The organism is Chitinophaga sp. H8, from assembly GCF_040567655.1.
GTDB lineage: Bacteria > Bacteroidota > Bacteroidia > Chitinophagales > Chitinophagaceae > Chitinophaga > Chitinophaga defluvii.
This window is the reverse complement of sequence record NZ_JBEXAC010000001.1, coordinates 2364535-2825907: the sequence shown is the minus strand read 5'-3', so window position 1 is coordinate 2825907 and position 461373 is coordinate 2364535. Positions and strand designations below refer to the sequence as shown.

348 protein-coding genes, 3 tRNA genes and 1 riboswitch (2 of these 352 cut by a window edge) are annotated in these 461373 nt (G+C 44.4%); of the genes, 203 read left to right on the top strand and 148 right to left on the bottom strand.

What is annotated here, in order from left to right:
* Nucleotides 1-170: the final stretch of a beta-helix domain-containing protein gene (locus ABR189_RS10650; protein WP_354660467.1), read on the top strand. It extends 1237 nt beyond the left edge of the window; the window shows 170 of its 1407 coding nt (coding positions 1238-1407); its start codon lies off the left edge, out of view; the stop codon is at nucleotides 168-170.
* Between the two features lie 64 nt (nucleotides 171-234).
* Here ABR189_RS10650 and ABR189_RS10645 read toward each other — a convergent pair whose 3' ends face one another.
* The 12 genes from ABR189_RS10645 to ABR189_RS10590 all read right to left on the bottom strand — a co-directional run bounded on the left by ABR189_RS10645 (nucleotide 235) and on the right by ABR189_RS10590 (nucleotide 7824).
* Nucleotides 235-504 (bottom strand): hypothetical protein, encoded by a 270-nt coding sequence (locus tag ABR189_RS10645; RefSeq protein ID WP_354660466.1) that lies wholly within the window; start codon nucleotides 502-504, stop codon nucleotides 235-237.
* Between the two features lie 234 nt (nucleotides 505-738).
* Entirely contained in the window at nucleotides 739-900 is a 162-nt protein-coding gene (locus ABR189_RS10640; RefSeq protein ID WP_354660465.1) for a hypothetical protein, read from the bottom strand.
* Between the two features lie 72 nt (nucleotides 901-972).
* Entirely contained in the window at nucleotides 973-1533 is a 561-nt protein-coding gene (gene sigZ / locus ABR189_RS10635; protein WP_354660464.1) for an RNA polymerase sigma factor SigZ, read from the bottom strand.
* An 80-nt stretch (nucleotides 1534-1613) separates the two neighbouring features.
* Nucleotides 1614-2384 carry a metallophosphoesterase family protein gene (locus ABR189_RS10630; RefSeq protein WP_354660463.1) on the bottom strand — a complete coding sequence of 257 codons (771 nt, stop codon included), beginning with the start codon at nucleotides 2382-2384 and terminating at the stop codon, nucleotides 1614-1616.
* Between the two features lie 54 nt (nucleotides 2385-2438).
* Nucleotides 2439-3212 (bottom strand): metallophosphoesterase family protein, encoded by a 774-nt coding sequence (locus ABR189_RS10625; RefSeq protein ID WP_354660462.1) that lies wholly within the window; start codon nucleotides 3210-3212, stop codon nucleotides 2439-2441.
* 32 nt (nucleotides 3213-3244) lie between these two features.
* Complete coding sequence (locus ABR189_RS10620) at nucleotides 3245-3658, bottom strand: arsenate reductase ArsC (RefSeq protein ID WP_354660461.1); 414 nt, start codon at nucleotides 3656-3658, stop codon at nucleotides 3245-3247.
* 16 nt (nucleotides 3659-3674) lie between these two features.
* Nucleotides 3675-4202: a DUF6428 family protein gene (locus ABR189_RS10615; RefSeq protein ID WP_354660460.1), complete on the bottom strand. Its 528-nt coding sequence runs from the start codon at nucleotides 4200-4202 to the stop codon at nucleotides 3675-3677.
* Between the two features lie 30 nt (nucleotides 4203-4232).
* The gene (gene arsB / locus ABR189_RS10610) at nucleotides 4233-5318 is read right to left on the bottom strand and encodes an ACR3 family arsenite efflux transporter (RefSeq protein ID WP_354660459.1); all 1086 of its coding nucleotides are present in this window, start codon (nucleotides 5316-5318) and stop codon (nucleotides 4233-4235) included.
* An 18-nt stretch (nucleotides 5319-5336) separates the two neighbouring features.
* Nucleotides 5337-5825 carry a GNAT family N-acetyltransferase gene (locus ABR189_RS10605; RefSeq protein WP_354660458.1) on the bottom strand — a complete coding sequence of 163 codons (489 nt, stop codon included), beginning with the start codon at nucleotides 5823-5825 and terminating at the stop codon, nucleotides 5337-5339.
* A gap of 42 nt (nucleotides 5826-5867) precedes the next feature.
* Complete coding sequence (locus ABR189_RS10600) at nucleotides 5868-6569, bottom strand: arsenate reductase/protein-tyrosine-phosphatase family protein (RefSeq protein WP_354660457.1); 702 nt, start codon at nucleotides 6567-6569, stop codon at nucleotides 5868-5870.
* A 31-nt stretch (nucleotides 6570-6600) separates the two neighbouring features.
* Nucleotides 6601-7440: an arsenite methyltransferase gene (locus ABR189_RS10595; protein WP_354660456.1), complete on the bottom strand. Its 840-nt coding sequence runs from the start codon at nucleotides 7438-7440 to the stop codon at nucleotides 6601-6603.
* Nucleotides 7441-7494: 54 nt separating this feature from the next.
* Nucleotides 7495-7824: an ArsR/SmtB family transcription factor gene (locus ABR189_RS10590; RefSeq protein ID WP_354660455.1), complete on the bottom strand. Its 330-nt coding sequence runs from the start codon at nucleotides 7822-7824 to the stop codon at nucleotides 7495-7497.
* 85 nt (nucleotides 7825-7909) lie between these two features.
* On the opposite strand from ABR189_RS10590, the gene ABR189_RS10585 reads away from it, so the two are divergent.
* The 8 genes from ABR189_RS10585 to ABR189_RS10550 all read left to right on the top strand — a co-directional run bounded on the left by ABR189_RS10585 (nucleotide 7910) and on the right by ABR189_RS10550 (nucleotide 13015).
* Nucleotides 7910-8524, top strand: coding sequence for a Crp/Fnr family transcriptional regulator (locus ABR189_RS10585; RefSeq protein ID WP_354660454.1), 615 nt, complete (start codon nucleotides 7910-7912; stop codon nucleotides 8522-8524).
* Between the two features lie 56 nt (nucleotides 8525-8580).
* A complete protein-coding gene (locus tag ABR189_RS10580; protein ID WP_354660453.1) occupies nucleotides 8581-9174 on the top strand; it encodes a hypothetical protein in 594 nt (197 codons plus the stop codon).
* Nucleotides 9175-9347: 173 nt separating this feature from the next.
* The gene (locus ABR189_RS10575) at nucleotides 9348-9569 is read left to right on the top strand and encodes a hypothetical protein (protein WP_354660452.1); all 222 of its coding nucleotides are present in this window, start codon (nucleotides 9348-9350) and stop codon (nucleotides 9567-9569) included.
* Nucleotides 9570-9677: 108 nt separating this feature from the next.
* Nucleotides 9678-10052: a hypothetical protein gene (locus tag ABR189_RS10570; RefSeq protein ID WP_354660451.1), complete on the top strand. Its 375-nt coding sequence runs from the start codon at nucleotides 9678-9680 to the stop codon at nucleotides 10050-10052.
* Between the two features lie 395 nt (nucleotides 10053-10447).
* A complete protein-coding gene (locus ABR189_RS10565; RefSeq protein ID WP_354660450.1) occupies nucleotides 10448-10690 on the top strand; it encodes a hypothetical protein in 243 nt (80 codons plus the stop codon).
* Nucleotides 10691-10718: 28 nt separating this feature from the next.
* Nucleotides 10719-11960 (top strand): serine hydrolase domain-containing protein, encoded by a 1242-nt coding sequence (locus ABR189_RS10560; protein WP_354660449.1) that lies wholly within the window; start codon nucleotides 10719-10721, stop codon nucleotides 11958-11960.
* A 300-nt stretch (nucleotides 11961-12260) separates the two neighbouring features.
* Nucleotides 12261-12803, top strand: a complete 543-nt coding sequence (locus tag ABR189_RS10555) for a hypothetical protein (RefSeq protein WP_354660448.1) — start codon at nucleotides 12261-12263, stop codon at nucleotides 12801-12803.
* Nucleotides 12804-12811: 8 nt separating this feature from the next.
* Nucleotides 12812-13015 carry a helix-turn-helix domain-containing protein gene (locus ABR189_RS10550; RefSeq protein ID WP_354660447.1) on the top strand — a complete coding sequence of 68 codons (204 nt, stop codon included), beginning with the start codon at nucleotides 12812-12814 and terminating at the stop codon, nucleotides 13013-13015.
* A 49-nt stretch (nucleotides 13016-13064) separates the two neighbouring features.
* Here ABR189_RS10550 and ABR189_RS10545 read toward each other — a convergent pair whose 3' ends face one another.
* Complete coding sequence (locus tag ABR189_RS10545; protein ID WP_354660446.1) at nucleotides 13065-13763, bottom strand: hypothetical protein; 699 nt, start codon at nucleotides 13761-13763, stop codon at nucleotides 13065-13067.
* Between the two features lie 439 nt (nucleotides 13764-14202).
* On the opposite strand from ABR189_RS10545, the gene ABR189_RS10540 reads away from it, so the two are divergent.
* Nucleotides 14203-15441 carry a serine hydrolase domain-containing protein gene (locus ABR189_RS10540; protein WP_354660445.1) on the top strand — a complete coding sequence of 413 codons (1239 nt, stop codon included), beginning with the start codon at nucleotides 14203-14205 and terminating at the stop codon, nucleotides 15439-15441.
* Nucleotides 15442-15534: 93 nt separating this feature from the next.
* Here the strand turns inward: ABR189_RS10540 and ABR189_RS10535 are convergent, their stop codons facing one another.
* The gene (locus tag ABR189_RS10535; protein ID WP_354660444.1) at nucleotides 15535-15807 is read right to left on the bottom strand and encodes a DUF4242 domain-containing protein; all 273 of its coding nucleotides are present in this window, start codon (nucleotides 15805-15807) and stop codon (nucleotides 15535-15537) included.
* A 185-nt stretch (nucleotides 15808-15992) separates the two neighbouring features.
* On the opposite strand from ABR189_RS10535, the gene ABR189_RS10530 reads away from it, so the two are divergent.
* The 12 genes from ABR189_RS10530 to ABR189_RS10475 all read left to right on the top strand — a co-directional run bounded on the left by ABR189_RS10530 (nucleotide 15993) and on the right by ABR189_RS10475 (nucleotide 36691).
* Nucleotides 15993-16775, top strand: coding sequence for an AraC family transcriptional regulator (locus ABR189_RS10530; protein ID WP_354660443.1), 783 nt, complete (start codon nucleotides 15993-15995; stop codon nucleotides 16773-16775).
* Between the two features lie 64 nt (nucleotides 16776-16839).
* Entirely contained in the window at nucleotides 16840-17385 is a 546-nt protein-coding gene (locus ABR189_RS10525; protein ID WP_354660442.1) for a dihydrofolate reductase family protein, read from the top strand.
* 112 nt (nucleotides 17386-17497) lie between these two features.
* On the top strand, nucleotides 17498-18085 hold the full coding sequence (locus ABR189_RS10520) for a sigma-70 family RNA polymerase sigma factor (protein WP_354660441.1): 588 nt from the start codon (nucleotides 17498-17500) through the stop codon (nucleotides 18083-18085).
* A 199-nt stretch (nucleotides 18086-18284) separates the two neighbouring features.
* Nucleotides 18285-19280: a FecR family protein gene (locus ABR189_RS10515; RefSeq protein ID WP_354660440.1), complete on the top strand. Its 996-nt coding sequence runs from the start codon at nucleotides 18285-18287 to the stop codon at nucleotides 19278-19280.
* Nucleotides 19281-19424: 144 nt separating this feature from the next.
* Nucleotides 19425-22700, top strand: a complete 3276-nt coding sequence (locus ABR189_RS10510; RefSeq protein ID WP_354660439.1) for a TonB-dependent receptor domain-containing protein — start codon at nucleotides 19425-19427, stop codon at nucleotides 22698-22700.
* Between the two features lie 5 nt (nucleotides 22701-22705).
* Nucleotides 22706-23863, top strand: a complete 1158-nt coding sequence (locus ABR189_RS10505; RefSeq protein WP_354660438.1) for a hypothetical protein — start codon at nucleotides 22706-22708, stop codon at nucleotides 23861-23863.
* A gap of 194 nt (nucleotides 23864-24057) precedes the next feature.
* The gene (locus ABR189_RS10500; protein ID WP_354660437.1) at nucleotides 24058-26172 is read left to right on the top strand and encodes a right-handed parallel beta-helix repeat-containing protein; all 2115 of its coding nucleotides are present in this window, start codon (nucleotides 24058-24060) and stop codon (nucleotides 26170-26172) included.
* Nucleotides 26173-26371: 199 nt separating this feature from the next.
* Nucleotides 26372-26953: an RNA polymerase sigma factor gene (locus tag ABR189_RS10495; RefSeq protein ID WP_354660436.1), complete on the top strand. Its 582-nt coding sequence runs from the start codon at nucleotides 26372-26374 to the stop codon at nucleotides 26951-26953.
* 84 nt (nucleotides 26954-27037) lie between these two features.
* Nucleotides 27038-28249, top strand: a complete 1212-nt coding sequence (locus ABR189_RS10490; protein WP_354660435.1) for a FecR domain-containing protein — start codon at nucleotides 27038-27040, stop codon at nucleotides 28247-28249.
* Nucleotides 28250-28371: 122 nt separating this feature from the next.
* On the top strand, nucleotides 28372-31764 hold the full coding sequence (locus ABR189_RS10485) for a TonB-dependent receptor (RefSeq protein ID WP_354660434.1): 3393 nt from the start codon (nucleotides 28372-28374) through the stop codon (nucleotides 31762-31764).
* A 19-nt stretch (nucleotides 31765-31783) separates the two neighbouring features.
* Complete coding sequence (locus ABR189_RS10480) at nucleotides 31784-33403, top strand: RagB/SusD family nutrient uptake outer membrane protein (RefSeq protein ID WP_354660433.1); 1620 nt, start codon at nucleotides 31784-31786, stop codon at nucleotides 33401-33403.
* Nucleotides 33404-33445: 42 nt separating this feature from the next.
* Nucleotides 33446-36691, top strand: coding sequence for a PVC-type heme-binding CxxCH protein (locus tag ABR189_RS10475; RefSeq protein WP_354660432.1), 3246 nt, complete (start codon nucleotides 33446-33448; stop codon nucleotides 36689-36691).
* Nucleotides 36692-36699: 8 nt separating this feature from the next.
* Here the strand turns inward: ABR189_RS10475 and ABR189_RS10470 are convergent, their stop codons facing one another.
* Both ABR189_RS10470 and ABR189_RS10465 read right to left on the bottom strand, forming a co-directional pair.
* Nucleotides 36700-36939, bottom strand: coding sequence for a hypothetical protein (locus ABR189_RS10470; RefSeq protein ID WP_354660431.1), 240 nt, complete (start codon nucleotides 36937-36939; stop codon nucleotides 36700-36702).
* 219 nt (nucleotides 36940-37158) lie between these two features.
* Entirely contained in the window at nucleotides 37159-38076 is a 918-nt protein-coding gene (locus ABR189_RS10465) for a hypothetical protein (RefSeq protein ID WP_354660430.1), read from the bottom strand.
* A 318-nt stretch (nucleotides 38077-38394) separates the two neighbouring features.
* On the opposite strand from ABR189_RS10465, the gene ABR189_RS10460 reads away from it, so the two are divergent.
* A complete protein-coding gene (locus ABR189_RS10460) occupies nucleotides 38395-38844 on the top strand; it encodes an SRPBCC family protein (protein WP_354660429.1) in 450 nt (149 codons plus the stop codon).
* 8 nt (nucleotides 38845-38852) lie between these two features.
* On the opposite strand, the gene ABR189_RS10455 is transcribed toward ABR189_RS10460, so the two are convergent.
* Nucleotides 38853-41276 carry a TonB-dependent siderophore receptor gene (locus ABR189_RS10455; RefSeq protein WP_354660428.1) on the bottom strand — a complete coding sequence of 808 codons (2424 nt, stop codon included), beginning with the start codon at nucleotides 41274-41276 and terminating at the stop codon, nucleotides 38853-38855.
* Between the two features lie 199 nt (nucleotides 41277-41475).
* Here ABR189_RS10455 and ABR189_RS10450 point away from each other — a divergent pair, with 199 nt between their 5' ends.
* Genes ABR189_RS10450 through ABR189_RS10435 form a run of 4 tightly spaced genes read left to right on the top strand, consistent with a single transcriptional unit; the run spans nucleotide 41476 to nucleotide 43250 of the window.
* The gene (locus ABR189_RS10450) at nucleotides 41476-41799 is read left to right on the top strand and encodes an ArsR/SmtB family transcription factor (RefSeq protein WP_354660427.1); all 324 of its coding nucleotides are present in this window, start codon (nucleotides 41476-41478) and stop codon (nucleotides 41797-41799) included.
* Between the two features lie 6 nt (nucleotides 41800-41805).
* A complete protein-coding gene (locus ABR189_RS10445) occupies nucleotides 41806-42270 on the top strand; it encodes an SRPBCC family protein (protein ID WP_354660426.1) in 465 nt (154 codons plus the stop codon).
* A 6-nt stretch (nucleotides 42271-42276) separates the two neighbouring features.
* Entirely contained in the window at nucleotides 42277-42657 is a 381-nt protein-coding gene (locus ABR189_RS10440) for a DoxX family protein (RefSeq protein WP_354660425.1), read from the top strand.
* Nucleotides 42658-42671: 14 nt separating this feature from the next.
* Nucleotides 42672-43250 carry a YdeI/OmpD-associated family protein gene (locus ABR189_RS10435; RefSeq protein ID WP_354660424.1) on the top strand — a complete coding sequence of 193 codons (579 nt, stop codon included), beginning with the start codon at nucleotides 42672-42674 and terminating at the stop codon, nucleotides 43248-43250.
* 34 nt (nucleotides 43251-43284) lie between these two features.
* Here the strand turns inward: ABR189_RS10435 and ABR189_RS10430 are convergent, their stop codons facing one another.
* From ABR189_RS10430 to ABR189_RS10400, 7 genes are all read right to left on the bottom strand, one after another.
* The gene (locus ABR189_RS10430) at nucleotides 43285-43857 is read right to left on the bottom strand and encodes a hypothetical protein (RefSeq protein ID WP_354660423.1); all 573 of its coding nucleotides are present in this window, start codon (nucleotides 43855-43857) and stop codon (nucleotides 43285-43287) included.
* 69 nt (nucleotides 43858-43926) lie between these two features.
* Complete coding sequence (locus ABR189_RS10425; RefSeq protein WP_354660422.1) at nucleotides 43927-44952, bottom strand: ABC transporter permease; 1026 nt, start codon at nucleotides 44950-44952, stop codon at nucleotides 43927-43929.
* Nucleotides 44894-45913 carry an ABC transporter ATP-binding protein gene (locus ABR189_RS10420; protein ID WP_354660421.1) on the bottom strand — a complete coding sequence of 340 codons (1020 nt, stop codon included), beginning with the start codon at nucleotides 45911-45913 and terminating at the stop codon, nucleotides 44894-44896. The genes ABR189_RS10425 and ABR189_RS10420 overlap by 59 nt, the downstream gene beginning before the upstream one ends.
* A gap of 7 nt (nucleotides 45914-45920) precedes the next feature.
* A complete protein-coding gene (locus ABR189_RS10415; protein ID WP_354660420.1) occupies nucleotides 45921-46631 on the bottom strand; it encodes a COG1470 family protein in 711 nt (236 codons plus the stop codon).
* Nucleotides 46632-46992: 361 nt separating this feature from the next.
* Entirely contained in the window at nucleotides 46993-47958 is a 966-nt protein-coding gene (locus tag ABR189_RS10410; RefSeq protein WP_354660419.1) for an NAD(P)-dependent alcohol dehydrogenase, read from the bottom strand.
* 26 nt (nucleotides 47959-47984) lie between these two features.
* Nucleotides 47985-52904 (bottom strand): alpha-L-rhamnosidase-related protein, encoded by a 4920-nt coding sequence (locus ABR189_RS10405; RefSeq protein ID WP_354660418.1) that lies wholly within the window; start codon nucleotides 52902-52904, stop codon nucleotides 47985-47987.
* 13 nt (nucleotides 52905-52917) lie between these two features.
* Complete coding sequence (locus ABR189_RS10400; protein WP_354660417.1) at nucleotides 52918-53733, bottom strand: phytanoyl-CoA dioxygenase family protein; 816 nt, start codon at nucleotides 53731-53733, stop codon at nucleotides 52918-52920.
* A gap of 130 nt (nucleotides 53734-53863) precedes the next feature.
* Between ABR189_RS10400 and ABR189_RS10395 the strand changes: the two genes are divergently transcribed.
* The 3 genes from ABR189_RS10395 (at nucleotide 53864) to ABR189_RS10385 (ending at nucleotide 56990) form a co-directional block, all read left to right on the top strand.
* Complete coding sequence (locus ABR189_RS10395; protein ID WP_354660416.1) at nucleotides 53864-54730, top strand: helix-turn-helix domain-containing protein; 867 nt, start codon at nucleotides 53864-53866, stop codon at nucleotides 54728-54730.
* Nucleotides 54731-54946: 216 nt separating this feature from the next.
* Nucleotides 54947-56035, top strand: a complete 1089-nt coding sequence (locus tag ABR189_RS10390) for a sialidase family protein (protein WP_354660415.1) — start codon at nucleotides 54947-54949, stop codon at nucleotides 56033-56035.
* A 55-nt stretch (nucleotides 56036-56090) separates the two neighbouring features.
* Nucleotides 56091-56990, top strand: a complete 900-nt coding sequence (locus ABR189_RS10385; protein ID WP_354660414.1) for a hypothetical protein — start codon at nucleotides 56091-56093, stop codon at nucleotides 56988-56990.
* Between the two features lie 40 nt (nucleotides 56991-57030).
* On the opposite strand, the gene ABR189_RS10380 is transcribed toward ABR189_RS10385, so the two are convergent.
* The 7 genes from ABR189_RS10380 to ABR189_RS10350 form a co-directional block, all read right to left on the bottom strand.
* Nucleotides 57031-58287: a hypothetical protein gene (locus ABR189_RS10380; RefSeq protein ID WP_354660413.1), complete on the bottom strand. Its 1257-nt coding sequence runs from the start codon at nucleotides 58285-58287 to the stop codon at nucleotides 57031-57033.
* 277 nt (nucleotides 58288-58564) lie between these two features.
* On the bottom strand, nucleotides 58565-59269 hold the full coding sequence (locus tag ABR189_RS10375; RefSeq protein WP_354660412.1) for a DUF3823 domain-containing protein: 705 nt from the start codon (nucleotides 59267-59269) through the stop codon (nucleotides 58565-58567).
* A gap of 21 nt (nucleotides 59270-59290) precedes the next feature.
* Entirely contained in the window at nucleotides 59291-61087 is a 1797-nt protein-coding gene (locus ABR189_RS10370; protein ID WP_354660411.1) for a RagB/SusD family nutrient uptake outer membrane protein, read from the bottom strand.
* A gap of 38 nt (nucleotides 61088-61125) precedes the next feature.
* Complete coding sequence (locus ABR189_RS10365) at nucleotides 61126-64470, bottom strand: TonB-dependent receptor (RefSeq protein WP_354660410.1); 3345 nt, start codon at nucleotides 64468-64470, stop codon at nucleotides 61126-61128.
* Between the two features lie 354 nt (nucleotides 64471-64824).
* Nucleotides 64825-66042 (bottom strand): FecR family protein, encoded by a 1218-nt coding sequence (locus ABR189_RS10360; protein ID WP_354660409.1) that lies wholly within the window; start codon nucleotides 66040-66042, stop codon nucleotides 64825-64827.
* 21 nt (nucleotides 66043-66063) lie between these two features.
* A complete protein-coding gene (locus ABR189_RS10355; RefSeq protein WP_354660408.1) occupies nucleotides 66064-66624 on the bottom strand; it encodes an RNA polymerase sigma factor in 561 nt (186 codons plus the stop codon).
* Nucleotides 66625-66698: 74 nt separating this feature from the next.
* Nucleotides 66699-67073, bottom strand: coding sequence for a response regulator (locus tag ABR189_RS10350; protein WP_354660407.1), 375 nt, complete (start codon nucleotides 67071-67073; stop codon nucleotides 66699-66701).
* A 198-nt stretch (nucleotides 67074-67271) separates the two neighbouring features.
* Between ABR189_RS10350 and ABR189_RS10345 the strand changes: the two genes are divergently transcribed.
* Genes ABR189_RS10345 through ABR189_RS10335 form a run of 3 tightly spaced genes read left to right on the top strand, consistent with a single transcriptional unit; the run spans nucleotide 67272 to nucleotide 71754 of the window.
* A complete protein-coding gene (locus ABR189_RS10345) occupies nucleotides 67272-68237 on the top strand; it encodes a tetratricopeptide repeat protein (protein ID WP_354660406.1) in 966 nt (321 codons plus the stop codon).
* Between the two features lie 30 nt (nucleotides 68238-68267).
* Complete coding sequence (locus ABR189_RS10340) at nucleotides 68268-70010, top strand: ABC transporter ATP-binding protein (RefSeq protein ID WP_354660405.1); 1743 nt, start codon at nucleotides 68268-68270, stop codon at nucleotides 70008-70010.
* The gene (locus ABR189_RS10335; protein ID WP_354660404.1) at nucleotides 69994-71754 is read left to right on the top strand and encodes an ABC transporter ATP-binding protein; all 1761 of its coding nucleotides are present in this window, start codon (nucleotides 69994-69996) and stop codon (nucleotides 71752-71754) included. Before ABR189_RS10340 ends, ABR189_RS10335 begins: the two co-directional genes overlap by 17 nt.
* A gap of 38 nt (nucleotides 71755-71792) precedes the next feature.
* On the opposite strand, the gene ABR189_RS10330 is transcribed toward ABR189_RS10335, so the two are convergent.
* A complete protein-coding gene (locus ABR189_RS10330) occupies nucleotides 71793-72602 on the bottom strand; it encodes a ThuA domain-containing protein (RefSeq protein ID WP_354660403.1) in 810 nt (269 codons plus the stop codon).
* 100 nt (nucleotides 72603-72702) lie between these two features.
* Here ABR189_RS10330 and ABR189_RS10325 point away from each other — a divergent pair, with 100 nt between their 5' ends.
* On the top strand, nucleotides 72703-73683 hold the full coding sequence (locus ABR189_RS10325) for a glycoside hydrolase family 43 protein (protein ID WP_354660402.1): 981 nt from the start codon (nucleotides 72703-72705) through the stop codon (nucleotides 73681-73683).
* Nucleotides 73684-73690: 7 nt separating this feature from the next.
* Here ABR189_RS10325 and ABR189_RS10320 read toward each other — a convergent pair whose 3' ends face one another.
* Nucleotides 73691-74458, bottom strand: a complete 768-nt coding sequence (locus ABR189_RS10320) for a response regulator transcription factor (RefSeq protein ID WP_354660401.1) — start codon at nucleotides 74456-74458, stop codon at nucleotides 73691-73693.
* Nucleotides 74459-74475: 17 nt separating this feature from the next.
* Entirely contained in the window at nucleotides 74476-77643 is a 3168-nt protein-coding gene (locus ABR189_RS10315) for a ligand-binding sensor domain-containing protein (protein ID WP_354660400.1), read from the bottom strand.
* Between the two features lie 164 nt (nucleotides 77644-77807).
* Here ABR189_RS10315 and ABR189_RS10310 point away from each other — a divergent pair, with 164 nt between their 5' ends.
* From ABR189_RS10310 to ABR189_RS10295, 4 genes are read left to right on the top strand one after another with little or no spacing between them, the layout of a single operon-like run.
* Nucleotides 77808-78770 carry a glycoside hydrolase family 43 protein gene (locus ABR189_RS10310; protein ID WP_354660399.1) on the top strand — a complete coding sequence of 321 codons (963 nt, stop codon included), beginning with the start codon at nucleotides 77808-77810 and terminating at the stop codon, nucleotides 78768-78770.
* A 21-nt stretch (nucleotides 78771-78791) separates the two neighbouring features.
* The gene (locus ABR189_RS10305; RefSeq protein WP_354660398.1) at nucleotides 78792-80645 is read left to right on the top strand and encodes a glycoside hydrolase family 2 protein; all 1854 of its coding nucleotides are present in this window, start codon (nucleotides 78792-78794) and stop codon (nucleotides 80643-80645) included.
* Between the two features lie 21 nt (nucleotides 80646-80666).
* Nucleotides 80667-82718, top strand: coding sequence for a beta-L-arabinofuranosidase domain-containing protein (locus ABR189_RS10300; protein ID WP_354660397.1), 2052 nt, complete (start codon nucleotides 80667-80669; stop codon nucleotides 82716-82718).
* 44 nt (nucleotides 82719-82762) lie between these two features.
* Nucleotides 82763-83938, top strand: coding sequence for an aldose epimerase family protein (locus ABR189_RS10295; RefSeq protein WP_354660396.1), 1176 nt, complete (start codon nucleotides 82763-82765; stop codon nucleotides 83936-83938).
* A 78-nt stretch (nucleotides 83939-84016) separates the two neighbouring features.
* Here ABR189_RS10295 and ABR189_RS10290 read toward each other — a convergent pair whose 3' ends face one another.
* From ABR189_RS10290 to ABR189_RS10270, 5 genes are all read right to left on the bottom strand, one after another.
* Nucleotides 84017-84610 (bottom strand): YceI family protein, encoded by a 594-nt coding sequence (locus tag ABR189_RS10290; protein WP_354660395.1) that lies wholly within the window; start codon nucleotides 84608-84610, stop codon nucleotides 84017-84019.
* Between the two features lie 49 nt (nucleotides 84611-84659).
* Nucleotides 84660-85289, bottom strand: a complete 630-nt coding sequence (locus tag ABR189_RS10285) for a nitroreductase family protein (RefSeq protein WP_354660394.1) — start codon at nucleotides 85287-85289, stop codon at nucleotides 84660-84662.
* Nucleotides 85290-85313: 24 nt separating this feature from the next.
* The gene (locus tag ABR189_RS10280) at nucleotides 85314-85757 is read right to left on the bottom strand and encodes a DoxX family protein (RefSeq protein WP_354660393.1); all 444 of its coding nucleotides are present in this window, start codon (nucleotides 85755-85757) and stop codon (nucleotides 85314-85316) included.
* A gap of 72 nt (nucleotides 85758-85829) precedes the next feature.
* Nucleotides 85830-86279 (bottom strand): MarR family winged helix-turn-helix transcriptional regulator, encoded by a 450-nt coding sequence (locus tag ABR189_RS10275; RefSeq protein ID WP_354660392.1) that lies wholly within the window; start codon nucleotides 86277-86279, stop codon nucleotides 85830-85832.
* A 346-nt stretch (nucleotides 86280-86625) separates the two neighbouring features.
* Nucleotides 86626-88602, bottom strand: a complete 1977-nt coding sequence (locus tag ABR189_RS10270; protein WP_354660391.1) for a PKD domain-containing protein — start codon at nucleotides 88600-88602, stop codon at nucleotides 86626-86628.
* 227 nt (nucleotides 88603-88829) lie between these two features.
* On the opposite strand from ABR189_RS10270, the gene ABR189_RS10265 reads away from it, so the two are divergent.
* Nucleotides 88830-88982 (top strand): hypothetical protein, encoded by a 153-nt coding sequence (locus tag ABR189_RS10265; protein WP_354660390.1) that lies wholly within the window; start codon nucleotides 88830-88832, stop codon nucleotides 88980-88982.
* A 96-nt stretch (nucleotides 88983-89078) separates the two neighbouring features.
* On the opposite strand, the gene ABR189_RS10260 is transcribed toward ABR189_RS10265, so the two are convergent.
* The 3 genes from ABR189_RS10260 to ABR189_RS10250 form a co-directional block, all read right to left on the bottom strand.
* Nucleotides 89079-89657, bottom strand: a complete 579-nt coding sequence (locus ABR189_RS10260; protein WP_354660389.1) for a hypothetical protein — start codon at nucleotides 89655-89657, stop codon at nucleotides 89079-89081.
* 22 nt (nucleotides 89658-89679) lie between these two features.
* A complete protein-coding gene (gene dusB / locus ABR189_RS10255; protein ID WP_354660388.1) occupies nucleotides 89680-90717 on the bottom strand; it encodes a tRNA dihydrouridine synthase DusB in 1038 nt (345 codons plus the stop codon).
* Nucleotides 90718-90937: 220 nt separating this feature from the next.
* The gene (locus ABR189_RS10250) at nucleotides 90938-91678 is read right to left on the bottom strand and encodes an SDR family NAD(P)-dependent oxidoreductase (protein WP_354660387.1); all 741 of its coding nucleotides are present in this window, start codon (nucleotides 91676-91678) and stop codon (nucleotides 90938-90940) included.
* A 139-nt stretch (nucleotides 91679-91817) separates the two neighbouring features.
* Here ABR189_RS10250 and ABR189_RS10245 point away from each other — a divergent pair, with 139 nt between their 5' ends.
* The 8 genes from ABR189_RS10245 (at nucleotide 91818) to ABR189_RS10210 (ending at nucleotide 105425) form a co-directional block, all read left to right on the top strand.
* Complete coding sequence (locus tag ABR189_RS10245; RefSeq protein ID WP_354660386.1) at nucleotides 91818-92213, top strand: winged helix-turn-helix transcriptional regulator; 396 nt, start codon at nucleotides 91818-91820, stop codon at nucleotides 92211-92213.
* Between the two features lie 91 nt (nucleotides 92214-92304).
* Nucleotides 92305-93693 (top strand): alpha-L-fucosidase, encoded by a 1389-nt coding sequence (locus tag ABR189_RS10240; protein ID WP_354660385.1) that lies wholly within the window; start codon nucleotides 92305-92307, stop codon nucleotides 93691-93693.
* A gap of 7 nt (nucleotides 93694-93700) precedes the next feature.
* Nucleotides 93701-96163 carry a glycoside hydrolase family 95 protein gene (locus ABR189_RS10235; protein ID WP_354660384.1) on the top strand — a complete coding sequence of 821 codons (2463 nt, stop codon included), beginning with the start codon at nucleotides 93701-93703 and terminating at the stop codon, nucleotides 96161-96163.
* A gap of 17 nt (nucleotides 96164-96180) precedes the next feature.
* Nucleotides 96181-96765 carry an RNA polymerase sigma-70 factor gene (locus ABR189_RS10230; RefSeq protein ID WP_354660383.1) on the top strand — a complete coding sequence of 195 codons (585 nt, stop codon included), beginning with the start codon at nucleotides 96181-96183 and terminating at the stop codon, nucleotides 96763-96765.
* 149 nt (nucleotides 96766-96914) lie between these two features.
* Entirely contained in the window at nucleotides 96915-97997 is a 1083-nt protein-coding gene (locus ABR189_RS10225) for a FecR family protein (protein WP_354660382.1), read from the top strand.
* 180 nt (nucleotides 97998-98177) lie between these two features.
* Complete coding sequence (locus ABR189_RS10220) at nucleotides 98178-101507, top strand: SusC/RagA family TonB-linked outer membrane protein (protein WP_354660381.1); 3330 nt, start codon at nucleotides 98178-98180, stop codon at nucleotides 101505-101507.
* 21 nt (nucleotides 101508-101528) lie between these two features.
* Entirely contained in the window at nucleotides 101529-102977 is a 1449-nt protein-coding gene (locus tag ABR189_RS10215) for a RagB/SusD family nutrient uptake outer membrane protein (protein ID WP_354660380.1), read from the top strand.
* Nucleotides 102978-103034: 57 nt separating this feature from the next.
* On the top strand, nucleotides 103035-105425 hold the full coding sequence (locus tag ABR189_RS10210) for a PDZ domain-containing protein (protein WP_354660379.1): 2391 nt from the start codon (nucleotides 103035-103037) through the stop codon (nucleotides 105423-105425).
* Between the two features lie 34 nt (nucleotides 105426-105459).
* Here the strand turns inward: ABR189_RS10210 and ABR189_RS10205 are convergent, their stop codons facing one another.
* From ABR189_RS10205 to ABR189_RS10180, 6 genes are all read right to left on the bottom strand, one after another.
* Entirely contained in the window at nucleotides 105460-106680 is a 1221-nt protein-coding gene (locus ABR189_RS10205; protein WP_354660378.1) for an acyltransferase family protein, read from the bottom strand.
* Between the two features lie 144 nt (nucleotides 106681-106824).
* A complete protein-coding gene (pepE, locus tag ABR189_RS10200) occupies nucleotides 106825-107556 on the bottom strand; it encodes a dipeptidase PepE (RefSeq protein ID WP_354660377.1) in 732 nt (243 codons plus the stop codon).
* Between the two features lie 12 nt (nucleotides 107557-107568).
* Nucleotides 107569-108807: a sensor histidine kinase gene (locus ABR189_RS10195; protein WP_354660376.1), complete on the bottom strand. Its 1239-nt coding sequence runs from the start codon at nucleotides 108805-108807 to the stop codon at nucleotides 107569-107571.
* Nucleotides 108804-109481 carry a response regulator transcription factor gene (locus ABR189_RS10190; protein WP_354660375.1) on the bottom strand — a complete coding sequence of 226 codons (678 nt, stop codon included), beginning with the start codon at nucleotides 109479-109481 and terminating at the stop codon, nucleotides 108804-108806. Before ABR189_RS10190 ends, ABR189_RS10195 begins: the two co-directional genes overlap by 4 nt.
* Nucleotides 109482-109486: 5 nt before the next feature.
* Nucleotides 109487-111901 carry a TonB-dependent receptor gene (locus ABR189_RS10185; protein WP_354660374.1) on the bottom strand — a complete coding sequence of 805 codons (2415 nt, stop codon included), beginning with the start codon at nucleotides 111899-111901 and terminating at the stop codon, nucleotides 109487-109489.
* 57 nt (nucleotides 111902-111958) lie between these two features.
* Nucleotides 111959-112756 carry a hypothetical protein gene (locus ABR189_RS10180; RefSeq protein WP_354660373.1) on the bottom strand — a complete coding sequence of 266 codons (798 nt, stop codon included), beginning with the start codon at nucleotides 112754-112756 and terminating at the stop codon, nucleotides 111959-111961.
* Nucleotides 112757-113103: 347 nt separating this feature from the next.
* Between ABR189_RS10180 and ABR189_RS10175 the strand changes: the two genes are divergently transcribed.
* The 4 genes from ABR189_RS10175 (at nucleotide 113104) to ABR189_RS10160 (ending at nucleotide 123076) form a co-directional block, all read left to right on the top strand.
* Nucleotides 113104-114288: a serine hydrolase domain-containing protein gene (locus tag ABR189_RS10175; RefSeq protein ID WP_354660372.1), complete on the top strand. Its 1185-nt coding sequence runs from the start codon at nucleotides 113104-113106 to the stop codon at nucleotides 114286-114288.
* 247 nt (nucleotides 114289-114535) lie between these two features.
* Complete coding sequence (locus tag ABR189_RS10170) at nucleotides 114536-118153, top strand: hypothetical protein (protein ID WP_354660371.1); 3618 nt, start codon at nucleotides 114536-114538, stop codon at nucleotides 118151-118153.
* A 144-nt stretch (nucleotides 118154-118297) separates the two neighbouring features.
* Complete coding sequence (locus tag ABR189_RS10165; RefSeq protein WP_354660370.1) at nucleotides 118298-122659, top strand: DUF6443 domain-containing protein; 4362 nt, start codon at nucleotides 118298-118300, stop codon at nucleotides 122657-122659.
* Nucleotides 122660-122695: 36 nt separating this feature from the next.
* Nucleotides 122696-123076 (top strand): hypothetical protein, encoded by a 381-nt coding sequence (locus ABR189_RS10160; protein ID WP_354660369.1) that lies wholly within the window; start codon nucleotides 122696-122698, stop codon nucleotides 123074-123076.
* A gap of 24 nt (nucleotides 123077-123100) precedes the next feature.
* Here the strand turns inward: ABR189_RS10160 and ABR189_RS10155 are convergent, their stop codons facing one another.
* From ABR189_RS10155 to ABR189_RS10135, 5 genes are all read right to left on the bottom strand, one after another.
* Entirely contained in the window at nucleotides 123101-123607 is a 507-nt protein-coding gene (locus tag ABR189_RS10155; protein ID WP_354660368.1) for an RDD family protein, read from the bottom strand.
* A 201-nt stretch (nucleotides 123608-123808) separates the two neighbouring features.
* Nucleotides 123809-126517, bottom strand: coding sequence for a CHAT domain-containing protein (locus ABR189_RS10150; protein WP_354660367.1), 2709 nt, complete (start codon nucleotides 126515-126517; stop codon nucleotides 123809-123811).
* 137 nt (nucleotides 126518-126654) lie between these two features.
* On the bottom strand, nucleotides 126655-128658 hold the full coding sequence (locus ABR189_RS10145) for a PKD domain-containing protein (protein ID WP_354660366.1): 2004 nt from the start codon (nucleotides 128656-128658) through the stop codon (nucleotides 126655-126657).
* A gap of 238 nt (nucleotides 128659-128896) precedes the next feature.
* On the bottom strand, nucleotides 128897-129856 hold the full coding sequence (locus ABR189_RS10140) for a hypothetical protein (RefSeq protein WP_354660365.1): 960 nt from the start codon (nucleotides 129854-129856) through the stop codon (nucleotides 128897-128899).
* 63 nt (nucleotides 129857-129919) lie between these two features.
* Nucleotides 129920-130066 (bottom strand): hypothetical protein, encoded by a 147-nt coding sequence (locus ABR189_RS10135; RefSeq protein WP_354660364.1) that lies wholly within the window; start codon nucleotides 130064-130066, stop codon nucleotides 129920-129922.
* Nucleotides 130067-130250: 184 nt separating this feature from the next.
* Here ABR189_RS10135 and ABR189_RS10130 point away from each other — a divergent pair, with 184 nt between their 5' ends.
* Together ABR189_RS10130 and ABR189_RS10125 are read left to right on the top strand one after the other, a co-directional pair.
* Nucleotides 130251-130826: an RNA polymerase sigma factor gene (locus tag ABR189_RS10130; protein WP_354660363.1), complete on the top strand. Its 576-nt coding sequence runs from the start codon at nucleotides 130251-130253 to the stop codon at nucleotides 130824-130826.
* Between the two features lie 4 nt (nucleotides 130827-130830).
* Nucleotides 130831-131565: a tetratricopeptide repeat protein gene (locus ABR189_RS10125; RefSeq protein ID WP_354660362.1), complete on the top strand. Its 735-nt coding sequence runs from the start codon at nucleotides 130831-130833 to the stop codon at nucleotides 131563-131565.
* Between the two features lie 14 nt (nucleotides 131566-131579).
* Here the strand turns inward: ABR189_RS10125 and ABR189_RS10120 are convergent, their stop codons facing one another.
* Together ABR189_RS10120 and ABR189_RS10115 are read right to left on the bottom strand one after the other, a co-directional pair.
* Entirely contained in the window at nucleotides 131580-132065 is a 486-nt protein-coding gene (locus ABR189_RS10120) for a hypothetical protein (RefSeq protein WP_354660361.1), read from the bottom strand.
* 3 nt (nucleotides 132066-132068) lie between these two features.
* On the bottom strand, nucleotides 132069-132449 hold the full coding sequence (locus ABR189_RS10115) for an SRPBCC domain-containing protein (protein ID WP_354660360.1): 381 nt from the start codon (nucleotides 132447-132449) through the stop codon (nucleotides 132069-132071).
* Nucleotides 132450-132560: 111 nt separating this feature from the next.
* Between ABR189_RS10115 and ABR189_RS10110 the strand changes: the two genes are divergently transcribed.
* Nucleotides 132561-133301 carry a phosphatase PAP2-related protein gene (locus tag ABR189_RS10110; protein WP_354660359.1) on the top strand — a complete coding sequence of 247 codons (741 nt, stop codon included), beginning with the start codon at nucleotides 132561-132563 and terminating at the stop codon, nucleotides 133299-133301.
* Nucleotides 133302-133440: 139 nt separating this feature from the next.
* On the opposite strand, the gene ABR189_RS10105 is transcribed toward ABR189_RS10110, so the two are convergent.
* The 3 genes from ABR189_RS10105 to ABR189_RS10095 all read right to left on the bottom strand — a co-directional run bounded on the left by ABR189_RS10105 (nucleotide 133441) and on the right by ABR189_RS10095 (nucleotide 136918).
* The gene (locus tag ABR189_RS10105; RefSeq protein WP_354660358.1) at nucleotides 133441-134247 is read right to left on the bottom strand and encodes a phytanoyl-CoA dioxygenase family protein; all 807 of its coding nucleotides are present in this window, start codon (nucleotides 134245-134247) and stop codon (nucleotides 133441-133443) included.
* 297 nt (nucleotides 134248-134544) lie between these two features.
* The gene (locus tag ABR189_RS10100) at nucleotides 134545-135354 is read right to left on the bottom strand and encodes an SDR family NAD(P)-dependent oxidoreductase (protein ID WP_354660357.1); all 810 of its coding nucleotides are present in this window, start codon (nucleotides 135352-135354) and stop codon (nucleotides 134545-134547) included.
* A gap of 127 nt (nucleotides 135355-135481) precedes the next feature.
* Complete coding sequence (locus ABR189_RS10095; protein WP_354660356.1) at nucleotides 135482-136918, bottom strand: arylsulfatase; 1437 nt, start codon at nucleotides 136916-136918, stop codon at nucleotides 135482-135484.
* A 213-nt stretch (nucleotides 136919-137131) separates the two neighbouring features.
* Here ABR189_RS10095 and ABR189_RS10090 point away from each other — a divergent pair, with 213 nt between their 5' ends.
* The 6 genes from ABR189_RS10090 to ABR189_RS10065 all read left to right on the top strand — a co-directional run bounded on the left by ABR189_RS10090 (nucleotide 137132) and on the right by ABR189_RS10065 (nucleotide 147294).
* Entirely contained in the window at nucleotides 137132-137902 is a 771-nt protein-coding gene (locus ABR189_RS10090; RefSeq protein ID WP_354660355.1) for a phosphosulfolactate synthase, read from the top strand.
* 793 nt (nucleotides 137903-138695) lie between these two features.
* Complete coding sequence (locus tag ABR189_RS10085; protein WP_354660354.1) at nucleotides 138696-141866, top strand: SusC/RagA family TonB-linked outer membrane protein; 3171 nt, start codon at nucleotides 138696-138698, stop codon at nucleotides 141864-141866.
* A 31-nt stretch (nucleotides 141867-141897) separates the two neighbouring features.
* Entirely contained in the window at nucleotides 141898-143451 is a 1554-nt protein-coding gene (locus ABR189_RS10080) for a RagB/SusD family nutrient uptake outer membrane protein (protein ID WP_354660353.1), read from the top strand.
* 205 nt (nucleotides 143452-143656) lie between these two features.
* Nucleotides 143657-145528: a beta-N-acetylhexosaminidase gene (locus ABR189_RS10075; protein ID WP_354660352.1), complete on the top strand. Its 1872-nt coding sequence runs from the start codon at nucleotides 143657-143659 to the stop codon at nucleotides 145526-145528.
* A gap of 136 nt (nucleotides 145529-145664) precedes the next feature.
* A complete protein-coding gene (asnA, locus tag ABR189_RS10070; protein WP_354660351.1) occupies nucleotides 145665-146726 on the top strand; it encodes an aspartate--ammonia ligase in 1062 nt (353 codons plus the stop codon).
* Between the two features lie 136 nt (nucleotides 146727-146862).
* Nucleotides 146863-147294: a pyridoxamine 5'-phosphate oxidase family protein gene (locus ABR189_RS10065; RefSeq protein ID WP_354660350.1), complete on the top strand. Its 432-nt coding sequence runs from the start codon at nucleotides 146863-146865 to the stop codon at nucleotides 147292-147294.
* Nucleotides 147295-147296: 2 nt separating this feature from the next.
* On the opposite strand, the gene queD is transcribed toward ABR189_RS10065, so the two are convergent.
* Nucleotides 147297-147650 carry a 6-carboxytetrahydropterin synthase QueD gene (gene queD / locus ABR189_RS10060; RefSeq protein WP_354660349.1) on the bottom strand — a complete coding sequence of 118 codons (354 nt, stop codon included), beginning with the start codon at nucleotides 147648-147650 and terminating at the stop codon, nucleotides 147297-147299.
* A gap of 204 nt (nucleotides 147651-147854) precedes the next feature.
* Between queD and ABR189_RS10055 the strand changes: the two genes are divergently transcribed.
* The 22 genes from ABR189_RS10055 to ABR189_RS09950 all read left to right on the top strand — a co-directional run bounded on the left by ABR189_RS10055 (nucleotide 147855) and on the right by ABR189_RS09950 (nucleotide 182044).
* Nucleotides 147855-148412 carry an RNA polymerase sigma-70 factor gene (locus tag ABR189_RS10055; protein WP_354660348.1) on the top strand — a complete coding sequence of 186 codons (558 nt, stop codon included), beginning with the start codon at nucleotides 147855-147857 and terminating at the stop codon, nucleotides 148410-148412.
* Nucleotides 148413-148499: 87 nt separating this feature from the next.
* Nucleotides 148500-149597 (top strand): FecR family protein, encoded by a 1098-nt coding sequence (locus ABR189_RS10050; RefSeq protein ID WP_354660347.1) that lies wholly within the window; start codon nucleotides 148500-148502, stop codon nucleotides 149595-149597.
* A 190-nt stretch (nucleotides 149598-149787) separates the two neighbouring features.
* Complete coding sequence (locus ABR189_RS10045) at nucleotides 149788-153240, top strand: SusC/RagA family TonB-linked outer membrane protein (RefSeq protein ID WP_354660346.1); 3453 nt, start codon at nucleotides 149788-149790, stop codon at nucleotides 153238-153240.
* 21 nt (nucleotides 153241-153261) lie between these two features.
* Nucleotides 153262-154950, top strand: coding sequence for a RagB/SusD family nutrient uptake outer membrane protein (locus tag ABR189_RS10040; protein ID WP_354660345.1), 1689 nt, complete (start codon nucleotides 153262-153264; stop codon nucleotides 154948-154950).
* 211 nt (nucleotides 154951-155161) lie between these two features.
* Nucleotides 155162-156166, top strand: coding sequence for a LacI family DNA-binding transcriptional regulator (locus ABR189_RS10035; protein ID WP_354660344.1), 1005 nt, complete (start codon nucleotides 155162-155164; stop codon nucleotides 156164-156166).
* 412 nt (nucleotides 156167-156578) lie between these two features.
* Entirely contained in the window at nucleotides 156579-159569 is a 2991-nt protein-coding gene (locus ABR189_RS10030; protein ID WP_354660343.1) for a SusC/RagA family TonB-linked outer membrane protein, read from the top strand.
* Nucleotides 159570-159587: 18 nt separating this feature from the next.
* Nucleotides 159588-161189, top strand: a complete 1602-nt coding sequence (locus ABR189_RS10025; RefSeq protein ID WP_354660342.1) for a RagB/SusD family nutrient uptake outer membrane protein — start codon at nucleotides 159588-159590, stop codon at nucleotides 161187-161189.
* A 33-nt stretch (nucleotides 161190-161222) separates the two neighbouring features.
* Nucleotides 161223-162362 carry an alpha/beta hydrolase gene (locus ABR189_RS10020; RefSeq protein ID WP_354660341.1) on the top strand — a complete coding sequence of 380 codons (1140 nt, stop codon included), beginning with the start codon at nucleotides 161223-161225 and terminating at the stop codon, nucleotides 162360-162362.
* 69 nt (nucleotides 162363-162431) lie between these two features.
* Nucleotides 162432-164285, top strand: coding sequence for a glycoside hydrolase family 13 protein (locus ABR189_RS10015; protein WP_354660340.1), 1854 nt, complete (start codon nucleotides 162432-162434; stop codon nucleotides 164283-164285).
* A gap of 65 nt (nucleotides 164286-164350) precedes the next feature.
* The gene (pgmB, locus tag ABR189_RS10010; RefSeq protein ID WP_354660339.1) at nucleotides 164351-165010 is read left to right on the top strand and encodes a beta-phosphoglucomutase; all 660 of its coding nucleotides are present in this window, start codon (nucleotides 164351-164353) and stop codon (nucleotides 165008-165010) included.
* Nucleotides 165011-165083: 73 nt separating this feature from the next.
* Complete coding sequence (locus tag ABR189_RS10005) at nucleotides 165084-167408, top strand: glycoside hydrolase family 65 protein (RefSeq protein WP_354660338.1); 2325 nt, start codon at nucleotides 165084-165086, stop codon at nucleotides 167406-167408.
* 90 nt (nucleotides 167409-167498) lie between these two features.
* Complete coding sequence (locus tag ABR189_RS10000; RefSeq protein ID WP_354660337.1) at nucleotides 167499-168896, top strand: MFS transporter; 1398 nt, start codon at nucleotides 167499-167501, stop codon at nucleotides 168894-168896.
* Nucleotides 168897-169206: 310 nt separating this feature from the next.
* Nucleotides 169207-169416 (top strand): twin-arginine translocase TatA/TatE family subunit, encoded by a 210-nt coding sequence (gene tatA, locus ABR189_RS09995; protein ID WP_354660336.1) that lies wholly within the window; start codon nucleotides 169207-169209, stop codon nucleotides 169414-169416.
* A 264-nt stretch (nucleotides 169417-169680) separates the two neighbouring features.
* Nucleotides 169681-169926 carry a hypothetical protein gene (locus ABR189_RS09990; RefSeq protein WP_354660335.1) on the top strand — a complete coding sequence of 82 codons (246 nt, stop codon included), beginning with the start codon at nucleotides 169681-169683 and terminating at the stop codon, nucleotides 169924-169926.
* 201 nt (nucleotides 169927-170127) lie between these two features.
* Nucleotides 170128-170730 carry a sigma-70 family RNA polymerase sigma factor gene (locus tag ABR189_RS09985; protein WP_354660334.1) on the top strand — a complete coding sequence of 201 codons (603 nt, stop codon included), beginning with the start codon at nucleotides 170128-170130 and terminating at the stop codon, nucleotides 170728-170730.
* A 63-nt stretch (nucleotides 170731-170793) separates the two neighbouring features.
* On the top strand, nucleotides 170794-171771 hold the full coding sequence (locus tag ABR189_RS09980; protein ID WP_354660333.1) for a FecR family protein: 978 nt from the start codon (nucleotides 170794-170796) through the stop codon (nucleotides 171769-171771).
* Nucleotides 171772-171881: 110 nt separating this feature from the next.
* A complete protein-coding gene (locus tag ABR189_RS09975) occupies nucleotides 171882-175376 on the top strand; it encodes a SusC/RagA family TonB-linked outer membrane protein (RefSeq protein ID WP_354660332.1) in 3495 nt (1164 codons plus the stop codon).
* Between the two features lie 83 nt (nucleotides 175377-175459).
* On the top strand, nucleotides 175460-176992 hold the full coding sequence (locus tag ABR189_RS09970; protein ID WP_354660331.1) for a SusD/RagB family nutrient-binding outer membrane lipoprotein: 1533 nt from the start codon (nucleotides 175460-175462) through the stop codon (nucleotides 176990-176992).
* 9 nt (nucleotides 176993-177001) lie between these two features.
* Nucleotides 177002-178672 carry an alkaline phosphatase family protein gene (locus ABR189_RS09965; protein WP_354660330.1) on the top strand — a complete coding sequence of 557 codons (1671 nt, stop codon included), beginning with the start codon at nucleotides 177002-177004 and terminating at the stop codon, nucleotides 178670-178672.
* A gap of 81 nt (nucleotides 178673-178753) precedes the next feature.
* The gene (locus ABR189_RS09960; RefSeq protein ID WP_354660329.1) at nucleotides 178754-179332 is read left to right on the top strand and encodes an HD domain-containing protein; all 579 of its coding nucleotides are present in this window, start codon (nucleotides 178754-178756) and stop codon (nucleotides 179330-179332) included.
* A gap of 88 nt (nucleotides 179333-179420) precedes the next feature.
* Nucleotides 179421-180380: an alpha/beta hydrolase gene (locus tag ABR189_RS09955; RefSeq protein ID WP_354660328.1), complete on the top strand. Its 960-nt coding sequence runs from the start codon at nucleotides 179421-179423 to the stop codon at nucleotides 180378-180380.
* 92 nt (nucleotides 180381-180472) lie between these two features.
* A complete protein-coding gene (locus tag ABR189_RS09950) occupies nucleotides 180473-182044 on the top strand; it encodes a hybrid sensor histidine kinase/response regulator (RefSeq protein WP_354660327.1) in 1572 nt (523 codons plus the stop codon).
* Here ABR189_RS09950 and ABR189_RS09945 read toward each other — a convergent pair.
* Genes ABR189_RS09945 through ABR189_RS09930 form a run of 4 tightly spaced genes read right to left on the bottom strand, consistent with a single transcriptional unit; the run spans nucleotide 182010 to nucleotide 187787 of the window.
* Nucleotides 182010-182591, bottom strand: coding sequence for a chemotaxis protein CheB (locus ABR189_RS09945; protein WP_354660326.1), 582 nt, complete (start codon nucleotides 182589-182591; stop codon nucleotides 182010-182012). The genes ABR189_RS09950 and ABR189_RS09945 overlap by 35 nt on opposite strands.
* On the bottom strand, nucleotides 182588-183415 hold the full coding sequence (locus ABR189_RS09940) for a CheR family methyltransferase (protein ID WP_354660325.1): 828 nt from the start codon (nucleotides 183413-183415) through the stop codon (nucleotides 182588-182590). Before ABR189_RS09940 ends, ABR189_RS09945 begins: the two co-directional genes overlap by 4 nt.
* 2 nt (nucleotides 183416-183417) lie before the next feature.
* The gene (locus tag ABR189_RS09935) at nucleotides 183418-183795 is read right to left on the bottom strand and encodes a response regulator (RefSeq protein WP_354660324.1); all 378 of its coding nucleotides are present in this window, start codon (nucleotides 183793-183795) and stop codon (nucleotides 183418-183420) included.
* A gap of 5 nt (nucleotides 183796-183800) precedes the next feature.
* The gene (locus tag ABR189_RS09930) at nucleotides 183801-187787 is read right to left on the bottom strand and encodes a response regulator (protein ID WP_354660323.1); all 3987 of its coding nucleotides are present in this window, start codon (nucleotides 187785-187787) and stop codon (nucleotides 183801-183803) included.
* Nucleotides 187788-188024: 237 nt separating this feature from the next.
* On the opposite strand from ABR189_RS09930, the gene ABR189_RS09925 reads away from it, so the two are divergent.
* Nucleotides 188025-188462, top strand: coding sequence for a response regulator (locus ABR189_RS09925; protein WP_354660322.1), 438 nt, complete (start codon nucleotides 188025-188027; stop codon nucleotides 188460-188462).
* Between the two features lie 11 nt (nucleotides 188463-188473).
* Here ABR189_RS09925 and ABR189_RS09920 read toward each other — a convergent pair whose 3' ends face one another.
* Both ABR189_RS09920 and ABR189_RS09915 read right to left on the bottom strand, forming a co-directional pair.
* A complete protein-coding gene (locus ABR189_RS09920) occupies nucleotides 188474-189112 on the bottom strand; it encodes a redoxin domain-containing protein (RefSeq protein ID WP_354660321.1) in 639 nt (212 codons plus the stop codon).
* A gap of 254 nt (nucleotides 189113-189366) precedes the next feature.
* Nucleotides 189367-191544 carry a hybrid sensor histidine kinase/response regulator gene (locus ABR189_RS09915; RefSeq protein WP_354660320.1) on the bottom strand — a complete coding sequence of 726 codons (2178 nt, stop codon included), beginning with the start codon at nucleotides 191542-191544 and terminating at the stop codon, nucleotides 189367-189369.
* Between the two features lie 296 nt (nucleotides 191545-191840).
* Here ABR189_RS09915 and ABR189_RS09910 point away from each other — a divergent pair, with 296 nt between their 5' ends.
* Both ABR189_RS09910 and ABR189_RS09905 read left to right on the top strand, forming a co-directional pair.
* The gene (locus ABR189_RS09910) at nucleotides 191841-192812 is read left to right on the top strand and encodes an NAD-dependent epimerase/dehydratase family protein (protein WP_354660319.1); all 972 of its coding nucleotides are present in this window, start codon (nucleotides 191841-191843) and stop codon (nucleotides 192810-192812) included.
* 80 nt (nucleotides 192813-192892) lie between these two features.
* A riboswitch (SAM riboswitch) is annotated at nucleotides 192893-193006 on the top strand.
* Nucleotides 193007-193215: 209 nt separating this feature from the next.
* Nucleotides 193216-194397: a trans-sulfuration enzyme family protein gene (locus ABR189_RS09905; protein WP_354660318.1), complete on the top strand. Its 1182-nt coding sequence runs from the start codon at nucleotides 193216-193218 to the stop codon at nucleotides 194395-194397.
* Here ABR189_RS09905 and ABR189_RS09900 read toward each other — a convergent pair.
* Nucleotides 194394-195623 (bottom strand): dicarboxylate/amino acid:cation symporter, encoded by a 1230-nt coding sequence (locus tag ABR189_RS09900; protein WP_354660317.1) that lies wholly within the window; start codon nucleotides 195621-195623, stop codon nucleotides 194394-194396. The genes ABR189_RS09905 and ABR189_RS09900 overlap by 4 nt on opposite strands.
* Nucleotides 195624-195832: 209 nt before the next feature.
* On the opposite strand from ABR189_RS09900, the gene ABR189_RS09895 reads away from it, so the two are divergent.
* Complete coding sequence (locus ABR189_RS09895; protein ID WP_354660316.1) at nucleotides 195833-196189, top strand: NirD/YgiW/YdeI family stress tolerance protein; 357 nt, start codon at nucleotides 195833-195835, stop codon at nucleotides 196187-196189.
* 8 nt (nucleotides 196190-196197) lie between these two features.
* Here the strand turns inward: ABR189_RS09895 and ABR189_RS09890 are convergent, their stop codons facing one another.
* The 7 genes from ABR189_RS09890 to ABR189_RS09860 all read right to left on the bottom strand — a co-directional run bounded on the left by ABR189_RS09890 (nucleotide 196198) and on the right by ABR189_RS09860 (nucleotide 204579).
* The gene (locus ABR189_RS09890) at nucleotides 196198-197169 is read right to left on the bottom strand and encodes a sulfite exporter TauE/SafE family protein (RefSeq protein WP_354660315.1); all 972 of its coding nucleotides are present in this window, start codon (nucleotides 197167-197169) and stop codon (nucleotides 196198-196200) included.
* 181 nt (nucleotides 197170-197350) lie between these two features.
* Complete coding sequence (locus ABR189_RS09885) at nucleotides 197351-198796, bottom strand: TolC family protein (protein ID WP_354660314.1); 1446 nt, start codon at nucleotides 198794-198796, stop codon at nucleotides 197351-197353.
* Between the two features lie 29 nt (nucleotides 198797-198825).
* On the bottom strand, nucleotides 198826-201957 hold the full coding sequence (locus tag ABR189_RS09880; protein WP_354660313.1) for an efflux RND transporter permease subunit: 3132 nt from the start codon (nucleotides 201955-201957) through the stop codon (nucleotides 198826-198828).
* Nucleotides 201958-202017: 60 nt separating this feature from the next.
* A complete protein-coding gene (locus tag ABR189_RS09875) occupies nucleotides 202018-203163 on the bottom strand; it encodes an efflux RND transporter periplasmic adaptor subunit (RefSeq protein WP_354660312.1) in 1146 nt (381 codons plus the stop codon).
* Between the two features lie 138 nt (nucleotides 203164-203301).
* Nucleotides 203302-203727 (bottom strand): hypothetical protein, encoded by a 426-nt coding sequence (locus tag ABR189_RS09870; protein WP_354660311.1) that lies wholly within the window; start codon nucleotides 203725-203727, stop codon nucleotides 203302-203304.
* A gap of 204 nt (nucleotides 203728-203931) precedes the next feature.
* Entirely contained in the window at nucleotides 203932-204219 is a 288-nt protein-coding gene (locus tag ABR189_RS09865) for a hypothetical protein (protein WP_354660310.1), read from the bottom strand.
* 162 nt (nucleotides 204220-204381) lie between these two features.
* The gene (locus tag ABR189_RS09860; protein ID WP_354660309.1) at nucleotides 204382-204579 is read right to left on the bottom strand and encodes a hypothetical protein; all 198 of its coding nucleotides are present in this window, start codon (nucleotides 204577-204579) and stop codon (nucleotides 204382-204384) included.
* Between the two features lie 144 nt (nucleotides 204580-204723).
* Between ABR189_RS09860 and ABR189_RS09855 the strand changes: the two genes are divergently transcribed.
* The 3 genes from ABR189_RS09855 (at nucleotide 204724) to ABR189_RS09845 (ending at nucleotide 208001) form a co-directional block, all read left to right on the top strand.
* Nucleotides 204724-205401, top strand: coding sequence for a hypothetical protein (locus tag ABR189_RS09855; RefSeq protein WP_354660308.1), 678 nt, complete (start codon nucleotides 204724-204726; stop codon nucleotides 205399-205401).
* 55 nt (nucleotides 205402-205456) lie between these two features.
* Nucleotides 205457-206218, top strand: a complete 762-nt coding sequence (locus ABR189_RS09850; RefSeq protein ID WP_354660307.1) for a class I SAM-dependent methyltransferase — start codon at nucleotides 205457-205459, stop codon at nucleotides 206216-206218.
* A gap of 100 nt (nucleotides 206219-206318) precedes the next feature.
* Nucleotides 206319-208001 (top strand): SulP family inorganic anion transporter, encoded by a 1683-nt coding sequence (locus ABR189_RS09845; RefSeq protein ID WP_354660306.1) that lies wholly within the window; start codon nucleotides 206319-206321, stop codon nucleotides 207999-208001.
* Between the two features lie 50 nt (nucleotides 208002-208051).
* Here ABR189_RS09845 and ABR189_RS09840 read toward each other — a convergent pair whose 3' ends face one another.
* The 9 genes from ABR189_RS09840 to ABR189_RS09800 all read right to left on the bottom strand — a co-directional run bounded on the left by ABR189_RS09840 (nucleotide 208052) and on the right by ABR189_RS09800 (nucleotide 216742).
* Nucleotides 208052-209656, bottom strand: coding sequence for a beta-N-acetylhexosaminidase (locus tag ABR189_RS09840; protein WP_354660305.1), 1605 nt, complete (start codon nucleotides 209654-209656; stop codon nucleotides 208052-208054).
* Between the two features lie 375 nt (nucleotides 209657-210031).
* Entirely contained in the window at nucleotides 210032-210343 is a 312-nt protein-coding gene (locus ABR189_RS09835) for a DUF59 domain-containing protein (protein ID WP_354660304.1), read from the bottom strand.
* 9 nt (nucleotides 210344-210352) lie between these two features.
* Entirely contained in the window at nucleotides 210353-210784 is a 432-nt protein-coding gene (locus ABR189_RS09830; protein WP_354660303.1) for a SufE family protein, read from the bottom strand.
* A 10-nt stretch (nucleotides 210785-210794) separates the two neighbouring features.
* On the bottom strand, nucleotides 210795-212045 hold the full coding sequence (locus ABR189_RS09825) for an aminotransferase class V-fold PLP-dependent enzyme (protein ID WP_354660302.1): 1251 nt from the start codon (nucleotides 212043-212045) through the stop codon (nucleotides 210795-210797).
* 137 nt (nucleotides 212046-212182) lie between these two features.
* Complete coding sequence (gene sufD / locus ABR189_RS09820; RefSeq protein WP_354660301.1) at nucleotides 212183-213502, bottom strand: Fe-S cluster assembly protein SufD; 1320 nt, start codon at nucleotides 213500-213502, stop codon at nucleotides 212183-212185.
* 9 nt (nucleotides 213503-213511) lie between these two features.
* Nucleotides 213512-214276, bottom strand: a complete 765-nt coding sequence (sufC, locus tag ABR189_RS09815; protein WP_354660300.1) for a Fe-S cluster assembly ATPase SufC — start codon at nucleotides 214274-214276, stop codon at nucleotides 213512-213514.
* A gap of 29 nt (nucleotides 214277-214305) precedes the next feature.
* A complete protein-coding gene (gene sufB / locus ABR189_RS09810) occupies nucleotides 214306-215751 on the bottom strand; it encodes a Fe-S cluster assembly protein SufB (RefSeq protein ID WP_354660299.1) in 1446 nt (481 codons plus the stop codon).
* Nucleotides 215752-215817: 66 nt separating this feature from the next.
* Complete coding sequence (locus ABR189_RS09805) at nucleotides 215818-216144, bottom strand: HesB/IscA family protein (protein WP_354660298.1); 327 nt, start codon at nucleotides 216142-216144, stop codon at nucleotides 215818-215820.
* 40 nt (nucleotides 216145-216184) lie between these two features.
* Entirely contained in the window at nucleotides 216185-216742 is a 558-nt protein-coding gene (locus ABR189_RS09800) for an NADPH-dependent FMN reductase (protein WP_354660297.1), read from the bottom strand.
* Between the two features lie 172 nt (nucleotides 216743-216914).
* Here ABR189_RS09800 and ABR189_RS09795 point away from each other — a divergent pair, with 172 nt between their 5' ends.
* Nucleotides 216915-217577, top strand: a complete 663-nt coding sequence (locus tag ABR189_RS09795) for a helix-turn-helix transcriptional regulator (protein WP_354660296.1) — start codon at nucleotides 216915-216917, stop codon at nucleotides 217575-217577.
* Between the two features lie 507 nt (nucleotides 217578-218084).
* Here the strand turns inward: ABR189_RS09795 and ABR189_RS09790 are convergent.
* Nucleotides 218085-218498 (bottom strand): EamA family transporter, encoded by a 414-nt coding sequence (locus tag ABR189_RS09790; RefSeq protein ID WP_354660295.1) that lies wholly within the window; start codon nucleotides 218496-218498, stop codon nucleotides 218085-218087.
* A gap of 174 nt (nucleotides 218499-218672) precedes the next feature.
* Here ABR189_RS09790 and ABR189_RS09785 point away from each other — a divergent pair, with 174 nt between their 5' ends.
* A complete protein-coding gene (locus ABR189_RS09785; RefSeq protein WP_354660294.1) occupies nucleotides 218673-219377 on the top strand; it encodes a LuxR C-terminal-related transcriptional regulator in 705 nt (234 codons plus the stop codon).
* Here ABR189_RS09785 and ABR189_RS09780 read toward each other — a convergent pair whose 3' ends face one another.
* From ABR189_RS09780 to ABR189_RS09770, 3 genes are read right to left on the bottom strand one after another with little or no spacing between them, the layout of a single operon-like run.
* Nucleotides 219378-219878 carry a GNAT family N-acetyltransferase gene (locus tag ABR189_RS09780; RefSeq protein ID WP_354660293.1) on the bottom strand — a complete coding sequence of 167 codons (501 nt, stop codon included), beginning with the start codon at nucleotides 219876-219878 and terminating at the stop codon, nucleotides 219378-219380. It lies immediately after the preceding gene.
* Nucleotides 219879-219888: 10 nt separating this feature from the next.
* Nucleotides 219889-220626: a class I SAM-dependent methyltransferase gene (locus tag ABR189_RS09775; protein ID WP_354660292.1), complete on the bottom strand. Its 738-nt coding sequence runs from the start codon at nucleotides 220624-220626 to the stop codon at nucleotides 219889-219891.
* A gap of 5 nt (nucleotides 220627-220631) precedes the next feature.
* The gene (locus ABR189_RS09770) at nucleotides 220632-221192 is read right to left on the bottom strand and encodes a GNAT family N-acetyltransferase (RefSeq protein WP_354660291.1); all 561 of its coding nucleotides are present in this window, start codon (nucleotides 221190-221192) and stop codon (nucleotides 220632-220634) included.
* Nucleotides 221193-221286: 94 nt separating this feature from the next.
* Here ABR189_RS09770 and ABR189_RS09765 point away from each other — a divergent pair, with 94 nt between their 5' ends.
* The 7 genes from ABR189_RS09765 to ABR189_RS09735 all read left to right on the top strand — a co-directional run bounded on the left by ABR189_RS09765 (nucleotide 221287) and on the right by ABR189_RS09735 (nucleotide 229885).
* A complete protein-coding gene (locus ABR189_RS09765) occupies nucleotides 221287-221967 on the top strand; it encodes a response regulator transcription factor (protein ID WP_354660290.1) in 681 nt (226 codons plus the stop codon).
* A gap of 5 nt (nucleotides 221968-221972) precedes the next feature.
* The gene (locus tag ABR189_RS09760; protein ID WP_354660289.1) at nucleotides 221973-223334 is read left to right on the top strand and encodes a HAMP domain-containing sensor histidine kinase; all 1362 of its coding nucleotides are present in this window, start codon (nucleotides 221973-221975) and stop codon (nucleotides 223332-223334) included.
* A 48-nt stretch (nucleotides 223335-223382) separates the two neighbouring features.
* On the top strand, nucleotides 223383-223850 hold the full coding sequence (locus tag ABR189_RS09755) for a hypothetical protein (protein WP_354660288.1): 468 nt from the start codon (nucleotides 223383-223385) through the stop codon (nucleotides 223848-223850).
* 39 nt (nucleotides 223851-223889) lie between these two features.
* Nucleotides 223890-224051, top strand: a complete 162-nt coding sequence (locus ABR189_RS09750) for a hypothetical protein (protein WP_354660287.1) — start codon at nucleotides 223890-223892, stop codon at nucleotides 224049-224051.
* Between the two features lie 218 nt (nucleotides 224052-224269).
* The gene (locus ABR189_RS09745) at nucleotides 224270-225550 is read left to right on the top strand and encodes a TolC family protein (protein WP_354660286.1); all 1281 of its coding nucleotides are present in this window, start codon (nucleotides 224270-224272) and stop codon (nucleotides 225548-225550) included.
* 44 nt (nucleotides 225551-225594) lie between these two features.
* Nucleotides 225595-226704, top strand: a complete 1110-nt coding sequence (locus ABR189_RS09740; RefSeq protein WP_354660285.1) for an efflux RND transporter periplasmic adaptor subunit — start codon at nucleotides 225595-225597, stop codon at nucleotides 226702-226704.
* A 37-nt stretch (nucleotides 226705-226741) separates the two neighbouring features.
* Nucleotides 226742-229885, top strand: coding sequence for an efflux RND transporter permease subunit (locus ABR189_RS09735; protein WP_354660284.1), 3144 nt, complete (start codon nucleotides 226742-226744; stop codon nucleotides 229883-229885).
* On the opposite strand, the gene ABR189_RS09730 is transcribed toward ABR189_RS09735, so the two are convergent.
* A complete protein-coding gene (locus ABR189_RS09730) occupies nucleotides 229863-230957 on the bottom strand; it encodes an AI-2E family transporter (RefSeq protein WP_354660283.1) in 1095 nt (364 codons plus the stop codon). The two genes, ABR189_RS09735 and ABR189_RS09730, sit on opposite strands and share 23 nt — an antisense overlap.
* A 140-nt stretch (nucleotides 230958-231097) precedes the next feature.
* Between ABR189_RS09730 and ABR189_RS09725 the strand changes: the two genes are divergently transcribed.
* Entirely contained in the window at nucleotides 231098-232216 is a 1119-nt protein-coding gene (locus ABR189_RS09725; protein WP_354660282.1) for a family 20 glycosylhydrolase, read from the top strand.
* A gap of 13 nt (nucleotides 232217-232229) precedes the next feature.
* Here the strand turns inward: ABR189_RS09725 and ABR189_RS09720 are convergent, their stop codons facing one another.
* Nucleotides 232230-233159: a helix-turn-helix transcriptional regulator gene (locus tag ABR189_RS09720; RefSeq protein WP_354660281.1), complete on the bottom strand. Its 930-nt coding sequence runs from the start codon at nucleotides 233157-233159 to the stop codon at nucleotides 232230-232232.
* A gap of 260 nt (nucleotides 233160-233419) precedes the next feature.
* Between ABR189_RS09720 and ABR189_RS09715 the strand changes: the two genes are divergently transcribed.
* A complete protein-coding gene (locus ABR189_RS09715) occupies nucleotides 233420-233770 on the top strand; it encodes a DsrE family protein (RefSeq protein ID WP_354660280.1) in 351 nt (116 codons plus the stop codon).
* 139 nt (nucleotides 233771-233909) lie between these two features.
* Complete coding sequence (gene porG / locus ABR189_RS09710; RefSeq protein WP_354660279.1) at nucleotides 233910-234776, top strand: type IX secretion system protein PorG; 867 nt, start codon at nucleotides 233910-233912, stop codon at nucleotides 234774-234776.
* A 279-nt stretch (nucleotides 234777-235055) separates the two neighbouring features.
* Here the strand turns inward: porG and ABR189_RS09705 are convergent, their stop codons facing one another.
* Nucleotides 235056-235241, bottom strand: a complete 186-nt coding sequence (locus tag ABR189_RS09705) for a hypothetical protein (RefSeq protein ID WP_354660278.1) — start codon at nucleotides 235239-235241, stop codon at nucleotides 235056-235058.
* A gap of 208 nt (nucleotides 235242-235449) precedes the next feature.
* On the opposite strand from ABR189_RS09705, the gene ABR189_RS09700 reads away from it, so the two are divergent.
* From ABR189_RS09700 to ABR189_RS09690, 3 genes are all read left to right on the top strand, one after another.
* Nucleotides 235450-235764: a hypothetical protein gene (locus ABR189_RS09700; RefSeq protein ID WP_354660277.1), complete on the top strand. Its 315-nt coding sequence runs from the start codon at nucleotides 235450-235452 to the stop codon at nucleotides 235762-235764.
* A gap of 198 nt (nucleotides 235765-235962) precedes the next feature.
* Nucleotides 235963-237888, top strand: a complete 1926-nt coding sequence (locus ABR189_RS09695; RefSeq protein WP_354660276.1) for a menaquinone biosynthesis decarboxylase — start codon at nucleotides 235963-235965, stop codon at nucleotides 237886-237888.
* Nucleotides 237860-238348, top strand: a complete 489-nt coding sequence (locus tag ABR189_RS09690) for a DUF6265 family protein (RefSeq protein WP_354660275.1) — start codon at nucleotides 237860-237862, stop codon at nucleotides 238346-238348. Before ABR189_RS09695 ends, ABR189_RS09690 begins: the two co-directional genes overlap by 29 nt.
* 197 nt (nucleotides 238349-238545) lie before the next feature.
* Here ABR189_RS09690 and ABR189_RS09685 read toward each other — a convergent pair whose 3' ends face one another.
* Nucleotides 238546-240129: a peptide chain release factor 3 gene (locus ABR189_RS09685; RefSeq protein ID WP_354660274.1), complete on the bottom strand. Its 1584-nt coding sequence runs from the start codon at nucleotides 240127-240129 to the stop codon at nucleotides 238546-238548.
* 193 nt (nucleotides 240130-240322) lie between these two features.
* Between ABR189_RS09685 and ABR189_RS09680 the strand changes: the two genes are divergently transcribed.
* The 4 genes from ABR189_RS09680 (at nucleotide 240323) to ABR189_RS09665 (ending at nucleotide 245628) form a co-directional block, all read left to right on the top strand.
* Complete coding sequence (locus ABR189_RS09680) at nucleotides 240323-241582, top strand: ABC transporter permease (protein ID WP_354660273.1); 1260 nt, start codon at nucleotides 240323-240325, stop codon at nucleotides 241580-241582.
* Nucleotides 241583-241712: 130 nt separating this feature from the next.
* Complete coding sequence (gene tsaD / locus ABR189_RS09675) at nucleotides 241713-242717, top strand: tRNA (adenosine(37)-N6)-threonylcarbamoyltransferase complex transferase subunit TsaD (RefSeq protein WP_354660272.1); 1005 nt, start codon at nucleotides 241713-241715, stop codon at nucleotides 242715-242717.
* Between the two features lie 48 nt (nucleotides 242718-242765).
* On the top strand, nucleotides 242766-244904 hold the full coding sequence (locus ABR189_RS09670; protein WP_354660271.1) for an alpha-L-fucosidase: 2139 nt from the start codon (nucleotides 242766-242768) through the stop codon (nucleotides 244902-244904).
* 1 nt (nucleotide 244905) lies between these two features.
* On the top strand, nucleotides 244906-245628 hold the full coding sequence (locus ABR189_RS09665; protein ID WP_354660270.1) for a tRNA1(Val) (adenine(37)-N6)-methyltransferase: 723 nt from the start codon (nucleotides 244906-244908) through the stop codon (nucleotides 245626-245628).
* 14 nt (nucleotides 245629-245642) lie between these two features.
* On the opposite strand, the gene ABR189_RS09660 is transcribed toward ABR189_RS09665, so the two are convergent.
* Nucleotides 245643-246848: an NAD(P)-dependent oxidoreductase gene (locus tag ABR189_RS09660; protein WP_354660269.1), complete on the bottom strand. Its 1206-nt coding sequence runs from the start codon at nucleotides 246846-246848 to the stop codon at nucleotides 245643-245645.
* Between the two features lie 82 nt (nucleotides 246849-246930).
* Here ABR189_RS09660 and hscB point away from each other — a divergent pair, with 82 nt between their 5' ends.
* From hscB to ABR189_RS09550, 22 genes are all read left to right on the top strand, one after another.
* Nucleotides 246931-247464: a Fe-S protein assembly co-chaperone HscB gene (gene hscB / locus ABR189_RS09655; RefSeq protein ID WP_354660268.1), complete on the top strand. Its 534-nt coding sequence runs from the start codon at nucleotides 246931-246933 to the stop codon at nucleotides 247462-247464.
* A 26-nt stretch (nucleotides 247465-247490) separates the two neighbouring features.
* Nucleotides 247491-247574 (top strand) — tRNA-Leu (locus ABR189_RS09650).
* Nucleotides 247575-248010: 436 nt separating this feature from the next.
* Entirely contained in the window at nucleotides 248011-248565 is a 555-nt protein-coding gene (locus tag ABR189_RS09645; protein ID WP_354660267.1) for an RNA polymerase sigma factor, read from the top strand.
* Nucleotides 248566-248674: 109 nt separating this feature from the next.
* The gene (locus ABR189_RS09640) at nucleotides 248675-250129 is read left to right on the top strand and encodes a glycoside hydrolase family 28 protein (RefSeq protein ID WP_354660266.1); all 1455 of its coding nucleotides are present in this window, start codon (nucleotides 248675-248677) and stop codon (nucleotides 250127-250129) included.
* Nucleotides 250130-250213: 84 nt separating this feature from the next.
* Entirely contained in the window at nucleotides 250214-251425 is a 1212-nt protein-coding gene (locus ABR189_RS09635) for a FecR family protein (RefSeq protein WP_354660265.1), read from the top strand.
* Nucleotides 251426-251577: 152 nt separating this feature from the next.
* A complete protein-coding gene (locus tag ABR189_RS09630) occupies nucleotides 251578-255084 on the top strand; it encodes a TonB-dependent receptor (protein ID WP_354660264.1) in 3507 nt (1168 codons plus the stop codon).
* Nucleotides 255085-255112: 28 nt separating this feature from the next.
* A complete protein-coding gene (locus tag ABR189_RS09625) occupies nucleotides 255113-256849 on the top strand; it encodes a RagB/SusD family nutrient uptake outer membrane protein (RefSeq protein WP_354660263.1) in 1737 nt (578 codons plus the stop codon).
* A 268-nt stretch (nucleotides 256850-257117) separates the two neighbouring features.
* Nucleotides 257118-258980: an arylsulfatase gene (locus tag ABR189_RS09620; RefSeq protein ID WP_354660262.1), complete on the top strand. Its 1863-nt coding sequence runs from the start codon at nucleotides 257118-257120 to the stop codon at nucleotides 258978-258980.
* A 20-nt stretch (nucleotides 258981-259000) separates the two neighbouring features.
* Entirely contained in the window at nucleotides 259001-260590 is a 1590-nt protein-coding gene (locus ABR189_RS09615) for a sulfatase family protein (protein WP_354660261.1), read from the top strand.
* Complete coding sequence (locus tag ABR189_RS09610; RefSeq protein ID WP_354660260.1) at nucleotides 260587-262518, top strand: beta-N-acetylhexosaminidase; 1932 nt, start codon at nucleotides 260587-260589, stop codon at nucleotides 262516-262518. Before ABR189_RS09615 ends, ABR189_RS09610 begins: the two co-directional genes overlap by 4 nt.
* Nucleotides 262519-262600: 82 nt before the next feature.
* Nucleotides 262601-264532, top strand: a complete 1932-nt coding sequence (locus ABR189_RS09605; protein WP_354660259.1) for a beta-N-acetylhexosaminidase — start codon at nucleotides 262601-262603, stop codon at nucleotides 264530-264532.
* A 158-nt stretch (nucleotides 264533-264690) separates the two neighbouring features.
* On the top strand, nucleotides 264691-266028 hold the full coding sequence (locus ABR189_RS09600) for a 3-keto-disaccharide hydrolase (RefSeq protein ID WP_354660258.1): 1338 nt from the start codon (nucleotides 264691-264693) through the stop codon (nucleotides 266026-266028).
* A gap of 19 nt (nucleotides 266029-266047) precedes the next feature.
* Nucleotides 266048-267961: a DUF7133 domain-containing protein gene (locus ABR189_RS09595; protein ID WP_354660257.1), complete on the top strand. Its 1914-nt coding sequence runs from the start codon at nucleotides 266048-266050 to the stop codon at nucleotides 267959-267961.
* A gap of 45 nt (nucleotides 267962-268006) precedes the next feature.
* Nucleotides 268007-269164, top strand: coding sequence for an alpha-L-fucosidase (locus ABR189_RS09590; RefSeq protein WP_354660256.1), 1158 nt, complete (start codon nucleotides 268007-268009; stop codon nucleotides 269162-269164).
* A 45-nt stretch (nucleotides 269165-269209) separates the two neighbouring features.
* Nucleotides 269210-272647: a ThuA domain-containing protein gene (locus ABR189_RS09585; RefSeq protein WP_354660255.1), complete on the top strand. Its 3438-nt coding sequence runs from the start codon at nucleotides 269210-269212 to the stop codon at nucleotides 272645-272647.
* A 12-nt stretch (nucleotides 272648-272659) separates the two neighbouring features.
* Nucleotides 272660-274693, top strand: a complete 2034-nt coding sequence (locus tag ABR189_RS09580) for a glycoside hydrolase family 97 protein (protein ID WP_354660254.1) — start codon at nucleotides 272660-272662, stop codon at nucleotides 274691-274693.
* A 39-nt stretch (nucleotides 274694-274732) separates the two neighbouring features.
* Nucleotides 274733-276187 carry a sulfatase family protein gene (locus ABR189_RS09575; protein ID WP_354660253.1) on the top strand — a complete coding sequence of 485 codons (1455 nt, stop codon included), beginning with the start codon at nucleotides 274733-274735 and terminating at the stop codon, nucleotides 276185-276187.
* A gap of 26 nt (nucleotides 276188-276213) precedes the next feature.
* The gene (locus ABR189_RS09570) at nucleotides 276214-277680 is read left to right on the top strand and encodes a sulfatase family protein (RefSeq protein ID WP_354660252.1); all 1467 of its coding nucleotides are present in this window, start codon (nucleotides 276214-276216) and stop codon (nucleotides 277678-277680) included.
* A 34-nt stretch (nucleotides 277681-277714) separates the two neighbouring features.
* Nucleotides 277715-279463 (top strand): SGNH/GDSL hydrolase family protein, encoded by a 1749-nt coding sequence (locus ABR189_RS09565; protein WP_354660251.1) that lies wholly within the window; start codon nucleotides 277715-277717, stop codon nucleotides 279461-279463.
* 34 nt (nucleotides 279464-279497) lie between these two features.
* Nucleotides 279498-280211 carry an SGNH/GDSL hydrolase family protein gene (locus tag ABR189_RS09560; RefSeq protein WP_354660250.1) on the top strand — a complete coding sequence of 238 codons (714 nt, stop codon included), beginning with the start codon at nucleotides 279498-279500 and terminating at the stop codon, nucleotides 280209-280211.
* 67 nt (nucleotides 280212-280278) lie between these two features.
* Nucleotides 280279-282747, top strand: coding sequence for a glycoside hydrolase family 95 protein (locus ABR189_RS09555; RefSeq protein ID WP_354660249.1), 2469 nt, complete (start codon nucleotides 280279-280281; stop codon nucleotides 282745-282747).
* 174 nt (nucleotides 282748-282921) lie between these two features.
* Complete coding sequence (locus tag ABR189_RS09550; RefSeq protein ID WP_354660248.1) at nucleotides 282922-285282, top strand: TonB-dependent siderophore receptor; 2361 nt, start codon at nucleotides 282922-282924, stop codon at nucleotides 285280-285282.
* A gap of 155 nt (nucleotides 285283-285437) precedes the next feature.
* Here ABR189_RS09550 and ABR189_RS09545 read toward each other — a convergent pair whose 3' ends face one another.
* The gene (locus tag ABR189_RS09545; protein WP_354660247.1) at nucleotides 285438-287894 is read right to left on the bottom strand and encodes a mechanosensitive ion channel family protein; all 2457 of its coding nucleotides are present in this window, start codon (nucleotides 287892-287894) and stop codon (nucleotides 285438-285440) included.
* Between the two features lie 245 nt (nucleotides 287895-288139).
* Between ABR189_RS09545 and ABR189_RS09540 the strand changes: the two genes are divergently transcribed.
* Together ABR189_RS09540 and ABR189_RS09535 are read left to right on the top strand one after the other, a co-directional pair.
* The gene (locus tag ABR189_RS09540) at nucleotides 288140-288850 is read left to right on the top strand and encodes a DNA alkylation repair protein (RefSeq protein WP_354660246.1); all 711 of its coding nucleotides are present in this window, start codon (nucleotides 288140-288142) and stop codon (nucleotides 288848-288850) included.
* Nucleotides 288847-289740, top strand: coding sequence for an SPL family radical SAM protein (locus ABR189_RS09535; RefSeq protein WP_354660245.1), 894 nt, complete (start codon nucleotides 288847-288849; stop codon nucleotides 289738-289740). Before ABR189_RS09540 ends, ABR189_RS09535 begins: the two co-directional genes overlap by 4 nt.
* Nucleotides 289741-289783: 43 nt before the next feature.
* Here ABR189_RS09535 and ABR189_RS09530 read toward each other — a convergent pair whose 3' ends face one another.
* The 3 genes from ABR189_RS09530 to ABR189_RS09520 all read right to left on the bottom strand — a co-directional run bounded on the left by ABR189_RS09530 (nucleotide 289784) and on the right by ABR189_RS09520 (nucleotide 292633).
* Nucleotides 289784-290947, bottom strand: coding sequence for a serine hydrolase domain-containing protein (locus ABR189_RS09530; protein WP_354660244.1), 1164 nt, complete (start codon nucleotides 290945-290947; stop codon nucleotides 289784-289786).
* A 160-nt stretch (nucleotides 290948-291107) separates the two neighbouring features.
* On the bottom strand, nucleotides 291108-291818 hold the full coding sequence (locus ABR189_RS09525) for a LytR/AlgR family response regulator transcription factor (protein WP_354660243.1): 711 nt from the start codon (nucleotides 291816-291818) through the stop codon (nucleotides 291108-291110).
* Entirely contained in the window at nucleotides 291818-292633 is an 816-nt protein-coding gene (locus ABR189_RS09520) for a sensor histidine kinase (RefSeq protein WP_354660242.1), read from the bottom strand. Before ABR189_RS09520 ends, ABR189_RS09525 begins: the two co-directional genes overlap by 1 nt.
* 363 nt (nucleotides 292634-292996) lie before the next feature.
* Between ABR189_RS09520 and ABR189_RS09515 the strand changes: the two genes are divergently transcribed.
* Nucleotides 292997-295243 carry a TonB-dependent receptor domain-containing protein gene (locus ABR189_RS09515; RefSeq protein WP_354660241.1) on the top strand — a complete coding sequence of 749 codons (2247 nt, stop codon included), beginning with the start codon at nucleotides 292997-292999 and terminating at the stop codon, nucleotides 295241-295243.
* On the opposite strand, the gene ABR189_RS09510 is transcribed toward ABR189_RS09515, so the two are convergent.
* The gene (locus tag ABR189_RS09510) at nucleotides 295240-296658 is read right to left on the bottom strand and encodes an MFS transporter (RefSeq protein WP_354660240.1); all 1419 of its coding nucleotides are present in this window, start codon (nucleotides 296656-296658) and stop codon (nucleotides 295240-295242) included. The genes ABR189_RS09515 and ABR189_RS09510 overlap by 4 nt on opposite strands.
* 108 nt (nucleotides 296659-296766) lie before the next feature.
* Here ABR189_RS09510 and ABR189_RS09505 point away from each other — a divergent pair, with 108 nt between their 5' ends.
* The 5 genes from ABR189_RS09505 (at nucleotide 296767) to ABR189_RS09485 (ending at nucleotide 304209) form a co-directional block, all read left to right on the top strand.
* Nucleotides 296767-297165 carry a winged helix-turn-helix transcriptional regulator gene (locus ABR189_RS09505; RefSeq protein ID WP_354660239.1) on the top strand — a complete coding sequence of 133 codons (399 nt, stop codon included), beginning with the start codon at nucleotides 296767-296769 and terminating at the stop codon, nucleotides 297163-297165.
* Between the two features lie 136 nt (nucleotides 297166-297301).
* Nucleotides 297302-297880, top strand: a complete 579-nt coding sequence (locus ABR189_RS09500; protein ID WP_354660238.1) for an RNA polymerase sigma factor — start codon at nucleotides 297302-297304, stop codon at nucleotides 297878-297880.
* Nucleotides 297881-297973: 93 nt separating this feature from the next.
* Nucleotides 297974-299167, top strand: a complete 1194-nt coding sequence (locus ABR189_RS09495) for a FecR family protein (protein WP_354660237.1) — start codon at nucleotides 297974-297976, stop codon at nucleotides 299165-299167.
* Between the two features lie 257 nt (nucleotides 299168-299424).
* Nucleotides 299425-302730, top strand: a complete 3306-nt coding sequence (locus ABR189_RS09490; protein WP_354660236.1) for a TonB-dependent receptor — start codon at nucleotides 299425-299427, stop codon at nucleotides 302728-302730.
* Between the two features lie 18 nt (nucleotides 302731-302748).
* Nucleotides 302749-304209: a RagB/SusD family nutrient uptake outer membrane protein gene (locus tag ABR189_RS09485; protein WP_354660235.1), complete on the top strand. Its 1461-nt coding sequence runs from the start codon at nucleotides 302749-302751 to the stop codon at nucleotides 304207-304209.
* Between the two features lie 53 nt (nucleotides 304210-304262).
* Here the strand turns inward: ABR189_RS09485 and ABR189_RS09480 are convergent, their stop codons facing one another.
* From ABR189_RS09480 to ABR189_RS09450, 7 genes are all read right to left on the bottom strand, one after another.
* Nucleotides 304263-304520 (bottom strand): DUF6755 family protein, encoded by a 258-nt coding sequence (locus ABR189_RS09480; protein WP_354660234.1) that lies wholly within the window; start codon nucleotides 304518-304520, stop codon nucleotides 304263-304265.
* Nucleotides 304521-304561: 41 nt separating this feature from the next.
* Nucleotides 304562-305068 (bottom strand): QcrA and Rieske domain-containing protein, encoded by a 507-nt coding sequence (locus ABR189_RS09475; RefSeq protein WP_354660233.1) that lies wholly within the window; start codon nucleotides 305066-305068, stop codon nucleotides 304562-304564.
* 10 nt (nucleotides 305069-305078) lie between these two features.
* Nucleotides 305079-305648 carry a 4Fe-4S dicluster domain-containing protein gene (locus tag ABR189_RS09470; RefSeq protein ID WP_354660232.1) on the bottom strand — a complete coding sequence of 190 codons (570 nt, stop codon included), beginning with the start codon at nucleotides 305646-305648 and terminating at the stop codon, nucleotides 305079-305081.
* A gap of 23 nt (nucleotides 305649-305671) precedes the next feature.
* The gene (locus ABR189_RS09465; RefSeq protein WP_354660231.1) at nucleotides 305672-307885 is read right to left on the bottom strand and encodes a molybdopterin oxidoreductase family protein; all 2214 of its coding nucleotides are present in this window, start codon (nucleotides 307883-307885) and stop codon (nucleotides 305672-305674) included.
* Between the two features lie 38 nt (nucleotides 307886-307923).
* Entirely contained in the window at nucleotides 307924-308988 is a 1065-nt protein-coding gene (locus ABR189_RS09460; protein WP_354660230.1) for a hypothetical protein, read from the bottom strand.
* Between the two features lie 31 nt (nucleotides 308989-309019).
* Nucleotides 309020-310084, bottom strand: coding sequence for a tellurite resistance/C4-dicarboxylate transporter family protein (locus ABR189_RS09455; RefSeq protein WP_354660229.1), 1065 nt, complete (start codon nucleotides 310082-310084; stop codon nucleotides 309020-309022).
* 178 nt (nucleotides 310085-310262) lie between these two features.
* Nucleotides 310263-310886, bottom strand: a complete 624-nt coding sequence (locus ABR189_RS09450) for a hypothetical protein (RefSeq protein ID WP_354660228.1) — start codon at nucleotides 310884-310886, stop codon at nucleotides 310263-310265.
* A gap of 180 nt (nucleotides 310887-311066) precedes the next feature.
* Here ABR189_RS09450 and ABR189_RS09445 point away from each other — a divergent pair, with 180 nt between their 5' ends.
* Nucleotides 311067-312407: a Gfo/Idh/MocA family protein gene (locus ABR189_RS09445; protein WP_354660227.1), complete on the top strand. Its 1341-nt coding sequence runs from the start codon at nucleotides 311067-311069 to the stop codon at nucleotides 312405-312407.
* A gap of 67 nt (nucleotides 312408-312474) precedes the next feature.
* The gene (locus ABR189_RS09440; protein WP_354660226.1) at nucleotides 312475-313785 is read left to right on the top strand and encodes a putative oxidoreductase C-terminal domain-containing protein; all 1311 of its coding nucleotides are present in this window, start codon (nucleotides 312475-312477) and stop codon (nucleotides 313783-313785) included.
* Between the two features lie 7 nt (nucleotides 313786-313792).
* Here the strand turns inward: ABR189_RS09440 and ABR189_RS09435 are convergent, their stop codons facing one another.
* The 3 genes from ABR189_RS09435 to ABR189_RS09425 all read right to left on the bottom strand — a co-directional run bounded on the left by ABR189_RS09435 (nucleotide 313793) and on the right by ABR189_RS09425 (nucleotide 316828).
* On the bottom strand, nucleotides 313793-314854 hold the full coding sequence (locus ABR189_RS09435; RefSeq protein WP_354660225.1) for a LacI family DNA-binding transcriptional regulator: 1062 nt from the start codon (nucleotides 314852-314854) through the stop codon (nucleotides 313793-313795).
* Nucleotides 314855-314996: 142 nt separating this feature from the next.
* Nucleotides 314997-315857, bottom strand: coding sequence for an N-acetylglucosamine kinase (locus ABR189_RS09430; RefSeq protein ID WP_354660224.1), 861 nt, complete (start codon nucleotides 315855-315857; stop codon nucleotides 314997-314999).
* Nucleotides 315858-316078: 221 nt separating this feature from the next.
* Nucleotides 316079-316828: a DeoR/GlpR family DNA-binding transcription regulator gene (locus ABR189_RS09425; RefSeq protein ID WP_354660223.1), complete on the bottom strand. Its 750-nt coding sequence runs from the start codon at nucleotides 316826-316828 to the stop codon at nucleotides 316079-316081.
* 319 nt (nucleotides 316829-317147) lie between these two features.
* Between ABR189_RS09425 and ABR189_RS09420 the strand changes: the two genes are divergently transcribed.
* The 12 genes from ABR189_RS09420 to ABR189_RS09365 all read left to right on the top strand — a co-directional run bounded on the left by ABR189_RS09420 (nucleotide 317148) and on the right by ABR189_RS09365 (nucleotide 336237).
* Complete coding sequence (locus ABR189_RS09420) at nucleotides 317148-320258, top strand: SusC/RagA family TonB-linked outer membrane protein (protein WP_354660222.1); 3111 nt, start codon at nucleotides 317148-317150, stop codon at nucleotides 320256-320258.
* A 31-nt stretch (nucleotides 320259-320289) separates the two neighbouring features.
* Complete coding sequence (locus ABR189_RS09415) at nucleotides 320290-322080, top strand: RagB/SusD family nutrient uptake outer membrane protein (protein WP_354660221.1); 1791 nt, start codon at nucleotides 320290-320292, stop codon at nucleotides 322078-322080.
* Nucleotides 322081-322101: 21 nt separating this feature from the next.
* Nucleotides 322102-323304, top strand: a complete 1203-nt coding sequence (locus tag ABR189_RS09410; protein ID WP_354660220.1) for a BT_3987 domain-containing protein — start codon at nucleotides 322102-322104, stop codon at nucleotides 323302-323304.
* A gap of 32 nt (nucleotides 323305-323336) precedes the next feature.
* Nucleotides 323337-324155: an N-acetylmuramic acid 6-phosphate etherase gene (locus ABR189_RS09405; protein ID WP_354660219.1), complete on the top strand. Its 819-nt coding sequence runs from the start codon at nucleotides 323337-323339 to the stop codon at nucleotides 324153-324155.
* 29 nt (nucleotides 324156-324184) lie between these two features.
* Nucleotides 324185-325537 carry a DegT/DnrJ/EryC1/StrS family aminotransferase gene (locus ABR189_RS09400; RefSeq protein ID WP_354660218.1) on the top strand — a complete coding sequence of 451 codons (1353 nt, stop codon included), beginning with the start codon at nucleotides 324185-324187 and terminating at the stop codon, nucleotides 325535-325537.
* Nucleotides 325538-325591: 54 nt separating this feature from the next.
* Complete coding sequence (locus ABR189_RS09395; protein WP_354660217.1) at nucleotides 325592-327514, top strand: hypothetical protein; 1923 nt, start codon at nucleotides 325592-325594, stop codon at nucleotides 327512-327514.
* A gap of 11 nt (nucleotides 327515-327525) precedes the next feature.
* On the top strand, nucleotides 327526-328824 hold the full coding sequence (locus ABR189_RS09390; RefSeq protein ID WP_354660216.1) for a sugar MFS transporter: 1299 nt from the start codon (nucleotides 327526-327528) through the stop codon (nucleotides 328822-328824).
* 125 nt (nucleotides 328825-328949) lie between these two features.
* Complete coding sequence (locus ABR189_RS09385) at nucleotides 328950-332216, top strand: glycosyl hydrolase (RefSeq protein ID WP_354660215.1); 3267 nt, start codon at nucleotides 328950-328952, stop codon at nucleotides 332214-332216.
* Nucleotides 332217-332261: 45 nt separating this feature from the next.
* Entirely contained in the window at nucleotides 332262-332960 is a 699-nt protein-coding gene (locus ABR189_RS09380; protein ID WP_354660214.1) for an SMUG2 DNA glycosylase family protein, read from the top strand.
* Between the two features lie 105 nt (nucleotides 332961-333065).
* Nucleotides 333066-334727, top strand: coding sequence for a hypothetical protein (locus ABR189_RS09375; protein ID WP_354660213.1), 1662 nt, complete (start codon nucleotides 333066-333068; stop codon nucleotides 334725-334727).
* A gap of 16 nt (nucleotides 334728-334743) precedes the next feature.
* A complete protein-coding gene (locus tag ABR189_RS09370; RefSeq protein WP_354660212.1) occupies nucleotides 334744-335166 on the top strand; it encodes a hypothetical protein in 423 nt (140 codons plus the stop codon).
* Between the two features lie 9 nt (nucleotides 335167-335175).
* Nucleotides 335176-336237 (top strand): hypothetical protein, encoded by a 1062-nt coding sequence (locus tag ABR189_RS09365; RefSeq protein WP_354660211.1) that lies wholly within the window; start codon nucleotides 335176-335178, stop codon nucleotides 336235-336237.
* 2 nt (nucleotides 336238-336239) lie between these two features.
* Here the strand turns inward: ABR189_RS09365 and ABR189_RS09360 are convergent, their stop codons facing one another.
* From ABR189_RS09360 to ABR189_RS09350, 3 genes are all read right to left on the bottom strand, one after another.
* The gene (locus ABR189_RS09360; RefSeq protein WP_354660210.1) at nucleotides 336240-337742 is read right to left on the bottom strand and encodes a reverse transcriptase family protein; all 1503 of its coding nucleotides are present in this window, start codon (nucleotides 337740-337742) and stop codon (nucleotides 336240-336242) included.
* A 337-nt stretch (nucleotides 337743-338079) separates the two neighbouring features.
* Complete coding sequence (locus ABR189_RS09355; protein WP_354660209.1) at nucleotides 338080-339720, bottom strand: SWIM zinc finger family protein; 1641 nt, start codon at nucleotides 339718-339720, stop codon at nucleotides 338080-338082.
* A gap of 25 nt (nucleotides 339721-339745) precedes the next feature.
* The gene (locus ABR189_RS09350; RefSeq protein ID WP_354660208.1) at nucleotides 339746-343066 is read right to left on the bottom strand and encodes a HEAT repeat domain-containing protein; all 3321 of its coding nucleotides are present in this window, start codon (nucleotides 343064-343066) and stop codon (nucleotides 339746-339748) included.
* A gap of 262 nt (nucleotides 343067-343328) precedes the next feature.
* Between ABR189_RS09350 and ABR189_RS09345 the strand changes: the two genes are divergently transcribed.
* Together ABR189_RS09345 and ABR189_RS09340 are read left to right on the top strand one after the other, a co-directional pair.
* Nucleotides 343329-345125, top strand: a complete 1797-nt coding sequence (locus tag ABR189_RS09345) for a glycoside hydrolase family 71/99 protein (RefSeq protein ID WP_354660207.1) — start codon at nucleotides 343329-343331, stop codon at nucleotides 345123-345125.
* Nucleotides 345126-345147: 22 nt separating this feature from the next.
* Nucleotides 345148-347022, top strand: coding sequence for a beta-N-acetylhexosaminidase (locus ABR189_RS09340; RefSeq protein ID WP_354660206.1), 1875 nt, complete (start codon nucleotides 345148-345150; stop codon nucleotides 347020-347022).
* Nucleotides 347023-347028: 6 nt separating this feature from the next.
* Here the strand turns inward: ABR189_RS09340 and ABR189_RS09335 are convergent, their stop codons facing one another.
* Nucleotides 347029-347664: a helix-turn-helix transcriptional regulator gene (locus ABR189_RS09335; RefSeq protein WP_354660205.1), complete on the bottom strand. Its 636-nt coding sequence runs from the start codon at nucleotides 347662-347664 to the stop codon at nucleotides 347029-347031.
* 207 nt (nucleotides 347665-347871) lie between these two features.
* On the opposite strand from ABR189_RS09335, the gene ABR189_RS09330 reads away from it, so the two are divergent.
* Entirely contained in the window at nucleotides 347872-348942 is a 1071-nt protein-coding gene (locus tag ABR189_RS09330; protein ID WP_354660204.1) for an aminotransferase class I/II-fold pyridoxal phosphate-dependent enzyme, read from the top strand.
* A 449-nt stretch (nucleotides 348943-349391) separates the two neighbouring features.
* Here the strand turns inward: ABR189_RS09330 and ABR189_RS09325 are convergent, their stop codons facing one another.
* The 6 genes from ABR189_RS09325 to ABR189_RS09300 all read right to left on the bottom strand — a co-directional run bounded on the left by ABR189_RS09325 (nucleotide 349392) and on the right by ABR189_RS09300 (nucleotide 357656).
* Nucleotides 349392-350009, bottom strand: a complete 618-nt coding sequence (locus tag ABR189_RS09325; protein WP_354660203.1) for a hypothetical protein — start codon at nucleotides 350007-350009, stop codon at nucleotides 349392-349394.
* 34 nt (nucleotides 350010-350043) lie between these two features.
* Nucleotides 350044-352125, bottom strand: a complete 2082-nt coding sequence (locus ABR189_RS09320; protein WP_354660202.1) for a TonB-dependent receptor — start codon at nucleotides 352123-352125, stop codon at nucleotides 350044-350046.
* Between the two features lie 98 nt (nucleotides 352126-352223).
* Nucleotides 352224-352808: an SCO family protein gene (locus ABR189_RS09315; RefSeq protein WP_354660201.1), complete on the bottom strand. Its 585-nt coding sequence runs from the start codon at nucleotides 352806-352808 to the stop codon at nucleotides 352224-352226.
* A gap of 11 nt (nucleotides 352809-352819) precedes the next feature.
* The gene (locus tag ABR189_RS09310) at nucleotides 352820-353608 is read right to left on the bottom strand and encodes a formylglycine-generating enzyme family protein (protein ID WP_354660200.1); all 789 of its coding nucleotides are present in this window, start codon (nucleotides 353606-353608) and stop codon (nucleotides 352820-352822) included.
* A gap of 5 nt (nucleotides 353609-353613) precedes the next feature.
* Nucleotides 353614-355086, bottom strand: a complete 1473-nt coding sequence (gene nirK / locus ABR189_RS09305) for a copper-containing nitrite reductase (RefSeq protein ID WP_354660199.1) — start codon at nucleotides 355084-355086, stop codon at nucleotides 353614-353616.
* A 293-nt stretch (nucleotides 355087-355379) separates the two neighbouring features.
* Nucleotides 355380-357656 carry a nitric-oxide reductase large subunit gene (locus ABR189_RS09300; protein ID WP_354660198.1) on the bottom strand — a complete coding sequence of 759 codons (2277 nt, stop codon included), beginning with the start codon at nucleotides 357654-357656 and terminating at the stop codon, nucleotides 355380-355382.
* A gap of 53 nt (nucleotides 357657-357709) precedes the next feature.
* Here ABR189_RS09300 and ABR189_RS09295 point away from each other — a divergent pair, with 53 nt between their 5' ends.
* From ABR189_RS09295 to ABR189_RS09270, 6 genes are all read left to right on the top strand, one after another.
* The gene (locus ABR189_RS09295) at nucleotides 357710-358330 is read left to right on the top strand and encodes a Crp/Fnr family transcriptional regulator (protein WP_354660197.1); all 621 of its coding nucleotides are present in this window, start codon (nucleotides 357710-357712) and stop codon (nucleotides 358328-358330) included.
* A gap of 66 nt (nucleotides 358331-358396) precedes the next feature.
* Entirely contained in the window at nucleotides 358397-359326 is a 930-nt protein-coding gene (locus tag ABR189_RS09290) for a DUF2249 domain-containing protein (protein WP_354660196.1), read from the top strand.
* Between the two features lie 9 nt (nucleotides 359327-359335).
* Nucleotides 359336-360616: a hypothetical protein gene (locus ABR189_RS09285; RefSeq protein ID WP_354660195.1), complete on the top strand. Its 1281-nt coding sequence runs from the start codon at nucleotides 359336-359338 to the stop codon at nucleotides 360614-360616.
* A gap of 11 nt (nucleotides 360617-360627) precedes the next feature.
* Nucleotides 360628-360969, top strand: a complete 342-nt coding sequence (locus ABR189_RS09280) for a metal-sulfur cluster assembly factor (protein ID WP_354660194.1) — start codon at nucleotides 360628-360630, stop codon at nucleotides 360967-360969.
* A gap of 95 nt (nucleotides 360970-361064) precedes the next feature.
* Nucleotides 361065-362303 (top strand): SGNH/GDSL hydrolase family protein, encoded by a 1239-nt coding sequence (locus tag ABR189_RS09275; RefSeq protein WP_354660193.1) that lies wholly within the window; start codon nucleotides 361065-361067, stop codon nucleotides 362301-362303.
* A 132-nt stretch (nucleotides 362304-362435) separates the two neighbouring features.
* On the top strand, nucleotides 362436-363185 hold the full coding sequence (locus ABR189_RS09270; RefSeq protein ID WP_354660192.1) for a murein L,D-transpeptidase catalytic domain family protein: 750 nt from the start codon (nucleotides 362436-362438) through the stop codon (nucleotides 363183-363185).
* Nucleotides 363186-363315: 130 nt separating this feature from the next.
* Here ABR189_RS09270 and ABR189_RS09265 read toward each other — a convergent pair whose 3' ends face one another.
* A complete protein-coding gene (locus ABR189_RS09265) occupies nucleotides 363316-364911 on the bottom strand; it encodes a L,D-transpeptidase family protein (RefSeq protein WP_354660191.1) in 1596 nt (531 codons plus the stop codon).
* A 148-nt stretch (nucleotides 364912-365059) separates the two neighbouring features.
* On the opposite strand from ABR189_RS09265, the gene ABR189_RS09260 reads away from it, so the two are divergent.
* Both ABR189_RS09260 and ABR189_RS09255 read left to right on the top strand, forming a co-directional pair.
* A complete protein-coding gene (locus ABR189_RS09260; protein ID WP_354660190.1) occupies nucleotides 365060-365641 on the top strand; it encodes an HPP family protein in 582 nt (193 codons plus the stop codon).
* A 91-nt stretch (nucleotides 365642-365732) separates the two neighbouring features.
* Nucleotides 365733-366677 (top strand): geranylgeranylglycerol-phosphate geranylgeranyltransferase, encoded by a 945-nt coding sequence (locus ABR189_RS09255; RefSeq protein ID WP_354660189.1) that lies wholly within the window; start codon nucleotides 365733-365735, stop codon nucleotides 366675-366677.
* Between the two features lie 17 nt (nucleotides 366678-366694).
* Here the strand turns inward: ABR189_RS09255 and ABR189_RS09250 are convergent, their stop codons facing one another.
* The 3 genes from ABR189_RS09250 to ABR189_RS09240 form a co-directional block, all read right to left on the bottom strand.
* Complete coding sequence (locus tag ABR189_RS09250) at nucleotides 366695-367678, bottom strand: hypothetical protein (protein WP_354660188.1); 984 nt, start codon at nucleotides 367676-367678, stop codon at nucleotides 366695-366697.
* A 75-nt stretch (nucleotides 367679-367753) separates the two neighbouring features.
* Nucleotides 367754-368707 carry a glycerophosphodiester phosphodiesterase family protein gene (locus ABR189_RS09245; RefSeq protein ID WP_354660187.1) on the bottom strand — a complete coding sequence of 318 codons (954 nt, stop codon included), beginning with the start codon at nucleotides 368705-368707 and terminating at the stop codon, nucleotides 367754-367756.
* 49 nt (nucleotides 368708-368756) lie between these two features.
* Nucleotides 368757-369773: a LacI family DNA-binding transcriptional regulator gene (locus tag ABR189_RS09240; protein ID WP_354660186.1), complete on the bottom strand. Its 1017-nt coding sequence runs from the start codon at nucleotides 369771-369773 to the stop codon at nucleotides 368757-368759.
* A 182-nt stretch (nucleotides 369774-369955) separates the two neighbouring features.
* Here ABR189_RS09240 and ABR189_RS09235 point away from each other — a divergent pair, with 182 nt between their 5' ends.
* The 8 genes from ABR189_RS09235 (at nucleotide 369956) to ABR189_RS09200 (ending at nucleotide 383532) form a co-directional block, all read left to right on the top strand.
* On the top strand, nucleotides 369956-373060 hold the full coding sequence (locus ABR189_RS09235; protein ID WP_354660185.1) for a SusC/RagA family TonB-linked outer membrane protein: 3105 nt from the start codon (nucleotides 369956-369958) through the stop codon (nucleotides 373058-373060).
* A gap of 20 nt (nucleotides 373061-373080) precedes the next feature.
* Nucleotides 373081-374634 (top strand): SusD/RagB family nutrient-binding outer membrane lipoprotein, encoded by a 1554-nt coding sequence (locus ABR189_RS09230; RefSeq protein WP_354660184.1) that lies wholly within the window; start codon nucleotides 373081-373083, stop codon nucleotides 374632-374634.
* A gap of 37 nt (nucleotides 374635-374671) precedes the next feature.
* Complete coding sequence (locus ABR189_RS09225; RefSeq protein WP_354660183.1) at nucleotides 374672-376768, top strand: alpha/beta hydrolase family protein; 2097 nt, start codon at nucleotides 374672-374674, stop codon at nucleotides 376766-376768.
* Between the two features lie 71 nt (nucleotides 376769-376839).
* Entirely contained in the window at nucleotides 376840-378297 is a 1458-nt protein-coding gene (locus ABR189_RS09220) for a Gfo/Idh/MocA family protein (RefSeq protein ID WP_354660182.1), read from the top strand.
* A gap of 77 nt (nucleotides 378298-378374) precedes the next feature.
* Complete coding sequence (locus tag ABR189_RS09215; protein ID WP_354660181.1) at nucleotides 378375-379112, top strand: glucosamine-6-phosphate deaminase; 738 nt, start codon at nucleotides 378375-378377, stop codon at nucleotides 379110-379112.
* A gap of 183 nt (nucleotides 379113-379295) precedes the next feature.
* Nucleotides 379296-380612, top strand: coding sequence for a sugar MFS transporter (locus tag ABR189_RS09210; RefSeq protein ID WP_354660180.1), 1317 nt, complete (start codon nucleotides 379296-379298; stop codon nucleotides 380610-380612).
* Between the two features lie 23 nt (nucleotides 380613-380635).
* A complete protein-coding gene (gene nagA, locus ABR189_RS09205) occupies nucleotides 380636-381829 on the top strand; it encodes an N-acetylglucosamine-6-phosphate deacetylase (RefSeq protein WP_354660179.1) in 1194 nt (397 codons plus the stop codon).
* Between the two features lie 56 nt (nucleotides 381830-381885).
* Nucleotides 381886-383532: a UxaA family hydrolase gene (locus tag ABR189_RS09200; protein WP_354660178.1), complete on the top strand. Its 1647-nt coding sequence runs from the start codon at nucleotides 381886-381888 to the stop codon at nucleotides 383530-383532.
* A 53-nt stretch (nucleotides 383533-383585) separates the two neighbouring features.
* Here ABR189_RS09200 and ABR189_RS09195 read toward each other — a convergent pair whose 3' ends face one another.
* Together ABR189_RS09195 and ABR189_RS09190 are read right to left on the bottom strand one after the other, a co-directional pair.
* A complete protein-coding gene (locus ABR189_RS09195) occupies nucleotides 383586-384029 on the bottom strand; it encodes a hypothetical protein (protein WP_354660177.1) in 444 nt (147 codons plus the stop codon).
* A complete protein-coding gene (locus ABR189_RS09190; protein WP_354660176.1) occupies nucleotides 384004-384573 on the bottom strand; it encodes an RNA polymerase sigma factor in 570 nt (189 codons plus the stop codon). The genes ABR189_RS09195 and ABR189_RS09190 overlap by 26 nt, the downstream gene beginning before the upstream one ends.
* Nucleotides 384574-384764: 191 nt before the next feature.
* Here ABR189_RS09190 and ABR189_RS09185 point away from each other — a divergent pair, with 191 nt between their 5' ends.
* Both ABR189_RS09185 and ABR189_RS09180 read left to right on the top strand, forming a co-directional pair.
* The gene (locus ABR189_RS09185; protein WP_354660175.1) at nucleotides 384765-385100 is read left to right on the top strand and encodes a hypothetical protein; all 336 of its coding nucleotides are present in this window, start codon (nucleotides 384765-384767) and stop codon (nucleotides 385098-385100) included.
* 62 nt (nucleotides 385101-385162) lie between these two features.
* Nucleotides 385163-387373, top strand: coding sequence for an outer membrane beta-barrel family protein (locus ABR189_RS09180; RefSeq protein ID WP_354660174.1), 2211 nt, complete (start codon nucleotides 385163-385165; stop codon nucleotides 387371-387373).
* Between the two features lie 9 nt (nucleotides 387374-387382).
* On the opposite strand, the gene dinB is transcribed toward ABR189_RS09180, so the two are convergent.
* The 5 genes from dinB to ABR189_RS09155 form a co-directional block, all read right to left on the bottom strand.
* Nucleotides 387383-388492: a DNA polymerase IV gene (gene dinB / locus ABR189_RS09175; RefSeq protein ID WP_354660173.1), complete on the bottom strand. Its 1110-nt coding sequence runs from the start codon at nucleotides 388490-388492 to the stop codon at nucleotides 387383-387385.
* A gap of 118 nt (nucleotides 388493-388610) precedes the next feature.
* The gene (locus tag ABR189_RS09170) at nucleotides 388611-389954 is read right to left on the bottom strand and encodes a glycosyl hydrolase family 18 protein (protein WP_354660172.1); all 1344 of its coding nucleotides are present in this window, start codon (nucleotides 389952-389954) and stop codon (nucleotides 388611-388613) included.
* A gap of 43 nt (nucleotides 389955-389997) precedes the next feature.
* On the bottom strand, nucleotides 389998-391590 hold the full coding sequence (locus ABR189_RS09165) for a SusD/RagB family nutrient-binding outer membrane lipoprotein (protein WP_354660171.1): 1593 nt from the start codon (nucleotides 391588-391590) through the stop codon (nucleotides 389998-390000).
* A gap of 52 nt (nucleotides 391591-391642) precedes the next feature.
* Entirely contained in the window at nucleotides 391643-395149 is a 3507-nt protein-coding gene (locus ABR189_RS09160; RefSeq protein ID WP_354660170.1) for a SusC/RagA family TonB-linked outer membrane protein, read from the bottom strand.
* A 39-nt stretch (nucleotides 395150-395188) separates the two neighbouring features.
* Nucleotides 395189-396235, bottom strand: a complete 1047-nt coding sequence (locus tag ABR189_RS09155) for a FecR domain-containing protein (protein ID WP_354660169.1) — start codon at nucleotides 396233-396235, stop codon at nucleotides 395189-395191.
* 188 nt (nucleotides 396236-396423) lie between these two features.
* Between ABR189_RS09155 and ABR189_RS09150 the strand changes: the two genes are divergently transcribed.
* Together ABR189_RS09150 and ABR189_RS09145 are read left to right on the top strand one after the other, a co-directional pair.
* Entirely contained in the window at nucleotides 396424-397032 is a 609-nt protein-coding gene (locus tag ABR189_RS09150; RefSeq protein WP_354660168.1) for an RNA polymerase sigma factor, read from the top strand.
* Nucleotides 397033-397098: 66 nt separating this feature from the next.
* Nucleotides 397099-397182 (top strand) — tRNA-Leu (locus ABR189_RS09145).
* 87 nt (nucleotides 397183-397269) lie between these two features.
* Here the strand turns inward: ABR189_RS09145 and ABR189_RS09140 are convergent.
* The 3 genes from ABR189_RS09140 to ABR189_RS09130 form a co-directional block, all read right to left on the bottom strand.
* Nucleotides 397270-397674, bottom strand: a complete 405-nt coding sequence (locus ABR189_RS09140; RefSeq protein ID WP_354660167.1) for a (deoxy)nucleoside triphosphate pyrophosphohydrolase — start codon at nucleotides 397672-397674, stop codon at nucleotides 397270-397272.
* On the bottom strand, nucleotides 397671-398666 hold the full coding sequence (locus ABR189_RS09135; RefSeq protein ID WP_354660166.1) for an HNH endonuclease: 996 nt from the start codon (nucleotides 398664-398666) through the stop codon (nucleotides 397671-397673). Before ABR189_RS09135 ends, ABR189_RS09140 begins: the two co-directional genes overlap by 4 nt.
* A gap of 245 nt (nucleotides 398667-398911) precedes the next feature.
* Nucleotides 398912-399985, bottom strand: a complete 1074-nt coding sequence (locus ABR189_RS09130; protein WP_354660165.1) for a flavin monoamine oxidase family protein — start codon at nucleotides 399983-399985, stop codon at nucleotides 398912-398914.
* A gap of 159 nt (nucleotides 399986-400144) precedes the next feature.
* Between ABR189_RS09130 and ABR189_RS09125 the strand changes: the two genes are divergently transcribed.
* Both ABR189_RS09125 and ABR189_RS09120 read left to right on the top strand, forming a co-directional pair.
* Complete coding sequence (locus tag ABR189_RS09125; protein ID WP_354660164.1) at nucleotides 400145-401038, top strand: helix-turn-helix domain-containing protein; 894 nt, start codon at nucleotides 400145-400147, stop codon at nucleotides 401036-401038.
* A gap of 101 nt (nucleotides 401039-401139) precedes the next feature.
* Complete coding sequence (locus tag ABR189_RS09120) at nucleotides 401140-401496, top strand: DUF2200 domain-containing protein (protein WP_354660163.1); 357 nt, start codon at nucleotides 401140-401142, stop codon at nucleotides 401494-401496.
* 87 nt (nucleotides 401497-401583) lie between these two features.
* Here the strand turns inward: ABR189_RS09120 and ABR189_RS09115 are convergent, their stop codons facing one another.
* From ABR189_RS09115 to ABR189_RS09105, 3 genes are read right to left on the bottom strand one after another with little or no spacing between them, the layout of a single operon-like run.
* The gene (locus ABR189_RS09115; RefSeq protein ID WP_354660162.1) at nucleotides 401584-402921 is read right to left on the bottom strand and encodes a TolC family protein; all 1338 of its coding nucleotides are present in this window, start codon (nucleotides 402919-402921) and stop codon (nucleotides 401584-401586) included.
* Nucleotides 402922-402939: 18 nt separating this feature from the next.
* Nucleotides 402940-406050 (bottom strand): efflux RND transporter permease subunit, encoded by a 3111-nt coding sequence (locus tag ABR189_RS09110; protein ID WP_354660161.1) that lies wholly within the window; start codon nucleotides 406048-406050, stop codon nucleotides 402940-402942.
* Between the two features lie 21 nt (nucleotides 406051-406071).
* Nucleotides 406072-407136 (bottom strand): efflux RND transporter periplasmic adaptor subunit, encoded by a 1065-nt coding sequence (locus ABR189_RS09105; RefSeq protein ID WP_354660160.1) that lies wholly within the window; start codon nucleotides 407134-407136, stop codon nucleotides 406072-406074.
* Nucleotides 407137-407348: 212 nt separating this feature from the next.
* Here ABR189_RS09105 and ABR189_RS09100 point away from each other — a divergent pair, with 212 nt between their 5' ends.
* Entirely contained in the window at nucleotides 407349-407711 is a 363-nt protein-coding gene (locus ABR189_RS09100; protein ID WP_354660159.1) for a VOC family protein, read from the top strand.
* A gap of 172 nt (nucleotides 407712-407883) precedes the next feature.
* Here ABR189_RS09100 and ABR189_RS09095 read toward each other — a convergent pair whose 3' ends face one another.
* Nucleotides 407884-410496 carry a DUF7133 domain-containing protein gene (locus ABR189_RS09095; RefSeq protein WP_354660158.1) on the bottom strand — a complete coding sequence of 871 codons (2613 nt, stop codon included), beginning with the start codon at nucleotides 410494-410496 and terminating at the stop codon, nucleotides 407884-407886.
* A gap of 344 nt (nucleotides 410497-410840) precedes the next feature.
* Between ABR189_RS09095 and ABR189_RS09090 the strand changes: the two genes are divergently transcribed.
* On the top strand, nucleotides 410841-411710 hold the full coding sequence (locus ABR189_RS09090) for a pirin family protein (RefSeq protein ID WP_354660157.1): 870 nt from the start codon (nucleotides 410841-410843) through the stop codon (nucleotides 411708-411710).
* A 125-nt stretch (nucleotides 411711-411835) separates the two neighbouring features.
* Entirely contained in the window at nucleotides 411836-412429 is a 594-nt protein-coding gene (locus tag ABR189_RS09085; protein WP_354660156.1) for a Crp/Fnr family transcriptional regulator, read from the top strand.
* Between the two features lie 487 nt (nucleotides 412430-412916).
* Here ABR189_RS09085 and ABR189_RS09080 read toward each other — a convergent pair whose 3' ends face one another.
* From ABR189_RS09080 to ABR189_RS09070, 3 genes are all read right to left on the bottom strand, one after another.
* The gene (locus ABR189_RS09080; RefSeq protein ID WP_354660155.1) at nucleotides 412917-414200 is read right to left on the bottom strand and encodes an HAD-IB family phosphatase; all 1284 of its coding nucleotides are present in this window, start codon (nucleotides 414198-414200) and stop codon (nucleotides 412917-412919) included.
* A 166-nt stretch (nucleotides 414201-414366) separates the two neighbouring features.
* Nucleotides 414367-414636 carry a hypothetical protein gene (locus ABR189_RS09075; RefSeq protein ID WP_354660154.1) on the bottom strand — a complete coding sequence of 90 codons (270 nt, stop codon included), beginning with the start codon at nucleotides 414634-414636 and terminating at the stop codon, nucleotides 414367-414369.
* A 77-nt stretch (nucleotides 414637-414713) separates the two neighbouring features.
* Complete coding sequence (locus ABR189_RS09070; RefSeq protein ID WP_354660153.1) at nucleotides 414714-415610, bottom strand: LysR substrate-binding domain-containing protein; 897 nt, start codon at nucleotides 415608-415610, stop codon at nucleotides 414714-414716.
* A gap of 130 nt (nucleotides 415611-415740) precedes the next feature.
* Here ABR189_RS09070 and ABR189_RS09065 point away from each other — a divergent pair, with 130 nt between their 5' ends.
* Nucleotides 415741-415962 (top strand): CDGSH iron-sulfur domain-containing protein, encoded by a 222-nt coding sequence (locus ABR189_RS09065; protein ID WP_354660152.1) that lies wholly within the window; start codon nucleotides 415741-415743, stop codon nucleotides 415960-415962.
* Between the two features lie 85 nt (nucleotides 415963-416047).
* Here the strand turns inward: ABR189_RS09065 and ABR189_RS09060 are convergent, their stop codons facing one another.
* Genes ABR189_RS09060 through ABR189_RS09050 form a run of 3 tightly spaced genes read right to left on the bottom strand, consistent with a single transcriptional unit; the run spans nucleotide 416048 to nucleotide 418059 of the window.
* Nucleotides 416048-416677, bottom strand: coding sequence for a hypothetical protein (locus tag ABR189_RS09060; RefSeq protein ID WP_354660151.1), 630 nt, complete (start codon nucleotides 416675-416677; stop codon nucleotides 416048-416050).
* On the bottom strand, nucleotides 416667-417170 hold the full coding sequence (locus ABR189_RS09055; RefSeq protein ID WP_354660150.1) for an RNA polymerase sigma factor: 504 nt from the start codon (nucleotides 417168-417170) through the stop codon (nucleotides 416667-416669). Before ABR189_RS09055 ends, ABR189_RS09060 begins: the two co-directional genes overlap by 11 nt.
* A 13-nt stretch (nucleotides 417171-417183) precedes the next feature.
* Nucleotides 417184-418059, bottom strand: coding sequence for a TraB/GumN family protein (locus tag ABR189_RS09050; protein WP_354660149.1), 876 nt, complete (start codon nucleotides 418057-418059; stop codon nucleotides 417184-417186).
* A 183-nt stretch (nucleotides 418060-418242) separates the two neighbouring features.
* Here ABR189_RS09050 and ABR189_RS09045 point away from each other — a divergent pair.
* The 12 genes from ABR189_RS09045 (at nucleotide 418243) to ABR189_RS08990 (ending at nucleotide 434235) form a co-directional block, all read left to right on the top strand.
* Nucleotides 418243-418326, top strand: a tRNA-Leu gene (locus ABR189_RS09045).
* Between the two features lie 269 nt (nucleotides 418327-418595).
* Entirely contained in the window at nucleotides 418596-418724 is a 129-nt protein-coding gene (locus tag ABR189_RS09040; protein WP_354661084.1) for a hypothetical protein, read from the top strand.
* Nucleotides 418725-418864: 140 nt separating this feature from the next.
* Nucleotides 418865-419455, top strand: coding sequence for an RNA polymerase sigma factor (locus ABR189_RS09035; RefSeq protein WP_354660148.1), 591 nt, complete (start codon nucleotides 418865-418867; stop codon nucleotides 419453-419455).
* A gap of 78 nt (nucleotides 419456-419533) precedes the next feature.
* Nucleotides 419534-420739, top strand: coding sequence for a FecR family protein (locus ABR189_RS09030; protein WP_354660147.1), 1206 nt, complete (start codon nucleotides 419534-419536; stop codon nucleotides 420737-420739).
* Nucleotides 420740-420985: 246 nt separating this feature from the next.
* The gene (locus tag ABR189_RS09025) at nucleotides 420986-424432 is read left to right on the top strand and encodes a SusC/RagA family TonB-linked outer membrane protein (protein ID WP_354660146.1); all 3447 of its coding nucleotides are present in this window, start codon (nucleotides 420986-420988) and stop codon (nucleotides 424430-424432) included.
* Between the two features lie 11 nt (nucleotides 424433-424443).
* Nucleotides 424444-425940 (top strand): RagB/SusD family nutrient uptake outer membrane protein, encoded by a 1497-nt coding sequence (locus ABR189_RS09020; protein WP_354660145.1) that lies wholly within the window; start codon nucleotides 424444-424446, stop codon nucleotides 425938-425940.
* 36 nt (nucleotides 425941-425976) lie between these two features.
* On the top strand, nucleotides 425977-426717 hold the full coding sequence (locus ABR189_RS09015) for a hypothetical protein (RefSeq protein WP_354660144.1): 741 nt from the start codon (nucleotides 425977-425979) through the stop codon (nucleotides 426715-426717).
* A 33-nt stretch (nucleotides 426718-426750) separates the two neighbouring features.
* Complete coding sequence (locus tag ABR189_RS09010) at nucleotides 426751-427671, top strand: ABC transporter ATP-binding protein (RefSeq protein WP_354660143.1); 921 nt, start codon at nucleotides 426751-426753, stop codon at nucleotides 427669-427671.
* Nucleotides 427672-427680: 9 nt separating this feature from the next.
* Nucleotides 427681-429996: an ABC transporter permease subunit gene (locus ABR189_RS09005; RefSeq protein WP_354660142.1), complete on the top strand. Its 2316-nt coding sequence runs from the start codon at nucleotides 427681-427683 to the stop codon at nucleotides 429994-429996.
* Nucleotides 429997-430028: 32 nt separating this feature from the next.
* Nucleotides 430029-431375: a MutS-related protein gene (locus ABR189_RS09000; protein WP_354660141.1), complete on the top strand. Its 1347-nt coding sequence runs from the start codon at nucleotides 430029-430031 to the stop codon at nucleotides 431373-431375.
* Entirely contained in the window at nucleotides 431359-432678 is a 1320-nt protein-coding gene (locus ABR189_RS08995) for a MutS-related protein (protein ID WP_354660140.1), read from the top strand. Before ABR189_RS09000 ends, ABR189_RS08995 begins: the two co-directional genes overlap by 17 nt.
* Nucleotides 432679-432714: 36 nt before the next feature.
* Nucleotides 432715-434235, top strand: a complete 1521-nt coding sequence (locus tag ABR189_RS08990) for a S41 family peptidase (protein WP_354660139.1) — start codon at nucleotides 432715-432717, stop codon at nucleotides 434233-434235.
* Here the strand turns inward: ABR189_RS08990 and ABR189_RS08985 are convergent.
* On the bottom strand, nucleotides 434222-435079 hold the full coding sequence (locus tag ABR189_RS08985; RefSeq protein WP_354660138.1) for an AraC family transcriptional regulator: 858 nt from the start codon (nucleotides 435077-435079) through the stop codon (nucleotides 434222-434224). The genes ABR189_RS08990 and ABR189_RS08985 overlap by 14 nt on opposite strands.
* A 121-nt stretch (nucleotides 435080-435200) precedes the next feature.
* Entirely contained in the window at nucleotides 435201-436421 is a 1221-nt protein-coding gene (locus tag ABR189_RS08980) for an amidohydrolase (protein ID WP_354660137.1), read from the bottom strand.
* 193 nt (nucleotides 436422-436614) lie between these two features.
* Here ABR189_RS08980 and ABR189_RS08975 point away from each other — a divergent pair, with 193 nt between their 5' ends.
* Nucleotides 436615-437955, top strand: coding sequence for an amidohydrolase (locus ABR189_RS08975; RefSeq protein ID WP_354660136.1), 1341 nt, complete (start codon nucleotides 436615-436617; stop codon nucleotides 437953-437955).
* Between the two features lie 14 nt (nucleotides 437956-437969).
* Here ABR189_RS08975 and ABR189_RS08970 read toward each other — a convergent pair whose 3' ends face one another.
* The 3 genes from ABR189_RS08970 to ABR189_RS08960 form a co-directional block, all read right to left on the bottom strand.
* Nucleotides 437970-439760, bottom strand: coding sequence for a DUF885 domain-containing protein (locus ABR189_RS08970; protein WP_354660135.1), 1791 nt, complete (start codon nucleotides 439758-439760; stop codon nucleotides 437970-437972).
* A 63-nt stretch (nucleotides 439761-439823) separates the two neighbouring features.
* Nucleotides 439824-440630 carry a helix-turn-helix domain-containing protein gene (locus ABR189_RS08965; RefSeq protein ID WP_354660134.1) on the bottom strand — a complete coding sequence of 269 codons (807 nt, stop codon included), beginning with the start codon at nucleotides 440628-440630 and terminating at the stop codon, nucleotides 439824-439826.
* 70 nt (nucleotides 440631-440700) lie between these two features.
* Nucleotides 440701-443472 carry a DUF8487 domain-containing protein gene (locus ABR189_RS08960; protein ID WP_354660133.1) on the bottom strand — a complete coding sequence of 924 codons (2772 nt, stop codon included), beginning with the start codon at nucleotides 443470-443472 and terminating at the stop codon, nucleotides 440701-440703.
* Between the two features lie 311 nt (nucleotides 443473-443783).
* Here ABR189_RS08960 and ABR189_RS08955 point away from each other — a divergent pair, with 311 nt between their 5' ends.
* The 6 genes from ABR189_RS08955 to ABR189_RS08930 all read left to right on the top strand — a co-directional run bounded on the left by ABR189_RS08955 (nucleotide 443784) and on the right by ABR189_RS08930 (nucleotide 451984).
* Nucleotides 443784-444164, top strand: coding sequence for a DoxX family protein (locus ABR189_RS08955; RefSeq protein ID WP_354660132.1), 381 nt, complete (start codon nucleotides 443784-443786; stop codon nucleotides 444162-444164).
* Nucleotides 444165-444224: 60 nt separating this feature from the next.
* The gene (locus ABR189_RS08950) at nucleotides 444225-444905 is read left to right on the top strand and encodes a response regulator transcription factor (protein ID WP_354660131.1); all 681 of its coding nucleotides are present in this window, start codon (nucleotides 444225-444227) and stop codon (nucleotides 444903-444905) included.
* A 2-nt stretch (nucleotides 444906-444907) separates the two neighbouring features.
* A complete protein-coding gene (locus tag ABR189_RS08945; protein WP_354660130.1) occupies nucleotides 444908-446275 on the top strand; it encodes a sensor histidine kinase in 1368 nt (455 codons plus the stop codon).
* A gap of 137 nt (nucleotides 446276-446412) precedes the next feature.
* Nucleotides 446413-447531 carry an efflux RND transporter periplasmic adaptor subunit gene (locus ABR189_RS08940; protein WP_354660129.1) on the top strand — a complete coding sequence of 373 codons (1119 nt, stop codon included), beginning with the start codon at nucleotides 446413-446415 and terminating at the stop codon, nucleotides 447529-447531.
* Between the two features lie 23 nt (nucleotides 447532-447554).
* Nucleotides 447555-450674, top strand: coding sequence for an efflux RND transporter permease subunit (locus tag ABR189_RS08935; RefSeq protein ID WP_354660128.1), 3120 nt, complete (start codon nucleotides 447555-447557; stop codon nucleotides 450672-450674).
* Between the two features lie 17 nt (nucleotides 450675-450691).
* Complete coding sequence (locus ABR189_RS08930; protein ID WP_354660127.1) at nucleotides 450692-451984, top strand: TolC family protein; 1293 nt, start codon at nucleotides 450692-450694, stop codon at nucleotides 451982-451984.
* On the opposite strand, the gene ABR189_RS08925 is transcribed toward ABR189_RS08930, so the two are convergent.
* The 3 genes from ABR189_RS08925 to ABR189_RS08915 all read right to left on the bottom strand — a co-directional run bounded on the left by ABR189_RS08925 (nucleotide 451985) and on the right by ABR189_RS08915 (nucleotide 456083).
* Nucleotides 451985-453049 carry an adenylate/guanylate cyclase domain-containing protein gene (locus ABR189_RS08925; RefSeq protein ID WP_354660126.1) on the bottom strand — a complete coding sequence of 355 codons (1065 nt, stop codon included), beginning with the start codon at nucleotides 453047-453049 and terminating at the stop codon, nucleotides 451985-451987.
* A 108-nt stretch (nucleotides 453050-453157) separates the two neighbouring features.
* Nucleotides 453158-453811: a hypothetical protein gene (locus ABR189_RS08920; protein ID WP_354660125.1), complete on the bottom strand. Its 654-nt coding sequence runs from the start codon at nucleotides 453809-453811 to the stop codon at nucleotides 453158-453160.
* A 19-nt stretch (nucleotides 453812-453830) separates the two neighbouring features.
* Nucleotides 453831-456083 carry a TonB-dependent receptor gene (locus ABR189_RS08915; protein WP_354660124.1) on the bottom strand — a complete coding sequence of 751 codons (2253 nt, stop codon included), beginning with the start codon at nucleotides 456081-456083 and terminating at the stop codon, nucleotides 453831-453833.
* Nucleotides 456084-456273: 190 nt separating this feature from the next.
* Here ABR189_RS08915 and ABR189_RS08910 point away from each other — a divergent pair, with 190 nt between their 5' ends.
* The 3 genes from ABR189_RS08910 to ABR189_RS08900 form a co-directional block, all read left to right on the top strand.
* Nucleotides 456274-456861 carry an RNA polymerase sigma factor gene (locus tag ABR189_RS08910; protein ID WP_354660123.1) on the top strand — a complete coding sequence of 196 codons (588 nt, stop codon included), beginning with the start codon at nucleotides 456274-456276 and terminating at the stop codon, nucleotides 456859-456861.
* A gap of 67 nt (nucleotides 456862-456928) precedes the next feature.
* Entirely contained in the window at nucleotides 456929-458062 is a 1134-nt protein-coding gene (locus ABR189_RS08905; RefSeq protein ID WP_354660122.1) for a FecR family protein, read from the top strand.
* A gap of 189 nt (nucleotides 458063-458251) precedes the next feature.
* Nucleotides 458252-461373 carry the 5' portion of a TonB-dependent receptor gene (locus tag ABR189_RS08900; protein WP_354660121.1) on the top strand. The gene runs 217 nt beyond the window's last position, so the window shows 3122 of its 3339 coding nt (coding positions 1-3122); it begins with the start codon at nucleotides 458252-458254; its stop codon lies beyond the right edge, outside the window.

The window sequence follows — 461373 nt, the reverse complement described above, 5'->3', positions numbered from 1 at the left end:
ATCCAGATTTTACTCCACAAGCCGGGTCTCCTTTGCTTACAGGAGGTGCATTTTCAATGGGTAATGCGTCTTCATTCTCCACTGTTACTTTCCGTGGAGCGGTAGGTCCAGCAGGTACACCAGAAGGTGATTGGTGGAAAGGCTGGTCTAAACTTAATCTGACACTCTAAGCAATATCGAGAGAGAGCATAAAAAAGCCGGATTCATCATCCGGCTTTTTTTATGCTCTTCTAATTACTTTCCTGAATTGCGAAGCTGCTGTCGTCTTAGCTTTACCCGCGCCTGATTCTGAATATTAAAATATTCCCGCTGTATCTGTTGAAGTTGTTCTAAATGCTGTTGATAATTAAAATGGAGCATTTCGAGACGTTCCCGATCCTCATCCAACTGATCTTTTATTTGAGTATCCCTTATTATTTGATTGTTCACCAGATCAGGCTCAACAGACAGTGATTTTAGTTTATCGCAAAACTTATTGTGTGTGGAGGTTGTAATATGTCGCATACACTTATGGTTAATATAGGTTGACAAATACCATAACATTGTTACATTGCAATATTACAATAAAAGGAGCTATTTTTTACCTTTTTACGTCATATTTTATTCAAAAAAATCGCTAATAGTTGCCGGGGATGCGGCTGGGTGAAGGTGGAAAAGGTTAAGGGTGAGGAATTAACAGTCGTAATGTCCAGAAATAAGAAAGGCTATAGCTCCTGCCCCGGAACTATAGCCATTAAATTAATTACAGCAATGTTGATTAGGGCAGCAATTGCTTTTCTTTTCGCAACACTGTTCCTTTTGAGCAGCTGGTTTCTTTGCTTTAGCTTTCTTTTCAACACCTCCTGCCATAGCAGCAGTCAGGCTCAGTGCGCAAAGGCTTGCGAATACTAAACGTTTCATCTGGATAAGTTTAAAATTAATAATATATTATCCAGAGTAAGACGAGAAAAGGAAGAAAAGGACGCAGGATTCTCAACAATATTTTTTACCCGGAGCTGAATTTTTGCAACAGGCAACGATGTTGCCGTATTTATCAAATTCATATTCACAGCAGTTGATGATTTCCTCTTTTAGTTTCTCTCTGGCCCTTTGCACCCTTGACTTAGCACCTGACAAAGAAATTCCCATTTTTTCGGCAAACTGCTTCTGCGTTAGCCCCTCCAGTTCGGTAAGAATAAGCGCCTCCCTGTAAATTTGAGGTAAAGATTCAATCATTGGCCGGAGACAATCTGCCAACCGGTATTCGTTATTTATAGCAGTAACTTCACCTTCCCGGTCCGACACAGGTTCTTCTTCATAAGATACAACTTTGCAAACCCGGCGATAGTAATCTGTAACTGCGTTATTTGCCACCTGGTATAGGTATGCCCGAATATTTTGAGCTTTTTCTACCTTTCCCATGTTGATAAACATTTTAAGGTAGACATCCTGCAAAATATCATTACAATGATCGCCGTTTTTCACCTTTTGGCAAATGAACTTCTTCAATTCAGTATTAAACTCATTCCAAATTAAGATATGGGAGGGTTGCATAATTACAGGATTAAATCACTTTATATAATTGGATGGCATTATAGGTAAATCATTACTCCATCCAATGAATATAATTGTAATTAGTATGCCTTTCTAAGCATATCTGCGAAGTCATCAGGTAGTGGGCTATTTTCGACTGCCTGGGCTGCTTTTTCAATATCATAATCAAATCTGATAAACTCCACCTGAATGCTGTCTTTATCTAAGGTACTACTGTTATCCTTAATGTGCAAAAGCACATAACCACCCTGTGGGTTACCATCTTTGGGCTTTCCTATAGAACCGGTATTGATGGCGTGAAGAAACCGGGGGTGTTCCTCTCCATTAGCCAGCACGATCCTGTGATATGGCTTATGAGAATGACCAAAACATAAAATATCTGTACGAGCCTCCAAAAAGGTATTCAGCAGTGCGGCTTCTTCCATATCCTCCAGCAGGTATTCATCAATACTTCTCGGACTACCGTGTACCAGCAGGATAGTGAGAATATCGTTATTTAGTTGGAAGGATATCCGTAAATGCGCTGGTAATGTTTGAAGATAAACCCGGTTATCATTATCTATAATATCGTAAGCATATCCCTTGCCTCCTTTTGATGGTTCTGCAGGTTGTACCCCCTTTACCTTTGCATCATGATTTCCCGCAATAGTCGCAATGCCCCGTTGACGGATCTCCTGAATTACTTCGTTAGGCCAGATGTTGTATCCCACCAGGTCACCCAGGCAATAGATGGCATCCGGATTGTGTTTTGATACATCTTCAAAAAAAGACTGTAAAGCCGGTAGATTGGCGTGAATGTCGCTAAATAATGCAATTTTCATTTGATCGATAGCAGTAAGAAAGTATTTCATGCGGCTGATATTTCATCAGCCGCATGATTTTAAATAAATTATCAATGAAGAGACTTAGATACCAGTTCTCAGGCTTTCTGCATAAGCATCAGGCAGGGGACTGTCCTCCACCGCTTTAGCAGCCTTCTCCACATCATACTCAAAGCGGATGAACTCCACCTGTATGCTGTCTTTGTCATGAATGCTGCTATTGTCATTAATATGCAGCATTACATAGCCTCCACGTGGATCGCCGTCTTTAGGTTTACCAACGGAGCCAATGTTAATGGCGTGTCTGTAGTGCGGGTTTTCGTCCGGCACGGAGGGTAATATCCGGTGATACGGCTTATGTGTATGTCCAAAACACATGATATCCGCATCTGCATCTACCATAATCCTCATCATACTTTTTTCTTCCCTGTCTTCAAATAAATACTCATTGATCTTACGCGGACTACCGTGGACCAGCAGCAAGTTCAACTTATCATTGTTTAGCTGAAACTCCACTTTGATATGGGCCGGTAATGTACGTAGATATTTGCGCTCGTCCTCTGTGACAACCTGATTCGTATAAGATATGGAAACACTTCCATTAGCCTTTTCAGTGTCAGTTTTATAAGCACAACCACAGTCGTCGCTCGTTCTACCGATACCAAAATCATAGTTGCCGGCTATTGCAGGAATACCGCGCTTTCTGATTTCGTTGATCACCTCATTGGGCCATATGTTATATCCCACAAAATCACCCAGGCAGTATATAGCATCAGGCTTTCTTTGGTCTACATCCTTAAAGAACGCTTCCAGGGCCGGTAAATTTGCATGAATGTCGCTGAACAAAGCTATTTTCATAAATAGAATATTGAAGATTGGATAAGATAATTTTATAGATATTGTTCAACAAAATCTTTTGTATAATCCTTGATTGTTTGTCTTACGCTTCTGAACTCAGACATTATCTCATCCTCGCTACCGGTTGCCTTTGCAGGGTCCGGAAAATTCTCATGCAACTTTCTGGCAGACGTAGGGAAAAATGGACATCTTTCCTTTGCATTATCACACACCGTAATTACATAGTCAAAATCAATTCCCTGATATTCATTGATATTATTGGAAGTGTGCTTTGAAATATCAATACCATCTTCTGCCATTGTGGCTATAGCCCGTGGATTCACACCATGTGTTTCAACGCCGGCGCTATAAACTTCTGCTTTATCACCTGCAAAATATCTCAGGTAACCTTCTGCTATCTGACTGCGGCAGCTGTTGCCGGTGCAAAGCACTAATACTTTCTTCATGTGTTGATTTTATAATTTAGCAGCAACCGCCTCCTGGAGTGCAGGACTGACCTGCTTCCATAGCTACCGGTATTTCCAGTGTTTTAGTTTTAGGTGTTCCACAGGTCATACCGCGATCCGTTGCTTTACATTGAGTAGCATCCGGCTGCAGATTAATGACAAGATTTTCTCCTTCTAATAGAAACTCATTAGGATACATTTGGCGGGTATCAAATTCAGAATTACCGAATTCGATCTTCACTGTAGCTTTAGGATTCAAGTCAATATTACTCTCCACCAAGTTTACTATTTTCAGTGCTTTGTTTACAGCCATTGCCCGGTCGGTTTGTTCTTCTTCCGGCTCCCATAACTGAACGATTATTTCAGTCCATGCGTTTACTTTACCGCCACAATCAACAGAGGTGATAGGCGCTTGTTTGATTTCGGTAATATGATAAGAAGGGGCTACCAGTTTGTCCGCCGCATATTGAAACTGCAAAATTTGTTCTGGATATTGTTGCAGCTGATCTTTAAAAGCCTGCCAGGTCATTTTTGAATTACTCATTGTATAATAATTTAAGTTTTTTTTGAAAAATTATGCTTTGGCTGTACTTGCGGGAGCCTCTGTATTACCATACCAGCGTTTACGGAGCCAGAAGGCCACGTTTACCAAAGCAATCAGCGCAGGTACTTCCACTAGTGGCCCGATAACACCGACAAAGGCTTGTCCGGAATTGATACCAAATACGCCGATGGCTACTGCTATCGCCAGTTCAAAGTTGTTACCGGCAGCTGTAAATGCAATGGAAGCGTTTTTGGAATAATCTGCTCCGGCAGCTTTGCCTAAAATAAAGCTCACCAGGAACATGATGGCAAAGTAAACCATCAATGGTATAGCAATCCTTACTACGTCCATCGGGATCTGTACGATCAGCTCACCTTTGAGACTGAACATTACGATAATGGTAAACAGTAATGCAATCAGGGTAATGGGGGAAATAAACGGAATAAACTTCTCCTGAAACCATTCTTCACCTTTTATTGCAATCAGGCTGTATCTGCTGATCACACCGGCTGCGAACGGAATACCAAGATAGATACCAACGCTTTTAGCGATTTCTCCAATGGACACTTCCACTGTTATACCTTTCATACCGAATACTGTAGGAAGCCATGTGATGAAAACGTAAGCATACACGCTATAAAGTAACACCTGGAAAATACTGTTGAGTGCTACAAGTCCGGCTGCATATTCACGGCTACCATCGGCCAGCTCGTTCCATACGATTACCATTGCAATACATCTCGCAAGACCAATAAGAATCAGGCCGGTCATATATTCGGGATATCCATGCAGAAACAACACCGCTAAACCAAACATCAGGATCGGGCCAATCACCCAATTCAGTAAAAGTGATAATGATAGTACTTTGGTGTTGCGGAAAACTTCACCCATCTTATCATACTTAACTTTCGCAAGTGGTGGGTACATCATTAAGATCAAGCCTATCGCCAGCGGTATGTTTGTTGTACCGGTAGAGAAGGAGTTTATGAATCCTGAAGAAGATGGGAAAAAATATCCAATGCTTACGCCAATAGCCATAGCCAGGAATATCCATAATGTCAGGTAACGATCTAAAAAGCTCAATTTCTTACGTTGAGCAGGATTGCAGTTTTGCATGGTTTTATCAGTATATTATTAAATGCCAATTATTGTGCTTCTTCTTTCAAGTAAAACGGTGTCTCGCCAGGTATCGCCCATTTTGCCGATTCGCTCCCGTCTTCCTACCAGGCGGAATCCGCAGGCTTCATGTATTTTAATGCTACCGGTATTTTCAGGAAATATGCCTGCCTGTAAAGTCCAGAGCTTGTTTTCTTCACTTTCAGTAATTAGTGCCTGTAGCAATGCTTTCCCTATTCCTTTACCTTGTGCATCCGGCGCTACATAAACACTTACTTCTGCAACGCCAGCGTACACACATCTACCGGAAACCGGTGTTAATGCTGCCCATCCAAGAACCTTACTATCTTCAACTGTCACCAGACGGCAACTTTTTAAATGTGACTGGTCCCATTCTTCCCATGAAGGAGCAGCGGTTTGAAATGTAGCATTGCCGGTGGAAATACCTTCTTCATATATTGATAGTACCTCTGGGCCATGTGCCGATGTCATTGGAAGGATAGTCATATAAATCACCATTTTGAGTGTTAAAATATAACTACAAGATAATTATTTTAGGCACTCAGTAACTATGTATGACATTTCCTTTGCTATCGTATTAAACTCTTCCTGCAAAGCCTTGTCTTCCGTAATGGTAGCCGGATTGCTGTATTCCAGCTGATCCTTATGGAGGGCACCGGTTAAGTCACTGCAACCATTTTCCTGTTGGTCGCAGGTTTTGAATAAATAGAAACCTGCCTTTTCAACTCCCGCATCAGTCGCGCTTTTAGCGTAAACAACAAGCGGAGTGAATTTATCACCAAATGATACCGAATAGCCAGTACTTCCACTTGGAGCATTGGCCGCTATAGTCGGAAGAGATACCACTTTATAACCAGCTGCTGTAAGTAGCTTAATCAATCGGGGATCAATCTGACCAGTAGTATTTCCAGCTGAAACAACATTCACTCTTTTGATACCATTTGCTGTAATCAAACTTTGGAGCAATATCTGCGCCGCCTGACTTCGGAAAGAATTATCCGGACAGGTGAACATTATTGAAACATCTTTATCTCCCAAACTGCTAGTGATTACTGATTCCAGGTGTTTGATAGCCAGATTATGCTTTTCCGGTATAGATACATTGCTAACGGAAGAAAAATACTTTTCGATAGCCGGATACATCTTTGGCTGACCTGGTGCTGCTGGCGTAAAGCTAAAAGCAATCACCGAAAGCAGTAAAACAATAAGAGGATACAAGAACTTTTTCATAAAAGTGTTTTTATTTCACAGGGTAAATTGTTTAGCAACAGCCTGGAGCGCAACAGGCTGCATCAGCCGGTTTTTCAGCATAAACTGTTATACTGTAGATGCCTGTATCTCCCGCCCTGAAAGCATCGATCTCCTCTTTGCTCATATAGTTGGACAGCAGATCATTGGGAATGTTTATGACTTTTTCTTTTTGGACTGTAATATTCTGGAAGCCATTTGTTTCTATCAATTCCAGATAGACTTGTTTCTGTATCGCGCCAGATACACAGCCTACATACATTTCAGCAGCTCCACGGATACTTTCCGGTAAAGTGCCTTGTAGCACAACATCTGAAATACTGAAATGACCACCAGGTTTCAACACCCGGAATATCTCTTTAACAACTCCGTTCTTATTCGGTACAAGGTTCAGTACACAATTACTTACAACCACATCTGCAACATTGGCGGTTACAGGCATTTTTTCAATATCACCCTGGCGGAATTCAACGTTATTAAAACCCAACTTATCCGCATTCGCTCTGGCTTTTTCCAGCATGGCAGGTGTAAAGTCTATTCCGATTACTTTACCGCTTTCACCAGTTTCCTGACGCGCAACAAAGCAATCATTACCAGCGCCGGAACCAAGATCTATCACAGTATCACCCTTCTTGATTTTTGCAAACTGGGTAGGAAGGCCACAGCCCAGTCCGAGGTCTGCATCAGGATTATACCCTTCGAGGGAGGTATAATCGTCACTCATGATATGATATACTTCTGTTGAGCAGCAGCCGGAGCCACAGCAGGAAGATTCGTTTGTAGCTTTGTCCTGCAATGCAATTTCACTGTATTTCTGTCTTACGATCTCCTTCATTTGTTCATCGGTAGCCATAGTATAAAAGTTATTGTATAATTGCAATATTGCGATATATTTAAGCAAATTTTTTTAGCAACAAGATTTTGCCTCAGCAGCTTCTTTGAAGAATGCACCGAGGATGTTGTGATATTGGTTCCATACCTTCGGGTTGATGCAGTAACATACACTGGCACCTTCAATAGTTCCTTGAATAAGACCAGCCGTTTTCAACTCTTTCAAATGTTGAGAAGTAGTTGCCTGTGCCAAACCAAGCTCGTCCACAAGATCACCACATACGCAGGCGTTCTTTTTAACGAGATATTGCAAAATAGCTATCCGGGCTGGATGCGCCAGCGCTTTAGCCATATTGGCTATGTCGTTCTGTTGTTTAGTAAATAAGTCTGATTTTGTAGCTCCCATAAAATTATATCATTAGCACATCGCAATATTACGATTACTTTCTAAATTTGCAAAGAAAAGTTCACTTTCTTAATATAAAATTCACATGATGTACGGTAAAGTCAATATGGAGGCGGGTCCGGAAGTTTTCTACCAGTTTTTAAAGAATCTGGCCCCTGTGAATAAATCAGAGTTTATGCAAAGCATGGCATTTTTCCATACTAAAACACTGAAAAAGGGCGATGTCTTCATTCACCACCAGGAGATTGCGCGGAAAGCGGCATTTATAGTTTCAGGTATACTCCGTTCTTATTATATTACTGACAATGGGGCGGAAATTACCTACTGCTTTTGTACTGAAAGTAGGTTTTCAACATCTTTTAAGAGTTTTATTTCGCAAACACCTTCTCAGTATATCATGGAAGCCTCTACAGATGCAGAATTACTTATAATTAGCTACGAGGATCTGCAGTACCTCTACTCAACGTTCCCCGTTTGGCAGCAGATTGGAAGGATAGCGACGGAACAGGAATACATGGAGCTGGAGAAATTCACTTCAATTCTTCAGGGAGAAAATGCTATACAGAAGTATCAGAGAATGTTGAATGAAGCACCGGAGATCATTCAACAAGTTCCAGTAAACCATATCGCCAGCTACCTCGGAGTTACCAGGGAAACATTAAGCAGAATCAGAAAACAAGTCAGTGCGGAAATTCGGTGACAAATATCAATTATTCTGGTACTGACTGATCATAGCTTTGAATCAAAATCTGAGCTATGGAATTCGCATTCATTACAACAGCATTACTGCTTATTGCATTTGGGGTATTAGGGATATTTGATGGAGTATATCTCCACTTGATAAAATACAGGTTATACAATCATCCTGAAAGCCGCATGGAGCATTTAACTCATACCATCCGAATGATATTTTTTCCCCCGATCTTATATTTTCTTTATATGGGGAATGATAATAACAGCTTCATTGTTGGACTAGTGCTGGTTTTAGCCGATATTATTGTCCTCGGTCTTGACGCCTATTTAGAGGGCGACAGTAGGAAATTTATGGGTGGCCTTCCTCGATGGGAATATATCATCCATCTTTTTGTAAATGGCTTTCATTTCGCTGCTGTAGCTGTTTTTCTGGTTATTAAAGTTGATTTATCTGGAGGACATTTTGATATCCGTAATAATTTATCTGATCTCCCTGGTTATTCAGTTATGTTATTCGTGGCAAAGAATTTCATACCAGGGTCAATCGTATTCGCAGCTTTGCATGTACTGGGCCTGTTTAAATCCGGGGCAGCTTGGCTAAATGCTATCAATGATAGACTTTTGAGTAGAAAAACAATATCCGAGCAGGTGAAATAAAACTCCAATGACACCAGCAAAATCAACATCTATTTATGAAAATAATATTCTCATTTGGATATAAGAATTGTTATTAGGATCATGGCTCCAATTATACAAAAAGGTATATTACATGGATTCATCGCGCCTGTATCCAATAATCTAATATTACCAAACCTACACACAGTTATAATATGGCTAATTTTCTTGATCAAATTCCATTATCTGATGAAAACCTTCCAGAGAAATTAACCCCTGAAATGCTCCGTGGCTATCCAGGTTGTGAACATTATAATGATGAACAAGCTCACGAAATTATAAACACAATAGAGAAATTAGCTATTATTTTACTTGATGTAACTGTCCCACCAAGTAATTTACCGGAAAATAAGGACGAAGATTTGTTGAGTGATTAGGCTATTAATGCCTTGCACAAAATCAATTAGTGGCCTAACGTAGATACGCAGATACATTGCGTATTGAACTCTTATCTTATTCCTGTTTATCTCAAATAAAAAATGACTATGGCACTGACAGATTTTTTCAGAATTAACCTGCCTTATGGCATCGCCAAAAATGAAAATGGCCATTGGATGGCGTTTAACCGTGAATATTTACCAATCGGCTTTTCCGAAGAAGGGGTAAAAAGGAATTTCAACATTAATTCCGTCTCTGAGTTTCCTGTGCATACGTTCTATAAGGGAATGACCGATGACTTTCTGCTTAAATTAGGATGGGGTGGAGAGGATTCAATAACAAGAAAAGATGATGGAGAGATTATAACAGTATTCTTTTATAATGATGCTACTAATCCGCGAAACCAGTCTAAGGATATTCCGGAGCTATGGAACAATTATTTTGAGAGGTTAAAACTGCTATCCAGCAAGGAAAGAAAGTGAAATTAATTGCAACTATCGGTAACATTATCAAATTTCTATAACTTTCCTATCGACAGGTTGGTACGAGGAAAACAAGATAGCCACCACCGTAGTGAGAATTATTTAACAACTAACTACGACGAGATATTGATGCTCAGAACTAAGGAGTTCCTGATCTGGCTTTATCCCATGACTCTCTAGTACACTACTACATTTTGGAATTAATTGACACAAATTATATCTTGCGATAGATACTCTTCGTGATCGCAAGTGCAATACAGTGAGTAGATCCAAAGCTATTTATTCAACATGTTGAAATTCAATATATTGCGATATCAGGGCGTCGTCCAGTCGTCCCGACTGAAATTAAAAAGCTCTAAAGTCTTTAGTGATAAAGGTTTTAGAGCTTTTTTGTTTTGGATAAATCTTCACTTGCTGTAGTAGTAGGTAACCCAAAAATGCCCTTTAAATACCCTGTTTGGGCTGTAAAATGGGTTGCTCCAAATAAATCAAAAAAAGGCGAAATCATTATTGCCAATAATATTAAACCTATAGCTACTCCTGCTATAATAGAAGAGGTTAAACCCCTATTTTTAAATGATCTGGTACAAAAGTTTAACCATTGGGGTAATAATATCAGTATATTTAACGATGTGTAGAAACACACCACATGCTTAATGACAATCTATGATCTATCCTATTATCAGGCACCTCACCTTCCTTACGGCATGCCTGCTGACCCTGATTCAACCAGCCTTTGCGCAATATAGCAGTGCGGGTGCCCTTACCGCTAAATTGGAGAATATTCAAAAGAAAAGCGGTCTTACCGGTTTCGCTGTAGCGGTAGTAACGCCGGATAGTATCCTTTATCAGCATGCCTTTGGTTTTTCTGATGTAGCTGCACAACAGCCATATACGGTTCATACACTGCAGCCTATTGCTTCTGTTAGTAAAACCTTTGTAGGAGTGGCCATTGTAAAAGCCATTGAACTGGGGTTATTTACGCTGGAAACACCTGTAAATGATATCCTGCCGTTCCCGATAATAAACCCGGACTACCCTACGGCAGTTATCAGGGTAAAGCACCTGGTAAGCCATACCTCCGGCATTACAGACCGGCCGGAAGCATTTAAAAAGGGGTATGTAATATGTGACGATGCTACCAGGGGGAATTCACTACTACAGCAATTGTTAAAAGCCGGGTATGGCAACGGTGATAATAGGTACACGCTGCCGGCTTATCTCACAGATTATTTGCAGGCAACCGGAAAACTTTACAGCAAAAAAAACTTCAAAAAAGCAAAGCCAGGAACAGTTTATGAATATAGTAACGTTGGAACAGCTTTGGCGGCATGGCTCATTGCATTAAAGTCCGGTATGACTTTCCCCGAATTTAGCAGTCGCTATATTTTTACTCCCCTCAAAATGGAACATACTTCCTGGCGCACCTCCTGTGAGTCGCCGGCTGGGATGGCGCAGTTGTACGATGAAGCCGGAAATGTATATCCGCGTTACCGGGAAGCTTCTTATCCGGATGGAGGACTTGTTACCTCCTGTAGCGAACTCTCCGTTTACTTACAGGAAATGATAAAAGGATATACAGGGAAAGATGGATTACTGAAAAAAGAGTCTTATAAATTGTTGTATAAACCTATGTTTCCTGCAGGCGAAGCACCTAAAGGGATCGATGAAAAGGAACCCAATATCGGTGTCCTGTGGATACACCGCATGAATGGTGTAATAGGTCATACAGGCTCCGACGCAGGAGTAGGTGCCTTTATGTTTTTTAAACCGGAAAAACAATTGGGGTTGATCCTGATCACAAATACAGACATCGAAAATATGCAGCACGGCGCTACCCGGCAACTGGCAGATTTTGTGGCAGTCTGGAAGGAAATCGGGGATTACGGAAAACAGGTACTCCCCTAAATCTGTCGTCCCACGCGCAGCAGTAAGAATAGATTTCATATTAACTAACGAAATGCAAACAAAACTAACAGTTTACAACAAATCATACCCAAAGCCAAGCGTATTTATCTAAAAGAACTGGGCCATATTGCGGCCGACAACAGTGAGCAACCGTTAAAAGTGGCGAATGTACTTTTAGATTTTTTTAAATTTCAAGATCGTTTGCCAATTACTGATTAATGAATGTATTTAAAATAAAACGATAAATTTATTTTGTTTTATTTTAAATATTATTACTTTTGAGGCATAAATAACATTCCAATGCCTAAAGTAGCCTTCTCTAAATTATTCCTTATTAAATTGGTTTTGTGGGGTGCCATTTTTTTTTCCGCACAAGCACTGATCTATCATATCCGGTGGTTCATCCCTTTTCTAAATCATCAGACCACACCTATGCTTTTTATTGGTAAAATCCCTACGTTATGGTTCGTTGTTCAGATTTGTAGCAATTCCATTTTTTTGATCGTGGGGCTTCTGTTGCTTAATCTGTTTAGAAAATACCAGCGAACCGGTTTTTTTGACAAACAAACGCTGCAAATATTCAATGCGATTATCTATAGTTGTCTCGGACTTGCTTTACTAGGAATTATCCAGACGATTGCTAATAATTTGTACGAAGTACACCTTCAACAGTGGACATCGCCAGTAAGCATTGCCAACCTTGCTTTACGATCCTTTACCAGACTATTGATTTTTAAAGAACCGCAAACGATGTATTTGCTGCTGGCAATTATCCTGTGGTCGGTTAAGCAATTTGTTACAAAGGCCTTGATTATTAAGCAGGAGAATGAATCATTTGTATAAATATAAATATGGCGATAATAATCAATTTAGATGTGATGATGGCAAAGCGGAAGATGTCACTGAATGAGCTTTCTCAAAGGGTGGGCCTTACAAATGTGAATTTATCCATTTTGAAAAATGGTAAAGCCAAAGGAGTGAGGTTTGATACATTGGAAGCGATTTGTAAAGTGCTGGATTGTCAGCCTGGTGATATTCTTGAATATCGCGAATAATCAAACTTGTGTTGTTTTTACTACTGATTCAGCCGCTGAAAAGTTAAATTTAGCAGATCAGCAATAACCTGCTTTGTCCGGGTTTTTCCTTTGGTGCACGGTGAAGGCAAGGAGGAACCCGGCTTTCAGGATGATCTACAGCCAGCCTCCATAGGTTTCCTGAGCCTAAGCTTATTGGTCGTGCATTAGGTTTAGCCTGATAGTGCAGATCAAAGAAATGTTCGCTTAAGAATGATTCAAAACCTTCATCTGCTCCATCATATAGTTTTTTCAGTTCATTACGTATTTCGGGAATGAGTACTTTCTTTTCGCCTTGTGAATTAGGCAATATTTCACTGGACTCGCCATAATAGGTACATAAAAAGGTATCGGTTGGTATAGGAGAGCGATCTACATGAAAAGAATAAACATCGGTTGGGAAAAAGGGGAGGGTATTATCCCGGTCATAGTATCCGATCACATTAAGGATTGGCGATGCACCATGAGTTTTCAATGCCTTCAAGTCATTTAAAAGAATTTCACAGGCAAGTTGCCCCTGTTCACTCAACTGAAGTGCACGAAGTGCCTCTGGTTCAATTTCCGTTATGTTTCCGTTTAGCGATACCTTTTTAACAATTTCAGAAAAATCACCTATTAGGTTACGGGTCCAACAAATGGCATTGATTTCTCCATTAAATGGTGTGGACACAAGGTCTTGAAAATTCGTAACACAGTGAATATGTTTCTCAGCAGGAGATAAATCTGTCATGATAGTCAATATAAAATCCTCTGACAATGAAGTACGGCTATTTTCGTTTATAACTGAAATTTTTCCATAGTCGCCAAATCTCTTAAAATGTATCCAATCGATCTAATCTTCCAAAATCTGGCATGCATGATCCTTACTTCTACTCTCGAGATCTATATCTCCTGCTGTGTCGCCGAAGATGGCAATCAGTCCAGCCAAGTCTGTGTGAGTGGTTAATTGCTTGAAAATCCACAATTAGTTTTCAATTGATAGTCAAAGTCAAAAGCCTCATCCTTTCCTTGAGATGGTAAATAGTCAATCAGTGCTTGCGAATCTATTGCATTTGAATGGCTTTTTAGTGCCTATTCATATCTAGTGTAAATAATTTTTTAAAAAACAGGGATTGCATAACAGGCGTTTTTTTCAAGTTCGTATATTTGGAACCACAATAGCCCTAATCATGAAAACTCGAAAAATATGCCTGCTATTGGCATCGTTGTTACCCAATGTTATTGCTTTCCCTGTTATTGCACAAAAATCAGATGTAGCGCTTAAAGATAGAATTACCCAGGTAGAGAACTCTCTGGCGACTGCTATCGTGTATAGCCAGGATAGTATGATCCCCGCCGTTAACCTTCTCCAAAGGATGAAAGAATTGAACGTAAAGGGTGTCAGTATTGCTGTTATCAATAATTATAAAATTGACTGGGCAAAAGCTTATGGATGGGCCGACGAGTCGGAACATAAACAAGCTGATATCCATACCCTTTTTCAGGCTGCTTCTATTAGCAAGACCATTAACAGCATGGGCCTGCTTAAATTAGTTCAGATGGGAAAAGTTGACCTGGACACTGATGTGAATCAATATCTTAAGACCTGGAAAGTGCCCTATGACAGCATAGGGGCAGGTACAGTTATCACTTTAAGAAATCTACTGAGTCATTCAGGGGGAATGAGCGTATCAGGATTTTCGGGTTACGAGCGTGGCGCGAGCATACCCCGTATTGATCAGATCCTGGATGGTATTCCTCCCGCCAACTCGGCAGCAGTCAGGCATATCTCAAAGCCAGGCAATAAGTTTGAATATTCAGGTGGCGGTATAACGATCTCACAATTGTTGTTAACAGATGTTACCGGGGAAAGATATGACAACTTTATGTCCAGGGAAGTATTCCAACCACTACAAATGACCGATAGCCGGTATGTATTAAATGGTGACACCTCTAATGTAGCCGCTGGTTATTATAGCGATGGTAAACCCGTAAAAGGTAAATACCACATTTATCCTGAGTATGCAGCAGCAGGACTCTGGACTACCCCTACCGATCTGGCAAAGTATATAATCGACTGCCAGCTGACACTAGCGGGAAAATCTGGGAAGGTATTATCCCCAGCGATGATGCAGGAGCGTTTTCAGCCGGTAGTCATGTACAATGAAAGCAAGGTGGCACTCGGTGTATTTCTGCGGTATAAAAATGGGGCTTTTTATTTTAATCATAATGGAGGAAACGAGGGATTCACCTGTGCTTCATATGGTAGTCTCAAAGATGGGTATGGCGTAGTCGTTATGACCAACAGTAACAATAGTCAGCTGATGCTGGAAGTTTGTAACAGTGTTGCCAGGGTTTACAATTGGGACCGTTTCTACATCCCCAGGATCGAGAAGGGAGTTAAGCCTGCAAAAGATAACAACCGGTGATCATACGATCATCGTAACCAGGCAGGAGGTAAAGAACCGTGCCAGGTGCATTTCCGTTTTATATCAGAAAAGCATTTAAAAGATGCTGTCAGCCTATTCTGCAGTGGCAGGATCAATAATCGCAGCTACTTCATTGATGGCGTTGGCTGGAAATCCTCCGTGTTTTGCGTGCTCACGGATCATTTCTTCATTAGGTGCGATATAAACACAATAAATCTTATCGCCAGTCACATAGCTATGGATCCATTGAATTTGTGGGCCCATATTGCTGAGGACGCCGCAGGAAGTTTGCGAAATTGCTTTTAATTGTTCTCCTGTGAGTTTACCTGCACCAGGTATTTCCCTTTCGATAACATACTTAGGCATAAGTTCAGGTTTTAATTTTTTAACACATGACAGTTAAAATGTTGCTGGGGTTTTTACAGGTTCTGGCGTTTGAAGGATCATCAATGGGGTAGTAAAAAATATGCATCCTAAATATACGGAATTTTTTTAAAAGATGCGCTGGATTTGCCACCATCACCGGGCCTTATTGGCTATATTTGTAAAGTATGCGTATTCAAATCCATGATATTATTCCTGCCTTGCAGCCGTATATCAGGTTGATCTGCACCATGGCGTGTGACGATGCAGCTGAAACAACCTGTATTCGTGTGCTGCCTGATGCTTGTGTGGAATTGTTTCTGAACTATACCAGTACGCCTGTGGCCATCATTAGTCATGAATTACATCAACGCAGTATCGCTACTTTCCGGATGAGCCGGCCTATGGATGTGCAGATGCGGAAGGGGGCCGGGGTGGTGGCCGTCTGTTTCCACCCAGGCATGGCTTACCGGTTTATGCAAGTCCCTATGCATGGATTATCGGATACCACTACTGCGCTTGCTGATATATGGAAAGGTACGGCGGCAGAGATAGAAGAAAAAATGGCAGGTGCTGATAATAATGAGGTGCGGGTAGGGTTGGTACAACAGTACCTGTTTAAGCAACTGGCTCATGGTGAAAGTGATTTGCAGCTAACTTATTGTCTTACACAGGCACGATTGTCCGGTGGATTGGTACCGGTAGGAAGGCTTGCTGGAGATACCGGGCTCAGCCAGCGCCATCTTTCAAGAAAATTTCAGGAGTATGTTGGGTTGTCGCCTAAAGAATTCCTGCGTGTTTCCCGGTTCATATTTTCCCTTGATCATCTGAAAAAATATCCTGTATACTCCCTTACTGAAATTGCTTACAAAAGCGGTTATTACGACCAGGCTCACTTTATCCGTGATTACAGGCGCTACTCAGGTTACACACCGGGCCAGGTAGTGCAAAACCGGCACATTTTATACTGATGTCCGTTTTGTACAATTAATTATAAGCAACCCTATGCATTTTTGCAATTCAAATATTAACCGTATGAGAAAATTAATATTGGGATTGGCCATCACGTTGGATGGATATATTGAAGGCCCTAATGGAGAGTACGACTGGTGTTTTACAGATCAGGACTATGGATTAAACGAATTTTTTGACCGCATTGATGCGATCTTCATTGGCCGGAAGAGCTATGAAATAGCGGAGCAGCAGCGTGAAGGGAATAACGGAGAAATGATACCAGGAATGCCTGCGTTGACGGAATATGTGTTTTCTAAAACACTGACATCGGTGAAGGAAGGTGCTGTACTGATATCAGGAAATAGTATTGCTGAAGCACGAAGAATTAAGCATCTGCCAGGGAAAGACATCTGGCTATTTGGCGGCGCGGTGTTATTTGATGCTTTTATGAAGGCGGGGCTCGTAGATGAATTATGGATGTCAGTGCATCCGATATTGCTTGGCAGCGGTAAACTCCTGTTCCGTGAACTGGAGGGAAGAAGCCACCTCAAACTGCTGGAAAGTAAAACATATGATACCGGGTTGGTATCCTTACGCTATAGCATAGAAAACGGAAAAACGTTGTAACAGAGAACGGCAGCCTTATGGTTGCCGTTCTCTGTTACTGTATTGTTTACATAAACTTAATATCGCGTTAATATTTAAACACCCATTTTTGTATCGGTAATGAATAAATCCGATGGACTATAAGCAAGCATCTGATATGGAGTTGTTGCTATGTTGTAAGAAAGACGACATCAGGGCATACAATGAGCTGGTAGATCGTTATGCGCCCCGTCTGTATAAAATTGGATTACGCTACCTCCGGGATGGGTTTATAGTAGAAGAACTGGCAATGGATCTGCTGTTTAATATATGGGAACGCAGAAATGATATTCAGATTGATTATAGTTTTTCCGCCTATCTTTTCAAGGCTTTTCGCAATATGATTGTTAGGCAGTTAAGTAAAAATATTCCACTTACCGGTCCAATAGAAGCCGTAACAGAGCAAGAATTACCTTTTTCTACCAGAACTGCTGATGACAACCTGATCTGTGAACAGACGGAGCTGCTTTATCATAAAAACCTGGCCCGGCTAAGCCCTCAGCGAAGAATCGTATTTGAGCTGAGCCGGGAAGAAAATCTTAGCTATAAAGCTATTGCAGAACGCACCGGACTTTCCCTGAATACTGTTGAAAATTACATGGCTGCTGCACTGGAGAGCCTGCGCAAGAATTTCAGTAAATACACGATTCATTTTTGGATAACGATGTTGTTAGTACTATAACCCCTCACACCTGCTTTTATTCCAATTTTCTTTTCTTTTTTATCTGGGATATAAAAATATTCTACAGACAGGTTGCATTTAAGCACTATTCCAAAAAAAAATTCTCCGGAGTAGGTGGTAGAGGTATCCTTTTGGTAACTATATAGATAGAAGCAAGCAAATAATGAACGATTACCCTACCGGATTATTAAAAAAATTTTTGGATAACCGATGTTCTCCGGAAGAGTTGGAACAGGTGCGGCTGCTACTGCAACATCCAGAGAACAGCGAATTACTGGACAGCCTCATTGCCGGCCAGGCTGCTGCCGATTGGGAAGCCACCGGTTATGCGAATGAGGAATTACAGCCTACAGTGGCACGCTGGAAAAAGCAGCTGAATGAACGTATATACAGGCAATCCGGGGGCAGCGTTAAGCACCTATGGATCCGCAAGCTACGTATTGCCGCCGCTGTTATAGCCGGGGTATTGCTTTTAGGTGGTATTGCTTTCCGGAGCCTGAAAAATACAGTACCCACTTATGTACAACAGCGTAATCCGGGTGGGATACCAGTAAAGTATATACTGCCAGACAGTACGGAGGTGCACCTGGCGGCAGGTAGCCAAATTCGTTATCCAGTAAGGTTTTCAGAAAATAAAAGGGTAATCTTTTTAGAGGGGGAAGCATTTTTCGATGTAAAACCTGATCCGGAAAAACCTTTCATCATTCAAACAGGTGAGGTACATACCAGGGTGCTGGGAACCTCTTTCCGGATCACAGCATTTAAGGGCGCATTGCTGGAAGTTGCGGTAGCCACTGGTAAGGTACAGGTTACAGATCATCAAAAAGGACAGCTCCGGGAGTTGGCAGTGCTGAGCCAAGGGCGTAAGGTGAGCTACAACCCTGTAAACGGATCGGTTGAGCAGAAAGCGGTAGATCCGGCTTCATTGGAAAAATGGGCAACGGGTGAAGTATATTTTGAAGAACAACGTCTGGACAGTATTACAGAAGTGCTACAGCGTATCTATGGTGTGGAATTCCGGCTGGAGCAGTCAACACTTGGGATAAGTCGTGTCAGCGCTGCTTTCTCGGCTACAGAGCCATTGGAAAGTGTGATGGAGATGCTGGCCTTTGTTGGTAAGTTCCAATATAGCTATGATATGGAAAAGCAATTGTATACACTTTACCTAAATAAGAAGCCTATAGATAAAAAATAAAGCAATGTATAACAAAAAAACATTCCTGCCGTAAGGCAGGAACGCTGATAGTACATCTGGCCGTTACGATTGGTAGTCCGACCGGCCTTATGCACAATGCTCACAGATCAATAGAAATTAAACCCGTAAACATTATACAAAAATATGCAAAAAAGCACTTATCTGCTTTATAAAATCAGATCAGCACACCGATTTATGGCTATGCCATTATCTGCAATCGCACTATTTATATTCCTGGCCATCCTGCCCGTAGCAGCTAATAGTCAGAACATGGCTACAATGAAAATATCTGTCAGGGCACAAAATATCCCTATCAAAACCGCCCTGCGGGAGATACAACAACACAGCAAGATTAAGTTCTTTTATGGTAAAGATGTAGATCGCTATGACCATATCAGGGTGAGCCTTTCCGATAAGGAGAGCAGTGTATTACAGGCCATTGAACAGGTGTTGCGGCCTACAAGTCTCCGGTACATACAAAAGGGCGCTCATGTAATGATTGATGAAAAGCCCGGAGGAACTACCACTGCACCTAAACAGGAACAGGACAAAGTTCAGCCCCGGCAACCCGGCCGTATCAGCGGAAAAGTTGTGGATGACCGTGGTGAACCGCTCATCGGTGCTTCTATCCGTATCGCAGGCAATAATAATCAGGCTACACAATCCGCTACAGACGGGAGTTATACCCTCAGCCTACCTCCGGGAACCTATACTTTGGAAATAAGCTATATTTCTTTTCAAACCCAGCGCATTACAGGAGTAGTGGTAAAAGATAACAGCAATACACCGCTCATCGTGTCTATGAAATTAGCCACGAGCACTTTAAGCCAGGTAGTGGTAACATCGGGATATAAAAAAGCATCAGTTGCCGGGTTGTATGCTGCACAAAAGAACATGGCTCCAATCAGCAACGGTATATCGGCGGAGCAGATTGCAGCTACACCAGATCGCAATGTGGGGGAGTCCTTAAAGCGAATTTCAGGAATCAATACAGCGGATAATAAATTTGTTATTGTGCGTGGTATTGGCGAAAGATATAATGCGGCCTCACTCGATGGAACTGCTTTACCAAGTACGGAAGCGCAAAAACGCAGCTTCTCTTTTGATATGATTCCCAATGCTATTGTCGACAATGTTGTTGTTGTGAAGACCGTGACACCCGATATGAACATGGGCTTTGGTGGTGGTGCAATCCAGATTAATACCAGGGACATTCCCACGGAAAACTTTATTACCATTGGTATTGGAACCACTATCAACGATCAGTCTTTTGGCAAAGATTTCCTGAGTCATAAGCGGGGTAAACATGATTATTGGGGATTTGATGATGGCCGCAGGGCTTTCCCCAATAATTTAAAAACAATGTCTAATGAAACGCCTTTGGAAGAACTTGCTGAGCAGAGTAAGCGTTTTACGAACGATAATTTTACGGTGTATAAATACAAAGCAGCACCTGCTCAAAATTACCAGTTCAGCATTGGACAGCTGTTTAAGCTGGAAGATAAAAGACAATATAAATTTGGATTTACCGGAGCCCTGAGCTATCGAAACAACCAAACCATCAGTAATATAGAGGAGATACGGCGCGGAAAATGGAATACCAATACAGCCATTGCGGCAGAGGGAGCATCGTACAATTTTAATACTACGCTGGGGGGGATGCTTAACATGGGTTTACAACTTGGAAAACACCGTTTTAGCCTGCGTAATACTTATACCCATTTGTTTGACAATGCCTTTACAAGGATTAAAGGAGTTAATTCGGATAACGACTTTAACGAGCAGCCCAATCAAATCCGGGAAATGGATGACCCAACATTTACGACATTGGTGCAGAATAAACTGACTGGTCAGCATCAATTACAAAAGATCAAAGTAGAATGGGATTTCGCCCGGACAGCTATTGACCGTAAACAAAAAGATATTGGTATTGCCACCCAGGCGCCTCATGTAATGGGAGAAGACACCTTGTTTTTTTACAGTTATGGCCAATTGTCGGGGCCACGGTTTACACCTGCATCACGACATACCTATTCCAATAGTGAAACGCATTATTCCTGGAACGTATCGGCTTCAAGGCCATTTAAGTTTGGAAATTTTAGCAATACTGTCAAGGCAGGTTATTTTGGAACCCAACGCAAATCCCGGTTTGATTGGAAGATTCTGCCATTGGTCGTGGACGAAAGGGTATTTGACCAGTCGTTAATGTACTTGCCTGTTACAGATTGGTTGAAGCCCGAAAATATCCGTGCTGATGGTTACCTGTTTCTATTAGATGGATGGGGGAATGATTATTACGCGGGGAAAAGCCAAAACCATGCAGGTTACCTGATGTTCGACAATAAACTCAATAACCAATGGCGTCTGGTGTGGGGATTACGGGCGGAATATTATGATTACCAGGAAATCAATAATGGTTCCAACGCAGAAAAGAAAGGTGCAAATGGAGATTTTGAATTACCTGAAGAAAAAAAATGGCAATGGCTGCCTTCAGTAAATCTGACTTACAGTCCCATCAATACACTGAATATTCGTGCTGCTTATTCCAGCACCGTGGTGCGTCCTGAAATGATGGACAATAGCCAATTCTTTCGTTACAGTGCTTATTATGAAGGCTTGGTAGGCAGCTTAGGGCTCAGCAGTACCCGTATCACCAACTGGGATTTCAAGGCCGAATGGTTTCCAGGGTTAGGTGAGGTGCTCTCCATCGGAGGGTATTACAAGTATTTTGACAAGCCCGCAGAAATGATTGCTATGGAAACACTTGATTTTGGATTTCGATATACTTTAAAAAATTCCAATTGGGCCAAGGTATATGGGCTTGAACTGGAAGCCCGGAAAAACCTGGGTTTTATCAGGGATGTGGCTGTATTACGTAATCTCACCGTCTATGGAAACCTGACCTGGCAGCAGTCTAAAGTGGAGGGTTTGTATCAAACAAATGAAAATGACCCTGTTACAGGAAAACCAGTGATGGCATCCATGAAACAGAAACGGGCGCTCTACGGGCAAGCTCCTTACTTATTAAATGGGGGCCTTCAATATCAAAGCGAAAAGTTGGGTTTCAATATTGTCTATAATAAATCAGGGCGAAAAACTTATTTCGTGACAACTTCACCTGCTAATACCGAATATGAGCAACCACGGGAGCTGCTGGATGCACAGATTAGCTATAAATTCTTAAAATCAGGTCTGGAAATCAGGGTGAATGGAGGAAACCTGTTAAATGCAGCCTCCGTATTTTATAACAACAGGGGGAGCTATGAGACAAATCCGGATCATCAGCCAGGATCGTCAGATGGCAGTAATGCACAAAGATTAAAGCCTGGATTTACAGATAATTATGAAGAGGGAGATTTATATACGTTCAGACAGCGGTTTGGAAGAACCTTTGGTGCAACATTAACCTATAAATTTTAAGAAGCATGAAGTGGCAGACGCTTAAAAAGCAATTTATGCTGATGGAAAAAAATTACAAAAAGCACTTATATACAAGAGTAGTGGTATTTATATTCCTGATGATGGCCCTGCAAGCCTGTCAAAAGGGAGAGCTTTTTGAAGCAGTTACTCCAAAAATCGTAGAAGTAACCTTTACTGGTGCTACCTCTTTGCCGTTGGAATTTGTTTACAATAATAACATTATAGCCAGCACAGTGGGACAAAATAACAGCTTTCCCACTCCCTTTAAAATGAATGTTTCAACAGGAGATCAAAAAATACAAGTTCGGGAAAAAGGGAAAACTACCATATTAAGAACCTATCTTATCAATACGGACACTTTCAAGCAGCATTTCGGGATACTGTATGAAGAAGGGGAAATATATGATGAGGCTATAGATTTTAATCTTTTTATTAATCCCCTTGGCAAGGATGTGGAGATTTTTTTAGATGGTAAAATAAAAGATCAAAGTTTATATGGAGGCGCACTTCAGAGCAAATTGACCATTCCATTAAACAAGGAGCAGAAAAGGGAACTCACAGTTAAAATAAAGGGTGAAAAAGAAATCATCCTGACCAGAACAATAACAGCAGCAGATGAAAATAAGACGTTGAAGTTCTTCCTGGACGGAAAAAAGCCAGTACAAAATATAACATTGCCTCCCCTGAAAAACCCAAACGGGATGCTGTTGACCTTTAAACTATTACCAGATGTGGAGTTTGGCCAAACTACTTTTCTCGGTACCGATGTGGATTTTGTTTTTTATTTACGCGATCTGAATACCGATGAGGTAACCAACCTGAGCCCGGAATTTCGGGTAACTGTGCCTGGAAATCAGTCCTTTGTTACCATGGAGCTGCCACCGCTGCCTGACTCGAAATTTTACACTTTTGATATAGTTAAAAAAGGAACCAATGAAGTGGCTTTCAAAGCAAAGGATCCGAACCAGAAAGTAAGCCGGGGATTCGGAAAATATGGTATGTTTTATTTTATGATAGGAGAGTTAAAGTTTATACTCCCGGGAGAAAAATTAATATTTACCCTTGTTCCATATGAGGAACTTGGGGGGGCCAATTTTGACGAGATTTATGTTACACCTTTTATAAGAGATTATCTTAATGATTGGGTCGATATTTCCGAATAATATTACCTCCGGTAAAACCTGATCAGTTGTCAACAGGTTGGTAAAAAGGGCTCCCTCTGCTATAGCTGAGGGAGCCCTTTTTATATCTATTGGGAATGGTGAAGGCCTCTCGTCAAAATAGGGCATATTATTCCGGATAAAAGTATTATTATGTTAAGGAAAGTGATAGCCTGACATCCTTATATCTGTATTTTATGACAGCAGTAATTTTTTACAAAAGCATATGCCGCATACTTTTTGGCATGTTGTTATGCCCACTGTTCTTACCCGCGCAGCAAACATCCTCACCGGTTATTTATGTTTCGCCAAATGGTAATGATGCAAACGTGGGCACGAAATCCCGACCGGTAGCTACGCTGGCAACGGCACTGGATCGCAGCAGGGTGCTCCGTAAAGCACAGATCTGGGATACTCCCCTGGAAATAAGGATTGCCCCTGGTACTTATCCGTTACAAGCTCCTTTGATGCTGACAGCGGAAGATGCCGGTTCTGCTCAATCGCCACTGATTTTTAAAGGAGAAGGAAAGATGGCGCCGGTGATTTCCGGAGGCGTACAGCTCCCTGCATTTGAGAAAGTTAATCCGCAGCTCTGGAAAGTCCGTGTTCCCGCTAATGCAGGAAAGGATCAGGTGCAACAATTATTTGTTAATGGCAAACGGGCCATCCGTGCACGTACGCCGAATATAGAAGCGCCCTGGTTTGAAACACAACGGGTCACGGAAATCATCACGGATACGACCAGCCCGAAAAAACTGGCCCAACAGCGGGTTCGGTTGACAGCAGCGCAGTGGCAGGTCCTGGAAGACATTCCGGATGCAGACCTCCCACAGGTAACGATCTCCGTGCATCATGCCTGGGACCTTACCCGGAAATTTATCCACGGAAGATCTGCTGCGGATTCCAGCATCACCCTGATTGGTGAGCCTATGCAACCATGGAATAAATTAGACAATACCTCCCTGTTCTTTTTTGGAAATGCCCGGAAAATGCTGGATGTACCTGGCGAATGGTGGCAGGATGAAGCACATACAATCTGGTATGTGCCGCGAAGGGGGGAGGAGATCGGACGTGTGACAGCAGTTGTTCCGGTCATTGACCAGTTAATGACGATAAAAGGAGACAGCAGCCGGAAGGCAGCATACATCAGCTTTGAAAACCTTTCTTTTCAATACTGCCGCTATCTCATGCCGGCAACGGGTGATGATCCGCTGCAAGCAGCCGCCAGAGTCCCCGCAGTGATCATGATCGATGATGCGCAACACATCACCTTTAACAATTGTGAAATAGCCCATACTGGTACTAATACCCTGTGGTTCAGAACAGACTGTGCGGATAGTAAAGTGGTGCATTGTTATTTTCATGACCTGGGCGCAGGCGGTGTGCTTATTGGTAATACCACGCTACCGGCAAATGATGCCACCGTTACCCGCAACATTACCATAGATAATAATATCCTCCGTGCAGGTGGGCGGGAATTTCCAACCGGTGTTGGCGTGCTTATTTTCAATGGCCGCGATAATACGATTTCACACAATGATATCTCAGATTTCTATTACACAGGTGTATCAGTCGGCTGGGTATGGGGCTATTCATACAGCCCGTCCCGGGGAAATAAGATTATCTATAACCGTATCTATCATCTGGGCCAGAACCGTTTAAGCGACATGGGAGGCGTATATACGTTGGGGATATCTCCCGGCACCGTTGTGTCCAATAATGTTATCCATGATATTTCTTCTTATGGATATGGCGGATGGGGGCTTTACACCGATGAAGGTTCTACAGGCATCGTCATGGAAAATAACCTGGTATATCGCTGTAAAAGCGCTGGTTTTCATCAACACTACGGGGAGAAGAACATCATCCGGAACAATATTTTTGTTTCACAGGTAAAAGCCCAGCTGGAAGCTTCCAGGGTAGAAGACCATCTCTCTTTTTCCTTTACCAATAATATTATTTATTTTGATAAAGGCAATAGTCTTATAGATAAGCGGGGTTGGGAGCTGGTCCGCTTCAGGTCGGATAGTAACAGTTACTGGAATCCGGTTACGCAAGACATCCGGTTTGGGCAAAAAGATTTTGCCACCTGGCAGCAATCTACCGGGAAGGATATCCACTCTGTGATCGCTGATCCCGGTTTCGCAGATCTTTCCCGCGACGACTACCATATTGGCAACAAAACACTTATGTCGCGCATTGGTTTTACTCCCTTTAACTATGAGGTAGCAGGCGTTTACGGGGAGAATGCCTGGCGGAAACTGGCTGATACCAACAATACACCGGAATATACGTTTAGCATACTGCCCTGATGATCCGGTATTTTACTTTTGGCATTTACGGCTTAATATATGGTGCAACTTATTTCATCTGAAAGCACACCTTGTAAACGGAAGATGCATTTCGTTAGGATTTAAGGAAATTCCTTATTAGTTTGTGCAATGGTATTTTTTTCCACGTTATAGCACTACATGGTAGGCTATCATCTTAGTATTTGCAACCTGAAGCACCATGGAGGAGAAGTATTTAGACAATGAATCCCGTCCATTTCATGAATTATCCGCGGCGGAAACCGAGGAATTCAGCCTTGTTTTTAAGAAGTATTACCCGCGCCTTTGCCATTTTGCATTCAAGATTACGGGATGCAGGGCACTGAGTGAAGATATCTGTCAGGAAGCGTTTATCCGTTACTGGAACTACCGGCATCATATTGCAGAGGAGGAAGAGGCCGTCAGGAGCTATCTTTATATCATGATTCGTAATGCCTGTATCAGCAAATTGCGACATGATAAAGTGGTAAAACGTTATCTGAAGAGCCAGGATGCAGCGGACACGGATGAGATTGGTATCGATCATGCCATAATCCGCTCCGAGGTGGCCGCAGAGATTTACAGCGCATTGGAAAAATTACCACAGGGTTGCCGGCAGGTGGTGCAGATGGCTTACCTGGAAGGTATGAAGAATAAAGAGATTGCCTCCAAACTGGGGGTTTCTGTTAATACTGTCAAAACCCAGCGTCAGCGGGCTATTCACCTGCTCAGGTCTTCGTTGAAACCAGGGGTGCTGGCCCTACTGCTTTTCGGTCCTTTCTGAGGCCGTTTTTTTTCTTTTCACTCTTTTCACCTCTTTTTCCGGTTAAAGCGTCTTAGTACAGTAACAAGGAAACGAATTGCCCATATGGACCCAAGGGAACGTAATGCCTCCAATTTTGAGAAAGCGGAGCTGATACTGAAATTTCTTCGCGACGGGCTGAGCCAGGAAGAGGAAGACAAGCTTCATGCGTGGCTGGCAGAAGATGAGCGAAACCGGGTATTTCTGGAGTCGCTTACGGATGAAGCGTCGCTCGAAGAATGTGTCGACTTTTTAGCAGCCGTGGATGTGCCTGCCGCACTGGAAAAAACACTGGCAAGGATGCAGGGAGGACCTGTAGCCTCCGAACCCGTGAAAGGTGGTCTGCTGCGGCGGATGCCCCGCTGGAAAAGTGCTGCAGCCATATTATTTATACTGGCAACAGGCCTGGTCTTTCTGTGGCGGTATACGCAGCAGCAGGAACCAGCCCCAGTGGCTATTATACAACAGGAGGTGCCGCCCGGTGGCTGGAAGGCGACGCTGCGCCTGGCAGACGGCTCCGTGATTGCCCTCCAGGATACTGGTACCAGTATGGTGAAGACAGGGAACGGCATCCGCATTACTCAGCAGAACGGAGAAGTGATTTATGAAAATACCGGAGCAGGCACTGCTGCTGTACAAGGCCGGTGGAATACCATTTCAACGCCCCTGGGAGGAAAATACAAACTGCTGCTGCCGGATGGGAGCAGGGTATGGCTAAATGCAGGCTCAGATCTGCGTTTTCCCGCAGTTTTTGAAGACTCCCGGCGCGAAGTGGAGCTGACAGGAGAAGCCTACTTCGATGTGGCCCGCAATGAACACGCGCCCTTCCGCGTAAAAGTGAACGGACTCACCGTGGATGTGCTGGGCACACATTTTAACGTGAAAGCATATAGCGACGAGCCGCTGGTACAGGCGACGCTGATCGAGGGCAGCGTAAAAGTGAGCACGCATGCCGGAGCGGAATTGCTGTATCCTGGCAAGCAGGCCAGTCTTGATAAAGCTAAAAAGCAGCTGGAGATAAGAGCGGCCAATATAAAAGATGTGCTGGCCTGGAAAAATGATCTATTCCACTTTTCAAAAGAATCCCTGGAAGACGTTATGCGGAAAATAGGGCGCTGGTATAATGTAGAGATTATTTATAGTGGTGTAGCAACGGATACGAAGTTTTCCGGCATGATCTCCCGTAATGTGCCGCTTTCGCAGGTGTTGGGGATGCTGGAGATGACGGGTGGGGCAAAATTCCGTGTGGAGGGAAAGAAAGTAACGGTGCTTCCATGATAGTATGTAATACAACCAAAATATAAAAAAATCCAGGAGCGGACCAACGCTCCCGGATAATCGTTGATTAGACTTAAACCGGATTGACTAAACCAGATTTTATCTAAAAACATTCCAAAGTTATGAAAGAAGATTCAGATTGCCCCGGCATGCTTTCTTGCCGTTGTAAGAGTCGTACCCAGAAATTCTTTTTAATCATGAAGCTGGTCACTTTTTTTGTACTGGTTGCCGCTATGCAGGTAAGTGCTACGGCCTATTCTCAAAAACTCTCCCTTTCCGCTAAAGGAGCGGAGCTGGAGAAGGTATTTGAGGAAATATACAACCAGAGCGGCTATTTATTTTTGTATACCAGTAAGCTGATGACGAATGCAAAGCCGGTATCCCTGCGGGTGAAGAATGCGTCGCTGGAAAAAGTGCTGGAGCTTTGTTTCAGGGATCAGCCCTTCACTTATTCCATTGTGGAAAAAACAGTGGTGGTAAAACCTATTGTGCAACGGAACACCACACCTGCCCCGCCGGTCATAACGCAGGCAGTGCAGCCTGTTACTGTTGGCGGACAGGTAACGGATGCGGAAACCGGCGAACGGCTTCCCGGTGTCAGTATAGGTCTGAAAGGCACGAATAAAGGTACTTCCACCTCGGAGGATGGTACTTACCAGTTTGTAATACCGGAATCTGAACCGCATCAGGTACTGGTATTTTCCCTGGTGGGTTATACCAGCCGGGAGATAACGCTGAGTGGGCAGTCTACGCTGAATGTTAAACTGACAAAAGATATCGGCAAACTGGAAGAGGTGGTGGTAGTGGGGTATGGTAAGCAGAAAAAGACCAGCCTTACCAGTGCTGTTGCTTCTATTGATACCAAAGAGCTGAGCAAGGCGCCGGTGGCAAATGTCAGCAATGCCCTTGTAGGCCGCCTGCCTGGTCTAATTGCGGTGAATGGCAATGGGAAACCAGGTTCGGGCTCCAGTATTTCTATCCGGGGAGCCAGTACTTTTGGTGATAATAGTGCGCTGGTGTTGGTGGATGGTATCGTTCGTGATTTCCAGTTCATTGATCCCAACGAAATAGAAAGCATTTCCATTTTGAAAGATGCCTCGGCTACGGCTGTATATGGCTCCAGGGCGGCCAATGGCGTAATCCTCGTTACTACAAAGCGGGGCAGCACGGGGAAACCCACCTTCAACTACAACGGCTTCGTGGGCTTGCAGTCGCCCACCCGTTACCCGGATGTACTGAGCGCTTACGAATACGCCGTCATGAAGAATGAGGCGGTAAAGAACATGGGCAAACCTGCACAGTACACTGACCAGGAGCTGGAAGACATACGTACAGGCGTAATTCCCGAAACGGACTGGTATGGCCTTACGATGAAAGACCAGTCGTTCCAGACACAACAGAATATCAGCGTAAATGGTGGCTCCGACGCCATCAAATATTATCTTTCGCTGGGTTACCTTAACCAGGACGGTATGTACGACCGTATCAATTTCAAACGGTACTCTATCCGTTCCAACGTAGATGCGAACATCAACAGCAATCTCACCATCTCCGCAGATTTCGACGCCAGCACGCGGGATCACAAGGGGAGCGCCTACGCAGCGGAAGCCATCTTCTCTGATATTGTGGCCGCCTATCCCATGGACAAGGCCTATAATCCTGATGGTACCATCTATTACACGCATGAACAGCATCCCGTGGAAGAGATCAAAACAGGGTACAATAATACTAAAGTGAATGTGCTGCAGGCCACTTTATCTCTCAAACAAAAGCTGCCTTTCATAGAAGGGTTGTCCGTATCAGGAAAAGCTTCTTTTGGGAAAGAATACTCGAACAATAAACATTACAACGTACCCGTGCTCATGAACCGGCAGGATGCGGAAGGGAATACGCTGGAGATTTATCCGTATGGTGGATGGAATGGTAAAACCGCCCTTAACCAGGGGTTTGATGAATACAATACAATTACCCTGAATGCCGCGCTGAATTACCAACGGACCTTCGGTGAGCATGATGTTAGCGGGTTGTTGCTGTTCGAGCAGTTTGATGCGAAGGCCAACAACTTTTATGCCTTCAGAACCAACTTCCCGGCTAAAGACCTCGATGAATTATTTTACGGAGGAGAAGCGCAGAAGGATGCGAACGGTGGCTCCTTTAACGATGGGCGGCGCAGCGCTGTAGCAAGGGTTAACTACACGTATAAACAGCGTTACCTGTTCGAAGCATCATTCCGCCGGGATGGTTCGGTGGCTTTTCCGGAAAGCAAAAAATATGGCTTCTTTCCTGCTGTTTCCGCCGGCTGGCGTATCGGGGAAGAATCTTTTATCCGCAATAGTGCCGGTATGGGATTCGTGGATGATCTGAAGCTACGGGTATCCTACGGGAAAGTGGGCAATGACCGTAACGTTTATGTTGGAAGAACACCTACGTTCCAGTATCTGCAGGTTTATAATCCTTCCGGTACCCTGGTGTCCGGCAGTGAAGGGCTGACCAGTATTACGCCTGGTATTCTGCCAAATCCGGATGTGACCTGGGAAACAGCTACCATTGCTGATGTGGGCCTGGAAGGCTCCTTATGGAAAAGCAAGCTCCAGTTTGTAGTGGATCTCTTTTACAAACGCACCTCCGACATTCTTCTTAAACGCATCCGCTCCATTCCGGCTACAGTGGGGGCACAGTTGCCGGCAGAGAACTATGCCGTGGTAGACAACAAGGGTATAGAGCTGTCATTAACACATCGCAACCGTATAGGAGCACTGGACTTTTATATTACCCTGAACGGCAGTTATGCCAGGAGTAAAGTGATCACGCTCGATGAGCCTGCCAACATTCCGGACTATCTGTTGCAAACCGGACGGCCACTGAATTTTATCACCGGTTACAAAGCGCTCGGCTACTTCCAGTCGGCCGAAGATGTGGCATCCTATTATCCGCAATTCAATGGAGGTCAGCAACCTGGGGATGTGAAATATGCAGACATCAACGGTGACAAAAAAGTGGACGCCAATGATATCACTATTATATCCATGGACAACAGCACGCCCAAAGTGATTGGTGGCTTGTCATTCGGCGGTTCCATAAAAGGTTTCGACTTTGCGGTGCTGTTCCAGGGCGCCACGAAGGTAAACCGCTTGCTGGACGGTATGGCCAGAACCTTTTTTCAGGGGGGATCCTGGAATAACTTTGTGGACCTGAAAGATCACTGGACACCGGACAATCCCAATGCGCGTTACCCACGGCCATGGGAAGGGCCTCATCCGAATAATTCGCAGAATTCCAGTTTGTACCTGCGCGATGCGAGTTACATCCGTCTGCGGTCTGTAGACATAGGCTATACGTTGCCATCGGCAACCATGAAGCGGATAGGAGTGGACAGGCTACGGGTTTATCTTTCCGGATCCAACCTTTTCCTGATCGACAAACTGAAAATGTTTGATCCGGAGGTAGAAAATCCAAGCGGTTCCTACTACCCACAACAGCGGAGCATGAACCTGGGCGTTAATCTCACCTTCTGACCTTTAATCCACGAGCATTATGAAAAAATTACATCACCATATATTATTGCTGGCCGCCTTGATTTGCATGTGTGCCTGCAAACGCGACTTTTTGCAACGGCAGGCTACCAATGCTATTCCTGAAGAAAATGTGTTTAAAGATCCTGCATTGATGCAGTTGTTTGTCAACAATATGTACCTCGACATACCATCGTTTGACGCTACCTTGTATGATAATATCACCGACGAATCCCGTAGTTACTGGGGTGGCTATCCGCTGAATGTAGTGCAGGGACAGTGGTTTGCCGACAATAATCCCATGGAATACTGGCCCTATGAGGCTATACGGAAGGCTAATATGTTCCTGGAAAAGATTGATGATGCACCTGTAGAAGAAGAGGAGAGAGCCGCGCTGAAAGGGCAGGTGAAATTTCTTCGCGCGATGCATTATTTTAACATGGTAAAAAGGTACGGCGGCGTACCCATCATTACCGAGCCGCAGGAGCTGACGGACGATCTGTTCGTAAAACGGCAGACAACAGATGCGTGTTTTGACTTCATCATTCGTGAGCTGGAAGAAGCCGCTGAACTGTTGCCCAAAACATACGGAGGTGCCACTATAGATGTAGGGAAAGCCAATCAATATTCTGCAAAGGCTTTCCTGGGGAGAGTGCATCTGTTCCGTGCCAGCCCTTTGTTTAACCCTTCCGGAGATGTGGCCAAATGGGAAAAAGCAGCTGCTGCCAATAAAGAGGTGATGGATGCGGACGTGTATGATCTGCACCCGAACTTCCGGAGCATTATGCTGGATAAAAATAACGAAGAAGAGATCTTCAGTGTACAGTTCCTGCGGCCTTACCGCGAACATGGCTGGGATTCCTGGGCTATGCCCGATTCCCGGTCCAAGCAGTCGGCCGTTTGCCGCAGCCCCCTGCAGGAGTTCGTAGATGCTTTTGAGATGAAGAACGGGAAAGCCATCAATGAACCAGGTTCCGGCTACGATGCCACAAATCCATACGTGAACAGGGATCCGCGCTTCGATGCTACGCTGATCGTGAACGGTTCTACCTTCGGCTACCAGGGCTTGCCGGTGTACATGTATGTTGACGCACCGATAGATGGCATCAACAAACCCTATGCTACCATTACCGGTTATCTGATGCGGAAGGGAACGAATGAAAGCAATAAGGATTATTATGGCAACTCCGGCAGTGATCAGAACTGGCAGGAGTTGCGCTACGCTGAAGTGCTGCTCAACTATGCGGAGGCACGCAATGAGGTATTAGGAGCTCCTGATCAAAGTGTGTATGATGCTATTGAACGTATCCGCCAGAGAGCGGGACTAACGCCATACCAGCTGCCTGCAGGACTAAGTAAGACAGTCATGAGAGAACGTATCCGGCACGAGCGGTATATCGAGCTGGCCTTTGAACAAAAACGTTACTGGGATTTGCGGCGATGGAAAATAGCGGCAGACAAGCTGAATGGGAAAACCTTTCATGCTATGTACATCACCCGGCAAAACAACGGTACTTATACTTACGAAGCCAAACCGGCTACGCAGGGACCTTATGTGTTTCAGGAGAAGATGTACTTTATGCCGATTCCACAAAGAGAGATTGAAAAGAATCCCAATCTTGAACAAAATACCGGCTGGTAAAGCCATGTATCATATTTAACGCTAAACAGACCATTACCCGAAATGATCAAATCTTCATTGACTCAACGGTTCATTTTGCTGGCAGCGGTACTTTTCTTTTCCTGTGGGAAGCAAAGTGTCGTATACCAGCTGGACCCACAGGAGAACAGCAGCATTGTTTTTATCGGCAACACTTTTGCCGAGCGCATGCAGGAAAACAATTATTTTGAAACGCTTTTATACAAAAGCTTTCCGGACCGGCACCTTCGTGTCAGAAACCTGGCATGGAGTGCCGATGAGGTGGATCTGCGGCCCCGTCCGCTGAACTTCGGAACGCTTGATGAGCACCTGAAGCAGCAGGAAGCAGATATTATTTTTGCCTGCTTCGGATTGAATGAAGCCTTCAAAGGTCCCGACAGCCTGGAAAGTTTCAAACAGCACCTCAGCGGCCTGTTGTCTCATCTGCAGCAGCAATCCTTCAATGGGAAGGGGAAATCCCGCATCATTCTCGTATCACCTATTGCGCATGAAGCACTGGGCGGATTGCTGCCGGACCCTGCTAAACATAACAGCAACCTTATCCTGTATGTGAAAGGTATGAAAGCGGTAGCCAGTCAGCTGGACATTCCTTTCATTGATCTTTATGAGCCTACCGCAAAGCTGGAAAAAGGCAATGATTCTCTTACCATCAACGGCATTCATCTGAATGATAGGGGATACCGGGAGGTAAGTGAGATCATGGCACGTGCGCTGGCCCTGCCAGCAGCTTCGTGGACGGAGGACGAACATTCGCGTCTGCTACGTGAAGTGGTGGCAAAAAAGAACCAGCATTTCTTTTATCGTTTCAAAGCACAAAATGGAGAATATATTTACGGCAGGCGCCGGGAATGGGCCGGCGGACAAACCCTGCCCGAAGAGGCGATGAAGATCGACCAGATTGTGGCAAGGCTCGACAGTGTGATATGGGCTGGCAGTGCTGCGAATACCACTCCTGATATTCAGAAAGCTAAGCAGATCACTACATTCAGCCGGGAGCAGATGACACCTGCAAAAAGTGGTGACGCGGAAGCTGCCAAATCACAATTTATTCTGCAAAAGGGTTATGAAATTGAATTGTTCGCTTCGGAAGCAGACTTTCCTATCGTGAATCCGGTGAGTATTACCTTCGATGCCAAAGGGCGGATGTGGGTAGCCTGTATGCCGGCTTATCCGCATTATTTCCCGGGTAGTCCTCCTGATGACCGCCTCGTTATATTGGAAGATACCAACGGAGATGGAAAGGCAGATCATCATGCTGTATTTGCAGACAGCCTTTATCTTCCCACCGGTTTTGAACTGGGACATGGAGGCGTATTCGTAACGCAGGCGCCAAACTTCGTTTTCCTGAAAGATACCAATGGAGATGGACGCGCCGATTTCCGGCAAACGTTGCTCAGCGGCTTTGGTACAGAAGATTCCCATCATGTGCTCAACGCCTACACCTGGGGGCCTGACGGTGCTTTATATATGCACTCAGGCACTTTTCTGCATTCGCAGATAGAAACACCATATGGCCCTCAGAGAGGCGCCTATGGCGTAACCTGGCGTTATGAACCCCGTACCATGAAGCTGGAACCTTATATTTCTTATCCTTATGCTAACCCCTGGGGCAATGTATTTACCCGCAATGGCACGCACATTATCGCAGATGTGTCTACCGGTATGAATTACTTTGCACCACCTCTCACCGTGGCCATCGACTATCCCAAAAAACACATGGGTATGAAGGATTTTCTGACTACCAAAGTGAAACCCAAAACCTGTGGTGTGGAAATTATTTCCTCCAGGGCCTTTCCGGAAAGTGCGCAGGGCAATGTGCTGTTCAATACTTTCATCGGTTTCCAGGGTGTTCGTCAGCATGTGCCCCGTGAAGAAGGAAGTGGTATTGTAGCCGATGAAACTACACCGCTACTGCAGTCCAAAGATCCTAATTTCCGGCCGGTAGATATCAAGTTCGGTCCTGATGGTGCCTTATACGTGGTGGACTGGTATGATCCGATCATCCAGCACGGTGAACAGGGTTTTCGTGATCCTCTGCGTGACCATACCCGTGGCCGTATCTGGAGAATTACCTATAAGGGAAAAGCGCCTCTCAAAACTGTGGACCTTACGCAACTGGGTACCCTGCAGCTCCTGGATCAGCTGAAAGTATATGAAGACAGGGAACGTTACCGTGCCCGCGTAAGACTGGGTGAGCTGCCAGCAAATGAAGTGCTCCCTGCACTCCAACAATGGCTCAGCGCACTGGATAAAAAAGATTCTGCCTACGATTATCACCGGCTGGAAGGGCTCTGGCTGCACCAGCAGTTCCATCAGCCGGATGAGGCGCTGCTGGCCAGCCTCCTTGGTTCCAGTGACCCGCATATCAGGGCCGCTGCCACCCGTGTGCTCTACTACTGGGCAGATCATATAAAAGGTGCACAGGAAAAACTGGCCGCACTTGCAGTAGATGCAGCTCCTAGGGTTAGGGTGGAAGCCATTGCTGCCCTGAGCCACTTTAAAAATGAAGCCACGGTAAAAGCCCTGTTGGCCGCCACCAAGTCTCCGGTAGACGATTACATCGGTTATGCACTGATAGAGTCCTTTAAGCACCTGAAACCGGTATGGATGGAAATGTTCAGGAAAGATAAGGACTTCCTTGCCGGCGAACCGGAGCAGGCAAACTTCTTATTCAGGCCACTCCTTTCTGTAAAAGAATTGCAGGTGCCAGGATTCATCACGGATGACCCGGATTATGCAAAATATGGTGTAGCACCACTTTCAGCTAAAGAAATCAAGGCATTGACCGGGGTGCCTGTCTTTGATAAGTTTAGAGAAAATAATCCGGATTTGTTCAGTGAAACAACCGCACCGCCAACAAAAACGCCGGAGGCGCCTGTGCAGCAAATGGGAGAAATAGTAGTGCACCTCGCCAGCCTGCCAGGTAAAATGCTTTATGATAAAGACATACTTACGGTTACTGCCGGAAAAACAGTGTCCCTGATCTTTGATAACCGGGATCAAATGGCACATAACGTGGTTATAGTGAAGCCCGGCTCATTGGAAAAGGTAGGCCAGGCCGCTGATAAGATGGCGGTGGAAGATGATGGGTACGAACGGAATTTTGTACCGGATATGCAGGAAGTGCTGTTCCACACACCGTTGGTGAGCGCAGGTACATCTTACCAGCTGAATTTCACTGCACCTGGCAGCGCAGGGAATTACCCTTTTATCTGTACGTTTCCCGGACACTGGAGGATGATGAAGGGGATGATCAAGGTAGTGAAATGATATTTATGCTAAAGGGGCACCTCGTTTTTTTGAGGTGCTCTTTTTCGCTGCCTGTTTAATTGCTTTTTTAGCAGGTGTCCCTTCCACATCCAGAGACCACTTAATACAACTATTGGCAAAAACACCCAACGTACTGCCATGGCAGCAGGAGGATTAGCCGCCACGGGGCCATAGATGTAGCCCAGGATCGGAATGCTGAGTATGATATGTAACCAGCGGATTAGCTTACGTTCTGTGGCTGCTTTCATAAAAATGTTTATTGCACAAAAGTAGCTGGTGGGATTGGAGATAGCTATGTGAAATAGACATGGCAGTTAAATGTGCCGACAAAACAGGTAATGTGCATGTGTGGCCGTTGCCCATGCCGGTACCCATTATAAATCGCCTCTTCCATATGCATAAAAAAAACGTGGTAGTACTTAAACAACTACCACGTTTTTTTATTTACTGAAAGCAGTTATGCCTGGTTATTCCAGGATACCTTTGCCGAAATTTAAATGACGATTACCTATAAAGAGGTCCATTGACTGGTAGATTTTAACCTGTTTAATACGTGTATCCATTGTCTGGAAATAGGTGGTAAAATCCCTGATCAGGTAAATGTGTGGATACGGATCCTTGGGGCTGAATGGTTGCGTACCAACACGTCCTTCCTGCGAAAAATCAGTAAAAATAGGGAAGGCTGCGCTGGAGGCGCTGATCGGAAATTCAGCTATTTCCCTGTTATCGTATGTTAAAGCTAACGTAATAGAGTCGTTATTGTCAAACTTTAAGTGGTAAGTACCTGACCGGTCAATTATCCCACGAGCGATATCGGCCTCACTTTTAAAGGTAGAAAATTGCTGTGTTGCATTGTTACGCAGTATTAGAAATTCACCATCCTGAAAATTCCCGAATTTTTGTGAATCATCCCGGATTTTCTTTCTGATAGATTGATCAGCGTCTGTATTGGCACCTTCAATGTATGGAATGAGACTATTTTCTGCTTTCAGGACAAGATAAGGATCTACTACATGGATTTGCAGTACAGCTGACTGGCCGGTTACTTCATCCCTGACAGTAAGTTGTGTATTTCCTTTCTTCAGACCGCTGATCCGCAGGTTACCTGCCGGCGGGTTAGCGGTTTGAATGGTTGTTTGTAATAATTTGTCGTCCTTGGCACTTACGGTATATTTTTGGTTTCCTTGTTGCACATCTATGGACAGTTCTCCGCCCACAGGTACATAATAGGTATCCAGTGGGAATTTCAGATCACTGATCTCAACAGCTTTATCTTTTTTGCAGGAAAGGAAGATAAGTGGGAAAAACAGGCATGCCACGATAAGTCTCGCATAGGGTGGACAAAAGCCGGATCTTAACAGGTTGGAAAATGGAATTACTTTCATTTTTATCTCTTATTTAATGATTGTTTTAATACCCTTCTGAAAAGCATGACATATACTGCTATCCAATCTGAGGGGGCAAATATAAAGATATCTAGCGGATTATTATGTCTTTATGTGATAAGGTCAACGCTGTAAGTTGGTCGCAAATACCCCGTTAGAATGTCTCATTTGGCCTCTTTCAAAATCAGATTTTCCTGTCATCTTTGTAATGCTGAAGTTAACCGGCAGAATAATTAAACAAAATAAGTGGAGCAGCTACCATATCAAAAACGGGCGGAACCGAAAAGCCAGACGAGTAGGGAATGAAAAAATGATTTTATGTCAGACAATAACGTTTCATTACACAGAGTAATTAAAGCATCTCCGGAAAAGGTATACCGTGCATTTACCGAAGCCCTGGCAATCGCTTCCTGGCTGCCCCCGTATGGCTTTCTTTGTACCGTTCATGAAATGAATGTAAAGACAGGTGGTTCCTTTAAAATGTCATTTCAGAATTTTTCCACTGGCAACAGCCATTCATTCGGAGGGAAATACCTGGAGCTTAAACCCAATGAATTTTTGAAATATACGGATACATTCGATGATCCTAATCTTCCCGGAGAGATGATCACTACGGTGTGGCTTCGGAAAACAATGGTAGGCACAGACATCAAAATTACACAGGAAGGCATCCCAGCGGTAATCCCAGCGGAAATGTGTTATTTAGGCTGGCAGGAATCACTGGAAAAGCTGGCTAAGCTGGTAGAGCCTGAGATTCCGGATGCCTGATCCGGTGTTTACCGGAATTTATAGGCAACACTTCCCACAAAGTTGCGGGGCTTTTGTGGATTTACAGACCAGTAGCCGGTGTAATACACTTCGTTGGTGATATTATTAACGTTGAAAGATACCCGGAAATGTTTTGCGTTGTAGAATACTCCGGCATTCATCAGTGCATAGTCTGGCAAATAGAAGATGCCTGTTTTGCTGTTGTCAATGACTTTATATCTGCTGGCATAGTTGCCACCTGCACCAACACCGAAGTGTTTTAATGGTCCATTGGTAAATTTATAGGTAGCCCAGAGGTTGGCAAGGTTTTGTGGTCCTTGCCCGCCTGGCGCCCTGCCTGGTTCACTATAGAAATCGTTTTGATTTCCCTCTAATACCCTTGTATGATTGTAGCTGTAACCAGCAATGATATGTAATGCCGGGGTAGGTTGGGCATTCAGGTCTACCTCAAATCCAGTGCTACCGAATTTTCCCCCCTGGGTGGAGTTCATCGGGTTTTTACTGTCGGGCACCACCTTGTTACCAACTTTGATATCATAAACGGAGAGGGTAGCGTATAATTTATCCGTAAAGATGTCTGTTTTGATACCAAATTCCACCTGGTTGGCATGCTCAGGTTTGAATGATTGCGTACGCTGATAATTACCATCCATATCATAGACAGCAGATGGAGATACGTTCAGGAATGCATTCATATAGCTACCGAAAACGGATACTTTATCCGGCAGGATCTGGTAAACCAATCCAAACTTGGGAGACAATGCAAATTGGCTGTAGCCATCATCATCCGCCGCATTTTTATCTCCTTTTGAATCGAAGTAGTCAGCTCTGAGGCTTACCATCGCGATGAGCGCGGGAGTGATATTCAGCACGTCCGATACATAAGCGCTGTAGAAGCCGTTGGTAACATTGGAATTATTACCTGAAGTACCGGCGAGAAGGGCATACACTGCGTCCTTTGTCAGCGGAACGATGGGGTGTACTTCTCCCGTAGACGGGTCCGTATAGTTGGTCACCTCACCCTGAGGGCTTACGTTTCTGCCGGTTGCCCAGTCCGAGCCATTATCCACTACATTACGATGAAAGTAATCCAGTCCGATCAGCAAACGGTTACGCAGTGTCCCGATTTTGAAATCACCATTGAAGTTTTGTTGTATATCGAATGTTTTGGTCGTTTGATTTTCGATGTGGAAATCCTGACCGAACCATTTATCCCCCGGGTCCTGGTCCCACATATAGGTATAAATGCCGTCGGATTTTACCCTGCCACCGGAAAAAACTGTCTGGGAAGTCCATTTACCGGAGAGCTTGTATAACATTTGCGCCTGGAAGTTTATCCGGGGATTTTTAATAGTAAGTTCATTGCTGGTGAATGATTCCTTTACATTCAGATTAAGCTCCCGGATATTTTTGAAGTCAAGCGCGGTATCACGATTGGAATGAAAGAATACCGGCGGTACTGCTCTTTTCTCCTGGAGTATTTCGGCCATCACCTGGAAGGAAAGGCGGTCATTCACTTCGTAGGAGAAGGAGGGCGCAATGAAAAAACTTTTCCGGAAGCCTGCATTTTGAAAGGACTGCTCGGAAGTGTAAGCTGCATTTACCCTCATGGCGATTTTTTGTTTTTTGCTGAGGAGGGTATTTACGTCCGCAGTAATACGGTGAAGGCCGAAGCTGCCGATGCTATATCCCACTTCGCTACCGAAACCATAGTAAGGTTTTTTTGTGATCGTATTGATGATACCGCCATAGCTGTAGAAGCTGGCACCAAAGAGAGTGCCGGAGGGACCTTTCATTACCTGCACTTCTTCTACATCCGCAGGGTCCAGGTTGCCACTGGTAAGACCGGGTAGGCCATTGATAAGGGAGGGTTGTGCATCAAAGCCCCGGAGTGCGAAGTAGGATGCCCCATCACCTGATCTTCCGGTGGACTGCCAGGTTTGAAAGATGCCAGGAACATTACGCATAATATCATCGTAAGAGGTAATACCTTGCTGCTTCATGATCTCGGTGGAAACCGTATTATAGACCTGAGGATTTTCGAGATTTTTAAGTGGCATTTTGGCTACTATCCTGCTTTCCGTGTTCATATTGCGGGAAGAAACGGTTACCTCATTCAATTGCGCAGCACTTTCATTGAGGACAAAATTCAGTTGCTGTGTTTGCCCGGAAGCTATAGTTATTGCTTTTAGCTGTGTAGCGGCGCCCACGGACGTAATGCGCAAGGTCCAGTTGCCAGGTTTTATATTTTTGATGGCATATACTCCGTTTTCGTCACTGATACTCCCCAACCTGGTGCGTTCAACACTAATAGTAACATTAATAGCCGGGTGGCCATCGCTGGTGGTAACTGTACCATAGATAGTACCGCTTTGTGCATATACTGCTGCCGTACAGAGGGAGGCAAGCAGGAATAATAGCATTCTCGTCATTAGATTGGTTGATTATAATTATCTCAAAGTTCCGGCGACGAAAAGGGAAAAGTTTACGCAATCGGGAAAATTTGAGAAGGGGAAAGGCTGCCTGTTCCAGAGAAAAACAATGTATCGTGTTTCTTTTTTCACTGCGCTGTAAAAATAAATTTGTGCAGTTAAATGGCTGCGCGTATATTTGCAGTCAAATAGCTGCATAATGGAATTAAGAAGAGATGTATTTCAAGCGATAGCTGATCCAACCAGAAGGATGATCATTACTTTGGTAGCCCTTCAGGCGATGACGCCCACGGCGATAGCGGGGAATTTTGACTCGTCGAGGCAAACCATTTCCAAGCATATACAGATTCTTACGGAATGTGAAATACTTAAACAGGAACAAAACGGACGGGAAATATATTATCACATTAATGCCATAAAGATGAAAGAGATAGCCGATTTTATTGAACCATTCCGTCAATTATGGGATGACAGGTTCAATAAATTAGAAACCATCATGAAAAAATATAAATCAAATAAATAGCACATTATGGAACAAAAAACCAAAATCAATGCCGAAGACGGCAAACAGGAATTAGTGATAACACGGGAATTTGACCTGCCACTGGATTTGCTTTTCAAGGCATATGTAGTACCCGAAATAGTGGAGCAGTGGATGGGAACGAAAGTGCTGCAACTCAGGAATGAAAGGCATGGTGGTTATCAGTTTGAGACAACTGATCCTAAAGGAAACAAGCATGGGTTTAATGGGGTTATACACGAATTTATCCTTAATCAGAGAATCACGCGGACCTTTGAAATGGAAAATACCCCTTTTGGTGTTCAGCTGGAATTTTTAGAGTTTGAGCCACTTACAGAAGATACGAGTAAACTTACCATGCATGTAGTATACAAATCTGTAGCGATCAGAGACCAGATATTGCAGATGCCTTTTGCGCAAGGCATCAATATGGCACATAACAGACTGGAAAGTACCGTAAGCAAATTAAAATAACTTGTTATGACAAAGAGAAATAAAATTATCTATTGGATTGCTACGCTCTGGCTCGCATTGGGTATGTTTTCAACCGGATTGGTACAGTTGCTTAAAGTGGAAAAAGATGCCAACACTATTAGACAACTGGGCTATCCCTTATATTTTTTAACGATAATAGGTATCTGGAAAATACTGGGAGTGGTGGCAGTGCTTATTCCAAAATACCCTTTATTGAAAGAATGGACTTATGGTGGATTCTTTTTTGCGATGTCCGGAGCTATATTTTCACATATTGCATCGGGTAATTCCATGAGCGAAATTGCCCCACCGCTACTATTGCTGGTCTTAACCATAACATCCTGGTATTTCAGACCTGCTGACAGAAAAGTTGTTTTAGCTCATTAATAAATGCGGACCATATGAATCCCAAAGTTGATTTTTACTTCGTTAAAGTTGAAAAGTGGCGGAGAGAACTAGCGCAATTAAGAAAGATCATACTTGACTGTATGCTGACAGAAGAATTGAAATGGGGCACTCCCTGCTACACATTTCAGGATAGCAATATCGTTTTAATACATGTATTTAAGGAGTATTGTGCGGTGCTATTCTTTAAAGGTGCTTTGCTGAATGACGCTCATGGAATGTTGGTCCAACAGTCAAAGCATACGCAGGCTACACGTCAGATGAGGTTCACGAATGTAAAGGAGATTGTTGAGGCGAAAGCCATTCTAAAAGCCTATGTTTATGAAGCTATTGAAGTAGAAAAAGCTGGTTTGAAGGTGAAATTTAAAGCGGCATCTGAATTTGCCGTTCCTGAAGAATTTCAGAATAGATTAGATAAGCTTCCTGCATTGAAAAAGGCGTTTCATGCACTAACGCCTGGACGACAAAGAGGATACCTGCTTTACTTTGCCGGAGCTAAACAATCCAAGACCCGGGAGTCAAGGGTTGAAAAGTACACAGAGAAAATACTTGACGGCAAGGGATTGGATGATTAAGCATCATCCCGGCGATGAAAAGCGCAGGTAGCTGTCAGGGACGTTTCTTGGACCTCGGAATTACTTTGGGCTGTCCATTTGCCTCGAATGGGTCAGGAAGATAAGTACCATTTAACTTCTTTTCCGTTTTTTCTGTTAGTGCTGCATCAAGTGTAATCTTACCTTTTTTAATTTCATAGAATCTTGCAGGAGTATAGTATATGGAATCTGGTGAGGAGTGGACTTTAACGAGATCGCTGCCTCCAAATTCGAGGTTGCCATCCTGATCCCAGTCTTTCACATCCGAGCTGACGGTATTCAATAGGGAATCTGCCAGGGAATGATCAATATTGAATACCATCAGCCTGTTTTTATTCGGGCTGCCGTCTACCTCCAGGAAAAGAAATACTGTACGCCCATCTTCTATCAAGCGGTTACGCCTGCTCTTGTAATTAATGATGTCTTTAGGGAAAATAAAGGCTTTATTACCATTGACGAAAATGGTTCCTTTATATACCGTGATCATTTGCTGCTGGCTGCTGGTAAAGTGTAATTCATTACCTGATTTTTGCGCCGCTGCAGGCAAACAAAAAGTAAATATCAGGCACAGGTGAAGTAAGTGACGCATCCTATCTTTTTATAAGGCTTCAATTTAGGCAAATCTCTGCAAATATGAATAGCTATTCTCATCGAATGATCAGGTTCTTATTTCCCTTCGCATAAAGAGATAATAGGAAAGGGCAAAGCATACTACTGTTGCCGCAATAAGGCCACTTACCTGAGGCCATACTACCAGCAGGCTTTCCCGCAGGGACAATGGTGATGGAATGGCACCTGCCATTTGCTCCATGGTAAGCGGGCCCAGGCTGCGGATGGAAGGCATCAGCAGGGTAGTGGTGGCATCTGTGTACAACTGGCTTGGTACAAAACGTAGAAAAGTCAGGATGATTTCGTTATAGGAAATTAACTGATCCTGCGTGAGTGTATTGGGATTGGGTAGGAATGCTTTTATAAGAATATTCAGCAGTATCTGATAGAAAACAGTGAAAAATAACCAGATAGCAATAGCGGTCAATGCAGATGTGGCAGTTTGCCGGAACTTTACTGATAAAAGGATGGAAAGGTTGAGCCAGAACGCTACATAAATAATGCTCAGCATCACAAAACAGAGGATACGTATCAGCTCGGACGGTGCTATCTCTACGCCTGTTATAATCAGTCCACCCCCAATCATCAACAAATTAAGGGATAAAAAAAGTGTACTGATAACAACCAGGGAGGCTACAAATTTGGCATTAATAATAGCATCGCGGTAAACAGGCTGCGCCATCAGCCGGATCAGTGTACCATTGGACTGCTCGGAATTAATTGCATCAAAACCAAGACTAATGCCGAGCAATGGCCCCAGAAAACCAATAAATACATGAAATGGAGGCAGGGAGCCGTCAGTGGTAGTCAGCAATTTCAGGTATAAAAACAACCGGTCAGGATCGTTTGTATTTGAAACCGCATTGCTGATATTTGATAGGGACACATACATGGATCCAAGGAAGGTAAACAGTATAAGCCCTGCCAGAATGATAAAGCGCCAGCTATGCACCTGATCGGCTACTTCTTTACGTACCATTACGAAAAACGGACCGGCAGCATTTTGATCTTCCTGTTTAATGCTTTTTGAATCTGCCGAAAAAAGACCGTTGAAAAAGACCACTTGACTTTTCATTGGATATGTTTTCCTTTAAATTAGTTTCAAAATATCGCTGGTATATCTCATCCAGACCATAGGTTTTCTGTTGCACCCCCATCACGTCAAAACCTTTTCCTACAAAGAACCTGACAATGTCGGGCGTAATATCCTCCCCGCCTGAAATTTCCACTGTATTGGCGGCAACCGTTACCTTTTTAACGGCAGGTAACCGCATAAGTTCGTTTTCCAGTGTTTCGCGTTGGCCCACATCTGATTTCAATGTTACCGCTACCACGTATGGCGCTGTTTGGAACAGATTGCCCGCCAGTGTTGCTATGTTGCCTTCTGCCAGTAAACGGCCGGCCACAAAGATGCCGACACGATTGCAGACTTGTTGTACCTGGTGCAGATGATGAGAAGATAATAGTATGGTGATCCCCTGACGCTGGCTCAGCTGGCGGATCAGTTCCAGGAAGTCCCTGACACCGGCCGGGTCAATACCCAGTGTAGGTTCATCCAGGATAATTACTTCAGGCTGTTTGATCAGGACATCTGCGAGCCCCAGGCGTTGTTTCATCCCGCGGGAAAATGTTCCGGCTTTTTGGTCCATCGCAGCTTCCAATCCTACTTCTATCAGCATGTCACGAGCAAGTTGTCTGATTTCCGTTTCCGGAATACCGTTCAACCGTCCTATGTATACAAGATTTTCCAGTGCAGTCAGTTCGTGGTAGAACCCTACATTGTCGGGCATATAGCCCACCTTGCGCTTGATGGGAATCGGATTTCGGGCGGGATTAAGTCCACAGATACGTGCTTCTCCGGCTGACGGCTCCGTCAGGCCAAGCAGCATTAATATAGTCGTTGATTTTCCTGCACCATTGGGACCAAGCAACCCAAATATTTCTCCTTTTCCAATAGACAGATGGAGATCGTCCACAGCCTTCAGTGAGCCGTAGTATTTACTCAGCCCGTTTATCTCAATAATTGGTTGTTCCATAGTTTTACTATCTTCTTCCATATTTACGGATCAGGTAATACACGGCTCCTAATGCCAGTAATATTACGAGTATGCCCAGCCATCCTGTAAGGACGGATGTTTTGACCGTCATACGGAAAACAGCGTTGGAGGTAGCATTGGTGTTTTTAACAGAGAAGGTAGTGACATAATCACCCGCAATGGTTTTATTCGGCACGTGCAGGGTGGCTGTAATCTCCGTTTCTTTACCCGGCTCCAGCCGCTCAACGGTGGAGGGAGCAAACGTAGCTTCCCACTGAGGAGGAGCTTGAGCCGAAAGATCCAGTTTGTCGAGAGGAATGGTGCCTGTATTTTTTATCAGCAGCTGAATTTCTTTCCGGCTTCCTTCCGTTACATCATCGCTGAGCCTGCCGCTGGGAGTTGTCAGCGAAACCCCGTAAGTACCTTTAACAACTGCCTCCAGGTTTAATCTGGAAGAGTCGGTTCCCGCCAGCGCCAGGACAGGAATAGCGTATTTACCCGGCCTTACTTCCAGGGCTGGAATAATTTCTACCGTGATATCCTGGGTTCTTCCGGAATCAATGTTGATCGAAGTTACCTGCGCTCCTTCCACTTTGAAGGAAAGATTCCAGCCGGCCGGCACCTCTGCGGAGAGTTGGAAAATACGGGGAGTGGTAGCTTTATTACGAAGCTGGGTATTATAAGTAAACGTACTATTGGCTGCTGCTTCTATGTTCATCAGCCTTGCTGTAAAGGGGGGCCCTGAACGGCTGCTTACCTGCGCGATGCCTTGCTTGCTGAATAAAATGAGTAGGAATAAAGAACAAAGAAGAGAATACGGATACCATGAAATCCGTTGCCGATAGTGGTCGTTACTTACTGACATTGCTAATTTAAGATTAATAAATAATAATTATATTCTTGATGAAATAATGCCTATTTACTTTTCCATACAGCGATGAAAATAGGAACCAGATGTCCTGAACGGTACCCAAATTAGTAAGAAATATTAAAAGCAAATGCAAAAAAAATGTGAAAATTCGGCAGCGCGAACATAAAGGTAGTTGGATAGATATACCTGTTTCGGCAGGCTGCCTCATTTATTTTCTCAGTGTGATGACGACATTTCCGGTTTTTTTACCGGCTTCTACATACTTATATGCGGCAACGATTTCTTCTAATGCATAATACCTGTCAATGACTGGTTTATACTTACCGGTAACAACCAGTTCTTTCAGGAAAACAACATCTTCCTTACTGATTGTTGGAATGGGGAACAACACTCTTTTACCACCTAATAAGGGCGTAATGAGTGCCAGGAATGGATTTTGGGACATATAGCCGAGTTCGGTCGACATGTAAATGCCATTTTTCTTCAGCAGGGGTTTGCATTTTCCAAATGAGCTTTTGCCAACCGCATCAAATACAACATCAAATGATTGGGGTAGCTGGGTAAAGTCCTGTTGTGTATAATCAATGACTTCATCAGCGCCCAGTGATTTTACGAGTGCTATATTGGGGGTATCACATACGGCAGTAACTTCGGCACCTAAATGTTTTACAAGCTGTACTGCGGCTGATCCAATAGCGCCGGTGGCACCATTGATTAAGACCTGCTGACCAGACTTTATTTTAGCAGCTCTTATATCACATAAAGCATAGTGTGCACCCTCGGTGACAGGCGCAGCTTCTTCATAAGTGATATTGTCAGGCATCGTTGTAATGGCACCCTGCGCTGCCATCACCATATATTCTGCATGTGCGCCAAACCTGGTGTCATTATAACCAAATACCTTATCGCCGGGAGCAAATAAGGTCACATCTTTACCAACCTTCTCAATTTCACCGGCAAATTCATTTCCCAATACTTTGTTTTTGGGCCTGAATAAGCCACTGAAAAAACGGACGATAAAATACTCTGCACTTCTGAAGCCACAGTCGGTCCGGTTCACGGTAGTAGCATGTACCTTTATAAGTACCTCATGGTCCTGGGGAACCGGAGGAGCGATCTCTTCCAACTGCGCAACTTCCGGTGAGCCATATTTTCTGTATACAATTGCTCTCATGAAATAGGGATCTTATGTTTGGTATTTTATTGAAAGAAGATACCGCTAATAGCTGCATCATCCCCCTGAAGATGGCTTATCCTTATCCGTACAGATTGTTTAGCAGTAAAGGTATAGTAACTGCCCGCTGAAAATGTATCCACCAGTACCGTTGGATGAATCAGGTTTTTAGTTTGGGCATCAAAAATATCAATAACGAACCTTGTGCTGTTATTGGCTTTTTCGGCTGCCCGGATGGTAAAAGTATAATCCCGTGCTGTGGCTGCTGTAATATCTACATAGAATGTTTGCATGCAAGCCGCAGGGTTCTGTGTGGCTAATGTCCCCGGATTAGTGGGGGCGCCTGTCCGGGATACGGGTTTATCGAGTCTTGGACTACCCAGGGCCTTCTTCTTCCAGGATACCTCAGTAATGTAGTCAGGTAATTTTATTTGGTTATCACCAGTGTCAAACAGCACATATCCATCTTTACCATACCTTCCTTTCCAGCTGGCTTTGGTAACGCTATCTGTTTTCGTTAAGGTAATTGTGTATTGTCTGGTGGATACCGGCTTGATAGGGATTTTATGTTCTTTCGCTACATAATCGATGACCAGGTGATGAGTACCCGGTGTCAGTTGCTTCAGGTGCACGAATTCCTTATCTTCTTCCACTGCTTTTGTTGCAATGGTAGTTGGCCTCCCGTGATCCCATACTACCTTGTTGTTGATCGTAATACGGCTAATCGCTTTACCTGTTTTGGGTATTGCCAGGTGTCCTTCACTGCCTGGTGGTGATATTAGCTGGCCGATTCCTTTTTCAGTATCAAGTTCAAATGAGATATCTCCGAGGGGTGTTGGCATTTTACCTTTTACCCGGGTCAGATTATCGTTGAGATGAGGGATGATCTGGTAAGTTTTGAACCCCGGGGAGGAGGGTTTAATACCCAGTATTTCTTCCGACAACCATTTAGTAATACCACTGCTCCAGGGATGGCAAAGGCTGGTGTAACCATGTTGCCCGTTTGGTACGGGGTCATTGGGTTTAAGAAAGTTTTCCCATTCAGGGCGAAAACATTCCCAGAAAGTAGTGGCACCCAGCCGGAGTTGTCCTCCCCAGCTTTTATCAATAGTTGAAAGTGCTTCCCGGTGTATTCCCGCTGCTGCCATCGCCTTGATGATAAAGTATTGATTAAACGGTGAAAATGAAACGGTATTTACCGGGTCAAGATAATGCTTTTGCAGGAGCATTCCTGTTTCCCTTTCGGATAAAAAATTTCCGTTTATGGCATCAGCTGCCGAATGAATGCCCAACTCATCTGTCCAGTTTGAATCTTTTCTGATTTTGTCCAGTTGCTGTATTGCCAATCTTTCATACGTCATTTGTTGTTCCTGCGCATTCACCTCAGGCATTGCCTTTGATAACCTCAGGCAGGTCTGGATAAACAACATTTTGAAAGCAAATTTACTTTCCCGGCAATTGGGGTTTTCAAACCCGGCTCCCAAACGTTCATCCCAGCCATAGAAGCCCAGATTGGTATCATGTGTCAATGCGCTGTCGGCATGATTTATTTTTCGTTGGATAACCGGCAAGCAGGATTGGAGAAAATCCTTATCACCGGAATAATAAAAATAATCCAGCAAACTAAGTACCCAATAGAGAGAATAACTTTCAATAGCATTATTATCCGGGGCGGTCCTTGTCAGATTATGCTTTATCATGTCATAGTTGGAAAAAACAGCCATACTTACCCCCTGAGAGATATGGGAATCGCCTGTCCAGGAGTGCCTGTCGCCCCGGTCTATTAATATGGCTCCGATATAGTCTTTCAGCAGGTTAAGTTTTACTGCATAGGCCCCTGTATACCACATTCTGTTTAACAACGTATCTGAACATTCAAATGCCCCGGCATAGTTGACCGGTTTGGTTTGACACACAAGGCGCACATTAGTAATGTGCCAGGGCTTATCAAATTTTGATATGTTGATCCATCCAAAGCGGACGCCTTCGTATAATTCCTTATTCAGTTCCAGCCTGTATACATTCCCATGCTTCACCGGAACAGCCGTTTTAACGGGCGATTGAGGACCTGCATTAAATACAGCGGGTTGATTGTATTCACTGATACCTGCGGTGATCTCTCCGCTAAGGTCAGGGCTTTCAAACTCCATCCAGGCAGCGCTTTCCGTTCCAAAATCAAACCGGATACTGCCTGTACCTTTTACCAGGATATTACATGTATCCGTTAATGCTGATCCGGTATTTTCAAAGTTGCCGGGATGACTTAATTCGAAATTGGTAGGGGTAAGATGATAAACTTGTAGTTCCCCACCAGGTTGATGCCATACATAAGATACTAATGGGTCGGGGGAGGAGATAACTTTCTGAGCGGTGATACTACCTCCATGAATGGGTTGATAAGGAGATAGGCTGTCAATGGCCGGAATCTGTAAATTTGTTTCACCAGACTTTTGCAGGTTAAATGTTGCAGGACTACTGATAGTATGCCTGAATGATAACGTGCCGTCTGTCTGGACCGTCAGCAGTGGCTGCTGCCTGTTGTTAACGGATAAGCGGTACTGTGTACCTGGTATCAGTCCTGTAATATTAAATTTGTAGCTATCTGTTGAAGTAATCTTCCAGGAATAGTGGTCTGCCTCCCAGTTGTTAATTGCTATCTTAATGGGCCTGTTCGATGCAGCATCAATTGCCAGCTGTATGATTTCTTTATTATCAGGATAATAGATCAGGCTTTTACCTGCCTTATTGACCCCGAAGGCGTATTTACTTCTTATTGAAAAGCCAGTTGTGCTGATCTGATAATCATCCACACTTAATGTTAACTGATACACCGTATCCCGGAGTGTATAAGAGAAACGGGTACCATTTAAGGAAGAAATCATATTGGGTTCGATACCCATTCTGTTCCACTTGGGTCTGATACCATAGATATCCCGGTAGAGTGCTGTAATGGTAGTGCTGATGCCCGCCAGAATATCTTCTCCAAGCCCCGATTGGGTTTTTCTGCTGTACCGCTGAGAGGATAAGCCATCTTTATTATATTGGTCGAGGATGTTATTGATATACTTAAGGGCGATCTGCTTATCGTAATTTGCATAACACCTGATACCGAGATATCCCCAGGTAGGGAAAATGTCTCCGTTTTCATATCGGGGAAAGGGCCAGTTGTTGTCGTGTACTTCTGCTCTTTTGAATGAATCGAAACAGAGCGGCCAGTGAAAAAGAGATTCCGCATTAGCACGTTCTTCAATCTGGTCCAGTATCATAGCAATACGTTGTTTGTTGTCACAGAGCCCGAAAGTAATGGCCGCAAAGTTTACAGGCGTAACCAGATTGTCGCCATGTACGGAACCATCATTATCCCGCCAGTATACGTATTGTTTTTTATCCGATGACCAGAAGCCACCTTCTTCCACGGGCTTATTAAAAGCAGTTTTAAGCCGTGCGGCAATAGCAGCGTAATAAGCACTTTTTGGCTGATCCCCTAAAATCAGTTCACAGTTGGCCCAGTGGCTTAATGCCTCATATAGTTGTGCGTTTACAAATGCGTTTTCAAATCCTGCCCATACAATATCCAGCCAGTCGCTTGCTTTCTGTTCGGATATGTTGTTGTTCATCATTTCGAAAATCCCGTTATTGTTGCTATCCCGTTTGATCAGCCAATCGAGCGCTTTTTCGCAGCTTTTTTTATGTGTGTGTAACCACCTGATATCTCCTGTTAAATCAAATTGTTCGGCAGTATTGATCACATACCCTGTTTGTGAATCAATCGTATAGCCCCACATTGCTTCGTAATACCCTGTTGCAGGGTTAAAAGTACCTGGTATCTCATCACCTGGCGCATTATGCCAACGGGAAAGCACGCGACCGTCTTCCTGCATAGCCATATCCCGTTCCTGGTCAAGTGTAGCAGACAGATTTTGTGTATAATGCTTATCATTCAATGCCATTCCAATTTGTGCAAAGAATGGTTCATGCAGGCACTTCCAGTTGGTGATCCATCCGTTGGCACCAACAATGTTGTTATCTACCACCCCATAGCGCCCGGTGGTATTCATCAATTCACGCACCGCTATGGCATCAATACCTGGTAGAGTACCCCTGGTGTATGCTTTGGAATAATCTATATACTGTAATTCGATATTAACCCGGATGTTACCTTTTTTGACACGGCATGGGGCAAACACATCGGATCGCTGGGAAACAAACCTGCTGAGGTGGTAGCGTTGACCTAATGCCTTTTCAGTTACAAAATGGGTACACGTAAATGCGTGTTGTCCGGAGTGAGAGTATTTGGTGGCTACTGCATGATTGTCACCAGCATTTACCGCAATGCGTAATGCATCACTGGAGGCTGCATTCCAGAATGTAACACCGCCTGTATGTACACCGTAGGTGTCATGCGGTTTTGACAGGTATTTACACCATACCATTCCGCCATTATCCAGGATGCCCCCCTTCCAGGTAGAGAGTGTCTGGAAGTTCCATTCTGGCAATGCCATTTCCTGGAGGGTGGTGGTATTGTTATATTCCCGGTCGATTACCCACTGTATTTTATCACCTGCCAGTTCAAAGTACCAGGATTCGTTCACGCTATTGCTGTTATCGCCATAGGTGATACCCTTCAGTTTGATGCCATTCGGGGTTGTTGTAATGTGAATGGGCTGGGTTTGACTGTATGAATGGAACAGTGCTTCATCTGTCCGTATTCCTGTGTAGATGCCAGATGGAGATAGGGTATTCTTATTTTTTATTGTCAATTGTGTTATACGGCATCCATGGGAATAATCAATGAAAAGAGAAAGCCGCTGGTCAGGTACGGTAATGCGGATTGTTTTGTCGTTAGCATTATGTATTATTCCTTTAGCTTTTCCATATTCATTGGCTGCTGCCCATACCGTCGTTTGAAATAAGCACAACAGGATCAGGATAAATGTAGATTTCATAGCGGTCGATTCATTAACGGCGGTAAATTAGTGGGTTTTGAGCTTCATTATTGAGTGGATCACCCACACTCAATCCTTTTAAATAATCGTCCGGAAGGATATTTGGGATGCCGTTGTAGCTGTTCCCATCCGGCATGTAAGCACAGGTCATGGCACGACGAAAACCAGGTGTCATGTTTGCGTGAGCGCCGTGTATGGTAAGTCCGTTATGGAACGAACAGCTCCCTGCCTTCATAGGGGCTGCATACGACCTGGACTTGCTGAATTGTGGATATACATCAAAGATGCCCCCCATGTTTTTGCCTATGCCAAAGTTTTCAAAGGTGGTAGTATGGTGTGAACCGGGGATAAAGAATAAACAGCCGTTTTCCAATGTGGCATCATCCAACGCCACCCAGATAGACAATGCCCTGCGGTCTGAAAATGACCAGAAAGGAGTATCAAGATGCCAGGAGGTAGGGTTGGCCCACGGTCTTTTAATAAGCGCCTGGTCATGCCAGATCCGGATACCGTCTACATCGGCGAGCTCAGCTGCCATTTTACCTATACGCTTATCCTGCATCAATTGTCTTACTTCATCACTGGTTTGCCACAAATTCAGCAATTGGTCAAAGACATTATTAAAGTAAGCGGCATCTTTATTTATACCATCTTCCTCCCCCGCCATTATTTGCTTACCGGGCATTTTTAGCCCGTTCCGCTCTCTTACCGCATTGGTCACAGCAGTACGCCAGACTTCCAGCTCTTCCGCATTTAAAAAATCCTCAATGACAACAAACCCGTTTTCATTGTAGAAAGAAAGCTGTTCTTTATTTAATGTGGAATTCATGACCTAAGCTTTAATAGTGGAGGAATAATAGTACAAATTAAGGGGGATCGCCAAATTATAAAATAGGCAAAACAGGTAAATGTTTGCACTTTTTGATATATTTTGATGGTTGAAAACCGTAGGAAGGCCCATGGAGAATTACCATAAATACCTGCATATAAGCCCGCAAGAAGAGGCATGGGATTTTTATGTTACTACTGCGGGGTATAATAAAACGAACAAAAATGATCAGTATCCGGACAAAAAACGGCATCCCCAGGACCACTCATTTTCCTGGAATAAGGGACGCATACTGGATGGGTATTATATTGTATTCATCACTAGCGGACAGGGTATTTTTGAATCAGCCGAAACTGCCCCGAAGATCATCAATGAGGGGAGTTGTTTTATCCTGTTTCCTGGTATATGGCACCGGTATAAACCAGACCCAAAATTTGGCTGGGAGGAATATTGGGTGGGATTTAAAGGGCCATATCCTGAGAAAATAATGAACCGGTTTTTCAGTGCTGGACATCCATTTGTAGATACTGGTTTTAATAAGGAACTGTTATCAGCTTTTGTACAACTGTTAAAAACTATTTCGGAAAGCCAGATTGGTTATCAACAGATCGTATCAGGTATTACCTTGCAGATACTGGGGATATTGAATACTACCAGCATTCATGAAAAACTGAACAGCGATCCTGAATCGGTATGGGTAAGTAAAGTGATGTTTAAGCTGCAAACTGCACTGGACAGGCAAGTTCATATGGAAACGTTAATCGCTGAATTTCCTGTTAGTTATTCCAAATTCAGAAGCTCCTTTAAACGATTAGTAGGAAAGTCGCCCAACCAATATCACCTTTATCTGAGGTTAAAAAAATCTGCAGAATTATTAACCAATACAACACTCACAATCAGTGAAATAGCTTATCAAACCGGATTTGAATCCCTGTATTATTTTTCCCGGTTGTTTAAAAAAAAATATGGTGTATCCCCTAAGCAGTACCGGTTGTAAAAGAGATCTGAGTATCCTATGTTGGGGGTCCTTCTACCGGTAAATAGCATACGAAAGTGCATAATTGGGTGTTACCCTCCAGGTTACAAAAATCATTAGAAGTAGGTATTTTGATAATATCCGGAACATTATATCTTTGCGGAGAATTGTTAACCAATCCCTGAAATAACCTGCTGCTTTAAAGCTACATTACATAACAACCCAAAATCAAAATGCATGTATATTAAAAGACTGTTGCTGCTATTATTTGTTTACTGTTGTCTGGCGGCTTGTTCAAAAGGAGGAAATGAGCAACCGGTAACACCTGACCCTGAACCACCTGTTGTGAATCCTCCTATAGAACCGGCAGACGGTGGCCTGGATACCCTTGGTAAATGGACATGGCTGGATGATAGCAAGAATGCAGTCAGCGGTAATCAGGTCTTATTCTGGAATGCGGATACCGGATATGTGGTAAATACACAATTTCATCCATCCGCAGGCTTAAAGGCTACTTTTGATGGTGGTAAAACATGGTTGCCGGACGAAGGTAAATTTTCTGTATATAGTGTTACAGCATGGTCTAAAATGTATCTAAAGGATGGTGCAACTGCTATTGTATACGCGAGATATATACCTGGAAACATCCGTGCGCTGTATGAGCCCTATTATTTAAAGATGGATTTTGCCGCTAATGGCGCTGCCGGCACAAACCTGCTGCAATTCCGTTATACTAATTTTATTCAGGATGTGCAGTATATGGATACCACCCGGTATATATTGGAGCGGGGTGGAGCATTGCATATGATTTCCACCCACGTTTGGAATACCTACACATTTAATTTGGAAGATAACGCCAGTACGGTATATTTTACCGATGTAGAGAAAGGATGGGTAGGGACAGAAAGCGGTAAGCTATTTGCCACAACTGATCGTGGAAAAACCTGGAATAATCAGTTAACAGCTCCCACCGGTGTAGTATTGTTTGATGTTACTTTTGCAGATAAGAATAATGGATGGATTGTAACAAATTCTAATCTTATTTACCGTACGGTAAATGGAGGAACTACCTGGGATAAGATACAGATTCCTGGACCGGCTGCAACTTCCACTGAGGTTTATTATTTTTCCCGGAACATTGTCATGGTCAGTAATACACATGGTTTTATCAATGTTGGAAATGCCATCTACGAAACGAAAGATGGTGGAGCCACCTGGCAAAGGTCTGGCCGTACTGGCAAAGATACTATTGAATGGCTGAGTTACGATAAGAAGAATACGGTATGGGCCGCTACTTCTCATGGACTGCTAAAGCTGGTATTGTAGGTGTCTCCGGAAAATGTTTGCGACCTGTTTAACCCATTATTATAAATAAAAAGTCATGAAAAACAATGCCCTATTATCAGCCTTACTTGTATTGTTATCTACAGGAGCCGCAGCACAAATAACAAATGATTACATCCAAAATCAGAATGGAACGGCGCAGTCTGCTAATTTCTGGATCAATGGATTAATGAAAGGACAAAACGGGTTACTGATTGTCAAAGATGGCGCTGATGTTCCCATGACCGGTATCCGCATTGTTAACAGTGGTGACAAGGGAGGCAATTTCCAGCTTACCAGTGGCACTGTACCTGGGCTTGCCACCTGGGTGAATGATGGAGCAGCCTGGCGGGAGCGGATGAGGATCTTAAACAATGGATACGTTGGGATCGGCCTTACAAACCCTACAGAGGTTTTTCATGTAAGAAAGGATATCATTGGAAATACCTATCTGAAAGTGCAGAATAACCAGGATGATCCTACTGCAAGGGCAGGGGTTGCTTTTACTACGCTTAATGGTATCTGGAGAATGGATGCCATAAGAGGATCTGGTTTTGCATTGAGCAGCCCTGGTATTGAGAGTGTATGGTATGTGACTAATTTTGGAAATGTAGGAATTGGTACTACTAATCCTGGTGGATATAAACTGGCAGTAGAAGGAATGATAGGAGGTCGTAAGGTAAAGGTGACTTCAGTGGATTGGTGGGCTGATTTTGTGTTTGCTGAAGATTATAAGCTGCCCACTCTAAAGGAGCTTGAACAGTTTATTACTACAAACAAACATCTTCCGGGTATCCCAACGACGGCAGAGGTGAGGAAAGAAGGCTTGGAGCTGGGAGAAATCAATGCCAGATTATTACAAAAAATAGAAGAGCAAACGCTTTATATTATTGAACTGAATAAAAAACTGGAGGAAGTAACCAGCCGGCTAGATAAGCTGGAACATTCCTCCAGGTGAATGTAATATCTTAATGATTTTAGTTAGCCTCGTCCTGTTATCAGAAGCTGATACGCCTTTTAGGCTCCGCTGGTTTTAATGCATGAAGCGGGGCTACTTTGTTTTCATCCATATCTAATACCAACGGGTCATTATATTCAGGTGATTGCAATGCCCTTGCAATGAGTGCATCATCAATTTTGGGTCCTCTCTTAACCTCTCCTGAAGGCTGTGGTGGTGGCGTAATAGTAGATCCTCCCCGGGTGCCGGTACCCATAGTGGGTAAGTTGCCAGCACCGGTATCTTCTTCTCCAATTGATTTCGGTACAGGCGTTTTGGTGGCGTTAAAAGTTTTTTGTTCTTCATCAAACTGAGTGGCGTAGAATACGGTCAGTTGCTTGATTTGAGGAGGAGTCAGGTCTGCACACCGGCGTATAGCGAGTATAACGGACTGAAAAATTTCATTTGCCTTGGTCAGGTTGTCTTGCCATACATTGGTTTGCACCTCTTCAAAAAGTGTATGAAAACTAAAAGTAGTATAGTCATTCCTGACCGTAGTTTTTACAATTTTATAAAGGAGGTAATCATAATCAATATAGGGCTTGATGCTGGCCGCATCATCCCCGTAATGGAGCTGTTCTTCCTTTACCCAGAATTTGCCGGGATCAATTTTCTTTTGATCAGCACGGATGATCACATAATAACCTGGAGCAAAATTATTGGAGGTATTGGTAGCTGGGTCGGCAAATGAATTACGTTGCCCCAGGCGGAATTGCATCTGGTCGCCCATGTCAAAAAAGCTTTCAATGCCATCGGTCAATGGGCCAGATATGTTGAGATAAGAGGTTAGCTTGGTGCTATCGAAAACCTTGGCTACTGTTTCCAGCAGGCTCAATGCCTGCCTGGCCCAGTCCTTGGTTTTTACCCGGAATAGCCCCAGAAACAGGGATACTTCATCACCGATGTAAGGAGTGGGGCCTACTACACGGGTGTTTTTATAACGGATTCTTTCATCTCCATCCAGTTGGCCAATACCATTGAGTAAACTGGGGCCTACTACAAAAGGAAAATTATTACGTTTTTTGTCATAGATGAACTCTGTTAAGACTACTGTAAGCGGATTATATTCGTTCCAGTATTCCCTTTTGTCTTTCAGGAATTGTTCTGCTATCCTGATTTCAAAATAAGCAGTATTGGCAATGAAGGGCGTTTCATCTACGGTTACACCGGTGATACGGGCCGCAGGAATTTGAAAGGAGGGAGGAACCACAGCAGGTGAGCTGATAAGCCTTTTCCAGAAATCTGCAATTTTAGACATGAGGTATAGATTTATAATGCTTAGGGTGATATTAATAACCGGGATATTGAAAATTTGGGGTCAGATAGCCTGCTCTATAGTTTTAATGAGATAAGTAGTGCGTTAAAGCCAGATTTACAAATCGTCAGTTAGCGAATTTCGGTAAGATTCATCAGATTATCAAATGATAAAAAAAAGCCGGCTTTATCAGCCAGCTTAAAGAAAACAGGGGCTGTAGGCTTTTGGCTTTCAGCCCCTGTTTGTTTTCGTATATATATAATTGGGGTAGATTTTACGGTTAATTACCCGTCTTTACTTTGATTACAGGTGTATAATTAAAGTAAAGCGTTGGATTACCTGTATTGCTGGTACGGCTTGCTGCACGGAGATAGTAAACGGTATTGGGTTTTAAACCGGTAAATACCTTCTCGTAGGTAGTACCTTCAATAGTAGCATCTGGCACGTCTTGCACGTCACGGGCATCGTTAAAGGTGTAACTATTGACATCTACTCCTTCTGTGGTGCCAATCACTGCTGCCACCCGGGCTATCTTTTGAGTATTATCATTCCGTTTTACTGTATATTTAATAGTTACGCTGTTGCCGGTTACTTCCGTAGTAGCGGTAACATGCAGGAATGGTTTTACCATAATATCCTTTTCGGTACGGCCATTCACATCCACGGTGATAGTGTCATTATAATAAAAGGGGCCTTCTGCCACGATTTTGTATTTACCGGAAAAGAGCATGGCATTTTCATAAGTCCCATCATGATGCACAGATGCATTAATCGGGTTTGGGTTATTCGTGCCATATTGCAACTGATAGTATCTGAGTACAGCGCCATTAAGGGTTTGTACAGGTACGGCAGCATTGGTGGTCTTATCCACCAGCTTCCCAAATAAGCCGGCATTGGGGGCTTCATAGTTATCTTTTTTACAGCCTGTCAGTACTGCACTCCCCAGCAATACAGCTACACAGGTATTTATGATATGTTGTTTCATTGATTTAATTTTTTGATGTCATTAATAACCCGGGTTCTGTACGAGGTTGCTGTTTTTGCTGATTTCATCCGGTGGTATTTTTACATAATACAGTTTAGGAAGAAAGGTGCGCGTATTTTTAGGTGCAGGTACAATCTCAAAAGTATACTTCATAGCAGCGGGTGCTTTTCCATTTTCCCACATCAGCCAGGGGTATAATGCATGAAACTGGGTATTGTTCAATACATCTGTGGCGATTCTCCAACGGCACATATCCCACCAGCGGTGATTTTCGAATGCCAGTTCTACCTTACGTTCATGACGTACCTGGTCGCGGGTAACACTTGTTAAAGCCTTTATACCTGCCCGCTCCCGGAGTTCATTGATAGCTGTTAATGCATCTCCTGTTTTGCCTAATTCTATGGCAGCTTCTGCATAGTTCAGTAATACTTCAGCATACCTGAAAATCATCCAGGGAGTGGTAGACATCTGGCTGTTTACCCTGTTCACCGGATCCATGAATTTCTTGATATAGAAACCTGTTTTAGTGGGATCACCAGCCAGTAACGGGCCGTCTTTGCCTACTCTGGGAATGCTGTTGGCACCAGTACCATATACATCTGTGAGGTTAGGAGAAGTATACTTGGTGCCATTGTCTATAACTCCTCTTCTGATTTCTACTATGCCGCCCTGCCAGCTGGTAAAAGGATACATGATGCTGGCTTTAAACCGTGGGTCTTTGTTTTTGAACAGGTCGGCAGGATTGCTGTATACAATGGGATTACCACTGGCATCCTTAATTTTAAGCGTGCCTTTGGTACCGTCTGTATATTCAAACTCTTCAGCCAGCTCTGTAGTAGGATTTGTTACACAGCCATAGTCTACTTTGAAACTTTGTGGTGCATTGTAAAAATCAAAGCTATGTGATTTGTCAGGAGCCTTGTAGGTTTTTACAAAAATAGCTTCCTTGTTTTTGTCCATATCGGCAGCAGTCAGGAAAAGTTGCTGGAAGTTGTCCGTCTTATCCGGGTTTTCTTTGTATAATTGAAACTTTCCGGAGGTGATAATGGCTTTGGCAGCATCATAAGCTTTTTGCCAATATCCATCAGCGGGAGATGCAATACCTACCAGGCCCCCAAGTTGAACAGTACCATACTTGGCTATTGATGCAGCATATAGCATAGCCCTGCACTTGAGTGCAAGTACAGCATAGCGGGTAGCCCTATACCGGTCATTGGCAGCATAAGATTCTGGTAATTGGTCTACGATGGCATCCAGTTCGCTCGCTACAAAATCATAGATTTCCTGTTCTTTGTTTCTGGGCACCTTCAGCTCTTCCAGGTTGCTGCCGTTATATTGCTGTACTTTGGTAATGAGTGGTATCCCGCCATATCTTTTTACCAGGGAGAAATAGTAGAATGCTCTCACAAACCGGGCTTCTGCGAGGAACCTGGCTTTTAATTCCTCATTGATACTGGTTACAGCCGGTATTTTTTGAATAAAATCATTTACGGTTCTTACTAGGTCGTACTTCCACCATATATAATATCCATCTTCTAAAATAGGGTCCAATGTATATCCCCAGCTATAGGAGCGTACGGCTTCATCCGTAGCCTGGCTGGGAAATAATGCTTCACTGCCATCCATAAAAAAGCCAAGGTCTTCCGTTGGCATGTTATTATATAAATTGGCAGTAAGCGCCTGAATACCGGACAAGGAGCCATAGGCAGCATCATCTGCAATAATATCCAGTGGTTTCCTTTCCAGAAAGTCTTTGTTACATGAAGTCACAATGACTGCGAACAGGAGACAGGTGATATGTTTATATATACTTTTCATAATTAAATATTATTTATGTACAGCTAAATATCCGGGGATCAGAATTGTAGATTAAGACCAAGTGTAAGTACACGTTGCTGCGGATAGTATTTGCCATTACCTGCGAAATTGGTATCATCATTACTGGGCATTTCCGGATCCATAAACTTCAGTTTATCGAAAGTGAACAGGTTTTGTCCGGAAAAATAGAAACGCACCTGCTCAATACCCACTTTCGCAAGTATTGGCTTAGGCAGGCTATATCCCAGTTCCAGTGTTTTAACACGGAGATAAGCCGCATCCTTCATCCAGAAATCAGAAACTTCCTTATTGTTTTGCAAACCGTTTACGATAGTAGAAGGATATTTGCCGGGTACCCATTCACTTTCCGGATCATACATGTCTTTTCTGTGCCAGCGGTCAGTAAATAAAGCATAGGTAGTACTACCATTGACGAAAGGATCTTTAAGCGCAGCATCCAGCAAAATGTTATAATTAGCAGCACCTTGCAGCAATACTGTCAGGCTAAAGCCTTTCCAGGATGCGGAGAGGTTTAAACCATAAAATAATTCAGGAGTAGTGCCCCGTCCAATAATTGTCTGGTCGTTGCTGTCGATAACACCATCATTGTTCAGGTCCACATATTTAATATCGCCCGGCTTTAGGCTGGTATTACCTTTTTTGTCTTGTATAGCCCAACTGGCAATTTCTTCCTGGCTCTGGAATTGTCCCGCAGTTTTATACCCCTTGTAGAGGTTGGTCCATCTGCCATTATTCTCCAGATTTCTCCAGTTGTCTACCGCATTCGTTGCACCAGCACGCTCTATATAATCATACTTGGTTCTGGTCCAAGTTAAATTGGGAGATACATTAAGGGTGATATCACCAATTCTTTTATTGTATCCCAGAGATAGTTCAAAACCCTGGGTGCGGTCGCTGTTCAGATTTTCCTGCGGTAAAGTAGCACCATAGGTTCCGGGCAAGGATAGCAGCCGGGTTGCCAGCAAACCGGTACGTTTCCGGAAGAATACGTCAAATTCTACAGTAAACATGTCCTGCAGAAAACCTGCTTCAAAACCAATATTGGTAGTCGTGGCGTTAAACCAGGTCAGCAACAGATTAGGCGTACCACCAGGAGCAAGGCTGTTGATAATGTTATTGCCAAAAATGTAATTTCCGCCTTGTGGGAGAGTATATCCCGTGATATACTGGAATGCGGTGGCACCATTATCATCTCCCAGTTTACCCCAGGAGCCTCTTATTTTAAGGTTGTTAACCATATTGGCGGCGCTGCTGAAGAATGGCTCATCGCTTATTCTCCAGCCTGCGGATACGGTAGGGAAGAATCCCCAGCGATGATCCGGTGCAAATTTGTAAGAGCCATCATATCTGAATCCCAGTTCCAGGAGATACCTGTTTTTGTAATCATAGTTTACACGGCCTACATAACCCATATAGGCAGATTCATTTGCCTTACCGTCGTTGTTTTTATTGGTACTGGATCCGGCAAACAGCTGGTCTAGTCCGTCCAAAGTAAATTCCCGGTAAGCATTAAAATTGCCTTCATTAATCTGGCTTCGCTCAAATAACAAAAGCGCCTTTACGTTGTGCTTTTTGGCAAAACTGGCCTCGTAATTCAGGGAAAACTGTAATAAGCTGTTGTCAGCCTGCTCATTGGTCTGTTTTAGGTTGGAAGGATCATTGCCGGTATAACCTACTTCATATGCTTTCGTAGCCTCATTATAGTTATATAAGTCATATTTCTTTACCCACCTTTTTATATTATTGGTACCTGATTGGTAGGAAAATAACCCCTTAGCACTTAATCCTTTTACATAAGGTAGTTCATAAGTAAGGGATGCAATACCGCTCAGATTCCTGTAATTACTGGTTTCGTAGCCGGAATAGTCACTATTCATGGATGCCAGTACATTTTGACTAAAGTTTGTTACCGCCAGGTAGTCGGGATTATCATTGGCATACATCGGGTAGGTAGGGTAGGAGCGTTGAATCTGCCCCATTAAAACGCCTGCTTCTGTACCTGGGAAATGCCTGTTTTCCAGCCGTCCGCCCAGGTTCAATTCGGCCGTCAGCCGTTTGTTGATCTTTGTGCTGATATTACTGCGGAAATTGTATCGCTTGAACCGGGTATCTCCGCTTTTCCACATGCCTTCCTGGTTTAAATAGCCCAGGGAGAAGAAGTATTTGGTAGCTTCTGTACCACCACTGACGTTCAGGTTGTGATATTGTTGTGGACTGTTTTTACGGATAGCGGCATTATACCAGTCAGTACTTTCATATCCTTTTTGCCCTTCCCGGTATTTTTTGATGTTTTCAGCACCATATACCGGTGCAAGGCCCTGATTGATCTGGGATTCATCTGTCAGCTCTGCAAATTCAGCGGCATTTACATAGCGGGGGTAACGGGTATTGCTTTGGATACCTATATAAGTATTATAGCTGATTTTAGGTTTGGATACGGTACCTCGCCTGGTAGTCACCAATACCACACCATTAGCTGCACGTACACCATATACTGCGGCAGAGGCATCCTTCAGGATAGAAATGCTTTCTATTTCTGAAGGGTCCAGCTGTTCAAAGGTAGACGGTACCCCATCCACAATAATAAGTGCCGTACCTAATCCCCTGATATCAATAGCGGCGCCATCCTTACCCGGTTCCCCACTTCTTTGCACTGCTCTTATACCAGGCAGCCTGCCTGCCAGGGCATTGCTTACATTGGCAACTGGCGATTTGGCAATTTCACTTCCTTTTACTGCGGCTACGGCTCCGGTTACATTTACTTTTTTCTGTGTACCGTAACCTACTACTACCACCTGGTTCAGATCGCTGACTGCAGGTACCAGTACTACGTTAATAACGGCTTGCTGGCCTACAGCTATTTCCCGGGGCGTAAAGCCCATTAGTGAAATCACCAGCACATCATCTGCTTTGGCATCCAGTTTAAACGCACCGTTCTCGTCCGTATAGGTACCTCTTTGTGTACCTTTAATAGCAATGCTTACATAAGACAGCGGAGCTCCTTTTTCATCTGTAATCCTTCCGGTAATCTCAGCTACAGTAAATGGCGCAATCTCGTTTTCAGATGGCCGTTTGCGTGTCAGTATCACCGTTTTATCTACTATTTCGTAAGAGAGCGGTTGTTCTTTAAGACAGGCTTTTAAGACCTGCTCTATAGAGCCACGGCTAATATTCAGGTCTACAGGTTTAGTGCCCGTGAGCCATTCATCGCGGTATATAAAGGTGTAGCCTGATTTTTGCTCGATAAGCCCAAATACATTTTCCAGTGACTTATTTTTCACAGACATGGAAATATGCTGGGCAAATACATTTGCAGAGGCATTTACGCAAAATGCGGTCAGTAGTAATGTGGTTAGTTTCATAACCCTGATAACTTTGTTACTCGGACAATAACCTATACGGGCTATTGATGGCCATGTACGGCGATGTCTGGTGAATAAAAACCGTATGACAGGAACGGTTTTAACATAACGATCCAATTGCATAGATTTGCAGTGTTTGGGTGGAGAAATCAATAATCTTTAGTCGGATATTTGTTTTGCGATAACCCAGACATTTATGCCAGGGGCGGTTCCAAGCGCTCCTGGTTTTTTATGAGTTATCTTTTACGCTTACTTAAGGCGCATTTTTCATAGTGTTACTTCATTTTGGTTAATAATAAATGGTTATTGGTTGCTTTTAAAAAGTGAATGAATATCTGGCCGTGGAATTAAATATTAAGGAAGTATAATAAGCTTGTTCTTTTCCAGTTTGCAATGCACACCACTGAGTTCCAATACGCGCAGCACTCCCGAAAGCTTCATACTACGTGGAACCTTACCGGTGATATGGCCTTGTGGTACTTTACCCTGATAAACGACCTCTATGTCATACCACCTGGATACCTGGCGCAGCACCATGGCCATATTACTGCTGGAAAACCGGAACATGCCGTCTTTCCAGGCAATCGCCTGTTCTGCCTCCGTTTCATTGATGGTTACCAGCCCGGTTTGATTGTCTACTGTAGCCTGTTGTCCGGGAGTAAGTGTTTTTTCCTGGGTACCCTGTAAAACTTTTACAGCACCCGAAAGAAGGGTGGTATTAATACTCTTTTCATCCGCATAAGCCATCACATTAAAGCTGGTTCCCAGTACCTTTACCTGCAAACTGCCGGCTTTTACGAGAAATGGTTGATGGGCGTCCGGTGCTATTTCAAAGTATCCTTCACCGGTTAATTCCACACTTCTTTCTTTACCGGTAAAGGAGGTAGGGTATTTCAGTGTACTGGCTGCATTGAGCCATACCCGAGAGCCATCAGGCAGTGTAAGCTGGTATTGCCCTCCTTTAGGGATAGACATGGTATTATATAACACTTCATGGGTATTGTTGCCGGGAGTATCCAGGTAGGTCAGGGAGCCATCGTCCTGTTTTACAATACTGGCATTGCCTTGTAAGGCAAGGGTACCATTGGCCGCACTATCTAATATAATCTGCCGGCCATTGCTAAGGGTGAGTACTGCTTTATTTGTGCCGGGAGGTACATCATATTGTAAAGCTATCTCATCATTTCCAGGGGCAGTTGCCGGTGCTGCCTGTTGTTGGAGCCAGAAGTAACTACCTGCCGCGAGAACGAGGAGGGCGGCTGCTCCCCACCATAAGCGCCGGTATTTCTGCACCAGGGGTACTATTGGGGTATGCATGCCTATCCGCTCTTCCATTTGCCGGAGCATCCGTTGTTCATGTGCCGCCTCACTTGCCGCAAATGATGCCGGAATATCAACAGGGGCATCCTGGCTGGTATTGTACCAATCAGCATATTCTCTGGCTTCTTCCGGGGTAATAGTGCCTTTCAGCCATTTTTCGGCCAGCACCTCATACCGGTGTTTTGCTTCTTCCTGGTTCATAATAAAAGCATCGTCTTTATAATAGGTCAATCGGGAAAGACGAATCCCCATATGAGGGGAAAAAGATTTTAGCTAAAAGCTAAAAAAAGAGGATAAGTGTTTCAGCGCCGTTTTCAGCGATTTAATGGCTCTGGAGAGGTTATGTTCTACTGCTTTTTCGGAAATATCCATCTGGCGCGCAATTTCCTTTTGGGAAAGTCCTTGTTCGCGGCTAAGCTGATAGGTTAGTCTGCAACGGTCGGGCAGGCGGGCTACAAGGTTGGACAGCTGGTCTTTTAGTTCTTCAAAACTAAGCCATTGCTCGGTAGAGTGATCTTCCGGGGATAGGTTTTCCCTGGCATAAGCCGTATAGGCCCGGGCTCTTTTTTGCCTGGCCTGTAAATTAATGACCCGGTATTTCATAGCTACCGCCAGGTAGGCAGGTAGGGAGCTGGTAAGTTCAATGGAATGTCTGCGATCCCAGAAATCAGAAAAAACATCCTGTACCAGCTCTTCTGCATCAGCAAGATTATCCAGCTTATTGGCAGCTACAGAAAATAGTAACTTCCAGTACCGTTTATAAAGTGTAGTAAAAGCACTTTCATTCCCCTCCTGGAGCTGGTGAAGTAGTTGTATATCGCTCAGTTCTTGCATATTCTTTTATCCCTTCTCCACGACCGTGTATCAAGTGGTTGGTATCAACGCTAAAAATAGTAAATACCCCGGAATTATTTGGCTGGACTATTAAGTAAGGTATTGATAGCATTTTCTATTTCTTTTCCCGAAGCATTTTTCCCAAGGTAGCCATTGGCGCCTGCCTGTAAATAATTGAGTCCATAGCGCAGTTGATCCTGAGCAGAAAAAATAAGAATCTTAATACCGGGTTGACAAAGCCGGATGGTCTTTATCATTTGCAGATTATTACCTCCGGGAATATTAATGTCCAATATAAGCAGTTCAAACCTGGTTTGGGCTAATTGCCTGACTACCTGGTTCAGGTCATCCGCTTCAACTATATTAACCGGATCTAATAAGTGCTGAATTATGCTAGAGACACCTAAACGCACAATAGGATGACCTTCCGCAATAAGGATTGACTTCATAGATATATGGGATGCTATTCGGTAGGCAAAACTAGTGTTTTCCCTATATGTTTGTGTAGTAGAAGTACTACATGCCTGTAGCGGATTTTCGCAATCATCAAAAAAATAATTATTTTCATGCGTTCATCGTATGACCAGCATATAATTAAATGCACTCCGGCAGGCATAGCGGAAACCGTAAAGATTAAATAACAAAAGATGGCAAAAAATGATATCAGGAAGGCCGTGCCCTTGCCTGCAGCGTTGGAATCCAGAACGTTTGACCTGCAGGGGGCCGCGCTTGACTATCTCCCCAATCATATTCACCAGGCCGTTGTAACCATTAAATCTGCCTGGGATTTGCTTCCGGAACCGAAGTTCAATACCAGTTGTTCCGACACGATTTTGTCTGACTACATCTATATCCTGAATTTTGCCCTGAAACATGAGGAAGCAAGCCTATTGCTGGGACAGTGGATCGCAGATATCGAAGGTAGTGGGTACAAAATATATGTGGTAACACCTTATCTGCTGATGGGCGAAACGTTGCTCTTCCTGGAAAAACCTGCGGCGGCAAAAGCATATTTCCAGAAAGCTTTGGAGTTAGGCACCAGGCGTGATTTTTCAGATAAACCCGTTTTATACCTGGATATTGCAACCGGCAAAATAAAGGATGAGGAAGTAATAACCCGCGAGTTTGAAGCGTTGGATCTGTTGGAAGTGTGGGCCAAAAAGGAAGCTGATACGGCTGCGGTAGGTGAGCTATCAGATACTGTATTGGAAAAAATCGATGAAATTTGTGAAGCGGGCAGTGAGCTGTTTGATGAAGACGAATATAAGCAAGCTATTAAAACATGGGGAAAAGCCTTCGACCTGATACCCGAACCGCAAAATAGTTATAGTCAAAGTCTTTGGTTACATAGCTCTATAGGGGATGCTTATTTTCTGCTTGGTGATTTTAAGAAAGCAGCAGCGCATTTTTTTGAAGCCAAAAGTAATATAGCAGAGAATGGTTACACCAATGCTTTTGTGATGTTGCGCCTGGGGGAAAGCTGCTTTGAAATAAATGATATAGAAAATGCCAAAGAATTTCTTGTAAGGGCATATATGCTGGAAGGAAAAGGCCTGTTTGAAAGTGAAGACGAAAAGTATTTTAATTTTCTCCGGGAAAGCGTAAAATTATAATGCTGTCCCGTTATTCTTACTCAAAACCAGATGAAATCACAACCGGTAAGTAAAAAACAACCACCAGGACTTTTCAGTTTGCTCAAGCCATATGGCAAGCTGGTGTTTTTACTGGTGTTATTTGCACTATTCAGTAACGGGCTTAACTTATGGTTACCCAAGATCATTGGTAATGGTATTGATGCCTTCAGCAGCGGTAAGTTTGCTTATAAGCCCGTGATTATCCGGTTTTCCATTGCCGTATTCATAATATTGATCTTTACCTATTTACAGAATGTTATACAGGTATATGTTTCGGAGCGTGTGGCGAGAGACCTGCGTACCAGGATCGCGGAAAAAATTTCCCGGCAAAACTTTTCCTGGATAGGAGAGGCTAATCCGGCCCGGTTGCTCACCAATCTTACTGCTGACGTGGATGCGATCAAATTATTTGTATCACAGGCGATCGTATCATTGGTGTCTTCCGCATTTATTATCATCGGTGCCAGTATATTATTGCTTACGATCAACTGGAAGCTGGCCTTAGCTGTAATTGCAGCTATCCCGGTAATGGGAATCACCTTTTATGTAGTGCTCAATAAAGTACGGGCATTGTTCATCAAAAGCCGGGAAATAATGGACTGGCTGAATAAGGTGATCAATGAGAGTATTCTGGGGGCAGCGTTGATACGGGTCATCAACTCCCAACAACTGGAATCTGTAAAGTTCCTGGAAGCTAATACAAAAGCATTGGATTTTGGACTGTCCATCCTGAAATTATTTGCAGGCCTTATTCCGGTGATCTTTTTTACGGCCAATATCACCGGGTTAGTGATTCTGGCTTTAGGAGGCCATTTTGTAATTATGGGCACAATGAGCCTGGGTGATTTTGCGGCCTTTAACAGTTATTTATCCCTGCTGATATTTCCAGTCCTGGTTATTGGATTCATGAGTAATATCATCGCTCAGGCTACTGCTTCTTTTCAGCGTATCAGCACGGTGATCAATATGCCAGATGTGCCTGAAACAGGTACCGTTTCAGCTCCTTTACAGGGTGATATACAGTTCAGAGATGTAACGGTAATGTATGAGCAAAAGCCAGCATTAAAGAACATCTCCTTTTCTATTAAGGCTGGTTCAAAAATAGCTGTAATTGGCCCAACGGCGGCGGGAAAAACACAGCTGCTGTACCTGCTGATGGGACTAACGAAACCCACTTCCGGTGTGATTGAAATAGATGGCCGGCCGGTAACAGATTACAAACAGGATTCCTTTTATAGTCAGATAGGGTTTGTTTTCCAGGATAGTATCATTTTTAATATGAGTATCCGGGAGAATATTGCCTTCAGTGATACCGTGACGGATGCATTGCTGGAAAAAGCGATCGTTACAGCAGAGCTGAAACCTTTTATTGATAGACTGCCGGATAAAGCAGATACGCTGGTGGCTGAACGGGGCAACAGCCTGTCGGGCGGACAGAAACAACGCATCATGCTGGCTCGTGCTTTGGCGATCAATCCCAGAATCCTGCTACTGGATGACTTCACCGCCCGGGTGGACAACAACACAGAAAGTAAAATCCTGGCAAATGTTCAACAGCATTACCCGGGATTAACCCTGCTTTCCGTTACGCAAAAAATTGCGTCGGTGGAACACTATGATCAGATCATCCTGTTGATGGAAGGAGAGATCATCGCAAGTGGTACACATCAGGAGTTACTGCAGGCCAGCCCTGAATATGTGCAGATATTTAATTCACAGCAAAGCACCAGCAATTATGAATTACAATCTTAATAAATTTGCCGGGCAGGAGCAGAAAATATCTAACTACGCTGCATTCAGGAACCTGTTGCAACTGATATCGCATGAGAAAAAGCATCTCATGCTGGCATTGTCTGCTATTTTGATTAACTCCGGACTTAGCCTGTTGGCGCCTTTCCTGGTAGGGTACACTATTGATACCTATGTGGTGCAAAAACAATATCATGGTGTTCTCGTGTTCTCCGGTATCTTACTGGTCATGTATCTGGTAGCATTAGGGACCAGCTACCTGCAAACAAAACTAATGGGAAGTGTAGGACAACGCACGCTTTTTACCTTGCGTAATGCGGTCTTCAATAAAATACAACAACTCCCGGTAGCATTCTTTAATCAGAATAAAGCAGGAGACCTGATTTCCCGTGTGAATAATGATACGGACAAATTGAACCAGTTTTTTTCCCAATCACTGATGCAATTTGCAGGTAGTATCATTACGATGATAGGAGCAGGGATTTTCCTGTTGGTCATCAATTTTAAACTGGGGGTGGCTACTTTATTACCGGCATTGTCCATATTGGTTTTTACCAGGATATTATCCCCCTGGATAAAAAGAAAAAATGCGGTGAGCCTGAAAGCTTTTGGTGGCATGAGTGCAGAGATACAGGAAAGTCTGGGCAATTTTAAAGTGATTGTTGCCTTTAATCGCCGGGATTATTTCAGGACACGTTTTAATACAGCTAATGAACATAACTATGCTACCGCTATCTGGGCAGGACTGGCTAACAATGTTTTCCTGCCTTTTTATGGACTGTGTGCAGGGCTGGCACAACTAATGGTATTAGCCTACGGGATTTACCTGATTGCGGAAGGGCAGTTCTCAATTGGGCTGCTGGTGAGCTATCTGTCCTACGCTACTTTCTTTTATAATCCTTTAAGGCAACTGGCTACTTTGTGGACCAACTTCCAGGTGGCAATGGCCGGATGGGACCGTATTACGGAGATACTTTCCCTGGAAAGCAATCTGCCCACAATAGCAAGTAAAGACGTGATACAGGATGCGGCGCTACTTACTTTCAAAAATGTACATTTTGCTTATCCTGAGGGTAGGGAAATCCTGCATAACATCAACTTTAGCCTGGAACAAGGTAAAACCTATGCACTGGTAGGCCCCACAGGTGGTGGCAAAACCACTACCGCCTCCCTGATTGCCCGTTTGTATGATCCGTCTAAAGGGATCGTGTTGCTGAATGGAAAAGATATCCGCTCTTATGATGATGCAGAACGTACCCGTAGGATTGGTTTTATACTACAGGAACCTTTTTTGTTTACAGGCACTGTTAAGGAAAATATCCTGTATGGGAATGCACTGTATCAGCATAATAGCAATGAACAACTGGAGCAGGTGATTAAGGAAGCTAACCTGGAAAAATTGCTGGCCATTTTTGATAACGGGCTTGATACAAAAGTGCTGTCGGGTGGAGATGGAGTAAGCCTTGGGCAAAAACAACTGATTGCTTTCATGCGGGCGGTACTGCGAAAACCCGACCTGCTGATCCTGGATGAAGCAACCGCTAATATTGATACGGTAACAGAACAACTGCTCAGCGAAATATTGGAGAAATTGCCACCCACAACTACCCGTGTGATCATTGCACACCGGCTCAACACCATTGAGAATGCAGATGAGATATTTTTTGTGAGTGCCGGAGAAGTAACCCGGGCAGGATCCTTCCGGAATGCAGTTGACAAGCTGTTAAGCGGAGAGAGTAAAAGCTGATGATCTGCAGATGCGGTAAGGTGCCGGCAGGCTGCTGGTCAGTGACCTTGAGCAGCCCACATAATAGCGTTACGGAGTAGGGTGGTGTAAGCGGTGTTACTAAATAAGATAGGGGAGTGCCCCATGAAAATATACAGGTTTCGTGCAGCCATGTGCGGATTGGTCCATATTACGGGATGATCACCCATTTTAATATCGGAGGCAGGTGTATAAGAGGTTTCATCTACGCTGGCCAGTACATATACCGCCGAACGGGGGCTTTTGTTATAGGTATACCATTCTTCCTGCGCAATCACAAAGGAAGCAGGAATACCTTTCATGCATGGGTGGCTGGTATCTTCTACCTGCACTTTACCTGCTGCAAAGGTGGGGATATAATTGGTAAACCGGATTCCTCCCATAAAACGGGAGAACCACTGCCATATAGGATAACCATCAAACTCGCCTAAGAGGGTGGCGTGATGCAAGCCTACCCAACCTATTTTTCCTGAACTGATATAGTGTTCGAAAGCATCCACTGCCTTTTTTTTCCAGGCATAAGGAGGGTAATCTAACTGGAGGAACAGCTGATACCGGGATAAAAAAGTGCTATCTATCCTGTCGGTATTCGTTATATAGTCGATCGAAAAAGCACTGTCGGTTGCCAGCTGATTCAGCCAGGGCTTGGCTGCTTGGGTAAATGCCAGGTGATGGCCTCCATTTTCTGCCAGTACGATTACATGGAACCGCTTTTTAACCGGCGTACTGGTGGCTATGCCACAGAAAGCCTGGAATGGGAGCATGAGTAGCAGCGGTCCTGCGAAAAGCAACAGTATGAAGTATTTATGGGGAAGAATTGGCCGATTCATCACTGAATAATGATTATGAGCGTAATACATTGTTCAAGATATCCTTTTTTAAGAAATTTCTGGAAGAGAATTTTTACTTTAGTTGTAAACGCTTTGCTTCATGAAAACTGTACTGACAAGCCTCTGTTATATATTGTTGGTTTTGGGCGCTGTAGCACAATCTAAAGGGAAAATAGCTGCTGGTAACCCGGTGTTTCCTGGCTGGTATGCTGATCCGGAAGGGGTGATATTTGACAAACAGTACTGGATATATCCTACTTATTCAGCGCCTTATGAGCAACAGGTTTTCTTTGATGCTTTCTCCTCCAAAGATCTGGTCAACTGGACCAAACATCCTCATATCCTGGATACACAACGGGTTACCTGGGCCAAACGCGCCATGTGGGCGCCAGCCATCGTAAAGAAGGGCAAGCAATACTTTCTTTTCTTCAGCGCTAATGATATTCATGACCCTGCTAAAGAAACAGGTGGAATAGGGGTGGCAGTTAGTGATAAGCCAGGAGGACCGTTTAAAGATTATCTGGGTAAACCATTGATAGGAGAACTGCATAATGGTGCGCAGCCTATTGATCAGTTTGTTTTTCAGGATAAGGACGGACAGTATTATATCATCTATGGTGGCTGGCGGCATTGTAACATTGCCCGCCTCAATAATGACTTTACGGGATTGCTTCCTTTTGAAGATGGCACCGTGTATAAAGAGATGACACCTGAAAAGTATGTGGAAGGTCCATTTATGTTTATCCGGAATGGCAAGTATTATTTTATGTGGTCGGAAGGAGGATGGGGCGGACCGGATTATAGTGTGGCTTATGGAGTAGCAGATACTCCGGTAGGGCCCTTTAAGCGTGTGGGAAAGATCCTGCAACAGGACGCAGCAATAGCCACCGGAGCAGGGCATCATTCCGTGATACATGTGAAGAAGGGGGACAAATGGTTTATTGTATACCATCGCCGCCCATTAGGAGAAACGGATATCAATTACCGCGTTACCTGCATTGATGAAATGCATTTTGGTCCTGATGGTGAAATACTGCCTGTAAAGATTACAAAGGAAGGCGTAAAAGCGCATAAGTTGTAGGCCGCACTTACTTTTCTGTTCGCTTGAGTGCAATATACTCGGTGGGCGACATGCCAAACTGTTTCAGGAAATTCTTCCCAAAATGTGTTTGTGAACTGTAGCCTACCATTTCAGAGATTTCGTAGATCTTGTATTGCCCCGTAGCCAGTAGCTCAGCTGCCTTTTTGAGGCGGGCAATATTGATCAGTTCATGTGGTGTCAGATCAGAGAGCGCCTTGATTTTGCGATAAAGGGTGGGGCGGCTCATATTCATCATATCAGCCAGTTGCTCTACGTCCAGGTTGATATTTACAATGTGCTTGTCAATGGTGTCATTCAGTGTTTCAATAAAAGTTTCATCTGCTTTGGAATAAGCGATACTTTTTATATGCGCCATCGGAGAGCTGGCAAAATACGCTTTTATTTTATTCCTGTTGGTCAGCAGGTTCGCGATCTGGGCCTGTAAATATTCCGGTGAAAACGGCTTCTCAATATAAGCGTCGGCACCCAGTTCCAGCCCTTGTATTTTGGCCTGGAAGGTGTTTTTTGCGGTAAGCAATATCACCGGCACATGGCTATACTCCACATTCGATTTAATCTGTCTGCACAGTTCAAAACCATCCATCACGGGCATCATAATATCGCTGATTACCAGTTGTACAGGTGTTTCAAGTAATAATTGCAATGCTTCTTTTCCATTCAACGCAGTGAGCACTTCATATTTATCACTCAGATCATCTGATAAAAAAGCCAGTATTTCATCATTGTCATCTACCAATAATATAGGTGGTTTCATAACGTTGCTGTTTAAAACTATCTGCCCAGGTTAAATTCTATTTCCTGACGGATAGGTAACGTAAGTGCAAAAATATTCAATTCCTGCTCAATAGGATATAATTTCAGGCTGCCTTTATGCAGGGTGGTCAGTGAAAGGGCTAATGAAAGCCCGATACCGGTACCGGATTGTGATTCCGTTTCTTTCAGCCGGAAAAAAGGTTCAAAGATTTTTTCCTTCATTTCAGCAGGAATGAGCGGGCCGTCGTTTTTAATCAATATGGTAAAATGATCCTCCTCCGGAGCAATCGGTAATAAGTTGATATATACCTTACTGCTGGCATATTTGATGGCATTGCCAATCAGGTTGCTTAAAATCTTGTGAAAGGCTTCTGCATCTACATATGCATAGAAACCAGGAGACATAATATTCAGCTCAAAATGCAGGGATTTTTGCTCTGCAGCGGGTCTGAAGTTGATATACAACTCATTCAGGACCTCCCCGATGTTCGTTTTTACAAAGCTGAGATAAAAGTGGTGGATTTCTGTTTTTCTGAAGTCCAGTAACTGGTTGGTCAAACGCAGCAACCGGTCTGTATTCCTTTCCATGATGAGCAGATTGTTTTTTATCTGTGGTACCTCATCGGCTTTTTTAATGATCTTCTCCATGGGGCCTTTGATCAGGGTCAGCGGTGTTCTGATCTCATGGGCCAGGTTCGTGAAGAACTGGATTTTGGCCTGGTATATTTCTTTTTCCTTTTCGTGTTCAAAGAGAAGGAGCTGCCGCTTGTTTTTTTCGTTGATGCGTTTATGATAACTGTAAAGCAGGTAATATATCAACACGCCAGCCATCAATACATAAAGCAGGTAAGCCGGAATACTGGCCCAGAACGGAGGGAGTATCTTAATCGTCAATAGCCGGGGCTGATTATTCCACACTCCGCTGCTGTTGGCGGCTTTAACCTTGAACGTATAATTACCGGGCGACAGCTTGGTGAAATAGGCCTTCCTGTTGGTTTCCAGGTTAGTCCAGTCATTATCCAGCCCTTCCATTTTGTAGGCATATTCAGTAGTGGCAGGAGAGGTATAGCTCAATGCGGCAAAATCAATACTGAAGGAGGACTGGTCATGGGCCAGGGTAATAGTGTCTGTAAACGTAACAGACTTTTTTAACGCAGGTTGCCCTTTATTGATATCCAGCTCCTTGTTATATACCTGGAAACCGGTGATGTAAACGGGAGGAGTGAACTGGCTTTTAATAAAGTCTGAAGGTATAAAGCTGATCAGTCCTTTTACACTGCCAAAATACATGCGGCCATCCTTATCTTTATAAGCAGAGTTGTAATTAAACTGATCACTGAGCAGCCCATTCGCTTTAGTATACACTTTTATCTTTTCCGTTAAAAGAGAGAAACAGGCAAGCCCCCGGGAAGTAGTTACCCACAGGTTTTTATGACCATCTTCCAGCATGCCCAGGATCAGATCGCTGGGCAATCCATTTTTGGTGGTATAAGTTTTAAATGTTTTACGGTCGGCGTTCAGTTTGCATAAACCGCCATCTGTGGCAAACCAGATACTACCGTTACTGTCTTCAAATATGCGGTTCACCCGGTTGTTGCTCAGGCTGGTACTGTCCGCAGCATCATGCACATACAGGCCTTTCTGGTTACTGCCCGGGTGGAAGAAGTAGATACCATCCCGGTAAGTACCTGCCCAGATAGTACCTTTGCTGTCTTCAAAGATGGCCAGATAAAAGATGTAATCAGGTACCTGCCGGATAGTGGTGAAATCTTTACTGACAGGATTATACCGGTACATGCCCCTGCTGGTGGCTATCAGAAGGTCGCCAGCTGAAGTACGAAGAATATTGTAAATAAAATTGCTTTTCAGTTCATGCTCTCCAGGGCCTGCTACGTAGTGCCGGAGCACTTTTCCGGTCTTAATATCCATCACATCCAGGCCATGATCAAAGGTGCCTATCCAGAGTGTATCTCCCTGAACCAATAAACCATGGATGTTGGTGTTCGAAATACCTTGTCTGGTACTGGTGGGTTTAAAACTGGTAATAACGCCAGTGGCTAAACATAGTTTGTTTAATCCGGCATCTTCTGTGCCTATCCATAGATTGCCGTAATGATCCGGACAGATTTCACGTACGGCATTTCCGCTTAAGGAGTTTTCTCCTGGTCTGGGAAAGAACTTTTCAAAGGAAGTATATTGCCGGGGAAAGTAATTCACACCTCCAAAGTAAGTGCCAGCCCAGATACCGCCTTCCTGGTCTTTGCAAAAGGTATAGATGGCATTGTCAGAAATGGAATAGGGGTCGTTATACTTTTTTTGCAGGTTAATGGATTGCCTGCTTTTCAGGTCATAGATAAAAATACCTGATTCTGTGGCAATCCAATATTCACTATCCTTGTATTGAATAAAGTCCCTGACGTATATTTCTGTTTTGTCTGTATTGTAAGTGAGTATATCTTCATAGGTGGCCGACTGGATATCAAATAACTTGAGTCCTTGTTTGGAAGTGCCGATCAGTAGTTGCCCTTCCGGTGTGGCCATGATCTTTTCTATCCAGTGGGAAGAGGTAGGCGCTGATTTGTTAAAAACAGGGTAGCTGGTAAAGGAATCATTACCCGGATCAAATTTTTCGATGGTGCCATTGCCCGTAGCTACCCAAAGACTACCATCCGGACTGTTGCAAAGTGTATTGGCGAAAAAGTATTGCGGGCCGCTGAAGGGTTGTAATTTGCCCGTGTTTTTTTGCCGCTTATAGAGGGTGTTGTCTGAAATAAACCACAGGTTGCCCCGGGCATCTTCCAGGATAGACCTTATTTCCCTGCCTGCAGTACCTTGCAGCAGGTGAAAACTCTCTGTAGTAGGATCATATTTATAAAGCCCTTTGTCAGCGCCTATCCATAAGGTGCCTTTTGAATCCTCATAAAGTTGAAGTACCACATTGCTGCCTATACTCCCAGGGTGTCCGGGATCGTATCTGAATACTTTAAAAGAGTAGCCGTCAAATCTGTTTAAGCCATCTTTGGTGCCTAACCACAGAAACCCCTGTTGATCCTGCAGACTGCAGAGCACAGAATTATTGGAAAGCCCGTTTTCTACCTGGTAGTGAATAAAACTATAGGATTGGCTATATAGAGGAGTAGTAATAGCCATCAGTAATACCAGTAAAAAGCAGGTGTATTGTTTCAAGTAACTGTTATTGGTTTGACCAAAGATAGCAGGAAAACTCAGCAAAAAACAGCCTGTTTCCCGACCCCTGAGACGGGAATAAGACAAAACAGCGAAAAATAGATACAAATGTGATAACATCCGTAGCCAGGAAATGCTTTCTTTGAAGAAGAATAATTCCACGTATGGTACTGTCCATGTTGTTTTACCTGGCCTGCGCTTTTAAAGCGCCAGGCCTTCCTTTTGCCCGGGAGGCTATCTTCCTGGCAGATCCTACGGTCTTTTATGAGAAAGGGACCTACTATCTGTATGGCACGGGTGGCAGCCGGGATGGTTTTCTGGTGTATACGTCTACAAATCTGAAAGACTGGAAAGGTCCTGCGGGGGTAAAAGAGGGATACGCCCTGCTGAAGGGGGAGAGTTATGGAACGAAAGGCTTCTGGGCTCCTCAGGTATTTAAATATCAGGGTAAATATTACATGGCCTATACCGCAGATGAAAATATTGCCATTGCAACAGGTGATAGCCCGTTAGGGCCGTTTAAACAAACTACGTTGAAAGCACTTGGGGGAACAGGGCATAAAATAGATCCTTTTGTTTTTATAGATGATGATGGGAAGATATACCTGTATCATGTACGATTGGACAAAGGCAACCGGCTGTTTGTAACAGCAATGGAGCCGGACTTGTCAGGCCTGAAGGAAACTACCACACAACTGTGTTTTGAGGTCAGTGATGTCTGGGAAAATACGGCGCATACTGGTTGGCCGGTGACGGAAGGGCCTACGGTATTAAAGTACCAGCAAAAGTATTACCTTTTTTATTCGGCAAATGATTTCAGGAATGTGGATTATGCGGTAGGCTACGCTGTAGCCCCTACGCCATATGGCCCCTGGAAGAAATATAGCGGTAATCCTATTATCAGTAAGCAGCATATACCGGCACAAGGCACCGGTCATGGCGATTTTATCACCGGCCCTAATGGAGATTTGTGGTATGTGTTCCATACACACGCAGGTAATTCAAAAGTATCTCCCAGAAAAACAGCATTGGTAAAGGCCCGGTTTATTAAAACGGGTCCCACTGACTACAAGGTGGGAATAGATACTGCCAGCTTTTACTATTTGACAACAAATAAAGACAATTAATCACATAGCTATTTAATGATCATGAAGAAATCTTCTCTGTTCCTGCTTTTAGGTTTATTGGCGCAGGCAATTGCAGTACAGGCGCAACAGTCCGCATGGAAAATAGTGCCGGGAAAAATATCCACCCCCTGGAGTGAAAAAGTAGATCCGGCAGCTACCTTACAGGAGTATCCCCGTCCACAGCTGGTACGGGAAAACTGGAAAAACCTCAACGGATTGTGGAACTACGCAATTGTAGCGAAAGGACAAAGCCAGCCTGCGGCATATCAGGGTAAAATATTAGTACCGTTTGCAATTGAGTCTGCGCTGTCTGGTGTAGGCAAAACGGTGGGAAAAGATAGTACCCTGTGGTATCATACTACTTTCACTTTGTCGGCAGCTACAAAAGGTAAGCAGGTATTACTGCATTTTGGTGCAGTAGACTGGGAAACTGTGGTATACATCAATGGAAAACAGGTGGGCACACATCAGGGCGGATTTGATCCTTTCTCTTTTGATATTACGCCTTATCTGAAAAAAGGCAGCCAACAGGAACTGTCGCTCAGCGTATGGGATCCAACGGATGAAGGTCCTCAACCCCGTGGTAAACAGGTAAGAAAACCGGAAGGTATCTGGTATACGCCTGTAACCGGTATCTGGCAAACTGTATGGCTGGAGACCGTTGCCCCAACACATATCGTATCTACCAGACAAACACCGGATATTGATCAGCAAACACTTACTGTAACGGCTGATATCGCTGCACTGAAAACGGGCGACCAGGTAAAGGTGTCTGCCTGGGATGGTGCACAGCAAATAACCGAAACAACGATTAATGAAGGTGCACCGGCGGTGCTGAAGATCAACGCGCCCAAATTGTGGTCACCTGAAAATCCTTTCCTGTATGATCTCCGCGTTACCATCCTCCGTAATGGTAAAAAAATAGATGAAGTAAAAAGTTACTTTGCTATGCGTAAGTCATCCTTTGGAAAAGACCAGCAAGGGATACAACGCATGTTGCTGAATAACAAATTTGTATTCCAGTATGGTCCGCTGGATCAGGGTTGGTGGCCCGACGGCTTATATACTGCGCCTACGGATGAAGCCCTGAAATTTGATATCGAAAAAACAAAGGAAATGGGCTTTAATATGATCCGGAAGCATATTAAAATAGAACCTGCCCGCTGGTATTACCACTGTGATAAATTAGGCGTGTTGGTATGGCAGGATATGCCAAGTGGTGACCTGGGGAATCACTGGGAACAACGCCCGGGTGTATTGGGAAATGGTACGGATAAACAACGTACACCCGCTTCCGAAGGATATTATAAAAAAGAATGGAATGCCATTATAGATGCATTGTACAATCATCCTTCCATTGTAGTTTGGGTACCTTTTAATGAAGCATGGGGTCAGTTTAAAACGGTAGAAATCACCGAGTGGACCATGAAGAAAGATCCTTCCCGGTTGGTAAACAGTGCCAGTGGTGGTAACTTCCATCCGGTGGGCCATATCATCGATCTGCACAACTACCCGGAGCCTGCGATGCCAAGGCCGGATGTATTTGGTGAAAAGCAGGTATTGGTACTGGGCGAATTTGGCGGTCTGGGATTACCGGTAGAGGGCCACGTGTGGCAGCAAAAGGATAACTGGGGATACCAGAGCTTTAAAACAGCTGCCGACCTTTTTAAAAGATATGCTAATTTAATGGTGCGGCTGGAAACACTGATCAAAAGTGGTTTGTCTGCAGCAGTGTATACGCAAACCACTGATGTAGAGGTTGAAATCAACGGGTTGATGACATACGACCGTAAAGTGATGAAGAACCCCGCCGCACAACTGAACGAGGTACATCAAAAATTATATAATCCCGCTTTGGTTACTTTAAAACCGTAAGCATTACCCTATTCTCATCATATGAAGCCAGTTTTGCTAACTACTGCGTTATTTACTGTTTTACTCACTGGTTTTACACCAGGCAGTACAAAGGATGTTTTACCTGATCCACCGGCTAAAAATGCCTTTGTATTGCCGGTGTATACACCTCTGCCATTGGGGGCTATTAAACCTAAAGGATGGTTGCTGCACCAGTTGCAGATTATGCGGGATGGTACCACGGGACACCTGGATGAAGTATATGACAAGGTAAAGCATGATAACGGCTGGACGGGTGGCAAGGGAGATGGCTGGGAAGAAACGCCCTACTGGCTGGATGGTGCAGTGCCACTGGCTTATCTGCTGGAGGATAAGACCCTGCAGACAAAAGTGTTGAAGTATATTAACTGGACACTGGATCATCAGCGTCCTTCCGGTTATTTTGGCCCGCTCACAAAAGGGGAAAGAGAGCGGGGGATACAGATCACTGCAGCGAATTGTGATGAGGGAGAGGATTGGTGGCCTAAAATGGTGATGCTGAAAGTACTGCGCCAGTATTATACAGCCACTAATGATCCCCGTGTGCTTCCGTTTATGACAAAGTATTTTCATTACCAGTTGGAAGTACTAAAAAAATGCCAGCTGGGTAAATGGACCGAATGGGCTTCTTCCCGCGGGGCCGATAATGTATTGACAGCACAATGGCTTTATACCAAAACCAAAGACGCGCGATTACTGGAGCTGGCTGAGATGATTGCTTCACAGGCTTTTGCCTGGAGTACCTGGCTGGGCAACCGCGACTGGGTAATAGGTGCTGCAGCGCAGCAGAATAGTGATCACTGGATGCGCCGTCATGGCGTAAATGTGGCGATGGGACTTAAAGATCCTGCAGTGAACTATCAAAGAACTGGGGACAAAAGATACCTGGATGCGTTGCATACCGGATTTTCTGACCTGATGGCATTACACGGATTGCCTATGGGCATTTTCTCTGCAGATGAGGATCTTAACGGTAATGATCCTACGCAGGGTACGGAGCTGTGTGCTATTGTTGAATCCATGTTTTCTCTGGAAGAAACGATCGGGGTGACAGGCGATATACGCTATATGGATGCCCTGGAACGGATGACTTTTAATGCACTGCCCACCCAAACAACGGATGATTATAACGGGAAGCAGTATTTTCAGATCGCTAACCAGGTGCAGGTAAAAAGGGGCGTGTTTAATTTTTCCCTGCCTTTTGACAGGGAAATGAATAATGTATTTGGTATGAGAAGCGGCTACACCTGCTGCCTGGCTAATATGCACCAGGGATGGACCAAGTTTGCGTCCCATCTTTGGTATGCTACCGCGGATAATGGACTGGCAGCATTGGCATTTAGTCCCAATGAAGTAACCACCAAAGTAGGCAAATCGGGCACGGAAGTAACCATCCGGGAAATAACCGACTATCCGTTTGAGGATATGGTTCATTTCGAATTTACCGCTAAAACACCTGCTACATTTCTTTTTCAGATAAGAATTCCATCCTGGTGTGCAGAGGCAGTAATAACGGTAAACGGGAGTGAATTAAGACGGGAAAAAGGCGGACAGGTAATCACCATCAACAGAACCTGGAAAAATAAGGATAAGCTGTCCCTGCAATTGCCGATGACCGTAACCACCTCTAACTGGGGGCGTAATTCCAGGGCCGTGGAAAGAGGCCCGCTGGTATATGCGCTGAAGTTAAAAGAGAAATGGGAAAAAGGACATCAGCAGGACGAAGGGGATTATTTCAGCATCTACCCGGAAAATGACTGGAATTATGGATTGTTGGAACAAACCATTCAGGCGCCTGAAAAAGACCTGAAGGTAAAGCAGGTAAAACCGGTAACGGACAGTTTTGTATGGAACCTGGCGCATGCGCCGATAGAAATCACTGCTCCTGCTAAGCAGATCCCCGGATGGCAGCTGTCAAACGATGTGGCACCACAGCCGGTAACAGACAGAAATGGTATTTACAAAGGAAAAGTAGCTGCAGAACAAACAGCCATTACGCTGGTACCTTATGGTTGTACCAAAGTGCGTATTGTAGCTTTTCCGGTAGTGAAGTAATTATATTTTGTAGGAATGTTTTACTTAATTAAACAGTACAAAGGATGAATCTTTTAAAACTTTCTTCAGGCATTGCGCTTGCCTGCATTATAGCGTTAGGGGCATGTAATCAGACACCGGGCAAACAAACAGCAGCCAACGGGGTGGATAGTATACAACAGGTGAAGTTCCCTTTACATACCGCCTTTCAGCAAATGATTGATGGTAAAAAAACAGGCTTGTTCGTACTCAAAAATAAAAACGGCATGCAGCTGGCGATGACCAACTATGGCGGGCGTATTGTGGGATTGCTGGTACCGGATAAAAACGGGAAACTGACCGATGTAGTAGTGGGGTTTGACACCGTGGAAAAATACCAGCAATCTACCGAACCCTATTTTGGTGCTACCATAGGCCGGTATGGCAACCGTATCGCGAAAGGCAAGTTTAAGCTGGATGGAAAAACATATACCTTGTTCACCAATAATGGCCCCAATACCTTGCATGGAGGTAAAAAAGGCTTCCAGGATGTGGTATGGGATGCGCAGCAACCGGACTCCCAGACGCTGGAATTAACTTACCTCTCAAAAGATATGGAGGAAGGCTTCCCCGGGAATCTCCAGGTAAAGGTGACCTACAGGCTTACAGAAGACAATGAAGTGAAAATAGATTATGAGGCCAGTACGGATAAAAAAACAGTGGTGAACCTGACCAACCACGCCTTCTTTAACCTGAACGGGGAGGGAAGTGGTAATATCCTGAAGCATATATTGCAGATCAACGGAAATGAATATACTCCGGTAGACTCCACCTTAATACCTACAGGTAAAAAACAGGCGGTAGCGGGTACTCCTTTTGACTTTAATGAGCCAACGGCTATTGGGGCAAGGATAGATCAGGAGAACGAACAGCTGAAGTTTGGAAAGGGATATGACCACAACTTTGTATTGAATGCTAATAAAGGAGGTGGATTAAATCTGGCGGCAACTGTAGTAGGAGAGGTGTCCGGTATTAAAATGGAAGTGCTGACTACTGAGCCGGGATTGCAATTCTATAGCGGTAACTTCATGCAAAGCAAAAATACTTTTAAAGGAAGTGCCAAAGATGATTTCAGAACAGCTTTTTGTCTGGAAACACAACATTTCCCGGATTCGCCTAACCAACCATCCTTTCCTTCCACAGTGCTGAATCCCGGACAAAAATATCAAACCAGTTCAGTATACCGTTTTTCCCTGAAGTAATGTTGGGAAAGGAGTGAAGCTATTATAAAAGAAAAAGCTTTCCGTATTCCGGAAAGCTTTTTCTTTTATAGTTAATGGTTAGTTTGCTTTTACAATCTCCGTGTTTACAATAATCTCTACTTTAGGAGCTACTGCATAGGCTCCGGAAGGAAGTTTGTCAGCGTATTTTACACCAAAATCCAGGCGGTTAATAGTAGCTTTTGCAGTAAACCCAGCCCTGGTTAATCCCCATGGATCTTTCTTTAACAGGCCATGATAATCTACATCAAAATTCACGCGTTTGGTGATATCACGGATGGTAAGATCTGCAACCAGTACATATTTGCCATTGGGTTTTTTAGTGAAGGATACACTTTTTAATGTCATGGCAGGATATTGCGCAGCATTAAAGAAGTCGTCTGATTTCAGGTGTTTATCACGATCTGCCACATCCGTATTGATACTGTTGACGTCTACTGTAAAGTCCAGTTTGGCTTGCTGAAAATTGGTACTGTCTTTGGTTTCCACAGTCCCATTGAATTTGGTAAAGTTGCCGTGCACATAACTGATACCCAGGTGGTTTACACTGAATATAATACTGGTATGCGCAGGATCAGCATTCCATTTTACCTGGGCAAAAGTAGCCAGGCTGCTTAAAATCAATAATGCGGTGATGATAATGTTTTTCTTCATGTTGAATAAGTATTTATCTAAGAATTGGATTTGTTTCAAAGTTGGCGGGTTAAATGTGCTCGAATAATACAGCGCGGTCCTTTCTTACCTTAGGTAAAGCAACAGTAGTATCCTCTTTAGAGCGATACCCGATAGCCATTAATGCTACTGCGGATAAGCCCTGTTCTTTTAATCCAAGGATATCATTGAATCTTTGCGGATCAAATCCTTCCATTGGGCTGGCATCTACTTTCAGTTCGGCAGCAGCGGCCAGTGCAGTCCCCAGCGCAATGTATGCCTGCCGGGCAGCCCAGTTATGCTGCGCTTCCGGCGATTTAAAGCCGTTGGCCAGCTGCGTGAGTGCGTTATGATAACCTGTCAGCGCTTCCCGGGGAACCCCTCTTTTTTTAGCTACATCCTGCAGATATGCTTCGATCAGCTCATCCGTAATCGCAGTCCATGCTGTGAATACCAGCAGATGAGAGCTCTCTACTACCTGTGGCTGGTTATATGCGGCGGGAAGCAGCTTTTTACGCAGTGCTTCATCAGATACCACCAGTACTTTATAAGGTTGTAAGCCATAAGAGGAAGCAGATAATTGCAGCGCTTCCAGGATAATATCCAGCTTTTCCTGTTCTACTTTTTGCCCTGTCATTCTTTTAGTGGCATACCGCCATTTAAGGGCATCTAAAATATCCATGTTGTTTGTGCTTTTACAAGTGAATTACTTCTTTAAGGATAACTGACGGTCTGCTGACCAGCGTCCACCTCCTTTAATGATCAATACCAGCGCAATACCAATGGCCAGCAGGTGATATTCAAATCCTTCTCCTGCCTGTGCGCCTGTCCAGTTCATGAAAAATCCGTTGCCGGAGTGCATAAAGGAAGCTACTGCCATAATGATGGCTATTAAGGCAGCCCATATACGGGTGGTAAATCCAAGTACAACCAGCAGGGAGCCAATAGATTCAGTGATGATGACCATAAAGGCTAATAAGGCCGGTATATGTGATTGTTCTGTGAAGTATTGCATAGTAGCTTTAAAGCCATAGCCGCCAAACATGCCAAATAGTTTCTGTAAGCCATGTGGCAGTATTACCAGTCCCAGCGTGATACGCAACAGGAATGTGGTGATGTCGTTGTCTGTTTGTAATAATCTTTTAAGCATAATCGGTAGTGTAATAAAGTTGTTAATGGTTTATACTAATGTTGTATATACAATAGTTAGGGCAAAAAAAAGTCATTGTCTGGCTTTAGCGAGGATCTGGCTAAGGGTAATAGCTTCTTCCTTGCTGATTTGCTGTTTGAATACTTCCAGGTTTTCGAGTAACAGGGGATCCAGCGTTGTTAACAGGTCCAGGCCCTGCTGCGTGATTTCAATATCCACCTTCCTGCGGTTCGATTCACACAGATCCCTTGTAAGCAGGTGCTTTTGACGAAGCTTCTCTACCAGCCTGGTAGCATTACTCATTTTATCCATCATACGTTCCTGTATATCGGAAAGATTGAGCGGATTAGGGTGAGCGCCCCTCAAGATCCTTAATACATTGAACTGCTGAGTAGACAGGTCAAATGGTTTTAAGATCTGCGCCGTCTTTAATTCCAGTAAATTGGAAGTGATCATAATATCCAACATCGCTACAAAATGTGCCTCCTGCACTTTTTTCTTTTTTATATCTTTTGCTTCCATTGTTGTATGTGTCACTGTTGTTGATACAACAAAGGTAAATGCATTTATTGGATAGTACCAAATTTATTTTCAAAGAATAAATCAAAGTGCTGTAAATCATACGGTTAATATGCGAGGGGATATGGTCAAAGGCAAGGATTTTTCATCTCTGGAGTGGGAATAGCTGTTAAAGGGCTTGAGTCCTGTATTTTACAGAACTCAAGCCGCGTGATTAATTATTAACCTTGTCTAAGATTTGGGGGGCAGTACACTATCTGGTCAGCCCTGTTTTATCCAGGTATCTGATAGTGGCCTGCGGGCATTTAGATAATGCGGACCAGTCCCCGGAAATACACTTTGCCGGCTATTATTGTTTGATAAACTTCTGCGTTGTTTTATGCTGGTTGCCAATAGTTGCTTCCAGAAAGTACAGGCCGGATACGAGCCGGTCAGTAGAGATGGTTTCACTGATTACCGCTGCATTTTTTGTCCACTGGCGGGTAAGGATCACTTTACCGGTGCCATCATAGATCCTGATACGTACCGGTCCTGCAGCTTTACCCATAATGCGTACATTTAGCTGATCAGCAGCAGGGTTGGGAGAAAGGGTAATATCGGCGTCGATATTATTTCCCGGCTTTTTTTCCATGATAGCTGCCCCGGAAGCTGCTGTGCCCGACCTGGCCAGCATACCGGAGGATGATTGTTCTGTGATCACCAGTCCGTTAAGGTAGGTATACGTGCCTCCCGTTCCTCTGGAAGATTGTACCACGATCTGTCCGGCAGTGGGATTAATTCCGGTAAACACCACCGCATTGGTTTTATTATTGTCTGTCACCACGTTGATCGTATCTCCATTGATAGAAAAATTGGTATTGTTGCCCGTATTTTTCCGGCTGGCATACAGGGTAATATCGTATGCTTTTGTATTGTCAAGCCCGGCAATGGTAAGGCTGTTTCTGACCGTAACATAAGCTGCATACCTGAGTACTTCCGGCGGACACATCGTTCCTCCGTAATCCACTCCATTATCAGCAATACTGGTTTGCTCCAGGTATTGTAAACTTATGGAAGAACTGGCACCATCACTGTATTGTAATGTGCCGGAGTTTAAGCTGGCATTGGTATTCCAGTTGTTCCAACCACCGGTGGTATATGGGTTGCTGCCGCCATAAAGATTTACTTTAATGGATTTACCGGTCCCTCCGCTGGCCGGATTAACCGTTACTGTTACCTGTGCGTAGGATGATGCACTGGCATTATCTGTAGCGGTAAGGCGGAATACATACACACCCTGTGCCAGTCCTGTCACTTTGGTAGATGCTGCGAGCGGAGTGCTGATAGTGGCTGTACCGCCCGACTGTTTGGTCCAGGAATAGCCGGTAATGGTACCATCCGCATCTGTTGCGCTGCCGGTGAGCTGCACACTGTCCAGCGGGAGGGTAATGGTCTGGTTGGCTCCGGCATTTACCACCGGTGGAATATTGGCAGGTGGCCCGCTGAGGGTAGTATCTCCGTTACGTAACATCCATTGCCATACATTCATCGGTACTGCCGGGCCTTTAGGCACGCTATATACATTACTGTTAGCTGTGGTCCAGGTAGTAGCGGAAGGATTGTAGGCGGTATTCCAGCAACAATGCCCTACATTACCATCAAGGGTGGTATAAATGTGGGTAGCAGCGTTTGGCATGGAATCCAGCATGTTTTGTACCAGGATGCCCATAGAGCGTGTATCCCCGGTTTGCTCCATACACAGTTGCCTGCCGCCAAATTGTTTGGCCCAATGCCCGTACCGCTGGGGATAGGGCAGGGTGGCACCATAAGTATCAGTGGGGACCACGCCCTGCATGTTGACCATTGATTTAACCCGGCTCATATAGGAGTAATCACCGGCTACCGGCATATAAGTGATAAACTCGTTCAGCACCCAGGCGCCCTCTGATAGCCCGGTAAAATGTAGGCTGTTTCTTTTGATCCTGAACTTACCCATAATAGCATCTATTACGGATTTTAGTATCCAGGGGCGGGTGTAATTCCCAGGAGGCTGTATGGAAATGATGATCGGATAATGTACCCCATTGCCTAAGGTGACTCCGCCATCCCAGCCATGCTGCATCCAGTAATGTGGGCCGTAACTCCTGAGTTTTGTCGGATCTGTTCCCACTTGTCCCTGCCCGGGAATGAAAATAATGCCCTGCAGGGAGTCTGTTTTGGAAAAGTGATTTGTATCCCTGGTCACTATTGCATTCCATCCGGCAATAGTGGTATCATAGGTAATATTCTGTGCCTTTAATGCCATAGCAAAAAGGCAGCTCAATAAAACAGGTAGTAGTCTTTTCATGGTAAAAGAGGGTTTTGGGTTTGAGGGTTTTTTTAAGGGTTTAAACGGTATAAGTAAATATAGTGAAAAAATATATTATAAAGCATTGTTTATATAGTAAGCTGGAACTTGGAAAGTAGGGGCACCAAGCATTATTTTGGGAAAAAACGGATGTATGGGAAACCATAAAACCCATTCAAAATGCGTATATTGAGCGCTGTATTTATTAACGCGATAAATTTTCAAGTATGTCACTGTTATCGAACAACAAGAAGAAAGGCGGCAAAACAGGTATTGCGCAACCCAAGGCAGCCGGACACGTGGCGCCTAAAGGAAAGGCAAACACGAAAAGCGTTTCCAGGAATACACGTCTTACCGGTGGATCTCAACGCGGATCCTGATTGCAGGAGTAATCATTTTTTAGAAAATATAAAAAAGGCTGTCTCAAATATTGATTGAGCAGCCTTTTTTGTTGTTATAACAGTAATGAGAAGTAATCAGTTTTTATCCAGGGTATGCCAATAGGCTAGTATTTCTTTTTTCACCGGGGCGGGCAATTGTTTAAAATTATCGCTGAAAGTAATATTGCCATATTTCCCTGTTGCCGTATTCAATGTTTCTCCAACCGTATAAATACCTTTTCCGTAAAACAGCAGCAGGTGTACAGATTGCTGGGCTTGGGTGGCCGCATCATGCAGGCTGTAAATAAAAAAAGCATCTACACGTTTGTCCTTGTCTGCGTCAATATATCCTTTACGGCTGTTCCAAATACTGATAAACCCATCATGTACAATGGCTGTTTCCATAGACAGCTGCCACTTGCCGGCTTCTTTGGTAAGCTTTTGCGCATAAAGCGTATCTGGCTGTGTGCCTTTATCCGGTTTGGAAAACAGGTAGATATTTTGCGACTGGCTGTCATCTACCCGGTCGGCCATCATGGCCCGGCTACCCTTATAGCTAAAGGGGGCATCCTTCAAAGAAGCAATGTCTATAGGCGATACAGTGATCTGGGCGGTAAGTGGTCGATGTAGCATCATAAAACAGCAAAGGCCGGTCAATACTTTGTAATACTTCATAACGTAAACGGTACTGCGCAGTTTATACCGGACATTTTTCGTGATAATTAATCAGTTCTATCGGGATATGAGGTGCCTCAAAACCCTGGTAGGCTGCCAGCACTTCATCCAGTACACTTTCTATTTCTTCCAGGGTATTCAGTATTACCAATCTGTTGCGGTATTCTTTAATATTGGGCAACCCCTTCAGGTAATTGGCATAATGCCGGCGCATTTCAAAAATACCCACTTTCGGTCCTTTCCATTCCAGTGATTTGCGCAGGTGCTTTTTACATACTGCTACCCGTTCTTCCAGGGTAGGAGGGGCCATGACTTCGCCCGTCTGCACGTAGTGTTTGATTTCCCGGAAGATCCAGGGATATCCGATGGCTGCACGGCCTATCATAATACCATCTACGCCATACCTGTTTTTATATTCCAATGCTTTTTGCGGGCTCTCAATATCTCCGTTCCCGAAGATAGGAATGTGGATGCGGGGATTGTTTTTCACTTTCCCTATCAGTGTCCAGTCGGCTTCCCCTTTATACATCTGGCAACGGGTGCGTCCATGGATAGATAATGCCTTGATCCCCACGTCCTGCAACCGCTCTGCTACTTCTTCAATGTTTTTGGTAGCATCATCCCAGCCTAATCTTGTTTTGACCGTTACAGGCAATTTAGTCGCCTTTACGCAGGCAGCGGTAAGGCGTACCATCAGGTCTATATCTTTCAATACTCCTGCACCGGCTCCTTTACAGGCCACCTTTTTTACCGGGCATCCAAAATTGATGTCCAGCAGGTCGGGATTGGTAACATCCACAATCCTGGATGCCATGGCCAGACTATCTTCATCACCACCAAAGATCTGTATACCGATAGGACGCTCATAGTCGAATATATCCAGCTTTTTACGGCTTTTGATAGCATCCCGGATCAGTGCCTCACTGGAGATAAACTCCGTATACATCAGATCAGCGCCATTATCCTTGCATACTGCACGGAAAGGCGGATCGCTCACGTCTTCCATGGGAGCAAGCAATAAAGGAAAATCAGGCAGCACTAAATTATCAATCTTTACCAATGTCTTTGATTTGTAGTGATTTATGGCCTCCGGCATGCATTATACCTCACCGGATTGGCAGGCGCAAAATTACTTTAAAAGTCGCTGACTACCCACAATTATTACTAAAAAACACGGTTCATTCCGGGTAGCATCTGCAGCCGGAATGAACCGTGAGTGATAATGGTATTGAAATAAAACCTGTTACAATACCTCTGGAGCTGATCTTGAAAGCAAATACCTAAGCATTTACCCCTCCGTCAATGGTGAGCGAGGCCCCGTTGATATACCTGCTTTCCTCGCTGGCCAGATAAGCCACCAGGGAGGCAATGTCTTCTACAGTACCATATCCGCCGGTAGGGATGGTATCCCTGACCATATCGGCTATAACGCCATCGGCCGGATTCATATCCGTATCGGTATGGCCTGGCTGTACCAGGTTGATTGTAATACCTTTAGGTCCCAGGTCATGCGCCAGTCCTTTGGTAAGACCGGTTAAGGCGGTTTTACTCATGGTATACAATACGGTTTGGGTGCCGCCGGCACGTTCTGCCATATTGCTGCCAATAGAAATGATCCGGCCTCCCCGGGGCATATGTGCTGCTGCAGTGGTAGACGCAAAAAACACTGCCTTTACATTCACATCCATGGTACTGTTATAGTCAGCGAGGGTATATTCGCTCACCGGTTTGCCTATATAAATACCGGCGTTATTTACCAGGATATCAATCCGGCCATAGTTGCCTACAGTGGTGTTGACGGCGGCCATTACTGCGGCTGGGTCTGCACTGTCGGCAGCAATAGCCAGGCCCTTTTGCCCGCTCTTTTCAATAGCGGTTATTACGGCCTGTGCCTTTTCCGGGGAACGATGGTAAGTGATCACTACGGTAGCGCCCTCTGCTGCCAGCCGTTTTGCAATGGCTGCACCCATTCCCCGGCTGCCACCTGTTACCAGTGCTACTTTATTCTCTAAGCGTTTCATACTTTCTTTGTTTAAATGATGATTCGGGTATTGTCTGGCCAGACTACCTGCGTTTTGTAATGATGGCTCAAAAGTAAATGCTTATGTTTATTTTTGCAGGTACAGATAAAATTGTGAGGTACTAACAAAATAGTAAGAAATGCGTAAACAAAGCTCTTCCAACGCGATTAACGAAAAAGAAATCAATGATAATTGTGGGATGGCCTATACCCTGGGGGTAATAGGGGGCAGATGGAAACCCAATATCCTGTGGCGGCTGATGAAAGGCAGATTGCGCTACAGTGATCTTAAAAAATCTATTCCCGGTGTGTCTGAAAGGATGCTGGTGGCACAACTACGGGAACTGGAAAAAGACCGGGTAGTAAAACGTATTGTATATCCTGAAGTACCTCCCCGCGTGGAATATGAACTAACCTCCCTGGGTTTATCCATGCGTCCTATGCTGAAAAGCATCTCCGATTGGGGCAAATTACATAAGGATAAAGCAGGTGAAATAATGGAAAATTTGCCTTTAACCAGTGAAGTAAACGCTTAAACTGAAATATACTATCATCTTTGGCGAAGATAGATTCAGTGCTCATATTTTATTTGCTCTACCTTGATGGCAGTAAAATATAGTTCCGTTTATGAAGATCTTGAAATGCGCAATGGCCGCTTTTTTGCTGGCAACAATTCAACCTACCGAAATACTGGCTCAGCAGCGACCAGCCTGGGCTAATGAAACCAAAGAACAGAAGGAAAAGCGTATGAAATGGTGGACAGATGCCCGTTTTGGCATGTTCATCCACTGGGGACTATATGCAGTGCCTGCCCGCCACGAATGGGTGCAGAGCTTCGAAAAAATCCCGGGTAAAGACTATGAAAAGTACTTCAACATGTTTGAACCGGATTTGTATAACCCTAAAGAATGGGCAGCCAAAGCGAAAGCTGCGGGGATGAAATACTTTGTGATCACCACTAAACATCATGAAGGCTTCTGCCTCTGGGATACCAAATACACCGATTTCAAGGCAACTAAATCTCCTGCCGGAAAAGACCTGATCAAACCTTTGGTAGATGCCTTCCGTGCTGAAGGTATCCGGGTGGGATTCTATTATTCCCTGATCGACTGGCACCATCCTGAATTTGCCCTGGATAACCACCATCCGCCTACACCGGTGAATAAAGAAGAACGGGCTGCGCTGAATGCTAAAAGGGATATGAAAAAATATCAGGCTTATATGAAAAACCAGCTCACGGAGCTGCTTACACAATTTGGCCAGATCGATATCCTCTTTGCAGACTTTTCCTATCCCGGACCAGGCGGTAAAGGGCATGAGGACTGGGATTCAGAAGGACTGCTGAAACTGGTGCGCAAACTGCAACCCAATATTATCGTAAATGACCGTCTGGACCTGGATAATACCGACTGGGGATGGGATATCAAAACTCCGGAACAGTTCATGCCCCGCGAATGGGTAACGGTAAACGGACAAAAAGTGCCCTGGGAAACCTGTCAGACTTTCTCCGGTTCATGGGGATATCACCGGGATGAAAATTCCTGGAAAAGTGTACCGCAGCTTATCACCATGCTGATCGAAACCGTGAGCAAAGGTGGTAACCTGTTATTAAATGTAGGTCCTACTGCCAGAGGCAATTTTGATAGCCGTGCCAATGAAAGACTGGACGGCATAGGCGAGTGGATGAAATTGCATAGCCGGTCTATCTATGGTTGTACCGCAGCGCCAGCTTCTTTTAAAGTACCTCAAAACTGTTTCCTGACGTATAATCCTGAACGTAAACGTTTGTATATTCATATGCTGCAATGGCCGTTTAAATCATTGCACCTGGAAGGGTACAAAGGAAAATTCCGTTATGCGCAATTCCTGAATGATGCTTCAGAAATTAAATTCTCCAGCCCAACCGCGCCTGGCAGCCATACTACAGAAACTACCGGGGATGGGGATGTGATCCTGCGTTTGCCGGTACAAAAACCTGATGTGGCAGTGCCTGTAATTGAATTAATCCTGGAATAAAATACGTATGAAAAATATCCGCTTCCGGAGTATCCGCTTTGTTCTTGCTGTACAACTGATGATGATTGCCGGGATACCTGCCCGGGCACAGTCATCAGATGCTTCCCTCTATTTTAAACAGCCTGCCGGCAATTACCTGGAGGCACTGCCCATCGGCAATGGCCGGTTAGGCGCACTAATAGGAGGGAACCCTGGTACCGACCGTATCATACTCAATGAGATCAGCCTATGGTCGGGTGGTACACAGGATGCAGACAGCGACAGTGCCTATCGCTATTTTCCGGAAGTGCAAAAGCTGCTGCTGGCAGGTAAGAATAAGGCCGCGCAGCAGCTTTTGCAGCAGCATTTTATCTGTAAAGGGCCTGGCTCTGGTAGCGGTAATGGGGCGATGGTGCCCTATGGTTGTTACCAGATCCTGGCTACCCTTGAACTGCAATGGAAGGATACGCTGGCTCCTTACAAAAACTATAAAAGGGTACTGGACCTGGAAAACGGAAAGGCTACTACGTCCTGGCAAAGGAATGGTACTGTCTATACCCAGCAGGCCTGGGTAAGTATGACAGATCAGGTAATCATGATTCGCCTGACAGCCAGCGGTAAGGGAAAGATCAGCTTCACTACCGGGTTGGACCGTAAGGAAAATGCAGCGGTAACGGCTACCGGGCAAACGCTGGTAATGAAAGGGCAGTTGCCCAATGGTGACCAGCCGGGGATGCGTTTTTCCAGTGTCCTGCAAGTAAAACCCAAAGCAGGAAAAAGCACCGTCAATGGTAATAACATTGTGGTAGAAAATGCAGATGAATGCCTGCTGGTATTAAGTGCGGGTACTGATTATAACCTACAGGACTACACGGTTCGTGGTAAAGACCCGTTACCTATCGTCACACAGCAGGTAGCGAATGGGATCCGTCAGCCTTATCAACAGTTATGGGAGCGGCATCAACAGGCTTTCCGCCGTTATTTTAACAATACCCGCTTTTACCTGTCTGCTGTGGCACCAGGTACGGATACACTAAGCACACCGGAAAGACTGACCAGGTACGCACAGCAATTGCCAGATCCGCAGCTGCCGGTATTGTATTACAATTTTGGCCGGTACCTGCTCATCGCTTCTTCCCAACCGGGAAATCTGCCAGCAAACCTGCAGGGACTATGGGCCGGCGAGTACCAGACTCCCTGGAATGGAGATTATCATATCGATATCAACCTGCAGATGAATTACTGGCTGGCGCAACCCAACGGGCTGGGAGAGTTGACGGCACCCTTGCATGAGCTGATCGGAGGGCTGGTAAAGCCCGGACAAAAAACCGCTAAAACCTATTATAATGCACCAGGATGGGTAGCGCATGTGATCACAAACCCATGGGGCTACACTTCTCCTGGAGAAGGAGCCGACTGGGGTTCTACGCTCAGCAGTGCCGGATGGTTATGTGAGCATTTATGGGAACACTTTCAATATACCCGCGACACCGCCTTCCTGAAAAAATATTACCCAGTGATGAAGGGAGCCGCACAATTCCTGGCGGCTATACTGGTAGAAGAACCGGACCATGGGTGGCTGGTAACTGCACCTTCTAATTCTCCGGAACATGCTTATATCATGCCGGATGGTACGCGCGGCTCTACCTGTATGGGACCTACTATGGACATGCAGATATGCCGGGAATTATTTGGTAACTGTATTATGGCTGCCGGTATCCTGCGTACAGATAACGTATGGGCTAAACAGTTAGACAGCGTGCGGAAACGCCTGGCGCCTAATCAGATCGGGCAGGCAGGCGACCTGAATGAATGGCTGCACGACTGGAAAGATGGTGAACCACATCACCGCCATGTATCCCATCTGTATGGACTACACCCTTATGATGAAATCACACCCTGGTCTACCCCTGAGCTGGCAGCTGCTGCCAAACAAACGCTTATCCAGCGGGGCGATGAAGGCACCGGATGGTCCAAGGCATGGAAGATGAATTTCTGGGCAAGACTAGGGGATGGGGATCATGCCTTGTTATTACTGCGCCAATTGCTCACACCGGTATCAGCAGGATTTGATATCCATATGGGTGGTGGGGGTACGTACCCTAACTTGTTTTGCGCACATCCACCTTTCCAGATAGATGGCAACTTTGGTGGAGCGGCGGGCATCACAGAAATGCTGCTGCAAAGTCATGGGGCAGATCAGACCATCCGTTTACTACCAGCACTACCGCATAATAAAGACTGGCAGAAAGGACAGGTAAAAGGGATGCATGCAAGGAATGCTTTTGTGGTAGACTTTGCCTGGAATAATGCGCAGCTGAAACAGGCCAGGATCTATTCCGGGAAAGGCAGCCCTTGCAGTATGTTATTGCCTGCCAATGCCGAGGTGAAAGATAGCGCCGGGAGGGTACTGGCCAGTACAGGTAATACAGCCGGAGTAATGAAATTTAATACTATTGCCGGACAAGCGTATCAGATCATGGTGAAATAAACAGATAAATTTCGTGAATGCAAAAACCACCAGACACTAATAGTGTATACCTGTATGAGATCATGCAGCGGATCCAGCAGCATGTAGCGGATGAAGATGCTTTACGCAGGCTTTATACCGCGCTTGCCGGGGAACTGGGGAGTTTTGCATTTATGTACCTGAAAGACGAGGCGGTAGCCGCAGAGATGGTGAACGACGTATTTCTCAAATTATGGTATAAACGGCACCAGCTGCATGAAATAAAAAATGTCAAATCATACCTGTTCAGAGCAGTTAAAAATGCTTCGCTCAACCGGTTGGAAGTAAAAGATCATCAGCACTGGGAATTCCTGGAACAGGCAGATACCAGCCAGCTGGAATTTTCGCCCGATCCTGAACTGCTGCTGATCACAGCTGAAATGCGGCGCATGGTAGAAAAAGAAGTGAATGCTTTGCCAAACAGATGCAAGATCATCTTTAAGCTCATCCGCGAAGAAGGTATGAAGTATCAGGAGGTAGCCACTATCCTCGATATTTCCGTAAAAACAGTAGAGGCACAAATGCTGATCGCTACAAAAAGAATAGGGAGCTTGTTCAGGCTTACCACCCGGCCCAAACATTAATTAGAAGATGTCAGATAAGATGCTATCTGGTTCCGGTAAATTAATATCAGCCCCATTTCAGGGGCTTTATTTTTTTAAAAAAAAGTTCCATTTCTTTTAAGGGGTAACTGCACAAACCCCTGTCTTCCTTTGTATCAACGATGCGTTACATGAAAAACCGGGAAAGATGCTGGGAACTACTTGCCAGGAAATGGTCGAACGAAGCTACCGAGGCCGAACTGCAGGAACTGCAGCAGCTATGCCGTAGTTTCCCTGAACTGAGCTATACGGACGAACTGTTAGGTAGCATCCGTCAGGTGAATAAAAAAGACACTACGGAAGCAGCGGTGGCGGCATTTATGCAGCAGGTGGCTAAAGACCAGGAGGAACTGGAGGCGGAAGAGGAGGAACCTGAAAGTATCACACCTGCTGCCAGCAGGATTACCTGGCGGATAGGGGTGAAATGGATGGCCGCGGCAGTGGTGGCAGGGATGATCCTAATGGGAGGGATCCGGTTATTTACAAATACTGCGGGCGATAACAGGCGTAATGAGATCGTTACCCGCAACGGGTCACGCACCAGTATAGAATTACCGGATGGCTCTACCGTGAAATTAAACGGGGGAAGTAAACTGGTGTATGAAGACGGGTTTGGTAAAAGCGACCGGGTGGTGTTTCTGGAGGGAGAGGCTTTCTTTGATGTAAAGGCGGATCCTGCCCATCCGTTTATCGTGAACACCGGAAAGCTGTCTGTAAAGGTACTGGGCACTGCATTCAATGTAAACACCTACGATGATGCAGTAGAAACAGTGCTGATAAAAGGGAAGATTGAAGTACAGCTGAAGAACCAGGAAGAAAGCAGGATTGTATTGAAACCATTGGAAAAACTAACCGTTTCAGGTAATAAATATAAAGCGGAAAATAAGGATGAGCCAACAGATAGTCATGTGCCCAAAGAGATAAAATACCAGGTAAGCACGATTTCCAGGAATGAGGAAATCAATGATTTTTCAGAAACAGCCTGGTTAAATAATAAACTGGCCTTTAAAGACGAAACCTTCGCATCCTTAAAAACACGTTTGGAGCGTTGGTATAATGTACATATTGAGATTGCAGGTGAACAATTAAAAAACGAGGAACTGACAGGCGTATTCCAGAACGAGAACATTATGCAGGCATTAGAGGCCTTAAAAGTAATTGCACCATTTAAATATCACCAAAGCAACGACACGATTTTTATTCAGCCAAAGTAGTATTCATTCCACCATCTAAATTCAACGTTATGTATACATTACCTTAATCCCCCCGGGAATGCCACAGGTTATTTATGAAAAAAGGGAAGTGCGCTAACACTCCCCCGGACGAATTATTCTCACAGGTTTACAAGATTGCACGCAAGCCTGTGATTTATTTCACAATTCAATAGTAAATATATGAAAAAAAGCAACAGGTGCTGCATTTACCGGCTGCACCCGGCGGCAGCTAAATGCCTGATTATTATGAAGCTGAGCTTTATTTTACTGATGATCACGTTGCAGTTATCTGCTAAAGGATATTCCCAGCGTGTGTTTTCCATGAAGATGGAAAATGTGGAGTTGTCAAAGGTGCTGGAGTATATTGAAAAAAACAGTGACTACAGGTTTCTCTTTAACGCCCGCCTGCTACGGAAACAGGAACGTTTGAATGTAAACCTGGACAAAGCAGATATCGGGCAGGTGATGAATGCAGTAATAACTAAACCACTGGGATATAAATTCCTGGGAGATAACCTGATCGCTATTTCCGGAGATAACCTTTCAATGACCAATGCAGTGATAGTAAAAGGTCGTGTTACGGACGAAAAAGGAGCCGGTATTCCCGGGGTTACGGTCAAAGTAGAAGGTACTGCGGTTGGGACTACTACTGCAGAAAACGGGGCCTTTGAATTAAATGTAACGGAAGGAGCACGGCTGGTATTCAGCGCGGTAGGATTCTTGACCACCAAGGTAGACGTGAAGGATAATTCCCCCCTGACCGTAGTGCTGAAAGAAGATACCAAAGGGCTCAATGAAATCGTGGTGGTAGGATATGGTACCGTCAGAAAATCAGACCTCACCGGTGCGGTGTCCTCTATTTCTGCCGAAAAGATCACACAGGTAAATGCAGTATCCAATATTGCCCAGGCCCTTCAGGGACAGGCGGCAGGGGTGCAGGTAAATCAGCGCTCAGGACAGCCGGGCGAATATGTATCTATTAAGATCCGGGGTACCAACTCTATTGCGGGTGGCAATGATCCGCTGTATGTAGTGGATGGTTTGCCACTGGAGGGATTAAGTGCTCAATTGAACCCGGCAGATATCGATAAGATAGAAGTGTTGAAGGATGCTTCTGCTACGGCGATCTATGGCTCCCGGGGTGCTAACGGGGTAATCATGATTACCACCAAAAAAGGAAAAACCGGAAAGGCACAGGTGGTATATGACGGGTATTATGGTATACAGCAGCTACGAAAAAAAATAGATCTGATCGATGCTAAAGAATTTGCACAATTGCAGAATGAAGTAGCGCAAAATGACGGGAAGCCTTTAAAATGGACAGATGCACAGATCGCTGCATTAGGTAAAGGAACCGACTGGCAGGATGAAGTATATCGTACCGCACCTGTTCATAACCACCAGATCAGTGTATCCGGTGGTAACGAAAATACCAGATACTATACTTCCTTTGGTTATTTTGACCAGCAGGGGATTATCCTTAATTCCGGTTTCAAGCGTATATCTTTCCGCGTTAACCTGGATCAGAAAATAAACGACCGGCTGGACTTTAATACCAGCTTGTCTATTCAGCATTCAAAATATTTGCAGGCGGTGTATACCAGCGCTGATGGTGGTGGCGGGATCCCGTTTACTACCATGGTTATTCCTCCTACACAGGGCGTCTACAATCCGGATGGCACCTATACCCGCTTTACCGGTGTAAGCTGGGGAGAAACCAACCCGGTAGGTATTTCCAAAGAGTTGTATAACCCCTCCGTATCTCAACGTATCATTGGTAATGCTGCGTTGAATTATACACTGGCCAAAGGACTGAAATTACGGCTTACAGCTGGGGTAGATAAGAACGACGACCGGGCGGATTATTACGCACCATCCAATATTACTATCGGACAACCGGGCGGAAAGGCTTATAAGAACTATTCCAACGGGATGACGTTCATCAACGAAAACCTGCTGAATTATACGAATGAATTTGATGCCCACCGTATAGAAGCATTGGCCGGTATCACTTACCAGGACACCCGGTATGAAGAATTGAAAAGCGGTACGGGCGTTGGGTTTATCAGTGATCTGTATAAGAACAATAATCTGGCTTCTGCTACTACCAAAGCGCAACCCTCTACTTATTACAGAGATAATAAGCTGGTGTCTTACCTGGGCCGTATTAATTATAGTTATAAAGGTAAGTACCTGCTTACCGTAACGGGTCGTTATGATGGGTCATCCAAATTTGGTAAGGATAACAAGTTTGCCTTTTTCCCTTCCGGCGCTTTGTCCTGGAGAGTATCTGAAGAAGAGTTTATGCAGTCTGCCAAAGCCGTATCCAACCTGAAACTGCGTCTTAGTTACGGTGCATCGGGCAATCAGGCGATTGATCCTTACCAGACATTAGCCAGCCTGAGCAATGTAGGAGTGGTATTTGATAACCAGGTAAATACAGGTTTTGTGCAGGATAGACTGGAAAACAGCAGCCTGAAGTGGGAAACAACCTACCAGTTTGATGCAGGGATAGACCTCGGCCTGTTTGACGAAAGAATAAGGATCACCGCAGATTATTATGATAAAAGAACACGCGACCTGCTACTGAATGTTACCCTGCCTTCTTCTTCGGGCTTTGGCTCCGTTTTACAGAACGTAGGTGCCGTAGGCAACAAAGGATTTGAGTTTGACCTGACCACAAAAAATATCGTTACGCCTACCTTCAACTGGACATCTGGCCTTACTTTTTCCCACAACTCCACCAAAGTGCTGGACCTGGGTAAAGATGCATACGGCAACCCGATTACCTATAAGGAAGTAGGCACGGGCGGCAACTGGTTTCCGATGATATTGGGCGGTGCAATGAGCCAGTTGTATGGCAACCGGGTAACAGGTATTTATCAGACAGATGCGGAAGCAGTGGCTAATGGTGAACCGCAGAAGAAAGCGGGCGATTATATTTTTGAAGATACCAACGGGGATAAAGTAGTGGATGCAAAAGATAAGGTGGTATTATCCCACCTCCAGCCTAAGTTTACTTTTGGGTTTAACAACAGCTTTGCTTACAAAAACTTTGATCTCTCTATACTATTAGTAGGATCGTATGGTAATGATATTGTGAATGAATTCAGGAAATACAACATTACGATGAATGGGCTATGGACACCCACCAGGGCGGCATGGGAACAAAGATGGAAAGGTCCCGGACAGGGAAATGTGATTGACAAGCCTTCCGAAAACAGTGGTAGTTATATCCGTGACTATGCCAACAGCATGTGGGTAGAAAACGGCTCTTACCTGAGGGTGCGTGATATCACCCTGGGATATACCATGCCTGCCGGTGTACTGAAAGCTATCCGTTTGTCGGGCCTGAGGATCTATGCCAGTGCGCAGAACTTCCTGACCATCACCAAATACACCGGTTATGATCCGGAAGCCTCCTGGAGTGCTACCAGTATTAATGGCTGGGACAGAGGAGTATATCCTTCTGCCAAGTCTGTTACGGTAGGTGTTAAAGTCAATTTCTAATTACCTGAACAATCGATTCGTATGAAAAAGTATTATGCTATTATAACACTTGCGGGATTGGTGCTGTGCAGCCTGTTTGGATGCAAAAAAACACTGGAAGAAAAACCACGCACCTTTCTGGACCCTGATGGGTTCTTCAATAACCCTGAAAGCTATGAGTCTGCCGTAAAGGGGATCTATGATGGTGTGCCTGATCTGCTGGGGGGAAATATACAGATGATGCGGGAAATGTTCAGTGATATTTATGCTGCACCTTCTGCATCTTATGAGCAGGCATTGCCTACGTACCGTAATGCCCACGAGCCGTTTTTTTACAATACCAGGCAGTTATGGGCTAATTGCTACAGTATTATTAAAAATGCCAATTTTATTATAGATAAGCTGGGAACCGCGGGTATCCCGGATGCTGCTAAAACGCCGCTGATAGCAGAAGCGAAGTGCTTACGTGCTTATGCTTATTTTAACCTGGTGCAGTTTTATGGGGGTGTGCCTATGCGTATTAAACCCATTCAGAACTATAATGAGCTGCAGGCGCCAAGGGGTACAGAAGAAGAGGCCTATAAGCAGATTGTGGAAGACCTGACTGCAGCAGAAGCAGGGCTGAAGGAAGAGGCACCACAGAAAGGGCGTGTATACAAAAAGGTAGCCACCGCATTGCTGGCAAAGGTATATCTTACCATGGCAGGTAATCCACTGAACAAAACGGCCTATTATGTAAATGCCAGGGATAAAGCACTGGAAGTAATCGGTGATAATAAGTTCCAGCTGGTAGATGATTATGCCAAAGTATTTCAGACTACCACCTATACAACAGAAACCATCTGGGGGGTGCTATATGTACCTGGTATAGGCGGGAATCCAATACATGGACAAACTTGCACCGCCCCTGGTTTTGTGACCTTGCTGTTGCCGGCGCCCTGGTTTATGAACAGCTTTCCTAAGGGCGACCGTCGCAGGTCATGGGGGATCCGCACCACGTATAAGGATCCTTCTGGCGCCACATTGGCCCCGTTTTTTGCCAAGTTCATCGATACCACTTTCATTGATAATGGTATCAGTCCTTCCGGCTCCGGTATTGTTAGTATGGCGGTGCCACTGATACGCCTGAGTGAAATGTATCTTATTGCTGCAGAAGCAGAGAATGAAATAAACGGCCCGGCAGCTGCCTATGCCTACATCAATAAAGTAAGGGCGAGGGCCAGGGAAAATAAAAATGATGCTACACAGGTGCCTGATCTGTCAGGGTTGACCAAACCACAGTTCCGTGACGCGGTGATACTGGAAAGAAAGTGGGAATTGCACCTGGAAGGCAGTACCTGGATGGATATGAAGCGTACTAACACTTTCAGCAAAATACAAACAGTAAGGGGTAATAACCTGATACATGCGATCGGTGCGTATAACCAGACCTGGCTGATACCGGATGTGGAAATCACCAATAATAGTATTGCCCAGAATCCGGCATATTGATCGTAAGTTTGAATAAGCCTGTATCACCCACAAAAATTATAGATGAAACTTAAGCACATGAAGCGGTATTTATCCGGCAGCAATTGGTTACTACGGCAATGCCGGATGGTAACGGCGGCATTATTGTTAAGCACTGGCGGTTTAATGGCACAAGCTGATATTTATGTATCTGTGAAAGGCAGTGATGCTGCTCCGGGTACTTTACAGCGTCCGGTACGCACCCTGCATAAGGCTATTGCTATGGCAGGAGCTATGAAAGGAAAAGCAGTACAGGTATTATTAAGAGCGGGGGTGTATTACCTGGATAGCACGGTATATGTTACTTCGGATAAAGCCGGTTTCCGGTCATTGAAAATCCAGCCTTACCGGCAGGAGCAGGTAACCATAAGCGGTGCCAGGCCGGTACAACCAGCCTGGACGGCATATCAGCCAGGTATTTATAAGGCAAAGCTCCCGCTGGCTGCTGCGCCAGACCGCTTATACCTCAACGGACATGCCATGCCCATGGCCAGGTATCCTGATTATGACAGTTCCGCCAGGGTATTTAATGGTACGGCAGCAGATGCCATCAGTGAGGCCCGGGTAAAGGGGTGGAAGCACCCCGCAGGTGCTTACGTACATGCTTTGCATTCAGGAGAGTGGGGTGGGTTTCATTACCGCGTTACTGGCAAAAACAGTAACAACGAATTGACAATGGAAGGAGGTTGGCAAAATAACCGTCCTGCTCCCTTGCATAAAAAATTCCTTTTTGTAGAGAATGTTTTTGAAGAACTGGATGCTCCGGGAGAATGGTATTATAACGCTGAAGAGCAAACGTTGTACCTATATTCACCTAAGGGGATTGATTTGTCATCAGCTAAAATAGCAGTGGGTAAGCTGGAGGAGCTGATTGTTTTAAAGGGAACCCGGGAGCAACCGCTGCAGCGGGTCACGGTGGCTGGTCTCCGGTTTACCGGAACAAACCGTACGTTTATGCGTACAGAGGAGCCGTTGTTGCGCAGCGACTGGACCATTTTCCGGGGGGCGGCTATCTTCTGTGAGTACACGGAACAGGTTACCGTGACGGATTGTATCCTGCATGAGCTGGGAGGTAATGCTATCTTTTTCAGCAATTACAACCGGCGGGGACTGGCCAAGGACAATCACATTTATAATGCCGGTGCCAGCGGGGTTCTTTTTGTAGGGGCTCCTGATGCAGTACGTTCTCCTGCTTTCCGTTATGAGCTGTTTGTTCCCTGGGAGCAAATGGATTATACGCCCGGCCCTAAAAATGACAACTATCCTGATGGATGTGAAGCTGCCGGCAACTTGATCCATGAAACAGGGCTGGTAGAAAAACAAAGTGCCGGCGTGCAGATAGAAATGGCGGCCAACATCACCGTTACGCGCAATACGATCTATAATGTGCCCCGTGCCGGTATCAATATTGGTGATGGCTGCTGGGGCGGGCATATGATTTCCTACAATGACGTTTTTAATACCGTACTTGAAACAGGAGACCATGGCGCCTTTAACTCCTGGGGCCGTGACCGGTTCTGGCGTCCGGAGCGGAATATTATTGATTCTGTGGTGGCAGCAAGACCGGATATCCGTTTCCTGGATGCGATGAAGCCTACCACGATATACAACAACCGGTTTTATTGTGCGCATGGATGGGATATTGACCTGGACGATGGTTCCGGTAATTACATCATTGAAAACAATGTGTGCCTGAGCGGAGGATTGAAGTTACGCGAAGGCTATGGCCGTATCGTCCGGAATAACATCATGATCAACAGCTCTTTTCATCCGCACGTATGGCTGGCTAATAGTGGAGATGTGTTTACCCATAATGTGGTTACCTTGCCTTATGCACCTATTGCGATGGACCATTGGGGGCAGCGGATCGATAGCAACTTTTTTATGTCGGAGGGTGGGTTACAGGCTGCACAGGCCCTGCACCTGGATGCACATAGCATCAGTGGGAATCCCCAATTCAAAGATGCTGCTGCGGGTAACTATCAGTTTAAGCCCACTTCACAGGTATTTAAACTGGGAATACGGAATATTGAAAACAGCTTTGGTGTCACAAATGCCTTACTGAAAAAACAGGCGCAAAAAGCACCGGTACCGGCATTACTGATCAAGGGAGCCCCTGTAGCAGGTGAAACGCAAACATGGCTCGGCGCTACCATCAAAAATATTGAAAGCCTGGGAGAGCGTTCTGCTGCCGGCCTGCCTGATCAGAACGGGGTATTGATTGTAGCGATTACACCGGGATCTGTGATGGAAGGGAGTGGATTAAAGAAAGGAGATGTGATCATCCGTCTGGGAGAAGAGCCGGTCAATAATATGACCGACCTGTTGCAGGCATACCTGCAACAGCGCTGGATGGGGCAATCGGTAGCTGTAATCATGCGTAATCAGGCACAACAAAAATTAAACTTATTATTGAAGTCCGCTGATTGATAATCCCGTTTTAAACAAAGAAGCGGTCATCTCCTTATTTTGAGATGGCCGCTTCTTTTTGGGGGGGCTGCCCATTATGCGTCACCCATATCAAGGAGGAGTCTGATGAACTGTGGTACTGCTTTTTATGTAGCCGGCTTTTTAATCTCAGGAAATAATTTTCAAAATAATATTTGGAAATACCGGCCACCAGGATGATCATAACAAGCAGCAAGCTATAAAACAGGAGTGTGCTCCCGAATAAGTCCATCTTTATCAGCATTTTTTTTAGTATCAGCACAATAGAAAAAATGATCATCATATGATACATATAGATGCCGTAGGAGATGGTGCCCAGGTATGCAAACAATCTGCTGCGCAATTGAATAAGATTCGTTTCCACCAGACTAACACCGATGATCAGGTAAAGAAACAGGAAGTTTATAAACAGGGGCGCAACAACCGGTAATTTAAACAGTGTGTTCCATACAAAATGATCAATATTGGAATTGAACAACAGGAATAAGGTGAGGATAAGATAAAGCAGACACTGCACAGGTATTTTATAGAGCAGGAGGGCAGATAAAGGTTTTTCTCTGTGGTATACAAAATAAGCACCTAGTCCTCCAATAGCCATCGCGTCAAAGTGAAAGGTGTTGATCAGGTAGTTGAACAGTTTGTTCGCAATGAATAGCTGCCCTATTAACCGCAATGTGAGGGTGAGGGCAATGATGCTTAAAAGAACAGGTAAGATCCGTTTACTGCCAAACTTAAAAATAGGGGCCCAGATCACATAAAAAACTTCTTCTACACCGATAGACCACAATGCTTCCAGGAAATGATGCCCATAGAAAAAAGTAACCAGTCCGGGCAAAAAGAAAACGAAATAATACCAGGTGGTTCCAAGGGTGTATGGGAGTTTGTAATCCAGTTGCAGCAGGTTAAAGAGCAACGGTAAAATAACGGTACCGATGATGATCAGTAAATAATACAAAGGCCAGATTCTTAACAGGCGGCTCAGATAGAATTTGCTGATGCTGATGGTACCTGTATGGTTGTTTTCTTTTAGTAGTAAATAAGTGATCAGAAATCCACTCAGGACGAAGAAGAAGAGCACAGCAGTGCCGCCATTTCTGAAGAGCCCCAAACATGATAGGTTGGGCAGGCCATATTTATGCCTGATGCTTTCTGCATGATGGATGACTACCAATAATGCTGCAAGGAAACGTAATGAATTCAATCCTTCAAAGAAGGAGATGTTTTTATAATTGTGCATCCTTACTGTAAGTGTTACCGGGTTTACCCTGGATATATAACACTTAAAGAAAACGATACCCTTATGTGGAAGAAAAAAAAGCAGCGGCTCCCTCCTGGTCAGCTGGATACCCGTTGCTGATGTATAATATACTGGTTAGTGTGGTTAGAAGGGGATGATAGCGCCGGTCTTCAGTTCATAAGGTGTTTTGCCTTGTTCAAAGATGCGAGCCGTGAGTGCTCCTTCCAGTGTAATACGGTTACCCTTTACGCGTATCCAGCTACCTTCCCTTAATCCTACCACTGGTATGGCGTTTTGAGAATGAAATTCATGGATACGTGTTTCCCTGGTTTCCCCCATATGTTTGGTACCAGGGATAGGATCCTGGTAATGGGGGTTGATATTAAACGGTATCAGGCCCATGGTGTCAAAGCTGGGCGGATAAACAATAGGCATATCGTTGGTGGTTTGCATATTGACCCCACCAATATTGCTCCCGGCGCTGGTACCCAGGTAAGGTTTTCCGCTTTCTACTGCTTGTTTTAATGCCGTCATCAATTGCAGTGTATGCAATTGTTTTACCAGCAGGAAGGTATTACCACCACCGGTAAAAAATCCTGCCGCATTGCGGATGGCAGTTGCCGGATTGTCAAAAGTATGGAGCCCTCTTACCGTAATACCTGCGGTAGCAAAAAAATCGGTCGCCCTGGCGGTATAATCATCATGAGATATTCCTCCTGGTCTTGCATAGGGGATGAAGATAATTTCCGTAACACCCTGGTATAATTCCCGGATCGTTGGCAATAAGTAATCTAAGTAAGTCCCTTCGTAAAGTGTAGACGTACTGGCTAAAACAATATTCTTATTCATAGCAGGCAAAAGCCAAATGTAAGGCATGCCGGTGACACCTTAAAATCTTACTGTAAATTGGTGGATACCAGCTTCAAATCTGTAAGTTATCTGCCATTGGTGCAGCTGACAAATCTGTTTCACAATAGCCAGGCCCAGGCCCGTACCCCGGTCATGATAACCTTTGGTGAATTTGTTAAATAATATCTCGCTGGAAAAGGGGAGTGGTGCTCCTTCGTTATTTATCACCAAACTATCCTGTTTTAGGGATATCCATACTTTGCCATGTTCCTGGGTATACTGTAAGGCGTTGGATAATAAATTGGAGAGCAGTACCTCTGCCAGGTAAGTGTTGGCTTCAACAGGTACAGACCCTGCTATGTTGGTCAAAAGGGTAATGTCCCGCATAGCAAACAGTTCTTCCATTTGTGCGGTTTGTTCTTTTGCCAGGAGGCTGAGGTCAGTGTTGGCAAAGGACTCAAAGAGGTTGTTTTCTATTTTGGTAAGTAGTAGCAGGTTTTTATTGATGCGGGACAACCGTTCCGCCGCGTGTCTGGCCAGCTCTATTTGTTGGGCCATCTGCGCATCAATATCCATTTGGCTAAGCCGGTCCAGCTTGGTCCGGATAATAGCCAGGGGCGTTTGTATTTCATGGGAAGCGTTTTCGGTAAATTCATGCAGGCTGATATACTCCTGCCGGGTACGGGCAGTGAGGTCTTCCATGACGGTTTTAAGCGCATTAAATTCCCTGATGTCCGAGCTTTGCAGTTGTATGGTACGAGTATCTTTTACAGAAAAGGATTGCAGGGTTTTCAGATTGGAGAAGAACGGCTGCCAGATATTCCTGGAAAGGATATAGTTGATGAAAACGGCGATAATGGCCAATAGCAGTGCTGCAATAAAAATAGTACGTCCAATGGTGGTATAGTATTTAGCAGCGCCGATATGGGTACTCATCACATGAATACGATAGTAGTGGTTATTTACCTGGTCTGTGATTGTCAGAATACGGTAGTCTTCATTTTTTTGCTGCCAGGGATCAAATACCAGGGAGTCGCGATAAATGCCTGTATGGTCCACCGTAGCCGTCTGAAGCGTGTCAATCCATATCCGTACACTATGTGGTGGCTGTCCTTTTGAGATTTCTGTTTTTATGGTCATTGCTTCCATCATGAGCTGCTCATCCAACTCGTCGTTGACCTCTTTTTGTAACACTACGGATAGTACACCACCTGTAATCAGTAATACCAGTAGCATGCAAATGATATACCAGAGTGTGGTTTTATGCAGCAGCTTCATATCTCTGCAAATTTATAACCCATTCCATAAATGGAGTGTATGTAATCAGGCCCACCGGCTGCCTGTATTTTCTTGCGGAGGTTGTTGATATGCACATATACAAAATGGTAGTTGTCTGCCATATCATAATCATCCCCCCACAGGTGTTCTGCAATTGCCTGCTTGCTTAATACCCTGTTTTTATTGATTACAAAGTATTGCAGCAGGGCATATTCTTTTAGCGTTAAGGATAGTGTATTCTCATTGACAAAAGCTGTTTTGGCTTTGGTGTCAATAGTAAGTACGCCCAGTGTAATACTGGTATTGCCATTAAAGTTTTTACGGCGAAGCAGGGCATTGATACGGGAATTCAGTTCTTCCAGATAAAATGGTTTGGTGATATAATCATCCGCCCCCATATCCAGTCCGGTGAGTTTATCCCTTAAAGAATCTTTGGCAGAAATGATCAGAATACCACTTTCAGGGTGATGTGCTTTTAGCTCCAGGAGGAGATCCAGTCCACTACCACCTGGTAATCCAATATCCAGTATGATCACTTCATATTCATAAGCATGAAGTTTGTCTTCTGCTTCGGAATAAGTAATCGCTGTTTCGCATAAGAATCCCTGCTCTGTCATATAGAGTACTATTTCCGCCAGCAAATCAGGTTCATCTTCAATGATCAACAGCTTCATCCTGTTTAAAATTTATGGGTATATCCAGCATATATAATCCTGGTTTCGTACCTGTCCCGCGAATATAGGCTAAAATTGGTGCCATTGATATTGCTGCCAAATTGGAGTGTTTTAAACAGGTCGGTGGCACTGATAGAAAGTTTACCGTTTTTGAACAATTGTTTTTCGATACCCATATCAAGTGCAAAGCGATCGAGTGACTTCCCCTGTGGAACAAGATCAGCTCCTACATAGTAGGCCACTGCCTGTAAAGAAAATCCTGCCGGCAATAAGAATTGCGATACCATTTTGGCATTGTATGAAATTATTTCCTCCTGCGTGCCACTAATGGTTTGTCCATAGGCATTGGTAAGATGGAAAGGATGCAGGCGGCTCAGGTAAGTACTGCCATTTACGTTCAGTTTCCACCAGGGGAAAAGGTCCGTGCTGTAAATTAATTCCAGTCCGGTATTGGTACCGCCATTGATATTTTCCGGTATCACATGTGCGGTGATATTGTCCGTACCTGTTTCGGGCAGTACTGCGATAGGTGAAATAATGTGTTCCCGTATTTTATGATATAAGGAGGTAGTAATACTGGAATTAGCAAAAGTCTTTTGCCAGGCAATTTCAACTGCATGTACAAATTCCGGGCGCAGATTGGGGTTGCCAGTTTTCAGATTTACCGGATCATCATATTTGGGGTAGGGACGCAGATCAGATAATACAGGTCTGTTGATCCGGTAATTATAATAAACGCTTAACCGGTTATTGGCGGGTAGTATTTTCGTATAACGTACGCTGGGGTATGGTTTGAGAAAATCATAGCTGTTGGAACGATAGACGGGATTGGAAGGGTCTACCCGGTAATTGGCCAGAAACTGTTCCAGGCGCAGGCCAGCTTCCAGCTCATAACCGGTTGTTTTCAGTTCATAGTTACCATATACCGCATAAGATTGGGTGGTGTAGCGGGAAAAGCTGCCAATATCAGGTACTTTCCCATAGATACCGGTATTCAGATCCAGTGTATCATAGGCAAAGTCTACACTGATATTACGGATGATGCTATTGACACCGGTTTCCAGTGTGCCTTTGCCCAATGGACGCAGGTAGCTCACTTTGGCATTGAACGTACCTTCAGCTTCCAGTAGAGCGGACCGTTCATTACGGATACGCTGAAAGTTGGCAAAGTCGGTCGTGAGCAGTTTGTCAAATGTAAAACGTTCATCTTCTTCGGAGCTGGTATAAATGAGTTCTGCATGCAATGTCTGGCCCGGTTGTTTGAATTGGTGTTTATAGAGCAGGGCATAGTCAAATGCCTTATTACGTTCCGGCTCGTTGTAATTCCATTTGTAGCCGCTTTGCGGCACTTTGTTGGCATCCAGCAGGTCGTAGTTCAGCTTGCCCATGTCCCGGTGAAATTCATGTTTATACAGGGTGAAGAATGTAAGGGTATTCCTTTCATTGAAGAAGTAATCTATCCCTGCTTTGAAGATCTGTTCATTTTGGGTGTTATCACTGCGGTAGTGCTGTGGGATGTAGCGGGAAGGTTTACCAGCTGTCAGTTCTGTCCGTTCCACGGTTTTATCAATCTTAACAAACTTACGCCAGCGGGCATCTGCCTGGGCAAACAGGTTTACTTTCCCGGTGCGGTAGTTGAGGCTGAGGGAGGGATTGTATTTCTGACGGGTACCCAGGGTAAGTCCTGCCTGGCCATTCAATCCTTTTTTATAATCCTTTTTAAATTTGATGTTGATGATACCCGCCATTTGATCGGGATTATATTTAGCAGAAGGATTATTAATAATTTCGATCGCTTCGATAGCAGAGGCAGGGATCTGATCCAGTCCGCCGGAGCGGTCAAAGCCTGTGATACCGGATTGACGGCCATCAACCAATACCTGTACATTTTTACTGCCCCGCAAAACAATGTTGCCTTCATTATCGATCGTAACGCCAGGCAAGGCTTTCATAGTTTCCAGCACGGTGCCGCCCCTTGCACTGATATGTTGGGTGACGTCAAATACCAGTTTTTCGGGAGACTGACTTTGCAGGTTTTTTTTAGCTGCCACTTCTACAGTGGATAGTGCGGCGGTACTCATGATTAACTGGACCTTGCCAAGGTCCAGATCCTGGTGAGTATGGGTATCCCAGGATACCTGTTTGTTTTGATATCCCAGCAAGCTGATCAGCACCAGGTGATGTCCTGCCGGAATATCTTTCAGCTGTATTTTTCCATGCAGGTCTGTCATGCCCCCTTTCACAAAGCTGCTGTCAGCAGCACTTTTAATCACTATGCTGGCATATGGGAGGTTTTCCATATTGCTTTGGCTTATTATCTGTGCTTTCAGGCTATGCCTGCCCGTTTGCTGCCCGTAGGCCAGTACAGGTAGCAACAGACCCAACAGGCAGCTTATCCGGATAATTCCGTTTTTTATCATTCCATTGTGTATTTAAACACAAAAGAAAAGCGGGAATTTAAAGGAAATTTAAAGTTGCTACCGTACCATGATAATCCGGGCACTTCCTTTTTTAGCAACAGGGGCTGTGAAGTTATTAGAGGTAGGTATTCCCATTTGGATGCCTACCGCGAGTACCAGGCTCTGATTATCTTCCAGCGCTTTCTTTTCTGCCAGCTGAAGGGTATAGGTTTTTCCGGTAAGCACTTCCTGCACGGGATGCCAGTTGGTTTCTACAGATACCGGCCAGTATCCATCCGGATTGGAATGGGTAGGGTAGCCAGCCTTACTGTAGATAGTGTCTTTCACCACGCCCAGGGAAAAGACGAAACGGTACAACGGATATTGCCAGGGAATGAACAGGTTAAGCCTGGGGAGCAGATCCGGCAATTGTACCACCGCTTTTCTGCTGTTACGCATCACCTCACATTGCAGGGGATGCCTGATAATACTGTCAAATTGATGTGTTTTGTTTAATTGGAAACCTTCCAGTAAATACCTGTGTTCAGAAAAACAGATGGCTCGTTGTCCCCGGAGATGTTTTTTGTCGAACAACTGAATGCTTTTAGATAAAGCGGTAAGCGTACCCGTGAAGTTATAATCACTGAGGCGCAATACTGGCTGTATAGCCATTCTGATACTGCCAGCAGCTTTTCCGCAGCCACTGAATTCTGTACCATTTTGCCTGGTAAGCAGGCAACTGGGTGATCTTTTGATCATGCTTTTGGAACCGCCGCCTTTGGTACGGAAAATGATCTCGTCTGATCCTTTCATTCTGTAAGCAGACATGCCACTGATGCTGCCTGTAAATTGGAGTCCACCGGATAGTTTAGCCATGGATGAAATTTTATATGATTCTACAATAAGGGGTTGCATAGGCAATATAACCCAAAATCATAGATCAGCATAAAATAAATTTTATGCCTTCTTTAAGCCTAGATAAAGGCAAGATAAAGCCTCCTTAATTAGCTAGGTTTTATCTGGGCTTTATATAGGCTTCATATAGGCTTTATATAGGCTTTATCTATAAGGGAAAGTAGTGTGAGTAAGGGTTTATGGTGTAGTTTGAATGCAAGTTGAGCCATGGTAAGGGGATTAGAGGGATCTGTGAAGTGATTTAAGTAAAGCTATAAATGATGTAATTTTAACTGCAAACCAACTTTTCAGACATTAAATGGAATAGTATGCGGTCACTTACAGGTATGCTCTCTGCCATCTCAATGGTAATGTTGTTGACCAGTAGTTTTGCACAGTCTATCCGGCATATTGACGGCACTTCTATTGAAGCAGCCCGGCTGGATCAGCAGGTCCAGCAATTGATGAAAGATGCAAAGGTGACAGGGCTATGTCTTACCGTGTTCAATAACAATCAACCTGTATTTTCCAGGGCTTATGGTTATGCAATTGCCGCTACCGGGCAGCCCATGACGTCGTCTACCGCCTTGTATGCATTGTCGCTCAGCAAGGCAGTCTTCGCACACCTGGTCATGCAACTGGTAGATGAAAAAAAGATCGATCTCGATAAACCGCTGGTAGACTATCTGCCGAGGTCGCTGATGACCTACACCTTTCCCGGCAAACTGTCTTCTTATAAAGACCTGGAAGGGGATGAGCGGTATAAAAAGATCACCGCCCGCATGTGCCTCATGCATACTACCGGATTTCCGAATTTCAGGTGGTTTGAGCCGGACAAAAAATTACGTATCAAGTTTGAACCGGGTAGCCGTGTGAGTTATTCGGGAGAAGGGCTGTACCTGTTGCAAATGATTATCCAGGAGATTACAGGAAAAAGCCTGGAAACATTGGCCAGGCAATACATTTTTGACCCCTGTGGTATGGCAGCATCCAGTTATGTATATCAATCAGCATATGAGACAGCATATGCGGTAGGACATGACAAGAACAACGACAGCACCTTCTTTCCCCGGCGAACAGTTGCAAATGCAGCCGGCTCTCTCACCACTACTATGGATGAATTTAACCGCTTTTATACCATGCTGATCAATGGTAAACGCCTGTCGAAGGAAGCCTTCCATGATATGACCCACTCCCAGATACGTATCAGGTCAGTCAAGCAATTCGGCCCCCTTTCCTGGAAGGATTCTACGTTAAATGATAACATTCAACTCGGCTACGGCCTTGGGTATGTAATACTGCAATCGCCCTATGGACATGCCTACTTCAAAGAAGGGAATGATATAGGCTGGGGGCATTACACCATTGCCTACCCGGAGAAAAAAATTGCCATTGTAATACTCACCAATTCCGATAATGGAGAAGGCATTTTTAAAGACCTGCTGCAAACAGCTATCGGAGATGTATATACTCCCTGGTACTGGGAGAATTATATTCCCTGGAAAGAGCAGTGAATGGGTATCTGGAATGGGATGGCAGGTAGGGGGAGGCAAGACACTACTTAATTGATAGCAAAAATCTAATAGAATTTGTTTCAAAAAAAAATAATATTAGCTTTGCCAATTCACTGATTTGTTACCTATTATGCGGTTTATCCCTGTTATCCTGGTATGCCTGTTGTTTTGTACCTATTCGAGTGCTCAAGTTAATCTAGCTGTAGATTCAATACCGAAAAAGTCTAAAGACAGTTTGTTAAAAAATATGTCGCTAACAAGCGGTGGTATGGATTTTTTGGCAATCAAGCGAAATCCATATTTGTCTCCGGCAAGCCCTGAAGCAGCCTCTTTTCTCAGGCGTGGGGAGTATGGAGTGTCTCATAATTCAGGGCTTCCCAATATCTCTATTCCTATTTATACCATCCAGAGTAAAGATCTAACCTTTCCTATTGAACTTACTTACAACGCAGGTGGTATTAAAGTAGATGATCAGGCCAGTTGGGTAGGGCTGGGTTGGAATTTAAGTGCTGGCGGGGTGGTGAATGTGTCTGTGTTAGACCTTCCGGATAATGAGAATGCTGATATTCCCTCAGCAACAACCATAAGGAGTAATAATGATCTTTCCAGGCTTCTTATTATGCTAAATGATGCTTCTGGTGGATATGAACGTTATATAGATAAAATGAAAGATAAATATAGTTACTCATTTGGTGGGGAGAGTGGCTCATTTTATTTTGGCGCTAATAACCAGGTAGACCAAGTTCCTTATACTAATAATAAGATCTCAAAATTAAAAGAGAATGTGGCCAGTCCCAATCAGGTAACGGGATTTAAGATAGTTTTACCTAATGGGAACGCTTATTACTTTACCAACTCAGAAGAGAATACCATAAGTTCTCAAAGTGTTACTTATGAAGGATCTGGTATTGGCTCAAGCCCCAAACGAAGTATAGCCAGCTGGTACCTGAGCAAAATAGTATCGTTTAATAAAACAGATTCCATAACATTTGTTTATGAGAATGATTTAACCCCTTATGATGATTATAGTTTATCAGAAAGTTTTACACAAGGCGAAAAAAGTGGCCAAAGAGCTGATGGCCTGAATTTTACTCCAAATACACCGCCAGCATATGAAGAAAGTTATTCTTCACATATTACAACGAAACGTGTTCATAATACATTGATATTGAAGGGAATAGTTTTTTTGGATGGTAAAATAGTTTTTACTCATCTGAAAGACCGTATAGATAGTAGAAAACATCGCCTGACGCAAACAAGTATTTACAATAATCAGGGCTTAGTAAGAACAATTAAGTTTAATAATGTAAACGATAGTATACATTGGAAGCGATTGAGATTAGAATCTGTTTCTTTTTTAGGTACTGATAATAAAGAGTACGATAAGCAAACCTTTGAATACTTTGAAGATTATAACCTTCCGGCCCCATATAAAGGAGAGGTTAAGCAATTAGGAGTTGTTGATCCCTATTATTCTCAGGACTTATGTGGGTATTTCAATGGAAATGTCAATAAAGGATTTATTCATATTCTACCCAATAGGATTTGGAATTTCTATGACATTATTAAGCCGGCTAACAGGAAATTTTCATTCCAACATGCCAGGACCTACTCCTTAAAGCGTATAAAGTATTTAACTGGAGGTGAAACAGAGTTCATATACGATAGTGAGAACCGTTTTTATATTGCGAATGAGCCCAGAAGTCCAGCATTAAGAATTAAGGAGATAATTACCACAGCCAGCTCAGGAGATAGTATTCCGGTAGAACATAAAATGTATAAATATGGTGACGTGTTTTATGAACAAAAGTATGCCGGAGATAATGGAGATTATGCGGATGTTTCTTATACTTACTATCATGGAGGAGAGCCTGGTTCCGGTACAGGCACATTCCCTTGGTGGTATGCAAGAATGAATAGGACTTATCATTCGGATTGTCTCATAAATGGTTGGGCTGATAACAGAGCCTGCAAGTATTTGCAAGTAGAAGAATATAAGATCGGCAAGAATAATACAGATAGTTTGAAGACTGTTTATGAGTTTGATAATCAGGGAGCTTTGTTGAATTTTACAAAAACATGGTTGATATTTCCAGGTGCCATGTGGCCCTTACCCTATACTATTTATACAGATTTGAACGTAAAAAATTACAATGTTCCTGGATATATATTAGACAAAAAATGGGCAGAAGGGTCACTTGTTACTAAAACCACATACAAAAATCAGAATGGTACATACATTCCTGTGGAAAAAGTGACAAACCAATATACATTTGCCAAAAGAAATGATAATTTGCAGGTTGGGTTTCATTTAAAGGGCATATTCACTGATAATTTTTTACAAGAAGCATATACGACAGATCCCACGATTAATAAGTATTACTTTTTTGATATTCCTACCTCGACCGGCCTGAAACAACTTGCCTCAACTTTAACTGAGACATATACTGATAATGGAATTATTACTAAAAACGAAACTTATCAGTATGGAGGCCCTTATTCTCTACTACTTTCACAATTGGAAGACTTAGGTAGTGGAAAAATGAAGCGGATGGAGTTTAAATATCCTGCAGATTTAAGTAGTCAGTCTGTATATCAGAAAATGGTAGTTGGAAATTCAATAGCCTCCGTTGTTGTTACTGGAACCAATTACATAGATAACAATATTATCAGAAGAAAAGAAGAAACGAAAACAGACTATGTAGAGAAGAATCTAGGAGGAAAAGAATTGATTGTTCCTGGTTCATTAACCTACAATATTTCTAAAACAGATAGCCCACCATGGAATATGACAACTTCAGGCTATCAAACGCAGATTCTTGCAGATGATGTCCTGGGAAATCCTTTACATGTTATAGACTATACAGGTATTTCGAAAGTTTATTTATGGGGTTATAAAAACCTCCGCAGGATTGCGGAAATTAATGGTGCCACTTACCAGGAGATTAAGGCGGTGATTCCAGAATCGACATTGAACGCCATTGCTGCGAAGGCTGAGCCATTAGCATCAGATTTTTCATTGATTAACACTTTGCGAAATGCATTGCCAGCGGCACAAATAGAAACATTTAAATATAAGCCATTGGTAGGGCTAACAGAGAGTCAGGATATGCGTGGATACACAAATTATTATGAATACGATGCTTTTGGGCGCTTAATTGTAGTGAGAGATAAAGATCAGAAGATATTAAAAGCGTATGAGTACTCTGAAGGTGCAGTATATCCCTTCGACTTGGTTATAAGCGCACGTACCTTGTATCCTATTGGAGATTCTGCAACATTTAATGCTACTTTGACCAGAGGTTCCGGGAATTTCTCATGTAGTTGGTATTTAAAAGATCAGTCTGGAAATATAATTAAGCAACAACTAAACAATGCAGCTAAAACCTTTTCTGCGAAGCTTAATCAAACAGGAGAAATGGATTTGTTTTGCGTGGTGAAGGATCTTATATCAAATGAAACGGTCGAAATGTCTCGCCATTTTAAAGTAGTCACGCCAATTGAATTTAAGAACATTTTCTATGATATAAATAATCCGGTGCCCTCGAATGTAAAACCATTCAGTACGGCAGAGATTAATTGTGATGAACCGACCACCGTAACTTTTCAGTTTACATTTGATGATAAGGATTGGTTTGATTGTCCTAAAGTGATCCGTTATAAAATTAATGGAAATGAATATACGATGACAAATGCCATTAAATCTGAAGAAAAAAGCTACAGTTTACCTAAAGGGAAAAACATACTGGAAGTATTTATCATTAATGGGTTCCATGGAGCAACTACTTATTCAGGTGTTGAAATATTTGGCGTAAGCGGAGATAATTTAATAGGAAGCTCCAAGATGATCAATTACCCTTTCTAATTTGTTAAGGCGTGTATATCTCATGTGTATTTTCAGGAACGTGGGATAGAACAGCCGCTGAAAAGTAATTATCCTGATTGTTCTAAAGTAAATGACGACATGTATATTCAAATACCCTATATCAGGTTATATATAATAGTAATAATGTTGGTGCTAGGTACTACTGCAGCTATGTCCCAGAATACCCCTAAGAGTAGTGCCAGGCCAACTGTAACACCAATAGCTAAGCCATCACCTTATGGTAATGGTATACTAAATTATGTCCGTACCTGGGAGCCAAGCATGCCATCTACAGATCTTTCGGTAATAACTGCTCCTACCCGTACTGTGGCAGAAGTAAAACAAACTACACAGTATTCAGATGGGGTAGGGCGCCCATTGCAGACCGTGAATAAAGGTATGTCCCCATTAGGAAAAGACTTAGTAACGCCGGTGATATATGATGCTTTCGGGCGGGAGCAGTATAAATATATCCCTTACGTGTCAACAGGTAGCGATGGAAAATTCAAAACAAGCCCTTTTACTGAACAGGCAATTTTTATGGGTACTCAATTTCCTGGTGAGCGGATTTATTATGGAGAAACGCGGTTTGAAGCATCTCCGCTTAGTCAGGTAAAGAAAGCAATGGAACCCGGTGATAATTGGACTGGCGTAGGACGGGGAATAGAAAAAGAATATCTGGTAAATACTGCAGCGGATGACGTGCAGATATGGAAGATTCAGCAGAATGATGCCAGACCCATATCTTCCGGAGCATATGCAGCAGGGCAATTGCTCAAAAATATAACAAAAGATGAACGTGGTAATAGAGTAGTGGAATTTGTGAATAAGGGTGGGCAGGTAGTGCTTAAAAAGTCTGAAATATTGGGTAATGCTGCAGATGGGCATAATAATTGGTTGTGTACGTATTATGTATATGATGATATGGGGTTGCTACATTGTGTAATTCCACCTAAGGCTGTAACTGCGATTAAAAGTAACTGGAATGCCAACTTTACCCTGGAAATTGCAAAAGAACTTTGTTTTGTTTATCGTTATGACAGCCGCAATAGAATGATCGTGAAACAAGTACCTGGAGCTGATTCTGTAGAGATGGTATATGATGTGCGTGATAGGTTAGTATTTACACGGGATGGGAACCTAAGGCAAAAAACACCCAAGCAGTGGTTGGTTACCTTTTATGATGGATTGAACCGGCCTACGATGACTGCCTTGTATAACTCTGCGGCTACAAGAGAAACACTGCAAGCCAGCATGAATACAGCTACGAGCAATACACAATCCATCAGTTATAATGTACCCTATGTGACGGACCTTGCAATAACGAGCCATGACGGCCGTGCCCGATATGAAGCAACTAACAGTATAACATTTAATGATGGATTTGATAGTGGGACCAGTGCTGCCTTTGAAACATTTTTGGATGCTAATGGTACCCAGCATACGCTAAGTATTACCGCTACCAATCCATTACCTAATTTACAACCGACAGACCTTTACCCACTCACTTACACTTTTTATGATGGATATGGATATGCAGGAGCACATGCAGCATTGACATCAGATTTTAATAAACCACAAAAAGGAAATAACCCTTATGATGAACCGGTAACTGCTACCAGCACCATGACCAAAGGGTTAGTAACTGGTGTTAAGGCGAGGGTATTAGGTACTAATGACTGGCTGACCACTACTACCTATTATAATGATAAAGGAAGGGTAATTCAGACGGTTGGTGACAATGCTGTGGGAGGAAAGGATATCCTGACTAATCTGTATGATTTTAACGGGAAGTTGCTTAGCAGCTATCAGCGCCATCAGGCACCACGAAGTACGCTGACTACTGAAACCCCCGTACTTACCATGCTCTCTTATGATGCTGCTGGTAGATTGGATTCTGTGAAGAAACGATTAAAAGATAATCTCAGCTTACAAAGGGTAATTTCTAAAAATACCTATGACGAACTTGGGCAGTTGAAAACAAAGAAGCTGGGAGTGATCAACGCCACGAAACAAATAGAAAAACTCAATTATGATTATAATATCCGCGGGTGGCTGATAGGAATTAACAAAGCATATGTGAATGGAACTGGTAACCCGGATAGTACCTGGTTTGGAATGGAGTTGAACTACGATTCTGGATTCGTGGTTAATCAGTATAATGGTAATATTACTGGTACAAAGTGGAAAAGCAGAAGTAATAGTATTGCCCGGGCATATGGATTTGCATATGACTCTGTCAACCGGTTAATGTCTGCCTATTACTCCCAACAGAATACAGTGAATGCTCCAACTACACCCTGGGAGAAAACTCAGGCAGATTTTGCGGTGAGTAATCTTTCCTATGATGATAATGGGAATATCATGCGTATGGACCAACAGGGAATGGATGGGGCAGCTATTGTAGCACTGGATAAACTCACTTATGCTTATAAGGCCAATAGTAACAAACTAGGTAGTGTCACCGATGTCAGTACAGTAACTACTAAGTTGGGAGATTTTAAGAATGGCGCCAATAGCGGGGATGACTATGCATATGATACTAATGGTAATCTGATCCTGGACAATAACAAGAATATTACTGCTATTACCTACAATCATTTGAATTTACCTGAGCAGATTACTATTCTTAATAAAGGAACGATTAAGTATCTCTATGATGCTGCTGGCAATAAATTGCGCAAAACGGTGATAGATAACACCGTTACTCCAGCTAAAACAACTATTACTGACTACGCAGGAGGATTGGTATATCAGAATGATACGCTGCAGTTCCTGGGACATGAAGAAGGCAGGATAAGAGTGGTGTATAAGACCGGACAGGCGCCTGTTTACTGGTATGACTATTTTGTAAAGGATCATCTGGGCAATGTGCGGATGGTGCTCACTGAACAAAGCGATTTGACCATGTATGCGGCTACAATGGAAACGGAAGCGGCCCCCATGGAAAATGCGTTGTTCAGCAACATTGATAATAGCCGTATGGCCAAACCGGTGGGTTATCCAGAGGATAATACCACTGAAGAGAATGAATTTGTAGCCAAGCTGAATGCTAAAGACGGAGGGAAGAAAATAGGCCCATCCTTAGTATTGCGTGTAATGGCAGGTGATACTATCCAGATAGGTGCCAAAGCATTCTATAAGTCACAAGGGCCACAGGAGAATAAAAAACCGGCACCGGTGGAAGATATGCTGGCTTCCCTGGCGCAGGCATTCAGTGGAAGTGCTGGCGGAGAACAATCACATGCTGTTGCTTCCAGCGAGGCTACTTCTCCCTTTGCTAACAACTTTACCAGTAGCGATTACCAACGTCTGCAACAAAAGGACCCTGACCAGTTTAAGCTGGACAAACCTAAAGCCTATTTGAATTTTGTGTTGTTCAATGATCAGTTTAACTTAGTTGAAGAAAATAGTGGGGTAAAACAGGTACAGGGAGAGCCAGACCAATTACAAACGCTAGCAAAGGATAAAATGGTGGTACAACAAAGTGGATTCCTGTATGTATACACCAGCAATGAAAGCCCGCAGGATGTGTTCTTTGATAACCTGATGGTAACACAGGCCAATGGTCCTCTGCTGGAAGAAACACATTATTATCCGTTTGGATTGACGATGGCGGGAATTAGTTCGAAGTCGATTACGCAATTGGAGAATAAAAAGGAAAAATTTCAAGGACAACCGTTGGATGATGATTTAGATCTAAATTGGTATGGTTTTAAGTGGCGTAATCATGATCCACAAATAGGTCGATTTATTGAGATAGATCCATTGGCAAGTAAGTATGAATATAATTCTCCATATGCTTTTTCAGAAAATAAAATAACAAGCCATATTGAGCTTGAAGGATTGGAGAGTTTGCCAATTAATCAGAATTCTAACCCTTTTAGCTATATGGCAGTAGGATTTGGACAAATGTTTGAAACTGCTGCAAATGCCATTGACAATATATTTACTTTTGGATCCAAAACAAAGGTGGAAGTACCAATATCTGCTGTAAATACAGGAAATGTAACTGTTACTGTTAGCTCAGTAAATGAAGCTAAAACGGAATATGGTTTTAATCTTGGAGATTACCTCACATATGTAAAGTCTAATGGAAGTAATGATGGAAATCCAATATCGCTTTTTAATAACAAAACAACAATGACAACTTCATTGGAAGAAAAAACAGAAGCTAAGTTTGGCGGAACTAGTTTGTTTCAAAAAATTCGCAGCTCTGAAGATGCTGTAATTATCGATAATGGAGGAAGAACGAGTATTAAAGTCAAAGGGTTAGATATTATGGTGGGAGGGATGGTATCAACTACCTCAAATGGAGATATAAAAGAAATAGTTGATGTCTCTACAGGTAGTTCTACCACCCAAGCTAGATTAAGTGTAACAACTAGTCAAGGAAAAAAATCAAGTGTTGAGTTGGGGGCCAGCTTAGTACAAAAAGCGCCCAAAGCAACCGTGACAAGCTCAATATTCCTTAAATTCGGTCTGAAAAAATCGGAAGAAGATTAAATATTATTTAAGTATTAGAATATTATTATGAATAAGATGAAAATTGTAAGATTAATTCCGTTTATAATTCTCTGGATATTACTCATTACTACCTGGATTAGTATTTGGAAAGGAAATTACATAGGAACATTAAAACATCAAATTGCTTTAATGATGCTGATAATAAATTTAGGAGGATACTTTTTTAGATTTAAACTATCTCTTATATTAACAGGGCTAATCTTGATATTACTCACATTTAATCTAATAGCAGTTTCTTTCAGAATTGAGGCTACATCATTTTATTTAGGAATTGGTGGAATTGAGTTATCTACACCATATATACAAGGATGGTCATTACTACTATTAATTTTATATTTAAGCATAAATCTAAAATATGTATTAACAACCCTCAAAGAGTTAAAGAGAAAAACATAAATCGGTTGCTAATATAAAATCGCTTTACCTGGAAAGATCAACAACTACAGATTGGGCCAAAATATCATGTACAGCCCTTCTTTTAGGGTTGGTGAGCATAGTTAACAACTCAATAATCACCCAAACTAACGTAGCATAGAAGATGAAATCATCATATTGAGTGTTTAGTTGATCAATATTATAGGTTGGATTATTTATGGAGGTAGAAATAACGAAAAATATTCCAATTAAGTAAAAAATGAATGGGGTAGCATCCCTGTAAAAAGCATGCTTAAATCCAATCATTTTTGATTCACTGACATCAAGTACTATTATATTCATAACTTTTTTTCCTAGAGTTTGGCCATATCGTCCATTTAAATAAACAGAGTAGAATATTATCAAACATGCATAGAGAAATAGCCAACAAAAAAGGATAGTTTTATTATTAATTTGTTCTATTTTAATACCAAAATATGAGAAAGGGATAAATATGATGCTATCTATAATGGCTGAAAGAAGACGTTTCCAAAAAGTTCTATATTTTTCCATATGTAGTTCAAAATTAATGGTGTTAATGTATAAAAAACAATTAGTAATTAAAATTTATAGTGAGATTTAGAGAAGTGGGCTAATTGAAAGCAGTAATGGCTTTTTATTAGATCGGTCTTAGACTTAAATTAATGAGTATTTGAAGTGACAAAGCTGGTATGATAACCCATGTAAGCTATTTATCGGTACTCATTTTTCTTTTTAGTTATTCTGGTAAGTCGGCTTTCTTCTCCACCACCACACACTACCAGCCAATAACAAAACACCACCCACTATCCACCAGTTGTACCACTTGACAGGTGCGGTAATGCTTAATGATTGTGGTACCCCCATGTACACCCAGCCGGCCCAGTAGTAGGGGAGACTGAGCACAGGATTATTTTGTTGTTCAGTAAGCCATTGAAGTTTGGCATTGCGTAGGGCAGTGCCGGGTGATTGTTGTTGTTGGAGGTCAGCATAAAAGTGGGGCATAAACGAAGCAGCTCCGGCATCATTCACATTCCATAGCCCGGCTATTACGCCAGGGATACCGGCTGCAGCAAATCCCCAGGACAAACTTTGTACACCTTCCCCTTGCATGAGCCAGCCATCAGCGGTGCGACAGGCACTGAGTACTACCAGCCGGGGGGCATGCAGTTGTGCGGTAAGGGCGGATAGTGGAAAGTTGCCGTCTGCCAGTTCGAGGGCAGGTTCATGCTGCGGGCCGTATAGCCCTGCATGGGAGCTGATATGCAAGATGTTGGTTTGTTGGAGCGCCTGCTCAAAATGTGTGAGGGTAGCAGCATTATTGGCAATGAATTTACCTTGTACATTTTCCTGTAGCTCTTCCTGCTCTCGTACCACTGCCGGAATACGCCGGTGGCTGCTGTCGTGCGTAATGAAGAAGCCGGTAAAGCCACCGGTTCCTGCGGGTCTGCCGCGCAGTTGTTGCCAGCTTTGCAGGGAATAGCCATAACTGATGTTGGCTTGTTTCACGAGGAATGGCCAGGCGGAAATAACGGGTTGGTATATACTGTCTGTCACCAGGGCATCCAGGGGTACATAGCCCAGCACATCATCCGTGAGCAGGAGATACGTTTTATCCGCTTTCCACTGCTGATGAGGGAACAATTTTGTATACAGCTGCCAGGCGTCAGCATAGTACTGCTGGGGAGCATTGATCATAGCTCCCGGACCTTGTTTGAAATACTTTTGTACAAACGACCTGCACTGTTGTTGCCATTGTGATACGCTATCTATGGTGTATACCGTTTGCACCCCATTACGGTTGGCATGCAGGAAAAACCATTGTGTTTGCCCCGCAAAGCAGAGGATGGTTTCCAGGTTGGCTGGCAGGCGTTGCAGGAGGGTATCACATTGTAATGTGGTAAGACGGCTGCTTTGTAACAGGGCCGGATATTTATCCTGAAGTTTCCGCTGGAGTACACTCATTTCATAAGCCAGCGCGCCGGAGTTGTTCTTACTGATATCTTTTTCCTGTGCAGCTTCCTGTCCGTAATAAGCTAATGCCTGCTCTACGTGCTGCATACGACGGAACAGCGAATCTTTGTCTTTCAGGGCTGCATAGGCAATGTTGCGGCGTATTTCATCCAGCAGCAGTTGTGCTTTGCCTTGCTCGGCATATTGCAGCATACGTTGTGCATAGCTGTTTTGACCGGTAGTTTGATAAGCATGATAGGCGATGCGCATGGCCAGCTCTATACGGCGTCTGTTTTCCTGTTGCAGCAGTGCACGGGAATCTATACCTGCAAATTCATTCCGCAGTTTGGCTGTAGCCGCCAGGCAAAGATCCATGCTTTTTAGTGCCAGGATGGTGTTACCCTGCTCATAATAAGTAGCAGATAATCCTTCCAGGGCATCCTGTAGTGTGTTCTCTGCATAAAGCCAGGACTCTTCCGGGAGTACACCGGTACCGGTGATACGAAAAGGAGGTAATAGTATTTTCAGGGCTTGCTGGTAGGCCTGCTGTGCAGTACTTACCTGCTTTTGCGCCAGCAGGGCATGGCCGGTATACACCTGTATCTTTGCCTTTTCCCGTTGCCGTCCGCCTTTAAAATGCTGCTCGGTGATGGCCAGTGCCTGCCGGAAATATTGCAGTGCTGCCGGATAATTACCCAGCGCAGTTTCCAGTCGTCCTGCCAGTACATAGGCACTTTCCATCCAGTAGGCCACATGAGGAGCGGGTGATACACTTTTAAACTGCTGCAGGGCCATTTTGTTGTATTCACGGGCACGGTCATACTGTTGCTGGTCAAAGGCAATGTCTCCCAGTGTATTCAGCAGCAGGCCATGCACAGGTGGGTTGTTTTCCGCATAGGGAAGACCCAGTTCGCAAAGTGCAATCGCGCGTTGCCAATGCCCTTGTGAGCGGCGCAGTACGGCCATATTGCCATAAGCGGCCACAATAAGACGGGTATCCTGTTTGCCCTTTGCCAGCGCCAGGCACTGTTCCTGTATATACAGCGCACTTTCATAATCACCTAGCCGGGTGTAATTGTTGCCCAAAGGCTGCAGGATATATTCTTCCACATCATACTGGTCCGGTTGTACGGTTTTGTAAAACTGCCAAGCCTTTTCATAATAGTGAATAGAAGAGAGAATATTACCGGTATAAAGCTGGTAATACCCCAGGTTCACCAGCAGGTCCAGCCACGCGCCATAGTCTTCATCTGTGCGGGGTTTTCTCCAGGCTTCCTTTTCTGTCCCGGTTAAAACAGGCAGGCGGTGTGCGGGATCTGCAGTGGTGTAGTTAATACGTTCATAAATCCATCCGGCCAGGTCGTCATCAGCCTGTAATGCCTGCCATTGCTGCTTTACAGCTGGTGACACTACTACCGTATCCTTTCCTGGCTCTGCAGCCAGCAAGGTAGTGTGTATGAGTAAACAGGTGTAAAGTAACCAGCGAAACATGCAGGAAGCTTTTAGCTTTTAGCTGTTAGTACAGCGTCAGGCAACAAATAATGTTGTTGGCAGACAAATTTAGTATTAAACTTTTGGCAGGGCCAATAACTTGTTATCATTCTTGATAGGCAGCCAACAGCTAATAGCTATATTTTCCAGCTTACATAAACAAATAGCCTTTGCTCCGAGGGATGCATATAATAGAGGTAGCGTATGCCTGCTGCGGGGCCGGTACGTACCCGTCCTAACTGCAGGTCCGCAAAAACGGCCGGATTGAGTTTGGTAAAGTAAGTGGTTTTACGGTCAAGATCTCCTTCCAGGGTTATGCCCGGCGTGCCGGTAGCACTGGCCATCGTTGATTTCAGGATGGTACGGGTGCGGGTGCTGAGATTTATAGCCGCCAGTGCACCGGCGCCAACACCCACCCAGCTGTTGAGGTTGTACCTGATTTGCAGGGGTACAGCTTCCAGGGTAATGATATTGACCTTTTCGTATACATCCCGGTACATGACTTTGTAATCATGATTATCTATTACGGTATCTCCTCCGCGGCGGCGCTCTTTGAAACGTTCGTATTCATTAAAGATACCGGCATACAGCTCCATCTGCAGGTAGCGCCGGTGTGGAGCGAAGGGGGCAATACTGGCGCCTATGGTCAGGTTTTTGTCCCCGCCTCTTTCCAGTTTGCCGGTAGATCCCAAACGATGTCCATAGCCGAGTATAATACCGGGAGATAGCCCAGGCTTAAAGCGGCCTACGGAACGGTTGGTAATAACAGGCTCGTTTTTGTCAAACACAATGGCGGCCTGACTGGCAAAAGGGACCTTCGCCGGCTTTTTGCCAAAGTTGATAGTGTATTTAATGAAACCTTTGGTAGAATCCGTATCGTTTACACCTTCCTGTTGTACGCCGGGCAGGTAGATATTGCGGAACACAAAGTGTATACTGTCTTTGGTGATCACGGTATCCAGACAGCTCTGGTTTTCGTAGGCAGAATCACAGGGTACGCATCTGGGCTGCATATCCTGCAGGGTGATGGAATTGCCGTTCAGCATATCGGGTATGCGTACGCCGATATCTACTTTTTTGGCAGGGCCTTTACCGGTATTCTGGAATTGTATTTTATAGGTAAGCAATTTTTTCTTGCCGGTAAACCGGTAGTTCATACGGTGGTTGCGGAGCATGATCCGGTTAGGGTCATGAGAGGCTACTATCTGCAGCTCCATCGTATATTCTTCCGGTTCCAGGGCAGGATCGTCCGGCATGAACAATGCGGTAATGTTGACTACCGCATTCGTGTCCCTGATCATTTCGGGAGTGGTTTGCAGGGATACAAACATAAATTGTTCTGCACCCGCTTGCGCGCCTTCCAGCCGCCATGCATGATTTTTACGGAAGGTCCCCATCTTTTCGAGCAGCATGGCTTTTAACTGCTGGTTATGTGCAGCAGATGAAGCTGGTAGGGGGGCATGGGCGGCAGGACCACGTAGTGCCAGTAAGGGGCCGCCAAAAGCGGCGTCCTCTATTTCTGCTGGTGGGAGGTAAGCCCATAAGGAATCAGTGGGCACCTGTTTTTCCTGGTGGTAAGCGCGGGCTTCTCCCAGATTGAAGTTATTTTGTTTAAATGTTTTTTCGTTATACAACAGCAGGAGAGAACCGCCTGTTTTTGTACCTGCCGGCTGCCGGTAACCGATAACCAGCACCATTTCTTCGCCGGGACGGGGCATACGGTTGGCTTTCATTTCAATATTGCCGCCTCCCTGGAAGAAGCCCGAAGGCTTTGCCGCAATAGGATAAGTTTTGTTCTTTATTTTGATAGGCCTTGGCTTTGTTGGAGGCGGCCGTCCGTCGTCATAGTTATTGGTGGCGTACAAGCGTACCTGGTAGGTACCGGTATCCGGGTACACATGTTGTGGGGTAGCTTCAAAACTGAAAGCACCATCTCCCAGTTCCCAGAAATAGGAATAGAAAGGAGCCGGCGCACCTGCTACTCCCCGAAGTGGCCGCAGTTCGCCTGAAAAGGTAACTTTATTCTGGTCCTCTGCAGCTTGTACTACAGCAGGCAGGGTATCGGCAGTTTGTGCCCGGCTTGCCTGCCCCAGGGATAAAATGCTGCAGCAGAACATGATCAGGGAATACCAGCGTGTCATGGTGTTTTGTTTTGATTGATCTGGTTAAAAAGGTAAAGGTGATCCGGTGTCAACTATAATGTATACACACGATGGTCATTATAAATGTACTACGCTCCATCACAATATACTATTTTAACCGAAAAGTTAAATCACGCGGTAGGGATAAATGGGGAACAGACCGGCTATACAGCCGGTCTGTTTGATGGGGTAACAATATACACCTGTTGTGAGATAGCATATAAATAGGGCCTCTGGCCTAGTTGATTCCTGCAAGAAAAGCATCTATATCTGCCTGTGCTGTTCTTCTGATAGCGGCATCTATGTGTTGGTTCGCTGCTACGGTAATATGCTGGGTACCAAACTGGATATAACCATCTGCATCTTTACCCAGGATCACCAGGTCTGCCTCAATACCAACCGGCAGAGAGCTGGCGTAAGATTCAAACTTCTGCAGAAAGGTATTGTAAGGCAGGGTTACCACGGTGGTGATGTCCCGGAATACCAGCATTACCTGCAGATCACTTACCTGGTTGCCATCTTTAAAATCCGGTAATACTGTGATGGTGGTTTTAGGTCTGGGATCAGAATAGAACCGGTCGCAGTTTACCCAGGTAAAAGATGGTAACGTAAAAGTGTACGTGTTAGGCCCATTTCCAAAAGGGGCATAAGGAGCTGCAATCCAGGTCAGCGGGCTTTGCTGAAGGTTCGTATCAGGTACACCGTTAGGTCCGGGATCACGGCGGCCCTGCACAAATAATTGCATTTCTCCTGCTTTCATTACCTGTGGCACTTCTACATCGATCCCTTTTTCAATGGCTACCAGCGGCTTGCCGTTCAGATCTGCCTCTACCAGTATTTCTCCACCAGAAACCAGCAGCTTTCCGTTCGACTCTGTCATCGGGCCAGAGAGGAGGATGTCCTTTTTACTGAGGATCTCTGTCAGCTTCACGGTTACATTACCTGTTACGATCTGACCACCCTGATCTCTGAACGCATTGGGCGGGAACACTATTTTAACCCCCTTGGCGCCGGTGATGGTAAACCCGGTGGCAGCATCTCCTTTAAATTCCTGCGCCTTTGCTTTATTGGCATCCCAGAATTCGGCTGCTTTGGCAAATGGTACCACCGGCTCAGGTTGTTTATCTTTTTTGCAGGATACAGAAAGCCCAATCATAGCGGCTGCCATTAATATTCCAGTAAGTGTATTCGGTTTCATAATATTTTATTTTTAAGTGTAGGTATGCTGTTTAAAAAAGTAGGTAGTGTATGCTGGTATGATTTAATTTTCGGTATCATCACCGGGTACAATATGATGTACCCCGTAGGTAGTGGTATGTTTATCTTTTTTAAGTGCATGGAGTACCCCTACCAGTAGCACGGCAGCTACAAACAGGAGCGCATCTTTTACAAGTGGGTTTGACTTCATGGCATTTGTTTTTTATGATGGTGCTTACTCTTTTCGGGCTTTTCAGCTTCCGCCTTTCTATACCTATATCACCGGCCGGCTACTTTTGTTACCCCTTTTTTCGAAAAATTTTTAAATCCGCCAGGAGAGAGGGTTTGCAGTATCCCAACTAAATATTCTATATTAGCATTCAGGCAATTTTCATATGACACCTACTTCTGTTACACATATAGATCAGCGTTACATTGATGGTTTGCTGGAAAATAACGGCCAGGTGATCCGGGAAATCTACACGAGGTTTGCAGCCAAGGTGGAGCGGTATATTGTTAATAACAGCGGATCGGAACAGGATGCCGGGGATATCTTCCAGGAAGCGCTGACGGCTATCTATGAGCAGGCCAGGCATAAACAGCTCCGGCTTACCTGTCCTTTTGAGCCTTTTTTGCTGATGGTTTGTAAAAGAAAGTGGCTCAATGAATTAAAAAAAAGATCCCATCAACCGGTAACAAAACAGCGTGAAGAGGTATATAACAACATAGGTGAAGATGTTTTTGCAATGGCAGAGCAACTGGAACAACAAGAGGAAAAGGCACAGCTCTTCCTCCAGATGTTCCGGAAGCTGGGGGAGAAGTGCCAGGAAATCATCCGGCATAGTCTGAAAGGGGAGCACCAGGAAAAAGTGGCCACCGCCCTGGGTGTTACCTATGGATACCTGCGCAAAAAAAAATCCGAATGCCTGGCAACACTTATGAAATTGATCCAATCACATTCACAGTACTAAGGTTATGCATACATACAATCACGAAGCTATTGCAAGGTATATTACCGGGGAAATGAGCGGAGCGGAATTGCAGGCATTTGAAGCCACGCTGCAGCAGGATATATCCCTGCAGGAAAGCGTGGCGCAATACCGGGAGGTACTGGACACGCTGCAGTACAAGCTGGAACCGGATGAAAAGCAGCAGGCTTTATCGCAAACACTGCGTGCAATGAATGAGGAATACTTTAGGGATAATAAGGTAAAGGTGATGCCTATGCGTCATTATTGGAAATACATCAGCGGGATAGCCGCAGCGGCCATCGTTTTTTTTATAATATGGCTGCAGCCCTGGCAGCAGGACCTGTATAAGGAGTATGGACAAATTCAGATGGTAGCTGCAGCGGAGAGAGGTACAGACACGGATACCCTCTTGCAGGAGGCCGCAGTATTATTTAACCGGGGTGATCTTGTAGGGGCACAAAAATATCTGCGGGAGGCGACTGCCCAGGCGCCGGAAAACCAGCTGACAGCTTTTTATTATGCTGTAACGCTGATCGCTACCCATGACCTCACCCAGGCCCGGCAACTGCTGACAGCGATCTACAATGGTAGTTCGGTTGTGAAGTATGATGCTGCTTTTTTTATGGCACTCAGTTACCTGAAAGAGAAGCAATATGAAGATACCCGTTCCTGGCTGGAGAAAATCCCCGCAGGTACTTCCCGCTATGCGGCGGCACAGGAGTTGTTAAAAAAGATCTAGGAGGCTCAGATGGTTCACGGAAACCCTATATTCAAGCTGGTCACTGCTTTCTCATAATCATACTGCAGGTCTTCATGCATCGTGGAAATAGCTTTCGTGATCTTTTTCAATTGCTGCTCCCATAAATTGACCAGCACCGTGCTTTTAGGTACCGGTATACCTGACCGTTTAAGGGTGGTGCAGAAATGCAGCAGTAATTCCACTTCTGCCTGTTTGGAGCCGGTATATTTGATATGTTTGTTGGTCAGGCGTAAAGTTTTGCGCAGGCTCTTTTTAACGATATAGGCATTAGCATCCGGCATGGCTGCAAAGGCGGTATCGATCTCTTCCTTTACGGCATCGATATAGGCTTGTATATCATGTGCCTCAAAGAGGAGGTAGGTCAGTAATTCCTTGTTTTCCTTTTTGTATTTGGCAAGGCGGATGCAAAGTTCTGCCAGTTGCGCAGGAGCTACTCTGGTTAACTGCTGTTTCAGCTCATGTATGGAGGCGGTTTTCATGAATTATTCCTGGTAAAAATCAATCAGTGCGCCAAAATACATGTTGTCCCATCCTGCTGCGATATCATGAAAGTCGCCGTCCGGGATATTGGTATGTTTTAATTCTACAGAAGTACCGTGTTTATGCGGATGCAGGATGATGGTGACGATGGAGTCTTCTTCCTGGTCGCCAAAATACCATTGCTGAACAATTTTTTTACCCGGAACAAATTCCAGGTTTTTACCCACAATACTCTCTTCCCATAATGAAAATTCAGAACCGGGTTCAGTAGACATCTCCGCTGGTTCTCCGCTCCACAGCTGTATTGTAGCCGGATTGGTCAATGCGGCGTAAACGTCTTCAGGAGGAGCAGGGATCGTATAATACTTTTTATATTCTTTCATACAGTTGGTGGTCGTGCTAATAATAAGAAAGGTCAAAGTTAAGTTAAATCCAATGCTTATGTTAACTTTGTATGTTTGACGCCCGGTTTTAGGGGAGCACACCAAAATTACATGAGAACACAGGAAGGAAAGGTTTGTATGAAAGAAGTGCCTGAATGGAAACAGGTATGGGAGTACCCATGGTTCAGGCATCGGTTGTGGACAGGTATAGCGCTGGTATGTATGTTGCTGGCAGCGTTGCCCTTCTTTTTTCAGCATATAGAAAAGCGGGAGGGCACCGTTTTGCAGGACTTGTTACTGGCACACTTACCTGCCTATAATATGAGCGTGCCTGTATTTGCGATTATCTGGGCCTTATCGTTATTCACACTTTTCAGGAGCCGGAAGGATCCGTTTATCCTGATGACTTTCCTTTACGGGTTCTTTGTATTGCACCTGCTACGGGTGGTGACCATATCGCTGGTACCTTTAAATCCACCGGCCGGACTTATTCCCCTGCAGGATTTTCTCAGCAATGCCTTTTACGGGAAAAATTATATTACGAAGGATCTTTTTTTCTCAGGACATACGGCCTCTATGTTCCTGATGTATTTCTGTCTGAGAAGCCGGAAAGATAAAGCGATCGCTTTGGTGTGTGCTATTGCGGTAGGGCTGCTGGTATTGGTGCAGCATGTACATTACACTATTGATGTGTTGTTTGCCCCGCCATTTACTTATATCTGTTATCTTGCAGGCAGGAAGCTGAGTGGTGCACAGCGGGATCTCAAAATAAGCGCTGTGCTGGCTGCCGAAAGTTTGCCCCTGCAGGCAGAGCGCATCAAACTTAAAGGAGGCAAGAAACTCAAGGCATAAGTGTATTCGATACGGTTGCAGGAGCAGCAGGCATAGGAAATACAGTGGTTAAGAGAGCAGGCAACTATAATCGCATTATAAAATAAAAAGCTGATGGCGGGGTGACCGTCATCAGCTTTTTACTTTCAGCTTGCACTAATTATTTAACCAGTCCGGCAAACTTCTGATAGAAGAGGGTAGGGCTGTTTTCGTCTCTCGGAACATATTTTCCGGCAATGATCGGAATATAGATCACTCTTCTGCGGCTGCTTTCGCCTACAACAGAAGATTGTGCTACGCGGTGCCACAGACGGCCGTCATGAACGGTGAGGTCGCCAGCTTCCGGCATGATCGCAATTTCATTTTTATCCGGGCGATGATCAAAGAAGTACCGTTTCCGGAACAACATGCTCATCAGGCTTTGTTTATGGGTACCGGGAATGATCCTTAACCCGCCGTTTTCAGGTTGAAGCGTGCTTAAGTGCAGGCCAACATTCAACATGGGGTTTAAACGACCTCCGATAAAGATATCCCGGAGCCCGTCGGTATGCCAGCCCATTTTGGTAAACTTGCTGTTTTCGCCATTTACATAGTGATTGAACACCATGCCGTCTTTTTCATTTGCACCAATCCTTGCGCCGGGGCCTATCAGGTCCAGTAATGCGTTTAATTCAGGTTTTTTTATGAAATCTGCTAAAAAAGGTGCGTGTTGATTAATGAAGGCAAAACGTTGTACAATCCTTTTCCCATCCAGATCATTACCATATTTGATGGGTACTCCGTTGATCTTCTCCACATTGTCGGCGATCCATTTTTGTTCTACTTCCTGAGATGATTTTATGATTTGCTGAACCGTTTCAGGAGACATGAAATGCTTAAAGTGAATGAACCCGTGAGTATCAAAAAACTGACGTTGTTCCGGTGTCAGTTTTTCCAATAAGGTGAACGTTTGATAATTAGTTGCCATATTGTTTACGAATGTTAAATTGTCAGGGACTTTTAAAATTATTTATACCGGCTCCTACACAGACCGGTTGCTACAGTGAATAAGGAGGACAGGTTCGGAGGTTAGCTACAACAATGAGGACAAGTTTTGCTTAAAGCAAGGAAATTGAATAAGCTCTCGGAAATAGTTATTGTTGTGGTCATCATGATTATAGTCTATATTTTTAGCATAGTAAATATAGCTATTTTTCGCATATTAACAAATTGTTAAAAAATAATATGGGTCATAGCTATAACCGTTTCTATCCTTGTCAGTATGTTAGGTGTTAGTATTGGCAGGCGCCACCGGAGTAGCTTTTTTATACAGTCCGGCAGCAATATTTTCCACCATTACTTTAGGGAAAATACGGGTAGCCATGGCTGAAAGATAATTTATGATGCCGGGGATCATTTCTGCTTTTTTGCGGAACATGCCTTTAATAGCACTTGCGGCCACTTCATCCGGATGCATTCCAAACCGTTCGGCAGTAGCTTTAATAGAGGTAAGTCCTGCACGGTCTATAAACCCGGTATTGATAGGACCGGGGCAGAGGCAACATACGGTGATACCCTTATTTTTCCATTCATGCCTTAATCCCCTGGTAAAAGAAAGGACAAACACTTTGGAAGCGGCATAGAGGCTGAGGGTGGGCACTGCCTGGTAGGCAGAGGTACTGGATACATTTAAAATATAGGACTCCGGCTGTTGTTGCAACAAAGGAATGATCTTATAGGTAAGCGCTACCAATGATTGCATATTCAGTTGCAACATATTGAGCTGGCTTTCCAGGGATTGTTCATGGAACTTGCCCCAGAGGCCATAACCGGCATTATTAATCAGGATGGAGATATTAAAACCAGGGCGGTTACACCAGTCATATACTTTTTGAGCCGCCTCTGGCAATGACAGGTCAATAGCCAGGTAAGTAACAGCCACATTGTAGGTATGCGACAGGAAGCGGGACAATGCTTCCAGCTCTTTTTCAGAACGGGCTACGAGCAACAGGTTATATTTCCTTTTTGCCAGCTGTTCTGCCATGGATTTGCCTAACCCTTTGCTTGCTCCTGTGATTAATGCGTAAGATGACATATCTGGTTTATATAAAGCGGCAAAGGTATTATATTTTTAAATATTTTTTATGTGGAAAGAGAAAACCCTTGTTGATAAAGCAGTATGGCTTTACCAGCAAGGGGGTATATCATGCATGCCTGGCTGTTTATGGCCAGAAGGGGAAATCCTTGTTTTCCGTCCGGGCCTCCTGCATGATCTGTACGATTTGTTTTACTACTTCCGGATGAGCGGTAGCAAGGTCGGTCGTTTCTGCCGGATCTTTCTCCAGGTCGTATAATGCTACCGGTGCCTGCGGGTTTTTCAGCGCTTTTAAACGGATCCCTTTCCAGGAGCCGATACGTACTGCCTGTTTGCCACCATCCTCATGAAACTCCCAATAGAGGTATTTATGTTGAGGTTGGTTTTTGGCGCCGGTTAAAGTGGGCAGGAAAGAAATACCGTTGATATAAGCCGGTGTTTTGGTTTGAGCGATAGCGGCGAAGGTGGGCATAAAATCCCAGAAGGCGCCCATATGGGCAGAAGTGCTGCCTGCCTTGATTTTGCCTGGCCAGTAAGCAATCATGGGCTCCCGGATACCACCTTCGTACATATCCCTTTTGATGCCACGAAAACCTGCACTGCTGTTAAAAAAGACTGGATCATTGCCGCCTTCCCGGTGAGGGCCATTGTCGCTCGTAAAAATCACCAGGGTGTTTTCTTCCAGCCCCTGTGCTTTCAGCCTTTCCAATACCTGTCCCACATAGCTATCCAGCAGGGTTACCATGGCAGCATAAGCTGCGTTGGGATAAGCCTGAGGTTCATAACCTTTCCCATCCCATGGCTGCCTGATGGTGCGGGGAGTTTCATTGAACAGTTTTTTATAGTTTTCGAAGGTACTGTCTTCCGGCACCTGCAATGCAGCATGGGGCAGGGTATAAGTCAGATATAGGAAGAACGGCTTTTCTTTATTGTCGTCAATAAAGGCAAGTGCTTTTTCCTGGATGATCGCAGGGGCATATTGTTGCTTGTTTTTCCAGTTGTCCGGAAAATTTACCCGGGTATCATTTTGCCACAAATGGTCCGGATAATAATTATGTGACTGGCGCTGGCAGTTGTAGCCATAGAAAGTATCAAAGCCTTGCTGTACCGGATCGCCGGAGGTGCCGATGAAACCCAGGCCCCATTTACCAAAATCGCCGGTAGTATATCCTGCCTTTTTCAGCATGGTGGCGATAGTGACCGTGGAATCGGGGAGTGGCCACTGGCCTTCCGGTTCTATTTCCTTATTACCACGGATAGGCGTACGTCCGGTATGCTGTCCGGTCATCAATGATGCACGGGAAGGGGCACATACGGGGCAGCCCGCATAGAATTGTGAGAAGCGCATACCATTGGCGGCCATTTTATCCAGGTAAGGGGTACGTATTTTGGTTTGCCCATATACCCCCACATCGCCAATACCCATATCGTCTGCTACAATTAATACTATGTTGGGCTGTTTAGGCTGGTGTCCTGTGCTGCTTTTTTTGCTGACAGGTTGCCCGCAGGCCAGGATACTTCCGGCCATGAAAAACAGCAGCAGCATGTACTTCAGTTTTTTCATGCAATGATTTTATAATTACCACTTGGATGTAGATATCAGGTTGTATACCGGCCCTTTCTTTGCAAGGGAAGTACCAAAGATAATCGTTAGAGGATAAACGTGGTAACCCTTTAAAGTAACCGGATATATTTTTTATTTGAATTTCGCGAACGCCTTTCCCTCAAATATGACTAATTTTGATACATCATCCGTAAAAGAAAATAAGCGAATTATATGAATTTTCAGCTGAACAGTATTCCGGAAAGAACAGTAAAGCCAAGGCAATCCGGCCTTACTATGGTAACAGATAAAGGCTTGAGTTTAAGGGATGTAGAGAATTTTGTGGAAGTGGCCTCCGCTCACATTGATATCGTAAAACTCGCTTTTGGTACCGCTTATGTAACTCCCAACCTCCGGGCAAAGATTGAGGCTTACCAGTCCAAAGGGATCCCGGTGTATTTTGGGGGGCTGCTATTTGAAGCGTTTATCATTCGTAACCAGTTTGAGGATTATTTAAACATGATTAAGGACTACGATATTTCTTATATGGAAGTATCAGATGGTTCTATTAATATTCCACACGCGGAAAAGTGCGGATATATAGAAAAGCTGACCAAATATGGAAAGGTATTAAGTGAAGTAGGCTCCAAGGATAAAGACCGGGAGCATGTGACCCCACCTTATAAATGGATAGAATTGATGAAAGCAGAGTATAGCGCTGGTGCTTCTTATGTGATTGCGGAGGCCCGTGAAACCGGTACCGTAGGATTGTATCGTGATTCCGGAGAGGTGAGGGAAGGGTTGGTACAGGAGATACTTACAAAAATCCCGGCAGAAAAGATTATATGGGAAGCTCCCCGCAAAGACCAGCAGTTATATTTCCTGGGCGTATTAGGTTGTAATGCCAACCTGGGCAATATTGCCTTTGACGATGTTATCCCATTAGAAGCGATGCGGGTAGGTTTAAGAGGAGATACCTTTCATTTATACCTTAACGGAAAATAAGCTGTCAGACATAAAACAAAAGCCGGTTGTATTAGACAACCGGCTTTTGTTTTTTATGGGAGATTGTTGTTCGTTTTTTCACTACCTATTTCCACTGCATTTTGCCTTGTTGCATTGCAATTTTTTATTGTTGGTAGCCCCCGTTGAAATATAAAATTCAAAAAGTATTATTTTTTTGCAAAATCGTTTTAGTTATGAAAAAGATTTCTATTTTTGTGGAGATACTGATTTAGTATTGACTTGTTTATTCAGATACCAAAATCCACCAAAGGTCCCCGTGCAGGTAGTTTAATTTTTAAAAAGAAATTTTTACGCTGGTTTTTGCGATACTATGATGAATCATTCCATTTCAATTCACTGCAAAATCGATTTTATGGTAGTTAAAAGTACATTGCCTTAATTGATTCAAACACGTTATTCAGGTATCATAGTAATGAAACATCAGTACATTTCATTATTATGTTTTTTACACATGACCAAATCTTTATCTCGTACTGTTATTAATTGAACTTAGTTGCTTTCGTGATGATTGTAGCACACCAGGGCGTTAAATCCTGCTGTAGCGTACAAGTTACAGCGTAGGGTTTATTACGGCCGCTTGTTATTCGTGCATTTCAAACATTCACACCTGAACATTTAGCGCATATCGCATTCCATTCAAATGGGATACGGGTTTACTATGGGTAATTCCCGGCAGTATTGCGCTTGTCTGACAGCTCCGCCTCAGGGTGGGTGGGGGAGCCTTTTGCCAAGAGATTCCACTTATCACTAATAATCCTAAATCACAAAACGTATGAAGAAAAAATTAACCTTCCTGATGCGGGCTGGCGTGCAAACAACATGGCTGCTGCTGATGTGTTTGCTGGCGGTTTCCCAGTCGAGGAAAATTACCGGTAAAGTAACAGATGCCAATGATAAAACAGCATTGCCAGGTGTAACTGTACAGGTAAAGGGATCCTCGACAGGTACACAAACAAAGCCGGATGGTACCTATGCTATTGAAGTACCTCAGAATGCCGCCACCCTTACCTTTTCATTTGTTGGCTACACTACCCAAGAAAGAGAGATTGGATATGGTCTTGTTGTAAATGTTACAATGTCGGCAGATGTAAAATCTTTACAGGATGTAGTTGTTATTGGTTATGGTACACAAAAACGTTCGGACGTTACCGGTGCAGTAGCCTCCATAAGAGGAGCTGCATTAAAAGAAAGAGAAGCCCCTTCTGTCAACCAGGCACTGGCAGGCAGGATTCCAGGGGTATCCGTGAGCGTAAACTCCGGTCGTCCGGGAGGACAAACTGCCGTGAGAATCCGTGGTTTCAGCTCCATCAACACTACCAATAACCCCTTGTATGTATTGGATGGAGTGGCATTGCCCATGGGTACACAAGCCAATAACAGTAATGCGATTGACTTCATTAACCCCTCGGATATCGCTTCCGTGGAAGTATTGAAAGATGCTTCCGCAACAGCTATTTATGGTGCCAGAGGTGCCAACGGGGTAATCCTGATTACCAGTAAAAGAGGTATACCCGGCCCACCCAGACTTACCTATGATGTGAGCGTAAGTACCAATACTATCGGGCCACACCGGGTAAAAATGCTGGATGCAAAAGAATTTGTAAAAGTGGAAGACCTTACTTACGAGAATATCAAAGTGTATGACCCGGTAGGTTGGGCTAATGGTGACTATGCCAAGAAAGTAGTGCCTAAAGTAAAGCGGGCAGGTATACCCGAACTGTTTGACAGCAACGGTGATCCTTTGTATAATACGGATTGGTTAAAAGAGTCGGTACAACATAAGATTTCACAGAATCATCAGTTAGGCTTCAGCGGCGGTAACGGCGACAATACTTATGGTATTTACGTGGGTTACCGGGATGATGAAGGGTTATTGCTGAACTCTTATCTGAAACGCTATTCTGCCAGGTTTAATTTTGACAGCAAAATGAAGGAATGGCTCACCGTAGGGGGAAGCCTTACGTATAACAGCCAGGAAGAAAACATTGTAGATCAGGGTACCGGTGGATTAAACTCCGTGAGGATGATCACGGAAGCCTTTCCGTTTTTGCCGGTAAAAATGCCCAATGGTGTATGGGGGGATAATCAGTTGTACCCGGGAGCAGAAGGAGGATCTAACCCGGTACATATCCTGACTGACCGCAAGCTGATTATGAACACACAAACTGCATTGGGTAGTTTGTATTCAAACATCACTTTTGCCAAAGGGCTGGAAATGAAAACCGTATTAGGGGTGGATGTAGTCACCAGGGGAATCAATGAATATGCTGCCAGGGAGCTGTATGGTATTTCCAATGGTCAGAAAGGGATCGCCAATGCGCTGAATGGCAGGGAAAGTTACTGGTCACTTGAAAATTACCTGACGTATAACAAACGTATTAACCAGGTGCATGCAATTAATGCCTTGCTGGGGATAGCCTGGCAGGAATCCAATTTTTACGGTTTTGGCGCACACTCAGAAAACTTTAATACAGACTATTATCAGACGAATAACCTGGGAGCAGGATCCAGTGCGATCTCTGTAAATTCTTCCAGGGACCGCAGTGCCTTTAACTCTTACTTTGGAAGGGTAAACTATAGCTTCAAGGATAAGTATATGCTGACAGCTACCGGTCGTATAGACGGTTCCTCCAAATTTGGTGCTAATCATAAATACGCTTTCTTTCCCTCCGCAGGTTTAGCCTGGAGAGCCTCAGAAGAACCTTTCCTGAAAGGGAATACGCTGGTGTCCAATCTGAAATTGCGGACCAGTTATGGGGTGACCGGTAACTCTGAAATTCCTTCCTATGCCCCTTTGCAAACCCTGAGCGCAGGTAATAGTAACGGGAATGATTACCGTGCCATTATTGGTGGTCAGCAGGTAACCGGTACCGGGCTTTTCCGTTTGGATAATCCGGATCTGAAATGGGAAAGAACCGCCCAATTTGATGGAGGTATAGAACTGGGATTATTGAAGAACCGGATCTCCCTGGAAGTGGATTATTACTACCGTAAAACCACCGACATGTTGCTGGATGCACCTGTACCACGCACCAGCGGGTATGCTACCATCCGTAAGAACATCGGCTCTATGGAAAACAAAGGACTGGAAATAGGATTGAGCACTGTGAATATTGAAAGTGCCAACTTCTCCTGGACCAGTGCCTTTAATATTTCCCTGAATAAGAATAAGGTACTCTCCCTGGCTACCCCGGCAGATATCTTTGGGGTGGGTAATCCCAATTTCACCAACCAGACCGGTATTATCCGTATAGGCGAACCGGTAGGTTCCTTCTGGGGCCTGGACAGGCTGGGTACCTGGAGTGAAGCAGAAAGAGCAGAAGCCGCCAAGTTTGTGAGCTACCGCGGTGGTAAGCCCATCCTTCCCGGAGATATTAAATACAGGGATGTAAATGGGGATTATGCCATCAATGATGCCGACCGCATGATCATCGGGAATGGTAATCCTAAAGGATGGGGCGCCTTTATCAACACCTTTAAGTATAAAAACCTGGAATTAACAGTAGACCTGCAATACAGCTATGGCGCAGATGTGCTGAACATGCAGCATCACTCCGGAGAAGACCGTCAGGGACAAGCCAACAGCTTTGCCAGTGTATTAAATGCCTGGACACCTACCAACCAGAATACACCGATTGCAGCTATCCGCGACCAGAATGCCGGATATGTTACCAATGTGGATACCCGCTGGGTGGAAGACGGTTCATTTATCCGTGGCAGGAACTTGCTGTTAGGATATAATTTCAAGGAAGAGAAGATAAAAAGTATCCATCTGAATAAGCTGCGGATCTATGCTTCTGTTCAGAACTTTTTCCTGATCACCAACTACAGTGGTAATGATCCGGAAGTAACTACTTATGGAAATGCGTTTGCACAGGGACAAACATTCTTTGATTATCCTAAGCCAACTACGTTTACCCTGGGCCTGAATGTGGGTCTGTAATGATCATTTTTCATTTCAAAAAGCGAACCGTATGAAATTGAATATAAAAAATATGAGTACACTGCTGATTTCCGGCTTTATGTTGCTGGGAACAGGGTGTTCGAAATTCCTGGAGCAAACGGATCCTTCCAATGTATCTCCGGATAATTATTATACCATACCTGAGCATGCAGAATCTGCTATTGCAGCAACTTATGCCCAGATGAGGTTTATAGGAGCCGGCGCAGGGATCTTCTCCAATAACTTTCAACTGCTGGATGCGCCAACAGGTATCACCAATACAGAAACAGCGCAGAACTCTGACCTTAACAATCTTTATTCACTGATCTATGACGGGAATAACCTGCATATTAATCAATGGTGGAACGGATTGTATAAAACCATTGGGCTGGCTAACCTGGTGATAGAAAAAGTACCGGGTATTCCACGCATGGATGAAGGGCAACAGAAAAGAATACTGGGAGAAGCGCGGTTTGTACGTGCCTGGTCTTATTTTTATCTCGTAAGGTTATGGGGCGATGTGCCGTTGATCACCAAACCGCAATCCACTACTTCGGAAGATTTTTTTCCTTCCCGGGCTACCCAGGAAGATGTCTATAAGCTGATTGTAGATGATCTTACAGCTGCGGAATCTTCAGGATTAGGCTGGATGGATGCCACCGGAAGAGTGCCTATGGCAGCGATAAAATCCCTGCTGGCAAAGGTGTACCTTACCATGGCAGGTTTCCCGCTGAACAAGGGCGCTGCTCATTACAAGCTGGCTGCTGATAAAGCCAAAGAGGTGGTAGATTATGCAACAGCGCATCCTGCCGAGATAGATTTGTATCCTACGTATAACCAGATTCATGCAGTAGGCAGCAATAATAAGCTGGAGCATATTTTTGAAATACAGTACAAGTCTGATATAACCGGCAATCCTTTACAAAGCTGTATGTTGCCATTGCATCAACCGGTTTCTTCTATTGATGGCATCGGCACTACGGTACCTACTGCCGCTTTTTATGCTTCTTATGAAGCCGGAGATCTTCGTGCAAAAAACAGGGAAGGGTATTTCTTTTCCGATTACTGGAAAGATGGAAAAGGCCCCGGCCTGTATGATCCGGGAAACGTTTACATTTTCAAACACTTTGATATCATTGCCAATGGTTCCCTGGGGGTAGCAGGCACTAACCAGAGTAATCTGAACCTGCCCCTGATCCGGTATGCAGAAGTATTGCTGATCTATGCTGAGGCACAAAATGAAGCAGGAGGCGCACCCAATGCAGCAGCATATGATGCGATGAAACGGATACGGGACCGTGCAAAACTGACGACTCCTGCTATTGGTACTTTTAACCAGGCCACTTTCCGGGAAGCGGTATGGAAAGAGCGCTGGCATGAGCTGTGTTATGAAGGGATCCTGTGGTTTGACATGGTACGGTTAAAGAAAGTGTATAATGAAACCACTAAAGGGTTCGACAATTTTGTAGGGCATGTGAACAAGAATTCAAATCAGGCATTGCAGGAAAAACACCTGTTGTTCCCATTGCCGGTAAATGAAATGAAGAACAACCCTAATCTGAAGCCTGATAATCCCGGATATTGATCCGTTTTGAAATAGCCTTTTTTGCTTGATTCCATATTTTTATTGATTGTTTTTCATCCGGACCCTTATACAAACCAGGCCGTCTCCAAAAGGAGACGGCTTTTCTTTTGTCAAAATGGTATGTAAGAAAGCTTAATTTCTATAGGGCCTCACAATTTGTAAGTGGTACATTGGAGGTCTTATTAACCATTTTAAATTGTTGTTGGTGAAAAGTTATATGTATTTCTGCTGGCTGTTGTTGCTCTGTTACACTGCAAGTGCACAGTCTGTTGCACCCATCATTCCGGTACCTGTATCCGCAAGCTGGCAGGCAGGAACTTTTACGTTAAACCCGCAGACGGTGATACAGGTACCCGCCGGAAATAAAGTTTGCCGGGATGCGGCATCCTTACTGGCATCATTGCTGGCGGCACCTACCGGGATGCGTCCGCCTATTGCATCAGCAGCCGGCAAGTACGGTACCATTGAGTTCCGCGTATTACCGGTACCTGATAAGACATTAGGTAAAGAGGGGTATAACCTGGAGGTAACTCCCCGGCGGATAATAATAAAAGCCAAAGAACCTGCTGGCTTCTTTTATGGTATACAAACCCTTCTGCAGCTATTACCGCCGGAGATAGCGGGCAGCACCCGGGCAGCGGCTAAATGGCAGATGCCCTGTGTGCAGATCACCGACTATCCACGTTTTGGGTGGAGAGGGCTGATGCTGGATGTAAGCCGTCATTTTTTTTCCAAGGAAGTGGTCAAACAATATATTGACCAGATGAGCAAATATAAACTCAATGTATTTCACTGGCATTTAACAGATGACCAAGGATGGCGGATAGAAATTAAAAGTCTGCCGGAACTTACCACTAAAGGAGCCTGGCGGGTACCCCGCACCGGTCAGTGGTGGAGTTTTTTACCTGCACAGCCAGGAGAAGCCCCTACCTACGGTGGCTACTATACGCAGGAAGAGATTAAAGAAATTGTACAATATGCGGCCGACAGGCATATTACCGTATTGCCGGAAATAGATGTGCCCGGCCATAGTCTGGCCATGCTGGCAGCCTATCCGGAATTATCTTCCACCGGCCTGCCTTATAAAGTGAATCCCGGCAGCAAGTTTTACGGCATAGAGGACAATGCATTATGTCCGGGCAATGAAAAAGTGTATACGATACTTGATCAGGTATTTACAGAAGTAGCCGCTTTATTTCCCCATCCCTATATACATATAGGCGGGGATGAATGTTTTAAAGGCTTTTGGAAAACCTGTGAGAAATGCCAGCGTTGCATGAAGGAAAACCATCTGCAGAACGTAGAAGAATTGCAAAGTTATTTTATCCGGCGCATGGAAAAAATGCTGCATGCCAAGGGTAAGAAAATGATCGGATGGGATGAGATACTGGAAGGAGGACTGGCCCCGGATGCTACGGTGATGAGCTGGCGGGGTATGGAAGGGGGGATTAAAGCAGCCCAGATGAACCATCATGTAATTATGACGCCCACCCAGCATTGTTACCTGGATCTGTACCAGGGAGATCCGGTACTGGAGCCTGATACTTATTCCATGTTGCGCCTGGAAGATGCCTATCGTTTTGAGCCGGTGCCTGCAGGTGTAAAGCCCGAAATGATATTAGGCGGCCAGGGTAATCTGTGGACAGAATCTGTGTATAATCAGCGGCATGCCGAGTACATGACCTGGCCCCGTGGCCTGGCATTGGCGGAGGTATTGTGGTCGCCAAAAGAAAAACAGCACTGGGATGGGTTTGTAGATCGGATGGAAGCGCATTTTGCACGGTTTGACGCGGCGGGCGTGAACTATGCACGCAGTGTATATACACCGGTAGTACAACTGGAAGAGCTGCAGGGCAAAAAAGCAGTAAAAATAACTACTGCAACGGCAGATACAGACGTGTATTATAGTTTTGACAATGGCAACCCCGATAAGTATTATCCTGTGTATAAACAACCCTTGCCCTTACCTGAAGGGGCCTATGAGATCAGAATAGTGGTATACAGAAAGGGAAAACGGGTAGGAGAGCAGCTGAATCTCCGGATAAAAGAGCTGGAAAACCGGATGAAAAAAGGGTAATGTCATATAAAAGCAAAATTTCCTTTATTTGATTGCATATATCAAAAAGCGGATTTTAACATAATTTGTTGCAAAAAATATGACATTTTGATAGAAAAAATCTAATTTGCGGCTGTTGTATTTAATGTGAAACAATATGGAAACAGGATTTAAGCAAGCCGCACCAGGATTAATTTTCCCGCAGGGATACAGTTCCGGACTTACCTTGCAGCAAACTGCGCAGGCTATCCGGCAGGTGAAGAGTTTTTTTGAAGCAAATTTCAGTAATACACTGGATCTGAGTCGTGTGATGGCTCCTCTTTTTGTATTGCAGGGCACCGGGGTGAATGATGATCTCAATGGAATAGAGCGGCCGGTTGCTTTTCCGATAAAAGCGCTGGGCAATGCCCGGGCGGAGGTAGTACATTCCCTGGCAAAGTGGAAACGCATGATGCTGGCCGAATATGAAATCAGTGCCGGCTGTGGTATATATACAGATATGAATGCCATCCGCCCGGATGAAGAACTGGATAATACGCATTCTCTTCATGTGGACCAGTGGGATTGGGAGCTGCACATTACAAAAGCAAGCAGGCACCTGGACTACTTAAAAGAAGTAGTGCGTAAAATTTATGGGGTATTAAGAGCTACGGAAGAGAAAGTACATCAGTTGTATCCTCATATCACCCCTGTATTGCCGGAGCAGATTCATTTTATTCATGCAGAAGAGCTGTTACAGTTGTATCCGGACCTGACTGCCAAGGAGCGGGAAGACCGGATTACCTTAAAGTATGGTGCTGTATTCCTGATAGGTATTGGCGGTGAATTGTCTGATGGTAAGCCACATGATGGCCGTGCACCGGACTATGATGACTGGCATACAGATAATGGAGAGGGTTTTAAAGGATTGAACGGCGACATCTTATTGTGGAACCCCGTTCTGGAAAAGGCTTTTGAAGTTTCTTCCATGGGGATAAGGGTAGATAAAACGGCGCTGATACAGCAGCTGGCTATCCGTGAGCAGGAACATCGTATGCATCTGCTGTTTCACCAACGGTTGTTAAAAGATGAATTGCCATTAAGTATAGGTGGTGGCATCGGTCAATCGCGTTTGTGCATGTTTTTCCTGCGTAAAGCGCATATTGGAGAGATTAATGCAAGCATCTGGCCGGAAGAGATGATCCAGGAATGTAAACAACACAACATTTATTTATTGTAGGAACAAGCCCTCCTCAGGTATAGGTGCATATTTCCACCAGTGCGTTGTAAAATGCCGGTAGAAATATGCACTTTTTGTTTGCCGTCAGTTGACAAATATCATAGTACAGTAGCCCACCCGGATTTACCTTTGGCATATGCAAAGTATATTATCCGGCTTTCTTGCAAAGCAGCGCGTGGCCACTATTTGCTGCATAGATGAAAACAATGCTCCCTATTGTTTTAACTGTTTTTATGCCTTTGAAGAAACACGGCACCTGCTTTTGTTTAAGTCTGGTGATGAGACGCTGCACATGCAATTATTAGCACAAAATGAAAAAGTGTCTGGTACTATTTTGCCGGATAAGTTACAGTTGCTGGCATTGAAAGGTATTCAGTTTACCGGCACTTTCCTGGGCAGTCATCCTCCTGCAGCGCTGGACCTGGCCCAACTTTATCATAAACGGCACCCACTGGCGGTGGGGCGTCCGGGTAAGGTGTGGGCAGTACAGCTGGAAAAACTGAAACTGACAGACAGTACCGCCATCTTCGGTAAAAAAACATACTGGGAGAAAACGGATTACCCCTGATTTTACCCTTCATAGATTACACCAGAAGTAGGTGTTTCATATAATTCCAGCCGTTTCAGCAATGGTAGCACGGGCTTTATCTGCTGCCAAATCCACACTACCAGCATTTCACTGGTGGGGTTTTCAAGTCCGGGAATATTGTTTAACAGCTGATGATCTACCTGCTCAATCACAGGAGCAATGGCTTTTTTGAGATCGCCATAATCAATTACCCAACCCAGGTTTTCCTGTAAAGGACCGTCGATCAGCACGGTAAGATGGTAAGTATGTCCGTGTATGTTTTTACATTTATGGCCATCGGGCACATTAGGCAGAAAATGTGCCGCATCAAATATAAACTGCTTGGATATTATCATGAGATTGTTTTAACCAGGCAGCAAAGGTGAAGGTGTTCCGGATAAATAAAAATGATTTTGATCATACGGATGACCAGCGGAAGGCAAAAAGGAAGAAATAAGGTAAAAAAACATTAGTACCAGAGAAATTATAGGTATTGAAATTAGCAAACAGGGGATACCTTGCTGCTATTAAAGCGTTGTAGCGGTTATAACCATTTGTAGATGGACTTATTGTTGGAAAAGATATCGCGGAATAATGATCAGTTGGCATTTCGCCAGCTGTTTATGCAGTATAGCGACCGGCTGATTGTGTTTGCGATGGCTTTACTGCATTGCCGGGAGGAAGCGGAAGAAGCCGTTTCCGATGTATTTGTGAAGGTCTGGCAGAACCGGGCACAATTAGGAGATATCCGCAATATCAATACCTACCTTTATACTGCTGTCCGTAACACCGCCTATAATTACCGGGAACGTTCCGGCCCGGTATTGGAAATGCTGCCTGGCGAATATGTACATGTGGCTATCAATGCCTGGACCGCCTCTCCGGAAGAAATGCTGATCAGTAAAGAAAACCTGCGCCGCATTGAACAAGCGATTAATCAGCTGCCAGCCCGGTGCAAACTGATTTTCAGGCTGGTAAAAGAAGATGGGCTAAAATACCGGGAAGTAGCCACTATCCTGGATGTATCCATAAATACTATCAATACCCAGATGGCAATTGCCCTGAGAAAGCTGGGAGAAGTCATAGATATCCGGCAGCATTTTGGCTGGATAGATTAAATATTTTTGATTTTTTTTTGCCCCGCTTCATAGTATTTCTGAAAAATACTGTCTTATCTATAGTATCACTGCAATATTTCAATTTTGATGGAAAATAGACAAAGGCTTTGGGAGCTGATGGCCAAGCGTGTATCCGGTGCCTTGACAGAACAGGAGCAAGCAGAGCTGGACAGCTTACTGGCAGCAGACAAGGAAGTGGCACAACAACAGCAGCTATTGGAAAAGGTATCTTTTAATAGTGCTGGCAAGTTTACCGCTGATCAAAAGGAAGGTATGCTGGACCGGATCATGGGTAATATTGCCATGGAAGAAACAGCAACTCCCATTCAGGAAACCGGGCATCGTCGCTGGCGTTACCGGTTGCTGGCAGGGATAGGTGTATTACTGGTGGCTGGTGTATGGAGCTATATGACAGGATGGCCCTGGAGTGGAAAGGAAAGCATAGCTGAATGGAGCACTGTACAAACCAAACCCGGTTCCAAATCAAGGGTAACCTTACCGGATGGTACATTGGTAGTACTGAATGCCGGGAGTGTATTATCCTATCCCAATGATTTCGGGCAAAAGAAAAGAGAGGTGCAATTAACCGGAGAGGGATATTTTGATGTAGTGAAAATGGCAGAACACCCCTTTATTATTCATACGCCTACCATTGATGTGAAAGTTCTGGGTACCACTTTTAATGTAAGAGCCTACGGAGACGAAGCACATACAGAAACTACATTGATCAGCGGAGGGGTGGAAGTTACCGTGCATGATGAACGGAGGCAGCGGATCACCCTTAGTCCACATGAGAAATTACTGGTAGCCAATGCGATTGTAAAACAGGAATTGAAAGAACCGGAAACGACCGGAGAAAAAGACAAGGCGGGAGCAATAACTGCCGATAACAGTAAATCACTGATTATACTGGAGAAAATAGAACCGGACAGAAAAGATAGTACTATACAGGAAACAGCCTGGATTGATAACAAATTTGTATACAGGAGCGAAAGTTTTTCGCAGTTAATAAAACGGATAGCGCGTTGGTACGACATTACTGTAGAGTGTGATAACCAGGAACTCCTGAACTCCCCGTTTACAGGCAATGTACAACAGGAATCACTTGAACAATTACTAAAAGTTTTACAACAGACCAAACATTTTGAATATAGTATCAGCGCCAGAAAAGTTGTTATTCATTAACCAAAACTAAATCAAACACATGCAACTAGATGCTAGTATGCCATTTCTCTCAGGATTTACCTGATAGTTATCCCTTTTTATAATAAAAAAACGGGAAATGCGCGCACATTCCCCGTTGTCAAGTATCAGGGCACCTTTACACTTAGAGGTTTCGAGGTATCCTATTGTCTGAACTCAACAAATCCAAGGTATGAAAAAATTTACTAAGTCGCGATTACCTGCCATCAGGGCAAGGGTCTTGCACATGCTATTAATTATGAAGTTCACCACGTTACTAATGTTATTGGTCGTTCAGGCATCTGCCGGCGTCTATTCACAGAAGCGTATCAGTATTAAAGTGGATGGCATTTCACTGGACAAAATGCTGCTCACATTGGAAAAGAAATCGGATTTCCGTTTCTTTTTCAACAATGATGAAATCAAAGGAGCGCAGCCTGTATCCTTAAATGTAACCGGTGCAACTGTAGAAGAGATCCTGAATAATTTACTGCCCTCGCTGAACCTGCATTACAAGGTATTGGACAATAACCTGATTGTGCTAAGTAAAACGGGTAATGACATCCGTGATAAGCGCATTAAAGGGAAAGTGGTGAATGCAAAAGGAGAGGCCTTGCCTGGCGTAACGGTAAAAGTAGCCGGTGCCAATACCGGTGCGGTTACTAATGCGAATGGGGAGTATGAACTGAATGCACCCGATGGCGCCAGCCTTGTTTTTACTTTTATTGGTCATATACAGCAGACGATTGCGGTGGAAGGCCGTGCTACCGTAAATGTTACACTCCTGGAAGATACCACCGGTTTGAATGAAGTAGTAGTGGTAGGATATGGTACCCAAAAGAAGGGAAACCTCACCGGTGCAGTAGCAGTGCTGGATGGTAAAAAACTGGAAAGTCGTCCGTTGGTAAACCTTGCACAGGGCTTACAGGGGATGGTACCCAACCTGAATATTAACCTCAACAATGGCGCACCTGGTAAAGGCGCCACCTTTAATGTAAGGGGAAATACTTCTATCAATGGAGGAGGCCCTCTGATCCTGGTGGATGGGGTACAGATGGATCCTAACCTGATCAATCCTGCGGATGTAGCGAATGTAACGGTGTTGAAAGATGCGGCTTCTGCTGCTATCTATGGTGTAAGAGGAGCATATGGTGTGATTCTCATCACTACCAAGAATCCTAAAAAGGATGCGCCGATGCGTATTAACTATTCTACTTCTTATACTGTTACGCGTCCTACACGTATGCCTAAGTATCTCAACTCCGTAGATTATATCAGGATGCACCGGGAAGCAGACCGTACCGGACAGCTGTCTGGCGGCAGTGCAGCCTCTGAGCCTTTTACAATAGAGGATTCTACCAGAGCGGCTGCATTTTTCAATGATCCGCGTAATAATCAACCCGTATATATTGATCCTTCCAATCCTTCTAAATACCGCTATGTAGGTAATACAGACTGGATCAAGGAGCTTTACCCCGGCTGGGCACCAATGATGGACCATAACCTGTCTATTTCCGGCGGCCAGGGTAAAACAGCTTATGTAGCCTCTTTTGGTTATTTTGATCAAAAGGGACTGCTTAAAGTGGCAGACGAAGATTTTAAAAGATATAATGCCAGTTTAAAGCTGAATACAGAAGCTACTTCCTGGCTGGAACTAAATATGAAAATGGCCCTGAACCGCACAGAAAGTGACAAGCCTACGCCTGCCAGTCATGGCGGCTTATCCGAAGGCTGGATCTCTGGCGACCTGCGTCCTATTATGCCAGTGTTTCATCCCGATGGACATTATTCCGGACAAGGCTCTTTTACGAATATCGTAGCATTGGCAAAACTGAATGGCCGCACCAAAGAGGCTACCAATGACTTGTGGCTTACCGGTGGCTTTGTGTTGAAACCATTAAAAAACCTGCGTATTGTAACAGACTACACCTGGAACAGCTATGGCCTTAACAATCAGCAGCATTATAAAGAGTACCTGGAGTATGGTGCTAATGGCACTGTGTTGGGTACTTTCCCCTGGTCTAAGCCCAGCAGCGTAAAGGAATCCAATAATAATGACTCCTATACCGCACTGAATGCGTATGCCGAATATGAAAAAGCATTTGGAGAGAAGCATTATTTCAAAGCTATGATCGGATACAACCAGGAGCAGAAAAAAGTAAAAGGGTTTAATGCAAGGGTTAAAAATCTGATTGATCAGACGATGCCTGCTATTAATCTGAATAATGATAATAGTCCGGTTGTAGATGGCCGTCAGTATAGCTGGGCACTGGCAGGTTCTTTTTTCAGGTTGAATTACGATTACAACAAAAAATACCTGCTGGAAGTAAATGGCCGTTATGACGGCACTTCCCGTTTCCCGGAAAATAACCGGTATGTTTTTCTGCCTTCTGTTTCTGCAGGCTGGAGAGTATCTGAAGAGTCATTCTTTGCGCCTTTGTTAAACGTGGTAAATGACCTGAAGCTACGGGCATCATATGGTATGCTGGGCAATCAGGTATTGAATCCTGACAAAAACACCAACAACGATATTTACCCTTATATCCCTACCATGCCATCTGGTAAAGTGGATTACATCTTTGATGATCAGAAGGGTATTTATGTAGGTGCTCCGGGATTGGTAAGCAGGGACTTTACCTGGGAGAAAGTAGCTACCCGGAATATAGGGTTGGATGTAACCCTGTTGAAAAACAGGTTGACGGCTACTTTTGACTGGTACATCCGCGATACAAAAGATATGCTGCTGGATGGTTATCCGCTGCCTAATATCCTGGGCACACCTGCCCCCAGGGTGAATACAGGGGAAATGCGGACAAAAGGCTGGGAGTTGGGGCTTAGCTGGAAGGACCAGATCAATGAAGACTTTTCTTACGAAGTGAATTTTGCATTGTCTGATTATTCTGCAAAAATAACCCGTTATGACCTGAACCCTACCAAAACGTTGGGCTCCAAGACCTATTATGTAGGTCAAAGTCTGGACGAAATATGGGGGTATGTAACGGATGGCTTCTTCAATACTGATGCAGAAGCAGCGAATGCAGACCAGTCTAATCTCTGGAATGGCAAATGGCTGGCCGGTGATATCCGTTTCCAGGATCTGAACGGAGATAAAAAGATCACCAGTGGTCAGAATACAGTAGATGATCCGGGAGACCGGAAAGTGATAGGCAATCAGACACCACGTTATCAGTTTGGTCTGAACCTGGGCATACAGTACCGGAACTTTGATTTTACCATGCTGATCCAGGGCATTGGTAAACGGGACGTGATGCTGGATGGCAATACTTTCTGGGGATTCAAGAGTGAGTGGGATGTACCGATGGTATATCAGCTGGATTACTGGACACCGGAGCATACCAATGCCTATTATCCCCGTCAGCGTTTTGGTGGTGGTGGTAACTTCCAGGCACAAACAAAATACCTGCAGAATGCTGCTTATGCCCGTATGAAGAATATCGCGCTGGGATATACTTTGCCTGCTTCATTAATCAAACAGATCAAACTGCAAAACCTGCGGGTGTATGTATCAGCACAGAACCTGTTTGAAATAACCAAACTGCATAAGGCGTACGATCCGGAAATATTTGATGCTAAGAATTATCCGTTGAACAGGGCCATATCTTTTGGTTTGCAACTGGGTTTATAATCATTCATAAAAATGACGAAGATGAAACGTACAAATATCATATATACATTAGCGCTGTCATTGCTGGTTATGTCTGGCTGTAAGCGGGACTCCTTTCTTGATCTGAATCCGGATGATGCCTTTAGCGATCCAACCTTTTTTAAGAACGAAGCGGATTTGAAGCTCTATTGTAACGGGTTTTATAATACACTTCCGGTAATGGATGCAGATGCGGATAATAATTCGGATAATATGGTACCCCGTGATAAGAATAAATTTCTTTCGGGGCAATACATTGTACCAGTTGTAAAGGATGAGGATAATGATGAATGGAACTGGAAAAATGAAAGAAGTGTTAATTACTTTTTACAACGTTATCAACGTGCGGATGCCAGTGCGGAGATCAAAAATAAATATGCTGCAGAAGCCCGTTTTTTTCGTGCAATGTTCTTCTGGCAAAAAGTAAAACGTTATGGAGATGTGCCCTGGTTTACTACTGACCTGAATGAAAAGTCACCGGAATTATATTTACCACGTACCCCTCATAAGCAGGTAATGGATTCTGTGTTACTGGATCTCAACTTTGCGGTAGCTAATCTGCCGGAGCCTGCCAATGCAGAAAAAGGGCGGATACATAAGTATGCTGCAGCAGCATTAAAAGCACGTATTTGTTTGTGGGAAGGAACGTACCGTAAATATCATGGAATGGGAGATGATCAGCCCATGATCCGGGAAGCAGCTACAGCAGCAGAGGTGGTGATCAATTCCGGTGTTTATGATATTTATACTACCGGCAATCCAACATCGGATTATTACAATCTTTTTATTCAGGAAGAATTGCTGGGTAATAAGGAAGCCATCTTAGCCAAACGTTTTCTGAAAGATGTATACATGCATAATCTTACCCGGCAGTTGGGAGAGAATAATACAGGATTCAGTAAGAATTTTGTCCGTTCATTTCTTTGTACAGATGGTTTACCAACCTCATTAAGCCCACGGTATAAAGGAGATGATTCCCTGAATGCAGAGCGGGCCAACCGTGATCCCCGTTTTACACAGCTGATTGCTACGGAAGGTTTTGTATTCCAGGTGGATGCAAATGGCGGAAAGGATATCATTACGCTGCCCCGTATAGGCACCAGTGTTACCAGTACCGGCTACCAGCGTATCAAAGGCCGTTCTTCCAGCCTGGCACAATGGAATGCAAACCAGTCTACCCTCGATCTGTTTATTTTCCGTTATGCAGAGGTATTGCTGGCATATGCAGAAGCCAAAGCGGAGCTGGGAGAGTGCGATCAGGCTGTATTGGATAAAACAATTACCAAGCTCAGAAGCAGGGTAGGGATGCCGGCAATGCAGCTGAGTACCCTTGTAAAAGATCCAAAATCAGATTTTCCTGCTTTAGGTGTTTTGTTGGATGAGATTCGCCGGGAAAGAAGAATAGAACTGGCTGCAGAACGTTTCCGGTTTGATGATCTGCTCCGCTGGAATGCCGGTAAGTTAATTGAAAATCCCGAAACAATTCTGGGTATGAAGCTGGTACCTGCCATCAAAGCCCAGTATCCTAATCAAAACCAGGTGAAAGACCTGATACTGGATGCCAACGGATATATACGGGTATATACAGATATTACGAACCGTGTGTGGAATAATAAAATGTACCTGTATCCTATTCCTACACAGGAACTTACATTGAATCCGAAGTTGCTGCCACAGAATACCGGTTGGTGATTTTGAGGTAAGGCAAGCATTTTCAGGGGCTGTACAGGATGGTTGATGACCACTTGTACAGCCCTTTTTAAATGGGAGAATCAACGAGGTAAACTTTTTTTATTTATTTTAGATGCCGCATCCATGCATATGGAGCAGCCTATGTTTGCCGAAACAGCCACTTTGAGAGACTGACCGGCAGGAGGAAGCCAAAATTTAAACAGTGTTTATAATGGACAAGATGGATATCAAGAAGCTGGCGAAGGACTTAAACCTGTCAACATCCACGGTTTCAAGAGCTTTTAGAGGAAACAGTGATATTAATCTGCAAACAAAAGAGCGGATCCTGGCCAAAGCCAAAGAATTGAATTACCAGCCTAATCTTTATGCCAGCAACCTGCGGGAGAAAAAAAGTAAGACGATTGCAGTCATTGTACCAGAACTGGCCAATAATTTCTTTTCCCAGGCCATCAATGGTATTGAGCGGGTGGCGCGGGAAAAAGGTTATCATACCCTTATTTATGTAACAGATGACGACTATCAGCGTGAAGTATCTTTTATAGATGATCTCTATAATGGAAGAGTGGATGGTGTGATCATGTCAGCCTCCGGAGAGGCCAATGATCATAATTACCTGAACAAACTGCGCAAAAAACATATGCCACTGGTGTTTTTTGATAGGGTATATGATGATATTGAAGTCCCTAAAGTAACTACGAATGACTATGAAAGCAGTTTCCTTGCCACCAAGCACCTGATTGAGGCAGGCTGTAAAAAGATCGCTTTCCTGGTAATCAATAAAAGTCTTTCTATTGGTAAAATGCGTACGCAGGGATATGTAGATGCACTGGAAGATGCAGGTATTCCTTATAAACAAAGCTGGATCATAGATTGTAAGAATGACCACCAGGAGAATTACCAGGTATTGTCCAGGCTGATGAATACTTTGCAACCGGATGGTCTTTTTGCATCTGTAGAACGTTTAGCTATCAGCAGCTATTATGTATGCCATGATTTGGGTATTGCCATTCCTGAGCAGGTAAAAATCCTGAGTTTTTCAAGTCTGGAAATAGCTTCTTTACTAAATCCTGCGTTGACCACCATCACGCAGCCCGCTTATGATCTGGGGGCTAATGCCGCCCAGTTGCTTTTTAAAACGCTGGAAGGAGGGACTGCGCAAAAAGAGCAGCTGGTGTTGAAATCCTCTCTTATTCCACGGAAGTCTACAGCAGGGTAGGGCCCGCTGATACACGCTATCAGGTTGCATCTTCAGGAATATTATGCCCGCAGGCTTCTAGGCTTTTCAAAAAAAAATACTTCCGCATGTTGGAATTCACAATTTTTTAATACTTTAGCATAACGTTATGATTTTTTTTATTCCACAATCCGGGAACGATCCCGGGAACGTTCCCGGAAAGGCGTCCAAAACCGAAAAACGAAACGATATGCATCCGATTTAGACCAAACAATTATTCTGCTGGCATACAAACTCTTGTTATCTAAACTTGTTTATGCAATGTACAGGCATTGAAACAGGTAATAAGCCTCTCTATGCCAATATGTAATGAGATTTCAACCTATCAGGGCTTAAAAGCACAAGATGTGCCGTTGTCATTAACTAAATTCTTTATCAACTAAACAAAGCTTACATGAAAAAAACACGCCTCACCAAGTATGTGTTTCTGCTGTGTTTCATGGTGATGTCTCTGGCCACCTATGCACAAACCGGCAGCATTAGCGGAAAAGTTACGGATGAGTCCGGGCAGCCATTACTAGGCGCTACCATTGTTATAAAAGGTACTACCCGGAATGCTATTGTAAATGAGTCCGGTGAATTCCGCATTACCGGCGTTAGTAATGGTACAGTGACACTCCAGATAAGAATTATCGGATATAAAACGAAAGAGCAGCAGGTTACTGTAAATGGGGATGTAACCGCTAATGTGCAGCTTTCATCAGATACACAAGGATTGAATGAAGTAGTGGTAGTGGGATATGGTACGCAGAAAAAAGGAGACCTCACAGGATCTATAACTGCTATTACTGCCAAGGATTTCAACAAAGGGCCTTCTTCTACGCCGGAACAGCTGATAATGGGAAAGGTGCCAGGGGTACAGATTACCACTAATGGCGGTGCACCAGGATCCGGCAGCAGGATACGTATCCGTAGTGGCTCTTCCTTAAATGCCAGTAATGAACCCTTATATGTGATTGATGGGGTACCGTTGGATAATTCGGAAGTAAAAGGCACCTCCAACCCACTAAGTTTTATCAATCCAAATGATATTGAGTCATTCAACATATTAAAAGACGCCTCTGCTACTGCCATCTATGGTTCGAGGGCCTCTAACGGAGTGGTTATCATTACTACCAAAAAAGGTAAAAAAGGAGATAAGCTGCATGTAAATTTCAGTACCCTTAATTCTGTATCAAAAAAGGTGGGGGAAGTAGATGTGCTTTCCGGAGATCAGTTCCGGCAGATCGTAAAGGAACATGGTGCTGCGTCCCAGCAGGCATTATTAGGTACCGCCAATACCAACTGGCAGGATGCTATATATCAGACAGCTTTAAGTACAGATAATAATATCAGCCTGAGTGGTTCATTAAAAGCGTTGCCTTATCGGGTATCCATCGGCTACCTGGGACAGGAAGGGATAATAAAAACTTCCAGCCTTAAACGTACCTCTGCATCACTGAGCCTGAATCCCCGTTTCTTTAATGATGACCTGAAAGTGGACATCAATGTGAAAGGAACCAACAGTGATACCCGCTTTGCAGATATGGGTGCTATTAATGCTGCTGTGGCTTTTGATCCTACCCAACCCATTCATGCCAATAATGATTTTGGTGGTTACTTTGAATGGCTGGAACCTACTACAGGTAAGCCCAATACACTAGCCACCCGTAATCCTTTGGCCATGCTGGAATTAAAAGATGACAGAGGAAATCTGAAGAGAAGCATCGGTAATATTCAGCTGGATTACAGACTTCCATTTTTGCGGGATCTCAGAGCTAACCTGAATCTGGGATACGATATTTCCAAAACAGAAGGAAGAACGATCATTCCTGCCTATGCAGGTAGTATGTATCAACGCGGTGGTCAGAACAAGGAATATTCCCAGAAGAAACAAAATAAATTACTGGAATTTTATCTGAACTATACCAAGGACCTGAAGAATATAAAAAGTAAGATTGATGTTACCGGTGGTTATTCCTACCAGGATTTTATCCGGGATGAACCTGGCTATGCGGACCTAAATGAAAAAGGAGAGGTGATCAACGCAGCAGGGAATCCGTTTAAAACACAAAGTACATTGATCTCTGTTTTTGGACGTGTAAACTATAATTATGACGAAAAATATCTGTTTACCGCTACCATACGACGGGATGGTTCTTCCAGGTTTGCACAGCACTGGGGCACTTTCCCATCGGCAGCACTGGCCTGGAGAATTAGTCAGGAACCATTCCTGAAAAATTCCACTGTACTCTCCGACCTGAAACTGCGGCTTGGATTTGGTATTACCGGTCAGCAGGATCTGTTGGTAGACTATCCTTACCTTCCCCGCTATACACTCAGTGATTCTACTGCCCGTTACCAGATGGGTAATAAATATTATCTGACGCTGCGTCCTGAAGGATATGACAGCAATATTAAATGGGAAGAAACCAAAACGTACAACGCAGGGCTTGATTTCGGATTTTTAAATGGCCGTATTTCCGGTAGTGTAGATTATTACATCAAGAAAACCAAGGATCTACTCAGTGTTATACCTGTGCCGGCAGGTTCTAATCTCACCAATGAGCTGCTGACTAACGTAGGAAATATTGAGAACAGAGGAGTGGAATTTGCTATCAATGCAAATCCTGTAAGCAGTGCACGTTTTAATTGGGATGCCGGATTTAATATTACCTATAACACAAGTAAAATCACCAACCTGAGTAAAATAAATGATCCGAATTCACAGGGTATTTTAGTAGGCGTGATTTCCGGTGGTGTAGGTAACAATGTACAGATCCATACAGTAGGATATGCACCTTACTCGTTTTATTTATACAAACAATTGTACGATAAGGATGGTAAACCGGAAGAAGGTAAGTATGAGGATGTAACCGGGGATGGTAATATCAGCTCAGATGATAAAGTACGTTTTAAATCTCCTGATCCGAAAGTATTTTTGGGTTTTAACTCGCAATTCTCTTATGACAAATGGAGCCTGAGCTTTGCATTGCGTGGCAGCTTTGGGAATTATGTATACAATAATGTAAGCTCAGATAATGGCGCATACAGGAATTTCTCTTTTTCCAATTATCTCACTAATGTATCCTCCAGCATATTAAAAACCAATTTTGAAACCAACCAGTTCTTCTCTGATTATTACCTGGAGAATGCTTCTTTTGTAAGAATGGATAATATCAGCCTGGGATACAATTTTGGCCGGATTATAAATGGGAAGGTAGGGCTGCGTTTAGCTGCCAGTGTACAAAACGTATTTGTCATTACAGACTATAGCGGACTTGATCCTGAAGTGGGCATCAGTGATGCCAGTCTGAAACCTGAAGAAAAAAGGATATCCGGTATAGATAATAAGATGTATCCGCGGCCACGTACCTATTCTTTGGGTGTGAACCTTGATTTTTAACATTCAAATCAGCAAAAGATGACAACTAAATTCATATACAACCTGTTGTTGGCCGGTATTATTGCAGTAACGGTAAGCTCCTGTACGAAGGACCTGGATCGCCAACCTTTTTATGATCTTACTTCTGCCAATGTTTATAATGACTTTAATAATTATAAGCTGGTATTGGCCAAACTATACGCAGGGTACGCTGTAAGCGGTCAGCAGGGGCCGGCAGGTAAACCAGATATAGGTGGGATTGATGAAGGTTTTTCCAATTATATCCGGCAGTACTGGCAGGCGCAGGAATTGCCTACTGATGAGGCTGTAATTGCCTGGAATGATGGCAGCCTGCCAGATTACCATACGATGAAATGGACTTCTGCCAATGAATTTATCAGGGCGGTGTATAACCGTATCTTTTACGAGATTTCCATCTGTAATGAATTTATCCGGGAAACAACCGATGATAAATTAAACAGCAGAGGAGTAACCGGAGCTAATCTGGAAGATGCCAAACATTTCCGTGCAGAGGCCCGTTTTTTAAGAGCCTTAAGCTATTGGCATGCTTTGGATTTGTATGGCAATGTACCTTTTGTAGTGGAAACAGATGTAATAGGTGGTGGCTTTTTTCCCAAGCAGATCACCCGGGCCGACTTATTTACTTACATAGAAAAGGAATTAAAAGAGATAGATGTAGAGTTGACAGATGCCCGTCAGAATGAGTATGGCCGTGCTGATAAGGCTGCAGCCTGGACGCTGCTGGCAAAACTGTATCTCAATGCAGAGGTATATATCAAGCAACCCAGGTATACAGAATGTATTACTTATTGCAACAAAATAATAGGGGCAGGGTATGTTTTACAGGATAATTATCGCTATCTCTTCCTGGCAGATAATAATCTTTCCGGAGAAATCATCTTCCCGATCACCTTTGATGGGATCAATACAAAATCGTACGGAGGGATGACTTATCTGGTGCATGCTGCCGTGGGCGGTAGTATGAATCCTGCTGCATTTGGCATTAATGGAGGCTGGGGCGGTTTGCGTACTACCAAGGCATTTGTTAACCTCTTTACAGATGTAACAGGAGCTACAGACAAACGTGCTATGTTTTATACCAATGGCCAAAAACTGGAGATTGACGAGATCTCTACTTTTACTGATGGGTATGCTATTGGTAAATACCGCAATGTAAACAGAGCGGGTGTACAGGGATCTGATAAAACAGGTGATTTCCCTGACACAGATTTTCCGATGTTCCGCCTGGCTGATGTATACCTGATGTATGCCGAAGCAGTACTGCGCGGTGGCACAGGCGGTAGTGCAGGAACAGCATTGCAATATGTAAATAACCTGCGCCAGCGGGCCTATGGAAACACCAACGGCAATATTACTGCGGGCCAGCTGAATCTTGATTTCATCATCAATGAAAGAGGCAGGGAATTATTCTGGGAAGGTCAGCGCAGAACAGATCTGATCCGCTTTGGGAAATTTACGGGAGCTGCTTATTTGTGGCCCTGGAAAGGTGGCGTAAAGCCAGGAGCCGCCGTTGAGGATTACCGCACGCTTTTCCCGATTCCTTCGTCCGACCTGACTGCCAATCCCAATCTTAAACAAAATGACGGATATGGCCGTTAAAAGCCTTTCCATGATTCAAAAGCTAACAGCGCAATGAGGATACAACGTTTGGCAATTATTTTTTTCTCAGGATTGCTTTTTCATAGTGGGTTTTTACAGGCACAGGAACGTGTGCTCACCATCAGGGTGATAGCACCAGCCAATACGCCTGCAAAAGATACTTTACAGATAGTGGGCAGCGATTTGAAATGGGGGGACTGGTTTTCCAGGAACGGTGCGAAAATGAAAAAGGAATCCGACAGTTTGTGGAGTTATCAGGCCGCTTTTCCGGTTAACAGCTCCCTGCAGTTTAAGATTACCAGAGGGTCTTACCGCAGTGAAGCCATTTACACCGGTGGAGGATTCCCACCAAATATAAATATCACCTTGGCCAAAGATACCACTATTGTATTAAGGCCGGTGAACTGGAATGACCTGATAGAAAACAGTGTAACAGGCACCTTGAAGTACCACCATAATTTTGATGATGTTAACCTGCGTTTTACCCGGGACGTTTTTGTGTGGTTACCTCCATCTTATGGAAAAGATCCTACCCGCAGGTATCCTGTATTGTATATGCAGGATGGACAAAACCTGTTTGATGCAGGTATGTCTGGTTGGTTTGGCAAGGAATGGCATGCGGATGAAGTAGCCGATAGCCTGATCCGGGAAAAAGCGGTAGAAGAATTTATCATAGTGGGCATCAGCAATACCAGAGACCGGTGGTTGGAATATTCCGGCCTGGAAAGAGGTAAAATGTATGTGAGCTTTATGGCTACGCACCTGAAACCTTTTATTGATAAGACCTACCGGACAAAGGCAGACAGGAATAATACCGCCGTAATGGGTTCTTCTATGGGTGGACTGATTGCTTTTTACAGTGTATTATGGTTTCCTGAAGTTTTTTCAAAAGCAGCCTGCCTTTCCAGTGGTTTTGTATATGATGAAGCAAAGATCATGGACAAGATCGCTACACTGCCTTTACCTAAACAAAAGCTACGTGTATACCTTGATTGTGGTGATCAGCAGATTGATAAGTACTTTTTGCCCGATAATGAAAGGATGTATGCGGTGCTGAAATCAAAAGGAATAGGAGAGGTGGTATATACTTTTGAGAAAGGGGCTGAACACAATGAAAAAGCCTGGGCCAACAGGTTATGGAAGCCATTCCTGTTCCTTTTTGGTAAAAAATAAATATCGGAAACCATTGCTTATCAGACAGGCCATTAGGTATTTTATCTGAAAATTAAAATGATCAGGGACATGAGGTTAAAACGTTTGTTGTTATTGTTGATAGGGGTAACAGGTATGACGGGTGTATTTGCCCAACAACCGCCATTGGAAAGGGTAGAACCCGCTTTTTGGTGGGCAGGTATGAAAAATCCGGCACTGCAGTTAATGGTACATGGTGAAAAAATAGCTACCCGGACGGTTACACTGGATTATCCTGGTGTTACCTTAAAGCAGGTACATCAGGTGGAGAACCCGAATTACCTGTTTCTCGACCTGGAGATTTCTCCGACGGCATTACCGGGAACTTTTCTGATCCGGTTCAGTAAAAAGGGGCAAAAGGAGCTGAAGTATACTTATGAGCTGAAAGCACGTAATACCGCACAAAAACCATTGGGTGTTACCAATAAAGACCTGATATACCTGATTATGCCGGACCGTTTTGCCAATGGAGATCCAGGCAATGATATCGTAAAGGGTATGCAGGAAACCAGCCTGAACCGTGACTCTATGTACTATCGTCATGGAGGCGATTTACAAGGGATCATGGATCACCTGGATTATTTGCAGGACCTGGGCGTAACAGCACTGTGGTTAAATCCTGTGCTGGAAAATGATCAGCCCACTACTTCCTATCACGGGTATGCACAAACAGAAAACTACAAGATAGACCGGCGTTATGGTTCCAATGAACTGTATAAACAACTGATCGATGCCATGCACAAAAGAGGCATGAAGATGATCAAGGACCTGATACATAACCATATAGGCAGCCAGCATTGGACGATCAGGGATATGCCTTCTAAAGATTGGGTGCATCAGTGGCCTGTATTTACCCGTTCTAATTTCAGGGATCAAACGCTTTTTGATCCATATGCTGCTCAGGTAGATAAAACGTTGATGACAGATGGCTGGTTTGATACCCATATGCCCGATCTGAACCAGCAAAACCCTTATGTCAGGAATTATCTGACCCAAAGCCATATCTGGTGGGTGGAATATGCTGGTATTGATGGTTTCCGGCTCGATACCTATTCTTACAATGACGCGGAGTATATGGCTGAATGGGGCCGCGCGATGAAACTGGAATATCCTTCCCTTACTTTTTTCGGAGAAACTTTTGTGAAAGGTATCCCTAACCAGGTGTTTTTTACACAGGGGAATACCGTGAACAGGGGATTTGATACTGAACTGCCCGGTGTTACAGATTTTCAGTGTCTATGGGCTATGAACGAAACGATGAATGGAAAGCCCGGATGGGATGATGGGGTAAACCGCTTGTATACTACTATTGCCAGTGATTTTGTTTATCAGGACCCTACCAGGAATGTTGTATTCCTGGATAATCATGATCTGAGCCGTTATTACTCTGTAGTAGGCGAAAATATGGATAAATATAAATCGGCACTAACCTGGCTGCTTACTACCAGGGGAATTCCACAGTTGTACTATGGCGCTGAGCTGGCTATGAAAAATTTCAGTAATCCTGATGGGCTGGTAAGAGAAGACTTTAAAGGGGGCTGGCCGGGTGATAAAGAGAATAAATTCACAGCAGGGGGGCGTACTGCTAAAGAAAATGACTTGTTTAACTATATACGCACATTGGCCAACTATCGTAAAAACAATGATGTGCTGCAAACCGGAAAGCTGATGCAGTATGTACCGGAGAATAACGTATATGTATACTTCCGGTATAACAGTGATAAAACAATTATGATAATCATGAATACCAATGATAAAGAGCAAACTATCAGCACCGGCAGGTATGCTGAAAGGATGGGAGGTTTTTCAAAAGCAGTGAATGTAATCGGAGGAACTCCTTTACCAGCTATCGACAGTATTACTGTGCCTGCAAATACGACGCTCGTAATAGCATTGTTGAAATAATGGTAAGCTGGCATAACCGGCAGCCTGAATAATAGCCTGGATTGTTATAACAAAATTTAAACCTGATGTCATTAGAAAAAAATAGTTACGCCTGCATTTTTGACCTGGACGGAGTGATCGTTGATACCGCCGTTTACCATTATAAAGCATGGAAAAGATTGGCCAATGAGCTTGGATTTGATTTTTCACCTGAACAAAATGAAGCGTTGAAAGGGATTAGCCGGGTGCGTTCCCTGGAACTGATATTAGCATGGGGAGGTGTACATAAAACACCTGCAGAGCAGCAGGAACTCGCTACCCGCAAAAACGACTGGTATGTAGCCATGATCCGAGAAATGACACCTGAAGATTTATTGCCGGGGGTGAAACATTTTCTGGAAGTACTCAAAACACGTGGTATAAAGATAGGGCTGGGTTCTGCCAGTAAAAACGCGGGCCTCATATTGGAAAGAACAGGTGTGCAGACTTTGTTTGATGCAATAGTGGACGGGAATACGGTATCGGCTTCCAAGCCAGATCCGGAAGTGTTTATTAAGTGTGCGGAAGCACTGCAGGCAAGTGCCGTTAATTGCGTGGTATTTGAAGATGCCATTGCCGGAATAGCGGCAGCAAAGGCCGGAGATATGAAAGTAGTTGGTATTGGCGATCCGCAAGTATTGGGGGCAGCTGATCTGGTAATTGCTGGTCTGCACGAAATGACCATTGAGAAATTGTTTGATTTATAAGTCGTGCGCTGATTGCTCCCCTGTAAAGATCAATGGCAGGCAATGTAATAGACGTACCGCTAATCGCTAATTTATGAAGCAATACATCAAAGTAGATGAGTGGAATATCATCGAGGAGGGATTTGCACCCCATTTAAATAAAATTTCAGAAAGTATTTTCAGCATAGGAAATGGCCGGATGGGCCAACGGGCCAATTTTGAAGAGCAATATTCAGGAGAAAGCTTACCCGGCAATTATGTGGCAGGCGTGTATTACCCGGATAAAACCCGGGTGGGATGGTGGAAGAATGGTTATCCCGAATACTTTGCCAAAGTGTTGAATGCTGCCAACTGGATAGGCATTGATATCCGGGTTGATGAAGAGGTGCTGGACTTGCACACTTGTGAAGTAAAGGATTTCAGGCGGGTGCTGAATATGAAAGCAGGTTATCTGGAAAGGTCTTTTACAGCAGTATTGAAAAATGGCAAGGAAGTGCGGGTCAATGCCAAAAGATTTTGCAGCATTGTAGATGATGAGGCAGGCGCTATACGCTATAGTATTACGCCGCTCAATTTTAAAGGCAGGCTGGTCATTACGGCTTTCATAGATGGGGATGTGAAAAATCAGGATGCCAATTATGATGAGAAATTCTGGGAAGAAGTGCAGCGGGAGGTGGGAGATAATAGTGCTATGCTAACATTGCGCACAAAAAAAACGGGCTTTGATGTATGCACGGGGATGCTTTTTGAGGTGTATCAGGAAGGGCAACGACTGGATATGCCGGTGCAACCGGTGGAGAATATCAAGTATGTAGGTGGACGGGTGAATGTTGCCATCACTACCGGGCAGGAGACGATCATTTATAAATATGCAGCTAATCTCTCGTCAGAAAACCATCCGAAAGAAAAATTACGCAACAGCTGTAAAGCAGTCATCACAGCAATTTATGAAAAGGGCTTTGAAAGGATGTTGGAAGAACAGGCGGCAGCCTGGGCAGAAAAATGGGAAGAGAGTGATATCAGTATCACGGGAGATGCTGCTGCACAACAAGGTATCCGCTTCAATATTTTTCAGCTGAATCAAACCTATACCGGTCAGGATGCCCGGCTTAATATTGGTCCCAAAGGATTTACCGGAGAGAAGTATGGAGGTTCTACCTACTGGGATACAGAAGCCTATTGTTTACCTTTTTACTTGTCTACCGCTCAGGAGCAGGTGTCTAAAAATCTGTTGATTTACCGGCACCGGCAGTTGCAAAAGGCAATTGAAAATGCAGCAAAGCTGGGATTTACCGGAGGGGCGGCCTTGTATCCTATGGTAACAATGAACGGGGAAGAATGTCATAATGAATGGGAAATCACTTTTGAAGAGATTCACCGCAATGCTGCTATTGCCTACGCTATTTTCAATTATGTACGGTATACCGGAGATACTGCTTATCTGGCCGATTACGGGCTGGAAGTATTGATCAGCATTGCGAGGTTCTGGGTGCAGCGGGTCAACTGGAGTGAAGCCCGTCAGCAGTATGTGATGTTAGGAGTGACGGGGCCAAACGAATATGAGAATAATGTAAATAACAACTGGTATACTAATACCATGGCAGTATGGTGCCTGGAATATGCGCTGGAAGTAATGGCGCAGGTGAAAAAAGAAGCACCTGCAAAATATACCGCCCTGATTACCCGCCTGGATTTTAACGAAGAAACAGCTACTATAGCATGGGGGAAAGTGATTACGCAGATGTATTATCCGGAAGATAAAGAGAGGGGCATCTTTTTACAACAGGATGGTTATATGGATAAAGAACAGGTATTGGTGAAAGACCTGGACCCGTTGCAAAGACCTGTTAACCAGAAATGGAGTTGGGACCGTATCCTGCGTTCCTGCTTTATAAAGCAGGCGGACGTTTTACAGGGAATCTATTTTCTGGAGGACCGTTATGATATGGATACTATCCGCCGGAATTTTGATTTTTATGAGCCCCGTACGGTGCATGAAAGTTCTTTGTCGCCTTGTGTGCATGCTATATTGGCGGCAAAGCTGGGAGATGAGCAAAGGGCATATGAGTTTTATCTGCGTACAGCCAGGTTAGACCTGGATGACTACAATAATGATACTGAGGATGGCTTGCATATTACCTCTATGGCAGGAACCTGGATGAGTGTGGTAGAGGGCTTTGCAGGCATGCGGGTAAAAGCAGGGCAATTATGCTTTCAACCTTTTTTGCCCGCTCAATGGCAGTCTTTTGCATTTAAGATCTATTTCAGGGGTGTTTTGTTAAAAGTGAAGGTAGATAAGAAAGAGGTGTATATCAGTAACGAGTCGGACAGGGATATAACGGTGTGCATATACGGACGGCAGATCCCGGTGAGTGCCCGGTCGGAGGAAACTGTGGGTGGCGAGATGATTAAGTTGTAATTTGAATCCGGAAACCTGGTGAGATTCTCGTGCATATGTCCCGGAGTAATTAAGATGATCTGTTAAAAACTAAAATCCCCTGTTTATCTCATGTATATCACAGCTATAGAAAAACCCAGGATGTCATTCTGGAAGATCTGGAACATGAGTTTCGGTTTTCTGGGAATTCAGTTTGGCTTTGCTTTACAGAATGGGAATGCTTCCAGGATTTTACAAACTTTTGGGGCTGGCGTGGAGCATTTATCCCTTTTTTGGCTGGCAGCTCCGTTAACAGGTATGATTGTGCAGCCTATTATTGGCCATTATAGTGACCGTACCTGGGGGCCATTGGGGCGCCGCAGGCCATATTTCCTGGCAGGGGCTTTATTAACGGCCCTGGCGCTGGTGTTTTTACCCAATGCTGCTGTACTGGCGTATTTGCTGCCCCCTATACTGATCGGGGCGGGCATGCTGATGTTGATGGATGCCTCTATCAATGTAGCGATGGAGCCATTTCGCGCGCTTGTAGCCGATAACTTGCCGGATGCGCAACGGAGTACCGGCTTTTCTGTACAGACTTTTCTCATTGGCACAGGAGCGGTGTTGGGCTCCTGGCTACCCTATATTTTGGCGGAATACCTGCAGGTGGCTAAAGTAGCACCTCCTGGTCAGGTGCCGGATAATGTGGTGTATTCCTTTTACATTGGAGCCATCGTATTGGTGGGTACTATTGTATGGACAGTGGTGACTACCCGGGAGTATTCGCCAGACGAATATACCCGGTTTAACCCGGAGCCTGCTGTACCGGAGCAGCAGCCCGATGGACGTTTAATTGATAAGGAGGCCATACCGGAGCGGGAGGGATTAAGTGCTATTCTGAAAGACTTTGTGAAAATGCCGGGAGCCATGAAGCAGTTGGGGTTAGTACAGTTTTTCTCCTGGTTTGCACTGTTTTCCATGTGGGTTTTTACTACGCCTGCCATTGCCCAGCATTTCTATAAAGTACAGGCCGGGGATACCTCGTCTGTGGCGTTTGCAGATGCAGGGAACCTGGTAGGGATCCTGTTTGGCATTTATAATGGGGTATCAGCGCTCTATGCGCTGCTGTTGCCTGCTATTGTAAAGGCTACCAGCCGTAAGCTGGCCCATGCTTTTTCTTTAACGGCAGGCGGACTTTCCCTTATTGCCATTTTCTTTATCACCACACCAGGGATGCTGATTTATCCTATGATAGGGATAGGGCTGGCGTGGGGGAGTATCCTGTCGGTACCTTACACCATGCTGTCCAGTGTGATTCCTGCCAGGAAAGTAGGGGTATATATGGGCATCTTTAACTTTTTTATCACCTTCCCCCAGATTGTGAATGGATTGCTGGGAGGCTTGATAGTCAAGCATTATTTTAATGGGTTGGCCATTTATGCGCTGGTAATGGCGGGTGTTTTTATGATGATGGCCGCCGTTGCCGTATTATTTGTGAAAAATGGTGAAAAGCTGATACACAAGGCCTAGATAAAAGCTGCTGATGATTTATCTTTCTTTTTTAGGCCGACTATAGTAAAATCCTGAAATTTTTTCTAAAATTGCATCTGCTAACGCAAAGATGAACATGGTAAACAAAAAAGTGTTTATTTACGTATCTTTGTATGGGTGTATTTTATTTCCAGAGCATAACGAATAATCTTTTTTAAATATTTATTTGTTAGCGGAAGCCCGGAATTGCTCAAAGCGTTCATTAATAGTACTTTACAGCAAGTACGGGAAGAGAATAGAATCAATACCAGCGTTACATTTAATTCACAGAACTTTTAAATACCAGAAAATGACTACTTTTTTTGTAAAATCTCAGTTTTTATTCCTGCAGGAAATAGGAGTAAAAGAATTGTTGCTGATTGCTTTGGTGATCCTCCTGTTATTTGGCGGAAAGAAAATCCCTGAGTTGATGCGTGGCCTGGGTAAAGGAATCAAGGAATTTAAGAATGCCAAAGAAAATAATGATACAGAAGTAGAAGTAAAGGGTGATTCCAAATAGGAATAACTCAATTTACTTGCTGCAAATAAAGTTCCCGGATACTATAAAGAGATTTGATTGAGTGGTGAGCATTGCAGTAGCAGTGGATACTCCTTGAAAAAGTAAGTCTTATAGGTATTGAAGAAAGTTATTTAATTCCCGGCCCTAAACCAGGATATAAAAAGACCCGCTATTAATAGCGGGTCTTTTTTGTTTTATTGACAATTAATCACTTAAAAAAACTTGGCCTGTTCTGCTGAAAGTAGTATTTTAAAGAAAAATACTATGGAACCATTTATTTTGGATTTTGATCTGGAAGGGAAAAATTACCTGGTACAGGTAACCGAACTGCAATTAAATGGGATAACCCAATTTGTAGCAGAGGTAAATGCAGATCGCAAGGTTGTATACACCTTGCAAAAGAATGGAACCCTGCAGCCTGATGGGGATAAAATTCGTGATGTACCATTGCTGAATGCCATTGCCACCAGGATACTTGAATTGAAAAATGCAGTGGAAAGAAACGGGTAAACGCTTTTATTGTTAGTGGTCATATATTATGTTACGTGTCATAGCTGTATAGCTATGACACTTTTTTTTGCCGCCATAGATCCTGGCTGCTGCCTCATTTTTCATACCACTAGGTTTTATGTAAACTTATTATTAATTTAAAACAATGTTGTTTTGGCTGCGGAAGAGTTAGTATACTTTTACCATCGCTAATATTACTTAATGGAAATTACTACTACACATACCCACGCAAATAAAGGTGATTGGGACAAAGAAAGTTTCCATGCCCTGTTTAATGAATATTACCCTGTTGTATGCCGTTATACCTATAGCATTGTAAATGATATAGAACAGGCGAAGGATATCAGCGCAGAATTGTTTTGTAACCTATGGCAACAACGTGGGCACACCAGTATTCATACCAACCTGAAAAATTATCTCCTTGTAAGTGCCCGGAGAATGGCCAACAAATATTTGCACCAGCTGGCCAAAGAAAGGAATGGGAATCAGGAAGCCCAGTACTTTATTGATCTCACAACCAGCAATACTGCCAATCAATACCAACAGCTGGTAAGCCGGGAATCCCGTGTAAAACTGGATAAGATTCTTCTGAAGATCAGCCCGCTCCGCAAAGAAATTATTGACCTGAAATTATTGGGGCTCAATAATAAAGAAATTGCGATTGTAATGAACCTCTCTTATAAAAAAATAGAATACCAGCTGAAAGAAGCGATCAGGGAATTACAGGAAGAAATAAAAGCCGTTCCCGAGCTACAGGCAGAACTGGTTTTCCTGATCGTTAACCTTGTGTTGGTGTTGTCTTAACAATTCGTTAACACTTATTTTGCGGAACTCCCGCCGTTTTAATGCTCCTGTATTAAACCACTCTTGAACTGGGAACAACTCATTAAGATCATTCGCCAGCAGGCAACCCAAAAAGAACAGGAGCAGTTTGATGCCTGGGTAAATGCTTCCACCGAAAATAAAGCTTTATATGAGGCATTAGTGCAGCGGCAGCAACTATTGTCGCAAGTGGTGGATGATGCGCTTGTACAGGGAGCGTGGGAAAAGATGGTTCCCCGATTGGGTAACAGGATACCAAAGACTAATAGGGTATCGCATAACCTATTTAAGTATGCCGCTGCAGCAATTGTCTTGGTAGCTGTTGTTGCCGGCTCGTGGCTTTTGCAGTCACGTTCACAAAAGTCTGTTTCACCGGTACCGCATTGGGTAATAGCAAAGGCTGGCAGCCGGGAAAAAAAGAAAGTAATCCTGCCGGATAACAGTGTGGTGTGGATGCAGTATAATTCTACCCTGCAATATGATAGCATTGGTTTTAATGACACGTCCCGGTTACTGATGCTGAATGGAGAAGCCTTTTTTGAAGTGGCTAATGCGCCTGAAAAACCTTTCCGTGTACAAACACCGCATTTGAAAATAACTGTACTGGGCACCTCTTTTAACATCGCCGCCCGGAATAACAGCCCACAGGAGGTAACGGTAGCCACCGGAAAAGTGAAAGTGGCTGGTAATTATGTAAATGAAATCCTGTTACCTGCACAAAGTGTAACCTATGATCCTTCAACAGGAAACCTAAAAACAGGACGTATCAGCTTACTTGCTGCTACTGCTGTAAAAGACAATCAGCTCGTTTTTGAAAAGGATGATATCGTGGCTATAGCAGCTAAAATGGGCAAGTGGTACAACCGACAGGTAATAGTAAAAGGTACGGTACGACGCAAGATATCATTCACAGGTACCATAAAGGATACCGGTTTGGAAGATGTTTTGGAGGGGCTTGGGTATCTGGCCGGATTTACCTATAAAATCGACACAACCAGCATTACTATTTATCCGGATAAATAATCCCGGCATCCCATATTCCCTGCCTGCTGTATGGCCAGTAAAAAATTTCAGCACACAGGGTAATCAGGATCGTTCGTAAAGTGTTTTGATAACATCATAAAATTTTCCAGGTGAAACAATTAGTTATACTTATGTTATGCTGCTTTGCCAGCATGGGACTCTATGCCCAGCTCTCAGCAAAAGTTGTCCAGGTAGGAAGAAAGGACATTACACTTGGTGAAATACTGGCGGTTTTGCAACAAAAAGAAAAGTTGTCCGTGATGTATGATGATAATATTCCTAAACACCAAAGCATCCATTTACCAGCTACTACCGCCAGTTTGCAGGAGCTGTTGCAGCAGGTAGCTGCACAAACGGGGCTGGAAACAAAGATCATTAACAACAGCATCTATATCCGTGGTACAGCAGTAGAGAAAAGCTCACAATTACTGCAGGTATCGGGCACTGTAAGCAGCGCGGATAATCAGGAATTCTTACCGGGAGTAAGCATCGTTACCGGTAGCAAGAAACCTTTAGGCGTAACAGATGCCAATGGAAAGTTCCGTTTCAGCGTACCACCAGGTACGCAGGTAGTATTTTCCTTTGTAGGATATCAGCAGGTAAAACAGGTAATTAATAAAAGTGATGATCAGCTGGACATTCATTTAACACCCGACAGAAGAATGCTGGACCAGGTAGTGGTAACTGCGCTGGGCCTTACCCAGGAAAAAAAATCATTGGGATATGCTGTGCAGGAGCTGAAGGGAGACCAGATGAATGAAGCCAGGGATAATAACTTTATTAATTCGCTTTCAGGCAAAATTGCCGGTGTAAACATCATTTCCAGCGGAGCAGTGGGTAGCAGTGCCCGCATTACGATTCGGGGCGAATCTTCTTTGAATTATCAGAAGAACCAACCACTGATGATCGTAGATGGTATCCCGGTAGGAAATGATCCGGTTCAGAATACAACGGAAGCAGATTTTGGTAATTCCGCCGGAGAATTCAATCCTGCAGATATTGAATCGGTGACAGTGTTGAAAGGCCCTGCCGCTTCAGCGCTTTATGGTTCCCGGGCAGCGAATGGTGCAATTGTAATCACCACCAAATCAGGTAAAGGCAGAAGAGGATTAGGAGTGAGTGTCACCAGCGGGCTTACCTGGGAAACCCCTTTAATACTTCCCAAATTCCAAAATGATTTTGGCAGGGGGAATGGAAACGATTACGTGGGATCTAATTTTGGCTACAGCAATAACGGGTTATATCCTAATGGCGTAAATGATGGTACGGATGAAAGCTGGGGGCCACGTCTGGATGGATCCTTACGCGGACAGTTTAATTCTCCAACCACCAATGGATACCGCGGAGGGGATGTATACCTGCCTAACCGGGGAGATATTATCCCTTCCCCCTGGATCCCACATCCTAACAGCGCGCGCGACTTTTTTGAAACCGGTCATACCCGCTTTAACGCAGTTGCTTTCAGCGGTGCCAATGATGTGGCAAATTTCCGTTTCTCCTATACGAATCAGGATGAAAAAGGGATAGTGCCGAATAACGACCTTACCCGTAATTCCTTTAAGCTGAATGCAGGGTATAAGCTTTCCAGCCGCTTGCTGGCAGAAACGTCTGTCAACTATACCAAAAGCAAAAGTACCAACCGGCCTGACCTGGGATATGGTCGTAATAAACCGATGTACTTTCTGCTTTGGATGACGAGAGATGTTGATATGAACAGCCTCCGTAATTACTGGCAACCCGGTCTGGAAGGCATTCAACAGTTTCAGCATAATTATGAAGAAGACCATAATAATCCTTTCTTCTATCAATATGAAAATACAACGGGGCAAGACAAAAATCAGTTGTATGGTAATGTAAAGCTGACCTATAATATCCTGGACAACCTTAGTCTGATGGTAAGGGGAGGAACGGATTATTATAATGATTTCAGACCCAAAAGAATGGCAGTTAGTACTATTGATAACCGTAAGGGCTTTTATGAAGAAACTACGCTTGGATACCAGGAGAATAACTTCGACTTCCTGTTGAGCTACAAGAATAAGGTAGCTGCTTTTAACTATAGTTTATCACTGGGAGGAAATGCCATGGAAAGAACACGTACCCGTCGTACCAGTACTGTAGAGCAATTGCTGATACCAGGTGTTTATAATCTTGATAATACTGCGGTGCCACTAAAAGGATCATCTTACAATGAACGCAGAAAGATCAACAGCTTCTATGGTTTTTTTCAGGCAGACTACAAAGGGAAGGTATACATTGGCTTAACCGGGCGTAATGACTGGTCCAGCACATTGCCGGTAAATCATAATTCCTATTTCTATCCTTCGGTGAATACCAGCATTTTATTTAATGAAATATTTGCTTTATCCCCGAAAATTGATCTGCTGAAATTACGGGTAGGTTTTGCACAGGTAGGTAATGATACCGATCCTTATCAAACGATGACGAGCTACTATTTTCAGGGGCTTTGGGGAGGCTTGCCCTCCCTGGCTGAGGATGGCAGTTTGAAAAGCCTGCAATTGAAACCTGAAAGCAGTAATACGATCGAATTGGGTACAGAAATGATGTTTTTCAAGAACAGGCTGGGGATTGATATTACCGTTTACAAAACAAATTCCAAAAATCAGATCCTGCCACTGCAAACGGCTAACTCATCAGGCTATGGTAGCCGATTGGTCAATGCCGGAGAGATTGCCAACCGGGGGCTGGAAGTGATGCTTACCACGGTGCCGGTTAAACTCAGCAACTCTTTTCAATGGAACCTGAACGTGAATTTTGCACGGAATGTAAGCAAAGTGGTTGCCCTGGCACCTGGTGTGGATAAGCTGGTACAGGCAGCACCAGGAGAGGATGCCACGATTGAAGCCCGGGTAGGAGAACGGATGGGAGGCTTGTATGGGCCGGGTTTTCAACGGGTAAAAGAAGGGGACCTGAAGGGCATGATTATAATAGGCGCTAACGGCCGTCCACAAATAACGGCGGATCCTATTTATCTGGGTAATATTAATGCAGACTGGACTGCAGGCATTACCAATCGCCTGGCTTATAAAGGTTTCTACGCTGAGGCATTGTTGGATATCAGCCATGGGGGCGTATTTATTTCCCGGTTCCTGAATAAAGCGATAGGTGCCGGACAACTGGCAGAAAGTGCAGAAGGCCGTATTGCCAGGACTAAAGGGGAAGAGTATGACGAATCAAAACCTTATTACAGGGACGGAGCAGCACTGATGCCGGATGGCAGCTACAAACGGAACCTGGAAGTATTTGATGGCACTTTCAGCAAGGGAGTATATGGTACGGCCATCCGCGATTTCCATAAACGTTATTATGATCATAATTCTGAAGCGCAATTGCTGGACAGATCTTTTGTGAAACTGCGGGAGTTGAAAGCCGGATATAGCTTCCCCAAACGCTTGTTTCATCAGCTGCCAGTGCAGTCACTTACGCTTTCACTGGTGGCCCGTAACCTGTTCCTGTGGACTAAAAACCCGCACTTTGACCCGGAAACAGGTGCTTCTACCGGGAATGGCTTAGTAGGTGGATTTGAAAACCTGAGTATCCCTACCAGCCGCAGTATAGGGTTTAACCTGAATGTAAACTTTTAAGTACTTAACTGCCGGATGGTGCTGTACTACTATAATAAGCCCGGGCTGGCGGTTACATCTTTAAACAGGAAAATGTTATTGATATGAAGTCAAACATAATCATTGCAGCTATCACGTTGTGCAGTTTGCTGATCACAGGTTGCACAAAAGATTTTGAGTCCATTAATCAAAACCCCAACGCAACTGAAAAAGTAGAGAACCCTCAACTGTTAATCCCTTCCATTTTGAAAACGGCAGTGCGGGATTATTTTTATTCTTCCATGACCCGGGGGGACATCATCGGTGACTATTATGCCAATCAATACGTAAGCGGTTTTGACGATGCATGGGCCCCCAGTGAAGTGCAGGGATATTTTTTATGGAGCTTTTATGACCGCCTGCGTGATGTAGAAAATCTGATCGCCCTGAGTAAAGAACGCCAGTTCAGAAATAATGAAGGAGTAGGGTTAATCATGAAAGCCTGGATGTTTCAGGTAATGACAGACATTTATGGCGATATTCCTTTCAGTGAAGCAGTAACCGGAAAGACCGGTGGTAATTTTACGCCAAAGTTTGATGAGCAGGAACAAATCTATTATGGCCTGCTGGATATGCTGAAAACGGCTAATGAGCTCCTGACAGTAGGAACTGACCGGATTGACGGAGATATTTTATTGAGTGGAAAGGCTATCCGCTGGCGGATGTTTGCTAATGGACTCCGGTTGAGGTTAATGATGAGGATGTCTGGCAAAACCAACCTTAAAGTTGATCTGGGAAAAGAAATGCAGGAGATAGTTGGCAATGCGGCCAAGTACCCTTTATATACTGCTTATACAGATCAGACTGCATTTAATTTCTTGGAGGAGGTGAACAATGAATTTCCAGGCTACAATAGTGTACCTGTAAATGATATGCATCTTTCGCTGACCATGGAAAAGAACCTGCAACAACTGAAAGATCCGCGGGTAAGTTATTATGCACTGCCCACTATCGCCGGTCTGAATGAAAACAAACGTATATACGCCGGTGTACCTAATGGCATTAATGCTGCTGCTGACGCAGCCTATAATGGAGGAAAGGATTATCAATCTTCCATAGCCCCTGTATTACAACCTTTATCTGCTTTCCCGCAGGCCTCCAAAACGGCGGCGCAGGGCTTATTACTTACTTATGCAGAGGTGCAGTTTATTCTGGCAGAGGCAAGGGAACGCAACCTGATTACCATCGGGGATGCAGCTACCTATTATCTCAATGGTATCAATGACCAGTTTGCCTATCTGGCCAGCCGGATAGAGGGAAAGTTTACTTTTCCCAAAGCTTCGGATATCCAGCCAGATGCTGCTTATTTCCAGCAACCCGCAGTAAAGTACGAAGGAAGCCAGGAAGTAAAACTTTATAAAATAAGACAACAGAAATGGCTGGCCCTGTTTAATACCGGCTTTGAAGGATGGTCGGAATGGAGACGCACCGGTGTGCCGGCAGAAACCAAGGCGGGGCCTAACAGTGCTATCAGGGAGATGCCACGCAGGGCGCGTTATCCAATTTCTGAACAGCGTCTCAATGCTGCGAATTATAGCAAAGTAATCCAGACACAGGGACCGGATAATTTACTGACATATGTGTGGTGGAATAAATAAAACAATACTATGAGCAAGCATTTTTTTATTGGTTTATGGGTAGGGTTGCTGGGTTTGAATACCGCATTGACAGCACAACCGAAAGAAGTATATCCATCGGGCATAGCACATGTAGTGGTAATTGGCATAGATGGACTGAGCCCGGATGGCATCCGTAAAGCAGCTACACCGGTAATGCATCACCTGATAGACAGTGGGGCCGTAAAATGGAATGTACGTACCGTGTTGCCATCCAGTAGTAGTCCCAACTGGGCCTCCATGATTATGGGAGCAGGAGTGGAGCAGCATGGGGTGTTAGACAATGATTGGGAGCTGACAACGCATTCCCTGCCCGCAATTACTACAGGGGAGGAAGGGCTTTTCCCTACTATTTTTAGTGTGGTTAAAAATGCCAGGAAGGATGCCCTTATCGGCGCTGCTTATCATTGGGAAGGATTCGGGCGTCTGTTTGAAAAGAAAGCTATGCATTATGATCATCATTTTCCTACTGCGGCAGCTACAACATCGCATTTTGTAGAATACATGGTGCAGCATAAACCTTTGCTGGCTTTTATGCACCTGGACCATGTAGACGGCGCCGGGCATGAATACGGACATGGTTCTGCTGAATATTATCAGGCAGTGGCGCTTGCAGACTCCCTGATTGGAGAGGTGCTGCAAGGCCTTAAGAGAGCGGGAATGGACAAAAACACATTGGTGATTCTTACCGCTGACCATGGGGGAGTAGGCTATGGACATGGAGGGGCTACGATAGCAGAAGCGGAAATAGCTATGATCCTTTATGGCAAGGGTATCAAAAAAGGCTACCAGGTACAGCAGCAGGTAGTTACCTACGACCTGGCGGCAACGATTGCTTTTGCACTTAAAATAGTACCACCCTACGTATGGACAGGCAGGCCGATAAAAAGCGCTTTTACCGGATTTAAAGAACCGGCTAACTTATGGCTGGGGAAATCCCTGCTTCCGGCACCGGTAATTTACCCGGATCGTCATCTGTATGATGAGGCAGGTGGGTTGTTTATTGACAGGCAGGCTACGGTTAAAATGGCGCCGGTAGCTGCTGGAAGCATGATCAGGTATACACTGGATGGTACTGATCCGGATACCCGGTCAGCGATATATACCCAACCATTTATGCTCGATACCTCTGCCGTAGTGAAAGCAAAGTCATTTGATAAAAAGGGAAATGAGAGCATACCTGCGGTAGCTTACTTCAGGGTACTCAAAACTGGAAATGGAAATGGCCTGAAAGTGGATTTTTACCATGGAAAAACCTGGAAATATTTGCCCGCTTTTCATAGCTTAGTAGCAGCCCACCAATGGGAAAGTGCGGAATTTAAACTTCCCCGTGAACAGATCCTCCCATTGTTAAATAACAGTGATGGTACATTTGGAGCGGTCCTGTCCGGGTATATTACCATAGATACTCCGGGGAAGTATACCTTTTTTACCCGGTCTGACGATGGAAGTAAGTTGTTGATCAATGGGGAAGAAGTGGTAAACAATGATGGAGATCATGGTGTATTGGAGAGGGCCGGTAGTATCCAATTGGAAAAAGGCAAACACGCCATCCGCGTTGAATATTTTAATGGCCATGGCGGGTTTTGGCTGGAGTGTTATTATAAAGGTCCCGGTGTGCCCAGGCAGATTATCCCGGCTAACCGGCTGTTTTTAAAATAATCCAGATGATGATACGGCAACAGGAGATGCTCCTGCCAGACAATAAAGGGGCATCTTCTGAGCCGGTTAAAAATTGACATTATGCAAACAGATAAACTTACAGTACAAGAGAAAATTGATGCCTTGTTTGGCTTATATGAAAAGTACGGCCACCTGGAATATGGGGAAGGCGTGACCCAGCTGATGCATATGGTACAGGCAGCTAAACTGGCAAAGGCAGAAGGATATGATCAGGAAGTTATCCTGGCTGCATTTTTTCATGACATAGGGCATTTTCTGGAAGAAGGAGATGAAATGGGTATTTATGGCAGGCAGGATCATGATCGTATGGGGGGCGAATACCTGATATCATTGGGGTGCTCGGAAAAAATGGCGAAGCTGGTGGCCAGTCATGTAGCTGCTAAACGATATCTCACTTTTAAGATACCTGGTTATTATGATCAGCTCTCTGATGCCAGTAAAAAAACGCTGGAATACCAGGGAGGGCCGATGGACGCGAAGGAAGCTGCTGGCTTTGAGGAGGACCCGCTTTTTGAACTGTATCTGAAAGTCAGGCACTGGGACGATCTGGGGAAAGAAACGGAAATGACAGTGGATCCGGCGGAGGTAGAGTGGCTCAGGATGCTGGCTACTGATTATCTGCAGCACCGTATGATGTAGCAGAGATGAGTAGCATTTGGGAAATGTCGAAAAAGTTCTATTAATTCTATTATATTGGGCGATTATTCCACTTATACCCGATATACGCATGGTACCATCCATTAGACAAGGTAGCCCGATGCTATCTATAATGTTAAAAGCTATTGTTCTGACCTTAGGAATAAGTTGTTATATTGAACAAGGCATAGCACAGCAGGTGCTCCCACTTTATGAAGGTAAGATTCCCAATTCTGTTACTGCAAAAGATGAAGAAGTAGCACCTGCAAATCCTACGCAGGGATGTATTCCTAATATCTCAAGACCTACACTCACGGTATATTTGCCGGATAAGGATAAAGCTACTGGTGCAGCAGTGGTAGTGGTACCGGGAGGAGGATATGGGGTAGTATGTATTGGGCATGAAGGATATGCAGTGGCAGAGGAGTTGAATAAAATGGGGATAGCGGCCATCATACTGAAGTACAGGCTGCCTTCGGATAAGATCATGAAGGATAAAACCATCGGACCTTTACAGGATGCACAGCAGGCGCTCAAAGTAACCAGAGAACATGCGGCAGCATGGAATATTGATCCGAAGCGTGTAGGCATCATCGGTTTCTCGGCAGGGGGACACCTGGCATCAACAGCTGGTACACATTTTAACACCCCGGTTATTGAAAATAAAAACAACACCAGCCTGCGCCCTGATTTTATGATCCTCGTATATCCTGTAATCAGTTTTCAGGATGATCTCACGCATATGGGCTCAAGGGATAATCTGATCGGAAAACAACCGGCAGCCGGACTCATTGAGCACTATTCCAATGAAATGCAGGTAACGCCGGCAACGCCGCCTACCTTTTTAGTACATGCGGGGGATGATAAAGTGGTAAAGGTGGAAAATAGTCTTCGCTTTTATGAGGCGCTGCATAAGTCAGGTGTACAGGCCGAAATGCTGATTTATCCTTTGGGAGGCCATGGTTTTGGGATTAAAAACCCGACTACACCGGATCAATGGATGGTGCAATGCCGGAACTGGATGGAAGCAGGCGGCTGGCTGAAACGTTGAACCGGTACGTGAAAGCCTATTAATTTGCCAGGGTTATGGGCTTGCTATATATTTGTTACTTGCTTTCACATGTTTAGTGTAATATATGGTGTATGATTTTAATTGTAGATGATAAGCCGGAGAACATATTATCCCTCAAAAAAACATTGGAACTATACCAGTTTGAAGTAGATGCTGCTACTTCCGGAGAGGAGGCCCTGAAAAAAATACTAAAAACAAATTATACCCTCATTATCCTCGATGTACAGATGCCCAGTATGGATGGATTTGAGGTGGCAGAGGCGATTTCAGGATACAGTAAAGCAAAAGATGTTCCCATTATTTTTCTTTCAGCAGTAAATAAGGACAAGAAATTTATTACCAGGGGATACGATTCCGGCGGGATTGATTATATCACCAAACCTGTAGATCCTGACATCCTGCTGATGAAGGTAAAGACCTTCTCAAGGTTATACCAGCAATCGCAGGAGCTGAAACAGATGCATCAGTCGCTTAAAGAAGAGGTGGAAATCAGGAAACAGGCACAGGTAGCATTAAATGAAAAGGTGAATGAGCTGCATACGATCCTGGAGTCGCTTCCTCAGATTGCATTCACCGCCACTGCGGATGGCAGTATAGAGTATGCCAACAGAAACTGGTTCAGATATGCGGCTTCATTAGACCGGCTGCCGGAAACAGCTCCCATGGAAAAATGCATCACGGAGCGTTTTAAGCAGGCGGTTAAAATGGGAATTCCCCTGGAACAGGAAGTATACCTGAAAGACCGGCAGGAAGGAAACTTCCGCTGTCATTTGTTAAGGATAATACCTGTAAAGGAAGGCGCTGAAATAGTGAAGTGGATCGGAACCTTTACGGATATTGCGCACCAGAAGCAGGCAAATGAGCTACTGGAACAGAAGGTACAGGAACGGACAGACGAATTAAGAAATATCAATAAATCGCTGGAAGAAAGTAACCATGATCTGCAACAATTTGCGTCCGTTGCTTCGCATGACCTGAAGGAACCATTGCGGAAAATACAGTTGTTCGGAGCCATGCTGCGTGACAAGTATTTACAGGATAATCAGCATGCAATGCCTTACCTGGAAAGGATTGTAAATTCTTCAGAACGGCTGGCCAGGTTGATCAACGACTTGCTTAACTATTCAAGGCTTTCCGTGATAAGCGATTACGCATCTACCAATCTTAACCAACTCGTGAAGGATATTTTAAGTGATCTGGAACTGGCTGTATTGGAAAAGCATGCGGTAATAGAAGTAGGTGAGTTGCCTGTAATTGAGGCAGTACCCGGGCAAATCCGGCAGGTATTTCAGAATATTATCAGCAATGCCCTGAAGTTTTCGAGGCAGGATGTAACACCTGCTATCCATATCACCGCGCAGTTGGTGCGTGATAACAGCACCGACAGTGAAGTAGTACAAGCCGGTAATTTTTGTCGTATTGTAATCCGTGATAATGGCATCGGCTTTAATGAAAAATATGTCCCCAAAATTTTTACGATTTTTCAGCGGCTACATGCTACAGAAGGGTATGAAGGTACTGGTATAGGATTAGCTATTGCCAAAAAAGTCATTGATAAACACCAGGGAATAATTACCGCCAGTAGCGAAGAAGGGGTGGGCAGCTCCTTTATCCTTGTGTTGCCGCTGCGGCAAAACGGTTAATAAATGCTGCCATTTCCGTTGTTTCCAGTATATAATCGACTTCCATATTATTCATCGCCTGGCGTGGCATGAAATCTACTGCTGCATGCAGGGGGTTATGGATGGCTGTAATGCCTCCCATAGCTTTTACCGTTTGCAACCCTTCTGTACCATCTGCATTAGCTCCCGACAAAAGTAAGGCAGCCAGTTGTTTCCCATACACGGTAGCAGCAGCGCTAAAAGTAACATCTATACTCGGTCTGCTGAAGTTTACTTTTTCTGAATAATCCAGGGAAAACGTGTGATCAGATTCAATAAGCAGGTGATAATCTGCAGGGGCAATGTATATCACTCCGGGTAAGATGGGGTCTTTTTCTTCTGCTTCCTTTACGACCAGACCGGTTTTTACGGAAAGCAGTTCCGTAAGTACAGAATCATAGTGGCTTTGGCGATGGAGTATGATGATGATAGCTGCGCCTAAATGAACGTCCAGTGAGGGTAGCAGTTGCAATATGGTTTGCAGGCTACCTGCTGATCCGCCAATAACTACTAACAGGGGTGGTTTCATAAGTGTGTTTTTCTCCAGATTTTTTCCCTGCCATCCAGTTGCCTGAACTTGCTGGCAACAGCTGTAAAGTGCAATGTTTCTTTAGAGCCTAATCCTAAAAAACCTAACTGTTCCAGACTATCGCTAAAAAGAGTCAGCACTTTGTCCTGCAGGTCTTTGTTAAAATAGATCAGTACGTTCCTGCAAATAATAAGCTGAAATTCATTGAAGGAACGGTCTGTTACAAGATTGTGTGGTGCAAAAATGATTTTGTTGCTGAGATTTTCTTTAAACTTGGCATACTCGTAATTAGCAGTATAATAGGAAGAAAACTCCGCATTGCCACCTGCTAATATATAGTTTTTAGAGTATTGTTGCATCTGCGAAATAGGGAAGAAGCCTTTACGCGCTTTTTCCAGTACTTTGGTATTGATGTCTGTTGCATAGATGATGGATTTATGCAGCAAATTGGCCTCTTCCAGTAAAATAGCTACGGAATATACTTCTTCTCCGGTAGAGCATCCGGCATGCCATATTCGTATAAAAGGATAGGTAGCCAGCACGGGTAGTACCTCTTTTTTTAAGGTAACGTAGAACCCCGGATCACGAAACATTTCAGTAACGTTTACGGTAATCTGTTCTACAAACCGCATGGCATATTCCGGGTCTGTTTTGATCCGGTAGCGGAATTCCGCAAAGCTGGGGAACCGGTCGGTCTGGAACAGGTGATTCACCCGCCGGTTAATGGATGCCGCTGCGTACTCCGTGAAGTCATAACCGTAGCTTTCCAGCAGGTCATTCAGCAAGACGCCTACTTCCTGCTCATTTACATAATTGATGTACACCGTCAGGAAGATAAGTATTGTTGTATCTGAACCAGTAATTCATCTACATCAATAGGTTTTGAAATATAGTTGTCGGCACCCGCTGCCAGGCATTTTTCCCGGTCGCCCACCATCGCTTGTGCTGTTACGGCCACAATAGGCAGGTGGGCAGCATGCGCGCTGTGGCGTAAAGTGGCAATTGCTTCATAACCATCCATATCCGGCATCATAATGTCCATCAGTACCAGCCCTACATTATTGGGCTGGGAAAGTAGCCGGAAGCCTTCTTCGGCACTACCTGCAGAGATACAGGTGAGTCCCCTGGAGCGTAACACCGCTTTGAGCGCATAGATATTGCGCATATCATCGTCAATAATCAGTATGTCTTTCTTCGTTTCCATGTGCACTATTTTGTAGCCCGGTCGTATAGCCAAACACGTAACAGGGATAATAGCTGATCCACATCTACCGGCTTGGATATATAATCAGAGGCGCCTGCCTGTATACATTTTTCCCGGTCGCCCATCATGGCTTTGGCTGTAACGGCAATAACCGGTAATGCCTTATACCCGGCTTGCTGTCTGATTTGCGCGATGGTTTCATAACCATCCATTTCTGGCATCATCATATCCATCAGCACGATATCTACATTGGGTTGGTCTTTCAGCTGCTGAAGGGCTTCTTTGCCATCAACTGCTGAAACGACTTTCATCTGATGCGCTTCCAGTGATTTGGTAAGCGAAAAGATGTTCCGCACATCATCATCAGCTACCAGTACTGTTTTATCCCTGAGCACTTCATTCAGTATAGACATTTTACCATTAGTGGTATAGGCCGGCTGATGACGTTCTTCTACCAGGTGCAGGAATAAAGATACCTCATCCAGAATGCGCTGATAGGAATGCGCTGTTTTGACCACAATAGAATCTGCGTATTGCTTGATTTTTTGCTCTTCTGCTTTCGATAGGCTTTTGCCGGTAAAGATGATGATAGGCAGTTGCTCTAATCCCTGGATCTTCTTCACTGCTTCCAGCGTTTCATAAGCCTGCTGATCGGGGATGCCCATATCCAGGATTACACAATCCACATCATTTTGTTGCAGGAGCGAAACACCTTCTTCCACATTATTGCTGATCTCTGAATTTACCTGGTAAGTGCCGAGAAAGTAGGAGAGCGCTTTTGCATGTTTGGCATTTTCTTCTACTATCAGTACTTTTTTGGATGATTTATTCAGTACAAACTCCAGCTTTTCAAAGATCAGCTGCATATTTTCAATCGCCACGGGTTTATTGATAAAGTCTACCGCACCTTTCAGCAGGCTTTCCTTTTTCATTTCCATGGACGACATAATATGTACAGGAATGGGCTTGGTATGCGGATCATTTTTTAATTCTTCCATCACCTGCCAGCCATCTTTTACCGGCAGCATAATATCGAGTAAGATGCCCCTGGGTTTATATTGTTTTGCAAGGTCCAGTGCCTGATCGCCCCGTACTGTTATTACTCCCTTATATCCGCGTGCCCGGGTAAAATCCAGCAGGGCTTTGGCAAAGTAGGTATCATCTTCCACAATTAAAATAACCGCATCTTCCTTGCTGATAAATCCACGGTCATCTGCTATTTCATCAGGTATTACTGTAGCAAGGTAGCGGGTAGCAGATGAGGCCGCAGGGGGGCTTTGCTCCATTGATGCCGGCGGTATCGTGATAGGTTCAGGAGCAGTGACCGGTTCCGGCGGCGCGGCTTTTCTCGCTGCTATTGGAATTGTAACAACAAATTCACTACCACTGCCAGGCTCGCTGTTCAGTTGAATTTGCCCACCCAGCAATTTCACCAGCTCTCTGCTGATGGATAAACCAAGACCAGTGCCTCCGTATTTTCTGCGGGTAGAACCATCTGCCTGCTGGAAGGCTTCGAATATGACCTGCTGTTTTTCTGCTGCAATACCAATTCCTGTATCCTTTACGATAAACTGAATGGTTTGAGAGCTTGTGCCTGCGGTTACCTGTAGGGTTACTGCTCCTCTGGCGGTGAACTTCAAGGCATTGGATAACAGGTTTTTTAGTACCTGTTCCAGCCTGGTCTGATCAGTTTCTATATTCAAGGGCAGCATAGGTGAGAGCTGTACCTGCAGTGCCAGCCCTTTTTCTTTGGCAATAGGCTCAAACAAGGCCTGCATATTGGATACTACAGCGGATAAGGTTACTGGCATATATTCCAGTTCCATTTTTCCTGATTCTATTTTGGACAGGTCCAGTATTTCATCAATCAGCGTAAGCAACCCTTTCCCGGAGCTTTGGATCACCTGGGAGTACTCAATCTGATCTGCAGATAAATTCTTTTCATGGTTTTCTGATAATAAGCGGGAAAGAAGTAAGATAGAATTAAGTGGCGTACGCAGTTCATGAGACATGTTGGCCAGAAATTCTGATTTATAGCGGGTGCTAAGTGCCAGCTCTTCCGCTTTCCGCTGGATGTCAAGGTTACGTTCTACAATTACCTGGTTCTTCTCTTCCAGCAAACGGCTTCTTTCTTCCAGTTCGGTATTGGACTGCATGAGTTCTTCCTGCTGGACTTTCAGTTCTTCTTCTGATACCTGCAGCTTTTGGGTTTGCGCTTCCAGTTCTACATTAAGGCTTTCCAGTTCGCTGTGCTGTGTTTGTAGTTCCTCTGCCTGTGCCTGTGTTTCTTCCAGTAGCTCCTGCAGCTTCACTCTGCTTTTGGTAGATTGCAGCGCTACTGCAATATTGCTGCCTACCTGTTGCGCAAAATCGAGGATACCTTCCCGGAAAGGATGAAAGGCCCCAATCTCTATCACCCCTTCTACAATACCTGCATGTAATAAAGGGATAATAATCACATTTGCCGGAACTGTCTGACCTGCACTGCTGGTAATATAAAGGAAGTCACCCGGAATATCTTTCAGATAGAGCGGCTTTCGCTCCAGCACCGCCTGGCCCAACAGCGTTTGCCCTACAGGGATAGTGTCCGGAGCAGGATATTTACCGGAAAGCGCATATCCGGCAGCATATTGTAGGATTTCCTGGTTTTTGATATACATGACACCAACCTGTGCATTGGTATAGCGTACAAAATCTTCCAGGGCGGTATGGCTTAAATCAGCAAGATCTTTATCACCAAGCAGGGTTTCACTCATCTGCGTAATCCCGGTTTGGATCCATATTTTATTTTCATGGTTGGTACGAAGGGTTTTGAGATCATCCCTCATCTGTACAACAGCATTGCCCAGCATATCCTGTTCACTGCGCGGCCGTACATCAATATTAAAATTTCCCTTACCTATAGATTCGGCCGCATCTGCCAGTATTTTATTGTTATGGTTGATCTCCGAGAAAGACCTGGCAAGGCTGCCAATGGCGTCTTTGGAATGAATATCTACTTGTATGTCTGTAGCACCACCAGCAATCTTGAGGGCGGCAGTTCTAAGTAGGGCCAGGCTATCGGTAATATTGCCAATAGTGTAAAAAACAATAAAAATGACAGCGGCTACAATCAGCACCAGGAATACGAAATATTGGGTCTTTAAATCATTTTCCTTCGTGTAAATAACGCCGGCATCCTTATTCACTTTTTCTATCAGCTGCCTTTGTACAGTTTTTAGCTGGTCCACTCCCTGGGCAGATATATCCCACCAGTTATCCGGCGGGAGGGAGGTGTCAATTTTTCCGGATTGAATGGCTTTGCTGATAAAGTTAATGGTAGTACTGAAATCTTCTCCCTCCTGTACTTTTTTGAAAGCGGCGATAGCTGCCGGGGTAGCTTTATCATTAAATTCTACCATTAACGCCTGGTATATGTCGTAATTGTTTTCCAGCCTGCTGAAGTCTTCCATGAATGCTTCCTTGCGAAGCAACAGGTAGTAATAATCCATACGCATCATTCCCAGGTAAGTGGCCATTTGTGCAAGCAGGTTTTGCCCGTTCATATCCTGCTTCAGTGTTTTGAGTACATGAATATCAGGGGTAGGGGGCATGCTTAAAGCATTGAGCCGTAGAATAAGCTGGGAATAATAATCTATGACATCTCTTTGGGAAATGGTTTTGTTATTGACATCCTGCCGCTTTTTAGCCAGGTTGTCTAAAAGCGCATATTTGAAGAAGTTAACATCATCTATCAGCACTTTGGATTTTAAGGCTGCTATTGCGGCATCTGTCCTGGCACGTTCCTGCGTAATATCCGTATTACCTGCCAGCAGGTAGTTTACACTGGCCCTGCGCTCCATATGGAGTTCATCAGCCAGTTGCATAATGGCAGTGGATTTTTCAATCTGCAGCAGTAGTTTGTTGATCGTGGTAATTTCCTGACTTTGCCGGTCAAATATCTGTATGCCGAAAAAAACAAGACAGACCAATGGAATAATGGCAATCAGCATTAATTTCCTCTGTAGTGGAAGTTGAGTAAAATACCTGTTCATGTGCCGGATTAATAGTGATGCAGTGTGCAAATATAACAACTGGCGTGCCGCGTTGTAAATATTTGTAATTTAAATAATTTAAAACTGGTTTATAATATTAATGTTAAAATACATATTGTAAATGCGTCTTAAATTAGCGAATAGCACTTCTTAAAGTAGCCGCAAAATCATAGATTTGCAAATATTAAAATTGATATGCAGAATAGCAATAAATATAGCTCAGTGCTTTTAATAGACGACGATGTGGATGATCGTATGATATTTGGAGAGGTACTGCAGGAAATTGCCCCCGGTATCATCTATAACGAAGCGATTAATGGGGAAGATGCATTATTAAAACTGGAGGCAGACGTGCTGCCGGATATTATTTTCCTCGATCTGAATATGCCCCGTATCAATGGAAAACAATTCCTCGCGGAGGTACAAAAAATGGACCACCTGAAACATATTCCGGTGGTGATATACACCACTTCTTCTCATGAACTGGATCAGCGCGAAACTAGGGAGCTGGGGGCTGCCGGATTTCTCACCAAGCCTAATAGCCTGAAAGAATTAAATGACGCGCTGATGGATATCATCAAGGGAAATACTGCCCTGGAGTTCCGGCGCAATTTCCTGCCTTATATCAAATAACAACAGGGATTTTACTGTGCCTTTCTATAGGTATATTCTCCGGTGGTATTGTATACTGCAGTGAGTAATTCTCTTGCAGGTAATGTCTTCTCAAAATAGGGATCTACAAAATCATAGGTGATCTTTTCTAATGGAGATACCACATAAACAGCAGGAATAGGTACGTCTGCATTAATACCGGAAATCCTGTCCCAGATAGGATCAGATTCAGCATAAATACCAAATTTCTTGGCAATTTTATTGTGCGTGTCATGTGCGATGGGTAATGTGAGCGACTGCTGTGTTACCTGGTATTGCAAATAGGCCTTGTCTTCTGCTGATAGTAGCAATAATTGTCCACCCATTACTTTGATATCTTCCTGTAAATCCTGTAACGCGGCTAACAGACGCTGGCCGTAGCCATTCCAGTGTACAGAATAAAATGCAATCACCAGCGGGCGCGTTAGTAAAGTTTGTATGGAGGTAATGCCGGCAATATCTTCCAGCAGGCCTCCATTTACGATGTGCTGGCTGCTGTGAATGGAGAATAACGGAGCGGTATCGCCCTGTTTTGCGGGATTAATCTTTGTAATACTTCTTAATTTCTTGGGGAAACGTTCGGGCAACGGTGCCTCCAGAAAATCCGCATATCTGTTGTTGATAATGAACATATTCAGTTTTTTAGGACGTTTGCTGCTGGCATACGTCTGGTGGTTGGGAATGATTTTTACGATTTACAGTGTAAAGATAAGGGGAATTTTTATTAGTCCACTAATTAAGTAGGGTATTTGTGTAAAAATATTTTTATCAGTAGGAAAAGTGCGGGTGTTTACCACCTGGAAGAAATGCTGCTGACAGGCCATAGATATGCTTTCCGGACATATAGTGACCGGATATAGAGGAGGAGGGGGATGCTGGTTGTGGATTACTTTAGCACCGGGGTAGGCGACTTTTGAATATGTATGTTGATCTTTTCCAGGATATCTTCTTCCCGGTAAGGTTTTAGAATATAGTCATTCAATCCCGCTTTCAGGTAAAAGTCCAGATCTTCCTGTAATACATTGCCGGTGATAGCAACAATGATAACACCTGCTTTGTTTTTATCGTTCATCCCCCTGATTGTCTCTGTCAGGGCAATACCATCCATGCCTGGCATATCGATGTCAGTGAGCACCATATCATAATGATGTTGCTGGTACAATTCAAAAGCCTCTTCACCACTGCCAACAATTACATAATCGGCATTGATCCTGTCGAGCAGCAGGGCCAGTAGTTTTCTGTTCAGGATACTATCGTCTACCACCAGTAATTTGAGTCCATTAGGTACCTTGCCTGGTACACGAACCGGTTCCTGTGCATCTGTAGAAGTCTTTTTTACAGGAGTAATAGTTGGAATGATTGTTTTGTAGGGAATTTCAAAGCTAAAAACAGATCCTTTACCTACCGTGCTGGTTGCCTGTATTTTTCCGTTATGGAGATCTATGATCTTTTTAGTGATATGGAGCCCCAGGCCGCTGCCTTCCTGCTTGCGGGGATTGGCATTCCCGCCCTGGATAAATTCTTCAAATATTCTGGACAGGTCTTCAGAATTAATACCTATGCCGGTATCTGTTACTGAAACTTTAAGCAGGGATTGGCCTTCTTTATCCGGGTACAGTGATGCATTGACGGTAACACTACCGTGTGTAGTAAATTTGACCGCATTACTTACAAGATTAGTGATGACCTGTTTTAAGCGGAATTCATCTCCCAATAGCCGGGTATTAGCCGGAAAGTAGATGTTGGTATTCAGTTTCAGCCCCTTGTCATGTGCTAATACATGCAGGCTTTTGGCTACCTCTTCAATAGTCTGTTTTGGGGCGAACTCAGACAAGTTTAAAATGGTTTTATCAGTTTCCATTTTTGTAAGGTCAAGGATGTTATTAATGACGGATAGCAGCATATCTGACGAAAGCTTTATTGCTTCTACTGATTCTCGTTGATTTTCATTGAGTTTACTTCTTCCAAGCTGTTCTGTATAGCCGAGTAGCGAATTAAGCGGGGTCCTGATTTCATGGCTCATCGTAGCAACAAATTCAGTTTTCAGCAAAGCAAATCTCTCGGCCGATTTTTTAGCTTTCAACATGGCCAGATCATATCTGTATAACCGCCAGATGTTAAAAATGATGATTACTGACAGTAAAAATATAAAAGATATTTCCCAAATGGCACCTTTATCAATTTTATACAGCGTTTGATCAATATCCTTACTCAAAAGCAGCCGTCTTTTATCCGTTGCAGCAAGCACACTGAGCTTTAAATCCAGTAATAAATGCTGTAACTCGTTGAACAGCCGTTCGTTAGCTACTACCAGTTCATATTCCTTGCGATTGAGGTTCCTGTGATTGGCCTGTGCACTCTTGATAAAATTACTGTAATATTCCTGCACTTTCTTAAGCTGGGCATCATTATAAGCTTTGGAAGCCCGGCTGCTGTCTACCGCACGCTTAATAGTGGTAACCGCCTGTTTCTTTTGCTGCACCTCAACTTTGTTGGTAATAGCATCCCTGAGCCTGCCAAACAGCTTACGCTTTCCCTTTACAATCTCTGCAGATTCTTCAATAACGGTATCCACTTTTTCCCGCTGTACAAATGCCGGGGGGGCTACCGCAATTTTTATCGGTGCCTGCGCAGTAGTATCCCATTCCTGGGAAATGTTGAGCAGGGAATCTATAAATGATTTGCTCCGGATAAACAGCCTGGCTTTTGCTTCTTTTTCGCCCAGCAATCCCTGCAGATGTGCTTCAGTAGAATCCTCATTCTCTATTGCTTCCAGGTTTTCAGCTACATGCTGAATAGCTGCTGTATATTTGCGGAAATAACTATTATCGTAGGTAAGGGTATAAAAACGAAAGTTATTGTCTGCTGCATACAATGACTGAATCGCTTCATCAATATGACTGATATCTACTTTGGTGGCTACCAGATCCTTTACTACCAGCGTCAGCTGCTGCGTATTTTTCTTCCGGAAAAAGGCAATCATGAAAAGTGATACCAGTATAATTACCATCAGTATTAAAATGGCAAAGCGGTAAAAGACTTTCTTTTCATAATTTATATACATAAAACCGGGCCTTGTTATTTGATGGTAAGCATGATCAGGGTTATTGCCAATGCGAAGCAAAGCTAAAGCATTTTTTGTTTTTTATTAGTATGGATATCTCAATGCCATAGAAGCATTACAGCCTTTTAATAATAAATACGATATACATTATTTTTGCATATATAATGTAATAAATGTTTATGTGAATGTATCAGATTGACATTGCTTTAAGTGAAGGATAACAATAGAATAAATATACCGGGAAAATTTAAAATATTTTATATTCTCATTCGTCTTCCTCTTAAACCATAAATCAGATGAATATGCCATTTACCAATGATCAGGCTACGCCATTATATACCATTTTAGGGGCCGGTGGTATTATCGCAAAGGAATTAACCAAAGAGTTGCTGGCACACAGTAAGCGGGTCCGGCTGGTAGGACGTAACCCACAAACTACAGCCGGGGTTGCTGAGTTGGTGCCTGCGGATCTCACCGATTATGCACAAACCCTGGCGGCGGTAAAAGGAGCTACGGTGGTTTTTTTATGCGCCGGATTAACTTATGACCATAAAGTATGGGGCGTGGCATGGCCCAAGATCATGGACAATGTTATCAATGCCTGCAAGGCAGCCCAAGCCAGGCTGATCTTTTTTGACAATGTATATATGTATGGATTAGTCAATGGGAAAATGACGGAGGATACTCCTTACCATCCCAGTAGCAAAAAAGGAGAGATACGGGCACGTATCGCCAGCAAGCTGATGGAAGAGGTGAAAGCTGGCAATATCCGGGCGAGCATTGCCAGATCAGCAGATTTTTATGGCCCGGGGGCTTCCTCTACCGGCATCCTGAATATGCTCGTTATTGATAAACTGGCGAAAGGTAGCCGCGCTATGTGGTTGGGCAACGACCAGGTTACCCACAGTTTTACTTTTACCCCAGACGCCGGTAAAGGATTATTCCTCCTGGCCGAAAACAAGAATACCGACAACCAGGTATGGCACCTGCCTACTACTAATCCGGCACCTACCGGAAAAGCATACATTAATATGATCGCGGCACAACTAAACGTAAAACCACGATATATGGTAATGGGAGGAATGATGATGAGGATGGCAGGATGGTTTGATAACACGATTAATGAAATACGTGAGATGCTGTATCAGAATAATTATCCTTACATCTTTGACGCAACTAAGTTTGCTCAACACTTCAATTACGTGCCCTGCTCTTATGAAAAGGGGATCCAGCTTACTTTGGAGGCGCTCCACCAACCACCACATTAAGTAGCGGACAAAAAAAATAGGAAGCAATTGTTGGAAAATTGAAAATTCTTGATTTACCTTTGCTCCAGTTCTTTAAAAGTTTCTTATCAAGAAAGACTGAGGGAAATGGCCCGATGACGTCTTAGCAACCATCTACAGTACACTACTGCAGACAGGTGCTTCATCCATCCTCCTGAAAGGAGGAAAGATAAGTCAGTATTCAGGTTTACTTTACATTATTCAAAATAGAGAAAACTCATCTGGCTGCCAGGTGAGTTTTTTGGTTTTATACCAATGCCTTAAGGTTGGTATGACTTGTAAAGACCCGCTTTCCGCTCATCTTCCTCCTCCCGTACTTCTTTCCTGATAAGCAACACCACACACTGTTTAATCAATTTTATCATCAAACTAAAAAACACAACCGATGAGTACAATTACTGAATTAATCCATGCTATCCCTGTAGATCCGCAAACAGGTGCTATTGCCGTACCTATTTATCAAACTTCCACTTTTGTGCAGGAAGCACCAGGGATCAATAAAGGATATGACTATGCCAGAAGTAATAACCCTACCCGGGCAGCGCTGGAAAAAATCATAGCACAACTGGAAGGAGGGGCAGTTGGTACCGCCTTTTCCAGTGGTCTTGCTGCGATTGACGCTGTGCTTAAACTGCTAAAATATGGAGATGAAATAGTAGCAGTAGATGATATCTATGGGGGCGCGTTCCGCCTATTCAATAAAGTATATGAAAAGTTCGGCATCAAGGTGCATTATGTAGATACAGCAGATACACAAGCAGTATTCAATGCTATCACACCTGCTACCAAACTGATATGGCTGGAAACACCTACGAACCCCACCCTGAAAATATCGGATATCGCCGCTATTGCAAAAATCGCAAAAGCCAACCGATGTTTATTTTGTGTAGATAATACTTTTGCCTCTCCGGTATTACAACAGCCATTGGCGTTAGGAGCAGATATTGTAATACATAGTGCCACCAAATATCTGGGTGGGCATAGCGACCTGATTGCAGGGTTGGTGATTACCCAAACACAGGAACTGGGAAACGAGATCCGGTTTTATCAGAATGCATGCGGGGCTATTCTTTCGCCATTTGACAGTTTCCTGCTGATCAGGGGTATTGAAACAGTGCATTTGCGTGTAAAGCAACATTGCGCGAATGCACAGATAATTGCTGAATACCTGGAAAAACATCCGGCAGTAGAAAGGGTGTATTATCCCGGCTTACCTTCCCATCCCGGGCATGCATTGGCGGCCAGGCAGGCCAAAGGATTCGGAGGCATTGTCTCTTTTACATTGAAAACTGATACGGAAGAAGCGGCTACTGCCTTTGTAACCAGCACGGGGTATTTTAAACTGGCGGAAAGCCTGGGAGGGATCAAAAGTTTATTGTGTCATCCCGCCAGCATGACACATAAATCTATCCCTGCAGCAACACGCCGTACGGCAGGAGTGGCGGATAGCCTGATCCGCCTGTCGGTAGGACTGGAAGAAGCCTCGGATTTGCTGGCTGACCTGGATAGGGCGTTTGAAAAATCAGCCTTGATTTATCAGGAAAAGAGTACGGCGGTGAATGTTTAAGTGGCCACTCCTTTTTTAGGTTTTAGTACCCTGGTTACAAGCATTGCTGCAACCGTATCGCCGGTGGCATTCAGCAAAGTGGCCATTGGATCTACCAGAGTGCCAATGATCAGCAGGGCAGGGAGCACTTCTACCGGAAATCCATATACGGACATGGCCAGTAGTTCTCCTACATACCCTCCGTTAGGAATGCCTCCTTCTACGATGCTTACAATAACAGTGATGCCTAAGGCCAGCAACACAGCCTCTGGGCTGTTAAATCCTTTGCCCAGTATGGCAAAAGCAACAGCTATTTTAATTATAGAAGAGATACTGGAGCCATCTTTGTGGAGGGAGGCGCCCAATGGGATTACCACATTGCCAATATGCTCCGGCACGCCCATTTTACGGGATGCATCCAGGTTGGCAGGAATAGTGGCAATGCTGCTGCAGGTGCCTACAGCGGTAAGAGAAGGCACCATATTGTTCTTCCAGTATTTTCTAACGCCTGCTATACCTCCTGCCAGAAATGCATAACAGCTGAACCCTGCCAGATAGTAGAACAGGCCTAGCCCATAATAGAGCCCTAATGGTTTGGCATAGGCTCCAAAAAGTTGTGGCCCTACTACGCCTACCTGGTAGGCAAAGTAGGCGCCCAGCCCAATGGGTGCCAGTTTCATGATCAGGATGAGTAATTGTTTCATCACCTCGTTGCCGGCATACAGGAACCTGCGGAAAGGTGCCGCTGCTTCGCCGGCACGTAATACGGAAAAACCCAGCAATACCGCAAAGATGATAAAGGGAAGCATGTTTTTCCGGGTCAGCAATTCAAAAAACTCGTTTACGCTTAGTAATGAGGTAATCTGTGCACCTATACTTTGTTCGCTGATGGTTTCCGTTACTTTTAATCCTGCTGCCAGCTGCACCCGGATCGGAAAAATCCAGGTAGCTACGATGGTCAGCAAGGCGGCAACCAGGATAGTGCCCAGGAATACCAGAAACATAGCGGCTATTATCCGTCCCAGTGGCTGGGAGCGGTCTACCTGTGCAATGGCGGAAGCTATGGCAAAAAATACCAGCGGAATCACTGCCGTAAAGAGAAGATTCAGAAAAATATCTCCTACAGGTTTGATCACCGCTACGTCTTTACCGAAGATAAGCCCCAGGATACTGCCAACGGCTATACCTCCCAGTAATAACAAAATACCTGCATAGTTGCGGAGAAAGGAACGGAAACTGAGCGCCATACAGTGTAAGTTATTGGTATGCTTAATTACTATCAGCCTGTTTTATGAATGTACGAATTATCAGGCAGCAATACGGGTTCAAATACTTTGACGTACCTTTGCAATACGGATAACCAGGCATATTGAACATTTCAGATGCAGGTATTGTTTTAATATAAAGGAAACCGGATACTTTTCCATTGATAGTTAACAGATAAAACAAAATCAAAATGACGCGTTTATACCTATTAGTTACCTTGTTGTTGTTTACCTGCTGTGGTTATGCACAGGATAAATCACCGGGTGAGGCGCCTAAATGGTATACGGTAGGAGAGGCCATACGTTACGCCAGACAACTGGATACCGATGGTACTATTGTCAAAGTGAAAGGTTATGTCATGAAAAAGCTGGATAAGGAAACTTATTTATTCACTGACAGAACTGCTGAAATAAAAGTGGTGATCGCTGATAAATTTCTGCCTGCATTACCCTTTAATGAAAAAGATGAAGTAGTATTATCCGCCCGGGTAAACTATGAAATGAATAAACCGGCTATGCTGGAAGCGAAAGAAAAAATAGAGCTCTGACCGTTGTGTCAGAGTAATTTAGTCAGGAACCCATAAATACTTCTCATACTTACCAATATCACAATAATACCTACTGCTACCATGATACTTTTCGCAGAAATGCGGTTAGAAACTCTGGCAGCAATGGGTGCTGCGATAGCGCTGCCTATTACAAGCCCTGCAATAGCATGCCAGTGTACGGTATGCAGTACCGTAATGAAAGTAAGAGAGCTGAGCATGGCTATAAAAAAACGGCTTGCTTTTACAGTACCCAGAGAGGTACGTGGATTACGGCCTCCGGCTATCAGAGAAGATAATACAATGGAACCCCAGCCGCCGCCACCTACTGCATCAATAAAGCCGCCACCAAATCCCAATACGCCTATCTTTTTAATCTTTTTCTTACCCACTTTCCTGCGGGCGGATTGAAATGCTTTGGATAAGATAATACTGCCCAGGATCAATGTATAAAGCGATACCACTGGTTTGGTATACTGGCTGTAATGCTCAAGAGAAGACAGGAGGTAAGCGCCTATGACAGCACCGGCTATACCCGGAAATAACAGCAGCTGAAATAAACGTTTGTTAACATTTCCCATTTTAAAGTGCATCCAGCCTGCAATGGCATTGCTGAGTATCTCTGACAAATGCACGGCTGCACTGGCGGATGCGGGCGGAATACCCATAGAAAGTGAAAAAGTGGTGGAAGTAATGCCGTAAGACATCCCTATGGCGCCATCTATCATGGCAAACACAAAGCCTGCTCCCAGGAAATAATAAAATTCTACGTCTATATCTGCTACATAATGCCGGAAAACAGGCGTACTATGCCATAACACTACCAGGATAACCGCAGTAGCAGCCAGGCATATACTCCACAGGAGTAAACGTAGCCCCTTCCTGGATGGACCAGCAGGGGGAATGGCCAGTGCGGGCGTGGTTACAGGCGTTTCTGGCTGCGCCGGGGCAACCGGAGGTAATGTAGTAATAATTTTATCCATTTACTTCATTGCGATATGAGCACAAAGTACATAAACTCTATTTAATTAATAGACTTTATAGGAGAATATTTATAAAAATAAATAACCCCGGCACAACGGCCAGGGCTATTTATTTTACATCAGACAAAGTATGTGCTGAATATCAGCTATTTATGACAACATGATAAAACGGGCGTTGGGGTTATTGCCATCCACCTCCCAGGGCACGATACAGCTCTATCGTTCCCTGGAAAATCTGCTTCCGGGTGATGGTCAATGCCAGTTCGGCTTCCAATACACTTTTCTGGGCCGTAATGATTTCCAGGTAAGAGGCATATCCGGCCATGTAAAGGTCTTGCGAAGTAGCTACCGCTTGTTGTAATACCGTCACTTCTTTTTCTTTCAGCTGGTTGATGGCCTGCTGATTTTCTACCTGGTTCAGGGCGGTAACTACTTCCTGGTAACTGTTCACAATTGTTCGCTGGTATTCATAAAAGCTGGCAATGGCGGCGGCTCCGGCCTGCTTATACTGCGTATTCAACTGTTGTTTATTAAAGATAGGTGCCGTTAATCCTCCTACGATACCATAAGCAATAGAAGAGGGGGCCTGGAATAGCAGGGACGCATTAAATGCATTCAGTCCTGCATAAGGTGTAATGTTGAAAGAGGGCAGGAATGCTTTTCTGGCCGCATTTACATCAGATTTAGCTGCCAGCAGTTCCAGTTCAGCTTGTTGTATATCCGGTCTGCGCAATAACATTGCAGCGGGAATACCTGTTTTTACATTTATCCGCAACGGTTGTGTAAATATATCCCTGGTGCGCACAACAGGCTGCTGGAACCTTCCCAGTAAGCGATTCAGCTGGCTTTCTGTTTGTACAATCTGCTGGCGGATAGTATGCTCCATGCTTTGTGTGCTGAGCAGTTGCGCTGTGAATTGCTGCACTGCCAGTTCGGTGGCCCTGCCTCCGGCTTTTTGAATGTTGACCGTTTCTACTGCTTTTTGCTGTAAGGTGATATTCTTACGGACAATCCCCAGCTCATTATCCAATGCCACCAGCTCATAATACATGCTTGCTACCTGGCTTACCAGGAGCGTGGTTACCAGTTGCCGGCCTTTTTCGCTGGCCAGCAGGCGGGCATAGGCGGCCTTTTTGCGTTGCTTCAGCTTTCCCCAGAGATCTATTTCCCAGGATGACCGCAGCCCCAGAAAGTACTCCGGTGTAGGTGTAGGGATACGCTGATTTTTATCAATATTGGGCGACAGGTTGGTGTCAAAATTGCCCACCCCATTCAGCGTGTAATCGGCATATTTATCTACCCCTGCACTGGCGGATATATCCAAAGAAGGCAACCAGGCATGTTTGGCAAGTACCAATGCTGCCCGCGCGGTGTTGATGCGCTGCAAGGCTATCTGTAAATCAAAATTGTTCCGGAGGGCAGTATCTATCAGCTGCTGCAGTGGTGCATCTGTGAAAAATGTTTTTAAAGGCATACTGGCTATACTGACAGTATCCACCGGATGAATAAAAGTATCGGGTAGTGCTTTGGCTGCCGGCAAGGTAAGCGGCTGCTGCATTTTACAGCTGCCGGCTACCATTGCCAGACCCACACAGGCACTTATCTGAAGCCATTTATATAATTGCACGTTTTTCCTGTTTTAAAGTATATGAATATTTATTTTGCTACTGCCGGCATTTGTTTGCGTTTGCCCATCTGAGCAAATAATACATACAATCCCGGTATAATCAGCACGCCAAACAGGGTACCTATCAGCATCCCTCCGGCGGCGGCCGTTCCGATAGAACGGTTACCCATAGCACCTGCACCAGTAGCAATACACAACGGAATCAATCCTGCTATGAAAGCAAAAGAGGTCATCAGGATAGGCCGTAACCTGGATACAGCGCCTTCCTTGGCGGCTTCCAGAATACCATGTCCTTCCTTATTCCGTTGTATCGCAAATTCTACTATCAGGATAGCATTTTTACCAAGCAACCCAATCAGCATTACCAGCGATACCTGCGCATAAATGTTGTTTTCCAGCCCCAGTAACTTGAGCGAAAGGAATGCCCCGAAAATACCGGCAGGCAAGGATAGTATCACCGGCAATGGCAGCAGGAAACTTTCATATTGTGCGGCCAGCAACAGGTATACAAACACCAGGCAGATAATGAAGATGTACACCGCCTGATTACCGGACAGGATCTGTTCCCTCGTCATACCAGACCATTCAAAGCTATAGCCTCTGGGTAGCTGTTTTTCTGCTACTTCTTCAATGGCTTTAATGGCATCCCCACTACTGAACCCTGCTGCGGCATCTCCATTAATCATCGCAGAGGTATACATGTTGTAGCGGGTAAGCTGCTCCGGTCCGTATACACGTTCCAGTGTCACAAAGTTGGAGAACGATACCATTTCGCCGCGGTCATTTTTCACATACAGTTTTAATACGTCCTGCGGTTGTGTTCTGTACTCAGGGGAGGCCTGTACCATTACCTTATACATCTGCCCGAAGCGGATAAAGTTAGAGGCATAAAAACTACCCAGCAATGTTTGCAGCGTGTTCATAGCATTTTCAATGTTCACCCCTTTTTTTGCTGCCATGGCCTGATCCACATGGATCATATATTGTGGGAAATCAGGATCAAAGCTGGTAAAGGCATTACTGATTTCCTGCCTGTTTTTCAACGCTGTAATGAACTGGTTGGTTACCTGGGAGGTTTGCCGCAAGTCCCCACTACCGGTTTTATCCAGTACACGTAATTCAAATCCGCTGGCGTTACCAAATCCGGGTACGGTAGGTGGTGGGAAGAATTCAATATTGGCATCGGCAATATGTTTGGTTTTTTCTTCCAGGATGGCCATGATATCTGTTACAGATTCCTTCCGTTCTTTCCATGCTTTCAGGTTGATCATCCCCATGCCATAGGAGGCGCCGGCTACTTCATTCACCAGGCTATACCCGGCAAGGGTAGATACAGATTCTACTGCATCCATGCCCAGTGTGGCCTGCTGCACCTGATCGAGCACCTGTTCTGTACGCTCTACTGTTGCACCGGCAGGGGTGGTTACATTCACATAGATCATGCCCTGATCTTCCGATGGGATAAAACCGGATGGAAGAATGGCGCTGGCGCCCCAGGTGGCAACAAAGAATACGGCCAGCAGCACGAGGGTAATAACTCTTTTGCCGGCAATGTTGCTGATGAAACGCTGATAACGCCCTTCAGTAGCGGAATATCCCTTGTTGAACCCATTGAAGAACCGTTGCAGCAACCCTTTTTTAGAAACTACGCCATGCGTGTTTTTCAACATGATGGCACAGAGTGCAGGCGTGAGCGTAAGGGCGTTGATACCTGATATGAAAATGGCAAATGCAAGTGTAAGTGAAAACTGACGATAAAAAACTCCCACCGGTCCGGATAGGAAGGCTACGGGTATAAATACGGCCGACATTACCACCGTAATCGCCACAATGGCGCCGCTGATCTCCTTCATCGCAGCTATGGTAGCCTCCATGGGGGGCAGATGCTCCTCACTCATCTTCACATGCACGGCTTCCACTACCACAATGGCATTATCTACCACAATACCGATAGCGAGTACCAGGGCAAACAGGGTGAGCAGGTTAATGGAGAATCCCAGCATCTGCATAAAGAAAAGCGTACCTACCAGTGCTACAGGTACCGCTAATGCAGGGATCAGGGTAGACCGGAAATCCTGCAGGAAAATAAACACTACTATAAATACCAGCAGAAAGGCTTCCAGCAGGGTAACCAGTACGGCCTGAATGGAAGCATCCAGGAAACGGGATACATCGTAGTTGAAGTTATAGCTCATGCCGGGAGGGAAGGAGGTGGCCTTCATTTCAGCCATCTTATCTTTCACATTGGCAATTACATCCCGTGCGTTGGAGCCGGGGCGCTGTTTCAGCATGATAGAGGCAGAGGGCTTACCATCTGTTTTAGATACCATGCCATAGCTCAGGGCGCCAAATTCAATGTCTGCCAGGTCTTTCAGCTTAAGCACCGAGCCGTCACTATTGGCGCGGACAATAATATTTTCGTACTGGGATGGTTCAAAGAATTTGCCCGTATAGCGTAATACATATTGCAGCATCTGCGGGTTACGGTCAGAGCTTTCCCCGGTTTTGCCGGGTGCGGCTTCCACATTCTGGGTACGGATGGCGGCAATCACATCATCGGTAGAGATGGTATAGGCCAGCATACGGTCAGGCTTTAACCATACCCGCATGGCATATTCCTTGGCGCCCATGATTTCTGCAAAACCAACGCCCTCAATTCTTTTCAGCTCCTGCAGCACGTTGATGTCTGCAAAGTTGTAAATGAATTTTTCATTCATCGTGCTGTCCTCACTCATGACGTTGAGATACAGCAGCATACTGTTCACCTCTTTTTCTGTAGTCACACCTGCCTTGATCACTTCTTCGGGCAGCTCATCGATAATGGTGGCTACCCTGTTTTGTACGTTCACTGCTGCCTGATCCGGATCAGTACCCACATTAAAGAATACCTGTATTAAGGTGATCCCGTTGTTACTGGATACGGACGACATATAAGTCATACCCGGTACCCCGTTAATAGCTCTTTCCAGTGGGGTAGCTACTGCTTTGGCACACACTTCTGCGTTGGCACCGGTATATTTCGCGGTAACGGTAACAGAGGGCGGCACGATATCCGGAAACTGGGTAATAGGCAGCGTAAACAATGCCAGTATACCCAGCAGGGTAATAATTAATGAAATAACCAGTGATAACACCGGCCGTTTTATAAAAGTTTCAACCATGATTTAAATAATTTCCAGGCAACACATCATATAAATGACCTCACCGCAAATGAATAAATGTTAGATACCCGCACGCGGTACGGCGTTGATCAAACTGTCTACAGATACCAGTAAAGGGCGGATCTGCATGCCATCCCGCACATTACGTACCCCTTCATAGATCACTTTTTCGCCCTGATCCAGGCCTGATTCCAGAATGTAGAAGTGAGAGAACCTCGTTTTGGGAACAATGGGTTTCATCTTTACTTTGTTGGCGGCATCTACCACAAACACGTAGTTTTTGTCCTGCATCTCAAATACTGCTTTCTGAGGCACGATCAACGCATTTTCCAGGTTATTATCCAGTTGTACTTTACCACTGGCGCCATGTTTTAATAATTTGTCGGGATTGGGGAAACGTGCCCGGAAGGCAATAGCGCCGGTATTCTCTTCAAATTCTCCTTCGATGGTTTCTATTTTACCTGGCCATGGAAAGCTGGACCCGTCTGCCAGAATCAGTCTTACCGTTTGATTGGAAGGTGTATCCTGTGCTTTGTTCGACTTGATATATTGCAGGTATTCCGTTTCTGATACATTGAAGTAGGCATACATTTCCCGGGTGTTAGATACGGTTGTAAGCAGAGAGCCTTCATCAATCAAACTACCTGCTTTCAGCGGAATGCGGTCTATGATCCCGTCAAAAGGGGCGCATATCCTGGTATACGAAAGCCGCATAGCAATGTTTTCCATGGCAGACCTGGCTTCATCTATCTTTGCATCCATTGCTACCTGTTTGGCTTCTGCTACTTCCAGTTCGGTAGCGGCGATTACTTTTTTCTCTACCAGTATCCTTACCCGTTCTACTTCCAGGGAGGCAGCTTTTGCATCAGCTACGGTACTGCTTAGAAAAGCCTTGGCTTTAGTCAGTTCTGCATTGTACTCTGCTGCATTAATGCTGAAAAGCAGCTGACCTTTTTTTACTTCCTGCCCTTCGTCTACATGGATCTTGTCCAGAAAACCTTTTACCCGTGCTCTGATTTCTACATTCTGCACTGCCTGTATATCTGCTACATAGTTATTATGCAGTATGGTGTCTTTTGAAATAACTGCAGCAACGGGGTAAGTGGCTACGTCCATGTTGTTATTGATCGCTTCTCCTTTAATATTGCATCCGGCAACGGCCATAGTAATGACTAATGCGGCATTGATCCACAATAAATGTTTCATTGTATTACACGTGATTTTAAGGGATACCATACGGGCATCCTTATATTGAATTGATTATTTCTTTATCAGAAAAGACATAAGTAAAACCACACCTTAAAGAAAGTGCGTTCACTAAAGGGCAGGGGAGTACGTATTTTTTCAGAAAAGGACAAACCGGAAGAGGAAGTTGTAATACGCAGGCAGGAAAGAGTCCTGTTGCTGGTATATTCCGGTTTTATTGACATCTTTATAGAGCGCATAAGCATAGGCCAGGTTATCTATTTCCTGCACAATGCGTTGGCTGATGTTAAACTGGGAACTGGTGGCAGTATTAAAAAAACGAAGCCGGCGCCGGTTGTTTTTGGCCTGGGTTACTTCTTCCGGCTCATCAGGAAGGTCCTGCCCGAAATTGTCAGGGGCATTATTGGCCAGAAATGGATGGTTCGCACGCTGCATGCCTTTCTCCATAGTAAACAACTGCATCCCGGTAAAAGAAGAACCGGGTATGCCTATTGCTACATGTATAATGCACAACAGCAGTACAAAGCAACATTTCCTGACTGATAACAACCTTAGTTTCACCATTATCTGAGCACCGTCTTAGCCTCTTATTTTAATACGGCTTTTGTTTTACACAAAAAAATGTAAGTCACAAAAGTAGCAGATTAAAATAAAATGTCAAAGTATTATGAGGATAAGCGGTAAGGAAAAGTTGGTTACCTGCCCGTTGTTGTTGCATTCTGGCGGGCAGGTAACAAAACTTTTGACATTAATTTAACATCTGGTTAATTAATAAGGAGTAGCAGGTGGTACTAAAAAGGTATCCTTCTGTGGACGTTGCGTAGAGTCTTTGTGTTTATCTTTCCAGGGCTTGTGTTTCTTATCTTTTTTAGGCCACATACTGGTATCCCGTTGTTTGGGAGTAGTGTCCTGTAGCATTGAAAAAATACCATCCTGCTGTGTCAGCATTACCTCATGGTGGCTGGCGCGGTTATAGCCATTCCCAGCCTGCGTTTGCGCAATAATGAATATTGCGGCTCCGGCTACCATCAATAAAGATACAAGATGCTTTTTCATAGCATAAAAGTTAATATGGTGAACAATAAATAAGCCTCTCCATGTGCCGGATATACTACCGGATGACCGTTATAGTCGCTCTGGTCTTATATCCGGCACAGTGGTACATCAACTTACATCCTGATATGCTGCCATACATCTTTTTGCCATAGCTTTGATGAGCTACATTTTTGCGTCTTCTTCCGCTTCATCTTCTTCTTCCGCTTCCAGTACTTCATCATCGTCATACATGTCATCATCATACGCTTCCAGTTCCTCTTCTATTTCTTCACCTGTTGACTGTTTCCCTGGTTTGTTTTTAGGATCATAAGCTGCTTGTGCATACCCATTTTGAGATGGGAACATTTTCCTTGTTAGCATAAACCATGAATTTAAAAGTGAACAATGTGTATGAGTAGTGCCACAAATTTTACACCACACCTTTAACGATATCCTTTTTAGTGGCATATTCCTTGATGCAAAACATAGTTGAAAGCCTTATTCATTCATTTTCAATGAGATAACATGAAAAATCAACATCTTTTACTAGGAATAGCAAGTCTGCTGGCTGCGGCTTTATCCTGTAATCAACCGGTAAAGCAACCGGGCAACAGCGGAGATTCCACCGCAGCTGTGGAAGGGGGAGGTACGGCAGGAACGGACACCAGCCGGCTGGGAGCTCCTGCACCAAAGGAAGACCGGCCTACATTCCGGCAGGAAGTAAGATTCAGGGATTATAAATTCGGCGTGACAACGAAAGGGGACGGTACGATACGGGAGCTGCTGATAGGGGTACAAAATGCCCAAACTGCAGACACTACCAAATCAGACACTACCCGGGAAAGAGGAATCAATGGCCGGGTGATCAATATTGCTGCGGCCGACCTGAACGGGGATAAAAAGCCCGAATTGTATTGTTTTACAGTATCTGATGGCAGTGGTAGTTACGGGGATGTGTATGGCTATACGTTTGATGGTGCTAAGGCCATACGTATCGGATTACCGGAGCTTGGTGAAGATAGTATGCTGGCCGCAGGCTATATGGGACATGATTCTTTTTATGTGAGCAAACAATTCCTGATGCGCAGCTTTCCGGTATACAAAAAGGATGATCCTAATGCTGCCCCTTCCGGTGGCAAACGAACCATTAAATATCAGCTGAAGAAACAAGCGGCAGGCTATGGGCTGATTCCTGTAAAGTAATGACCTGTTCAGTAAACGAATTGTTACATTTGCCTATACCAAATTTGTTTGCCATATGAACGTAAATAGCACCGGCCGGTTTAGTAACCGCGTAGCGGATTATGTAAAGTACCGCCCCGGTTATCCTGAAGCAGTAATGCCTTATCTGCAGGAAATAACCGGCCTGCCTGCAGGTGGGATGGTAGCGGATATAGGGTCTGGTACAGGGATTTCTTCCCGTTTGTTCCTCGACAATGGTTACCAGGTATGCGGGGTAGAACCGAATAAGGAAATGCGGGAAAAAGCAGAAGAATTGCTGAAAACATATCCTGGTTTTACCAGTGTGAATGGAACAGCGGAAGCCAGTACGCTGGAAAGTGCGAGTGCGGACCTGATTGTAGCAGGACAGGCATTTCACTGGTTCGACCGTATTAAAACGAAAGTAGAGTGGAGCAGAATTGCCAGGCCAGGAGCCTATGCGGTGGTGCTGTTTAATGAACGGCAGATCGTATCACCCTTTGAAAAAGCATATGAGGAATTATTGCTGCAATATGCGACGGATTATACGCAGATCAATCACCGTAATGTAGCGGATGCTGATCTGTTTGCTTTTTATGCGCCTGCTCCAGGTCAGGTAAAAACATTCCATAATGAGCAGGTATTTGATTTTGATGGGGTAAAAGGCAGAATGCTTTCTTCTTCTTATGTACCAACGGCCAGCTCACCGGTATATGAAGAAATGTTGTCCCGGCTGCAACAGATTTTTGAGCAGCACCAGGTGAATGGCAAAGTGAAATTTGATTATGAAACAAAAGTGTATACCGGTATGTTGAGATAGCGCTATCAAAAATGATATTAATCAATTTTTTGAGTGATAAGCATCAACGGATGGCACTTCAGCACCTGGTACCTTTGCATAAAGCAATAAGCAGGGGTACATGTTTAAGCCTATACTATTTGAAACGCTGAAGGGGTATACCAGGGAACAATTTGCAAAGGACGTGCTGGCTGGCATCATTGTAGGGATTGTAGCCTTACCGTTGGCCATCGCGTTTGCCATTGCATCAGGGGTATCACCCGAAAAGGGCATATTTACAGCCATCATTGCAGGGTTTATTATTTCCGCCCTGGGTGGCAGCAGCGTACAGATTGGAGGCCCTACCGGGGCCTTTATTGTTATTGTATACGGGATTGTCCAGGTACATGGTGTTGACGGGCTGATTATTGCTACGTTCATAGCGGGGCTGATGATGATCATCATGGGGATAGCCAGACTAGGTACCGTTATTAAATTCATTCCACACCCTTTGATTGTAGGGTTTACCAGCGGTATTGCGCTGATCATTTTTTCGGCCCAGATGAAAGATGTCCTGGGCCTGCACATGGGAGCGGTTCCCGCTGATTTCCTCGAAAAGTGGGCCGCTTACGGAGCCAATATTAAGTCAGTCAATCCGGCTGCCATTGTGATCGCCCTGTTTACTACCTCCGTTATATTATGGTGGCCTAAAAGGTTCAGCAAAGTTCCGGGTTCCCTGGTGGCGATTATACTTACTACATTAGCAGTACAAGTGTGGGCAATACCCGTGGAAACAATCGGCAGCAGGTTTGGACATATTACTTCCTCAATGCCGGCACCTGCATTGCCTCATATCAACTTTTCTACCATCCAGCAATTGATCCAGCCAGCTTTTACCATTGCTTTACTGGGAAGTATAGAATCACTGCTTTCAGCAGTGGTAGCTGATGGGATGACCGGAGGAAAACATAAAAGCAATGTAGAGCTGGTTGCACAGGGAACAGCGAATGTTTTTTCTTCCATCTTTGGTGGGATACCAGCTACAGGGGCTATTGCCAGAACGGCTACCAATATCCGTAACGGCGGACGTACGCCCGTTGCCGGGATGGTGCATGCCATTACGTTATTACTGATCCTGCTGTTTGTGGGCCAGTGGGCAGCCTTGATTCCCATGGCTACGCTGGGGGGCATTCTGATGGTGGTGGCTTATAATATGAGTGAATGGAAAAATTTCGTTGCCATTTTAAAAGCACCGAGGGGAGATGCCGCCGTATTGGTAGTTACTTTCCTGTTAACTGTGCTGATTGATCTTACTGTAGCGATAGAAATAGGAATGATCCTGGCAGCCTTTCTGTTTATGCGGAAAATGACACAGTTCACGAGCGTGAATATTATGACACCATCGCCAACGGCTTCCAATGCCGCTGCAGATCTTGCCCCGGTGGTTGATTTTGCGATCCCTCCGGGAGTGACGGTCTTCGAAATAACCGGTCCTTTATTTTTCGGGGCGGCTTATAAGTTTAAGGATGCCAGTGTGATGATAGCAGCAGCGCCCAGGGTATTGATTATCCGGATGCGGGCGGTGCCCATCATTGATGCTACCGGTATCCATACTTTGCAGGAAGTGCAGAAAGCATTTAAGCACCAGGGTACCAAACTGGTGCTGTCGGAGGTAACCAGTGAACAGGTATGGACCGCCTTAAAGCAATCCAGGTTACTTTTTGCGGTGGGTAAGGCCAATGTACTGCCAACATTTGAAGCAGCCCTGCATAGAAGTGAAGTGATTATTGCGGATAGTGGTACTGCTATCAAAAAAGCCGGCTAAAAAGAAGCTCCTTTTAGCCGGCTGTACCTGTCAGGTAAATTTACAATGTGTTATTTGCCATAGTTAATGCCTGCTTTATCCCAGCGGGCATAAAAGAAGGACAGGGATTGCTGGAAAGTATCAAAATTCTTTTGTGCCAGCGGGGTCCATCCGGCTTCTGCATAAGCAGCCAGCCGGGGAAACACCATTTTGTTCATGCTCTCTACGGTAGGAATCCATTCTCCCCACATCTGGCAGCCCAGGCCCAGGATCTTATTATGATATTTGGCGTCCAGCCCTTCGGGAATAGGATTAAAACTGTAAGCTTTAGTCAGCGGGATGGATTTGTAGTCGTAATCCAGATAAGTAAACTCATGATAGGAGTTGACGATATCATATCCTTTTGAAACGGCTTCGGTAATCAGTTTCAGTTCTCCTTTCCAGAAGTGAACGATGGTGCCGGCGGCCAGCTTTTCCTTTGCACCAGGACCGTTTTTGTCAGAATATTCATGTACCTGGCTGCCCATGATCTCATTCCAGCCCATCATCCGGCGTTGTTTGCCGGCCAGGTAGTTGGAGATCTTGTTGGTAAACCAGATTTGCAGGTCGGCAGGTGTACCCAGTCCTTTTTCTTTCATGAAAGCCTGTATAGTACCTGACGCTTTCCATTGGTCGTATTTTACTTCATCGCCGCCAATATGGATTACTTTGGAGGGGAAGAGGGTAAGCACTTCCTGCAATACATCTTCGAGGAAGGTGATTACTTTGGGATTGGTCACATCAAAAACGTCATAGTGCACCCCAAACGTACCTGGTACCTTGATTTGTTTGCCGGTGCAGCCTAACCAGGGATATGCGGCGATAGCAGCGCTGGAATGGCCGGGCATCTCAATTTCGGGAATAATGGTAATATGCCTTTCTGCTGCATAGCGGATAATGTCCTTGATCTGCTCCTGGGTGTAAAAGCCCTGGTGTACTTTACCATCAAAGGTAGGACTGTTCCAGTGCCCGCTTTGGGTAGAGTCACGTTTACTGCCAATAGTGGTCAGCAGCGGGTATTTCTTTATTTCAATGCGCCAGCCCTGGTCGTCTGTCAGGTGCCAGTGAAACACATTCATTTTCAGGAGAGCCATTTCATCGAGCAGCTGCTTTACTACGGATGCTCCTTTAAAATAGCGGCCTTCGTCCAGCATAAATGCTCTCCAGGAAAAACGCGGTTTGTCCTGTATGCTTACACAACCAATCGCATACGCATTATTATCAGCGTTGGCGGGGATCAGCTGCCGTAAGGTTTGGATACCATAAAAGATACCTTTGTCAGATGGGGCGGTGAGCAGGATCTGATCCTGGTTTACCTGCAGGCGGTATCCTTCAGGGCCGAGCTCTCTGCTGGCTTTTTTGTCGATTACCAGGCGGATCACATTGCTGTTGCCGCCCTTACTCCGGATATTCAGCTGCAATCCCTGGGTGGCTTTGATCACCTCCCGTAAAAAGCCGGCTTCATTGGGCAGATTGCCATTATGTATAATAGCAGTAGTGCCGGATAAGTTAAAATTACCGGGTAGTGTTTTCACCTGCTCCGGTTGTGGAATGATATTGGCTGCTTGGGATGGCCGTCCCAGACAAGTAGCTACCAGGGCCATACAGCACAATAAAATAGTACGATGCTTTAACATGAGAGGAATAATTTGAACGTGTTTAGAACAAGCTGAAAAAATAGTAAAAAATAAGGAGAGTATATAATAGCTGGTTTGCCGTTTTTGATAGCGGGTTGATCTTTGAGCTTTTAGCTATTAGCAGTTAGCTTTTAGCTCAAATGCAGCGATGGTAGTACAAACTTCACTGTTTTATATGAGGTTATACTATCAATTTAAAGGATCACTAATAAGCACAAAAAAAGCTGTCAGCTATAAGCTAACAGCTTTGATTATTTTCATTACATCTAAGCAGTCTAATAAGATACAATTTCGCTGCATTGAGCTAAAAGCTAAAAGCTAAAAACTATCCACTCGCTGCATTTGAGCTAATAGCCAAAAGCTAACAGCTAAAAGCTAAAGAAATCCCAGTTCCAGTTTTGCTTCTTCGCTCATCATGTCACGGGTCCAGGGTGGATCAAAGGTAAGGTGTACATCTACATCGGATACCCCTTCAATGTCGCGCACCTTTTGATCTACTTCCCGGATAATATCCCCTGCTACGGGGCATCCGGGGGCGGTTAGGGTCATTGTGATACCGATACGGTTATTATTACCGATCTTGATTTCGTAGACCAGCCCCAGTTCGTAGATGTTTACCGGTATTTCCGGATCATGTACGGTTCTGAGTGCTTCTTCTATTTTATCTCTTAAGCTAAGTTCACTCATGGCGTTTGATTAATTTTTACTGCTTTGTTGGGCAGCATATGCTACTGCATAGAGTTTCATTTGTTTCAGCATGCTCAGCAATCCGTTGGAGCGGGTAGGAGACAGGTGGTTGCGCAAACCGATCGCATCAATAAAATAGATATCAGTCGCTGCGATTTCCTGGGGCGTATGGCCTGATAATACTGCGATCATCAGGCTCACCAGTCCCTTGGTGATGACCGCATCACTGTCGCCGGTAAAAAACAGTTTCCCATCTTTTAGTTCGGTATGGAGCCATACTCTCGACTGGCAACCTTTGATGAGGTGGTCATCCGTTTTGTACTGCTCTTCGATAAGGGGCAGTTCTTTGCCAAGCTGAATAATGTATTCATATTTATCCATCCAGTTTTCCATCACGGAAAAGTCCGAGATCATTTCGTCCTGTAGTGCTTTGATCGTCATATCCGGTTATTTACAGCAGCATGGCGCTGGCTTTTTTAATACCTGCTACCAGTTTGTCTATTTCTTCCAAAGTATTATAAAATGATAGGGACGCACGAACCGTACCAGGAATTTTAAAGAGGTCCATTAATGGTTCGGTGCAATGATGTCCGGTACGTACTGCAATACCCTGTTTGTCCAACAGCTCACCCATATCATAGGGGTGGATGTTGTGCACCAGGAAGGAGATAGCACCGCTGCGGTGTGCAGCATCACCGATCAACCGCAGGCCGTCAATTTCCCGAAGGGAAGACAGCGCATAGGTCATCAGTTGTTCTTCCCATTGCTGGATCTTATCCAGTCCGGTTTCCTGCAGAAAGCTGATAGCAGCCCCCAGTCCGATGGCCCCGGCAATATTAGGAGTGCCGGCTTCAAATTTGTAGGGTAGCTCGTTATAGATGGTCTTGGCAAACGTAACGGTTTTGATCATATCACCACCACCCTGATAGGGAGGGAGTTTATTCAGCCATTCGCTGGTACCGTATAATACGCCAATACCGGTAGGGCCGTAGATCTTATGTCCGGAGAAAGCCAGAAAATCAGGCTGCAGTTCCTGTACATCTATGGAGATGTGTTGAATAGCCTGGGCAACATCCAGCAGTACCGGAATATTACGTGCATGCGCCAGGGTGATAATATCTTTTACGGGGTTGACGGTACCCATGGTATTGGATACATAGGTAACCGCCACAATTTTAACGGTATCATCCAGCATGGCGGTAAAGGCATCCATTTGTAATTCTCCCAGCTCATTGATGGGGATCACTTTAAGGGTGGCGCCTTTTTCTTCACATACCATCTGCCAGGGAACGATATTGGAGTGATGCTCCATCGCGGAGATGATCACGGTATCGCCCTTGCGGATCACTGCCCGGCCAAAGCAACTGGCTACCAGGTTGATACTGTCGGTAGTGCCTTTGGTGAAAATGATCTCGTGACTGTGTGCCGCATTGATATAGTCTGCCACCGTTTTGCGGGATTGTTCGTATGCTTCTGTGGCCTGCTGGCTTAGCTGGTGCACCCCCCGGTGTACATTACTGTTATAGCCGGAATAGTATTTATCGAGGGTATCTATTACTATCTGCGGTTTCTGGGTAGTAGCCCCATTATCGAGATATACCAACGGCACACCAAACACCTGCGTTTGCAGTATAGGGAACTCCTGTCTGATCTTTGCTACGTCTAAAGCCGGTGCAGTCATTATATGATCGGTATGTTGCATAGTCAATGTTTTTAAGTGGTAAAGCTAAAAGGCCCAAAGCACTAAAGCTGAAAGCTAAAAGCACCATGTTGCGTATTGAGCAAAACATAACTGCTTTATGCTTTCAGCTTTACGCTTTTAGCTTATACCTGTGTGCTTTAATTACTTACGTAATGCCTGATCTGCTCAGACACATACTGCTGGATAGCAGGTATTTTTACCTCATTGGTAATGTCATAAGCAAAAGCATTTACCAGCAATGTTCTGGCAGCTTCTTCACCGATACCTCTTGACCTGAGATAGAAAAGAGATTCGGGGTTGAATTGTCCTACGGTAAAACCGTGACTGCATTTCACATCGTCGGCATAGATTTCCAGCTGAGGCTGGGAGTTTATGTCCGCTTTAGTGCTCAGCAGCAGGTTATTGTTTTGCTGGAAGGCATTGGTTTTTTGTGCATCTACGTGTACATGGATCTTACCGGTGAAAACACCATTGGCATTATCCATCAGTACACCTTTGTACAGCTCATTACTGTTACAGTTGGGCATGCGGTGGTCCACAAAAGTGTGGTTGTCTACATGCTGATGGTCTGTAGCCAGGTATAAGCCATGCATATCTGTTTCAGTATAGCTGCCGTTCAGGGCGATACTGAGGTTGTTACGGATCAGTTCTGCATGGGGCAGGGAGAAGCTGTAGTTGTGATACCGGCTGTATGTTTGCTGGTCTGCTACCGTATGATAGATATGGCGGCTGTTCTTAGCGTACTGCTGGATATCATAATGGGAGAGTTCCGCATTTTCTTCCACCACTACTTCGGTTACGCCATTCACAAATACCATGGCTTCGTCCTGCAGGTGCAGGGCAGATTCCACTACCTGTACTTCCGCCTGCGGATGCACTACCCACAAATGCCGGGGCTGGATAAACACCGGGGTATCCGTGGAGTACACATGTACAATATGCAGGGGCTTGTCCAGGATGGTTTTAGCAGCTGCTTCCAGGAAAAGGCCATCCGCAAAAAGGGCGGTGTTTAAAGCCGCAAACGGGTGTTTTTCCAGGTGGATGTGCTTATCAAAATATTTAGCGAAAGCAGCATTACCGGCAGCTTTGCTCAGCGGACAGATGGTGATGCCTTTTACAGCAGGCAGCTGGGACAGGGCAGGCTTAAAGTGCCCGTTTACCAGTACAATGCGGTAAGCATCAAAAGCAGGGATGGCCGCTTTGGCCAGCTGTGCCTCTTCCACGTGTGCTTCCGGAACAGCCAGTTCAAAAGGCCCTTTCAGAAAGCGCTGGATATTGGTATAACGCCAGTCTTCCGATTTCAGCGTAGGGATGCCCAGGCTTCTGAACCTGGCAATAGCAGCCGCACGCAATGGCGCAAAAGCGTCCTGATTTCCCTGGTGCAGCAGCTCCGGCAAACCATTGGCTTCGTCCAATATATATTGGTAAAATGGTATCGTAATATCGCTTGTCATCATGTGTGTCAATTAAACAGATTCTTTCAGGTGTAACTCCTCTTTTAACCAGTCGTATCCTCTTTCTTCCAGGTCCAGTGCCAGGTCTTTGGTACCGGTTTTTACGATGCGGCCATTGTACAGCACATGTACAAAGTCAGGTACGATGTACTCCAGCAAACGTTGGTAGTGAGTAATTACGATAAAGGCTTTTTCTGCATCACGCAGTTTGTTTACACCATTGGCAACGATACGGAGGGCATCGATATCCAGTCCGGAATCTGTTTCATCCAGGATTGCCAGTTTTGGATCCAGCATGGCCAGCTGGAATATTTCATTACGCTTCTTTTCACCGCCGGAAAAACCTTCATTCAGGGAGCGGTTCATCAGGTTAGCGTTGAATTCTACTAATTGTTGTTTTTCCTTCGTCAGTTTTAAAAACTCCCGTGCTTCCATAGGAGGCAGGCCTTTATACTCTCTGGCCTCGTTGATTGCCGTTTTCAGGAAGTTGATATTAGATACGCCAGGTATTTCGACCGGGTATTGAAACGCCAGGAATACGCCTTCACGTGCACGGTCTTCCGGAGACATTTCCAGCAGATTTTGTCCGTCAAAGATGACTTCACCTTGCGTCACCGTATAGTTTTCGCGACCGGACAGCACTGCAGCCAGGGAGCTTTTACCAGAACCGTTAGGTCCCATAATGGCATGCATTTCCCCCCTGTTGATTTCAAGGTTAATGCCTTTCAATATTGCTTTCCCTTCTACTTCCGCGTGCAGATTTTTAATCGTCAGCATGATATTTTTTTTCAATTCTGTTTTTTAGTTTAGCCTACACTACCCTCAAGAGTAATGGATAATAATTTTTGAGCTTCTACCGCAAATTCCATCGGTAGCTGGTTAAGTACTTCCTTAGCATAGCCGTTTACGATAAGGGCTACTGCTTTTTCCGTATTGATACCACGCTGATTCAGATAAAATATCTGGTCTTCCCCGATTTTGGAGGTAGTTGCTTCGTGCTCTACCATAGCCGTATTATTGCGTGATTCAATATACGGGAAGGTATGTGCACCACAGCGGTCGCCGATCAGCAGGGAGTCGCACTGTGTAAAGTTACGCGCATTGGCTGCCCTGGGGCCTACCTGTACCAGTCCACGGTAGGTATTATCCCCGTTGCCGGCAGAGATACCTTTGGATATGATACGGCTTTTGGTATTGCGTCCTATATGATACATTTTGGTACCGGTATCAGCTACCTGTTTGTTGCGGGTAACTGCCACCGAGTAAAATTCACCCTGGGAGTCATCGCCCTGCAGGATTACGCTGGGATATTTCCAGGTAATAGCAGAACCTGTTTCTACCTGTGTCCAGGAGATTTTACTGCCCTGTCCTTTACAGATCCCTCTTTTGGTTACAAAGTTATAAATCCCTCCGTTACCATCCTTATCACCGGGATACCAGTTTTGAACAGTAGAGTATTTAATTTCAGCACGTTCCAGGGCAATCAGTTCCACTACCGCAGCATGCAGCTGATTTTCATCGCGCATGGGAGCGGTACATCCTTCCAGGTAACTTACGTAACTGTCGTCATCCGCGATGATGAGGGTACGTTCAAACTGGCCGGTATTTTCTGCATTGATCCTGAAATAAGTAGACAGTTCCATCGGGCTGCGTACTCCTTTAGGGATGTATACAAAGGAACCATCGGAAAATACTGCCGCATTCAGCGCTGCAAAAACGTTGTCGGAAGAAGGCACTACGGTACCCAGGAATTTCTTTACCAGTTCAGGGTAAGTCCTTACTGCTTCCCCGAAGGAGCAGAAGATGATACCCAGCTCTTTCAGCTTGGCTTTAAAAGTAGTGGCTACAGATACACTGTCAAACACTACGTCTACCGCTACCCCGGTCAATGCTTTCTGTTCATTGATAGGGATACCCAGTTTTTCGAAAGTAGCCAGTAATTCAGGATCTACTTCATCCAGGCTGTTGAGGGTCTTCTTTTTCACCGGAGCGGCATAAAAAGAAAGCTTCTGTAAATCAAGTTCCGGCATTTCAAAGTGTTGCCAGTTTGGGAACTGTAGCTTTTTGAAAGTCTGAAATGCTTTCAAACGCCATTCGAGGAGCCATTCCGGCTCTTCTTTTTTTGCAGAGATAAAGCGTATCGTGTCTTCGTTAAGCCCTACCGGCGCCATTTCCGTTTCGATGTCTGTGGTAAAGCCGAACTCATACTCCTTATTCGCTATATCATCAATAATTTCACTGCTATTTCTCATGATACTGCATTTTGGCAAATGTGCCCCTTATATTAATTGGTCGTACTGTTAAATTGTTGTCAGCAGTTATACGGCAAAACTTTCGCCGCAGCTGCAGGTTCTGGAGGCATTCGGATTATTGAAGAACAGTCCTTTGCCATTCAGGCCATCGGAATAGTCCAGCTCCGTACCGTACAGGTACAGTAAGCTCTTTAGCTGCACTACTACTTTCACCCCTTTATCTTCAAATACCTGGTCGCCTTCTTCCTCGGTAGATTCAAACTTCATGACATATTCCAGGCCGGAGCAGCCACCCCCTTTTACACCTACTCTTACAAAAGTGCCAGGTGCATGTTGCTCTCTCTCCATTAATGCTTTTATATATTCCCCTGCTTTTTCAGAAACTGTAATCATGGTCGTTGTTTTTATCTGAATTCATGAATGATAGCTATGATCAACTCGCAACCTGCGCCCTGGAGGTAGCAAGCAACTGAATCATGGTATCAAATTTTGTCTTATAGTATGCCGTAAATTCCTGCGTTTGCGGATCATACAGGCTGTCTTTCAGAATGGGTACAGAAAAAGGTAATACCCATGCCCTCAGCGCTTTGGCCACAGCATCCATCGCATTAATGCCCTGCATGGCCTGTGTGCCGTCTGCCCAGGACACCAAAGCTACAACCTTTCCGGTTAAATAAGGACGGCCCAGCTTGCTGGTTACTTCCAGCCAGTCCAGGCAATTCTTCATGGCGCCCGTCATACCACCATGGTAAAGCGGGGTAAGCCAGATATGTAAATCAGCCTTGCAGAAGGCTTCACACATGGCCTGTACTGATGCCGGCTTTTCGCCTGTAGTGCTTTGATCAAAGAACGGTATCTGTATGTCTGACAGACTGAATATTTCCGGCGAAAAATGGTTATTTGAAAATTGTTCTTTAAAATAACCGGCCAGGCGATTGGATGTTGCATAGGGCCTGTTATCTATCGAACCATTAAATATCAATACATTCATATTTCCTTATATGTCATAGTCTTAAAAGCATCATAGGCCTGGAAACATGGTATTTGCAAGGTGCAGAACCGGATAAGGGCTGGTGCCAGATGACCCTGCCAGGTGCTTTTTATACAACTATTTTTTTTACTCCTACAAAATTACGACATTTGGTAATAAAACAAGTAATAACTTGGAAAATTATAAGCCATATACTAAAACAGGAGCTGACCGGTTTTTGATACTTCTCAAAACCCGTGGGCCACTTGCTGTTTCTGTAATGGCCAGTGAGTTGGGGATCACCGGGGAAGCCGTACGGCTGCAGCTGTTAAAGCTGGCAGAAGAGGGGCTGGTAGAGGCTACCAGCAGTGCAAAAGGGGTAGGCCGCCCGGTACAGATGTGGAACCTGACCCCACTGGGAAACTCCCATTTCCCGGATATGCATGGAGAATTTACCCGCCAGTTGCTGGAAACCATCGAAAGTGTACTCGGCTCCGAGGCGCTGGAGCATGTAGTAGCTGCCCGGGAAAAGAATCAGCTGGAAAGATATAGCAGTGCTATTGCTGCTGCCCCCGATACCGAAAGTAAAATCGCCCTGTATGCCACCATCCGCAGCCGGGAGGGCTACCTGGCAGAATGGCGTAAGGATGGTGATGGATATATATTTATCGAAAACCACTGCCCTATATGCGCTGCTGCTACCCAATGCGACAATATCTGCAAATCTGAACTGAAAACTTTCAGCTCCATCCTGGGGAATGAAGTACAGGTCAGCCGTATCGATCATATTGTAGCAGGCGCCCGCCGCTGTGCCTATAAAATTGTACCCATCCGGGTGACCAGCCTGGGAGATTAATTCCCTGCCTGTTTCCTTTTTTTCATGTATTGTCCTCATCTATTCCGCTCTAAGGAATATACAGCTTTTATGCCCGCACACGCGACAATTACCCCATTTTCCGCTTGATAGCACTCTTTTGAAAGGATTATGTATTGATAACCAATGGAATACTTATGGTTGTCATAAGGATTACTTTATGTCTACTCTAATATAATGCCTATATAAACCCTTCATTAAGGGTAGATAAAGGCTAGATAAAGCCTCTTTTATTAACTGGGTTTTATCTGGGCTTTATATAGGCTTCATATAGGCTTTATATAGGCTTTATCTATAAGGAAAGGTAGTGCCAGTAATGGTTTAAGTATATGTTTAAATGCAAGAACCCTATTGGACAAGGGTTGAGCGCGCTTGGGGAGTACGTGGGCCGGCTGTTTTAAAAGGAGGAAGGAGTGAAGGCGCGTACTAAAAAAGGGGTACCTGTCTGATACCCCTTCTTTAGTATGATTTTACGATTAGATAGCGAAACTACAATATCAGCACCAGGGTGCCGCTGATGATCAGCAAAGCGCCAATAGCGGTTTTCCAGGTAAGTGCTTCGTGCAAAAAAACAACCGACAGAATGATGGTCAATGCTACACTGAGTTTGTCCACCGGGGCCACTTGTGACACTTTACCTATCTGGAGTGCTTTAAAGTAAAAAATCCAGGACAACCCGGTAGCCAATCCGGATAATACCAGAAACAATAAGGTATGCCGGGAAATCTGTCCGATGCCTTTGGATTCTCCCCGTGTCAATACAATAGCCCAGGCCATGATAAGCACAATGGCGGTGCGGATAGCAGTAGCCAGGTTGGAATTGATACTGGCTACGCCTATTTTGGCGAAAATAGCTGTTAACGCAGCAAAAACAGCAGAGAGCAATGCATAGAGCCACCACATAAGCACCTGGTTTTATTAAAAAAGTGATACTAATTTAAACCATTCCGGCCGTTCCTTGTTCTTATCCTTGAAATAGCCGTGCAGAGTATTGGAAAATATAATACTATACGCTATAATTAACGGTCACAACGACTTATTTTTACGTAAATCCGTCCTGAGCAAATTTTAATAGAGATGATGATCCCTTCCCTTACCGGAAATATTCCCGGCAAAGCTGATGCTGGCTTGCAGGAAAAAATTGAATGGCTGGAAAGATGTGCAAATGAGCTGCCCACTGTCATTATAGTTATGGAACTGGCTACAGAAACGGTAGTGTATATGTCGGACAGAGGGCGGGCCTGGCTGGGAGGCGTATCCCAGGAAGCATTGACAGCGATGGGGGCTGATTACCTCCGTACCTATTTTAATCCCGAAGATGTAGCAGACTACCTGCCTAAAATACTGGACATGGTTTATTCTCCCGACCACGATAAGATCGTTACCTTTTTTCAGCAGGTAAGGGCATCCGAACAGGACCCGTGGAGCTGGTATATCAGTACCAGTAAGGTATTCATGCGGGATGCTGCAGGAAATCCCACGCATGTGATTACCAATGCCACCCCCATTGATCCGCTGCATCATATCACCTCTAAAGTAAACCGCTTACTGGAAGAGAATAATTTTTTGCGCCTGCATAAAGAGGCATTTGCCTTGCTTACCAAACGGGAAAAGGAAATTTTGCATCTGATGGCATTAGGGCTCAATTCTTCCGAAATGGCAGCGAAACTGCATATCTCTGAAAAAACAGCTACTACCCACCGCAGAAACATCCGCATAAAACTGAACGCACCCACGCATTATGAGATTACACGTTTTGCACAGGCTTTTGATTTGATATAGTCAGAACGGAATTTTCTTTCCTAATATTTTCAGGCTGCGGGGCACCCCATCCAGGATAGCCACATCCGGCAGATGCGCCCATTCTTCAAATCCGGCCCGCTGGAATAGCTGTATACTGGGCAGGTTATGCGCAAAAATGAATCCCAGGAGAGTATGGATATGTAAGCGGGGACAGGCAGCCAGCGCATGTTGCAGGATGGCTTTGCCATAACCTTTACCCCGGGAGGAGGTATGCAGGTAAATGCTGATTTCGGCGGTACCATCATAAGCCGGCCGTCCATAGAACGACTGAAAGCTGGCCCATCCTGCAAGCCCATCTTCCGAGGTAATCATCCAGAGTGGCCGTTTTTCAGGGCTATGCGCTTCAAACCAGGGAATGCGGCTCTCCACACTTACCGGGGTAGTGTCTGCCGTAACCATGCGGCCGGCCACTGTACTGTTATAAATTTCCACAATGGCAGGCAGGTCTTGTAAGGTAGCTTCTCTGAATTGCAACGACATAAATGATGTATTATATGGACGGTTTGGTGGCAGCAAGTAATAAAAAAGGAGGACGTCTGCATTCCCTGACCAGTGAAGGCCGTTGTTCCAGATACTCCTTTACCGGTAACGGTTCGTGTAGTCCGGCTATTCTGAAGCCTGCCTGAATTAATGTATTTACATACGTGGCGGTAGTACGGTGATATTTTATCACATTTTCTACAAACCAGGTAGTATGACGGATGGTTTCTTCCTGGTAATTATCTACAGGCCAATGCAGGATATTGCCCGCTTCATCTGTTTGCCATTGTGCATGATGCATCGCAGTACACATGGGATGCTCTACAGAAAAAATGAATTGCCCGCCGGGTTGCAGCCATTGAAATACATTAGTCACCACTTGCTGATAATTGGCTATGTAGTGCAGCGCCAATGAACTTACTACCAGGTTAAAACGCTGCTGCGCAAATGTCAGCTCTTCTGTCGGTGCACAAATGTAGGTAACGTTGGCAGCCTTGGTTTGCCGGATGGCTTCCTGCAGCATTTTTTGTGAAATATCCGCACCGGTCACGGTAGCGGCGGTTGCGGCGGCAAGGCGACAAAATTTTCCGGTACCACAGCCCAGGTCCAGGATGTCAAGACCGGATAATGCCGGCAGCAATGCATATAGTGCAGGTTCTTCCAGCGCAGCATTCAGCCCGCTTTCCGTAGCGCGCAGCTGCTGATAGCCCTGAAAGAAAATATCGTTGTCGTAGATGTTCTGCTTCATGGTTTTTATCCGTTAAATATATTTTCCCGCGCATGGGTACGTTTTAAAATGCTGTATAACGCTGCATCTACAAATCGTCCCTTTTCAAAAAAAGCATCCCGCAGGAAACCTTCCTTTTCAAAGCCTACCCGCCGTAGGAGGTTGGCCGAAGCGGTATTGGCAGGGTCTACAAAAGCCTCTACCCGGTTTAACTGCAGCTGATTAAAAGCATACAGCAGTACTTCATGTATGGCATTGGTCATAATACCTTTACCCCAGAAGTCGGGATGAAGATCGTATCCCACTTCTCCTTTATAATGTGTTTTGTTCAGGTTGTGTAACCCACAGGTGCCCACCAGTTCGGGATGCCCCGGGATAGTAATGGCCCACCGCATACCGGTACCTTTGACCAGGCTTTCCTGAAAAAAATGAATGATCTGTGTAGCTTCTGAAATATCAGAGAAGCTGGGAATATCCATATACCGGGTGACGGTATCATTGGAAAAATGATGGAAGATGGCCGCAGTATCTGTTTCAGTAATGGGTCTTAATACAATGCCGTTTGCTGCTATTACCGGTAGGTTCATGATATCATTGCTATAGTCTGCAAAATTAACTATATTATCTTTTTAATCCTGCTTTAATGTCCTCCTCCGTAAGTATGTGTAAATTTGGTGGTGTATGAAAATATTAGTCATAGAAGATGAACCCAAAGTGGGTGCCTTTATAAAAAGAGGGCTGGAAGAGCAGTTGCACCAGGTAGAACTGGCCAGCGATGGGGCCTCCGGTCAGTATGCTGCCATGCAGCAGGACTATGATCTGATCATCCTGGATATCATGCTCCCGGATATCAATGGGCTAACGATTTGTAAAAACATACGTGCCAGACAGGTACATACTCCTATATTGATGCTGACGGCATTAAATACCACACATGATGTGGTGGATGGCTTAAATGCCGGTGCAGACGATTACCTGGCCAAACCTTTTCATTTTTCTGAACTCCTGGCCAGGATCAATGCCCTGTCCAGGAGAAACCAGTATTTTCCGCAGGGCAATGCCACGCTCTCCCTGTCAGACCTGCAGCTGGATACCTATACCAAAATGGCCAGCCGGGAAGGGAAGGAGATTGTGTTAACCGCCAAGGAATACGCCTTGCTGGAGCTGTTTCTGAAAAACACCGGTAAGGTGCTTTCCCGTGCATTTATTGCGGAAGCAGTATGGGGTATTGAGTTTGATACAGGTACCAATACCATTGATGTATATGTCAATTACCTGCGTAATAAAATAGAAAAAGGCTTCTCCGGCGAGCGCCTTATTCATACAGTTGTGGGAATGGGATATGTGATGAAGTTAAAGTAGCACTTATGAAGATCAGGCATCGTTTATCCTTACAGTTTACATTGATATCAGGTATTATCTTATCTGTGATATTCGCAGCGATCTACCTGTTATTTGCCGGATATGTGAGCAACAGCTTTTACAAGATACTGCAGGTACGGGCGTTGATCACGGCACAGGTGTATCTGGAAGAGGACGAGCTGACCAAGAAAAAGTTCAAGGAAATAGAGGCGAGTTATCAGCAGAGTATCCCGGATGAATCCAGTAATATTTATAACGCAGCGAATGAGCCGGTATTTATTGAAAAGGTAAAATATAAGTGGCCGCCTGAACTACTGGAAACCATCCGCGAAAAAAAGCTGTACCGGTTTACCTACAAAGACAAACCCGCGATAGGGATGTTTTATCCCGACAACCAGGGCGATTTTGTTGTGATCATTGCAGCACGTAATAAAGCCGGGCAGCAGCAATTAGGATATTTATTATGGATCCTGGTGGGTACTTTCTGTCTGGGGGTACTGGTGATCTTTATTATGGGGCAGTGGTACGCCCGTAAGGCACTACAACCTATCAATAATATCAACCGGCAGATGAAAAAGATCCGCTCCAATAATCTGCATCTGCGGGTAAAGAGTGGCAGGAATAAGGATGAAGTAGATGAGCTGGCCACTAATTTTAATCAACTGCTGGAACACCTGGAAGGGGCTTTTGAATTGCAGAAATCATTTGTATCCAATGCTTCTCATGAGTTGCGCACGCCATTAACCTCTATCATTGGTGAAATTGAAGTTACCCTGCAAAGGAACCGTAATGCGGAGGAGTACCTGCAATCATTGCGAAGCGTACTGGATGAATCCGTAAAGCTGAAAACCATTACGGACGGTTTACTACAGCTTACACGTGTAGATTTTGACCTCGATACCACCCACCTGGAAGAGGTAAGGCTGGACGAATTGTTATGGGAGCTGCAGCAATACTGGCGCTCAAAGACGCCTGCCAGGGTGTTGGAAGTACAGCTGCTGCATATGCCGGAAGATGCGGCACTCCTCGCTATAAAGGGCAACCGGCAATTGCTCACCTTGGCACTGCAGAATATCATCAAAAATGGCTTCAAGTTTTCTTACGATCAACCTGTTACCTGTATACTGGATTACAATTCCAAGGGGATGCTTTTAACCATCAGTGATAAAGGCATCGGTATTGCACCGGCAGAACAGGAACGTATCTTTTTGCCACTCTACCGTGCTGCCAATGCACACGCTTTTGCCGGATTTGGCGTAGGACTACCTATGGCCCAGAAAATACTGCAGCTGCATCATGCTACTATTACTGTACAGAGCGAAATGCAGCAAGGTACTACTTTTAGTATCTTCTTTGCGTTGGGGTAAGGGGATTTAGTAGCATAAGTTAAAGATATCAACTAAATTTATCCCGCTATGACAATGCAGCATAAAACAGATGATTTTATCAGGAACAGATTGATCTGGAAGGCAAAGAAATATGGACTTCCTTCTGCGTATAGCCTTTTTTATGATGATCTGCCTTTGGAATTAAAGGAAAACCTTGCAAAACATGTAACTATTGCGTTAACAGGAACCCCTGTTTTGTTTTTTACAAAACCTACTAAGGAATGGACATTGGTTTGCACCCGACAATTAATTGGATACAATAATCATGAACTTTATTCAGTCCCCCTTAAAACCATTGGCCATATTACTTCGCGTATTGTAGCAGAAGTGTCTGAGAAACGGATAGATTTGCTCAATGGGAAAAATATCCGGAAATCGGAATGGGAAGAGTTAATAGTTAGAGATATAGATGACAATGTTTTTTTATTTCATGCATATAAGGGGGCAGACCTATTTGCATTATGGAATGTTGTTTTAATGGTGAGTGGGGAGTGACAGTTTTTCTTTGCTAAGAAAAATTCTTTATCTTTGGTTATGACCCAAAAAGAATACAAAGAGTTTGAAGCAATATTGCTTAAGCGCCAGGAAGAGGTGAAAAGCTCTAAAGCAGCTGCCAGAAAGGTCTTGATGCAAGCTGGTATTATGCACTTGCTTGTTCCGAAAGGTACTAATAAGGCAAACGCTAAGCAGCAGTAATGTCTTTTTGTTAACCTCCGATTTATTAACCCCCTCTCTTTTAAATGTATCCTTCAAAACCAGGACTCGTCATTGGATTTCATGGATGTGAAGAAGCAATTTATTCCCCGTGCTGAAACTCATTGGTGCTAACCTTTCTCAAATCTAATTCCGTTTTAATGTCGTTTTAATATACTCCTAATAGTCGTGTTCCATCTTTGTATCCGAAAATAGGATACATGTTACATCGTTTTACTTTTCTTACCTGCCTGCTGATGCTTATAGCAGGATGGACACTAACCGCTTCAGGACAACAAACAGATACCTTATCACTTACATTAAAAGAAGCAGAGCAGTTATTATTGCAGCGCAATATACCCCTGCTGATGCAGCGCTATAACCTTGATGCTGCACAGGCCGAGGTGATTACTGCCAAACTTTATGATAATCCTGAAGTAAGTTTTGAAAACACCCTTTACAGTAATACCACCAAAAAGTTCTTCGATTTTTCCTATGAGGGGCAAAATACCTTGCAGATACAACAGGTATTTAAGCTGGCGGGAAAGCGTAATAAGGCTATTAAACTGGCACAGAGCGGCGTTAAAATGACGCAGTACCAGTTTTACGATCTGTTGCGCACCTTAAGGTTTTCCTTGCGGGATAACTTTTATGACCTGTATTACAAACAGCAGTCACTAGCCACTTTTGGACGGCAGATCAGCTTTTTGCAGAAGATTGTTACGGTATTTGAGCAGCAGCAGAAATTAGGCAATGTGGCTCCTAAAGAAATTATCCGGTTAAAATCATTGCTCTATGACCTGCAGCATGATCAGCTGGAGTTGCAAAAAGATATACAACAAACACAGTCCGACCTGGCCGTGCTCATCAGGGAACCAGCTACCATTCATTTACAACCGCAGATGCCGGCGGATGAAATATTGCCTTCCGTTAGCAGTTATGCATTTACCACCTTGCTGGATACGGCCCGGCAAAACCGGTATGACCTTAAAATCGCTGCAGAGCAGATTCATTATAACCAATTGAATGTACAGTTACAGCAAGCCATGGCAGTACCGGACGTGCAACTGGGGCTGTCGTATGACAAGCAAGGCAATTTTGAGCGCAATTATAACGGTCTCAGTATTGCCATGCCTTTGCCGGTATTTAACCGGAACCAGGGAAATATAAAGATGGCAAAAGCAGTATTGGAAAGCAGCAAGTTGGAATTAGCCGGGCAGGAAGATACCCTGGAACATGAAGTGATGAACAGTTACCAGCAGGCGTTAAAAACAGAAAAGTTAATGGCAGATTTTGATCCGGACTTTGAAAAAGATTATACGCGGATGATGGAAGAGGTACAAAAAAATTTTGGTGCACATAATATCGGATTACTTGAATTTATCGATTTGTACGATGCATACCGCAACAGTATTCTAAAGATGAATGCCTTGCGGTATGAACGGCTCAATGCCCTGGAATCCATCAATTTCAGTACCGGTGCACTATTATTTCACCCTTAATCCGCTTACCGATACCTCCTGGTAATTACTTAAAAAAAACAATCATGAAAAAAGGAATGAATGTATATATACCTGCCGGCTTTTTATCCCTCCTGTTTTTGTTGAGCGCCTGTGGCCGTAAAACGGAAGTACAGGCTACCCAACCCTGGAGGCTGACAGATTCCCTGTTAAATACCCTGGCTATAGATACTGCCACGAGTAAGTCTGTTGAAAACGAATTATTGCTTACGGGTAAAATTACCGCCAATGAAGATATGGTGGCCCGGATATTCCCGATGGTGAGTGGCAATGTAACGGCAGTAAAAGTACATTCCGGCGATTTTGTACAAAAGGGGCAAACCCTGGCGATATTAAAAAGTGCGGAGATGGCAGGGTTTACTGCTGATAAAAGTATTGCGGCCAGTGAAATGAAAACGGCTAAACGTAATATGGAAGTAGCGGCCTCTTTTTATCAAAGCGGGCTCACCTCCGAAAAGGAATATGAAATGGCTAAAAGTGAGTATGATAAAACGGTAGCCAGTTATCATAAATCCCTGGAGATCCTTGATATTAATGGGGGGCAGCACCAGGCCGACTACCTGGTCAAATCTCCGGTGCCTGGTTTTGTGATCAGCAAAAAGGCGGCAGAACACATGCAATGGCGCCAGGATAATGCAGATCCCATTTTTGTGGTAGCTGATCTGAAAACAGTCTGGGCCATGATCAGCATATTCGAATCTGATGTAGCAGGCGTGCGTGAAGGGGATGAAGTGCAAATGACTACGCTGGCTTATCCTGATAAGGTATTTACCGGTAAAATAGATAAGATATATAACGTACTGGATCCCGAAAATAAAGTCATGCGGGCCAGGGTAGTGGTCAGCAATCCGGACTTTATCCTGAAACCGGAAATGTTTGTACGTGTAAAAGCCCGCCGGCATGACGACAGTGCTATGTTGGCGATCCCTTCCAGGGGAATCATCTTTGACCATAATAAGTATTATGTGCTGGTACTTAAAAAAGAAAACCCAGGTGTAGAAATCCGGGAAATAGCAATCTCTAAGACGGTGGATGGCAGAGCCTATCTGTCGGCAGGGTTAAAAGAGGGTGACAGGATCATTGCATCCCGTCAGGTATTTATTTATGAAACACTGAGCGACACACAAAATAAATAGCTAAAAGAGGAAGGCCCAAAGCATACAAAATTATATTATGAACAGATTTATCAAAAAAGTGCTGGCTTTTTCGCTAAGCAATAAATACTTCATATTCTTTGCTGCCGGTATATTGGCGGTAGCAGGGTATATCAGTTTCAAACAAATAGGGGTAGATGCTTTCCCGGATGTTACCAATACTTCTGTCACCATTATCACGCAGTGGCCTGGCCGCAGTGCGGAAGAAGTGGAGAAGTTTGTAACACGGCCGGTGGAAATAGCGATGAACCGGGCACAGGGCAAAACAGATATCCGTTCTTCCTCCCTGTTTGGTTTGTCTGTGATCAAAGTGGTTTTTGAAGATAATATAACAGATGATTTTGCCCGCATCCAGGTGAACAACAACATTACAAGCGCCAGCCTGCCGGAAGGGGCTGATGCTGAAATACAACCACCTTACGGGCCTACAGGAGAGATTTACCGGTATACCCTGGAAAGCAATAAGCGTACGGTACAGGAGATGAAAACAATACAGGATTGGGTCATTGAACGCAACCTGCTGGCAGTACCGGGTGTAGCAGATATCGTGAGCTTTGGGGGAGAGGTGAAGATATACCAGGTTACTATTGATCCTGACAAAGCCGTGCAATATGATATCACTGCCCGTGAAATGTTTGAAGCACTCTCCAAAAGCAATATTAATGTAGGGGGAGATGTAATTGTTAAAAATGCACAGGCCTATGTGGTAAGAGGGATCGGTATCCTGAATGATGTGGATGAGATAAGGAATATCATCGTAGATCATATCAACGGCACCCCTATACTGGTGAAGGATGTGGCAGACGTAACGATATCCAGTTTGCCGAGGCTGGGACAGGTGGGACGTGACAGGGACAATGATGTGGTAGAAGGAATCGTAGTCATGCGTAAGGGCGAAAATCCGGCAACGGTGATTGCAGGACTGAAAGAGAAGATCACAGAGCTGAATACCCGTATTCTGCCTGATGATGTGAAAATAAAGCCTTTCTATAACCGGGAAGACCTGATCGAGTTTTCTACCCATACGGTATTGCATAATATGCTGGAAGGGATCATTTTTGTTACAGTGATCGTATTCCTCTTTATGGCCGACTGGCGTACTACCATCATTGTATCAGTAGTAATTCCCCTGTCATTATTGTTTGCTTTTGTGTGCCTCAAACTGAAAGGGATGAGTGCCAACCTGCTTTCTATGGGGGCTATTGATTTTGGGATCATTATAGATGGGGCGGTAGTGATGATAGAAGGCATCTTTGTAGTGTTCGATAAGCGTGCGCATAAGGAAGGTATGGAACGCTTTAATAAGCTGAGTAAGCTGGGAATGATCCGTAAAGCTTGTATGGAAAATGGGAAAGGTATTTTCTTTGCTAAGCTGATTATCATTACCGGGTTGCTGCCCATATTTACTTTTGAAAAAGTGGAAGGCAAAATGTTTTCTCCGCTGGCCTGGACGCTGGGCTTTGCTCTGCTGGGAGCGCTGGTACTCACTTTTACGCTGGTGCCTGCTTTAGCCAGTGTGCTCTTACGTAAAAATGTGAAGGAGAAGAAGAATATCTTCCTGGAGTTTATTACCCGCAATACGCTACGTATTTTTAATTACTGTTTTAAGCGGCGCAGGGTTGCTTTTCCGGTAGCCCTGGTGGCATTGTTGATAGGATTGTATTGTTTTCGTTTTTTAGGCACGGAGTTTTTGCCACAGCTGAATGAAGGGGCCATTTATATCCGGGCTACCGGTCCGCTAAGTACTTCACTGGATGAATCCGTTACCCTGGCCAATGATATGCGTAAAAAGCTGCTCACCTTTCCGGAGGTAAAACAGGTAATGTCACAGACAGGGCGACCTAATGACGGGACAGATGCTACCGGATTCTATAACATAGAATTTCACGTGGATATTTTCCCGCAGGGAGAATGGAAGAGTGGTATTTCCAAGCAGGAGCTGATCAAGCAGATGGAGCGAAAACTGGATGGTATTCCGGGGATCAACCTCAATTTTTCCCAGCCTATTATGGATAATGTAGAAGAAGCAGTATCAGGTGTAAAAGGCTCGCTGGTGGTCAAGTTGTATGGAGATGATTTTAAGCTGATAGAAGAAAAAGAGGAACAGATAGAAAAGATATTGCAGTCGGTAAGAGGTGTAGAAGACCTGGGTATATTACGTAACATAGGGCAGCCGGAATTGCGTATTAACCTGAATCAGCAGAAAATGGCCCTGTATGGTGTTACTACAGAGGATGCCAATTCTGTGATAGAAATGGCTATAGGAGGGAAAGCTGCCACGAAGATCTACGAAGGGGAAAAATCATTCGACCTGCGGATACGTTATCCGGAAAGTTTCCGGGAAAGTGAAGCTGCTATCGGTAACCTCACTGTACCTACTTTACGGGGCAATAAGATTCCCCTGAAAGAAATAGCGGAGATCAATCACATTACCGGACCCAGTATGATTTACCGGGATAAGCATATGCGTTATGGGGCTATCAAGTTCTCCGTAAGAGGGCGTGACCTTGGCAGCACCATTAAAGAAGCACAGGAAAAAGTACAGGAACAGGTAAAGATTCCCAAGGGTTATACCTTGCAGTGGGCAGGAGATTTTGAGAACCAGGAAAGAGCTACTGCCCGGTTGGCACAGGTAGTACCTATCAGCCTGTTGCTGATTTTCCTGATTCTGTTTATTCTTTTCGGGAAGGTGAAAGATGCTTTGCTGGTATTGAATAATGTGCCCTTTGCCATTATAGGCGGCATCTTTGCCCTGTGGCTGACGGGGATTAATTTTAGTATATCGGCAGGTATTGGATTTATCGCTTTGTTCGGTATCTGTGTGCAGAATGGGGTGATCCTGCTGTCGAAATTCAAAAGTAATATCCGTACCATGAATGATCAGCATGATTTTAGTCTGGTCAAGGCTATCCGGGAAGGGGTGGAGTCGCGGATCCGTCCGGTGATCATGACGGCCATGATGGCAGCAATAGGCTTATTACCGGCTGCTATGAGTACCGGTATTGGTTCTGAAACTGCCCGCCCGCTGGCAAGGGTGGTGATAGGCGGACTGATTACTGATACAGCTTTTAACCTGTTTATATTTCCTATTGTGTTTTACTGGGTATACCGTCGTATGTTGAGAAAAGATAAAGGAGATATTACGCCTGCTCCGGTGGTTTAACTACCGGTGCTGGTTTCTTTTTAGCAGGCATGTCGCCGAGTAAAAGCGCCCAGGGTTTCAAAGCGTCAATACGTTCAAAAGTAATTTTCATGATGGCAATGACAGGAATAGCCAGGAACATGCCGGGGATGCCCCATAGCATACTGCCACATACTACGCCTACAATTGTTACCAGTGCATTGATCTTTACTTTTGAACCTACAATACGCGGTAGTAGTATGTTGCTGTCCAGCAGATGCACCAGGAAAAGTGCTATGCCTACCTGCAGCATCACTACTACCGATGCTGCTGTAGTAAGTGTTACCAGCATACTGATGATAATAGCGGTAAAAATACCCAGGTAGGGAATGATATTAAACAAGGCCGCCATAATACCTAACAGCAAAGCATATTTAACGCCTAGTATCAAGAGCAGGGAACAGTTAAGAATAGCCACCACTACCATTTCTATCATCAGGCCGGAAACATAGCTTTTGATGATATAACGTGTCTGGGCAATAATGTCCAGTAGTTTTAACCGGTGCTTTTCCTGGAAAAAGCGGACCAGGAAAGTGATCAGCAGTTGCCGGTAATACAGGATAAAGAAGCTGTACAGCAGGACAAAAACCACGAAGATCAGGAGGGAGGAAATGGACAGGAATGTTTGACTGATAAATGCAGTAGCAGAACCTAAAGTACCCATTGCCGCCTTTTCGAGGTAGTCCATTTGCGTAGAAGCATCAATATGGAAACGGGTGTTTACCCAATGTTGTAAATTATCCACGGTGCCCATGAGCTGCTTTTCCAATTGAGGCAGGTCAGATACAAAAGCCCCCATTTGTGATCCCACCAGGGCAATTAACCCCAATAACGCGATAACAAAGAGCAGTACAGCTACAAAAGCCGCCAGTCCCCTCGGAAAGCGGATCGATTCCAGCCAGGAGGCAATGGGCAATAACATCACGGCTACCAGGAATGCAAATACCATCGGAATGATAATTTCACTGCCTACCCTCGCTATGTATACGATCAGTATCAGAGACAGGAGTGTGAAAGTCAGTCTGGCATTAAACGGGAGCTTTAGCTCATTCATGGGATGACTAGTTTTTTCAAATATATTTAAATATCAGCCTTTTCCGTATATTTTTTTGTCATATAGTGAATGCTTGCAAGTAGCATGATGATTTACTATCTTGGGAAGGTTACTATTATCCATTTAAATAATACCCTTATATGAAAAAAATATGCTGGCTGGCGGTTATGGTGCTGCTATTATGCAGTGGTACTAACACCTACGCAGGTACGGCCCCTGATAGCCTTTTACCCGTGCGCGGTTTTTGTATAGCAGCGCCGAAAGTTTCAGAACTGGAGGCATTCCTCACTTTTATCCGTAAAGAATTAGCGCCCAATAAGGTGAATACGCTGGTACTGCGGGTGGATTACAATTATCAGTATACCTCTCATCCGGAGTTGCGGGATGCAGGCGCATTGTCCCGGGAAGATGTGGCCCGGCTGGTAAAGGAATGCCGTCAGCAGAATATCCGTATTATACCACAGGTAAATCTGCTGGGGCATCAGTCGTGGGACAATACCACCCTCAACCTGCTCAGGGTATATCCTGAGTTTGATGAAACACCGGAAGTGAAAATGCCTGCTACCTACAAATGGCCTAATCCGGAAGGATTGTATTGCAAGAGCTATTGTCCTTTGCATCCTGGTGTACATAAAATAGTGTTTGCGCTGATGGATGAAATCTGCGATGCTTTTGAAACAGATGCTTTTCATGCGGGCATGGATGAAGTGTTTTATATAGGGAATGATAAATGTCCCCGTTGCGGAGGGAAAGATAAAGCAGAATTGTTTGCAGGAGAGGTATGGGCTATCCGTAATCACCTGGCACAAAAAAACAGGGAATTGTGGATGTGGGGAGATCGCTTGCTGGATGGCAAAACTACCGGTTTGGGAATGTGGGAAGCCAGCATGAATAATACGCACCGCGCGATAGACATGATCCCGCGTGATGTGGTAATATGCGACTGGCACTATGAAAGGCCTGACAAAACACCGGTATACTTTGCAATGAAAGGACTACGTGTGATTACCTGCCCCTGGCGTATGCCGGATAATGCTGTGGTACAGGCACAGGATATGATGCAGTTCAGAAAAACGGCTACCCGGGAAATGAAGCCCAACTACCTGGGAATGATGCAAACGGTATGGTCGGGTGCCGGTAGTTTTATGGATGAATATTATGGCCGGAAGAACAAAATGAATGCTATGGAAAAAGACACAGTGCATACAAGCAGTAAGTGCTTCCGGGCTTTGTTTGCAGAAATAAATAAAGCGAGGTAATAGCCATGGTCCCCTAAATAACACGCTGTTTTAACAAGGGAATAAAAATTTCACAGGAGTTAGGACCTGTGAGTGAAATAAAGAATTGATTATCCCGCATTTTAAAAATGCCCTCCCGGCAGCTGCGGTCAATAAACTCATACATAGGTATCCCTGCCGCTGCAAAGCTAAGCGGTAGCCTGAGTTTCAGAAAACTGCCACCCTGTATCCGTTTTTGCAGGAGGTAGGGATAATTGTCCCTGAGTTGTTTATGGGCGGCCAACTGATGATTAGGTAATAAAATACCCGCAAATATGGAGAGCTTTTCATAATTGGTTACCGGTACTGCATCCAGCGTTCCGGTAATCACCAATGCCTGGGGAATATCGAAGATTTCTATGATTTTTCTGAACCTGTTTTCATGATTATTCATCTTTAGCACCATTTCCGTAATTGGATCATCCCCATGAGAAAGCAGGGTATAATAAAGTGTGCTTTCAGATATAGAGATCCGCTCTGTTCTGTCGTAGTGAAAAAGATTCGCGAGCATATTATTACCAAAGGAAGCCGTAATAGTTTCCGTGATATGCAGGGTACGTTTTTCGTTTGGGAGGATCTGTATTTTTCTGAAGTCTTTAGGGCTGTATTTAAAATGTTGTTTGAATGCTTTACTGAAAGCTGCCAGGGTCATATAGCCGGATAGTTCGCCTATTTCAGCAATACTGTAACCACTATGCCGCAGCATGCCTGCCGCCAGTTCTATCCGGTGGCGTTTTACATAGTGCCAGTATGGTTCATTCATAACGGCAGAAAAAGTATGGTAAAAATGAGAATAGGAAATATCGAGCATATCTGCCACAATCCTGATATCAAAAGTATCAGCCACATGGTCATCTGCATAACTAAGGCCATATAATGCATAGGATTCTGCTTGTGCCTGAGGGGAGGCGGAGGGTTTTGACATAGTAGTTGCTTTATTTTGGTTGATTGTATTCCCGATCCTTATAGTTATATACTTGAAAAACTAAATATGATCCTTGCGTCCAATGTTATAACGCACAATGTAAATATTTGGTTTGGAAAAATAAAAAATACCTTTATCATATTGACAATGGTGTGGTTATATGTTCAGCATAAGGAATGGAGTTAAACCATGGATAAGTGGAAGTAAGGTGATTATTATTTGAAGTTGTTTTATTTTGTGGCTTCATAATAAGAGGAGGTATGAAGTATAAAGTGGTTTTTCAGATAACAACAGCAGATCAGGAGGTACAGCAGGCCATGATCCGGCAGCTTTTTAATTTACTTGTACATTTTGAAGCAACCGGCGTGAAAGTAGAGGTGGTAGTACATGGGCAGGCATGGCCGTTGTTGTTAGCTCATAATAATAGTTTTTTGACCGATTTACAGGATTTGGAGAAGAAGGGCGTTAAGTGGCTGTTATGTGGGAACACACAAAGGCAGCAAGACTTAACAGTAGCGCAGTTATTACCTTTTGTTGGGATTGTAGCTGCAGGGATCGGGCATCTGGTAGAAAGGCAGCAGGAGGGATGGGCATATATCCGGAGTTGTTAGGTGCTGTTTCGCAGATATGCGGTCAGGCGATAGTTTCCAGCGGAAATTAATTAATTTCGTGCCAGGCAGGATATATATAATTTTTTGACTGTTCTGGCGTTTTTTTAAATAGCATATAAACTTTTAAAAACCTTTCACATTGAAAAAAATCACCGCAATACTTTTGTTATTCGTGATAGCCCCATTTTTCAGCATTGCACAGGATTGGCATGTAGGAGGTTTGCTTGGCATCAGCAACTATAATGGTGACCTGGTAGAGAAGCGGGTGGACTTCCGGTATACAGGGCCTGCTATCGGGCTGTTGGCCAGAAAGGATATCAACCGTTATCTGACCCTCAGAGGGGGCTTTACTTTTGGAATTATATCTGCTGCGGATAGTACCAATGAGAATAAAAACTTAGTAGCCCGTAATCTGAGTTTCAAATCAAATGTTTTTGAACTGAGTGTATTGGGAGAGCTTAATTTTTTGGATATAGAAGCAAAAGGGTTTACGCCTTATATATTTGCAGGCGTAGCAGGGTTTGGTTTTGACCCAACTGCCAAAGATTTACAGGGCAACAGGATCAGCCTGAGATCCCTGGGTACGGAAGGGCAGGGGCTGCCACAATACCCCGACAGGCAGGCCTATAATCTGATACAGGTAGCGATTCCGTTTGGGGCTGGTATAAAGGTATTGCTGAACGACTCCTGGACGCTTGGGCTGGAAGTAGGGATCCGCAAAACCTTTACAGATTACCTGGATGATGTAAGTACTACTTACGTAGATGAGAATACCTTATTGGCGATGCGTGGCCAGAAAGCAGTGGATATGGCTTACAGAGGAGATGAAGTAACCGGCAAAGGACAAATACCGGGTACGTATCCTTTAGATGGTACCGTGCGTGGTAATCCCGACAATAAGGACTGGTACATGTTTTCCGGCCTTACTATTACTTACCGCCTGAGCAGCGGTTCCAGCGGAGGCTGGGGCCGGCAGAAAGCGTCCCGCTGCCCTGTTTTTAAATGAAAAATGGCATGAAAATTGCGCTAAGGGGCTGACTTTCAACCCCCCACTAAAGTCCGTATATACAAGAAGAAATCCTGCCTGTCCGGTGGGATTTCTTTTTTACAATTGGCATACTTCTTGAAATATATACGTTGGAACAGGTAAAAGATTGAGATTACCGGCTTAATGATAAGAAGTGAATATCAGAAATCGCGAAGAGAGTAAGAAGCAACTATATGAGATTAGGCTGGACTCAATTACCTGTTTTTAAAACGAGTGATATGAAAAAGAGGCTTATCATCATACTAGTGTTGATGGCGGGCTTTGTAACAGTACAGGCGCAGAAACGACCACCATTACCACCGCATCCACCTGCACCGGCACATTTGCCACATCCGCCATTGCCACCACATCCGCCTTTGCCTCCAAGGCCACCGGGCTTACACCGGCCCCCTCATCCACCGTTACCTCCAAGACCGAAAGCACATTATAAATACAAACATAAAAAACACTATAAGCGACCTAAACATCATTATTCCAAACGAAAATACAGCTATGCCGGTAGGAGCAATTATATTGCTTATCCGGGGGCAGCTCACGCCTCGACAACAGACTCCTTCACCATTTACCCAATTATTTAGTACTGCCATATTTTTATCTGAATTGTCAACTTGAACTAAAAACCACAACAGCCATGAAAAAACTAATCATGCTTTTATTATTAATAGGCGGTACAGTATTGACCACCTATGCGCAGGGCCGCCATAACGGATGGGGGAAGGGGCATAAAAAGCACTACGACCGGGACCGGTATTGTGACGACAGGTATGAAGGCCGTCGCTATGAAAAGCGCTACAGAGACCGGGATTGGGATGATTGCCGCCGGCCCCGAAGGGTAGTGTATGTACAACCATACCCGGTATACCGGCCACGTCCGGTGCGGGAGGTGTATTATGCACCAGCCAGACCAGGGGTAGTGTTTAATGCAGGGGTAACCATCGTCAGATAACTGAAACCATATAAACACAGCATGAGGGCTGACCTAAAAAGCAAGGGTCGGCCCTCATTTATTAGGGTACCTGATGGAGACGGATCATCGTTTAAGCGATGTGTACCGCCTTCATTTTACTTTTTGGTCGGCCTCATTTTTTATTGCCATCAGGGATGAGTACTTTTGCGGATTGGTTGATCATTAGCATAAACGGTTATGGCATTTAAAAATCTGAAACATTTCATAGACACACTGGAGCAGGCGGGCGAACTGGTACGCATAAAAACCTATGTAAACCCAAAGCTGGAAATAGCAGAGATCACGGATCGTGTCAGTAAATCGGCTGATGGTGGTAAAGCATTATTATTTGAAAACACCGGATATGACTTTCCCGTGCTGATTAATGCGATGGGAAGCTATAAAAGGATGTGCCTGGCCCTGGGAGTGAAAGAGCTGGACGATGTGGCCCATGAGATAGAAGACTTGTTTAAAATGTTATCGAAACCCAAGGAGGGCATACTGGATAAATTATCCATGCTGCCCAAACTGGGACAGTTTGCCTCCTGGATGCCTAAAGTGGTAGGAGGTAAGGGAAGTTGCCAGGAAGTGGTGATGGCACAGCCGGATCTGGGTTTATTGCCCGTAATGACCTGCTGGCCAAAAGATGGCGGGCCATTTATCACCCTGCCGGTTATCCATACCAAAGATCCTCTCACCGGTACCCGCAATGTAGGGATGTACCGGATGCAGGTGTTTGAAAAGGATATGACGGGAATGCACTGGCATAAACACAAGGTTTCTGCCAAACATTTTATGGAGTATAAAAAGCTGAAAAAACGCATGCCGGTAGCAGTAGTGCTGGGAGGAGACCCGGTATATACTTATTCCGCTACGGCTCCATTACCGGAGAATGTCGATGAATATATGCTAGCCGGTTTTTTACGCAAGAAAAAAGTGGAACTGGTAAAATGCATTACCCAGCCGGAAATAGAAGTACCGGCCGATGCGGATTTTGTTATTGAAGGGTATGTAGATCCGGAGGAAGACCTGATATGGGAAGGGCCTTTTGGCGATCATACGGGTTATTATTCCCTGGCCGACTGGTACCCGAAATTTCATGTTACCGCGATTACCCATCGTAAAGATGCCGTTTATCCCTCTACGATAGTAGGGATCCCCCCGCAGGAAGATGCCTGGATAGGGAAAGCTACGGAACGCATTTTCCTGGCGCCTATTAAAATGACCCTGGTACCTGAAATCATTGATATGGAAATGCCGGTAGAGGGGGTGTTTCATAACCTGGTCATTGCCCAGATCAAAAAAGATTACGCAGGCCAGGCACAGAAAGTGATGAATGCCATGTGGGGAGCAGGACAAATGATGTTCAACAAAATACTGGTAGTAACGGATGAGGGCGAACGTATCCACGATTATAAAAAACTGGCGCAGTATGTTTTCCGTAATTTAAACCCGGCTACAGATATTTATTTAAGCCAGGGGCCGATGGATGTGCTGGATCATTCCTGCTCTAAAATGGGTTTTGGCGGAAAAATGTGTATAGATGGCACCCGCAAGCATGAAGAAGAAACAGATACCGCTTTCCATTTGCCACCAGCCCCAAAAGAACTGGATGAGGCTGCGCTGATGCAGCAGTTCCCTGAAATAAAAGGAATAAACGCATCTTTATTGAAGATGGACATTTCCTGTGTTGTAATAGCTGTACAAAAAAGCCGGCCACAGCATATCCGTGAACTGAATGAACAGCTATATCAGCTACCGGCACTACAGGGGGTGAAAATGGTGTTGTATGTAGAGCATACCGTGGATGTGTCTGACCTGGCCAGTGCATTATGGCGTTTTTGTAATAACCTGGACCCCAAACGGGATAGTTTTGTTGTTAATAAGCCATTAGCCGGGCATCCGGGTAAGTATATGGCAGGTATAGGTATGGACGGCACGCAGAAAACGAAGGCGTTGGATAATTTTGAGCGGGACTGGCCCAATATCATTGTGGCAGATGATGAAACGATCCGTAAGGTAGATACCAAATGGAAAGACCTTGGATTGGGTAATTTTATCCCTTCCCCATCGCTTAAGTATAAACTACAGATCTATGGCGAAGAAGCGGTGGTACAGCAATAGCTTGTTATTGATCCTGTTCCTGGGTAGTTGTTTTACGGCAAGTGCCCAGGTCCAGCTGGCCGACTTTAAATACCTGGACCAGCTGGAAGGCGCCTGGGTGATGCGCACCCGGCAAAGCATTATTGCTGAAAACTGGACCCGGATAAATGATACCTGCTGGGAGGGGCGTAGCTGGCGTATAGTAGGCAGCGATAGTACGCTGGAAGCCTCTATGCAATTATTGCGTACAACGGAGGGCATTTATTTTGTGCCCCTGATAAGCGGCCAGCAATCTCCACAACCCCTACGACTTAAAGTGCGTGTGTTAAAACCTATTGGCTTTGTAGCCGAAAACCTCTCTTACGATTTTCCCCAAAAAGTCATTTACCGCTTCAAAGGTGCGGATCAGCTGGACGCCCGTTTTTATGGAAAACAGCAGGGTACTTCCCAGGAAATCATTTTCCAGTATGAGAAGGAATAGTTAAGTAGTAATTCCGTTTTTCGCAAATTAATTTCCCGAATCTATAAAGCATAGCCCGGTGCGTATGCTACTTTTGGTGCTACACGAAATACAAGCCTGATCAAATTCTTTAAAAATAATAATTTGAGTTGGTCGTACAAGTAACGCCGCATCTGATCCCAGGTAGCGGCTTTTTGTTGCATGCTTGTCTTCGGGAATTATTTATGTATTTCTGAAGTAAAGTTAAAGGTGATGTCAGGGTTATTCGCCCTTTCTGTGTTCAGGTACCATTCTGATTGTGCCAGGTATACTACATGCCCGTCTTTGTCTTCCACAATATTGGCTTGTTTGAAACGGATAAAATCTTCAATCTTTTGTTTATCGCCGGTAAGCCAGCAAGCTTTATAGAAGGGGAGTGTGTTGAACTGACAGGCAGCACCATACTCCTGGAGCAAGCGGTATTGGATCACTTCAAATTGGAGATCGCCCACACAACCGATGATTTTGCGGTTGCCATTATGCTGGGTAAATAATTGTGCTACCCCTTCGTCTGTTAGCTGGCGGATGCCTTTTTCCAGCTGTTTGGTTTTCATCGGGTCTTTATTCACCAATTCCTTAAACAGTTCCGGAGAGAAGCTGGGGATACCAGTGATATAAAGATTTTCTCCTTCTGTAAGGGTATCACCAATTTTAAAGTTGCCGGTATCAAACAAACCAACTACATCACCGGGAAATGCGTCATCCACAATATTCTTTTCACGCGCCAGGAAGCTGTAAGGGTTGCTGAAGCGTACATCTTTATCCAGCCTTACGTGGTGATAGAACTTATTCCGCTCAAATTTGCCGGAGCATACTCTCAGGAAAGCGATACGGTCACGGTGGCGGGGATCTAGGTTGGCATGGATTTTAAAGATGAAGCCGGTAAATTTATCTTCATACACGTCAATTTCCCGGGTGCTGGCTTCGCGGTTGCGGGGAGTAGGTGCAATTTCCACAAAGGTGTCCAGCAGGTCTTTTACCCCGAAGTTATTGACCGCACTACCAAAGAATACCGGTGCGATTTTTCCCGCCAGGTATTCCGTTTTGTCAAAAGGATCATAAACCCCTTCTATCAGCTCTACATCGCCCCGCAGCTGGCTCGCATCCTGTGCATTAAAATGTTCATCTATATAGCTGCTGCTCAGGTCTTCCAGAGGAACGATATCTTCATCCGTTGCTTTTTTATTCGGCGAAAAAGCAACGAGGCTTTTATCATAGAGGTTGTACACCCCTTTAAAATCCTTGCCCATGTTAATCGGCCAGCTTAAAGGACGTACTTTGATCTGTAATTTTTCTTCCAGCTCATCCAGCAGGTCAAACGGGTATTTACCATCCCGGTCCATTTTGTTAACGAAAATGATTACCGGAGTATCCCGCATGCGGCATACCTCCATCAATCTTTCGGTTTGCTCTTCCACCCCTTTTACGCAGTCGATCACCAGTACTACGCTGTCTACCGCAGTAAGGGTACGGTAGGTATCTTCCGCAAAGTCCTTGTGACCCGGTGTATCCAGGAGGTTGACCAGGATATCGCGATATTCGAATGTCATTACAGAAGTAGCTACAGAGATACCTCTTTGCCTTTCTATTTCCATAAAGTCGGAGGTAGTGTGCTTTTTAATCTTGTTGGATTTTACAGCACCCGCCGTTTGGATAGCGCCCCCGAATAACAGGAATTTTTCCGTGAGGGTAGTTTTACCGGCATCGGGGTGGGCAATAATGGCAAATGATTTTCTTTTACTGATTTCGTTAGCGTACTTCATAAAATGTCCGAAAAATGGGTGCAAAGGTAATGAAAAAGGTGGATAGTGTATGGCGAACTGGCAACGTTGTGTTGCTGCCGTTTGTAAGGCCTAATAACCGGTAGCCCACAATTAGGAGGGCAGCGTGCCCAAACCTGTTTATCATGGCTTAAATTCGTATTGGGAAGCAAAATAAATGCGCTAAATTTGGAATATGTTATCAACACTTAAAATACTGTGGAGCAGCCTTGGGATGGCGTTGCAGGAGTTGCGGGTAAACAAATTACGTACGTTTCTTTCCCTGCTGGGTATCACGATCGGCATCTTCTGTATAATAGCGGTATTTACGGCAACAGACAGCCTGGAACGTAATGTGCGCAAAGATGTGAATGCATTGGGCAGTGATGTGATTTACATTGAAAAATGGCCCTGGGGTGGCGGAGGTGACTATCCCTGGTGGAAATATATGAACCGGCCTTTACCTGAAATCAAGGAACAGCGCCTGGTACAGGAAAAAACACATAGTGCCGGCGCTACTGCCTTTATGTTTGCCTCCGGCGGCAAAAAAGTAGAATACCGGGATGACTATATGACGGGCGTGGAAATGATTGGCGTGACCCAGGATTTTAACAAGATCCAGGAGTTGCAGATCACGGACGGGCGTTATTTTACCAACAGCGAAAACAATGCAGGCGTGAACGTAGCTATTATGGGAGCGAATGTATGGGAAGGGCTTTTTATCAACCCTGAAACAGCATTAGGCAAAGTGGTGCGTTTCGCGGGCCGTGATTGCAGGGTAATAGGCACATTAAAAAAGAAAGGGGAGAGTTTGATAGGGGGCATTAACTATGATAATTCGATTATCCTTCCTTACCGGTTTGCCCGTACAATCGTAGATGAACGCCGGTATGCCGATCCTTTGATACTGGTAAAAGCGAAGCCAGAGATAACGGTAGGGCAGCTGAAGGATGAATTGCGGGGAGTAATGAGGGCTACCAGGCGTTTGAAACCAACACAGGAAGACGATTTTGCACTGAATGAGATTACCACGCTGAGTAATGACCTGAACGGCATGTTTGGTGCCATTAACATTGGTGGAGGTATGATCGCTATATTTTCGCTGATAGTAGGCGGTTTTGGGATTGCTAATATTATGTTTGTTACCGTAAAGGAACGTACCAATATTATAGGCCTTAAAAAGGCGATAGGCGCAAAAAGAGGGATTATCTTATTGGAGTTTCTGCTGGAGGCTATTTTATTATGCCTGATAGGCGGATTTCTGGGACTTTTTTTCGTATTTATTGGCACTGTGGGTATCTCCCAGGTAGTAGGAAGTAACTTTGAAATCGTATTAACCCTGAAGAATGTAATATTGGGGCTGAGCATATCCGCCATCGTGGGATTGTTGGCAGGTTTTATCCCGGCTTTTTTTGCCAGTAAGCTGGATCCGGTAGTAGCCATCAGAAGTAATTAAGTAAAACTGGTGGGTCAGTGGCGGGGCATTACCTGGCCATATTCCTCCTGTAAATCAATAAAAAATGGAGAAGGCTGTTCCTGCGGGGATGGCCTTTTTTACATCCAAAATCGTGTTACCTTTGCAGCTTATGTCAGTCAAAATATTAGCAATAGAATCATCCTGTGATGATACCGGAGCAGCGGTATTGGCAGATGGTAAGATATTATCCAATAAAATTGCCAATCAGAGCGTGCATGAGCAGTATGGAGGGGTGATACCTGAGCTGGCCTCCCGTGCGCACCAGGAAAATATTGTGCCGGTGGTAGATATGGCCCTGAAGGCCGCAGGCGTTAAGAAAGAAGACTTAAGTGCCATTGCCTTTACACAGTCGCCCGGTCTGATAGGCTCACTGCTGGTAGGCAGTTGTTTTGCAAAGTCGATGGCATTGGCATTGGATATTCCGCTGATAGGTGTGCATCATATGCAGGCGCACGTACTGGCTAATTTTATTGAAGACCCCAAACCGGCCTTTCCTTTTCTGTGTCTGACTGTTTCCGGCGGGCATACCCAGATCGTGTTATGTGAAAGCCCCCTGAATATGCGTATTATTGGGGAAACACTGGACGATGCTGCCGGGGAGGCATTTGATAAAAGTGCCAAGCTACTGGGTTTGCCTTATCCCGGAGGCCCTTTAATAGACAAGTACGCCCGGGAGGGCAATCCTTCGAGGTTTAAATTTCCGGAACCGCGTATACCGGGGCTGGATTTCAGTTTCAGTGGCCTTAAAACGGCCATCTTGTACTTTCTACAGGAAAATGTACAGCAGGATGCGGCATTTAAAGAAACCCATCTGGCTGATATCTGTGCTTCCATCCAGGATAGGATTGTAAGCATCCTGATGAACAAACTGGTGAAAGCTGCGGAAGAAACCGGTATACGGGAAGTGGCTATTGCTGGCGGAGTAAGTGCCAATAGTGGTTTAAGAAAAGCATTGGAAACGTATAGTGCCAGATATCAATGGAACTATTACATCCCCAAATTTGAATATTGCACGGATAATGCTGCGATGATAGCAATGACTGCTTATTATAAATACCTGGCAGGCGATTTTGCAGGACTGGATGCAGTTCCTACTGCAAGAGCGGCGTTTTGAGCTGAAACCTATATTGGCCTTTAAGATTTATACCTTATTACATCGATTATGAAAAAAATGCTGATTGTTTGTTTGTGTATGCTCGCCGTATATCTGCCGGTAGCAGCGCAGGACGCACAAGCACTATCTGAATGGAAGCACCAGAAGTATTCCATGTTTATCCACTGGGGGGCTATCTATTCCACATTGGGAGGGGTATGGGAAGGCAAGCCGGTAACCCGTGGATATAGTGAACAGATACAATCGCATGCAGGAATTTACAGTGATGTATACGGAGATGTGGCCAAACGTTTTAATCCTGCCTACTGGAATGCAGATAGTATTGTATCGCTGGCTAAGGCAGCGGGTATGCGCTCTGTTGTGATCACCTCCAAACATCACGATGGCTTTTGCATGTTTAACTCTGCCTACACTGATTATAATGTAGTAGCAGCTACTCCCTTTAAGCGGGATGTAATAAAAGAACTGGCAGATGCCTGTAAACGGCAGGGCCTTAAATTGGGTTTGTATTTTTCATTGATAGACTGGCATTTTCCGGAGGCATATCCTATTACCAGCAGTAACAGTGATCCTATTACGCCGGAACATCATGAGTTTAATAAAAAGCAGGTCACAGAATTGCTGACGAATTACGGACCTATTTCTGAACTGTGGTTTGATATGGGCTCTCAAACATCACAGCAAAGCTGGGAGCTGGCAGAACTGGTGCACCGGCTGCAACCTGCCTGTATGGTGAGCGGACGCCTGGGGAATGATGCGGGCGACTTTTGCGTGATGGGAGACAACAATTACCCTGATTATAAAATTGCTACCCCCTGGCAAACACCGGCTTCTGTATATGATGAAACCTGGGGATACCGCTCCTGGCAGCAACATGGGAAAGCCACTGATAAGGCAAAAGAAAAACTGGAAGGGCTGATAAAGGTAGCCAGCAGAGGAGGTAACTATTTATTGAATATCGGTCCACGCGGAGATGGTTCTGTAGTAGATTTTGAAAAGGAAGTATTACTGCTGAATGGAAGCTGGCTGAAACGTAATGGAGAAGCGATCTATAGCACTACGGCCAATCCGTTTGATACCACTTTTGCCTGGGGGGAAGTGACGGCTAAACCCGGAAAACTTTATTTACACCTGTTACAGCAACCCGCTAATGGGACTATCATATTGCCTGGTTTAAAAGGAGAAATAGAAAGCGTGGTATTGCTGGAAAAACGTAAACGACTGAAATGTAAGATCAATAATACCGGCTCAGATATTACCATTACACTGCCATCAGGATTTAATCTTGATAATGATATCAAAGTACTGACAGTAGCGTTTAAAGGTGGGTATAAAATAATTCCTACGCATGTTATTACGGCAAGCGGGACTGCGCCCATTCAGCTTGGCAGGCGTAATGCTATCAAACAATACAGTTTTTCAGGTATTGATTATGAGAGTTATTACCGCAGTACAGTGGCCGCTTCCTGGACATTTAAGACAGCCGGAAGCGTTACGCCTTCCCTGGTATTCAGTCAGGGTGAAAAAGATAAAGTGATTGTTGTCACGACTGATGGTAAGCCGAGAACGGTAAAGCTGGAGAGTGAATTAACGTTGCCACTGAAAAATAGTGCCATCCCTTTACAATGGGGCCCTCTATATCTGGCAGCACCTGTAAGGAGTGGGATAGACGGGACAACAGGCAGTCAGCTGAATATTGATCCCACCCAGCCCTGGCCTAACGCTGTCGACAAGCCCTGGACCAAACAAACCAACTGGAAAAACAATACCACCTATGAAATAGAGGCAGACAGGAATACCGGGTGGTTTGTATTACAGGAAATCACAGCGGCAGAAGCACAGCCTTACCTGATAGAACTGATCAGTGGGGATGGTATACAGGTATTCTTAAATGGAGAAGAGCAGCTGGTGCATAATAACCCCGAAAGAGGGGCTACGCAGCAGGAAGTATTATTATTGCCTTTACAGCAGGGCAAGAACCAGCTGGTAGTGAAGTTTTATAACCGCTTTAGTAAAAAAGTAACTTTAGGGATCAATACCAAAGTGCCGCAGGTGTTGTATAAGCAGGGATTACCCTTACTTGCAGATACGCCCGATCATTTGCATACCATCAGTATCCGGCAAAGTCAGCCAGTATCCGTACATCGTGATATGCGGTTGCCTAACCTGGGTATCGTAATAAAATAGGATGGCAAACCATTATTTTAAGTTCAAAGCCTTTACCGTTCACCAGGAGCATTGTGCCATGAAGGTATGTACAGATGCTTGTGTGCAGGGCGCATTTACCGCGCAATACCTGGAGCAAACTCACCTGGTACCTGCCTATATACTGGACATAGGGGCGGGCACGGGGTTGCTGAGCTTAATGCTGGCACAAAAAACGGAAGCGCTGATCACGGCGATAGAATTGGATTTGCCGGCTTACGTGCAGGCACAACAGAACTTTTCCGCTTCCCCATGGGCCGCACGCCTGCAGGTAGCCAGTGCCGATATACGGGAATGGGAGAGTGGGCGCTGCTTTGATTTTATCATTACCAATCCTCCCTTTTATGAAGCTGCGCTAAAGAGTAACAATCACCAGCGCAATCAGGCCATGCATGCTACCACGCTTAATTACCGGGAGTTGTTGCTCGCCATCCAACAACAACTGACTCCTACAGGGCGGTTTTCCGTGTTATTACCTTATACTTCTTTTGACTCGTTTATGCTTCAGGCGCAGCAGGGGGGATATCATTTACAACAGGTATTATATATCAGGCAAACACCGCAGCATGATTTTTTCAGAACGGTGGGCATCTTTGGAAAAGAGGTTACACAAACCATTACCACTACTATGTCTATTTATGATGAGGAGAAAGCATACACACCCGAGTTTGTATCCCTCTTAAAAGATTATTACCTGTACCTGTAAGCGGGGCATATCCCTTACCGTGCGTAATCTTCCAGGTAATCAAATTTAGGCGTCAGTTTACCCGCTTTCACAATGGTAGCATTATTGATCAGTTGACTATCCGGGCGGAGTAAATCTTCAAAAACATATTTCATCAGCTGGTCGCCAAAGTACTGTGATGCATCTCTGGGCAGTTCATTCGGCAGATTACTCACGCACATCATGTCAATAGTGCCCGGGAGATAAGGCGCTGTTTTTTGTCTGGATATACGGTCAACCCCATATACAGGGTCTTCAATAGTGCTATCGTCGATATTGCAGGGAACAGAGCCATTGGTATCATCCGTAATATCTGCAATTACCTGGATCCTGAAATTATCTTTTGCAATGTCTGCCCAGGTAAAGAGCGGGGCAATCCGTTGTTCCCAATAGATGCCATTCATCAGGATATCACTGGCCGTAACAAAGGGGAGGAACCTGCATTCATAGGCCTCCGGATGTGCGTGAAAGTCATCCCGGCTGTAGGTTTTGTCAGATTTACGCAGGTATAATTCCCCCGCTTTGAGTTGTGTATATACCGGGTATGCATACTGGTTCATTAAAAACTCTTCGGGGGTAATATATTTAATACCCAGCAATCCCATGATCTCTAATATACCTGCGGCTACCCGGCCGGAGCCCGTAGCCACGATTTTCAGCGGTGGTAATTTTACACCAAAGTAATGTGTAATCAATTCCTGAAAATCATGACAGGCATGTACTGGTTTGAAACTGAATAACCCTGTTTTTTTCCCATATGCCTGCAACCCATTATGGGCGCCTACCACACCGGCAAAGAAGCCGAAGCCCAGGATACGCTGTCCGTCTTCATGAACCAGGCATTCGTAATCTACTAAGGTGATATCCTTTTCCAGGATGGTTTGCAACATCTTTTTGTTATGCGGCTGCTTCTTTTTTGTATGGGAAAAAAAGAGGTACGTTTTACCAGGTATTAATTTATCGGCCGGCACTTCTTTGATGCCTAACAGTATCTGGCAATGGGAAAGGTCTTCTGCCAGGGTAATGCCTGCGCGGCTATATTCTGCATCAGTAAAGCACCGGTAGGAGGCCGGCTGAACCGTGATTTTTACGTGAGGATAATGTTGCATGATCCATTGGCATTGCCTTGGGCTGAATGCCACCCGGTTATCATGTGGTGTTTTTTCTTCTCTGATAAGTCCTATGTGCAACGTGTTTTCCATGTTTCAATTTACAGCATATTTTATTACTGCGGGATATAAGGAACATGTTTTAATTTTGCCACCTCTTGTATAAGTTGCAATTATGGCTACCAACTATTTCGAACTATTTAATATCCCCGTTTCCCTGCATATTGATAGTGCCCTGCTTAAACAGCGGTATTATGAGCTAAGCAGGCAATACCACCCTGACATGCATACGCTGGCTGATACGGACGCCCAGGCACATGTACTTCAGCAATCTGCGGAGGTAAACAAGGGGTTTAAAGTATTAGGCAACCCTGAATTACTCTTACAGTATGTACTGCAGCAAAAAGGGCTCCTGGAAGACACGGAGAAATTTCAATTACCTTCTGCCTTTTTAATGGAGATGATGGAATTGAATGAAAGCCTGGTAGAGCTGGAATTTGATCCTGAGGAAAATGAAATAGTAGCCTTGCAGCATCAGATTGTTGCCATGGAAAATGCGCTATATAGTGAGGTAAGATCCATTATAGATACCTATGATGACAGCCTGATATCCGCTGTAGCGCTGGAAAAACTTAAAATATTTTACTTTAAGCGAAAATATTTCTTGCGGATTAAAGAAAGATTTTCTACATTTGCAGCCCGCAATTGATGAAGCATTACGCACAATTGCTTTGAGCCCAGATGGCGGAACTGGTAGACGCGCTAGACTCAAAATCTTGTATTCGCAAGGATGTGCAGGTTCGATTCCTGTTCTGGGCACAAAAGATGAAACCCGCTCTTAGAGCGGGTTTTTCCGTTTTATGAGGTGATGCTTTTTGTGTGAAATCACTACAACATCAAACCCTCACTACAACAATCCTACAACAATTTCACACATCATCTTCTTGCGGTAACCGCTTCCCCACGGTTACACTTCTTGGTAATTGTTCTTATATTAGGGATTTCGGTCAATGATTTAAATAACTGTGATTGCAGACCTTGATAAATATAACTCCAATATAAGTTGTATAGATAGGTATCAAATCAAAACGTATATTTACATTTCCTGACTTAGTTGTAATGATATGTATTGCAACTTTAAGCCTATCCTCATCACACGTTAATGAAATTTTTAAAGTTAGTACAACATAAAAAAGGGTAGGGGGTTATAACCACTTTTAACTGTTACTAATACTATTTAGGGAAAGACTTCATAATGAATGAAGAATTTTACATAACAGGTTTACTTCAGGGGAATGAACAGGTTTTTCGTGAGATATTTGAAAAATATCATACGCGATTATGCTACTTTGCTTCCACGTTCCTGGCTACAGATCAGGATGCGGAAGATGTGGTACAGGAGGCCTTTGCAAAACTTTGGCAGAGACGTGAACATTTCCCGGATTTGAATTCGATCAAGGCTTTCCTGTATATCACGGTTAAAAACCGTTGTCTGAACATTTATAAGCATGGTAAAGTTGTGCGTAAATATGAGGGCTCATTAGAAGAAGAATGGGAAAGCGATGCCATGATCCGTATCATTGAATCGGAAGTATTGGAAAATGTATTCCAGGCATTGGAGAAGCTGCCCGCAGGTTGCCGTAATGTACTGCATCTCAGTTATTTTGAGGGAATGAAGCATAAGGATATAGCCCACCATTTACAGGTGTCTGTCAATACTGTAAAAACCCAGAAGACAAGAGGACTTCACCTGCTGAAAAGACTGCTGAAAGGTTCGTCACTCACCTTATTTTTGAGTCACTATTTGTAATGATCCGGTTTACCACGCTTATTTACTTCTCAGGGAAATAAAAAAGTCCATTCTCTTTTCACCCCTTTTTCATCCGGGGTTGTTTCTATTATAGTTATCAAACCAGATTATGCTCAGAAAGATTTTATTTGCCATAGGGCTATCCTTTGTGGTGCTTACACTCCATGCACAAACATTTAATATCCTGGATTACGGCGCAAAAAATGACACCAATATATTAAGTACAAATGCTTTTAACAAGGCCATTGATGCCTGTAATAAGATGGGAGGGGGAAGCGTTATTGTCCCCGCGGGTATCTATAAATCAGGAACTATCTATTTGAAAAGCAATGTTGACCTCCATTTTGAACAGGGCGCTACTTTGTACGCAAGTGTGGATAGCAAAGATTTTCCTGGTCCGGCAAAAACATCTTACAACTCCTACCAGGATCTATACGGATGGTGCTCCCTGATATTTGCGGAAGGAGCCAGTAATATATCCATTACGGGTTTCGGAATTATTGATGGCAATGGCGGACGGCAACGTCCTGATCCTAAAACATTCCCCAAGGGAGTCCGGGATGGAAGGCCACGAAATCTTCTTTTTATTTCCTGCAAAAACGTGACTGTTGACGGGGTATCGCTCACTCATGCAGGGTTCTGGAACCAACATTATTATGATTGTGAGGATGTCATGGTAAATAATATCAAGGTATTTAATCACGGGAGCAAAAACAATGATGGTCTTGATATTGATGGTTGCAGGAGATTCGTACTCAGTAATAGTATCATAGACTCCGATGATGACGGGATCGTAATAAAAAGTAGCAGTACCGGCGCCAGTGAGGATATTACTGTTACCAACTGTATCGTCAGCAGCTTCGCCAATGCTATTAAATGCGGTACAGAATCAACCGGTGGATTCCGAAATATCAATATTTCCAATTGTGTGATTAAACCTTCCAGGTCTACTTCAAAGCCGGCATTTAAAACTCCCCGGCACGGCATCACGGGTATCTCCCTGGAAATGGTGGATGGCGGCATCATGAATGGCGTTAGTATAAATAATATGTTGATCCAGGGTACTGATTGCGCACTCTATGTGCGGTTAGGGACCAGGAACCGGAAACATGCTTCTGCTGCTCCTGATCCGGCTAATGGCCAAATGAGAAATGTACAGCTATCCAATATCCTTGCCTATAATACAGGTAATTATTCTTCGTCTATAACAGGTGTTCCGGATGCCAGGATTGAAAATATTTATTTAAGCAATATCAGGATCTTTAACCAGGGGGATTTGAAGCCAGGGGAATATATCTCAGACATGGAAAAAGTAAAAGAGTTTGAAAACGGTTATCCTCAGCCAACCGTATGGGGTAATTTGCCCTGTTACGGATTATTTATCAGGCATGTTAAAGATATTGATATCATTAATTGTACGCTGAAAAGCGAACACCCGGACCCAAGACCAGCTGTTATTGCCGTGGATGTTGATAACCTGGTAGTGGACAGATTGCAGACTGATAAGGCAAATGCAAGGAAAGCGCTGATCATGAAACATGTGAAGAAAAGCAAGGTGAATTGAGCACTTTTGCCGGGATGCAGAAATATTTTTTTTCCCCCTTTCACCCTTTTTTCATTTAAGGTTGTTTCTATTATAATTACGCATATGATACAGGACGAACGATACTATGAAATAGCCGGATTAATTGCTAAATCTCTGAGCACTAAATTGTCTTCAGAGGAAGCGGCGCAACTGGAAGCGTGGGTAGCAGAGAGCGATGAAAATAAAAAGCTTTGGGAGCGCCTGACCGACCCGCTTTATCTGGAAGCACAGGTAGCATACTGGGAGAATAAGAAGGATAAAAAAGTATACTGGAAACGGCTGTCAGAAAGGAATTCCAGAAAGCAACTACCGGGGCGGATGTTCGTTTACAAAGCACTGCGGTATGCTGCCATCATTTTACCGCTTATTTTAATTTGCGGAGCAGGGTGGTATCTCTTTAGTGGCCAGGGACAGAAAAGCGCAACAACAAAGGATTTAGCCAGTGTGCATATTTTGCCGCAGGGAAAAGTGGCGCAACTGATTTTGGCAAATGGAAAAAAAATCAACCTGGTGGACAACCATCAGGAAGCCATCACAGAAAAAGATGGCACGAAAGTACGCAACGACTCAAGCGTACTGAGTTATGCGTCTGGTCCTGGGGATCTTCAGGCGGAAACGTTGTACAACACATTGGTAATTCCCCCTGGTGGTGAATATCGGATAGTGTTGTCAGACGGCACAAAAGTATGGCTCAATGCTGCATCATCCTTACGTTATCCGACACAGTTCAACGGGAAAGAACGGAAAGTATATTTGAGTGGGGAGGCATATTTTGAAGTAGCGAAAGATGCTGCACACCCGTTTATGGTAAATGCAGACAAGATGGATATTACCGTATTGGGAACAAAGTTTAATGTGAGTTCTTATCCGGATGATCCTATACAAAAAACAGCTTTGGCGGAAGGATCCGTTTTAATTAATGATGTTGGGCAGTCTGCAAAAAAAAGAGACGGTGTAATATTAAAGCCTGGTTATGAAGCCGTGATCACGAAGAATGATCGTGCGATCCAGGTAAATAAAGTCAATGTAGAAGCGGCACTAGCATGGAAAAACGGTATGTTTATTTTTGACAGTGAATCTTTGGGAAGCCTGATGCGGAAATTATCGCGATGGTATAATATAGAGGTAAAGTACGATGACGGCGTAGATACCTTGTTCCACTTTACCGGCCGTATCCAGCGATACGAGGAGATATCCGGTATTTTACATTTAATAGAACTAACAGGGAAAGTAGGGTTTACATTTAAAGATAATGAATTGCATGTGAAGAAATAATACGTATATATCAACCAAAAAAAACCGGGAATGCGGCTACATTCCCGGATCAAAGTCGAAATAATCTGTTCATTCCGGTTGAAACCTACCTATGCTAATGCTTAGGCAGGCGAGCGTGAACAGGTATTATCTACCCTTAATCGTACGAAAGTATGCAGAAAAATCTATTTATCCAAGGCCGGTTTGCCGGGCGTGGCATGACGGCATTAATTCTCCGCGCCATGCGTATTACAGTATTTTTGACCCTGGCATGTGTAGTAAATCTATATGCAACAGGTTATTCGCAGGAGACGAAACTTACCTTGAATCTCAAAGACGTAAAACTGTCTGAGGTACTCAGTGTCATCCAGCAGGAAACGGATTACCAGTTTCTGTACAACGATGAAGATGTAAAGAATGCACCTTCTGTAAGCGTATCTGTGAAGGATGCTACTGTCCCGCAAATCCTCGCTATCTGTTTTAAAAATTATCCGCTGAACTATCGTATTGGAAACAAGACGGTGGTAGTATTACCGAAAGTGGCATTGCCCGTAAATATGGCATTACAGGGAATAGTTGCCGTTCCGCCATTTGTGGTCAAAGGCAGGGTCACCGATGAGTCGGGCAATCCCTTATCGGGCGTAAGTGTGGGCCTGAAGGGCCAATCCACGGGCACTGTTACCGATGCAAATGGCTATTATTCCCTTACCCTGGCGGATGGTAATGGTACACTAGTATTTTCTTTCATCGGATATACCAGGCTGGAAAAAGCGGTGGACGGCCGGTCAGGTATTGATGTGGTCCTGCTAAAAAGTGTATCTGTATTGAATGAATTGGTCACCGTTGGATATGGAGTTCAGAAGAAAGAGAACCTCACAGGAGCGATCACCCAGATCAGCGGAGAACAACTGGCGGACCGGCCGGCGTCTAACCTGGAACAGGTGTTGCAGGGCGCGGTGCCCGGCTTAAATATCCAGGCAACTACATCTTCAGGGCAACCTGGGGTAGGCAATTCTGTCAATATCCGCGGATTGGGCTCATTATCAAATTCTGCGGGCGGAGCGTCTTTTACATTGGGACAGCCATTTGTACTGGTAGATGGTGTTCCGATGGAGCTGAATGATGTGGACCCGAACAACGTTAAATCTATTTCAATATTAAAAGATGCGGCTTCTACCGCTATCTATGGCGCAAGGGCAGCATATGGTGTTATTCTGATCACTACAAAAACCGGAACGGAAGGCGGTGGTATGAAGGTTTCTTATTCCTATAACTATGCCCTTGCACAACCAACTACTTTCCCACGGCAGGTAGATGCACTTAGTTTTGCATTAATACTGGATTCCGCAGCAGTGAATACCGGGATAGCCCAGCCATATACCCAGGAGGCTATCGATAGAATCAAGCAATATATGCAGGATCCGGTAAATACGCCCGGTGTAGTTCCGAATGCTGCCGGAACCGGGTGGGATTTTACCGGTTCGGGTTTAGGCGGGAACGCGAACACTGATTGGTATGACGTACTATTTAAGAAAAATGCTATCAGGCAAACACATAACATCAGTATCTCAGGATCCGGAAAGAATATCAGCTATGCTTTATCGGGTGGTTTCTTCCATGAAGACGGTATTTCAAGATATGCTTCCGAACAATATACCAGGAAAACATTGAGCGGAAGGATTGAATCAACACCACTCAACTGGCTGAAAGTAGGTCTGATCACCAAGTTTGTAGGATCTGAGGACAGCTACCCCTGGGATATTAGTGCAGATGGGCGTGATTTCTTTATGAACCGCGTGGCCCGGAATGCCCCTACGCTGCCTTTATACAACCCGGCAGGAGGCTTTTTAAATGCATCCGGTATCAACTCCGGGCTGAATGAAAAAGAACAGCGGAAAACCACCCAATGGGTCTTGTCGCCCACTATACGCCTGGAGCCTGTTAAAAATTGGGTGACCACGCTGCAGTATAATTATACCTATACCAATTATACGCAAACAGACATTGCGAATACATTCTATCAGCTTCAACCTGATTCGACCAAATTGTATGGGTTGAATCAAACCCAAACCAAATACATAGCCACCGCCCGAACATCTACGTACACTTCTCCCAATATTACCAGTACTTATTACCGGCAAATCGGTGGGCATTATATCGGTGGATTAGTGGGTTACCAGCAGGAATTGCAGACGATCTTCGGCATTAGTGGTAATGCTACTTATTTGCTGACCGATAATGTCCCTTCTTTAAGTACTTCGGTTGGGGTGAAAACACCAGCTGATGATAAAGGACATTGGGCAACCCAAAGCTATTTCGGCAGACTGAATTATAATTTTAATGAGAAATATCTGTTTGAAGCAAATGTACGCAGGGACGGCTCTTCCAGGTTTGCACCCGGCAGTCGCTGGGGAACATTCCCTTCCGTTTCTGTTGGCTATAATATTGCCAAAGAAAATTTCTTCCCACTCAAAGAACACATCAGCATGCTGAAGTTCCGCGGATCATGGGGCGCTATCGGTAATCAGAACGTAGCTAATTACCTGTATATACCACTCATGACAAACTCAATAGGAAATTACCTGCTGGGAGGGGAAAAACCTTTCCTCGTACTGCCTCCGAATGAAACCACCACGAGTCTTACCTGGGAAAAGGTAAATACCAAAGATATCGGGTTGGATATGTATATGTTCGATAACAGGTTATATATCGCAGCCGATTGGTACCAGTCAGATATCAATAACCTGGTTGGCCCCGGAATGGCAACACCTCAGATATATGGCGGAACAGTACCGAGAAATAATGATGGCTCTTTAAGAACAAGAGGATGGGAAGTACAGGTCAACTGGAAGCAATCCCTTGGCAACGGCTTCAGCTATTTTGTCAATGCTAATTTGTCTGACCACCGTTCTGTGGTAACCAGTTACAACAACCCACTAAACCTGTTGAGTACTTTTTATAAAGGACAGGTAATTGGTGAGATCTGGGGCTACAAAACGGACGGACTTTATCAGTCTGAAGAAGAGGTGACGAAACGGGGTGTAGATCAATCCTTCATTTTTAGTGGTAACTGGACCCCCGGCGACGTAAAATACCGCGATATGAATGGAGATAACGTGATTAACGACGGGAAGAAAACGGCAGATGATCATGGTGATCTTACTGTCATTGGTAACAGCCAAGCCCGGTATAAATACGGCGTATACGCAGGTGCCAACTACAAGGGGATCGATCTGAGCTTTATGATACAGGGTGTAGGTAAACAGGCTATATGGCCCGGTGGCGGCGTGCAGAATGCATTCTGGGGCCCAAGCCAGGGTGAAGGAGGTGTTGTTATATTACAAGGGCAGGAAGACTATTGGAGGTCCGATAACCCCAATGCCTATTTTCCGAAACCCTATTTCGGTGGCGCATCCACAGCGCGTACCACCATGAACAAAGCTACCACCGATCGTTATTTGCAAAACAAGGCTTATTTACGGTTGAAATCTTTACAGATCGGTTACAGCCTTCCTGTTTCACTGATCAGTAGAATTAAGGCCAGCCAGCTTCGTTTCTACTTCTCCGGCGAAAATCTTTTTACCAGCACCAAGTACATGTTTTTTGACCCGGAACTGAGCAGCTATGGTAATTACCCACTACAGAAGGTATTTTCCTTTGGTTGTAATGTTACTTTTTAATGGAAGAATCAAGCAAAAACGTCAAAACATGAAAAAGTTAAAATTTATAATATCGTTCTTTGTTTTAGTAACATTCATTGCAGGCTGTCGTAAAGATTTCCTGGATCGTGCACCCCAGGACACGATCTCAGAACCTGAATTCTGGAAAACAGCCAATGACCTGCAACTCTATGTGAACAGCTTATACCTCAACTCATGGAAGAACCAGTATACAATGGATGATGGTTCTGATAATGCGTTGTCAACCGATGGCGCCTCTACCTGGATGAACGGGCTAACCCAGCCAACAGTGGATGCCATCGGATCGTATTACAAAAACATCCGGGACGTCAACATTATGATTGCCAATATGGATAAGGTGACAGAAGCAGATGGTAATCAATTTAAGGGAGAAGCTTATTTCATAAGGGCATGGCATTACTTTGAAGTACTGAAAAGAGTAGGAGCCGCTCAACTGGTTAAAGAACCTTTAAAGAGTACTGATGAACAATTATACGTGCTCAGGTCGCGGCGTGATTCAGTGGCTGACTTTATTCTTTCGGACCTGGATAAGGCCATCAGCCTGTTAAAGACAAAGACTCAGCTCAAACAAAGCAGTGAATACCAACGTATCAACAAAGACGCTGCCCTGGCGTTCAAATCGAGGATTGCGCTTTTTGAGGGAACCTGGGAAAAATACCACAATGGTACACCTTTTGGTGTGCAGGGCGGTGATTATGCCCGGTTTCTGCGTGTGGCCGCTGATGCAGCTAAATTGTTAATCGATGTTTACGGCTATACATTGGACGATGATTTCCAGAAGGTACATAATGATCATACTATTGCAGGTGCGCAGATTCCTATCAAAGAAATCATCTTTGCGCGTCAGTTCAGTAACCTGAAGTTCGGTGGAGGAGGAAGAGAAATATTTGGTAACCCCGATATCAACCAATGGCCGCATAAAGTTGGCTATACAAGGTCAGCCATCAGAAGCTTCCTCTGTACAGATGGGCTGCCCATCAGTGTGAGCCCTCTTTATCAGGGGGAGCAATCTCTGGCTGACATCGGGAAAAACAGGGACCCACGGTTGGATATGTCCGTATTCACGCCAGGAGAGATCTATAGAATTTCAGCAAAAGGTGATACCACCTTCTTCGTGAATCCATTTACCACAGTAGATGCAGCGGGGCAATACCAACCTACCGGTTATACCAGCCAGAAGTTTTATACATATGATCTCGAAAGTCCGACACAAAATGCCAAGACATGGGATATGATCACTGTCTTTTTCCGCTACGGGGAAGTGTTGCTGAACTATGCAGAAGCGAAGGCAGAACTGGGAGAATTTGACCAGGCAGTAGCTAATATTACGATTAACAAGCTGCGGGCGAGGGCCAGCGTAAATATGCCGCCACTCACGGTGAGCGCGATCACTACGGATCCTGACTGGCCGGATTATGGTTATACGCTTCTACCTCAGATACAGGAGATCAGAAGAGAACGCCGTGTAGAATTATTAGGGGAAGATTTTCGATTCGATGATATCAGAAGATGGGCAGCAGCGAAGTTGATCATCGGTCAGAATTTCCGGGGCGCCTATTTCGAACCCATCATGAATAACGGCTCAGGAAAAACGATTACCAAAGATGATGAAAATTATATTCAACCCTTTAAAACACAATTACCTTCCGGGTATCAGTTTAATCCTGATAAAAACTATCTGATGCCATTCCCGATGAATGAAATTGTAATGAATCTCAGCCTGACAAAGAATCCCGGATGGTAAGTGGATGGTAAAGGAAACGATTGGAGATTTCTTTTTAGTGTTTGTTGAAGTTAGACATGAATCATCAGCAAGGAATGATAAATATAGAAATACCCGTTATTTCTTAATCATTTCTTGTTGATATTCTTCAAAGGATTTCTTCTTTTACCTGATTACATCAAATTGATTGATCATTAATCTGTCTGCCTGTCAGACGGGACTGGAATATAATGCCCTGATGTGGTGTAAAATAATTGTTGATCCGCTGACTTTTTGAACTCGTAGAATTATGTTTTTTTTCAGAAAAGAAGAGAAGATAAAATGTAGATATGCTTCTCAATTCATGCTCTTCATGCTCTTATTGTCCTGCAGTGCCGTTACGACAGCACAGGACAGGCATGCTGCTGTAGCACTGAAACCAAATATTATTTTCATTCTTACTGATGACCAGGGCATAGGAGATCTCGGATACCAGCATAATCCTTTTATTAAAACACCTCATATTGACTCCCTGGCTATACACAGTACACAACTCAGTAATTTTTACGTGTGCCCTGTTTGTGCACCTACACGCGCTACATTGATGACCGGCAGGTATTCTATAAAAACAGGGATGCATGATACGTATAATGGCGGTGCTATCATGGATAGCCGGGAAGTAACCATAGCGGAATATCTGAAAGAGAAAAAATATACAACAGCAATTTTCGGCAAATGGCATCTGGGAGATAATTATCCTTTCCGTCCCGTTGACCAGGGATTTGACGAATCCCTGGTTTTCGATGGCGGAGGATTAGCCCAGCCGGGAGATGTAGCTAATTTCTCCCGCAAAGACAGTGCTTACTTCGGACCTGTATTATACAGCAATAGTAAACCTGTAAAAACAAATCAATATTGTTCAGATGGATTTACGGATGCAGCCATCTCTTTTATTCAACAGCATAAAAAACAACCTTTTTTCGTTTACCTGGCATTCAATGCTCCTCATGCCCCGCTGCAGGTACCGCAGAAATATTACGATTTATACCGGAATCTGGACAAAGAAATGAAGCAGGCAGGCAGTGAGTTTATGTTGCCTGAGATGAATGAGCAAAGTATAGAAGCAGCTAAGCGGGTATATGGTATGGTCACGAATATTGATGATAATGTCGGAAGATTAATGACTTCACTACGGCAGGAGGGATTGCTGGATAATACCCTGGTCATTTTTATGTCGGATAATGGCCCGGCTCAGCCAAGATTCAAGCTGGGATTAAGAGGGCATAAAGCCAGTGTATATGAAGGTGGTATAAAAGTTCCATGTTTCTTTTACTATAAAGGCTTTAAGGCTGGTAAGATCCCTGAAACGCTCGCAGGTATTGATGTATTGCCCACCCTGTTGGATATGCTTGATATACCTGCAAAAAAAGGAAAGCAACAAATAGACGGTATCAGCTTTCTACCCTTGTTGGAAGGAAGAAATCCTGCTAACGTCATGAATATATTTAAAAACAGGTACTTATTCTTTTATTGGCAAAGAGGATATCCTGAAGCTTATAGAAATATTGCTGTACGGAAAGGGGATTATAAACTGGTAGGGCATACCGCTGCATCTTCCCCATTGAGTGCATTGGAAGTATATGATATCAGGAAAGATTCCTTAGAAACAAACAATATCCTACCCAGGCACCCCCAAGTAGCTGCTGATCTGAAAAATGCTTTTGACAAATGGCTTTCGAAAGCATTGGAAAGCCCGCATCTCGGTATACAACGCGCGGTATTAGGGGCTGATAAACAACCGCTGATAATACTGAACAGGAATGATGCCAGGGGGGTTCCGCCTATGTGGCTACAGGAAGATGTGTACGGGTACTGGGATGTACAGGTGGCGCAATCGGGATATTATCATATAAAGGCCGATTTCCTATCCGGGTTCAAAGCCGCAGGTACAATGATGATCCGCTTTGCTCCTTACCAGGTAACCGTGGATAATACCGATACAACCAGTAATAGTATTACGGTTGATAAGATGTTCATACCTGCAGGTGATTACAGGGTAGAATGCTGGTACAGTAAAAAGGGTGGTGGGCTTGTTTATCCCTTTTACCTGGCGGTACAGAAAGCTGATAACAATGATATAGCAACGAAATACGCTACCGGCAGTATATTTTGAAAATACTTAAATGGATTGAAATGAAAAGTTACCTGGATATGCAGCCTGTTATTTTAAAACGAAAATTTAAATCCTCTTTTGGGTATTTTATTTTCAGCTTGTTCGTGATGTCATGTCATACACCGAAAAATGTGGAAGAAAATAACCGCCAGACAAGTGATGTGAATGTTGTTTATATCCTGGCAGATGATTTAGGATACGGAGATGTGAAATGCTTTAATCCCGAAGGTAAAATACCTACTCCGAACATTGACAGGCTGGCGTCAGAAGGAATGAAATTCACCGCTGCTCATTCGGCATCTGCGGTGTGTACACCTTCAAGGTATAGTATTCTTACAGGAAGATATCCCTGGCGTTCAGATTTACAATCAGGCGTATTATATGGCTATTCTCCTCCTTTGATTGAATCCGCACGCTTTACGGTAGCTGATCTTTTTAAACAGCAAAACTACTATACGGCCTGTGTCGGTAAATGGCACTTGGGTATGGATTGGCCTGTGAAGCAGGGGTATACTGAAATAAAAACAGGCTGGGAAATAGATTACAGCAAGCCCATAGCACAAGGACCCAATACAAGAGGGTTCGATTATTTTTATGGCATCAGTGCTTCCCTGGATATGCCGCCGTATGTTTTTATTGAAAACAACAAAACCATCGGAGTGCCCACGGTTACGAAGAAATATGGCCGCAGTGGCCCGGCAGAAAAAGATTTCGAAGCGGTGAATGTACTCCCTTCCATTACCCGTAAAGCGCAGGAGATTATTACTACACAGGCCGGGAAGCAACAACCTTTCTTTTTATACTTCGCATTGCCCTCTCCACACACACCTGTTGTTCCAGGAAAAAACTTTGAGGGAAAAAGCGGGGTAACAGAATATGGTGATTATGTGATGGAAACCGATTGGGCTGTAGGACAAGTAATGAAAACATTGGATTCCATGGGGATAGCAGGCAAAACAATCATATTCTTCACCAGCGACAATGGCTTTGCTCCTTATGTTCTAAATAAGTATAACGTAGAAAAAATAGGTCATTACCCTAGCTATACCTTCCGCGGGTATAAAGCCGATATCTGGGAAGGAGGTCATCGTATTCCGCTGGTTGTCCGTTGGCCTGGAAAGATCAAAGCAGGAACGGTAAGCAACGACCTGGTATCACTCACAGATTTTATGGCAACCAGTGCCGGTATCTTACAGGTAAAATTGCCGGAAGATGCAGCAGAAGACAGTTACAGCATCTTGCCCTACCTGTCAGGCAAAACAAAGAAACCGGTTCGGCCAGCGATTGTGTACGCATCAATTGACGGAAATTTTTCTATTCAGCAGGGTAAATGGAAACTGGAGTTTTGCCCTGGTTCAGGCGGGTGGGCATCTCCGAAAAATGATAAAGCATACCAGGAAGGCTTGCCGCTTGTTCAATTGTACAACATGCAATCAGATGTTTCCGAGCAATTAAATGTAGCAACACAACATCCGGATGTGGTAAAACAACTTACCGGTTTGATGGAACAGTATGTTGCAAACGGAAGAAGCACGCCGGGTAAATCTTTACAAAATAATGTGAAAGTAGATCTCTGGAAAACAGGATATAAAAAACATACTAAAAAATGAGAAAACTTACTTTTTTGATTTTTTCAGCAATGGTGATGTGGCATGGTGTTGTAGCCCAGCCGGAAAAACAAAAACAGGTATTACACATTATACCCGAGCCGGTATCAACCACCGTACTGAAAGGATCTTTTTTATTGAAGCCAAACACCCGCATCGTTGTTTCAGGCAAAGACGTTTCCGGAGTGGCATCCTTGCTGACGCAAATGTTGAATGCACCAACAGGTTACCAGCTGGCAACAACAGTAAGTAAAGGGGGGCAGGAAGGAAATGCTATCGTACTTCGCATAAATTCCAGCCACAATGCTGCGTTAGGTGAGGAAGGCTATACGTTGCAGGTATTGCCGAAGCAGGTAGTTGTTGCAGCTAATAAGCCACAGGGGCTTTTTTATGGCATACAAACCCTGATGCAGTTATTACCTCCTGTCATAGGTAGTCATACTGTTGTAAAAGACACGCCCTGGAAAATCCCTTGTGTCAATATAACGGATCACCCACGTTTTGGCTGGCGAGGTCTGATGCTGGATGTGAGCAGGCACTTCTTTTCCAAAGCATTTGTAAAGCAATACATCGACGAAATAGCCCGGTATAAATTCAATGTATTTCATTGGCACCTTTCAGATGACCAGGGTTGGCGCATTGAAATAAAAGGATTGCCGGAGCTTACCACAACAGGCGCCTGGCGCGTGCCCCGCAGCGGGAAATGGTGGTCCTTTGCTCCACCGCAACCCGGAGAGAAAGCTACTGCCGGAGGCTATTATACACAGGAAGATATCCGGGAAGTAGTGGCCTATGCAAAAGAACGTTTTGTAACCATTGTGCCGGAGATAGATGTACCAGCCCACTGTCTGGCTTTAATTGCTTCTTACCCTGAATTGTCTTGTACGCAACAAAAGTATGATGTTAACCCCGGCAGCAGGTTCCTTAAAAAGGAGATCAATAATGTACTGTGTGTGGCGAACGATTCCACCTGGCTGATACTGGATAAAGTATTTACACAACTAGCCGCATTGTTCCCGGGAGAATATATACATGTTGGCGGCGATGAAGCGCATAAAAGTTTTTGGGAAACCTGCCCGAAAGACCTGGCACTGGCTAAAAAACTCGGGGTAACGATCCAGGGAGGTTTACAACCTTATTTTGAAAAAAAGATGCATCAACTCATTGTGTCCAAAGGTAAAAAGATGATGGGCTGGGACGAGATACTGCACGATGGATTACCAACTGATATTGCTGTAATGTCCTGGCGCGGCATGAACCCCGGCATCAATGCGGCTAAACAAAAGCATCCGGTAGTGATGTCGCCATGGGGCCAGGCATACCTGGATCTATACCAGGGTGATCCGTTAATTGAACCAAATACTTATGGAATGCTGCGCCTGAAAACATGTTATGATTTCAACCCACTTCCTGATAGCGTAGACCCGAAATATATTCTTGGCGGACAAGGTAATCTGTGGACAGAATCCGTCCCGAATGAACGTCAGGTAGCCTACATGACCTGGCCACGCTCATTGGCATTGGCTGAAGTCTTTTGGTCGCCCGCCGGCAAAAATAACTGGCCGGATTTTATTCGCCGGGTGGAGCAGCAATTTAAGTACATGGATGCTGCACAGGTGAAATACGCGCGTAGTATGTATGATCCCATCATCGACGTGGCCAAAGGCAACAACGATTCTTTAAACGTCACGCTGGCCAGCGAAATCCCGGGGGTAGATGTTTATTACGCTTTTGACGGTACCAATCCCGATAATTTTTATCCACGATATACAGGTACCCCGCTTGATATTCCGAAAGGTGCTTCGGAAATCCGTGTGATTACTTACCGGGGGCAGCAGCCTATTGGTCAACAAATCAATTGTCCGCTGAGCCTTCTGCAGCAAAAACTGGATAAAAAAATAAAACGGGAAATGCAGCAAAAGTCAAAATGATAATAAAATTAAAACACAGGGAGGCAATTATTTTTTTCAGACACGGATAGGTTGAACAATCCCTATTCCATATTCTTCAGACATGAAGCGATTTATTTTTTCATTTACCACGTTAATAACGATCTGCATACTTACGACTACACAGTCGGTAGGGCAAAAGCAGGCATTACATCTCCTGCCTGAGCCGGTATCAGCAACCATGCAGGAAGGATCTTTTTTACTGAAACCGGATACCCGCATCCTTGTTTCCGGTGCACAGGCCTCCGGGGTGGCATCCCTGCTGGCGCAAATGTTGAATTCTCCTACAGGTTATCATCTTACTGTAAAGCAAAGCACAGAAGAACAGGCCACACATGCTATTGTACTTCGTATTAACCCGGTTCCGGATACTACGTTAGGTGATGAGGGGTACACGTTGCAGGTATTACCACGGCAGGTGATGATTGCGGCCAATAAGCCACCAGGACTTTTTTATGGTATACAAACCCTGATGCAGTTATTGCCACCTGCCATCAGAAACCATACTGTAATAAAAGACACGCCCTGGGAAATGCCTTGTGTCAATATAACGGATTACCCACGCTTTGGCTGGCGTGGATTAATGCTGGATGTAAGCAGGCATTTTTTTTCGAAAGCATTTATAAAGCAGTATATCGATGAAATGTCTAAGTATAAGTTGAATGTATTTCACTGGCACCTTACCGATGATCAGGGGTGGCGTATTGAAATAAAAGGATTGCCGGAGCTTACAAAGGTCGGCGCCTGGCGTGTTCCCCGTACAGGAGAATGGAGAAGCTATGGACCTCCTGAACCAGGAGAGAAAGCTACTGACGGTGGTTATTATACGCAGGATGATATTCGTGAAGTAGTCGCTTATGCACAGCAGCGGTTTGTTACCATCGTACCCGAAATAGATGTGCCAGCGCATAGCCTGGCGCTTATTGCTTCCTATCCGGGTTTATCCTGCACAAAACAACAGTACGGGGTAAACCCCGGTAGTAAACCCCAGGGAGAAGCTAACGTGCTTTGCGTGGCTAATGATTCCACCTGGTTGATATTGGATAAGATATTTACACAGGTAGCTGGCCTGTTTCCCGGCGCATTCATTCATACTGGCGGTGATGAGGCGAATAAAAAATACTGGATGAATGATCAGGAAGACCAGGCATTAATGAAACGGGAAGGATTGACTACCCCGGAACAATTACAAAGCTATTTTGAAAAAAGACTGGCAAAGCTCATTCATTCCAAAGGAAAGAAGATGATTGGTTGGGATGAAATTATGGAAGGCGGGCTGGCCCCCGGTACGGTTGTAATGTGCTGGCGCGGAATAAACAAAGGTATTCAAGCGGCCCGGATGGGGCACCAGGTGATCATGACCCCCATATGGGATACTTATCTCAGCCGGCGCCAGGGTGACCCGTTTATAGAACCTGTCGCTCCCGGTAATCTCCGGTTGTATACTTGTTACCAGTTTGATCCCGTACCCGATAGTGTGACAGCGGAAAATATTATAGGAGGACAAGGTTCTTTATGGACAGAGTTTGTTGCTAACGGACGTCATGCGGAATATATGACCTGGCCACGTGCTCTGGCACTGGCAGAAGTATGCTGGTCACCAAAGCCTAAACGCAACTGGCCGGATTTTATCCGTCGTGTGGAGCAGCAATTTAAATATATGGATGCTGCACAGGTGAGATACGCGCGTAGTATGTATGATCCCATCATTGACGTAGCCAAAGGCAACGATGATGCTTTAAAAGTGACGCTGGCCAGCGAAATCCCGGGGGTAGATGTTTATTACACTTTCGACGGCGCAAACCCCGACAATTTTTATCCGCGATATACAGGTACGCCGCTCGATATTCCAAAAGGGGCTTCGGAAATCCGTGTAATCACTTACCGGGGACAGCAGCCTGTTGGCCAACAGATCAATTGTCCGCTGAGCCTTCTGCAGCAAAAACTGGAGAAAAAAATAAAGCAGGAAATGCAGCAAAAATCAAAACGGCAATAAGTAGCAAATCTGCTGACAAATGATGGTTAGTATAAATTAAAGTATACCTGAAAATTATGAATAGGAGAATAGTTAGCATAACCTTAAGCATGTCATTATTATTTTCTGTAGTCATACCGGTTTACGGCCAAAATAATCCTGAAAATAATCAGGGTTGGATGACTATTTCATTAGATGATTTAAATGCTTTTGAAAATCCCGGGAAGAATTGGATCGTTGCTGCGGATGCCTGGGGCAATTATACCCAAAAAGGAGAGCTGGAGAAAATAAAAGAAGGCAAAGGCGTTGTAATAAACCATCCCTCTGAAAAGAACCGTACCCAACTTATAACAAAGCAGCAATTCGGAGATATTGAAATTGCGTTGGATTTTATGATGGCGAAAGGATCTAATTCGGGTGTATATCTCCAGGGTAAATATGAAGTGCAGTTATTAGACAGTTGGACCAAATCAGATCCTTCCTCCGGTGACTGTGGCGGCATCTACCAACGTTGGGATCGATCCCGTCCGGCAGGACAAAAAGGATACGAAGGAATAGCCCCGCTACAGAATGCGTGCAGGGCGCCGGGATTATGGCAACATCTGGTAATAAAGTTCAGGGCGCCTCGCTTTGATACACAAGGAAATAAAACAGCTAATGCCCGTTTCGAGGAAGTGTATCTCAATGGCGTTTTGGTTCAAAGCCAGGTGGAAGTATCAGGTCCCACACGCTCCCCTTCATTATCAGATAATGAAAATGCACAGGGGCCACTGTTGTTCCAGGGCGATCACGGGAAGGTGGCTTTCCGCAACATCCGTTACCGCCCATTGAATATTATCCCGGTAAAGCTTCCCAACAAAGCCCCCATTATCATTACACCCAACCAACATCCTTATCTGCTGAGGAGCTTTATGGAATTCGGCGGTAAAAAATTGACCAACGTGATTTCAATGGGTGATCAGGCCGGGTTGAATTATTCATACGACCTGAAAGAAGGCGCGCTTTTCCAGGTATGGCGTGGCCGCTTTTTAGATGCAGCCGATATGTGGCATAGCAGGGGGCAAGGTCAGTTTGCCGTGCCGCTGGGCAGCATCGTGCCATTTTCCGGCGCCCCTTCCATAGCTGTTTTAGCAGATAAAAATGTTCCGTGGCCCGATTCGGTAACCTTTGATGAGTTGCAGGATGAAGGATATGAGCTGGATAAAGACAGGATACCAACATTCAGTTATGTTATAAAAGGAATAGCTGTAAAAGATAGAATAGCACCTGATCCTGCGCAGACAGGATTTGCAAGAACCATAACAATTATAAATCCTGTTGCCAACCTATATGGCAGGATAATATCTGCGGGAACTATAGAGCAATTAAGCAAAGAATTGTACCGGGTGAATGGCTCCTGCTACATCCACCTTGACAGGCGTTATAGGCCGGAGATCAGGCAAACGAAGGAGGGAGAGGAAATGCTGATATCACTTACAGATCTAAAAACACCCTTCACCTATTCCATTATCTGGTAATCATAGAATACTATCTAAAATGACTATACGCAATAATATACTTTTTACCCTCAGATACTTTTTATGTAGTAGTATGGTGGTGATGGCCACTGTTGCATTGGCGAAGGCTCAGGTAAAAAAGGATAGCATTATCATCCCGAAAGAAGAGGATTTTTATCAGATTCAAACAGTACTTGTACCTGAAGGTATCCAGCTCGAAGTAGGAGGAATGGCTTTTTTACCCAATGATAAACTGGCAGTTTGTACACGGCGGGGGGAAGTCTGGATCATATCAAATCCATACATGAAAGACGGTCGTCCTTCTCAGTATCAGTTATTTGCCCAGGGGTTACATGAGCCATTGGGAATGGCTTATTATAAAGGAGATCTGTACGTGGCACAACGCCCTCAACTCACCCGGTTGCGGGATAAAAACAATGACGGTATAGCAGACGAATATAAAACCGTATACAATTTCGAGATAACAGGTAATTACCACGAATACGCCTATGGGCCTGTGTTTGACAAAGAAGGTAATATGTTCGTAACGCTGAATCTTGGATGGTTCAGAGACGTAAAAGGCGGCTATATGGAAAGCAGGGTAAAATGGCGGGGTTGGATGCTGAAGATCTCGCCGGAGGGAAAAATGACGCCTTTTGCTGCCGGTTTGCGTTCTCCGGCTGCCCTTACCATAGATAAAGATGATCATGTTTTTTATACAGAAAATCAGGGAGAATGGGTCGGGTCCGGCCATATGACCGAAGTGAGGAAAGGAGACTTCCTGGGCCAGCCCACCTCACTGGCATGGGCTGATCAACCGGGTTCTACTGTAAAGTTAAAGGTGGAGGATATACCAGACAGTGGTAAGCCTGAATTTGAAGTGGCGAAACAGATTGCTGGTCTGAAAACACCTTCTGTATGGATACCACATGCGATCCTGGGTGTTTCTACTTCCGGGATGTTAGTTGCTGGTCAAGGACAGATGGGACCGTTTGAAGGACAGTTTTTTGTGGGCGACATGGGCCAAAGCCTGATCAACCGCGTATACCTGGAAAAAATAAAGGACGTGTACCAGGGCGCTGTATTTCCCTTTAGAAAAGGATTTTCTTCAGGCGTTTTAAGGTTATGCTGGGGATCTGATGGCAGCATGTTCGTAGGCATGACGGCAAGAGGATGGGGGTCTGGCGGCGGAGAGCCTTTTGGTTTACAGCGGTTGGTCTGGAATGGTAAGATACCCTTTGAAATGAAAACAATAAGCGCCCGGCCCGATGGCTTTGAACTGGAATTTACACAGCCGGTAGATAGAAAAACGGCAAGTGAGGCTGCCGCTTACCATGTAAGAAGTTTCACGTACAAATATCATCGCCAGTATGGTAGCCCGATCATTAATGAGGCAAACTGCCCCCTGAAAGCGATCAGCATCTCACCAGATGGCATGAAGGTCAGGTTGGTATTAGATAGTACCAGGGAGGGATATATTCATGAAATAACTGTTGCGGGTGTACGGTCAACAGGCAATCAGGGCTTACTGCATAACCTGGGGTATTACACACTGAACAGGATACCGGACGGACCAAAACTTATTATCACCACGGAAAACAGGGTAAAAACTGTTAAAAAGCCAACAGCAAAGAAAGTACCTGTAAATAACGCTTCACCAAAAGTATCAACAACTCCTTCTGCCATTAGCAGGATTCCAAAATATGAAGAAGTGAAGCCGCTACTGATACAATATACCTGCCTGTCCTGCCATGATCCGGTAAAACGCCATATTGGCCCTCCCTATGCTGAGGTGGCAAAACGCGGATACTCCATCGATAAATTGAAACGGTTAATCTTTAACCCTGAACCGGGGAATTGGCCTGACTATGCAACTCCCATGCCACCGATGCCAAATATCCCGGCACCAGCGCTGCAAAAAATTGCGTTATGGATTCATTCATTAGACAAATAACGATGCAGGTTATGCGTGATTCAATAATAAAGTCAAATAATAAATATGACTGACAGACGTGGCTTTTTAAAACAGGCGGCAGTAGCAGGGACTTCGGTGTTGGCTTTGTCGTCCTGGTTGGATATGCTTCCCATCAGGAATCAAAAAACGATACCTCGTTATTTATGGGATCATGCCGATATGTTTATAAAGGACCCGCACCAGGCCGCCTTGTCCTGGTTTAGCGAGGCAGGTGCTGGCCTATTCATACACTATGGTTTATATAGCCTATTGGGACGCGGTGAATGGGTTCAGCTGGAGGAAAAAATACCGGTTGCGGAATATGAGCGGTTAAAAAGGAAATTTACAGCCCATAATTTTGATCCTGATTTTATCACGGATGTGGCCCTGGCGGCAGGAATGAAGTATATAAACCTCACAGCAAAACATCATGATGGCTTTTGCCTTTTCAAAACAAAACAGACCAGTTACAATAGTCTCCATTCCCCGGCGAAGCGTGATCTGGTAGGCGAGTTGAAAAGTGCCTGTGATAAAAAAGGGCTCGGCTTATTTTTATATTATTCTATTGCTGCTGACTGGCATCACCCTTACTTTTCTTCACGGGAAGCAGGATGGGGCAGTTATCGTCCTGCCTACTCCGATACCCAGCCTGCCTATGTTTATAAAGAGGAAGCGGATTTTCAAAAATACCTTCTTTACGCCAGGGCACAACTTCATGAGTTAGTGACGCAATATCAGCCCGCTGGTATCTGGTTTGATCCTATCATGGGTTTTTACGCCCGTCCGGATCTTTTTCCTATGGAACAGATTTATGCAGAGATACGATCCTATTGTCCATATACCTTAATTTCTTTTAAACAGGGCGCCACAGGCACAGAGGATTTCGCGGCGCCGGAACGGGGAGCCGGCTCCTTTTCAGAAGGCGTGGGGAAATTATTTGGTGATAAAGCCGGGTTGGTGGCTACTAAAGCATGGGAGGGGAATAAAGATAAACATAATGAAACCTGCAACACTTTACAATCACGGACATGGGGTTATAAGAAAGCGGAAGATGGGAAACATAAAAATACAGCGGAGGTACTTGATTTATTGCAGGATGCAAAATCGAGGAAGATGAACCTGTTACTGAACACCGGCCCTTTACCTGACGGTAGCCTGTCACCCGAAGATGTGAAAACACTCCGGGAAGTAGGCAGATCCTGATGGAATACTAATAAAACCAATAAGGTATAACAGACCATTTTTATTATGAAAATACGCATCATTTTATTACTCACATATAGTGTCCTTTTAGGTACTTTATGGACCGGCTGCTCTGATAAACGTACCGGTGAGCCCCGTGTATTGGTATTTACCAAAACAGCGGGTTTTCATCATGCTGCTATTCCCGACGGCGTAAAGGCTATTCAGAAGTTAGGGGCCAAACATCATTTTATTGTAGATACTACTTCCAATTCCGACAAGTTTACGGAAGACACGCTGAAACAATATGCAGCCGTCATTTTCCTGAATACTACCGGTGATGTATTGGATGCAGCCCAACAGGCAGACTTCGAGCGTTACATCCAGGCGGGCGGTGGATATCTTGGCATTCATGCGGCCAGTGATTGTGAATATCAATGGCCCTGGTACGGCAAACTGGTAGGTGCCTATTTTAAAGGGCATCCACGTCCGCAGCAAGCAAGACTCAATATACACCATGATAGTAATTTTCCTGTTACCGATTCCCTGCCTGATCCCTGGATCAGGACCGATGAATGGTATAATTTCCGGGAAATCCCTAAAGACGTACATGTGCTGGTGAGTATCGATGAAGGGAGTTATGAAGGTGGTACGAATGGCATACCTCATCCTATGGTGTGGTATCACGACTATGATGGCGGCAGGGCTTTTTACATGGGACCGGGACATACCGCCGAATCCTATACCGAGCCAGATTTTTTAAAGCTGTTGTTCTCCGGTATTCATTATGTAATTGGCAATAATGAAATACTGGATTACGGGAAGGCTACGACTTTGCGTATGCCGGAGGAAGCCCGTTTCTCCAAGAAATTCCTCGCTGGTGGATTATTTGAGCCAACCGAACTAACCATATTACCCAACCTGGATATATTGATAGCAGAGCGCAGGGGGGCCATTAAATTTTATAACCAGGCGGATCATACCATAAAGGAAGTGGCTCAGTTGGATGTGTATCATCAGGGGCTTACTCCCGGGGGTGGAACAGAAGGTGGATTGTTAGGACTTCAGGCAGATCCTCATTATGAAAAAAATCACTGGGTATATGTCTTTTATTCACCTACCGGTGATAAACCGGTGGATCGTTTATCCCGTTTTAAGTTTGAAAATAATCTGTTTGATCAGCAATCGGAACAGGTAATCCTGGAAGTAAATACCGACCGGGAGATATGCTGCCACACCGGTGGCTCCCTGGCCTTTGATGCTTATGATAATCTATATCTTTCTGTGGGAGATAATACCACTCCCTTTAATGAAGTTGACCCAAAGACAAAAAAGGCTTACGCCGTCAATTTATACGGGTTTGCTCCTTTGGACGATCGCCCCGGGTTTGAGCATTACGATGACCGCCGCGCAGCAGGCAATAGTAATGACATGCGTGGGAAAATCTTACGGATACATGTAAACGAAGATGGTACTTACGGAATTCCGGATGGTAATCTCTTTCCGAAAGACCTCCCAAATACCCGGCCTGAGATCTATGTAATGGGCAACCGCAACCCCTATCGTATTTCAGTGGATAAACATACTGGTTATTTATATTGGGGAGAAGTAGGCCCGGACGCAGGAAACGACAGTCTGTCAACCCGTGGCCCCAGGGGCTATGATGAGATTAATCAGGCCCGGAATGCGGGTAATTTCGGCTGGCCTTATTTTGTAGGAAATAATTATGCCTATTATGAATATAATTATGCCACCGGCGTATCCGGTCCGGCATTTAATGCACAGCGTCCTGTCAATAATTCCAGGAATAATACAGGCATAAAAGCGTTGCCGCCTGCCCAACCGGCTTTTATCTGGTATCCATATGCTGCATCTCCCGAATTTCCGATCCTGGGCACAGGAGGAAGAACCGCTATGGCGGGACCGGTATATCATACAAAAGATTATCGGGAAGCAACGCGTTATCCAAATTATTACGATGGTAAGCTATTTATCTACGACTGGATGCGGAATTGGATCATGGCAGTAACCATGACAAAAACCGGGGATCTCCAGACCATAGAAAAGTTTATGCCGCAAACTAAATTCCACAATATCAGCGATATGGAAGTGGGGCCTGATGGTCTGTTGTACATCGTAGAATACGGAGGGCAATGGCGGCATAAAAATGCAGACGCTGGCTTGTCTGTAATTACATTTAACAGTGGAAACCTCGCACCGGTGGTAATGCTAAAGGCCGACACGTCAGCAGGGGCTATTCCGCTTACGGTCAACTTCTCCGCGAAAGGTACAGTTGATCCCGATGGAGATAAACTTACTTATACCTGGGATTTTGGAAAAGGGGAGATAGAAAAAACAGCTGTCCCCAATGTCAGTCACACTTTTTTGGCAGCAGGTGTTTACCCTGTTTCGGTAGAAGTAACAGATGGTAAGGGTGGCAAAACGAAAAGTTCCGTTATACAGGTATACGTAGGTAATGCTATTCCCCAGGTAAAAATACTGATGGCAGGAAATAAGTCTTTCTATTTTCCTGATCGCCCTGTAACCTATCAGGTACAGGTGAATGATGCGGAAGATGGTCATTCAGACCAACCGGGTTTTGACCGGTCAAAGGTATTGGTACATGCTGATTATATCAGCAAGCCTGACAAAGCCCTGCTGAATGAAAAGGGTGAGTCAAACGGAGTTGCAAAATCATCGGGTAAGCACCTGATGGAATCGCTGGATTGTAAATCCTGTCACCAGGTAGATGCCACCTCCGTAGGCCCCTCCTTCAAGCAGATAGCATTACGTTATAAAGAGGATAGGAGAACGAGCAACTTCCTTCCGGAAAAAATTATTGGCGGCGGTAGCGGTAACTGGGGGCAGACCGCCATGGCAGCCCATCCTGACTTAGCCATTTCCGATGCGCAAAAAATTGTTACCTGGATCTTATCGCTGGCAGACAGCAGTAAAAATACTATACCATGGAAAGGCAGCTTTCTGCCTGCTGCACAATTCCAACTAACACCACGGGGAGCAATTGCATTATCAGCATCTTACACAGACAAAGGCGCCAAAGGGATTTCACCGCTCACGGGTAACGCCATGCTTGTATTGCGCGATCCAGTACTGCCGGCAAGGTCAGCAGACGCTTCGTCCGGAGAGGTTGGCAATAGCAAATTGGCTGAAATGGCGGTGGTGCATGTCAAAAAAAGAGGCTGGTTCAAATTCTCCCATATCAGTCTGGAAAATGTAAAAGAGGTGCAAATAAAGTATGGCGTGGATCTGCCATCAAAGAAGGGATGGAAAGTAGCGTTGCGGCTGGATAGCCCGCAGGGCCAGTTATTGGGAACAGCGCTGCTTGGTGCAGCTATTAAACCGCAGAAAGTGATGTATGCTACGCTGCCGTTAAGCGAGCCGGCAGATAACACTAAACATGATGTCTATTTTATATTTCAGAAAGAAGATCCGGCGGAAGCAGCAGGATTGGGCATCGCTGAATTCAGTATAAGGACAAGGTAAAAATTGAAAGATATGAAGTACATAAAAATAAATGCGAAACAGACGTCTGTTCGCATGATAGCTCTGGTGGTGATGGGGTTGCTGTCTTTTACCAAAGTAAAAGGGATGATCTTTGAAAGAGCGGATCCTACGGAGGCATCAACGACCTGTAAATCGTATGATGTTTACCAGGTTAAAAGTCCGGACGGTCATCTTATCATTACTACCGCTATTGCCAATGGCATCATTCGCTATGCTTTTTCTGCGCATGGGAACAGGCTTATCTATTCTTCATCCATGGGGTTGGATTTCAGTCCATCCGGAATATTTCCTTCCACTGGCTGGAAAGTCACAGCGGTAAGAAAGCGGCGCGTCAATAATACCTGGAAACCGGTATGGGGAAAGCGTGCTGAGGAGCTGGAGCAATACAATGAAACAACCATTCAGTTGCAGGGACCCGCTACTCCCTTGGATAAACTGAACATAGTAATCCGGGCCTACAATGATGGCGTAGCATTTCGTTACGAAGTGCCTGATGATGCAGGTGGCAGAGAAGGTACCTGCGAAAAAGAGTTGACTACCTTTAATTTTGAAGGGGATTATACTGCCTGGTTTTATAACGGAGAGCATGCGAATCTTGGCCCGGATAAGCTAACAACCGTGGAGGGTAACCGTAATCCTGTAATGACCATTCAGGCAGCAGACAACGCCTACATGGCTATCCTGGAAGCTGACCTGCGAAGCGGCAGCCCCCTGGTGCTTCACAGTAAGAAAGGAGAAAGAGCCTTCTCCGTAGTTGGTGCTCCCGGGATCATAAAACCGGGTTATTTGTCTTCCTGGCGTGTAATCCTGTATGGTAAAACCCCCGGCGCACTGGTTGACTCCCATGTAATAGCGTTATTGAATCCGGCTCCGGCTCCGGGCGTGGATTTTTCATGGGTAAAGCCCGGGGTGGCCTTATGGAATCGCCGTGTGGAAGGAGTGAAGATAGATGACTTTACATACCATGTGCAGGCATATGCCAGCTGGGTCAGGATGGTGGACTACGCTGCAAAACATGATATTCCATATCTCCTTTTGGACTCCGGTTGGTATGGGGACCAGTTCCGTAAAAGTTCTGACCCGGTGAATGGCGGTGCAGCGGCGGAGGTGAAGCAACTGATCGCTTATGCAAAAACAAAAAGTGTACGGATCTTGCTTTATATGAATGACATCGGTGGTAGGGATTACTCGCTTGAAGAAACTTTAGAAAAATACCACGAATGGGGCGCAGCGGGAATTAAATACGGATTTATGAAAGGATCGATGGCGGAAAAAAATATACGCACAAGGATGATAACAGCGCTGTGCGCAAAATATCAACTGCTTTGTAATTTTCATGATGGACCCGTGCCTCCCTATGGGCAAATGCGTACCTGGCCGAATGCGGTTACCCGTGAATACTGCCAGGCTCAACTTGATGCTCTTACGTATTTTCAACCTAAAACATTCGTTACAACAGTTTTTGTAAATATGCTGGCAGGGCCGCTTGATATGACTAACGGGATATTTGATCTCATGCGGAGCAGGCCAACCGATGTGAAAAAAGAAGACCAGAATATGTATAACCATGTATATAAAGGAGATGTACCTTCAACAGTGACTGCTGAAGCTGCCCGTACGTTAATTACTTTCTCAGGTATAACCGTTATTCCGGATATACCTGAGAATTATGATAAATTCCCGGAACTGTTTTCATTTATCGCGGCAGAAAAGATGCCCTGGAAACAAAGTAAAACACTCCTGGGTGAAATTGGTCAATATATAGTAATGGCCAGACAGGCCGCTGACGATACCTGGTTGGTGGGTATTGCAAATAATGAATCAGCACGTGAGTTAGTTATTCCTTTAAATTTCCTGGGGAAAGGTAAGTATGAAGCAACCATCATACAGGATGGCGATAGTGCGCATTATCAGTCAAACAGGACGGCATATAAAGTGAATAAAAAGATAGTAAATTCATCGTATGATATTCCTGTCAACCTTGCTCCCGGTGGGGGGGCTTGTCTGATTGTCAAAAAGAAATAGATTGTCGGATACGATAAATAAGCGACTAAAAATGTTGTTATGAAAAGATCATTTTTATTTAGCAGATTGGCGGCCCTTGTTCTTGCCGGGGCTACTACTCATTGTGTTGCCCAACAAAATACATCACGGCCTAACATTGTCATTATTTATATGGACGATATGGGCTATGGCGATGTAGCTGCTTATGGTGGAATTGATTATATCACTCCCAACATAGATAAGCTGACAGCAACGGGAATGCGCTTTACCAATTTTTATTCAGCGCAACCTATCTGCAGTGCCTCCAGAGCGGCTATCCTGACAGGATGTTATCCCAATCGTATCGGCATTCATGATGCCTTGTTTCCTAATTCCAATATCGGGCTGAGTGATCAGGAAGAAACCATTGCCAGTATGTTGAAGAAGAGGGGATATTTCACAGGTATTGTTGGTAAATGGCACCTGGGAGATGCACAAAAGTTCCTGCCCTTGCAACATGGTTTCGACTATTATTTCGGATTACCATATTCTAATGATATGTGGCCTGTAGATTATGATGGGAAACCTTTTAATGATACTACCAAGTGGAGAGGACGTTTTCCGCCGCTTCCTGTCATAGAAGGAAACTATCCAATCCGTTACGTCCATACTATGCAGGACCAGAGTATGCTTACCACCTGGTATACGCAAAAGGCTGTCAGTTTTATAAGTCAGCATAAGCACCAACCTTTCTTTCTTTATCTGGCGCATTCTATGGTGCATGTGCCGCTCGCGGTATCTGATAAGTTCAAAGGAAAAAGTAAACAGGGATTGTTTGGTGATGTAATGATGGAAATAGACTGGTCAGTAGGAGAAGTAATGAAAGTATTGAAAGAAAATGGACTGGAAAAAAACACCTTATTTATTTTTACCGCTGATAATGGTCCCTGGCTGGTTTTTGGCAACCATGCCGGTTCAGCAGGCGGTTTGAGGGAAGGCAAAGGTACTACCTGGGATGGCGGGCAGAAGGAACCTGCTATTATGAGTTGGCCGGGTGTAATCCCCGCAGGTACTGTTTGTAATAAGCTGGCTGCGAATATAGATATCCTGCCTACTCTGGCTACCATAACCGGTGCTCCGTTACCTTCCCGTAAAATTGACGGTATTGATTTTTTATCCTTATTAAAGGGCGACGAAAATGCAAACCCGCGTGATCATTTATATTATTATATCAATAAGAACAGCCTGGAAGCTGTAAGACAAGGTCCCTGGAAATTAGTATTACCACATCGCTATCCATCTTTTGTAGGCGGAGTGCCGGGGAAGGATGCATGGCCGGGAAAAGCACGTACAGATTCCACAGATCTCGCACTGTATGATCTGCGTCGCGATCCGGGAGAAAGATATGATGTGAAAGAACAAAATCCCGATGTTGTAAAACGATTACAGAAACTGGTAGAACAGGCGCGTGAAGATTTGGGAGACGATCGTACTAACAGGCCGGGAAAAAACAGACGATCCCCCGGAAAGCTATAACAGATAGTTATTCAAAAAGAACCATTATGAAGAAAACGTTTTTCGTTGCTATGCTTTTTGGAGTAGCTGTTGCGGGTAATAAAATAGGGCTGCAAGCGCAGACCCGTGTTGCTGATAAGCCAAATATTCTTTTCATATTAACCGATGATCAGACTTTTAATACTATTCATGCCCTGGGAAACAAGGAAATAGTAACCCCTAACATGGATAAGCTGGTAAAAGAAGGGACCACTTTTACCCAGGCGCATATCATGGGAGGATTAACAGGAGCCATATGCAGCCCTAGCAGGAATATGATCCTCACCAGCAGAAGCTTGTTCCGGTTGCATAAAGCAGGAGCATATATTCCGGCATCAGATACTACCTTCCCTGAATTATTCCGTGTTAATGGCTATACTACCTTTGAGACAGGAAAATGGCACCAGGATAAAGCGTCTTTTAAACGATCCTTTTCCACCGCGGAAAATATTTTTTTCGGCGGAATGTATCCACCTGATGCCGGTGGACAATACCGTCCTCACCTGCATCATTACGATAGTAGCGGGCAATATGATGAACCGTTTTGGGGAGATGATTTTTCTTCCGTTTATTTTGCAGATGCCGCCGTTGATTTTTTGAAAAGCCAGCAACACCAACAACAGCCTTTCCTGATGTATGTGGCTTTCACTTCACCGCATGATCCACGGACGGCTCCTACCTGGTATGGCCATAATTACCATACTGACGACATTTCATTACCGGCTAACTACTTACCTGTACACCCTTTCGATAATGGGGAATTGTATATAAGAGATGAAATGCTTTTACCTGTTCCAAGAACAAAAGAAACGGTAAAAAGAGAGATCGCAAAATATTATGCCATGATCAGTGAAGTAGATTATCAGATAGGCAGAATCCTGAACGAATTAAAACAAACTGGGAGAGATAAGAATACGGTGATCGTTTTTGCAGGCGATAATGGTTTGGCTGTGGGGCAACATGGGCTGCTGGGGAAACAAAACCCTTATGAATCTGCTATACGTGTACCATTGGTATTCGCAGGTCCGGGGATACCGAAAGACAAGCGGGTAAATGCATATGTTTATTTAAATGATATTTATCCCACTTTATGCGATATGACCCAGATACCTGTACCGGCAACTGTAGAAGGAATGTCTCTGAAAACAGCCTTTGATAAAGGATTTTTTAAAGGACGCGACCAGGTATTCTTTGCTTATTCAAACCTGCAACGTGCTGTTGTGAAAGAGGGTTTCAAACTCGCATGTTACAATGTGAATGGGCAACATCCGATACAACTTTTTGATCTTAATAAAGATCCGTGGGAAATGCATAACCTGGCAAATGAGCAACAATATCAAAATAAGGTAAAATCTATGACATCCCTGTTATCTGTATCGATGAAGCGGTTGGGTGATTTTTGTGATCTGGACAAAGCCGGATGGGGATATCCTGTAAAGATGACATCTATGGAGGTCACAAATGTACTGCCGTAATAGTATAAACCACCTGTGCTCAAATAAAGTATAAATGAAGAAACAATGTTGTCTTTTTGTGCTGATAACCATGCTGTCAGTACAAGTAGCTCTTTGCCAGCAAATCACGTCATATAAATGGTGGAATCCGGTGGAGAGTAGTTTTCCGGTGATCCAGGGGCAGGCATGGCCGAAAGAGGTGGCGCAATTTTATGATCGCTTACCAGCGAGGGCACAAGAAAAGGTGAGCCCGTCTGTATGGTATCAATCTCAGGAATCCACCGGTTTAATGATCAGGTTTTATTCCCGGTCACCGGAGATACGTGTGCGTTACACTGTATCACGTGAGCTAAGCAAGGCGCATATGCCGGATACAGGCATGAGCGGCCTTGATTTGTATGCCATGAATAGAAGCGGACAATGGGAATGGAGTTCTGGTAAATGCAATTTTGGTGATACTATCGAGTACCAGTATTCCTCATTGAAACATGATTTTTTTCGGGAGTATCATCTGTACCTGCCGCACCACAACCAGGTAAAATGGCTGGAGATCGGTGTGCCGGAAAATGCACAGCTAACACCCTTACCGGTAAGCCAGGATAAGCCAATCGTTGTTTATGGTACCTCTATTACCCAGGGCCTAGCTGCTCCAAGGTCAGGTCTGACCTGGACCGCTATTTTGGAACGCAGACTTCAAACACCGGTGATCAATCTTGGGTTTGCAGGATCTGGTAGACTGGATGAATCCGTGATGAATCTGATGGGAGAGCTGGACGCTAAAATTTATGTGTTGGATTATTTTCCTAACCTGTTGGGTCAGGAAGAGGCAATCAAAACCAGTCTCATCGCCGCCGTGAAAATATTGCGGCAAAAACGCCCTGGAGTGCCGGTATTGATCGTAGCGCATGCTGTTTCATTGAATAGAGCCCGGCAGGGGCAATACCTAAAGACCAATGAAGCATTCCAGGAAGCTTTTGAACAATTGAAAGCATCCGGGGTGAAAAATATTTTCTATTTATCCGCAGATTCCATTGGAATAAAGGAGGAGAACCTGGCCATAGATGGGGTACATCCGAAGGTAAGCGGAATGGAATTGTATGGAGCAGCTTATGAAAAAGTGATCCGCCGGATCTTACGTGAACCGGCAGGGAAATATACAACAACGCAACCGTGCAGGCAGTTTAGAGATAGGAGCTATAACTGGAATGAACGCCACGAGAATTTACTCCGGGCAAATAAGGAGAATCCACCGGAGATCATATTATTAGGCAATTCTATTGTTCAGCACTGGGGCGGAAAACTGGATAAGACCATTCACCGCGGAGAGAATTCCTGGGAAAAATATTTCGTTCCCCTGGGCGTACATAATTTTGGCTTCGGAGGTGATTGCATTGAAAACATACTATGGCGTGTTTATCATGGTGAGCTGGAAGGCTACCATGCAAAACAGGTGGTTATCATGGCCGGTACCAATAATATCGGCATCAATTCGGACGAAGAGATTATTGCAGGTCTAAAGTTATTGCTTCAAGGGGTGAAGGAAAGGCAACCTTCAGCCAGGTTGCTGATGGTGGGTATATTACCACGACGTGGAAAAGAGGAAAGGGTGGCGGATCTTGATAAGCAAATCAACGAGCTATGTGTTAATGAAAACATTCCTTATATAAATCCGGGCAAACTTCTATTGGATACTTCAGGAAAAATTCAGGAATCACTTTTTGCAGATGGATTGCATCCTGGTGCGGAAGGGTATCAAATTCTGACAAAGGCAGTACTGCCCCATTTGCTGACTATCGGGAAATAACTGATAAAAAATGTAACTGTTCAAATAATCTATAATGAGAAAACTATTTCTTTCTATTTTTCTTCCTATTCTCCTGTGTTTAATAGGAGAGAGGGGGATGGGACAAGCTGATCCGGATACTTACCTGGCCGATATTAAAGCGGAGCTGAATAGAAAATGGCCCGACAATCGCACAGTCAATTTAGTGTTTCACGGGCACTCTGTTCCGGCAGGATATGCGAACACGCCGTATGTACACAGGCCGCAGGCGTATCCGTTTCTTACGTTTATTAAATTACAAAGACATTATCCTTATTCGGTTGCCAATGCTATCACCACCGCTATTGGTGGGGAAAATTCAATACAAGGTGAAAAGCGCTTTAAAAGCGAGGTCTTACCACATAAGCCTGACGTACTTTTTATTGACTATGCATTGAATGACAGAAGAATCGGCCTGGAAAAAACAAAAGAGGCAACTGAAAAGATGATAAGAATGGCATTGAGAAAACATATCAAAGTAATATTGATCACCCCCTCTCCTGACTTGAAGGTAGACATCACTGCGGTTGGCAATATATTGGAACAATATACCAACCAGTTGATTGTACTGGCAGAGAAATATCATATTGGGTTGGTAAACAGCTATACAGCATTTGCAGACCTTGCGAAATCAGGTAAAGATCTGCATAGCTATATGGCGCAATATAATCATCCTAATGAGAAAGGACATGAAGTTATTGCCAACGAAATCATGAAATGGTTTGAATAATATACCGGGATAATCCTGGTTACAGCGGATTATGATAAACTTATTTATTCAGCACAATTGTTTACGGATGAAAATAAATTTACTGTTTTTAACGGTGCTATTTCTCCTGCCTCTTAGCAGTTTTTCGCAACAGCAATCAGTGCCAGTATATAATGACTATACCCTTTGGTATCGTCAGCCTGCTGAAAACTGGAACGAAGCACTTCCCATCGGCAACGGACGTTTAGGAGCGATGGTTTTTGGTAATCCAGGGGAAGCCAATATTCAGTTAAATGAAGAAACGGTTTGGTCAGGGGGACCGAATAATAACATAAAGCCCGACATGCGGAACGTCATACCCGTTATCCGTAAGTTGCTTTTCGAAAAGAAATACAAGGAAGCACAGGACCTGACCAATAAGATGGTACAAGGTAACTCCAATAATGGCATGGCTTACCAGCCGGTGGGAGATCTTTTAGTCAATTTCCCAGGTCATGAAAAATTTCATGACTATACAAGAGCATTGGATATTTCTAAAGCGGTGGCTTCGGTAAGGTATAAGGTAAGAGATGTTGGATTCAAAAGAGAAATATTTTCTTCTTTCCCCGACCAGGTTATCGTTATGCGCCTTACTGCGGACAAGCCGGGTATGATCACCTGTCAACTCAGGATGAACAGCCCTCAAAAACACCAGGTCAATACCACAAAGAAAAATGAATTAGTGCTTTCAGGTGTTTCCGGTGACCTTGAAGGGCAGGCCGGGAAAGTAAAATTCAGTGCACAGGTCAGGGTTAAAACATCGGGTGGTAAAAATACAGTAACGGATAGCAGCGTTGTCATAAAGGAGGCGGATACTGCTACAATTTATATATCCATAGCCACTAACTTCAGAAGTTATAATGATCTGACGGGTAACGAAATGCGGCAGGCAGCGGAATATTTAAATGGAGCCTGGAATAAAAGGTATGACCATCTGCTCAATGATCACATCGCGGCTTATCAGAAATATTATGACCGTGTACGTATTGATCTTGGTGTAACAGACTCTGTGAAGAATCCAATAGATATGAGGATCCGTGACTTTAAAAAAGGAGACGATCCGCAATTGGCCGCTTTATATTTCCAGTTTGGCAGGTACTTGCTGATAAGCAGTTCACAGCCGGGAGGACAACCGCCTACTTTGCAAGGGATATGGAATGATAAGGTGCGTCCGCCATGGGATAGTAAATACACCATCAACATAAATACAGAAATGAATTATTGGCCGGCAGAAGTGACCAATCTTTCAGAACTGATAGAACCGCTTACACGCATGGTACAGGACCTGTCTGTTACCGGTAGGGAGAGCGCGCAAAAAATGTATGGGGCAAGAGGATGGATGCTGCATCATAATACAGATCTTTGGCGGATCACAGGCGTTGTGGATGGCGGCTTTCCCGGCATGTGGGCATCAGGTGGAGCATGGCTGTGCCAGCCACTTTGGCAACATTATCTCTTTACTGGTAATAAAAAATATTTGCAAAAAATATATCCATTTATAAAAGAAGCCGCCACTTATTTTGTTGATCAACTTCAGGAAGAACCGGAACATCATTGGTTGGTAGTAAGCCCCTCTAATTCTCCGGAACATGCTTATCAAAAAGGGGTTTCTGTTACAGCTGGTGCAACAATGGATAACCAGATTGTATTTGACCTTTTTTCAGAAGTAATCAAAGCCTCCCGTATTTTGGGCAGGGATAAATTGTTTGCCGATACCCTGCAACAAATGCGGTCCCGGTTACCTCCTATGCAGATTGGCCAGTACGGCCAGTTACAGGAATGGATAAAAGATTGGGACGATTCTACCGATCATCACAGGCATGTTTCGCACTTGTATGGGTTATATCCAAGTGATCAGATATCTCCCTTCAGAACACCAGAGTTGTTTGAAGCCGCAAAAAAATCGCTGTTGTATCGGGGGGATGAATCTACCGGCTGGTCTATGGCATGGAAAATAAACCTTTGGGCACGACTGTTAGATGGTAATCATGTATTGAAGCTTATCGGGGATCAGTTAAAACCCACTATCGATGAGCATGGGCGCCGGCGTGGAGGTACTTATCCGAATATGTTCGACGCACATCCTCCATTTCAGATAGACGGTAATTTTGGTTATACTGCGGGGGTGGCGGAAATGCTGTTACAAAGCCATGATGGTTTTTTATTTATGCTGCCCGCGCTACCCGACAGATGGCTAAATGGCAGCGTGGAAGGATTATTGGCAAGGGGTGGATTTAAAGTAGATGTAACCTGGCGAGACGGGAAGCTTCACAAACTGACGATCTATTCAGCGCTGGGTGGAAATTGCAGGATCCGGGTCTATAATAAACTAAAAGGAGCAAATGGGCTATTCAAAACCGCACAGGGAAAGAATCCTAACCCATTTTATGAAGTGCCCGATATTAAAACGCCGTTAATAGCTGATAAGGTACACCTGGAAAAAGTAACACTGCAGGAAAGTTACTTTTACGATTTTGATACAAAACCAGGGGAGCAGTATACTTTTGAGGGCTTGTAAAATAACAAAGGCCACTCATTGAGTGGCCTTTGTTATTTTATGCGGAGGTGCTCATGACCTGATAAACTCCTGTGAACCCTATCCTGCTAAAAACATTCCTGATTGCGTAAATCAAATTCCTGATTGCGGAACCTACGCCATGCAATATGTTAGAGTTTTGCAAAAAATTTCCGCATGAAATACATCTTTATACTTTTAGCAGGCCTTTTGTTACCACTGCTTTCCTGGGCTGTGAATATAGAAGAGCCGGACGGCTTTGGTATTGTAAAAGGCACCGTTGTTACTACCGATAATCAGCCTGCGGCGCAGGTGTCTGTTCAGTTGGGCGATAATGGCAGGCGTGCTGTAACAAACGAGCGGGGTGAGTTTGTAATCCGGAAGGTAAAGCCTGGCAATTACACCATACAGGTCATGCTGCTGGGACATGAGCCAATCCGGCAACAGATCACCGTGGAGGCTAATGAAACAGTAACACTGACTTTTCAGTTGAAAGCCAACGACAAGGAGTTGAAGGAAGTGATTATAACCGGCAACCAGAATCGCTTTGCCAATAAGGAGAGCGGCTATGTAGCCCGCCTGCCTATCAAGAACCTGGAGAACCCACAGGTGTACAACGTGATCTCAAAAGAGCTGATGCAGGAACAAATGACGGTGGATTACAAGGCTGCCCTGCGTAATATTCCTGGTGGGGCCGTAAGCGTGGGCGGTGTCAACAACGGCATTACCTACCAGATCCTTCGTGGATTCTGGGTTACGAGCCAGATCCGTAACGGCATGGCCGCACTGCAATCCGGTGGTATAGACCCCGTGAATGTGGAGCGGGTGGAAGTGCTGAAGGGGCCTTCTGGTACCTTATTCGGCTCCAGCCTTATTTCCTTTGGCGGATTCTCTAACCTTGTTACTAAAAAGCCGTTTGATGCGGTAAAAGGGGAGATCACCTATACTACTGGCCAATGGGGACTGAACAGGCTTACTGCCGATATCAATACCCCGCTGAACAGCGATCACTCTTTGCTGATGCGTGTAAACGCCGCCGCACACACGGAGCATAGCTTTCAATCCTATGGTGGAAGCCGTAATATAGCACTGGCACCAAGTTTCAGCTATAAAGTGAACGACCGCCTTACCCTGAACCTCGATGCAGAACTGTATCGTGTGCAACGTAGCACTATGCCTGCCTATTCATTTACCGGCACTACTTTCAAGAATATTAAAGACATGCCACTGGATTATTTCCAGTCTATCAACAGCAGCGACCCATTGCTCAATCAGGGTAATGTGAATGTGTATGCACAGGCAACATATAAAATATCTTCCAGTTGGACTTCTTCTACTCAATTTGCTTCCGGGGCAGCTACCTTCACCAACAGCAATTACCTCTGGCCCACCAAGTGGTTCAATGATTCCATGATCGTGCGCAGCTTTGCTGCAGAACGGGGAAGCGTAAACAGGGCTATCCAGTTCCAGCAAAACTTTACCGGTGACTTCCGCATCTTTAATCTGCGCAACAGGATGGTAGCAGGAGTAGAGGTACATACTACCAATAATAAAGGGTTGGACTATGGTACGCTGCTGTATGATACTATTAACATCCAACATACTATTAAACCGATGTCTCTGGAGCGGATCAATAGTATTGTGGCAGGTGTTGGTTCTCCAAATCAAACGGTTACCAGGCAAAACCGTTACAGCGCGTATGTTTCCGACATGCTGAATCTCACCGATCAGCTGATGGTAATGCTTAGCCTTCGTGCAGACCGGTTTGAGAACAAAGGTACGTCCACCAATGGAAAACCTGTACCGGAAGGCAGTACCTATGGACAAACATCCTTGTCGCCCAAACTTGGGATAGTATACCAGCCTTTAAAAGATAAAGTGGCTGTATTCGCAAATTATATGAATGGCTTTCAGAACATGGCACCTATCAAACAGCCAGACCAGGCCACGCTTATCCTCAAACCACAATATGGTAACCAGCTGGAAGTGGGTACCAAACTGGACATTATCCGCCATAAGCTCACCGGCACCCTTTCCTACTATTATATTAAACTCAATAATGCAGTAAGAAACGATCCGGACAGGCAGGGATTTTCTGTACAGGACGGCACACAGGTATCTAAAGGATTTGAGGCGGATATTGTGGCTAATCCTTTGCCAGGGCTTAATATTGTAGCCGGTTACGGGTATAATAATTTCGAGTATACGAAAGCTAATAAAAATGTGGAAGGCACCAGTAACGGACTTCCTCAGCATGTAGGCAATGGCTGGGTGAGTTACCGGTTCTCTGGAAATGCACTGAATGGTTTGGGATTAGGTTTCGGGGGTAACTATATGAGTGAGTTGTATCCCAACAATGAAGCGGGTGGGCTCACCAAACCAGCTTACACCCGGCTTGATGCCACCGTATTTTATGAGCAGGCTCAGTTCCGCATCGGACTGAAAGTAAATAATCTGGCTAATGAGCGGTATTGGGGTATCAATAATGATCCTCAACCGCCCCGTCATATTAACGGGAGTTTAGCGTATAAGTTTTAAACGCACCAGGAGCCGGTTGGGTGCCTGTTATTGGCAAATAAAAAAGACCCACAGAGTGAGTCTTTTTTATTTGCCAATAACTTATAATCGGGTGCTTAATCCGTTTGCAAAATTAAATTGATGATACAATAGTTTCGATAAAACAAGCAGGATACTTAATCGTTGTTTTGCTGCTCTTCTTTTTTTTCCTGTATAACACGTATGTCCTGTTGGGGAAACGGAATCACAATACCAGCTTCTTTAAAATCGTTGTTGATGCGTATTATGAGATCGCTGGTCAGGTTTGCTGCCAGACTAAAATGCTTCACCCAACATATAATTTCAAAGCTTACAGCGCTATCTCCAAAGTTTTTGGCGGTAACAAAAGGCTCGGGGAAGGTTAAAATCCGGTTATCATCCTGAAGCAGGGAAAGGAGCCGTGATCTTACTTTTTCCAGATCGCTGCCGTAAGCTACCCCTACATTCACATGTACCCGTTTGGTGTTTTTAGCCATCGACCAGTTCACCAGATGTTGGCTAAGCAGATCTCCATTGGGAATTACCAGGCAGGCGCCTTCGGTCAATGCAATCGTACTGCTGCGAAACCCGATGGTTTTAACTGTACCTGCCTGTCCGCTAACCTCAACAAAATCACCTACATTTACTGGTTTTTCAAAGGCGATGATCAAACCACTTACCAGGTTATTGACCAGCCCCTGCAAACCGAGCCCTACGCCAACACCAAGTGCACCCAATACGATAGTCAACCGGTCTAACGGAATGCCTGATGCAGCAAACGCCAGGAATAGACCGCCACAAATAATAAAAATCCGGATCAACAACAACCAGCTACCTACTTTTAGCCGTCCTTTGTTCCCGTGCTGTATGGAGAGGGTACCTGGTTCATAAGTAAAGAAGCTGATCAAACGCGATAGCAACAAAGAACACCCGGCTACTATCATAAATATAAAAATTCCATAGATCGTAAACGTATAGTCGCCCACTGATCGCTCCTGGTTAAGAAAGGCATTGAAAGGAACAGTTACCTGTCTGAATCCGTAAAAATTACGGGCTACAAGGATGAACCAGGCAACGATCAAAAGCACATATAATAAAAGCGGTGCCCTTGCACCTACTTTATTAAAGTTAATGTAGAGTAGTTGTCGCTCCGGGTGTTGGAAGATCATGGAAACCAGCTTCAAACCATCATTGATCAACCGGATGGTCCATAAAAACAGGATGGCGATGACCACACCTGTAAAGCCTGTAATCATCATTGTTTTGGAAAGATTGTAACGGCCGGCCAGGTTAAGTATAGTGGCAACTGTTTCACATACAACCATAAATCCGATAAATAGCAGGATACGTTTTTCCTGCAGTTCCAAACGCCTTTTTCCTGCAAATTGCCATATTCCGTACAAAATACCTGAAAGCGAAATTCCCAACATGATCCAGCGTTCCGTACGGGAAGCCTGTAACAGCAGGTTATCCAGACAAGCAATGGCAAATAGGAATACTATTGCCGCCCAGAACCGCATCCAATAAGGCGAAATGTAACCATAGAAGACTACCCCCAGGCAAATGGAAGAAACCAGCCATAGAGAGAAACTGAAAGCAAATGGGGCATCAATAAAAATAAACTGGCAGCAGGATACTATCAGTAGAACGGCCGTAGCCCAGGGCCTTCTGATTACCAGTTGTTGTTCGAGGTCAGGCTCCGTCATATCCTGTTGGTTCAACCGCTTTTTAAGTGTCTGCAGAAAAACAACTGATAACAGTATCAATATAAACAGGATGATGACCAGGCTTATGTTATTATTAAGGTAGAACTTCAGTGCCAACCATTCTTTGGCCGCGGAAAAATCAACAATTTCCTTAAATGGCCTGGAATATAATACAGGTCCTACGATTCCAGGGACCTCCTGTTTAAAAGCGCTGGCAGCAGTTTGTTCCCGCTCCAATTGTATTTCCTCATAGGCGCTTCTTAATTCGTAGGCCAACCGGTCTACTTCCATCTGCAGTTCCTGTGTACTCAGCAACGCCCGGTCAACAGCTGAATCTGCCGGACTGATCTCTTTTTGAAGACTGGCCAGTTTTTTTACATACCGCATGATAGCCACAGAATCTGAGGGAAAGGTAACCAGAGCAGGGTCGGCCTCCAGTGAGTCTATTTTGTTCCGAAAGGAAAAGAGAATAGCCGTGTGCTTTCCTACCACCTCCTGCTGTTCTGCAATTTCATGAAGTAATTGTCCAAGAATAACTGAGGATATTGTAAGGTTGCGTTGTGTCTGAAAAGAGCCTTTGTTGGTGATGATACCATCCTTAACCACTTCAGCAGAGCGTCGGATCACAGCAAGTGCTTCCTTTACCTGGTTACTATCGATGCCCCCTTTGAGGTAGATCCTTGCATGTTGTGCTTCTTTAAGAAGCGCTCCCAACTGCTGGTATTGCCGGGCTAAAATCTGTCCTTCTTTATACCTGTCTGCACTTATCCTGGCTTCTTCCTTCCCGAATTGCCGGATGCGCGTCACAAAAGGGGAAGTACTGCCGGTGCTATCCTGCGCGTGCAAAGAGGATATATATAATAACAGCAACCAGGTTAATATCGTTCGGGTATTTTTAAGCGTCGGCATGCGCAAAAGATAGATTTTTTTCGAGATTAGTCTGTGTGGTTTGTTCATACTGATCGTGCCTGACATAATATATTCCATCCCATCGCTTCAGTCTTGCAGGGATCGCCTATTATGTAATCCATTATGGTGGCCCGGGTAATTGATGATATTATTGGTGTAATTTACGTTAAACAAATCAGAAGAATCTTATTATTGTAAAGTTTTATATACCGTAATTGTGTGAATATAATAATCCGGGACGTACTATGGAAAGTATCAGTAGCAAAGCAACCATCAGGCATATCATAACGGAAGCCCAAGCCGTTTGGGACCAACAGGGCGCAGCTGCTTTTGTCACTATGCTGCATGATGCGCTGTTTAAAAAGAAAGTCAGGTTTCCGCTATTAGAGTATGCTGCAAAGGAAATAGCTGCTGCCATCCCGGAGGTAGCGCAGATAGCTGTTACAGACCGGATTATCGAATTGCGGGAGATGGGTGGTCAGGTAGTAGCTGGAATGATCCTCCAGCTGCGTTTACCACGGCATTTTAAGCAGTCTGTGGATAAAGCCTGCGACTATATCCGGTTTGGTAATGAGTGGTATGTATGCGATATCATCGGAGAGCGGGTGTTAGGATATGCCTTGCTTACCCAACCGGATAAAACTATTCCACTGCTGAAGAAGCTGGCCGTACATGAAGATAAATGGATCGTTAGGACAATAGGGGTGGCTACACATTACGCAGTTAAAAAAGGACTGGATCCGGTTTTTGTTGAGCCAGTATTCGGGATATTGTTGTCGTTGGCGGGTACAACAGATTTTCATACAAAAAAGGGGATAGGGTGGGGAGCTAAAACGGTAGCCAGGTTTCATCCGGATATTATTGCCCGGTATGCTCCTGATATAGCATCGGCGGTAACCAGGCCATGGTTCCGGACAAAAGTTAGCATAGGTCTTAACCGCAACAGGAAAAAATGATACGCACTATCATCGCTAAGTCCATACTTAATAAGACAAAACGCCGGGATCCCTGGTTCCTGGACGACTATACGGTCAATCCCTATAGTAGCTGCTCCTTTAACTGCCTGTATTGTTATATCAGGGGGAGTAAATACGGGATTAATATGGAAGAAAAACTAAGCGTTAAAAGCAATGCGGTAGAACTATTGGAACAGCAATTATCCCTCCGTGCCCGCAAAAAACAATACGGTATTATTGTGCTGTCCTCCGTTACAGATCCCTACCTGCAGATTGAAAAGAAGACACAACTTACCAGGCGGCTTCTGGAAGTGATCTTACGTCATCGCTTTCCGGTACATATCATCACCAAATCGGATTTAGTCAGCAGGGACTTCGATCTCCTCGAAGCCATCGACAGGGAGGCAATACTTCCGGAGGATCTAAGTAATAAGCTGTCCCATAAGGCCTTGATAACCTTTTCTTTTACCACTTTGGATGATCCGGTAGCTCATATTTTTGAACCCGGCGCTACGCCTCCTTCCATGCGCCTGGAAGCTTTAACGCAAACCATCCAGGCCGGTCTTTTCAGCGGTGTAAGCCTGATGCCTTTGTTGCCTTTTATAACAGATACGGCGGCGCAACTGGAGCATATGTTCCAGACATTTGAAGCAATTGGTATCAACTATATATTTCCTGCTACCTTAACATTATATGGCTCGGAGCCTTCCGATAGCAAGACGCTTGTGCTCAGAGCGGTAGAAAAACACTATCCCCATTTGCTGGAAAAATATCACCGGTTTTTCGCTGATGGAACTCAAATGCCTTTATATTACCGGCAGGCTTTTACCCAAAAGATGGAAACATTATGCCAGCAATATCAGCTGCGCAATAATATCCTGGCCCCATAAAAGAACAGGGTACTATTGGCAGGCAAATAGACGCTTGTTTATCCTATTTTAACTGTTCCAGTAATTTCATTGTAATGGCCTCCACCGGGATATGCTGATTGACCGCAACTGCCACGAAGGCTTTTGTAGCCACATCATACACTAATAAGGCCCGGTAATCTTCTGTACCCCCGTTGTGCCCGATCCAGTAATTGTCCGTTTGATTAATTTCGTTGAAATCAGAAAGGATAATGCCCCTGCCATAATACATTCCTTTCTCAAACATGGGGTATAAATCATTGAGCCTGTCTTTTGTAAGAGCAAGATCACTGATTTGACCCGTTAGCAGGGAATATAACAGCATCACCATATCCTTTGCATTACTGATAATATTCCCGGCCCCCAGCGGAGTAGAAAAATCTTCCGCGATAGTATTGCTGTTTATATGTCCCAGGGCAAGATTGGCAGGATGTTCATCGGGAGCTAATACCCTCAGGGAAGTAAGATGCAACGGAGCGGAGATCCTTTGCTGCACTATCTGTGCAAAAGCCTTTCCTTCAATTTTTTCAGCGATCAATGCCAACAACAGGTAACCGGTATTGCTGTATGACCAGTATTCGCCGGGCCTGAACAAATTTTTGTTGGCCTTAATCAGATCAAATAGTTCTGTCGGCGCATAATAACGTTTGCTGTAATGAAAGGTGGAATCCGTATTAAAGCTATAAAGACCGCTGGTATGTTTCAGCAACTGATCTATAGTAATATCCTTTGCATGCTGAAATTGAGGATACCAGTCAGACAGTTTACTATCATAACTTAATTTACGTTCCTGTATCAATATTGCAATGATAGTAGCCGTAATGAGCTTGTTCACACTTGCCCAATAAAATAAAGTAGCAGGATCCACTTTTTTTTGTTCAGGTTTTGAAGTAAATCCGGTATCTATTTGCCACAGACCTTTCCCTTCAATAAGCATTGCTGCCGTAATCCCTGGCATGTCGGTGATGGAAAAGACTTTACTTACCTGCTTGTCCAACTGGTCTTTAAGCGGGCCTGAAATAGGGGTGTTTAAATTATAATTATCATTTGGATCAGGTAGCATACCAAAAGCTGGCGGTACATGCTTTTTGCCACCTTTATAACGGACCTGACTATAAGTATTATTCTTATTACAGCTAACGAAAAGAAAGATAAGCAGGACGCAACAGCAGATATTTGATCCTTTCATTTTATGCTCTTTTATAAAATTAAATGTATACGAAAGCACTCAAATCGCAATTCGCAATCTGCTGTTAGTTATCAAGTGGCTGTATTTTATGAGGATCCCCCTTCTTGAGAAAGAAATTCGATAAACGGAAAATCCAATTGAGTAAATAACAGGAGCGGATCTATTTTACCCTTGAGAAAAAATGTTCTTTATAACTGCTACTGATAGGGATGCTATGATCGTTAATAAATAACAACCGTCTGTCAATCAGTTTAATATGCACCAATGATACAATGTAAGAACGATGCACCCTGCAAAACAAATCATCGGGTATCAGGTTGATGATCTCTTTTAAGCTCATATAGATGATGATTTGTTGCGCCTTTGTATAAATAGATATATAGTTGTTCAGGCCTTTTATAAACAGTATATCTGAAAACCTGATCTGATGAAATTTATTTTTGGCATCCCCCTTTAGCAATATGTAATCGGGTTGTGCTGGTATGTTGGATGCCGGAGTTGCTAACTTTAATAACCGGAACTTATCTATTGCTTTCTGGAACCGTTCGAATGCAATTGGCTTCAACAGATAGTCTACCACATCCAGATCAAATCCCTGTAAAGCATATTCCGGGTATGCGGTGGTTAAAATTACTTTACATTTGTTACCACATAACTTCAGAAATTGAATGCCATTTAAATCCGGCATCTGAATATCCAGAAATACCAGATCTACTAAACCTTCATCTACCATTTTTAAAACGTCAAATACATCTGTAGTTGCTTTAACCAAATGGAGGTCAGGGGTTTTACTAATATAAGTTGCAATGATGCCAGTGGCAAATAACTGATCATCCAACGCTACGCAACGATATAAAGTTAAGCCTGACATTATTGTAGATTGATGGTTAATTTAATCTTAAAAAGAGGACTGTCATTGTTGATGAGCAATGTGTGTTTATCCGGATACAGAATTTCAAGCCTTCGTTGCACGTTTGCTAAACCTATTCCACTCACTTCATCCTTCAATTGTTGATTGATATAGTTGCTCACTTCAAAGATAAGCTGTTGCGAGGAAGCTACCAGGCGAATCTCAATGGGTGTTGAAGCTACATTGGTTATGCCATGTTTGATGGCATTTTCAATAAAGGGCACTAAAACCAATGGGGGGAACACGATTTGATCTGTATTGCCTTCTATGGAAAAATGATGGTAAAAGGCTGGTTCGAACTGGATGGCATGCAGTTTAATATAATCTTCTATAAATTGTATTTCCTCACTCAGCGGCATCAGGCTTTTTTTATTTTGCGTAAGTGTATAACGCATGGTGTTAGACAATTTCAAAATAGCCAGTGATAGCTTGTCCGATATAGGTAGTGCTATCGCATACATGTAGTTTAATGTGTTATATAGAAAATGCGGATTAAGCTGGGATTTCAGAAAGTTTAGTTCTGCCTGCTGAAGGTGATCTCTCAGTTGCTTGTTTTTTTGTTCCACGTCAAAAGCTTTAGCAACGAGGTAAGCAATCATGCCGATAAAAATGCCGGGGAATGAGAAGTAGAAGTTGTCGTATACAAAAAAATAAGGATTAAGATTGGGGCTGGGAGGGAACCCAAGAAATCGGACAAACAATACTTCTTCTAAATAGTATCGGATTGTAACAGACAGCAGCACCAGGAGGGTAATGCTTACAATTAGGTGAATCACCTTGTTTTTTTTCCAGTACCTGGGAAATATATAGAACAGGCACAATAATATTTTACCCAACAATAATAACTGAGAAGAAGTGATTAGTATGATACCTTCAAATGAAGATTTTGAAAATATGATGGCCCCTGTCAGCAGATACAAGGTGGATATTAACCAAAAGAATAAAACTATACCCAAAAGGGTTCTATTTGTCATCGCCAAATCTAATAATTTAAAGATTAGCCAATAGTAAATTTATGTAAATGGGTGATTCTATTATGTGAGTGAGCAGCTATGTCTGTTCACATAATTATCCGGCACGCTCACGTAACAAAGTAGGTACACTTCACCAAATCTAAGACTTTTGGGAAAAAGTCAGTTATGGCATTCAGCAATCTCCGCTATGGATATATTTTCACTTTACTGATGGTATTAAGCCTGCCCCGATTGTTAGCACAAAATAATATAAAGGATAGTACCGGATACAAAAGCCCAGATAAGGCGGCAGATTCATTGCCTGAAAATAAAGTAGTGTCGGAAATAAAGCAGTTAAAAACCCTGGAAGTGAAAAGTAAGGTCCCACTGGTGCAGAATAAAGCAGACCGCTTAATTTATAATGCGGAGCAAGATATTACTATTACCGGAGGAAATGCCGCAGATGTGCTCCGTAAGGTGCCGTTATTATCAGTAGATCTGTTTGGTAATGTATCGCTGAAGGGAAGTACACATATCCGGATTTTAGTGGATGGAAAACCATCCGTAGCCATGAGTAATGATATGGCGGATGCACTAAGGATGATTCCTGCGGATCAGATAAAAAGCGTGGAAGTGATTACCAGCCCATCTTCTAAATATGATGCTGAAGGCAGTGTTGGTATTATTAATATTGTCACCAAAAAGAATAATGTGAAGGGTGTTAATGGATCTGCTGCTGGTGGGATAGGTACCCGGCAGAATAACTTTAACGGAAATATAAATGCCCGGAAAGGCAAATTAGGTATGGCTGCTAATCTGGGTAATTCCTGGAGTTGGCCTGTAGCCACTTTGATAACATTTGAACAAAAACTGCTTACTGGAGCACCCATCGTTTCCCAAAACAATGAAAGCCGTAACAAACGTAATAGTTGGAGAGGCAATGTTGCATTGGACTATAGCATTGATACCAATAATACCATTCTTTCCAATTTCAGTTTAAACCGGCTGGCAGTTCATACAGATAATGAATTGGATAATGTTTATAGCGGTATCAGTAAAGTGAGCAGCAGTAATAATAACAAACAACGATTTGGTGGCTTTGACTGGAGTGCGGATTATATCCGGAAGTTTAAAAAAAAGGGGAAAGAACTGACCTTCTCCGGGCAATATTCGAAGAATAGGAATAATACGGATTATACATCAGCTTACGGCCTGGCTGGTTTCAGACCCAATGAAAATGGGTATAACAAAGGTATAAACGATGAAATTACTTTTCAGGCGGATTATACCCAGCCTGTTAAGAAGGCTGTATGGGAGCTGGGTGCTAAATTCATTTTCAGGAACATTTTATCAGCAGTAGTAACTGATACCATGACCCAAGCAGGGACTTATGTAAATGTAAGCGAGCGGAGTTATGATTTTCATTATAAACAAAATGTAGGTGCTGCCTATACTACTATTTTCATCCCATTGGGAAAGAAGCTGGAGGCTAAAGGGGGAGTCAGGTATGAATATACATTGCTATCAGGAAGTCCTGTGAGGACATATACAGGGTTTGCCAACAGGTACAATCAGTTGCTTCCAAGTGTAGTACTTTCATACAAAATAACAGAAAATTCAGATTTTAAGATTAGCTATAATCAGCGGCTTCAACGCCCCAGCCTGTATTTCTTGAATCCTTTCCGCAGTGAGGCTGACCTGGTGAATCAATTAGAGGGGAATCCGGAGTTAAAACCTGAGCTTACGCATAATATTGAGTTAGGAAGCAATGTAACAATTAAAAGCAGCATGCTGAACTTTTCAGTTTATTATCGCCGTACTACGGATGTGATTGAACCAATTTATAAAAATATCATAAAAGAAGGGAAGCCGGTTGTTTTACAAAGTTTTGCAAATATTGGCAGCGTAGCATCGTTTGGGACAAACATTTTTGCAGCTGTCAGCTTGTTTGAAGTATTAACGCTCCGGGGTAACTTTGATCTTTATATTTATGGTATTCACCCAAGGGATGCATATAGGGAGTTTACCGGGCAGGCAAATAAGGTCTTTCTTAACTACAAGACTTTTGTAAGTGCGACTGTAAACCTGAAAAGCGGATGGATAGTTGAATCATTTGTTTTTTTTGATGCACCTGAAAGAACTTATCAGGGGTATTATTCTGCATTTAATATGTGGAATATCGGCGTGAAAAAAGAAATCCTGGAAAAGAAAGGCACAATAAGTCTGACCATGGTGGATCCATTCACCGACGTTAAAAATCTGGGATCCTATGCGGCTACTTCAAAATATGAGCAGACCGGGAATTTTGCATTACCATTCAGATCATTTGGGATAGGGTTCACATGGAAATTCGGCAAAAGCAATACCAATCGTGAAAACCATAGCCCGGGGATCCACAATGATGATCAGAAGACAGGAGGAGAAAAGTTTTAGCCTGCCAGCAGCACTGTTTGCCGGTTGTCTTCAGGAAGTTTGTAGAGGAAAAAACTGACGAGTACCAGGAAGAGGATGTTTACCCAAGTAGCTGCCTGGTATGCTCCGAGATAGGCAGATGTCCCGCTTTCATTGTCCAGGACGCTAAAGAATATACCTCCTGTGATACCCACACCTAATGCAACAGCTGTTTGCTGAAAGGTAGAAAAGGTACCGGATGCAGCTCCGGCAAATTGCATGGGGATGCTTTTCATTGCCATTGTAAGGAGGGAAGGTAATACTGAACCACATCCCATGCCATAAAAAAATAAAGTAAACAGTAATGCAGTACGGGAGACGGTGATGGCGCTAAAGACATATATGTGCAATAATAGTGAAGTTATCATGATGAGTACCCCTGCCTGTAATACGCGTTTACCGTACTTTTTTACCAGGGAAATTGATAGTACGGAGGCTACTACATAGCCTACTCCCTGGAATACGAAAAGGATCCCTGCATCAGAAGAACTATGCCCTAATCCGGTTTGCAGAAAGATGGCATTGATCAGAAAGTAGGAGTCCTGTACCATGAAATAAAACAGTACCGCACATAAGCCGATGTTAAAATCTTTATAACTGAAGAGTTGTATATTAATCAAGGGATTACCACCTCTGCCCAGTTTACGTTGCTGGTCAAACACAAAAATGAAAAGCAGGGCAATAGCTCCCAATATAGACGCCAGGCTCCATAATGGCCAGCCCAGTTCACGGCCACGGATAAGCGGATATATCAGGCCTATTAATGCAAGTGTCAGTAGCGCTACCCCGGAATAATCGAATTGGCCGGTTCCTGTTACAGGGGTATCCTGCAGATACCTGGCGGCTAGTATTACTGAAATGAATCCTATAGGCAGGTTTATCAGGAATAACAGGCGCCATCCTTCAATCGCACCATGGATGTCCGGGAGAATGCCTCCCAGGAATTGACCGATTACAGAAGCAGCACCTGCAATGCTGCCGTAAATGCCCAGCGCTTTTATACGGTCTTTGTGATCGGGAAATAATACATGCACATAAGCAATGCCCTGCGGAATCATGAATGCCGCGCTCACGCCCTGCACAAAGCGGGCAGTGTTTAGTTGCCAGGCTGTTTGTGAAATACCACAAAGGAAAGAAGTAAGTGTGAAGAGCAACATGGCCATGATAAAAACACGTTTCTTACCGTAAAAATCACCCAGGCGGCCGCCGGTAATAAGAAAAGCAGCATAGCCCAGCAGATACAGGGCTATGACCAGTTGTATATCTGATTCAGAGCCCTGGATGCCTTTCCGGATAGAGGGGATGGCCACATTCACAATGAAAATATCAATGACCGCTAAAAAAACGGAAGAGGATACAATGACTAATGAAAACCATTTCAAGCGCTGACTGTTCATAATAGACCTGTTGTAATTGCTTTATAAATCAATTCGTTAACTTTATGCCGCACCAAAGGTGAGTGCATCAAATCATTAATACAAGTAGTATAAAGAATAATACCAGGTATGAAAGAGAATACTATCAATGATTCACAAGCAGATATGCAGACAGATAAAAGTGAATGGCTGGAGGAAAATAACTGTCCGATGACAAACGCGCTGAAGATCATTGGCGGAAAATGGAAATTACTGCTGTTGAATAGCATCAGCAAAGAATGTCCTGCCCGTTTCGGAGAGCTGAGAAAGAAGATGCAGGACATCACTCATGCAACGTTGACTTTACAATTAAGGGAACTGGAAAGGGATGGCATTATAGAAAGAAAAGCATACGCAGAAGCTCCGCCCAAAGTGGAATACAAATTAACCACATTGGGGCAGACACTGATACCAATTATCCGGGCATTGTGTGATTGGGGAGAGGCTTATAAAAGCCATCAGCAAAAAGCAGGTGCCTGTACCGTCTAAGTATTGTATATGATGATGCTGCGCTTTCTGTTGAAAGCCTGTTGTACACCGCTTATAGCCTTTAAATAAGTTAGAAGGAATTATGATTTTATAATTATATTTAAAGGTATATTGGTTTTAAATGTTGCCAGCTAGCTTGTACACAGAAAGAGAGTTAGTCGAAAAAGTTGCCGGAGGAAATGAAGCTGCATATAAAGAATTATTCACACGTTACTGGGATCAGATTTATTCCACGGCGTTAATGTTTACCAAATCTCCGGAAATGTCGGAAGATATGGCACAGGAAGTATTTGCCAGGATTTGGATAAAACGCGAAAAATTAAAAGAAGTTGTCCGGTTTGACGCCTTCCTTTTTATCACTGCCCGTAACCTGATTTTTGACCAGTTAAGGCAAAAAGTATTTACCTATGAGTACGGCCTGTACCTGACTGAGTATTTTAAAGACCCCGCCCTTTCTCCTTGTGATAGTATTGAGTTAAAAGAAATGGAAAGAATTATCCGGCAGGGAATTCATCTTTTAACGCCACAACAACAAACAGCCTTTTGCCTCAGCCGGTTTCAGGGGTTAAAGCATGAAGAAATTGCTATACAAATGGGAATATCAAAAGAAAGCGTTAAGAGCCATATTGTTAGGGCAATATCCAGTCTTCGGAAATACCTGAATGACCATAGTGATCCGCTGGCTATTTTGGTCTGGATAATGCTCATGAAATAATTTTTTCTTTTGGCTGCTCCCTGTTTGCTGCCATTTACGTCTTTATAAATAAGCAAACTGGTATTATCAGGTGCGTGTATAAAATCAAAGCGTATGGCATTGAATTTTGAGTCCTTATTGGAAAAATTCTTGAAAGACGAGCTAACGGAAGAGGAGTTGAAAGTGTTTTTGGAAAACGGGAATACTCCTGTTAACCAGGACATACTGTATCGTGTTTTAGGAGAAAAATTGCACCAGCAGGCTTACCAGGGACTATCAATGCCTGATAATACAACAAGATCATTTCAGCAAATGCTGGAAAAAGCTGAAACCCTGGAAAGTCCTCCGGCAGTGATCATACCTATGTTCCGAAAAAATACCTATTTAAAATATATACGTATCGCTGCAGTGTTGGTGCTGGCAATAAGTGTAACAGCATACCTGTTTAACAGCAGGACTGCATCAGTTACGCAGCAGCAGAGCATGGCTGATTTAAACGCTGATAAGATCCCGGGAGGGAATAAAGCGATATTAACACTATCCAATGGCGCAAAGATTATATTGGATAGTGCGGCTAATGGTGTATTGGCCCGGCAGGGAAATACCAACATCATCAAACTGACAAATGGACAATTAGCTTATCAACCTAAAGGGAGCAACACTGCAGGTGAGATCTTATATAATACTATGACTACACCACGGGGAGGCCAATATAAATTAGCCTTGCCCGATGGTACCCTGGTATGGCTGAATGCCGCTTCTTCCATACATTACCCAACTATGTTTTCAGGCAAGGCAAGGGAAGTGGAAATTACCGGGGAAGCTTATTTTGAAGTAATGCATGATACAAAGATGCCTTTCTGTGTAAGGGCAAATGGAGCCGTTGTAAATGTATTGGGCACACATTTTAATGTAAATGCCTATGGAGATGAATCCTCAACAAAAATTACGTTGCTGGCAGGCGCAGTAAAGGTAGGTAAAGGATTGGCTAATACTTTGTTAAGTCCCGGTCAGCAAGCTCAGATTACCGGTAATAGCGAAATTAAGCTAAGTAATGATGTAGATGTGGAGGAGGTGGTAGCATGGAAAAACGGTCTGTTCTGGTTCAATGGGGTAGACCTGCCAGGTATCATGCGGCAATTATCCCGGTGGTATGATATTGATGTCGCATACGAAGGGGATATTCCCCCACGTCATTTTACCGGACATGTTTTCAGGTATTTGAATTTATCCGAAGTGTTAAAAATACTGGAATTAAGCCATGTTCATTTCAGAATAGAAGGGAAGAAACTGATAGTAACGCCTTAATGGTCAACCAAAATAGCAGTATTCCGGAAAAGTAGAAACAGTTTATCCGTTTTAGCTAAACAAAAACCGGGAAGTGTTCGCGGCACCTCCCGGCTAAAAGTTTAGGCCAGTCTTATTTACATAAGGCTGATGGAATCGCATTATTTATTCTTTCACCTAAACAGCACAAAGTTATGTTTTTAAAAGTTTTCTGTACCCAAAGATTCCTCACCGCTGTTTGCAGATGGCGCTGTGTAAACAGTAAATCAGTGCAGTTTATGAAAATAATCAGCATTTTATTACTAGGCAGCTGCTTGCAGGTAAGTGCCAAGGTATATCCCCAGAAAATAACCCTTTCTGAAAAGAAGGCTCCGCTGGAAAAAATCTTCCGGGAGATCAGGCTGCAAAGTGGTTACCTGTTTTTTTATGATCCGGATGTCATTAAAAAAACGGTGCCTATTGACATTCATGTGAAGAAGGCAGCACTGGAAGAGGTATTGGATATCTGCTTTAAAAACCAGGCCCTGGAATATACGATCAGCAACAAGATTATTATTGTTAATCCAAAGGTGGTGAAGCATGGAAGCATGATCCCTTCCCTGCCACCACCGGTAGATATAAAGGGCAGGGTAACGGATGCAGCGGGCAATCCTTTGCCGGGAGCTACGATCAAGTTAAAAGGAAAAGACCTGGGTGTATCAGCAGATGTTAATGGAAATTTTAGCCTTCAGCTTCCCGATAATAATGGGGTTTTGATCGTTTCTTACATAGGTTTTCAAACAAAGGAAGTCTCTGTGAATACCACGGGATTTCTGGCTGTGGTTTTAGTGCGAGAAGAAACAAAAATAGGAGATATCGTGGTAATTGGCTATGGTACCAAAAAGCGAAGTGACCTAACCGGTTCATTAGCATATGTTTCCAGCAAGGATTTTGAAAACCAGCCTGTTACCCGGTTAGATCAGGCCTTACAGGGAAGAGTAGCAGGCATACAGGTACTCAGCAATTCGGGCTCACCGGGCGGAGATGTCAGAATCCGTATCAGGGGTGCCAATTCCTTAACAGGAGATAACAGCCCTTTATATGTAGTAGATGGTTTTGTGGGGGCAGATTTTAATAATATCAATACAGAAGACATTGCCTCAATTGTGGTATTAAAAGATGCATCTTCTACCGCTATTTATGGAAGCAGGGGCGCCAACGGTGTGATTATTATCACTACTAAAGCCGGCCGGGCAGGTAAGATGCAGATTAACTTTATGACCAGGTTCAGTACCTCAAAAGTGATAGACTATTATAAGACCATGAATGCTGCTGACTTTGCTGAGGTGGTGAATGCCAGGGACCTGGCACTTAATCCTCCGGGAAAGCCTTATACGCCAAGATTTACGGATGCGCAGATTCAGGCTTTCCGCGAAAAAGGAGGAACCAACTGGCAGGATGAGATTTTCAGGTCTGGTATAGGAAAAGAGTATCAGCTTGGTTTTTCCGGAGGCTCTGATAAAACGACCTACCTGATTAATGGTAATTACCTGAGCCAGGACGGTATTATCCGTAATTCTGATTTTAAGCGGTATGCGATCCGTGCCAATATTGCTTCGCAGATCACGGACAAGTTTTCTTTACGGTTTAATTTTACAGGCACACGAAGGGAAAACCATAATACCAGTGGCACAGGAGCAAGAGGTAGCTCCCTGGGACAGGCACTGGCCTGGGCGCCTACTACCCCGGTATATAATGCTGCCGGGCAGTACACGATTAAAGACCCTACCAGCTCTATCTTTGAAAACCCGGTAGCTATCAATGAGCAATCAGATAACAGGAATGAAAGAACGAATGTAAACCTGATAGGAGGGGTGCGCTACGAGTTTATGCCGGAGCTGTCTCTGGATATTCAGGCAGGTATTAATTATACGAATGATCAGTATAAAGGATTTGCTGGCCCGGCTATCTCTGGCAATAAACCAACCGCTTCCCGCAATTCAGGCGAAAATATCCTTTTGCAGAATACCAACAATCTAACCTACAAAAAAGTGTTTAATAACGATCATAGCCTGGAGGTGACCGGGGTATTTGAAACGCAACAATTTCAAGGAACAGGTTTTAATGTAAGCGTAAGTGGGCTTACTTACCCCGATCAATCCTATAATAACATTGCACTCTCCGCATCTTCGCAGGTAAGTTCAGGTTATAGTAAATGGAGTTTGTTATCATTACTGGGAAGAGCCAATTATGCTTTTAAAGACAAATACTTTTTATCTGCTTCGGTACGCCGGGATGGTTCCTCCAAATTTCAGGGAAAGAACAAGTATAGTATATTCCCATCGGCAGCCATCGCCTGGAAACTATCTGAAGAACCGTTTCTGAAGAATATGCCCCTGTTTCAGCAACTTAAATTAAGAGGTAGCTGGGGGCTTACGGGCAACCAGGGTATTAATCCATACGGTACACTTTCGGCCTACACCTCCAATCTGGATGAGGCGGGGACTGTATTTAACGGAGCATCAGGAGCCATTGTGGCAGGTATTGCGTTGGGAAATCCGGGCAATCCCAACCTGAAATGGGAAACAACAGCGCAACTGAATGCCGGTTTGGATGCCACCTTTTTACAAGGTGCAATATCATTTACGGCAGATTATTTTATAAAAAAAACACGGGACCTGCTATTGAACCAACCCGTACCAGGATACCTGGGCGGAAATTCTGTACTCTCCAACGTGGGTAATATGGAAAATAGAGGATGGGAATTTTCACTGGGTATAGATGCATTTACGCAAAGAAATTTCAATTGGAGCAGTGCATTTAATATTTCATTCATCAACAATAAACTAATCAGTCTGGGAGAAAACCGTAAGGAGATTCTGGTTAATCAGTTTATATTAAGACCAGGTGAGCCTATCGGGTCCTTTTACGGTTACAAATATTTAGGTACTTATAAACCCAAAGATGTGGAAGAGGCTGCAAAGTATAACGTTAAACCAGGAGATGCCCGTTATGAAGACAGCAATCAGGACGGTGTAATCAACAATAAGGATTACCAGATAATTGGACGTGCATTACCTAAAACAGCATTAGGATGGAATAATACATTTACTTACAAACAGTTTGCATTAAACATTTTCATACAAGGGTTGTTTGGGCTGGATAAGCTCAATTATTCCTATGCTTTTGGCATGCTGGGAAGTACCGATGCCAAGGAGATTATTTTCTCAGATATTAAGAACAGATATATTCCGGGAGTAAATGAAACATCAGATATTCCTGCTTTTAGCTCGGCGCAGGGCAATACCTATTCTCAAAGTTCCCGTTTCATAGAGAAAGCTGATTTCGTACGGTTAAAGAATGTGAGTTTATCATATGATGTAAAGAAGGCCGCTTTGTGGAATCTGGCATCGTTAAGAATATTTATCAGTGCTGCCAATCTGCTAACGTTTACAAAATATAAGGGTATTGATCCGGAAGTCAACTCCAACAGGGCAGAGGGATTGAATTGGAGCGGATATGTGTCGGATACGGAACAGGGAGTTGACCAGGGGGCTTATCCTAACTCAAAAACATATACGGTAGGACTTAACCTGACATTTTAAATCTAAAAAAAGATCATCATGAAAAAATATATGGTTATTCTTTTTGGCATGTTGCTGATGAGTTGCAGCAAGTTTCTGGAGGAAGATCCCAAAGGCCAGGTTGTGGGATCGGGAGCGATAGTGGATATCCCAAGTTTGGATGCCGCTTTAACGGGTGCTTATAAGGGAGTTACCCGTACCTGGGCAAGAGGTTTTTTAAATGCCAATACGCAAGGGTTTGCTATGGGAGGGGATGATCTTACCACCTTATTTGGCGGGAATAAAGCCAATTTCAGGCAGATAGACCAGTTTGAAGTAACCTCAGCTAATCCCCATATAGCATGGATATGGAATGGATGTTATAAAATGATTCAGGGAGCTAATAATGTGATTGCCAATGCTCCTAAAATTGTTGGAGATCAGACCAGGATAGATCAGATTACCGGGGAAGCTTATTTTTTACGGGCATTAGGCTATTACTGGCTGGTCAGGGGCTTTGGCCCTGTGCCGCTGATAACGAAGATTGATTATGAGATAACCCCTGAGCTGTTAAACGTAAAAAAAGCGGAGCCAACAGCGGTCTATAAAGTTATTGAAGAAGATCTGTTGAAAGCGGAAACATTGATTGGCGTTACCAAACGTGATCCGGGACGGCCTAATAAAGGTACCGTCAAAGCGCTTTTAGCAGATGTTTACCTGACAGAAGGAGGCTGGCCTCTTAAAGACGCATCCAAATATGCATTGGCAGCCAGCAAGGCCAAAGAAGTAATCGATGATAAAGCAACTTACAATTTTGATCTGGCAGACCTGGCAGTACTATGGGCTGGAGATGTCCGCGCCATTGGTACAAAAGAGGAAGTGATGGCTTTCCATACCTCTGAAAATTATGGGGGAGCCAGTAATTCATTTACGGGAGCTCCTACTATCCCGGCAGAAGAAGGAGGGTGGGAAGATTATCATGCGGAGATCAATTTCTTTACCAGTTTTCCTGCCGGCAAAAGAAAGGATATTACTTTCCATACGGTGTTTCATAAGGCTGATGGTACCTTGGTACCCTGGGAAAACAGTATTTCCAAGCACCCTTATTATGCGAAATTCAGGATTGAGAAAAATGCGAATGCAGCTTCCTCCATGCCAATGCACATGCTGCGTTATGCGCATGTGTTGCTTATTTATGCAGAAGCGCAGGCAAGAGCTGCCGGCACCCCGAATGAGGCCGCTTATGCAGCACTCAATGCAGTGCGCAACAGAGCAGGCCTGGGAGATGCACCGGCTAATTTACCAGGTGCGGGTTTCGTTAGTATGGTTATTGCGGAACGTGCCTGGGAATTTGCAGGGGAGGGGACTACCAGATGGTTTGATCTGATCCGGCTGGAGCAGGTGGAAGCTGCCAATGCGAATAAGAATGACGCAGATCTTAAGCCTATAGGTACTATTACGAAAGCAGATTATTGGTTTCCGGCTCCATTGACAGATGCCAGTATTAATCCCAATTTATAGCGATGAATGAGGTGGCTGTTATCTTCCTGATGAATACATCCGGGAGATAACAGTCATCCATCATCCGTTTTTTTACGTTGCCCCATTGGCAAAAAATATAACCAGAAAAAACCGATCAGGAATAATACCAGGGAGGCTATAAATGCAGGAACGGCAATGCCTTTGTTCTCGCCTAATGCATTATTCAAGCCGGTGTATAACAGCCATATCTGAATGCTGACATTTAAGATCAGGATGATGATCAATGCAGACATCAACGTGTTGGATTTATTAGGATGTGCTTTGTTTTGAGCATCTTTAAAGTTACTCATGGTTTTTTAGTTTAGATGGATGATCAACTGGATTGTCAGGGTTATGCTTCGTTACCCGCAGCTTTAACATATATATCTTCTCCTTTTAAAACTACCTGGAGGGCAGGCAGTGGTCTTGGAGGAGGTCCTTCCAGTGGTTCTCCTGTCATGGCATCAAAGAAACCATTATGGCAGGGGCATTCTATTTTTCCTGTTCCGGGTTTATAAAAAACAGCACAGGAGAGGTGGGTGCATTTCTGTTCATAGGCACGCCATTCTCCATTTTCCAAGCGGATGAGTATATAGGGAATGGTACTTCCTGCAAGTACAAAAGAGCGGGTACCACCAACAGGCACGCTTTCCATTTTACAAACAAAGTGTTCACCTTTTACCTCTTCCGGTGGGAAAAAATTAGCCTTTACTGCCACATAAGCGCTCCCTGTTGCAAGTCCACCTGAAACCAGGCACAGAAACCGGGCAAAATCCCTGCGGCTTACACGGGTAGCTTCCGTGCGCTGAATAGGAAAATCTTCTTTCCAGTTTGGATTTTTCTCTGATTGATCTGGCATATCTGCTGAATTAATGAATTTTTAATTGTGTGCTTCCTTTGGGCATCATGATATTTACTTTGGTGGTTACCACCTGCTTCCCAAAAATAAAGGTATTAACAGGTGTACTATTGGGACGCATGCGGCTGATTTCCTCCCGGGTGCCATAAAACAGTGCCTGGCTGGGGCAAACAGTAGCGCACATCGGTTTTTTGCCAGCGCTGGTCCTGTCATAGCACATGTTGCATTTCATCATCATATCGTACTTTTCCTGTTTCACCGGTACACCAAACGGGCAAGCCATGACGCAGTTGGAGCAACCAATGCAGCGGGCAGTATTGGCGCTGTGTACTACCCCAAAATCATCTTTAGAGATCGCATCGGCCGGGCATACTTTAGCACAAACAGGATCATCACAGTGCATGCATACCTGTACGGTTGTTTGTATGGTCACAGCACGTTCCACATAGTTTACATGTATCATGCTTTCATGTCCGTTCGTTTCGCATTCCGCACAGGCCATTTCACAGGCCTTACAACCAATGCAGCGTTGCATATCTACAAAAAACTCCATGTCTGTTTTATACGCGGTAATTTCCATATATCAGCAGTTGTTAAGAGTGATCAGATACTATCAAATGCTTGTGTTTCTCCCGGAGCAGCGATGGTGCCCAAAGGTTCCAGCTTGCAGGCACACACTTTGAATTCCGGGATTTTAGATACCGGGTCAAGGGTGCCGGGTGTAAGCTGATTGGCAGATTTTCTGCCTGGCCAGTGATAAGGAATAAACACGGTGTCTTTCCGGATCGTTTCTACAATATTGGCCGGAAATTCGCCGGATCCTCTGCGGGTAGAAACACGGACAAGTTCCCGCTGGCGGATATTATATTTGAGGGCCAGCTCGGGATGTATTTCTACCAGGGGCTCCGGAGCAAGGCCTACCAGCTTACCTATACGGCGGGTTTGTGTACCACTCAGGTATTGCGACACTACACGCCCTGTAGTAAGTACAACAGGATATTCTTCATCCGTTACCTCTCCGGGATCCCGGTAAGCCACCGGATTAAAATGTGCTTTCCCGTCGGGAGTGGCAAATTTTTTATCTTCCCATAAACGGGGAGTGCCGGGATGTTCTTCTGAGGGGCATGGCCAGAATATACCCATATTTTCTTCTATTTTTTTGTAGGTAATGCCGTAATAATCAGCAGTACCTCCCTTAGAGGCCACACGTAACTCGTTAAAGATCGCTTCATTGTCGGGGTAGGTAAATTTATCACCGGCTCCCAACCGGTGTGCCAGCTCCAGTATGATGGCGGTGTCGCTGCGTGCATTGCCGGGAGGAGTAACTGCCCTGCGTATACGTACTACCCGTCCTTCGGCTGTAGTAACAGTACCATCTTCTTCTTCATGGAGGGAACCGGCAAGCACGATATCTGCGTGCCGGGCCGTTTCATTTAAAAAGAAGTCGATACTTACATAGAACTCCAGTTTTTCAAGTGCCTCCCGTACATAGTTATTATTGGGAAGGGATACGAGGGGATTAAAACAGATAGAGAGCAGGCCTTTTATTTCTCCCCGGTGAATAGCTTCAATCAATTCATATGCGGTCAGTCCTTTTCCGGGCAATTCGGATTCCGGAATCCCCCAGACGCCGGCAATATATTTTCTATGCTCAGGGTTGGTAATGTCCCGGTTGCCAGGTAGCTGATCACATTTATGTCCGTGTTCCCTGCCTCCCTGGCCATTGCCTTGCCCGGTAATCGTGCCATACCCACAATAGGGTTTACCAATACGCCCTGTTGCCAGTACGAGATTAATACAACCCAATACATTGTCTACTCCTTTGGAATGATGTTCTATTCCACGGGCATGAAGGAGGAAACTGGTTTTTGCCTTTCCCCAGCATTCTGCCGCCTGTTGTATTTTTTCTTTTGGTATTCCGGTTATCTGTTCCGCCCATTCAAGGGTATAATCCTTTACAGCTTCCAGTGCTGCTTCAAACCCTGCTGTATGATTGGCTATAAATTCGTGATCCAGCATGTCGTGGTCGGCCAGATATTTCAGCATCGCACCATACAAAGCAGAGTCTGTGCCCGGCTTTACCGGCAAATGAATTTCGGCGGTTCTTGCCAATGGGATTACCCTGGGGTCTATTACAATGAGCTTGGCACCGTTATCCCTGGCACGCCAGATCCAGTGGGTGAGGGTGGGGAAGGTTTCACTGACATTGGCGCCTGCTACAATGATCACCTCAGCATGTTCCAGATCTGAATAATTATTGGAGGTACGGTCCAGCCCAAACGCTTTTTTATTGCCGGCACCAGCACTTACCATACACAACCGGCCGTTATAATCCAGGTTACTGGTTTTTACAGCTACCCGGGCAAATTTACCCATCAGGTAGCTTTTTTCATTTGTCAGGGATACCCCGGATAGAATGGAAAAAGCATCATTACCATAGGTTTGCTGAATACGTTTGATTTCCGCCACCACCCGATCCATAGCTTTATCCCAGGAAATGGTTTTAAAGCCTTCTCCTTCTACTCTTTCCAGGGGATCCAGCAGGCGGTCGGGATGATTATTTTGCAGGTATCGTTGTACCCCTTTAGGGCAAAGTCTTCCTTCGTTAAAAGGAAACTCCATCCAGGGCTCAAAACCAACCACTTTATTGTTTTTCACCAGCAACTGTATACCACATTGCATCCCACAAAAACAGCAATGGGTTTTCACGGTTTTATCTGGCTCATCCCGGCCTACATACCCCTCCTGAGGGGCGTAATTCAGGTGGGGACCAAACTGTTCTATAAGCTTTTCCGGTGAAACAGGTAGTTTTGACATACGGATAATAATTTATTTAAAATACGGGTCGGTATTGGTTATCCAAAAAAGGAACCGTCTTCCTGTCTTGCTTTTAAATGGGCTTTGGCCAGCAAAGAGCGTTTCCCTTCAGGGCTGTAATCTAAATGTGAGCTGCCATCAGCCAGGGTGAAGTCGAATCCCAATTCTTTAGTCACTGTTTTCAAGTCGTCAATATGCAGCTGCGTAGCGAAGGAAGTCCCTGTATACGGACATACCGCCATTCCTTTTTTCATGCCCTCCCGTTTATAGATATGTGCCCCTATCTGTGCAGGACGCTGTATGATATGGAAAAATTTTCCAAAAGGTATCCATACCAGGAAGAGGATAACGGAAATGGCATGGGTGACAGACATAAAATCATAGGCAATACCTTTCATAAAGGCATAGCTGAAATTAAGCCCGAGACCGGTTACAGATATAATGATCAGTAAAATAAGCGGGAGCAGGTCTCCTTCAAATGTTTGCGTAGCAATTAGGCCGGCATTGGTAAGGCGTCTTACCAGGAAAATGACACTGCCGAGAATCACCAGCCAGGAGCACCAGGTCAGGGCATGGAAGATGATAAATGCCAGCGGAGTACCCAGTTTAAAGTCCATTACTTTAAACCCAAAGAAATTGGCAGTGTATAAATTAGTAGCGCCGGGATCCAGTGCAGTACCCGGATCCAGCGTGAAGTTGATCCAACCCAACGTAAGTGGAATGGTAATTGCAAAAGCTGCCATACAGCCGGTTGCCAGTGAAAAGTGAGCCAGCCATCTTTTTTTGCTTCTGCCATAAATGAATTGCTGGAATAACAGGTTTTTTATAGATTCTCCTATCAGGAAAAAGATATGGGGAAATATTTTTCCATTAAAGATCAGTTGCCAGGTACGTTTGAAATACATCCAGGTAGGAGGTCTTTGCAGCCATACACAATAACGGTAAATACCTCCAAACACGGCAAACAGGGTGCCGAATAAATAAGCAATGAGCGCCGGATCAAAATTCTGTAATTTCCGGGAACCGTAGAATGAAATCACCACACAGGCCACAGTAACTATAAGAGCTATCAGGAGTGCTTTTTTATTAAGAGAAGAATGCATAGTAACTTTTTTAGAGGGCTATAGATGCTTTCTAGCCTTGAATCGTGGCTTTTTTCTTCCTGAATGGCATTTCAATTAACAGGCCAATAAATACAATTACCCACGTAGCTAATGCTATTATAACAAATAAGCCAGATATTGGTTTAATAAAAGTGAATCCTGTAACAACTGCATAGTTAAAAGTACATACCCCATACATACCCAGTGGAAAAACCATAGACCAATACTGCGGATCATATTTCAGGGGGACCCTGGCAATAAAATGGCGGTAGCTGAACATAAGGAATAATAAAGGAATCCACCAGCTGGCAAAGGCCCAGAAAAACATGGTAAACGTCTGGACAAAATTTCCCCAGTGGCTTAATGGTTCATGGGCATTAGCATACATTACCAACCTGGAGCCCGCCAGGGAAATAATAGCTACAGCTCCCATATTGATCCAATAGGGGGGCGTAAGTGTTTCTGCTTTCATGCTTAGAAAAAGCCAACGGTAAAGAATCAATCCGATCAGCACAAAATAGAACATACCACCTATCATATAACTACAAAGAGAGATAAATATAATGAGCCAGTGAAAAGAGCTGCTGTTGGCAATAATAGCACCCAGTACTGCTACAGATTCTGTAGCAACTACAATCAGCAGCCAGGCGCCGCTGATGCTTTGCTCAAGAGTGGGCTTAGGCTCTTTTAATATGTTGACGAGGAAAAAGGTATACAGCAAAAGTGCCCAGAGCACAAATCCTGCAATCCAGCAGATTAAAGCGATGGCTGTATTGCCTGCGATAATAGCGATCTGGCTGCCCAGTACATTGGTGCCGGCTACTAAGGTGAGAAAGGTAACGCCCCTGGCCGGATGATGGAGATCATTCCACACAATCACTGGATACTTAATGATCCGTAGGATGAGTATCACCCACAGTATAGCATAAAAAGCAATATTGAGATATAGAAAGAACCAGGCTAACCATACGTAATGCCAGAGAAACAGGCCAATAGATAATATACCTGTAGCCATTACCAGGGCAAAATAGCCGGGGAAAAAGTTTTCTAAGGAGGTATGACTGACTGGTTGACCAGGAGAGGTGAGTTGAGTCATTTAGTTATTATTTACCGGACAGTAATAATCAAGTGCACACAACTATAAGTGAATATCGTTAAATTATATTAAAATAACAAAGCGCCTGACAGTTTGATATCCATCCTTGTGTAAATACAATAACAGCAAAACGTTGGGTAATAAAGGTAAGAGGACAAAATAGATTTGCTGTAATACTTTATTGCAGCTTTCGGATCACCTTCTCCACGCGTTTCCGTTTGGTTTCTTTATCTATTTCGTCCAGCCTTGCCGCAAGAATAGTGATAAACAGCTTTTTATTTTCCTGGGGAATGACGGGATATGCTTGTTCTGCATACATGGGGAGTTGGTTAGTGGGGCAATGTTTAAGCTGGTCTGCCAGTAAAACAAATGAATGGGCTGTATATTTCCTGATCGCCATAAGTTTAATTAAAATACTTATTGCCTGGTCTTTCGTGATTACAGACCCTTTTTCAGCTACCTCCAGTATTTGAGGAAGTGCATGATATATCACCTCCGGATTTTGTACTGTGATAGTATGCAGGGCGGCCATTGCTCCCCAAACCAGCCGGTTGTTTTTGTTAGTGAGCAACTCCACAAATACGTCAGCATAGCCAGCTATTAAATCCGGATGTATGGCCCCGATTTCATAGAGTACCTTAATACAGTCGTTTGAGATGTTTTTATCCTTGTTATGAAGGTGATGCACCAGTTCGGTGATCGCCTTTGTATCCCTTTTGTCCGCTATCAATTTTGCCAGTTCCTGATTAGGGACCTCGTCCCTGCGTTGAAGTGCTGATGCCAGTTTAGGAAGGATACTCATGTTTGGGGTACTTTAATAAGTTTATGCCACTGTAAAGCTACCGCAAAAAAGGTTATGAGGCCACTTTCCCGGGAGGCAGTTCTTAAAAACTGAAAATGCTTTTTATTTCAAACTATTAACACTATTTTCGGGTACGTACCCGAAAAACTGTTTTATCAACAATCCAAACATAAAATAAAGATGGAAAAGTCCCGCCGAGCATTCATCAAAAATACGGTAAAAGGCACTGCTGCTATCGCTTTAGGTGGCATATTGCCTGGATTTAGTGCAAAAAGTTACGCCAGCATCATGGGAGCCAATGATCGTGTGAAAGTGGGAATGATGGGGGTTAATTCCAGAGGATATGCATTGGCTTCCAATTACGCCCGTATTCCTGGCTGTGAAATCATATCAGTATCGGATGTAGATAGTCGTGCCGCAGAGAAATGTATTGCAAAAGTGAATCAGATACAGCAGAAACGGCCGGTAGCCGTGCCTGATTTCAGAAAGGCGTTGGAAAATAAGGAACTGGATGCACTGGTGGTAGCAGCTCCGGATCACTGGCATGCTCCCGCAGCTATCCTGGCAGCTAAAGCCGGTAAACATGTATATCTTGAAAAGCCCTGCAGCCATAATCCACATGAAGGGGAATTGCTGGTACGCGTAGCAGAAAAATATAAAACAGTCATTCAGATGGGTAACCAGCGGCGCTCCTGGCCTAATGTTATAGCAGCTATCCGGGAAGTACAGGCGGGTGCTATTGGCAGGGCCTACTTTGCGAAAGGCTGGTATACCAACAACCGGGAGTCTATCGGAGAAGGAAAGGAAGTGGCGGTGCCTTCCTGGCTCAATTATGATCTATGGCAGGGACCAGCCCCCAGGAAAGCATTTAAGGATAACCTGATACATTATAACTGGCATTGGTTCTGGAACTGGGGCACCGGAGAAGCATTGAATAATGGTACGCATATGATAGACCTGATGCGCTGGGGCTTAGACGTTACTTATCCGGAAAGAGTGAGTTCAGCGGGAGGGCGTTACCGTTATAAAGATGATTGGGAAACACCTGATACCCAGGTGATAACGCTGGAATTTCCCAACAATACCAGTATATTATGGGAAGGACGTAGCTGCAACGGCCGGCCGGTAGAAGGCAGCTCTGTAGGCGTGATCTTTTATGGTGATACGGGTTCGCTGATAATAGATGGTAATGCCTACACGATATATGATCTTAAGAATAAGGTGGTCAAAGAAGTGAAGAATGAGCAAACAATTGACGCCCGTAACCTGAGCAACCCTGCTGAAGACCTGGATGCGCTTCATCTGCAGAACTTCCTGGATGGGATCCGTAAGGGCACTGCACTGAATGCTGATATATTGGGTGGGCATCAGAGTACCTTATTATGCCAGCTGGGTAATATTGCACTCCGTTCCGGAAATACACTGCATATTGACCCTGCCAATGGTCATATTAAAAATGATGCGGCTGCTATGAAATTCTGGCAAAGGGAGTATCAGGCCGGATGGGAGCCTAGGCTGTAATTACTGAGAGATGTACAGAAAGATTGTTTTTGCTGCACTAATTATGATGATAATGTCCTGTGGACAGATGAAGGATAAAACTATTCCCTTGCAGTTGGTCGTATTGGCACCAGGGCATTTTCATGCGGCATTGGTGCAGCAGGAAATGTATCCTGGCGTAGACAGTATAGTGCAGGTATATGCACCGGAAGGCCCGGAGGTACAGGAGTATCTGCGGTTGGTAACAGGTTTTAATAACCGGCAACACTCACCTACCAGGTGGGTAGAGCAGGTATATACCGGGCCTGGCTACCTGGAGAAGATGGTAGCTGGCGCACCAGGGCGTGTGGTGGTAATAGCTGGTAATAATCAGCTTAAATCTACCTATATACGCAGGTCAATAGCTGCCGGAATGCATGTGCTGGGAGATAAGCCGATGGCGATAAATGCGGCGGATTTTGATTCTCTGAAGCTGGCCTTTGAAGACGCCCGTAAAAACAAGGTGTTGTTGTATGATATCATGACAGAGCGTTACAATATCATGAATATATTACAGCAGGAATTGCTGCTGCGGCCGGAAGTATTTGGTGTTTTAGAGAAGGGGTCATTGGCAGCACCTGCCGTGGTGAAGAAAAGTGTTCATCATTTCAGGAAAACTGTTGCCGGAAAAGGATTGATCCGGCCAGCCTGGTACATGGATGTAGCCCAGCAAGGCGAAGGCATTGTAGATGTCACTACCCATCTGGTGGATTTGATCCAATGGACCTGTTTTCCCGGGCAGGTAATCGATTACCATAAAGATATAAAGATGGTTACTGCCCGTCGCTGGCCTACCGGCATGACTTTACAGCAATATGAGGCGATAACCGGTGAACAGCATTTTCCTGATTATCTGCGCAAGGACCTCGACAAGGACAGTGTATTACAGGTATATGCAAATGGCAGCTTCGATTATAGTATCAGAGGAATACATGCCCAGGTAGCTGTTAGCTGGGCCTATGAAGCCTTGGAAGGAGGAGGGGATACCCACTTTTCCAGGATCAGGGGAACAAAAGCAGCACTGGAGATCCGTCAGGATGCTGCACAGCAATACCGGCCTGCTTTATATATAGTACCGGTTGATGACACTCCTGCTTATGAAAAACAATTGCAGGAGCAGGTTACTTTGCTTGCAGATAAATATCCGGGAATACAACTGAAGAAAGTACAGGAAGGCTGGGAAGTGATGATCCCGGATGTTTATAAACCAGGACATGAAGCATTGTTTTCCAGGGTGATGAAAAAATACCTGGCGTATATACAGGCAGGACATATGCCGGAGTGGGAAGTGGCCGGTATGCTGGCAAAATATTATACTACCACACAAGCTTTGGCCTTGGCAAAAAAAAGTGCACCATAGTATTCCCTTAGTTTTTGTAGAAAGCATAGTTTTCTTTAGTAATTATATCGATAGGCATAAAATGTACTTTATCTATAGGCGTACGTAAAACAAGGCTTTGATATAAAGCCATGATCCCATGATAGCCTTGTTTTTGCGGTTGCTGGCATATCAGGAAGTCTATCAATCCCTTTTGCAGGTAGGAAATGTTTTCCTTTATATAATCATACCCGATTAATACCAGGTCTTTTTTCTTCGCCGTTTCCAGGTATTGAGCTACTGCTGATACCCTGGAATTGGTGACGAAAATAGCCTGAATGTGTGGGTAGGTAGTTAAGGTAGCAGCTACTTGCCGGGCAATAGCAGATTTATCTGTTTGTTGAAGATCTACCTTAACAATGGATTGTTTTTTGTCTTTAAAATAAGCCCTGAATCCTTCCTCTTTTCTTAGCAAATGGTGGTGGTCTTCCATTTCCCGTGAAATATTCAGGATCAGAATAGGTGCGTTTTCAGGAACACAATAACTCATCAGGTGTGCACTTAAATATCCGCTATGAAACAGGTCTGGCCCTATGTAGCAAAGGCTTTCCTGTTGGGGGATGTCTGAATTAATGAAAACATACGGAATATTTAATTCCCTGCAGGTATGCACGAATGCGATCGATTCTTTGATAAAGGAAGGCGCCAGTAAAATCCCATCTGGTTTTTGTTTCAGTATCAGCCTGGTTTGTTTAATAAAAGACTTTTTATCATTCAGGTCAAAAAAATACTTTTCAATACTCACACCAAATTGCCGGATTTCTTCTGCTGCCTGCATGATTCCGGCGAGCGGTGCCTCCCAGAAATCAGTTTCAACAGATGTTTTTGGGATAAGTGATATCAGCTTGAGCACACTTCTGGAAGCCAGCCTTCTGGCCAGTATATTAGGCTGATAATTTAGCTCCCGGATGATACGTTCTATGTTGTCTCTGGTTTTGGTAGAAACGCCGGGCCTGTTATGAATGACCCTGTCTACCGTTGCGATGGATACATTCGCCCTTCTTGCAATTTCCTTTACCCCCGGGGGCTGTTCGTGATGCTTTACTTTCATTCCCAAAGCCTGTTGAATAATAATGATCAAGGTGAAAAACAGGAAGTTATCACAGCGCTCAAATCTAATATATTATTCAACATAAATCCATGGGAGAAAGAGAAATAGCAGTCGGTTCAGTATGGATGCCGGCCTGCAATAGTTATTTTACAGGTAATTCGTGTGTACGATGGTATTGAACGAGGTCCTCTATCAGTGAGCAGGTAATACGACCGGTTTTCATCCCAAAAGAAGCAGCTACAGCGGTTAATATTTCCCTGAAATGGAAACCAACTGATCCAACGCAGTTAAAACGGTATTGGGTATACTGAGGGTAGGCAGTAACCAGTTGCTGGAAAAAGGATTCAAAGGCGTTTCTGACGATGTTGTTTGCATAGTTGGTATCCATATCCGGCAGGGTCAGGAATTTGGCGAATCCAGCACAGTAGCGGTTAGGCATTGGAGTGGAATAAACCTGGTGCATTACTGCTCCGGCACTCAGGCCATAGGTGGCCACAAATGTTTGCAATACTGCTGCCGGCATTTTCTGGCGGAGAAAATCGCTCAGTACATTTTTCCCAATAGCTGCACCACTCCCTTCGTCCCCCAGCAGGAAACCTAAGGAGTCAATATTTTGGGTGATATGTGTACCATTATATAAGCAGGTATTGGTGCCTGTACCCAGGATTGCGGCAAATCCCGGCTGTGTACCGAGCAGACCCCGCGCAGCAGCCAGCAGATCCACTTCAGCATGTATATTTTTTGCAAAGGGAAAGACATTGCGAAGCAGGTTGAGCATGATTTCCGGATTATCATCCTGGCATCCCGCTCCATAGAAATAAACGGTGTCAATTTGCCGCAGGTCTATATCGGCAGGAAGGTTATTTCTGACAGAGGTAGTAATATAATCTGCATCAACAAAATAGGGATTATATCCTTCTGTGGTGAAGTAACGGAGTGGCTGATCAGTTGCCATCAGGCACCAGTCGGTCTTGGTTGAACCACTGTCTGCTATTAATATCATATTATTCAGATTAAGAGTGATAAGGGATATACTTTCCCTTGTCTGCCACCCGGACGAAAATAAGTGTTTGCGTTTTTGTGCGTTTATGAAACAAGTATAAACGCATTTTTTAAGGATTGCAACTTTTAGGCAAAGAAATATCCGGTGGGATAAGGGGATGTGTCTGGTGTAAAAATCCCCTTTCCCTTATCTGTATTGAATTGTACTGCTTTTTGTTGCCGTCAGAGCAGTTCGAAATTATTAGATCTGTAAGCCGCCAGTGAGGGGTCAGTAGGGGGTAATTCTGTAATCAGATAATTTAATGCGTGGGTGTCGCATACTTTGATCCGCTGTGCGGTATTCAGCTTTTCGGCAATACTCAGCACTGCTACCTTTTGGGAAGAGCGAATCATCGCTTTTATTACCTGTACAATTTCCCAGTCGGAATCTGTAAGTCCATCTGCCAGAGACAGGCCATTAGCACCGATTATACAGAGATCAACCTTTATTTCCGCTAGTTGGTTAATAACACTTGCGCCGGTCAGAATATTGGCATTTTTACCCAGTTTGCCTCCGATGGTGATCACATCCAGTTTCTCGTGATCAGCCAGGGTAATGGCTACCTGGGGGCTCAGGGTAAAGAAGGTAGCCCGCAGGTCTTTGGGAATAGCTTTGGCCAGCTGGATAATGGTAGTACCTCCTTCAATCAGTACGGTAATATCCTTCTTTAAAAGCTTCTTGGCTTTTTCTGCAATCGTCTGTTTGGCTTCCAGTGCATACACTTCGCTTTGCATATTATGGGGGAAGTGGAATGACGGGGAAATGGCTCCCCCGTGTACTTTCAGGATCTTTCCGGCATCAATCAATTCTTTAAAATCCCTTCTGATAGTATCCTCGGATACGTCCAGTAATCTGCTCAGGTCGGCAGATAAGACCTTGTTGTGCAGGTTAATTTCCCGCATGATCTGCTTATGTCTTTCCTCCTTAATCATAGTACAAACTTAAATGAAAAGATAAAGAAAGTTGTTTAAAGCAGGGCATTTGATAAATTAATATTTTATTTTGCGTTTTTATTTTGCGCATTCGTGCAAGTTGTATATATTTGAATTGTCTCCCTGGTAGATCGGTAAATGCAAGTGATCATAGCGTTTATCAGCGATAGTATGTAGAGCAATCAAAAATGAGAAGAAGTGCAAAGTAGGTTTGCACATATACACTGCGTATTTACGGATACGATAGCAGGTATGTAATGTCCATAAGTCCACGTTATTGCTATTTAAGTTTTATCAACAAAAAATCAATTTCACTTCTATGAGAACAGCAAAAGATCTGTTACGGTGCTGCCAGCCCAGGATCATACTTCTATGGGGGTGCCTGTTTGCTTTCACTACTCCCATTGTAAAGGCGCAGGTAATTGATGATGTCCCTGCCACAAAAAAGACGGCAACAGAGAACGAAAAATTCATTGTAACCGGTACAGTATTGGCCGATGATGGCACTAAGCTGCCTAATGTAAGTATTGCAGTAAAAGCAGATAATGCGAAAGCGTTTACAGATCCGGATGGAGTGTTTCAATTAAGGGTTGCGGCTAATGCCATACTGGTCCTCTCTCACGTTGGGTTTACTACAAAGGAAGTGCCCGTTAATGGCCAGAAAATCCTCAATATTACACTTGCTCCCGTGTTGGATAAATTAAGTGAAGTGGTGGTGGTAGGTTTTGGAAAACAAAAGAAAATCTCCGTGACAGGTGCGGTATCCAGCATCACTACCAAAGAAATTTCAAAAGTGGCGACCCCTTCCATTTCAAATGCGATCGCGGGTAAGTTGCCAGGTATTATTACCCGGCAGGCGAGTGGAGAGCCCGGATATGATGCCGCTCAGGTATATATACGCGGACTGGCCACTTTTGGCAGCAATGCTCCCTTAGTATTGATTGATGGGGTAGAGCGTAATATGAATCAGATTAACGCACAGGAAATTGAAAGCTTTACCATTTTAAAAGATGCTTCTGCTACTGCAGTATATGGTGTAAGGGGAGCGAATGGGGTAATCCTCATTAATACAAAACGTGGTGCCCTGGGAAAGCCTAATATCACCTTCAGATCTGAGGTGGCATCCCTGGAAGCCCTGCGCTTACCCGAATATATCAACGGAGGTGAATTTGCAAGTTTGATGAATGAGGCCCGTCTTAATAATAACCGGACCCCACGCTGGAGTGAAGAGGAACTGCAAAAATTTTATGATGGCTCAGATCCTTATCTGTATCCCAACTCCAATTGGACAGACGCCGTTTTAAAAAGAAAAACCTGGCAAACCATTAATAACCTTAGTGTTACAGGGGGCAGCGATATTATAAAATATTATACCAACGTGGGTTATACGGTACAGGATGGTTTATACCAACAGGATCCTGGTAATAAGTATAATACCAATGCTAAAATCAAGCGGTACAATTTCAGAAGCAATGTTGATATCAACCTCTCTAAGAGCCTGACTATGCAATTAGGACTGGGAGGAATTATCCAAAATGGTAATTATCCTGGTGCTGCGTCCGGTACCATCTTTGGTATGATGAAAACAATATCACCTATTGCATATCCGGTGCGCAACCCGGATGGTACTCCCGGTGGTGCATCTACTTATGTAGGGGGGAATCCCTGGGCATTGACTACGCAGTCGGGGTATACGACCAATGACCTGAGTACATTGCAAGGTACTTTTGGTGCACGCTGGGATCTGTCCAGCCTTGTAACTGAAGGGCTTTCTATAAGAGGGCTGTTTGCCTACGACCGCAATGCAAGCACTACCAACCCACGTAGCAAGGCATTCCTCGTAAAAAGATATCTCGGTAAAGATGGGGACGGTAAAGATATGTATAGTGCTCCTTACCGCGAAGAGCAACCTATGGCATATGGGGTAAGTGCTTCCAGCGACCGCATGATATATACAGAAATGCAACTGAACTACGAAAAATATATCAACAAACATACTGTTACGGGTATGTTCCTGTATAACCAGCGGGATAAGGTCTTTCTTACTGCTGGTACCTCTCTGTTGAATTTGCCTTATCGTAACCGCGGTATTGCGGGAAGGGTTACTTATGGATATGATAACCGTTATCTCGCAGAAGTAAATTTCGGATATAATGGGTCAGAGAACTTTCCCAAGGGAAAACGCTTTGGTTTCTTTCCTGCGTTTTCTGCCGGATGGGTGGTGTCTAATGAGGCTTTCTGGAATGTGGACGTAATAAGCAATTTAAAACTGCGGGGATCTACAGGATTGGTAGGAAATGACAATATCGGTGATTACCGCTTTCTGTTTATGAGTACTATCCGTACAGGTGGTCAGTCTTATTATTTTGGTGCTGATCAGCAACTGTACCCCGGCATGGAAGAAAACCAGACAGGGAATCCGGATGTTACCTGGGAACGGGCACGTAAAAGTAATATTGGGTTGGATATTGGTTTCTGGAATGATAAAGTAACCCTGCAGGTGGATATGTTCAGGGAGCATCGGAAAGGAATCTTATTACAACAAAGAACAGTCCCTGATATTACCGGCTTCTTCCCATGGTCTATTCCTAATGGCAATCTGGGAGTTGTACGTAATAAAGGGTTAGATGCATTACTGGAAGTGAAGAATAATTTAAAAAGCGGCTTTTTCTACAACTTCAGGGGCAACTTCACTTTTGCCCGGAATGAGGTGATAGAAGATGCTACCGCACTACCACGTTATCCATATCTGAACTCAAGAGGTCAGCGTTTGGGACAGGAAGTTACTTTTATCTCTGACGGACTTTTTCAGAGTGAAAAAGATATTCTTACCAGCCCTAAGCAAATGTTTTCCGAGCCCAGGGTAGGAGACATAAAGTATAAGGATATTAATGGAGATGGTTTGATCGATTCCTACGACAGGCTGCCCGTAGGGCATCCACGTTTGCCTGAAATGACATTTGGTTTTGGAGGTACCCTGGGATACAAGAATTTTGATGTAAGTATCTACTTCACAGGAGCCGCAAACAGCAGTATCTATATTGGCGGACAATCCATGTTTGCATTTTATGATGGCATAGGTGTGAACAATGTAATACGGGAGTATTATGATAACCGTTATACACCATCGAATCCTAATGCCCGGTATCCCGCCATTGATGAGGGAAATAACCCTAATAACTACATGCTTTCTGATTTTTGGATGAGGAACGGGAATTACCTGAGGTTGCGCAATGTTGAAATAGGATATAACCTCCCCGCCTTAGTTACAGAGCGTTTGAAACTGAAATCCCTGCGGTTTTTTGTGAATGGGATGAACCTGTATACCTGGGATCATCTCAAGTTTATGGACCCTGAATCGGATAATGGTACTGGTGGGTATCCTTTGCAGCGCTCCTTAAACGTGGGCCTGCAGGTAGACTTTAAATGATGAAATTATCAACATCTAAATATTCTTTGGTATGAAGTGTTATACTTACTTTTTCTTAGCTATGTTGATAGCAGTCACGTCTTGCTCAAAAAACTTCCTGGATAAATCTCCCGATGAAGATATCACAATAGAAGCTGCATTTGAGAAAAGAACCTATGCAGAAGCATTTTTAACAGATATCTATGCCGGATTACCGCTTGGGATCTATTTTACGGATATGGGTGAGCCTAATCCTTTTATTATTGCTTCAGATGAAATGAATGTGCCCTGGCCGGAGAAGTTCTCCAAGCTGATGAATAAAGGCTCCTGGAATGCTTACAATGTGAATGGTCAGATATGGAAAAATATGTATGAAGGGATCAGAAAAGCCAATATTTTCCTGAAGCACATTCCAATTACGCCCATTGATAATGAGTTTACTACAGCAATAAGAGATCATTGGATTGGGGAAGCTCTTTTTCTGCGGGCTTATTATCATTACAATTTAGTACGAATCTACGGGGGGGTACCTATTATGGATTATGCAGCGGGTATAGCCGATGATTTTACGCAATACAAAAGAGCACCATTGGATAGCTGTATCAATTTTATTCTGAGAGAATGCGACCGGGTAATTACTTTATTACCTATGACATTGGAGAGCGACCGCTTGTTGGGCCGTCCTACAGCTGCAGCTGCACTTGCTTTAAAAGCCAGGCTGTTGCTGCAACGGGCCAGCCCTATCTGGAACGGGAATAGTGATTATGCTGCTTTTACAGATAAAGAGGGCACAAAGCTTTTTCCTGAAACACATGATGCACAAAAATGGACGCTTGCAGCGGCTGCTGCCAAAGAGTGTATTGATAAATGTGAGGCTGCAGGGTATGAACTCTTTAAAAAGTATACAGATCCCGTAAAAAATTACCAGCAGTTATTTATTGAAAATAATAATTCAGAGGTCTTGTTTGCCAGGAATTGTGGCCGGGACGGCTGGATGGAGAAATGTGCATTTCCGGGAAGCCTGGGTGGTTGGAACGGGTGGAACCCTACACAGGCACAGGTGGATGCTTATGAGATGGATAATGGCCTGGCGCCGATTACAGGTTATACCGCTGATGGATCGCCCATTATTAACACAGCCTCCGGTTATCAGGAAGCCGGTTTTGCAACGGATGCAATGGCGGGGCGCTGGATGGCAGGTGTAAGAAATATGTATGTGCACCGGGATCCCAGATTCTATGCTTCTATTAATTTTAATGGTGCCTTTTTTATCGACCGCCAATTACAATTCTGGCAAACGGGCGCTGATGGCAGGGGAAATGCTGGCCGTGATTATAATACTACCGGTTACCTGGTGAAGAAATTTCTGGATCCTACTTCTGTAATCGCCCAAGGTAAGTTTTCGCTTAAAACCTGGATCTTTTTCCGGCTGGGTGAAATGTACCTTAACTATGCAGAAGCACTGAATGAAGCTGCTGGTCCGGTAGCGGATGTATATAAGTATGTAAATGCTATCCGCACACGGGCAGGAATGCCGGAGTTACCTACCGGGTTGAATGCTACTCAGATGAGGGCGCGTATCAGACAGGAGCGCAGAATAGAATTGTCTTATGAATCGCATCGTTTCTTCGATTGCCACCGCTGGAAAACAGCCGCGCAAACAGATAATGCAGAAGTGTATGGTATGAATGTGAGTGCTGGTAACAGCCTGCAGGATGAAGCGTATTACAAACGTACGCTTATTGAAAAACGGGTGTTCAATGCACCTACACACTATTTGTTTCCAATTCCACAAGGAGAAATCGACAGATCACCTAATCTGATTCAAAATCCAGGCTGGTAAGCTTACTTAAATTGTAATAACATGAACAAGTTAATATTAGCGGCTTTAACGGCCACGATGCTGATAGCCTGTAATAAAGATGTACCGGTAAAATCGGATTTCCCGGGAGCGGACAATTACGCAAAGGTATATATGCCGCAAGCCACCCGGAATCCGGTGGAAAACCGGGTCAGCATTACTGATCAACCAGATACCATCACTTACAGTGCTTTCCTGGGAGGGATTTCCCCTGCATCTGTTGATGTGTCCGTTAGTTTCAGCGTGTTGCCTGCTGCAGTAGATGCCTATAATTTAGCGCATGGCACAGACTATACCATGATGCCGGAAGGAAGTTATGCCCTGGAGCAATCAGCTGCAGTGATTGGTGCCGGACAACATTCTACAGGTGCATTAAACCTCATCATCAAAAGCAAAGGATTTATAGAGCCTTTTAAAACCTATATGCTGGCGGTAACGATGCAGGATGCCGGAGGGAAAACTAACGTGAACGAGGCTTTGAAAACTACTTATTTTCTGGTTACAGGGTCTTATGCACCAGGAGAGGTACCCCGGGAAAAAGCAGCCTCCTTTGGTGCTGCAGGAGGTAGTTTCCTGATTGGGTTCAATGATAAATTGATCAGAAGAGATCCAGCCAATGGCAACTTACTGCTTTATAAACCGGATGCTGCAGGGGTGTATAATACAACACCAGCTACCATAGGTGCCGGATGGGATGCTTTTAATCTGGCTTTTTATTATGGAGGCAACAGGTTAATAGCACGAAATAAGGATGGCGGCCAGGATATTGTACAATTCGGGATTGATCCCAATGGAAATTTAGGTCAGGGGGTAACGGTGGGTTTTGGCTGGAGCATTTTCTCAAAGATAATTCCCTACAAGGGGTTGCTCTTAGGTATTGATGCTGCGGGCAACATGACAAAATATCCCTTAAAGGAAGATGGGTCTTTTGATTATGGCAATATCAGTGGTATAGGTGCTGGCTGGAATACGTTTGTTAATATTTTTCCATATGGAGATGCCCTCATAGCCATTGAGGCAAACGGAAACATGTGGCAATACCCTTTAACCGAGAATGGTGTGTTTGGCAGCAGGGTGCAGGTAGGAAGTGGCTGGGATATGTATGTAAACGTAATACCATCAGGTACGGATTTGCTTGGGCAGGATGCGCAGGGAGAGTTGTGGCGTTACAAGTTTAACCCTAACGGACTGTGGCCTTTGAAATAAAGCATATTTAGCAATTCAAAATATAAGAAACAATGACACGTATTACAGAACACCCCTCCCGGTATGACCATTTGGAAACCAAATCCGTTGATGAACTGATTACGCATATCAACGACGAAGATGCTACTGTAGCTACAGCGATTAAAAAAGCGTTGCCACAGGTAAGCAGGTTGATTACTGTTATTATTGAGAAACTGAAAAGTGACGGCCGCATGTTTTATATTGGGGCCGGCAGTGGAGGTCGTCTTTCTGTCCTGGATGTAATTGAATTGCCTACTACATTCGGTATCCCCAAAGGAAAAGTAAATGTGATCCTGGCCGGAGGAATAGAAAACCTGGCTAATGCTCCTGAAGAGAAAGAAGATGATACAGCGGAAGCAATCAGCAGGCTGAGACAGGAAAACCTAACGGATAAAGATATCGTTATTGGTATTTCTGCCAGTGGTTCTACTCCTTTTGTATTGGAGGGCTTAAAATTATGCCGTAGTATGGGTGTTACCACAGGGTGTATTGTGAGCAACCCGGGGTCACCTATTGCAGCGGCGGCCGACTTGCCGGTAGAAGTAGTTACCGGACCGGAATTTATTACCGGCAGCACCCGCATGAAATGTGGCACTGCACAAAAAATGCTGTTTGATATGATCTCCACCACCGTTATGATAAAGCTCGACAGGGTAGAAGGTAACAGCATGGTAAATGTAAAACTGATCAACGATAAAATTACAGACAGGGCAGTGAAAATGCTGATGGAAAAAGCGCAGATCCCGGATTATGACGCTGCTAAAACTATGCTGCTGGAAAGTGGTAGTGTAAAAAATGCATTAGATAAACTGAAAAATATTCCTCACTAACATCAATTCATTAAAAAAATACTGGAAATATGGAAAACAATAAATTCAGCCGCAGATCATTTATCAATACCTTGTCCATTGTAGGGGCAGGCATGGCCATGCATCTCCCAAGTATTGCAAGAGGGAGCAGCGATAATGCAAAGCCTGCTTTATTAGGTGGCCCACAAGCCCGCCCATGGGAATTTTCCGGTTGGCCCATATTTGATCAAACAGAAGAAAAAGCAGTGACAGATGTATTGAAAAGCGGTGTGTGGGGGCGTTTGGGAGGCAATGTTGTCGCTAATTTTGAAAGAGAATATGCAAAGGTTTTTGGCGCAAAACATAGCCTGGGTGTTTCCAGCGGTACCAGTGCCCTCTATACCATCCTGGGTGCGTTAGACCTGGGGCCTGGTGACGAGGTGATTATTCCGGTATATACTTTCGTAGCTACTTATAATGTTGTGGTATTGAACTATGCATTACCCATATTTGCAGACACAGATATTGAGAGTTTCCAGATAGACCCCACAAAGGTGGCAGCGGCTATTACCCCGCAAACGAAGATCATTATGCCGGTGCATATAGGCGGTTCTCCTGCAAATATAGATCAGCTGTTATCTATTGCGCAAAAAGCAAATATTCCGTTGGTAGAAGACGCCTGCCAGGCTCACCTGGCAGAGTGGAAAGGCAGGAAGGTGGGGAATTACGGACTGGCTGGTGCATTTAGTTTCCAGGCATCCAAAAACCTGAATTGCGCGGAAGGTGGAGCCATCATCACCAACGATGATGCTTTTGCTCAAACCTGTTATGGTTTCCATAACCAGGGTCAGGGCGGACAAACAACTGCCTATACACCAGGTGCTGGTACACGTGCTACTAACGTAAGGTTGACAGAGTTTCAGGGTAATCTCTTACTGGCACAGATGACCCGCCTGCAGGCACAAACAAAACGCCGGGCGGAAAACGCAGCTTACCTTACTTCCCTGCTCAACGGAATAAAGGGCATTTATCCTGCCAAACTGTATGAGGGTACCACTATGAGCGCATTCCATCTTTATATGTTCCGCTATGATAAAGCATTCTTTTCAGGATTGCCAAGAGCCACTTTCCTGAAAGCACTGCAGGCGGAAGGGGTGCCTTGTGATAGTGGTTATGGCCCTATGAACCGGGATACCTATGTAACCGGGCTGGCACAAAATAAACATTACCTGAAGATCTACGGAGAGAAGACAATGAAGGAATGGCAGGAAAGAAATGCATGTCCGCAAAATGATAAACTCACCGGCGAACAGGCCGTTTGGTTTTTCCAGAACATGCTGCTGGGTACCAGAACAGATATGGAACAGATCGCTACGGCTATCAGAAAAATACAGAAGAATGCTAAAGCCTTGTCTAAAGCTTAAGCGTGATCGTCACCAGTCATTTACTAACAATTTTCACTTAAATATTTACTGATTATGCCATTGATAGCATTGTTATTCTTTTATCTGCTGACTGCAAACTCATTTACCGCAAAGGCACAGGAGGTATACAAGGCGGGGTTTTCCAGGGTAAGCATTGAGCCACAGCACTATCCTTTTTCATTGGCGCTGGCTGGCTATGGTGCTCCGCGGGAAGGCCGGTTCAGCCTGGAATGGATCAAAAGAGGAGCAGCAGCAGAGGGGACTGCATTTACCGGAATGGGTAATTCATTACTGAAACTGAGTAACAATGCTTTATTCACTGCTGCCGCTACCGATAGTCCTTTAGTATGGAAAAAGGCAGGCAGCGGAACTGACCTGAAGCTGATAGCGGGCTGGGGAAAACGGTTGTATGGAGTGAATACTGGTGGGGATGTACTGGTGACGAATTATCCTGGTAAATCAGCCTGGAAGAAGATTGGTACGGCAACGAACGCGGTAGCCATGACAGTGTTGAACAATGTATTGTATGTGGCAAACGCCGATGGTCATGTGCTGGCGGCGGCGCATTCTGCAGCGGGATTAAACTGGCGGGAAATAACAACCCTGGATGGTATTACCGGGCTGGCAGCTTATAAAGATTGTCTGTATGCCCTGCTGTCGCAGAATGAATTGTGGAAATTTAATCCCGCAAAGGATACCGGATGGCTTAAAATAGCCCGTTATAACGGGATCGGGTATAACGAAAAGATAAGCCAGATCGCCATAGCGGGACATCGTTTGTTTGGTTGTGATACTGCAAAGCAGGTATGGATTGCCCGGCACCAGACAGAAGGACTGATGGCCGTTTCTGCTATGGCTGTTTCTGCCGGCAAGCAAACGGTGGTGATGGCAGGGGTGGATGTTTGTGGCTTTGACTATGATGTGATCAGTACTATTAAAAAGGAAATCGCAGCCAAATATCACCTGCCTGCTGCTGCGGTGTTGATCAATGCGTCGCATACACATTATTCTCCGCTGGGCCAGCGTTACGTTACCTGGAACCCGCATGGACAACTGCCGGATAATGATTATCTGTTTGGAACAATGAAGCCGGCAATTATCAAGGCTGTTGGGGAAGCACTTCAAAACAGGGCACCTGCTACGTTGTCCTTTGGCAGAGGTAAAACTGCAATTGGGCGCAACCGTAGTCTTACTACAGCCCCCATCCCTTATGATGATGATGTGGACATTATCATGGCGGTGCGGAAAGATAATCAGCAAAAAACTGTTTTATTCCTGGCTGGTTGCCATCCGGTGTTTAATACAGAGCCAACGGGGAATGTTACCATCAGTGCCAACTATCCGGCAATAAGCCGCCAAACGCTGGAAAGTAAAGGGATCAGCCATGCGCTTTTTTTACAGGGATGTGCGGGGGATATTAATCCTAAAGAAGGCAGTCATATTAAAACAGGACAGGCTTTGGCAGCCGATGTAATGCATGTTTTGGATGGACAGTTACAGCCTGTTACAGGTACTATTTCGTATCATTTTGATTCGCTCCATTTTCCAGTCACGCCTATGCCGCATGATCAGGTTGTAGCCTTTAAAACCGCTAATGAACCGCATGTGGGAGATGTGGAAGCAGAGAAAAATGTGCGTTGGGCCAATCTGATGCTGAAACAGGAACGGGAGGGGACAATGCCCGCTACGATGCCCGTTTATGTACAAACGATTAATATCGGCAACTGGAAACTGGTAGGACTATCAAGGGAAGTAGTAACGGATTATAGCATCGGGATCAAAAAACTCTGGCCGGGGAAATTGGTAAGCGTAGCCGGATATTGTAATGATATCGCGAGTTATCTGCCTACCAGCAGACATATACAGGCAGGAGGCTATGAAGGGCATGGCTCTTTCCTTTGGTATGCACAGCCTTGCGTGTTTCCTGAAAATGTGTATGAAACCATTCTGAACAAGATCAAATTGAACAACTACTAAAATTATTGGCATTGGAAGCAGCTAAAATAGATAATACCCTGCCGGTAAAGGCTGGACTGAGCCCGCTGGCAATCATTGGCAGCCTGTTCTTTATTTTTGGTTTTGTAACATGGCTTAGCTCGGTGCTCATTCCTTATTTGCAAATTGCTTGTGAGCTGAATAACTTTCAATCATACCTGGTAGCATTTGCATTTTACATCTCTTATTTTGTAATGGCCATTCCTTCTGCCTGGGTATTGAAAATAACCGGATATAAACGGGGAATGTCTTGTGGATTGATAGGAGTGGCTGCTGGGTCTATTATTTTTATACCAGCAGCTTTTCATCGTGAGTACAGCATTTTCCTGTTGGGATTATTCGTACAAGGGGCGGGGTTAGCAGTGCTGCAAACAGCCTCTAATCCCTATGTAACGATCCTGGGCGATGTGGAAAGTGCTGCCAAAAGAATGAGTATTATGGGAATCTGCAATGGGGTGGCAGGTATTATTGCTCCTGCAATATTAGGGGCAGTTATATTAAGTGATGCAGATGCGCTGACCGCAAGTATTGAACACATGGATGAAGTAACCAGAACAGCTGCTTTAAACCACCTGGCACAAAAGGTAATGCTGCCTTACTTCATTATTACCGTCATCCTGGTATTACTGGCTATTGTAATAGATCGTTCCGGATTGCCGGAAATAGATGCGCCGGAAGAAGAGATAACAGCTTCCCCCGACCAGGTAACTAAAACAAGCGTTTTTCATTTCCCTTACCTGATGCTAGGCGTATTTACCCTGTTTGTTTACGTGGGTGTAGAAGTAATAGCAGGAAATACCATTATTAGCTATGGTACTTACCTGGGTATTAAAATGTCTGCTGCTAAATTCTTTACTTCTTTTACACTGATTGGCATGCTGGTAGGATACCTGCTGGGCATCCTGTTGATCCCCAGGTACATCAGTCAGCAAAACGCCTTGAAATATGCAGCGTTGCTGGGGGTTGCTTTTGCACTGGGAGCCATATTCAGCACAGGGCTGGTATCTGTGTTGTTTGTTGCTTTACTGGGGTTTGCCAATGCCGTGATGTTTCCTGCTATCTGGCCGTTGTCTATCAGCGGGTTGGGCAGATTTACCAAAATAGGTGCTTCGCTGATGGTGATGGCTATCAGTGGCGGAGCGGTGTTACCCCTTATTTACGGTTGGTTGTCTGATAAGTATAATGCACAACAGGCTTATTGGTTGGTGGTGCCCTGTTACCTCATCATTGGTTGGTTTGCTGTACAAGGATATCGGATCGGCAGAGGGAAGGGAGATACTTTAGTTGCATAGGCAGCATATTGTAGCTTAATAGGATACCGTGGGATAGCCTTTTTCAGGGAAGCAGTTAATTTAACATCCGCTTCCTTGAAAGCATCCACGTATTAAGTAGCTACATAAACTAAAGTAATTCAGTAATGACAGGTTTCTTAAATGCACAAAAAAAGACCGGAATTTATTGCGCTGTCACTCTATCATGTTTCCTGGCAGCCTGTATCAGCAAAAAACCGGTAGCAGATGTGCCCACTGCACCTTTGACGGCCCTGGAAAGTGGCTTTGTGCATCCCCCCGATACCATTCAGACCAGTGTGTACTGGTATTGGATGTCAGACAATATTTCAAAAGCAGGGGTGGTAAAAGACCTGCATGCAATGAAAAGTGTAGGCATCAACCGTGCTTTTATCGGAAACATTGGCTATCCTACCACACCTTATGGAAAAGTAAAATTATTTACGCCTGAGTGGTGGGATATTTTACATACTGCACTGAAAACAGCCACTGAGCTGAATATAGAGATCGGAATTTTTAACAGTCCGGGCTGGAGTCAGTCCGGTGGCCCCTGGATAAAACCAGAACAGGCCATGCGTTACCTTGCTTCATCCACCACAAAGGTAACCGGTCCCGGAAAGATCAGCCGTAAGCTGGCGCAGCCGGTTGAACCCTTCCAGGATGTGAAGGTGATTGCTTTCCCTGCACCTAAAGACGATGATAAAAGTATTACGGCTTTAAAGCCAGTGATCCGGGCAAATCCAGCTGTCAACAACCTGGAATATATACTGGATGGTAATACTGCAACAGGAATTGACCTGGCGCAGCCTACTACGATCGATCTGGAAACAAAAGATGCATTCCGGGTCAGGAGCTTAACAATTTACCCTGCCAAACGCCGCATGAGATTTGAAGTGGAGCTGCAGGTAAAAGACGGGACTGCTTACCGCAAAGTAAAAAGCATGGTGGTAGACCGTAGCAATGACGAACTGAATGTTGGTTTTGACCGGTATGCTCCTGCGGCTATTGCAATACCTGCTACTACAGCTAATAATATCCGCCTGGTATTCCGTAATCTTACCCCTCATAGCGGTATCAGCGATATCAGGCTCTCTTCTTCTCCTAAGGTGGAGCAATACGCAGAAAAGACACTGGCTAAAATGTATCCCACACCACTGCCTTACTGGAAGGAGTATCAATGGCTGCAACAGCCTGTTGTGGATGATCCGGAAACAATTGTTCAACCACAGGATGTCGTAGATATCTCCCGGTATATGGACGCAGACGGTACCCTCAACTGGAATGTACCTGCAGGCGAATGGAACGTGATGCGTACCGGTATGACCCCTACGAAAGTAACGAATGCACCTGCTTCTCCGGAAGGTACCGGCCTGGAAGTAGATAAAATGAGTAAAGCACATGTAGCGGCTCACTTTGATGCTTTCCTGGGAGAAATCATGCGCAGGATTCCTGCGGAAGACCGTAAAACCTGGAAGGTAACGGTGGAAGATAGTTATGAAACCGGCGGGCAAAACTGGACAGATGCACTGATAGACAGATTTAAACAGGTATATGGCTACAGCCCGCTGCCTTATCTGCCGGTAATGCAAGGTATTGTAGTGGGCAGCGCAGAAATGTCGGACCGCTTTTTATGGGATCTCAGACGTTTGATTGCTGATAAGGTGGCTTATGATTATGTAGGCGGATTAAGGGATATCAGTCATAAACACGGACTTACTACCTGGCTGGAGAATTATGGACACTGGGGGTTCCCAGGCGAATTCCTGCAGTATGGTGGACAGTCTGATGAAATAGGCGGTGAATTCTGGAGTGAAGGAGAGCTGGGAGATATTGAGAACAGAGCAGCTTCTTCTGCTGCCCATATTTACGGGAAAAGGAAGGTGTCTGCTGAATCATTTACTGCTGGCGGAAAATCATACGCCCGTTACCCTGCCCTGATGAAACAACGGGGCGACCGCTTCTTTACGGAAGGGATCAATAATACCTTGCTGCACCTGTTTATACAACAACCGGATGAAGATAAACTGCCAGGCATAAACGCCAATTTCGGAAATGAATTTAACCGGCATAATACCTGGTTTAATTATATGGACCTGTTTACCAGTTATCTCAAAAGGAGTAACCTGATGCTGCAACAGGGCAATTATGTGGCAGATGTGGCCTACTTTATCGGAGAAGATGCACCTAAAATGACCGGGATATGTGATCCTGCGTTACCGGCCGGCTACTCTTTTGACTATATTAATGCAGAAGTAATTAAAGAAAGAGTACAGGTGAAGGATGGGAAGCTGGTATTGCCGGACGGCATGACTTATAGCTTGTTGGTACTTCCTCAACTGGAAACCATGCGGCCGGAATTGTTGTCAAAGATCCGCGACCTGGTTGCGGCTGGGGCAACTATCCTGGGGCCCGCGCCTAAACGTTCTCCAAGTATGCAGGGATTTCCGCATGCGGATAACCAGGTGCGCCAGATGGCTGCTGAACTTTGGGGTAAGGTAGATGGTAAACAGGTGAAGGCCGGTAAGTTTGGCAAAGGGATGGTACTCTCTGGTATGGATATGCAAACTGCCCTGAATACACTTAAAATAGTACCGGATCTTCAGTTAAGCGGGCAGCAACCTGTATTGTTTATTCACCGTACTACTGTTGACGGAGAAATCTATTTTGTAAGTAATCAAAGTGAACAGGACTTGTCTATATCGCCGGCCTTCCGGGTAAAGGGCAAACAACCGGAGCTGTGGGATGCGGTGACAGGGAATAGACGTAACCTGCCGGAATACACGCAAAATGAATCCGGAACAGTAGTGCCTTTAAAGCTGGCGCCATTGGAGAGTGCATTCATCTTGTTCCACAAACCTGCAGGGCAGTTAACTGCTGCTGTAAAGCAGAACTTTCCGGATCCCCGCACCGTGGCTACTATCGCCGGTCCGTGGCAGGTGAGTTTTGAACAGGGCAGAAGAGGACCGGATCAGCCGGTGACTTTCCAGGAACTGATTGACTGGACAAAATCTGCTGACGACCGCATCAAATATTTTTCCGGAACGGCTGCTTACCGCACTACATTTAAAGTCTCCAAAGCAGGTAATAACGAACACTTATATCTTCACCTGGGAGAAGTGATGGTAATGGCAAAGGTGAAAGTGAACGGCGTGGATTGCGGCGGAGTATGGACAGCTCCCTGGCAGGTGGATATTACTAAAGCTGTAAAGCCAGGTAATAATATTGTTGAAATTGAAGTAGTCAACAACTGGATCAACCGCCTGATCGGAGATAGTAAACTGCCGGAACAGGAACGGAAAACATGGACCAGCAATAATGAGTATGGGCCTGACAGCAAGTTGCAGTCTTCCGGGTTAAAAGGACCGGTTACATTACGTGCTGTAACGTTAGATTAAGCAAAGCAAGCTGAATAATTAAGTACTTTTGTCAAAAGGTACGCATTGAATAAAAATATCACTTTTGCAGATCATGTAATTGGCTTTAATAAGTCGCTCCATTTTACAGGGAAGCTGCCAGCAGGTATTCGTATTATGAATCCCTTCCGTGAGCAACCCCAGGTAATGCATATCATGGAGGCGTTTTATCAACGGTTTTATAATGATCATCATACCCGGCGCCTGATCCTGGGAATTAACCCCGGCCGACTGGGATCAGGCGCTACCGGTATCCCGTTTACGGATACCAAACGTCTTACAGAAGTGTGTGATATCACTATTGAAGGCGTTAAAACGCACGAACCTTCCTCTGTATTTGTTTATGATGTAATTCACGCATATGGGGGTACCAGGCCTTTTTATGGTGATTTTTATATTGGCTCCGTGTGTCCCTTAGGGTTTACATCGGTTCGTCAGGATGGTACAGAAATCAACTATAATTATTATGACAGTAAGCCGCTCACCATGGCGGTGTATGATTTTATGGTGAAGAGCCTCCGGGAGCAGTTAACTTTTGGTATAGACACCCGGGTGTGTTATTGTATGGGAACGGGTAAAAATGCAGCTTTCCTTCAGCAACTGAACAAACAGGAACGCTTCTTTGAAAAAATTGTGCCACTGGAACATCCCCGTTTTGTGATGCAATACCGTACTAAACGGAAGCAGGAATATATTGATAAATACCTGGAAGCGTTTTCTGAATAATCCCCATAATAACGGCTATACTTATAAGTTGGTATTTGTTAATTCATTGAAACTGCTTAGTTTAGCACCAAAATAAATTTACCCCTTCTTTAACTATCCTTGTTTATGGTAGGATGCAGACCTTCATTTATACTCTTCTTGTTTTCATTAATACTGTGTTTTTCTATTCAGGTATCTGCACAAACCAAAGCGTTTGATGAAGTAAATGTAGACCTGGGCAGCGGTGTGCTGGGGGCTAACGGTATTCCTTTTGATGTGCCTTTTATTATCAAAGGTGAGGTGGACCCATCTTACTGGATGATTAAAATGAAGTATAAAATAAAGGAAAGTGAGTATAGATCCTGGATGAGGTTCCCCAAAACAGGAGTGGGGATGTATGCAGATTCTGTAGTATGGAAGGCGGTACCACAAAAAGAGTTCCGGCTATTATCCGGCCCGCTGCATCCTAATGTGACCTATCTCTATGAGTTTACGATATATCAGAAAACTGCACTGGAAGATAACGTGAAGGCGCAGTTCAAACAGGGGCTGATGGATATCATAGCAGCAACCATGAAAGATCTGGGAGCAACCGGAGAACGTATCGCACCGGCTAATGCTGCGCTGAACGCAAAGATGCAGTCGCTTTTTCCTGCAGGAATGACCATCCTGAATAAGGATCTGCAGCCTTTCGAGCTGGATTTAAATGCTGCTCCGGTAAAGCAATTGACGGATGAAATAGTACAGATCAATTTAAATAAGTTTCTGGATACTACTTTTTACAAACGGACAAAGTTCTTTTTTGCATCAGAGGAGTATAAGGAAATACAACAAAAACTGGCCACACTGGTTGCCGGTTCCGGCAAGCTGATAAAAGCAGACAGCGCAAAATACGGGGCCATTATCGACCCCGCTAATGTGGCTTTCCCTGCGATCCGGTTTAGCGAACTGGCTACCCTGTTCAGCCGTACCTCCAACAATCCCGGAGATATTATCCGTGGTGTCAGCACCCTGAAGGCAGATGGGAGTAAGGTCCTGCCTGCTAAAGACCCTGACCTGGCTGCTATTGCTTTGCTTAACCTGTTTTTTGGAACATTGGGCCAAAACCTGCGGGATACTGCAGGTAGTCCTTTATTAAGTGCTGCCGCCATCCAGGCATTGACCAATATGCTGCCTAATATTATCAGCAAAGGGGTGGAGATGCATCAAAGAAACAGCGGTGATGCTGCACAGCGGGCCGCCATCATAGCAAATTTCCCCGATATACTGGACGATAAACTGATAGCCTATACCGTTACCTCTTATACACAATCCATCAGTGATGTAGTGAGTGAGAAAAATCCCTATATAGGGCTTGATTTTGGACTTTCATATATACCAGGATATGAACAGCTGTTCTTTTATGAAGGGGTCAACTTCTATTTTGCTCCCGTTAATAAAGATGCCCCGCTTAGCAACTTTTCCCTGAAAAGGGCATCTTTCCGGGAATGGCTCAGCAAACGTTTCAGCCTGCATTTCGGCCTCACCCAATCATTGATAGAAGTGGGTAATAAAAGATATGCGCCATTGCTGAAAGGACTCAACAGCAGCTTGCTGGCAGGGGTGGGCCTACGGATCAACAGGCTCGTACGTCTAAACCTGGGTTATATTTTCTTTTATGAAAAGGATAATAATCCGATAGTTGATAATAACCACTTTACGGCTATGCCCCAGGTAGCAGTCACTTTTGATTTAAATGTAGGAAAAGCATTGGGTGGATTAGGTAAAAGAATCGGTATTTCCCAATAACAAAAACAGTACAATTATGATGGATGTTAAGCCAACAATTATTGGATTGATTCCGCAAAATACGGTCGTGATAGCAGTGCCGCCGGGAAAACTATTGGGAATTTCAGATACCTATACTATGCATCTGCAACTGGAACTTACCGGTACTGTACCTGCAGTAGCTGGTGTGCGCCTGTTCATTGTAAATAATGATATCTACCGGTTTGCAGATGGCGCTAATGAGATCAGGCATACCTATCCCATGGCCGCATTACTCCAAAAAGTTAAACCGGAATTCCAGGTGCGTAATATTAAACACTTCAGTAAAAAAGCGCCAGACCTGCTGCTGGCAGTATTTGCCTGGGAAGTAAATACAGGAGAGGATATGGCGGATAGCCACGGAGGAAAATTCCCGGTAACTATTACGGGAGGTGTCATGAATTTTACCAAGTTCAAATAATTATCCGGAATGTATAAGATATATACGATCTGCTTTTTTATTTTCAGTATTACCTGCTTTGCTACCTGTGCTAAAAAAGACGAGGATAGGGTAACTCCGCAGGACGATATTATCCGTATCGAGTTTGAGTCGGATACCACTAATCTCCTGGCAGATCAGCAGTCAGTGATCCAGTTAAAAGCAGTGATTACTCCTGCGGCTTCAACTGCTTTCCGTGTGGTAAGTTTTTCTGCCAGCGAGGAATTGGGGAGCTTTCAGGGTACGGTAGTGGATAAAAAGAATATTGTTACGGCGGATAATGAAGGGATAGCACGTGCCAGCATTAAAGTAGGTAATATTCCGGGTACCTATTATATTGCTGCGGAGATAAAGGGGGATGATAAGGTGTTTAGAACAAAAGATTTTCCAATTACTTTAAAGCCTGTACCATCAGCGGATAAGCTCAGCATAACAATAGATCAGCAAGATCCGCCGGCAGATGGGTATACTACCTTGAAAATTACTGCCCGGGCAAAATACATAAAGGAAAAAACAATTGTGCTGCAGGCGAATACAGGTGCATTTTTGCAGTCTGCCAGTGAACCATTGAAGATCACTTTGCCCCTTGATGATCAGGGACAGGCTATCACTTTCTTTCAGGTTAGCAATACGGTGCAGCCGCATGTGATCACCGCTACCGCAGGCACTGATATCACGGTAGCCCAGGTGATTAATCCCGTGGCATCTTACCCGGAAGTATTGCTGGTAGAACCTTCTTCCCTGTATATTGATACGGCTGGTGCGGGTATCAAACTGGACGTGATATTGAAGAAGAATGAAGCGCAGCGTAAGGTAAGTACTGGTACACCTGTACAGTTCCGGGCTTACCAGTTGATAGGAGGAATCGAAAAACCGGTGGGTCGTTTTACAGGAACAAACCAGGCAGCTTCCAATGCAGATGGGGTAGTGCCAGCCGTACAATTCATTGCCGATACCGGTGGAATTGATACTTTAACAGCGATCACCGTGGAAGTGGCTGCATTAAACAACCAGCAAATGCTGAAATCAACACTGCATATTAAGGTGAAATAGTTTTATAGTACATCCCACCAGGGTTTGTCGGAGGATGTTTTGCCAGGTTCGGGTGGCGTAGCCGCTGGTGAAGTTACAGCGCCGGTCCAAATGGCACGTGCCTCTTCTTTAATGTCGGGCCGTTGTAGCAAAGCTGTCAGGGTAGCTTTCAGCTTCAGCCCCAATGCAGGTTTTACCATAGCTACATAATCAGCATACCCCGTTATACTACTGATGATATTACCCTTACCCCAGTGTTTATTGGCCAGTCCGGTTTTTGAAATATGGTGCAACAGTGCACGGAACCGGCGTAGCTTGTCGCGGTCGAGGCTTAACTTTTCATTGACAACTATACCTGTTACCTCCCGCTTATCTCCCTTGCGCATTACCTGTAACTTATCGGGATGAATAGTGAAGCCTTCTTCCTTTACTACTTGTTTGATAAACCGGATTAATTGTCCGGCTTTACCATCGGCAGGCGCTTTGGCAGAAAAGGTCATATCATCTGCATAACGGGTATAGATGTATCCATACTTGGCAGCGAGTCCTTCAAAGCGTTTATCCAGCTTATAGCATATCAGATTGGTAATAGCAGGGCTGCTGGGTGCTCCCTGTGGTAAGTGCCGGTTGGTTTTGGCAACATAATATTTACGGTTGTCCAATGTAATTTCATCTACTTCCGGTTCTGTACATAACAGGCCAAGCAAGGTGGCCAGTTGTTCTGAATATCCTAATCTGCAGAACAATCCTTTCACTCTTTTATATTCGATCGCAGGGAAAAAATTACGGAGGTCAATATTGATCACAATATCCTGTCCTACATGTGGAGTGGCATTGGTAACGATGGATTTACCACGTACAAAGCCATGTGCAGCCGGGCTATTACTGATCTTATACAGTATGTTTTCAAGAATCCAGTTTTGTACTGCTTTCAGAGCAGGCATAGGTGCTGAAATAAGCCGCTTACCACCGGACTTTTTGGGAATATAAAAGCGCTGGTAATGCGTATGTGTGGCCACTTTACGGTGATAGGCCAGATAGCGCAGTTTGGCCAGTGTAACCTGCATTGCTGTGGCTAATGCATTGGCATCATGCCATACGGGAAGCCCGTATTTTTCGAGTTGTGCAACATCAGCAACTTTTTTATTTAATCCGGCAGATACATCTTCGCCGAGATAAACAATGTTTTGATGTTTTGTTGCTGCCCAGGCAGCAGCTTTAGCTTTCCGTTTTTCTTCATTGCGAAGCTTGGTTTCGGCTCTTTTCAATTTGGCTGCTTCCATGCGCTGTTTACGCATATCTGCCAATAAACGTTCCTGGTCCTGGTGTTTTTGTTTTTCAAGGAGCAGGTCACTGAGTTCCTTACGCAACACAGTTTCCTGACGCAGTAAAGGTGATGGAAGGGTAGGGACAGGCACCTCCTTTTTCCAGAAGCCCAGACGGGTCATTTCCTCCAGGATCACTTCCTCTTTTGAAGAGGCACGTATCTTATCATATAATTGTTGACGGGTCAAACCTCCGGCCATAGTAGGTGTATTTGCGCCGGCTCATCAGGAGCAATGTAAAGTAAAGAGGAAAGGCCCTTCGTGCAAACCATTGACTAAATCAATCAACTCCAGGGAGGGGCGTACCATAGCAGGATGATATCCCCCGGGGATCGTACCGAAAATCCTGCTATGGTACGCCCCTCCCAAAGTAAAGATTGCATTTAGTGAAGCATGTATAGTCATGTTACCTGAATGACGAAACATCATTCGTCCCTTTTACGGGCGCAAGTGCAATCATTTCCTCTTTACAAAGAACATTGTCATTAAGAGCTGGCAAGATATAACTTTATTTCCAATCCGGAATTTCCGGCGTTAATTATTTTCTTGCATAAGCCATACGCAGTGCCAGCATATGTTCGCATGGCCCTTTGTACAACTTGTTGGTATAATAATGATGGCAGTCACAATGTGCTTCACTCAGTTTTTTATCTTCATCTATTACTATAACGGGGTGGTAAGTACGGGAGGGGCTTTTCACTGCTCCACTCAGTTGCAAACCCACGTCCGGAATATCCTGCGCAGTGAATGTTACACATTGTTCATCCACCCATCTGGAAGCGGCTGCTTCCAGGGGATTGGCAAACCGCAATGCTTCCAGGGGAAGCGGATCACGGCTTAGCTCCCGGAAGCGGTACTGCCCGGTGTGCAGGTCCAGGATTACTTTCCCTGCCTGCGTATAAATGCCCAGGGCACCTAACACGGTAGCTTTATCAAGTCCGGTACCTGCGACGATTGTTTCCGGGGTGGCCATCCATTTACTTTGTAAAAAGGAAAGGGTGCGTAAACAAGCTTTGTCATCCACGATGGCCCTGGGAGCCATGAGGTCAAACTGTCCGGCGCGTGACCAGTCATTGGCTGTCCAGCCGGAAAGGCCGAGTGTAAACTGCATGTCTCCCAGATCGGCAATGTAAAAAGAGGGAAGGCCAGTGCCGGTAAGGTGTACGGTAAACTTTTTGGCAACCGGTATTAAGCGTTCCAGTATCAGCAACCGGCGACGCCCCCATATCCTTATTTCCCGGCGTTGTGGCCCCTGGTAAACGGACCGTGCACACACTATTTCTTTATTCCAGGGCTCAAAGATGGCACGTACCGGTTTTCCTGGCTCCAGCACATAGCGTATAGAACGGGGACCATGTTTTTCTTTAAACCGGCGCAGCCATAAACAGAAATTGTATACATCCATGGGATGCAGGTCAAAACTCACCGCAGGCAGTGTCATGGCAGCACTTACCTGTAAAAAACCACGTACCCAGCTATCAGGCAGGTCTATTTTTACTTCGTGGTACAGCTCTTCCTGCGATGTTTGTATGGAAAAACCTGCGGGATCTATTTTGAAATCTGTTTCCTTATAATCCCTTATTTTTTGAAACTCATTATACAGGCCGGCTGAATAATCAATGTTAGTAGTGCCGCATTTAAAATCACTGATCTCTTTAAACACATTGTAGCTGGCACTTAACTTACCATAGCTGGATTCATCCTGGCTGAAGCATTCAAAGAATACTTCGTCCGGATGCACGCTGATGACGGGGTCAAGCACAAACCAGGCGTCCCTGTCTTTTTGATAAAGATATTCGAAATAGTTCCGGCGGGCTTTATAAAAAGGGCTCATGAGCTGTTCCCGCTCGACAGCAATATCCCTCAATGTGCCTCTTATTTCAGCAATACGGTTATTCGCTGCCTGCGCATCATATCCCTGCATATATTCTGCCAGCCACAGGCTTTCCTGCTGTGCTGCCCATTCTTTATAAGCAGTTTTATCTTTGGGTTTAAACCTGGCATCTGCTACCACCACATCATGTAATGCGGAGATCGCTTCCCGGAAGGCTATCTTTTTATGCAGCCTGCCAACAAAGAAGGTAGGATCCCGGCGGGTATCCGGGGAAAAAGAAATGCCTGCCGAAGTAGCATTGCTATATACCTGTGACTGACCGCTATATCTGTAATTGAATAACATGGTTGCGTGCTTTTAAGATCGTTGCTTATACCGTTTCCCTTACTGGTGTGATGTGAATAGGCAGCGGTACATCAAATTGCTGCCGGATAGTACACATGATGGCAATACACCGGGCTTTGTCTCCAATAGACACCGTGGCAGAGATATCTGTAATGATATTACCGATATAGCTGGCTGCAGCTGCTGATCGTAACGCTTCTTTTTCCAGGAAGGTGAAAATTCTATCCTTAGCTACCCTTGCTTTATTTACCCGGGTAAGTACGGAGCGGAAATAATGTTCCAGTGATTGTATAACTGCCAGGTTGTTGGTAGCATAGCTTTCCAGATAGGTAGTGGCAAAGACCTGCATGTTTACACTGGGATGCTGGCTCAGTTTTAACAGATAGGCAGTACCATCCGCAGCGTTAAAATAACGGGTCAGCAGTTCTCTGCCAAAGGCCTGAATATCGAGACGTACACTGTCGGCAATAGCGATAAGGGTTTCCGGCGTCCAGTCATTTTCGGAGAACTGTGTGGTGAAAAACGTTTTCGCAAATTGCCGGGTATCTTCCCATGAAGCATCCAGCAAGGCAATAGCAGTATCACGTTCATAACGGATACGGGCAATGTTTTGTTCAAAAAAATGCCAGCACCATGTTCTTACCGTGAGTAATTCATGATTGCCGGTTGCGATAACCTGTTTCAGGCTTAACGCAGCAGGGGGGATGTATTTTTCCAGCACCAGCACACCAAATTCCTGTGCAGCAGGATAGTTGGCATATAACAGCCGTAATGCCGTTGCAGTATTAATATCATGCAGGTAGTTCACCAGCTCGTTACTGAGTATATTGGCCATGTCCTGATGAATGCCTGCAGAGGCTTCCTTGCGCATCAGCTTCGGCACCAGTTCATTTACCAGCCAGATAGCCAGCCGGTTATCCAGCTGTATCATAGCCGGCAGTAATAACCTGATTTGCTGGCGGGTATCCTGATAAGGGGCAATACAGCAATGGAGGATCAATTCAGGCCGCTTAAGCTGCTGTTCGGGGGGCATCGCTGTAATGATAGCCATGCCTGCTGCTCTTACCGGTGCATAATCATTGGCCAGCAGGTTATGAAACAGTCCATCGGGTACGCCATCAAAATTAAAACTGTGCTGTTTCAGCAACAGCAACCGGGCAGCAAATGCCTGGTTGGCGGCTATCCTGCTCTGGAGCAGGGCCTCAATTGTCCTGATTTCTACTTCTCCCAATGCGCTGCGGCAATGCTGTTCCAGTATCAGGCAGCCCTCATGGATGGTATCATTTTCTGCAGGAGTAGCCCTGGATAAGGAGCGTAGCCAGGTAATCGCCTTACCGGCTAGCAGGCGTGCTTTATCTATCGTTACCACCTGGGTGGATAATTGTGTGTTGACAAATTGTTGTACTGCCACCCAGGGACAGAAGATCAGCTGAATAATAAAGTCATTATCAGCGAAGCAGTATGTCTGGTGTTGGGTAACCCATTGTAATCCCAGCTCCTGCGCCGCAGCTAGGGGGCTGTATAGCATGGCCTGTATCAGCGGAAGGGAGGGTACAGCCGGATCATATTTTTCTTTCGCTAATTCAAATCCATACTGTTGTGGTAAGGGAAAAGCAGCAAGCAATAATTCGCGGATCACATCTGTTCCCATATTGTTTTTCAGCCTTCTGTAATCCGGATGTGCTTTCAATTGTTCCAGCGCAAAGCTATGAACCACTTCCATGCGGCCTTTGATCAGCAATTGGATGAATGCTTCCGGCAGCTGTTGCCACAGGGCAAGAAAGGGAATGTCTGTTGTGGGGGCTGGTGTTGTTTCAGGTGGCATTTCCGGCGTTCTTTCCGGAGAGGTCCATTTGGGCGGCGGCGGTGTTTTATTGCCTCCCAGCCAGCCAAACAATTTTTTGAAGAAGCTGGTTTTGGGGGCAGTATCCTCTACGTTGGAAGTATCGGAAGCGTGGACCTGCTCAGCCTGCTCCTGAATAAAATACCATAATTTATTACTGGCCTGCAAACGCATATTGGGTGCATTGCCCTGTAGTATATAGTTCAGATACAGCGCTGCGGCATGTGCAGGATACTGACGGGTGAAGCTGGTGTATCTGCCGTTCAGATAGCCATACCCGGTAGTTTGATAGGGGGCGGTGGCATCCCTGCTTTCATCGTATTGTAATAACAAGGCTGTAGCCAGCCGCACATAAGTAATATCTTCCTGCGTTCCCCATTGGCGCAACTGGCGTAATACCTGCCGGTGCAGGTAATCCCGCGTTTTGCTGGAATATGCCAGGCGGCTGTTTTGCTTTTTGAGCTCTGCACCCGCTTTAAGATATTGCTGCAGTTCTTCCACATATACCTGGGGAGCATTGGTTTGATCTTCGTTGGCGGTTTTTTTTACAAACATGGCGTGCTCCCTTTCAAACCGCCCTGCCAGCAATGCTACCAGCTGATGATCATCCCGTAAGGCGGCTTGTTTGAATAAATGCCGGATATGCTGGAAGTAGGGTGGTCTTAATGGCAGTTCCTGCAGGAAGATAAGTAGTGCCTGTTTTACGGCAGCATTATCTGCAGCAAGGATATACAATTCTTCCAGCATGGGATATACGGGTAATGATCTTGCCCGCACCCTGTCCTGCAATAATTGCAATATGAGGTGTGTATCAGATTTCCGGATAGCTTCCTGAAAAACAACAGGCAATCCCTGCATAAAATATTGCAGCTGCTGGGCCTTTGCAGTGGCAGGCAATACCAGCAACAGTGCATTGGCGGCCAGCTGGCGGATATTAGCAGCAGATGATTTATTTTCAAAATAACTTGTCAGGAGGGGAGCAGCAGTGGCATCTCCGCATTTTCCCAGTGCCCATATAGCAGCATAGCGCTGCATAGCATCCCCTTTTTCTGCCAGCTGAATAAGATAAGGCACGGCTGCCTGCAATTTATACTCGCCTGCTTTCCAGATTACCCTGGAAGTTTTCCAGGTGGTTTTAAAGCTGTTTTTTCCGGTAAGTGCATCTTCCAGGCGTTGCAGTATGGCTTTATGTCTTATATCTGTAGATACTTCCGTATCTGCTGTTATGGCGAATGGGAGTTCCGGTGCAGTAACTACTGCCTCATGTTCACCCCGGTAACCTTTACTCCGTTTTTCTTTCTCCAGCGCATTAAACAGTACTGTAGCCGTCGTCAGTGTTACGGCGGTTACTGTTTTAGTGCCCTCCCTGAGTGTACTCCCGCGTTTGCCATAGCGAAAATTGACCAGGTATTGATCTGGCCCTGTTTCACACAGGTCTATTTCATATGTTTTGTCTGAGTTGCCTTCCCGGAAGAAGAGTTTCACTGTCCTGACTAATCTCATGAGTTAACATTATATAAATCAGCTCTAAACTAAGAAAAAACGACTACCCGTCAAGTTTATTTTATGAAAAAATAAAGCCGGTAACCGGAAGAATAGAACGTGTTATCAAGGGAAATTATTGGCAGGGAAATAGAACATACTGATAGGATACTATGGGATAGAGTAGCAGCAGGAACATACTATCTTGATATAATCATTTGTGGTGGCGGATCTGATGGGGCGAGGTATCCACGTTATTACCAGGCTAAATCATTTAAACAAGATGAAAAAAAAATTATTACGCGGAGCAGTATTCGGATTGATATTGTTTTGCAGTGATGTGCAGGCACAATCTGCCTTGAAGAATTACAGTGCCGGATTACCGGCTACTGATGCATTGGGGCGTAAGCTGCCGGAGTACAAACAAGCAGGAGGGATAAGAAAAGATAAGTTTGTAGGATTGTTTTACTGGACCTGGCATACCCTGCAGGCAAAGGATCATGAGCCTTACAATGTGTCAGAGATCCTGGCGCGTAAACCAGCAGCTATCCATGATTTTAAAGACCCGATATGGCCTACGGCATCCTCTCCTTATTTCTGGGCAGAACCATTATTCGGCTATTATATTGATACAGATGAATGGGTATTGCGCAAACATGCCGAAATGCTGGCTGATGCTGGTGTGGATGCTATCTTCTTTGATTGCACCAATGGGGATCTTACCTGGAAAGAGTCTTATATGGCGCTTTGTAAAGCATTTACGGCAGCGCGTAAAGATGGTATTAAAACTCCGCAGATCGCCTTTATGATGGCCTTTGGCCCCTCTGTAGAAACGCTTAAGGCGATGAAAGAAATTTATAACGATCTGTATAAGCCGGGACTATACGAGGATCTGTGGTTTTACTGGAAAGGCAAACCATTGATCATGGCTTATCCGGAGCGCCTGGTACCAGTACCTGGAGATGCTGCTGCCACAAAGCTGCATGCAGAGATGAAAGCATTTTTCACTTTCCGTCCCGGACAACCAGTATATAATAAAGGACCTGAACGCCCTGACCACTGGGGCTGGCTGGAAATTTATCCCCAGCATGGTTTTGTAAAACAGGCGAACGGCACATTTGAACAGGTAACGGTAGGAGTGGCCCAAAACTGGTCCAAAGAAAGGGGGCTTACCGCCATGAATGCACCGAACAGTTTTGGCAGAAGTTATACCGATGCAAAAGGACAAATTACATCGGAAGGCGCAGTAAACCATGGATACAATTTTCAGGAACAATGGGAACATGCGCTGAAGCTGGACCCCGAATGTATTTTCATTACCGGGTGGAATGAATGGATTGCAGGCAGATATGAAGAATGGCAACAACAAAAGAATGCCTTCCCTGATGAATTCAGTGAAGAAGGCAGTCGTGATATAGAACCGATGAAAGGTGGTCACGGCGACAACTACTATTACCAGATGGTAAGTAATATCAGGCGTTTTAAAGGAATGCCTCCGCCACCGGCTGCCAGTGCGCCGCAAACTGTAACAATAGATGGGAAGTTTGAAGAATGGAATAAGGTAATGCCGGTATATCAGGCGCATAAGGGCAGTACACTGCACCGGGATCATCCGGGATGGAAAGGTAAACATTACACCAATAGTACCGGTAGAAATGATATTGTGGCCGCCAGGATGGCCAGGGATAAAAAATATGTTTATTGTTATGTAGAAACCGCTGCGCCTATGACACCTGCTACTGATAAGGGCTGGATGCGGCTGTTTATTGATACTGACCGTAACAGGGAAACAGGGTGGGAAGGATATGATGTGGTGATTAACCGGTTAAATCCATCAGGTAAAGCTATACTGGAAAAAAGTGCAAAGGGCTGGAACTGGCAAGCGGCAGGGCAGGTAGATTACGCTGTACAGGGAAATAAACTGGAAATAAGGATTCCACGGGCCATGTTGGGTGCGGGTAAGCTGGATTTTGAATTCAAATGGTCTGACAATATGAAGGAAGATGGCAATATTATGGATTTCCTGGTGAATGGGGATGTTGCTCCTGCCGGCAGATTTAATTACCGCTTTTCAGAATAGAATTTAAATCCATAATGACGTTATGAAAATAAAAATGAATGCCCTGTGCCTGGCGGTAACAATCCTGTTGCTGACAGGCAGTGTCATGGCACAATCGTTGCCAGCTCTTGTGCCGGAGCCGGTAAGTATGAAAAGCATGCCTGGCAGTTTTATTGTAAAGCCACAAACACAGATTGTTACCGGAAACAATGCAGAGGTAACAGCAACAGCGAAATTATTTGCAGAACAGGTTAATGCATGCACCGGGCACACATTGAAAGTAGTGTCTGCGGCCAGCTCAGGAGTGTCTGCTATTACATTACAGTTAAATAAAGCAGCAGATAAAACCATTGGCACAGAAGGATATTTACTTGAGGTGAAAGCATCGGGGATAGTCATCCGTGCTAATCAGCCTGCCGGCATCTTATACGGCTTGCAAACGTTGCTGCAGATGTTGCCCCCTGATCCGGAAAGCCTGGCCAGGGAATGTAAGCAACAGATAGTTATTCCTGCGGTGGCCATCACAGATTACCCGCGCTTCGGATGGCGTGGGCTGATGCTGGATGTTAGCCGGCATTTCTTTACCAAGGAGTTTGTCAAAAAATTTATTGACCATATGGTGAAATACAAATACAATGTATTTCACTGGCATCTCAGCGATGATTCGGGCTGGCGGATAGCGATCAAAGCATATCCCCAGCTTACTAAAGTAGGGGCCTGGCGGGTACCCCGTACGGGCAGATGGGCCACCTCCCCGATGGCACAGCCGGGAGAAGCGGCTACGGATGGTGGTTTTTATACACAGGACGACATCCGGGAAATTGTAAAGTATGCACAGCAGCGTGCTATTACCATTGTACCGGAAATAGATGTTCCAGGTCATAGTCAGGCCTTGATCGTTGCCTATCCTGCTGTTTCCTGCACAGGCGAACAATACAAGGTATACCCTGGAAGCAATGGCGGAATGGGGGATAATGTACTGTGTGCAGGTAATGAAGAAAGCTTTGAGATGCTGGATAAGATCTATGGCGAAATAGCTGCTTTATTTCCCGGACAGTATATTCATGCCGGTGGGGATGAGGTGAATAAATCTTTCTGGAAAGCGTGTGCCAAATGCCAGCAACGGATGAAAAGCGAAGGGCTGAAAGATGAACATGAGTTGCAGAGCTACTTTATTAAAAGAGTAGAGAAGATCCTGATATCTAAAGGGAAAAAGCTGATAGGCTGGGATGAAATCCTGGAAGGAGGACTGGCTCCGGAGGCAACGGTGATGTCCTGGCAGGGAATGGAAGGCGGCACTGCTGCTGCGAAGGCGGGACACGATGTGATAATGTCGCCGCTGCAATACTGTTATCTGGACTATGGCCAGGGAGAACCTGCTACGGAACATATGTGGGCCGGCACACGGTTGTCTAAAACATACCAGTTTGAACCCGTACCTCCGGGCGTGGATGCTAAGTATATCCTGGGCGGACAAGGTAATGTGTGGACAGAATTCATTGCTACAGGAAGCCGGGTGGAATATATGACCTGGCCTCGTGCACTGGCGCTTTCAGAAGTATACTGGTCACCTGCCGGCAAGCGCAACTGGGATAGCTTTGTAACACGGATGGAAGCACAGTTTCCCCGTTTTGATCAGGCAGGGGTGAAGTATGCCCCCAGTGTTTATGACGCAGATATTTTTCCTGTAAAAGATGAGCAGGGTGGTATGAAGATCGGTTTCCGTACAGAGATAGCTGATCTGAAAGTGTATTATACTTTTGATCATTCTTTTCCGGATAACACCGCTGATTTATACAATGGTACACCGATAACCATTCCAATAGGCGCCACAGAAATCTGGGCGGTTACCTACAGAAAAGGAAAGCCCGCAGGGAGATTGTTGCGGATAGGCTTGGATGAATTGAAGAAAAGATAAAACGGATCATATGCCCGCAGGCGCTACCCGGTATGCACAGCGCCGGGCGCCTGCGAGTATGTGGTCAATACGTGTTACCACCACATCCTCTCCCAGTATAGCCTGGAAGGTATTTAATTCAGCTTTGCAGAAACCCTGGCAGGCGGTAGCTGCTGCACAGATGGGACAATGATTTTCAATGAACAGATAACCGCTGTCTTCTTTTTGGTACTCCGCCATGTAACCTTCCTGGTTACGGATCTCCACCAGTTTGCGAAGCCTGTCTTCCATATCCGGCAGCCCTTCCATCTCATTCAGATACTTGTGGGTATTACTTTTTTCATTGGCAGCAATAACTGCTTGTACGGCAGGTTCTCCCAATGTTTCCCGCATCAGTTTGATGAGCTTTACCGTAACTTCTGCATGCATATCCGGAAAACGGCTGTTGCCCAGTTGGGTAAGTGCCCATATCTGCTGAGGGCGCCCTCTGCCTTTTACAATGGTAGTAGCTTCTACCAAACCTTCATTGGTGAGCTTTAACAACTGAAATCTGGCCCCCTCTGTAGTGATACCCAATTCCGTAGCGATGGCGGTCAGGGGTTGAGGCCCCCTGGTCTTTAAAATCCAGATAGCTTTTTCATTCTCCGCCAGATTCTTTTTCATAATAAACAAAGTAGCTATTTGGTTTATTGGCAAAAATACTAACTTTGCTCCGAAATTAAAACCCAAGTTATATCCTGTATTTATTCCGGGAACAATTCAGCTCCGTAGTATTTATTTTTACCTAAAGGGTGCGGACCCCCAATCGTTATCTATAACTTTATTGGTTTTGTTTCCAGGTATGTTTATGATTTAAACCTCTTGTTATTTATGTTGAACCTAAGGGTGAATTATCCGTCTGTAAAACAGGAAATGGATGTGTTTCAGGCATACACACAATCGCTGGCTGCCCCGGAAAAATATGCTTTGCTGCAACCTCCGGGATATGCCCCGGACGAGGCCGCCACAAAGGTGATCTGCAACTGGTTGCAGGTACAAGAGGAGGATATCCGGCAATGCTCAGAGATAGCTGCAGTGCCCAGTGCAAACAATGCCCTGTTTTGCATCTTGTCTGTGCTCCGCAAAACCAATACGGCCATCGGTGCAGAAACATTTACCTTTCCCGGTTTCCGGTTTTGTGCGGCAGAGCTGGGCTACCAGGTAGATGCAATTGCTTGTGATGAGGAGGGGATCCTCCCTGTTGCTTTACAGCAATACCTGGAAACAAGCAACAGCAAGCTAGTTTATCTGCAGCCTACGGTACATAACCCCACCACCAGTGTGATGTCGTTGCAACGGAGGCAGGAAATCATCGCAGTAATCAAAACGTTTAAAGACGTTTACCTGCTCGAAGATGATGCCTATCGTTTTTTACATGCGGATCCTCCGCCTTCTTTTCTGCAATTGATCCCGGAGCGGACTTTTCATGTATACAGTTTTTCAAAGGCATTTAATCCTATTTTAAAGGCCGCTTACATTGTTTATCCCAAAGGGTCGTTGCGGGGTATTGATAACATCATCGGGTTTACAGCCAGCAGTGCCTGTGCCTTGTTTATCGATTTTGGTATCCATCTGATGCAAGGGGAACAGCTGAAAAATATCATTAAGGAAAAACAGCGGATAGCATTGGAATGGCATGCCAGGGTAAAAGAATTATTTCAGGGATTGTCTTATCAGATGTTTCCGGGCAGTTTTCATATCTGGTTAAAACTGGAACATGGCCTGACATCATCTGCACTTACGAGCTACCTCCATAGCCAGGATATTGATGTGCCGGATGGCGCCGCTTTTGCTGTAAACGGAGATACGGAGCATGTCCGTATTGCTTTAGGTACGGCGTGGCATTCTGATAAAATGTTGCCAGCATTGACCACTATTGCTGCTGCCTGTAAGAGGTGTTAAAAATGCACAGATTGTGTCACTCAGGCTGCGGAAAAGCAGCAAGCTTCCCCTGAGAACTAAAATAAAGGAAAATAGAAGAGGGGCAACCCTGCTTAAAACTGAATATACGGCCCGCCATTTGGCGGGCTATTTTTTTGAGTATAAATGACCTTCCAGGGAAAATAAGATGCTTAGTAAGGCTTAAAACCAGCGAAATGCGGGAGCTGAGCTTCGGGAAAGAGAGGGCGTTTTCAAATAGAGGACAGGAAGACAAAAGGAATTTACAGGAGTGTTAAGATAGTCATAAGAAATAGATAAGGTAGAGATAAGGTAGACATCTCCATGTCTACCTTATCTCTACCTTATCACTACTTTATGTCTACCTTATGTCTACCTTATCCCTATGGAGACCCTTTGTGGTAGCGGGTTTTATTATGTGTTTGTTGTCTATCTGATTGATAATTAATTAGTTAATCTCCTTCGTGCTCTCCATGCCCGGGACCGGCAGGGGATGGATGGATCTCAAATTCACCTTCAAAATCGGTTTCTCCGCCAGCATCCATGAACTTGGGATTGTTCCATGCCTTTGCGGCAGGATGGTCTTTGTTCAGGCCATGTTTCAGAACAGCTTTCAGGTCAAAGGCACCGCCATCTGCTTTCAGTACTTTTACAATGCCGGTAAAGCCAATGCCTCTGCCTTTGGCATCTTTGTCTTCATACACGTAATCCAGGTATCCTTCTTTAGTAGGTACAAAGAAGAACTGATGGATATTGCCTTCATCGGTATATTCTTTGGTAATATCCTTCCCTTTGTAATACATCACAATTTTGAGGCGGTAGTGTTCTCCTTCGGTGAGATGCATATGGTGAGGAGAGGCATGTCCTGTTTTGTCAAAAGACACCTTTACAGTATCCTTTTTTTCATGGTAATGATCATTATGTTTTTCCAGCAGGATAAAGTTGAACACGGCAGCATCCGCTTCTTCCTGGTTTACTTCCGGTACCGGATTGTCTTTTTTGCTGCAGGCGCTGAAGAAAGTTAAGCCAATAAGCAGCCCTGCCAATAGCTGGCGATAAAATTTACGCATTTTACATTATGTTTTATATGGTGATAGAATACGCTTAAAACCGGTACGTGATACGCAATGCATAACTGCGTCCTGTATCGTGTGCATAGTAACGGAAACGGTTCATGTAAGATTTATACAGGACGTTGCCTACATTCTCTATTGAAAAGTGAATACTTAAAGTGTTTTTTCCCAGCAGGTACTTTGTCCCGGTACCCAGATTAAACAAGTGATAACCTTCCGGAGGAGCTACATAGTCACTGCCGGGTGTATATCTTGGTTGGGTGGCTTCGAGCACGGCCTGTACCTGCAGGTAAGCATCCTTTATTTTTTCACTGCCGGGTATATTCCAGCGCAGGGTATTTTCCAGTCTGTCGGCAGGGATCCAGGGCAGGTATTGCTGCCTGCTGATATCCTTTGCTTTTACAATGGCGCCTTTTAGTTCGTAGGTAAAAGAGGTATTGATCCGGTATTTTGCCAGCAGGTCCATCCCTAAAAAACGGGCATCTGTTTGCTGGTAATCGAATACCGGAAAAGCGCCCCTGAGGCTTTCCAGTGTATCCATGGCCGGATGCAGATAAATATAGTTGCGGATATAATGCATATACCCATTCCAGGAGATGGATAAAGCAGCCGTGTTGTATTCCAGTGTATTTACCCATTTGTAGCCCTGTTCGTTTTTCATGTTATTGTTGCCCCGTTCCACAGCTGCGGCCCCGTGATGCAGGCCATTGCTGTACAGCTCGCTTACCGCCGGGGGGCGCCAGGCTGAGCCCAGGTTGCTCCGTAGCTGGAGATTTGGGTGAATAATCCATAAAGCACCCAATGAGCCGCTCACGTTATTGAATTGATGAGTGCCGCCATACAGGTTTTCATTTTTATCGTATCCCAGGGCATCCAGGTATTTATAATCATACCGGACACCAGCTTCCAGCTCATACTTTTCTTTTACCTGCCGGACAATCATGTATACTCCGGCACCATAAGTATCATAATTAGGAATGATAGGGGTGGCATATGTACCGGGAATACTATTGTTGACCTGGCTTAATGCATTTCCCCCCAGGATGGTTTTCCATCCTTTCCGGTAATTGCTTTCCAGTGTAATATCCAGGGTGTGGGTAGTGAGCAGCAGGTCCAGGGCTGGCAGGCTGGTACGGCCGGCACGACGGATATCATATTCCTTCCTGGAGTTACGCTGCCAGCCATATTGCAGTTGTAAACGATGGGAGGGATGCAGCTGCAGGTAAGATTTTACTTTCAACAACTGATGATAAAGCTGTTGGCGGGGAGCGTCTATTTCATAACTGAAGCTGCCTTCCTCAAATGGCCTGCCATTTTTAAAACGTTCATACAGATCTTTGATACTGCCTATATGCGCCCCTCTGAAAATACCTATGCCGGAATTAAAATGACTGAAAAATATTTCTGTACCTGCTTTTGCACCATTGTAACCTGCGGCGGCAGAATAATTATGTTCACGCACCCCGGTATTATTCAGATAGTAATCAGCCGTTTTAATGTTACCCGCTTTTTTTAAAGTTCCCTGTATACGCCATCCAAACCCCGGCCACTTTTTTATGCCCCCATCCAGCATGCCGGAGAGGATACCGGCACGGCTGTTACTGATGCCTGCCAGGTTTATTTCACCGTGTATGTCTGCGGTAGCCGGCAATGCAGGGGGTTCTATGATAATAACCCCACCAATAGCAGCTGCTCCGTAACGTACTGCTTCTGCTCCTTTGATCACGGATATTTTCTTTGCAATGAAGGGGTCGATCTCTGGTGCATGTTCGGAGCCCCATTGTTGTCCTTCCTGAGGGATACCATTATTGAGTATCAGTACACGATTGCTATGCAAGCCATGTATAACGGGTTTGGCTATAGTAGCGCCGGTTTGCAGCATGGCTACTCCCGGAATTTCCTGAATAGCATGTGCCAGGGTAGTGCCTTTGGTGTGATCCAATGCGGTGCCGGAAAGTGTAGTGATGGTAGTGGTAGCAGGAGCAGCTGGTTTGTTACCTTTTATTTCCACGCTCTTCAGCCGTATTGCGGTAGTATCGCTATACGGAAGGTTTTGCGCGCACAGGCTTGCTGCACTGAACAGTACTCCAATTGTCAGGTTCCATTTTATCATAAGAGCAGCAAATATATAATAAATGCAACAATGTTTCAAATTATTTGAATCATTGTTGCATTTTATTTATTCAGATTTGCTTGCTCCCGGTATAGCTGTTATAGTTTGGCTAATATGGCTGCTTCACTGTTATCCAATCCATCTTCTGTATATAACAATACGCCATTTTCATCCAGCAGTATCTTTTTATTGTTATGGCTGAAGCCTCCGGAAGACAATTGCTGATACCGGATATCCAGCAGCATGGCCAGTTCTTTTACTGCAGCAGCAGAACCATTCAGCAGGGTCCAGTTGGTGCCCAGCTGATATTGTTGTGCATAGGCTTTCAATACTTCGGGCGTATCGTATTCGGTATCAAAAGATACCAATACAAACCTTACCTGGTCTTTTTTTGCAGCAGGCAGCTTTTCTTCTATGGCTTTCAGGTTTTCCACCATGCGCGGACAAGCATATCCGCAGGAAGTAAATACCATGGTAATGATTGTTTTTTTGCCCCGGAGGGTATCCAGGTTAAAAGAGGCACCTTCCTGGTTTTGCCATTGCTGCTTTGCCTGATAAATGGAATTGTCGGGCAGGGCTGTTTTAGTAGTATAGGCAGCGGGTAGCTGGATGGTTTTGTGTTCCATACAGCTGGCCAGTATAAGGATAGTACCTGCGATGAATAATCCTGCATATTTTTTCATAACCTTTGTTTTTACTTATGAATATTTTTTGTGTCTGCGGCACACCGGAATCCAAGATTTTTTACTGTGTAGTTAGCTTTAAGACTGTTGCGGAAGGCATACCGCATAAAAGCGGCATAATCCCGGGTGTCTGCCGCATTTAAGGCACCGGCACCGCATACAAATTTTTTTTCTACTTCATTACTACGGGAGTCATTGCTCATGATCAGGTTATTAAAATCATCTACCCATTCCCACACCAGGCCATACATGTCATAGATGCCGGCAGTGTTTACATACCCGGTGGTAACCGGCGGCAAAGTCTTAGGCGTAGGCTTGCTGTACCATTCCAGGATAATTTTTTCCAGGGGCACGCCCCGTTGTTTACCGGCAGGTGGTATAGCCGCAGCATATTCCCATTCGTTCATCACCGGCAACCTTTGATTTTTCCACTGGGCATATGCTTTTGCGGCAAACCAGGAAACGTTTGTTACCGGTGCCTGCAATTGTACCTGGTCGCCGGGATCCTCATCACTTTTCCAATGTTGCAGGTAATTCCTGTCGGCAAAGATGGGTTTGACTTTAGACTTCGCCCATTGCGGATTGGCTTTTACAAATTCCAGAAACTGTGCATTGGTAACCGGTGCGGTACTGATGGTAAAATCCGGTACATACACTTTTTTGCCGGGTTGCTCCTGGAGGAAGGGCTGAAAGTTCCCGCCAGGGATCAATACCATTGCATCCTGTTGCTGGGCCTGCCCTGGATGGCAAGCGATGATCAACACCGTGGATACCTGCAAGAGAACTTTCTGCCACATCATCTTTGTTATTTATCTTTTAATGCCTGTACTTCTTTGGTACTTACTATAATTGGTTTGTTGTTGAGTTGCTGGTGGATGAAGGTGAGCACACTGGCAATTTCTTCTGCACTCAGGTTTTGTGCCGGCATAGCACTGTTATATTTATTACCGTTTACCGTGATCTCTCCCTGTAATCCATGGAGCAGGATACCTATTCCTTTATCTTTCCGGGCTTGCAGAAAATCGGATGCTGCAACAGGTGGAAATGCATTGGCCAGCCCTTGCCCTTTATCCTGGTGGCAGGCCATACAGGTTTGCTGATAGATGGCTTTACCTCTTGTGATCAATTCTTCTTTGCTCAGCTCTTTTACCGGTGCGGCTGCCTGTATAGGTGCAATGCCTGTTTCACTCACTGCGGGCAGGTAGGGTTTGTCCCTTTGCTGATGGGAGTAAATGCCAGGTGCTTCGTCGCCCTCTACTTTGATCTGTGCCAGTGCACCTTTGTTGAAGGTGCGGAATATAGAATGGTCTACAATGTTCAGGGTGCCGGGCACTTCACATTTAAACTCTACCATCGCCGCACCACCGGCAGGAATCAACGTTGTTTGTACATTGTGGTTGATCAGACTGCCGCCTTCCAGGTATACTTTATCAAAGATTTCTCCGATCACATGGAAAGAAGATACCAGGTTGGGGCCTCCATTACCAATATACATACGGATGGTTTCCCCGGTTTTGGCCCTGATGGCATTATCTCCTGCATTGGCGCCCACTGCACCGTTAAATACTACGTATTCGGGCTTTTCGTCTACTGCCTTGTTCATATCAAAAGGCTGTAATCCTGCTTCCCCAAACTTTCCTTTTGTATAAAATTCTCCCTGCATCACATATATCTCCCGGTCTACTTTAGGTAACCCTTCTTTGGGCTCTACCAGGATAAGGCCATACATACCATTGGCAATGTGCAGGCCTACCGGCGCTGTAGCACAGTGGTATACATAAAGACCGGGATTCAATGCCCGGAAAGAGAATTGGGTAGAGTGTCCCGGAGCGGTCAGCGAAGCTTCTGCACCACCACCCGGGCCAGTTACAGCATGCAGGTCTATATTATGGGGTACTTTATTGTCCGGATGATTATGTAAATGAAATTCTACCAGGTCGCCTTCCCGTATCCGGATAAATTTACCCGGCACTTTACCACCAAATGTCCAGAAAGTATACTCCACACTATCCGCCAGCCGCATATTCTGTTCGATGACTTCGAGGTCTACTATAACCTTGGTAGCGGTAGTCCGGTTTAACGCAGCTGGTACTTCCGGCGCATCTGTCAAGATAGCTTTTACTTCGCCTTCAATACGTGCTTCCTGGTTTTTTTCATAAGCAGCTTTTTTTTCGTTTACACCACCGCAGGAAGTAAACCCTACGGTAGCCAGTAAAAGAAGGATGCCGGTGCTGAACATTTTTGCAGCAGTGTTTTTGAGTGGTTTGTTGTTTCTCATGGCTAGATAGTTGGAACATTCATATTGATGATTCAAAAGTAGATCTGAATGCAGGAAATATCTATGATATTCATCAATGCAGGGTATGATTTAAATCACTTCTTAGCTTTTATTGTAGCTGCTTTTAGTGGATTGCAGTACGGGTTGATATGCTGAAAATATAACCAGTAAGAATTGTTGGGAGTGGGGTAACGTGTATCAGGGTACGATGGTATGCCGGCAGCAGCTACGCGAACAAAAAAGTAACGCCCCGCATAACAGGGCGTTTACTTTCATTTGCATAGGATAGGTGGTTAGGATACCATTTGTTGAACAGTACCAGGGTAAATTTCTTTTTTGTAAGACCAGCCGGTTTTCAGGCCGATAACGAATATAATCAGGGCCAAATCTCCTGCAGCCAGTACACTGTCGCCTATTACCCGCAGCCAGCGGAGGACTTGCATCACATCTGTTTGCATGAATTCCGGTGAGCGTGCATACCAGTATCCATGTTGTATTGAAGCAATGGTTTGCAGGATACCGATAGGAAGCAGGCTGATCATTACCATCAGGAATAGACCAATATTGATAGACCAGAATGAAAACCCGAGCAGGCGGTCGTTCCATACTGTACCAGGATAAAGCCCCCGGAGTACAAACAGCATGAGGCCGATACCCAGGATGCCGTATACGCCAAAGAGTGCAGCATGGCCATGCAGGGGAGTGGTGTTAAGCCCCTGCATGTAATACAATGCAATGGGTGGATTAATGGCAAACCCGAAGATACCGGCACCGAGGAAGTTCCAGAAACAAATAGCGATGAAGCAGTAGATGGGCCATTTGTAAGCCTGGATCCAGCGGGTAGACTTGCTCAGCTGGTAGTTGTGGTAAGCTTCGTAACCGATCAGTACCAGTGGCACAATTTCCAGTGCGCTGAAGGTGGCACCTAATGCCAGCACTGCAGTAGGCGTACCGGAGAAATACAGGTGATGGAAAGTGCCGATAATGCCTCCGGCCAGGAAAATGATCGTAGAAAAAAGCACGGCATGGGTGGCAGATTTAATTTCCAGCAGCCCCAGCCGGCAGAAGAGGAAAGCAGCAACTACGGTAGCAAATACTTCAAAGAAACCTTCTACCCACAGATGCACTACCCACCAGCGCCAGTATTCTGCGATGGCCAGGTGTGTTTGCCGGCCATACATTAGTCCGGCGGCATAGAATACGGCAATCGCTACAGAAGAAATAATAAAGAGCGTGAGCAGGTGGCGGTTTTCCTGCCTGGCTTTTAGTGCGGGTAATAAAGCTCTTAGCATCAGCACCAGCCAGATAATCAATCCCACCAGGAGGAGCGTTTGCGACACCCTGCCCAGCTCAATGTATTCGTACCCCTGATGCCCCCATAGAAAGTTATCCGCCAGTCCCAGCTTCTGCATAACGCCCATCCATAACCCCACTACCGAACCCAGTACTACTACCAGCAAGGCCCCAAATAATACGTTTACCCCCAAACGTTGATATTTGGGTTCATGGCCCGATACAGCAGGCGCAATATACAGGCCGGTAGCCAGCCAGGAGGTGGCGATCCAGAAAATGGCCAGCTGCACATGCCAGCTTCTGGCTACAGAAGCCGGTAAATACTCTGCCAACGGAAAACCATACCAGCCATTTCCTTCTACGCCATAGTGTGCAGTGATGACACCGGATATCATTTGTAGTAGTATCAGCAGGGTAACTATCCAGAAATATTTTAAAGTAGCTTTCATGGAAGGCGTAGGCACCATGTTGCGCAACGGATCTTCTTTGGGCAATGCGGCGGTGTCCATCTCCTTTTCCTTGTTGCGTGCATGATAGATAATCAGCAACCCCACAGCGGCCAGTAATAACAATACACTGAATCCACTCCATAACTGCAGGGAAGGAGGAGGCGTATTTCCGATCAGGTCTTCACCAGGCCAGTTGTTGGTGAAGGTGACAGTTTCGCCGGGACGGTTAGTGCTGCAAACCCAGGAACACCAGAAAAAGAAGGCATTCATTTGCCGCATTCTTTCCGGATCCTTGATGGTATTTTCAGGAATAGCATATTGTGAGCGCAGCGTAGCAAAGGCCGGATCATTCATGAACAAACCGGCGTAATAATCCGACAGTTGCCGGAAAGCAGCTGCCCGGGCGGGAGATATCGTAGTGATTGTGGTAACGCTATCAAAGGTGTTTTCGCGAATCATATTTTTTAGCCTCACCTGATACATGCGTTGCAGATCTTCTCCGATTGACTGATACTCCCGCTGGTCTGCTTTAGCCATGCCTTCGAGCATCAGTAATGCTTCCCGGTGCAGATAATCTGCTGTCCAGTCTGGTGCAATGTAACTGCCGTGGCCCCAGATACTGCCCACTGTCTGACCTCCCATGGATTGCCATACATTTTGTCCGTCTTTGATATCCTGTTCTGTAAATAATATAGTGCCATCACTGCTTTTTACCGCTTTGGGAATAGGAGGAACATGCCGGTACAACTCAGTGCCATAAAAGATTAATACTGCAAACGAACCAAAAATAACTATTCCGAGGGTGAGCCATAAATTCTTAATCGACATAACTTTGCGGTTTAAAAACGGTGTAAAGTTACCGGGGGATAAGAAGTACTTTTATGCGTACGATCATAAAACCCATATTTGTTATGATTAATGAAGCGTTATTATTGAAGTACGGTGCTACGCTGAAAAAACTGCAGAAAGAACAGGTCCTGTTCCAGGAAGGAAGCAGCAGTACTTTTTATTACCAGGTGAGAAGCGGGGAGATGGTCATGTTTAATCTTAGTGATGGCGGTAAAGAATTTATACAGGGGATTTTTACGGAGGGACAGAGTTTTGGGGAGCCTGCGCTGTTTGGCGGATTTCCTTATCCCGCTTCTGCACGTGCACTACAGCCCACGGTACTACTGCGGATCAGCTATGAACGGCTGTTGGTATTGTTGAAAGATCATTTTGAAATACAGGTCAGTATTCTGAGCAATCTTTCCAAACGATTGGCTTATAAGTCGATGATCATGAAGGAAATTTCCAGTTATAACCCTGAGCATCGTATACTAACCCTCCTGGATTTTTTAAAGAAAGAACAGGGCGAAAAGGGAACACCTTATGAAGTAAAGCTCTCCCGGCAAAAAATTGCCGACCTCACAGGACTGCGGGTAGAAACCGTTATCCGCGCTATTCAAAGCCTGAAACAAAAAGAAGAACTCTTCGCGAAGGGAAGGCGTGTATTCCGGTAGCCGGATTATAATTATAATAAAAGATAGTTTTGTCTTTTATTATTATGCTACTTACCTTTGTAGTGTATGATTGTTACCGCTAGTTCAAAAATAGGGCATATAATAAAGGAGAATCCTGCTGCCATTACGGCTATTGCTTCCGTAAACAAACATTTTGAGAAGCTGCGTAATCCTGTATTGCGGAAGTTGCTGGCCAACCGGGTAACAGTAGCTGAGGCAGCCAGGATTGGTAATTGTGATATAGCGGTTTTGTTTGAAAAGCTGACGGATATTGGTTTTGTTTGCGAGCATATCACTGCACCGGTTGCTGCTGCTGTATTACCGGCAGCAGATATAAATACAGAAAGATCAGCTTCGTCGCCGGCAATTGGAGTTAGTCCTTCGGCTATATCCACGGCAGATTTGCTGTTGTCTGCCGCTATTGCAGATGCCGATAAAGCACAGGCGGTATTGCTGGATGTTAGAGCAGATCTTGCGGCAGGCACAGATCCTTTTAAAAAGATTATGCAATGTGTAAATGGAATGTTGCCAGGGCAAACATTATGTCTGGTTAATTCTTTTGTCCCGCTGCCACTTATAAAGATACTGGAGAAGAAAAGCTTTACCTGTAAAGTAGAACAGATCACTACAGAGGAGGTACATACCTTTTTCAAGAAGATGAATGATACAGCGGTAGTAGCCAGGCCAACAGCCGGGATTACTATAGATGACACATCATTTGAACAGCTATTGCAGCAATATGAGGGGCATATGGTAGTGGTTGATGTACGGCTGCTGGAAATGCCATTACCCATGGTAACCATATTGGAATCCCTGGTTACGCTGGCGCCCCATCAGCTACTCATGGTAGAACACCGGAAAGTACCTTTGCTGTTGTTTCCTGAATTACAGCTAAGAGGTTATAAATATGTACAGCGAAGCATAGGGCAACAGCATGTACAGCTACTGATTTACAAAGCGCATTTAGAGATACACGCTTCATCGCAAACGATATAAGCAAAGGATATGAACAGGACTACCACCCAGGCACCGGATCTCAGACTGATATTACTTCATTATGGTGCGGGAGCTATTGCGCTGTTGGTAGCCAGTATATTCATCTTTTTATCGGTGGCCGTATTTAAAGGACACTATTTTCAACCCCGTTTACTGGCCATTACTCATTTACTCGCACTGGGATGGGGTACTATGATTATTACGGGTGCCTCTTATCAGTTATTGCCTGTATTGCTGGATGTGAATCTGTATAGCAACCGGCTGGGGTATTTTACTTTTGCTACTTTGTTGCCCGGCGTAGTACTACTGGTTTGTTCCTTCTGGCAATTTGATATCGGATGGTGTATGCAACTGGGGGCCATCCTTGTTTTGCTTGCCTTGTGTACTTATACTGTAAATATGTATTGTACTGCCAGGATAAAAAAAGAGCAGGGAATAGCGGCGGAGTGCCTGGTCACTGCTACGATCTGGCTTACCCTAACCGGTGTGTTGGGAGTATTGCTGGTATTCAACCTGCGTTATGCCTTTCTTCCCGAAATACATTTGCACTATCTGCAGTTACATGCACATATTGGTATAGCAGGCTGGTTTCTCTTACTGATCATTGGTGTAGGAACCAAATTGCTGCCTATGTTTTTATTATCGGAGATCACTTCTTTCCGGCGTATACAGGTAGCTTATTATTGTATCAATGCAGGATTAGTATTGTTGTTAGCAGATAGCCTGTTTTTTCATACCTATGAGCGGGCCTGGATATATGGCCTATTCATTCTGACAGGCATAGGCAGCTTTCTTTACTTCGTTGCGGATGCGTATAAAAAAGCCGGGCGTAAAAAAATGGATGCGCCCATGCAACAGAGCATGGTAGCAGTAGGTAGCATGTTATTGCCTGCGCTGTGTTTCTTTGGGTTAAAACTATGGAATGGCAGGATGCTGACGGAAGAGATACAGCTGGCCAACCTGTATGGATATAGCATATTTATGGGATTTATCACCATGCTGATATTAGGACAAACCTTTAAGACTTTGCCCTATATTGTATGGATGCAGCGTTATCAGCCACTCATCGGAAAAGTGCGCACACATACTTTACCCAGGGACCTGTACAATGAGCGATGGGTACGTATCCAGCTGTATTGCTATATGCCTGGGTATCTCCTTAGCCTGGCAGGCATCGCTTTTTCAGTTTCCTGGCTATTATGGACGGGTACTGCCGGTGTGGTGGCTACTGCGGTGTTTTATAATCTGAATGTTTGGAAAATATTGTTTCACCGGGTAGTTACCCAGTAAAATGCTGTGCCATGGATATTTTGTCAGATACACAGTTAGGAGGTAGTTTAATCCAGCAAACGGTATTGTGGAAGCTGCTGGACGTATATGATCCTGAAATGGGTGTAAACATTGTAGATATGGGACTGGTGTATCGAATACATGTGGAGCCCGCAGCACAACAGCTTTTTATAGACATGACGCTGACCAGCAAAGCCTGCCCTATGGGTAAAATGATTGTGTTACAGGTGGAGGAAACATTGAAAGCGGGATTTCCTGATATGGAGATCATTGTAACGCTGGTATGGGATCCTAAATGGAGCATAGACCGGATGAGTGATGCTGGAAAGCAACAGTTGGGCTGGGAGCTGTAATACCCGTTAATATTTAGCCATACTGCGGTAATATTCTATTCCCTTTTAGCTGGTGCAAAGCTTATTTTGGAGCATTATTCGAAAGCAAAAAGGTTATGAGCAGGCACTTTATTTTAGCGGGTATTGTTACGATCACCTTATTTTTTGACAACAGTTTTATACAGCCTGTATTATCGCAGGTGGTAAAAGACAAGAAACCGCTGAATAGTGCAGCATTTATACAATCCGCTCCGTTAGGTAATGCCCGTTACCGTATCCATCACGATAAAACCCTGCATGTTGCTTTCCTGGGAGGCTCTATTACTAATATGACCGGATGGCGGGGTAATGTAAGTGCCTATCTGCAGGCAAGGTATCCGGATGCGAAGATCACCTGCATCAATGCCGGTATTCCATCGCTTGGCAGTTTACCTCATGTGTTCCGTTTAAAAAATGACGTGCTGGATAAAGGGCGAATAGATCTGCTGTTGATAGAGTCGGCAGTAAATGACCATGTAAATGGTACGCCGCAACTTATACAGCAACGTGCATTGGAAGGAATTATCCGGCATGCGCGTACGGCCAACAGGTATATGGATATTGTGCTGATGGCTTTTGCAGATGAAGATAAAATGGCTGATTACCGGAATGGGAAAATACCGGCAGAAGTAGGGGTGCATGCCGCGATGGCTACCAGGTACCATCTCCCGTTTATTAACCTGGCGGAAGAAGTAACCCGTCGTATAGATAACGGAGAGTTTACCTGGGAAAATGATTTCAAAGACCTGCATCCTTCGCCATTCGGGCAGGAATTATATTTTAACACGATCAGGCAGTTGCTGGAAAAACAATTATCAGGGAAGGCCCCCCGGCAATTAACCACTTACGCCTTACCCAGGCCAGCGGACGTCGTGAATTACAGCCAGGGGGATTATTTACCGGTTAATACGGCTATTCAGCTACAGGATTTCATACAGGAAGCGAACTGGCATCCATCAGATAAAACTCCCACACGGGAAGGGTTTACTAATGTACCAATGTTGGTAGGCGAAAAAGCAGGCGCTTCTTTTGAGCTGCCTTTTGACGGAGATGCAGTAGGGGTGTCTGTTATTTCAGGTCCGGATGCCGGAATGATACAATATCGTATTGATGATGGACCAGTACAAACCAGGGACCTTTATACCCAGTGGAGTGCTTCCCTGCATTTACCATGGTATTTGTTATTGGGAGATGGTTTAACACCCGGAAAGCATCATTTATGGATGAGGATAGCACCTGAAAAAAATGCAGCATCTACCGGAAATGCTTGTCGTATTGTCCATTTTCTAGTGAATGAGTGTCAAAAAAGCCGTTAAACACAGGGAAATGTCAGAGAACTGTTAAAACCCTGTAATTATGTCTTTTTTATCGCTCCGGGCACAATTTTTTCACAAACAATGTGTTCTAAGTGGTTAATAATCATCAAATTGTTAAAGAAGTGATAAAGTATGAAGTTACCCATATATAAAAAAATATTATTCTTTTTAATGGGTAGTGGGGTGTTGATGGCATTCTTTTTCAACGCGCAACATGCACCTGCCGCTACCTTAACGTCTGCCACTGCACTTGTACCAGTATTGGAAAAGCGGTCGGCACAGGATCTGCCGGCATTATATGAAAAATTAGCCCTGGATAGTCTCGGACTTTCTCCCGCAGCTTTTGATTATGCTGTTCAGGGGTATAACCATTTATTATTGTCCGGCAGGATCAAACGGGAAGATATTCTTAGTATTATTGATTTCAGCCTTCCTTCCAGTAAAAAAAGGTTGTTTGTGATTGATCTGCGCCAGGGAAAGCTATTGTTCAATACGCTGGTATCTCATGGCAGGAATTCGGGGAGGGAAACAGCTACCACATTTTCCAATGAGCCCGACAGTTATAAAAGCAGTTTAGGGTTTTATATTACGGCTGAAACATACCGGGGAGAGCATGGTTATTCCCTGCGTTTGCAAGGAGAGGAGAAAGGTATTAATGATAATGCGATGAGCAGGGGAATTGTCATGCATAGTGCTGACTATGTAAATGAGCGATTTGCCCGCAGTCAGGGATATATTGGCCGGAGTTTAGGCTGCCCGGCCATTCCACAGGTATTGCACCGGAAAATTATTGAAAGTATCCGGAATGGTACCTGTCTGTTTTTATACAGCCCGGATAAGTTTTATGCAAAACATTCGAGGATATTAGCTAATAATGCGTGATTTTTTGAGCTGTTAGCTATTAGTCTTTAGCTTTTAACTGCGTAGTTCATTCACTATAAAAGTAATTAGTTACAACGTTTATCCAGCATAACACAATTGCTAAGCGCTAAAGGCCAACAGCTAAAAGCTATCAGTAAAACATCCTGGCTGCCAGTTTACTATCATGCCCATAGATATCCTTCCGGAACTGGAGCATGTCTTTTTCATCTACCCATGCCGTATAATAGGTAATCAGTACTGGCACCGGATGTTCCAGTTTTACATATTTTTCTTTTGTGAGGTTTATGGCACTATCAATTTTTTCGGCAGTCCATCTGGTGTTGTCTTCCAATAACCAGGAAGCCATTTTAACAGGATCGGCCAAACGGATACATCCGTGACTGTATGCCCTGTTGTCCTTATTAAACAAGCCTTTTGCCGGGGTGTCATGAAAGTAGATATTAAAGCTGTTGGGGAACAGGAATTTTACTTTGCCCAAGGCATTTTTCCTGCCGGGCAACTGGCGGATGACAGGTAGGCCGTTTCTTTCTCCGGTAACTTCCATATTATTTTGCTGCAGATAGTTTTTATTCCTGTCAATAGCCGGCAGTATTTCTTTGCGTACAATACTGGCTGGTATATTCCAGTTAGGGCTAAAAACAATCTGATTTAATTTACCGGAGAACATGGTGGTACTGTGGCCTTCTTTGCCCACTACCACTTCCATATCAAAAGCTTTGTTGTTGCCCTCCGCAGCATGCAGCATAAATTCGGGAATATTCACCAGGATCAGTTTGCCGGCAGGCTGATCCGGCATCCAGCGCATCCTTTCCATATTGATCAGTAATTGCTGTATCCGGGCTAGTACCGGTACATTCATTTCTGCTGCCAATGCAGGAGTAATCACCCCATCACTCGTATAACCATGCTGTTGCTGGAACGTTTTTACTGCATTTTCCAGCGGTTCATTAAATGTTCCGGAGGTGTCCTGATCTTTCAGCTCCCCGGTAACAGACAATCTTTTCTTGAAATGTGCGATAATAGGATCCTGGTCTCCCTTCTTAAATTTTTTGCTGGTAAGCAGGAGGGAATCCCATCCGCCTTTGCCGGCAATCTCCCGGTATTGTTGCAGTTGTTGCTTCATCAGGTGGTAAGCGGTATGGGCTGCATCATAGCGTTTGGTATCCCTGTTGTTATTCGCCAGTACAGAGTCTGCCAACTGGAGTACGGTTGTTTTCTGAATAGGAATTAACTGTTCCAGCTGCCGGATACGGATGTTTTTGTCCTGATAGGTAGCTATAAAATAATTGATAAGACGCTGTGTTAGTTGTAATTCTGTTTTGATAAAGACAGGATCTGTAGCAGCTACCACAAGCGAATCTTCTATCATCAGTGCATCCAGCCGGTTTTCCAGTGCTTTGTTCTTATCGCTGCTGTCTTTACTGTAATCATACAGGCTGCGGAAACCCAGGGCTTGTTCTGTGAGGCCATTACCGGCAAACCAGGTAAACTGAAAATTGCGGGCATTATAGAAACTTCTCATGGCGCTGGCAATCGTATCATTTAAGTGCTGGCCGGTAATGAATTTTTCTACTGCCATGCTATCCAGGAAAAGATTATTGTAGGCATTTGTTTTATTAATACTGTAATTGCGGGGCGTCACCTCCCCGGTGACATCTTTCTTTTGCAGGTCACAGCCTGTTATAAGTACATACAGCATCAGGGGGATGATCATTGCGCTTTTCATATCATCTTTTATTACAAAAGGTATGCCGCCGGGATGGGAAAAGCGGGGTTCCTTTAGCTATTGAAGGGTTATTGCCGGGATCATTTTATGGCAGGAGGACTATTAGATTTCATGTAAATGTTATAATATTGCGCCCTTTCAGCGCTATATGAGGAAGCAGTTAAAAAGGCACTTGCGTAAAGCCAGGGTCATATATTATAAAGAAACATTGATTGATTACCGGGAACAATTGTGGACATTTCTCGGCTCATTTTGTGGAATTGGTTTGATCGGCTTATTAAACAGCCAGTATTTCAGTGCATCGGACAACTTATTCCTGATTGGTTCTTTTGGCGCTTCTTCTGTATTGGTGTATGGTATTATTAACAGCCCGCTGGCGCAACCGAGGAATCTGATAGGGGGGCATGTGATCTGTGCCCTGGTAGGCGTGGCTATTCATCGTCTTATACCACATGAGTTGTGGCTGTCTTCTGCGCTTTCGGTATCCCTGTCTATTGTATTGATGCAAGTTACCAAAACGCTGCATCCACCAGGTGGGGCAACTGCATTGATCGCTAATATCGGCTCTGAAAAGATACAGCAACTGGGTTTTTTCTATGTGCTGAATCCTGTATTGTCCGGGGTATTGATCCTTTTGCTGGTAGCGATGTTGTTTAATAATCTGACTTCGCACCGGAACTATCCTGCTAATAAGAACTGGTACAAAGTATGGCAAAGAAGATACCGTTAGGATAAAAGAATTATATTAATTTTGTTTTGCTAAAGTCTTTATAGATTTAATATTCATATCCGTTACCTGTCAACCAAACCTTACCTATCAAATGAAAGCGGCTATCGCATTTTTAGGGCTGATCCGTTGGCCAAACCTGGTGTTTATCTTTCTTACACAGATTATGTTCCGGTATTGTGTATTATATCCGGCCTTTTCAGCAGCCCATATTTCTCATACAGTAACTGATTATCATTTTTTTCTGATAGTATGTTCTTATGTATTTATTGCCGCCGCCGGATATATTATCAATGATTATTTTGATCTGGATATAGACCTGGTCAACAAGCCGGGAAAGGTTTTCATCACGAATGGAATCAGTAAGGGGCAGGCTTTAATCTGGTATGGTGTTTTGAATATACTGGCTATACTGTGTAATGTATATGTAGATATGAGTACCACTACCCGCGCGGGTGGCATAAGTGCCATCATCTGTATTTTGTTATTGTTTTTCTATTCCAGGATCTGGAAAAAACGTTTTCTGATCGGCAATATACTGATAGCGGCGATTACAGCCTGGTCGATTACTGTTTTGGCTATATTGGAAGACAACCTGAAATGGCCCGAGGCTGCACAATACCTGACGTTTAACCTGAACAGGATCTTTCTCCTCACTATTTTATACACCGCTTTTGCTTTCATCGTGTCCCTGATCAGGGAAGTGATAAAGGATATGGAAGATATTAACGGGGATAGCCGGTATGGTTGCAGAACTATGCCCATTGTATGGGGGCTCAGTGCTTCCCGTGTTTTTGTAGCCACCTGGCTGGTGGTACTGATCTTAATGTTGCTCGTTACGGGGATATTCCTGAGTGCTTCCCTCTGGTGGCTTTTTATTGTTTATGCTTTCATTTTCATCCTCTTTCCCTTGCTGAGCATCTTAAGAAATTTATTTCAGGCGCAAAATGCAGCAGATTACCATAAACTGAGTAAGCATATCAAGATTGTGATGCTGATGGGCATCTTGTCTATGTTGTTTTTTAAGTATATGGGATAGGCTTGCGTATGTTCCGTTTATTTCGCTTGCTGATACACTGTTTTGATACAATACCAGAGATTAGCCGGTTTTTCCATATCAATGATCAGGGCTTTTCTTGGAAGAGAAGAGAAGGGCGGGAGTATAGCTGCTGTGCCTTGCAGTTGCATTAACTGCCGTAATGCCATGCTGCCCAGGGAGCAGATCCCCATCATGGAAATGGTAAATGCCTGTTTTTGTTTTGAGGAAAACGGTAATGCGGCAATTTCCTGCTTTATGTTTTGAACCAGCCCGAGGAAATAATGGTTAAACGCATGGGCATCTGTCATTCTGTTAGGAAGCGTTTCTGAGCCTTCCTGGATATCCTTATAAATATCATACAGATCATTCGTCAGTTGTATAATACCTCCGATCTGGTACCAGCAGTGCTTTTCTGCCGGAGATGCCTGCTCGTCCAGGTAAAAATGACAAAGCAAAACAGAATAGCCTCCCTTATCCAGAGTGATCTGTGCTATCACATCGTTGCTGACTGTTTTATCAAATTGTAGTGCAGAGTCTTCCTGTGCTTTGTATAATTGCCTGGTAACCTCACTGTAGAAGGTCTTATCCTTTACATAAGCCTGTAGCAGGCGATGGGAATGCAGGAATAGTTTTTCATCAAAAGTACGGGGCTGATATACTTCCGGTTCAAAGGAAATGCTGTACAGCTCATCTGCTGTCAGCTCGGCCCGGTCGCAGAAGTTATCAAATAAAGAGCTGCATATGAAATAATGCAGCATCCTTTCTTTTTCCTGGTTGTTGGTAAGCCTGTTTCTCAACAGTGTAAAGGCATCGCACATCATCGGAATATAGATGGCATAGCTGGTTACTACCTTTTTAAATGTAAAATCATCCAGTTGGCCACCCAGTTGTTGTTCCAATTGTTTTACGTAGTGGGTGGCCCATTTTTGTTCCTGTTTCCGGGAAGTCAGGATATGGTATGTTTTGGACAGTATGCCAGCGGTAAAACGGAAAAAATACATGGATATAAATTAAGCAGGCACAAAAGTAGGGATCTCTTTGTGTACATTGTTTTTTTAAGGTGCCGAAAACAGCTATTATTTGCGTTTGCCAAAAAAATGTTGTTTAGCGCTTTTAGCCGGAAGCAATGGCTGGATGGCAGTAGCTGCTTCAATGGGCAGATCGGATTCTATTACATCAGCACCATCCAGGATAATATTACGGTAAGCTGTTTCCCGGGCAGTAGCACGGGGAAGCTTATCATAAGTAGGTGCCGCAGAGATCATGCACATAACACCCCGCTGATGCAGTAATTCATACATTTCTTTATTTTCCGGTTTGTTGTGTGGGCCTACATATGCCATCACCTGTGTCCAGGGAATGCCTGCTGCTTCATAGGTTTTTAAGGCCGCCGGCGTTTTTACAAAAGCAGAGAACATGGCATCCTTGTGCTGACTTAAATAGTACTTTGCCTGATCTGCTGTATGTACCGTCAGCATAACATGCGAGAAGGCCTCGTGTTCCAGTAGTTTTTGGGCGGTCATTTCCAGGGGAACATCCTTTATATCCAGGTTCAGTATTGTTTTGCCCTTACTCCAGACAATTACTTCATCCAGGGTAGGGATGCCGTAGGGCGTCACCTTTCCATCCGAATCTTTTAGTTTTAGTTTTTTTAATTGTTCCCAGGTATAGTCTGCCACTTTTCCCTTGCCGGTAGTAGTACGGTCGAGAGTAGCATCATGCATCAGCACAATTACACTGTCTTTGGTAAGGCGGGGATCTATTTCGAAGAAGGCAGGTGTATGCCGTAAAGTGTTTTCAAATGTAGCGATACAGTTTTCGGGAAAGCCTTTGGTAGTACCGCCCCGGTGGCCGCTAATAAGGGGAATGTCTTTGCCGGTGTATTTAAAATAGGCATGCAGCTGCTGCGTGTTTTTGATTTTAATTACCTGTAATCCTTTGTGCTGTGCAAATAACAGGTTGCCTGTCAGCAGGCATAATATTGTCAGCCATAGGGTAGGGTTGCTGATCCTGTGTTTTTTAGTATTCATGGATTTCATCTGTATTAGTTTGCATAAGGCGCAGGGACCGGGATAGCGGTTAATCCCGTTTGCTGGATTCCCGGATAATAAGTTTGCCAGGCAAAATGACTTCTTCCGGTATAAACCTTTTCTTTTTAATGTGATTTAATAATAGCTGGCAACTTACTTTACCTATTTCAAATGCAGGCTCAGCAATGGTGCTCAGAGAAGGTGTGATAATGGCAGCAACGGGATCATTTGTGAATCCGACTACCCCCACTTCTTTACCTATTTGTACATTCATCTGTTTTAAGGCCAGCATGGCACCCACTGCTTTCCGGTCATTAACTGCAAAAACAGCATCCGGTTTTTTGGGAAGTTGCCATAGTTGCTGCATATCCTGTGTGCCGCAATCCTGGGAAAAACCGGAATGAATGATCCATTCTTCTTTTACCGGTAATTTATGTTTACGCAGTGCGTCCAGGTAACCTTTCAATCTTTTTTCCGTGAAGGTAAGTCCCTGTGGTCCGGCAATATGCGCAATTTTTGTATAGCCATTGGCAATAAGATGTTCTGTTGCTTCAAAAGCCCCGTTGTAATCATCCTGCATCACTTTGGAAGTAGTAATATGTTCTGCTACCCGGTCGAAGAACACTACCGGCACGCCATCATCAATTACTTCCTGGAAATGCTGGCAGGAATCCGCCTGAGAGGAAACTGCCACGAGCAGGCCATCCAGGCTGCTTAAAGTCAGGTTTTTTACAATGTTGATCTCCCTTTCTGCAGCGTCGTTGGTAACATACAGAATGATATTATATCCATGGCTGTAGGCCACTTCCTGTATACCGGTATAAACGGTAGAGAAATAGTAGTTGGTAATACCCGGAAGAATTACCCCCAGGTTGTGGGTGCTGCTTTGCACCAGGCCTGTAGCATTGAAATTAGGCTTGTAATTTAACTCCGCTGCCTTATCCAGTACCAATTGCCTGGTAGCTGCGCTTACATCGTAAGTATCTCTTAGTGCACGCGATACTGTAGATACGGAAATCTTTAAGGCAAGGGCAATGTCTTTTATTGTTGCATAGTGTCTCCGCATGCTTCTTACAGGTCTGATTGGAACGAATTAATAAATATAATAAAAAAGATTGATTAAGCGGTAGGAATGGGCGCGTTTTTCGGTAACGTTCTCGGCGATTTATTTGATGGTAGTAGTTACCGGGTGTATTTTGAGGGAAGAATTTAAGCCAACCAGGATCACTCATTAAATTAAAAAACGGTATGAAAAAGCGGATGCATCTAACATTCAATCTCTATTTCCTTCTAGTACTTGTTTTGGCCATGCCATGGCAGGTCTCCGCACAAAACCAGCCTGTAAAAGGAACGGTACGCGATGCTGCCAACCAGTCGCCGGTTCCGGGGGTAAGTGTAAGCGTAAAAGGTACGCCTAATGGTGTCACTACCGATCCGGATGGTAAGTATACCATTTCAGCTGCTGCGGATGCAGTGTTGGTATTTTCCTTTATCGGTTATGAAAAACAGGAAGTTTCTGTCGCAGGCAAACAAAGTATTGATGTTGCCTTAGTATTGTCTACTTCTAAACTAAGTGAAGTAGTAGTTACCGCATTAGGTATTGAGCGTAAAACGCGTTCACTGGGTTATTCTACGCAACAGCTTACCGGTGCTAATCTGAATGCGGTGAAAGATCCCAGCGCAAACATTATGAACAGCCTGAGTGGTAAAGTAGCAGGCGCTGTTATCACACCAGCCTCTACCGGGCCTGGCGGCGCTGTACGGGTGGTATTAAGAGGTAATCGCTCTCTTACCGGTAATAATAATGCGCTGATTGTGGTGGATGGAGTACCATTGGATAATAATATGACAAGTGAACGGGGTGGTGGCGGCTCCGCCAATACCATTGGTACACAGATGAAAAGTTTAAGCAGTGGATACTCAGGAAGTGATGGTGCTTCCAGCATCAACCCACAGGATGTGGAATCAGTAACGGTGCTGAAAGGTGCGGCCGCTGCTGCATTGTATGGCAGCCGCGCTGCAAACGGGGCCTTGATCATTACTACTAAAAGCGGAAAGAGTGGCCGCATGGCAGTGAATTACAATGGAAGCATTTCTGTAGACCAGCCTAATCTGCTGATGAAATTCCAGAATACTTATGGCCGGGGTAATAAAGGGCAGTATGGTGCGCAGGCAGGCGAAAGCTGGGGAGCACCCGCAAAGACTTATGCAAATAATGTCCGTGATTTTTATCAAACAGGTACTGCCATTAATAATTCCATTGATTTTTCCGGAGGTACAGACAACGTAAGAGGATATGCTTCCTATACCAATAACAGCACCAAGGGAATCGTTCCTAATAACAGCCTGGATAGAAATACGCTCAACCTGCGGTTGTCTACTACTATCATCCCAAAGCTGACAACGGATGTGAAGGTGACCTATATGAACCAGCAAATAAAGAATAAACCACGGTTGGGTGATAATGGGGTGGTAAATGAAGCTACTATAATGCCACGGGATCTGAGTCCGGATTCTTTAAGGATATTTGAGCGTTATGATGCTATGGGAAAACCTATTCCGGTATACTGGACCAACTCTTCTATTTTTATGAATCCTTACTGGGATGTAAACAGGACCAGTTTAAATGAAGAACGTAACAGGATTACCCTGCTGGGATCTGCTAAGTATCAGCTGACTGACTGGCTGAGTGTACAGGGACGTTACAGCCTGGATAAGTATGATGATAAGATCAGAGGTTCTTATTACGATGGTACCTTAGCCATGACGGTATTACCGGGCGGACGGTATCTGGAAGGACTGATCAGCCGGCAGGAGCGTAATATGGATGTGCTGTTATCCGGTAACAATAAGCTGTCTGGTGATTTTGGTATCAACTATAATGTAGGTGCCAGTGTACAAACCACTAAAGGGGGCAACACACAATCGCTGGCTAATGGATTGAGCATTCCCAACAAATTCGATCTTAATTTTGCTACTACACCTGCCTTTACCAGTATACCCTATAAAAAGGAAATTCAATCTGTTTATGGAAGTGCCCAACTTGATTTCAGACAATATCTTTATCTGGATGTAAGTGCCAGAAATGACTGGTCCTCTACGTTACCTCCTCCATACAGCTATTTTTATCCATCCGTGGCTTTGTCAGCTGTAATATCAGATATGACGGAATTGCCATCCTGGATGTCTTTTGGTAAAGTAAGGGCATCTTACTCAGAAGTAGGTAATGATGCGGATCCTTATTTGCTGATGCAGCGATATAATTTCACTTTAGGTGCTGGAAACGGCTTTGTGACAAGAGATAACACCAAATCAATTCCTGATCTGAAACCTGAGAGAACCAAAGCTTATGAAGCGGGTGTAGAGTGGAAGTTCCTGGATGGACGTATTGGCATCGATGCCACCTATTATAAGACTAATACGATTAATCAGCTGATTTTTGTGGGGCTGCCACAGGCAACAGGCTTCAGTCAGCAATATATCAATGTAGGGGATATTCAGAACCAGGGTATAGAAATCATGCTGACAGGCACCCCGGTACGCAGTAAAGAGCTGACCTGGAATACGGCAGTAAACTTTGCCCGGAATAAAAACAAGGTGCTGTCTTTAATTCCGGGATTAGAGCAGACAGAACTTTCTGCTTCCGGAACATTGGGCCGATTGCTGATAAAGCCAGGGGAATCCTATGGAGATATTTATGATTATGCCTGGGCAAAGGATGATAAAACCGGACAGTACCTGGTAAATGATAAAGGATTGCCCGTAGTAACCCCGCTGCAAAAGCTGGGTAATTTTAATCCTGATTTTACATTAGGCTGGAGCAACACTTTCCTGTATAAAAAATTCAACCTGTCTTTCCTGATTGATGGTCGTGTGGGTGGTATTGTAGTATCAGGAACAGATGCTTTCCTGGCTTATTATGGAGTAGGAGATTATACAGCTAAATACCGGGATGGAGGTTTAATCTTACCAGGTGTAAAAGCGGATGGCAGTTCCAATACCACTGCTATTACAGCAGAACAGTTATGGACAAGTGTTTCGCAGGGTGGTCGTAACGGATACGGAGAGTTTTTTGCCTATAGTGCTACCAACTTCCGTTTAAGAGAGCTTTCATTGGGATACAATTTTGATCTGAATCACAAACTGCTGAAGAATGCACGGTTGTCTGTTACCGGTCGTAATCTTTTCTTCCTGTACAGAGGGAAATCTCTCCTGGATATACCAGGCATAGGAAAACGTACACTACCGGTAGATCCCGAAGCTTCCATAGGTACCAGCAATTACCAGGGAATAGAAACAGGGATGTTACCTGCGGTGCGTAGTATTGGTTTGAACCTTAGTTTATCCTTTTAGTCCTCTTAAAAGCAAAAATCATGAAGAAGTTTAGTCTATATATATTGATTCCTGCGCTGGCGTTATCCATCACCAGCTGTACAAAGGATTTTGATGAAATGAATAAAGATGGCAGTTCCATTGTGGGAGTAGGGCCACTGGAGGTACCCTTTATGTTTTCCAGGGCGCAGTCATCTGCGGCTATGCCACAATCTTATTACCAGACTGCACAGAACCTGTATGCAGATCAGTATGCACAGTATTTTGCCCTCACCACTACTAATTTCCAGACGGGCCGTTATGTTATCAATGATGGCTGGTTGCCAAGGCCGGGAATTGTTACTTATGTGCAGGTAGTACCTCAATTGAATACTATTTTTGAGAAAATGGATGCGTCTTCGGGAGAAACTGCGCTGGCTAATATAGTATGGGCATTTGCTTTTCACCGGATGACAGATTATTTTGGGCCTGTTCCCTATTTTGATGCCGGGAAGGCACAAGAAAGTATTGCTTATGACGCACAGGATAAAATTTATGATGACCTTTTCAAACGCCTGGATCTGGCAGTACAAAACCTTAAAAAACTGGAGGCTGGAAAAAATGTGTTTGGTAGCTATGATCTGATTTACAACGGGGATGTGCAGCAATGGATCCGGTTTGCCAATACCCTGCGCCTGAGACTGGCGATGCGCATATCCAAAGTATTGCCGGCAAGAGCCAAGACAGAAGCGGAAGCAGCGATAGCCGGAGGGGTAATGACAGAGACGATACATTCTGCATGGATAAAAAGATCACTGAAAGGAGGAGATGGTAATGGGTTATCCCTGATAGGCTCTTACAATGAATTCAGTATGAGTTCTACAATGGCCTCTTATCTGAAAGGATATGGGGACCCACGTATGGCAAAATATTTTCAGCCGGCTACTGCCTCCGGAGAATTCAGGGGATTACGTAATGGCTCTACAGCAGAAGCAATCAATAATCCGATGAACCGCCCGGCACAAACTTCCAATGTGGGTACTTACTGGGTAACCTGGAATGGAACTGCATGGACCCCTCAGCTGGAAGCTATGCAGCCGGTAATGTATGCAGCAGAAGCTTATTTCTTACGTGCAGAAGCTGCATTGAACGGATGGAATGCGGGCGGAAGTGCAGCAGAACTTTATAAAAAGGGAATAGAAACGAGTTTGAAAGAATGGAAGATTACAGACCCGGCCATTGTGGATGCCTATACGCAATCTACTGCTGTGCCGGTAGCTCCCGGCGATGTAGAAAATTCTCCTGCAGTGGCTGATATCCCGGTGAAATGGGGGAATACAGAAAGTGTTCAGCGGCAGCAGATAGGCACACAGAAGTGGCTGGCCATTTATCCCGATGGTATAGAAGGATGGGCGGAATTCCGCAGAAGCGGATACCCTAAAATGTACCCGGTGGTACAATCGGATAACAGCGATCTGCCACAAGGTACTTTTATTAAGCGCTTGCCTTATCCTTCCTCTGAAGCTGCTACCAATGCAGCAGAATTGAAGAAAGGAGTAGCGTTGCTGAACGGTCCTGATAATGCCGCTACGAAGTTGTGGTGGGACGTAGAATGATCCGGAAGGTAAGACAATACAACAAGCAATATAACGAATGACACAATACCCTTTTCAGAAGAAAAGTACCATCACAGTACTGTTGGCAGCTTGCTGGTTAATGAGTGCAGGATTAGAGGCTCCTTTGCAGGCTGCCAACAGTAGTGCAGTAAGCAGTATTGATTCCAGCAGGCTACCTGCTGTTTTTACAGACGCGCCTATGGATATCATCAACTTACAGCTAAAGCAGCAGGCGGCACTTGCTTTTCAAATGCACCAGCTGCCGCAGACCCGGCAGGAATGGGAAGTCCTGCGCACGCAGCTTAAAGCTACTGTACTGCGTAAAACCGGAGCTATCATAGATCATGCGCTACCTTTAAATTATAAGGAAACCGGGCATACGCAACTGAATGGATATTCGGTAAAGAACATTGTTTTCCAGACAAGGCCGGGTGTCTATGCTACTGCGAACCTGTATGTTCCTGATGGGAAAGGCCCGTTCCCGGCAGTAATCAACTCACATGGTCACTGGAAAGATGCACGTGCCGGAGAAATGGTACAGGCTACGGCCCATGCGCTGGCATTGAACGGATATGTATGTTTGAATATGGATGCCTGGGGAGCGGGGGAAAGAACGACTATACATGGAGAAGCGGAATATCATGGGGCTAACCTGGGAGCATCACTGATGGATATAGGTACTTCTCTGATGGGCATGCAGCTGACAGACAATATGCGTGGTGTGGACCTGTTATGCTCGCTGCCGCAAGTAGACAAGGACCATATCGGTGCTACCGGTGCCAGCGGAGGAGGCAACCAAACCATGTGGCTGTCTGCCATGGATGAACGTATCAAAGCAGTGGTGCCAGTAGTAAGTGTGGGCACTTTTGAGTCTTACATTATGAACAGCAACTGCGTTTGTGAACTGCTGGCAGATGGGCTAACCTTTACGGAAGAGGCGGGAATATTAGGATTGATCGCCCCGCGTGCATTGAAAATATGCAATGCACTGAATGATTCCAATAAATCTTTTTACCCCTCAGAGATGCTGCGCAGTTACAAAAATGCAGCTTCAGTATTTGACCTGCTGGGCGCTTCGGATAAATTGAGCTATCAGTTGTTTAATACGACTCACGGATACTGGCCGGAAATACGGGAAACAATGGTAGGGTGGTTTGATCTCCATCTGAAAGGAACAGGTACAGGAGCACCTAAAAAAGAACCTGCCTTTACTTTGTTACCCGTGTCACAGCTAATGACTTTTCCTGCCGGAAAAAGAGATGCAGGGGTAATGAGCACCGCTGCCTTTTGTAAACTGAACGGGCAAACCCTGCGGCAGGATATGCTGGAAGCCAAAGGGGGAGATAAGCAACAACAGCAACAAACATTAAAAGAAATATTACGCATACAGGACCCCCTTACTTTAAAAACATTGCACCGGTACAGCACTTCTCAGGGATGGGAAAGGCTGGCGTTGGAAACCACCAGTGGAGATGTGATACCTGTATTGCTTCGTGCACCACAGTACAAAGAGAAAGGATTTGTGATCCTGAGTCATCCCAGAGGGAAAGACAGTATCCCTGCGGATATTCTGGAAGCAGCAGTCAGAGATGGTAATGGTATTGTACTGCCGGATCTCTGGGGTACCGGAGAACATGGCTCTGCCCTGGCTAATACTACAGATGGTAGTTTACCACCTTTCCATACCTTATCCCGTTCTGCATTATGGTTGGGTAATACCGTACAGGGACAATGGGTAAATGAACTGGATCTGGTAACAAAGGTGTTGAAATCACAATTTGGTGCCGGAAGAATTACAATAGATGGGAGCAGGGAAACAGGTATAGCTGCTTTGTTCCTGGCTGCACTGGAAGGTAATGTTACGGAAGTGACCCTACGTAACGGACCTTTGAGTTATGCATTTGATGAGCGTAGCGGCATAGATTTTTTTACAATGGCGGTACATGTGCCTGGTTTTTTACAATGGGGTGATGTATCACAAGCAGCGGCATTAAGTGGAAAGGAGATCCGTTTTATAGACCCGGTGACGATGGCTGGTAAACCGGTTAAGGGGAGCGCACTGGATACATACAAAGCAGAATTTGAAAAATTAAGGAAGCGCTATCGTACTACAGGACATACCATTTTCCAGTAGGGGTGCTTTAAAGCAATCATCGCATTATTATTAGCTAAAGGCCAGGTATCAGGCCGGATAAAATCGTACTCATGAAAAATAATCGCAGAGATTTCTTAAGGTTGGCAGGACTAACCGGGATAGGTCTGGCAGGTGGTGCCTTATTGCCTGCATGTAAAACTGCAAGTGCCAGTTCGGGAACAGCAGGAGGGGCTTCGCACCTGGATCAGATACGGGAACAGGTGGGACGTACGCACAAACAACACTTTAATATGTCGGGGTATGGGGCACCAAAAATTGACAAAGTACGCATCGGCTATATCGGGTTGGGCAACAGAGGAGGCGCAGCAGTAGAACGTATCAGCTATGTAGCAGGTGTAGAAATCAAAGCTTTGTGTGATATCCGTCCGGAGAAAGCCGCTGAAGCAAAAGCAAGGATTAAATTTCCCGGTCATCAGCCACAGCTGTATACCAGTTCCAAAGAAGACTGGAAGCGGGTATGTGAGCGGGACGATATCGACCTGATATATATAGCTACCCAGTGGGAACTGCATACGCCGATAGCAGTATATGCCATGCAGCATGGAAAGCATGTAGCAGTAGAAATACCCGCTGCCAAAACCATTGATGAGTGCTGGCAACTGGTAGAAACCTCTGAAAAGACCAGGAAGCATTGTATGATGCTGGAAAACTGCTGTTATGATTTTTTTGAACTGCTCACACTGAATATGGCGAGGCAAGGTTTCTTCGGAGAGATCGTACACTGTGAAGGCGCTTATATCCATCATTTGCTGGAAAGCATGTTTGATAAAGAAAAGCGTTATGACCTGTGGCGCCTGAAAGAAAATGCGGTGAGGAATGGTAATTTATATCCCACACATGGACTAGGACCTGTATGCCAGATCATGAATATTAACCGCGGAGATAGTATGGAGTACCTGACCTCTCTCTCCAGTATTGATTATATGATGGGGCCGATGGAAAAAGAATTACTGGCGAAAGATGCTACTTACCAACCTTATGCGAATGCTCATTTCAGGGGCAATATGAACACTACCAGCATCCGTACCCGTAATGGCCGCAGTATTATGGTACAGCATGATGTAACCTCTCCGCGTCCATATTCCAGGATACACCTGGTAAGCGGTACCAAAGCCACTGCCATGAAATATCCTTTGCCCGGCCGTATTGCTACCGGTCATGAAGACTGGCTGGATGAGGCAGCTATGAAGGCGCTGGAAGATAAATATACCCCTGCTATTGTAAAAAAACAGGGAGAGCTGGCCAAACAGGTAGGTGGGCATGGTGGAATGGATTTTTTAATGGACTGGCGGTTGATCGATTGCCTGCGCAACGGATTGCCGCTGGACCAGGACGTGTATGACGCCGCTTTATGGAGTGCCATAGGACCATTAAGTGAGTGGTCGGTGGCCAACCGCTCCAATTCAATTGATGTGCCGGATTTTACCTGCGGCTCCTGGAAGCAGAACAAACCGGTGGATGTATCTATGGCGCAAGGCGGAACTACTGGCGTAAATGTTCCTAAATAGTAATGTAATTAAGTGTTAACGGGCATGCATGATGAATGCGTGGCGAAATTTTTATGAATAAATAATCTTGTTATCCAATGAAAGTTATCCAATCAAAAGATCAGAATGAACTTGGAACTGTAGCGGGAAAAGCAGCAGCAGCATTGATACGTGAAGCGATCAATAAAAATGGTTTTGCCAATATTATACTGGCTACAGGAACCAGCCAGTTTGAAACTATCCGTCAGCTGATTGCGGAAGATATTAACTGGGGGAAGGTGAATATGTTTCATCTGGATGAATACATTGCGCTTCCGGTAACACATCCGGCCAGCTTTCGTAAATATCTGAGGGAGCGTTTTCTGGAAAAGGTATCTACTTTAAATAATGCTTACCTCATTAATGGTGAAACAGACGCAGCTGCGGAGTGTGAACGCCTGGCAGCTATTATCAAAGCACACCCTATAGATGTAGCACTGGTAGGGGTTGGGGAGAACGGGCATCTGGCATTTAATGATCCCCCGGCAGATTTTGAGACAACAAAACCTTATATTGTAGTAAATCTGGATGCGGCCTGCCGCAAACAACAGCTGAATGAAGGCTGGTTCGGATCAGTGGAGGAAGTACCTACTCAGGCTATCAGTATGTCAGTGCATCAGATTATGCAATCGAAACACATTATCTGTTCAGTGCCTGGAGAGCGTAAGGCGCAGGCCGTAAAGGACAGTCTGGAACAGGCCGTGAGTAATCAGTATCCGGCCAGTATCCTGCAAACGCATGGAGATTGTACTTTTTATCTTGACGAAGCATCAGCATCAGCGCTGACTAAGAAATAGGTTACTTCTAATCAGGAACCAACACGTATAACGGGGTGGCTAAAAGTAGGGGGGAACTACTTTAGCCTGCCCTGTTATTATAATAGGACGCAAGTGGCTTACAGCATAGGGCAATAATTACAACGTTTATATGAAGGCCACTAATGGCTGACGGATAATAACTAACAGCACAAGAAAACACGTATGGGAAAAACGATAGCAGTAGAGGTAAGCTCATTAAGTAAGCGGGATACCCGCGTATCCCTGCTCATCATAGGGATGTTGTTCTTTATATTCGGTTTTGTATCCTGGGTGAATGCTATCCTCATTCCATATTTCAGGATCGCTTGTGAGCTCAATCATTTTCAGTCTTACCTGGTAACTTTTGCCTTTTATATTGCTTATCTGGTGATGTCGGTACCTTCTTCCTATTTGCTAAAGGCAATTGGATTTAAAAAAGGTATTATGACCGGCTTTTGGGTAATGGCCCTTGGTGCATTTATTTTTATCCCCGCCGCCCTTTTCCGCACCTATGAAGTGTTTTTGCTGGGGTTATTTACTATTGGCCTGGGATTGGCTATCCTGCAAACAGCTGCTAACCCCTATGTTACGATACTGGGGCCACAGGAGCGTGCGGCACAACGTATCAGCATTATGGGGATTTGTAATAAAGGGGCCGGTATCCTTGCACCTTTGTTATTTGCAGCGGTTATTTTAAGAGCCACGGACACTACCTTATTTGCAGCATTGGAGAACATGGGGGAGATGGAAAAAAATGCTGCACTGGATGCGCTTATCCGCAGGGTAATTGTACCGTATGCCGCTATGGGAACTGTACTTACAGGATTAGGGCTTATGGTAAGGTTATCACCATTACCCGAAATTAATACAGAGCATGAAAACGAGGCCGTAGCTACCGCCAATTCAGGAAAGACCAGTATTTTCCAGTTTCCGCACCTGGTACTGGGAGCCGTGGCCATCTTTTTGCATGTAGGTACACAGGTAATTGCCATAGATACCATTATCGGTTATGCAGGTTCTATGGGTATAGGGCTGCTGGATGCGAAAGTATTTCCTTCCTACACCCTGATGGCTACCATTTGCGGATACCTGATCGGCATTGTTATTATTCCGCGTTACCTGAGCCAGCTCAGGGCATTGCAGTTTTGTACACTGCTGGGCACCACGCTTACTTTGCTGATCATTTATGCAAATGGTAAGATTACCTTGTTTGGCCATACAACTGATATTTCTATCTGGTTTATTGTGTTGCTGGGATTAGCTAATTCCTTGGTATGGGCTGGTATCTGGCCCCTGGCATTGGATGGATTGGGGCGATTTACAAAACTAGGAGCATCAGTGATGATTATGGGGCTGTGCGGCAACGCTATTTTGCCACTGATATATGGGTATCTCGCGGATATTTATAATGTAAGACTTGCTTACTGGGTATTATTACCATGTTATTTATACCTGGTGTTTTATGCATACCGCGGATACCGTATCCGTAAATGGTACTAAACAAAAGGAGAAAAAGGAAAGTTATGCAGCCTACCATAAAAATTATTAATGGGCGTATCATAACGCCAGGCAGGATTATTTCACAGGGAAGTATTTTAGTCAGCAATGGCAGAATAGTTATGGTGAGCGATAGCGATATCGCCACCCCTGCCGATAGGGTAATCGATGCCGGGGGACAGTACATTGCCCCGGGATTTATAGATATTCATATTCATGGTGGCGGTGGGCATGATTTTATGGATGGAACGGAAACCGCTTTTTTAAAGATAGCGGAAACACATGCCCGCTACGGCACAACAGCTATGGTGCCTACTACATTAACTGCCGAAAAGGAAGACCTGTTACATACGCTGGATATTTATGAGCAAGCTAACAGGAATAACCGGCAGGGAGCTGCATTTCTGGGTATTCACCTGGAAGGCCCTTATTTTGCGATGAGCCAACGTGGCGCACAGGACCCCCGTTATATACGTAATCCAAATCCAACAGAATATAAAGAGATCTTAGCACATTCTTCCAGTATAGTACGCTGGAGTGTAGCCCCGGAGCTGGATGGCGCATTGGAAATGGGGCAGTATTTACGTGAAACGGGGATCCTGCCAGCTATTGCACATACAGATGCTGTATATGAGGAGGTGGTGAAAGCCTTTGATTGCGGTTATACACTTGCCACCCATTTTTATTCAGCTATGTCAGGTGTAACCCGGCGCAACCTGTACCGTTATGCAGGAGTGATTGAAAGCGTTTACCTGATAGATGAAATGGATGCGGAGATTATTGCCGACGGGGTACATCTGCCCGCGCCCTTGCTGAAACTGATCTGTAAGATCAAGGGAACGGACCGGGTAGCCCTTATTACAGATGCCATGAGAGGAGCAGGAATGCCTCCAGGTAAAAGTGTGCTGGGGCCATTGAATGGCGGACTGGATGTAATTATAGAAGATGGGGTAGCCAAACTATTGGATGGGAGTGCTTTTGCAGGAAGCGTAGCAACTGCCGACAGATTGGTGAGGACGATGATGACACTTGCGGAAATGCCATTAGCAACGGCAGTTAAAATGATGAGTTTAACTCCCGCTCGTATTATGGGAGTAGACAGGCATAAAGGTTCCCTGGTACCTGGAAAAGACGCGGATATATTGATCATGGATGAACAGATCAACATCAGGTTGACTATGGTAAACGGAAATGTGGTATATCAGGCTGGAGGGCATTAATGTGTTGTGTAGCAGGAAATATAAATTATTGGTTAAAAACGAGGAAGCAGTATAAGATGGAGCAGCAGAAAATATTAAAAGCGCATCCGGCCGACAATGTGATAGTGGCGCTTACAGACCTTACCGCCGGAACAACATATAAGTATGAGGGTAATAGTTATGTGCCGGTGAATAATATTCCCGCCAAACACAAGTTTGCAGCAGTGCCTATACCGGCAGGGGCAGATGTAATCATGTACGGGGTACTGGTGGGGAAAGCGGGCAGCGATATCGCTTATGGCGAATTATTAACAACCGGAAATACCAAACATGCCAGCAGTAGTTTTGAGAATGCCGGAAAAAGTATCAGTTGGCAGGCTCCGGATACTACAGCATGGCAACACCGTACTTTCAACGGATACCACCGGTCCGATGGGAGTGTGGGCACCGCCAACTACTGGCTGGTTATTCCACTGGTGTTTTGTGAGAACGGTAACGTAGATACGCTGAAAGAAGCATTGCTGGAGCCATTGGGCTATGCACAAAAAAAGTCTTACGCAGGGTATACCCGTCACCTGATCTCCCAATACCGGAATGGCGGGCAAGCCGTTTCAGACTATACCAGCAGCAATGCCGTACCAGGTAAGGTAGAACGATTATTCCCGCAGGTAACAGGAGTAAAGTTTTTAACGCATGAGGGTGGATGCGGTGGCACCCGCCAGGATGCGCAGACCTTATGCGGACTGCTGGCAGGATACATCACCCATCCTAACGTGGCAGGTGCAACGGTGTTAAGTCTGGGATGCCAGAATGCACAGGCTTCCATACTGGAAGCAGAAATCAGGAAAAGAAACCCTGCTTTTGATAAGCCGTTATACATCCTGGACCAGCAAAAGACAGGTACAGAATCGTTGTTATTGCAGGAGGCCATTCGTCTGACATTTGAAGGGATGGCCACAGCGAATGCATTAACAAGACAGCCGGCACCTCTCAGTAAGTTGTGCGTGGGGCTGGAATGCGGTGGTTCTGATGGTTTTTCCGGTATCTCAGCTAATCCCGCGCTGGGGCATGCCTCAGATCTTCTGGTAGCCATGGGAGGAGCGGTGATACTGGCCGAATTTCCTGAGCTGTGCGGGGTAGAACAAAACCTGATAGACCGCTGTACAGATCCTGATAACGCAGTACGTTTTGCGGACCTGATAAAAACATATAGCCTCCGGGCGCAGCAAGTGGGTTCTGGTTTTGATATGAACCCTTCTCCGGGTAATATCAAAGACGGGTTGATTACGGATGCGATGAAATCGGCAGGTGCCGCCAGAAAGGGGGGAAGCTCTCCGGTTACAGCCGTATTGGATTACCCCGAAAAAGTAACCCGGGCAGGATTAAATTTGCTATGTACGCCCGGTAATGATGTGGAGTCTACCACAGCCGAGGTGGGAGCCGGTGCGAATGTAGTCGTGTTTACTACGGGGTTGGGTACGCCTACCGGTAATCCCATCGCGCCAGTAGTAAAAGTTGCGACTAATAGTATCCTGGCCAGGAAAATGAACGATATCATTGATCTTAATACCGGAGATATTATTGATGGGAAAGAGTCTGTGGAAGCTGCCGGGGAAAGAATCCTGGATTATATTATTCAGGTAGCCAGTGGAGATATTGAAGTAGCGGCAGTGCGCAATGGGCAGGAAGATTTCATTCCATGGAAAAGGGGTATTTCCCTTTGATCCTGTTTGAAGGATGTTTAGCGGCCTGCAATGCATATTGCAGGCCGTATTATTTAGTGGCGCAGGATTTTTTTTCTGACTAATTGCTGATCGAGATACTGAATAATTAAAAAGCAACTAATTCCAAAGATGAATTGCCATCTGAACTGTGTAACCAGGGAAATGGCCGCGTTGGCAAAAGTGCTGTGAAAATAAGCAGCGGCGATATAAGTGACGGTTATCACCAATAAAATGCCCAGGGGAAGCATAAAACTCCATTTGAGCTTAACACTGTAATCTTTCCGTGCCTGTATTTTTGTGAGGACATTAGCCGAAAAAGCATAAGAGGGCCCCACTGCCGGTTTTTCATTCAGCGACCTGAACAACAACCGGTATGCTTCCAGTTCTTTTTGTTCTTCCTGGTTAAAAGCAGTTGCATCCGCAGGGAGCTCATTTTCCAACGTTTTTTCAAGCCACTCCTGCATTGCTCTTTCAGTCTGGTTTTCTGATGTATTCATCTTTTAAACAAGATTTAAGTTTATCTTTTAAAAGTTTACGCGCTCTGAACAGATAATTTTTTACTGTACCCTCCGGCATTCCTGTGATCTGCTCAATTTCCTGATAAGAAAGCTCGTTCATATGATATAAGGTGAGTACACTTTTATACGGTAGCGGCATCTCAGCTATCAGCTTGTTAATATAAGCGGTAATGTCCTTTTGTTCTGATAGCCGTTCCGGAGTTTCGGTGGTAAAGTAAAAATCTGCTATATCCTCCCCGGAATGCATTATCCGGGCTTTTTTATTATCCCTGATATGATTCAGTGCAGTACGGTAGGCAATACTTGCTATCCAGGTAGATAACTTCGATTTAAAGGAAAAATTCCGGAGGTTTTCATACACCTTAATGAATACTTCCTGAGAAATATCTTCCGTATCAGGCTGCTCCTTTACGAGTTTGTTAACGATGTAAAATACAAGTTGTTGATATTGTTTTACCAATAATTCAAAGGCTTGCAAATCACCGTTTAATATCCGCGAAATAATTTCTCTTTCATTAAACATTAACTAGCAGATAAAGGCCCGATACTTAAATGTATAAAAAAAATTGTTTTCATTTCCTTATCATTATTATTAAGAAGACACCATGCACTTTCAAAATGTTGCAACCTTTTTTTAGGATATTCTGCAACCTTTTTATTCTTTTATGTGACTACTGATTGTAACAAGCAAATATTCACACGAAAAATAAAGTTATGGAAGCATTATTCGGTTTTTTTATGATCACGGCGGTTACCGGTATCATCGCTGTAGTGGGGATGGAGTTTATGAATTATCTCCTCAAAAGACGTATTATCAGATCAGGGAAGCTGGATGAGCAGTATCTCCGCCTGCTGACCAAACAAGGCAATAAGGTGTCCTCTCTCAAATGGGGTATTCTTTTTCTCTTTGGAGGGATAGGTCTTGTGGTTATCGGACTGCTTCCTTTTGAGGCAGAAACATCTCCCATTCCCTGGGGTGTTGAAGTAATATTTATCGGTGCAGGCTTCCTCACTTATTTCCTGCTCATCCGGAAGGATAAAGAAATTTAATCCCCATATTATTTTATTAAGCCCGCTTACCCTGTAGCAGTTACCGTCTAATTACCGCATATATGAAAACACTGTGCCAGTCATTTATTGTCTGCGTGCTGACCTTGCTATGCCAGTATGAAAATGCCACTGGACAAACAGCACCATCTGCTTTACAAAATTCCGGTACCCAGCAGGTAAAAACACTGGGGGAAGTAAATGTCAGGGCTCAAAAACCCGTTATCCGGCAGGAGGCCGACCGCATTATTTACGATCTCCAGGCAGATCCGGACAGCAGATCGAAAAGTGTACTGGAAATGATGCGTAAAATTCCCTTTCTATCCCTGGACGCCAGTAATAACATGCTGCTGAAAGGTAATTCCAGTTATAAAATATTCATCAACGGCAAACCCTCAGGTATGTTGACCCACAATCCTAAAGAAGTGTTGGGCAGCATGCCAGCCTCCTCTATAAAAGAGATTGAAGTGATTACCACACCTCCCGCTAAATATGATGCGGAAGGACTTGCCGGGATCATCAACATTATACTTGTTAAAAAAACAACGGATGGAATAAATGGTGTGATCAACCTGAGTGAGAAGTTCCCGCAGGGAGGTCCGGGTGTCGGAGGTTCCTTTGCAGCCAGACAAGGTCGTTTGGGGATAGCTGTTTTTGGAGGTGGCAGCATGAATAACACCCCTGCTATTAATATTGACAATTACAGAAATACTATAACTGAGCAACCCACCAGCTTTGTGCAGCAGGGGCAGGACAAAACAAAGAGCCGCGCAGGTTATCTGGGTACGGAGATCAGTTATGAAATAGATAGCCTCCACCTGGTTTTCGCATCGTTCAGCACCAATATGAATCAAGGCGATGCTGACAATAACCGCCATTCCGCATTAATGAGCGAAGGAGCATTGGTTGAAGGGTATGTTTTTTTCAATGACTCCAGAAACAAAACCTATAATATAGAGGCGGGCATTAATTATCAGTCAGGGTTTAAAGCAGATAAAAACAGATTACTCACTTTTTCCTACAATTACAGTAATAACAATAATGACCTGACGAACAATGTAAGCATCATTAACAGGGTGAACTATGTCCTGCCAGGCTACCGGCAGTTTAATGATGGCAAAGCTTCGGAACAAACTGTACAGATCGATTATGTACATCCTTTAAAAAAACTTCTTATAGAAGCCGGTGTTAAGGGGATCTTCAGGATTAATAAAAGCGATTATCAACATTACAACCTGGATGAAGTCAGCAAGTCGTTTGAATTGGATTCGAGTGCCAGTAACCAGTTTGATAATCATCAAAACGTATTCAGCATTTATAACTCCTATAATTTTACGGCGAAAAAATGGTCGGTAAAGGCGGGGGTACGTCTGGAACAAACTGCTACAGACGTAGATTTTATTTCAACCCGTTCGAAGGTACGTCAGCGTTTCCTACATCTAATTCCTGCGGTGGCAGTTGGGTACAGGATAGACAACAGTAACAGCCTTAACTTCGGATTTACCAGGCGTATAAAAAGACCAGGTATCCATAAGCTAAACCCTTATGTTAACCGGGCTAATCCAAATTATGAATCTATGGGAAACCCTAATCTGGCCCCTTCATTAATGAATAACCTTACCCTTGGATATGGGAAATCCGGTAAATTTAATATTAATGTGGGCCTTGGATATTCCTTCTTTAATAACCTTGATCTTGGAATAACCACCTTTGATTCCACCAGGAATGTGATGGTGGCTACTTTTGCCAATGTAGGAAAAGGGGATGCCATCCTTGGGTATATCAGTCTGGGTTATCCTGTTATCAAAAACTGGAACCTTGGATTGAATACCAATCTCACTTATGTGAAGTTGGAAGGCGAAAGTGATGGTGCTATTATGCGCACCAACAGCCTTTTATATAACATCAACCTATCCAGCAGTCATAAGTTTGATAAAGGATGGCGTTTTATGGTCAACGTTACAGCTATTGGCCCCAATATTGTTTCGTTACAAGCAATTTCCAACCGTGTTATTACGTCTTCCTTTACGCTTTCTAAAGAGCTGTTGGGCGGGAATATAGCCCTTTCTGCAACCGTTAATAATCCATTTTCAACTTACCGGAATAACCGGGTAGCAACAACAGGAAAAAGTTTTTATGAAAGCTCCCTGTCTCGTGAATATTTCCGGAATTTCAGTCTGAGTGCAGACATCAGGCTGGGTCAACTCAAAGGAGGTATTAAAAAGACCAAAAGAGGTATTAATAATAATGATGTGTCTAATAAGGGTGGGTTGTAATGAATTTATTTATGGAAACAACTTAAGTTGTTCCGGGTGATCAGGGTTTTTAGGCTTAGGCATAAATTCTCCGAAATTGGACAGCGTAATGCCTAGCAGGCGGATTTTTTTATCCGTGATATCAGATGCCGCCAGCAAAGATTTGGCGGTGGCAGCTATGGTTTCCAGATCACCTATCGGTTCAGCAAATGATTGATTACGGGTGATCTGTTTGAAATCATGGTATTTTACTTTAAGGGTAATAGTACGGCCTTTCAGCTGATGACGTTGCAGCCGGTCGAATACCACGAGTGCAATTTTATCCAGTTCTACACTCATGGTTTCCATATCGGTCAGGTCAAAAGGAAAAGTATCTTCGGCCCCCAGGGATTTTGTTTCCCGGTGTGGCTGTACAGCCCTGTTGTCAATACCCCGGACTATCTGGTAATAAAAGGCGCCTACTTTTCCGAAGTGTTGTTTTAATGCAGCCTCTGTGAGTTTTTTCAGATCGGCACCTGTAAATAGCTGCATGCTTTTCATTTTCTCTGCCGTTACCTTTCCTACGCCGAAGAACTTTTCTACCGGCAGCTTTTCCATGAACGCTTCGATCTGTGCCGGGGCAATAAAGGTGAGTCCATCAGGTTTGTTCAGATCAGAAGCAATCTTAGCAACAAATTTATTGATGGAAACACCAGCAGATGCGGTGAGTTGAAGTTCATCCTTAATAGCCTGTTTAATAAGTTTGGCGATAGCAATAGCAGAGCCGATGTTTTGTTTATCTATCGTAACATCCAGGTAGGCTTCATCAAGGGAAAGAGGCTCGATCAGATCTGTATAACGTTGAAATATCTCTCTGATCTTTTGAGAAGCTTCCTTGTAGGCAGCAAAGCGGGGCCTCACGAAAATAGCATCTGGACAAAGTTGTTGTGCCCTTTTGGATGACATGGCGGAACGTATCCCAAACTTACGGGCTTCATAGCTGGCAGTTGCGACTACGCCTCCACGGCCTTCCGGTGAACCACCCACCACAATCGGCTTATTTTGATACAGGGGGTTATCCCGCTGCTCTACCGAAGCATAAAACGCATCCATATCAATATGGATGATCTTACGTAAGGTGTTATTTGATGCTTCCGTCACATGACAAAGATATAAAGAATTACTACGTACAGGATATCAGGCGATTACACAACGACCGTAAATAGAGCAGACCGGAATAAATCCGGCCTGCTATTATGGGGGCTTTTGGGTGAAATTACTATTTGAGTGCGGTATACATTGTTTTCAGCAGGGAGCCATCTCCTTTGATATCATAATCCGCTGCCCAGAGGTAAGCACCCTTGAAGGAGCTGGTTTTGATGTATTCCGCTTTTTGCTTTACCAGTGGTACGCCATTATAATATACCCCGAAGGCATGGTCTATCTTTTCCTTTCCACCAGCTGTAGGGTCCAGCTCCAGTATATTTTTAAATGTGATATAGTCATAGGAGCCCCAGCCCAGGTTATTCCCCTCATCATCAATTTCATTATAGCGCAGGCCAAAAGCGGGGATGCCTATTACAATTTTCTCTGCGGGCAGGTGAAAGTTTTTCCAGATATCTGCTGCGGTTTTCATATAATCAAAGCCGGAAGGCTGGCCCCTGGGCACGTGTTCGCCCACGTGGAGGCCATCTTCAAAAGCACGTACATGTACCCAGTCGGCCGCCGACAGATCGGGATAACTCCAGTGTTGCCAGGAAGGAGCCACAGTAACGGTGATAAGCGCATCGGCAGGTAATGCTGCTTTTAGTTCACTTATAAAGGCAGGTAGTGATGTCAGGTGGGGGATATAGGGATCCACATTGATATCACTCATCATAATATCTACGCCATCCAGTTTTTTAGCGGTTACATAGGCTTTTATGTTTGCCACAAGGATAGCCCGCATGTCGGATTTGCGGATAGCGTCGCCAAAATCGCTGGCCCCATAGAGTGCCCAGCCATCCATACCCGACAGCCGGCCTGCTATACCCAGTAATGCTTGTCTGCCGGCAAGGTGAGCGCGTGCAACTACCTCATCGGTTTTACTATTACTTTCACCGGCACTTACATCCAGTCCGCCATCTGCGGCTACACGCCCATACTGGCAGGCCACATGTGTAATCGTTTCAAAATCGATGGCTGCGGCAGTGCCGTTTTCAGACAAGTAGGCCAATACCACCTTGTCATAAGGTTTGAGCGTATAAGTATCCGGCTTTACAAGCACTTTACTGCTACGGGTACTTTTCAATCCATTGAACGCTACTTCCAGGGAAATAGTAAATTCACCGCCCGTGGTGGGAGTAAAGGAAAAGGCCGTATCAGCCGACTTTACCTCATCATCTACCTTCCATGCAATTTTTACTTTACCTGCCGGTGAATAAGACAGGTTATTATAGGAGGTTGTTTCTCCCATGCTAATAACACGGATGGGAGAGAAGAAGGTATTTGTTTCATCATAGATCCGGGGATAGTCGCCAGTACCAAATTCCGGATCCTTGATATGATCTTTTTTACATCCTGTCTGGAAGATAGCCAGCAGTACTGCTCCTAATAAGGCTATTTTATATAAATTGATGCGCATCAGATTAGTTTATAACGTGAACGGTTACCTTATTGCTAAATAGTTATTGTTTGTCCCACCATACCCGGTTGGTCCAGTCATCTTTGCCTCCCATGCTCTTGAGTGCTTCATTGTAGTTTACACTGTTCTGTTCTTTTTCGGTAAGCGGATACTCGAAGCGGCGGGGGATAGTTTTGATAGCAGAATAGGTAGGGTTATATCCAGGTTCAAGTTTAGGGAACCCGGTACGGCGCCAGTTGGCATATGCTTCAGGTCCGTTTAACAGTAAGGCGGTCCATAGTTGTGTATTGATCTGAGAGAGCTCTTTTCCAGGTGCCAGTACATTGTCTGCCTGAAATTTGGTGATTTGCTGGTCAGTAATTACCGGACCACCAGGAAACAATGCCAGTTGCTGGCAGGCTGCTTTCATACCATTGTTGTAATGCACTGTATGATTGCCGCCCAGGTTAAGATTCCAGCGGAAGCAGGCTTCAGCCAGCAATAGTTCTACCTCCGCATAAGTGAGGTGCATGTAAGGAGCATTGTTGGTGATCAGGAAATTGGCCAGCTGCGCTTTTTGCAGGTTGTTAAGTACTTTTTGCTCACCTAATACAGGTGATTGTATGGTAAGTGGCTCTTTCCATTCATCCCAGATAAACAGGCCATTGCTTACACCTACATAGCCTACCTGCGCTTTTACTTCTGCTGTAATATCTACTCTTTCAAAAGGCTTATAGGGATTATCCCAGTAATATCTGACAAAATGTTCCAGCCGGGGATCATTGGTGTTTTTGAGGGAATTAATAAATGTATTTGAAATGCGGTAGCTGATAAGATCTCCCTGGTTAAGGGCAGCAGACAACCCGTTACCACGTACATCGCTATAGGTAGCCTGTATGTTTTCATGACGCAGGAGGCAGATATCTTCATTGCTGGCCATCAGACCACCATCAAAGGCTTTTTTGACTTCCGCTTTTGCCTTGTCCGGGTTTACTTTTATAAGGCGCATGGCTAACCGGAGGTGGAGAGAATTCCCAAATCGTTTCCATTGTGTTACATTGCCTTTAAAAAACAGATCCTGTGGATTGGTTTCTTTTTGGGGATCCAGTTGTGCTACCGCTTCTGTCAGTTCCTTGAAGAAGTCGTTGTATATATCTTCCTGGCGATCGTATTTAGGTTTGATCGTGTTATCTGTATAGGCTGCTGCCGCTTCTGTGTATGGAATGTCGCCATAGAGATCCGTGATGCGGGAAAATATAAATACTTTCATAATCCGGCATATAGCGTTCAGGTTTATGCGTTTGGGATCGCCGGTACTTCTTTTTACAGCATCAACGATATTACGTATTTCGCTGATGTAATTGGATTGCCACAAGATGGACATGTATTCCATCTGCTTTGCATACATGCCACCATACTGATTGCTCCAGGCGCCTCCAATATGCTGGACCATAGGCATAGTAAGCATTGCTCCCAATCTTTCATTGGTTTCCAGATTCCCGGAATATTGCAGCTGCACAAAGCTAAGCTGGATGGCAGGGTCCATTTGTACGGATTGCACCGGGTTGGTATTCATATTACCAAACTTGTTGCAGGCAGCAAAGGGCAAGACCAGCAACAGGCAGGTGATGAGTATATAATGAGTCCTGTGTTTCATGATTTTCTGTTGGTTGACAAATTAAAAATTGGATATAAGGCATCCAGGGCTGCTAAAACCTGAAATTCAGGTTTACTCCCCAGCTTCTTCTGGAAGGCAGCGAGCCATATTCCAGGCCTTGTCCGTTTCCGTTGTTATAGTTGGAATCGGGATCTACATTAGGCAACTTTTTATACAGTATAAAAGGGTTTCTGCTTACGATAGACAGGCTCATATCTGCAATGCGTGCTTTATGCAATAATCCTTTGGGCAGGCTGTAGGTAAGCATAATCTCTCTCATCTTTATATAGCTGGCATCAAAGAGGAAGGGAGTGATAATACCTTTGTTATCCCCATAAAACCTGGACCAGTATGCTGCCGGATCAACGGCAGTTGTGTTCGGCGTATAAATGGTTTTACCATCCGCATCTTTGCCTTCTACCACACCTTGTGGCACGTACCCCTGTGTTTTGCCCATTGCCTTCCATTCTTCCAGTGTTTTACGGGCAGCTTGTCTTTCTTCTTCAGATTTGATCCATTCCTGTCTGCCTTCCAGTGTGCTTTGCTGGCTACCACGCAATACTGCAAAGAGATTTGTCATAGAGAATATATCCGCTCCCTGCTTGATATCCACCACTGCATTGAGCGTGAAATTTTTATACGAAAGTGTTGTTGTAATCCCACCGGTCCAGTTCCAGGTCCCTTTTCCCATTACCCGCCTTTCATCAGAGGCTTTGGGATTGAGGGTTACAGCGTCCAGGATGATGTTGCCATGAGGGTCTTTGAGATAATCATATCCCAGGATGGCCCCATACGCCGCATCCGGTTGGGCTACTACAGATACGCCCAGCCAACGGGCATCGGATAGCGTGAGAAAGGGGATCCCTTCCGCCAGTGATAATACCCGGTTCTTATTACGGGCAAAATTCACGTTCAGGTCCCAGCGAAAGTCTTTGCTTTTAACCGGCGTGGTGGTGATACCTATTTCCCAGCCATTATTTTGTATCACCCCTGCATTGACCACTCTTTGCGGATAACCGGAAGAGTTAGGTGCCGGCACGTAATTGATCTGGTCACGGGAGTTCTGTGTATAATAGGTAACATCCAGGCCGATCGCATTGTTAAGGAGTTTTATTTCCGTACCTACCTCAAAAGACCGGGTACGTGTAGGCATCAGGTCTTTATTGGGTAATACATTCGTAGCTATTTTTCCGGCAGAGGTACCATTAAAAGGAAATTCGTACAGGTCGTAATAAATGCCCTGTGTATAAGGATCGGTATCACTACCTACTTCTGCCGCAGAAGCTCTCAGTTTGGCATAGCTGAGTGTACTGCTTTTGATAGGGAAAGCATCGGTAAGAATAAAACTACCGGATAAAGAAGGGTACCAGTAGGTATTGTTCTTTTGCGGAAGAGTAGAAGTGGCATCCCGGCGGATAGAAGCATCCAGGTAAACGTAGTTTTTATAGGCTAAGCTGAACAATCCATAGAAAGAGTTGATCTGTTTTTCCATGGGAGGGAGTTCTCTGATAATTTTGTCTTTGAAACTATTGAAGCTCACTATATCCGTTACCGTCATATCTGTGGCCTGCTGCAAAGTGCCGGGGTTTTTTCTGTAAGAGATACTGCCACCCAATCTGGCTGCCGCATACCAGGAAGGGGTAAATTGTTTTTGCAGGGAAAGCAGCAGATCGGCTTCTGTGGTTCTGAACTGCTGTTCAATACCCTCTATTCTCCCTGTCAGCGAACCCGGTGTACTGCGTGGACTGAATTTTCTGTAATCAAAAAAGGTGATGTCTGTAGAAGCACGACCTTGCAGGCTGATCCAGTCGGCAAACTGGTAATTGGCTACCAGGCTGCCCATCAGCCGGTCTTTTTTGGTAGTGTTTCTCATTTCATTAATCACCCAGTAAGGGTTGATCCGGTATTCACCACCACCCCAGTCTACATAGTCGCCATTAGGGCGCTTGTATCCTGTAGCAAATATGGCCTGGTCTACATTATTTGCGAGTCCTACAAAGTTGTTACCAATGTTGCCCGCATCATCTGCCAGTGCCGGACGGTTATTCACAAATTCCCGCATGTACATCATCTTGGCATCAACTGTCAGTTTTTTCCCAAACTTTGAATTGCTGGTAAAATTGAACGTATTTCTGTTCATGTAGCTTTTAGGTACAATATCATTGTTCCGCATATCAGAAATGGATAAACGGAAAGCAGTATTGTCGGTGGCATTAGTGAGGGAAACTGTATTGGTGAAAGTGGACCCTGTACGGAAGAAGTTCTCAATATTATTTTTAACGAGCGCATAAGGTCTTTTAACGCCATCAAATCCCATGACCATCAGATTCGGATCCAGCCTGCCACCAAAGTTGCTGAAAAGATTTACCCTTGCCTGATCGGGTGTCATTGGAATATTTTGTCCTACTCCCTGACCGTATTCATATTGGTAGTCATCATAGCGGGTAAGCTGTTGTTCTATAGAGGCGGTACTGTTTACTTCTATACCCAGGGTCTTTTTGGTACTTCCTTTTTTGGTGGTGATCATGATCACCCCATGAGATGCCCGGCTACCATATAAAGCGGATGCGGAGGGGCCTTTGAGTACACTGATGGTTTCAATGTCATCAGGATTGATTGCTGAAATCGCATCCCCAAAATCAAAGCCGCTGGCATATTTTTCTCCGGATACCTGACCGTAATTAGAATTATCAATAGGCACGCCATCTACCACATACAGTGGTTGGTTATTGCCGGTAATTTCGGTATTGCCACGGATGATAACCCTGGAAGATCCGGCAGGACCACCAGCGGTTGAGTTAATGATAAGTCCAGGTACTTTCCCTGCCAGAGAGTTGATTACGTTAGGTTCTCTTGCCTTCTTAAGATCATCTCCTTTCACCTCTCCATAAGCATAACCCAGTGCACGGGATTCACGTTTGATACCCAGTGCAGTTACGACTACCGTTCCCAGGTCGGTCACTTTTTCCTTCAATACTACAATGACGGTGGTATTGGATGCCGAAGCGATGATGGTCTTAGGCTCATAACCCAGTATCGTGAAGGCGATAACGTCGCCTGTATTGGCTTCAATATTAAAAGTGCCATCTTCCCTGCTTAATACAGATTTACGGTTTTGCTGATTATGGATAGATACGCCGGGAACAGGTTCGTTTTTTTCATTCAGTATACGGCCATCGAGTCGAAAGGCAGCAGTAACTTCCTGCAGGGGAGTGGTGTTGGATTTCTGCGACTGGATCATGATAATGTTGTCAGAAATCCTGTATCTCGTATTGATTTCCTGGCAAAGTTGTTCTACCACAGCTTCGAGGTGCTGATTTTTTACTTTCAGCTTTACGGGTCTGTCTTCCTTTACACCAGCGGGGTTGTAGGAAAAGTGTACATCCGCTGCTGATTCTATCTGCCGGAAAACGGTGCTTAACGGGGTGTTGTTCCAGTTGAAAGAATATATTTTAGGAGGTGATTGTGACATAGCCTGGTGGGATATACCACAAAAGAGTAACAGCAGTAGTAATTTGAGCAATCGTTCAGGTACATAAAGCGGTACAGCTTTCTTCATCTAACAGGGATTTTTTGGTTGAAAAAAATAGGAGCAGGGTTATTCAAATCGGATAAAAACAGTATCATTTAATTGACGGTAAGAGAAATTATTACTGAAGCTGATGGCGTCCAGCACTTCATTAAAACGTTTGTTCTGGAATACACCTGTAAATAATACGGTATCCTTTGGTGTATTCTCCAATTGAATGGTAGCACCATAATACCATTCCAGCTGTTGTGATATCTGCTGCATATCTGCATTAACAAATTCCAGTTTACGGGTCAGCCAGCGTTGTATCTCTGTTGTATCAAAATCAGACTGGTTAAATTGATAGCTGCGGGCATCCAGTTGGACTTGTTGTCCGGGAGATAGTTCCAGGGTTGCCATATTCTGGTTATTCTGTATAGCCTGCACTTTAATACGTCCTGTGGCCAGTTTAATATTCGCTTCCTGGGTTCTTTTCCCGGACTTAACCAGGAAGGAGGTACCCAGTGCGGTAGTAGCTGTTTGTGGTGTAATAACCACAAAAGGCCTGTCTTTATCCTGGTGTATTTCAAAGAATGCCTCTCCTTGCAGGTATACATAACGGCTGCGGCTGTTAAAGTCGGGAGCTATGGTAAGGGTGCTGGATCCGTTTAGGGTAACCCGGCTTCCATCGGGGAGGGTGATTGTTTGACGGTCGTTGAAAGCGGTATGGGCTACCGGCAGGTATTTCCCGGCCAGGGCAACACTTATTTCATATACCGGAGCTGTAGGTGATGCAGGTTTATACAGGAGATATCCTATTATAAAGACAGCGGCCACACTCGCAGCTGCCATCCATCTGTAGATTCTGCTATTGTCTTTGGAAGGTATGTGAAGAGATGGTTCATTTTCTACACTTTGTTTGAGCCTGGCCAATACTTGCTCTTTATCTTCCGCTGCAGGTGTAACAGCGATAATATGGCATAACTCCTGAGCTATTCTGATTTCCTGTGCCTGTTCAGGATGCGTTTGCAGGTAGTTTTCCCAAAAGGCTATATCTTCCTCATTACTGGCGGTGCAGTAGTTAATGAAACTCTCTTCCAGCAGGAAATCAGCGGCTTTAAAATCGGTATATGACATGTCGTTCTTTTATGATCAGATCTGGTTGTTTTATACAAGTGTGGCAAAACATGTTTTTTTACCAATGGGGAATGCGTTTTTTTTATTAAAATATTTATCATATATTACCTTTCAGGTAAGTGTCCGCTCTTTTGATGAGCTGTAGCAAGGTTATTTGCCCGGGTTCAGCACCAAATCCTTCCCATGCCATGACCTTTAATAAGCGAGATATTGATAAGAACTGGCAGCTTTTAGCAGAAGGAGAGCGCCAGGGTTTATATGAATGCTTCAATATTTTCTATGAAGACCTCTACAAATTGGGATTGTCATTATATAAGGATCCTGAGTTAGTAAAAGAAAGCATTCACGATTTATTCCTCGAACTCTGGAAGATCCGCCAGCGACTGATTACTGTAAATAATATTCAGCAGTACGTGATCACTATCTTCAAACGTGTACTTTATAAAGCAAAAAAGGGCCAAGGTTATGCCATATTTGAAATTGATGGTCTGGAAGGAGGAGAGGACCAGTTACTGGCTACTGAGGTTTCCTATGAAGAAGTACTGATCGCCAGTCAGCAAAACGCGGCTATACAGGAACGGTTACACATCGCTTTGTCCGAATTGTCTGAACGGCAGAAACAACTGATACGGCTAAAGTATTTTGAGCAGTTGAGTTTCCGGGAAATAGCTGATCAAACTGCCCTTACAGAGCGTACCATCTACAATACTCTTCATAATGCCATGCAGCTGCTCCGGAAGAAAATCATCCGGGAGTTTATTATACTCCTTTGGTTGATGAACAGTGGAGAGGCCTGAAATATTTTCAACTCATTTTTGGAAAATTAAATAAAGTGTCTATTTTTGCACCCCATAATACGGGATGCCCAGATGGCGAAATTGGTAGACGCACTGTGTTCAGGTCGCAGCGTTCGCAAGGATGTGCTGGTTCGAATCCAGTTCTGGGCACTTAATGAAAGCCGGAGATTTTATCTCCGGCTTTTTTGTCTTAAATAATAATACCCTTCCTTTATGGCTTTCACATAGCATATAAAGTCATAAAGGCATTTTTATTGTTCTATCTAAAAATTCTTGCAAAATTGGTACATCGGCAGGCGCCCAGTCTAAGTCTTTTAATTCAAAACTTGTAAACCATCCAATTTGGCGATGTTCATGCAATATAATTTCACTTTCTACATAGTCGACAATAAAAGGAATTAGTTCGACTGTAAAATCCCCATAATTAAACAGGCTATTGCTTAATCTACCTTTAATGAGCATAGAGAGGTTTAATTCCTCCAATAGTTCTCTTCTTAGACATTCTACTTCAGATTCTCCTTTGTTTATTTTACCACCTGGGAACTCCCATTTTAAAGGTAATGACATCGTTTCACTACGTTGAGCAGCTAGTATCTTACCTTCTCTTAAAATGATTGCACAAGTAACCCGAATAGTATTCATCCTTTAAAAATAATTGTTCGATGGTATTCTAAATACACTTTTTGTTGATCTGTAAAAGTTCCCACAAACATATCAGTGTTGATAGACCAAATATTTAAAATAGGTTGAATGTTTTCCCGGCTCACTAGAAGGTGACCTTGATCAGAAAATGAAATCCATCCTTTATCGAATAATTTGTCTATATGAGGAGATAATAAAAGGCCATTGTACCCATCAATACGTTCTTCATTAGAAGAAACTTTCCATGGTTTGATGTGGCTTGCAATTAGCAGACGTTTATCAGTTAAGCCTGTGATGCGACATTTTGATTCTATTTTTTGAACGTTAATACGGAAATCCCCTTGTCCTACACGGGCCATGATTAATTGTTGCTTCTGTGTTGTAGAGATGGAAGCCAGTTCAATGTCTCGTTCTTGCGCTCTTTCTACAAGTGTTGTATCAATTTCCTCTATTGCTTCGCTAGTGCCATTATTGGTTTGTTCTATTAGATATAACAACTTATTTCCGAGTTGACTGCCAATTTCGGCGAGATAAACGCCTTGATTTCCATTACCATTTGCCTGGATAGGAGCATGTTTAGACGGTAGAAGTGGAACTATCTGGCTTAAGTGATCTTTAGGAACTAATGGACTCCATAGCTTTTGCCACTGTACACTAACTAACCAGCCGGTTTTACCCCATTGATGACCTGTTTTCCCAAATTCAGCCGGCCGCTCCTTATTTTGGACCAAAGCAATGACTTTACCAACAGCGGGAATTTTGCCATTAGCATATGAGAAAATAATGTCGCCAAGGGCTGTTTTTGTTAGATTAATGTAGGTCTGATTAGTAGAACCATTATTATTTTTCTGAGGAGACCAAATATAACCTTCATTTACTTCGACTTTACCAGTTTGCTTGTGATTTACCCACCAAAAAGATAAGGTAGAGCTCATTTTAATTGCTGCAAGAATATGTTCCTCCCGGATTTTATTAAAGACATCCTGTACCATATGGTAAGTGTGTTTGATGTTTAAATCCCTTTTTTATAATACTACTGACTTGACAATTCCTGGAATCACGCCTCCATGACAGGGGGCGCAGAAAAAAGGGGCTCCAGAACAAATATACTGATGATCTCTTTTCCATGCAATCTCGTTGTTTAATTTGAGCATATAAGTAGAGGAGGGATTGTGGTTTTCTTGAGTGATTAACTTTCAGTAAAGAGGTGAAAAAGCATTTTAAGCGTAGCAGCCGCTTATCCAGCTTGCGTTTTATTAAACAGGTTGTGGGATATCTTTAGTGCTGCAGCCACTGCACCTTCCATATATCCCGGATCTTTTGAGGATGTTTCTGTTCCGCAGAAAAATAATGATTGATCAAAATAAGCGTGCTGTAATAACGGATGACCATTGTTTTGATGTGGCCGTTGTATGACCGGGGTACCGGTAATAATATATTGATCTGCCCAGATTTTATCGAAGTAAGCGGAGGCGGTGTTGGCCCGGGGGCCAAATAAGGAAGCCAATTGTTGTAATACCAATTCTTTTCTGATGGCTGTGGTGTAAGCAACCGCTCCTCCATTAAGGAAACCGGTAAAGCCGTATTTGGTTGCTTCATAGTTGGTATGGTCATACATTTCGGTGATGATTCCTGCATGACTATATAACATGCCTGAATAGCCTTGCTCACGCCAGAAAGGATGTTCGTACTCAACTACAAATTTTATCGCGCCGGCCATCCAGGTTTGTACCGTAGGGAGCAATGCCTGGATCGTGTCCGGCAACACTGGTGAAAACGTAATCCCGGATGCTGCCAATTGCGGTGGTATACAAATAGCTACCTTAGAGGCCATGTATTTGCTACCTGTGGTGGTCTCCAAAAGTAGGTGGTCCTGCCTTTTTTGAATGGATTTTACCTGATTGTTTAACTGGATAGTTTCTTCGGGGAACTTTTCACAGAGGGTATCAATCAGTACCTGAGTGCCTCCGGCAATGCGGTAGGATGGTGTGTCAGACGCCGGCACATAGAACCCCTGGGCCGGCTCAAATGACTTGGTCTGGAAAAGAGATATTCCACCGGAGTATTGGGGGAATTTTTCTATTTGCAGTTCCGTTAGCAAGGCCAGCAGGTGGGTATGTATGTCAGAAAACCAGGTAGCTCCAAGTTCTAATGGTGTATTTAAAGGGCCATTGATTGTCTGTATTCTACCACCAACCCTTTCAGAAGCCTCCAGTATGATTATATCTTTTCCCTGTTTTGTAAGCTGGTAGGCCAATGTGAGCCCGCTTAGCCCGGCCCCAACAATAATTATATCTTTGATATGCTCCATCGGTTTAATAAAATGCTGCAAAATTCGGCTATCATAACAGTTGCTTATGGTACTATTGGGAATATTCATGGTAATTTTGGGCAATCTGAGGGAGGCAGGGCTTGGCTAACAGATATCTATTCTTTAAAATTGTAGTCTATCCAACAGGACGCTTTATCCATGAAACGAAAAGAAGCCATCAGCGAATATCATCTTAACAAACACCGGCCTGATAAGCCTCAATTTGCTATTCATGATCTTAAAGCCTATTTAACCTTAAATCAGGGAAAAGCAAATAAACCACACATTCATAGCTTCTTTCAGATTATCTGGTTTAAAAAGGGATCTGGAAAGCACTTTGTTGATTTTAAGGCATATGATGTCTTTGAAAATGCGATTTTCTTTATAGCCAGGAACCAGGTACACTATTTTGATGAAAATACGGAGTATGATGGGGTCCTGATTCACTTTAGCGAGTTATTCCTGACACCCAATGAAAGTAGTATTGACTATCTGATGAAGTGTAGCTTGTTCAATAACCCTTACCAAATGCCTTCCTGTTGTATAGGCAGTAATATTGAAGCTACTTTATCTATCTACATTAACCAGATTTATACTGAATTGGAAACGGAAGAAGATTTTGCCAGCGATGAATTGCTGCGTACCTATCTGAAAGCCTTTCTTATACAGGTACAGCGGGGGAGGAATGATTTTGAACGGGCAAATGGGAAAACACCATTTATGCTCGATGAAAAGCGGGAGCAGCTGATCCGTTTTGTAAATTTTGTTGATGAGCATTTTATTAAAGGGGTTACCGTGGCGGAGTATGCGCAGTTATTACATATTTCATCACGTACCCTGTCTGATTTAACGGCACAAACGTTGAATAAAACACCATTAACTGTTATACAGGAACGAACTGTGCTGGAAGCGCAGCGATTATTGTTACATTCTGATTTGAATGTAAACCAGATAGGGTACCGGTTAGGGTTTGATGATCCTTCCTACTTTGTGAAATACTTCAAGAAGCATACAAAGATATCTCCGTCTGAATTCAGGAAATCCATTTCCTGATTATCATTCCGAATAAAAACGCTGTTTGTCTGGTTGTTTTTGTAATTTAATTATTGGAAAACCAGGGAAGCAGCGCTTGCTTATCATTAAAAATTATTAGCATGAACAGTAATAACACCAGGGTTTATAGAATGTCTTTTGCCAGTGTTTATCCCCATTATATTCAAAAAGCAGAGAAAAAAGGACGCACAAAAGCGGAGGTTGATGAAATTATATACTGGCTGACAGGATACAATGAAAAAACATTACAGCAGCATATTGACAATAAGACTGATTTTGAAACCTTTTTCGCCCAGGCACCACAAATTAATCCTAACGTTTCTAAGATTACCGGTGTAATTTGTGGGTATCGTGTAGAAGATATAGAAGATAAGCTAATGCAACAAATCCGTTATCTGGATAAATTGATTGATGAATTAGCTAAAGGTAAGGTAATGGAAAAGATTTTAAGGAAGTAGGCCTTTTCTTTTAGCAGGAACGCTGTACATCTGATTTGAGATATACAGCGTCCCTGATTTAAACAAACTATTTGTCCTGTTGCAGCATTATTGGAGCTTTAATAAGCCCTGCGCACGTTTTAACTGCACCTGAATGACTTTCTGATTATAAACAGCCTGCAGATAATTAATCTTTGACTGTGTCAGCGCGAGCTCAGCATCTGTCAGCTCAAGCCTTGTACTCAGCCCGTTGCGGTAGCGGTCGTCCATCATATCATAACTAAGCATTGCCAGTTCCACTGTCCTTTTCTGAATATGAAGTTGCTCATTCGCTTCTCTCCATTGCATCAGAAGGGCAGCCAGTTCCGACTTCACGGTTTGTTGCAGATCTTCCAGCCCAATAGCTTCCTGCCTGATCTGAACGTTAGCCTGGCTGATCCTTGATTTTATCCGGCTACCGGAGAATATGGGTACATTAATCTGTAATCCTGCAAAAGAAGTAGGGGGCCATACATACTGTCCCAGTTTAAAATGGTCGGCCTGTGCCTGTAGTTGGTATTGTCCTATGGCAGAGAGCTGTGGTAACTGAGCCGCTTTTGCTGCAGCAAGCACTACCTTGCTTTTTTCTGTTAGTAATTGCCGGACAGTAATATCCTTACGCATTTGCCCCGCAGTTTCAAGGGCATCTCCCAGCTCATAAGCCATTGCCGGAACTTCAGAGGTAAGCGTATCCGAGAGTTCGATAGCAGCAATGTCATCTATCCCGATCAGCCTTTTCAGGTGGATGCCAGCCACCTCCAGGTTATTACGCAGGTAGGAGATCGCTGATTTCAGATTTTCTACTGCAATGAAAGCACGTAATGTATCTGCTTTGAGGCTGCGCCCCTGGGCAAACAGGGAACGGGTATCCCGCAGTGCTTTTTCATTTCGGAGAAGGCTTTGTTGCTGCAGATTAATCTGTGATTGCATCAACAGCATATTAAAATAACTGATGGATATTTGCTCCCCGAGATTGCTTTCCAGATCGGCGGTCTTTTCCCGCTGTATTTTTTCATCATAAAGTGCTGCCTTTACCTGCTTTCTGGCAGCTTCATTAAGCAAGGGCTGGCTGGCTGCTACCCAGCCATTAAAAGCCTGTTTTCCGCCTACACCTATATCCTGCACGGGTTTCGTTGTACCGGCAAAAGAGCCGGGAAGAAAGATGACCTGGCGGTCAAAATAATGGAGGTAATTACCCCCTGCAGTAACGGAGGGTAGCAGCTGGCTTCGCACTTCCTTCGTAAATTCCTTTTGGCGTATTTCTTCCAACATCTGAATCTGTACCTGTTTGTTACCCTTGGCTGCCATTGCCAGAGCTTCGGAGAGGCTGATTCGCTTTACCGTTTGCGTTTTGCCCTGAAAGGCTGAAAAGAGGAGTAACGATATCATTATATTTTTTAGTTTCATTGTACCTGATTTTAGAAATTATAGGTCATATTCCGCCCCGGTTGTATTTAATACAGGTTCCGGCTCCTCATCTGCAACTTTCCTGCGTTTGCTGCTGGACAGGTAAGAGTAAACGGCAGGGATAATGAATAGGGTTAAGATACCGGCGAAGATCAGACCACCTGCGATGACAATGCCCAGAGACTGACGGCTGTTATGTGTCATGGCAATCGGTAGTGCACCGAATATCATTGCCAGTGATGTCATCAGGATGGGACGAAAACGCTGCTCCGCTGCCTGGATAGCTGCCTCAAATTTTGAAAGCCCCGACTCTTTAAGATGATTAGCAAATTCAACAATAAGAATTCCATTTTTGGTGATCAACCCTACGAGGGTGATAATTCCGATCTGGCTAAATACATTCAGGCTCTGCTCAAACCAGCTCAAACTGAGTATTGCGCCGGTTACTGCCATTGGCACCGTAAGCATGATGATGAGTGGATCCCGCAGGCTTTCAAACTGTGCGGCAAGGATCATATAGATCAGCAGTAGCGCAAGAATCAAGGTAAGTGTTATGTTGCCCTGGCTTTCTTCATAGTCCCTGGACTGTCCTGCAAGGGATGTTTTGAAGTTGGTGCCAAGCACTTCTGTTTGAATACGTTTCATTTCTGCGATACCATCAGCAAGGCTGACGCCTGGTGCCAGTCCGGCAGATACTGTAGCGGAGGTATATTGGTCATAACGATAAATAGCGGCCGGACTAATGCCCTCTTTGATAGTGACCAGGTTATCCAAGGAGATCATATGGCCATTCACCGAACGGACATACATGGATTTGAGATCGCTGATCTTATTCCTGTTTTCCCGTTCCACTTGGCCAATTACTTCATATTGGCGGTCGTTACGTAAAAAATAACCATATCGCTGACCTGATAGCGAAAGCTGAAGTGTTCTGCCCACTTCCTGGATGGATACACCCATAAGAGCGGCTTTGGGACGATCAATGCTGATTTGTAGCTCTGGCTTGTTGATTTTCAGGTCTGCATCTACAAACATCAGTTTTTTGCTTTGCCGGGCAGCCATTAGAAACTTGTTCAATGCTGCGGAAACTGTATCGAGCGATGGCCCCTGTAATACAAATTGCAATGGCATTCCACCTCCATAGCGTGTACCAATAGTAGGAGGTAAGTACGGAAATAAAAGTAAGCCCCTGAAATTGCCGGAAGCAGCTGCATATTTATTGTACAGGTCTTGTACGGTTGCTTTCCGTTCCTTTGGTTCCTTCAGATAGATTGACTGTACAGCAAAGCTTGTGGGAGCCGGAGCTGGAATAAAGGAGATCGCCACCATAGAATAGGTCTGGTACAATCCTTCAGTAGAATCATTTACATACTTTCCTACTTCCGTCATTTGCTTTTTCATGTAGTCGAAGGACACGCCTTCAGGAGCTATCGCAATCAGATTCATGTTGGAACGATCTTCTATAGGAGCTAACTCGGCAGGTAATTGTTTACCTATGAAATAGATCAGTGCTCCGGCGCCTGCAAGAAATACCCAGGCCATCCACCGTACCTGCATGAATCTATTCAGCAGATAGGCGTATCCATTATTCAAGTGAATAAAGAACGGTTCTGTTTTCCGGTGCAGCCAATTGGGTTGGTGCTGCCTCTTTAAGAGATAAGCGCTCAACATGGGGGAAAGGGTCAGCGCAACAAAAGCAGATACCAGTACTGCACCGGATACTACAATAGCAAACTCTTTGAAGAGCTGCCCACTGATGCCGCCCATGAATACAATTGGCAGAAACACCGCTGCCAGCGTAATAGTGGTAGATATAACCGCGAAATAAATTTCTTTCGATCCCTTAAATGCAGCCTGTACAGGTGTCATACCTTCTTCTACCTTCTTATAGATGTTTTCCAGTACCACGATAGCATCATCTACTACAAGTCCTATAGCTAATACAAGTCCCAGCAGGGTCAACACATTGATTGAAAAGCCGGAAATGTACATGATAAAGAAGGCAGAGAGAATAGAAACAGGAATAGCTAACACAGGTATTATGGTAGAGCGCCAATCCCTTAAGAATAGAAAAATGATGAGCACAACCAGGCCAAAGGCAATGAACAGTGTTTCTTCCACTTCCTTGATAGATTCCCGCACCGGCTTGGTGAAATCAAAGCCAACAATAAGCCGGTAGTCACTGGAAATCTCTTTACGGAGCTGTTCCAAACGCCGGTAAAACTCGTCGACTACCTCAATGGCATTTGCTCCCCGTTGGATTTGTATAGCAATCCCAACACCAATACGGTTGATATTGTCTGTTTCGTTGATAATGGCAGTACGTTCATTGAGTTCACCCAGTTCCGCAAATCCAATATCCTTTAAGCGGACCACTGAATTACCGGTTTGTTTTATAATCATGTTATTGAACTCCTGCTCGGTGGTCAGGCGGCCTAAGGTACGCACGGTTAATTCTGTTTGCTGGCCTTCTATTTTGCCGGACGGCAGGTCCAGATTCTCCCGCTGTAAAGCCTGCCGTATATCTTCCGGTGTAAGCTGGTAAGAAGCCAGCTTAACGGGATCGAAGCGTAACCGCATGGCATATTTATGCTCACCAACAACGGCTACCCGGTTAATGCCAGGGATGGACTGCATCCGGTCTTTTATAACTGTAGCGGCTAAGTGACTTACTTCTTTTATATCCCTGGTGTCACTTTCCACTTCAAGAAAGGCCACTAGGTTATCCGGAGAACTGGCTTTCTCTACAATGGGCGGATCAACATCAGCAGGCAGCTGGTTACGGGATTTTGCCACCTTGTCACGAACATCATTCAGGGCATCTTCCAGGTCAATATCCCGGTTGAACTCAACAGAAATAACACTGGCCTGTTCCCTTGATTCTGAAGAGATGGTCCGTACTCCATTAGCTTCTGCCAGAGATTCTTCTATGGGTCTGGTGATTTTGGATGCGATTACATCCGGACTGGCGCCAGGGTAAAAGGTAACAACTGAAATGACCGGGGCCTCTGTAAGTGGAAATTCACGGATGCCGAGGTTTTTTAATCCCACCAGTCCCATGATGATGATCAGCACAGAGAAAACACCAGCCAGTACCGGCTTTTTTATACTTAACGTTGGTAAGTTCATAATAGTAAGAATTTGCGAAGGTTATTTGGATGTAACGGCCTGTACTGGTGAGCCGTCACTTAGCCGGAGTGTATTGGAGACGATAACACTATCACCGTTTTGCAAACCGGAGGTAATGATGGCCCGGGATTCCGTTCTGTTATTAATAATGACAGGTATTACCCTTGCCTTTCCTGCTTTGAGGACATATACAGTATACCCACCATTTCCTGGAAGCAGTGCCTCAGTTGGTATAGTAATGCCCTTGGTACCCGTACCAACTGTAGGGAAAAAGATCCTGGCAGACATTCCTGTTTTTAACTTATTACCGGCATTTGGAGCAACGGCCTGGACCAGCATACTTCTGTCCGCAGCATTTACTCCTGGCTCTGTGGCCTTGATGGTTGCGGGGGATTGATCAGGAGCAAGCGCGGTTGAAAAGTGGATGGTATTGCCATGCTTTATCAGTGGCAGATATTTTTCCGGTACAGAAAAGTTGACCTTGATCTGTTGTTGATCCTGGAGATATACAAGCTCCGTATTAGGTGTTACATAGGCCCCGGCTACCACTTTGGATATACCTATCTTGCCGGAAAATGGGGCCAGGATAACGGTCTTCGCCAGGTTGGCTTTCAGTTGTTCCTTTTCTGCCTCCAGTACCTGAAGCCGGGTAGCCACTTCATCATATTCCTGTTGCTTAACTGCTTCCGTTTTAAGCAGTTCGGCGAGCCGCTGTTCATTCAGGCTGGCTAGTTTCAATTCGGCAGAAAGCTGTTTTAGACGAGCCTGGAGATCAGCATCGTTCAGTTTATACAATAGCTGATCCCTGGAAACATTATCCCCATCCTGAAAGCCTATCTGTAGTATTTTCTGTGGCACTTCGCTTCGGATAATTACCTCCCTGTAAGGTAAAGTGGTACCGGTGATAATCTCCTGTTGAATGAGGTTTTCCTCCACAGCCACCATTACATCTACCGGCAGTGCGGTAGCTGGGGCGGGAATACCTGTGTTTTTCTTTTGAGCAGACTTGCTGTCACTGCATGCTGACAACAGACTTATAATAACAGCCGATAACAAAATGGCCGGGTAGGTGAATTTTTGTAACATAACATTGTGATTAATGTGAATGCTTAATGTTTTGGATTGATCACAAATGTAGAAGCTGAGAAAGTGCTGGATTTATACTATAAGCGACAAGTTTTATAAGATTTTGTGTGCAGGCCGGAAAATCATCCAATCTTATACAACGGCTTCTTAGTATTGCTTTTTTCAGGCAGATAACCACCATCATTGCTTACCTTTAAAAAAAATAAGAACTTATGGCAGGCACGCACACTGATAGCAAACTAAAACATGAGCAGGTACAGTATCTGGAGTTTTTGTCTAAAGATATTAGCCGTGCAAAGGAATTCTATACCAGGAGCTTTGGTTGGAAGTTTGTTGATTACGGACCCAACTATACGGCATTTGAAGGCGACTATGTGGATGGTGGTTTTACCCCCGGAGAGCCAATAAAAGGCAGTGTTTTGGTTATTCTCTATTCAGATAATATTGAAGCCACCCAACAGAAAGTTGTGGCCGCAGGTGGGACCATTGTAAAAGATGTTTTCAGCTTTCCTGGCGGCAGGCGGTTTCATTTTACTGATCCGGATGGTTATGAGCTGGCTGTCTGGTCCTTGTAATAGCTACTAAGCTACAAAAAGCTGATAGAATGGGATCAGGTAAGGAGGAAGTTTTTCTATAAATTGACTATGTTGGGGTTGAGGTATCAGAATAGAAGTGCTTGAAACAAAAAGCCCGTTTATTGAACGGGCTTTTTGTTGATTGATATGTTACAACCTTTTAGAGGTCATTTTATTTCTTTTGCTGAGACAGGAAAGTAACCAGTGATGCAAGTTCTTCGTAGGACAATGCATTGGCTAGTCCGGCTGGCATCATAGATGTTTTCATTTCCTTCCGTGTCAGGATATCAGCTGTATTAACCGCAAATACTTCGCCAGCAATATTTCTCATCACTACTTTTGCAGCGGTTTCTTCCGTGATAAATCCCATATAGGACTTATTGCCCTTTGCAGTGATCATCACTGTAGCAAATCCTTGTGAAATAGAAGCATTAGGTTTCAGAATGGATTCAGCGATCTGTTCACGGTTCATGATAGATCCGATCTGTCCCATAAAAGGACCTTTCATTTTTTCACCCTTATTGATACTGTGACAGGCCACACATCCCTGGCTGGCAAATAGTACTTTCCCTTTGGCAGGATCGCCCTTTAATTTATTAATAGCAAGCAGTACATCTTCGATAGAGGATTTGCCTACCTGACCTTTTTTATTTTTTATTTTTTCAAGGTCTACTTTAGGTTCATTTACAGGAGCCGCAATTGCTTTTTTCTCTGGAGCAAAGGCAGCAATATCCATTCTGTGACGGGCGTCAAGGTCGCTGAAGAAAGGTTTCCGGACTGGACCAGCCTTAAGTGCTTCTTTTTTAAGGAACTTCTCGATAGCAGGTGACCCTTCCCAAAGTACGGCTTTATAATAAGGACCATGTGAATCGGGTCTGGTACCCCACCACCAGGAAGCATCATAAGCGTCTTCTTTTTTATACAGACGTGCCAGGGTAGTGATGATCTGGTTTTTCAGCTTAGGATCTTTAGACAGCTGGTAGGCAGCTATTAAACCATTCACTGCTTTTTCGTCGTGCATGTAGCGCAAAGCCCATAAAGCAAGGGTAGCATTCTTGCCATTGATTCCGGCTACGGCAGCATCCACTGCATGAAGATTTACAAGCGCCTGCACAGCGAGGTGAGGCAATACAATCGCAGCATTAGGCGTAGCATGAGGCCCTTCCACATCTTTGGCAGGTGCCACAAAGGAAGCCGGAACCGGCGTTTGTAACAAAGCGGTAGCCGCTTCCATACGGCCTAACCGTCCCAATCCGATTATAGCAGCAGCCCGGACACGTGGAGAAGGATCTGTAAGGCCATCCAGGAAAGGAGTTGATGAAACATCTTTCAGAATGCCTTTACGATCTGCCAAAGCTTTTAATGCATATTCTTTTACTACAGGATCTTTTGTAAATGCTGTTAAAGCAGGGATGCCATCTGCTCCGGCAGCCTGTGCATAAGTGAATATGCCGGCTACACGGGCATATAATGGTAGTTGTGCGTCTGAAGCGATGGTTAAAGCTGCCGCAATAGCTTGCTTATCTATGCGTGCGATCAGCTCCTGGGAAGCATTCAGGCGAGCTACAGCACTGGCAGATTTAAGTAGTTGTGCTAATTCTTCCACCGAGGCTTTTGCCAGGTCGGGGAATGCATGGTAAGTCCAGTTGTTGGGTACCGCCCGGATGACATAACCTTTGCTGTCACTACCGGAATAGCCTGCACCATCCCATGCAGAAAGGAAAAGTCGGCCGGAGCCGTCAACATCCAGATCGGTAATCTGCGGCAATTCTATAAAATCTTCTTCTTTTTGGGTAAATGTAGGGCCATCCGGTGTTACCCTGTGAATGTAAAGCATGCTGCGTCCCCAATCTGCCATCATTGGAACGTTATTATATTTTTCAGGCCAGTTAGGTTCTGCCATAAACAAGGCTCCGGTACCGGAACCACCACCAACATCCACCAGCGCTGGCAAAATTTCATCTGTAAAATGTTGAAATAATACAGGGTAGCCATATTCACCGGATTGGATATGGTGTGAAAACCGCACATTCCATCCACCGCCATCGTTAGTGTTTTCCCTTGTAAAAATGTTCATGTACGGGTCAATAGCCACATCATATACATTACGTGTTCCATGCGTGAATACTTCCATTTCGGTACCATCAGGGCGTACACGTACAATACCACCTCCAAGCATCGTTAGCTGCTTGCCGGAACGATCTGTGGCATTATGAAATCCAAAATCACCTACAGCAATATAGATCCAGCCATCAATGCCCATTCTGATGCCATTGGTGGCATGGTCGGTGCCCCGTTCCTGAATATATTTGGTATTGCTAAGGTTTTCAACAAGAGGAGTGGGAGGGCCGTCTGCCTTTCCATCACCATCCTTATCTTCAAAAACTACCAGGGCCATTCCGGTAGCTTTGCCGGTTTCTTTGGAAAATGTGGTGTGCAATACAAAAACCTGGTTGCCCTGCACAATAATACCACGGGGGTTATCTACCATTGCAAATTCAATATGCTGGTCCATTTTGCCATCGTTATCTTTGTCGATCAGCTTCAGGATCCGGCCTTTTCCGGGGTCTTTTCCCAGTGAACCGATCATATCTACCCCTACAAACACTTCACCGGTGGGAGCAACAGCCAGGCAAGCGGGGCTAGGCGTTACGTCAGGGCCGGAAAATCTTGTAATGGTTAATTCGGGTGGGTTAGGTGAGGGGAGTTGAGGATCTCCGATAAGTTGTTTTGCGCCAATAAGTACTGCAAAGGAATAGATCAGTCCAAAAGAAAATTTAATCATTGGTGTGTGCTGTTAATTTAATTTGGTATTACTTAACGTTAATATGATACTACTTAATAAGTGTTCAACGTGCATGAAAAATCCAGTTAATATAGAAAAATAAATTTTCCTGACAGAATTATTTTTGGGAGCGGTATAATTACCCCTCCCGGATAAATGTCCGGACGACAAGAGTACTGTTTTTTCGGCTGCTATATCAAATCTCTTTTGATCATCTCTTTCACTAATTCATGTAACCGGTGTTTTTGAATCTGGTCATCTGTTATATGCATCCTGCTGAATTCTTACCATAGATCAAGTCACTGCTTTTTTTAACGGGGTACATTTGTGATAAATTAATAGTTATGAAAAAAGCAATTGAAAAAATAGTATCCAGGCCGGCCCGTCCAGGTATGGTAGGAGATGGGTTCAGGGTGTTTAACTATATCCCTGGTACAGGTATTGCTCAACAAAGGATCAGTCCTTTTCTGATGCTGGATTTCAACGCTGAATTTGATTTTGGTCCATCCTCCCATATAAGGGGAGTGGATGTGCATCCGCACAAGGGTTTTGAAACAGTAACGATCGCATATAAAGGTAGTGTGGCGCACTACGATAGTAGTGGCCAAAGCGGTGTGATACGTCCGGGCGATGTACAATGGATGACAGCCGGTAAAGGCATTTTACACAAAGAGTTTCACGAGGAGAATTTTTCCCGTACAGGAGGCCCCTTTGAAATGGTACAGTTATGGGTAAACCTGCCTGCTAAGTTTAAAAGTGTAGATCCGCATTATCAGGCATTGGAAGCGGCAAATATGGGCCGGTTTCAGCTGGATAATGATGGTGGTGTGGTTAATGTGATTGCCGGAAAGGTAAATGGGGTAGAGGGGCCAGCTAAAACATATTCTCCGGTGAACGTATTTGATATACGGCTTAATAAGGAGGGGCGTTTTACTACCAAGGTAGAAAGCGGGCATAATACAGCCATGCTGGTGATTAATGGTAGTGTAACAGTGAATGGACAAGCTGCCGCTGAACATAGCTTTGTATTGTTTGGCCACGAAGGAGAGGATATTGAGATTACGGCAACAGAGAAAAGCGTGGTGTTATTGTTAAGCGGGGAGCCGATTAATGAGCCTATTGCAAGCTATGGTCCTTTTGTAATGAATACGGAGGAAGAGATCCGTGAGGCTATAATGGACTTTAACATGGGTAAATTTGGAGCGCTGGACTAAGTAAGGCAAAGGTTACTAATTTACAGAAAAACCGGACCGGCTATTTCATGACAGGGTCATGATTAGCCGGTTTTGTCTGTTGCGCAGGAATTTAAGTATTTTAGCCTGGCAACAATTTATAGCTTATGAAAGATGCGTTGGAGGTATTCAAACGATACCTTAAAGAGCATACCCCTCTTACGGAGGAACAGTTTGAACAGCTACAGCAGGAAGTGATGGTACGTAATTATACCAAAGGGAAAGTGTTACTGACTCCGGGGGAGCAGACGCATGATAGCTATTTTGTTTGCCAGGGCCTGCTGAAAGCTTACCGGAGAGATGAAGAAGGCAAAGAAAGTATTATCCAGTTTGCACCGGAAAACTGGTGGATTACAGACAGGAGCAGCGTGTATTTTGACGAACCAGCCAGCTTATATATAGAAGTAGTGGAGGATGCCGCATTGGTAAGAGTATCCCGGTTTTTCATAGAAAGAGCACAGGCCATCTGCCCTGCATTTGTCACATTCAATGTAACACTGCTGCATAATACCATCAGGCATATGCAAAACCGTATTTGTTTATTGCTGGGAGCTAGTGCAGAAGAGCGTTACCTTGATTTTATTCACCTGTATCCTAATGTATCGTTACGTGTACCACAGCTGATGATTGCCTCCTACCTGGGTATTACGCCAGAGTCGCTGAGCCGGGTAAAAAAAGAATTAGCGAAACGGTACAAGTAATTGGGTTTAACCTTTCCGGAGAGCGTTAAAAGCTCTTCCGGCAGCCAGGTTAATTCCCGTACTGATATTTTGGTCGGGCAGTAAACAAAAGACAATCAATATTGTTATAATCTGTACAATGAAGATCACCTGATTTACCTGAGAACAGCCACACAACCAGGGCCTCTGCGTTAAATGCCCGGATCTAACCTTTACTGCAAAATGTTTTTTAAGTAATTCTATTTAATTTGTTGATTACGAGTCGTTAACCTGCGCTTTTACTTTCATTTTATCATACTTTCGGGATAGTTTGGGGGGTACTATGGGGATACTATATAGGTACTTTATCTATGCCTTTACTATAGCTTTACTATGCTTTAACTATACTTAAGCTATGCTTCAAGGTAGGAAGGGCTGGCATATCAGTATTAATATGATATGTGATATCAATTAAGCGGGCCGCGATAAACGCAGCCCTTTTAATTGTCTATAATATTGTTTACAAATCTTAGTATAAAATCCTGAATTTGATAGTATGTTCGATTTGTTTCAATTCTTTCAGTAATTGTTTATCGTATTCCACACTGATGTCAGTGATGACATAACCGATCTGAGCATTGGTCATCAGGAACTGGCTCACAATATTTATTTTATTCTGCGCAAATACCTGATTTATTTTAGCCATCACACCTGGCACATTCTTATGAATGTGAATGAGGCGGTGGCTGTTTTCTACCCGGGGTAATTGCAGATGAGGGAAATTAGCGCTTTTATAAGTATCCCCATTGTTCATGAATCTGGCGATCTTCTTAGCTATTGATACCGGACGTTTGGGGTTGTCAAATACTACGATCCCCATTTGTGTGCAAAGTTTGTGGGAGAGCTGTTTTTTGCTGTTGCCCAGGTAGCCAATGGTTTTCAGCTTTACCGCCCTTTGCAGCTTTTCCGTTTCTATCTTTTCCCCGTCTCCTAGCAATATAATGCCTGCATCGGGTACATACTTTTCTTCAAAAGAGGTCTTAATACGGATAGAAAACCCGTCCTTTTTAAGGAATTGGACTGCTTCTTCTGGTACATCTCCTATGATTAAGCATAAAATACGGTTCTTAGGGTAAGAGATGGCACGTGGCAGCTTGTTGACATACAGGAACTCATCAAAGCTTGGTGTAACGTGATCTGCTTTTTCGGCTACTGATTTACGTTCTATATTTTCTGTGAAAGCATAAAACTTTTTGATCATGCCATATTCTTTCAACTGGAAATCAGAGTGGCCATCTCCGATACCATAGATTTCACCGGGTAATTTCAGGGTTTTGAGCAGTTTTACTTTTCCGCCTTCATCAGAGAGGGGGTTGCTGGCATCATAACCAATGATTTTACCGGTTTTATCAAATACAAAAGTATTAGCGTAGATATTTTCCTTTTTAATATGGTAGGAGCTGACTACAGGTGTGATAAATTCTTTAAAACCTCCGGACACGATCAGGACATCGTCTGCATGGTGTTTGAAAAATGCCTTGTTACGGGAAAAGGAAGCAGACACTTTTTTCTTTAAGTGTTTGATAAGCTGTTTCAGGTGGTCCCGGTTGGCCTCCAGTAACTGTACCCTGCCTGTCAGGCTTTCCCGGAAGGAAAGTTTGCCTTCCATGGCCAGGTTAGTCAGATCTTCTATTTTCTGATAAATTTTTTCCCTGTCAGGATGATCTTGTAGAGAGATACGTGCCAGTTCGTCCAGTGCTTCAACTTGCGTAAAGGTGCTGTCAAAATCAATGATATAATAATTTCTACCCACGAATCGATCGTTTTTTGCTAAAAAAGGCTCAATAATACGCAGTTTTATTAAGGAATGCTAGTGCCAGGTTGATTTTATCCTGAAAAGGTAGCGTCAGGGCCTATGAAAGCAGGAGATCTATAGCGCGTGGGTATGGTTAAATGAGGGATCGGCTGTCAGCACCCGGTTATTCTGGTCTGAGGGCGAGGTCCATTTCAGTAAGCTTGCTAAGACCGGCATGGTCAGCCGCCGCTTCCGGACATAAAACTGCCCCCAGGGAGGTCATCATTTTCCTGGCTACGGCATCTAAATCGCCTGTGGTGATCAATAAAGAGGGGATATGTTCCTTTAGTTGCCGCAGGAGCTTGTTCCGGTGGTTAGCAGACAAGTTGGCCAGCGCTTTCATCCTTTCTGCCGCAGTATTATACAATTCTTCGTAATAGAAAAGCATGTTCATAAAAGTGTTTTTGGTAAAACAAATGTATGGCTATGCCTATAAATAAAGCTATACAGAAATGTTATAACCTATAAGTATTACTTATAGATAGCCAGTGCCATTTTAATGAAGCGTTTATTTAAGTCGCTCATTTCTCCTTTTCGCTGGATAAAGTAGAAGCTCCGCTCAATACGCAGTCCTTCAAAAGGGAGGAGGGTGAGTTCACCTGATTTTAATTCCTTGGCCACCGACCTGGTAGAAAGGAAACCTACACAATCTGATTCTACCAGGAAATTCTTCAGTGCTTCCGTGCCACCCAGCCGCGCTTTGATATTCAGATTGTCCAGACCTATCTTACTCTTCTGCAGCCCTTTTTTTATTGCTTCCAATGTACCGCTGCCTCTTTCCCGGATGGCTACCGGCATTTGCAGAATAGCCTTTAGCGGATATGCTTTTTTTCTGGCAAGTGGGTTATTAGGGCTGCATACTGCCACTATCTGGTCTTTTAGAAAAGGTTCATAGGTAACGTTGGTCAGTTTTCCTTTTTCTTCTGTTACGCCTATATTAATTTCTTTATTCAGTAAGGCTTCTAATACGATCTCACTGTTCCGGTTGAGCAGGGAAATATTAACAAGCGGGTATTCCCGGTTAAAAGCCGACATCACCTTTGGCAGGATATAAAGTGCCGCTGTAGTGCTGGCACCCAGGTTCAATGTGCCGGTAGCCTGCAAGGAGCTTTGCAGTACGGAGATATCAAATTCCGTTTCCTGCTGGATTTGCTTAACGGTAAGCAGCCTTTTATACAGCAATTGCCCTGCTTCTGTAAGCTCAATTTGCAGGCCTTTCCGCTCAAATAATTTGGTTTTGTATTGCTCTTCCAGTGCCCTGATATGTATACTTACACCGGGCTGAGAGATGAATAATGCTTCGCTGGCCCTGGAAAAACTCTTCTGGCTGGCTACTTCCATGAAGATTAGATGACGGTTGGATAGCATAACCACACATTTACCGGCAAAGTAAGGAAAAAAGGGGCGGACACCGGTTGTTTTTCAGGATAATGAGCAGTTGGGAGAAGATAAAGTATGCTTTTATTTCCCTATTTTTAGCGCTTAATCAAAAAATCAAATGGTGAAGACGAAAATTACAGTAAACAGCAACGGTTCTCTTAAGGTAGACGGTAGTTTTGAAATAGTAGATAAAGATGGCAATGTGTATGACCTGGCTGGCAGGGAGATTGTCTCTATTTGCCGTTGTGGGCTTTCAAAAAATAAGCCTTTTTGTGATGGATCACATAGAGGACACTTTGAGCACGATGCGGTAGCATTTAGCTTGCCTCCCAAAAAATAAATAATAATGTGCGTGGTTGACACCAGCTCATTAATAAAAGCAGAATGCCCGTAGTATATACTATGGGCATTCTGCTTTTAAAGTATTATGCAGCTGTTTCGTCTTTCAGCAGATCAAGTAGTTGCCGGATTTGTTTGGCATATTTACTATAGTATCTGCTTATCCATATTTCAGTAGTGATAATGATGGCTACGATAGCTGCCAGTAGCGCGCCTCCTACCAGGAAGATATCTTTTTCGGCAAGTCCTTTTTCCTGTATGCTGTTTAAAAGTGCTCCATCTTTGGCATTCAGGATGAGTATCAATCCAATCAGGATAGCAAAGGGGGAGATGGCATAGGTATAAGATTTATACATTTCCACATGTATCCGGATATCATAATAGGTTTCATAAAGGTTATCACGGGAACTTAGCGCATTGGTTGAAAGGCGTTTGTAAAAGAGATACATTTTGATCATGTAATAGGCACAGATAGCCACATAGAGTGTATACAGTGCATAGAATGGCAGTATAAATACCGGATTGAAATTCAGTAGTTGTGGTACAAATCCGGTGATAATCAATGCCAGGCAATGGAGAAAGAATTCCTGTTTCATTTGTTTGCGTAGCTGATCAATAGGGGTTTGCGCTGTTTTTAACCGGGTTAGATGAACCGGTGTATCTACATTGGCAGTTTTGTCGGAATCCCAGGCAGACTTCAGGTCATCAAAATTCATATCCTTGTGATTTAATGAGTTCTTTAATTTTATTTTTAGCACGATTGAGTTTTACCCTGACATTTCCTTCTGATATTCCCAGGTTGATACCTGTTTCGCGGTGAGAAAAATCTTCCAGGTGATAAAATATGATCGCTTTTTCGATGTTATCCAGTTGTTGTAAAGCTTTGTAGAAATGAGCCAGCTGGTTTTCTTTTTCGCTGGCGCCGTCGTCTTCCTGTGTCAGATGTTCGGGCAGTTGATCGCTGGCAGATATTTTCCTTTTATCCTTCTTCAGGAAAACCATAGCGGTATTTAAAGCTACCCGGTACATCCAGGTGGAGAATTTACTCCCTCCCTGAAAAGTATTCAGGGACTTCCAAAGCTGATATACAATCTCCTGGAACAGGTCTTGCTGATCTTCTTTGTGGGCCATGTACATATTTGCGATCTTATGTATCATGGCTTTGTTGGTGTCAATAAGTGCAAGGAATTCCTTTTCAGTGATTTTCACGCAACAGGGAGCTTTATTTTAGAATAGGTTTTACCGTATATCCTTTGGCGATCAGGAGAGCAATCAGTCCGTCTTTGCCGGCCAGATGTGCAGCGCCAACAGCAAAGAAGTTGCTATGCGCTGCCATCATTTGAGGCATACGTTCCACCCAGTTCTGATTTCGCTCATGTAACATCCATTTTTTCGCATTTGCATCCATGTATTTTTCATGGGTTGTTTCCTGATACAAGGTTTGGACCTGCTCCATTTTGTAGGCGCTGACCATTTTGTTGAATGTCATCATATAATCGTCCATCAGCTTTAGTTGGGAAACTGTATAATCATCCGGAGAGCCTTTACTGAAATAGTGTCCTTGTTCTGCTACTGTTTCCAACGCACCGGTAAGCTTGTTTTGTGTTTTGGCCAGAGCAAGTAGCTCCATTTCATACATTTTTACATCGGTACAGGGCAGTGATTTGGTCATCAGCAAACTGTTTATTCCCAACAAAGTAAAGTTATCCAATTGTTTCAGTGAAATAGCGGTCTTTTTTTGTAAAACGGAATCCAGAAAGGCAAAATCAGCAGGAGGCAGGGTGGTGCTCAGCGGCTGTTTTCCTATAGCCAGCGCTTGCATGTGGCGTAGTTCAGCTGTATCTCCGAGATTAATTTCCATAATATACCGATCGCTTTTTGCCAGGCTTCGTTTTACCTTATCCTGCAGGATGAAATCCTGTGCGCAGATCATATGTATAGTGCCAAAGAGGTAGGAAGGCTGTTGCAGGCCATTGCCACTGATTTCCCATAACATGGAGTTGATTAATGGTTTTTCCTGGGCTTTTAACTTAATAGTTACAAAAAGCGCAGCAAATACAGCGATGAGTGCAATGATATTTTTAATGATATTTTTCATGTTTGTCTATACTTATGGATTGAATACAAATGATGTTTATTGCTGCTTTTGGGCCCTTTGCAACAGTTACTATATCCATAAGTATATCGATGAGTTCATTCGTTACAGCAAAAAGAAAATATTTTTTATTTGGGAAAAAGGAAAGGAGTTTATACCTTTGCGCTCCCTGACACAAATATCGATGCCCAGATGGCGAAATTGGTAGACGCACTGTGTTCAGGTCGCAGCGCCGGCAACGGTGTGCTGGTTCGAATCCAGTTCTGGGCACTAGATACCCCTGTAAGGCTTTGGTTTACAGGGGTTTTTCTTTTATTAAACTGCAGCTTTTGCCAGTATTTTCCACTTATTTCCGCTCCCTTTGACTCACAGATGATACATAGTTGGGTACACAAAAAATGAACATTTATGGCTATTACAGTAACGCTATGGCTTACACGGAATGGTCAACCAATTTATTACATATTGGAATGGGCAAAGGCAGCGGAAAACGAAGATTCCATTGAAGAACTGTTCCTGGCTCCGATTAAGCATCTTATATTAACTATTATATTGCCAACAAAAGTGTATTGGTACCGATTTACGATGATCCTAATGATGCAGTTGCAATGATGTTGACCATACCGGTTTCACACAGGTGTGCAGCAATGCGCTTATTAACAATGTAATATTAACCTGGGGTGAAGTGGTTTGGTATGGAAATATCCTATTGATTGCTTTTATTTGTAGTGTCATGCTGGTCGGGGGCTGGTGCTAAAAGGCTCACCTAAGTGCCAGAATAAAGTAAAAAAGATCCAATACCACTGAATTGTTACGAGGATTGAGCTATACCGAATTACATAATGACAAAGAACTGTTTCGCCTGATTGCAACCGGAGATGAGCATGCTTACAAATTACTGCTTGAAAGGCACAGGAATAACCTGTTCGGTCATGCTATGGCTTTTCTCAAAGATACATTCATAGCGCAGGATGTTGTGCAGGAGATATTCCTGACTATATGGAAAACGCGCCATACATTACCAGCGGTGGAAAAGCCTGCGGACTACCTGTTTATTCTTGCACGTAACAAAATTGTATCCGAATTCCGGAAGAAAGTAACTGCTCCAATGCCTGATGGTTGGGAGCAGTTGCCGGTTACGGCTGACTTGTTGCCGGATCATCAGTTGGAAAATAAGCAATTGATATCACTTCTCCAGTCAGCATTGGATCAAATGCCCCCGCAGCGCCGGTTAGTTTTTGAACTAAGCCGGAAAGAGGGTTTAAAATATGAAGAGATCGGGAAGCAGCTCAATATTTCCCCTAATACAGTGAAAGTACATATAGTGCAGGCGTTATCATTTATCCGCAGCTTCATCCGGCACCAGACCATTATTCTGATGATCTGGGTTCTTTTCTGATTTTTTTTTGAACTGACTAATCCGGTTTTGATTTTCATGCGTCTTTAATTAGAGACCGGTGTATAAATACGATTGAACATGCAGGCAGACAAATTTAGAGAACTAATAGAGAAATACCTGGATGAGCGTATCCAGGAAGAGGAGAAGCAGTTGCTGGCCAGCATGTTGCAGGACCAGGCCTACATAAAGATGTTTGATGAAATGGTGCTTGAACTGCTGACTAACCGTACCTATGAACTTGAAACAAGTCAGGCCATCAAAGCGTCTATTGATCAATATTTGCATGAGCAGGTTAATGCCACCCGTGAAGCGGGGCATTCTTTCTCCCGCACTGCTCCGCAGGTCCGTTTATGGCATACAGCCTGGTTCAGGGTAGCTGCGGTAATAATAGTAGTGTTAGGTATCGCCATAGGTTTTCTGATGTCTGACAAATCTACCAGAAAGGAAGCCCCTGTGCTTGTTAACGGGGGCAAGCTGGGAGGAATGGATGTTGCCCCGGGGCATGAGGGAGCTATCCTTACGATAGCAAATGGGGAAAAGATCGTGCTGGATAGTTTGGATAATGGCGTGGTAGCTACACAGAGCGGAACACTGATGCTGCTGAATAACGGGGCACTTTCCTATGACCATACAAATGCCAGTGCTGTTAATTACCACACGCTCACTACCCCCAGAGGGCGCCAGTTCCAGTTACGGCTTCCGGATGGGTCTAAAGTATGGCTGAATGCAGCTTCATCCATTATCTATCCAACGGTATTTACCGGAAAGGAACGATTGGTTCAAATAACAGGGGAAGCATATTTCGAAATAGAGAAAGATGCCGCGATGCCTTTTCGGGTAAAAGTGGATGACCAGGTTGGTATAGCAGTGCTGGGTACCCGTTTTAATGTGAAGGCATATCCCGACGACAAGACGGTTCAAACAACATTGCTGGAAGGTGCTGTGCGGGTAGATGCGGATGATCATCATCTTACGATGAAGCCCGGAGAACAGGCGCTGTTGCAACCCGACAGGCATATTGTGCTGGAAGGAAATGTGGATGTAGAAAAGGCCGTGGCATGGAAGGAAGGGATTTTCTATTTTGAAGAAGTACCGTTTACAGAAATAATGCACCAGCTGGAACGCTGGTATGATATAGAAGTAAAATATGCTGGTCCTGTGCCATCTCTGCATTTTAAAGGCAAGCTTCCACAGGATCTTACTTTATCACAAGTTACAGAAGCGCTCAAGGAGGTGGGCGTCAATTTCAGTATTGAAGGAAGAACATTAACAGTAATGCCATAAAACGTTAACAGGATGCATGGTTTGCGTTGTTTACGCTGTATACCATTTCATTTAAGATCAATAGCATGGCAACTGCCGGGAATGGCAAACAACCAAAATAAGAATATAGTATGAGTTTAATGTAAACAATTGCTTATCCAAAATGAAGGCCGGAAATGCAGCGAACATTCCCGGCCGGTGTTTGGATAATGCATAAGTCAATCAGGGTAAGACCGCTTATTTTATCACCAAAAACACTGCAAAGCTATGAAATTTATTCAATGGTTGAAAGCCATTGCTATACCCGGGCCTTTCAGGCCAGGCTTCTTTCTCCCTAAATCTGGCCATCGGATCATTTTCAGGACAAGCCAACATTTTATAAAAACACTGCTGATCATGAAATTAACTGCCTTACTGATCCTGCTCAGTTTTTTTCAACTGCGTGCCCGTAGTGTAGCACAGACTGTTACGTTCTCCGGCAAGGATGTTCCATTACAAAAAGTATTCTCGGCAGTGGAAATGCAAACCGGGTATTTCTTTTTCTATAATGAGACTTTGCTGAAAGGAAGTCATCCTGTAACACTAGAGGTTGCAAATATCCCACTGGAGTCATTTCTTTCATTACTGTTCAATGACCTGCCGCTGAAGTATTCAATCAAAAAGAAAGCTATCATTATCAGTGGCAAACTGGTGGCACCTGTTGACCAGGTCAGTACACCGCCAGGCATTACTGTTTCGGGGGTAGTGTATGATGAAAAAACGGGAATGCCGGTATCTGGTGCCAATGTTGTGGTAAATACATCGGGCAAGGCAACGAAGACAGATGAAAAGGGAATGTTTGTACTGAACGGTATTGGTGAGAACGCCCAGATTACGATTTCCTGTATCGGGTATGAAAAGACAACGCTTATTACAGGTAAAAAAGATGCTTTTCATACTGTGCTCATGAGGATTGCCATTAGCGAGCTGGACCAGGCAGTGGTACAGGGCTATGGGCTAACGAGCAAGCGGCTTGCTACAGGAAACATTGTAAAAATATCGGGAGAAGAGATCCGCAAACAGCCAGTAATGAATCCATTGATGGCCTTGCAGGGAAGGGTACCAGGGATGATTGTAACACCTACCAGTGGGAATGCCAGCTCACCTGTGAAAGTGGAAATCAGAGGAAGAAATGCCTTGAACCCTGAGTTTTTTTCCGAGCCTCTGTATGTGATAGATGGTGTTCCGCAAACAGTACTTAATGTAAAAGGAGCACCCAACTATAACCAGGGAGTATCTTCAGGATTCATCCAGGGAGGGATCTCTGCTACGAAGGGCCAAAGCCCTTTATTCAGCCTTAATCCTGACGATATAGAAAGTATAGAGGTCTTAATGGATGGAGATGCCACTGCGATCTACGGTTCCCGTGCTGCAAATGGTGTGATCCTGATCACCACAAAAAGGGCCAGACCGGGAAAAACAAGTTTTAATCTGAGGATAGAACAGGGTATTGTAATGGCACCCAGGTACCCAAAGATGCTCACTACACAAGAATACCTGGCTATGCGGCGTGAGGCTTTTACGAACGATGGTATTATACCTACGGCTGCAAATGCACCCGATCTCACCGTTTGGGATACCACCCGTAATACTGACTGGATAAGGGACGTACTTGGCACGGGTAAAAATACCGCTGTTTCCGCCGGCCTTTCGGGAGGGGATAATAAAACCTCCTTTTCCATTAGTTCCAATTATGTAAAGCAGGTGGACCTGTTCAACAGAAGCGGTTCCAATCAACGGGCTACGCTAAACATCGCATTGAGCCACCACAGTCCTAATCAGAAGTTGTCCGTTAATCTGAAGGCAAATTACGGGTTTACCAAAGTGGATGCGATGAATGATAATAAGTCGGCTTTCACACTTCCACCTAATGCCCCACCTATCTACAACGCTAAAGGTGCTTTGAATTATGATGACTGGAATGCTGTAGGTATGGGTAGCCAGTATCCGTTTGTTTACCTTCTGAGCCCAGCTATTGCTAAAACCAATAGCCTGACCAGCGGCCTTAGTATCAACTATGAGTTACTGAAAGGACTAACACTCAGCGCTGATGCAGGGTACACAAATATGCAGAATACGAACGATTTTTTCAGTCCTATTGCAGCCCAGAACCCGGCCCGTTCTCCGCTGGGCTCTGCTACATTTGGCAGAACAAGGAATAACAGCTGGATACTTGAGCCGCAGTTGAGGTATACCCGTTTCATCGGGCTGGGCAGCCTTACTGTACAGGTGGGGGGATCCTTGCAGACTGTTTATACAAGTGGACTGACCATCACTGCAAGTGGTTATACGAATGATGAACTACTCCGGAGCATAAGCAGTGCACCTTCTCAAATGGCCAGCGAAGGATACAGTGAATACAAATATGCTGCGGTATTTGCCCGTATCAATTATAACTGGGACTCCAAATATATTCTCAATATCAATGCGAGAAGAGATGGGTCATCCCGGTTTGCCCCAGGCAGACAGTTTGGAAATTTCGGTTCAATAGGTGCTTCCTGGATCGCTTCTGAGGAGCGCTGGTTGAAAGATAGATTACCCTCCTGGTTTAATTTTATAAAACTAAGGGGAAGTTATGGACTGACCGGAGGGGATAATATCGGGGATTATCAATACCTCTCGCAATGGAGTGCCAAACAGCCGGGTAATTTTGCCCCGATGTTCAAATACAACGGCCTGCAGCCTTATGTTCCCATACACGCAGTTAACCAGCAATACCACTGGGAAGAAGTCCGGAATATAGAAGGGGCATTGAACCTTGGGTTCCTGAAGGAAAGGGCCAATCTTACCCTGGCCTGGTACCGTAAACGTTCGGGGAATCAGCTAACGGAATTACCTACTCCTATATATACAGGCTTTCCTTCCGTAGTAGCTAACTGGGTTGCAACAGTACAAAACAGCGGGCTGGATGTTACATTGAATGCAATGCTTATTAAGAAAAAAGACCTCTCCCTGTCGCTGAGCTTTAATATCAATAACAACAAAAATAAACTTATTGCCTATCCAGGTATTGAATCCTCTCCTTATGCTACCAGATATAAGGTAGGTCAGTCTCTGGATATGAAATACCTTCTCAAGTATGTAGGAGTTGATCCTGCAACAGGGCTATATAGTTTTGAAGATTATAATAAAGATGGAAAGGTGTTTAAGAATATCAGTGTTGTTCCAGGCACATTTGATGATGACCGGTTTATAGCTATAAACCTGGCTCCAAAATATGCCGGTGGTTTTGGCACTGATCTCAGGTATAAAGACTTTGCTTTTTCGTTGTATTTCGACTTCATCAATAAGATGGGAACGCATCCTTATCTTTCTGTAACACCAGGTAAAATGAGCAACCTGGTTTTGCCTGAAGAGGTTGTCAATAATCACTGGCGTAAGCCAGGTGATAAGGCCGATTATGCCCGTTACACCAGCACTTTCCTGAGTAATAATATTTCGGATTCCGACAGGGCATATATGGATGCTTCCTTTATCCGGTTGAACAATATTGCGTTAAGTTATTCATTGCCCGAAAAACTCGTGAAAAAAGCAGCTATGCAATCATGTAGCTTCTCTATCACTGCGCAGAATGTTTTTACCATCACGAGGTATAAAATGGATCCTGAAATACAGAATATGAGTTTTAATCCGATTCCCAGGGTCATTACCGGAACGCTGTCGTTTAACTTTTAAAATCATTTGCTATGCGTATATCCTGTAAACGTAGCTATATTATGGCATGCTGCTTATTGCAAGGCTTGCTATTTCTTTCCTGCAAAAAACTGGTATCCATATCCGGACCTATTGATACGCTCACCACGGAAAAGATGTTCAATTCCGAACAGCAGGCTGAAGGAGCGATGATAGGGGTGTATCATGTGATGATTCATGGTACCGTTTCCAGCAACATTGTTAGTGTAGGGTTCTCTTCTTTCAGTGCAGGGCTTGCTACGATAGCCGGCGGTTTGTCTGCCGGAGAATTCTATAATAGTAACGGTCCCATTAGTCCTTCCTACTATGCTTTAATTACCAACCGGCTCACGAATGACAATAGCGAGGTGCCTGGCAACATATGGAGTTCTGCCTATAATACTGTGTATGGTGCTAATTCTGTAATAGAAGGTATTGCAACATCTACTTCCCCTCAGCTGCGAGACAGTGTCAGGAAAGAACTGACCGGAGAAGCCAAGTTTGTACGGGCATTCTGTTACTTTTATCTGACTAATTTTTTTGGGGATCTGCCCCTGGCACTAACGGTCGATTTTAACCAGACGGCCGGAGTTGCGAAAACTTCGCAGCCAGAAATTTACAAGCAGATCATAAGCGATCTGCTGGATGCGGAAAGTACATTGCCTTCGGACTATTCAGTAGGAAAGGGAAAGAGAGTACGTCCCAACAAATGGGCGGCTACTGCCATGTTGGCTAAAGCTTATCTTTTCCTTGGTGATCATGTAAGTGCTGCTGCAAAGGCCACAGATGTTATTAACCAGGCCGCATTGTACCAATTGGAGCCTGTAAATAATGTGTTCAAAACAACCAGCCGGGAAGTTATCTGGCAGTTGATGCAAACGGAAGATCCCGCTTCTGCGCTGAAAAATGCAACACCGGAAGGGAATGTGTTTTTGCCACATATACTGTATAAGGAAATAGCTCCATTTAATCTTTCTGATGATTTGTTGCGTGTGTTTGAGCCGGGAGATCAACGTTATGTTGACTGGATCGACAGCACCATGAACATTGTGAATGGTGTATCGCAAGGCAAAACCTATTACCCTGCCAAGTACAAGGTTGGTTTCGCAAATTCGGTAGCAGGTGCACCCGCAGAGGAATATTATGTGGTGTCCAGGCTGGCCGAACAATACCTTATCAGGGCAGAAGCAAGGGCGAATGGTGCCAACGGGGGACTTACAGGTGCTATTGATGATCTGAACAAAGTGCGTAAAAGAGCAGGGTTGGAGCTGTTACCTGTTTCAATGGACCTCGCTGCAGTGAAAAAAGCCATAGCCCAGGAGCGGCAGACAGAACTTTTTGCAGAATGGGGCAACCGCTGGCTTGATCTGAAACGAACCGGCACCGCTCATGATGTACTTTCAAATACTTCAATAAAGCAACCGTGGGAGGGAGATTACCAACTGTTATATCCAATCCCCCCGACGGAGATCCAACGTAACTCGAGGTTAACGCAAAACCAAGGGTACTGACCATCTTATTTGTCAATAATCTAATCATAATAAAATATGCAACGCATACTTTCCTGGTCGATTTGGTTGTTAATATTATTTTCCTGTTCGAAAGAAAAGATGCCTCCGGGCACAGCTTCTCTTACCATGATCAATGCAATAGTAGGCAGTCAGCCATTGATCACCAGTTTTAACGGAGGCCAACCGAATGGTTATTACATTACGGCTAAACGTATTTCTTACGGTGTGTTCAATTCTTCTGTCAACCGGTTCAGTTCCTATACAGGCCGGCAGGATCTGGCATTATACCAGTATCCTGATACTACAGGAAAAAGCAGTCCCTTATTACAGCTTGTAATCGATCTGCCTATCGGTGCAATGAGCACGTTGTTTCTGACAGGCACTGTGAGCAAGCCGGATACGTTGCTGACGATGGATCAGTTGCCTTATCACAGTGCGCAGGATAGCGTAATGGGGTTACGTTTTCTTAACCTGTCACCCGGCAGTGGCCAGATAAGTATCAATCTTGCAGACAATGCCCCCGGCTCAGTAGCCAGCAGCCTTTCTTTTAAGGAGATGTCAGCATTTAAAAAGTTTCCGGTGAGAGCAGGTATTGCGGACTATGTCTTTGAATTCAGGGATGAAAGTGGTGCCTTAATTGCACGTTATAAATCGCAAGGGCTGAGTAATCCTGGTTCCATATACGCGGGCAATGCCTGGCTGCAAAAGAATTTTACCCTTGCACTGATAGGGGCTCCGGGCGGTTCTACCATTCTTCTTGTTCCTCACAGCCTTTGATGTGCAGTAAAGAATCATTTTATCAAAAATTATATGAGTAAACTAAAGATAGAGAAGCTCTCTCATAAGTATAGTAACTCCTGGGCAATCCGCGATATTAACCTGGAGATAGATAAGGCCGGTGTAGTAGGTTTGCTTGGCTCTAATGGCGCCGGTAAGTCCACCACTATGAACATTATTTGCGGAGCGCTGAACCAAACGGAAGGACATGTGTATGTGAACGGCCTTGATACACGGAAGCAACCTGAAGAAGCCAAAATGGGAATTGGCTTTCTGCCGCAGGCACCACCAGTATATGCCGACCTGACGGTGGATGAATACCTGACTTACGCAGCAGAGCTTCGCCTGATCCCGGGTAAAAAGATTAAAATAGCTGTGGAAGAAGCCAAAGAACGTTGTCAGATAGCGCATTTCAGTTCCCGGCTAATCCGCAACCTGTCCGGAGGTTATCGCCAGCGGGTTGGTATTGCACAAGCCATTATTCACAAGCCTCAACTGGTGGTAATGGATGAGCCAACCAATGGTTTAGACCCTAATCAACTTATAGAAACGAGGAAACTAATCCGGGAGATAGCAAGGGATTGTACGGTATTATTGTCTTCACATGTGATGTCAGAGATCCATCTGTTGTGCAGGGAGGTGATCATGATTGAGAATGGTCGTATCGTTTTCTCTGATACCATGGATGCTTTCAACAATTACATGAAGCCGAATGCTATACTTATAAAGATGGAAAACCCGCCTTCCGGTGAAGTGCTGTTAAAGATAAAAGGCATTACGAGGGTTGAATTTCTGAACGATAAGCAGATCCGCCTTTACTTCGAAGGCAGCCACGAGATTGCCGAAACGATCATTGCCACCAGTGTCCAAAACGGATGGCGGCTACAGGAGATCAACCTGGAGAAAGGTCTGCTGGATGACATATTCAAACAATTATCCCAATCTCAACAATAAGAAGCACTAATGAAACTCATATATAAAATTGCGCGAACGGAATTGCGTAATCTCTTTTATTCTCCGGTAGCCTGGTTTCTTACGATTGTTTTCCTGATCCAATGCGCTGTGTTTTATACGTATGCGCTGGAACCTTTTGTGAAGTGGCAGGAAATGATGATCAAAAATAACCCGAACTTCAAAAACCTCGGTATACCGCTCACCAAGCTGGTTTTTCTTTCAGGTAATGTGGTTTTTGTCAATGCACTGCAGAACCTGTATCTGTTTCTGCCTCTGCTTACGATGGGGCTGATCAGCCGGGAGATCAACAATGGTACTATCAAGTTGCTGTATTCTTCTCCTGTTAAAACCCATCAGATTGTGTTAGGTAAATACCTTGCACTTATGGCATATAATCTGCTGCTGGTAAGTATTGTCGGTGCTTTTGTAGTAATGGGATTGTTCAACATCCAGGATGTAGAATATGGGATACTGTTATCCAGCCTTTTAGGATTTTTCCTGCTGGTTTGCGCCTATACAGCCATTGGTATGTTCATGTCAAGCCTGACTACTTATCAGATTGTTTCCGCGATCTCTACTTTCATGCTGATCTTCATCCTGAGCTATATTGGCCGTTTATGGCAGAAATATGATTTTGTGAGGGACCTTACCTATTTCCTGTCGATATCAGGAAGAACAGCAAGAATGTTACAGGGGCTTATCACCAGTAAAGATGTGATCTACTTTCTGGTAATTGTTTTCATGTTTATCGGCTTTACCTTTATCAAACTCAAAGGAGCGCGGGAATCCAAACCCTGGTTTGTCAAGACCGGCCGCTATCTGGCTGTTATTGTAATCGGTCTGATGATTGGTTATGTTTTCTCCCGGCCAGGGCTTATTGGCTACTGGGATACTTCGTATGGTAAAATGAATACGTTGCATCCGAATACACAACAGATTATCAGCGAGCTGGGCGATGAGCCAATGGAAGTAACCCTGTACACCAATCTGCTTGGGATCGGTGCACAGCATGGGCTCCCGGAAGCCCGCAATCGCTACCTCTCATTATTATGGGAACGGTATCTGCGTTTTAAGCCCAACATCCGTTTCAGGTATGTTTACTACTATGATGTACCTCCTGAAAGCTATCACTATAAACAATTCCCTGGCAAAAATATTGCAGAGATTGCTGCGCAGATTGCCAGTACTATGGAAGTGGATACTACAGGCTTCCTACCACCGGAAAAGATCCGTAAGATATTCAGCCCGGAGGAAGAAAATTATCGTTTGGTGATAGGGCTTTCCTATAAAGGGAAAACAACTTTTATCCGCACGTTCGACGATCCTACATTCTGGCCGGATGAAATGAACGTGGCGGCAGCTGTCAAGCGATTGTTACAAGATAAAATGCCACGTATCCTATATACCAGCGGGAACCTCGAACGCAGCATTTATAAAAAAGGAGAAAGAGAGTATTTCCTGCACAGCATTGCGCGATCTTTCCGTGGCTCTCTTATCAATGTTGGCTTTGATGTAGACACGATTAATCTTGAAACACAGAAAATCCCTGAAGGCATTACTGCACTGGTGATCGGGGATCCGAAAATACCATTAAGCAATGTTGTGCAAGATAAGATCCGTCAATATCTGGCCGATGGCGGAAATGCGATGTTCTTTGGCGAGCCGGGTAAGCAATATGTGCTCAATCCACTGCTGGCAGGTGTAGGGTTGCAGCTGGCCGATGGCATTTTAGTGGAACCCAGCAAAGATGAGATGCCGGATATGGTAAGGCCGTATGTTACACCGGAAGCCACTGCCCTTGCCGAAGAGGAGGTACTGCTTCGCCTGAGAAAAAGTCAGGATACCTTGTCCTTATTCTCTCCCGGAGCAACGGAAGTTGTAGTAACCAGCGATAGCATTGGTGTTGTTAAGCCTTTACTGCTTACACTCCCTGGCAAAGCATGGTTGAAAGCAGGCACATTGGTACGGGATTCCGTAACGCCTATGTTTTCGCCACAGGAAGGAGATCTGAAGAAAACTTCTTTTCCTGTTGTGGTAGCCTTGGAAAGGCAGATCAATCATAAATCACAACGGATTATTGCGGCAGGTGATGCCGATATGATGAGTTCATTACGAGGCGGCGGTTCGGTCATTGGCCGTTCCTATTTCAGCTGGATGGATAATAACCGGTTTCCGATTTACGCCCCACACCCGGCTCCGCAGGATACCAAACTAAATCTTTCTGTGGCTGGGTTTAAAGTGATACAGGTAATATATATATGGGTGCTGCCGGCCCTGATATTGCTACTTGGTGTGGTTATATTACTTCGCCGGAAACGGAAATAAATGATACTGTTTAATCACTTAATCAGGAAACCATGATCTTGGAAATAGATGATCAGACGATGGATGATTTGCGGATCTTCAGCAAGCGGGAAGCCGCAGGTATTTATGATCTGTATAACAATACGCATACCCGTGGTGGTGAAATGCGGTTGCAGGCAATGTTCCGTGCACCGCTGGCAGAACAGGAGATGATCAACAGGCGTAGTGCCCTTATAAAACACTTTGCGCAGCTTGGGTTGGCTTTCCCTTTTGAGGCCGCCATGTTTGATATGGTGGAAAAATATCTGACAGCAGCCCAGGAATCTTCAGATGGTAGTCGTCAGTACCTTTTGAATGAAAAAGAGGTGCACAATGGAGTAGCCGCATTAATCAACCTGATCCAACAGGTTTGCACATTTATTGCCCGTAGGGAGGTGCAGGACATTATACCTTACAGTGATGAGCGGGAAGCTATTGACCAGCTCCTTTTGGATCCTTCTCTGGCCCCTGTGTTACTGGAAAAGCACCCGGATAAGCTCTCTTATGCTGCGGAAACTGCCTTTGATGTGCTGCTAAGGGTGCGTGAACGAAAAAGAATTGAAAGGCTTTTGGAATATATCTATCAGCTTGATGTGTATCTGTCGGTTGCTAAAGTGGCCAACAAACATCAGTTCGTATTTCCCAGAGCACTTGAAAAAGGTAGTGGGGAGCTAAAGCTCGAAGGGGTATATCATCCGGAATTGAAAGATCCTGTTGCCAATAACCTGCAGATGCAGCTAGGCCATACGGTTGTATTTCTCACGGGCGCTAATATGGCGGGCAAATCCACATTCCTGCGTTCGGTAGGCACAGCAGTATATATTGCGCATATGGGGTTCCCTGTCGCGGCACGGCATATGGAGTTCTCAGTCATGGACGGGATATTTACTACTATCAACCTGCCTGATAATCTGGGTATCGGGGCCAGTCATTTTTATGCTGAAGTGCTGCGTGTTAAACAGGTGGCTGCAGCGCTACAACGGGGGAAAGCCCTCTTTGTGATCTTTGACGAACTGTTCCGGGGTACAAACGTAAAGGATGCGCATGAGGCTACTGTGGCCATTACAAAAGCCTTTTCCGGTAAGGAAAACAGCAAGTTCATTATATCTTCTCACATTGTGGAAGCAGCTGGGGAGCTGGGGCTTCATGCTGCAATTGGTTTTCGTTATCTGCCTACGCGTATGAATGGCCAGACGCCAGAATACACTTATACATTGCAGGAAGGTGTTACCGATGACCGTCATGGCATGATTATCATCCGTAATGAAGGAATACTGGATATACTCCGGAATGGCCGGAAACGGGCCCATTCACCTATTGAAAATAGCCAAAAAACAGGTAATCATGAACTTCAACATTGATCAGCAGTCGTTAGATGAACTGAACCTGTTGGGCAAATTCCGGCAGGGATCTGTTTATCATTTATTCAATCAGGTAAAGACACGCGGGGGAGAAAAATTACTGGACGAAATGTTCCGGCAGCCATTGATACACGAAACTGTCATTAACCAGCGTACTGCTATTTTTCATTTTTTTCAGTGCCTCGGCCTCAAATTTCCTTTCAGCGTGCAGCAGGTAGGTTTGATGCGCGAATACCTGGACACAGGAGCAGGTAAGGGCTTGATAGCTACTTTTGCCGGTACACTAGCCATGAAACTACTCTCATTGACTGTCCGCGATGAGCGTTATAAAACAAATATACAAGGATTGCAGGCAACGATTGAGGTCCTCAAAAGCTGCCATAATTTTATCAGTACAATTGGTGTTACAAGCGACAGCGCTTTTGCAGCACGTATACAGGAAATAAAAGATTTGCTGTATACCCCCCGGCTGGAAAAACTGCGTAACACAGATATCTATAAGGCTTTGTCTGTACAAACGCTTGTGCATTATGATTTGCTGTTGAAGACACATCATCACGAGGACATGGAGAATATGCTGTCATTTATCCATGAAGTGGATGTTTATATAGCAGTGAGCAGTGTAGCTGCAACCAGGGGGTTTGTATATGCCAAAGCACTAACCGGCGCATGTAACATGTTGTCAGTAAAAGAGCTACGTCATCCGGCGATTGAAAACGCTGTAGGCAATTCATTGACGATGAATGAGGCGAGCAACATGTTGTTTCTGACCGGGGCAAACATGGCTGGTAAATCCACGTTGATGAAATCACTGGGGATCAGTTTGTACCTGGCTCATATTGGATTCCCGGTAGCGGCTGCCAGCATGGACTTTTCAGTACGCGAAGGATTATATACCTCCATCAATGTGGCAGATAATATTCACCTTGGCTATAGTCATTTTTACGCGGAAGTGGTGCGTGTAAAGCAGGCAGCTGAAGCAGCCAGCCAGGGCAAGCGTTTGCTGCTGATGTTTGACGAGCTGTTCAAAGGTACCAATGTAAAAGATGCATATGATGGTACGCTGTCAGTTACCGAAGCATTTGCGGAGTACCGGGACTGTCTGTTTGTAGTGTCTACCCATATTATTGAAGTAGGAGAGGCCTTACGGGGGCACGATAATATCCTTTTCAGATATCTCCCCACTGTTATGGAAGGAGGACGGCCACGCTATACTTATAGATTGGAGGAGGGCATTACGGAAGACAGGCAGGGTATGATGATTATCCGCAATGAGGGTATTCTGGAAATGATCCATTCATAATTACAATATTGATCTACGACAAAATAAACCAAACTCATGAAACTGTACAGCAAATTTAATATACAGAAAGGCATTCTCAAGTCTTTCAAAAGATATTTCGGCATGATCGTGGCAATAGTGTTACAGAGCCTTACGGTCAGTTCTCAGCATAAAAACCTGTTGGACGTTACAAAGGAAGACCTCATCGCGGACTACAGACTGGCCATGGATATACTGAAGAAACAACATCCTAATCCTTATAAGTTTATTGATTCCACTGATTTTAACAGGAAGGTTGATTCGTTGCTGACGATGATGAACGCCCAACCGGACGTGCTGAACTGCAGCCAGTACTCACCCTTATATTTAATCAGGGACGTTCATACCAACTTACGTTTTTCTGAAGATAATTCGAGAAATATATTTGGTATGATTCATTTTTTTCCTTTCCCCGTTATCATTGAACGGGAAAAAATATTCATCAACATTAAAGGGGCTGAAATACCTTTCGGATCAGAGGTGCTGAGCATAGACGGTATGACTGTGAAAGATATCATAGCTGCACTGGTAGCATCAGTTTACAGTGATGGTCATATCAATACCGGAACAGACAGGATAGCATCTAATTTTCAGTTGCTTTTCAGTTTACTAGCACCGGACCGTGAAAGTTTCAGGATCACTTATACTACTCCAGGTAGCAGTGCAGTCAAAAAAGTAACGATTCCTTTTTCCAGTCCTACCAAGGCGTTTCATGACAGCAGGCTGGCTATTCTGCCTATGAACCAGCTACAGCGGGCATACCTTGTGTACAGGAATTATTTTGATGATACTAAAACAGGCTTGCTGACCATCAATACATTTTCGCTGAGCGAATCGGCAGCTTATAAAGAATTCAGTGAGTTCTTTAAGGAAGTTAATCAACGTGGGTATGAACATGTTATTATTGACATACGTAGTAATGGAGGTGGAAATCCAGCTATTTCTGCATTGCTGTATTCATTCCTTGCAGATGCCCCTTTCAAAAATGTATATAACTACAGGACCAGGACAATAGACATTGCCTATCCTGAATATGCGATCGCAGATTATGGCAGGAAGCTTTCTGATGAAGATATCCGGAATCATAAAAACTTTCTCTATCAGCGATTTGATAAAGACAGCTCGGGTATCTATATTGGTAATGCCCGCTTAAAAGAAGGGCAGCTGGAAAACTTTCCGCCGGATAAAGATGCATTTAAAGGTAAAGTATATGTATTAACGGGTGGGGGCACTGTATCAGCAGCGACTTACTTTGCTTCACTGGTCCGCAAGAATAAACGTGGCTTGGTGATTGGAAAGGAAACCGGAAGTGGAGAAAAGGCTACTACCGCTGCCTGGTTCCTCAAATATATGTTGCCCAGAACAAAGTCTATACTTACGGTGCCCCTTTCGGAGCTTTATTTTTTCAACGCGTCAGCAGATGATGGCCGTGGCCTGATACCTGATAGGGAAGTGCCGCTTGAGAAATTTGTAACATATGCCCGTGCCGGCCAGGATCCGGAACTGATGTATGCATTGGAACTGATTAATGCTCTCTGAATTGCGTTGGGGTTATGCCTGCCTGGGCTTTAAAGAAATTGGAGAAATATGCATGATCTACAAAGCCGAGTTCAAATGCAATTTCCTTGATAGAGAGATCTGTTGTCTGAAGAAGCCGTTTTGCTTCCAGCAGTACACGTTGTTGTATTAATTTGGTGGCCGACACGTGAAGATTATTCTTACAAAGAATATTTAAATAGTTGGCAGAGATGTGCAGCTTTGATGCATAGAATCCAACCAGTTTTTCCTGCTTGTAAAATTTATCAATAAGCATATTGAATTGCGCAAGCCTCGGATTAGATTGGAATACTTTTAGTTCTGTAAAAATATGCTCGGCTTCCTTACTCACAATTGCTGCGATAACAGCCGCTCTTGCGCTGATAATCTCCTGCACTGAGTTGGGCGAATTCAGTTCATCTCTGATCGCATCAAATTCATATTTCAATAATTTGAAACTGTCGTTGGTCAATGGAATCACCGGATGGTTCATATAGTTTGAAAAGGAGAAGCGGAAGAATGCAGCGAAGCGTTCGAAGAAATGCTGTTGTATCATCAGCTGGTAACCGGTGGTGTCTGGTTGTATGCTCCAGGTATGTACCTGTCCGGGAAAGAGTACATGAATTTGTTTATTCCCGATGGGATAATCATGGAAATCGATGTTATGCACCCCTTTGGCTGATTCAAACAGGTTAATGATAAAAAAATCATGTTTATGTGGCCTGTGAATATGCCGTTCACCATGTAGTTCATTAAAGAGGAATTCCTCCCTGCCGGCGAGTTGACCTTTCCTGAATTCATGGATGCCTAAGACAGGAATGTAGCCTGTATTGTCATAAATCTTCATATCATCAAGTTAAATGGGGAGTTCAACTTCTAAAATATGGAAAGTTAGGACAAAAAGAATGGATTGGCCCTGAAATCACTCAGGACCAATCCATCTTAATTATAAGAGAAGCATGTATTGATCAGAATACAATATTGCCTTTATGCACCAGTGATTTAACAGGAGAAACTCTTGCTACTACTTCTGCCGAGCAGGAGGCGTCCAGGAATACAAGATCTGCTTCATGGCCTGTTTTGGGCCATTGCTGCACACCTTTATCGTTCAAAGGAAGTACATACCTGGTGGCAAAGCCCAGCGTTCTTGATAACGCCCATTCGGAGCTATAGCCATACAGTGCCGCGATAAGTTTAGCCTTTTGGAGCATATGGCCAGGTCCGAAAGTATTCCAATGATCCTGGATATTATCATTTCCTACCAGCACCTCTACACCATGCTTTCTCAGCAGCGGAATAGGCATAATGGTATTGCCGAAAGGTACTGAAGAAACGATGCCCACACCGGCTGCTGCCAGGCGTACAGCAATGCGTTCCGTTTCCAAAGCTGGAAGATGACCCAATGCGAAGGCATGACTTACAAAGGTTTTACCACGAAGCTGTGGGGTTTCATTGGCTTTGTTGATCAGGTAGTCAATTGTTTTTATACCGGTTTCACCAGCTTCGTGCAGGTGAATATCAATTCCCTTATTATTATCGATAGCCAGTTGCGTGATCAGGTCCATTGGCTTTTCAATGCTGCCATCAATGGAATAAGGATCTACACCTCCTATGAAATCGATGTTCATTTTCACCACTTCTTTCAGCAGTGGGGCTGTATTGGTATAAAATATGCCGTGTTGGGGAAAAGCTACCAACTCTGCACCCACTGTTTTTTCCTTGTTTTTTAGTGCTATCTCCAGGTGCTTTAATGAATCAAAGCCAGAAGTAGGATCGATATTGAAATGAGAGCGGATGTAATGAGTACCATTTGACTGCAGAAAATCAATCAGTTTTTCCGTCCTTTCCACAGAGGTTTTCAGCCACTCGGGAATCATCTTCTGCTCATAGGCAATCTGATCCTTCACCGTTTTTCTTTTCGCAGAAACGGCTTGCCATGGCAGTCCATAAAGCATCTTGTCTAAATGAGCATGCATGTCTTTAAATGCAGGGAGCATCAGCCAACCTTTGGCATCAATGGCATGCTTAGCAGGATCGTTGGGGGTGATAGCCTTTATTTTACCATCCACTATCTCAACACAAAAAAGTGCGGTTTTTGTCTTTACCACCTCATCGCCATCATACTCAAAGCCTGTTTCCAGTAACACATTCTTAAATGTGTAATTACCGTTATTTGCTATTTTATCCATTTTTTCTATTTTTTATTCCCCGATTACTATAGCAAAGTAAGCACTAAATCTTTCGGGAACTTTGTGTTATCTATACAGATGCTTGAAAGATTTATAATTACCGGCGGATGATAGATAAATCTTTCAAGGTATATCATGAATCCTTCACAGAATAAGCGGTAGTGAAGATTAATTTTGTAAAAATGATTGGACTATGAAGAAATCAGCAATATCCCGTAAGGAATTCATAAAAATGTCTGGGTGGGGCCTGGCAGGAGTGGCTTTTGCCTCCGGATTACTGACCTCGGCAGAAGCATTTGCCGGCGAGGCAGCAGGTAAAAGTAATGGGGGAGCAAGCTACCTGTTAAAGAATGTGCGGCTTGAAACCGGGTTTGTTTATGAGGAAGGAGAGGTGGTTCATACAAAGACGGAATTGTTCTGCGTAGCAATCAAAGACGGAAAAATCGAGCAAATTGCTGCCAATAAACCGAATGCCGCCAATGCTATTGATGCCAAAGGTTGGCTGATGCTCCCTGCTTTCAGGGATATGCATATCCACCTCGATAAGACATTTTATGGTGGTCCCTGGCAAGCTACCAGGAGAGGCCAGGGGGGCGTGAAAGGAATGATTGCACTGGAACAGCAGATTTTGCCTGAGATGCTGAAAACCTCCACTTCCCGGGCAGAAAAACTGATGGAATTGCTGCAATCTAAAGGTACCCACTTCGCCAGGAGTCATGTCAACATTGAGCCTACTTCAAAGCTGCAATCGCTTAACAATCTTTTCAAAGCGCTGGAAAACAAAAAGCAATCCTTTGGGGCAGAACTGGTTGCATTTCCTCAGCATGGCGTATTCTATACTGATACAGTGCCCTATCTCAGGGACGCAGCAAAGATGGACATTGATTTTATTGGTGGTCTTGATCCCTATAGCATTGATGGGGCTATAGAAAAAACAATAGATTTTACTGTTCAACTGGCGCTGGACAACAATAAAGGAATAGATATTCACCTGCATGAATCCGGAGAGTCGGGGTTAAAAACAGTAGAATACCTGATCAAGAAAGTAAATGAAAACCCTGTCCTTCAGCACAAAACATTCTTAAGTCATTGCTTTGTGCTGGGAAGGATCGATAAAGTAAAACAGGAACAAATTGCTGAGCAATTAGGAGCTGCGGGCATAGGTATTGTTTCTACTATTCCATTCGGCGGGCTTATTATGCCTATACCTACACTCTATAAGTACAAAGTAAATGTGATGACCGGAAATGACAGTATCATCGACCATTGGAGCACATTTGGCTCCGGGAGTGTATTGGAAAAGGCACATACGATGGCACAGCTGTACGGCTACTCCACCGAATTCTTATTGTCAAGAAGCCTGAAGCTCGCTACCGGAAATGTATTGCCGCTCGACGACAAAGGTGTGCAGCAATGGCCTAAAGCCGGTGATGCAGCAAATGTAGTGCTGATAGATGCCAGCTGCTCTGCAGAGGTGGTATCAAGAATTTCTCCGGTGAGATCACTGATCAATAAAGGGCAAATCGTATATTAAAATCCTTTGTCAGATTATGGTTGCAGATAATGGGCAGCCCAGCTGTCCATGTACTTTTCCAGTACTTGCAGCGGCATATCACCATATGCCAGCAGGGCATCATGAAAATCACGCAGATTAAAACGGGTGCCCAGCTGTGCTGCCAGTTTATCCCGTAGTGCTTTTATTCTTATTTCACCTGTTTTGTATGACAAAGCCTGCCCGGGCATAGCCATATACCGTTCCACTTCAGCCGTAGCAATAGCTTTACTTACAGATTCATTGTCCATCATATAGGCAATAGCCTCTTCACGTGTCATTTTACCGGTATGGATAGCTACATCCAGTACCAGCCGGATGGCGCGGTGGATCTCGTTGTTCAGGGCACCCATTTTCTGATAGGGATCGGTATAACAGCCGAGCTTTTCTCCCAGGGATTCCACATACAATGCCCAGCCTTCAAAATAGGCACTGAAGGATGGCTGTCGCCGGAAGGTGGGTATTTCCTTGTTTTCCTGCTGTAAAGCAATCTGAAAGTGATGACCGGGTATGCCTTCATGAATAAATGTTGCTTCTGTTCCGTAAAAGGTAACATTCACTTTCCTGGCATCAGGTACAGGTACGTATAAGATAGCAGCACGTTTTTCCGATATATTTCCCTTAATATAGAATGGTCCTCCGCTGGCAGCTTCGCGGTATGCCTCCACTCTGCGTACTTCCATTGGGGTTTGGGGCTGATGGCCAAATAACTGTGATATATGTGGCTGCACTTTCCGGTAGATTGCCCGGTAAGCATCCAGTACCTCTTCTGGTGATTTAAAAGGCATCAGGTGGGGGCTGGTTTTCAGGTAGGTGAAAAACTCCTGTAAGCTGCCGGCAAAGCCTGTCTCTGTTTTTATTTTCTCCATCTCCATCCGGATCCTCGTCACCTCAGATAATCCTGTCAGGTATATTTTTTCTGGTGTCAGGTCAGGAGTGGTGGTAAAGGAACGTACGTAATAACTATAGATCCGGTCTCCACCAGGTAGGGCAAAAAGTCCTGCCTTATCCTGCGCTGCGGGAAGGTATTGTTCTTTCAGGTAGGTAGCTAGTTTGGCATAGGCAGGCCGTAATTTTCCGGCAATCACAACGTGGTACAGTTTTGTGATCCGTTGCTTGTCGGCCGCCGTAAAGGACGCTGGGAATTTCAACAGTGGCTTATAGAAGATATTTTTAGTGGTATCTATTTCTGCCAGAGAAGCCATCTGAGGGATCATCAATTGTACCAGCGCTTTAGGTAATACTACGCCTGCTTGTATTCCTTTATTAAAGTTAGCGATGCAGGTATCTGTCCATTCCATAAATGCAGTCATCCTTTTAGCCCAATTCTCATAATCCTTCACTGTATTAAACGGTTGATCCCCATCTCCGGATCCAAAAGAAGCCAGTTCCAGTGGGGTAGAAATAAACTGGTTCATGGGCATATATTCGAGGTGGAGCGATATGGCCTCCAGAGCAGACTGCAACGTATAAGTGAGTATATCACAGGAAATCCTGTCTCCCGTATTTAATGTAGTGTTGTCAAATTTTTTCAGCTTCCGGAGGTACTTTTTGTAAAATGTTCCGGTGGCTGCCAGATAGGGCGTACTACCTTCAATCGCCAGACGGTCGTCGTATTGATGAAAGCCTGCTGTGGTAGCTTCTGATGGGAACAGCTGCATCCGCTCTGCATAATAATCATCAAACAGCTTATGCAGCTGTTTATTATTTTGCTGTGCCTGTATAGTTGTTGTATATAAAATGGTGATTAGTATCAGCAGTGATCTGATTTGGTTTGTGTTCATCATGGTACAAAACTAACCAGCAGATTACAGCTGAAATTGTACGGGATTAACCTGCTGTTATTAAAGTCAGATCTTTCTGTATTGGTTGGGAAGCATCCCTGTTATACGCCGGAAGGTTTTAGTGAAGTGGGCCTGATCTGTAAATCCGCATTCATAGGCAATGTCAGTAAGAGAGGTCTGTTCTTGTTTTATTAGGGAGATAGCCCGTTCTACCTTTATCTTCCGGAGATATTCTCCAGCAGAACATCTGAAATAACGGGCGAAGTAGCGGGAGATGGTCACGGGATGCAGGTCGAGTTGAGCAGCGAGGAAGGGCAATGATAGCGGTGTATCCCAGTTGTCATACATAATATCCCTTATTTTCTTTGCCCATTCCGGAAAGCAGTGGAAATCCTGCTGGCTGGGAGCTATGAGGTCAATACACAGCTGATCCATAGCAATAGCGGATACTGTATCATTAAGATAATGCTCTTTCATGATCCGGACCAGGCCACTTGTGTTGAGCTGGTGTTTATCACCAAACATCAGGGAGGGAGGAGGGTATGACAAACCAAAGGTTTTAAAGAAATCGTCCGTCAGTTCCATATTAAAAATCCTGGTACCAGGCAGGTAATCTACATTCTGGTGAGCCACACCCGGATGGTAATAAAGGCCGGTACCCGCATATTGCTTGTCGGTTCCTCCCTTTTTCACTTCTTTGCTGCCGCCTTCCAGTATGTGGGAAAAGTGAGGGTTTACATGAAAATGCCAGGCGGATGCCATATTGGGCACAAAGCTGGTTTCACTGGTGATGACAGCACCAAAAATGCGTTCCTTCACCTTCGTGCCAACGTAGGTACCTGCTGCAAGCTGAACCGGAATAAAACCTGACATATCTACTGATTGAGCCTTTGAAATTACGAAAATACCATAAGCTCCTGTGATAATTGCCCCGCCTTTTTGCTTATTCTTGATGCAGTTGTTTAAAGATAAATGTCTTCAGCTCCTGTGCTGTAAGTAATGCCGTAGGGTTGAAGGTCTTGCCAGCAGCATACCTGGACAGGCTGAACCGCAGTTGTTTGGCCACCGTTCTTTTTTCGAGATCGGTATGGATATCCATGGAACATAAAATCAATTTACCTTTACCCACTTTCGCTTCAATAATAGCGGCCATCCTTCTGTTTTTGAAAAAATTGTCTATCGGACGAACAATGGGTTGAATATCCAGACCTAATGAGTCTATGATCATCGTCTTGGAGTGGCGGACAAGATCCCACCATTGCCAGTTTGAGTAACTATCTGTAGGGAAATTATGTAATGCAGGATGATTAGCGTCTATGAGCAGGCCCATTGTGCCAGGTTGATTGGGGAAATGTACAGGACTCCAGAAAACAGGTGCATACCTGCCTTCAACGCCTTGCAATGCAGCGGTATCCGGGTTCAGAATGACCGTTTTGCCAGCATCGAGCTGTTGCAGTGCTTCTTCCAGAGAGGTGGTGAAGAAAACACCGGGGTCAGTAGCAGGTAATTGTGCAGGATAAACCCAGATATTCCACTGATTACTGAAAGAGGTGCCTTTTATGGATAATCTTACAGTGAGCGCTTGTGCTTTCCTGATGTTTTTCAGCTTAAGTGAAAAGCTGCCAAGTGAATTATCATTGCCTATACCCGCTTTGGCAACAGATAGCACGCCAGCACCTAAAGTTTTACCAGTAGGGTCTGTTACACGCCACTCCGCTTTTACAGCCTGCATTTCCTGATTGCTGAAATTTGCCAGTGAGGCCTGTGCATGAAAGTCTTCCGAAGTAGTATAAACTGCTTTTTCAAAATGTAATAAAGGTACTACCGGGCCACAAAACCGGCTGAACGCTGTTCCGGTTATAATGCCTTTACTTTCCCAGAAGGCATTGACTAAGCCTACCAGTGCTGTACCCTGACCCGTAAAGTCCTGCAGCCCCAGTAATTGAAAGCCACTGAATCCTGGTGTTTTAAGTGCTCTTTCGATTTCTTCCTTGTAGAGGTTCGCAGCATGCTTACCGCTTGCCATTAGGTAAGCTGATGCGAGGGACAACAAGTGTTTCTTTTCAAGATCTTTCCGGACTGCTTTAAAATTAAGCGGGTCCAGCACACCCGTGTATTTATCAATTTCTTTCAGATCAGGATAAACAGAATACTGGCCAATCTCATGTGTTACTATGGGTACAGGCAGGTTTTCTATGGCGGAAGAAAAGTCCTGTTTAAATCCCGGCACCTCGTCATTAAATACGCCTTGTCCGCGTACCCAGCCTTGCTTTGTCCATTGGGTAATGTAAAAGTCATCTTCAGGTTGTGGCCAGCGGCCATGCCCGAAAGAGAAGGCGGTAGTGGTATAAAGCCGCCTGTTGTCGGCTGTTTTTAAGGCTTTTACAAGATGGTTCAGCCAGCTAAAGTCGCCTTCCAGTTCATTGCCCATGCTGAAAAAACAGAAGGAGGGATGGTTGCCATAAGTGTCCAGGATATCATATGCCTCCTGTATGAGGAAATCAAGGGTAGGTTTATCGTCGCCTACGCTTGTCCATAACGGTAATTCCACCTGAAGATAAAAACCTAAGGAGTCTGCTACTTCAAAAGCTGCTGCCGGCGGGCACCAGCTGTGAAACCGCAGGTGATTCAGTCCATAAGACCTGGCGGCGGTAAAAACTTTAAGCCATCCGCTTTTTTCCATCGGAGGGTAACCTGTAAGTGGAAAAATACCACATTCCAGTGTGCCTCGGAGAAATAGCCGGTGTCCATTGATCTGCAAAAGACTGTTGGCATTCCCTAATTGCCGGAATCCAAATTGCAGGTTCCGGGTATCCAGCGTATTGCCATCCTTAACTACTTTAATGCTGGCCGTATAAAGATTAGGCGTAAACTCATCCCACTGTGCAGGAGTATCAACAGGAATCTCCATTTGAACCGTATGGTCTTTTATGGCTATTGATTGTGCTGCTATTACCTTTCCCTTAAAGCCCAATGCAACCTGTAAAGTGGAAAGCTGATCCGGATTGTCTGTTTCGTGCAGCTTTACCACTACTTTTACCTTTTTACCTGGCAGATCAGGGTGCACCTCCGCTATGCGGATACTGCCTGCTGCTTTAGGGATCAATGCCATTTTTCCTATTACTCCATTCCATTTGATCTGTGTGCCGTCTGTATAAGCATGTGTAGCATCTCCTGTTTGATGTTGCTGCTGGTTGTCGATTCTAAGTACGATAACATGTTTACCTGGCTTCAATTTCCAGGGAATGCTGAATTGCTGTGGGGTACTGATATTTTCTGCTGTTCCTGCCAATTGATTATCTATCCAGAGCGTCGTTTTCCAAAGCACTCTTTCCAGGTATACGGACATGGGCTGGTTGGCCATTGCTGCTGGTATATCAATTTCTTTACGATACCACACTACACCGATGTACCGGTGCTTTCTGCTGAGGTTCAACATCACCTGGCGATGCATACTATCAATAGACAATTCAGGAGGTGTGCCGATCCCCGCATCATCCAGTGTGCCTGGTAGATGGATTGCATCCCTGAAAGGCAGCCGGTACCATTCCTGCTGAATGCCTTCGTTTAGCGTATCCAGTTTGTATTGCCATTTGCCGGAAAGTGATAAGCCTGTCTGCTGTGCAGTCAGGTTGGTTGCCAGGATAAGAAAGGCCGCTAATAAAGAAAGTCGTTTAATCATAATATGCGTGATGGTAGCTGCTGTTTTGCCCAAAAATATACATTTGTCTCTGGAGTGCTAATGGAATAAATCCGGGATAAGATGGATTATATTATGATTAGTCAGAAAAGTTCCCGGAACAATCAGGTATGGGTGACTGTTACATCTGAAACAACGCCGTAACGTACGTTTGGACTATTGTCGCATTTAGCCCCCAAGATTGTCGCTATTGCACTCCATCTGGTAATTCATTGACTATATCTTTGCTGTATGAAAAAACAAAGCCTTACAGGATGATGCGCAAGTCCCGGGCTTATAAATTATCATTTCCTAAAGAAAACATGTAAATCTTTAAAGCAAAAATCATGAAAAAGAATAAAATCATTTATTGGATTGCGACTATTTTTATCTTCTTGTTTGAAGGGGTAATGCCTGCATTTACCTTTAATACGGAGTTGGCAAGGCAAGGCATCAGCCATTTGGGGTATCCTACCTACTTTGGCAACACCCTGGTAGTTTTTAAAGTGTTGGGAGCACTGATATTGGTGATACCAGCTATAAAGGGCCGGTTGAAGGAATTGGCCTATGCCGGTTTTATATTTGATTTTCTGTTTGCCAGTATCAGTCATTTCGCTGTGGATGGGTTTGGATTTGATGGCATTTTTCCATTCATCATACTTGCGATCTTACTCGTGTCTTACGTGTATTATCATAAATTAAATAAAGGTGTAGCCTACGGAAACTAACTGCGAAAAGGCAGGTATGCCGGAGTTCCTTTATCTTTGCGCTTCATACCGGTTATCATCATGGATATTCTGATTATAGAAGACGAAGAAAGAATAGCCACCCTTGTTAAACAGGGATTGGAGGAACACGGGTATCAGGCAACGATAGCCTATGACGGTATCTCCGGCAAAAAACTGGCATTGCAACAGGATTTTGATCTCATTATCACGGATATTATCCTGCCTAAGATGGATGGGCTGGAGCTTTGTAAGGAAATCCGTGTCCGTAAACCCGGTATTCCTATCCTGATGCTCACCGCATTAGGTACAACAGATGATAAAGTAGAGGGTTTTGACGCAGGGGCAGATGATTATCTCGTAAAACCTTTTGAATTCAGGGAACTGCATGCACGTATCCGGGCACTCCTGAAACGCAATAACGGGAATGTGGGGCAACAGGGCCTCCTGCTGAAATATGCAGACATAACGTTCAACCTGCATACGATGATCGTAACACGTCATGACAGGGAAATTTCACTGACCCCTAAAGAGTTGAAATTACTACGGTATATGATGGAACATCCTGAAAGGGTTTTGTCCAGATCTGAAATAGCAGAAAATGTTTGGGAAACTACTTTTGATACAGGAACGAATTTTATTGACGTTTACATCAATTACCTCCGCAAGAAAATAGACAAGGATTTTGATGTGAAGCTTATTCATACCAAGCCTGGTTTGGGATTCATCTTTAAACAGGGTTAGCCATGCAGATCAAAACAAGGCTTACCCTGCTTTTTACGATGCTGATGGCTGCACTGTTGCTGGCTTTTGCCTTAACCGTCTATTTTACTTCCGCTGAAACCCGGGAGGATGAGTATTTTAAAAGATTAAAACAACAAGCTGCAACAAAAGCCAATTTATTGTTTGATACCAGAATAGCCCCTAATGTGTTACAGCTGATCTACAAGAATGCTCCCAATGCGTTGTTTCAGGAAGAAGTGGCTATTTATGATAGTAACTTTGAATTGTTGTATCATGATGATGTAGCCATTGACCGGGTGAAAGAAACAAAGAAAATGATCGATAGCATCATTGTCCGTAAAGAAATTCAGTTTTATCTGGGAGATGTGCAGGTAGTAGGGTTTCTGTATGAGCATAATAATAAAGCATACATCATTACTGCTGCTGCAAAAGATGAATATGGACTGACTAAGCTTGCTGGCCTTCGCAATACCATTGTCATCGCCTTCCTGGCGGCAGTGATAGTTATATTTCTGGCAGGGCAGTTTCTGGCCCAAAAATCATTACACCCCGTTTCCTCTATGGTCAGTAAAGTAAAAAAGATTACAGCTACCAACCTGGATCTCCGTCTGGACGAAGGTAATCGTAAAGATGAAATTGCCGCGCTGGCCATTACATTTAATGAAATGCTCAACAGGCTGGAACATTCCTTTGATGCCCAAAAAAGTTTTGTATCCAATATTTCCCATGAGCTACGTACACCACTAACTACTATGCTGGCAGAACAGCAACTGATCCTCGAAAAAGAAAGAACGAATGAGGCATACAGAGCAGCTATCCTGCATACTATTACAGATACACAAAAACTAATACGGTTATCAAACAGTCTGCTTGACCTGGCCAAAGCTAATTACGATCAGGCGTCTATTGCTTTCAAGCACATCCGGCTGGATGAACTGCTGATGGATGCCAGAACAGATGTACTGGAACATCAGCCGTTGTATAAAGTAGATATAGCCTTTGAGCAGGAAATAGATAACGATAACGATATTTCCGTGAATGGTAATATATACCTGCTGAAAGTAGCCTTTGTGAATCTGATGGAGAATGGCTGTAAGTTTTCGGAAAACCATCATTGTAAAGTATCCATTGCTTTTAATAGGGAAGACATCATCCTGCGCTTTTCTGATAATGGCGTTGGGATAAATCCGGAAGAGCTGCCTCATATTTTCACCCCTTTCTTCCGGGGGGGTAACAGGAAGTTTGCTGATGGCAATGGAATAGGGTTACCGCTTACCAAAAAGATCGTAGAATTACATCGAGGGAGTATTACCGTTCACTCAAAACAAGGTGAGGGCACGGTATTTGTTATTCACCTGCCTCATACCTGATCATCACTTTTCTAATAACTTTCTAATAATATTCTATAGCTCCTCTAACGGCTTCTGCACGAAGCCTGTTCTACCTTTGCACCTGCAAATAAGGGCAGCTGCGGCCGCCATTTTTATTATTCCATAATTGCTTTATAATGATCAGGAACATCGCAACCGGAGTACTGTGCGCCGGGGTGTATATTATTTTCACCTCCTGTAATAGCAAACAGACAGAAAAAAGCAGCATCAATTATGTTGTACAGGGGGATACTATCAATATTCCTTCCGGCTCCAATCTGGAAAATAAGCTAAAACTGCTGACGATACAATCTGTTTCGTATAGCCTGCCAATACTTACGGCGGGTATAGTCAAAGCGATTCCAACACAATACGCGGAGATAGCACCACCCTTTAAAGGAAGAGTTACCCGTTCATATTTACAATTAGGGATGAAAACCAGCATTGGAACACCTTTGTTTGAAATCAGTTCCCCTGATTTTATGGAGGCGCAAAAGGTTTTCTTCCAGGAAAGGACACAGTCGGCACAGGCGTACAAAAACCTGCGTCGTCAGGAAGACCTGGTAGCGCATGGGGTAGGCACAAAAAAGGACCTGGAAGAAGCACAAACGGCATACGAGATGGCCGCTAAAGAATATGAAAATGCGCTGATAGGTATCCGCCTTTTCAAAGCAGCCCCGGATAAACTATCATTAGGTCAGCCGCTGGTGGTGCGTGCTCCTATTGCCGGTGAGATTATTGAGAACAAGGTGGTACTAGGGCAGTTTATCAGGGATGATGCTGCCAGTATTGCTACAGTAGCGGAGCTGTCTCAAATATGGATTGCCAGCCAGGTAAAAGAAAAGGATATCCGCTTTATAAATAAACTGGATGAATGTAGTATCAGCGTAGCGGCTTTACCTGAAAAGCAAATTAAAGGGAAAGTATATCATGTTAATGAGATAGTTGATGAAACAACCCGGAGTATACAGGTGCTGGTAGCTGTTGATAATAAAGACCGTACGCTGAAGCCCGGGATGTATGTAAATGTCAGCTTTATACCTGCCCCTTCAGCAGCGGTACTCGTACCTGCCAAGGCTATCATGCAGATGAGCAACACCAGCTTTGTGTTTGTAGCTCTTGCTCCGGGCAGGTACATCAAACGGAAAGTGGAAACAACAGGCTCCGGGACAGATAAAGTCGTAATCCAATCAGGCTTAAATCCAGGAGAGCAGATTATTGCAGAAGGTGGCTTTTATCTGCTGGATGCCCAATAAGTAACCCGTAAAGCAACAAACCGATGAAACAAATAATTTTCACTGCCATACATAAACGCTGGCTGTTTGTAGCCTTGTTCCTACTGTTGTCAGTTTTTGGCTATTATTCCTGGCAGCACCTGGCTATAGAAGCCTATCCGGATATTGCAGATGTAACCTCCCAGGTAGTAACCCAGGTACCAGGATTAGCAGCAGAAGAAGTGGAACAACAGATCACTATTCCAATAGAAAGAGCTTTAAATGGTATGCCAGGTATGCATGTGATGAGAAGCAAAAGCACTTTCGGATTATCTGTTGTCACCATTGTCTTTGAGGATGGTGTTGAAGATTACTGGGCCAGGCAACGCATCCATGAACGGCTGAACGAGGTGGCATTACCTTATGGTGCACAGCCAGGCTTGGACCCGCTGACATCACCTGTGGGGGAGATATACCGTTATATTATTGAAAGTAAAAACCATGATCTGCGGCAGCTTACGGAGCTGCAAAACTGGACCATCATTCCCCGTATAAAACAGGTGCCTGGTATTGCAGATGTGACGAATTTTGGTGGGATCACTACCCAGTATCAGATTGAACTTGATCCGCATAAGCTGGAGCAATACGGGCTTTCATTAACAGAAGTCCTTACGGCGATCAATAATAATAACAATAATGCCGGAGGCAGCATCTTAACCAGAGGCGATCTGAGTTATGTGGTCAGAGGTATTGGCCTGGTTAAAACACTGGATGATCTCGGAAATATTGTCGTGAAGTCAACATATGGTGTACCGGTGTTTCTGAAAGATGTAGGAACACTGCAATATGGTCAGCTGGAACGTAAAGGTATTCTGGGGTATACTGACCGGAAAGTGAACTATAGCGAAGGGGTACAGGGAATCGTATTGTTATTGAAAGGACAAAACCCGTCTATTGTACTGGAAGGGATACATGCTGCTGTTGAAGAGCTGAACAAACATATCCTGCCGGCAGGAGTGACCATCCGGCCCTACCTGGACCGGACCAATCTTGTTGATACAACGCTTAATACCGTGTCGCATACTTTACTGGAAGGGATGGCGTTGGTGATTATCGTACTGATCGTGTTCCTGGGGAATTGGCGCGGTGCGCTGATCGTTGCCGTTACCATTCCGGTGGCTTTGCTGATCGCTTTTATCCTGATGCATCTGACAAATATTCCAGCCAACCTGCTTTCATTAGGGGCTATTGATTTCGGAATCATTGTGGATGGGGCCATCGTGATGATGGAGACTATTTTAAAGAAAAGGGAAGATCACCCCACTGAAGTATTGCGGGAAGCGTCCATTGCAGATAGGGCACTATCGGTAGCAAAGCCTATACTGTTTGCGACTATTATCATCATCATCGCGTATCTGCCGCTTTTCTCTTTCGAAAGAGTGGAGAAGAAATTGTTTACACCTATGGCCTTTACGGTGGGGTATGCGCTGCTAGGGGCATTGGCTGTAGCACTGCTGCTTATTCCGGGGCTTGCTTATGCAGTTTACCGGAAGCCGGGAAAACGCCATCACAACAAGTGGCTGGAAAAGCTGACCAACATGTACAGCAGCCGTATCCACAAAATCATGCAGCGGCCCCGACAGGTATTTTGGCCGCTTGGGATCGTGATGTTTGGTGCTGTAGTACTGGCTGTTATGGTAGGGAAAGATTTTCTGCCGCCCTTGGATGAAGGGTCTGTTTGGGTGCAGGTACAGCTCCCCCCGGGAATATCCCTGGAGAAGTCCAAAGAGATGAGTGATAGCTTACGGCAAAGAACGATGAAATATCCTGAGGTGACTTATATGATGGTACAGGCCGGCAGGAATGATGATGGTACTGATCCGTGGACGGCTTCCCACTTTGAGTGCAGCATAGGTCTGAGGCCTTATAAGGAATGGCAGAAAGGGAGAACAAAAGCAGACCTGATAGCCGACCTGGCAAAAGAATATGCGACCATGCCGGGCTATACCGTAGGATTTAGCCAGCCGATGATAGATGGGGTGATGGATAAGATAGCAGGTGCACACAGTGAGTTGGTGGTGAAGATCTATGGAGATGATTTTAAAGAAACCCGCAGCATTGCGGAAGATGTGCTGGGTGTCCTGAAGGGGGTTAAGGGGGCGGCAGATCTGGCCATTGACCAGGAGCCACCATTGCCACAGTTACAGATTGCGGTAGACCGTGATGCAGTAGCCCGTTATGGTTTAAATGTAAATGATGTGAGTGAGCTGATTGAAGTAGCCATTGGAGGAAAAGCAATTGCCCAGGTGTTTAATGGAAATAAAGTATATGATGTGAATTGCCGGTATAATGAAGACAGCCGTAATACCCCGGAAAAGATCGCTAACCTGATGCTGACTTCACAAACGGGAGCCAAAATTCCACTATCCCAGATTGCGGTTGTAAGAACAGCTGCTGGTGAAAGTACGATCACCAGGGAGATGAACAAACGCCATCTGACGGTAAAACTTAATCTGAGAGGACGCGATTTGACCGCCTTTCTGAAAGAAGCCCAGAATAGTATTGATAAGCACGTGAAGTATGATCCGCACAAATACAGGATTACCTGGGGCGGACAGTTTGAAAATCAGCACAGGGCCTATGCACAATTACAGGTAATTGTACCAATGGTGTTAGGAATGATGTTTCTTTTACTGTATGGTGCCTTTGGCAAATTCCGGCAGGCAGCCCTGATCCTGGCTATTGTGCCGCTGGCATTGTTTGGCGGAATGCTTGGGCTTAACCTGCGTGGGATGACGTTGAATGTATCTTCTGCGGTGGGCTTTATTGCGCTATTTGGGGTAGCGATTCAGAATGGCGTGATACTGATTACTTACATGAATGACTTGCGGAAGAAAGGGTATGATTTGCGCAAAGCGGTGACAGAAGGAGCAGCGCATCGCTTTAGGCCCGTGCTGATGACGGCAACGGTAGCAGCTTTGGGGCTATTGCCAGCTTCCCTGGCAACCGGTATTGGTGCAGATGTGCAAAGGCCATTAGCTACAGTAATTGTATATGGTTTACTCATCGCTACTGCCATTACCCTATTCGTACTGCCGGCACTGTATTATCTGCTGGAAAATAAATGGGGCCTACAGGAGGAGGAGAGGGAAAGCCCCGGAAGTGAGCAGGGGATTATGCTTTAACTATAAAGAAATTGATCATGCAAGTTTTAAATAAATATCTACAGTGGGTAGGAGGGATCGTACTGTTGTTGGGCACCTTAAATGGTTATGCACAGGTAGATACCACTTTTGTAAAAAAAGATGTTACCCTCCGGGAATATCTGCAACAGGTAAGTAAACAAAACCTCCGTTATCTTGCTGAGCAATACAATGTGAATATAGCAGTGGCAGGTATTGAGAGTGCCAGTGTTTTTCCTGACCCGGAGCTGGTGATAGGGGCATATGATAATCAGCAGGCAAGCCTGCATTTGGGAAGAGGGTACAATGCAGGTATCGGTACAACTTTAGAACTTGGAGGGCAACACCGGGCAAGGATCAACCTGGCCAATAGTCAGGCAGCATTTAGTAAAGCTTCCCTGCAGGAGTATTTCCGTAACCTCCAGGCAGAGGCAGCGCTGGATTACTTCAATGCGCTGCAGCAATATAATGCGTTCCTGGTGCAGCAAAACGCTTACAATACCATGAAACAGCTGGCAGATGCAGATTCCGTCCGGTACAAACTGGGGGCTATTACGGAAATAGATGCCAGACAGTCCCGACTGGAAGCTGGTAGCCTTCTCAATGAATTATTGCAGGGAGAGGCTAACTGGAAAGCAGCACTGGCACAGTTAAGTCTTGGCATTGGCCAGCAGCAGACAGACACTCTTTTATCGCCTTCAACTGATTTTAGTCATTTGCAGCGTAATTTTCAATTGTCAGTATTGATCAGCGAGGCACAAGTTAAGCGGGCGGATGTGGTAGCAGCTCAGGCAGCTAAAACGATGGCGGAAAAAAGCTGGCAGCTGGCAAAAGCCAATCGCAGTATTAACCTGGGGGTAAATGCCGGTATACAATATGCAGGAGCGTCTACTAACGAAACCGCTCCTACACCTGCTTACCGTAGTTTTAATGCTGGTATTACTTTACCATTGAAGTTTTCCAATGCTTATAAAGGTGATATCAAAGCGGCAAAATATACGATCAGGCAGTCTGCAATACAATATGAGCAGGTATTGTTACAAATAGCACTGGAAGTAAAGCAGGCTTATCTTAATTATCAGGCGGTAGAAAAGCAGGTGGCATGTTATCGCGGCGGGCTGCTGCAAGAGGCGGCAACAGTACTTGCCGGCAAAACCTATAGTTACCAGCGTGGTGAAACTTCACTGCTGGAAGTACTGACAGCCCAACGCACTTATAATGAGGTACAGCAGCATTATTATCAAACCATGTTTAATTATGCTGCGGCATTGATTGCGCTGGAACATAGCGCCGGAATCTGGGATATCTGGTAATTATGCGGGGGTTAATGCATTTAACGCTACTTCCTGTGTTTTACCCCTGAGTTTTATGACACCCAGTGGTTTGGTAATATAACCGGTTACAGCATACAACTCCTCCAGCAGGTCTGAGGAGGCAATAACTTCTTCATTTAATTCCCCGCATTTACTCAGGATCCTGGAAGTGGTATTAAGCACATCACCGGAATAAGTAATATCCCTTTTTATAATACCGACTTCACCGGCAATCACCTGCCCGCAATGAATACCTGCTTTAAAGGAAGGTACCAGGCCATAACGGCTGAGGTACTTTTCTTTTTTTTGCTGGATATACAGTTTTATATCAAAGAAGCATTTTAGACAATGTGTGTTTTCTTTTCCATTATCATAATTCCAGGCAATCACTACCTCATCACCTACATATTGATAGATTTCGCCGCTGTTGTCAAGAATAGGGGTGGTAATATCTGCAAAAAAATCTTTTAGAAGATTGTGATAAGCTTCATCTCCCAATTGTTCTGCAATGGTAGTAGAGGAGTTGATATCGAGAAACATAAAAATCCTTTTTTCTGATTTTGGCGTGTTATACTTCCCTCTGATGATATCAAGAAAGGCCCGCTGTCCGAATTTACTGTTTACTTGTAATAATAGCTGGGTAGTGGATACAACGAGCGACCATACCAGCAGATTTTTAAGACTCCGGGGGGCCATCTGCAGCATGGTAGGCAGCAAGGGGGCCCCGGTGAGTACAGGGCCTGCAATAATGCCAATGATAGTGGCAATGAACAGAATAATCAGGATGAAAGATATAAATACTGCTGCGATGGTATGCCCATAAGGTCTGTCCTGGTATCTTACATTAATGTAAAATACCAGGAAATAACCTCCTATTAATGCTCCTGTTAAAGCCACTCCCAGGTTGGTCCCCAATGAAAGGCCAAAAGAATAGCTGGCAGCTCTGGCGCCATGGTGGGTCAGTAACACGAGGTGATCGTATACAGTGATGAAAAAGCCTATTATCAGCCATGCAATAACAATTACCTTAAACTGCTGCAGCTTTTGCAAAGTGGCCTTATTCATAGCTGTTTGATTTATGAGTGAGTTTACTATTGTCGAATCATTACTTAATTTACTGGTTTTTGGTGATAGAAAATACAGGTCAGATTTATTGAATGGCGGAGGAGTTGTTTATTTGATTTGTTTTAAGAGTGCGGCTACTTCTGTTTGTCCCCAGTGTGGCTGAACGCTGAAAGAGGTGCTGTTGGCCAGTTTTTGTTGGGCTTCAGTTAATAACGCCCTGGCTTTTACTTTGTCGCCACCCCATGCTTTGGGAGTAGCATATTTTTCCCAACCGGCGATATACAATGCCCGGGGATTTTCCGGATTAGCTTTGAGTGCAAGCTGTAGATAAGCGCCGGCCTTAGGCCCGTATTGCCTTCCATAGGTGGCAGGGTTAATAAAAACCATGGCACGGTTAGCCATACTTAACACACAATACAACTCAGATACGGCACCTTGCTGGCTGCTGGTATCTATAAGTAGCAATGCCTGTCTGGCCTGCTCATCGGCGAGGCGGGCAAAAGGCTCAATTTTTTCACCATCGTCTTCATAAAACCAGGCAGTCCTGGCATTGCATAACGCCGCATAATAATAAGGAAGCCAATCAGTTTTTTGCGAGGTGGTTATCTGTTTGAAATCATTGGCCAGGGCCTGATAGTCTGTTACTGTGCTGGCCTTGTCCAAGGCAGTCACCAGCTGCGTTAATGTTTTGGGTGCCTGCTGAGCAATACTACTGAGTGGCAACGTAGCAATGGCGGCAATAATTAAAATCATGTTTTTCATCTTTTTTGATTTATAGGTTTTAAAATTGATTGTAGGTGTCGTTGAGCAGATCAGATCTTCTATCCATACCCAGGGTCATAAAGAAGCCAATAAAGTAATACCTGGAAGCAGGCAGGGTGATGGCAACTTTGTTAGTACCATTGTAACTATAGTTGTACCCAAAAACTTGCCGGCTGCCAAAAACATTGTTGGCTCCCAGGGCAATGCCAGAATAATCTTTGTTTTTACTGTTTTTAAATACACTGAACAGATAAGCAAAGAGTACGTTCATAGCATTGTTGGGCTGAGTGGTGCCATCGTCATAAATTATTGTCTTCCCTGTTCCATCTTTTCTTAAATCGTAGTAGGGGCGTCCGGTGGCCAGCGAATACGATACATTGGTGATCAGGCTTAGGTCAGGGAAGAATTTTTTTACCGCTAAAGAAAAGGTATGCGGTGTAGTGTATGAGGGCTGCAACCGGTACGGATAGTTCAGGTATTGCCGCCTGGTGTCCAGGTAACTGTAAGTAATCCAGTAATCCAGGTTTTTGAATGTTTTTTTATCCCTGAAAAAAAATTCTACTCCCTTAGCGTAACCATCTCCATTATTATCAACAGTGGGTTCCGTACTGATCAGCTGTTTGTACTGTTTATAAAATGCTTCTACCCTGAATAGCCGGTTGAATGCTTTTTTCTGATAATTAATGATATAGTGGGTGGCGCGCATGAAGTCAAGCGCGCTATTTTGAGACAGATATATATTACCTGGTTTCTGGAAGAAGATGCCATACGCCATGTTTATTTGTCCGCCATCGGTAAACTTATGGGCAATGCTGATTCTGGGTGCGAGGTTCCATTTGTTGAGAAAAGAAGTGTATTCTGCCCGTACGCCAATTTTAGCTGCAGTATTTTTTTGGATGTAAACATCCGTTTCTGCAAATGCAGCTGCGAGATGATCCGTGAGGTCATAACTATTCTCCTGATGGGTATACAAAGTAGTATTAGGGTCATGACTGTTGGTGTATTCTGCTCCAAAGCGGATCATTTGCCGGTTGGCCAGCCGTTTGCTTAGTACTATCCGGCTTTGCAGATAATTGGAAGTGGAATGATGTGTACTGTTTTTATCGGCATAAGGATCTTCCTGGACAAATACGGTTTCATGTGCTTTATTCAGCAATTGATTCCGGACAACGCCTTTATAATAATTATAAGCGGTTACAACATCTATTCTCCAATCCTGTCCGAATGATTCGCGGTAGGAAAGGTTGGTATACAGATTGGTGCCTTTTACCTGGAAAGAAGAGAGCAGATCCGTACTGTCAATATCAGGGTTACGCATCCCTACATGGTTGAAACTGTAATTGGTATAAAATTTCAATATGCCTGTTTCACTGGTTTTAATCCGGAAATTGGCATCTCCGGAAAAATATTCCGGACCATGAAAGTAGTCGGGTTGCTGGGGTACGATACGATTATACCATTGTGCATTGCTGTATCCAGTACTGGCGCCGAAACTGCTTTTTTTGTTGGCAGACAGTTTTTCAAACCCTATCGCCTGATTGGCAGGGAAAATACTGAAGGAAGCAGAGGTTTTGTCGGGCAGGTCTACGCTCTCCAGGATCAATGCACTGCTCAATGCTTGTCCATACAAAGCGGAGTACCCCCCTGTGCTGAAAAGAATCCCTTTGAACAGGAAAGGGTTTACCCTGGCAGGTTGTAAGATACCCGGAACGCTGGCATAGTTGGGATTAGGAAATACCGCGCCATCAATAAACTGTTTTGTTTCTTCATTGGTTCCGCCTCTTACATACAGTCCTTCTGATTCACCTACATGTTGTGCCCCTGGTAAAGACCGCAGTGCATTGGCTATATCGGCACCACTACCTGCTACGGTAACGGCATCCATAGGGGTGAGTGCCGCGCCTGTTGCTTTATCGCTTGCTTCAAAAGTGCCGGCACTGACTACTACCACCGGGCCTAATTGTGTGGAGGATGCCTCCAGGATGATGTTAAGGTGCACAGTTGGAGCTCCCAATACTACTGCAAGAGTCTTGGTGCGGTAGCCAATGGAAGATACCACGATGATTCTTTTCCCTTTTTCATGTGTAATGAACTGATAGTGGCCTGCCGTATCTGCCAGCACACCAGTGTTGGTGTTTTGGATGCTGATACTGGCTGCTCCTACAGATTCCTGCTTACGGTTGAGGATCTGCCCGGATAAGATCGTTTGTCCGCATACCGCCATGGCAGATAACAGGAGTGAAATGAGCGTGGATAAGAAGGCAGTTTGCATAACCGGTAGTTTTTATAATTACATAAAGCTACAGGGCAGGATTAGCTCCCCGTTTGCTGAATAGACAAAACAGTGAATTGCGTAGATAAGGTGAAAAATTGTATGCTGTTGGCAATAATTTTTTACTATTTTTAAGACGGCACAATCAACCAAAACCACTGCAAGGGGAGCAGGTTTTCCGGGAATGTATATGCAATCAGAAAGAGAGGTAGTACTGCTACAGCAGGTAGCTGAGGGAGATCACGACGCTTTCCGGCAATTATTTGACGAATACTGGGATAATATTTATGGCGTTGCGTTCACGTTGACCAAATCACGGGAGATGGCCCGGGATATGGTACAGGAAATATTTGTGAAGATATGGCTGGTACGGGAGGAACTTGCAGCGAAAGACAGTTTCAGGAATTTCCTTTTTATAGTAGCCCGTAATCATATCTTCAGTGAGCTGCGGAAAAAAAGCCGACAGGAGCATTTTAGTCAGTACCTCCAGGATTATTTTAATGAAAGTCCTTTCCAGGCAGATCACCCCACCTTATATAAAGAATCGGCGTTTTTACTACAAGAGGCTATTGCCCGGTTGCCGGAGCAACAGCGGCAGGTATACCAGCTTAGCCGGGAACAGGGATGGAATCAGGAACAAATTGCCCTGCATCTTCAAATTTCAAAAAGTACCATTAAAACACATATGTCCAGGGCGCTTACCGCCATCCGCCAGTACCTGGAAGGCCATGCCAAAGGCCTGTTACTCGTTGTCAGCCTGCTAAAGGCGTTTCTCTGAAAAAATATTTTCCGGTGATGTCATACCAGGGGTATTGAATAGCGTCTTTACTATTATAAGCGCTCTTATGACCCGATTTGATACACTATGGGAAGGATATATTGCCGGTACGCTCAATGGCGAAGAGGTAAAGGAATTGCTGGAGATGATCAGCCAGGAGGAAGGACCCCTGCAGGATAATATTCATGCCTTACTGGAAGATCAGTTGCTGGAAGGCATGGCTGTTGCCGGCGACAAGGAACTGATCCTCCAAAGAATTATGGAACAGGTGCGCCCGGCAAAAGTTCGCCGGATGTACTTTAAACGCTGGGCTGCAGCAGCGGTAATACTGGCATTGCTGAGCACCGGTGCTTATCTATGGTTCCTGCAAGCGCCCGGGCATAAGCTGGCAGTGGTATCCGGAAAAATAGCTGCAGGGGGCGACAAAGCAATACTTACCCTGGCTGATGGTGCGGAGGTAACATTGGATAGTTCGGGTAGCAAGGTGATGCAACAGGGTAATATTGCGATTCATCAGCATAACGGACAACTGCAATATACACTTCATGGAACGGAACACAGCGTGGGGAATAATACACTTACCACCCCCAAGGGCGGGCAATTTAAAGTGATTTTGCCAGATGGTACCAGCGTGTGGCTCAACTCGGCTTCCAGTTTGCAATATCCTGTTGCATTTACGGGAAAGGAACGGTTAGTGACGCTCACCGGACAGGCTTATTTTGAAGTGGCGGCTAATACCAGCCAGCCATTTAAAGTAAAAGTAAATGATATGGAAGTACAGGTACTGGGTACTGGCTTTGATATTATGGCGTATGGGGATGAGCAGGCGGTTCGTACAACGCTGGTAACGGGTGCCGTAAAAGTAGCCGCAGGTAGGGAAAATGCGCTGCTAAAACCAGGGCAGCAGGCCAGATTAAATAAAGGACAAGGCACTTTAACTATAAAAGAAGCGGATCTGAGCAAGGTGCTGGCATGGAAAAGTGGCTTGTTTGTATTTAATAATACAGACCTGCAAACAATCATGCGAGAAATAGCCAGGTGGTACGATGTGGAAATTATTAATGAGGCAGGTGTGGGCACGAAACTGTATGGTGGTAGTATCAGCCGGAAAAAAGATCTCCGGGATGTACTGAATCTGCTGGAGTCAGGCGGCACCAATCATTTTAAAATAGAAGGAAGAAAAGTAATCATATTGAAATAACAAATACCACGTTTTCATAATCAGCAAACAACCAATTCCGAGCAATGCAAATAATCACCACATGATGAAATAACCAGGGTGGTGTACCAATGAAAACCGGATTCCGATTGGCCTCGGAACCCGGTAAGTAATCTGGTATCCCTAAAAAATCTGAGCAGACTATTAAGTATCACCAAACACTACAAAAGTATGTATTTAAACCTTACCGGAAAAGCCCCGGCAATGAGGGAGCTATTGACCAAAATATTCCTGGTTATGAAAGTGACCGCCTTTATTTTCTTTATTACCTGTTTGCATGTTAGTGCCACCAGCTTTTCGCAGAAGGTTACCTTATCTGTGAAGGAGGCATCTTTACAATCTATCTTTCCGGAGATCACCCGCCAAACAGGGATTTCTATCTTTTATGAAGAAGAAACCATCCGGAAAACCACGCCTGTTACACTCAAGGTAAAGGATATGGACATACGCCAGGTATTACTGATGTGTGTCAAAAATCAGCCGATCAGTTTTATAATGGATGAACATAATATCACCATACAGCGTGCGGCTGCAAATAGGCTGCCTGCTCCCATGGTACTACCAGTAGCGGATACAACGATCCAGGTTACTGGTACTGTGACGGGTGAAAAAGGTATGGTACTCCCCGGGGCAACTGTATTGGTGAAGAATACTACACAAGGGGCTTCTACTTCAGTAGACGGGAAGTTTAGTGTAAAGGCAAAAGCTACAGACAGCCTGGTGATCAAGTTTATAGGATACCAGACACAGGTGCTGGCTATTGGCAGCAGGCGGGTGTTTAATATCTCCCTGGTGCCTGCGGAAGGCGAAGGGCTGAATGAAGTAGTAGTGGTGGGGATGAATTTCAGACAAACAAAGCGGTCGGTAACAGGGGCCATGTCTACTATTCAAACCAAAGAGCTGAAGCAAAGTCCGGTGGCTAACCTGAATAATGCACTGGCAGGGCGGTTGCCGGGATTGATCACGGTACAGTCTTCCGGTCAGCCTGGTGAAGACGCTGCTGCCATGTATATCAGGGGGATTGCTACCTATGGCAATACAGCACCACTGGTAGTAATTGATGGCTTGCCCCGCGGACAAGGTAGTTTCAGCCAGATTGATCCGAATGAAGTGGAGTCCGTTTCGATCCTGAAGGATGCAAGTTCATCTGCCTTATATGGTATTCAGGGGGCAAACGGTGTGATTGTGGTAACTACCAAACGGGGAAAAGCGGATCAAAAGCCTGCAATTGATTTTACTGCACAACAAGGAGTTCAGGAGGTGATACGTCTTCCTCAGATAATGAACACTTATGAATCAGCCTTGTATTTTAATGACTATGACCGTAATAATGGCCTGGACCCCAGGTTTAGCGAAGCTGCCCTTCAGGTCGTTAAGGATGGTTCGGACCCTTATTTATATCCTGATGTAAACTGGTTTGATGAGGTGCTGAAAAAAAGTGCGGTACAAAATCAGTATAACCTGAATATTTCCGGTAGTTCCAACAAGGTAAGATATTTTGTTTCGGGTAGCTATATCCGCCAGGGATCATTGTTAAAGCATGAAGAGCTGTTCAAGAAAAATTATGGCAAGGAAAGTAACTTTAACCGTTATAATTTCCGTTCCAATATTGATATACAGGCTACTTCCAGACTGCAGGTACAGGTAGATCTGGCCGGACGGCTGGAACAACGGGTAGGGCCAATGCCGAGTTTTGGAGAAGTGTTCAATCAGATCAGTAATATTCCCTCTTTTGCATTGCCGGTATTTAATCCCGATGGTACTTTGGGGGCAGCCAGTAATGTTGAGATTCCCTATTGGAGAAACCCATATGGCCTGATTACGCAAAGTGGCTACTATGTAAATTCCACCAATGTAATGTATGGTACTATTTCAGCTAAACATGAGCTGGATTTTATCACCCCCGGATTAAGCGCACAGGCATTTTTCAGTTTTGAAAACAACAACTACAATTCCACTACCAGGTCACAGGAGTTTGATGCTTTCTGGTACAAAGGTCTGGATATAGATGGGGTGCCCTCGTACGTGAAAACACGGACAGCTACCACGCTTGTTACGGGAGGAACAAATAATATAGAACGTTCTACCTACCTGGATGCGCGACTGAATTATACACGCAACTGGAATCAGCATGCTATTACTGCACAGGTGCTGGCAAACCGTACACTACGGGTATACAATTATGACCTGCCATTTGCTTATCAGGGGGTGAGCGGCCGGTTCACCTACGGCTATAAATCCAGGTATTTTATGGAGGCCAACCTGGGCTATAACGGCTCTGAAAATTTCCCCGGCGGCAACCGGTACGGTTTTTTCCCAAGCGCATCCGTAGGATGGGTAGCCAGTGAAGAATCATTCCTGAAAGACGTGAGCTGGCTAAGCTATTTAAAGATCCGTGGTTCCTATGGACTGGTAGGTAATGATAAAATTGGTGGACTGCGCTGGTTATACCTGAGTGATTTTGCGCCCGGTGATGGTTATTCTTTTGGCATAAACCCGGCTTACAAGGGTGGATATAATGAAGCCCGCGTAGGTAACCCTTTTGTAACCTGGGAGCATTCCCAGAAAGCGAATCTGGGGCTGGAGTTTTCTGTATTGAAACATGATGTGCTGCAACTCACTTTTGACGTTTTCCATGAAAGAAGAACGGATATCCTGACAGATCCCAAACGCGTAGCCGATTATCTGGGGATTAACGGGCTGGCGCCACTGAATAGTGGTACCGTGGTAAACAAGGGGCTGGATGGTGAACTCCGGTTTAATAAACGTTGGCACGAGCTGAGCATCTTTGCCAACCTTCAACTTACTTACGCCCGGAACAAAGTACTGCAAAATGATCAGCCAACACCTGCTTATGGCTACCAGGATCTAAGGGGATATGAAGTGGGGTATGTACTGGGATACCGTGCTATAGGGTTCTTTACCAGCGAAGATGATATCAAAAACAGCGCGGTACAGTCGTTTGATAATAAAGTGATTCCGGGTGATATCAAATACATGGATGTGAACAGTGATGGTGTGATAGATGCATTTGACCGGGTGCCAATACAGATCCAGAATGTACCAAGGTACATGGGCGGTTTTTCTGCAGGTGCTTCTTACAAGGGTGTAGATATCAGTTTCCTGTTCAACGGATCTGCCGGTGGTACTGCAGATTATGTGCCCAGGGATAATAACAAAATCCTGTTACAGCGCTGGACACCTGAAAACCAGGAAAATGCAAAAGTACCCGTAGCTAAACTATCTCCCAACAATAGTCTTACCTCTGATTTTTATACGTTTAAAACAGACTA

Coding starts and splice junctions, on each gene's coding strand:
- ABR189_RS10645 (WP_354660466.1), bottom strand. CDS start 504: ATGCGACATATTACAACCTCCACACACAATAAGTTTTGCGATAAACTA.
- ABR189_RS10640 (WP_354660465.1), bottom strand. CDS start 900: ATGAAACGTTTAGTATTCGCAAGCCTTTGCGCACTGAGCCTGACTGCT.
- sigZ (WP_354660464.1), bottom strand. CDS start 1,533: ATGCAACCCTCCCATATCTTAATTTGGAATGAGTTTAATACTGAATTG.
- ABR189_RS10630 (WP_354660463.1), bottom strand. CDS start 2,384: ATGAAATACTTTCTTACTGCTATCGATCAAATGAAAATTGCATTATTT.
- ABR189_RS10625 (WP_354660462.1), bottom strand. CDS start 3,212: ATGAAAATAGCTTTGTTCAGCGACATTCATGCAAATTTACCGGCCCTG.
- ABR189_RS10620 (WP_354660461.1), bottom strand. CDS start 3,658: ATGAAGAAAGTATTAGTGCTTTGCACCGGCAACAGCTGCCGCAGTCAG.
- ABR189_RS10615 (WP_354660460.1), bottom strand. CDS start 4,202: ATGAGTAATTCAAAAATGACCTGGCAGGCTTTTAAAGATCAGCTGCAA.
- arsB (WP_354660459.1), bottom strand. CDS start 5,318: ATGCAAAACTGCAATCCTGCTCAACGTAAGAAATTGAGCTTTTTAGAT.
- ABR189_RS10605 (WP_354660458.1), bottom strand. CDS start 5,825: ATGACTATCCTTCCAATGACATCGGCACATGGCCCAGAGGTACTATCA.
- ABR189_RS10600 (WP_354660457.1), bottom strand. CDS start 6,569: ATGAAAAAGTTCTTGTATCCTCTTATTGTTTTACTGCTTTCGGTGATT.
- ABR189_RS10595 (WP_354660456.1), bottom strand. CDS start 7,440: ATGGCTACCGATGAACAAATGAAGGAGATCGTAAGACAGAAATACAGT.
- ABR189_RS10590 (WP_354660455.1), bottom strand. CDS start 7,824: ATGGGAGCTACAAAATCAGACTTATTTACTAAACAACAGAACGACATA.
- ABR189_RS10585 (WP_354660454.1), top strand. CDS start 7,910: ATGATGTACGGTAAAGTCAATATGGAGGCGGGTCCGGAAGTTTTCTAC.
- ABR189_RS10580 (WP_354660453.1), top strand. CDS start 8,581: ATGGAATTCGCATTCATTACAACAGCATTACTGCTTATTGCATTTGGG.
- ABR189_RS10575 (WP_354660452.1), top strand. CDS start 9,348: ATGGCTAATTTTCTTGATCAAATTCCATTATCTGATGAAAACCTTCCA.
- ABR189_RS10570 (WP_354660451.1), top strand. CDS start 9,678: ATGGCACTGACAGATTTTTTCAGAATTAACCTGCCTTATGGCATCGCC.
- ABR189_RS10560 (WP_354660449.1), top strand. CDS start 10,719: ATGATCTATCCTATTATCAGGCACCTCACCTTCCTTACGGCATGCCTG.
- ABR189_RS10555 (WP_354660448.1), top strand. CDS start 12,261: ATGCCTAAAGTAGCCTTCTCTAAATTATTCCTTATTAAATTGGTTTTG.
- ABR189_RS10550 (WP_354660447.1), top strand. CDS start 12,812: ATGGCGATAATAATCAATTTAGATGTGATGATGGCAAAGCGGAAGATG.
- ABR189_RS10545 (WP_354660446.1), bottom strand. CDS start 13,763: ATGACAGATTTATCTCCTGCTGAGAAACATATTCACTGTGTTACGAAT.
- ABR189_RS10540 (WP_354660445.1), top strand. CDS start 14,203: ATGAAAACTCGAAAAATATGCCTGCTATTGGCATCGTTGTTACCCAAT.
- ABR189_RS10535 (WP_354660444.1), bottom strand. CDS start 15,807: ATGCCTAAGTATGTTATCGAAAGGGAAATACCTGGTGCAGGTAAACTC.
- ABR189_RS10530 (WP_354660443.1), top strand. CDS start 15,993: ATGCGTATTCAAATCCATGATATTATTCCTGCCTTGCAGCCGTATATC.
- ABR189_RS10525 (WP_354660442.1), top strand. CDS start 16,840: ATGAGAAAATTAATATTGGGATTGGCCATCACGTTGGATGGATATATT.
- ABR189_RS10520 (WP_354660441.1), top strand. CDS start 17,498: ATGGACTATAAGCAAGCATCTGATATGGAGTTGTTGCTATGTTGTAAG.
- ABR189_RS10510 (WP_354660439.1), top strand. CDS start 19,425: ATGCAAAAAAGCACTTATCTGCTTTATAAAATCAGATCAGCACACCGA.
- ABR189_RS10505 (WP_354660438.1), top strand. CDS start 22,706: ATGAAGTGGCAGACGCTTAAAAAGCAATTTATGCTGATGGAAAAAAAT.
- ABR189_RS10500 (WP_354660437.1), top strand. CDS start 24,058: ATGACAGCAGTAATTTTTTACAAAAGCATATGCCGCATACTTTTTGGC.
- ABR189_RS10495 (WP_354660436.1), top strand. CDS start 26,372: ATGGAGGAGAAGTATTTAGACAATGAATCCCGTCCATTTCATGAATTA.
- ABR189_RS10490 (WP_354660435.1), top strand. CDS start 27,038: ATGGACCCAAGGGAACGTAATGCCTCCAATTTTGAGAAAGCGGAGCTG.
- ABR189_RS10485 (WP_354660434.1), top strand. CDS start 28,372: ATGAAAGAAGATTCAGATTGCCCCGGCATGCTTTCTTGCCGTTGTAAG.
- ABR189_RS10480 (WP_354660433.1), top strand. CDS start 31,784: ATGAAAAAATTACATCACCATATATTATTGCTGGCCGCCTTGATTTGC.
- ABR189_RS10475 (WP_354660432.1), top strand. CDS start 33,446: ATGATCAAATCTTCATTGACTCAACGGTTCATTTTGCTGGCAGCGGTA.
- ABR189_RS10470 (WP_354660431.1), bottom strand. CDS start 36,939: ATGAAAGCAGCCACAGAACGTAAGCTAATCCGCTGGTTACATATCATA.
- ABR189_RS10465 (WP_354660430.1), bottom strand. CDS start 38,076: ATGAAAGTAATTCCATTTTCCAACCTGTTAAGATCCGGCTTTTGTCCA.
- ABR189_RS10460 (WP_354660429.1), top strand. CDS start 38,395: ATGTCAGACAATAACGTTTCATTACACAGAGTAATTAAAGCATCTCCG.
- ABR189_RS10455 (WP_354660428.1), bottom strand. CDS start 41,276: ATGACGAGAATGCTATTATTCCTGCTTGCCTCCCTCTGTACGGCAGCA.
- ABR189_RS10450 (WP_354660427.1), top strand. CDS start 41,476: ATGGAATTAAGAAGAGATGTATTTCAAGCGATAGCTGATCCAACCAGA.
- ABR189_RS10445 (WP_354660426.1), top strand. CDS start 41,806: ATGGAACAAAAAACCAAAATCAATGCCGAAGACGGCAAACAGGAATTA.
- ABR189_RS10440 (WP_354660425.1), top strand. CDS start 42,277: ATGACAAAGAGAAATAAAATTATCTATTGGATTGCTACGCTCTGGCTC.
- ABR189_RS10435 (WP_354660424.1), top strand. CDS start 42,672: ATGAATCCCAAAGTTGATTTTTACTTCGTTAAAGTTGAAAAGTGGCGG.
- ABR189_RS10430 (WP_354660423.1), bottom strand. CDS start 43,857: ATGCGTCACTTACTTCACCTGTGCCTGATATTTACTTTTTGTTTGCCT.
- ABR189_RS10425 (WP_354660422.1), bottom strand. CDS start 44,952: ATGAAAAGTCAAGTGGTCTTTTTCAACGGTCTTTTTTCGGCAGATTCA.
- ABR189_RS10420 (WP_354660421.1), bottom strand. CDS start 45,913: ATGGAACAACCAATTATTGAGATAAACGGGCTGAGTAAATACTACGGC.
- ABR189_RS10415 (WP_354660420.1), bottom strand. CDS start 46,631: ATGAACATAGAAGCAGCAGCCAATAGTACGTTTACTTATAATACCCAG.
- ABR189_RS10410 (WP_354660419.1), bottom strand. CDS start 47,958: ATGAGAGCAATTGTATACAGAAAATATGGCTCACCGGAAGTTGCGCAG.
- ABR189_RS10405 (WP_354660418.1), bottom strand. CDS start 52,904: ATGAAATCTACATTTATCCTGATCCTGTTGTGCTTATTTCAAACGACG.
- ABR189_RS10400 (WP_354660417.1), bottom strand. CDS start 53,733: ATGAATTCCACATTAAATAAAGAACAGCTTTCTTTCTACAATGAAAAC.
- ABR189_RS10395 (WP_354660416.1), top strand. CDS start 53,864: ATGGAGAATTACCATAAATACCTGCATATAAGCCCGCAAGAAGAGGCA.
- ABR189_RS10390 (WP_354660415.1), top strand. CDS start 54,947: ATGTATATTAAAAGACTGTTGCTGCTATTATTTGTTTACTGTTGTCTG.
- ABR189_RS10385 (WP_354660414.1), top strand. CDS start 56,091: ATGAAAAACAATGCCCTATTATCAGCCTTACTTGTATTGTTATCTACA.
- ABR189_RS10380 (WP_354660413.1), bottom strand. CDS start 58,287: ATGTCTAAAATTGCAGATTTCTGGAAAAGGCTTATCAGCTCACCTGCT.
- ABR189_RS10375 (WP_354660412.1), bottom strand. CDS start 59,269: ATGAAACAACATATCATAAATACCTGTGTAGCTGTATTGCTGGGGAGT.
- ABR189_RS10370 (WP_354660411.1), bottom strand. CDS start 61,087: ATGAAAAGTATATATAAACATATCACCTGTCTCCTGTTCGCAGTCATT.
- ABR189_RS10365 (WP_354660410.1), bottom strand. CDS start 64,470: ATGAAACTAACCACATTACTACTGACCGCATTTTGCGTAAATGCCTCT.
- ABR189_RS10360 (WP_354660409.1), bottom strand. CDS start 66,042: ATGGGGATTCGTCTTTCCCGATTGACCTATTATAAAGACGATGCTTTT.
- ABR189_RS10355 (WP_354660408.1), bottom strand. CDS start 66,624: ATGCAAGAACTGAGCGATATACAACTACTTCACCAGCTCCAGGAGGGG.
- ABR189_RS10350 (WP_354660407.1), bottom strand. CDS start 67,073: ATGAAGTCAATCCTTATTGCGGAAGGTCATCCTATTGTGCGTTTAGGT.
- ABR189_RS10345 (WP_354660406.1), top strand. CDS start 67,272: ATGGCAAAAAATGATATCAGGAAGGCCGTGCCCTTGCCTGCAGCGTTG.
- ABR189_RS10340 (WP_354660405.1), top strand. CDS start 68,268: ATGAAATCACAACCGGTAAGTAAAAAACAACCACCAGGACTTTTCAGT.
- ABR189_RS10335 (WP_354660404.1), top strand. CDS start 69,994: ATGAATTACAATCTTAATAAATTTGCCGGGCAGGAGCAGAAAATATCT.
- ABR189_RS10330 (WP_354660403.1), bottom strand. CDS start 72,602: ATGAATCGGCCAATTCTTCCCCATAAATACTTCATACTGTTGCTTTTC.
- ABR189_RS10325 (WP_354660402.1), top strand. CDS start 72,703: ATGAAAACTGTACTGACAAGCCTCTGTTATATATTGTTGGTTTTGGGC.
- ABR189_RS10320 (WP_354660401.1), bottom strand. CDS start 74,458: ATGAAACCACCTATATTATTGGTAGATGACAATGATGAAATACTGGCT.
- ABR189_RS10310 (WP_354660399.1), top strand. CDS start 77,808: ATGGTACTGTCCATGTTGTTTTACCTGGCCTGCGCTTTTAAAGCGCCA.
- ABR189_RS10305 (WP_354660398.1), top strand. CDS start 78,792: ATGAAGAAATCTTCTCTGTTCCTGCTTTTAGGTTTATTGGCGCAGGCA.
- ABR189_RS10300 (WP_354660397.1), top strand. CDS start 80,667: ATGAAGCCAGTTTTGCTAACTACTGCGTTATTTACTGTTTTACTCACT.
- ABR189_RS10295 (WP_354660396.1), top strand. CDS start 82,763: ATGAATCTTTTAAAACTTTCTTCAGGCATTGCGCTTGCCTGCATTATA.
- ABR189_RS10290 (WP_354660395.1), bottom strand. CDS start 84,610: ATGAAGAAAAACATTATCATCACCGCATTATTGATTTTAAGCAGCCTG.
- ABR189_RS10285 (WP_354660394.1), bottom strand. CDS start 85,289: ATGGATATTTTAGATGCCCTTAAATGGCGGTATGCCACTAAAAGAATG.
- ABR189_RS10280 (WP_354660393.1), bottom strand. CDS start 85,757: ATGCTTAAAAGATTATTACAAACAGACAACGACATCACCACATTCCTG.
- ABR189_RS10275 (WP_354660392.1), bottom strand. CDS start 86,279: ATGGAAGCAAAAGATATAAAAAAGAAAAAAGTGCAGGAGGCACATTTT.
- ABR189_RS10270 (WP_354660391.1), bottom strand. CDS start 88,602: ATGAAAAGACTACTACCTGTTTTATTGAGCTGCCTTTTTGCTATGGCA.
- ABR189_RS10265 (WP_354660390.1), top strand. CDS start 88,830: ATGTCACTGTTATCGAACAACAAGAAGAAAGGCGGCAAAACAGGTATT.
- ABR189_RS10260 (WP_354660389.1), bottom strand. CDS start 89,657: ATGAAGTATTACAAAGTATTGACCGGCCTTTGCTGTTTTATGATGCTA.
- ABR189_RS10250 (WP_354660387.1), bottom strand. CDS start 91,678: ATGAAACGCTTAGAGAATAAAGTAGCACTGGTAACAGGTGGCAGCCGG.
- ABR189_RS10245 (WP_354660386.1), top strand. CDS start 91,818: ATGCGTAAACAAAGCTCTTCCAACGCGATTAACGAAAAAGAAATCAAT.
- ABR189_RS10240 (WP_354660385.1), top strand. CDS start 92,305: ATGAAGATCTTGAAATGCGCAATGGCCGCTTTTTTGCTGGCAACAATT.
- ABR189_RS10235 (WP_354660384.1), top strand. CDS start 93,701: ATGAAAAATATCCGCTTCCGGAGTATCCGCTTTGTTCTTGCTGTACAA.
- ABR189_RS10230 (WP_354660383.1), top strand. CDS start 96,181: ATGCAAAAACCACCAGACACTAATAGTGTATACCTGTATGAGATCATG.
- ABR189_RS10225 (WP_354660382.1), top strand. CDS start 96,915: ATGAAAAACCGGGAAAGATGCTGGGAACTACTTGCCAGGAAATGGTCG.
- ABR189_RS10220 (WP_354660381.1), top strand. CDS start 98,178: ATGAAAAAAAGCAACAGGTGCTGCATTTACCGGCTGCACCCGGCGGCA.
- ABR189_RS10215 (WP_354660380.1), top strand. CDS start 101,529: ATGAAAAAGTATTATGCTATTATAACACTTGCGGGATTGGTGCTGTGC.
- ABR189_RS10210 (WP_354660379.1), top strand. CDS start 103,035: ATGAAGCGGTATTTATCCGGCAGCAATTGGTTACTACGGCAATGCCGG.
- ABR189_RS10205 (WP_354660378.1), bottom strand. CDS start 106,680: ATGCACAATTATAAAAACATCTCCTTCTTTGAAGGATTGAATTCATTA.
- pepE (WP_354660377.1), bottom strand. CDS start 107,556: ATGCCTTACATTTGGCTTTTGCCTGCTATGAATAAGAATATTGTTTTA.
- ABR189_RS10195 (WP_354660376.1), bottom strand. CDS start 108,807: ATGAAGCTGCTGCATAAAACCACACTCTGGTATATCATTTGCATGCTA.
- ABR189_RS10190 (WP_354660375.1), bottom strand. CDS start 109,481: ATGAAGCTGTTGATCATTGAAGATGAACCTGATTTGCTGGCGGAAATA.
- ABR189_RS10185 (WP_354660374.1), bottom strand. CDS start 111,901: ATGATAAAAAACGGAATTATCCGGATAAGCTGCCTGTTGGGTCTGTTG.
- ABR189_RS10180 (WP_354660373.1), bottom strand. CDS start 112,756: ATGGCTAAACTATCCGGTGGACTCCAATTTACAGGCAGCATCAGTGGC.
- ABR189_RS10175 (WP_354660372.1), top strand. CDS start 113,104: ATGCGGTCACTTACAGGTATGCTCTCTGCCATCTCAATGGTAATGTTG.
- ABR189_RS10170 (WP_354660371.1), top strand. CDS start 114,536: ATGTCGCTAACAAGCGGTGGTATGGATTTTTTGGCAATCAAGCGAAAT.
- ABR189_RS10165 (WP_354660370.1), top strand. CDS start 118,298: ATGTTGGTGCTAGGTACTACTGCAGCTATGTCCCAGAATACCCCTAAG.
- ABR189_RS10160 (WP_354660369.1), top strand. CDS start 122,696: ATGAAAATTGTAAGATTAATTCCGTTTATAATTCTCTGGATATTACTC.
- ABR189_RS10155 (WP_354660368.1), bottom strand. CDS start 123,607: ATGGAAAAATATAGAACTTTTTGGAAACGTCTTCTTTCAGCCATTATA.
- ABR189_RS10150 (WP_354660367.1), bottom strand. CDS start 126,517: ATGTTTCGCTGGTTACTTTACACCTGTTTACTCATACACACTACCTTG.
- ABR189_RS10145 (WP_354660366.1), bottom strand. CDS start 128,658: ATGACACGCTGGTATTCCCTGATCATGTTCTGCTGCAGCATTTTATCC.
- ABR189_RS10140 (WP_354660365.1), bottom strand. CDS start 129,856: ATGAAACCGAATACACTTACTGGAATATTAATGGCAGCCGCTATGATT.
- ABR189_RS10135 (WP_354660364.1), bottom strand. CDS start 130,066: ATGAAGTCAAACCCACTTGTAAAAGATGCGCTCCTGTTTGTAGCTGCC.
- ABR189_RS10130 (WP_354660363.1), top strand. CDS start 130,251: ATGACACCTACTTCTGTTACACATATAGATCAGCGTTACATTGATGGT.
- ABR189_RS10125 (WP_354660362.1), top strand. CDS start 130,831: ATGCATACATACAATCACGAAGCTATTGCAAGGTATATTACCGGGGAA.
- ABR189_RS10120 (WP_354660361.1), bottom strand. CDS start 132,065: ATGAAAACCGCCTCCATACATGAGCTGAAACAGCAGTTAACCAGAGTA.
- ABR189_RS10115 (WP_354660360.1), bottom strand. CDS start 132,449: ATGAAAGAATATAAAAAGTATTATACGATCCCTGCTCCTCCTGAAGAC.
- ABR189_RS10110 (WP_354660359.1), top strand. CDS start 132,561: ATGAGAACACAGGAAGGAAAGGTTTGTATGAAAGAAGTGCCTGAATGG.
- ABR189_RS10105 (WP_354660358.1), bottom strand. CDS start 134,247: ATGGCAACTAATTATCAAACGTTCACCTTATTGGAAAAACTGACACCG.
- ABR189_RS10100 (WP_354660357.1), bottom strand. CDS start 135,354: ATGTCATCTTACGCATTAATCACAGGAGCAAGCAAAGGGTTAGGCAAA.
- ABR189_RS10095 (WP_354660356.1), bottom strand. CDS start 136,918: ATGAAAAAACTGAAGTACATGCTGCTGCTGTTTTTCATGGCCGGAAGT.
- ABR189_RS10090 (WP_354660355.1), top strand. CDS start 137,132: ATGAATTTTCAGCTGAACAGTATTCCGGAAAGAACAGTAAAGCCAAGG.
- ABR189_RS10085 (WP_354660354.1), top strand. CDS start 138,696: ATGAAGAAAAAATTAACCTTCCTGATGCGGGCTGGCGTGCAAACAACA.
- ABR189_RS10080 (WP_354660353.1), top strand. CDS start 141,898: ATGAAATTGAATATAAAAAATATGAGTACACTGCTGATTTCCGGCTTT.
- asnA (WP_354660351.1), top strand. CDS start 145,665: ATGGAAACAGGATTTAAGCAAGCCGCACCAGGATTAATTTTCCCGCAG.
- ABR189_RS10065 (WP_354660350.1), top strand. CDS start 146,863: ATGCAAAGTATATTATCCGGCTTTCTTGCAAAGCAGCGCGTGGCCACT.
- queD (WP_354660349.1), bottom strand. CDS start 147,650: ATGATAATATCCAAGCAGTTTATATTTGATGCGGCACATTTTCTGCCT.
- ABR189_RS10055 (WP_354660348.1), top strand. CDS start 147,855: ATGGACTTATTGTTGGAAAAGATATCGCGGAATAATGATCAGTTGGCA.
- ABR189_RS10050 (WP_354660347.1), top strand. CDS start 148,500: ATGGAAAATAGACAAAGGCTTTGGGAGCTGATGGCCAAGCGTGTATCC.
- ABR189_RS10045 (WP_354660346.1), top strand. CDS start 149,788: ATGAAAAAATTTACTAAGTCGCGATTACCTGCCATCAGGGCAAGGGTC.
- ABR189_RS10040 (WP_354660345.1), top strand. CDS start 153,262: ATGAAACGTACAAATATCATATATACATTAGCGCTGTCATTGCTGGTT.
- ABR189_RS10035 (WP_354660344.1), top strand. CDS start 155,162: ATGGACAAGATGGATATCAAGAAGCTGGCGAAGGACTTAAACCTGTCA.
- ABR189_RS10030 (WP_354660343.1), top strand. CDS start 156,579: ATGAAAAAAACACGCCTCACCAAGTATGTGTTTCTGCTGTGTTTCATG.
- ABR189_RS10025 (WP_354660342.1), top strand. CDS start 159,588: ATGACAACTAAATTCATATACAACCTGTTGTTGGCCGGTATTATTGCA.
- ABR189_RS10020 (WP_354660341.1), top strand. CDS start 161,223: ATGAGGATACAACGTTTGGCAATTATTTTTTTCTCAGGATTGCTTTTT.
- ABR189_RS10015 (WP_354660340.1), top strand. CDS start 162,432: ATGAGGTTAAAACGTTTGTTGTTATTGTTGATAGGGGTAACAGGTATG.
- pgmB (WP_354660339.1), top strand. CDS start 164,351: ATGTCATTAGAAAAAAATAGTTACGCCTGCATTTTTGACCTGGACGGA.
- ABR189_RS10005 (WP_354660338.1), top strand. CDS start 165,084: ATGAAGCAATACATCAAAGTAGATGAGTGGAATATCATCGAGGAGGGA.
- ABR189_RS10000 (WP_354660337.1), top strand. CDS start 167,499: ATGTATATCACAGCTATAGAAAAACCCAGGATGTCATTCTGGAAGATC.
- tatA (WP_354660336.1), top strand. CDS start 169,207: ATGACTACTTTTTTTGTAAAATCTCAGTTTTTATTCCTGCAGGAAATA.
- ABR189_RS09990 (WP_354660335.1), top strand. CDS start 169,681: ATGGAACCATTTATTTTGGATTTTGATCTGGAAGGGAAAAATTACCTG.
- ABR189_RS09985 (WP_354660334.1), top strand. CDS start 170,128: ATGGAAATTACTACTACACATACCCACGCAAATAAAGGTGATTGGGAC.
- ABR189_RS09970 (WP_354660331.1), top strand. CDS start 175,460: ATGAAGTCAAACATAATCATTGCAGCTATCACGTTGTGCAGTTTGCTG.
- ABR189_RS09965 (WP_354660330.1), top strand. CDS start 177,002: ATGAGCAAGCATTTTTTTATTGGTTTATGGGTAGGGTTGCTGGGTTTG.
- ABR189_RS09960 (WP_354660329.1), top strand. CDS start 178,754: ATGCAAACAGATAAACTTACAGTACAAGAGAAAATTGATGCCTTGTTT.
- ABR189_RS09955 (WP_354660328.1), top strand. CDS start 179,421: ATGGTACCATCCATTAGACAAGGTAGCCCGATGCTATCTATAATGTTA.
- ABR189_RS09950 (WP_354660327.1), top strand. CDS start 180,473: ATGATTTTAATTGTAGATGATAAGCCGGAGAACATATTATCCCTCAAA.
- ABR189_RS09945 (WP_354660326.1), bottom strand. CDS start 182,591: ATGAAACCACCCCTGTTAGTAGTTATTGGCGGATCAGCAGGTAGCCTG.
- ABR189_RS09935 (WP_354660324.1), bottom strand. CDS start 183,795: ATGGAAACGAAGAAAGACATACTGATTATTGACGATGATATGCGCAAT.
- ABR189_RS09930 (WP_354660323.1), bottom strand. CDS start 187,787: ATGCTGATTGCCATTATTCCATTGGTCTGTCTTGTTTTTTTCGGCATA.
- ABR189_RS09925 (WP_354660322.1), top strand. CDS start 188,025: ATGCAGAATAGCAATAAATATAGCTCAGTGCTTTTAATAGACGACGAT.
- ABR189_RS09920 (WP_354660321.1), bottom strand. CDS start 189,112: ATGTTCATTATCAACAACAGATATGCGGATTTTCTGGAGGCACCGTTG.
- ABR189_RS09915 (WP_354660320.1), bottom strand. CDS start 191,544: ATGTATATAAATTATGAAAAGAAAGTCTTTTACCGCTTTGCCATTTTA.
- ABR189_RS09910 (WP_354660319.1), top strand. CDS start 191,841: ATGAATATGCCATTTACCAATGATCAGGCTACGCCATTATATACCATT.
- ABR189_RS09905 (WP_354660318.1), top strand. CDS start 193,216: ATGAGTACAATTACTGAATTAATCCATGCTATCCCTGTAGATCCGCAA.
- ABR189_RS09900 (WP_354660317.1), bottom strand. CDS start 195,623: ATGGCGCTCAGTTTCCGTTCCTTTCTCCGCAACTATGCAGGTATTTTG.
- ABR189_RS09895 (WP_354660316.1), top strand. CDS start 195,833: ATGACGCGTTTATACCTATTAGTTACCTTGTTGTTGTTTACCTGCTGT.
- ABR189_RS09890 (WP_354660315.1), bottom strand. CDS start 197,169: ATGGATAAAATTATTACTACATTACCTCCGGTTGCCCCGGCGCAGCCA.
- ABR189_RS09880 (WP_354660313.1), bottom strand. CDS start 201,957: ATGGTTGAAACTTTTATAAAACGGCCGGTGTTATCACTGGTTATTTCA.
- ABR189_RS09875 (WP_354660312.1), bottom strand. CDS start 203,163: ATGAAACATTTATTGTGGATCAATGCCGCATTAGTCATTACTATGGCC.
- ABR189_RS09870 (WP_354660311.1), bottom strand. CDS start 203,727: ATGGTGAAACTAAGGTTGTTATCAGTCAGGAAATGTTGCTTTGTACTG.
- ABR189_RS09865 (WP_354660310.1), bottom strand. CDS start 204,219: ATGAAAAAGCATCTTGTATCTTTATTGATGGTAGCCGGAGCCGCAATA.
- ABR189_RS09860 (WP_354660309.1), bottom strand. CDS start 204,579: ATGCTAACAAGGAAAATGTTCCCATCTCAAAATGGGTATGCACAAGCA.
- ABR189_RS09855 (WP_354660308.1), top strand. CDS start 204,724: ATGAAAAATCAACATCTTTTACTAGGAATAGCAAGTCTGCTGGCTGCG.
- ABR189_RS09850 (WP_354660307.1), top strand. CDS start 205,457: ATGAACGTAAATAGCACCGGCCGGTTTAGTAACCGCGTAGCGGATTAT.
- ABR189_RS09845 (WP_354660306.1), top strand. CDS start 206,319: ATGTTTAAGCCTATACTATTTGAAACGCTGAAGGGGTATACCAGGGAA.
- ABR189_RS09840 (WP_354660305.1), bottom strand. CDS start 209,656: ATGTTAAAGCATCGTACTATTTTATTGTGCTGTATGGCCCTGGTAGCT.
- ABR189_RS09835 (WP_354660304.1), bottom strand. CDS start 210,343: ATGAGTGAACTTAGCTTAAGAGATAAAATAGAAGAAGCACTCAGAACC.
- ABR189_RS09830 (WP_354660303.1), bottom strand. CDS start 210,784: ATGACGATCAAAGCACTACAGGACGAAATGATCTCGGACTTTTCCGTG.
- ABR189_RS09825 (WP_354660302.1), bottom strand. CDS start 212,045: ATGCAACATACCGATCATATAATGACTGCACCGGCTTTAGACGTAGCA.
- sufD (WP_354660301.1), bottom strand. CDS start 213,502: ATGATGACAAGCGATATTACGATACCATTTTACCAATATATATTGGAC.
- sufC (WP_354660300.1), bottom strand. CDS start 214,276: ATGCTGACGATTAAAAATCTGCACGCGGAAGTAGAAGGGAAAGCAATA.
- sufB (WP_354660299.1), bottom strand. CDS start 215,751: ATGAGAAATAGCAGTGAAATTATTGATGATATAGCGAATAAGGAGTAT.
- ABR189_RS09805 (WP_354660298.1), bottom strand. CDS start 216,144: ATGATTACAGTTTCTGAAAAAGCAGGGGAATATATAAAAGCATTAATG.
- ABR189_RS09800 (WP_354660297.1), bottom strand. CDS start 216,742: ATGAATGTATTGATATTTAATGGTTCGATAGATAACAGGCCCTATGCA.
- ABR189_RS09790 (WP_354660295.1), bottom strand. CDS start 218,498: ATGTGGTGGCTCTATGCATTGCTCTCTGCTGTTTTTGCTGCGTTAACA.
- ABR189_RS09785 (WP_354660294.1), top strand. CDS start 218,673: ATGATGATCCCTTCCCTTACCGGAAATATTCCCGGCAAAGCTGATGCT.
- ABR189_RS09780 (WP_354660293.1), bottom strand. CDS start 219,878: ATGTCGTTGCAATTCAGAGAAGCTACCTTACAAGACCTGCCTGCCATT.
- ABR189_RS09775 (WP_354660292.1), bottom strand. CDS start 220,626: ATGAAGCAGAACATCTACGACAACGATATTTTCTTTCAGGGCTATCAG.
- ABR189_RS09770 (WP_354660291.1), bottom strand. CDS start 221,192: ATGAACCTACCGGTAATAGCAGCAAACGGCATTGTATTAAGACCCATT.
- ABR189_RS09765 (WP_354660290.1), top strand. CDS start 221,287: ATGAAAATATTAGTCATAGAAGATGAACCCAAAGTGGGTGCCTTTATA.
- ABR189_RS09760 (WP_354660289.1), top strand. CDS start 221,973: ATGAAGATCAGGCATCGTTTATCCTTACAGTTTACATTGATATCAGGT.
- ABR189_RS09755 (WP_354660288.1), top strand. CDS start 223,383: ATGACAATGCAGCATAAAACAGATGATTTTATCAGGAACAGATTGATC.
- ABR189_RS09750 (WP_354660287.1), top strand. CDS start 223,890: ATGACCCAAAAAGAATACAAAGAGTTTGAAGCAATATTGCTTAAGCGC.
- ABR189_RS09745 (WP_354660286.1), top strand. CDS start 224,270: ATGTTACATCGTTTTACTTTTCTTACCTGCCTGCTGATGCTTATAGCA.
- ABR189_RS09740 (WP_354660285.1), top strand. CDS start 225,595: ATGAAAAAAGGAATGAATGTATATATACCTGCCGGCTTTTTATCCCTC.
- ABR189_RS09735 (WP_354660284.1), top strand. CDS start 226,742: ATGAACAGATTTATCAAAAAAGTGCTGGCTTTTTCGCTAAGCAATAAA.
- ABR189_RS09730 (WP_354660283.1), bottom strand. CDS start 230,957: ATGAATGAGCTAAAGCTCCCGTTTAATGCCAGACTGACTTTCACACTC.
- ABR189_RS09725 (WP_354660282.1), top strand. CDS start 231,098: ATGAAAAAAATATGCTGGCTGGCGGTTATGGTGCTGCTATTATGCAGT.
- ABR189_RS09720 (WP_354660281.1), bottom strand. CDS start 233,159: ATGTCAAAACCCTCCGCCTCCCCTCAGGCACAAGCAGAATCCTATGCA.
- ABR189_RS09715 (WP_354660280.1), top strand. CDS start 233,420: ATGAAGTATAAAGTGGTTTTTCAGATAACAACAGCAGATCAGGAGGTA.
- ABR189_RS09700 (WP_354660277.1), top strand. CDS start 235,450: ATGAAAAAACTAATCATGCTTTTATTATTAATAGGCGGTACAGTATTG.
- ABR189_RS09695 (WP_354660276.1), top strand. CDS start 235,963: ATGGCATTTAAAAATCTGAAACATTTCATAGACACACTGGAGCAGGCG.
- ABR189_RS09690 (WP_354660275.1), top strand. CDS start 237,860: ATGGCGAAGAAGCGGTGGTACAGCAATAGCTTGTTATTGATCCTGTTC.
- ABR189_RS09685 (WP_354660274.1), bottom strand. CDS start 240,129: ATGAAGTACGCTAACGAAATCAGTAAAAGAAAATCATTTGCCATTATT.
- ABR189_RS09680 (WP_354660273.1), top strand. CDS start 240,323: ATGTTATCAACACTTAAAATACTGTGGAGCAGCCTTGGGATGGCGTTG.
- tsaD (WP_354660272.1), top strand. CDS start 241,713: ATGTCAGTCAAAATATTAGCAATAGAATCATCCTGTGATGATACCGGA.
- ABR189_RS09670 (WP_354660271.1), top strand. CDS start 242,766: ATGAAAAAAATGCTGATTGTTTGTTTGTGTATGCTCGCCGTATATCTG.
- ABR189_RS09665 (WP_354660270.1), top strand. CDS start 244,906: ATGGCAAACCATTATTTTAAGTTCAAAGCCTTTACCGTTCACCAGGAG.
- ABR189_RS09660 (WP_354660269.1), bottom strand. CDS start 246,848: ATGGAAAACACGTTGCACATAGGACTTATCAGAGAAGAAAAAACACCA.
- hscB (WP_354660268.1), top strand. CDS start 246,931: ATGGCTACCAACTATTTCGAACTATTTAATATCCCCGTTTCCCTGCAT.
- ABR189_RS09645 (WP_354660267.1), top strand. CDS start 248,011: ATGAATGAAGAATTTTACATAACAGGTTTACTTCAGGGGAATGAACAG.
- ABR189_RS09640 (WP_354660266.1), top strand. CDS start 248,675: ATGCTCAGAAAGATTTTATTTGCCATAGGGCTATCCTTTGTGGTGCTT.
- ABR189_RS09635 (WP_354660265.1), top strand. CDS start 250,214: ATGATACAGGACGAACGATACTATGAAATAGCCGGATTAATTGCTAAA.
- ABR189_RS09630 (WP_354660264.1), top strand. CDS start 251,578: ATGCAGAAAAATCTATTTATCCAAGGCCGGTTTGCCGGGCGTGGCATG.
- ABR189_RS09625 (WP_354660263.1), top strand. CDS start 255,113: ATGAAAAAGTTAAAATTTATAATATCGTTCTTTGTTTTAGTAACATTC.
- ABR189_RS09620 (WP_354660262.1), top strand. CDS start 257,118: ATGTTTTTTTTCAGAAAAGAAGAGAAGATAAAATGTAGATATGCTTCT.
- ABR189_RS09615 (WP_354660261.1), top strand. CDS start 259,001: ATGAAAAGTTACCTGGATATGCAGCCTGTTATTTTAAAACGAAAATTT.
- ABR189_RS09610 (WP_354660260.1), top strand. CDS start 260,587: ATGAGAAAACTTACTTTTTTGATTTTTTCAGCAATGGTGATGTGGCAT.
- ABR189_RS09605 (WP_354660259.1), top strand. CDS start 262,601: ATGAAGCGATTTATTTTTTCATTTACCACGTTAATAACGATCTGCATA.
- ABR189_RS09600 (WP_354660258.1), top strand. CDS start 264,691: ATGACTATTTCATTAGATGATTTAAATGCTTTTGAAAATCCCGGGAAG.
- ABR189_RS09595 (WP_354660257.1), top strand. CDS start 266,048: ATGACTATACGCAATAATATACTTTTTACCCTCAGATACTTTTTATGT.
- ABR189_RS09590 (WP_354660256.1), top strand. CDS start 268,007: ATGACTGACAGACGTGGCTTTTTAAAACAGGCGGCAGTAGCAGGGACT.
- ABR189_RS09585 (WP_354660255.1), top strand. CDS start 269,210: ATGAAAATACGCATCATTTTATTACTCACATATAGTGTCCTTTTAGGT.
- ABR189_RS09580 (WP_354660254.1), top strand. CDS start 272,660: ATGAAGTACATAAAAATAAATGCGAAACAGACGTCTGTTCGCATGATA.
- ABR189_RS09575 (WP_354660253.1), top strand. CDS start 274,733: ATGAAAAGATCATTTTTATTTAGCAGATTGGCGGCCCTTGTTCTTGCC.
- ABR189_RS09570 (WP_354660252.1), top strand. CDS start 276,214: ATGAAGAAAACGTTTTTCGTTGCTATGCTTTTTGGAGTAGCTGTTGCG.
- ABR189_RS09565 (WP_354660251.1), top strand. CDS start 277,715: ATGAAGAAACAATGTTGTCTTTTTGTGCTGATAACCATGCTGTCAGTA.
- ABR189_RS09560 (WP_354660250.1), top strand. CDS start 279,498: ATGAGAAAACTATTTCTTTCTATTTTTCTTCCTATTCTCCTGTGTTTA.
- ABR189_RS09555 (WP_354660249.1), top strand. CDS start 280,279: ATGAAAATAAATTTACTGTTTTTAACGGTGCTATTTCTCCTGCCTCTT.
- ABR189_RS09550 (WP_354660248.1), top strand. CDS start 282,922: ATGAAATACATCTTTATACTTTTAGCAGGCCTTTTGTTACCACTGCTT.
- ABR189_RS09545 (WP_354660247.1), bottom strand. CDS start 287,894: ATGCCGACGCTTAAAAATACCCGAACGATATTAACCTGGTTGCTGTTA.
- ABR189_RS09540 (WP_354660246.1), top strand. CDS start 288,140: ATGGAAAGTATCAGTAGCAAAGCAACCATCAGGCATATCATAACGGAA.
- ABR189_RS09535 (WP_354660245.1), top strand. CDS start 288,847: ATGATACGCACTATCATCGCTAAGTCCATACTTAATAAGACAAAACGC.
- ABR189_RS09530 (WP_354660244.1), bottom strand. CDS start 290,947: ATGAAAGGATCAAATATCTGCTGTTGCGTCCTGCTTATCTTTCTTTTC.
- ABR189_RS09525 (WP_354660243.1), bottom strand. CDS start 291,818: ATGTCAGGCTTAACTTTATATCGTTGCGTAGCGTTGGATGATCAGTTA.
- ABR189_RS09515 (WP_354660241.1), top strand. CDS start 292,997: ATGGCATTCAGCAATCTCCGCTATGGATATATTTTCACTTTACTGATG.
- ABR189_RS09510 (WP_354660240.1), bottom strand. CDS start 296,658: ATGAACAGTCAGCGCTTGAAATGGTTTTCATTAGTCATTGTATCCTCT.
- ABR189_RS09505 (WP_354660239.1), top strand. CDS start 296,767: ATGAAAGAGAATACTATCAATGATTCACAAGCAGATATGCAGACAGAT.
- ABR189_RS09495 (WP_354660237.1), top strand. CDS start 297,974: ATGGCATTGAATTTTGAGTCCTTATTGGAAAAATTCTTGAAAGACGAG.
- ABR189_RS09490 (WP_354660236.1), top strand. CDS start 299,425: ATGAAAATAATCAGCATTTTATTACTAGGCAGCTGCTTGCAGGTAAGT.
- ABR189_RS09485 (WP_354660235.1), top strand. CDS start 302,749: ATGAAAAAATATATGGTTATTCTTTTTGGCATGTTGCTGATGAGTTGC.
- ABR189_RS09480 (WP_354660234.1), bottom strand. CDS start 304,520: ATGAGTAACTTTAAAGATGCTCAAAACAAAGCACATCCTAATAAATCC.
- ABR189_RS09475 (WP_354660233.1), bottom strand. CDS start 305,068: ATGCCAGATCAATCAGAGAAAAATCCAAACTGGAAAGAAGATTTTCCT.
- ABR189_RS09470 (WP_354660232.1), bottom strand. CDS start 305,648: ATGGAAATTACCGCGTATAAAACAGACATGGAGTTTTTTGTAGATATG.
- ABR189_RS09465 (WP_354660231.1), bottom strand. CDS start 307,885: ATGTCAAAACTACCTGTTTCACCGGAAAAGCTTATAGAACAGTTTGGT.
- ABR189_RS09460 (WP_354660230.1), bottom strand. CDS start 308,988: ATGCATTCTTCTCTTAATAAAAAAGCACTCCTGATAGCTCTTATAGTT.
- ABR189_RS09455 (WP_354660229.1), bottom strand. CDS start 310,084: ATGACTCAACTCACCTCTCCTGGTCAACCAGTCAGTCATACCTCCTTA.
- ABR189_RS09450 (WP_354660228.1), bottom strand. CDS start 310,886: ATGAGTATCCTTCCTAAACTGGCATCAGCACTTCAACGCAGGGACGAG.
- ABR189_RS09445 (WP_354660227.1), top strand. CDS start 311,067: ATGGAAAAGTCCCGCCGAGCATTCATCAAAAATACGGTAAAAGGCACT.
- ABR189_RS09440 (WP_354660226.1), top strand. CDS start 312,475: ATGAAGGATAAAACTATTCCCTTGCAGTTGGTCGTATTGGCACCAGGG.
- ABR189_RS09435 (WP_354660225.1), bottom strand. CDS start 314,854: ATGAAAGTAAAGCATCACGAACAGCCCCCGGGGGTAAAGGAAATTGCA.
- ABR189_RS09430 (WP_354660224.1), bottom strand. CDS start 315,857: ATGATATTAATAGCAGACAGTGGTTCAACCAAGACCGACTGGTGCCTG.
- ABR189_RS09425 (WP_354660223.1), bottom strand. CDS start 316,828: ATGATTAAGGAGGAAAGACATAAGCAGATCATGCGGGAAATTAACCTG.
- ABR189_RS09420 (WP_354660222.1), top strand. CDS start 317,148: ATGAGAACAGCAAAAGATCTGTTACGGTGCTGCCAGCCCAGGATCATA.
- ABR189_RS09415 (WP_354660221.1), top strand. CDS start 320,290: ATGAAGTGTTATACTTACTTTTTCTTAGCTATGTTGATAGCAGTCACG.
- ABR189_RS09410 (WP_354660220.1), top strand. CDS start 322,102: ATGAACAAGTTAATATTAGCGGCTTTAACGGCCACGATGCTGATAGCC.
- ABR189_RS09405 (WP_354660219.1), top strand. CDS start 323,337: ATGACACGTATTACAGAACACCCCTCCCGGTATGACCATTTGGAAACC.
- ABR189_RS09400 (WP_354660218.1), top strand. CDS start 324,185: ATGGAAAACAATAAATTCAGCCGCAGATCATTTATCAATACCTTGTCC.
- ABR189_RS09395 (WP_354660217.1), top strand. CDS start 325,592: ATGCCATTGATAGCATTGTTATTCTTTTATCTGCTGACTGCAAACTCA.
- ABR189_RS09385 (WP_354660215.1), top strand. CDS start 328,950: ATGACAGGTTTCTTAAATGCACAAAAAAAGACCGGAATTTATTGCGCT.
- ABR189_RS09375 (WP_354660213.1), top strand. CDS start 333,066: ATGGTAGGATGCAGACCTTCATTTATACTCTTCTTGTTTTCATTAATA.
- ABR189_RS09370 (WP_354660212.1), top strand. CDS start 334,744: ATGATGGATGTTAAGCCAACAATTATTGGATTGATTCCGCAAAATACG.
- ABR189_RS09365 (WP_354660211.1), top strand. CDS start 335,176: ATGTATAAGATATATACGATCTGCTTTTTTATTTTCAGTATTACCTGC.
- ABR189_RS09360 (WP_354660210.1), bottom strand. CDS start 337,742: ATGGCCGGAGGTTTGACCCGTCAACAATTATATGATAAGATACGTGCC.
- ABR189_RS09355 (WP_354660209.1), bottom strand. CDS start 339,720: ATGTTATTCAATTACAGATATAGCGGTCAGTCACAGGTATATAGCAAT.
- ABR189_RS09350 (WP_354660208.1), bottom strand. CDS start 343,066: ATGAGATTAGTCAGGACAGTGAAACTCTTCTTCCGGGAAGGCAACTCA.
- ABR189_RS09345 (WP_354660207.1), top strand. CDS start 343,329: ATGAAAAAAAAATTATTACGCGGAGCAGTATTCGGATTGATATTGTTT.
- ABR189_RS09340 (WP_354660206.1), top strand. CDS start 345,148: ATGAAAATAAAAATGAATGCCCTGTGCCTGGCGGTAACAATCCTGTTG.
- ABR189_RS09335 (WP_354660205.1), bottom strand. CDS start 347,664: ATGAAAAAGAATCTGGCGGAGAATGAAAAAGCTATCTGGATTTTAAAG.
- ABR189_RS09330 (WP_354660204.1), top strand. CDS start 347,872: ATGTTGAACCTAAGGGTGAATTATCCGTCTGTAAAACAGGAAATGGAT.
- ABR189_RS09325 (WP_354660203.1), bottom strand. CDS start 350,009: ATGCGTAAATTTTATCGCCAGCTATTGGCAGGGCTGCTTATTGGCTTA.
- ABR189_RS09320 (WP_354660202.1), bottom strand. CDS start 352,125: ATGATAAAATGGAACCTGACAATTGGAGTACTGTTCAGTGCAGCAAGC.
- ABR189_RS09315 (WP_354660201.1), bottom strand. CDS start 352,808: ATGAAAAAATATGCAGGATTATTCATCGCAGGTACTATCCTTATACTG.
- ABR189_RS09310 (WP_354660200.1), bottom strand. CDS start 353,608: ATGATGTGGCAGAAAGTTCTCTTGCAGGTATCCACGGTGTTGATCATC.
- nirK (WP_354660199.1), bottom strand. CDS start 355,086: ATGAGAAACAACAAACCACTCAAAAACACTGCTGCAAAAATGTTCAGC.
- ABR189_RS09300 (WP_354660198.1), bottom strand. CDS start 357,656: ATGTCGATTAAGAATTTATGGCTCACCCTCGGAATAGTTATTTTTGGT.
- ABR189_RS09295 (WP_354660197.1), top strand. CDS start 357,710: ATGCGTACGATCATAAAACCCATATTTGTTATGATTAATGAAGCGTTA.
- ABR189_RS09290 (WP_354660196.1), top strand. CDS start 358,397: ATGATTGTTACCGCTAGTTCAAAAATAGGGCATATAATAAAGGAGAAT.
- ABR189_RS09285 (WP_354660195.1), top strand. CDS start 359,336: ATGAACAGGACTACCACCCAGGCACCGGATCTCAGACTGATATTACTT.
- ABR189_RS09280 (WP_354660194.1), top strand. CDS start 360,628: ATGGATATTTTGTCAGATACACAGTTAGGAGGTAGTTTAATCCAGCAA.
- ABR189_RS09275 (WP_354660193.1), top strand. CDS start 361,065: ATGAGCAGGCACTTTATTTTAGCGGGTATTGTTACGATCACCTTATTT.
- ABR189_RS09270 (WP_354660192.1), top strand. CDS start 362,436: ATGAAGTTACCCATATATAAAAAAATATTATTCTTTTTAATGGGTAGT.
- ABR189_RS09265 (WP_354660191.1), bottom strand. CDS start 364,911: ATGAAAAGCGCAATGATCATCCCCCTGATGCTGTATGTACTTATAACA.
- ABR189_RS09260 (WP_354660190.1), top strand. CDS start 365,060: ATGAGGAAGCAGTTAAAAAGGCACTTGCGTAAAGCCAGGGTCATATAT.
- ABR189_RS09255 (WP_354660189.1), top strand. CDS start 365,733: ATGAAAGCGGCTATCGCATTTTTAGGGCTGATCCGTTGGCCAAACCTG.
- ABR189_RS09250 (WP_354660188.1), bottom strand. CDS start 367,678: ATGTATTTTTTCCGTTTTACCGCTGGCATACTGTCCAAAACATACCAT.
- ABR189_RS09245 (WP_354660187.1), bottom strand. CDS start 368,707: ATGAATACTAAAAAACACAGGATCAGCAACCCTACCCTATGGCTGACA.
- ABR189_RS09240 (WP_354660186.1), bottom strand. CDS start 369,773: ATGCGGAGACACTATGCAACAATAAAAGACATTGCCCTTGCCTTAAAG.
- ABR189_RS09235 (WP_354660185.1), top strand. CDS start 369,956: ATGAAAAAGCGGATGCATCTAACATTCAATCTCTATTTCCTTCTAGTA.
- ABR189_RS09230 (WP_354660184.1), top strand. CDS start 373,081: ATGAAGAAGTTTAGTCTATATATATTGATTCCTGCGCTGGCGTTATCC.
- ABR189_RS09225 (WP_354660183.1), top strand. CDS start 374,672: ATGACACAATACCCTTTTCAGAAGAAAAGTACCATCACAGTACTGTTG.
- ABR189_RS09220 (WP_354660182.1), top strand. CDS start 376,840: ATGAAAAATAATCGCAGAGATTTCTTAAGGTTGGCAGGACTAACCGGG.
- ABR189_RS09215 (WP_354660181.1), top strand. CDS start 378,375: ATGAAAGTTATCCAATCAAAAGATCAGAATGAACTTGGAACTGTAGCG.
- ABR189_RS09210 (WP_354660180.1), top strand. CDS start 379,296: ATGGGAAAAACGATAGCAGTAGAGGTAAGCTCATTAAGTAAGCGGGAT.
- nagA (WP_354660179.1), top strand. CDS start 380,636: ATGCAGCCTACCATAAAAATTATTAATGGGCGTATCATAACGCCAGGC.
- ABR189_RS09200 (WP_354660178.1), top strand. CDS start 381,886: ATGGAGCAGCAGAAAATATTAAAAGCGCATCCGGCCGACAATGTGATA.
- ABR189_RS09195 (WP_354660177.1), bottom strand. CDS start 384,029: ATGAATACATCAGAAAACCAGACTGAAAGAGCAATGCAGGAGTGGCTT.
- ABR189_RS09190 (WP_354660176.1), bottom strand. CDS start 384,573: ATGTTTAATGAAAGAGAAATTATTTCGCGGATATTAAACGGTGATTTG.
- ABR189_RS09185 (WP_354660175.1), top strand. CDS start 384,765: ATGGAAGCATTATTCGGTTTTTTTATGATCACGGCGGTTACCGGTATC.
- ABR189_RS09180 (WP_354660174.1), top strand. CDS start 385,163: ATGAAAACACTGTGCCAGTCATTTATTGTCTGCGTGCTGACCTTGCTA.
- ABR189_RS09170 (WP_354660172.1), bottom strand. CDS start 389,954: ATGCGCATCAATTTATATAAAATAGCCTTATTAGGAGCAGTACTGCTG.
- ABR189_RS09165 (WP_354660171.1), bottom strand. CDS start 391,590: ATGAAACACAGGACTCATTATATACTCATCACCTGCCTGTTGCTGGTC.
- ABR189_RS09160 (WP_354660170.1), bottom strand. CDS start 395,149: ATGAAGAAAGCTGTACCGCTTTATGTACCTGAACGATTGCTCAAATTA.
- ABR189_RS09155 (WP_354660169.1), bottom strand. CDS start 396,235: ATGTCATATACCGATTTTAAAGCCGCTGATTTCCTGCTGGAAGAGAGT.
- ABR189_RS09150 (WP_354660168.1), top strand. CDS start 396,424: ATGACCTTTAATAAGCGAGATATTGATAAGAACTGGCAGCTTTTAGCA.
- ABR189_RS09140 (WP_354660167.1), bottom strand. CDS start 397,674: ATGAATACTATTCGGGTTACTTGTGCAATCATTTTAAGAGAAGGTAAG.
- ABR189_RS09135 (WP_354660166.1), bottom strand. CDS start 398,666: ATGGTACAGGATGTCTTTAATAAAATCCGGGAGGAACATATTCTTGCA.
- ABR189_RS09130 (WP_354660165.1), bottom strand. CDS start 399,985: ATGGAGCATATCAAAGATATAATTATTGTTGGGGCCGGGCTAAGCGGG.
- ABR189_RS09125 (WP_354660164.1), top strand. CDS start 400,145: ATGAAACGAAAAGAAGCCATCAGCGAATATCATCTTAACAAACACCGG.
- ABR189_RS09120 (WP_354660163.1), top strand. CDS start 401,140: ATGAACAGTAATAACACCAGGGTTTATAGAATGTCTTTTGCCAGTGTT.
- ABR189_RS09115 (WP_354660162.1), bottom strand. CDS start 402,921: ATGAAACTAAAAAATATAATGATATCGTTACTCCTCTTTTCAGCCTTT.
- ABR189_RS09110 (WP_354660161.1), bottom strand. CDS start 406,050: ATGAACTTACCAACGTTAAGTATAAAAAAGCCGGTACTGGCTGGTGTT.
- ABR189_RS09105 (WP_354660160.1), bottom strand. CDS start 407,136: ATGTTACAAAAATTCACCTACCCGGCCATTTTGTTATCGGCTGTTATT.
- ABR189_RS09100 (WP_354660159.1), top strand. CDS start 407,349: ATGGCAGGCACGCACACTGATAGCAAACTAAAACATGAGCAGGTACAG.
- ABR189_RS09095 (WP_354660158.1), bottom strand. CDS start 410,496: ATGATTAAATTTTCTTTTGGACTGATCTATTCCTTTGCAGTACTTATT.
- ABR189_RS09090 (WP_354660157.1), top strand. CDS start 410,841: ATGAAAAAAGCAATTGAAAAAATAGTATCCAGGCCGGCCCGTCCAGGT.
- ABR189_RS09085 (WP_354660156.1), top strand. CDS start 411,836: ATGAAAGATGCGTTGGAGGTATTCAAACGATACCTTAAAGAGCATACC.
- ABR189_RS09075 (WP_354660154.1), bottom strand. CDS start 414,636: ATGAACATGCTTTTCTATTACGAAGAATTGTATAATACTGCGGCAGAA.
- ABR189_RS09070 (WP_354660153.1), bottom strand. CDS start 415,610: ATGCTATCCAACCGTCATCTAATCTTCATGGAAGTAGCCAGCCAGAAG.
- ABR189_RS09065 (WP_354660152.1), top strand. CDS start 415,741: ATGGTGAAGACGAAAATTACAGTAAACAGCAACGGTTCTCTTAAGGTA.
- ABR189_RS09060 (WP_354660151.1), bottom strand. CDS start 416,677: ATGAATTTTGATGACCTGAAGTCTGCCTGGGATTCCGACAAAACTGCC.
- ABR189_RS09050 (WP_354660149.1), bottom strand. CDS start 418,059: ATGAAAAATATCATTAAAAATATCATTGCACTCATCGCTGTATTTGCT.
- ABR189_RS09030 (WP_354660147.1), top strand. CDS start 419,534: ATGCAGGCAGACAAATTTAGAGAACTAATAGAGAAATACCTGGATGAG.
- ABR189_RS09025 (WP_354660146.1), top strand. CDS start 420,986: ATGAAATTTATTCAATGGTTGAAAGCCATTGCTATACCCGGGCCTTTC.
- ABR189_RS09020 (WP_354660145.1), top strand. CDS start 424,444: ATGCGTATATCCTGTAAACGTAGCTATATTATGGCATGCTGCTTATTG.
- ABR189_RS09015 (WP_354660144.1), top strand. CDS start 425,977: ATGCAACGCATACTTTCCTGGTCGATTTGGTTGTTAATATTATTTTCC.
- ABR189_RS09010 (WP_354660143.1), top strand. CDS start 426,751: ATGAGTAAACTAAAGATAGAGAAGCTCTCTCATAAGTATAGTAACTCC.
- ABR189_RS09005 (WP_354660142.1), top strand. CDS start 427,681: ATGAAACTCATATATAAAATTGCGCGAACGGAATTGCGTAATCTCTTT.
- ABR189_RS09000 (WP_354660141.1), top strand. CDS start 430,029: ATGATCTTGGAAATAGATGATCAGACGATGGATGATTTGCGGATCTTC.
- ABR189_RS08995 (WP_354660140.1), top strand. CDS start 431,359: ATGAACTTCAACATTGATCAGCAGTCGTTAGATGAACTGAACCTGTTG.
- ABR189_RS08990 (WP_354660139.1), top strand. CDS start 432,715: ATGAAACTGTACAGCAAATTTAATATACAGAAAGGCATTCTCAAGTCT.
- ABR189_RS08985 (WP_354660138.1), bottom strand. CDS start 435,079: ATGAAGATTTATGACAATACAGGCTACATTCCTGTCTTAGGCATCCAT.
- ABR189_RS08980 (WP_354660137.1), bottom strand. CDS start 436,421: ATGGATAAAATAGCAAATAACGGTAATTACACATTTAAGAATGTGTTA.
- ABR189_RS08975 (WP_354660136.1), top strand. CDS start 436,615: ATGAAGAAATCAGCAATATCCCGTAAGGAATTCATAAAAATGTCTGGG.
- ABR189_RS08970 (WP_354660135.1), bottom strand. CDS start 439,760: ATGATGAACACAAACCAAATCAGATCACTGCTGATACTAATCACCATT.
- ABR189_RS08965 (WP_354660134.1), bottom strand. CDS start 440,630: ATGTCAGGTTTTATTCCGGTTCAGCTTGCAGCAGGTACCTACGTTGGC.
- ABR189_RS08955 (WP_354660132.1), top strand. CDS start 443,784: ATGAAAAAGAATAAAATCATTTATTGGATTGCGACTATTTTTATCTTC.
- ABR189_RS08950 (WP_354660131.1), top strand. CDS start 444,225: ATGGATATTCTGATTATAGAAGACGAAGAAAGAATAGCCACCCTTGTT.
- ABR189_RS08945 (WP_354660130.1), top strand. CDS start 444,908: ATGCAGATCAAAACAAGGCTTACCCTGCTTTTTACGATGCTGATGGCT.
- ABR189_RS08940 (WP_354660129.1), top strand. CDS start 446,413: ATGATCAGGAACATCGCAACCGGAGTACTGTGCGCCGGGGTGTATATT.
- ABR189_RS08935 (WP_354660128.1), top strand. CDS start 447,555: ATGAAACAAATAATTTTCACTGCCATACATAAACGCTGGCTGTTTGTA.
- ABR189_RS08930 (WP_354660127.1), top strand. CDS start 450,692: ATGCAAGTTTTAAATAAATATCTACAGTGGGTAGGAGGGATCGTACTG.
- ABR189_RS08925 (WP_354660126.1), bottom strand. CDS start 453,049: ATGAATAAGGCCACTTTGCAAAAGCTGCAGCAGTTTAAGGTAATTGTT.
- ABR189_RS08920 (WP_354660125.1), bottom strand. CDS start 453,811: ATGAAAAACATGATTTTAATTATTGCCGCCATTGCTACGTTGCCACTC.
- ABR189_RS08915 (WP_354660124.1), bottom strand. CDS start 456,083: ATGCAAACTGCCTTCTTATCCACGCTCATTTCACTCCTGTTATCTGCC.
- ABR189_RS08910 (WP_354660123.1), top strand. CDS start 456,274: ATGCAATCAGAAAGAGAGGTAGTACTGCTACAGCAGGTAGCTGAGGGA.
- ABR189_RS08905 (WP_354660122.1), top strand. CDS start 456,929: ATGACCCGATTTGATACACTATGGGAAGGATATATTGCCGGTACGCTC.